This window comes from Pantoea sp. PSNIH1 (genome assembly GCF_007680655.1).
In the GTDB taxonomy this organism is placed as follows: Bacteria; Pseudomonadota; Gammaproteobacteria; order Enterobacterales; family Enterobacteriaceae; genus Pantoea; species Pantoea eucrina.
This window is the reverse complement of record NZ_VEIP01000001.1, coordinates 625,205-1,086,577: the sequence shown is the minus strand read 5'-3', so window position 1 is coordinate 1,086,577 and position 461,373 is coordinate 625,205. Positions and strand designations below refer to the sequence as shown.

Annotated in this window: 431 protein-coding genes, 9 tRNA genes, 1 other RNA gene, 2 pseudogenes and 1 other annotated feature (2 of these 444 only partly in view); of the genes and pseudogenes, 248 read left to right on the top strand and 195 right to left on the bottom strand. The window is 57.6% G+C overall.

The features are described from left to right. Both yccS and FS690_RS05105 read right to left on the bottom strand, forming a co-directional pair. On the bottom strand, nt 1-1,245 hold the 5' portion of the coding sequence (gene yccS, locus FS690_RS05110) for a YccS family putative transporter (RefSeq protein WP_145339154.1). It extends 891 nt beyond the left edge of the window; only the first 1,245 of its 2,136 coding nucleotides appear in the window; the start codon lies at nt 1,243-1,245; its stop codon lies off the left edge, out of view. A gap of 11 nt (nt 1,246-1,256) precedes the next feature. Next, entirely contained in the window at nt 1,257-1,700 is a 444-nt protein-coding gene (locus tag FS690_RS05105) for a YccF domain-containing protein (protein ID WP_094111457.1), read from the bottom strand. Nucleotides 1,701-1,823: 123 nt separating this feature from the next. On the opposite strand from FS690_RS05105, the gene helD reads away from it, so the two are divergent. Next, nucleotides 1,824-3,878, top strand: coding sequence for a DNA helicase IV (gene helD / locus FS690_RS05100; protein WP_145339153.1), 2,055 nt, complete (start codon nt 1,824-1,826; stop codon nt 3,876-3,878). 28 nt (nt 3,879-3,906) lie between these two features. Here the strand turns inward: helD and FS690_RS05095 are convergent, their stop codons facing one another. Continuing rightward, complete coding sequence (locus FS690_RS05095) at nt 3,907-4,527, bottom strand: DUF2057 family protein (RefSeq protein WP_039383659.1); 621 nt, start codon at nt 4,525-4,527, stop codon at nt 3,907-3,909. A 177-nt stretch (nt 4,528-4,704) separates the two neighbouring features. Here FS690_RS05095 and FS690_RS05090 point away from each other — a divergent pair, with 177 nt between their 5' ends. Beyond that, entirely contained in the window at nt 4,705-5,121 is a 417-nt protein-coding gene (locus FS690_RS05090) for a CoA-binding protein (RefSeq protein ID WP_039383662.1), read from the top strand. A 38-nt stretch (nt 5,122-5,159) separates the two neighbouring features. On the opposite strand, the gene hspQ is transcribed toward FS690_RS05090, so the two are convergent. Together hspQ and rlmI are read right to left on the bottom strand one after the other, a co-directional pair. Continuing rightward, nucleotides 5,160-5,477 carry a heat shock protein HspQ gene (gene hspQ, locus FS690_RS05085; RefSeq protein ID WP_039383664.1) on the bottom strand — a complete coding sequence of 106 codons (318 nt, stop codon included), beginning with the start codon at nt 5,475-5,477 and terminating at the stop codon, nt 5,160-5,162. Between the two features lie 59 nt (nt 5,478-5,536). Continuing rightward, nucleotides 5,537-6,727, bottom strand: a complete 1,191-nt coding sequence (rlmI, locus tag FS690_RS05080) for a 23S rRNA (cytosine(1962)-C(5))-methyltransferase RlmI (protein ID WP_039383665.1) — start codon at nt 6,725-6,727, stop codon at nt 5,537-5,539. 85 nt (nt 6,728-6,812) lie between these two features. On the opposite strand from rlmI, the gene yccX reads away from it, so the two are divergent. Beyond that, nucleotides 6,813-7,091 (top strand): acylphosphatase, encoded by a 279-nt coding sequence (gene yccX, locus FS690_RS05075; RefSeq protein WP_104084748.1) that lies wholly within the window; start codon nt 6,813-6,815, stop codon nt 7,089-7,091. Here yccX and FS690_RS05070 read toward each other — a convergent pair whose 3' ends face one another. Both FS690_RS05070 and yccA read right to left on the bottom strand, forming a co-directional pair. Further along, nucleotides 7,092-7,418 (bottom strand): TusE/DsrC/DsvC family sulfur relay protein, encoded by a 327-nt coding sequence (locus tag FS690_RS05070; protein ID WP_094111453.1) that lies wholly within the window; start codon nt 7,416-7,418, stop codon nt 7,092-7,094. It lies immediately after the preceding gene. Nucleotides 7,419-7,518: 100 nt separating this feature from the next. Next, nucleotides 7,519-8,175, bottom strand: coding sequence for an FtsH protease modulator YccA (yccA, locus tag FS690_RS05065; protein WP_108569222.1), 657 nt, complete (start codon nt 8,173-8,175; stop codon nt 7,519-7,521). 223 nt (nt 8,176-8,398) lie between these two features. On the opposite strand from yccA, the gene FS690_RS05060 reads away from it, so the two are divergent. From FS690_RS05060 to agp, 3 genes are all read left to right on the top strand, one after another. After that, nucleotides 8,399-8,486 (top strand) — tRNA-Ser (locus FS690_RS05060). 34 nt (nt 8,487-8,520) lie between these two features. Further along, nucleotides 8,521-8,608, top strand: a tRNA-Ser gene (locus tag FS690_RS05055). Nucleotides 8,609-8,831: 223 nt separating this feature from the next. Then, nucleotides 8,832-10,469 carry a bifunctional glucose-1-phosphatase/inositol phosphatase gene (agp, locus tag FS690_RS05050; protein ID WP_082032653.1) on the top strand — a complete coding sequence of 546 codons (1,638 nt, stop codon included), beginning with the start codon at nt 8,832-8,834 and terminating at the stop codon, nt 10,467-10,469. A gap of 50 nt (nt 10,470-10,519) precedes the next feature. Here agp and FS690_RS05045 read toward each other — a convergent pair whose 3' ends face one another. From FS690_RS05045 to wrbA, 3 genes are read right to left on the bottom strand one after another with little or no spacing between them, the layout of a single operon-like run. Then, the gene (locus FS690_RS05045; protein ID WP_071668715.1) at nt 10,520-11,893 is read right to left on the bottom strand and encodes an NAD-dependent succinate-semialdehyde dehydrogenase; all 1,374 of its coding nucleotides are present in this window, start codon (nt 11,891-11,893) and stop codon (nt 10,520-10,522) included. A gap of 53 nt (nt 11,894-11,946) precedes the next feature. Beyond that, nucleotides 11,947-12,177 carry a YccJ family protein gene (locus FS690_RS05040; RefSeq protein ID WP_039383674.1) on the bottom strand — a complete coding sequence of 77 codons (231 nt, stop codon included), beginning with the start codon at nt 12,175-12,177 and terminating at the stop codon, nt 11,947-11,949. An 18-nt stretch (nt 12,178-12,195) separates the two neighbouring features. After that, nucleotides 12,196-12,795 carry an NAD(P)H:quinone oxidoreductase gene (gene wrbA, locus FS690_RS05035; RefSeq protein WP_065649652.1) on the bottom strand — a complete coding sequence of 200 codons (600 nt, stop codon included), beginning with the start codon at nt 12,793-12,795 and terminating at the stop codon, nt 12,196-12,198. Between the two features lie 269 nt (nt 12,796-13,064). On the opposite strand from wrbA, the gene FS690_RS05030 reads away from it, so the two are divergent. Beyond that, nucleotides 13,065-13,979, top strand: coding sequence for a DMT family transporter (locus FS690_RS05030; protein WP_104084750.1), 915 nt, complete (start codon nt 13,065-13,067; stop codon nt 13,977-13,979). Here the strand turns inward: FS690_RS05030 and rutG are convergent. Genes rutG through rutA form a run of 6 tightly spaced genes read right to left on the bottom strand, consistent with a single transcriptional unit; the run spans nt 13,976 to nt 18,913 of the window. Next, a complete protein-coding gene (gene rutG, locus FS690_RS05025; RefSeq protein WP_104084751.1) occupies nt 13,976-15,301 on the bottom strand; it encodes a pyrimidine utilization transport protein G in 1,326 nt (441 codons plus the stop codon). The genes FS690_RS05030 and rutG overlap by 4 nt on opposite strands. Before the next feature lie 45 nt (nt 15,302-15,346). Beyond that, nucleotides 15,347-15,868: an NADH-dependent FMN reductase RutF gene (gene rutF / locus FS690_RS05020; RefSeq protein WP_039383691.1), complete on the bottom strand. Its 522-nt coding sequence runs from the start codon at nt 15,866-15,868 to the stop codon at nt 15,347-15,349. A gap of 16 nt (nt 15,869-15,884) precedes the next feature. Further along, complete coding sequence (rutD, locus tag FS690_RS05015; RefSeq protein ID WP_145339152.1) at nt 15,885-16,688, bottom strand: pyrimidine utilization protein D; 804 nt, start codon at nt 16,686-16,688, stop codon at nt 15,885-15,887. Then, nucleotides 16,688-17,083 carry a pyrimidine utilization protein C gene (gene rutC / locus FS690_RS05010; RefSeq protein ID WP_039383696.1) on the bottom strand — a complete coding sequence of 132 codons (396 nt, stop codon included), beginning with the start codon at nt 17,081-17,083 and terminating at the stop codon, nt 16,688-16,690. Before rutC ends, rutD begins: the two co-directional genes overlap by 1 nt. A gap of 25 nt (nt 17,084-17,108) precedes the next feature. Continuing rightward, the gene (rutB, locus tag FS690_RS05005) at nt 17,109-17,822 is read right to left on the bottom strand and encodes a pyrimidine utilization protein B (protein WP_145339151.1); all 714 of its coding nucleotides are present in this window, start codon (nt 17,820-17,822) and stop codon (nt 17,109-17,111) included. Then, nucleotides 17,822-18,913: a pyrimidine utilization protein A gene (gene rutA, locus FS690_RS05000; RefSeq protein WP_094111354.1), complete on the bottom strand. Its 1,092-nt coding sequence runs from the start codon at nt 18,911-18,913 to the stop codon at nt 17,822-17,824. The genes rutB and rutA overlap by 1 nt, the downstream gene beginning before the upstream one ends. Before the next feature lie 292 nt (nt 18,914-19,205). Between rutA and rutR the strand changes: the two genes are divergently transcribed. Both rutR and FS690_RS04990 read left to right on the top strand, forming a co-directional pair. Then, entirely contained in the window at nt 19,206-19,841 is a 636-nt protein-coding gene (gene rutR / locus FS690_RS04995; protein ID WP_104084755.1) for an HTH-type transcriptional regulator RutR, read from the top strand. Between the two features lie 19 nt (nt 19,842-19,860). After that, nucleotides 19,861-20,835 (top strand): metal-dependent hydrolase, encoded by a 975-nt coding sequence (locus FS690_RS04990; RefSeq protein WP_145339150.1) that lies wholly within the window; start codon nt 19,861-19,863, stop codon nt 20,833-20,835. Between the two features lie 41 nt (nt 20,836-20,876). Here the strand turns inward: FS690_RS04990 and cycA are convergent, their stop codons facing one another. Beyond that, nucleotides 20,877-22,268, bottom strand: a complete 1,392-nt coding sequence (gene cycA, locus FS690_RS04985; RefSeq protein ID WP_039383706.1) for a D-serine/D-alanine/glycine transporter — start codon at nt 22,266-22,268, stop codon at nt 20,877-20,879. A 286-nt stretch (nt 22,269-22,554) separates the two neighbouring features. Here cycA and FS690_RS04980 point away from each other — a divergent pair, with 286 nt between their 5' ends. The 3 genes from FS690_RS04980 (at nt 22,555) to FS690_RS04970 (ending at nt 25,535) form a co-directional block, all read left to right on the top strand. Beyond that, entirely contained in the window at nt 22,555-23,253 is a 699-nt protein-coding gene (locus FS690_RS04980) for an extensin family protein (protein WP_039385784.1), read from the top strand. Nucleotides 23,254-24,077: 824 nt separating this feature from the next. Then, nucleotides 24,078-24,800, top strand: a complete 723-nt coding sequence (sdiA, locus tag FS690_RS04975) for a transcriptional regulator SdiA (protein WP_104084758.1) — start codon at nt 24,078-24,080, stop codon at nt 24,798-24,800. 123 nt (nt 24,801-24,923) lie between these two features. Further along, on the top strand, nt 24,924-25,535 hold the full coding sequence (locus FS690_RS04970) for an acyl-homoserine-lactone synthase (RefSeq protein ID WP_071668718.1): 612 nt from the start codon (nt 24,924-24,926) through the stop codon (nt 25,533-25,535). A gap of 29 nt (nt 25,536-25,564) precedes the next feature. Here the strand turns inward: FS690_RS04970 and FS690_RS04965 are convergent, their stop codons facing one another. Further along, on the bottom strand, nt 25,565-25,792 hold the full coding sequence (locus tag FS690_RS04965; RefSeq protein ID WP_039383713.1) for a DUF2594 family protein: 228 nt from the start codon (nt 25,790-25,792) through the stop codon (nt 25,565-25,567). A gap of 401 nt (nt 25,793-26,193) precedes the next feature. Here FS690_RS04965 and uvrY point away from each other — a divergent pair, with 401 nt between their 5' ends. From uvrY to FS690_RS04930, 7 genes are all read left to right on the top strand, one after another. Continuing rightward, nucleotides 26,194-26,853, top strand: a complete 660-nt coding sequence (gene uvrY / locus FS690_RS04960; protein WP_039383715.1) for a UvrY/SirA/GacA family response regulator transcription factor — start codon at nt 26,194-26,196, stop codon at nt 26,851-26,853. Then, on the top strand, nt 26,846-28,678 hold the full coding sequence (gene uvrC / locus FS690_RS04955; RefSeq protein WP_039383716.1) for an excinuclease ABC subunit UvrC: 1,833 nt from the start codon (nt 26,846-26,848) through the stop codon (nt 28,676-28,678). The genes uvrY and uvrC overlap by 8 nt, the downstream gene beginning before the upstream one ends. A gap of 68 nt (nt 28,679-28,746) precedes the next feature. Then, on the top strand, nt 28,747-29,295 hold the full coding sequence (gene pgsA / locus FS690_RS04950) for a CDP-diacylglycerol--glycerol-3-phosphate 3-phosphatidyltransferase (protein WP_039383718.1): 549 nt from the start codon (nt 28,747-28,749) through the stop codon (nt 29,293-29,295). A 149-nt stretch (nt 29,296-29,444) separates the two neighbouring features. Then, nucleotides 29,445-29,520 (top strand) — tRNA-Gly (locus FS690_RS04945). A gap of 42 nt (nt 29,521-29,562) precedes the next feature. Beyond that, a tRNA-Cys gene (locus tag FS690_RS04940) sits at nt 29,563-29,636 on the top strand. An 11-nt stretch (nt 29,637-29,647) separates the two neighbouring features. Next, nucleotides 29,648-29,733: transfer RNA gene (locus tag FS690_RS04935), tRNA-Leu, on the top strand. 461 nt (nt 29,734-30,194) lie between these two features. After that, entirely contained in the window at nt 30,195-32,990 is a 2,796-nt protein-coding gene (locus FS690_RS04930) for a hypothetical protein (RefSeq protein WP_145339149.1), read from the top strand. Between the two features lie 102 nt (nt 32,991-33,092). Here the strand turns inward: FS690_RS04930 and FS690_RS18345 are convergent, their stop codons facing one another. Together FS690_RS18345 and FS690_RS04925 are read right to left on the bottom strand one after the other, a co-directional pair. Continuing rightward, on the bottom strand, nt 33,093-33,263 hold the full coding sequence (locus tag FS690_RS18345) for a hypothetical protein (protein WP_039383726.1): 171 nt from the start codon (nt 33,261-33,263) through the stop codon (nt 33,093-33,095). Nucleotides 33,264-33,439: 176 nt separating this feature from the next. Continuing rightward, nucleotides 33,440-34,939, bottom strand: a complete 1,500-nt coding sequence (locus tag FS690_RS04925) for a SulP family inorganic anion transporter (protein WP_039383728.1) — start codon at nt 34,937-34,939, stop codon at nt 33,440-33,442. Nucleotides 34,940-35,369: 430 nt separating this feature from the next. On the opposite strand from FS690_RS04925, the gene FS690_RS04920 reads away from it, so the two are divergent. The 5 genes from FS690_RS04920 to FS690_RS18340 all read left to right on the top strand — a co-directional run bounded on the left by FS690_RS04920 (nt 35,370) and on the right by FS690_RS18340 (nt 40,447). Then, entirely contained in the window at nt 35,370-35,801 is a 432-nt protein-coding gene (locus FS690_RS04920; RefSeq protein WP_039383731.1) for a MarR family winged helix-turn-helix transcriptional regulator, read from the top strand. A gap of 2 nt (nt 35,802-35,803) precedes the next feature. Then, entirely contained in the window at nt 35,804-37,474 is a 1,671-nt protein-coding gene (locus FS690_RS04915; RefSeq protein ID WP_104084761.1) for an MFS transporter, read from the top strand. Nucleotides 37,475-37,485: 11 nt separating this feature from the next. After that, the gene (locus tag FS690_RS04910; protein WP_145339148.1) at nt 37,486-38,577 is read left to right on the top strand and encodes an HlyD family secretion protein; all 1,092 of its coding nucleotides are present in this window, start codon (nt 37,486-37,488) and stop codon (nt 38,575-38,577) included. Further along, nucleotides 38,574-39,947 (top strand): efflux transporter outer membrane subunit, encoded by a 1,374-nt coding sequence (locus FS690_RS04905; protein ID WP_039383739.1) that lies wholly within the window; start codon nt 38,574-38,576, stop codon nt 39,945-39,947. The genes FS690_RS04910 and FS690_RS04905 overlap by 4 nt, the downstream gene beginning before the upstream one ends. Nucleotides 39,948-40,273: 326 nt before the next feature. Next, complete coding sequence (locus tag FS690_RS18340) at nt 40,274-40,447, top strand: hypothetical protein (RefSeq protein ID WP_158086437.1); 174 nt, start codon at nt 40,274-40,276, stop codon at nt 40,445-40,447. On the opposite strand, the gene FS690_RS04900 is transcribed toward FS690_RS18340, so the two are convergent. After that, a complete protein-coding gene (locus tag FS690_RS04900) occupies nt 40,435-41,577 on the bottom strand; it encodes a beta-glucosidase (protein ID WP_104084763.1) in 1,143 nt (380 codons plus the stop codon). The genes FS690_RS18340 and FS690_RS04900 overlap by 13 nt on opposite strands. Nucleotides 41,578-41,725: 148 nt before the next feature. On the opposite strand from FS690_RS04900, the gene FS690_RS04895 reads away from it, so the two are divergent. Next, nucleotides 41,726-43,186 carry a phosphatidylserine/phosphatidylglycerophosphate/cardiolipin synthase family protein gene (locus tag FS690_RS04895; RefSeq protein WP_039383744.1) on the top strand — a complete coding sequence of 487 codons (1,461 nt, stop codon included), beginning with the start codon at nt 41,726-41,728 and terminating at the stop codon, nt 43,184-43,186. A gap of 31 nt (nt 43,187-43,217) precedes the next feature. Here the strand turns inward: FS690_RS04895 and mdoC are convergent, their stop codons facing one another. Next, the gene (gene mdoC, locus FS690_RS04890) at nt 43,218-44,348 is read right to left on the bottom strand and encodes a glucans biosynthesis protein MdoC (RefSeq protein ID WP_108569412.1); all 1,131 of its coding nucleotides are present in this window, start codon (nt 44,346-44,348) and stop codon (nt 43,218-43,220) included. Between the two features lie 277 nt (nt 44,349-44,625). Here mdoC and FS690_RS04885 point away from each other — a divergent pair, with 277 nt between their 5' ends. From FS690_RS04885 to FS690_RS04875, 3 genes are all read left to right on the top strand, one after another. Beyond that, nucleotides 44,626-46,161 (top strand): glucan biosynthesis protein G, encoded by a 1,536-nt coding sequence (locus FS690_RS04885; protein WP_186368979.1) that lies wholly within the window; start codon nt 44,626-44,628, stop codon nt 46,159-46,161. Further along, the gene (mdoH, locus tag FS690_RS04880; protein WP_145339147.1) at nt 46,154-48,706 is read left to right on the top strand and encodes a glucans biosynthesis glucosyltransferase MdoH; all 2,553 of its coding nucleotides are present in this window, start codon (nt 46,154-46,156) and stop codon (nt 48,704-48,706) included. The genes FS690_RS04885 and mdoH overlap by 8 nt, the downstream gene beginning before the upstream one ends. A gap of 106 nt (nt 48,707-48,812) precedes the next feature. Further along, a complete protein-coding gene (locus FS690_RS04875; protein ID WP_145339146.1) occupies nt 48,813-49,049 on the top strand; it encodes a YceK/YidQ family lipoprotein in 237 nt (78 codons plus the stop codon). 2 nt (nt 49,050-49,051) lie between these two features. On the opposite strand, the gene FS690_RS04870 is transcribed toward FS690_RS04875, so the two are convergent. The 3 genes from FS690_RS04870 to FS690_RS04860 form a co-directional block, all read right to left on the bottom strand. Further along, nucleotides 49,052-49,450 carry a MysB family protein gene (locus tag FS690_RS04870; protein ID WP_071668723.1) on the bottom strand — a complete coding sequence of 133 codons (399 nt, stop codon included), beginning with the start codon at nt 49,448-49,450 and terminating at the stop codon, nt 49,052-49,054. 119 nt (nt 49,451-49,569) lie between these two features. Beyond that, a complete protein-coding gene (locus FS690_RS04865) occupies nt 49,570-49,836 on the bottom strand; it encodes a hypothetical protein (protein WP_065649626.1) in 267 nt (88 codons plus the stop codon). A gap of 499 nt (nt 49,837-50,335) precedes the next feature. Continuing rightward, complete coding sequence (locus FS690_RS04860; protein WP_145339145.1) at nt 50,336-51,259, bottom strand: Kdo(2)-lipid IV(A) acyltransferase; 924 nt, start codon at nt 51,257-51,259, stop codon at nt 50,336-50,338. 260 nt (nt 51,260-51,519) lie between these two features. On the opposite strand from FS690_RS04860, the gene FS690_RS04855 reads away from it, so the two are divergent. Next, nucleotides 51,520-52,575, top strand: coding sequence for a rhodanese-related sulfurtransferase (locus FS690_RS04855; RefSeq protein WP_039383757.1), 1,056 nt, complete (start codon nt 51,520-51,522; stop codon nt 52,573-52,575). A 43-nt stretch (nt 52,576-52,618) separates the two neighbouring features. On the opposite strand, the gene FS690_RS04850 is transcribed toward FS690_RS04855, so the two are convergent. From FS690_RS04850 to grxB, 9 genes are all read right to left on the bottom strand, one after another. Beyond that, nucleotides 52,619-53,194 carry a YceI family protein gene (locus FS690_RS04850; RefSeq protein WP_039383760.1) on the bottom strand — a complete coding sequence of 192 codons (576 nt, stop codon included), beginning with the start codon at nt 53,192-53,194 and terminating at the stop codon, nt 52,619-52,621. After that, complete coding sequence (locus FS690_RS04845; protein ID WP_071668724.1) at nt 53,191-53,766, bottom strand: cytochrome b; 576 nt, start codon at nt 53,764-53,766, stop codon at nt 53,191-53,193. Before FS690_RS04845 ends, FS690_RS04850 begins: the two co-directional genes overlap by 4 nt. 266 nt (nt 53,767-54,032) lie before the next feature. Continuing rightward, complete coding sequence (gene solA, locus FS690_RS04840) at nt 54,033-55,148, bottom strand: N-methyl-L-tryptophan oxidase (RefSeq protein WP_145339144.1); 1,116 nt, start codon at nt 55,146-55,148, stop codon at nt 54,033-54,035. A 107-nt stretch (nt 55,149-55,255) separates the two neighbouring features. Continuing rightward, entirely contained in the window at nt 55,256-55,510 is a 255-nt protein-coding gene (gene bssS, locus FS690_RS04835; protein WP_039383762.1) for a biofilm formation regulator BssS, read from the bottom strand. A 283-nt stretch (nt 55,511-55,793) separates the two neighbouring features. Then, nucleotides 55,794-56,063 (bottom strand): hypothetical protein, encoded by a 270-nt coding sequence (locus tag FS690_RS04830; RefSeq protein WP_094111367.1) that lies wholly within the window; start codon nt 56,061-56,063, stop codon nt 55,794-55,796. 142 nt (nt 56,064-56,205) lie between these two features. Next, nucleotides 56,206-56,451 carry a DNA damage-inducible protein I gene (gene dinI / locus FS690_RS04825; RefSeq protein ID WP_039383767.1) on the bottom strand — a complete coding sequence of 82 codons (246 nt, stop codon included), beginning with the start codon at nt 56,449-56,451 and terminating at the stop codon, nt 56,206-56,208. Nucleotides 56,452-56,519: 68 nt separating this feature from the next. Next, entirely contained in the window at nt 56,520-57,566 is a 1,047-nt protein-coding gene (pyrC, locus tag FS690_RS04820; protein ID WP_145339143.1) for a dihydroorotase, read from the bottom strand. A gap of 147 nt (nt 57,567-57,713) precedes the next feature. Beyond that, a complete protein-coding gene (locus FS690_RS04815) occupies nt 57,714-58,277 on the bottom strand; it encodes a lipoprotein (RefSeq protein WP_039383772.1) in 564 nt (187 codons plus the stop codon). Between the two features lie 108 nt (nt 58,278-58,385). Next, entirely contained in the window at nt 58,386-59,033 is a 648-nt protein-coding gene (gene grxB / locus FS690_RS04810; RefSeq protein WP_039383774.1) for a glutaredoxin 2, read from the bottom strand. Nucleotides 59,034-59,227: 194 nt separating this feature from the next. Between grxB and rimJ the strand changes: the two genes are divergently transcribed. The 4 genes from rimJ (at nt 59,228) to murJ (ending at nt 63,054) form a co-directional block, all read left to right on the top strand. Continuing rightward, nucleotides 59,228-59,824 carry a ribosomal protein S5-alanine N-acetyltransferase gene (rimJ, locus tag FS690_RS04805; protein WP_039383776.1) on the top strand — a complete coding sequence of 199 codons (597 nt, stop codon included), beginning with the start codon at nt 59,228-59,230 and terminating at the stop codon, nt 59,822-59,824. Between the two features lie 14 nt (nt 59,825-59,838). Next, nucleotides 59,839-60,474 carry a YceH family protein gene (locus FS690_RS04800; protein ID WP_094111368.1) on the top strand — a complete coding sequence of 212 codons (636 nt, stop codon included), beginning with the start codon at nt 59,839-59,841 and terminating at the stop codon, nt 60,472-60,474. A gap of 1 nt (nt 60,475) precedes the next feature. Continuing rightward, the gene (locus FS690_RS04795; protein ID WP_094111369.1) at nt 60,476-61,396 is read left to right on the top strand and encodes a Gfo/Idh/MocA family protein; all 921 of its coding nucleotides are present in this window, start codon (nt 60,476-60,478) and stop codon (nt 61,394-61,396) included. Between the two features lie 119 nt (nt 61,397-61,515). Beyond that, entirely contained in the window at nt 61,516-63,054 is a 1,539-nt protein-coding gene (murJ, locus tag FS690_RS04790; RefSeq protein WP_039385797.1) for a murein biosynthesis integral membrane protein MurJ, read from the top strand. Between the two features lie 47 nt (nt 63,055-63,101). On the opposite strand, the gene flgN is transcribed toward murJ, so the two are convergent. The 3 genes from flgN to flgA form a co-directional block, all read right to left on the bottom strand. Beyond that, nucleotides 63,102-63,533 carry a flagellar export chaperone FlgN gene (flgN, locus tag FS690_RS04785; RefSeq protein WP_039383782.1) on the bottom strand — a complete coding sequence of 144 codons (432 nt, stop codon included), beginning with the start codon at nt 63,531-63,533 and terminating at the stop codon, nt 63,102-63,104. A 5-nt stretch (nt 63,534-63,538) separates the two neighbouring features. Further along, nucleotides 63,539-63,844: a flagellar biosynthesis anti-sigma factor FlgM gene (gene flgM, locus FS690_RS04780; protein WP_039383785.1), complete on the bottom strand. Its 306-nt coding sequence runs from the start codon at nt 63,842-63,844 to the stop codon at nt 63,539-63,541. Between the two features lie 103 nt (nt 63,845-63,947). Further along, on the bottom strand, nt 63,948-64,607 hold the full coding sequence (gene flgA, locus FS690_RS04775; protein WP_145339142.1) for a flagellar basal body P-ring formation chaperone FlgA: 660 nt from the start codon (nt 64,605-64,607) through the stop codon (nt 63,948-63,950). A 152-nt stretch (nt 64,608-64,759) separates the two neighbouring features. Between flgA and flgB the strand changes: the two genes are divergently transcribed. The 11 genes from flgB (at nt 64,760) to flgL (ending at nt 74,644) form a co-directional block, all read left to right on the top strand. Further along, the gene (gene flgB, locus FS690_RS04770) at nt 64,760-65,173 is read left to right on the top strand and encodes a flagellar basal body rod protein FlgB (RefSeq protein ID WP_039383791.1); all 414 of its coding nucleotides are present in this window, start codon (nt 64,760-64,762) and stop codon (nt 65,171-65,173) included. A 2-nt stretch (nt 65,174-65,175) separates the two neighbouring features. Next, nucleotides 65,176-65,580 (top strand): flagellar basal body rod protein FlgC, encoded by a 405-nt coding sequence (gene flgC, locus FS690_RS04765; protein WP_039383794.1) that lies wholly within the window; start codon nt 65,176-65,178, stop codon nt 65,578-65,580. A 12-nt stretch (nt 65,581-65,592) separates the two neighbouring features. Continuing rightward, entirely contained in the window at nt 65,593-66,264 is a 672-nt protein-coding gene (gene flgD, locus FS690_RS04760; RefSeq protein ID WP_071668728.1) for a flagellar hook assembly protein FlgD, read from the top strand. Nucleotides 66,265-66,289: 25 nt separating this feature from the next. After that, entirely contained in the window at nt 66,290-67,492 is a 1,203-nt protein-coding gene (gene flgE / locus FS690_RS04755) for a flagellar hook protein FlgE (protein WP_039383799.1), read from the top strand. A 20-nt stretch (nt 67,493-67,512) separates the two neighbouring features. Next, nucleotides 67,513-68,271: a flagellar basal body rod protein FlgF gene (locus FS690_RS04750; protein WP_039383802.1), complete on the top strand. Its 759-nt coding sequence runs from the start codon at nt 67,513-67,515 to the stop codon at nt 68,269-68,271. A gap of 17 nt (nt 68,272-68,288) precedes the next feature. Next, nucleotides 68,289-69,071 (top strand): flagellar basal-body rod protein FlgG, encoded by a 783-nt coding sequence (flgG, locus tag FS690_RS04745; protein ID WP_039383803.1) that lies wholly within the window; start codon nt 68,289-68,291, stop codon nt 69,069-69,071. A 61-nt stretch (nt 69,072-69,132) separates the two neighbouring features. Further along, nucleotides 69,133-69,843, top strand: coding sequence for a flagellar basal body L-ring protein FlgH (locus FS690_RS04740; RefSeq protein WP_039383804.1), 711 nt, complete (start codon nt 69,133-69,135; stop codon nt 69,841-69,843). A gap of 69 nt (nt 69,844-69,912) precedes the next feature. Beyond that, nucleotides 69,913-70,962, top strand: a complete 1,050-nt coding sequence (locus FS690_RS04735) for a flagellar basal body P-ring protein FlgI (RefSeq protein ID WP_233207422.1) — start codon at nt 69,913-69,915, stop codon at nt 70,960-70,962. Then, entirely contained in the window at nt 70,962-71,909 is a 948-nt protein-coding gene (gene flgJ / locus FS690_RS04730) for a flagellar assembly peptidoglycan hydrolase FlgJ (protein WP_071668730.1), read from the top strand. Before FS690_RS04735 ends, flgJ begins: the two co-directional genes overlap by 1 nt. 120 nt (nt 71,910-72,029) lie before the next feature. After that, on the top strand, nt 72,030-73,664 hold the full coding sequence (gene flgK / locus FS690_RS04725; RefSeq protein WP_104084767.1) for a flagellar hook-associated protein FlgK: 1,635 nt from the start codon (nt 72,030-72,032) through the stop codon (nt 73,662-73,664). Between the two features lie 17 nt (nt 73,665-73,681). Then, nucleotides 73,682-74,644 (top strand): flagellar hook-associated protein FlgL, encoded by a 963-nt coding sequence (gene flgL, locus FS690_RS04720; RefSeq protein WP_039383815.1) that lies wholly within the window; start codon nt 73,682-73,684, stop codon nt 74,642-74,644. Between the two features lie 161 nt (nt 74,645-74,805). On the opposite strand, the gene rne is transcribed toward flgL, so the two are convergent. Both rne and FS690_RS04710 read right to left on the bottom strand, forming a co-directional pair. Further along, nucleotides 74,806-78,147: a ribonuclease E gene (rne, locus tag FS690_RS04715; RefSeq protein ID WP_145339141.1), complete on the bottom strand. Its 3,342-nt coding sequence runs from the start codon at nt 78,145-78,147 to the stop codon at nt 74,806-74,808. A 64-nt stretch (nt 78,148-78,211) separates the two neighbouring features. Continuing rightward, complete coding sequence (locus FS690_RS04710) at nt 78,212-78,421, bottom strand: hypothetical protein (RefSeq protein WP_139074200.1); 210 nt, start codon at nt 78,419-78,421, stop codon at nt 78,212-78,214. Between the two features lie 299 nt (nt 78,422-78,720). Here FS690_RS04710 and rluC point away from each other — a divergent pair, with 299 nt between their 5' ends. Continuing rightward, complete coding sequence (gene rluC / locus FS690_RS04705; protein ID WP_104084769.1) at nt 78,721-79,677, top strand: 23S rRNA pseudouridine(955/2504/2580) synthase RluC; 957 nt, start codon at nt 78,721-78,723, stop codon at nt 79,675-79,677. A gap of 11 nt (nt 79,678-79,688) precedes the next feature. Here rluC and FS690_RS04700 read toward each other — a convergent pair whose 3' ends face one another. Further along, nucleotides 79,689-80,273, bottom strand: coding sequence for a nucleoside triphosphate pyrophosphatase (locus FS690_RS04700; RefSeq protein WP_039383826.1), 585 nt, complete (start codon nt 80,271-80,273; stop codon nt 79,689-79,691). Between the two features lie 140 nt (nt 80,274-80,413). Here FS690_RS04700 and yceD point away from each other — a divergent pair, with 140 nt between their 5' ends. From yceD to FS690_RS04595, 21 genes are all read left to right on the top strand, one after another. Next, a complete protein-coding gene (gene yceD / locus FS690_RS04695) occupies nt 80,414-80,935 on the top strand; it encodes a 23S rRNA accumulation protein YceD (RefSeq protein ID WP_039383829.1) in 522 nt (173 codons plus the stop codon). Nucleotides 80,936-80,949: 14 nt separating this feature from the next. Beyond that, nucleotides 80,950-81,120 (top strand): 50S ribosomal protein L32, encoded by a 171-nt coding sequence (gene rpmF, locus FS690_RS04690; RefSeq protein ID WP_007885783.1) that lies wholly within the window; start codon nt 80,950-80,952, stop codon nt 81,118-81,120. A gap of 27 nt (nt 81,121-81,147) precedes the next feature. Continuing rightward, nucleotides 81,148-82,194, top strand: coding sequence for a phosphate acyltransferase PlsX (plsX, locus tag FS690_RS04685; protein ID WP_145339140.1), 1,047 nt, complete (start codon nt 81,148-81,150; stop codon nt 82,192-82,194). Beyond that, entirely contained in the window at nt 82,195-83,148 is a 954-nt protein-coding gene (locus tag FS690_RS04680; RefSeq protein WP_145339139.1) for a beta-ketoacyl-ACP synthase III, read from the top strand. It begins immediately after the preceding gene. 16 nt (nt 83,149-83,164) lie between these two features. After that, the gene (fabD, locus tag FS690_RS04675; protein ID WP_071668737.1) at nt 83,165-84,097 is read left to right on the top strand and encodes an ACP S-malonyltransferase; all 933 of its coding nucleotides are present in this window, start codon (nt 83,165-83,167) and stop codon (nt 84,095-84,097) included. 10 nt (nt 84,098-84,107) lie between these two features. Further along, complete coding sequence (gene fabG / locus FS690_RS04670; RefSeq protein WP_039383840.1) at nt 84,108-84,842, top strand: 3-oxoacyl-ACP reductase FabG; 735 nt, start codon at nt 84,108-84,110, stop codon at nt 84,840-84,842. 153 nt (nt 84,843-84,995) lie between these two features. Then, nucleotides 84,996-85,232: an acyl carrier protein gene (gene acpP, locus FS690_RS04665; protein WP_039383843.1), complete on the top strand. Its 237-nt coding sequence runs from the start codon at nt 84,996-84,998 to the stop codon at nt 85,230-85,232. Between the two features lie 84 nt (nt 85,233-85,316). After that, nucleotides 85,317-86,558, top strand: a complete 1,242-nt coding sequence (gene fabF, locus FS690_RS04660; protein ID WP_039383844.1) for a beta-ketoacyl-ACP synthase II — start codon at nt 85,317-85,319, stop codon at nt 86,556-86,558. A 115-nt stretch (nt 86,559-86,673) separates the two neighbouring features. Beyond that, a complete protein-coding gene (gene pabC / locus FS690_RS04655; protein WP_094111376.1) occupies nt 86,674-87,486 on the top strand; it encodes an aminodeoxychorismate lyase in 813 nt (270 codons plus the stop codon). Next, nucleotides 87,483-88,502 carry an endolytic transglycosylase MltG gene (gene mltG / locus FS690_RS04650; RefSeq protein ID WP_145339138.1) on the top strand — a complete coding sequence of 340 codons (1,020 nt, stop codon included), beginning with the start codon at nt 87,483-87,485 and terminating at the stop codon, nt 88,500-88,502. Before pabC ends, mltG begins: the two co-directional genes overlap by 4 nt. Beyond that, nucleotides 88,492-89,127, top strand: coding sequence for a dTMP kinase (gene tmk, locus FS690_RS04645; RefSeq protein WP_145339137.1), 636 nt, complete (start codon nt 88,492-88,494; stop codon nt 89,125-89,127). The genes mltG and tmk overlap by 11 nt, the downstream gene beginning before the upstream one ends. Further along, nucleotides 89,124-90,116 (top strand): DNA polymerase III subunit delta', encoded by a 993-nt coding sequence (gene holB, locus FS690_RS04640; RefSeq protein WP_108569250.1) that lies wholly within the window; start codon nt 89,124-89,126, stop codon nt 90,114-90,116. The genes tmk and holB overlap by 4 nt, the downstream gene beginning before the upstream one ends. Before the next feature lie 15 nt (nt 90,117-90,131). Then, complete coding sequence (locus FS690_RS04635; protein ID WP_145339136.1) at nt 90,132-90,923, top strand: metal-dependent hydrolase; 792 nt, start codon at nt 90,132-90,134, stop codon at nt 90,921-90,923. Between the two features lie 280 nt (nt 90,924-91,203). Continuing rightward, entirely contained in the window at nt 91,204-92,637 is a 1,434-nt protein-coding gene (gene ptsG / locus FS690_RS04630; protein ID WP_039383858.1) for a PTS glucose transporter subunit IIBC, read from the top strand. 179 nt (nt 92,638-92,816) lie between these two features. After that, nucleotides 92,817-93,167: a purine nucleoside phosphoramidase gene (hinT, locus tag FS690_RS04625; RefSeq protein ID WP_039383861.1), complete on the top strand. Its 351-nt coding sequence runs from the start codon at nt 92,817-92,819 to the stop codon at nt 93,165-93,167. A gap of 17 nt (nt 93,168-93,184) precedes the next feature. Further along, nucleotides 93,185-93,550 (top strand): YcfL family protein, encoded by a 366-nt coding sequence (locus FS690_RS04620; protein ID WP_145339135.1) that lies wholly within the window; start codon nt 93,185-93,187, stop codon nt 93,548-93,550. Between the two features lie 11 nt (nt 93,551-93,561). Beyond that, complete coding sequence (gene lpoB / locus FS690_RS04615) at nt 93,562-94,161, top strand: penicillin-binding protein activator LpoB (protein WP_071668740.1); 600 nt, start codon at nt 93,562-93,564, stop codon at nt 94,159-94,161. Continuing rightward, nucleotides 94,142-94,963 carry a thiamine kinase gene (gene thiK / locus FS690_RS04610; protein WP_039383868.1) on the top strand — a complete coding sequence of 274 codons (822 nt, stop codon included), beginning with the start codon at nt 94,142-94,144 and terminating at the stop codon, nt 94,961-94,963. The genes lpoB and thiK overlap by 20 nt, the downstream gene beginning before the upstream one ends. A gap of 15 nt (nt 94,964-94,978) precedes the next feature. Further along, the gene (gene nagZ / locus FS690_RS04605) at nt 94,979-96,019 is read left to right on the top strand and encodes a beta-N-acetylhexosaminidase (RefSeq protein ID WP_145339134.1); all 1,041 of its coding nucleotides are present in this window, start codon (nt 94,979-94,981) and stop codon (nt 96,017-96,019) included. A 243-nt stretch (nt 96,020-96,262) separates the two neighbouring features. Continuing rightward, nucleotides 96,263-97,567, top strand: a complete 1,305-nt coding sequence (locus FS690_RS04600; protein WP_071668742.1) for an NAD(P)/FAD-dependent oxidoreductase — start codon at nt 96,263-96,265, stop codon at nt 97,565-97,567. A gap of 289 nt (nt 97,568-97,856) precedes the next feature. Next, nucleotides 97,857-98,399: a glycine zipper 2TM domain-containing protein gene (locus FS690_RS04595; RefSeq protein ID WP_145339133.1), complete on the top strand. Its 543-nt coding sequence runs from the start codon at nt 97,857-97,859 to the stop codon at nt 98,397-98,399. Between the two features lie 65 nt (nt 98,400-98,464). On the opposite strand, the gene mfd is transcribed toward FS690_RS04595, so the two are convergent. After that, nucleotides 98,465-101,917 (bottom strand): transcription-repair coupling factor, encoded by a 3,453-nt coding sequence (gene mfd, locus FS690_RS04590; RefSeq protein WP_145339132.1) that lies wholly within the window; start codon nt 101,915-101,917, stop codon nt 98,465-98,467. A gap of 378 nt (nt 101,918-102,295) precedes the next feature. Here mfd and lolC point away from each other — a divergent pair, with 378 nt between their 5' ends. From lolC to cobB, 4 genes are all read left to right on the top strand, one after another. Next, nucleotides 102,296-103,495 carry a lipoprotein-releasing ABC transporter permease subunit LolC gene (gene lolC, locus FS690_RS04585; protein WP_039383875.1) on the top strand — a complete coding sequence of 400 codons (1,200 nt, stop codon included), beginning with the start codon at nt 102,296-102,298 and terminating at the stop codon, nt 103,493-103,495. Further along, the gene (gene lolD / locus FS690_RS04580) at nt 103,488-104,192 is read left to right on the top strand and encodes a lipoprotein-releasing ABC transporter ATP-binding protein LolD (RefSeq protein WP_039383877.1); all 705 of its coding nucleotides are present in this window, start codon (nt 103,488-103,490) and stop codon (nt 104,190-104,192) included. Before lolC ends, lolD begins: the two co-directional genes overlap by 8 nt. Next, nucleotides 104,189-105,433 carry a lipoprotein-releasing ABC transporter permease subunit LolE gene (gene lolE, locus FS690_RS04575; RefSeq protein WP_145339131.1) on the top strand — a complete coding sequence of 415 codons (1,245 nt, stop codon included), beginning with the start codon at nt 104,189-104,191 and terminating at the stop codon, nt 105,431-105,433. Before lolD ends, lolE begins: the two co-directional genes overlap by 4 nt. A gap of 147 nt (nt 105,434-105,580) precedes the next feature. Beyond that, entirely contained in the window at nt 105,581-106,414 is an 834-nt protein-coding gene (gene cobB / locus FS690_RS04570; protein WP_071668743.1) for a Sir2 family NAD+-dependent deacetylase, read from the top strand. A 32-nt stretch (nt 106,415-106,446) separates the two neighbouring features. On the opposite strand, the gene potD is transcribed toward cobB, so the two are convergent. Genes potD through potA form a run of 4 tightly spaced genes read right to left on the bottom strand, consistent with a single transcriptional unit; the run spans nt 106,447 to nt 110,227 of the window. Beyond that, complete coding sequence (potD, locus tag FS690_RS04565) at nt 106,447-107,487, bottom strand: spermidine/putrescine ABC transporter substrate-binding protein PotD (protein WP_071668744.1); 1,041 nt, start codon at nt 107,485-107,487, stop codon at nt 106,447-106,449. Between the two features lie 10 nt (nt 107,488-107,497). After that, a complete protein-coding gene (gene potC / locus FS690_RS04560; protein ID WP_108569256.1) occupies nt 107,498-108,271 on the bottom strand; it encodes a spermidine/putrescine ABC transporter permease PotC in 774 nt (257 codons plus the stop codon). Continuing rightward, a complete protein-coding gene (gene potB / locus FS690_RS04555) occupies nt 108,268-109,119 on the bottom strand; it encodes a spermidine/putrescine ABC transporter permease PotB (RefSeq protein ID WP_186368977.1) in 852 nt (283 codons plus the stop codon). The genes potC and potB overlap by 4 nt, the downstream gene beginning before the upstream one ends. Further along, a complete protein-coding gene (potA, locus tag FS690_RS04550) occupies nt 109,112-110,227 on the bottom strand; it encodes a spermidine/putrescine ABC transporter ATP-binding protein PotA (protein WP_039383885.1) in 1,116 nt (371 codons plus the stop codon). Before potA ends, potB begins: the two co-directional genes overlap by 8 nt. A 286-nt stretch (nt 110,228-110,513) precedes the next feature. Between potA and pepT (FS690_RS04545) the strand changes: the two genes are divergently transcribed. Then, a complete protein-coding gene (gene pepT / locus FS690_RS04545; protein ID WP_145339129.1) occupies nt 110,514-111,743 on the top strand; it encodes a peptidase T in 1,230 nt (409 codons plus the stop codon). A gap of 43 nt (nt 111,744-111,786) precedes the next feature. Here the strand turns inward: pepT (FS690_RS04545) and FS690_RS04540 are convergent, their stop codons facing one another. From FS690_RS04540 to rluE, 8 genes are all read right to left on the bottom strand, one after another. Beyond that, nucleotides 111,787-112,908, bottom strand: a complete 1,122-nt coding sequence (locus FS690_RS04540) for a cupin domain-containing protein (RefSeq protein WP_094112135.1) — start codon at nt 112,906-112,908, stop codon at nt 111,787-111,789. A gap of 58 nt (nt 112,909-112,966) precedes the next feature. Beyond that, entirely contained in the window at nt 112,967-114,427 is a 1,461-nt protein-coding gene (gene phoQ, locus FS690_RS04535; protein ID WP_071668747.1) for a two-component system sensor histidine kinase PhoQ, read from the bottom strand. Nucleotides 114,428-114,431: 4 nt separating this feature from the next. Beyond that, on the bottom strand, nt 114,432-115,100 hold the full coding sequence (phoP, locus tag FS690_RS04530; protein ID WP_039383893.1) for a two-component system response regulator PhoP: 669 nt from the start codon (nt 115,098-115,100) through the stop codon (nt 114,432-114,434). A gap of 108 nt (nt 115,101-115,208) precedes the next feature. Then, nucleotides 115,209-116,579: an adenylosuccinate lyase gene (gene purB / locus FS690_RS04525; protein WP_039383895.1), complete on the bottom strand. Its 1,371-nt coding sequence runs from the start codon at nt 116,577-116,579 to the stop codon at nt 115,209-115,211. Between the two features lie 44 nt (nt 116,580-116,623). Further along, nucleotides 116,624-117,265, bottom strand: coding sequence for a high frequency lysogenization protein HflD (hflD, locus tag FS690_RS04520; protein ID WP_145339128.1), 642 nt, complete (start codon nt 117,263-117,265; stop codon nt 116,624-116,626). Between the two features lie 34 nt (nt 117,266-117,299). Then, entirely contained in the window at nt 117,300-118,412 is a 1,113-nt protein-coding gene (gene mnmA, locus FS690_RS04515; RefSeq protein WP_145339127.1) for a tRNA 2-thiouridine(34) synthase MnmA, read from the bottom strand. A 40-nt stretch (nt 118,413-118,452) separates the two neighbouring features. Continuing rightward, nucleotides 118,453-118,926: an NUDIX domain-containing protein gene (locus FS690_RS04510; protein WP_039383899.1), complete on the bottom strand. Its 474-nt coding sequence runs from the start codon at nt 118,924-118,926 to the stop codon at nt 118,453-118,455. Between the two features lie 27 nt (nt 118,927-118,953). Then, nucleotides 118,954-119,613, bottom strand: coding sequence for a 23S rRNA pseudouridine(2457) synthase RluE (gene rluE / locus FS690_RS04505; protein ID WP_113049438.1), 660 nt, complete (start codon nt 119,611-119,613; stop codon nt 118,954-118,956). 110 nt (nt 119,614-119,723) lie between these two features. On the opposite strand from rluE, the gene icd reads away from it, so the two are divergent. Beyond that, complete coding sequence (gene icd / locus FS690_RS04500; protein WP_039383903.1) at nt 119,724-120,974, top strand: NADP-dependent isocitrate dehydrogenase; 1,251 nt, start codon at nt 119,724-119,726, stop codon at nt 120,972-120,974. Between the two features lie 46 nt (nt 120,975-121,020). On the opposite strand, the gene FS690_RS04495 is transcribed toward icd, so the two are convergent. Continuing rightward, nucleotides 121,021-122,277, bottom strand: coding sequence for a mechanosensitive ion channel family protein (locus FS690_RS04495; protein WP_039383905.1), 1,257 nt, complete (start codon nt 122,275-122,277; stop codon nt 121,021-121,023). A 293-nt stretch (nt 122,278-122,570) separates the two neighbouring features. On the opposite strand from FS690_RS04495, the gene FS690_RS04490 reads away from it, so the two are divergent. Next, nucleotides 122,571-122,768 (top strand): DUF6404 family protein, encoded by a 198-nt coding sequence (locus tag FS690_RS04490; protein ID WP_039383907.1) that lies wholly within the window; start codon nt 122,571-122,573, stop codon nt 122,766-122,768. A 39-nt stretch (nt 122,769-122,807) separates the two neighbouring features. On the opposite strand, the gene FS690_RS04485 is transcribed toward FS690_RS04490, so the two are convergent. The 3 genes from FS690_RS04485 to FS690_RS04475 form a co-directional block, all read right to left on the bottom strand. After that, nucleotides 122,808-123,056 carry a YqjD family protein gene (locus FS690_RS04485; RefSeq protein WP_065649559.1) on the bottom strand — a complete coding sequence of 83 codons (249 nt, stop codon included), beginning with the start codon at nt 123,054-123,056 and terminating at the stop codon, nt 122,808-122,810. 122 nt (nt 123,057-123,178) lie between these two features. Beyond that, nucleotides 123,179-123,730, bottom strand: a complete 552-nt coding sequence (locus tag FS690_RS04480; protein ID WP_145339126.1) for a hypothetical protein — start codon at nt 123,728-123,730, stop codon at nt 123,179-123,181. Between the two features lie 62 nt (nt 123,731-123,792). Beyond that, a complete protein-coding gene (locus tag FS690_RS04475; protein WP_039383913.1) occupies nt 123,793-124,122 on the bottom strand; it encodes a hypothetical protein in 330 nt (109 codons plus the stop codon). A 204-nt stretch (nt 124,123-124,326) separates the two neighbouring features. On the opposite strand from FS690_RS04475, the gene FS690_RS04470 reads away from it, so the two are divergent. The 3 genes from FS690_RS04470 to FS690_RS04460 all read left to right on the top strand — a co-directional run bounded on the left by FS690_RS04470 (nt 124,327) and on the right by FS690_RS04460 (nt 125,475). Then, nucleotides 124,327-124,506 (top strand): hypothetical protein, encoded by a 180-nt coding sequence (locus FS690_RS04470; protein ID WP_094111811.1) that lies wholly within the window; start codon nt 124,327-124,329, stop codon nt 124,504-124,506. Nucleotides 124,507-124,658: 152 nt separating this feature from the next. Further along, entirely contained in the window at nt 124,659-125,042 is a 384-nt protein-coding gene (locus FS690_RS04465) for a hypothetical protein (RefSeq protein WP_039383917.1), read from the top strand. A gap of 19 nt (nt 125,043-125,061) precedes the next feature. After that, nucleotides 125,062-125,475, top strand: coding sequence for an N-acetyltransferase (locus FS690_RS04460; RefSeq protein ID WP_039383918.1), 414 nt, complete (start codon nt 125,062-125,064; stop codon nt 125,473-125,475). Here the strand turns inward: FS690_RS04460 and FS690_RS04455 are convergent, their stop codons facing one another. Then, nucleotides 125,476-126,138, bottom strand: coding sequence for an MBL fold metallo-hydrolase (locus tag FS690_RS04455; RefSeq protein ID WP_094111809.1), 663 nt, complete (start codon nt 126,136-126,138; stop codon nt 125,476-125,478). It abuts the gene before it with no gap. A gap of 23 nt (nt 126,139-126,161) precedes the next feature. After that, nucleotides 126,162-127,085 (bottom strand): muramoyltetrapeptide carboxypeptidase, encoded by a 924-nt coding sequence (gene ldcA / locus FS690_RS04450; protein ID WP_145339125.1) that lies wholly within the window; start codon nt 127,083-127,085, stop codon nt 126,162-126,164. A gap of 164 nt (nt 127,086-127,249) precedes the next feature. Between ldcA and emtA the strand changes: the two genes are divergently transcribed. Then, complete coding sequence (gene emtA / locus FS690_RS04445) at nt 127,250-127,879, top strand: membrane-bound lytic murein transglycosylase EmtA (protein WP_082032656.1); 630 nt, start codon at nt 127,250-127,252, stop codon at nt 127,877-127,879. Between the two features lie 15 nt (nt 127,880-127,894). On the opposite strand, the gene FS690_RS04440 is transcribed toward emtA, so the two are convergent. Then, the gene (locus FS690_RS04440) at nt 127,895-129,022 is read right to left on the bottom strand and encodes a mechanosensitive ion channel family protein (protein ID WP_039383923.1); all 1,128 of its coding nucleotides are present in this window, start codon (nt 129,020-129,022) and stop codon (nt 127,895-127,897) included. An 89-nt stretch (nt 129,023-129,111) separates the two neighbouring features. Beyond that, the gene (locus FS690_RS04435) at nt 129,112-129,843 is read right to left on the bottom strand and encodes a flagellar brake protein (protein WP_071668912.1); all 732 of its coding nucleotides are present in this window, start codon (nt 129,841-129,843) and stop codon (nt 129,112-129,114) included. 171 nt (nt 129,844-130,014) lie between these two features. On the opposite strand from FS690_RS04435, the gene FS690_RS04430 reads away from it, so the two are divergent. Beyond that, nucleotides 130,015-130,263 carry a GlsB/YeaQ/YmgE family stress response membrane protein gene (locus FS690_RS04430; RefSeq protein WP_039383925.1) on the top strand — a complete coding sequence of 83 codons (249 nt, stop codon included), beginning with the start codon at nt 130,015-130,017 and terminating at the stop codon, nt 130,261-130,263. Nucleotides 130,264-130,331: 68 nt separating this feature from the next. On the opposite strand, the gene treA is transcribed toward FS690_RS04430, so the two are convergent. Then, nucleotides 130,332-132,011 carry an alpha,alpha-trehalase TreA gene (gene treA / locus FS690_RS04425; protein ID WP_108569261.1) on the bottom strand — a complete coding sequence of 560 codons (1,680 nt, stop codon included), beginning with the start codon at nt 132,009-132,011 and terminating at the stop codon, nt 130,332-130,334. 204 nt (nt 132,012-132,215) lie between these two features. On the opposite strand from treA, the gene ghrA reads away from it, so the two are divergent. From ghrA to FS690_RS04410, 3 genes are read left to right on the top strand one after another with little or no spacing between them, the layout of a single operon-like run. Then, the gene (ghrA, locus tag FS690_RS04420; protein WP_145339124.1) at nt 132,216-133,154 is read left to right on the top strand and encodes a glyoxylate/hydroxypyruvate reductase GhrA; all 939 of its coding nucleotides are present in this window, start codon (nt 132,216-132,218) and stop codon (nt 133,152-133,154) included. Nucleotides 133,155-133,175: 21 nt separating this feature from the next. Next, nucleotides 133,176-133,913 carry a phosphatase gene (locus FS690_RS04415; protein ID WP_094111804.1) on the top strand — a complete coding sequence of 246 codons (738 nt, stop codon included), beginning with the start codon at nt 133,176-133,178 and terminating at the stop codon, nt 133,911-133,913. Between the two features lie 24 nt (nt 133,914-133,937). Continuing rightward, a complete protein-coding gene (locus FS690_RS04410; protein WP_145339123.1) occupies nt 133,938-134,498 on the top strand; it encodes a molecular chaperone in 561 nt (186 codons plus the stop codon). A 112-nt stretch (nt 134,499-134,610) separates the two neighbouring features. Here FS690_RS04410 and FS690_RS04405 read toward each other — a convergent pair whose 3' ends face one another. Next, a complete protein-coding gene (locus FS690_RS04405; protein WP_039385807.1) occupies nt 134,611-135,495 on the bottom strand; it encodes a DMT family transporter in 885 nt (294 codons plus the stop codon). Nucleotides 135,496-135,746: 251 nt separating this feature from the next. Here FS690_RS04405 and FS690_RS04400 point away from each other — a divergent pair, with 251 nt between their 5' ends. Continuing rightward, on the top strand, nt 135,747-136,460 hold the full coding sequence (locus tag FS690_RS04400) for a glutamine amidotransferase (RefSeq protein ID WP_145339122.1): 714 nt from the start codon (nt 135,747-135,749) through the stop codon (nt 136,458-136,460). On the opposite strand, the gene FS690_RS04395 is transcribed toward FS690_RS04400, so the two are convergent. Next, nucleotides 136,439-137,002 carry a class I SAM-dependent methyltransferase gene (locus FS690_RS04395; protein WP_039383934.1) on the bottom strand — a complete coding sequence of 188 codons (564 nt, stop codon included), beginning with the start codon at nt 137,000-137,002 and terminating at the stop codon, nt 136,439-136,441. The genes FS690_RS04400 and FS690_RS04395 overlap by 22 nt on opposite strands. 248 nt (nt 137,003-137,250) lie before the next feature. Between FS690_RS04395 and FS690_RS04390 the strand changes: the two genes are divergently transcribed. Beyond that, complete coding sequence (locus tag FS690_RS04390) at nt 137,251-138,771, top strand: aldehyde dehydrogenase family protein (protein WP_145339121.1); 1,521 nt, start codon at nt 137,251-137,253, stop codon at nt 138,769-138,771. A 97-nt stretch (nt 138,772-138,868) separates the two neighbouring features. Beyond that, on the top strand, nt 138,869-139,030 hold the full coding sequence (locus tag FS690_RS18335) for a hypothetical protein (protein ID WP_158086449.1): 162 nt from the start codon (nt 138,869-138,871) through the stop codon (nt 139,028-139,030). A 74-nt stretch (nt 139,031-139,104) separates the two neighbouring features. Here FS690_RS18335 and fumA read toward each other — a convergent pair whose 3' ends face one another. Together fumA and FS690_RS04380 are read right to left on the bottom strand one after the other, a co-directional pair. Next, a complete protein-coding gene (fumA, locus tag FS690_RS04385) occupies nt 139,105-140,748 on the bottom strand; it encodes a class I fumarate hydratase FumA (protein WP_071668755.1) in 1,644 nt (547 codons plus the stop codon). Between the two features lie 165 nt (nt 140,749-140,913). Beyond that, on the bottom strand, nt 140,914-142,425 hold the full coding sequence (locus FS690_RS04380) for an anion permease (protein ID WP_039383942.1): 1,512 nt from the start codon (nt 142,423-142,425) through the stop codon (nt 140,914-140,916). Between the two features lie 588 nt (nt 142,426-143,013). Here FS690_RS04380 and FS690_RS04375 point away from each other — a divergent pair. Next, on the top strand, nt 143,014-145,794 hold the full coding sequence (locus tag FS690_RS04375; RefSeq protein ID WP_145339120.1) for a flavocytochrome c: 2,781 nt from the start codon (nt 143,014-143,016) through the stop codon (nt 145,792-145,794). A gap of 48 nt (nt 145,795-145,842) precedes the next feature. Continuing rightward, nucleotides 145,843-146,808, top strand: coding sequence for an FAD:protein FMN transferase (locus FS690_RS04370; protein WP_071668757.1), 966 nt, complete (start codon nt 145,843-145,845; stop codon nt 146,806-146,808). On the opposite strand, the gene dcuR is transcribed toward FS690_RS04370, so the two are convergent. The 4 genes from dcuR to FS690_RS04350 all read right to left on the bottom strand — a co-directional run bounded on the left by dcuR (nt 146,802) and on the right by FS690_RS04350 (nt 150,423). Next, nucleotides 146,802-147,521, bottom strand: coding sequence for a two-component system response regulator DcuR (dcuR, locus tag FS690_RS04365; protein WP_039383949.1), 720 nt, complete (start codon nt 147,519-147,521; stop codon nt 146,802-146,804). The two genes, FS690_RS04370 and dcuR, sit on opposite strands and share 7 nt — an antisense overlap. Nucleotides 147,522-147,526: 5 nt before the next feature. Then, complete coding sequence (locus tag FS690_RS04360; protein ID WP_211049170.1) at nt 147,527-149,110, bottom strand: sensor histidine kinase; 1,584 nt, start codon at nt 149,108-149,110, stop codon at nt 147,527-147,529. A gap of 158 nt (nt 149,111-149,268) precedes the next feature. Next, on the bottom strand, nt 149,269-149,805 hold the full coding sequence (gene msrA, locus FS690_RS04355; protein ID WP_145339119.1) for a peptide-methionine (S)-S-oxide reductase MsrA: 537 nt from the start codon (nt 149,803-149,805) through the stop codon (nt 149,269-149,271). Nucleotides 149,806-149,907: 102 nt separating this feature from the next. Then, entirely contained in the window at nt 149,908-150,423 is a 516-nt protein-coding gene (locus FS690_RS04350) for a CinA family protein (protein ID WP_104084788.1), read from the bottom strand. A gap of 389 nt (nt 150,424-150,812) precedes the next feature. Between FS690_RS04350 and FS690_RS04345 the strand changes: the two genes are divergently transcribed. The 4 genes from FS690_RS04345 (at nt 150,813) to FS690_RS04330 (ending at nt 152,326) form a co-directional block, all read left to right on the top strand. After that, entirely contained in the window at nt 150,813-151,088 is a 276-nt protein-coding gene (locus FS690_RS04345; RefSeq protein WP_104084789.1) for a hypothetical protein, read from the top strand. A gap of 226 nt (nt 151,089-151,314) precedes the next feature. Continuing rightward, the gene (gene ycgZ, locus FS690_RS04340) at nt 151,315-151,560 is read left to right on the top strand and encodes a regulatory protein YcgZ (RefSeq protein WP_039383960.1); all 246 of its coding nucleotides are present in this window, start codon (nt 151,315-151,317) and stop codon (nt 151,558-151,560) included. 157 nt (nt 151,561-151,717) lie between these two features. Next, nucleotides 151,718-152,005, top strand: coding sequence for a hypothetical protein (locus FS690_RS04335; RefSeq protein ID WP_039383963.1), 288 nt, complete (start codon nt 151,718-151,720; stop codon nt 152,003-152,005). Nucleotides 152,006-152,059: 54 nt separating this feature from the next. Further along, a complete protein-coding gene (locus FS690_RS04330; RefSeq protein WP_039383965.1) occupies nt 152,060-152,326 on the top strand; it encodes a biofilm development regulator YmgB/AriR family protein in 267 nt (88 codons plus the stop codon). Nucleotides 152,327-152,517: 191 nt separating this feature from the next. Here FS690_RS04330 and FS690_RS04325 read toward each other — a convergent pair whose 3' ends face one another. The 4 genes from FS690_RS04325 to FS690_RS04310 form a co-directional block, all read right to left on the bottom strand. Next, entirely contained in the window at nt 152,518-152,811 is a 294-nt protein-coding gene (locus FS690_RS04325) for a hypothetical protein (protein ID WP_052246483.1), read from the bottom strand. 377 nt (nt 152,812-153,188) lie between these two features. Next, nucleotides 153,189-154,061: a manganese catalase family protein gene (locus FS690_RS04320; protein WP_145339118.1), complete on the bottom strand. Its 873-nt coding sequence runs from the start codon at nt 154,059-154,061 to the stop codon at nt 153,189-153,191. A 54-nt stretch (nt 154,062-154,115) separates the two neighbouring features. Next, nucleotides 154,116-154,589: a ferritin-like domain-containing protein gene (locus FS690_RS04315; RefSeq protein ID WP_039383968.1), complete on the bottom strand. Its 474-nt coding sequence runs from the start codon at nt 154,587-154,589 to the stop codon at nt 154,116-154,118. 165 nt (nt 154,590-154,754) lie between these two features. Next, the gene (locus tag FS690_RS04310; protein ID WP_094111797.1) at nt 154,755-154,922 is read right to left on the bottom strand and encodes a general stress protein; all 168 of its coding nucleotides are present in this window, start codon (nt 154,920-154,922) and stop codon (nt 154,755-154,757) included. 329 nt (nt 154,923-155,251) lie between these two features. Between FS690_RS04310 and FS690_RS04305 the strand changes: the two genes are divergently transcribed. Further along, on the top strand, nt 155,252-157,636 hold the full coding sequence (locus tag FS690_RS04305) for a phosphoketolase (RefSeq protein WP_145339117.1): 2,385 nt from the start codon (nt 155,252-155,254) through the stop codon (nt 157,634-157,636). Here FS690_RS04305 and FS690_RS04300 read toward each other — a convergent pair. The 5 genes from FS690_RS04300 to FS690_RS04280 form a co-directional block, all read right to left on the bottom strand. Further along, on the bottom strand, nt 157,623-158,414 hold the full coding sequence (locus tag FS690_RS04300; protein WP_039383973.1) for a hypothetical protein: 792 nt from the start codon (nt 158,412-158,414) through the stop codon (nt 157,623-157,625). The genes FS690_RS04305 and FS690_RS04300 overlap by 14 nt on opposite strands. Further along, nucleotides 158,415-158,612, bottom strand: a complete 198-nt coding sequence (locus FS690_RS04295; protein ID WP_094111795.1) for a hypothetical protein — start codon at nt 158,610-158,612, stop codon at nt 158,415-158,417. A gap of 178 nt (nt 158,613-158,790) precedes the next feature. Then, nucleotides 158,791-158,970 (bottom strand): KGG domain-containing protein, encoded by a 180-nt coding sequence (locus FS690_RS04290; RefSeq protein ID WP_039383978.1) that lies wholly within the window; start codon nt 158,968-158,970, stop codon nt 158,791-158,793. Nucleotides 158,971-159,311: 341 nt separating this feature from the next. After that, entirely contained in the window at nt 159,312-159,824 is a 513-nt protein-coding gene (locus FS690_RS04285) for a GNAT family N-acetyltransferase (RefSeq protein ID WP_094111794.1), read from the bottom strand. Between the two features lie 334 nt (nt 159,825-160,158). After that, a complete protein-coding gene (locus FS690_RS04280) occupies nt 160,159-160,449 on the bottom strand; it encodes a DUF2913 family protein (RefSeq protein ID WP_145339116.1) in 291 nt (96 codons plus the stop codon). Between the two features lie 530 nt (nt 160,450-160,979). On the opposite strand from FS690_RS04280, the gene otsB reads away from it, so the two are divergent. From otsB to spy, 22 genes are all read left to right on the top strand, one after another. Further along, nucleotides 160,980-161,768 (top strand): trehalose-phosphatase, encoded by a 789-nt coding sequence (gene otsB, locus FS690_RS04275; protein WP_145339115.1) that lies wholly within the window; start codon nt 160,980-160,982, stop codon nt 161,766-161,768. After that, complete coding sequence (gene otsA / locus FS690_RS04270) at nt 161,765-163,201, top strand: alpha,alpha-trehalose-phosphate synthase (protein WP_108569269.1); 1,437 nt, start codon at nt 161,765-161,767, stop codon at nt 163,199-163,201. The genes otsB and otsA overlap by 4 nt, the downstream gene beginning before the upstream one ends. 1,081 nt (nt 163,202-164,282) lie before the next feature. After that, on the top strand, nt 164,283-164,633 hold the full coding sequence (flhD, locus tag FS690_RS04265; protein ID WP_065649518.1) for a flagellar transcriptional regulator FlhD: 351 nt from the start codon (nt 164,283-164,285) through the stop codon (nt 164,631-164,633). Beyond that, a complete protein-coding gene (gene flhC, locus FS690_RS04260) occupies nt 164,633-165,211 on the top strand; it encodes a flagellar transcriptional regulator FlhC (protein ID WP_071668763.1) in 579 nt (192 codons plus the stop codon). Before flhD ends, flhC begins: the two co-directional genes overlap by 1 nt. A 133-nt stretch (nt 165,212-165,344) precedes the next feature. After that, entirely contained in the window at nt 165,345-166,232 is an 888-nt protein-coding gene (gene motA / locus FS690_RS04255; RefSeq protein ID WP_039383995.1) for a flagellar motor stator protein MotA, read from the top strand. Continuing rightward, nucleotides 166,229-167,245, top strand: coding sequence for a flagellar motor protein MotB (motB, locus tag FS690_RS04250; protein WP_039383998.1), 1,017 nt, complete (start codon nt 166,229-166,231; stop codon nt 167,243-167,245). The genes motA and motB overlap by 4 nt, the downstream gene beginning before the upstream one ends. A gap of 10 nt (nt 167,246-167,255) precedes the next feature. After that, on the top strand, nt 167,256-169,232 hold the full coding sequence (gene cheA / locus FS690_RS04245) for a chemotaxis protein CheA (protein WP_186368976.1): 1,977 nt from the start codon (nt 167,256-167,258) through the stop codon (nt 169,230-169,232). Nucleotides 169,233-169,254: 22 nt separating this feature from the next. After that, a complete protein-coding gene (gene cheW / locus FS690_RS04240) occupies nt 169,255-169,752 on the top strand; it encodes a chemotaxis protein CheW (protein WP_039384003.1) in 498 nt (165 codons plus the stop codon). A 69-nt stretch (nt 169,753-169,821) separates the two neighbouring features. Then, nucleotides 169,822-171,498: a methyl-accepting chemotaxis protein gene (locus FS690_RS04235; RefSeq protein ID WP_108569270.1), complete on the top strand. Its 1,677-nt coding sequence runs from the start codon at nt 169,822-169,824 to the stop codon at nt 171,496-171,498. Between the two features lie 165 nt (nt 171,499-171,663). Continuing rightward, nucleotides 171,664-173,340, top strand: a complete 1,677-nt coding sequence (locus FS690_RS04230) for a methyl-accepting chemotaxis protein (protein ID WP_108569271.1) — start codon at nt 171,664-171,666, stop codon at nt 173,338-173,340. A 242-nt stretch (nt 173,341-173,582) separates the two neighbouring features. Next, nucleotides 173,583-175,262 (top strand): methyl-accepting chemotaxis protein, encoded by a 1,680-nt coding sequence (locus FS690_RS04225; RefSeq protein WP_039385812.1) that lies wholly within the window; start codon nt 173,583-173,585, stop codon nt 175,260-175,262. Nucleotides 175,263-175,365: 103 nt separating this feature from the next. After that, nucleotides 175,366-176,241 carry a protein-glutamate O-methyltransferase CheR gene (cheR, locus tag FS690_RS04220; RefSeq protein WP_039384010.1) on the top strand — a complete coding sequence of 292 codons (876 nt, stop codon included), beginning with the start codon at nt 175,366-175,368 and terminating at the stop codon, nt 176,239-176,241. Beyond that, entirely contained in the window at nt 176,238-177,287 is a 1,050-nt protein-coding gene (locus FS690_RS04215; RefSeq protein ID WP_039384011.1) for a chemotaxis response regulator protein-glutamate methylesterase, read from the top strand. Before cheR ends, FS690_RS04215 begins: the two co-directional genes overlap by 4 nt. A gap of 39 nt (nt 177,288-177,326) precedes the next feature. Then, a complete protein-coding gene (gene cheY, locus FS690_RS04210; protein WP_039384013.1) occupies nt 177,327-177,716 on the top strand; it encodes a chemotaxis response regulator CheY in 390 nt (129 codons plus the stop codon). A 9-nt stretch (nt 177,717-177,725) separates the two neighbouring features. Continuing rightward, nucleotides 177,726-178,367: a protein phosphatase CheZ gene (gene cheZ, locus FS690_RS04205; protein ID WP_039384014.1), complete on the top strand. Its 642-nt coding sequence runs from the start codon at nt 177,726-177,728 to the stop codon at nt 178,365-178,367. Between the two features lie 171 nt (nt 178,368-178,538). Continuing rightward, nucleotides 178,539-179,960: a YchO/YchP family invasin gene (locus FS690_RS04200; protein ID WP_052246516.1), complete on the top strand. Its 1,422-nt coding sequence runs from the start codon at nt 178,539-178,541 to the stop codon at nt 179,958-179,960. 371 nt (nt 179,961-180,331) lie between these two features. Beyond that, the gene (locus FS690_RS04195) at nt 180,332-181,552 is read left to right on the top strand and encodes an aspartate aminotransferase family protein (protein ID WP_145339114.1); all 1,221 of its coding nucleotides are present in this window, start codon (nt 180,332-180,334) and stop codon (nt 181,550-181,552) included. Continuing rightward, on the top strand, nt 181,549-182,580 hold the full coding sequence (astA, locus tag FS690_RS04190) for an arginine N-succinyltransferase (RefSeq protein WP_145339113.1): 1,032 nt from the start codon (nt 181,549-181,551) through the stop codon (nt 182,578-182,580). The genes FS690_RS04195 and astA overlap by 4 nt, the downstream gene beginning before the upstream one ends. Then, the gene (astD, locus tag FS690_RS04185; protein WP_108569272.1) at nt 182,577-184,055 is read left to right on the top strand and encodes a succinylglutamate-semialdehyde dehydrogenase; all 1,479 of its coding nucleotides are present in this window, start codon (nt 182,577-182,579) and stop codon (nt 184,053-184,055) included. The genes astA and astD overlap by 4 nt, the downstream gene beginning before the upstream one ends. After that, a complete protein-coding gene (gene astB, locus FS690_RS04180; protein WP_145339112.1) occupies nt 184,042-185,370 on the top strand; it encodes an N-succinylarginine dihydrolase in 1,329 nt (442 codons plus the stop codon). The genes astD and astB overlap by 14 nt, the downstream gene beginning before the upstream one ends. Before the next feature lie 26 nt (nt 185,371-185,396). Beyond that, entirely contained in the window at nt 185,397-186,386 is a 990-nt protein-coding gene (gene astE / locus FS690_RS04175; protein WP_145339111.1) for a succinylglutamate desuccinylase, read from the top strand. Nucleotides 186,387-186,695: 309 nt separating this feature from the next. Continuing rightward, nucleotides 186,696-187,187 (top strand): ATP-independent periplasmic protein-refolding chaperone Spy, encoded by a 492-nt coding sequence (gene spy / locus FS690_RS04170; protein WP_039384024.1) that lies wholly within the window; start codon nt 186,696-186,698, stop codon nt 187,185-187,187. Nucleotides 187,188-187,268: 81 nt separating this feature from the next. Here the strand turns inward: spy and cho are convergent, their stop codons facing one another. From cho to FS690_RS04155, 3 genes are all read right to left on the bottom strand, one after another. Beyond that, a complete protein-coding gene (cho, locus tag FS690_RS04165; RefSeq protein ID WP_039384025.1) occupies nt 187,269-188,129 on the bottom strand; it encodes an excinuclease Cho in 861 nt (286 codons plus the stop codon). 111 nt (nt 188,130-188,240) lie between these two features. Continuing rightward, nucleotides 188,241-189,068, bottom strand: a complete 828-nt coding sequence (gene nadE, locus FS690_RS04160) for an ammonia-dependent NAD(+) synthetase (protein WP_039384028.1) — start codon at nt 189,066-189,068, stop codon at nt 188,241-188,243. A gap of 117 nt (nt 189,069-189,185) precedes the next feature. Continuing rightward, a complete protein-coding gene (locus FS690_RS04155; protein WP_039384031.1) occupies nt 189,186-190,376 on the bottom strand; it encodes a multidrug effflux MFS transporter in 1,191 nt (396 codons plus the stop codon). Nucleotides 190,377-190,557: 181 nt separating this feature from the next. Between FS690_RS04155 and osmE the strand changes: the two genes are divergently transcribed. Then, nucleotides 190,558-190,893, top strand: coding sequence for an osmotically-inducible lipoprotein OsmE (osmE, locus tag FS690_RS04150; protein WP_039384034.1), 336 nt, complete (start codon nt 190,558-190,560; stop codon nt 190,891-190,893). A gap of 65 nt (nt 190,894-190,958) precedes the next feature. On the opposite strand, the gene FS690_RS04145 is transcribed toward osmE, so the two are convergent. From FS690_RS04145 to hxpB, 3 genes are all read right to left on the bottom strand, one after another. Next, nucleotides 190,959-192,350, bottom strand: a complete 1,392-nt coding sequence (locus tag FS690_RS04145; RefSeq protein WP_071668767.1) for an L-cystine transporter — start codon at nt 192,348-192,350, stop codon at nt 190,959-190,961. Nucleotides 192,351-192,507: 157 nt separating this feature from the next. Further along, on the bottom strand, nt 192,508-193,095 hold the full coding sequence (locus FS690_RS04140; RefSeq protein ID WP_145339110.1) for a metal-dependent hydrolase: 588 nt from the start codon (nt 193,093-193,095) through the stop codon (nt 192,508-192,510). Between the two features lie 140 nt (nt 193,096-193,235). Continuing rightward, nucleotides 193,236-193,904: a hexitol phosphatase HxpB gene (gene hxpB, locus FS690_RS04135; protein ID WP_145339109.1), complete on the bottom strand. Its 669-nt coding sequence runs from the start codon at nt 193,902-193,904 to the stop codon at nt 193,236-193,238. A 145-nt stretch (nt 193,905-194,049) separates the two neighbouring features. Between hxpB and FS690_RS04130 the strand changes: the two genes are divergently transcribed. Continuing rightward, the gene (locus FS690_RS04130) at nt 194,050-194,586 is read left to right on the top strand and encodes a YniB family protein (RefSeq protein WP_039384049.1); all 537 of its coding nucleotides are present in this window, start codon (nt 194,050-194,052) and stop codon (nt 194,584-194,586) included. 4 nt (nt 194,587-194,590) lie between these two features. On the opposite strand, the gene FS690_RS04125 is transcribed toward FS690_RS04130, so the two are convergent. Together FS690_RS04125 and ghoS are read right to left on the bottom strand one after the other, a co-directional pair. Then, a complete protein-coding gene (locus tag FS690_RS04125) occupies nt 194,591-195,484 on the bottom strand; it encodes a fructosamine kinase family protein (RefSeq protein WP_145339108.1) in 894 nt (297 codons plus the stop codon). A gap of 78 nt (nt 195,485-195,562) precedes the next feature. After that, entirely contained in the window at nt 195,563-195,853 is a 291-nt protein-coding gene (gene ghoS, locus FS690_RS04120; protein ID WP_039384054.1) for a type V toxin-antitoxin system endoribonuclease antitoxin GhoS, read from the bottom strand. Nucleotides 195,854-196,169: 316 nt separating this feature from the next. Here ghoS and FS690_RS04115 point away from each other — a divergent pair, with 316 nt between their 5' ends. The 15 genes from FS690_RS04115 to FS690_RS04040 all read left to right on the top strand — a co-directional run bounded on the left by FS690_RS04115 (nt 196,170) and on the right by FS690_RS04040 (nt 209,960). Next, nucleotides 196,170-196,931: a YdiY family protein gene (locus FS690_RS04115; protein ID WP_039384056.1), complete on the top strand. Its 762-nt coding sequence runs from the start codon at nt 196,170-196,172 to the stop codon at nt 196,929-196,931. Nucleotides 196,932-197,172: 241 nt separating this feature from the next. Next, nucleotides 197,173-199,101, top strand: a complete 1,929-nt coding sequence (thrS, locus tag FS690_RS04110; RefSeq protein WP_145339107.1) for a threonine--tRNA ligase — start codon at nt 197,173-197,175, stop codon at nt 199,099-199,101. A gap of 4 nt (nt 199,102-199,105) precedes the next feature. Further along, entirely contained in the window at nt 199,106-199,657 is a 552-nt protein-coding gene (gene infC / locus FS690_RS04105) for a translation initiation factor IF-3 (RefSeq protein ID WP_039384061.1), read from the top strand. Nucleotides 199,658-199,754: 97 nt separating this feature from the next. Continuing rightward, nucleotides 199,755-199,952, top strand: a complete 198-nt coding sequence (rpmI, locus tag FS690_RS04100; RefSeq protein ID WP_010275699.1) for a 50S ribosomal protein L35 — start codon at nt 199,755-199,757, stop codon at nt 199,950-199,952. 86 nt (nt 199,953-200,038) lie between these two features. Beyond that, a complete protein-coding gene (rplT, locus tag FS690_RS04095; protein WP_039384062.1) occupies nt 200,039-200,395 on the top strand; it encodes a 50S ribosomal protein L20 in 357 nt (118 codons plus the stop codon). 116 nt (nt 200,396-200,511) lie between these two features. Beyond that, nucleotides 200,512-200,637: a sequence feature (Phe leader region), on the top strand. After that, nucleotides 200,517-200,561 carry a pheST operon leader peptide PheM gene (gene pheM, locus FS690_RS18330; protein WP_139074214.1) on the top strand — a complete coding sequence of 15 codons (45 nt, stop codon included), beginning with the start codon at nt 200,517-200,519 and terminating at the stop codon, nt 200,559-200,561. (Overlaps the previous feature by 45 nt.) 70 nt (nt 200,638-200,707) lie before the next feature. Then, the gene (gene pheS / locus FS690_RS04080; RefSeq protein WP_039384066.1) at nt 200,708-201,691 is read left to right on the top strand and encodes a phenylalanine--tRNA ligase subunit alpha; all 984 of its coding nucleotides are present in this window, start codon (nt 200,708-200,710) and stop codon (nt 201,689-201,691) included. 14 nt (nt 201,692-201,705) lie between these two features. Further along, a complete protein-coding gene (pheT, locus tag FS690_RS04075) occupies nt 201,706-204,093 on the top strand; it encodes a phenylalanine--tRNA ligase subunit beta (RefSeq protein ID WP_145339106.1) in 2,388 nt (795 codons plus the stop codon). Nucleotides 204,094-204,097: 4 nt separating this feature from the next. Further along, on the top strand, nt 204,098-204,400 hold the full coding sequence (ihfA, locus tag FS690_RS04070) for an integration host factor subunit alpha (RefSeq protein WP_021506246.1): 303 nt from the start codon (nt 204,098-204,100) through the stop codon (nt 204,398-204,400). Between the two features lie 126 nt (nt 204,401-204,526). Then, a complete protein-coding gene (gene btuC, locus FS690_RS04065) occupies nt 204,527-205,510 on the top strand; it encodes a vitamin B12 ABC transporter permease BtuC (RefSeq protein WP_108569277.1) in 984 nt (327 codons plus the stop codon). A gap of 38 nt (nt 205,511-205,548) precedes the next feature. Then, complete coding sequence (locus FS690_RS04060; RefSeq protein WP_039384072.1) at nt 205,549-206,094, top strand: glutathione peroxidase; 546 nt, start codon at nt 205,549-205,551, stop codon at nt 206,092-206,094. A 1-nt stretch (nt 206,095) separates the two neighbouring features. Beyond that, nucleotides 206,096-206,845: a vitamin B12 ABC transporter ATP-binding protein BtuD gene (gene btuD, locus FS690_RS04055; RefSeq protein ID WP_145339105.1), complete on the top strand. Its 750-nt coding sequence runs from the start codon at nt 206,096-206,098 to the stop codon at nt 206,843-206,845. A 63-nt stretch (nt 206,846-206,908) separates the two neighbouring features. Further along, on the top strand, nt 206,909-207,367 hold the full coding sequence (locus FS690_RS04050) for an NlpC/P60 family protein (RefSeq protein WP_039384078.1): 459 nt from the start codon (nt 206,909-206,911) through the stop codon (nt 207,365-207,367). A gap of 312 nt (nt 207,368-207,679) precedes the next feature. Then, the gene (locus FS690_RS04045) at nt 207,680-208,423 is read left to right on the top strand and encodes an EAL domain-containing protein (RefSeq protein WP_039384082.1); all 744 of its coding nucleotides are present in this window, start codon (nt 207,680-207,682) and stop codon (nt 208,421-208,423) included. Nucleotides 208,424-208,520: 97 nt separating this feature from the next. Further along, a complete protein-coding gene (locus tag FS690_RS04040; protein ID WP_071668770.1) occupies nt 208,521-209,960 on the top strand; it encodes a YdiU family protein in 1,440 nt (479 codons plus the stop codon). Between the two features lie 2 nt (nt 209,961-209,962). Here FS690_RS04040 and FS690_RS04035 read toward each other — a convergent pair whose 3' ends face one another. Continuing rightward, nucleotides 209,963-211,009: a 3-deoxy-7-phosphoheptulonate synthase gene (locus FS690_RS04035; RefSeq protein WP_039384089.1), complete on the bottom strand. Its 1,047-nt coding sequence runs from the start codon at nt 211,007-211,009 to the stop codon at nt 209,963-209,965. 133 nt (nt 211,010-211,142) lie between these two features. After that, nucleotides 211,143-211,970: a pyruvate, water dikinase regulatory protein gene (locus FS690_RS04030; protein WP_039384092.1), complete on the bottom strand. Its 828-nt coding sequence runs from the start codon at nt 211,968-211,970 to the stop codon at nt 211,143-211,145. 440 nt (nt 211,971-212,410) lie between these two features. Here FS690_RS04030 and ppsA point away from each other — a divergent pair, with 440 nt between their 5' ends. Then, nucleotides 212,411-214,801, top strand: a complete 2,391-nt coding sequence (gene ppsA, locus FS690_RS04025) for a phosphoenolpyruvate synthase (RefSeq protein ID WP_071668771.1) — start codon at nt 212,411-212,413, stop codon at nt 214,799-214,801. Nucleotides 214,802-214,963: 162 nt separating this feature from the next. Here the strand turns inward: ppsA and rprA are convergent. Both rprA and ydiK read right to left on the bottom strand, forming a co-directional pair. Continuing rightward, nucleotides 214,964-215,072: antisense sRNA RprA (gene rprA / locus FS690_RS04020), an RNA gene on the bottom strand. A gap of 250 nt (nt 215,073-215,322) precedes the next feature. Further along, nucleotides 215,323-216,432, bottom strand: coding sequence for an AI-2E family transporter YdiK (gene ydiK / locus FS690_RS04015; RefSeq protein WP_039384098.1), 1,110 nt, complete (start codon nt 216,430-216,432; stop codon nt 215,323-215,325). A 201-nt stretch (nt 216,433-216,633) separates the two neighbouring features. Between ydiK and FS690_RS04010 the strand changes: the two genes are divergently transcribed. Next, nucleotides 216,634-219,687 carry an FAD-binding and (Fe-S)-binding domain-containing protein gene (locus tag FS690_RS04010; protein ID WP_104084799.1) on the top strand — a complete coding sequence of 1,018 codons (3,054 nt, stop codon included), beginning with the start codon at nt 216,634-216,636 and terminating at the stop codon, nt 219,685-219,687. 30 nt (nt 219,688-219,717) lie between these two features. Here the strand turns inward: FS690_RS04010 and FS690_RS04005 are convergent, their stop codons facing one another. Continuing rightward, complete coding sequence (locus tag FS690_RS04005) at nt 219,718-220,122, bottom strand: hypothetical protein (RefSeq protein ID WP_039385821.1); 405 nt, start codon at nt 220,120-220,122, stop codon at nt 219,718-219,720. A 387-nt stretch (nt 220,123-220,509) separates the two neighbouring features. On the opposite strand from FS690_RS04005, the gene sufA reads away from it, so the two are divergent. Genes sufA through FS690_RS03970 form a run of 7 tightly spaced genes read left to right on the top strand, consistent with a single transcriptional unit; the run spans nt 220,510 to nt 227,112 of the window. Then, nucleotides 220,510-220,884 (top strand): Fe-S cluster assembly scaffold SufA, encoded by a 375-nt coding sequence (gene sufA, locus FS690_RS04000; protein WP_039384102.1) that lies wholly within the window; start codon nt 220,510-220,512, stop codon nt 220,882-220,884. A gap of 7 nt (nt 220,885-220,891) precedes the next feature. After that, nucleotides 220,892-222,385, top strand: coding sequence for a Fe-S cluster assembly protein SufB (gene sufB / locus FS690_RS03995; RefSeq protein ID WP_039384104.1), 1,494 nt, complete (start codon nt 220,892-220,894; stop codon nt 222,383-222,385). A 39-nt stretch (nt 222,386-222,424) separates the two neighbouring features. Further along, nucleotides 222,425-223,171, top strand: a complete 747-nt coding sequence (gene sufC / locus FS690_RS03990) for a Fe-S cluster assembly ATPase SufC (RefSeq protein ID WP_039384106.1) — start codon at nt 222,425-222,427, stop codon at nt 223,169-223,171. Continuing rightward, complete coding sequence (gene sufD / locus FS690_RS03985) at nt 223,146-224,423, top strand: Fe-S cluster assembly protein SufD (RefSeq protein ID WP_039384107.1); 1,278 nt, start codon at nt 223,146-223,148, stop codon at nt 224,421-224,423. The genes sufC and sufD overlap by 26 nt, the downstream gene beginning before the upstream one ends. After that, the gene (gene sufS / locus FS690_RS03980) at nt 224,420-225,640 is read left to right on the top strand and encodes a cysteine desulfurase SufS (protein ID WP_108569279.1); all 1,221 of its coding nucleotides are present in this window, start codon (nt 224,420-224,422) and stop codon (nt 225,638-225,640) included. The genes sufD and sufS overlap by 4 nt, the downstream gene beginning before the upstream one ends. Before the next feature lie 20 nt (nt 225,641-225,660). Next, nucleotides 225,661-226,077 (top strand): cysteine desulfuration protein SufE, encoded by a 417-nt coding sequence (gene sufE / locus FS690_RS03975; RefSeq protein ID WP_071668772.1) that lies wholly within the window; start codon nt 225,661-225,663, stop codon nt 226,075-226,077. 60 nt (nt 226,078-226,137) lie between these two features. Then, entirely contained in the window at nt 226,138-227,112 is a 975-nt protein-coding gene (locus FS690_RS03970; protein WP_145339104.1) for a L,D-transpeptidase family protein, read from the top strand. Between the two features lie 88 nt (nt 227,113-227,200). Here FS690_RS03970 and FS690_RS03965 read toward each other — a convergent pair whose 3' ends face one another. The 6 genes from FS690_RS03965 to FS690_RS03940 form a co-directional block, all read right to left on the bottom strand. Beyond that, complete coding sequence (locus tag FS690_RS03965; RefSeq protein ID WP_039384115.1) at nt 227,201-227,437, bottom strand: major outer membrane lipoprotein; 237 nt, start codon at nt 227,435-227,437, stop codon at nt 227,201-227,203. Nucleotides 227,438-227,739: 302 nt separating this feature from the next. Beyond that, nucleotides 227,740-229,152, bottom strand: a complete 1,413-nt coding sequence (gene pykF / locus FS690_RS03960) for a pyruvate kinase PykF (RefSeq protein WP_039384119.1) — start codon at nt 229,150-229,152, stop codon at nt 227,740-227,742. Between the two features lie 343 nt (nt 229,153-229,495). Continuing rightward, nucleotides 229,496-229,572: transfer RNA gene (locus FS690_RS03955), tRNA-Val, on the bottom strand. Nucleotides 229,573-229,586: 14 nt separating this feature from the next. Then, nucleotides 229,587-229,663, bottom strand: a tRNA-Val gene (locus tag FS690_RS03950). A gap of 3 nt (nt 229,664-229,666) precedes the next feature. Next, nucleotides 229,667-229,743 (bottom strand) — tRNA-Val (locus FS690_RS03945). 154 nt (nt 229,744-229,897) lie between these two features. After that, nucleotides 229,898-231,271: an MATE family efflux transporter gene (locus FS690_RS03940; protein WP_145339103.1), complete on the bottom strand. Its 1,374-nt coding sequence runs from the start codon at nt 231,269-231,271 to the stop codon at nt 229,898-229,900. Nucleotides 231,272-231,462: 191 nt separating this feature from the next. Here FS690_RS03940 and FS690_RS03935 point away from each other — a divergent pair, with 191 nt between their 5' ends. Then, nucleotides 231,463-232,119 (top strand): riboflavin synthase, encoded by a 657-nt coding sequence (locus tag FS690_RS03935; protein ID WP_039384122.1) that lies wholly within the window; start codon nt 231,463-231,465, stop codon nt 232,117-232,119. Nucleotides 232,120-232,153: 34 nt separating this feature from the next. Here FS690_RS03935 and cfa read toward each other — a convergent pair whose 3' ends face one another. Then, a complete protein-coding gene (cfa, locus tag FS690_RS03930) occupies nt 232,154-233,302 on the bottom strand; it encodes a cyclopropane fatty acyl phospholipid synthase (RefSeq protein ID WP_108569282.1) in 1,149 nt (382 codons plus the stop codon). A 272-nt stretch (nt 233,303-233,574) separates the two neighbouring features. Next, nucleotides 233,575-234,768, bottom strand: coding sequence for a purine nucleoside transporter PunC (gene punC, locus FS690_RS03925; protein WP_145339102.1), 1,194 nt, complete (start codon nt 234,766-234,768; stop codon nt 233,575-233,577). Between the two features lie 108 nt (nt 234,769-234,876). On the opposite strand from punC, the gene punR reads away from it, so the two are divergent. Then, entirely contained in the window at nt 234,877-235,788 is a 912-nt protein-coding gene (gene punR / locus FS690_RS03920; protein WP_108569415.1) for a DNA-binding transcriptional activator PunR, read from the top strand. Here the strand turns inward: punR and purR are convergent. After that, nucleotides 235,785-236,810, bottom strand: coding sequence for an HTH-type transcriptional repressor PurR (purR, locus tag FS690_RS03915; RefSeq protein ID WP_039384130.1), 1,026 nt, complete (start codon nt 236,808-236,810; stop codon nt 235,785-235,787). The genes punR and purR overlap by 4 nt on opposite strands. A 297-nt stretch (nt 236,811-237,107) precedes the next feature. Further along, the gene (locus tag FS690_RS03910; protein WP_039384133.1) at nt 237,108-237,896 is read right to left on the bottom strand and encodes a C40 family peptidase; all 789 of its coding nucleotides are present in this window, start codon (nt 237,894-237,896) and stop codon (nt 237,108-237,110) included. Nucleotides 237,897-238,248: 352 nt separating this feature from the next. Between FS690_RS03910 and FS690_RS03905 the strand changes: the two genes are divergently transcribed. Beyond that, a complete protein-coding gene (locus FS690_RS03905; RefSeq protein ID WP_021506217.1) occupies nt 238,249-238,581 on the top strand; it encodes a Grx4 family monothiol glutaredoxin in 333 nt (110 codons plus the stop codon). Nucleotides 238,582-238,619: 38 nt separating this feature from the next. On the opposite strand, the gene rnt is transcribed toward FS690_RS03905, so the two are convergent. The 5 genes from rnt to eptA all read right to left on the bottom strand — a co-directional run bounded on the left by rnt (nt 238,620) and on the right by eptA (nt 243,334). Continuing rightward, a complete protein-coding gene (rnt, locus tag FS690_RS03900; RefSeq protein ID WP_039384135.1) occupies nt 238,620-239,303 on the bottom strand; it encodes a ribonuclease T in 684 nt (227 codons plus the stop codon). 108 nt (nt 239,304-239,411) lie between these two features. Next, nucleotides 239,412-239,819, bottom strand: a complete 408-nt coding sequence (gloA, locus tag FS690_RS03895; RefSeq protein ID WP_039384137.1) for a lactoylglutathione lyase — start codon at nt 239,817-239,819, stop codon at nt 239,412-239,414. 96 nt (nt 239,820-239,915) lie between these two features. After that, nucleotides 239,916-241,013, bottom strand: coding sequence for an alkene reductase (locus FS690_RS03890; RefSeq protein WP_039384139.1), 1,098 nt, complete (start codon nt 241,011-241,013; stop codon nt 239,916-239,918). Between the two features lie 41 nt (nt 241,014-241,054). Then, nucleotides 241,055-241,657, bottom strand: a complete 603-nt coding sequence (locus FS690_RS03885) for a TetR/AcrR family transcriptional regulator (protein WP_039384141.1) — start codon at nt 241,655-241,657, stop codon at nt 241,055-241,057. A gap of 39 nt (nt 241,658-241,696) precedes the next feature. Next, nucleotides 241,697-243,334 (bottom strand): phosphoethanolamine transferase EptA, encoded by a 1,638-nt coding sequence (gene eptA / locus FS690_RS03880; RefSeq protein ID WP_039384144.1) that lies wholly within the window; start codon nt 243,332-243,334, stop codon nt 241,697-241,699. Nucleotides 243,335-243,518: 184 nt separating this feature from the next. Here eptA and FS690_RS03875 point away from each other — a divergent pair, with 184 nt between their 5' ends. From FS690_RS03875 to FS690_RS03860, 4 genes are all read left to right on the top strand, one after another. Then, complete coding sequence (locus FS690_RS03875) at nt 243,519-243,788, top strand: DUF1289 domain-containing protein (protein WP_186368970.1); 270 nt, start codon at nt 243,519-243,521, stop codon at nt 243,786-243,788. Nucleotides 243,789-243,852: 64 nt separating this feature from the next. Continuing rightward, entirely contained in the window at nt 243,853-244,749 is an 897-nt protein-coding gene (locus tag FS690_RS03870; RefSeq protein WP_094111263.1) for an aldo/keto reductase family oxidoreductase, read from the top strand. Nucleotides 244,750-244,830: 81 nt separating this feature from the next. Beyond that, nucleotides 244,831-245,349, top strand: a complete 519-nt coding sequence (sodC, locus tag FS690_RS03865; RefSeq protein WP_094111264.1) for a superoxide dismutase family protein — start codon at nt 244,831-244,833, stop codon at nt 245,347-245,349. Nucleotides 245,350-245,474: 125 nt separating this feature from the next. Beyond that, a complete protein-coding gene (locus FS690_RS03860; protein ID WP_039384148.1) occupies nt 245,475-245,942 on the top strand; it encodes a hypothetical protein in 468 nt (155 codons plus the stop codon). Here FS690_RS03860 and FS690_RS03855 read toward each other — a convergent pair whose 3' ends face one another. The 3 genes from FS690_RS03855 to FS690_RS03845 are packed head-to-tail and all read right to left on the bottom strand — an operon-like array spanning nt 245,943 to nt 249,057. Beyond that, on the bottom strand, nt 245,943-247,949 hold the full coding sequence (locus FS690_RS03855) for an FUSC family protein (RefSeq protein ID WP_145339101.1): 2,007 nt from the start codon (nt 247,947-247,949) through the stop codon (nt 245,943-245,945). A gap of 7 nt (nt 247,950-247,956) precedes the next feature. After that, nucleotides 247,957-248,814 carry an HlyD family secretion protein gene (locus FS690_RS03850; protein WP_145339100.1) on the bottom strand — a complete coding sequence of 286 codons (858 nt, stop codon included), beginning with the start codon at nt 248,812-248,814 and terminating at the stop codon, nt 247,957-247,959. Between the two features lie 6 nt (nt 248,815-248,820). Continuing rightward, the gene (locus FS690_RS03845) at nt 248,821-249,057 is read right to left on the bottom strand and encodes a DUF1656 domain-containing protein (protein WP_039384154.1); all 237 of its coding nucleotides are present in this window, start codon (nt 249,055-249,057) and stop codon (nt 248,821-248,823) included. Between the two features lie 151 nt (nt 249,058-249,208). Here FS690_RS03845 and slyA point away from each other — a divergent pair, with 151 nt between their 5' ends. Next, a complete protein-coding gene (slyA, locus tag FS690_RS03840) occupies nt 249,209-249,646 on the top strand; it encodes a transcriptional regulator SlyA (protein WP_039384157.1) in 438 nt (145 codons plus the stop codon). A gap of 39 nt (nt 249,647-249,685) precedes the next feature. Here slyA and slyB read toward each other — a convergent pair whose 3' ends face one another. Then, complete coding sequence (gene slyB / locus FS690_RS03835; protein WP_039384159.1) at nt 249,686-250,153, bottom strand: outer membrane lipoprotein SlyB; 468 nt, start codon at nt 250,151-250,153, stop codon at nt 249,686-249,688. A gap of 277 nt (nt 250,154-250,430) precedes the next feature. Between slyB and anmK the strand changes: the two genes are divergently transcribed. The 5 genes from anmK to pdxY all read left to right on the top strand — a co-directional run bounded on the left by anmK (nt 250,431) and on the right by pdxY (nt 254,895). Continuing rightward, nucleotides 250,431-251,552 carry an anhydro-N-acetylmuramic acid kinase gene (anmK, locus tag FS690_RS03830; protein ID WP_145339334.1) on the top strand — a complete coding sequence of 374 codons (1,122 nt, stop codon included), beginning with the start codon at nt 250,431-250,433 and terminating at the stop codon, nt 251,550-251,552. A gap of 9 nt (nt 251,553-251,561) precedes the next feature. Next, on the top strand, nt 251,562-251,891 hold the full coding sequence (locus FS690_RS03825; RefSeq protein ID WP_039384161.1) for an MliC family protein: 330 nt from the start codon (nt 251,562-251,564) through the stop codon (nt 251,889-251,891). Nucleotides 251,892-251,910: 19 nt separating this feature from the next. Next, nucleotides 251,911-252,567, top strand: coding sequence for a pyridoxamine 5'-phosphate oxidase (gene pdxH, locus FS690_RS03820; RefSeq protein WP_145339099.1), 657 nt, complete (start codon nt 251,911-251,913; stop codon nt 252,565-252,567). A gap of 138 nt (nt 252,568-252,705) precedes the next feature. Continuing rightward, nucleotides 252,706-253,980 (top strand): tyrosine--tRNA ligase, encoded by a 1,275-nt coding sequence (gene tyrS, locus FS690_RS03815; RefSeq protein ID WP_039384166.1) that lies wholly within the window; start codon nt 252,706-252,708, stop codon nt 253,978-253,980. 54 nt (nt 253,981-254,034) lie between these two features. Then, on the top strand, nt 254,035-254,895 hold the full coding sequence (gene pdxY, locus FS690_RS03810; RefSeq protein WP_039384169.1) for a pyridoxal kinase PdxY: 861 nt from the start codon (nt 254,035-254,037) through the stop codon (nt 254,893-254,895). A gap of 41 nt (nt 254,896-254,936) precedes the next feature. On the opposite strand, the gene gstA is transcribed toward pdxY, so the two are convergent. Then, complete coding sequence (gene gstA / locus FS690_RS03805) at nt 254,937-255,542, bottom strand: glutathione transferase GstA (protein WP_039384173.1); 606 nt, start codon at nt 255,540-255,542, stop codon at nt 254,937-254,939. Nucleotides 255,543-255,710: 168 nt separating this feature from the next. Continuing rightward, nucleotides 255,711-257,216: a dipeptide/tripeptide permease DtpA gene (dtpA, locus tag FS690_RS03800; RefSeq protein WP_108569287.1), complete on the bottom strand. Its 1,506-nt coding sequence runs from the start codon at nt 257,214-257,216 to the stop codon at nt 255,711-255,713. 732 nt (nt 257,217-257,948) lie between these two features. Between dtpA and FS690_RS03795 the strand changes: the two genes are divergently transcribed. Further along, nucleotides 257,949-259,061, top strand: coding sequence for an RNA-guided endonuclease TnpB family protein (locus tag FS690_RS03795; RefSeq protein WP_108569288.1), 1,113 nt, complete (start codon nt 257,949-257,951; stop codon nt 259,059-259,061). Between the two features lie 169 nt (nt 259,062-259,230). Continuing rightward, the gene (locus FS690_RS03790) at nt 259,231-260,295 is read left to right on the top strand and encodes a mechanosensitive ion channel family protein (protein WP_039385834.1); all 1,065 of its coding nucleotides are present in this window, start codon (nt 259,231-259,233) and stop codon (nt 260,293-260,295) included. 41 nt (nt 260,296-260,336) lie between these two features. Here the strand turns inward: FS690_RS03790 and nth are convergent, their stop codons facing one another. The 9 genes from nth to ydgT form a co-directional block, all read right to left on the bottom strand. Then, nucleotides 260,337-260,972 (bottom strand): endonuclease III, encoded by a 636-nt coding sequence (gene nth / locus FS690_RS03785; protein WP_039384179.1) that lies wholly within the window; start codon nt 260,970-260,972, stop codon nt 260,337-260,339. Next, nucleotides 260,969-261,676: an electron transport complex subunit E gene (locus FS690_RS03780; protein WP_039384182.1), complete on the bottom strand. Its 708-nt coding sequence runs from the start codon at nt 261,674-261,676 to the stop codon at nt 260,969-260,971. The genes nth and FS690_RS03780 overlap by 4 nt, the downstream gene beginning before the upstream one ends. Next, nucleotides 261,673-262,302: an electron transport complex subunit RsxG gene (rsxG, locus tag FS690_RS03775; RefSeq protein ID WP_039384184.1), complete on the bottom strand. Its 630-nt coding sequence runs from the start codon at nt 262,300-262,302 to the stop codon at nt 261,673-261,675. The genes FS690_RS03780 and rsxG overlap by 4 nt, the downstream gene beginning before the upstream one ends. A 3-nt stretch (nt 262,303-262,305) precedes the next feature. Beyond that, entirely contained in the window at nt 262,306-263,364 is a 1,059-nt protein-coding gene (gene rsxD / locus FS690_RS03770; protein WP_039384187.1) for an electron transport complex subunit RsxD, read from the bottom strand. After that, entirely contained in the window at nt 263,365-265,647 is a 2,283-nt protein-coding gene (rsxC, locus tag FS690_RS03765; RefSeq protein ID WP_145339098.1) for an electron transport complex subunit RsxC, read from the bottom strand. Then, nucleotides 265,640-266,218, bottom strand: coding sequence for an electron transport complex subunit RsxB (gene rsxB / locus FS690_RS03760; protein ID WP_039384193.1), 579 nt, complete (start codon nt 266,216-266,218; stop codon nt 265,640-265,642). The genes rsxC and rsxB overlap by 8 nt, the downstream gene beginning before the upstream one ends. A gap of 1 nt (nt 266,219) precedes the next feature. Continuing rightward, nucleotides 266,220-266,801: an electron transport complex subunit RsxA gene (gene rsxA, locus FS690_RS03755; RefSeq protein ID WP_094111270.1), complete on the bottom strand. Its 582-nt coding sequence runs from the start codon at nt 266,799-266,801 to the stop codon at nt 266,220-266,222. Between the two features lie 123 nt (nt 266,802-266,924). Then, nucleotides 266,925-267,368: a DUF2569 domain-containing protein gene (locus tag FS690_RS03750; RefSeq protein WP_039384199.1), complete on the bottom strand. Its 444-nt coding sequence runs from the start codon at nt 267,366-267,368 to the stop codon at nt 266,925-266,927. A gap of 2 nt (nt 267,369-267,370) precedes the next feature. Further along, on the bottom strand, nt 267,371-267,586 hold the full coding sequence (gene ydgT, locus FS690_RS03745; RefSeq protein WP_039384201.1) for a transcription modulator YdgT: 216 nt from the start codon (nt 267,584-267,586) through the stop codon (nt 267,371-267,373). Between the two features lie 619 nt (nt 267,587-268,205). Between ydgT and ytfQ the strand changes: the two genes are divergently transcribed. From ytfQ to yjfF, 4 genes are read left to right on the top strand one after another with little or no spacing between them, the layout of a single operon-like run. Continuing rightward, nucleotides 268,206-269,162, top strand: a complete 957-nt coding sequence (gene ytfQ, locus FS690_RS03740) for a galactofuranose ABC transporter, galactofuranose-binding protein YtfQ (protein WP_071668782.1) — start codon at nt 268,206-268,208, stop codon at nt 269,160-269,162. A gap of 54 nt (nt 269,163-269,216) precedes the next feature. Next, nucleotides 269,217-270,737, top strand: coding sequence for a sugar ABC transporter ATP-binding protein (locus tag FS690_RS03735; RefSeq protein WP_071668783.1), 1,521 nt, complete (start codon nt 269,217-269,219; stop codon nt 270,735-270,737). Further along, nucleotides 270,730-271,746 carry a galactofuranose ABC transporter, ATP-binding protein YtfT gene (gene ytfT, locus FS690_RS03730; protein WP_039384208.1) on the top strand — a complete coding sequence of 339 codons (1,017 nt, stop codon included), beginning with the start codon at nt 270,730-270,732 and terminating at the stop codon, nt 271,744-271,746. The genes FS690_RS03735 and ytfT overlap by 8 nt, the downstream gene beginning before the upstream one ends. Further along, nucleotides 271,743-272,729, top strand: coding sequence for a galactofuranose ABC transporter, permease protein YjfF (gene yjfF / locus FS690_RS03725; RefSeq protein WP_039384209.1), 987 nt, complete (start codon nt 271,743-271,745; stop codon nt 272,727-272,729). The genes ytfT and yjfF overlap by 4 nt, the downstream gene beginning before the upstream one ends. 537 nt (nt 272,730-273,266) lie before the next feature. Here the strand turns inward: yjfF and araA are convergent. Continuing rightward, nucleotides 273,267-274,769: an L-arabinose isomerase gene (araA, locus tag FS690_RS03720; RefSeq protein ID WP_108569291.1), complete on the bottom strand. Its 1,503-nt coding sequence runs from the start codon at nt 274,767-274,769 to the stop codon at nt 273,267-273,269. Nucleotides 274,770-274,781: 12 nt separating this feature from the next. Further along, nucleotides 274,782-276,467, bottom strand: coding sequence for a ribulokinase (locus FS690_RS03715; protein ID WP_145339097.1), 1,686 nt, complete (start codon nt 276,465-276,467; stop codon nt 274,782-274,784). Nucleotides 276,468-276,834: 367 nt separating this feature from the next. On the opposite strand from FS690_RS03715, the gene FS690_RS03710 reads away from it, so the two are divergent. The 5 genes from FS690_RS03710 (at nt 276,835) to FS690_RS03690 (ending at nt 282,485) form a co-directional block, all read left to right on the top strand. Beyond that, nucleotides 276,835-277,818 (top strand): arabinose ABC transporter substrate-binding protein, encoded by a 984-nt coding sequence (locus FS690_RS03710; RefSeq protein ID WP_104084807.1) that lies wholly within the window; start codon nt 276,835-276,837, stop codon nt 277,816-277,818. A gap of 58 nt (nt 277,819-277,876) precedes the next feature. After that, the gene (araG, locus tag FS690_RS03705) at nt 277,877-279,397 is read left to right on the top strand and encodes an L-arabinose ABC transporter ATP-binding protein AraG (RefSeq protein WP_071668788.1); all 1,521 of its coding nucleotides are present in this window, start codon (nt 277,877-277,879) and stop codon (nt 279,395-279,397) included. Between the two features lie 17 nt (nt 279,398-279,414). Further along, complete coding sequence (gene araH, locus FS690_RS03700) at nt 279,415-280,401, top strand: L-arabinose ABC transporter permease AraH (RefSeq protein ID WP_145339096.1); 987 nt, start codon at nt 279,415-279,417, stop codon at nt 280,399-280,401. A 54-nt stretch (nt 280,402-280,455) separates the two neighbouring features. Next, entirely contained in the window at nt 280,456-281,379 is a 924-nt protein-coding gene (gene araC / locus FS690_RS03695; RefSeq protein WP_039384223.1) for an arabinose operon transcriptional regulator AraC, read from the top strand. Nucleotides 281,380-281,444: 65 nt separating this feature from the next. Further along, nucleotides 281,445-282,485, top strand: coding sequence for an oxidoreductase (locus FS690_RS03690; protein ID WP_094111274.1), 1,041 nt, complete (start codon nt 281,445-281,447; stop codon nt 282,483-282,485). 36 nt (nt 282,486-282,521) lie between these two features. Here FS690_RS03690 and add read toward each other — a convergent pair whose 3' ends face one another. From add to manA, 3 genes are all read right to left on the bottom strand, one after another. Further along, complete coding sequence (gene add / locus FS690_RS03685; RefSeq protein WP_039384227.1) at nt 282,522-283,520, bottom strand: adenosine deaminase; 999 nt, start codon at nt 283,518-283,520, stop codon at nt 282,522-282,524. Nucleotides 283,521-283,674: 154 nt separating this feature from the next. Further along, a complete protein-coding gene (locus FS690_RS03680) occupies nt 283,675-285,174 on the bottom strand; it encodes a YdgA family protein (RefSeq protein WP_145339095.1) in 1,500 nt (499 codons plus the stop codon). Nucleotides 285,175-285,293: 119 nt separating this feature from the next. Further along, entirely contained in the window at nt 285,294-286,478 is a 1,185-nt protein-coding gene (gene manA, locus FS690_RS03675; RefSeq protein WP_104084809.1) for a mannose-6-phosphate isomerase, read from the bottom strand. 191 nt (nt 286,479-286,669) lie between these two features. On the opposite strand from manA, the gene fumC reads away from it, so the two are divergent. Next, complete coding sequence (fumC, locus tag FS690_RS03670) at nt 286,670-288,067, top strand: class II fumarate hydratase (RefSeq protein ID WP_071668791.1); 1,398 nt, start codon at nt 286,670-286,672, stop codon at nt 288,065-288,067. A gap of 23 nt (nt 288,068-288,090) precedes the next feature. On the opposite strand, the gene tus is transcribed toward fumC, so the two are convergent. After that, entirely contained in the window at nt 288,091-289,020 is a 930-nt protein-coding gene (gene tus / locus FS690_RS03665; protein WP_039384232.1) for a DNA replication terminus site-binding protein, read from the bottom strand. A 200-nt stretch (nt 289,021-289,220) separates the two neighbouring features. Here tus and FS690_RS03660 point away from each other — a divergent pair, with 200 nt between their 5' ends. Together FS690_RS03660 and FS690_RS03655 are read left to right on the top strand one after the other, a co-directional pair. Beyond that, nucleotides 289,221-290,420, top strand: a complete 1,200-nt coding sequence (locus FS690_RS03660; RefSeq protein WP_145339094.1) for an MFS transporter — start codon at nt 289,221-289,223, stop codon at nt 290,418-290,420. Between the two features lie 159 nt (nt 290,421-290,579). Beyond that, the gene (locus tag FS690_RS03655) at nt 290,580-291,065 is read left to right on the top strand and encodes an Rrf2 family transcriptional regulator (RefSeq protein WP_039384233.1); all 486 of its coding nucleotides are present in this window, start codon (nt 290,580-290,582) and stop codon (nt 291,063-291,065) included. Between the two features lie 82 nt (nt 291,066-291,147). On the opposite strand, the gene FS690_RS03650 is transcribed toward FS690_RS03655, so the two are convergent. Then, nucleotides 291,148-294,300, bottom strand: a complete 3,153-nt coding sequence (locus FS690_RS03650; protein WP_145339093.1) for an efflux RND transporter permease subunit — start codon at nt 294,298-294,300, stop codon at nt 291,148-291,150. Between the two features lie 15 nt (nt 294,301-294,315). Next, nucleotides 294,316-295,470, bottom strand: a complete 1,155-nt coding sequence (locus tag FS690_RS03645; RefSeq protein WP_145339092.1) for an efflux RND transporter periplasmic adaptor subunit — start codon at nt 295,468-295,470, stop codon at nt 294,316-294,318. A gap of 288 nt (nt 295,471-295,758) precedes the next feature. On the opposite strand from FS690_RS03645, the gene FS690_RS03640 reads away from it, so the two are divergent. The 3 genes from FS690_RS03640 (at nt 295,759) to FS690_RS03630 (ending at nt 296,927) form a co-directional block, all read left to right on the top strand. Beyond that, nucleotides 295,759-296,106, top strand: a complete 348-nt coding sequence (locus FS690_RS03640) for a helix-turn-helix domain-containing protein (protein WP_039384236.1) — start codon at nt 295,759-295,761, stop codon at nt 296,104-296,106. An 87-nt stretch (nt 296,107-296,193) separates the two neighbouring features. Further along, complete coding sequence (locus FS690_RS03635; RefSeq protein WP_104084813.1) at nt 296,194-296,655, top strand: ribonuclease domain-containing protein; 462 nt, start codon at nt 296,194-296,196, stop codon at nt 296,653-296,655. 2 nt (nt 296,656-296,657) lie between these two features. After that, a complete protein-coding gene (locus FS690_RS03630; RefSeq protein WP_039384240.1) occupies nt 296,658-296,927 on the top strand; it encodes a barstar family protein in 270 nt (89 codons plus the stop codon). Here FS690_RS03630 and FS690_RS03625 read toward each other — a convergent pair whose 3' ends face one another. The 4 genes from FS690_RS03625 to FS690_RS03610 form a co-directional block, all read right to left on the bottom strand. Next, on the bottom strand, nt 296,928-299,291 hold the full coding sequence (locus FS690_RS03625; RefSeq protein WP_104084814.1) for a virulence factor SrfC family protein: 2,364 nt from the start codon (nt 299,289-299,291) through the stop codon (nt 296,928-296,930). Further along, nucleotides 299,288-302,230 carry a virulence factor SrfB gene (locus FS690_RS03620; protein ID WP_145339091.1) on the bottom strand — a complete coding sequence of 981 codons (2,943 nt, stop codon included), beginning with the start codon at nt 302,228-302,230 and terminating at the stop codon, nt 299,288-299,290. The genes FS690_RS03625 and FS690_RS03620 overlap by 4 nt, the downstream gene beginning before the upstream one ends. Before the next feature lie 2 nt (nt 302,231-302,232). Continuing rightward, nucleotides 302,233-303,561 (bottom strand): SrfA family protein, encoded by a 1,329-nt coding sequence (locus FS690_RS03615; RefSeq protein ID WP_145339090.1) that lies wholly within the window; start codon nt 303,559-303,561, stop codon nt 302,233-302,235. Between the two features lie 150 nt (nt 303,562-303,711). Next, nucleotides 303,712-304,890, bottom strand: a complete 1,179-nt coding sequence (locus tag FS690_RS03610; protein WP_039384248.1) for a benzoate/H(+) symporter BenE family transporter — start codon at nt 304,888-304,890, stop codon at nt 303,712-303,714. A gap of 95 nt (nt 304,891-304,985) precedes the next feature. Between FS690_RS03610 and FS690_RS03605 the strand changes: the two genes are divergently transcribed. Next, nucleotides 304,986-305,567 carry a helix-turn-helix transcriptional regulator gene (locus FS690_RS03605; protein ID WP_039384250.1) on the top strand — a complete coding sequence of 194 codons (582 nt, stop codon included), beginning with the start codon at nt 304,986-304,988 and terminating at the stop codon, nt 305,565-305,567. Further along, nucleotides 305,548-306,105, top strand: coding sequence for an isochorismatase family protein (locus FS690_RS03600; protein ID WP_145339089.1), 558 nt, complete (start codon nt 305,548-305,550; stop codon nt 306,103-306,105). The genes FS690_RS03605 and FS690_RS03600 overlap by 20 nt, the downstream gene beginning before the upstream one ends. Before the next feature lie 37 nt (nt 306,106-306,142). On the opposite strand, the gene pqqU is transcribed toward FS690_RS03600, so the two are convergent. After that, the gene (pqqU, locus tag FS690_RS03595) at nt 306,143-308,251 is read right to left on the bottom strand and encodes a TonB-dependent receptor PqqU (RefSeq protein ID WP_186368969.1); all 2,109 of its coding nucleotides are present in this window, start codon (nt 308,249-308,251) and stop codon (nt 306,143-306,145) included. A gap of 205 nt (nt 308,252-308,456) precedes the next feature. Between pqqU and FS690_RS03590 the strand changes: the two genes are divergently transcribed. Then, on the top strand, nt 308,457-309,329 hold the full coding sequence (locus tag FS690_RS03590) for an NAD(P)-dependent oxidoreductase (RefSeq protein WP_071668798.1): 873 nt from the start codon (nt 308,457-308,459) through the stop codon (nt 309,327-309,329). Continuing rightward, nucleotides 309,322-310,104: a helix-turn-helix transcriptional regulator gene (locus tag FS690_RS03585; RefSeq protein ID WP_104084950.1), complete on the top strand. Its 783-nt coding sequence runs from the start codon at nt 309,322-309,324 to the stop codon at nt 310,102-310,104. Before FS690_RS03590 ends, FS690_RS03585 begins: the two co-directional genes overlap by 8 nt. Here the strand turns inward: FS690_RS03585 and leuA are convergent. Next, on the bottom strand, nt 310,025-311,737 hold the full coding sequence (gene leuA / locus FS690_RS03580) for a 2-isopropylmalate synthase (RefSeq protein WP_145339088.1): 1,713 nt from the start codon (nt 311,735-311,737) through the stop codon (nt 310,025-310,027). The genes FS690_RS03585 and leuA overlap by 80 nt on opposite strands. Before the next feature lie 150 nt (nt 311,738-311,887). Here leuA and FS690_RS03575 point away from each other — a divergent pair, with 150 nt between their 5' ends. From FS690_RS03575 to FS690_RS03510, 14 genes and pseudogenes are all read left to right on the top strand, one after another. Next, nucleotides 311,888-312,913 (top strand): dipeptidase, encoded by a 1,026-nt coding sequence (locus FS690_RS03575; protein ID WP_039384263.1) that lies wholly within the window; start codon nt 311,888-311,890, stop codon nt 312,911-312,913. A gap of 139 nt (nt 312,914-313,052) precedes the next feature. Beyond that, complete coding sequence (gene pqqA / locus FS690_RS03570; protein WP_010617686.1) at nt 313,053-313,124, top strand: pyrroloquinoline quinone precursor peptide PqqA; 72 nt, start codon at nt 313,053-313,055, stop codon at nt 313,122-313,124. A 55-nt stretch (nt 313,125-313,179) separates the two neighbouring features. After that, nucleotides 313,180-314,106, top strand: a complete 927-nt coding sequence (gene pqqB / locus FS690_RS03565; protein WP_039384267.1) for a pyrroloquinoline quinone biosynthesis protein PqqB — start codon at nt 313,180-313,182, stop codon at nt 314,104-314,106. Beyond that, nucleotides 314,100-314,855 carry a pyrroloquinoline-quinone synthase PqqC gene (gene pqqC, locus FS690_RS03560; RefSeq protein ID WP_039384270.1) on the top strand — a complete coding sequence of 252 codons (756 nt, stop codon included), beginning with the start codon at nt 314,100-314,102 and terminating at the stop codon, nt 314,853-314,855. The genes pqqB and pqqC overlap by 7 nt, the downstream gene beginning before the upstream one ends. 4 nt (nt 314,856-314,859) lie before the next feature. Then, entirely contained in the window at nt 314,860-315,138 is a 279-nt protein-coding gene (gene pqqD / locus FS690_RS03555) for a pyrroloquinoline quinone biosynthesis peptide chaperone PqqD (protein ID WP_039384271.1), read from the top strand. Beyond that, nucleotides 315,125-316,264 (top strand): pyrroloquinoline quinone biosynthesis protein PqqE, encoded by a 1,140-nt coding sequence (gene pqqE / locus FS690_RS03550; RefSeq protein WP_039384272.1) that lies wholly within the window; start codon nt 315,125-315,127, stop codon nt 316,262-316,264. Before pqqD ends, pqqE begins: the two co-directional genes overlap by 14 nt. After that, entirely contained in the window at nt 316,264-318,579 is a 2,316-nt protein-coding gene (gene pqqF, locus FS690_RS03545; RefSeq protein WP_145339087.1) for a pyrroloquinoline quinone biosynthesis protein PqqF, read from the top strand. The genes pqqE and pqqF overlap by 1 nt, the downstream gene beginning before the upstream one ends. 110 nt (nt 318,580-318,689) lie before the next feature. Continuing rightward, the gene (locus FS690_RS03540; protein WP_071668802.1) at nt 318,690-319,049 is read left to right on the top strand and encodes a hypothetical protein; all 360 of its coding nucleotides are present in this window, start codon (nt 318,690-318,692) and stop codon (nt 319,047-319,049) included. 49 nt (nt 319,050-319,098) lie between these two features. Further along, the gene (locus tag FS690_RS03535; RefSeq protein ID WP_145339086.1) at nt 319,099-321,102 is read left to right on the top strand and encodes a protein-disulfide reductase DsbD; all 2,004 of its coding nucleotides are present in this window, start codon (nt 319,099-319,101) and stop codon (nt 321,100-321,102) included. Next, nucleotides 321,102-321,822 (top strand): annotated as a pseudogene (locus tag FS690_RS03530) (DsbA family protein). The gene FS690_RS03535 and the pseudogene FS690_RS03530 overlap by 1 nt, the downstream one beginning before the upstream one ends. Next, on the top strand, nt 321,819-322,325 hold the full coding sequence (locus FS690_RS03525; RefSeq protein WP_071668804.1) for a protein disulfide oxidoreductase: 507 nt from the start codon (nt 321,819-321,821) through the stop codon (nt 322,323-322,325). Before FS690_RS03530 ends, FS690_RS03525 begins: the two are co-directional and overlap by 4 nt. Nucleotides 322,326-322,580: 255 nt before the next feature. After that, complete coding sequence (locus FS690_RS03520) at nt 322,581-323,417, top strand: MBL fold metallo-hydrolase (RefSeq protein ID WP_071668805.1); 837 nt, start codon at nt 322,581-322,583, stop codon at nt 323,415-323,417. A gap of 111 nt (nt 323,418-323,528) precedes the next feature. Beyond that, nucleotides 323,529-323,951 carry a DUF2231 domain-containing protein gene (locus tag FS690_RS03515; RefSeq protein ID WP_039384314.1) on the top strand — a complete coding sequence of 141 codons (423 nt, stop codon included), beginning with the start codon at nt 323,529-323,531 and terminating at the stop codon, nt 323,949-323,951. Beyond that, nucleotides 323,948-325,243, top strand: a complete 1,296-nt coding sequence (locus FS690_RS03510) for a sorbosone dehydrogenase family protein (protein ID WP_104084955.1) — start codon at nt 323,948-323,950, stop codon at nt 325,241-325,243. Before FS690_RS03515 ends, FS690_RS03510 begins: the two co-directional genes overlap by 4 nt. Before the next feature lie 672 nt (nt 325,244-325,915). Here the strand turns inward: FS690_RS03510 and FS690_RS03505 are convergent. Continuing rightward, nucleotides 325,916-327,244 carry an MFS transporter gene (locus tag FS690_RS03505; protein WP_145339085.1) on the bottom strand — a complete coding sequence of 443 codons (1,329 nt, stop codon included), beginning with the start codon at nt 327,242-327,244 and terminating at the stop codon, nt 325,916-325,918. Between the two features lie 187 nt (nt 327,245-327,431). Beyond that, nucleotides 327,432-328,400, bottom strand: a complete 969-nt coding sequence (locus FS690_RS03500; protein ID WP_039384317.1) for a GT-D fold domain-containing glycosyltransferase — start codon at nt 328,398-328,400, stop codon at nt 327,432-327,434. A 615-nt stretch (nt 328,401-329,015) separates the two neighbouring features. Between FS690_RS03500 and FS690_RS03495 the strand changes: the two genes are divergently transcribed. After that, nucleotides 329,016-331,370, top strand: coding sequence for a membrane-bound PQQ-dependent dehydrogenase, glucose/quinate/shikimate family (locus tag FS690_RS03495; protein ID WP_071668808.1), 2,355 nt, complete (start codon nt 329,016-329,018; stop codon nt 331,368-331,370). A gap of 64 nt (nt 331,371-331,434) precedes the next feature. Here the strand turns inward: FS690_RS03495 and FS690_RS03490 are convergent, their stop codons facing one another. Beyond that, nucleotides 331,435-332,901, bottom strand: a complete 1,467-nt coding sequence (locus tag FS690_RS03490; RefSeq protein WP_039384321.1) for a catalase — start codon at nt 332,899-332,901, stop codon at nt 331,435-331,437. Between the two features lie 140 nt (nt 332,902-333,041). Then, a complete protein-coding gene (locus FS690_RS03485) occupies nt 333,042-333,497 on the bottom strand; it encodes an RpiB/LacA/LacB family sugar-phosphate isomerase (protein WP_039384323.1) in 456 nt (151 codons plus the stop codon). A 280-nt stretch (nt 333,498-333,777) separates the two neighbouring features. Between FS690_RS03485 and FS690_RS03480 the strand changes: the two genes are divergently transcribed. Both FS690_RS03480 and FS690_RS03475 read left to right on the top strand, forming a co-directional pair. Then, entirely contained in the window at nt 333,778-334,551 is a 774-nt protein-coding gene (locus FS690_RS03480) for a triose-phosphate isomerase family protein (RefSeq protein WP_039385861.1), read from the top strand. Between the two features lie 68 nt (nt 334,552-334,619). After that, nucleotides 334,620-335,591 carry a sugar-binding transcriptional regulator gene (locus FS690_RS03475; RefSeq protein ID WP_039384324.1) on the top strand — a complete coding sequence of 324 codons (972 nt, stop codon included), beginning with the start codon at nt 334,620-334,622 and terminating at the stop codon, nt 335,589-335,591. An 8-nt stretch (nt 335,592-335,599) separates the two neighbouring features. On the opposite strand, the gene FS690_RS03470 is transcribed toward FS690_RS03475, so the two are convergent. Continuing rightward, a complete protein-coding gene (locus FS690_RS03470) occupies nt 335,600-336,322 on the bottom strand; it encodes an HPP family protein (protein WP_039384326.1) in 723 nt (240 codons plus the stop codon). Between the two features lie 164 nt (nt 336,323-336,486). Between FS690_RS03470 and rluF the strand changes: the two genes are divergently transcribed. Beyond that, nucleotides 336,487-337,368 carry a 23S rRNA pseudouridine(2604) synthase RluF gene (rluF, locus tag FS690_RS03465; protein ID WP_039384328.1) on the top strand — a complete coding sequence of 294 codons (882 nt, stop codon included), beginning with the start codon at nt 336,487-336,489 and terminating at the stop codon, nt 337,366-337,368. A gap of 37 nt (nt 337,369-337,405) precedes the next feature. Here rluF and FS690_RS03460 read toward each other — a convergent pair whose 3' ends face one another. Together FS690_RS03460 and FS690_RS03455 are read right to left on the bottom strand one after the other, a co-directional pair. Further along, nucleotides 337,406-338,146 carry a nitroreductase family protein gene (locus tag FS690_RS03460; RefSeq protein WP_104084957.1) on the bottom strand — a complete coding sequence of 247 codons (741 nt, stop codon included), beginning with the start codon at nt 338,144-338,146 and terminating at the stop codon, nt 337,406-337,408. A 110-nt stretch (nt 338,147-338,256) separates the two neighbouring features. Further along, nucleotides 338,257-339,282: an NADP-dependent oxidoreductase gene (locus FS690_RS03455; protein ID WP_104084958.1), complete on the bottom strand. Its 1,026-nt coding sequence runs from the start codon at nt 339,280-339,282 to the stop codon at nt 338,257-338,259. Between the two features lie 199 nt (nt 339,283-339,481). On the opposite strand from FS690_RS03455, the gene FS690_RS03450 reads away from it, so the two are divergent. Both FS690_RS03450 and FS690_RS03445 read left to right on the top strand, forming a co-directional pair. After that, nucleotides 339,482-340,594 carry a beta-propeller fold lactonase family protein gene (locus FS690_RS03450; protein ID WP_145339084.1) on the top strand — a complete coding sequence of 371 codons (1,113 nt, stop codon included), beginning with the start codon at nt 339,482-339,484 and terminating at the stop codon, nt 340,592-340,594. Between the two features lie 302 nt (nt 340,595-340,896). Beyond that, entirely contained in the window at nt 340,897-343,008 is a 2,112-nt protein-coding gene (locus tag FS690_RS03445) for an FUSC family protein (protein WP_039384337.1), read from the top strand. Here FS690_RS03445 and FS690_RS03440 read toward each other — a convergent pair. Next, nucleotides 342,990-347,399, bottom strand: a complete 4,410-nt coding sequence (locus FS690_RS03440) for a DEAD/DEAH box helicase (protein ID WP_145339083.1) — start codon at nt 347,397-347,399, stop codon at nt 342,990-342,992. The two genes, FS690_RS03445 and FS690_RS03440, sit on opposite strands and share 19 nt — an antisense overlap. Nucleotides 347,400-347,505: 106 nt before the next feature. On the opposite strand from FS690_RS03440, the gene FS690_RS03435 reads away from it, so the two are divergent. Continuing rightward, nucleotides 347,506-348,057: a YbhB/YbcL family Raf kinase inhibitor-like protein gene (locus tag FS690_RS03435; protein WP_145339082.1), complete on the top strand. Its 552-nt coding sequence runs from the start codon at nt 347,506-347,508 to the stop codon at nt 348,055-348,057. Between the two features lie 33 nt (nt 348,058-348,090). On the opposite strand, the gene FS690_RS03430 is transcribed toward FS690_RS03435, so the two are convergent. The 3 genes and pseudogenes from FS690_RS03430 to FS690_RS03420 all read right to left on the bottom strand — a co-directional run. Beyond that, nucleotides 348,091-348,297: a hypothetical protein gene (locus FS690_RS03430; RefSeq protein WP_145339081.1), complete on the bottom strand. Its 207-nt coding sequence runs from the start codon at nt 348,295-348,297 to the stop codon at nt 348,091-348,093. Beyond that, nucleotides 348,236-349,498: an ATP-binding protein gene (locus FS690_RS03425; RefSeq protein ID WP_255471477.1), complete on the bottom strand. Its 1,263-nt coding sequence runs from the start codon at nt 349,496-349,498 to the stop codon at nt 348,236-348,238. The genes FS690_RS03430 and FS690_RS03425 overlap by 62 nt, the downstream gene beginning before the upstream one ends. A 187-nt stretch (nt 349,499-349,685) precedes the next feature. Continuing rightward, a pseudogene (locus FS690_RS03420) lies at nt 349,686-350,501 on the bottom strand (esterase); the annotation flags it as partial. Between the two features lie 184 nt (nt 350,502-350,685). Between FS690_RS03420 and FS690_RS03415 the strand changes: the two are divergent. The 3 genes from FS690_RS03415 (at nt 350,686) to FS690_RS03405 (ending at nt 352,989) form a co-directional block, all read left to right on the top strand. Continuing rightward, nucleotides 350,686-351,228 (top strand): hypothetical protein, encoded by a 543-nt coding sequence (locus tag FS690_RS03415; RefSeq protein WP_071668817.1) that lies wholly within the window; start codon nt 350,686-350,688, stop codon nt 351,226-351,228. Nucleotides 351,229-351,271: 43 nt separating this feature from the next. Continuing rightward, a complete protein-coding gene (locus FS690_RS03410; protein ID WP_145339078.1) occupies nt 351,272-351,514 on the top strand; it encodes a hypothetical protein in 243 nt (80 codons plus the stop codon). Between the two features lie 401 nt (nt 351,515-351,915). Next, nucleotides 351,916-352,989, top strand: a complete 1,074-nt coding sequence (locus FS690_RS03405; protein WP_108569320.1) for an acyltransferase — start codon at nt 351,916-351,918, stop codon at nt 352,987-352,989. Between the two features lie 119 nt (nt 352,990-353,108). On the opposite strand, the gene FS690_RS03400 is transcribed toward FS690_RS03405, so the two are convergent. From FS690_RS03400 to FS690_RS03380, 5 genes are all read right to left on the bottom strand, one after another. Next, a complete protein-coding gene (locus FS690_RS03400) occupies nt 353,109-353,969 on the bottom strand; it encodes a DeoR/GlpR family DNA-binding transcription regulator (RefSeq protein WP_145339077.1) in 861 nt (286 codons plus the stop codon). Nucleotides 353,970-354,089: 120 nt separating this feature from the next. Continuing rightward, a complete protein-coding gene (locus FS690_RS03395; RefSeq protein ID WP_071668919.1) occupies nt 354,090-355,034 on the bottom strand; it encodes a D-ribose ABC transporter substrate-binding protein in 945 nt (314 codons plus the stop codon). A 70-nt stretch (nt 355,035-355,104) separates the two neighbouring features. Continuing rightward, the gene (locus FS690_RS03390; RefSeq protein ID WP_071668920.1) at nt 355,105-356,160 is read right to left on the bottom strand and encodes an ABC transporter permease; all 1,056 of its coding nucleotides are present in this window, start codon (nt 356,158-356,160) and stop codon (nt 355,105-355,107) included. 22 nt (nt 356,161-356,182) lie between these two features. Next, nucleotides 356,183-357,721 carry a sugar ABC transporter ATP-binding protein gene (locus FS690_RS03385; protein WP_145339076.1) on the bottom strand — a complete coding sequence of 513 codons (1,539 nt, stop codon included), beginning with the start codon at nt 357,719-357,721 and terminating at the stop codon, nt 356,183-356,185. Next, nucleotides 357,718-358,368 (bottom strand): DUF2291 family protein, encoded by a 651-nt coding sequence (locus FS690_RS03380; protein ID WP_145339075.1) that lies wholly within the window; start codon nt 358,366-358,368, stop codon nt 357,718-357,720. Before FS690_RS03380 ends, FS690_RS03385 begins: the two co-directional genes overlap by 4 nt. Nucleotides 358,369-358,790: 422 nt before the next feature. Between FS690_RS03380 and FS690_RS03375 the strand changes: the two genes are divergently transcribed. From FS690_RS03375 to FS690_RS03360, 4 genes are read left to right on the top strand one after another with little or no spacing between them, the layout of a single operon-like run. Next, nucleotides 358,791-360,359, top strand: coding sequence for an FGGY-family carbohydrate kinase (locus tag FS690_RS03375; protein ID WP_145339074.1), 1,569 nt, complete (start codon nt 358,791-358,793; stop codon nt 360,357-360,359). Further along, nucleotides 360,352-361,890, top strand: coding sequence for a glycerol-3-phosphate dehydrogenase (locus FS690_RS03370; RefSeq protein ID WP_071668821.1), 1,539 nt, complete (start codon nt 360,352-360,354; stop codon nt 361,888-361,890). The genes FS690_RS03375 and FS690_RS03370 overlap by 8 nt, the downstream gene beginning before the upstream one ends. Nucleotide 361,891: 1 nt before the next feature. Beyond that, nucleotides 361,892-362,854, top strand: a complete 963-nt coding sequence (locus tag FS690_RS03365; protein WP_108569324.1) for a sugar phosphate isomerase/epimerase — start codon at nt 361,892-361,894, stop codon at nt 362,852-362,854. Nucleotides 362,855-362,903: 49 nt separating this feature from the next. After that, nucleotides 362,904-363,854, top strand: coding sequence for a sugar-binding transcriptional regulator (locus FS690_RS03360; protein WP_039385931.1), 951 nt, complete (start codon nt 362,904-362,906; stop codon nt 363,852-363,854). A gap of 39 nt (nt 363,855-363,893) precedes the next feature. On the opposite strand, the gene FS690_RS03355 is transcribed toward FS690_RS03360, so the two are convergent. The 4 genes from FS690_RS03355 to ampC all read right to left on the bottom strand — a co-directional run bounded on the left by FS690_RS03355 (nt 363,894) and on the right by ampC (nt 367,738). After that, entirely contained in the window at nt 363,894-364,634 is a 741-nt protein-coding gene (locus FS690_RS03355) for a DNA-binding transcriptional regulator YciT (RefSeq protein WP_039384365.1), read from the bottom strand. 12 nt (nt 364,635-364,646) lie between these two features. After that, nucleotides 364,647-365,852, bottom strand: a complete 1,206-nt coding sequence (locus FS690_RS03350; RefSeq protein ID WP_370512302.1) for a YbiU family protein — start codon at nt 365,850-365,852, stop codon at nt 364,647-364,649. A 317-nt stretch (nt 365,853-366,169) separates the two neighbouring features. Continuing rightward, the gene (locus tag FS690_RS03345; RefSeq protein WP_145339072.1) at nt 366,170-366,613 is read right to left on the bottom strand and encodes a GNAT family N-acetyltransferase; all 444 of its coding nucleotides are present in this window, start codon (nt 366,611-366,613) and stop codon (nt 366,170-366,172) included. Between the two features lie 9 nt (nt 366,614-366,622). Further along, a complete protein-coding gene (gene ampC, locus FS690_RS03340; RefSeq protein WP_145339071.1) occupies nt 366,623-367,738 on the bottom strand; it encodes a class C beta-lactamase in 1,116 nt (371 codons plus the stop codon). A gap of 181 nt (nt 367,739-367,919) precedes the next feature. Between ampC and FS690_RS03335 the strand changes: the two genes are divergently transcribed. The 3 genes from FS690_RS03335 to FS690_RS03325 are packed head-to-tail and all read left to right on the top strand — an operon-like array spanning nt 367,920 to nt 372,036. Then, nucleotides 367,920-369,671: a glycerol-3-phosphate dehydrogenase/oxidase gene (locus FS690_RS03335; protein WP_071668826.1), complete on the top strand. Its 1,752-nt coding sequence runs from the start codon at nt 367,920-367,922 to the stop codon at nt 369,669-369,671. Then, complete coding sequence (locus FS690_RS03330) at nt 369,655-370,500, top strand: class I fructose-bisphosphate aldolase (protein WP_145339070.1); 846 nt, start codon at nt 369,655-369,657, stop codon at nt 370,498-370,500. Before FS690_RS03335 ends, FS690_RS03330 begins: the two co-directional genes overlap by 17 nt. Before the next feature lie 51 nt (nt 370,501-370,551). After that, a complete protein-coding gene (locus tag FS690_RS03325) occupies nt 370,552-372,036 on the top strand; it encodes an FGGY-family carbohydrate kinase (RefSeq protein WP_145339069.1) in 1,485 nt (494 codons plus the stop codon). Nucleotides 372,037-372,039: 3 nt separating this feature from the next. Here the strand turns inward: FS690_RS03325 and FS690_RS03320 are convergent, their stop codons facing one another. After that, entirely contained in the window at nt 372,040-372,279 is a 240-nt protein-coding gene (locus FS690_RS03320; RefSeq protein WP_039384375.1) for a hypothetical protein, read from the bottom strand. A gap of 232 nt (nt 372,280-372,511) precedes the next feature. On the opposite strand from FS690_RS03320, the gene hpxO reads away from it, so the two are divergent. Then, nucleotides 372,512-373,669, top strand: a complete 1,158-nt coding sequence (gene hpxO / locus FS690_RS03315) for an FAD-dependent urate hydroxylase HpxO (RefSeq protein ID WP_039384376.1) — start codon at nt 372,512-372,514, stop codon at nt 373,667-373,669. 18 nt (nt 373,670-373,687) lie between these two features. Here hpxO and dcp read toward each other — a convergent pair whose 3' ends face one another. Together dcp and guaD are read right to left on the bottom strand one after the other, a co-directional pair. Then, entirely contained in the window at nt 373,688-375,739 is a 2,052-nt protein-coding gene (gene dcp, locus FS690_RS03310) for a peptidyl-dipeptidase Dcp (RefSeq protein ID WP_108569328.1), read from the bottom strand. A 50-nt stretch (nt 375,740-375,789) separates the two neighbouring features. After that, on the bottom strand, nt 375,790-377,148 hold the full coding sequence (gene guaD / locus FS690_RS03305) for a guanine deaminase (RefSeq protein ID WP_108569329.1): 1,359 nt from the start codon (nt 377,146-377,148) through the stop codon (nt 375,790-375,792). 314 nt (nt 377,149-377,462) lie between these two features. On the opposite strand from guaD, the gene ydfG reads away from it, so the two are divergent. Further along, nucleotides 377,463-378,212 (top strand): bifunctional NADP-dependent 3-hydroxy acid dehydrogenase/3-hydroxypropionate dehydrogenase YdfG, encoded by a 750-nt coding sequence (gene ydfG / locus FS690_RS03300; protein ID WP_039384381.1) that lies wholly within the window; start codon nt 377,463-377,465, stop codon nt 378,210-378,212. Between the two features lie 41 nt (nt 378,213-378,253). On the opposite strand, the gene FS690_RS03295 is transcribed toward ydfG, so the two are convergent. Further along, nucleotides 378,254-378,580 (bottom strand): YnfA family protein, encoded by a 327-nt coding sequence (locus FS690_RS03295; protein WP_145339329.1) that lies wholly within the window; start codon nt 378,578-378,580, stop codon nt 378,254-378,256. A gap of 130 nt (nt 378,581-378,710) precedes the next feature. Here FS690_RS03295 and FS690_RS03290 point away from each other — a divergent pair, with 130 nt between their 5' ends. Then, the gene (locus FS690_RS03290; protein WP_039384383.1) at nt 378,711-379,046 is read left to right on the top strand and encodes a DUF1283 family protein; all 336 of its coding nucleotides are present in this window, start codon (nt 378,711-378,713) and stop codon (nt 379,044-379,046) included. Between the two features lie 51 nt (nt 379,047-379,097). Then, the gene (locus FS690_RS03285; RefSeq protein ID WP_145339068.1) at nt 379,098-379,394 is read left to right on the top strand and encodes a DUF1161 domain-containing protein; all 297 of its coding nucleotides are present in this window, start codon (nt 379,098-379,100) and stop codon (nt 379,392-379,394) included. 41 nt (nt 379,395-379,435) lie between these two features. Here FS690_RS03285 and FS690_RS03280 read toward each other — a convergent pair whose 3' ends face one another. Continuing rightward, complete coding sequence (locus tag FS690_RS03280) at nt 379,436-380,896, bottom strand: MDR family MFS transporter (protein WP_104084981.1); 1,461 nt, start codon at nt 380,894-380,896, stop codon at nt 379,436-379,438. Between the two features lie 354 nt (nt 380,897-381,250). Here FS690_RS03280 and FS690_RS03275 point away from each other — a divergent pair, with 354 nt between their 5' ends. Genes FS690_RS03275 through osmV form a run of 4 tightly spaced genes read left to right on the top strand, consistent with a single transcriptional unit; the run spans nt 381,251 to nt 384,705 of the window. Next, the gene (locus FS690_RS03275; protein WP_108569330.1) at nt 381,251-381,967 is read left to right on the top strand and encodes an ABC transporter permease; all 717 of its coding nucleotides are present in this window, start codon (nt 381,251-381,253) and stop codon (nt 381,965-381,967) included. A gap of 18 nt (nt 381,968-381,985) precedes the next feature. Beyond that, nucleotides 381,986-382,912 (top strand): glycine betaine ABC transporter substrate-binding protein, encoded by a 927-nt coding sequence (locus tag FS690_RS03270; protein ID WP_108569331.1) that lies wholly within the window; start codon nt 381,986-381,988, stop codon nt 382,910-382,912. Between the two features lie 9 nt (nt 382,913-382,921). Next, nucleotides 382,922-383,569 (top strand): osmoprotectant ABC transporter permease OsmW, encoded by a 648-nt coding sequence (osmW, locus tag FS690_RS03265; protein WP_108569332.1) that lies wholly within the window; start codon nt 382,922-382,924, stop codon nt 383,567-383,569. Further along, nucleotides 383,569-384,705 (top strand): osmoprotectant ABC transporter ATP-binding protein OsmV, encoded by a 1,137-nt coding sequence (gene osmV / locus FS690_RS03260; protein ID WP_113655202.1) that lies wholly within the window; start codon nt 383,569-383,571, stop codon nt 384,703-384,705. The genes osmW and osmV overlap by 1 nt, the downstream gene beginning before the upstream one ends. A gap of 37 nt (nt 384,706-384,742) precedes the next feature. Here osmV and bioD read toward each other — a convergent pair whose 3' ends face one another. The 3 genes from bioD to FS690_RS03245 all read right to left on the bottom strand — a co-directional run bounded on the left by bioD (nt 384,743) and on the right by FS690_RS03245 (nt 387,823). Further along, nucleotides 384,743-385,465 (bottom strand): dethiobiotin synthase, encoded by a 723-nt coding sequence (gene bioD / locus FS690_RS03255; RefSeq protein ID WP_052246494.1) that lies wholly within the window; start codon nt 385,463-385,465, stop codon nt 384,743-384,745. 108 nt (nt 385,466-385,573) lie between these two features. After that, the gene (locus FS690_RS03250; protein ID WP_094110910.1) at nt 385,574-386,791 is read right to left on the bottom strand and encodes an ROK family transcriptional regulator; all 1,218 of its coding nucleotides are present in this window, start codon (nt 386,789-386,791) and stop codon (nt 385,574-385,576) included. A 135-nt stretch (nt 386,792-386,926) separates the two neighbouring features. After that, nucleotides 386,927-387,823, bottom strand: a complete 897-nt coding sequence (locus FS690_RS03245; protein WP_039384400.1) for a LysR family transcriptional regulator — start codon at nt 387,821-387,823, stop codon at nt 386,927-386,929. A 128-nt stretch (nt 387,824-387,951) separates the two neighbouring features. On the opposite strand from FS690_RS03245, the gene FS690_RS03240 reads away from it, so the two are divergent. The 5 genes from FS690_RS03240 to FS690_RS03220 all read left to right on the top strand — a co-directional run bounded on the left by FS690_RS03240 (nt 387,952) and on the right by FS690_RS03220 (nt 391,534). Continuing rightward, the gene (locus FS690_RS03240) at nt 387,952-389,157 is read left to right on the top strand and encodes an MFS transporter (protein ID WP_255471476.1); all 1,206 of its coding nucleotides are present in this window, start codon (nt 387,952-387,954) and stop codon (nt 389,155-389,157) included. A gap of 146 nt (nt 389,158-389,303) precedes the next feature. Beyond that, nucleotides 389,304-389,555, top strand: coding sequence for a hypothetical protein (locus FS690_RS03235; RefSeq protein WP_071668833.1), 252 nt, complete (start codon nt 389,304-389,306; stop codon nt 389,553-389,555). A gap of 243 nt (nt 389,556-389,798) precedes the next feature. After that, complete coding sequence (locus tag FS690_RS03230) at nt 389,799-390,983, top strand: sugar transporter (protein ID WP_039385944.1); 1,185 nt, start codon at nt 389,799-389,801, stop codon at nt 390,981-390,983. A 117-nt stretch (nt 390,984-391,100) separates the two neighbouring features. Further along, complete coding sequence (locus FS690_RS03225; protein ID WP_145339066.1) at nt 391,101-391,424, top strand: hypothetical protein; 324 nt, start codon at nt 391,101-391,103, stop codon at nt 391,422-391,424. Nucleotides 391,425-391,435: 11 nt separating this feature from the next. Then, on the top strand, nt 391,436-391,534 hold the full coding sequence (locus FS690_RS03220) for a YoaK family small membrane protein (protein WP_139239671.1): 99 nt from the start codon (nt 391,436-391,438) through the stop codon (nt 391,532-391,534). A 39-nt stretch (nt 391,535-391,573) separates the two neighbouring features. Here the strand turns inward: FS690_RS03220 and FS690_RS03215 are convergent, their stop codons facing one another. Together FS690_RS03215 and FS690_RS03210 are read right to left on the bottom strand one after the other, a co-directional pair. Beyond that, a complete protein-coding gene (locus FS690_RS03215; RefSeq protein ID WP_104084987.1) occupies nt 391,574-392,848 on the bottom strand; it encodes an MFS transporter in 1,275 nt (424 codons plus the stop codon). Next, nucleotides 392,845-394,266 carry a M20 family metallopeptidase gene (locus tag FS690_RS03210; protein WP_104084988.1) on the bottom strand — a complete coding sequence of 474 codons (1,422 nt, stop codon included), beginning with the start codon at nt 394,264-394,266 and terminating at the stop codon, nt 392,845-392,847. Before FS690_RS03210 ends, FS690_RS03215 begins: the two co-directional genes overlap by 4 nt. A gap of 145 nt (nt 394,267-394,411) precedes the next feature. Here FS690_RS03210 and FS690_RS03205 point away from each other — a divergent pair, with 145 nt between their 5' ends. Continuing rightward, the gene (locus FS690_RS03205; protein ID WP_145339065.1) at nt 394,412-395,326 is read left to right on the top strand and encodes a LysR family transcriptional regulator; all 915 of its coding nucleotides are present in this window, start codon (nt 394,412-394,414) and stop codon (nt 395,324-395,326) included. Here the strand turns inward: FS690_RS03205 and FS690_RS03200 are convergent. Next, complete coding sequence (locus FS690_RS03200; protein ID WP_186368975.1) at nt 395,316-396,902, bottom strand: ABC transporter substrate-binding protein; 1,587 nt, start codon at nt 396,900-396,902, stop codon at nt 395,316-395,318. The two genes, FS690_RS03205 and FS690_RS03200, sit on opposite strands and share 11 nt — an antisense overlap. Before the next feature lie 124 nt (nt 396,903-397,026). Here FS690_RS03200 and pepT (FS690_RS03195) point away from each other — a divergent pair, with 124 nt between their 5' ends. Next, the gene (pepT, locus tag FS690_RS03195) at nt 397,027-398,259 is read left to right on the top strand and encodes a peptidase T (RefSeq protein WP_094110915.1); all 1,233 of its coding nucleotides are present in this window, start codon (nt 397,027-397,029) and stop codon (nt 398,257-398,259) included. 33 nt (nt 398,260-398,292) lie between these two features. Here pepT (FS690_RS03195) and FS690_RS03190 read toward each other — a convergent pair whose 3' ends face one another. Then, nucleotides 398,293-399,078, bottom strand: a complete 786-nt coding sequence (locus tag FS690_RS03190; RefSeq protein WP_039384421.1) for a transporter substrate-binding domain-containing protein — start codon at nt 399,076-399,078, stop codon at nt 398,293-398,295. Nucleotides 399,079-399,091: 13 nt separating this feature from the next. Next, nucleotides 399,092-400,258, bottom strand: coding sequence for a methionine aminotransferase (locus tag FS690_RS03185; RefSeq protein WP_145339063.1), 1,167 nt, complete (start codon nt 400,256-400,258; stop codon nt 399,092-399,094). Nucleotides 400,259-400,386: 128 nt separating this feature from the next. On the opposite strand from FS690_RS03185, the gene FS690_RS03180 reads away from it, so the two are divergent. Next, nucleotides 400,387-401,229 (top strand): LysR substrate-binding domain-containing protein, encoded by an 843-nt coding sequence (locus tag FS690_RS03180; RefSeq protein ID WP_108569339.1) that lies wholly within the window; start codon nt 400,387-400,389, stop codon nt 401,227-401,229. Here the strand turns inward: FS690_RS03180 and FS690_RS03175 are convergent. The 4 genes from FS690_RS03175 to FS690_RS03160 form a co-directional block, all read right to left on the bottom strand. Continuing rightward, nucleotides 401,226-402,896, bottom strand: a complete 1,671-nt coding sequence (locus tag FS690_RS03175) for a methyl-accepting chemotaxis protein (RefSeq protein ID WP_145339062.1) — start codon at nt 402,894-402,896, stop codon at nt 401,226-401,228. The genes FS690_RS03180 and FS690_RS03175 overlap by 4 nt on opposite strands. Nucleotides 402,897-403,054: 158 nt before the next feature. Beyond that, nucleotides 403,055-404,578 (bottom strand): carboxylesterase/lipase family protein, encoded by a 1,524-nt coding sequence (locus tag FS690_RS03170; RefSeq protein ID WP_104084993.1) that lies wholly within the window; start codon nt 404,576-404,578, stop codon nt 403,055-403,057. Between the two features lie 363 nt (nt 404,579-404,941). Beyond that, nucleotides 404,942-406,285, bottom strand: a complete 1,344-nt coding sequence (locus FS690_RS03165) for a VOC family protein (RefSeq protein WP_145339061.1) — start codon at nt 406,283-406,285, stop codon at nt 404,942-404,944. Between the two features lie 88 nt (nt 406,286-406,373). Next, nucleotides 406,374-407,708, bottom strand: coding sequence for an aromatic acid/H+ symport family MFS transporter (locus tag FS690_RS03160; protein WP_145339060.1), 1,335 nt, complete (start codon nt 407,706-407,708; stop codon nt 406,374-406,376). 320 nt (nt 407,709-408,028) lie between these two features. On the opposite strand from FS690_RS03160, the gene FS690_RS03155 reads away from it, so the two are divergent. Next, nucleotides 408,029-408,949, top strand: coding sequence for a LysR substrate-binding domain-containing protein (locus FS690_RS03155; protein WP_071668841.1), 921 nt, complete (start codon nt 408,029-408,031; stop codon nt 408,947-408,949). On the opposite strand, the gene smrA is transcribed toward FS690_RS03155, so the two are convergent. After that, nucleotides 408,946-409,509: a DNA endonuclease SmrA gene (gene smrA, locus FS690_RS03150; protein ID WP_071668842.1), complete on the bottom strand. Its 564-nt coding sequence runs from the start codon at nt 409,507-409,509 to the stop codon at nt 408,946-408,948. The two genes, FS690_RS03155 and smrA, sit on opposite strands and share 4 nt — an antisense overlap. Before the next feature lie 251 nt (nt 409,510-409,760). Here smrA and FS690_RS03145 point away from each other — a divergent pair, with 251 nt between their 5' ends. From FS690_RS03145 to FS690_RS03130, 4 genes are all read left to right on the top strand, one after another. Continuing rightward, entirely contained in the window at nt 409,761-410,513 is a 753-nt protein-coding gene (locus FS690_RS03145; protein WP_039384441.1) for an FNR family transcription factor, read from the top strand. A 118-nt stretch (nt 410,514-410,631) separates the two neighbouring features. Then, on the top strand, nt 410,632-411,588 hold the full coding sequence (gene uspE, locus FS690_RS03140; protein WP_071668843.1) for a universal stress protein UspE: 957 nt from the start codon (nt 410,632-410,634) through the stop codon (nt 411,586-411,588). A 302-nt stretch (nt 411,589-411,890) separates the two neighbouring features. Beyond that, entirely contained in the window at nt 411,891-412,847 is a 957-nt protein-coding gene (gene ydgH, locus FS690_RS03135; protein WP_039384446.1) for a DUF1471 family protein YdgH, read from the top strand. A 205-nt stretch (nt 412,848-413,052) separates the two neighbouring features. Beyond that, nucleotides 413,053-414,444, top strand: coding sequence for a basic amino acid/polyamine antiporter (locus tag FS690_RS03130; RefSeq protein WP_039384450.1), 1,392 nt, complete (start codon nt 413,053-413,055; stop codon nt 414,442-414,444). Here the strand turns inward: FS690_RS03130 and FS690_RS03125 are convergent, their stop codons facing one another. Next, entirely contained in the window at nt 414,445-414,858 is a 414-nt protein-coding gene (locus tag FS690_RS03125; protein ID WP_039384453.1) for a hypothetical protein, read from the bottom strand. A 176-nt stretch (nt 414,859-415,034) separates the two neighbouring features. Here FS690_RS03125 and rstA point away from each other — a divergent pair, with 176 nt between their 5' ends. The 5 genes from rstA to FS690_RS03100 all read left to right on the top strand — a co-directional run bounded on the left by rstA (nt 415,035) and on the right by FS690_RS03100 (nt 420,221). Beyond that, nucleotides 415,035-415,757: a two-component system response regulator RstA gene (rstA, locus tag FS690_RS03120; protein WP_039384454.1), complete on the top strand. Its 723-nt coding sequence runs from the start codon at nt 415,035-415,037 to the stop codon at nt 415,755-415,757. Further along, nucleotides 415,757-417,067 (top strand): two-component system sensor histidine kinase RstB, encoded by a 1,311-nt coding sequence (rstB, locus tag FS690_RS03115; RefSeq protein WP_145339059.1) that lies wholly within the window; start codon nt 415,757-415,759, stop codon nt 417,065-417,067. The genes rstA and rstB overlap by 1 nt, the downstream gene beginning before the upstream one ends. A 12-nt stretch (nt 417,068-417,079) precedes the next feature. Further along, entirely contained in the window at nt 417,080-418,564 is a 1,485-nt protein-coding gene (locus tag FS690_RS03110) for a carboxypeptidase M32 (RefSeq protein ID WP_039384459.1), read from the top strand. A gap of 157 nt (nt 418,565-418,721) precedes the next feature. Continuing rightward, nucleotides 418,722-419,144, top strand: coding sequence for an acid resistance repetitive basic protein Asr (gene asr / locus FS690_RS03105; protein ID WP_104084998.1), 423 nt, complete (start codon nt 418,722-418,724; stop codon nt 419,142-419,144). 270 nt (nt 419,145-419,414) lie between these two features. Then, complete coding sequence (locus FS690_RS03100) at nt 419,415-420,221, top strand: serine protease (RefSeq protein ID WP_039384464.1); 807 nt, start codon at nt 419,415-419,417, stop codon at nt 420,219-420,221. 43 nt (nt 420,222-420,264) lie between these two features. Here FS690_RS03100 and hrpA read toward each other — a convergent pair whose 3' ends face one another. Further along, the gene (hrpA, locus tag FS690_RS03095; protein WP_145339058.1) at nt 420,265-424,161 is read right to left on the bottom strand and encodes an ATP-dependent RNA helicase HrpA; all 3,897 of its coding nucleotides are present in this window, start codon (nt 424,159-424,161) and stop codon (nt 420,265-420,267) included. Here hrpA and FS690_RS03090 point away from each other — a divergent pair. The 3 genes from FS690_RS03090 (at nt 424,148) to FS690_RS03080 (ending at nt 426,495) form a co-directional block, all read left to right on the top strand. Further along, nucleotides 424,148-424,396, top strand: coding sequence for a hypothetical protein (locus FS690_RS03090; protein WP_145339057.1), 249 nt, complete (start codon nt 424,148-424,150; stop codon nt 424,394-424,396). The two genes, hrpA and FS690_RS03090, sit on opposite strands and share 14 nt — an antisense overlap. 15 nt (nt 424,397-424,411) lie before the next feature. Continuing rightward, nucleotides 424,412-425,011: an FMN-dependent NADH-azoreductase gene (gene azoR, locus FS690_RS03085; RefSeq protein ID WP_145339056.1), complete on the top strand. Its 600-nt coding sequence runs from the start codon at nt 424,412-424,414 to the stop codon at nt 425,009-425,011. A gap of 341 nt (nt 425,012-425,352) precedes the next feature. Continuing rightward, the gene (locus FS690_RS03080) at nt 425,353-426,495 is read left to right on the top strand and encodes a hypothetical protein (protein WP_145339055.1); all 1,143 of its coding nucleotides are present in this window, start codon (nt 425,353-425,355) and stop codon (nt 426,493-426,495) included. Nucleotides 426,496-426,565: 70 nt separating this feature from the next. Here FS690_RS03080 and FS690_RS03075 read toward each other — a convergent pair whose 3' ends face one another. From FS690_RS03075 to FS690_RS03065, 3 genes are read right to left on the bottom strand one after another with little or no spacing between them, the layout of a single operon-like run. Beyond that, the gene (locus FS690_RS03075; RefSeq protein ID WP_039384472.1) at nt 426,566-426,895 is read right to left on the bottom strand and encodes a YdbL family protein; all 330 of its coding nucleotides are present in this window, start codon (nt 426,893-426,895) and stop codon (nt 426,566-426,568) included. Next, nucleotides 426,895-427,080 (bottom strand): YnbE family lipoprotein, encoded by a 186-nt coding sequence (locus tag FS690_RS03070; protein ID WP_039385947.1) that lies wholly within the window; start codon nt 427,078-427,080, stop codon nt 426,895-426,897. Before FS690_RS03070 ends, FS690_RS03075 begins: the two co-directional genes overlap by 1 nt. Before the next feature lie 2 nt (nt 427,081-427,082). Beyond that, nucleotides 427,083-429,695, bottom strand: coding sequence for a YdbH family protein (locus tag FS690_RS03065; protein ID WP_145339054.1), 2,613 nt, complete (start codon nt 429,693-429,695; stop codon nt 427,083-427,085). Between the two features lie 165 nt (nt 429,696-429,860). On the opposite strand from FS690_RS03065, the gene FS690_RS03060 reads away from it, so the two are divergent. Then, entirely contained in the window at nt 429,861-430,853 is a 993-nt protein-coding gene (locus tag FS690_RS03060) for a 2-hydroxyacid dehydrogenase (protein ID WP_104085003.1), read from the top strand. A 15-nt stretch (nt 430,854-430,868) separates the two neighbouring features. On the opposite strand, the gene FS690_RS03055 is transcribed toward FS690_RS03060, so the two are convergent. Then, a complete protein-coding gene (locus FS690_RS03055; RefSeq protein ID WP_108569345.1) occupies nt 430,869-431,141 on the bottom strand; it encodes a DUF333 domain-containing protein in 273 nt (90 codons plus the stop codon). 189 nt (nt 431,142-431,330) lie between these two features. Between FS690_RS03055 and FS690_RS03050 the strand changes: the two genes are divergently transcribed. After that, entirely contained in the window at nt 431,331-431,987 is a 657-nt protein-coding gene (locus FS690_RS03050) for an MgtC/SapB family protein (protein ID WP_039384476.1), read from the top strand. 179 nt (nt 431,988-432,166) lie between these two features. Continuing rightward, nucleotides 432,167-433,111, top strand: coding sequence for a tRNA 2-thiocytidine(32) synthetase TtcA (gene ttcA / locus FS690_RS03045; protein ID WP_145339053.1), 945 nt, complete (start codon nt 432,167-432,169; stop codon nt 433,109-433,111). 41 nt (nt 433,112-433,152) lie between these two features. On the opposite strand, the gene FS690_RS18325 is transcribed toward ttcA, so the two are convergent. From FS690_RS18325 to FS690_RS03035, 3 genes are all read right to left on the bottom strand, one after another. Continuing rightward, nucleotides 433,153-433,299 (bottom strand): hypothetical protein, encoded by a 147-nt coding sequence (locus tag FS690_RS18325; protein ID WP_166713867.1) that lies wholly within the window; start codon nt 433,297-433,299, stop codon nt 433,153-433,155. Nucleotides 433,300-433,545: 246 nt separating this feature from the next. Next, a complete protein-coding gene (zntB, locus tag FS690_RS03040; RefSeq protein ID WP_039384477.1) occupies nt 433,546-434,529 on the bottom strand; it encodes a zinc transporter ZntB in 984 nt (327 codons plus the stop codon). A gap of 95 nt (nt 434,530-434,624) precedes the next feature. Beyond that, nucleotides 434,625-436,244, bottom strand: coding sequence for an ABC transporter substrate-binding protein (locus FS690_RS03035; protein WP_145339327.1), 1,620 nt, complete (start codon nt 436,242-436,244; stop codon nt 434,625-434,627). A gap of 183 nt (nt 436,245-436,427) precedes the next feature. Here FS690_RS03035 and mpaA point away from each other — a divergent pair, with 183 nt between their 5' ends. After that, nucleotides 436,428-437,141 (top strand): murein tripeptide amidase MpaA, encoded by a 714-nt coding sequence (gene mpaA / locus FS690_RS03030; protein WP_145339052.1) that lies wholly within the window; start codon nt 436,428-436,430, stop codon nt 437,139-437,141. Here the strand turns inward: mpaA and ycjG are convergent. Further along, nucleotides 437,110-438,096, bottom strand: a complete 987-nt coding sequence (gene ycjG, locus FS690_RS03025; protein ID WP_039384480.1) for an L-Ala-D/L-Glu epimerase — start codon at nt 438,094-438,096, stop codon at nt 437,110-437,112. The two genes, mpaA and ycjG, sit on opposite strands and share 32 nt — an antisense overlap. 149 nt (nt 438,097-438,245) lie before the next feature. Here ycjG and tpx point away from each other — a divergent pair, with 149 nt between their 5' ends. After that, nucleotides 438,246-438,749: a thiol peroxidase gene (gene tpx / locus FS690_RS03020; RefSeq protein ID WP_039384481.1), complete on the top strand. Its 504-nt coding sequence runs from the start codon at nt 438,246-438,248 to the stop codon at nt 438,747-438,749. Between the two features lie 62 nt (nt 438,750-438,811). Here the strand turns inward: tpx and tyrR are convergent, their stop codons facing one another. The 7 genes from tyrR to pspA all read right to left on the bottom strand — a co-directional run bounded on the left by tyrR (nt 438,812) and on the right by pspA (nt 444,621). After that, nucleotides 438,812-440,377 (bottom strand): transcriptional regulator TyrR, encoded by a 1,566-nt coding sequence (tyrR, locus tag FS690_RS03015; RefSeq protein ID WP_104085005.1) that lies wholly within the window; start codon nt 440,375-440,377, stop codon nt 438,812-438,814. 211 nt (nt 440,378-440,588) lie between these two features. After that, the gene (locus tag FS690_RS03010) at nt 440,589-441,659 is read right to left on the bottom strand and encodes a YcjF family protein (protein WP_145339051.1); all 1,071 of its coding nucleotides are present in this window, start codon (nt 441,657-441,659) and stop codon (nt 440,589-440,591) included. Next, a complete protein-coding gene (locus tag FS690_RS03005) occupies nt 441,656-443,053 on the bottom strand; it encodes a YcjX family protein (RefSeq protein ID WP_039384484.1) in 1,398 nt (465 codons plus the stop codon). The genes FS690_RS03010 and FS690_RS03005 overlap by 4 nt, the downstream gene beginning before the upstream one ends. Continuing rightward, nucleotides 443,034-443,282, bottom strand: coding sequence for a phage shock protein PspD (gene pspD, locus FS690_RS03000; protein ID WP_039384485.1), 249 nt, complete (start codon nt 443,280-443,282; stop codon nt 443,034-443,036). The genes FS690_RS03005 and pspD overlap by 20 nt, the downstream gene beginning before the upstream one ends. A gap of 45 nt (nt 443,283-443,327) precedes the next feature. Continuing rightward, nucleotides 443,328-443,675, bottom strand: a complete 348-nt coding sequence (gene pspC / locus FS690_RS02995) for an envelope stress response membrane protein PspC (protein WP_039384486.1) — start codon at nt 443,673-443,675, stop codon at nt 443,328-443,330. Beyond that, the gene (gene pspB / locus FS690_RS02990; protein WP_039384488.1) at nt 443,672-443,896 is read right to left on the bottom strand and encodes an envelope stress response membrane protein PspB; all 225 of its coding nucleotides are present in this window, start codon (nt 443,894-443,896) and stop codon (nt 443,672-443,674) included. The genes pspC and pspB overlap by 4 nt, the downstream gene beginning before the upstream one ends. Before the next feature lie 59 nt (nt 443,897-443,955). Continuing rightward, complete coding sequence (pspA, locus tag FS690_RS02985) at nt 443,956-444,621, bottom strand: phage shock protein PspA (protein WP_071668851.1); 666 nt, start codon at nt 444,619-444,621, stop codon at nt 443,956-443,958. A 164-nt stretch (nt 444,622-444,785) separates the two neighbouring features. Between pspA and pspF the strand changes: the two genes are divergently transcribed. The 8 genes from pspF (at nt 444,786) to FS690_RS02940 (ending at nt 453,801) form a co-directional block, all read left to right on the top strand. Then, nucleotides 444,786-445,793, top strand: a complete 1,008-nt coding sequence (pspF, locus tag FS690_RS02980) for a phage shock protein operon transcriptional activator (protein ID WP_145339050.1) — start codon at nt 444,786-444,788, stop codon at nt 445,791-445,793. Between the two features lie 501 nt (nt 445,794-446,294). Continuing rightward, nucleotides 446,295-447,911 carry an ABC transporter substrate-binding protein SapA gene (gene sapA, locus FS690_RS02970; protein ID WP_104085009.1) on the top strand — a complete coding sequence of 539 codons (1,617 nt, stop codon included), beginning with the start codon at nt 446,295-446,297 and terminating at the stop codon, nt 447,909-447,911. Between the two features lie 3 nt (nt 447,912-447,914). Continuing rightward, nucleotides 447,915-448,880, top strand: a complete 966-nt coding sequence (gene sapB, locus FS690_RS02965) for a putrescine export ABC transporter permease SapB (RefSeq protein WP_108569350.1) — start codon at nt 447,915-447,917, stop codon at nt 448,878-448,880. Then, nucleotides 448,867-449,757, top strand: a complete 891-nt coding sequence (gene sapC, locus FS690_RS02960) for a putrescine export ABC transporter permease SapC (protein WP_039384510.1) — start codon at nt 448,867-448,869, stop codon at nt 449,755-449,757. The genes sapB and sapC overlap by 14 nt, the downstream gene beginning before the upstream one ends. After that, on the top strand, nt 449,757-450,752 hold the full coding sequence (gene sapD, locus FS690_RS02955; RefSeq protein WP_039384513.1) for a putrescine export ABC transporter ATP-binding protein SapD: 996 nt from the start codon (nt 449,757-449,759) through the stop codon (nt 450,750-450,752). Before sapC ends, sapD begins: the two co-directional genes overlap by 1 nt. Beyond that, nucleotides 450,752-451,555, top strand: coding sequence for a putrescine export ABC transporter ATP-binding protein SapF (gene sapF, locus FS690_RS02950; RefSeq protein WP_039384515.1), 804 nt, complete (start codon nt 450,752-450,754; stop codon nt 451,553-451,555). The genes sapD and sapF overlap by 1 nt, the downstream gene beginning before the upstream one ends. Before the next feature lie 141 nt (nt 451,556-451,696). Next, complete coding sequence (fabI, locus tag FS690_RS02945; RefSeq protein WP_039384517.1) at nt 451,697-452,485, top strand: enoyl-ACP reductase FabI; 789 nt, start codon at nt 451,697-451,699, stop codon at nt 452,483-452,485. 194 nt (nt 452,486-452,679) lie between these two features. Next, nucleotides 452,680-453,801, top strand: a complete 1,122-nt coding sequence (locus FS690_RS02940; RefSeq protein ID WP_108569351.1) for a CMD domain-containing protein — start codon at nt 452,680-452,682, stop codon at nt 453,799-453,801. On the opposite strand, the gene FS690_RS02935 is transcribed toward FS690_RS02940, so the two are convergent. The 4 genes from FS690_RS02935 to FS690_RS02920 form a co-directional block, all read right to left on the bottom strand. Next, nucleotides 453,792-454,688, bottom strand: coding sequence for a LysR family transcriptional regulator (locus FS690_RS02935; protein ID WP_108569352.1), 897 nt, complete (start codon nt 454,686-454,688; stop codon nt 453,792-453,794). The two genes, FS690_RS02940 and FS690_RS02935, sit on opposite strands and share 10 nt — an antisense overlap. Before the next feature lie 509 nt (nt 454,689-455,197). Continuing rightward, nucleotides 455,198-455,629, bottom strand: coding sequence for a cell envelope integrity TolA C-terminal domain-containing protein (locus FS690_RS02930; protein WP_223811752.1), 432 nt, complete (start codon nt 455,627-455,629; stop codon nt 455,198-455,200). A 541-nt stretch (nt 455,630-456,170) separates the two neighbouring features. Continuing rightward, a tRNA-Lys gene (locus FS690_RS02925) sits at nt 456,171-456,245 on the bottom strand. Nucleotides 456,246-456,968: 723 nt separating this feature from the next. Then, nucleotides 456,969-458,558, bottom strand: coding sequence for a PTS transporter subunit EIIC (locus FS690_RS02920; RefSeq protein WP_145339048.1), 1,590 nt, complete (start codon nt 458,556-458,558; stop codon nt 456,969-456,971). Nucleotides 458,559-458,800: 242 nt separating this feature from the next. Here FS690_RS02920 and FS690_RS02915 point away from each other — a divergent pair, with 242 nt between their 5' ends. Together FS690_RS02915 and FS690_RS02910 are read left to right on the top strand one after the other, a co-directional pair. Further along, nucleotides 458,801-461,110: an FdhF/YdeP family oxidoreductase gene (locus FS690_RS02915; protein ID WP_039384537.1), complete on the top strand. Its 2,310-nt coding sequence runs from the start codon at nt 458,801-458,803 to the stop codon at nt 461,108-461,110. Nucleotides 461,111-461,234: 124 nt separating this feature from the next. After that, nucleotides 461,235-461,373: the 5' portion of an exoribonuclease II gene (locus FS690_RS02910; protein WP_145339047.1), read on the top strand. Its footprint extends 1,796 nt past the window's final position; only the first 139 of its 1,935 coding nucleotides appear in the window; the start codon lies at nt 461,235-461,237; its stop codon lies beyond the right edge, outside the window.

The window sequence follows — 461,373 nt, the reverse complement described above, 5'->3', positions numbered from 1 at the left end:
CAGCCCGGTAATCTGAATAAAGGCATAACCTATACAGAGCACCAGCGACATTCGGATGGCGTGGCGAAACAGCGGAGAGGCGGGCGTAAGGTGACGGCTCAGACGCAGACGTATATCGGACCAGCCACGCAGCGTGTCACGCGAAAGATGGTGCTCACTCTGCAGCGGCGTCTCAAACAGCTGCTGTTCTGAAGCAAGCGAAGCAAGTTGCGCATCAATGGCGCGCAGATTACGCAGTAACCAGGAGAGCGGGGCGGTATGTCCGGCATCCGGGTCGCTTTGCTGCAGGCGCTCAAGGGCCGTCTCAAGGCGCGCAAAAGCACGCTCGAAATGGCTGCTGTGATGCCAGCGCTGGCGCAGTACGATCGTTTCAGCCAGCTGGCGACACGCCTGCGCCTGCATATTCAGCAGACGCTGAAAACGGAACAGGATTTCGTTGTAACGCCAGTTATTTCGCAGCTGATGATACTGTATGTGCGAAGAGCTGGCGCGCTCATGAATATCCTGCGCCACAAAATAGTAATGCAGGCTGCGGCGGGTACTGCGCGAACCCCGATCGCCGCGCAGCCGGCTCTGAATGGTATTTTTAGTCTGATTCAGCTGCGCGACTAACTGGCTGTTAGCCATTGCGGTGGCAATCAGAGCGGCATCATCCTGCTCACCGCCGTCCGGATCAAACAGGTTTGCTTTCGCCTCAAGATAACGTGCCAGCTGGGAAAAGCTGGCCGCCAGCTGCTCCTGAACGGGTCGCACCGGAAACATCAGGTGGCCAATAAAGGTCAGCAGGTTGTACCAGAGTGCTCCCGTCAGCAGCAGCGCGGGCTGCATCCACCACTGTGGAAAGAGCCCGATACCCAGCATGGTATATACCGCAATCAGCAGGGCACCAAACGCGATGGTCGCGTAACGCTGGCCAAGCGCGCCCAGCAGGATAAATCCCCAGCTTGAGAGCGCCAGGCCGGCAGTGAACGCCCAGGGTCTGGGGAAAAGCAGCTCAACGGAGACCGACGCGATACAGAAGCAGCACAGGGTGATGATCAGATTGCGCAGACGGCCTGTCCAGCGGTCGTCAAGATCGGCCAGCGCGGCAGCGACCACCCCCAGCGTAAGCGGAATGGTCCACTCTACCTGCTGCAGCCACCAGGGAAACGCAGCGCAGCCCGACAGCGCCAGAAAAATACGCAGCAGATAGCGCAGGCTGCTGTTAAACAGATAGCGGCGCCAGGCGGGCATAGCGTCGGACATAAACCGGATCCTCAGTAGCGGCGGCGCGCGTTAGCTTCACGCGCTGCCTGTGCCTCTTCCACGCTGACCACCCGACGGCCAACCGGCCAGAGTGAAATCGCAGCCAGCTTAAAGTGCGCCAGCCCGGTGGGAATACCGATAATGCTCAGACACTGCACGATTCCGGTTGAGATATGCATTACGCAAAGCCACCAGCCAAAGAAAATAAGCCAGAAGATGTTCAGAAATGTACCGCCAGCGTTGAGAAACGCACTTTTGCTGTCAGGACGCAGTACATCAACGTGAACCGCTTCATTGCCGAACGGAACCAGCGAAAGTTTTGTGATTTCCCAGCAGGAGCGCGTCAGCGGTAGCGTAAAAATCAGCACAATGCTGACCAGCGTGGCAAAGAGCCAGCCAAGCGTAGTGAGAAAGCCGCCAAGGATAAAATTCAGAATATTAAGTACGGTGCGCATAACGCGTTTTTCCTTTTGCAATCCGCAATATGTGCCGCCAAGTTTAGCCTGTTTTAAGGCTGGAGCGCCAAGTGTCTGACAGGTAAACTGCGCAATAACTGAATTTCACCTGATGATGCGGACATGGAACTGAAAGCAACAGCAATGGGTAAACGTCTGGCGCAGCATCCTTACAACCGGGTGCGTTTGCTGACCGCCGGTGTTGAAGTCAGCGGCGATCGTCATGAATACCTTATTCCGTTTAATCAGCTGCTGGATATCAGCTGCAAACGCGGTCTGGTATGGGGCGAGCTGGAGTTTTTGCTGGCGGAGAATCAGGTGGTGCGGCTGCATGGTACCGAGTGGCAGGAGACGCAGCGTTTTTATCACTATCTGCAGCACGCCTGGCAGCAGTGGAGCGCTGAAATGAGCCATATCAGTACGGGCGTGCTGGATGAGCTGCTGCAGCATATTTCGCAGCTGACCGCAGAGGATCGCTGGCTAAAGCGAAGTGAGCTGGCTGCTATCCTGGCCCGGGTTAACGAGACGATTGCGGCACTGCCGCTGCCGCTGGCGCGCCTGGAGGCGCTGGATAACTGTCGTGAACGCTGGCATCGCTGCCGGCAGTGGCTGGAGCAGGGCGAAGCCACAATTCGCCAGCGTAACCGTCGCTGGAGCGAGCAGGTGATTCAGGCAAATCCGGATTTTTTCGCCACGGTTGAGCGCTCACCGCTTAATCGTGCGCAGGCAGAAGCGGTGGTTAATGGTGAAGAGACGTTGCTGGTCCTGGCGGGTGCAGGCAGCGGTAAAACCGCCGTGCTGGTGGCACGTGCTGGCTGGCTGCTGCAGCGGCGACTGGCTCATCCTGACCAGATACTGCTGCTGGCATTTGGCCGGGAGGCTGCAGAAGAGATAAATCAACGCCTGGACACGCAACTTAACGTAAAGGCGTTGCAGGCGCGTACCTTTCATGCGCTGGCGCTGCATATTATTCGCGAGAGTGGCCGCAAGTCGCCGGTTATCAGCCAGCTGGAGAGTGACAGCGCTGCCCGTCGCCAGCTGCTGCTGGAGAGCTGGCGCGAGCAGTGCGCGGCTAAAAAGGCGCAGGCCAGCGGCTGGCGTCAGTGGCTGGAGGAGGATCTGGCGTGGACGTTGCCGGACGGCGCATTCTGGCAGGATAGCGCTATCGCGCAGCGGCTGGCGCCGCGTCTTGAGCAGTGGCTGGGCCTGCTGCGGATGCAGAGCGGTAATCAGGCGGAAACAATCGCGGCCGTTCCGGAAGCATGGCGCGATAGCTTCAGTAAGCGGATAAAACTGATGGCTCCGCTGCTGAAAGCCTGGAAAAGTGTGCTTAAAGCGGAGGGCGCCGTTGATTTTGCCGGCCTGATCCAGCAGGCGACAGAGGTGCTGGAAAAAAGACGTTTTATCAGCCCCTGGAAGCATATTCTGGTCGATGAGTTTCAGGATATCTCGCCGCAGCGTGCCGCACTTTTAAAGGCGTTGCGCGCGCAGAATGCTCATACCAGCCTGTTTGCTGCAGGCGATGACTGGCAGGCAATCTACCGTTTTAGCGGCGCTAAGCTCAATCTGACCACCGCTTTTCACCACTATTTTGGCGACGGCGACAGCTGCGTGCTGGATACCACCTATCGCTTCAATAGCCGCATTGCTGACATTGCCAATGGTTTTATCCAGCAAAATCCGCACCAGCTGAAAAAAACGCTCACCAGTCTGAGCAAAGGAAGTAAAAAGGCGGTAACGCTGCTGCCGGACGATCAACTGGAGGGGCTGCTGGACAAACTCAGCGGATTTGCGAAACCGGAAGAGAGGATTTTGCTGCTGGCGCGCTACCATCATCTGCGTCCGGCGCTGCTGGATCGGGCAAAAACGCGCTGGCCCGGATTACAGCTGGAGTTTATGACAATCCATGCCAGTAAAGGTCAGCAGGCGGAGTACGTCATCCTGACCGGCCTCCATCAGGGAGCCGATGGCTTTCCGGCTCCGGCGCGTGAGTCGGTGCTGGAGGAGGGGCTGCTGCCACCCGTGGAAGATTTTCCCGATGCGGAAGAGCGGCGCCTCGCTTATGTGGCTATGACGCGGGCACGTGAACAGGTGTGGCTGCTGTTTAATAAAGCCTGTCCGTCGCGCTTTGTTGAACAGCTGCGTGAGCTGGGTGTACCGGTAGCGCGTAAAGCCTGAGCCAGGCAGCGCCAGGAAAAGTGAGGCGCTAGCTGGTGCGTAACGTTTTCATCCAGCTCAGTAACTTTTGCCGGGTTGCTGCATCAAAGCGTTTAAACCAGCGCTGTATTGAGGGCAAATCGCTGGCATCCTGCCAGGCAAAATCGGGGTTTTCGCTTACTGCTGTCGCCGAAGGAGCAGCAAAGCGCAGTACGGATGCCGTCTGTGCTGCGCGGTTATAAGCCATCATCGCCTGCATCATGTCACCGCTGCTGCTCTGCGGCAGACGATCGCGCAGGCTGGCAATTTCTGTGCCCCGCTCATCAATCAGCCTGAAGTTCAGGAGCTTATTAAACGTGCTGCGTTCACGCCGGCTGTTCAGCGAGGGCAGGTGGATCGCCACAGAGTGTGCTTCCGCGGTAAATGTGACAATCATCGGCACTGACTGGAAATGGGTTGCGTCAGGACAGGGTTTCTCAACGCGAAACAGAAACTGATGCTGCCCCTGTTCCAGCTCAAGGCTGTCTGCGCCTTTTAATAGTGAGCCGGCAATTTTCCGCCCGTCCAGCACCAGCAAATCAATCTGCGGATCGAGTTTAAGCGTAATGGCGGGGCAGGATGCTGTGACAAGCAGCGCAATAATGCCTGTGACAGCCGGTGACAGCTTCATTTCTACTCCCGAAATATGGCGGGTAATCAGTGATGTGTAGCAAAGTATTTCATTATGGCACTAAATTTACATTTAAACATATTTATTCGTGCCCTGGCGCAAACATTTCATCTTTGCGGCTTGCGCCGCGAGCGGAAAGGGCAGCTACACTCTGGCAATAAAGAGAAGGGGAAATGAATGAACGATCAAACAATTCGTGATGTGCTGATGAATACCCGTCGTATCGCACTGGTGGGGGCCAGCGACAAACCGGCTCGTCCCAGCTATGGCGTGATGCGTTACTTACTGGATCAGGGATATGAGGTGATTCCGGTGAGCCCTAAACTGGCCGGGCAGCAGCTGATGGGGCAGACCGCCTACGCTTCACTGGCAGAAATCCCCGGTAAAGTCGATATGGTAGATGTATTCCGTAATGCTGAGGCGGCATGGGAGGTGGCACAGGACGCTATTGCGATTGGCGCGAAAACGCTGTGGCTGCAGCTCGGCGTTATCAATGAGCAGGCGGCAGTGCTGGCAAGTGATGCTGGCCTGACGGTGATTATGGACCGCTGTCCAAAGATTGAAATCCCGCGTCTGAATATTACGCCAGCCTGAATCAGACAATAAAACGGCGACCTGCGTCGCCGATATAATTAATGTCGCAGGCTGGGTGCCTGCAGCTGCTGCCGGATAGAGGCGGCCAGCTCATCCATAGAGGGCTGCTCTGGGTGCTCGAACAGCGTTTCACCCGCCAGCTGCACTTCTGCAACGTAGGTGTGCACCTGTTCGCCCTCTTCATCTTCCATCACCACATGATACCAGGGGGCGGCACGCAGCGTTTCCGTTGCACCAACTTCATCCAGTTCCGGCTCATCCAGCGAATACTCAGGGTCAACATCGACGATGACACCCAGCACGCCAGAAAGACGATGCCGGACCTGCTGTCCAATTCCAAATTTACTGGCAATCATTGCGACCTCCCAAAACTTTACCTGCCACTAAATATGGGGGCAGGGATCAGGTTTTCAAGTCACAGTACGCGGCAGGCAAAACCTTTCAGATAGAGACCTTCAGGATAGCTGGCTATTACCGGGTGATCGGCCGCCTGACGGAACTGCTCTATAAATTGTACATCACGTCCGGCATCCAGCGCCGCATCGGCCACAATCTTCTGAAATAAATCCGTAGCCATCAGGCCGGAGCAGGAGAACGTCAGCAGAATACCGCCTGGGTTAAGCAGCTGCATCGCCAGCATATTGATATCTTTATAGCCACGGCAGGCGCCCATCAGCTGGTTTTTGTTCTCAACGAATTTAGGCGGATCCATAATAATCAGATCAAACTTTTCGCCTGCATCACGATAGCGGCGCAGCAGTTTAAAAACGTCATCCCGCAGGAACTGTGCCCGCGACACGTCGAGCCCGTTCAGCTCAACGTTCTGTTTTGCTACGTCCAGCGCATCCTGTGAGGTATCCACGCTCAGCACTTCGCGACAGCCACCGAGCAGCGCCGAAATGGCAAATCCGCCGGTATAAGAGAAGCAGTTAAGCACGCGCGCGTCCTGCGCATAGCGACGGGTGGCATAACGGCTGTCGCGCTGATCAAGATAGTAGCCGGTCTTATGGCCGCCCTGAATATCTACCAGCAGTTTCATACCGTGCTCGGTAATAGGCAGCAGGGCAGGCGGCAGTTCGCCGCTCACCGGGCCCTGTGCCAGCGGCAGCCCCTCTTTCTTACGCACGGCGACGTCGGAACGATCGTAGATAGCGCACTCCGGATAGCACTGCTGCAGCGCAGAGACAATGGCAGGCCGCTGATACTCTGCCCCTGCGGACAGAAGCTGCAATACCAGAAAATGACCAAAGCGATCGATGGTTACGCCGGGCATACCATCTGATTCGCCAGCGATCAGGCGATAGCTATCGAGTCCGTCGCGGGTCGCCAGCCAGTCACGCCACTGTTGCGCCTGCTCTAAACGGCGAACAAAGAAGGCGATATCGATTGATTCATCCTGTTGCCAGCTCCAGACGCGTGCGCGAATTTGCGACTCCGGTGAATAAGCGGCACGTGCCAGCCATTTGCCAGAGCTGTCGCAGATATCAATAGTTTCGCCAGACTGCGCTTTTCCTTCCATGCGCGCAACGGCGCCGGAAAAGACCCAGGGATGACGGCGGAGCAGGGATTTTTCACGTCCCTTGGTGAGAATCAATCGAACGGTCATAGTTTGCTATGCTTACCTGAAAAAATGAGGCGCTATTTTCCGGCGGATGGCGCCAAATTGCAACGCGGAATAGGGGAAAGGCACTATGGCTGAACGCAGCTGCACAATCCGGGTATATGGCATGGTACAGGGCGTGGGCTTTCGTTATCACACCCAGCAGCAGGCGAAAGCGCTGGGCCTGACCGGTTACGCCCGTAATCAGTCCGATGGCAGCGTCGAAGTGCTGGCCTGCGGTCCGGAACGGCAGGTCGAAACGCTAATCAGCTGGCTTCAGGCAGGCGGGCCGCGCAGTGCGCGGGTGGACAACGTCGTGACCAGGCCCTGTGATCCGGCCGAACGACCGGCCAGCTTTACCACTGGCTGATCAGAGACACTTTGCGGGTTTAGGCAGGCCGGCAATTTTTGTCGCCTGCTTTGCCGGGCCGTCCGGAAAGAGGCGGAACAGATAGCGGCTGTTGCCTTTTTCCTCGCCATACTTTTTCGCCATCGCCTTTACCAGCATGCGCACTGCAGGCGAGGTGTTAAATTCCTGGTAGAAGTCGCGTACAAAGTGGACGACCTCCCAGTGAGCCTCGCTCATCTCAATGTTTTCCTGCCGGGCGATCGCCAGCGCTACCTCTTCACACCAGTCTGCGTGGTTAGTCAGATAGCCTTCTGCATCCGTTACAATCTCACTGCCGTTAACAATCACGCGTTTTCCTCATCTGTTATCTGCGCTTATTGTAAATTCCCGCCGCCTGGAAAAGCAAAAACCCCGCCAGAGCGGGGTTTGCTTTTTGTGCGCTGCAGCGTTAGTCGCGGTTAGCGAAACCCAGCAGGCTCAGCAGGCTGACAAAGATGTTATAGAGAGAGACGTAGAGTCCAACGGTCGCGCGGATGTAGTTGGTCTCGCCACCCTGAATAATGTTACTGGTCTCCCACAGAATGGCCCCTGCAGAGAAGAGGATGAAAAGCGCGCTGATAGCCAGATGCAGGGCCGGCAGCTGCAGGAACAGGTTTGCTACGACTGCAACCAGCAGAACGACAAAGCCTGCCATCATCATACCGCCAAGGAATGACATGTCGCGCCGGGTAGTCAGTACATAGGCTGAACAGCAGAAGAAGACCAGCGCCGTGCCGCCCAGCGCCATGGCGATAACATCGCCCATGCCCGCGCTCAGAAACGAACTGAGGATAGGCCCCAGGCAGTAGCCGAGGAAGCCGGTGAAGGCGAACGCTGCTGCTATTCCGGCCGGACTATTTGCCAGACGGTATGTCAGAAACATCAAACCATAAAAACCTACCAGCATCAGGATCAGGCCGGGTGAGGGGAGTGCATAGACCGTGCTCAGCGTGGCGGTCACTGCAGAAAACGCCAGCGTCAGGCCGAGCAGAAAATAGGTGTTACGCAGAACTTTGTGAGTGCCGATCAGAGATTGTTGCTGTGATGAGCTGATAATTTTGTCCATCATTTACTCCTTAAAGAGAGAGGACACCTTACATGCGCTGAGAATACGCAGCGGGGTCAGAACAGCAAAGGCGTTTTACCCATCTTTACGCGATAAATTGCTGTTTCAGTAAGCAGAATGCTGTTTTTGACGGCGAAAAAAACAAATTTGGCTGTTTTTCAGGCGAACGATTCATTCATCGCTTTACATCATCCTGGGGGATGTTTATAGTGCGCCTCATTGCGGAGGGGTGGCCGAGTGGCTTAAGGCAGCGGTCTTGAAAACCGCCGATGGGAAACCATCCGAGAGTTCGAATCTCTCCTCCTCCGCCACTTTATCTCTGCAGATAAAGTACAATCTGTATCCGGAGGGATGGCCGAGTGGCTTAAGGCAGCGGTCTTGAAAACCGCCGATGGGAAACCATCCGAGAGTTCGAATCTCTCTTCCTCCGCCAAATTTAAAGAAGCCCGCAGCGATGCGGGCTTTTTGCTTTTCCCGCCCCGACTCTTCCTGCTGCTCTAACCCTGACGTTTGCTGCTATAGTCCATTCACAGTTTTTATAAACAGCGGGCGATTTTCGTCAGCAAGCTGAGTTACACTGTGCGGTAATTCGCTCTTTGGCGGGCTAATCGTTTGAATGCCAGAGTGTTTCACTGATGAATTATGGAATGGGCACAATGATCAAAAAACTGAGTCTTTGCGCGTTGTCAGTTGTTGCGGCGCTTCCGGTAAGCCTGTCAGCGACCGCAGCAGAAGGGGATATGCAGCTGCAGCAGGTGCTGATGCTGAGCCGTCACAATCTGCGTGCGCCGCTGGCGACAAACGGCAGCGCACTGGAGCAATCCACTAAAAAGAGCTGGCCGCAATGGGATGTGCCGGGCGGTGAACTCACCACCAAAGGCGGCGTGCTGGAAGTCTATATGGGTAAATATACCCGTCAGTGGCTGACGCAGCAGGGGCTGCTGGCTGGCGGCAATTGCCCGGATACCAGCGATGTTTTCATTTATGCAAATAGCCTTCAGCGCACCGTTGCGACCGCACAGTTTTTTGCTGCGGGTGCCTTTCCTGGCTGTGACGTTGCAGTAACGCATCAGGATGCCATGGGAACGATGGATCCCATCTTTAATCCGGTGATTACCGATGACAGCGAAGCGTTTAACAAAAAAGCGCTGGCGGCGATGACGGCAGAGAATGAGAAGCTGGCACTGAAGCCTGCGCTGCAGCGTCTGGAAAAGATTGTTGATTATAAATCGTCGCCTGCCTGCAATGGTAAAAAGCAGTGCACGCTGGACAGCGGTGATAACACTTTCAGCGCAGATAATGGCAAAGAGCCAGGCGTCAGCGGTCCGCTGAAAATCGGTAATTCCCTTGTTGATGCGTTCACGCTGCAATATTACGAAGGTTTCCCGGCAGAGCAGGTTGCCTGGGGGCAGATTAAAACGCCTGAGCAGTGGAAAGAGCTGGCGTCAGTCAAAAACGGTTATCAGGATGCGCTCTTCAGCTCGCCAGAGGTTGCGCGTGAAGTTGCTGCACCGCTGGTGGATTACATCCGCAGCCAGCTGGTTGATGAAGATAAGGCCAGCGCACCTAAAGTAACGCTGATGGTAGGGCATGATTCAAATATCGCCTCGCTGCTCAGCGCGCTGCAGGTGAAGCCTTACACTCTGCCGGGCAACGATGAGAAAACCCCTATCGGCGGACAGGTTGTATTTGAACGCTGGCACGATGGCAAAAATAACAAAGATTTGCTGAAAATAGAGTATGTCTATCAGACCGCCGATCAGCTGCGTAACGCAGATGTGCTGAGCCTCAAAAACCCGCCAAAACGTGTCACGCTGCAGCTTGCCGGCTGTGATACTGATGCCAATGGCTATTGCAGCTGGGAGCAGTTCTCTGCGGCACTGAACAGCGCACTGCAGGGGACGCCTATGCAGCCTGCGGCCGTGCAGGAAGCGAAGCCGCAGCAGGCTGCAGATAGTGCGCCGGACGCGAAAGCTGCCGCAGAGAAACCGGCTGACGATAACGCTAAAGCTAAAGATAAAGCTGAACAGGCGGCTGCTGATAAAGCGAAAGCAGACGCCGCCGCAGATAAGGCGAAAGCAGACGCTGCCGCAGAGAAAACCGCTGCTGATAAGGCGAAAGCGGACAAAGCAGCCGCTGATAAAGCGGCGGCTGATAAAGCGAAAGCGGACAAAGCAGCAGAAGATAAAGCGAAAGCTGATGCTGCTGCAGCGCAAAACGCGCAGCCGGAGGCGGCATCCGGTAAACCCGCCGCTGAGGCAAAGCCAGCTCAGCAACCTGCTACCGCAGGTTAACCGGCAGCAGGCTATAAAAAACCCCGCTCTGGCGGGGTTTTTTTTGGTCGTCAGCCGGCAATAACCACCAGCTTCTGATTGGCAAACTCTTTCAGACCGAGATCGGAAAGTTCACGCCCGTAACCGGAGCGTTTTATCCCGCCAAAGGGGAGCTCAGCTGCGGTGTCACTCTGTGAATTGATAAACACCATGCCGGTCTCAATCTGTGACGCCAGCCGGCGCGCGCGCGCAATATCCCGCGTCCAGATAGATCCGCCAAGGCCATAGTGCGAATCGTTCGCCAGCGCCACGGCAGCCTCATCACTCTCTGCAATATAGAGCTGCGCAACCGGGCCAAAAAACTCCTGATAATAAGCGGGATTATCGGGCGTCAGCCCGGTCAGCAGAGTGGGCTGATAATAGCATCCGACGCCTTCAATAATGCGCCCGCCAAAGCGCAGCTCTGCGCCATGCTCTACCGCCTCTTCAACCTGTCGCGCCAGCCGGTCACGCGCATCAAGGGACGAGAGCGGTCCGAGCGTGGTTTTTTCATCCAGCGGATCGCCCGGCACAGCGGACTGCAGCGCGGCGCTGAATTTGCTCATGAACGCCTCGGCAATCTGCGCATGCACAATAAACCGTTTAGCAGCGGTGCAGACCTGTCCGCAGTTGCTCAGACGTGCCTGCACGCCCTGGCGTACCGCTTCATCCAGGTCAGCATCGTCCAGAACAATAAAGACGTCATTGCCACCCAGTTCAAGGGTGGATTTTTTCAGGTGTTTGCCCGCCTGCTGTGCAACCGCACTGCCGGCGCGTTCGGAGCCGGTCAGCGCCACGCCCTGAACGCGATCGTCAGCGATAAGATCCGCCACCTGCTCATTGGAGATAAACAAATTACTCCAGGCACCTTCTGGTGCACCCGCTTCACGTACCAGTTGCTCAAAGATATCCGCGCAGTGCGGCACAATATTGGCATGTTTTGCCAGCACCGGATTACCCAGCGCCAGATTAGGTGCCAGAACACGCATCAGCTGATAATAAGGGAAGTTCCATGGTTCAACCGCAACGATAACGCCAATCGGATGATATTCCACCCAGGCTTCCCCGATTTCGCTGGCGTAGGGCTGAGGCTGCAGAAAAGCAGCGGCATGCTCAGCGTAATATCGCGCAATGCTGATGCAGATGCTGACTTCACCACGGCTCTGACCAATCAGCTTGCCCATTTCGCGACTCGCTATGGTGGCCAGCTCCTCTTTGCGCTGCTCCATGAGATCGGCCAGGCGGCTCAGCACCTGGAGGCGTGGCTGGATATCACCTTTGCTCCAGGCTGAGTGGTAGAGCGCATCTGCGGTTTCGAGCGCCTGGTACACGCGGGCGTCATCATGTGTCTCCCAGTTTTTCAGCAGCTGATTATTTGCCGGATTGATGCTCTGGTAAGCCGTCATCGCGTCCCCCTGTTGGTGTTGCCATAAAAAAGGCGGGCCATGCCCGCCGGTTCTCACACGTTTTTGCGCTCGACAGGGACGTTGTCCCATGTCAGAACATCCTGATCGGTTTTATCAAACGCGCGCATCAGCACATCATCATTGCCCTGCTGCTCCCAGATCTGCTCTGCCAGTTTTTCATCGTAATTGGCAACTTCAAAGATCGCTTCTGCAATTTCCGGGGACGTCTGACGAATTTTCGCCCATTCGCCGACGCGATGTGCTCTGGACTGGTCTGTAGACATAATGATCTCCTGTTGAGTTTATCCTTTGAGTTTTACCGCCAGAGTGGCGACATGTTCACCCTGATAGCGGGCAATTTGCAGCTCTTCAGGCGTGGGCTGGCGTGAACCATCGCCGCCTGCCAGCGTCGACGCACCATAAGGCGTTCCGCCGCGCACCTGTGAGATATCAAACATCTCTTTAGTGCCGTAGCCGATTGGAATAATGACCATGCCGTGATGGGCAAGCGTAGTCCATACTGACGTTATCGTCAGTTCCTGGCCCCCGCCGGTACCGGTAGAAGTAAACACGCTGGCCAGTTTTCCGTGCAGTGCGCCCGAGGCCCACAGCCCGCCGGTACGATCCCAGAAGTTGCGCATCTGGCCTGACATGTTGCCAAAGCGGGTCGGCGTGCCAACGATAATGGCATCATACTGCGTCAGATCGTCCGGCGTTGCCTCAGCTGCCTGCTGATCGACCTTGCCGCCAACCTCAGCAAAACGCGCCGCATCCATACTCTCCGGCACGCGCAAAATAGTCACTTCGGCTCCGCTGACGCGCTGCACGCCTTCTGCAACCGCCTGCGCCATGGTTTCCACATGTCCATACATTGAGTAATAGAGCACCAGAACTTTTGCCATTGTGGTTCTAACCTCCCGGTAAGATAAGTAAAAAGAGTATAGAAGAGCATGCGCGGGCTGCCGGGAAATGGCGCTGCTGCCCGCTGAGATTTAGCACGCTTAAAAATTTAACGTTATGATTTTTAGTATTAAAATGGCATTTTTTCAGATGAGTCGTAATTCTGAACGCGAATCACATTGCTGCACGCTGAGCAGATAACCCCGGCCGGCTGTTGCGCCTGCGGGCCGGGTTACGCCAGAATGACGCCTGGCTACTTATCAGGTGTTCTATGTCTGCGTTACCTGCACGTCCTTATCTGCGCATTACCCGTCAGGAACTGGTGCTGATTTTCATCACCATGGTCTGGGGCGGCACGTTTCTGGTGGTGCACCGCGCCATGGCATACTCCGGTCCGTTTTTTTTTGTCGGACTGCGATTTGCCACGGCGTCACTGCTGCTGGCCTGTTTTTTCTGGCGCTATCTGCGCGCGCTGACCTGGCTTGAAATCAGAGCGGGCACAATGATTGGCCTGGCTATTGCGGGCGGTTATGGCCTGCAAACCTGGGGGATGCAGACTATCTCCAGCAGCCAGTCTGCCTTTCTGACGGCGCTCTATGTTCCGGTGGTGCCGCTGCTGCAGTGGCTGGTGCTGCGCCGGCCGCCTGGCATTATGGCATGGCTGGGCATTGCGCTGGCGTTCAGCGGCCTGGTGCTGGTGGCGGGGCCGCAGCAGAGCGGCATCGCCCTCAGCGCCGGGGAGAGCGCGACCCTGCTGAGCACGCTGGCGATTGCTGCCGAGATCATTCTGATTAGCCGCTATGCCGGACAGGTGGATGTGCGGCGGGTAACGCTGGTGCAGCTGCTGGTCGCCTCCGCTTGCGCCTTTCTGTTTATGATCCCGAACGGTGAAGCGCTGCCGTCGTTTTCTCTGCCGCTGGTGCTGAGCGCTGCAGGCCTGGGCGCCGCCAGCGCCCTGATTCAGGTGACGATGAACTGGGCCCAGCGCAGTGTGTCACCGGTACGCGCTACGGTAATTTATGCCGGAGAGCCGGTCTGGGCGGGAATTGTCGGGCGTCTCGCGGGGGAGCGACTGCCTGCGGCCGCGCTGCTGGGCGGTGCGCTGATTGTCTGTGGCGTGATTGTCAGTGAGCTGCGGCTGCGGCGTAAGAAAGCGGTGCCCGATGAGGCACCGCAGAAGCCTTAACCGTGTGGCTGTGCAGCTGAACCGGCCGGCGCGCGGCTACGGTGCTGCAGAATTGCGTTCAGGATAATGGCGCCAAAGGTCGCGGTGCCGATACCGCCGAGCGTGAAGCTGCCGATCTTAAGCGCAAAATCGCCGGCGCCCAGAACCAGCGTGGTAGCGACCATGATCAGATTACCGTTCTGCCCGAGATCGACCTGATTCTGCAGCCAGATACGGGCACCGGCCACCGCAATCAGGCCAAATACCACGATAGACGCGCCGCCTATGACCGGTGCTGGCACGGTATGGATGAGTGCGCCAAATTTCGGTGAAAAACCCAGCAGTATTGCGATCAGGGCCGCGGCGACGAACGCCAGCGTAGAGTAGACGCGCGTAACCGCCATGACGCCTATGTTTTCGGCATAGGTTGTCACGCCGCTGCCGCCGGCAGAGCCAGAGAGCATAGTGGCCAGACCGTCGCCAACAAACGCCCGGCCCATCCACGGATCGAGATTGCGTCCGGTCATAGCTGCTACCGCTTTAATATGCCCCAGATTTTCAGCGACCAGAATAATGGCGACCGGCGCAATCATCACTATCGCCTGCAGGTCGAACACAGGGGCAGTCGTATGCGGCACGCCAAACCAGGCGGCGTGCGCCACGCCGCTGAAATCCACCGGTTTACCGAGGCCGAAGCCATTGGTCAGCAGCGCATAGAACGCCCAGGCCACGATCAGCCCTACCAGGATCAACAGGCGCTGTACCAGCCCGCGCGTCATGACCGCCACCAGTCCGATACAGAGCACCGTCAGCACCGCCATCCAGCTGTCGAACAGGGTGGCAGAAACACTGTGCACCGCAATCGGCGCCAGGTTCAGGCCAATCGCCATAACGACGGCGCCGGTGACGACCGGCGGCATCAGGCGCTCAATCCAGCCGGTACCCACTTTCATCACAATCAGACCAATCAGGGTATAGAGCGCGCCGCAGGCGATAATGCCGCCCAGCGCCACGGAGAGGTGAGTGTTAAGGCCCTGGCCGGTGAAACCGGTGACCGCAATCACTACGCCCACAAAAGCGGCGCTGGAACCGAGATAGCTCGGTACGCGCCCGCCGGTAATAAAAAAGAACAGCAGCGTACCGATCCCGGAGAGTAACACAGCGAGATTGGCATCCAGCCCCATCAGCAGCGGCATCAGTACCGTTGCGCCAAACATTGCGACCGCATGCTGCAGCCCAAGCACCAGCGTCTGCCCGAGCGGCAGCGTCTCGTCCGGGGCAATCAAGCCGTCGTCGGTCATTGCTGACTTAACGCGCCAGCGTGGAAACCAGGTACTCGCCATAGATCATCTCCTGAGAGTGAGTAGAACAGGCCGCGTTATGCGGTATCAGCGGGCATCCTGCCGGGAGAAGGTGTGATAACCGCGATCGAACCAGGCGAGCCCCTGGCGCGCCTCGCCCTGGGCCACTGCCAGCACCGTACAGAACAGAATATCGTGTGTGCCAACGCTGACCCGCTGTGTTATCTCGCAGTCAAAGGAGATCAGCGCGGCCTCCAGCAGCGGAGCACCGCTGGCAAGCGTCTGCCACTGCGCGGCGGCAAAGCGATCCGCCATCGCGGTTTTGCCCCCGAACAGCGTGGAAAGGGCGTGCTGGTCTGCCGAGAGAGTATTGACGCAGAGTGCACGGTTATCGCGAAACGCCGGCCAGGCTGAGGCGGAGCGGTTCAGGCAGACCAGCAGCGTCGGCGGGGAGTCGGTCACGCTGCAGACGGCGGAGGCGGTAAAGCCAGCCACGCCTGCCGGGCCATCGGTGGTGATAACATTAACGGCTGCACCCAGCTGCGCCATAGCGTTGCGAAAGGTGTCGCGATCGACTGCGGGTAAATCCGGAAGGGCATGTAGGCTCATGTTCAGACTCCTGATCTCAGCCCGCTGCCAGACAGGCGGGCTGAGCGGTCTCAGCCAGCCAGCGCAGCAGCAGCGTGTTAAAATTATCGCTATCGGTCACGCTCATGGCGTGGCCGCCCCACGGCATGGTCAGCAGCTGGCCCTGCGGCAGCGCTGCCGCCAGCTGTGCTGAACAGCTCCACGGCACCAGCAGATCGTCCTGGCTGCAGATCGCCAGCACCGGCTGGGTGATGCGCGCGGCGCAGGCACGAAAATCTGCCGTTTTCAGCGCGTGCAGACGACGCAACAGATTCTCTGTGCCCTGAAAGTGCTGCTGGTGATGCCTCTCTTCTGCCTCAGCGCGCGCCTGATGCTGCGCCAGCCATTCGGCAGGATAGAGAAACAGCGGCTGAGCGCGTACAAAGGCTTCGGTACCCGCCTGCAGCAGCAGATCCTCTCTGACCTTAAAACAGCGCGCGGTATGGGGGCTGAGCGTCAGCCAGCCGTTAATGACCGCCACGCGCTCAACCCGATCGGGGTGATCGAGCGCCATTTGCAAACCAATCAGCCCCCCAAGCGCATGGCCAGCCACGCTGTAGCGCGCGATCTGATGCTGTTCCAGCGCCTCCGCCAGCTCGGCTGCCATCATCGCCAGGCTGTAACCCTCAGGCAGCGGCGCTGCACTGCGCCCGGTGCCGCGCTGATCGTATGTGACAACGCGGTAGCGGGTGCTGAGCGCCGCCAGCTGTGGCTGCCAGAATCCGGCAACGCCACCAAGGCCTGATGCGAGGACCAGCGTGGGCGCATCGGCAGTGGTCAACCCGTGGATATCCAGCTTCATTACGCCTCCGCCTGTCCGATGTGCGCCACAGACGCAATCTCAACCAGCGCGTCAGGTTTTACCAGACCGCACTGAATACAGAAGCGCGCGGGCTTATCGCCGGGAAAATAGTCGGCATAGACCTGATTCACGGCGGCGTAGTGCTGCCAGTCAGTAATGAAAATAGAGTTGAACGTGACATCTGCCATGCAGCCGCCGGCGGTTTCAATGACGTTTTTGATGGTCTCCAGCACGTGGCGGGTTTGCGCGGCCGCATCGCCGACGTGAACCACGTTATTGTCCGCATCGAACGGCAGGGTGCCGGAAACGTACACCACGCCGTCAGCCAGCGTTCCGGGTACGAACGGGGCGATCGGCGTACTGCTGCCAGCCGGGATAATGACGCGTTTGGGCATAGTCTGATCTCCTGATAGCGAAAAGTTACTGACCCTGCAGGGCTTCGCAGAACGTTTGTGTATCGCTGACCCAGCCGAAAAACGTTTCGATATTGAACAGCGCGGCCTGCTGCGCAAAATCAGGTCCGGCCTGATGCGTGGCGTCAGCCAGTACCACACCGAAATATTCCAGAAAGAAGCCGTCACGCAGCGTGGACTCGACGCAGACGTTGGTGGCGATGCCGGTAAAAATCAGATGACGGATCCCGCGGCTGCGCAGCATGCTGTCGAGCGGCGTATTGAAAAAGCCGCTGTAGCGCGGTTTTGGCAGCACGATATCACCCGGTTCGGGCGTCAGCGCATCCACCAGCGCATAATCCCAGGTGCCTTTCGCCAGCAGGGTGCCCTGCAGCTCAGGCTGGCGGCGCATGGTTTTCAGCGCATTAGATTTGTGAAAATTGGGGGAGCCCGCATCGCCCGCCTCGGTGTAATCGCTGTCCCAGCCGTTCTGGAACCAGATAATCTGTACGCCGGCAGCGCGTGCCGCGGTGACCGAGTGATGAATTCTGGCGATAACCGGCTCGGTGGCAGAGACATCAAATCCCGCCAGGTCGAGATAGCCGCCTTTAGTGGCGTAGGCATTCTGCATGTCGACGACAATCAGCGCGCTCTGAGCCGGAGGCAGGGCGATCGCCTCCGGACGGGCGGGCAGAGTGATATGCGATGTGGTGCCGGTGTGTGCGCAGGTGACGGTTTTCATTATGCTACCTCCTGCGCCGCGGCGATCACGTTGCGACGGCACTGCATCAGCGGCTGTATGCGCTGGCCGAACGCTTCAATACCCTCCAGGAAATCATCAAAGGTCAGTAGCACGCCGTGCGTACCATCAACCTGAGCCACTTCATCCAGCATGCGTGCCACGCTGGCAAAGGAGCCAACTAACGTGCCCATATTGATGTTAACGGCGGAGGTCGGGTCAGCCATCTGACGCACGTTAGTATCGCTGCCTGAACGGGTATCCTGCTGGCTCTGAGTCGTGAGCCACGCGAGTGCCTCTTCGTCGGCGCCAGCTTTGTAGTGCTCCCATTTTGCGCGGGCCGCTTCGTCGCTCTCGGCGGCGATGATCATAAACAGAACGTAGGAGCCGACGTCGCGGCCCGCCTGCTCAGCAGCAAGCTTCATGCGGGCTGCGGTCGGTGCAAAGGCGGCTGGCGTATTAACGCCCTTACCAAAGCAAAAGTTATAGTCGGCATGCTGAGCTGAAAATGCCATGCCCGCATCACTCTGTCCGGCGCATATCACCTTCATCGGCTTCTGCGGCCGTGGGCTGACGCGACAGTCGTTCATCGTGAAAAAATCACCTTTGAAGTCGCTCTGGCCGGTTCCCCATAAATCGCGCAGCACCGTGACATACTCAGTCAGGTATTGATAACGGCTGGCAAAATAGTCATCGCCCGGCCAGATCCCCATCTGCTCATACTCTGGTTTCTGCCAGCCGGTGACGAGGTTTACGCCAAAGCGTCCGCCAGAAATTGAGTCGATGGTCGCAGCCATACGCGCCACGATGGCGGGTGGCAGCGTCAGCGTGGCAGCCGTGGCGTAGATCTCAATCCGCGAGGTGACCGCCGCCAGGCCGGCCATCAGCGTAAAGGACTCCATATTGTGATCCCAGAACTCCGTTTTGCCGCCGAAGCCGCGCAGCTTGATCATTGAGAGTGCAAAATCGAAGTGATAGTGCTCAGCGCGCTGCACAATCGCTTTATTGAGTTCAAAAGTAGGCATGTACTGCGGCGCATGCGTAGAGATCAGCCAGCCGTTATTGCCAATCGGAACAAAGACACCAATTTTCATATGTCACCTCTTTGCATTGATAGGACGGTTTCACGCGCTGCGCTGCTTCCTGCACGCATCCTGCGGGCGGCGCTCTCTCTTGATTGCAAGTCGCGTGCCACATAAATAATTTTTATATATATCATCAGGATATGAACCGCCGATCGGCCAGCCGGGACGGCACCGCGATTTTCAGACCATTTGGTCAAAACAAATGCACAGCAATCAGGCAGCCGTCGGGCAAAAAAGGTGCAGCCCGCCATATCTGCCAGCTGTGTTATGATGTGAATTCACGACAGGGAGAGGTAACAGCATGAAAAATGATGAGAAAAAACCGCGCCGTCGTTCGCAGGCGGCGACCGCAAAACGCGCCGCTATCCTGCAGGCGGCGCTGGCGCTGTTTTCCCAGTTCGGTATTCATGGCACCAGCCTTGACCGGGTGGCTGAGGGAGCAGAGGTGTCAAAAACGAATCTGCTCTACTATTACCCTTCAAAGGAAGTGTTGTATGTCGCCGTGCTGAAAGAGATTCTGGATGTCTGGCTGGCACCGCTGCGCGCGCTGCGCGCCGACCAGGATCCCCTGACGGCCATTCGCCACTATATTCGCCTGAAGCTTGAGGTCTCCCGCGATTATCCTCAGGCATCGCGGCTGTTCTGTCTGGAGATGCTGCAGGGCGCACCACTGCTGCGTGGTGAACTGGCGGGCGACCTGAAAGCGCTGGTAGAGAGTAAGGCGGCAATAGTCGAGCAGTGGATCAGCGCCGGACAGCTGGCTGCCATTCAGCCGCAGCATCTCTTTTTTATGCTCTGGGCCACCACGCAGCACTATGCTGACTTTGCCTCGCAGGTTGAGGCGGTCACCGGGCAGACGCTGCAGGATCCCGACTTTTTTGCACAGACGTTGCAGAACGTAGAGCGGATGATTATCGAAGGCATTCGCGTGCGCTAACGATTGAGGGAGGAGAAGCATGGATTCGCTGTCGCAACTGGCGCTGGGCGCTGCAGTTACCGTTGCCGTCATGAACCGCCGGGTACCGGTATGGCAGGCGGCCCTGGCGGGGGCAGTCGCCGGTACGCTGCCGGATCTGGATGTGTTCGTCGATCACGGCGACGCAATACGCAATATGACGCTGCATCGCACCGAGAGCCATGCGCTGCTGATCCTGACGCTGCTGGCACCGCTGGCCGGCTGGCTGGCCGCCGGGATCACCCGCAGCAAAGCGCACTGGCGCAGCTGGTGCCTGGCCCTCTGGCTGGCGCTGATCACCCATCCGCTGCTCGATCTCACTACCGTGTATGGTACGCAGCTTGGGCTGCCGCTCACTGACTATCCGTTTGCCATCGGCAGTATGTTTATTGTCGATCCGCTCTATACGCTGCCGCTGCTTATCGCACTGGGCGTAGCGCTATGGCGGCGTGATGCCACCGGCGTGCGCTGGACCCGCCTGGGCCTGTTAATCAGCACGCTTTATCTGGGCTGGAGCATGGTGATACAGGGCGTCGCCACGCGGCAGATTGAACAGCAGCTGGCGCAGCAACACGTTGTATCACAGCGGCTGCTGGTCACGCCGACGGCGTTCAACACGCTGGTCTGGCGTACGGTCATTATTACGCCGGATCGCTATGGCGAAGCGTACTGGTCGCTGTTTTCACCCCGGCGGCCGTTACAGATTGCGTGGCACGATCGTCAGATGGCGCTGCTGACACCTTTCAAAGGGCAGTGGCATACGGAGCGCGTTGTCTGGTTCAGTCACGGTTTTTATGCGCTGCGTCAGCAGGCGGGCAATACGCTGATTAGCGATTTGCGTATGGGTGAGGCGCCCGATTACACCTTTACTTTTAATCTTGGCAGGCCGGAAGCGCCAGCAGCGGCGCCGCAGCGTGAGGCGGCCGCACGCCCGTCACTCCAGCGTGCCTGGCATCAGTTCTGGCAGCAGTTATAAATGAAAAAGGCCCGCAGCAGCGGGCCTTAAACAGAAGGGGATCAGGCTTTACGGCGCCGCAGCAGCCAGCCCATGGTGAGCAGCATAAACCACAGCGGCGTAACCATCAGCGCCTGACGGGTATCCTCCTGCAGCGTCAGCAGCACCAGCACGAAAGCAAAAAATGCCATGCAGACCCAGCACATAATCTTGCCCAGCGGCATCTTAAACGTTGACGACGCGTGACGCTGGGGATGCTGTTTACGGTAGGCCAGGTAGCTGCAGAGAATGATGGTCCAGACAAACATAAACAGAATAGCGGATACCGTGGTCACCATGGTAAACACTGTCATCACGTCCGGGATCAGGTAGATCAGCGCGACGCCGCCCAGCAGGCAGAGACAGGAGAAGAACAGGCCGGTGGTGGGCACGGCGCGCGCGGAGAGACGACCAAACGCCTTATGCGCTACCCCCTGTTCTGCCAGGCCATACAGCATGCGGCTGGTAGAGAAGATGCCGCTGTTGGCTGACGAGGCCGCTGAGGTCAGTACCACAAAGTTAACGATGCTCGCAGCAGCGGGCAGGCCAATCAGCACAAACATCTCTACAAACGGGCTGCGATCCGGCATCACCTGATTCCATGGCGTAACGGCCATAATCACCAGCAGCGCCAGAACGTAAAACATAATAATGCGCAGCGGTATGGCATTGATGGCGCGGGGCAGGACCTTGTGCGGATCTTTGGTCTCTGCCGCGGCGGTGCCTACCAGCTCAATACCGACAAAAGCGAACACGGCAATCTGGAAGCCGGCGAAAAAGCCGCTCAGCCCTTTCGGGAACATCCCGCCATGCTGCCAGATATTACTGAGCGATGCCGTGCTGCCGCCGGGTGAAGGGTAGTGCGTACTGACCAGCACAATACCGGTAATAATCAGGGCAACAATGGCGACAATTTTGATAATTGCGAACCAGAACTCCATTTCCCCGAAGAGTTTGACCGTGGCAATATTCAGCGCCAGAAAGACAAAGACGCACAGCAGCGCGCTCATCCAGATAGAGAATCCGGGGAACCAGAGCTGAAAATAGGCGCTGATGGCGACCACGTCAGCGATGCCGGTAACGACCCAGCAGAACCAGTAGGTCCAGCCGGTAAAATAGCCCGCCCACGGGCCGAGCAGATCGGCCGCGAAATCGCTGAACGATTTATATTCCAGATTAGAGAGCAGCAGCTCTCCCATTGCGCGCATAACAAAAAACAGCATGAAGCCGATGATCATATAAACAAAAACGATCGACGGCCCCGCCAGGCTGATGGTTTTGCCTGACCCCATAAAGAGCCCGGTTCCGATAGCGCCGCCAATCGCAATAAGCTGAATATGACGGTTATGCAGGTTGCGCCGGAGTTTTTCCGGCTGTTCAGCCTCACTGAGGGCTGCTTTGGATTGATCAACCATAAAGATAGCTTTCCTGTCTTGATGTTGTGTCAGCTCTGATGGCTGTTGAAATACGTGCCTTTGCACAGGGCAAGAGCGCATAAGATAGAGGAAAGGCCACCGGGTCTGGTAATTGTTTTTTAACCTTTGTGACCTTTTGCGTTTTTTGCTCTGTCAGCAAATATTTACATGGTTGCTCTTTTAGTCACTTTGCGTAAATAAGCAGCACTTTTTCCCGGAAGAACAGGCAGATGAGGCAAGCCAGCTACACTTAGTCACAGGTTTGCAAAGTGATAAGGCAGAGATGGTGCGCGCACTCATTGCGACAGGAATAATTGCTCTGGTGGGGTGGTGGAGTTTGCCCTGGCTGAAATCGCAGCTTCCGGCGCAGTGGAATCCGTTTATTCCGCTTAACGTCACGGATGCGCCAGGCTGGATAACACGTTACAAGCTGGAGAAACTGCGTCACGATCCAGCCGCCTGTCTGGCGGTGCTGGAGCGCGCCAGTGCGCAGGGACGGGTAAGTTTTCGCACGACGCCTCCGGTGCGGGGTAACTGCACAATTGAACAGCCGGTTCGTATCAGCCAGTTTGGGCCGGTTACGCTCAGCAGCAGTTTTCTTGCCAGCTGTCCGATGGCCGTGGCAAGTACGATGTATGTCACGCGCAGTAATGCTGCATTACAGCAGGCGGGTATCACCAGTCCGCTGCGGCGTATTGAGCATGTTGGCAGCTACGCCTGCCGCAACGTCTATCATCGCCAGGAGGGACGCCGCAGCGAACACGCTACGGCAGAGGCGTGGGATGTCACCGCTTTTCAGCTGGCCGATGGCCGCTGGTTACGGGTCGCCAGAAACTGGCAGCAGCCCGCCAGCAGCGCGGCGGGTTTGCATGCACTCTGGCGCAACGGCTGTGCCAGCTTTGGAAACGCACTGGGACCAGACTACAACGCAGCTCATACCACACACTTTCATCTGGGCATGCGCGGCGGTGGATTCTGCCGCTGATGCGGCAGGCTGTTAATTTTAAAAGCCGGGCAGGCTTAATAGTTAATTTGCGCCAACGCTATTTTAGATCCAGTCCCTCAAAGACGCAGAAGGCGTGATTACAAATGAGAACCATTACCCGACTAATTTTTATGTTTGAAATAAGTCTGCCTTAAATAACACTCATCTGTTTTAATAATGAGATATCTCCGGTGAATTTATTTACTCTCCAAAAGAAAAATCGGGTGCCAGCGTCAGATTGTTCAGGCTATCTGCAGCGGACATCATCGCGTTAAAACAGAATTATATTGGTTATCCGCCTCACTCTGTTTTCATTCCAGCGGCTGATGACAGCGTATGCAACTGCGGCAGGCAGTTTATGCCGATAAAATGCGTAGTCGCGCATGGCGCAGGCATCAGCGTGGTGCGGATACAGATAGCTCAGGGTTGCCGATTGCCGGAGGTAACTTTATTTATCAGTGGAATTAAAAACCGTCCATGACTAAATCATTTAGCGCTTTTAACTGAAGGTGAATGTCTCTGCTAATCATTATTTTACTTAAAATCGATGCTAAACTTTTATCCATCTAATAATTAATTTTAATGGGTGGGAGATTGAAACTTTATCAGAAAAATCCTATGCTGGTTTCACGTATCTTAAGCGCCTGAGGCCTGGCAGTCAGGTCACTGCGGCGCTCGCTTTATGGCAACAATTCGATAACTTTCCGGCTGTATAACGCAATCTACAGCAGGAGCCTTTTATTCATTCTGTTCAGATTACGTCTCACCGATATAATCGGACAAGCATCAGGTTAATAAAAGACGTTAAATACGTCAGGATAATAATGACTACCGATAATTATTTTGTCTGGCGAGCCGAAACAGCAAAAGCGTTTCAGGGGTTGACGGAGGTGGTGCAATTAAAAGCACTGTTGCAAAAGCAAATCGTCGCTCTGGGATTCGACTTCTTTGCCTTTTTTGTGCAGCAGCCGGTTCCCTTCACCCGACCGCGTTTTTTCCTGTTCAGCACCTACCCTGAATCCTGGATCCTGCATTATGAGCGGCATAACTACTATGCCGTCGATCCTGTACTGCGGCTTTGTCAGCAGCCCGGAAAAGGGATTGAGTGGTGTGCTGAGATTTTCACCGGGGCGGCTAATCTTTGGCCAGATGCGCAGGCAGCGGGACTCCTGAGCGGCTTTTCTTGCTCAGCGATGGCATCAAATCGTGCCATTGGTATATTATCAATAGCATCACGTCAGCCCGGACGCTCCAGGCACCGCACCGTTGAGCTTGAGGTACAGATAAACTTTCTGGCGGACCTGAGCTTACGGGTTCTTGAGCGCTTAAAAGATAGCTCAATGGTGGTGCTGGCTAAGGGATTTAGCGAGCGGGAGCTGGAAATTTTGAAATGGACAGCTGAAGGAAAAACCTCGGCAGAGATTTCGCTTATTTTGGCAATATCAGAACATACGGTGAATTTTCACCAAAAAAACATGCAAAAACGTTTTAACGTTTCAAATAAAACGCAGATAGCGTGTTATGCCGCAGCGACAGGTCTGATATAGCAAAAGGCAACTACTAATACTGGTAGTTCCCTATCCGTATTGAGTTGTCTACCCTGCGCCGGAAACTTAGCCAGGCTGGCACGATAAAAATCATTGCACACATGGGGATGTCAGAGGCGCATGATGAAAATAATTCAAACACAGCTAAAGGATATGCCTTCCTCACTGCTAGCCGAACTGGGTACCTATCGTTATAGCGTGTTTGCGCGTGGCGAAGGCTGGTCAATTCCTCCGCGGCTGAGCACACCGGGGCAGGAGTACGATCGCTACGACCGTTCAGACGTGACCTGGCTTATCGCCTGGAATGCACGTAAAGGCATTTGTGGCTGCGCGCGATTACTGCCGTGGCATGAACCGGAAGTGGCTGAAGGTATTATTCTGCCGTTTGCGCAGGATAAGGTTTGGGAGATGTCACGCTACTCAGCACGACTGGAGGTGGATGCGGAATTACCGCTGAATATCCTGTGGCACTCGGTGCAGCTGGCAGAGCTGAGCGGCATGGAGTATCTGATTAGCTCGGCCACGCCGATGCTGGAGAAGATGTTTGCACAGCATAATGTGGTTTATGAACCGCTGACGCCAGGGTTGATCCAGTCGGAAGATAATCTGTTCGCTATCCGTATCCCGGTTGAACAGCCGGCACTGGCGGAAAAATATCGCGGCACGCGGCGCTTTAGTCCGGAAGAGGTGCTGCCTTCGCTCGGCGTCTCCGTTAACTGGCAGGCGCACAATTAATACCCCGTGCAGCGCACGGGGCTGGCCGCTTACTGACGGTAAGCGGTTTTGATCTGACGGATCGTGTTGCTGAATACTTCAGCCTGGGGCTTATCAGCCAGCGCATTTTGCACATAGCGTTCCATATTGATAATTACTTTACCGGCGTCTGCCTGTCCCATGCCTTTGAGAATCAGAGTAATCATCATTTTGAGGCAGGCAACTTCATCAGCCAGTGCCTGAGTGTCACGCGACGTTACGAAATCTTCATCACTCATCTTCAACTCCCTGGTGGTATCGATTTACACAGATTCTGTCTTTCCGTGCATAAAACAGAGAGTATATCATAGGTTTGCTTTCTCATTCAGAGGCCAGAAAAATCATTATTCGATCCAGTTAAAGGCAGGGCAGTGCAGACCGTTTTGGCTCGCCTGATACTTTTTCGGCTTAAAAAAAGAAAACAGGCAGATTTATTACAACATGCTGTTATTCAATGAAATGTTAAATAAAAAAGCTGTTTAGTTTGCAGAAAATGGATTTTTTTCTGAAAAGATTTAATTATTTGATTTAGATCATTGCGTCGCAGGTTGTTCTGGTATGTCTGATGTTCAATGCGCATAAAAAACGCTAAGATTACGCTCTTTTTTAATTACCTTTCTAACCTGCGGAGTATGTCCCGTTGATCAGCCTGCTGCTTGTTGATGACCATGAACTGGTACGTGCCGGTATTCGTCGCATTCTGGAAGATATCAAAGGACTGGTCATTGCCGGCGAAGCGGCGTGCGGAGAGGATGCAGTAAAATGGTGCCGTCAGCACACGGTGAATGTCGTTCTGATGGACATGAATATGCCGGGTATCGGCGGACTGGAAGCGACGCGCAAAATTGTCCGCTACAACCCCGATATTCGCATCATTATGCTGACTATTCACACCGAAAACCCGCTGCCGGCCCGGGTAATGCAGGCGGGCGCCTCAGGCTATCTGAGCAAAGGCGCTGCGCCTCAGGAGGTGGTCAGCGCCATTCGCGCCGTCCACGCTGGACAGCGCTATATCGCCTCAGATATCGCTCAGCAAATGGCGCTGAGCCAAATCGAGCCGCAGAAAGCGGAATCGCCCTTCAGTTGTTTGTCGGAACGGGAATTGCAGATTATGCTGATGATTACCCGGGGACAAAAAGTTACGGAGATATCCGAACAGTTGAACCTGAGCCCGAAAACCGTTAACAGCTACCGCTATCGTATGTTCAGTAAGCTAAACATCAGCGGTGATGTAGAGTTAACGCATCTGGCCATTCGTCATGGTCTGTTCAACGCGGAGCCATTAATAAGTAGTGAGTGAACTCTTTAATCCCAAAGCCTTTCTCAGCACCGTAACCAGCCAGCCTGGCGTCTACCGAATGTATGACGCGGCCGGTACGGTGATCTATGTCGGTAAAGCCAAAGACCTTAAAAAACGCCTCAGCAGCTACTTTCGTGCGCAGACTGGCAGCCGTAAAACGGATGTGCTGGTCAGTAATATTTGCAATATCGACGTTACGGTCACGCATACTGAGACAGAAGCGCTGCTGCTGGAGCATAACTACATCAAGCTTTACCAGCCACGCTATAACGTGCTGCTGCGCGATGATAAATCGTATCCATATATTTTTCTTAGCGGCGATACGCACCCCCGGCTGGCGATGCATCGCGGTGCCAAACACGCCAAAGGGGAATATTTCGGTCCGTTTCCAAATGGCTATGCGGTACGCGAGACGCTGGGCCTGCTGCAGAAAGTCTTTCCTATTCGCCAGTGTGAGAACAGCGTCTATCGCAATCGCTCGCGTCCCTGTTTGCAGTATCAGATTGGACGCTGCCTCGGTCCGTGCGTAGCCGGTCTGGTCAGCGAAGAGGAGTATGCCCGGCAGACAGACTATGTGCGGCTGTTTCTGGCCGGTAAAGATGATCAGGTCATCAACCAGCTGGTAGCGCATATGGAGGCGGCAAGTCAGGGATTGCGTTTTGAAGAGGCGGGGCGGCTGCGCGATCAGATTCAGGCCGTACGCCGCATTACTGAAAAACAGTTTGTCTCAAATCAGGGTGACGATCTTGATGTCATGGGCGTGGCCTATGATGCGGGCATGGCCTGTCTGCACGTGCTGTTTATCCGCCAGGGGAAAGTACTGGGAAGCCGCAGCTATTTCCCCAAAGTCCCGCCTGACACTGAGCTGACGGAAGTGGTGCAGACCTTTGTCGGGCAGTTTTATCTGCAGGGAAGCGAGGCGCGCACCCTGCCCGGAGAGATCCTGCTGGATTTTAACCTGGCAGAACGCAACCTGCTGGCTGAATCACTCAGTACGCTGGCTGGTCGCAAAGTCAATATACAGACCAAGCCGCGCGGCGATCGGGCACGCTATCTCAAGCTGGCGCGCACCAACGCGGCAACGGCGCTGACCACTAAGCTGTCGCAGCACTCCACTATTCAGCAGCGGCTTGCCGCGCTGGCTTCCTGGCTGAAGCTGGAGAGCATTCAGCGCATGGAGTGTTTTGATATAAGCCATACCATGGGTGAGCAGACTATCGCCTCCTGCGTGGTGTTTAATCAGGATGGCCCGCTGCGTTCTGATTACCGGCGTTACAATATTGAAGGGATCACGCCGGGCGACGATTACGCGGCGATGAATCAGGTGCTGCGCCGCCGTTATGGCAAAGCGCTGGAGCAGGATAAAATTCCGGATGTCATTTTGATTGATGGCGGTAAGGGTCAGCTGGCGCAGGCGAAAGAGGTATTTGCGGAACTGGATGTCAGCTGGGATAAACAGCACCCGATTCTGCTTGGTGTCGCTAAAGGCAGCGATCGCAAGGCGGGACTGGAAACGCTGTTTTTTGAAGCGGAAGGTGAGGGCGTTTCTCTGCCGCCGGATTCGCCAGCCCTGCATGTCATTCAGCATATTCGTGATGATGCTCACAATCATGCAATTTCAGGCCACCGTAAAAAACGCGCCAAAGTGAAGAACACCAGCGCGCTGGAAAGTATTGAAGGCATCGGACCTAAACGGCGTCAGCAGCTGCTGAAATATATGGGAGGCCTGCAGCCGCTGATGAACGCCAGCGTGGATGAAATCGCCCGCGTGCCCGGTATCTCCTTTGCCCTGGCTGAAAAAATATACCACTCGCTGAAACACTAACATTGAAACAGGGGGGGCAATGTAGGAACATACGTTAAACCCTACACACACCAGACAGTTACTGGCATATGCAATATAACATCCCAACGTGTCTTACCCTGTTTCGCGTTTTTTTGATTCCTTTTTTTGTACTGGCGTTCTACCTGCCGTTTTACTGGGCGCCTTTTGCGACAGCGCTGATTTTTGTTATTGCCGCCATAACGGACTGGTTTGACGGCTTTCTGGCGCGTCGCTGGAAACAAACCACGCGCTTTGGTGCATTTCTCGATCCGGTGGCTGATAAGGTCATGGTCGCTATGGCGCTGGTGCTGGTTGCGGAATATTTCCACGCGTGGTGGATAACCCTGCCTGCTGCCACCATGATCGCCCGCGAGATTATTATCTCTGCGCTGCGTGAATGGATGGCGGAAATTGGCAAGCGCAGCAGCGTTGCCGTCTCATGGATTGGTAAAGTCAAAACCACGGCGCAGATGCTCTCACTGGTTGCGCTGCTGTGGCGTCCTGATGCTACGGTAGTAGGCGTTGGCGTGGTCGCACTCTATATCGCGGCAGTGCTGACATTCTGGTCGATGTTTCAGTATCTGAGCGCAGCACGCGGTGATCTGCTCGATAGCTGATCGATACGATTCAAAAAGCAGCAAACAGACGCAGTGGGTGATAATTTTATTGACTCACTGCGTGAGATAAGTAGAATGCATCGCATCGAACGGCAGCACAGCTGCAAGAAGCTGAATAAAAACAGCAAGTTCGGTAAAGCAGCAGTTATGCGGGAATAGCTCAGTTGGTAGAGCACGACCTTGCCAAGGTCGGGGTCGCGAGTTCGAGTCTCGTTTCCCGCTCCAGTTTCAGCAATGGGTCACTGACCGGTTGCACATCAGAATAAAGGCGCGTTGGCAGAGTGGCCATGCAACGGATTGCAAATCCGTCTACCTCGGTTCGACTCCGGGACGCGCCTCCAGTTTACACCCTGCCCGGGTGGTGAAATCGGTAGACACAAGGGATTTAAAATCCCTCGGCTTATGGTCGTGCGGGTTCAAGTCCCGCCCCGGGCACCATACAAAACACCGAATTAAAAAAGCGCTATAAGTAATGTCGTAACCGCCTTCAGGCGGTTTTTTTGTGTCTGCTGTTTTTCATTCCTGACGCCCCACCGTGCGTGCCTGTATAACCAATCCCAAATCATAATACCTGGATAACAGCCTTTTTGATCTTTCACTGCAAAACAGAACCTGCGCAGGTGACATGATTCATGTTTTTCCTGCGATTAATTGATAAAGCACCGGGCAGGTGCTGGCAACGCTGCATAGCGTAGTTAATGGTCGATTTATGAAAGTTGTTCTTCAAAAGCCGCATCTATACTTTTTGCCGCATCGCGGATTTCGGGCAAACCAGTCATCCACCTTATCGATAAACCCAATTTTTCCGGGTTTTCACGTCAGAAGTCTGCGCTTTAAAATGTGATTGCTGCTGCCGGAAGGGATCCCGGCGCGAAGCCAGTAAAGATATGGAGATTATTATGTTTACTATTAACAAAGCATCGGCGCAGTCTGTTCCTGTTGCTCTGCCTCCGGCTGATGCCACGGCACCAGAGGGCTGTGTATCTCTGGACTCATTCTTTAGCGATCCCTATGTCATAAAGCACCTGGCGCTGGCGGCAACGCTGAAAAAAAACCAGTCGGGAACGCTGTTAAGCAATATTTTTAATAAGCGGGATGTCTGTTTTGATTCTGAACAGAAAATAAGAGACGCCGATTACGCTATAAAAGATGGGTTTCTGTATCGTGCCCACTATGCGGATCCGCATACTGTGACGAGCGCGGGGGTAACCCGCAATACGCAGGAAAACGAGGAGGAATGTTTTGATGATTATCTGGCAAAGTTGTTTGAGCATACTGCCGGGCACAGCAGCCAGGGAGCCATATTATCTTTCAGTAGCCATGAGAAAACAGCTAAAAAATTTATGGCAGAAGGGAAACTCCTCCTCAAAGTAGATGCTGATAGTGAGGCGGATAAAAACGAGTTTATTTCCGTACCACAACTGATACTGCAGCATGGCGGGCGATTGCTCAAAGCAGGAAAGATAGACAAGCTAACGCTGCTTTCTGCTCTCGATCAGCTCAACAACAGAGAGCGTGAATTTTTTTATATTGGTAAACGTCATGGCTATCGATATGGCGAATTACCCCCGTATAAACTGGCTTTTGGTGAAGCGGCGCAGCCGGTTACTACGCATGTTGCGGCCCGTGACCAGGAGCCTGTTGCGGCAGCCGTGGTGCTCAGAGAAGATAAAACCGGCGTAGCCCGCGATCGTATCTGCTATCCGGGAGTCAGCAGCTGCCTTACGATTACTTTCAGACATGAAAATTTTTTAGCAGGAGCGCACTTAACAATAGCCACAGATAAGAACGCCCTTAAAGATGTACTGAAAGAAATAAAAGCGCTTAACCCGAATAAACCCATTGAGATTATTGTCGCTTCTCCATTTTCTGTTTATAAAATCGGCGTGTCTGATAAAGAGTTAAATACCCGCTCAAAGTTAAAAAAAATCATAGGCAGGATTTTTCCGGATACGTCAATCCGGTTGGTTGACACCTCCGATATACGGTTGTCCCATATTCTGGTCAGTAAAAATAGCCTTGAGTACGTAAACGAAAGCAACTTCAGAGTTATCGGCAACCATTGTCCCGATGCGTCAGCCTTCGCAAAATCCGCTGAAACCGTCTTGCCGGACAGGCCGACGCCCTTAGCCTCACTGGCGAGCAGCAGCAGTGGTGCGGTAACGCGCTCAGCACTGAGCGCCTGGCTAAAGGAAACTGATTTACCCTCCCGCCGCAGTGAAGAACAGGTATTAAAGGATTTAAAAGAGGCTGGCTTTGCGGTCACCGCTTCTCAGCTGAAAAAAGCCTGGTCCGATGCACTGCCGGCCGGCGATGCTGTTCTCGCTTCAGCGCCGGATAACCCCTCTTCTGAGATCGCCTCACCTGAAATAAAGAAATTACGCTCAATCAGAACCCTGACAACGCTGAAACATCAGCACGGAATGCCGAACCAGGATCGGCAGCGCGAACTCAATGCCCTGCTTAAATTGGGTCCGCAGCTGGCTGATGTGGCGCGCCATCCGGGTAAAGAGATGCTTGAGACTATTTTAGATAAAGATATTTCCCCTGCCGGCTATTCACAAATGAGCAGTGAGTTCAGCCAGGCTCTGGCGACGGATTACTTTGAGACACTAGACGATACCCTTAAAAGTGAAGAAAACCCGACAGGCGACCCCCCCCTGGCCTCAATGCTCAACCCGCTAAAGGATCATCTGCTGGAAAACCGTGGTCAGCAAAATATGCACCCCTGGAATGATGGGTTGATCCGCACTTTGAGTACGGCAGGAAAGGGTGCGCAGGCTCAGCGAGCTGCGCGCGCATTATCTGCGGAGCTGGAGCGGGATCCTGACATCGGCACGGCATGGAAGCCCGGATCGTCTGCAGCGCCATCGCCTGAAGCTGAGCGCATCAGAGAAAAGTTGACCCAGCTGAGCACTCGTGAAGGTTTTATACAGAAAGAGCAGAGGCTGACCGGGCTTCTTTCGCGACGAGACAGGAATATTCAGCAGGACAGAGAAAGGCTGACACTTAAGGCAGCAGCAGATCGGGCAAAACGCAGGGAAGCGGACCGCCAGGCGTGGAACGCCTTCAATCGCCACGTTGATAATATGGTTGCCGGGGGGCAGGATCTCAGGGCCAGACATGCCCGTGAGAGAAGCGAAATCGATGCCCGTGTCAGCCGGGATTATCATGCCCGCATGGATGCCTGGCAGAGTACAAGAGAAGAGATGGGGAAGAAAATGCAGGCCATACTGCAAGCGCTGGCAGCCAAATCCGGAACGGCTGCAGCGCGTAAGATGAGTGTGCCGGCTAATCTGGGGCCGATTATCAGTACGGCAGACCGGTTAAGAAATGAAGCTGACGCTGCTATTACGGCTTTCACCTGGGCTCTGCAGAAAAATCTCACTGAGGGAGAGCTAAAGCAACGTCTGACTGACATGGAGAGGGTTACTGAAAAGCTGGTTGCTGAAGAGCAGCACCTGTTCAATCAGGTAGCAGGCCTGATAGAAAAAAAGGTATCCGTAGCGCGACCGGATGAGAGAGAAGTAGATACGTTGTTAGGCCAATTAGCTCAGGAAGTCATGACAGAGCGTCTCCCTGATATTAACCGGACTCACGGGCTTCAGGACCTGTCATCGGAGAGAAGAGCTGAGAGAGAGCCGCAAAAAATAGCCCTTGCGCGGTCTGCTTATGACAAAGTCGGCAAAGAGTAAAGCTAACAGCTAACCCCGATTTCATACGCGGAATGTCAGCAAAGAGAGCCTGTCAATACCCCGAACGGGCAATAACTACCCGGCGCAGCCGGGTAGCGAAAATTAACCCTGCGGCTGGCCGACCGGGCCTTCGCCTTCGCTGGCGCCTGGCACCGGCTGGTTACTTGGTGCGTGCGGACGACCGTCGGCACCCACGGCATCACTATGCTGCATGCAGCCTGCCAGTGAAAAAAGCGTAACCGCTACCAGACCTGCTTTCATAATCCACGACATACAATCCCCTTAATAAACTACTTTTATACGCCTGCCAATCAGCGCGTTGCGCCGTTAAGCAAAGCCGCTGAAGGGCTAACTTGCAAGCGAAACGGGAGATTTAAGACATAAGGACGGGCAGAAACAGCGCGGAGCGCGCGGGCAGGGCGCTCAGAGGCGCCCTGCTGACAGGCGGATTAACCGAGGTTGCCGCTCAGGCGATCGCGAAAATCGCTGCTGCGGTTATCCAGACCGGTAAAGGTAACTGTGGCACCGTGACGCTGATAACGGTATTCGATTGCGTCCAGCGCGGCGACGCTGGAGGCGTCCCAGATCTGAGCGTGCGTCAGATCGATAGTGACCTGGCTCGGATCGTGGCCATAATCAAAGTGCTCGAACAGGTCATTACTGCTGGCGAAAAATAGCGGACCGCGTACGGTGTAGTGAACCCGATCCCCTTCCGGGCTGAGCGTGCGCTCGGCATGAATAACATGGGCGATACGCCGGGCAAACAGCATCATGGCCAGAATCACGCCGAGCAGCACGCCAATCGCCAGGTTGCTGGTCCAGACGGTGATCGCGACAGTCACCACCATCACCAGCGTCTCTGACCACGGCATCCGTTTCAGCGTTGCGGGTTGCAGGCTGTGCCAGTTAACGGTCTTCACCGCCACCACCATCATAATGCCCGCCAGAACCACCATCGGGATCTGCGCCATGATATGGCTCAGGCCAGTCACCAGCAGCAGCAGTACCAGTGCCGCCGCTATGGTTGAAATCCGGGTACGCGCGCGGCCCAGCTCGACGTTGACAATTGTCTGCCCAATCATGGCGCAGCCGGCGATGCCGCCGTAGAAACCGGCGAGAATATTGCCAATGCCCAGCGCCCAGGATTCGCGCCGTTTTCCTGATGGCGTGTCGGTAAGATCGTCCACCAGCTTTGCCGTCAGCAGCGACTCCATCAGGCCAACAAACGCAACGGAGAGCGCGGCGGGCCAGACGATCTGCAGCGTCTGCAGGTTCAGCGGCACCAGCAGTTCGGTAAACCCGGGCAGCCCGGCGCTCATCGGACCTTCATCGCCCACGCTGGGTACGCGATAACCGAGCAGCAGAGCGACGGCGGTAACCACGACAATGGCAACCAGCGGTGAGGGAACACTTTTCAGTACGCGCGGCAGCAGCAGCACAATGGCCAGCGTGGCGGCAAACAGGCCCCAGACCAGCGCAGAGTGGCCCCAGACGTGCGGCACCTGCGCAAAGAAAATCAGTACGCCCAGCGCGTTGACAAAGCCCAGCATCACCGAACGCGGGATATAACGCATCATGCGCGAAAGGCCGGTGACGCCAAACACAATCTGAATAATGCCCGCCAGAATCACGGCAGGCAGAATATAGGCCACGCCGTGCGCATGAACCATCGGGCCAATAACCAGCGCCACTGAACCGGCCGCCGCGGTCACCATCGCCGGACGCCCGCCCAGCAGTGAGAGCGTCAGACAGAGCACGACCGAAGCGATCAGGCTGACTTTAGGATCAACGCCCGCAATAACAGAGAAAGAGATAACTTCAGGAATGAGTGCCAGCGCGGTGATCACCCCGGCCAGGCATTCGCGGGTAAGCAGGGCGGGTGAACGCAGAACGCGGGCGACCGTTAAATCGCCCGCGTCAGCACTATTGCGATCGGTTTGTGAATTCATAACGTGTGCGGACTCTTAAGTTATAAAGCGTATGCGGCAGCGAGGCAGCAGAAAAACAGGATGTTTAGCGTGCGAATGTTACCGGTCATTGGTGGCCCAGACCAGCGAAAGAGAGAGAGCAGCAGGGTAAAAAAATAACCTCTGCAGGTGGAAATCCAAAAACACCTGCAGAGGCGACGCAAAAGCATCATTCGTTACTGAATCGTCAGCCGATTCATGGCGCTAAAGTTATACAAAAAAAGGGTTTGTGTACAACTAATTTCTTAAGCATTTTGTGCGATATTAGCCGGTTAGCGGGGGTTACGGCAGGCTGTGGTCTGACATGTACAGGTTTTTATCTCAAATCGATACAACCTTTTCCCTTTTATAGCGGCGTGAATTATAATTACGCCTTCTTTTAGTTAGGTATCTAACCATTAGGTGGCTAATCTTGACCGACTACCCGCAGCCCTTTTCCCGGCTTTTACATCAGACGGCTCATGCATGGCGGCTGGCGGTCGATCGCCGGCTGAAAGAGAGCGATTTGAGTATGAGCAGCTGGATGGCGATTGCCAGCGTCGCCACCGCCAGTCAGCCGCTGACGCAGAAAGCGCTGGCGCAGCAGCTGGGTCTGGAGGACGCGAGCGTGGTGCCACTGGTGGATCGGCTTGTGAAGCAGCAGCTGCTGGCTCGTCTGCAAACGCCCGAAGATCGGCGTAAACGTCTGCTGGTGCTGACGACGCAGGGCGAGCAGGCGTTTACTCAGGTCAAAGCGCAGGCAGACGATCTGCGCAGTCAGCTGCTGGCTGATATCGATCCCGCTGCGCTGGCTGTCACGGAGACGGTGCTGCAGCAGCTGCTCGATCGTCTGGGTAGCGCCTGAGCATGGCCAGACGTAATCCCTACGCGCAGCGGGAATGGCTGCCGCATGAAAAGCCGATGCTGCCAGGCTCCCCCTCCACGCCGCTGCATTCGCCAGGCAAGCGCGTCGCGTTTGGCCTGATTGGCTTGCTGATCACGCTGACCGGCGCGCTCAGCAACGCGCTGGTCACGGCAAACCTGACCAATCTGCAGGGGACGTTTGCCGCTTACAGCAATGAGATCGCCTGGCTGCCGGCGGTTTATGTGATGGGAAACATTTCAATTAACCTGCTGCTGGTAAAATTTCGCCAGCAGTTTGGCCTGCGGCTGTTTACCGAAGCGTTTCTGGTGCTGTATGTCATCGTGGCGTTTTTTCATCTGTTCGCCAACGATCTCAGTTCCGCCATCATTGTGCGCACCGCACACGGAATGGTGGCTGCCGCGCTCAGTTCGCTGGGGATCTACTATCAGGTACAGGCGTGGCCGGCAAAACACCGGCTGAAAGCGCTGGTGATCGGTATCACGGCTTCCCAGCTGGCGATCCCGCTGGCGCGACTCTTTTCTACCGAGCTGCTGCAGCTGGAGGAGTGGCGTGGTCTCTATCTGTTTGAGCTTGGGCTGGCGCTGATTGCGCTCGGCTGCGTGCTGGTGGTCAGGCTGCCCCCGGGAGACCGCATTAAAGCGTTTGAAAAACTCGATTTTGTCACGTTTCTGCTGCTGGCACCGGGTATGGCGCTGCTGTGCGGTGTGCTGTCACTGGGACGCATCGAATGGTGGTTTACCACGCCGTGGCTGGGCGTCTGTCTGGTGCTGGCGCTGGTGCTGATTGTTTCAGCCGTTGTGGTGGAGCATAACCGGACCAATCCACTGATCAACACCCGCTGGCTGAGTAGCGGCATGATTGTCCGGCTGGGTATCGCCATGATCATGATCCGTATTGTGCTGGCTGAGCAGAACACCGGGGCGATCGGCTTTTTGCAGCAGCTGGGGCTGCTTAACGATCAGCTGCATGGCCTGGCGCTGGCCATTATTGCCGGCGTCATCTGCGGCATCATCGCCAGTGCGCTGACCATCAAGCCTGGCCAGCTTAACTGGCCAATTGTGACCTCGCTGGCGATTATGATTGTGGCTTCGCTGATGGACGCGCAGTCAAATCCGCTGACGCGCGCGCACAACCTCTATTTTAGCCAGTTCCTGCTGGGCTTCAGCAGCGCCTTTTTCCTGGCGCCAGCGATGCTGCTGGGGATCGGCAGCGTGGTGACGCAGCCGAAAAACCTGGTCAGCTTTGTGGTGCTGTTTGGTATGAGCCAGAATCTGGGCGGGCTGATTGGTTCAGCCATTCTCGGAACGTTTCAGACCTGGCGGGAGAAGTATCACTCCAGCCTGCTGGCCGACAAACTCTCGCAGCTCGATCCTAACGTGACGGAACGGCTGGATCAGTACAGCGCGCTGTTTCGCAGTCAGCTGACCGATAGCGTGCTGCTGGGCGCCCAGAGCAGCATCCAGCTGCAGACCGTCGCCACGCTGCAGGCGAACGTCCTTGCGTATAATGACACTTATCTGCTCACGGCAGCCCTGGCGATGTGCACGCTGCTATGGGTATTATGGCGGCTGTCGCGTCAGCGTTATCTTGCGTGGCGGCAGGCGAAAAATCATCATGATGAGCCGCGTCAGACAGCGCCCTCAGCGAACTAAACGGAGAAGAGATGAGTCAACAGGATGATCTGCAGGTGGCTGAGCGCGAACGTGCGCATCGCCGCCGCACGCTTTCTATCGCCGCTGGCGCGGGAATTGTGATTGTGGGTGTGCTGGTAATTCTTTATGCCTGGCAGCTCTGGCCGTTTACCAGCAGCGTACAGACCACGGAAAACGCCTATGTGCGCGGTCAGATCACCTTTATCAGTCCGCAGGTCAGCGGCTATCTGACCGGCGTTGAAGTTGTGGATCTGCAGCCGGTGAAGCAGGGCGAGCTGCTGATGACCATTGACGATCATATCTATCGTCAGCGCGTGCATCAGGCTCAGGCGCAGCTGGAGATGAAAGTGGCGGCACTGAAAAATAATCAGCAGCAGCGAAAAAGCGCTGAAGCGACCATTCTCAGCAATAAAGCCGCGCTGGAGAATGCCCGGGCACAGAGGCAGAAAAGCGGGCTCGACCTGAAACGGGTGGAAAATCTGGCGTCGGATGGGTCGCTTTCGGTGCGCGAGCGTGATGCGTCGCGTGCCGCGGATGCGCAGGCGCAGGCGCAGATGCGGCAGGCCGAAGCGCAGGTTGCCGTAGCGCAACAGAATCTGCAAACGGTGGTAGTAAACCGCGCTTCGCTGGAAGCTGACGTGGCTAACGCCCGTGCGGCGCTGGAGCTGGCGAATATCGACCTTGCTAACACCCGGATTGTGGCGCCTGATAGTGGTCAGCTGGGACAGCTCTCCGTGCGTAAAGGAACCTATGTTACCGCCGGTACGCGTCTCACTTCGGTGGTGCCGGATAAAAAGTGGGTGATTGCCAATTTTAAAGAGACGCAGCTGGCACATATTCGCCCGGGCTTACCGGTGACGTTTAGCGTTGATGCGCTTAACGGCCGGCGCTTCAGCGGCAGAGTAGAGTTTATCTCTCCTGCGGCTGGCTCAGAGTTCAGCGCCATCTCCCCCGACAATGCCACCGGAAACTTTGTGAAGATTGCGCAGCGCATTCCGGTACGGATCGGCCTTGATCCCGATGCGCAGCAGCTGCTGCGTCCGGGCATGTCAGTGGAGGTCAGCATCGATACTGCCGCAGAGCCGGCGAAGGAGACGCCGTGAAGCCGCTGCTACCTTTATCACTTGCGCTGTTGCTGCTCAGCGGCTGTGCGACCCAGGTTGAAAAAGCGCCCGCTTCGCTGCCCATCCCGGAGCAGTGGCGCGATCGGACCGGACCGCAGGCGCCGCCGGAAGCCGCATGGTGGCGCACCTTTGGCGACAGCGATCTGAATCGTCTGGTCAGTCAGGCACTGAAATATAATAGCGATATTCTTCTTGCCCGGGCGCGGGTCGATCAGTACCGGGCGCAGGTGCGCGCAGCGCAGGGCGATAACTTTCCGGCGCTCTCTGCCGGTGTGGCTGCCAGCCGTCAGCGTTCGCTCTCGGCGGCAACCGGCCAGCCTTATGAAAGCGCAGTGTTTCAGGGTTTACTGCAGGCTAATTATGAGGTCGATCTCTGGGGCAGCCGCAGTAACAGCATACGCGCGGCGGAGGCGACGCTGGAGGCGCAGCGCGCTGCGGCGGCGGCGGCTGAGCTTACCGTTGCCAGCTCAGTGGCATCGGGCTACGTTACGCTTGCCTCGCTGGATGAACAGCTGCGCGTGACGCAGGCGACGCTGGCAACGCGCGAAAACTCCCGCCAGCTTGCCCGGCGCCAGTTTGAAACCGGCTATACGTCGCGACTGGAGTGGATGCAGGCGGAGTCAGAGTACCAGACGGCCAGCGCGCAAATTCCGCAGCTGCAGCATCAGATCGCGCAGCAGGAGAACGCATTAAGCGTCCTAGCGGGCATGAACCCGCGTGAAATCGCACGCAGCCATCGCTTTGACAACATCCGGCCGCACGCTCTGCCCGCGCTGCTGCCGTCGCAGCTGCTGAACCGGCGTCCCGACATTGTTCAGGCGCAGCGTGAGCTGCTGGCGGCAGATGCTTCTCTGGCGTCCGCACGCGCCAGACTGCTGCCTTCACTTAACCTCACCGCCAGCGGCACGCTGCAGAGCAGCGAGCTGCACACGCTACTGGATAATCCGTTTCGTCTCTGGAGTCTGGGGGGCAGTATCCTGGCACCGCTGCTTAATCGCGAAGCGCTGACGGCACAGGTTGACGTGCAGATGGCTACGCGCAATCAGGCGCTCTACAGCTATGAAAAAACGGTGCGTAACGCTTTCTCAGAAACAGAGGATGCGCTGGATGCGATCCGCCGTAATCAGGAGCAGCTGGCGGAACTGCAAAAGCAGGAGCAGTTTGTAGCGGAAGCGTACCGGATTGCCCGCAATCGCTATCAGAATGGTTATGCTTCGTATCTTGATGAGCTTGATGCACAGCGTACGCTGTTCAGCACGCAGCTTAATATTGTCTCGGTGAAAAATAATCTGCTGCAGGCGCAAATCGATCTCTATCGGGCACTGGGTGGCGGCTGGCACGCCGCCTGAAGCGGGATCCTGGCGGTAGCAGGAAAGTGATAAAGTCACGCGCGGTATCTGTTTCGCACAGAAATAGTCGTGAAATATTTATCACTTTCCATTACACTCAGCGCGCAATTTTGCCCTGATTCTGCTTACGCTATTGAGTTTTCATGAGTTTGCCGGCCCCACCTGACGATAACGACGAGTCTCACCGTCAACCGCTTGATGATGCGCACTTCGCTATCGTGGTTCTTGCGGTCACTTCGGTAACGCTTATAATCTTTGTCCTGATGCTCACTCTGTGGATGAGCTAACGCCTGCAACGCAGTATCAACGCCTGCAAGGAGAGCTAAATGGACGCTCGCGACGATAAACTGATCGCTATCATCGCCTTACTCTGTGCCTGTCTGATTGGCGTGATTTTTCTTGTTACCATGACCTGGCTTACCGATGTGCGCCGTCCTGCCGATACGCTGCAGGACGCCAGAAGCTGTGCGCCCGCTTCCCGTCACGCTCAGCGCTCCTGACGCTGCCATTTGATCTGCTGACCGCGCAGCTCCAGGGCCAGTCCCTCATGCAGAGTACGATTACCGTTAGGATCGCCCAGCCCGAACAGGGCGCCGGGAGAGCGGCGATCGTCCGCCCAGGCGGGATACTCCACCACCGGATAGAGTGAAATTCCCTCCAGCGCAACGCCCTGAGCCAGCGCCAGCCGCGCTTCCGCACTGACGTGCCGCAGCCATGGCGCGCGCGCATCGCCTTCAGCCCCCGTTTCCGCCAGCAGCAGCGGACGCTGATAGCGCTGCCAGCACGCCAGCAGCAGCTGGTGCAGGGGCTGACGCTGCGGATGATCGGGTGGCAGGGTATCGCCTGACCAGAACCAGTGGTTGTCGGGATAGTAGTTCAGGCCCAGAATATCGAGAAAGTCCGCCTGTCCGCCGAGTCCCGGTTCAGCGCGCCCGGCCAGCCAGTCCCACGCTTCAAACTGCATCTCATGCTGCCGGGCAGCATGCCCGGCACTCTCTGGCTTATCCGGGTCCGCAGCGATCTGCACCAGCGGATCGGTCAGCACAAAGCGAGCTTCAGGATAGACATCGCGGATCGCATGCATCGCGGCCAGCGAGGCGCGCACCAGCTGGCGCTTCAGATCGCGTCCGCGTTCGCTGGCGTAAGGATCGAGCCATGAGACATCCGCCCCGGCCCAGGCCCAGAATGAGATTTGATTAATCGGGGTAAAAAACGGCTGCTCCACGCCCTCATCGCGCATCAGCTGTGCCATAGCGCGTGCATAGCGGGCAAAGTGCTCAACGAACGCCGGTTTCCAGATATCGAGGTGCGCCGGATAGCCAAAATGCGCCAGCTCCCAGATAATCTGCATATTGTGGCGTGCGGCCGCATGGATCATCGGCAGAAAGGAGCGCCAGTCGTAGTGGTCAGGCGTCGCTTCAATCAGATGCCAGCGCGCACCGTCGCGCGCCGTGAGCAAACCTTCCCGCACCAGCGCGGCGTAATCTTTATCCAGCAGCATATCGTGTCCGCTACTGACAACCATATCCAGACGGCGGCCGCCGCTGCGACAGGCGGTAGAGCAGGGAAAGCTGCCCTGAAAAAAACTGCGAAAAAGCCGGGGTTGATAATGAGGCAGTAACGCGGTCATATTTCACTCCTCAGGGTAATCGCCCGATGCAGAACCACGGGCTAAGTCTAGACTAAATTAGCAGCCGGCTCTGCCGGTCAGGCGTGCAGGTTGCCTGCCACAGCGACAATGCCAATAATAAGCGTGATTACGTATTCAGGGATCCAGTATGAGCGAAGCAGCAGCGCTGCCCGGCCAGTTAGCCGCGGGCGATGAATTACGGCAAAGCGTGGCGCAGCAGTGCGCGCAGCATCCCGGCCTGAGTGGCATCCATCCGCTTAACGACGGGCTTGACGCGTTTGCTGCGCGTTACCTGCTGATGAGCATGGCGCGGCACACTATCGATGTACAGTACTACATCTGGCATAACGACATGTCCGGACGCCTGCTGTTCAGCGCGCTGCTGGACGCTGCCGGGCGCGGTATCAGGGTGCGCTTACTGCTGGATGATAACAATACGCCGGGGCTGGATAACACGCTGGCGGAGCTGGAGCGTCATCCGAACATTTCGGTCAGGCTGTTTAACCCCTTTTCATTCCGCACGCTGCGCGCGCTGGGCTACCTGACTGACTTCGCGCGCCTCAATCGCCGGATGCATAATAAAAGTCTGACGGTAGATGGCGCCGCAACGCTGGTGGGGGGGCGCAACGTCGGGGATGAATATTTTGGTACCGGCAATGAGCCCCTGTTTACCGATCTCGACGTGCTGGCCATCGGGCCGGTTGTCGATGAGGTTACCGCAGATTTCGAGCGCTACTGGCATAGCCAGGCGGTATCGCCGCTGCGCAGCGTAGTGGACGTGCGCAGCGATGAGGGCGAAGCGGTGCGCCTGCCGCCGGAGTGGCAGCAGAGCGAGGCGGTGCAGCGTTATCTGGCGCGTCTTAACCACTCCGATTTTGTCAGCCAGCTGGAGCAGGGCGCGCTGGCGATGACCTGGGCTGAGGCGCGCCTGCTGAGCGACGATCCGCGCAAAGGGCTGGGCAAAGCCAGACGCAGCAGCCTGCTGCCGCAGCGGATGCTGGAGGTCATCGGCACGCCACAGCAGCAGTTCGATATTATCTCAGCCTATTTTGTCCCGACCCGCGCCGGGGTGGCGCAGCTATTGTCACTGCGCCGGCGCGGCGTGCGTATCGCCGTGCTGACCAACTCACTGGCGGCCAATGATGTCACCGTGGTGCATGCCGGGTATGCGCGCTGGCGAAAAAAGTTGCTGCGCCACGGTATTGCGCTATATGAGCTGAAACCTCAGGCACACGCCGGCGAACCTCCGCACGATCGCGGGTTAACGGGTAACTCTGGTTCCAGCCTGCATGCAAAAACGTTTACCGTTGATAATCGCAAAGTCTTTGTGGGTTCATTTAATTTTGACCCCCGCTCTGCGGTGCTGAACACTGAAATGGGACTGGTCATTGAGAGTGAAGCCCTGGCGCGCCAGACGCATGATCGCTTCAGTCGCGGTATGCAACATCGGGCCTGGACGCTGCGGCTGGACAAGTGGGGCCGGGTGAACTGGATAGAACAGGATGAGCAGGGCGCAGAAGTGGTACATAAACATGAACCGCAGTCAACGCTGCTGCAGCGCCTGCTGGTGCGGCTGGTGTGGCGCCTGCCGGTAGAGTGGCTGCTGTAGCGGCGCGCTGAAACGCGCCGCCGGTGCAGCCTCACCCTTTCTGCGCCGCCTTTTTGCCGGAAAACAGAAAGCGCAGCAGCGGGATACGCAGGTGGATCTCATAAAGCGCAAACGCTGCGGCAAATACCGTTATCAGCCCAACAAAGAAACCCAGCGTGTTATTGCTGATGTGCGGCGTCACATATATCCCATACAGGATAGTGAGCGGATGATGGACGAGATAGATAAACAGCGAGGCGTTCACCAGATAAACGATACGCGGAGAGTGGCTGTTCAGCAGGCGGTGCCCGACGCTATAGCAGACGTTCAGCATGCACACGCCCATCAGCGTTGAGAGCAGCATATCGGTCTCATAGAGCCAGCCGTCGCCGTTGCCATAGCGCTGATTCAGGTAGTAGGCGATAAAGACCGGCACGGTGCCAAAGCAGATCAGCGGGTTGAACCGCACAAACAGCGCTTTCAGCGGCGGATGTTTCCAGCTCAGCGCGCCCAGCATAAAGAACGGCAGATACGTCAGCGTCTGCATGACCGCAATGGTAAAGAGTCCATCCATCATGATGCCCGGCGTCAGCAGCAGCAGCGTGCGACGCAGCAGGCACCATAGTAGCGCGTAGCCCAGCAGGGCCAGCGTTACGCTACCCCAGCCTGTCTGCTGATAGTTACGCCTGCTTTGCTGGTTGTGCAGCCAGCGAAATGTCAGCATACCCAGCGCCGTCAGGATCACCAGGACCAGCAGAAACCAGAGGTGCGAGATCAGATCCCACGCCAGAGCATTGTATTTGTCATACGCTGAAAAGCGATCCCAGCCATCAAGCTTGTGAGTGAGATATTTCAGCAGAAAGAACTGCGGCAGCGTAATCAGCGGGATAGCGGCGAGCAGCGGAATACCCACGCGCTCCAGCCTGACTTTCAGCCAGCGTGCCGGCTGGTAGCGCAGATAGAGCATGTAGGAAAAATAGCCGGAGATAACAAAAAACACCTGCATGCGAAATGCATGGATGAAATCGTTAAAAATGGTCAGCCACAGCGTGGCATCCTGGCTGTTTACGGACCAGCGCTGTGTCGAGTAGATCAGCGAGACGTGAAACGGCACCCCCAGCAGCATCAGATAAGCTCGAATCGAGTCGAGAAAATATTCGCGTTCAGGTTTTACAGCGCTCATAAGCTTCCGGTTCATCCTATACAGGCTGGTTTCACCCTGAAACCAGATCGTGCAGCAGAACATTCTGTTGCCGGTTAACAGCCTATACTATCAGTTGATTCTGTTTCTTAAACCGCCGGGTTTAATATTCCGAAAAGTGCTCTGGAGGCTTGGCGCTGCGCGGAACAATGTTTTACATAAGCTGTCGGAAAACCGAATAATCCATTAAGATGAGTGGGTTTGATCTGAGCACACGAAAGGGGGGGATGTGCTAAATAAAGTGAAAAATAATAGCGGGCTGGTGAAGATGCGCTGGACCAGCGCAGCAGTACTGCTGGCGCTGTACGCAAATAATAGCTGGGCGTTTAACATTGATGATGTGGCAAAACAGGCTAAGGCACTGGCAGGAAAAGGTTTCGAAGCGCCAAAAAGTAATTTACCCTCTCAATTTCGTGAAATGAAATTTGCGGATTATCAGCAGATCCAGTTTAACCACGACAAAGCATACTGGGGCAAGCTGCGCACGCCGTTTAAGCTCGAGTTTTACCATCAGGGGATGTACTTCGACACGCCGGTAAAGATTAATGAAGTCACCGCCTCATCGGTGCGTGAAATTAAATACGATCCGGCTTATTTCAATTTCGGCAACGTCAAACATGACGCTGATGCGGTAAAAAATCTCGGTTTTGCCGGATTCAAAGTGCTCTATCCGCTGAATAACAAAGGCAAGCAGGATGAGATCAGCAGCTTCCTTGGTGCCAGCTACTTCCGCGTAATCGGGGAAGACCAGGTCTATGGTCTTTCCGCGCGCGGTCTGGCAATTGACACCGCGCTGCCCTCTGGTGAAGAGTTCCCGCGCTTCAAAGAGTTCTGGATCGAGCGCCCGAAACCTCAGGCGAAGCAGCTGGTTATTTACGCGCTGCTTGATTCACCTCGCGCTGCGGGAGCCTACCGCTTTGTGCTGAAGCCAGGTAAAGCCTCGGTGGTGGATGTGCAGTCTAAAGTCTATCTGCGTGATAACGTGGGTAAACTGGGCGTGGCACCGCTGACCAGTATGTTCCTGTTTGGTGCTAATCAGCCTTCGCCGGTCAGCAACTTCCGTCAGGAGCTGCACGACTCCAACGGCCTCTCGATTCACGCCGGTAACGGTGAATGGATCTGGCGCCCGCTGAACAATCCACGCCATCTGGCGGTCAGCACCTTTACGATTGAAAACCCGAAAGGTTTTGGCCTGCTGCAGCGCGGACGCGACTTCAGCCACTATCAGGATCTGGACGATCGCTATGATAAGCGTCCAAGCGCCTGGGTTGAGCCGCAGGGTGACTGGGGTAAAGGGCGCGTTGAGCTGGTTGAGATCCCGACTGCGGATGAGACCAATGACAACATTGTCGCCTTCTGGACGCCGGAAAAACTGCCTGACGCGGGCAAAGAGATGAATTTCAACTATCGTCTGCACTTCACCCGCGATGAGAATCAGCTGCATCAGGATGATGTTGCCTGGGTCAAAGATACTCTGCGTTCTGCGGGTGATGTGAAACAGTCTAATCTGGTCCGCCAGCCTGACGGTTCTGTCGCCTTTACCCTCGACTTCACCGGTAAAGCGATGAGCATGCTGCCGGAGGATACGCAGGTAGCACCGCAGGTCAGCGTTGGCGATAACGCTGAAGTGGTTGAGCAGAGCGTACGCTACAATCCGGTGACCAAAGGCTGGCGTCTGGTGCTGCGTCTGCGCGTGAAAGACAGCAAGCAATCAACCGAAATGCGCGCCGCGCTGGTAAGCGGTGACAAGACATTGACGGAAACCTGGAGCTATCAGTTACCTGCCAATGAATAAATCGACTTTTTTACCTCAATCTTACGTGGAGGCGCTGCCGCTTGATGCGGCAGGTCGCGCGCGGCTCAGCACATCGCTGCAAAATGCGCCCGCCTTCCACGCCATCCATACGGTGCTGGGGCAGGATAACGCAGCCAGCGATCGGCCTGACGATGCGCCGCTGAAATCCGTCTCATCACGTATAGCGATGACGTGGCCGGATGCGATAGCGGATGGCCAGCAGTTCAGTAAAGATTATCTCGATCGCACGACGTTAAAAGCGATGCCGCCGGTTAAACGCTCGCTGATGTTCCCGGAAGCCTGGCGTACCAATCCGCTGGCGCGTGCCTGGAACTCGCTGCGCGGGCAGAAAGTGCATCCGCGTTATGCAACGGCAGAGGAGCAGCGCGCGGAGGATAAGTGGCGTCATGTCGGTTCAATGCGCCGCTATACGCTGCTGATTCTGACCATCGCGCAGACCGTGGTCGCGACCTGGTATATGAAAACCATTCTGCCTTATCAGGGCTGGACGCTGCTCGATCCTGTCGGGCTGTTTCAGCAGAACTGGATCGAGTCGGTAAAGCTGATCCTGCCTTATATTCTGCAGACCGGCATTCTGTTCCTGTTCGCCATTCTGTTCTGCTGGGTATCGGCGGGCTTCTGGACGGCGCTGATGGGTTTCCTGCAGCTGCTGATTGGGCGCGATAAATACAGTATCTCTTACTCAACCACGGGTGATGAGCCGCTGAATCCGGAGCACCGCACCGCGCTGATCATGCCCATCTGTAACGAAGATGTGGAGCGTGTTTTTGCCGGACTGCGCGCCACCTGGGAGTCGGTAAAGCGCACCGGAAATGGTGAGCATTTTGATGTCTATATTCTCAGCGACAGCTACGATGCGGATATCGCGATTGCCGAGCAAAAAGCGTGGATGGAGCTGGTACGCGACGTGGGCGGAGCGGGCAAGATTTTTTACCGTCGCCGCCGTCGCCGCGTGAAGCGTAAAAGCGGTAACATCGATGACTTCTGTCGCCGCTGGGGCAGCAACTACAGCTACATGGTGGTGCTGGATGCTGACAGCGTGATGAGCGGTGAGTGCCTGACCGGTCTGGTACGCATGATGGAAGCGAACCCGAATGCCGGGATTATCCAGTCTTCGCCAAAAGCCTCCGGTATGGATACGCTTTATGCGCGCTGCCAGCAGTTTGCCACCCGCGTTTACGGGCCGCTGTTTACCGCAGGGCTGCACTTCTGGCAGCTGGGCGAGTCGCACTACTGGGGACACAACGCCATTATTCGCGTACAGCCCTTTATTGAGCACTGTGCGCTGGCGCCGCTGCCGGGTGAAGGCTCATTTGCCGGTTCAATTCTGTCGCACGACTTTGTTGAAGCTGCGCTGATGCGCCGCGCCGGCTGGGGAGTCTGGATCGCTTACGATCTGCCAGGTTCTTATGAAGAGCTGCCGCCTAACCTGCTGGATGAGCTGAAGCGCGACCGTCGCTGGTGTCACGGTAACCTGATGAACTTCCGCCTGTTCCTGGTAAAAGGGATGCATCCGGTGCACCGTGCCGTCTTCCTGACCGGCGTTATGTCCTATCTCTCGGCGCCGCTCTGGTTTATGTTCCTTGCGCTTTCCACGGCGTTGCAGGTGGTCCATACCCTGATGGAGCCGACCTACTTCCTGCAGCCGCGTCAGCTCTTCCCGGTCTGGCCGCAGTGGCGTCCCGATCTGGCTATTGCGCTCTTTTCCACCACGCTGGTGCTGCTGTTCCTGCCGAAGCTGCTGAGCGTGGTGCTGATTTGGTGCAAAGGGGCTAAGGCTTATGGCGGCGCGCTGCGTCTGTTCATCTCGCTGATGCTGGAGATGCTGTTCTCGGTGCTGCTGGCGCCGGTGCGCATGCTGTTCCACACCGTGTTTGTGGTCAGCGCCTTCCTCGGCTGGGAGGTGGTCTGGAATTCACCGCAGCGTGATGATGATGCCACTCCATGGAGCGAAGCGTTCCGCCGTCACGGTTCGCAGATGCTGCTTGGCATCGTCTGGGCCGTGGGCATGGGCGTGCTGGACCTCAACTTCCTGTGGTGGCTGGCACCAATTGTCTTCTCGCTGATCCTGTCGCCGTTTGTGTCGGTGGTGTCGAGCCGCGCGACCGTGGGTCTGAAAAGCCGGCGGGCGAAACTGTTCCTGATCCCGGAAGAGTATGAGCCGCCAAAAGAGCTGGTTGATACAGATCACTATCTGCAGATCAACCGCGAGCGGGCGCTGAAGCATGGCTTTATGCATGCGCTGTTTAACCCGGCGTTCAATGCGCTGGCAACCGCACTGGCTACGTCGCGTCATAAACAGAGCACGCTGCTGGATCACGCCCGTGACCGGCATGTCGATCAGGCGCTGAGCGATGCACCGGAAAAACTGAATCGCGAACAGCGTCTGCAGCTGATCAGCGATCCTGTGGTTCTGGCGCGCGTGCATACCCGGCTGTGGGAAAACGCGGATAAGTATCATCAGTGGCTGGAGAGCTATCAGAAGCTGACGCTGAATCCGCAGGCACTGCCACCGCGTGCCTGAGCAGCAGTAAAACAGTAAAAGCGGCAGCGATGCCGCTTTTTTATTGCCGCTGCTAAAGCCGGGCAGGGCAGGTATAGTAGCAGGTCAATCAGTGAGGATAAGCGATGTGAAAAGCGTTCTGGCGGTCATACTGGCAGGCAGTGTGCTGATGCTGAGCGGGTGCGGCAGCATTATCAGCCGTACCGTGCCCGGACAGGGGCACGGTAACCACTATTATCCCGGCGTACGGTGGGATGTGCGCGACGGCCCGTGGCGCATCGTCACCATCCTCGATCTGCCGCTGTCGCTGATAGTGGACACGCTGCTGCTGCCGGTTGACGCGCAGCATGGGCCTTATGAGTGAGATTACGCCAGATTATCTGAATCCGTGTTGTCATCTTCCCACTCTTCAGCAGCCACTTCACCCTCCTCAAGATCGCGCTGTGGCGCCAGCTGAAATTCGCCATCATCCCATTCGTGCAGGGTATTTTCAGACTGCCACTCCTGACGCATCTCAATTTCGTCGAAATCGCCGTCAAATACCGCCTGCGCCGCCTCACCGCTAAGCAGCGGCAGGCAATCACCCTGTTCATCTTCACTGGCAAAGAACTCCGCCTGCCACATGATGTCGCCATCCTGCATGACATATTTTTGCAGGCCAAACTGGCTGACGTTGACATCCTCTTCGGATACGCCCTGCTGGCTGGTCATAAACTCTTCACGTGCGGCTTCAATTGCTTCTTCTAAGGTGCTGAACAGATCCATTGATGACTCCTTGACTGTAAAAAGGGGATTTTACAGAAGGATAGACGAAAATTTGCAGAACGCAGGCGGGCAGGCGAGCAGTACGGGCGGGTGAGGAAAAAATCACCCGCCCATACGCATCAGAGCATTTTTTGCGGAAAGTGCAGAACCGGACGGACAGTTTCGCGCATTACCGGTGCAGAGTAGCGAATACAGCATTTGATACACGGCTTTACTTTTTTGAAGTTAATACGCGCGGTAGCCAGCGCCTGATTCAGGTTATAGAGGGTGCCAATAAACACCATATCTTCTTTAAGCGGCATCCGTTTGCACTCTTTACGATGCAGCAGGTGATAGCCTTCCTGATCGGTACCGATCGTAACGTAATAATAATGACCTTTGTTCATATTATTTTGTCCTGCATGAGATTTGCTGTGTGTAATCTTTTTTATTTTTCTGAGAACAGTTAATTGGTTAACTGTTGCAACTGAAATTAACCGGAATCAGCAGAGTGAACCAGTGTAATAAAGTAATTAAAAAAATTTTTAAAATGACAATATGGAATAAGCAGCCTGTTTTATCGACAACGCATTGTAAAATAAGTCAATTTTTCTGCATTGATAAGTAAGTCAAACGATTTTGAAAAAAATAAATAGGATTAGGCCTGGAATTATAGATGATCAGGACCAGATTGCACTCTTTTAATTGATAAGTGTGGCCCAGAAAGCCGGTGTCAGACGGCTGATTGCCTGCTGCAGAGCGCCTGTGCAGGCAAATCCGGTAACATAACCTGTTACCGGAGCTAATGATTTTCAGACGAAACCAGAAATAATGCTGGATCTGATGGACATATCAGGTGCGGTTCAGGCTATCAGATATCGCTGATAGCCTGAACGCTGTGCTGCATCAGTAGCGCGACGGCTGGCCTTCCGGACGGGTTTTAAAGCGGCGGTGCAGCCACATATATTGCTCAGGCGCGAGTAACACCGTCTCTTCAACAACGCGGTTCATCACCGTTGCCGTATCAAGCTCACTCTCCAGTGAGAACTGATGGCGAATATCCGGCATCAGTTTCAGCTCGTAGCCGCGTCCGTCCGGCAGACGACGTGCCAGGAAAGGCACCACGCTGGGATTAGCCAGCCGAATCAGCATATGGGTTCCGGTTGTGGTGGCTGCTTCCTTAACGGCAAAGAAAGGGGCAAACACGCTGCTGCGCGGGCCGTAGTCGTGATCCGGCGCGTACCAGATGATGTCATTACTCTTCAGTGCCCGGATCATGCCTTTGAGATCTTTGCGATCCAGCATACTTTTATTTGAGCGCATCCGGCCCCAGGTCTGCAGCCAGTCGAGCAGTCTGTTATCGTTCGGGCGATACACACCAATACCCGGGTTGTACATGCCGAAAACGCGAGCGCCCAGCTCAAGCGTCAGAAAATGCATACCGATCAGCAGAATTCCGCGCTTTTCTGCCAGCGCCTGACTCACATTCTCCAGTCCTTCCGGCTTAACCCATTTACGGATACGCCAGTCGGGCCAGAACCAGGCCATGCCGGTTTCAATCAGTCCCATTCCGACTGATTCAAAGTTGTGTTTAACCATCGCCTCGCGGTCGCTGACGGGCATATCAGGAAAGCAGAGCTCCAGATTGCGTCGCGCAACCTCTGTGCGGCGCTTCATAAAACGCATGGCAATACGCCCCAGGCCGCAACCAAATGCATACAGAAGCGGGTAGGGAAGTAAAACCAGCACGTATAAAAATCCAATGCCCAGCCAGGTGAGCCAGTAGCGCGGATGAAGCAGTTCACGGGTAAATTGCGGAAGTTGGGTCATGGAAGAATCAGTATCCTGCGTTCTGTACCAGAGAGTCCGGTTTCTGTTATTTAACGCAATTATGCCATTTTTTGTCGTTAACTGTAATCACACCGCGTTCACAACACCCGTCAGGCTGGTGTTTGCCGCATTAACAGACGAACAGCGCAGAAAATCGGCACGCGTATATCACCACCAATTCGGTTCGGGGGCTAGGCACAGCTGTGAATTCAGGTATCATGTGCGCCCTGAAATTCTCTCATTGCTAACAGGTGTTCACCATGCCAGTGTTACATAACCTCGTTTCCAATAAAGAGCTGAAAGATCGCATGCTGGCGGAAACAGAGCCGCGTACGACAGTCTCTTTTTATAAATATTTCCAGATTGCCGATCCCAAAGCGTTCCGCGATCGCCTCTATATTGCGCTGACGCAGCTTAGCGTATTTGGTCGTGTCTATGTGGCCCGGGAAGGGATTAACGCGCAGATCAGCGTGCCGGCCGGGAAATATGAAGCGATGAAAGCGATGCTGTACGCTTTTGATCCGGCGCTGAATAATCTGCGCATGAATATTGCGCTGGACGATGACGGTAAATCATTCTGGGTGCTGCGCCTGAAAGTGCGCGACCGTATTGTTGCCGATGGCATCGACGATGGCAGTTTTGACGCCAGCGATGTGGGCAGCTACCTGAAGGCAGCAGACGTTAATGCGATGCTGGACGATCCTGATGCCGTATTTGTCGACATGCGTAACCACTATGAGTTTGAAGTGGGCCATTTTGATAATGCGCTGGAAGTGCCTGCGGATACCTTCCGCGATCAGCTGCCCATGGCAGTCGATATGCTGCAGGATAAGAAAGATAAAAAAATTGTGATGTACTGCACCGGCGGTATTCGCTGCGAAAAAGCGAGCGCCTGGATGAAGCATAACGGCTTTGATGATGTTTATCACATTGAAGGCGGCATTATTGAATATACGCGCCGCGCGCGCGAGCAGGGATTACCGGTGCGTTTCAAAGGCAAAAATTTTGTCTTTGATGAGCGTATGGGCGAGCGTATTTCTGATGATATTCTCTCCAGCTGCCATCAGTGCGGTACGCCATGCGACAGCCATACTAACTGTGTTAATGACGGTTGCCATCTGCTGTTTATTCAGTGTCCCGCCTGCGCTGAAAAATATCAGAACTGCTGCAGCCCAATCTGCATGGAAGAGGCAAAACTGTCGCCTGAAGAGCAGCGCGCACGTCGTGCCGGACGCGAAAACGGCAATAAGGTGTTTAACAAATCGCGTGGTCTGCTGAATATGACGATGACCATTCCCGCGCCCGATAAGTCATAATGACGGGTGCCGCCTGAGGAAGTGATCTCAGGCGGCTTGCCGCTTACTGACGTACTCCCTCTACAGAGATAATCAGCTCAGCCTTTTGAGAGGCAGGGCCCAGATCCTTGCTGATATTAAACTCTTTCAGAACGACCTCGCCGCTGGCTTCAAAACCTGCCCGGTAACCGCCCCACGGATCTTTACCTTCACCCATCAGGCGCGCATCCAGCGTAATGGGTTTTGTTACGCCGTTCAGCGTCAGATTGCCGGTGACTTTATAACGCTCTCCCTCTTTTTTAACCTCTGTTGAGGTAAACGTTGCCTGAGGATATTTGCTGGTATTAAGGAAATCTGCGCTGCGCAGGTGTTTGTCGCGCTCAGCATGATTGGTATCCAGACTTCCGGTATTAATGGTGACATTCACTTTATCGGCTGCCGGATTAGCATCGTCAAAGGTGAATCCGCCGTCAAAATCTTTGAATGTGCCATATAACCAGCTATAGCCGAGGTGCTGAATACGAAACTGTACAAATGCGTGCTGCCCCTCTTTATCAATTTTATACTCTGCGGCGCTGGCATTAAGGCTGGTGGCAAACAGCGCGGCGGCACTGACGGCCAGAAGCGTTTTTCTGATCATGATACATCCTTTTGAGAGAGTGAACGTGAGCGTAAACCGAGCATGCGCCTGAGCGTCGCGTCCCGATCGATAATATGATGTTTAACCGCCCCCAGCGCATGCAGCGCTGAAAGCAGAACCAGGCTCCAGGCCAGCCACAAATGCAGCGTGCCTGCCAGGTCCGCCTGCTGTGGTCCGCCAGCAACGACTACCGGCAGGTTAAACCAGCCAAATACAGAGACCGGTTTACCGTCAGCGGTAGAAATCAGATAGCCGCTAACGAGCAGCAGGAGGAAAAGCAGATAAAGCAGGGCATGCACACCCCGGGCGGTACGGCGCACCGTGGCAGAATAGCTGGCGAGCGGGGCGGGTACAGGGGAGTGCCAGCGCCAGAGCAGGCGCAGCAACAGCAGAATAAACAGTATTGTCCCGACGCTTTTATGAATGTCCGGTGCAGTATGATACCAGCTGTCATAATAGCCCAGGCCTGTCATCCATAATCCCAGGGCAAACATCGCATAGAGGGCAACCGCCATGCTCCAGTGGATAATAATTGAGAGCAGGCCGAATCGATCTGCAGTGTTGCGCCACATAGCCTTTATTCCTGTCCATGAAATAAGTGCTGCAAGCATCCTTAATTCATTAACTAAAAGCAATGAGCCTTACTTTTCTATAAAAAAGCGGATCGTTGTCAAAATTTTAAAATAGCGGCGCGCTACTGCTTCAGTAATATTGACTGAAAGCAGGGCATTTTAAGGTAATAAATATAATTACTACACAGGATGAGGCATTATTGAGTGTCGGGCGTAAACAAATGTAAATGGGAGGGCTGGCAGCTGCGGTGCTGCCAGCCTGAGTATCAGGAAAATCGCCGTAAAGAAAAGGGCGTAAGATCGAAACTGAAAGGTTTATCCTGAGCAAATTCGCTGGCAAGCTCGCCCAGAACGCTGGCAAATTTAAAACCGTGACCGCTAAGGCCGGTAATGATTAAGCGGTTGGCTTCATCCGGCAGGGTATCGATAATAAAATCTTCATCAGGGGTATTGTCATAGCTGCACGCCTCGCCGTGTAAACAGACGCCGACGCCGGGCAGGAACTGCCGCAAAAAGCGAAACGCTTCGCTGCCATCTGAGGCCACAGCACCAAAAGGTTTGCGATCCTGCGGGGTCTGCATGACCTGACCACCATCGTGCCGGCCCACTTTAAGGGCGTTATTATCTGCCGGAAACCCGTAAAAGTGACTGCCGTCTGGCGTCTCTACGGTAAAACCGGGAAAGTGATTGTTTTCACTGTAGCGGCCGTCAGCCTGATACCAGGCAAACACTTTACGCACTGGCGTAACCGGCAGATCGGCTATTAGCTCGCTGACCCAGGTACCGGCGCTGACCAGCAGCTTGCGCGCACGATAGATCCCATCCAGCGTGGTGACCTGCTGCAGCTCGCCGTCGCGACCGATATCGCTGACCGGGCAATTAAACAGCTGTGCACAGCCAGCCTGTTCAGCCAGTTTTATCCAGCTGCGCACCGCCTCTTCACATTTCAGATAGCCCGACTTCGGCTCAAAGACGCCGATGTAGCCATCCGGCACGGTAAACTGCGGCCAGCGCTGTCGCACCTCATCCGCCTGCAGTAGCTGGACATCCAGCTGCCAGGTTTTCGCACTGTGAATAACGTTCTCAATGAATGGCGAATGAGCGGGTGCCAGGTTGAGAATGCCGCTGCGATGCATGATACGCTCGCCGCTCTGCTGCTCCAGCGCATCCCACAGTGACTGGGCGCGCAGTACCAGCGGCACATAACGCTCTCCTTCACCATAGGCGTGGCGAATCAGGCGGGTCTCGCCGTGATGTGTTCCCTGCTGATGCGGGGGATGCGCGCTGTCGATCATTAGCACCGATAAGCCAGCCTGCGTAGCGTAGAAACCCGCAGCGGCCCCGACTGACCCACTGCCCACGATAATCAGATCGTAAACCATGACATGAACACTCCTGCAAAACGGCGAAATTTTTCAACAGCATACCAAAAGCGGGAGCGATATGAAAAAGGCACCCGATGGGTGCCTTTTTCGCGCAACAGGAACGATCAGTGCTTGCGACTATCGCGCAGGTTTTGCTCAGTAGATTCTATTTTAGCAATGCCAGCTTCCAGTATAGAGATAAACTGTCTGGCAACGTCAGTGGTTAACCAGTAGGTCAAACCGACGTCAGCTTCTTCTTCTTTTTGATCCTGCGAGGAGAGCGAGTGCAGGCGTATCATCATGGCGTCATAGCTGTCAACGGTGCTGATGTCCCATCCAATCAGGGGATGAGTCTGGATGACGTCTTTATTACTGTCCATTATAACCTCCTTATTACTCGTTAAACGAAGTGCTTCTTGAGGTTCAATGCGGCTGCTACATGCACTAGCGAGCTAATTATAACATGAAATAGCGGTCAGACAGGTCAATAGTGATGAAATGCGGCTATATGACTGCGAAATGCACCAGAAAATGCTGTAAAAGCGCCGGAAGATGACGGGCTGGTTTCCTGCTACAGACGTAACCAGCCCGGCAACATTACCTGTTTTATCGGCGAAAGCGACAGAAACTTCAGCGGAACATGCCGGACTCAGTCGCGGAATATCAGGGCTGCGCTTCAGCAGAGAGCGGATCTGTGCGCTGCCGGAGCGTCTTCGCCAGGCGGAAAAATTGCTGCTGCAGCGAGGCATCGTGCTGCTGGTTCTGCGCTTCCTGCGTCAGGTTATGGGCAAGCAGCTGGACTGCGGGCGCATCGAGCGAAAGCGTCAGACTGGTAAAGGCAGTTTCAAGGACGGTTAAACGGCGCTGCTGCTCGGCAATGAGCGCCAGCAGTTCACCAAAGGTCATCGCCTCTTCGGGTTTATCTGTGATCATCTGTCAAACACCTCCTGTAAGCATGGCGAGGCAAGAATAGGGGATCGATAAACCTGAGTCTAGATGGCGGCTGTTTTTCTGGCGAGGGGAAATGAAACAAAAAAAGCCGGGGCGAAACCCGGCAAAAACGGCACATTGGCGGTTAATCGTGAGTAAACCAGTCGTCGGCGCTTTCCCAGGTTTCCTGCAGGAGATCGGTAATGCGGTCGCGTGAAGTTTTACAGCCGCCGGTCACGCTCAGCTGATTCCCGGTGGCATAGCGCACATTAACGTGGTGCTCGCCTTCAGGAAAATCGTGTGCAATACGACGGGAAAGCTCCGCGCTAAGCGCATCGAGTGCACCTGCGGGCAGCGGGCGGTTTTTCGCTACGGTAATATCGATACGCATAGACGCCTCCGGTTTAATATACTGGTTATTTGTACAGTATATTAATGCCGAAGGCAAGCAGTTATCGCTTATTCTTTAATGCGCCAGTTCAGCGTTTCGCCGGCAAGAAATGGCACCAGCGTATCGTCGCCTGCGGTGACGCTTTCAGCCACCTGCCAGGGGTCGCGGACCAGCGTCAGCGTTCCCTCGTTAAGCGGCAGGCCGTAAAAATTCGGACCGTTTTCTGAGCAGAACGCTTCAAAGTGCTGCAGGGCGTTAAGCTCTTCAAACACGGTAAGGTAGGCAGGCAGAGAGGTCGGCGCGTTGAAGACGCCCGCACAGCCGCAGCTTGCTTCTTTGGCATGACGCAGGTGGGGCGCAGTATCGGTGCCAAGGAAAACGCGCGGATGGCCGCTGGCTACCAGCTGACGCAGCGCCTGCTGATGTGTGTTGCGCTTCAGAACAGGCAGGCAATAAAGATGAGGACGGATCCCGCCCACCAGCATATGGTTACGGTTAAACATCAGATGCTGCGGCGTGATGGTTGCGCCCAGCAGCGCGTTGCCCTCAGCCACATAGTCAGCGGCCTCTTTTGTGGTGATGTGCTCCATGACTACTTTCAGGCCGGGAAACTGCTGGCGCAGCGGATGCAGTACGGTCTCAATAAAGCGCGCTTCGCGATCAAAAATATCAATGTGGGAATCAGTGACTTCACCATGCACCAGCATCGGCATACCAATCTGCTGCATGCGATCCAGCACCGCAGCAATCGCCGAGGTGTTTGTTACGCCGTGGCTTGAGTTAGTGGTAGCGTGTGCCGGATAGAGCTTGGCAGCGGTGAATACGCCCGCGCGAAACCCCGCTTCAATCTCATCGGGTTCGAGTGAATCGGTCAGATAGCAGGTCATCAGCGGCGTAAAATTGTGCGCAGCGGGCAGGGCGGCAAGAATGCGCGCGCGATACTCACGGGCCGCCGCCACGCTGGTGACCGGCGGCACCAGATTTGGCATGACAATCGCCCGGCCATTCACGGCGCTGGTATAGGGCAGTACGCTTTCAAGCATCACGCCGTCGCGCAGGTGGATATGCCAGTCATCAGGGCGGCGAATGGTGATGTGCTGAGGTTGAGAGGTCATGGTCAGGCTCCGGCTTAAGTGAAAACAGAATGGCGCATTCAGGCCGGGGCGATATCTTAAGCGGGCAGGCAACCGTTTGCACGGCTTTTTATCGCCGGAAAGCGATGACCCGTGCGGCCAGATAAACGCTGGCCGCACGGGACGGTATCAGTCGGTGAAAGGGATCACCAGCTGACCCGGTTTGACTTCCAGTCCTTTCGCCAGCTTTTTCGCCAGCGCTTCGCCTTTACTGCGGTCAGCGCTCAGCAGGTAGGCGGGCCGTTCATTGAAATAGTGCTGCAGGGACTGATTGAGATAGGGGGTCAGCGTTTTCACAATCGACGCCATTTTTTCCGGTACGACCTGCGCATCAACAATCGACAGGTTGTGCAGATAGATAGCGCCTTCCTGCGCGTTATAAACCGGCTGTGCCTTCATTTTCAGCAGCATCTCAGCCTGCTGCGGACCAAACAGTGAGGTGACATCAATTTTCGCTTTACCGGAGAGGGTGACGCGGTCAGGTTCTTCACGTCCGATTTCACTGCTGAGATCGCTGAGTACGATATGCGCATTGATAAGGCCGGATACGCCGATCTCTTTTTCAAAATTGTTGCGCTTTTGCAGCGCCTGGTTCACTTCCTGTTCCGTGATGGTGTATTGCGTCAACTGATTACAGCCGCTGAGCAGCAGCATGCCGAACAGCGCCGCGATCCCATAAAATTTCTTTTTCATTGCATCCTCGTTCCGGTGTGGCAAACAGCGCTAAGCCTGCCTGAATCGGCGCAAGGTGTCATCAGATAAGATGAGAAACCCGCGAACGGGTTCCTCCCGGTTTAACATTCAGGCGGCGATAGAAGAGAGCAGATTAACCTGCGTCTGTTTCGCCATGTTATCGCGGTAATCGGTGACGCGGCTTGGCCAGTCGATGCCGGACACCAGCGTCAGTGAGCGCAGCAGCGGGAAGAGGTTGATATCATCCTCGGACAGCTCGCCGTTAACGGCGTTAGGCTTCACAATCAGCCGATCCAGCTGGCGCAGATCGTCACTGATCTTCTTGATCAGGCCAGGCGCATGTTTACGCAGCTCGGTGAAATCACCGAGGCTCGCCTCTTTTTTATCGTGAAAATAGCGTCGCGCTTCCGGGGTGGCAAATTCAGCAAAAGCAGCATCGGCGATACGCGGGATTAAAAGCTTATTGATATAGCCGTTGACGTGGCGCAGCCAGTCGGCGATAGCGGGATTGGTTCTGCCGGTCAGCAGCGGTTCGCCATCCTGTTTGTCTACCCAATGCACAATATCCATGCTCTCCGGCATGGCGCTGCCGTCCGCTTTTTGCAATACCGGCGCCATTTTCTGGCCGATTAATTTTACCGGCGTCGCCTCGTCATCATTGAGCATAACCACCAGTTCTACCGGCAGATTCTTTAAGCCAAAAATCATGCGCGCTTTGACGCAGAAGGGGCAGTGATCGTAGATGTAAAGTTTCATCCCGTTTCTCCTGTGGTTTTCCGGGTGAGGGATTCACCCTTTTTCCGATCCTGCCGGAAGTATGGAAGAGAACCGTGGAAGGGGCAAACCCTGCCCCTGTTCAGCAACGTTGTGTCGCAGCCTGTGGGGCGGTTATAGTGAAGAAAACGCCAGCGGCGTTCCGCTCTCTTTCGCTAAGGATTTCAGGAGATTCGATGTTTGGCTATCGCTCTGCAGGCCCGCGCGTGCGGCTTACGACCGATCGTCTGGTGGTGCGTCTGGTGCATGAACGCGACGCCTGGCGGCTGGCAGACTATTACGCAGAAAACCGCGCGTTCCTCAAACCGTGGGAGCCGGTGCGCGATGACAGCCACTGCTATCCCTCCGGCTGGCAGGCGCGGCTCGGCCTGATTGGCGATCTGCATAAGCAGGGCTCAGCTTTCTATTTTGTGCTGATGGACCCCGATGAACATGAGATCCGCGGCGTGGCAAATTTCAGCAACGTGCTGCGTGGCTCCTTTCACGCCTGCTATCTCGGCTATTCGCTGGGCGAAAAGTGGCAGGGGCAGGGCATGATGTTTGAAGCGCTGCAGTCGGCTATTCGCTATATGCAGCGACAGCAGCGCATGCACCGCATTATGGCTAACTATATGCCGCACAATCAGCGCAGCGGCGATCTGCTGGCACGGCTCGGCTTCGAGCAGGAAGGCTATGCAAAAAACTATCTGCTTATTGATGGCTGCTGGCAGGATCACGTACTGACGGCGCTGACCTGGCACGCGTGGACGCCGGATAAGCGCACTCAATTTTAAAAGGAAACGGATCCATGAAAATCGCGCTCTCTTCCCAGGCGCTACGCGTGCTGGGTGCGCTGCTGGAAAAGCAGATCGCTACGCCTGAATATTACCCTCTGTCGCTGAACGGTGTGGTAGCCGCCTGTAATCAGAAATCGAACCGCGAGCCGGTTATGACGCTCAGCGAAGAGGAGGTGCAGGCGCAGCTGGATGAGCTGGTTAAAAAGCACCTGGTCACCGCCAGCAGCGGCGCCAGCCAGCGAGTCAGCAAATATGCGCAGCGCTTCTGTAACTCTGCGTTTGGTCAGCTGCAGCTCAGCGCCGCCGAAGTCGCGGTGATGACCCTGCTGCTGCTGCGCGGGGCGCAAACGCCAGGCGAGCTGCGTACCCGCAGCGGCAGGCTGTATGAGTTCAGCGATGTCAGTGAGACCGAACAGACGCTGGAGGGGCTGATGAGCCGGCAGGAGGGACCGCTGGTGGCAAAAATGGCGCGTGAGCCGGGCCGCCGCGAAAGCCGCTACCGGCACCTGCTGGCCGCAGAGGAGACGACCTGCTCGCCGTCTCCCGCCGCCGGTGAAGCGGAGCTTAGCGATCGGGTTGCCGCGCTGGAGCAGCAGGTGGCTGAACTGCAGATGCAGCTGACTCAGCTGCTGGCACAGGAGCATTAAGATGACGCTGCGAATTGGTATTGCCGGTTTAGGCGGGATTGCGCAGAAAGCCTGGCTGCCGGTACTCTCGCAGGCAGAAAGCTGGCAGCTGGTGGGGGCGTTTTCACCCAATCAGGTTAAGGCGGAGGCGGTATGCGCCCGCTATCGTATTCCCTGTTTTGACCGGCTTGACGCCCTGGCCGCCGCCTGCGACGCCGTGTTCGTGCACAGCAGCACCGCCTCACATTTTGAAGTGGTTCAGGCCCTGTTGCTGGCGGGCAAAGATGTCTGCGTGGATAAGCCGTTGGCAGAGACGCTGCAGCAGGCTGAAGCGCTGGTCGCGCTGGCGGAAAAACGGCAGCGCAAACTCATGGTGGCGTTTAACCGGCGCTTTGCCCCGCGCTATCAGCAGCTGAAGCAGGAAATGCCGCGCGCCGCCTCGCTGCGGATTGAAAAGCATCGCATGGACAGCGTGGGTCCGCAGGGGCTGCGCTTTACGCTGCTGGATGATTATCTGCACGTGGTGGATACCGCCCTGTGGCTGGCGGGGGGCAAACTGCAGCCGGGTGATGGCCATATCCGGACCACAGATGAAGGCGCACTGCTCTACGCAGAGCACCATTTCAGCGCCGGCGGGCTGCAGGTCTCGACCAGCATGCACCGGCGCGCCGGCACGCAGCGGGAGGTGGTCACTGCGGTCTGCGACGGAGACTACTACCAGATTGAGGAGATGCGCGACTGGCAGCAGGAGAACAGCCGCGGGCTGCTGCGTGAGGTGCCGCCTGCGTGGCAAAGCCATCTGACGCAGCGCGGTTTTACCGGCGCGGCGCATCACTTTATCCGCTGCGTGGAAAATCAGACTATGCCTGAAACCAGCGGCGAGCAGGCGCTGGTGGCGCAGCGTCTGACAGAAAAACTGATCCGCGAGGTGGAGCGGGAATAACGCCTTGTAACACTCGGTACTGGTCATTTGCCGCGACCTCAGTAGACTAACGCCGGGCATCGCGGATGCCCGTGCTGCATGGCGCTTTTTCCCGACTTTTTCAGGACGCACCCTTCATTATGAATTTGCTAAAATCGCTGGCTGCGGTCAGTTCGATGACCCTGTTTTCCCGCGTGCTGGGCTTTGCCCGCGATGCCATTGTGGCGCGCGTATTTGGCGCCGGGATGGCGACGGATGCGTTTTTTGTAGCGTTTAAGCTGCCCAACCTGCTGCGCCGGATTTTTGCCGAGGGCGCGTTCTCGCAGGCGTTTGTCCCGATTCTGGCGGAGTACAAAGCGAAGCAGGGTGAAGAGGCGACGCAGGTCTTTGTGGCGTATGTGTCAGGCCTGCTGACGCTGGCGCTGGCTGTGGTGACGGTACTGGGCATGCTCGCCGCGCCCTGGGTGATTATGATCACGGCCCCTGGCTTTGCGGATACCGCCGATAAATTTGCCCTCACCAGCGCGCTGCTGCGGGTGACGTTCCCCTATATTATGCTGATCTCGCTGGCGTCGCTGGCGGGGGCGATCCTCAATACCTGGAATCGCTTTTCGGTTCCGGCGTTTGCGCCCACGCTGCTGAATATCAGCATGCTCGGCTTTGCGCTATTTGCCGCACCGCACTTTAATCCGCCAATTATGGCGCTGGCGTGGGCGGTGGTGGTAGGCGGCGTGCTGCAGCTTGGCTACCAGCTGCCGCACCTGAAGAAGATTGGTATGCTGGTGCTGCCGCGCATTAATCTGCGCGATGCCGGCGTCTGGCGCGTGATGCGCCAGATGGGACCGGCGATCCTCGGCGTATCGGTCAGCCAGATTTCCCTTATCATCAATACCATTTTCGCCTCCTTTCTGGTGTCAGGTTCCGTCTCCTGGATGTACTACGCTGACCGCCTGATGGAGTTTCCCTCTGGCGTGCTGGGCGTGGCGCTGGGGACCATTCTGCTGCCGTCGCTGGCGAAGAGCTTCTCCAGCGGCAACCAGGCTGAGTATTCGCGGCTGATGGACTGGGGATTGCGCCTCTGTTTTCTGCTGGCGCTGCCCTGCGCGGTGGCGCTGGGCATTCTGGCCGGACCGCTGACGGTGGCGCTGTTTCAGTACGGGAAATTTACCGCGTTTGATGCGGCAATGACGCAGCGCGCGCTGATCGCCTATTCCGTCGGCCTGATGGGGCTGATTGTGGTCAAGGTGCTGGCGCCAGGATTCTACTCGCGGCAGGATATTAAAACGCCGGTGAAGATAGCGATAGTGACGCTGATTATGACGCAGCTGATGAATCTGGCGTTTATCGGTCCGCTGAAACATGCGGGGCTGTCGCTGTCGATTGGGCTGGCGGCCTGCCTCAACGCCGCGCTGCTCTACTGGCAGCTGCGCAAACAGGATATTTTTCAGCCACAGCCAGGCTGGATGGGTTTCTTATTACGCCTGTTTATCGCGGTTGCGGTCATGGCCGCCGCGCTGCTGGGGATGCTGCAGGTGATGCCTGCCTGGGAAGAGGGCGAGATGGCCTGGCGGCTGGTGCGCCTGGCGGCGGTCTGTGCCGTCGGCGGGGGAGCCTATTTTGTGGTGCTTGGCGCGCTCGGGTTCCGGCCGCGCGATTTTGCCCGCCGCACCGTTGCCTGAGTGTGCATTGCCAGGGCAGCCCGGCTGCCCTGGTCGCGGCTAAGGCGTCAGCCTTTGCTGCGCAGCGTGGCCTGGCCCAGTCCGCGTCCGTCCGGGCCATAAAATGCCTGGGTCTGATGCGGCTTCAGCACCTGCAGCGCATCGCGGGTAAACGCGACCTGATGCTGCAGTAGCAGTCCGTTATGCTGATTGGCGTCGCGCAGCTGCTGCGTGACGCGCGCGATAGTGGCCCAGCGCCGGGCGATATCCTGCTGACCGCGATAGGGCGCCTCTATACCGAGCGTTTTCTCCGTATTATGGCGCATCTCATCCAGATAATTTAAGGTTGTCAGCAGCGCGGCTTTATCTTCAGTAATGCGCTGCAGCAGGTTGCCGTTAACCTGACCGGCTGCGAGCTGCTGCTGCTCTTCCTCAATGATCTGAGTCAGTGAAGCCAGTACATCCTGCATTTTATCCAGGGTGGTCAGCAGATTATCCATCGGGATCAGTAGCCTTCTAAATATTTCCGGGTATCGGCAATTAATGCATCCGCAATTTTGCCGGTATCCATTTTCAGATCGCCATTGCGGATGGCGGTTTTTAACTGCTCAACGCGAGCGGTATTAATATCGCGACTGCTGGGCTCCAGCAGCTGTGCCTGACTTGAGCTCAGACTGACTTCGGCACTCTTTTCGCTGGCGGCAGGGGCGGCCGGCGCGGAGTTCTGACGGATTCTGCCTGCGTTGTCGCTGGCGTCACGGGGTTGTACCGTGCTGACCGGTTTTGACGGTTCGGTTTTGTCGACGTTCATGGCTTGGCTCCTGTAAGTACAGTGGAATGCGCCCACTGAATCGGCATAGGGTTATATTTTAGCTGTTATCTCTATCGGCTGAACACCTCTGTTCTTTAGCGCTTTAGAGTGATATCAGAATATTCCCATCCTCGCCGACGCGACCGCTTACCACCTGACCATTTCCCATACGTACCCGCACCGTCTGCGCGACGCCGGCATTGCTCAGCGCGCGGCCTTCGCTGCTGGCATTAAAGCCGTCGCCGCTCGCCGTGACCATCACCGACTGACCGGTTTTAACCCGCCACGGCTGGCGCAGCATTGAGGCGGTAACCGGCTGCCCGGGCGGTATATCCCGCAGGGCAATCGCCTCTGCGAGATGCGTGCCGTCAACCAGCGCGCGAGCCGGCAGCGTATCGAGCCGGCCCGTTTCCGTTCTGAAATCAGCCGCGCTGACGGCAGTGCCGCGCGTGAGCTGGTGATTCGCGACCAGATAGTCACCGGTCACCTGCACCTGCACCTGCAGATAGCGGCGATTTTGTCCGCAGTTGGCGGCAATGCTCAGATTACCCCACTGACGGCTGTTACCGGGCAGCTGCAGCTGCGGAGTCTCACAGGCGGGCCACTGTGCGGATGGGGTACGAACAATAACCACCATGCCAGCGGCGTGCTGCGGATCGCGCGCTTTAAAATAGGATGTCAGCTGCGCGTTCAGATCGGCCGCATAGCCTGGCAGCGCCAGCAGCAGTACCGCCAGAAACAGCCCTTGTGATGCTCTGCGCATAACGCCTCCCACTGAAAGTTGCTGATGAGTCTACCCGCTGCAAAAAAAAATCAAGGGTAAAAATAGCCGTGGTTTTTGCTGTTATTCAGACGATCGCCCTTGCAATCCCCCGATTAAGCTGTCAGCTCAAAATTTTCATTCGCGGAGGAAGCATGCTCGACAAACTCGATGCCGCACTGCGATTCGGTACCGAAGCGTTAAACCTGCGTGCACAGCGTCAGGAGATTCTGGCGTCAAATATTGCTAATGCGGATACCCCCGGGTATCAGGCGCGCGATATCGACTTTGCCAGCCAGCTGAACAAAGTGATGCAGAACGGCCGCGCGCAGGGCAGCGGTCTGGCGCTGAATGTGACCTCATCGCGCCATATTGAAGCACAAACGCAGGCGCAGCCCGCGATGGATCTGCTGTATCGCATTCCCGACCAGCCCGCTGCAGATGGCAACACGGTCGATATGGATCGCGAGCGTACGCAGTTCGCCGATAACAGCCTGAAGTATCAAACCGATCTCACCCTCATCAGCAGCCAGATTAAAGGCATGATGAGCGTACTGCAGGGGCAATAAGCATGGCATTGCTGAATATATTTGATATCGCCGGCTCGGCGATGACCGCGCAGTCGCAGCGGCTTAACGTCAGCGCCAGTAACCTGGCCAACGCCGACAGCGTAACCGGACCGGATGGACAGCCTTACGTGGCGAAGCAGGTGATTTTCCAGACCAATGCCGCCCAGGGCGCGGCCACCGGCGGCGTTAAAGTGGCGGGCGTGGTCAACGATCCCACGCCCGCAAAACTGGTCTATGACCCGGGCAATCCGATGGCCGATCAGAAAGGCTACGTCAAAATGCCCAATGTGGATGTGGTGGCTGAAACGGTCAACACCATGTCTGCGTCGCGCAGCTATCAGGCCAACGTCGAAGTCCTGAACACAGTGAAGTCGATGATGATGAAAACGCTCACCATCGGGCAGTAACGGAGAGATACGATGAGCTTAACCGTAGGCATTAAAGACAATCTCGACCCGACGATCCTGAGTTCCGGCTCGGCCGGCACCGGTAACAGCGCACAGGAGCTGCAGAACCAGTTTCTGAACATGCTGGTGACGCAGATGCAGAACCAGGATCCGACCAATCCGATGGATAACAGCCAGCTCACCACGCAGCTGGCGCAGATCAACACCCTGAGCGGGATTGAGAAGCTGAACACCACGCTGGGATCGATTTCTGGCCAGATCAGCACCAGCCAGTCACTGCAGAGCTCAACGCTGATTGGGCATGGCGTGATGGTCAAAGGCGATCAGGTGCTGGTCGGTAAAGGCACCACGACGCCGTTTGGTGTGGAGCTGGGCACGGCGTCAACCGGCACCGGCGTGACCATCAAAGATGCCAACGGCAACGTGGTGCGTAACATCGATCTGGGCGGCCTGACCGCAGGGGTACACACCTTCTCCTGGGATGGCAAGCTCGATGACGGCAGCGTCGCGCCGGATGGCAAATATTCTGTAGCACTCGCCGCCAGCAATGGCAGCACACAGCTGGTGGCACAGCCGCTGAACTACGCCTATGTCAATGGCGTCAGCACCGTGAACAACACCGCGAAACTGGATCTCGGCACCATGGGCTCCGCGACCCTCGATGAAATTCGTCAGATTCTCTGACTAACCCCTTAGCAGGAGAGATTACATGTCTTTTTCACAAGCGGTGAGCGGCCTGGGTGCTGCTTCCAGCAACCTTGATGTCATTGGTAACAACATCGCCAACTCCGCCACGGCGGGCTTTAAGTCGAGCACCATCGCCTTTGCCGATATGTTCGCAGGCTCTAACGTCGGTATGGGAACCAAAGTGGCGGCGGTGATCCAGAACTTCAATGACGGCACCACCACCTCAACCAGCCGCGGGCTGGATGTGGCGCTGAGCGGTAACGGCTTCTTCCGTATGACCGACGCCAGCGGCGGCGTGTTCTATTCACGCAACGGTCAGTTTACGCTGGATGAGAACCGTAACCTGGTGAACACCCAGGGGATGAAAGTGACTGGCTATCCGGCAAACGGCACCCCGCCAACCATCCAGAACGGTGCGAACCCGATTGCGCTGAGCATTCCCACCACGCAGATGTCAGCGCGCGCCACCAGCAGCGCGACGCTGGTGTCTAACCTGAACTCAACCGATGCGATCCCGACCGTCACGCCGTTTGATACCAGCAAAGTGGACAGCTATAACGCGAAAAGCACCGTGACCGTGTATGACTCGCAGGGTAACGATCACGCGCTGGATCTCTACTACGCCAAGAGCGCGGATAATACCTGGGCGGTGCACGCGATCGACTCTACCACCGGTAAAACCGCCGGTAACTTTACGATGACCTTTGACACCAGCGGCAAGCTGACCTCCGCTAACACCATCGGCCTGACCATTGACGGCTCTAACGGCGCCGCAGCGGGCCAGCCGATTGCACTGAGCGTGCTGGGCAGCCTGCAGCAGAACACCGGCGCGACTAACTTTGGTAACCCGACGCAGGATGGCTATGCGCCTGGCGACCTCACCGGCTACACCATTAACGATGACGGCACCATCAGCGGGACTTACTCCAACCGTAAAACCCAGCTGCTGGGTCAGATCGTGCTGGCGAGCTTCTCTAACCCGGAAGGGCTGAAGTCAGAAGGGGATAACGTCTGGTCCGCCTCCAGCTCATCCGGGCAGGCGGCTATCGGTCTGGCCGGTACCGGCACCTACGGCAGCCTGACCTCTGGTGCGCTGGAAGCCTCCAACGTCGATCTGAGTAAAGAGCTGGTGAATATGATCGTGGCACAGCGTAACTACCAGGCGAATAGCCAGACCATTAAAACCCAGGATCAGATCCTTAACACCCTGGTTAACCTTCGTTAATACGCTAACGGGATTGCTTTATGGATCACGCAATATATACCGCGATGGGCGCGGCCAGTCAGACGATGGAGCAGCAGTCTGTTACCGCCAGCAACCTCGCCAATGCTTCGACACCGGGCTTCCGGGCGCAGCTGAATGCGCTGCGCGCGGTGCCGGTCAGCGGCTGGTCTCTGCCAACGCGCACGCTGGTAGCCGCCTCAACGCCGGGTGCCGATATGACGCAGGGTTCGCTCGACTACACCGAGCGTCCGCTGGATGTAGCGGTACAGCAGGATGGCTGGCTGGCCGTACGCACCGCGGATGGCAGTGAAGCCTATACCCGTAACGGGAATATGCAGATCAGTCCCACCGGTCAGCTGACCATTCAGGGCAATCCCGTCATGGGTGACGGCGGACCGATTGCGGTGCCGCAGGGTGCCCAGCTCACCATCGCGGCAGATGGCTCGATCACCGCACTCAATGCGGGCGATGCGCCTAACGCCACGGTTCAGCTCGGCCGGCTCAAGCTGGTGCGCGCCACCGGGCAGGAGCTGACGCGCGGTGACGACGGCATGTTTCGCCCCAGCGCGGCGACCCAGGCGCAGCGCGGTGCTGCGCTGGCTAACGACGCGACGGTGCAGGTGATGCCGGGCGTGCTGGAAGGCAGCAACGTCAAGCCGGTTGAAACCATGGTCGATATGATCGCCAACGCCCGACGGTTTGAGATGCAGATGAAAGTGATCTCAAACGTTGATGAAAACGAACAGCGCGCTAATCAGCTGCTCAATATGAGCAGCTAAGGCGTAAGGAAAACAGAATGATTCGTTCTTTATGGATCGCGAAAACCGGTCTTGACGCACAGCAAACCAATATGGACGTCATTGCCAACAACCTGGCAAACGTCAGCACCAACGGCTTTAAGCGTTCGCGCGCGGTCTTCGAAGATCTGATGTATCAGACGCTGCGTCAGCCTGGTGCGCAATCCTCTGAGCAGACTACGCTGCCGTCTGGTCTGCAGATCGGTACCGGTGTACGCCCGGTTACCACTGAGCGTCTGCATAACCAGGGCAACCTGTCGCAGACCAGCAACTCAAAAGATGTGGCGGTAAACGGACAGGGTTATTTTCAGGTGCAGATGCCGGATGGCACCTCTGCCTATACGCGTGATGGCTCTTTCCAGGTGGATCAGAATGGTCAGCTGGTGACCAACGCCGGGTTCCCGGTACAGCCGGGTATCACGATCCCGGCAAACGCCACCAGCATCACGATTGCCCGCGACGGTGTGGTTACGGTGACGCAGCAGGGGCAGGCGCAGCCCGCACAGGTGGGCCAGCTCACGCTGAGCACCTTTATGAACGATGCCGGTCTCGACAGCGTCGGCGAGAACCTCTATCAGGAGACGCAGGCGTCCGGCGCGCCTACTGAGAGCACGCCTGGTCAGAACGGCGCAGGCCTGCTCTATCAGGGATATGTGGAAACCTCAAACGTCAACGTGGCGGAAGAGCTGGTGACCATGATCCAGACGCAGCGCGCGTATGAAATTAACAGCAAGGCGATCAGTACCTCCGATCAGATGCTGCAGAAACTCACCCAGCTTTAACGCCGGGATCGTTGGGCCACTCCGCTGGCCCGATTAAGAACATACAGAAGGTCAGAACTCCGTGGCGAAGCAAGCGATTCTCAAGCCTGGTCATTGGTTAGTAGCGACGCTGCTACTGACGCTCAACGGTTGTGCGCTGGTGCCGCGCACGCCACTGGTACAAGGGGTAACCACGGCAGAACCTACGCCGTCTGCGCCACCGGTGGTGAACGGCTCTATTTTTCAGGGCGTTGCGCCGCTGAACTACGGCTACCAGCCGCTGTTTGAGGATCGTCGTCCACGCAATATTGGTGACACGCTGACCATCACGCTGCAGGAGAACGTCAGCGCGAGCAAAAGCTCCTCCGCCAGCGCTAACCGCAATGGCAGCAACAGCTTTGGCGTAACCGGCGTGCCGACCGGGCTGGAAGGCCTGCTGGGCGCAGGCGGTGAGAAAGCCGCACTGAGCGCCGGCGGCAAAAATGATTTTGCAGGTAAAGGGGGCGCCACCGCCAACAACACCTTTACCGGTACCATCACCGTGACCGTGAATCAGGTGCTCTCTAACGGCAACCTGCGCGTCGTGGGTGAGAAACAGATTGAGATTAATCAGGGCACCGAATTTATTCGTTTCTCTGGCGTGGTCAATCCGCGCACCATCAGTGCCAGCAACGCCGTACTCTCTACTCAGGTGGCCGATGCGCGCATTGAGTACGTAGGTAACGGTTATATCAATGAGGCGCAGACTATGGGCTGGTTCCAGCGCTTCTTCCTGAACATCTCGCCGATGTAAGAGGTCATGATGAAAAAAAGTATTTTGCTGCGCGCGGGCCTCGGTTTACTGCTCGCTGTCAGCAGTCTGATGGCGCAGGCAGATCGTATTCGCGATTTGACCAGCATTCAGGGCGTACGTGAAAACCAGCTGATTGGCTATGGGCTGGTGGTAGGACTGGACGGTACCGGAGATCAGACCACCCAGACACCGTTCACCACCCAGACGGTCAGCAACATGCTCTCCCAGCTGGGGATCACCGTGCCGGCTGGCACCAATATGCAGCTGAAAAACGTGGCGGCAGTAATGGTGACAGCGAAGCTGCCTTCGTTTGCCCGTCAGGGACAGACGCTGGACGTCGTGGTCTCTTCGCTGGGTAACGCCAAAAGCCTGCGCGGCGGTACGCTGCTGATGACGCCGATGAAAGGGGTGGATAATCAGGTGTATGCGCTGGCGCAGGGAAATATTCTGGTTGGCGGCGCGGGCGCGTCGGCCGGCGGCAGCAGCGTACAGGTTAACCAGCTTAACGGCGGCCGTATTACCGGCGGTGCCACCGTTGAACGCGAGCTGCAGAGCAACTTTGGCAGCCAGAACACCATTAACCTGCAGCTGAATAATGAAGATTTCACCATGGCGCAGCGCATTGCGGATGCCATCAACAGCCGCGGCGTCGGGTCGGCACTGCCGCTGGATGCACGCACCGTGCAGATCCGCGTCTCACCCAACAACAGCTCTCAGGTGCGGGCGCTGGCGGAGATCCAGAACATCGATGTCTCTGTGCCGCTGGAAGATGCCAAAGTGATCGTCAACTCACGCACCGGCACGGTGGTGATGAACCGCGAGGTTACGCTGAACACCTGTGCAGTGGCGCAGGGGAATCTGTCGGTGACGGTGAATCAGCAGCAGAACGTCAGTCAGCCTGATACGCCGCTGGCCGGCGGGCAGACGGTGGCGACAACGCAGACGCAGATCGATCTGCGGCAGAGCGGTGGCGCACTGCAGCGCGTCAACGCCAGCGCAAATCTGAACAATGTGGTGCGTGCCCTGAATGCGCTGGGTGCAACGCCGATAGAGCTGATGTCGATTCTGCAATCGATGGAGAGCGCAGGCTGTCTGCGCGCGAAGCTGGAAATCATCTGATGACCGATATGCAATCGCTGAACAATGCGGCGTATGACAGCCGCTCGCTGAACGAGCTGAAACGCCAGGCCGCTGCCGATCCCAAAGGAAAAGCGCTGCAGGTGGCGAAACAGGTAGAGGGCATGTTTGTGCAGATGATGCTGAAAAGCATGCGCGACGCGCTGCCGCAGGATGGCGCGCTGAGCAACGACCAGACGCGACTCTACACCTCGCTCTACGATCAGCAGATTGCGCAGGATATAGGCAAACGCGGACTGGGTCTGGCTGACACGATTGTCAAACAGATGCAGCCCGCGCAGGCACCGGATGAGCGGGCCGGCACGCTGCCGATGAAGCTGGATAACAGCTTTATCTACAGCAGCAGCAACAGCGTGCCAATGCAGCTGGAACAGATTGTGCGCAAAGCGGTACCGCGTCTGCCGGTAACGCCTGCGAACCTGCCTTCTGACAGCAGTGAGTTTATCGCCCAGCTGGCGCAGCCGGCGAAACTCGCCAGCCAGCAGAGCGGTATACCGCACCACCTGATTCTGGCGCAGGCGGCGCTGGAGTCGGGCTGGGGTCAACGTCAGATCCTGACCCGCGACGGCAAGCCGAGCTATAACGTGTTTGGTATCAAGGCGAGCGGCGACTGGAAAGGCGAAACCACGGATATCATGACCACCGAGTATGAGGCGGGTGAGGCGAAGAAAGTGCGCGCCAGCTTCCGCGTCTATGGCTCCTACCTGGAGGCGCTGACCGACTATGTGCGCCTGCTGTCGAAAAATCCGCGCTATGCGGCGGTCACCAGCGCGCCGAGTGCTGAACAGGGCGCGCGCGCGCTGCAGGCGGCGGGTTACGCTACCGATCCGAAATATGCGCAAAAACTGGTGGGAATGATTCAGCAATTCAAAAACATGGGCGAAAAAGTCGTAAAAGCTTACGGCCAGGATATCACCGATCTGTTCTGACGTCTTAGCCTCAAGTTTCCCTTAAGCACGCCGATAACCTTCATATGTTGCGGGCGCCTGCCGTCCGCACAACTGCACTGATGACTGCCAGCCCGGTTAACGGGAAAGAAAGGAACCGAGATGTCCAGTATAATTAACTCCGCAATGAGCGGGCTGAGCGCCGCACAGGCCGCATTAAGCACCACCAGTAACAACATCAGTAACTATACCGTGGCGGGCTACTCGCGGCAGACTATTCTGCTGTCGCAGGCTAACAGCACGCTGCAGGGCAACAGCTATTATGGCAACGGCGTGAATGTCAGCGGCGTACAGCGTGAGTATGATGAGTTCATCACGACGCAGCTGCGTGGCTCCAGCGCCAGCTACAGCGCGGTCAATACCCAGCATAATCAGATCTCCAATATCGACGATCTGCTCTCTACGTCTACCACCAGCCTCTCAACATCGATTCAGAGCTTTTTTACCAACGTACAGAACGTGGTCAGTAACGCCAACGATCCGTCAGCGCGTCAGTCGATGCTGAGTTATGCCCAGGGGCTGGTTAATCAGTTCCAGACCACGGCGCAATACCTTAATAACATGCAGACCAGCGTGAATACCGATATCGCTGCCAGCGTCGATCAGGTCAATACCTTTACACGCCAGATTGCCGACCTCAATACGCAGATTGCAAAGCTCACCACCGGCGGTGGCGCTGCGCCTAACGATCTGCTGGATCAGCGCGATCAGCTGGTCAATAGTCTGAACAACGTGGTGGGCGTGAAAGTTGCGCAGCAGGATGGCAGCTATATCGTCTCAGCAGGCAATATCACCCTGGTTAACGGTCGTAATGCGACCAGCCTGGTGGCGATGCCTTCGGGCGCCGACTCTACGCGCCTTACCGTTGGCTACAGCGACAAACAGGCCGGTAACGTAGCGATCCCGGAAAAAACGCTGACCACCGGCTCGCTGGGTGGATTGCTGGCGTTTCGTACGCAGGATCTGGACGGCGCCCAGAACCAGCTGGGCCAGCTGGCCGCAGCGTTTACCACCGCATTTAACGACGTGCATCAGGGCGGTTTTGACAGCGAAGGCAACGCAGGAAAAGCGTTCTTTACTATCGGCAGTCCGGATGTGGTCAGCAACCTGAAAAACACCTCAACGGCATCGGTCAGCGCCAGCTGGAGTGACGCCAGCGCCCTGAAAGCGTCCAACTATACCGTTAGCTATGAGAGCGGCACCTGGTCCGTTACCCGTGCTGCCGATAACGTGCGTTTTGACGTAGCGCCGGCGGCCGACGGCACGCTGAATTTTGATGGTCTGCAGCTGACGGTCAGCGGCAGCGCGAAGAGCGGTGACAGTTTTCTGGTTAAGCCGGTACAGAACGTGATTGGCGGCATGTCGGTTGCCATCACCAGCGAGTCAGAGATCGCAGCAGCAGCAGCGAAAGGCAGCGGCGAAAGCGACAACCGCAACGCACAGAAGCTGCTCGATCTGCAGGACAGCAAGCTGGTTAACGGAAATGCAACGATTGCGCAGGCTTATGCCAGCCTTGTCAGCAGCGTAGGTAATAAAACCAACTCGCTGGAAACCGCCAGCACCACGCAGAAAAACGTGGTCACGCAGCTGAACAACCGGCAGCAGTCCGTCTCCGGCGTTAACCTTGATGAAGAGTACGCCAACCTGACGAAGTATCAGCAGTTTTATATGGCGAATGCGCAGGTATTGCAGACCGCCAGCGCGGTGTTTAATGCGCTGATGGGCATTCGCAGCTAAGCAGAGGAGAGAAGAAAGTGCGTCTTAGCTCAAGTATGATTTTTGACCAGCAGGTGCGCGGGATCACCGACTCGCAATCCTCCTGGCTGAAGGTAGGCCAGCAGCTGGCAACCGGGCTGCGGGTCAGTAATCCCTCTGACGATCCTATCGCAGCCTCACGCGCGGTGGTGCTGTCACAGTCGCAGGTAAAAAGCAGCCAGTATGCCACGGCACGCAGTTTTGCTAATCAGAGCCTCTCGATGGAAGAGAATGCGCTCTCCAGCGTGGTCAGTACCATACAGGATGCGCAGACCACCATCGTAAATGCCTCCACCGGCACCCTGAGTGATGAAGATCGTGGCTCCCTGGCTACGCAGCTGGAAGGGCTGCGCGCGCAGTTGCTGAACCAGGCAAACAGTCAGGATGGTAACGGGCGCTATATTTTTGCCGGCTATAAGACCGATGCGCCGCCGTTTAGCGATAGCAGCACCGGCGTGGCCTATGTGGGCGGGGATGAGCCGATTACGCAGAAAGTTGATGAAAGCCGCACCATGCAGGTGGGCAGCACCGGTAAGTCCGTGTTTATGGCGATCACCAGCAATGCAAAGCCAGAGCCCGATAACGGCACCAGCGAGACCAGCCTGTTCAGCATGCTCGACAGCGCAATTGCCGCGCTGAAAACGCCGCAGGATAACGCGGACGACGCCACAAAGCAGGCGTTTCAGGCCGCAATGGATAAAACCAACCGCGGGCTGAGCAACTCACTGAATAACGTGCTGACGGTACGTTCTGCTGTGGGGATCCAGATGGCTGAGGTGAGTGCGCTCAATCAGCAGGGTGACGATCGCAATACCATCATGACCACGCAGATGAGCGATCTGGTACAGGTTGACTACACCCAGGCGATCTCCAGCTACACCATGCAGCAGACAGCCCTGCAGGCGTCGTATAAAACCTTTAGCGATATGTCAAAGATGTCGCTGTTCCAGCTTAATTCGTAACTGACCTGACATTCAGCGTACTTAACCGGGTGCGCTTGTTTTTCCCATCGCCTTCGCGGGCGGTGGGTTTTTTTTGGCTGCGGTTCAGGCCGCTCCCGGTAAACAGCAGGCAATAAAAAACCCCGGACCAGCCGGGGTTTTGTTTTTTTATCCGCGCAGAGTTACACGCTGTCCGGACGGGTTGCCGGTGCGGTAGCCTGATGCGTCGCGCTGTGACCACCGGCAGAGCCGCGGCCTTCAAAGCTGAACGGCGGACGTACCCAGTCGCTGTGACGTGCCGGCTCTGGTTCCCAGGCCGGTGCTGGCGCGCGGGTCATTGGTGCCGTGGCGTGCAGCTTAAAGCGTGACTCTGACTGCTCAACTGACACATCGCGTGCCGGAACCGGCGCATGAGGTTCAGCCACTGGCGCAGCAGGGGCTTCCGCCGCGACTGGCGCTGACAGCACCTTTTCAACCTGCGTTTCAACAGCAGGAGTCACATCCGCCGGTGCCTGTTCTGCTGCGGCAGCGGCTTCGGTCACAGTTGGCTGTACCGCATCCTGCACAGCAGGCTGTGGCGCTTCTTCTGACACGTTCTCAGTTACGATCGCAGGCTCGGCTTCCGCAGCCGTCTCCTGCGCCACCGCTTCATCGGCGGCAGAGATAACGGCAGGCTCATGATCAACCGGCGCGGCAACGGGCGTCAGGTCATCGGTGTTTACCACTGGCACTTCGGTGTGCGCCTGCGGTTCAGCCTGATGTACAACCTCTGACGTTTCAGGCTGCGGCACGCCCGCTGAGGCGGCTTCGGCAGCCACCGGCAGCGCGTCTGCTGCATCCTGATAACCATATTCGGTCATTTCGTTCAGCGGCGCCTGAGAGGTGAACTGCTCGTGCGTCTGCGTAACCGGATAGGAAACCCAGACTTTACCTGATGCCATCTCTGGCGAGGCGGCTGCAGCTTCAAGCGGCATCGGCGACTGCAGCGGATAGCGCTCATCGCGATAGCGACGGCGGCGCTGACCACTGACGCGCAGATGACGCGGAGAACGACGTGAACGGCGTGGCATGTTCGCGCCTTCACGGTTCTCGTTATCATCCTGCTCATCACTCATTTCCGGCTGCTCAGCGGTGTTAACCGGCGGTGCAATCTCCGCTGCTGCCTCTGGCTGCGCTGCGGCTGGTGATGCTTCCATAACCTCGCCACTGCGGATACGCTGAGTCAGCTGACGCGGCTTGCGACGTGGCATGACCTGAACGCGCTCTTCTTCCTGTACCGCTGCGTCAACTGCAGGGATCTCTTCGGTTGTAACGGACTCAACGGCTTTCTCTTCCTGCTGCTGAGCACGCTTCTCTTCCTGACGACGACGCTGACGCTCGGCACGCTGTTCGCGACGTTGCTGCTGCTGTTCATCGCGCTGCTGCTGCTGCTCTTCAGTCAGGACCGGGCGCTCGGCACGCGGCTCGTTCGGACGCTTGTTGCGACGATTCTCCTGATTGTCACGCGGTTCACGATTTTCACGTGGCTCACGGGCTTCACGCGGCTCGCGCGCTTCACGGGGCTCACGGGCTTCCCGTGGCTCGCGCGCTTCACGCGGCTCACGGTTCTGAGCCTGCTCGCCATTACGCGGCGTGCGATCGCGACGATTATTGTTGCGACGGTTACGGCGTTCACCACGCTGCTGCGTGCTGCTCTCTTCTTCTGCCGGCTTACTCGCCTGCTGAGGCTGTGCTTCCGCCGGGGCTGCTGCCGGAGTATCACCTGCAAACAGCTTTTTCAGACCGTTAAGCAGACGACCCACAAGACCCGTACTGACGGTGGCAGCCGCAGCCGCAGGACGCGCTGTAGCCTGTGCGGTTGGCTCGCTTTTCGCTGCAGGTTTTTCGGCAGTGACTTCAACCGGTGCAGGCGGGGCATCTGGCATCACAAAGGCGGCCAGTGCAGGCTGTTCCGGACGACGGCGCTCGGCGTGATCCTCTTCTGATGGCAGCGCCATTTCAGCTTCGTGCAGCTTCGGCAGATGATAAGAGAGCGTTTGTGTCTCTTCACCTTTGCGCACGCGCAGCACGGAGTAGTGCGGCGTTTCCATTTGATCGTTAGGCACGATAATGGCGCGTACGCCACCCTGACGCTTCTCGATCGCACTCACCGCTTCACGTTTTTCGTTCAGCAGGTAGGAGGCAACCGGCACCGGCACAATGGCGTGTACTTCTTTGGTGTTATCTTTCAGCGCTTCTTCTTCAATCAGACGCAGAATAGAGAGTGACAGTGATTCGTTATCGCGGATGGTACCCGTACCGCTACAGCGCGGGCAGACGTGATGGCTCGACTCACCCAGTGACGGGCTGAGACGCTGACGCGACATCTCCAGCAGACCAAAACGGGAGATATGGCTAATCTGAATGCGTGCACGATCCTGACGTACCGCTTCGCGCAGCCGGTTCTCTACGGCGCGCTGATGACGGACCGGCGTCATATCGATAAAGTCGATAACGATCAGGCCACCGAGGTCGCGCAGGCGCAGCTGGCGGGCAATCTCATCGGCTGCTTCAAGGTTAGTATTGAAGGCCGTTTCTTCGATGTCGCCGCCGCGGGTTGCACGAGCGGAGTTGATATCGATCGCGGTTAACGCTTCGGTGCTGTCGATAACAATTGAGCCGCCAGAAGGCAGACGGACTTCACGCTGGAAGGCGGACTCGATCTGCGACTCAATCTGGTAGTGGCTGAACAGCGGAATTTCACCGGTGTAGAGTTTGATCTTGCTGCTAAAGTCAGGGCGGCCCAGCGCAGCGATATGCTGACGCGCCAGCTCCAGCACTTTAGGATTATCGATAAGAATTTCACCAATGTCCTGACGCAGGTAGTCGCGGAAAGCGCGCACAATGACGTTGCTTTCCTGATGGATCAGGAAGGGTGCAGGACGGCTCTCTGCCGCTTTTTTGATCGCTTCCCAGTGCTTGAGACGGAAGCTCAGATCCCACTGCAGCGACTCAGCTGATTTTCCCACGCCTGCGGTGCGTACAATCAGGCCCATGCCTTCCGGCAATTCCAGCGCGGAAAGTGCCTCTTTCAGTTCAGTGCGGTCATCGCCTTCAATCCGGCGGGAGATGCCTCCGGCGCGCGGGTTGTTAGGCATCAGAACCAGGTAGCTGCCTGCGAGAGAGATAAAGGTAGTAAGTGCAGCGCCTTTATTACCGCGCTCTTCTTTATCAATCTGAACGATCACTTCCTGGCCTTCACGCAGCACATCTTTGATGTTAGGACGGCCGTGCGCGTTGTAGTTAGCTGGGAAGTATTCGCGGGAAATTTCTTTCAGAGGGAGGAAACCGTGACGCTCAGCGCCATAATCGACAAATGCCGCTTCAAGGCTGGGTTCAACGCGGGTGATTTTACCTTTGTAGATATTGGCTTTTTTCTGCTCGTGTCCGGGGCTTTCGATATCCAGATCGTACAGACGCTGACCGTCAACAAGGGCAACGCGCAACTCCTCCTGCTGAGTTGCGTTAATTAACATTCTTTTCATCGTGACTTACTCGTTATTCTCACATGAGTGATAAAGCTGCGGGCATCGTTACCCTGGACGAGAATCAACCGATGGCCCCGTGTCTGCATGCACTGACGTCAACCTCACGGTTGTCGGCGGCTAAAGGGGCGCAAATCTTGTCGGTGGCCTGCTTTTCATAAGGAAAACCAGCGCCTGAAGGTGGAAATAATACAAAATTTTTGAAAATCCACACATCCCAGTCTGTTGTCCAGGCCGCAACCCGCAGCCCGCTAAGTGCCTGATAAAGCATCACGTCTTACGCCATTGCAGCGTGCTCGTTTTATCCGGCAAATTACCTTAATTTCGCTCTTTTTCTGCCCGAATCTTTCTGGTGCAGAAACAGCAGCATTATTCCACTGCTCACCCGCATATAGCAAGGCGACTTTTGTCGAGCTGTGAAGTTTGTAGGCTCTTAACCTGTTCATTTGCGGGGCTAATCGGCAGTTTGCCGAAAAAGCCACCGTTTTGAGCGGTCAGAAGCCTGAAACCAGAGAGAGTTAAGCACAGAAAAAGGGGTGGCGCTATCAGGGGACACTATTTAGAATCGCCGGCATGAAAACAGAGAATCCCGGCGTACATTTTGTCGCCATCACGGCTGAAAATGCCGGACAACGTATAGACAACTTTTTGCGCACCCAGCTCAAAGGGGTGCCAAAGAGCATGATTTATCGCATTCTGCGGAAAGGCGAAGTGCGGGTAAATAAAAAACGCGTGAAGCCTGAATATAAGCTTGAGGATGGCGATGAAGTCCGCGTACCACCGGTGCGGGTCGCAGAGCGGGAAGAGCAGGCCGTGTCGCCAAAGCTTGATAAAGTCGCGGCGTTAGCGGATGCCATTCTGTATGAGGACGATCATCTGCTGGTGCTGAATAAGCCGTCCGGTACGGCAGTACACGGCGGCAGCGGCCTGAGCTTTGGGGTTATTGAAGGGCTGCGGGCACTGCGTCCGGAGGCGCGTTTTCTGGAGCTGGTACACCGGCTGGATCGCGACACCTCAGGCGTATTGCTGGTGGCTAAGAAGCGTTCGGCGCTGCGCTCATTGCATGAGCAGCTGCGTGAAAAGGGGATGCAGAAAGATTATCTGGCGCTGGTACGCGGCGACTGGCCTTCTCATCTGAAAGTGGTGCAGGCTCCGCTGCTGAAAAACATTCTGCAGAGCGGAGAGCGGGTAGTGCGCGTCAGCGCAGAAGGCAAGCCTTCAGAAACCCGGTTCAAAGTAGAAGAGCGTTTTGGGCTGGCGACGCTGGTTAAAGCCAGCCCGGTGACCGGCCGAACGCATCAGATCCGCGTGCATACCCTGCATGGTGGCCATCCGATCGCCTTTGACGATCGCTATGGCGATCGCGAATTTGATCGTCAGCTGGCTGGCACGGGGTTATCGCGCCTGTTTCTGCACGCGGCAGCGCTGACGTTTACGCATCCTGCCACCGGCGAAACATTACGCATGGAGGCGCCGCTGGATGCGGCACTCAGACACTGCCTGACCAGACTGCGGCAGAAAAAAAGCTGACGATACCGGCATCAGCCCAGCGGGTTGATGCCGGCCTTAATCAGCAGCTGATTAAGTGCAATCAGCGGCAGCCCGACCAGCGTATTCGGGTCGCGCCCCTCCAGTCTGTCGAACAGACAAATGCCAAGTCCTTCGCTTTTAAAGCTGCCGGCGCACGCCAGCGGCTGCTCCAGCTCAACGTAGCGCGCTATCTCCTGACTGCTCAGCGTGCGGAAGTGCACTGTAAAGGGCTCATACAGCACAAACTGCTGCCGGCTGGCGGGCTGCAGCAGCGCCAGCCCGGTATAAAACACAATCGCTTTTCCGCTCGCCTGAGCCAGCTGGCGGCAGGCGTTTTCGCGGGTGTGCGGCTTGCCGGCGATAGCGCCCTCCAGTACGCACACCTGGTCGGAGCCGATAATCCAGCGATCCGGAAACTGCGCAGCCAGCGCCTGCGCTTTGGCCAGCGCCAGGCGCTGCACCAGTTCAGGCGCACTCTCTTCGGGCTGCGGAGTCTCATCGCAGTCAGGCGCAGCAGTCACAAACGGTACGCCAAGCTTGCTGAGCAGCGCCTGACGAAACGGGGAGGTTGAGGCTAAAACCAGTGGCATCATCATTTTTTTACAGAATAGATAGCGTAAACATGACGGGCATTTTAAACTATGCGCCGCACTGGATGCGAATAGCAGGTGAAAGATGCCGTAAAACGGCCTTTTTCTTTGACTCTAAGACGTTACAAAGTTAATATGCGCGCCCTATGCAAAAGGTAAAATTACCCCTGACGCTCGATCCGGTCCGCGCCGCGCAAAAACGCCTGGATTATCATGGTGTTTATGCACCTGAATTGGTGGCGCGTCTGGCCGAAACGGTCGTGAGTGTGGACAGTGATGTGGAATGTACCATGTCGTTTGCGGTTGACAACCAGCGCCTCGCGGTTCTGCAAGGAACGGCGGATGTGCAGGTGACGTTAATGTGTCAACGCTGCAACCAGCCATTTCCGCAAGCTGTACACGTAAGCTATTGCTTTAGTCCGGTCTCTTCTGACGACCAGGCTGAGGCACTACCGGAAGCCTACGAGCCGGTTGATGTCAACGATTTTGGTGAGATCGACCTGCTGGCAGTGATAGAAGATGAGCTCATCCTCGCACTGCCGGTGGTTCCGGTGCATGATTCTGAACACTGTGAAGTGTCCGACGCGGACATGGTCTTTGGTAAGCTGCCTGAAGAGGCAGAAAAACCAAATCCATTTGCCGTATTAGCCAGTTTAAAGCGTAAGTAATAGGAGTAAGGTCCATGGCCGTACAACAGAATAAACCAACCCGTTCCAAGCGTGGCATGCGTCGTTCGCACGATGCCCTGACCACTGCCGCTCTGTCAGTAGATAAAGTTTCTGGCGAAACTCATCTGCGTCACCATATCACTGCGGATGGTTACTACCGCGGTCGCAAGGTTATCACCAAGTAATTCTTTGCGGTTACGCAAGGCGATACCTTGACACGTTTGACCCTGGCAGTTGATGCCATGGGCGGGGACTTCGGTCCCTGCGTGACAGTGCCTGCAGCCTTGCAGGCACTGGCCTCTCATTCGCAGCTGGTTCTTCTTCTGGTCGGCGATCCCGACACAATCTCGTCATTTCTTGCCAAAGCGGATTCCTCACTTTTGAGGCGTGTGCAGGTTATCCCTGCCGAATCGGTTATTGCAAGTGATGCGAAGCCTTCGCAGGCCATCCGTCAGAGCCGTGGCAGTTCTATGCGCGTGGCGCTGGATCTGGTTGTGGCCGGTAAGGCGCAGGCCTGTATCAGTGCCGGTAATACCGGTGCGCTGATGGGGCTGGCTAAACTCCTGTTAAAACCGCTGGACGGCATTGCACGTCCGGCACTGATGACCGTTCTGCCCCATCAGCAGCAGGGCAAAACGGTCATTCTTGATCTGGGGGCTAACGTCGACTCTGACAGCGATATGCTGGTGCAGTTTGCCATCATGGGAGCTGTCATGGCGGAAGAGGTGCTGGAGATCCGGCAACCGCGCGTTGCGCTGCTCAATATTGGTCAGGAAGAGACCAAAGGGCTTGAGTCGATTCGCGCCGCATCTGCGGTTCTGCGGGCAAGCCCTCAGATCAACTATATTGGTTATCTTGAAGGTAACGACCTGCTGACCGGCAAAACAGATGTGCTGGTGTGCGATGGCTTTGCCGGTAATGTAACGCTGAAAACGATGGAAGGTGTGGTGCGGCTGTTTCTGTCGCTGCTGAAATCGTCAGGCGAAGGTAATCAAGGTAAAGGGACCTGGTGGCTGAAACTGCTGGGACGCTGGCTGAAAAAGCGTATGATCAGGCGTTTCGGTCATCTAAACCCCGACCAGTATAACGGCGCTTGTCTGTTAGGATTGCGCGGAACAGTGATCAAAAGCCACGGCGCGGCCAATATTCAGGCATTCGCTGTGGCGATAGAACAGGCAGAGCAGGCGGTGCGTAAGCAAGTTCCCGAAAGAATTGCCGCGCGCCTTGACGCTGTATTAGCCAGGAGTGACAAAGCGTAGATGTATACCAAAATTATCGGAACAGGCAGCTATCTGCCTGAACAGATCCGCACCAATGCCGATCTGGAAAAAATGGTGGAAACCTCAGACGAGTGGATTGTCACCCGTACCGGCATTCGCGAGCGCCGTATTGCTGCACCGGATGAAACGGTTGCCAGCATGGGCTTTAACGCCGCACAGCGCGCGCTGGAAATGGCCGGCGTTGCCGCCAGCGACATTGGTCTGATTATCGTCGCCACAACTTCATCCAGCCACGCGTTCCCCAGCTCCGCATGCATGATTCAGCAGATGCTGGAGATAAACGACTGCGCAGCCTTCGATCTTGGCGCCGCCTGTGCCGGCTTTACCTATGCGCTGAGCGTTGCCGATCAATATATTAAAAACGGGGCGGTTAAACACGCGCTGGTGATTGGTGCTGATGTCCTGGCGCGTACGCTTGATCCCAGCGATCGCGGGACAATTATTCTGTTTGGCGACGGCGCGGGCGCCGTGGTACTGGGCCAGAGCAGCGAGCCGGGTATCCTCTCGACCCATCTGCATGCCGATGGCCGCTATGGCCAGCTGCTGACCCTGCCTTATCAGGATCGCGCGCGTCAGGATGAACCTGCCTACCTGACCATGGCGGGTAATGAAGTCTTTAAAGTTGCGGTAACCGAGCTGGCGCATATCGTTGATGAGACGCTGCAGGCGAATAATCTCGATCGCAGCGCGCTCGACTGGCTGGTGCCGCATCAGGCAAATCTGCGCATTATCAGCGCAACTGCCCGTAAACTCGGCATGGGCCTGGACAAAGTTGTGGTCACGCTCGATCGTCACGGAAACACCTCTGCGGCTTCGGTGCCGAGCGCGCTGGATGAAGCAGTGCGTGATGGCCGCATCAGGCCGGGACAACTGATTTTGCTGGAAGCCTTTGGTGGTGGTTTTACCTGGGGTTCTGCGCTGGTACGCTTTTGATTGACAGGAAGGACAGATGACGCAATTAGCTTTTGTTTTCCCGGGACAGGGATCTCAGACCGTTGGCATGCTGGCTGAACTCGCTGCTGACAACCCTCAGGTTGAAGCGACGTTTCGCGAAGCGTCTGATGCGCTGGGCTACGATCTGTGGCAGCTGGTTCAGCAGGGGCCGGCTGAAGAGCTGAACAAAACCTGGCAGACGCAGCCCGCTTTGCTGGCAGCTTCAGTCGCTATCTATCGCGTCTGGCAGCAGAAACAGGGCGCTCAGCCGGTGCTGCTGGCAGGCCACAGCCTGGGTGAGTACTCGGCGCTGGTTTGCGCAGGCGTGCTGGCGTTTGCAGATGCCATTAAGCTGGTAGAACTGCGCGGCAAGCTGATGCAGGAGGCGGTTCCGGAAGGGACGGGAGCTATGCAGGCAATTATCGGTCTCGATGATGAGGCGATTCGTAAAGCCTGTGAAGAGAGTGCGCAGGGTGAAGTGGTCTCGCCGGTGAATTTCAACTCGCCAGGCCAGGTGGTGATTGCCGGTAACAAAGACGCCGTTGAGCGTGCTGGCGCTGCCTGTAAAGCGGCCGGCGCGAAACGTGCGCTGCCACTGCCGGTCAGCGTGCCATCGCACTGTGCGCTGATGAAGCCTGCTGCAGTTAAGCTTGCTGTTGCGCTTGAAGAGATCGCCTTTAATGCGCCAGATGTGCCGGTAGTGAATAATGTTGATGTCAAATGCGAAAACGATGCTGCGGCTATCCGCAACGCGCTGGTACGTCAGCTTTATAGCCCGGTACGCTGGACCGAATCAGTACAATTTATTGCAGAACAGGGTGTGACTCAGCTGCTGGAGATGGGTCCGGGCAAAGTCCTGACCGGTCTGACCAAACGGATTGCTGATAACCTGACGGCTACTGCCGTGAACGATCCTGCGTCGCTTTCTGCGGCTCTCTCTCAGGAATAAGAGGAAAATCATGAATTTTGAAGGTAAAGTTGCGCTGGTAACGGGCGCAAGCCGCGGTATTGGCCGGGCCATTGCAGAGACACTGGCGGCGCGCGGCGCAAAAGTTATCGGCACAGCAACCAGCGAAAGCGGAGCTGAAGCCATCAGCGCCTATCTTGGCGACAACGGCAAAGGCCTGGCGCTGAATGTGACGGATGCAGCCTCTATCGACGACGTGCTGGCAAAAGTGCGCGCTGAATTTGGCGAAGTGGATATTTTAGTCAATAATGCAGGCATCACGCGTGACAATCTGCTGATGCGCATGAAAGATGATGAGTGGGATGATATTCTTAATACCAACCTGACATCAGTTTTCCGCCTCTCCAAGGCGGTCATGCGTGCCATGATGAAAAAACGTGTGGGCCGTATCATTACCATCGGTTCTGTAGTTGGGACCATGGGTAACGCGGGCCAGGCTAACTACGCTGCAGCAAAGGCGGGTTTAATTGGCTTTAGCAAATCACTGGCGCGTGAAGTCGCGTCACGTGGCATTACCGTAAACGTCGTGGCTCCGGGCTTTATTGAGACGGACATGACGCGTGCACTGAATGAAGATCAGCGCTCGGGCATTCTGGCAGAAGTGCCTGCAGGCCGTTTAGGCGACCCGCAGGAAATTGCCAATGCTGTTGCATTCTTAGCCTCTGACGAAGCAGCCTACATCACAGGTGAAACGCTGCACGTCAATGGCGGCATGTACATGGTCTGATAATCACGAAATCATTTGCATTATTTGCGGTAAACACCGCAGAATAGCGCAAAATCGTGGTTCGACCAGCCGGGATTTTGTTGCATCTTTTTCACCATTTTATACACTACGAAAACCATCGCGAAAGCGAGTTTTGATAGGAAATTAAATAGTATGAGCGATATCGAACAACGCGTTAAGAAAATCGTAGCTGAGCAGCTGGGCGTTAAAGAAGACGAAGTGGTTAACACTGCTTCTTTCGTTGAAGACCTGGGTGCAGATTCTCTTGACACCGTTGAGCTGGTAATGGCTCTGGAAGAAGAGTTTGATACTGAAATTCCAGACGAAGAAGCTGAGAAAATCACTACCGTTCAGGCAGCGATCGATTACGTCACTAGCCATCAAGGCTAATGAATATCTTCAGGCGGTCATATGACCGCCTGAGTTTTATGTTTGCCCCACATAGCGTTATTTTTCCCTCCCTGGAGGACGAACGTGTCTAAGCGTCGTGTAGTTGTGACCGGTCTTGGCATGTTGTCTCCTGTCGGCAATACCGTAGAGTCTACCTGGAGTGCTCTCCTTGCCGGTCAGAGCGGCATTACCCTGATCGACCATTTTGATGCCAGTGCTTATGCAACGCGTTTTGCGGGCCTGGTGAAAGATTTTAATTGTGATGAGTACATCTCGCGGAAAGATCAGCGCAAGATGGACGATTTCATCCAGTATGGTATCGCGGCTGGCATTCAGGCTATGGCGGACTCCGGTCTGGTCGTAACTGATGAGAATGCCGGACGTATCGGCGCGGCTATTGGTTCAGGTATTGGCGGACTGGGTCTGATCGAAGAGAACCACAGCTCGCTGGTTAAAGGCGGCCCGCGCAAAATCAGCCCGTTCTTCGTACCTTCTACCATTGTTAATATGGTCGCCGGTCATCTCACTATTATGTATGGCCTGAAAGGCCCGAGTATTTCGATTGCAACGGCCTGCACCTCAGGCGTACATAACATCGGCCACGCTGCACGTATCATTGCTTACGATGATGCTGATGTGATGCTGGCGGGTGGCGCAGAGAAAGCCAGTACGCCTCTGGGCGTTGGCGGCTTTGGCGCGGCGCGTGCGCTCTCAACACGAAACGACAATCCGCAGGCGGCCAGCCGTCCGTGGGATAAAGATCGTGACGGGTTTGTACTGGGTGACGGCGCCGGTATTGTGGTTCTGGAAGAGTATGAGCACGCCAAAAAGCGCGGTGCGAAAATCTATGCTGAAATCGTTGGTTTTGGCATGAGCAGCGATGCTTACCACATGACGTCACCGCCGGAAGATGGCTCAGGCGCCGCTGCAGCGATGGTCAACGCGCTGCGTGATGCCCGACTCGACCCGGCTCAGATCGGCTATGTTAACGCGCACGGCACCTCTACGCCAGCCGGTGATAAAGCTGAAGCGCAGGCGGTGAAATCCGTATTTGGCGCCTCAGCGCACAGCGTTATGGTCAGCTCGACCAAATCGATGACGGGTCACCTGCTGGGTGCTGCCGGTGCCGTAGAAGCGATCTATTCGGTTCTGGCGCTGCGCGACCAGGTTGTACCGCCAACCATCAATCTGGATAATCCGGATGAGGGTTGCGATCTGGACTTTGTGCCGCATACGGCGCGTCAGGTTAGCGGTCTGGAGTATACACTATGTAACTCCTTTGGATTTGGCGGCACCAACGGCTCGCTGATCTTCCGCAAGGTATAATCGCTATTCTGCCGAACAGAGGCCCGCAATGCGGGCCTTTTTTCTGATCTGCTCTTCAGCACAACTGTCCGGGCAGGTGAGATCATTTCAGGGCTGACTGCCTGAGGAGCGCGCGGTGTGGATTAACGGTATCCCGCAAACAATGCTGCCGGCCAGCGATCGAGCTGTCCAGTTTGGCGACGGCTGTTTCACCACGGCCGCCGTGCGTAACGGCAGCGTCGTGATGGCTGAGGCGCATCTGCAGCGCCTGGAGCAGGGGTGCAGGCAGCTTCTGCTGCCGCTGCCCGACCTGACGCTGCTGGCAGATGAAATGCGTTGCATTGCGCAGGGGCACGACCGGGCAGTGATGAAGATCATCCTGACGCCGGGAGCTGGCGGACGCGGCTACAGCCGGCGCGGCTGTCAGGACCCGGTGCGCATCCTCTCGCTCTCCCCCTGGCCGCACCATTACGCCGCGCTGCAGCAGCAGGGGGTGAGGCTGATTACCAGCCCGGTGCCGCTGGCGCGCAATCCGCTGCTGGCGGGCATCAAACATCTCAACCGGCTGGAGCAGGTGATGATTCGCCACCACCTTGATGAGACGGATGCTGATGAGGCGCTGGTACTGGACACCGCGGGATGCGTGGTAGAATGCTGCGCTGCCAATCTCTTCTGGCGCCGCGGCAACCAGATTTTTACGCCTCACCTTGGCCAGGCGGGCGTAAACGGCATTATGCGACGTTTTCTGATGGCGCAGCTGGCGGCCAGCGGCCAGGCTTGTCAGGAAATCAGCGCGCCGCGCGAAAGCGTACTTGGCGCTGATGAAGTCGTGATCTGTAATGCACTGATGCCGGTGCTGCCGGTGCGGCAAATCGATAACATTATTTTCAGTGAACGCACGCTGTACCAGCAACTTTTTACCTGTTGCCAGAAAATGGACGTAACATGAGTCGAATCAAAAAAATTATTGCGGGCGCGGCAGTTATCGCTGCCGCCGCTGCCGCGTTTAGCTACTGGCAGACAGAGCGCCTGGCAGATACGCCGCTGACCATTCACCAGGAAACGCTCTATACGCTGCCGGCGGGTAGCGGACGCGTTGTGCTGGAAGCGCAGCTGGAGAGCCAGCATATTATTCCGCACACTATCTGGTTTGGGCCGTTGCTCAGGCTGCAGCCGGAGCTGGCGGAGTTTAAAGCGGGTACCTACCGGCTGGAACAGGGCATGACCGTACGTCAGCTGCTGCAGCTGCTGGCCAGCGGTAAAGAGGCGCAGTTTCCGCTTCGTTTTATCGAGGGCTCACGCCTCAGCGAGTGGCTGAGCGAGCTGCGCAAAGCGCCTTATCTGAAGCATACGCTGCCGGACGACAGCTTTGCCAGCGTAGCAGCGGCGCTGAAGCTGGACGCGGCGCAGCTTGAAGGCAGCTTCTATCCCGACACCTATCTCTATACTGCCAATACTACGGACGTGGCGGTGCTGACGCGGGCGCATCTCCGCATGAACAAGCTGGTCGATGAGGTCTGGCAGACGCGCATGGCGAATCTGCCCTACAAAGCGCCGCGGGATCTGGTGACGATGGCGTCAATCATCGAGAAAGAGACCGGCGTAAGCGAGGAGCGCGCGCGGGTAGCGTCAGTATTTATTAATCGTCTGCGGACCGGAATGAAGCTCCAGACCGATCCCACCGTTATCTACGGGATGGGTGAGCGCTATAACGGCACGCTGACGCGCAGCGATCTCGACACGCCGACCGCCTATAATACCTACAGCATCAGCGGCCTGCCGCCGGGACCGATTGCGATGCCCGGACGCGCCTCGCTGGAAGCCGCTGCGCATCCGGAAAAGAGCAGCTATCTCTATTTTGTTGCGGATGGCAAAGGCGGGCATACCTTTACCACCAACCTTGCCAGCCATAACCGGGCGGTACAGGCTTATCGTCAGGCGCTGAAGGAAAAAAATGAAGAGTAAGTTTATTGTCATTGAGGGGCTGGAAGGCGCCGGCAAAACCACGGCGCGCGAGGCGGTGGTGGAAGTTTTGCAGCAGCACGGTATCCACGACATCGTCTTTACCCGTGAGCCGGGCGGCACACCGCTGGCGGAACAGCTGCGGGTGCTGGTAAAGCAGGGTATTGAAGGTGAACAGGTTACCGACAAAGCGGAGCTGCTGATGCTCTACGCCGCCCGGGTGCAGCTGGTAGAAAACGTGATCAAGCCGGCGCTGGCGCGCGGCGCGTGGGTAGTGGGCGATCGTCACGATCTCTCCTCGCAGGCTTATCAGGGCGGTGGCCGTGAAATGGATGCCGCGCTGATGACCACGCTGCGCGATGCGGTGCTGGGCGATTTTCGCCCCGACCTCACGCTTTATCTCGATGTGACGCCGGAAATCGGCTTGCACCGCGCCCGTGCGCGCGGCGCGCTGGACCGCATTGAGCAGGAGTCGCTGCGCTTTTTCGAGCGGACCCGCGCGCGCTACCTTGCGCTGGCGCAGGCGGACGCCAGCATCGTCACTGTTGATGCAACGCAGGCTATCGATGAGGTGACAACGTCACTTAAAGCGGCCCTGCATCGCTGGCTGGCCGGGCAGCGCCCATGAACTGGTATCCCTGGCTGAACCAGCCCTACCGGCAAATTATTGCCCGTCACCAGGAGGGCGCAGCGCATCATGCGCTGCTGCTGCAGGCAGCTGAAGGTATGGGGGATGACGCGCTGGTGTGGGGCGTTAGCCGCTGGCTGATGTGTCAGCGGCGGGAAGGCGCTAAAAGCTGCGGCACGTGCCACGGCTGTGAACTGATGCAGGCGCATACGCATCCGGACTGGTATCGGCTGGAAGCAGAAAAAGGAAAGGCGTCACTGGGCGTGGATGCTGTGCGCGACGTCACGGAAAAGCTCTATCATTTTGCGCAGCAGGGCGGTGCGAAAGTGGTCTGGCTGCCGGACGCCGCGCAGCTGACGGAAGCGGCTGCCAATGCGCTGCTGAAAACGCTGGAGGAGCCACCCGCAAACTGCTGGTTCTTTCTCAGCGTGCGTGAGTCCTCCCGGTTGCTGGCTACGCTGCGCAGCCGCTGTCTCAGCTGGCCGCTAATTCCGCCGGAGGAGTCGCAGAGCCTCGCCTGGCTGGGCCGTGAAGTAACACAGCCAGAAGCGGCGCTGCGCGCTGCGCTGCGTCTGAGCAGCGGTGCGCCCGCCGCAGCGCTGGCGCTGCTGCAGCCCGCGCGCTGGCAGACCCGTCAGGCACTGTGCGATACGCTGATCGCGGTGCTGAATGATGACATTCTGCAGCTGCTGCCTGCGCTGAACAGTGATGACGTGGCCGATCGCCTCAGCTGGCTTATCTCGCTGCTGGTGGACGCCATGAAAATGCAGCAGGGTGCTGCGGCGTGGCTGAGTAATGGCGATCGGCCTGATGTTGTGACCGCGCTGGCCCGGCAGCTGAACAGCAACGCCCTGAACAGCAGTGTGCAGCAGTGGATAGCCTGTCGTGAGCAGCTGCTGCACGTTGCATCGCTTAACCGCGAACTTATTCTGACCGACCGGCTGCTGGCGTGGAGCCGTTTACTGGCACCGCCTGTCATCAGCCCGTAATTATCTGAGAAAATTATGTTTATCGTTGATTCCCATTGCCACCTCGATGGCCTTGACTATGAAAACCAGCACCGCGACCTGGATGACGTTATCGCCAAAGCCGCCGCGCGCGACGTAAAATTTATGCTGGCAATTGCCACCACGCTGCCAGACTACTATCGCATCAAAGCGCTGGTCGGCGAGCGACAGAATATTGCGCTGGCCTGCGGTGTTCACCCGCTGAACCAGGATGAACCCTGGGATGTGGCGGAGTTTCGTCGCCTGGCAGCGGAAGAGCAGGTGGTAGCGCTGGGTGAAACCGGCCTCGACTACTTCTATCAGCAGGAGACCAAAGCGCAGCAGCAGGCCGCTTTCCGCGAACATATTCGCACCGGTATTGCGCTGAATAAGCCGATCATCGTGCATACCCGGGACGCCCGTGACGATACGCTGGCGATCCTGCGTGAAGAGCAGGTCGAAAAGTGCGGCGGCGTGCTGCACTGTTTTACCGAAGATCGCGCAACCGCAGCTAAGCTTCTGGATCTCGGCTTTTATATCTCCTTCTCCGGTATTCTGACGTTCCGTAATGCGGAGCAGATCCGCGATGCCGCGCGCTTTGTGCCACTGGATCGGATGCTGGTAGAGACAGATTCTCCCTATCTCGCGCCGGTGCCGCATCGCGGTAAAGAGAACCAGCCTGCATTTACCCGCGACGTGGCCGATTATATGGCGGTGCTGAAAGGGATGGATATTGAGACCCTGGCCGCGACGACTACGGAGAATTTCTCACGCCTGTTTCACATTCCTATGACGCGTCTGGGCGCCTGAGCTTTATTTCAAACGCTGTAATTAATCCGTAATGGACTGCCTGCGTCAGGTTATTCCCGACGCAGGCAGTGTTTTATTGCGCTATTATCCGGCAGGTCAGTCAGAAAGTGCTGAAAGCTGCCGGCTCTCATTGAGGAAACGTGATAGCCGTCAAAGTAACGCGCCCCCATTTATTTTACTCTTCGTAATAAATCAAAAGACGCTCAGCGTCACCCGGCTGCGGAACCTCCCCCGCTGCCACGCGCATCGCGCAACTATGCACTCATACTCAGGAGCTTCTATGTTCAAGAACGCATTTGCGAACCTGCAGAAAGTAGGTAAATCGCTGATGTTGCCGGTATCGGTTCTGCCGATTGCCGGTATTTTGTTAGGTGTTGGTTCTGCAAACTTCAGCTGGCTGCCGGCCGTGGTCTCCCACGTCATGGCCGAGGCGGGCGGATCGGTGTTCGCCAATATGCCGCTGATTTTTGCGATCGGTGTGGCGCTGGGCTTTACCAATAACGACGGCGTGTCAGCACTGGCGGCGGTTGTCGCTTACGGCATTATGGTTAAAACGCTGGCGGTCGTGGCGCCGCTGGTACTGCATCTGCCAGCCGCAGAGATTGAAGCGAAACATCTGGCGGACACCGGCGTACTGGGCGGGATCATTGCCGGTGCGATTGCTGCCTATATGTTTAACCGCTTTTACCGTATCAAGCTGCCGGAGTACCTCGGCTTCTTTGCCGGTAAACGCTTTGTTCCGATTATTTCCGGTCTGACCGCTATCTTTACCGGTATTGTGCTGTCGTTTATCTGGCCACCGGTGGGTACGGCAATTCAGGATTTCTCCCAGTGGGCTGCGTATCAGAACCCGGTTGTCGCTTTTGGCATCTACGGCGTGATTGAGCGTGCGCTGGTGCCTTTCGGCCTGCATCATATCTGGAACGTTCCTTTCCAGATGCAGATTGGTGAGTTCACCAATGCGGCCGGCCAGGTATTCCACGGCGATATCCCGCGTTACATGGCGGGAGACCCGACTGCCGGTAAACTCTCAGGCGGCTTCCTGTTTAAAATGTATGGTCTGCCGGCTGCTGCTATTGCTATCTGGCATTCGGCGAAGCCTGAGAACCGTGCCAAAGTTGGCGGTATCATGATCTCTGCCGCGCTGACCTCGTTCCTGACCGGTATTACCGAACCGATTGAGTTCTCTTTCATGTTCGTGGCACCGATCCTCTACGTGATCCACGCGATTCTGGCAGGTCTGGCGTTCCCTATCTGTATCCTGCTGGGTATGCGTGACGGTACCAGCTTCTCGCACGGCCTGATCGATTTTATCGTCCTGAGCGGTAACAGCAGCAAAATCTGGCTGTTCCCGATTGTTGGCATCATCTACGGCCTGGTTTACTACACCGTTTTCCGCGTGCTGATTGTAAAACTGAATCTGAAAACGCCAGGTCGTGAAGATACCGCGATTGAGCAGAGTAGCGTCACCGGCAGTGAAATGGCGGGCAAGCTGGTCAGCGCCTTTGGCGGCAAAGAGAACATCACCAATCTGGATGCCTGTATTACCCGTCTGCGCGTCAGCGTGGCCGATGTGGCAAAGGTTGATCAGGCTGAGCTGAAAAACCTGGGCGCCCGCGGCGTTGTGGTTGCCGGTTCCGGTGTACAGGCTATCTTTGGCACTAAATCAGATAATCTGAAAACGGAAATGGATGATTACATCCGCAGCATGTAACGCCTTTGCAGTAAGATTGTGCACCGTTACTGAAAACCCCCTCCCGTGAGGGGGTTTTTGTTTGTCTGCGCGACGCTGTAAAAGCAGCCAGTCAGTGAAGAAAAGCCGGGAGAAGGTTGAAAGAAGCGGATTTTCTCGCGCATACTGCCAGACTGACTCAGGTAAAAAGGAACCGCACCATGGCTGAAGAGACTATTTTCAGTAAAATCATTCGCCGTGAAATTCCGGCCGATATTATCTACCAGGATGAACTGGTCACCGCCTTTCGTGATATTGCACCCAAAGCGCCCACTCATGTGCTGATTATCCCTAATGTCCTGATCCCCACGACGAACGACGTTAAGCCTGCGCATGAACATGCGCTCGGGCGGATGATCACCGTGGCGGCGAAAATTGCCCGCGATGAAGGCATTGCTGAAGATGGCTATCGCCTGATCATGAACTGCAATCGCCACGGCGGTCAGGAGGTCTATCATATACACATGCACCTGGTGGGTGGTGAACCCCTGGGCCCGATGCTTGCTTATTAACCTCAGGCGGACCTGATATGCGTCGATGGCTGAGCAGCCTGCTATTATTGACTCTGGCAGGCTGCAGTAGTGATAAACCGATGATTAATACCTCGCAATCGCTGGTGATGGAGTCATCCGTGCTGTCAGCGGGGATTATTACTGACGAGCCACAGCTTACCAGCCGCGACGGTCAGCTGCAGGCGGCCAGCACGCTGCAGAATCTGCGTGAAGCGCCTGTTACGGTTCATTATCGTTTCTACTGGTATGACGATAAGGGACTGGAAATTGAGCCGCAGGAGCCGGCACAGACGCAAACTGTTCCCGCACACGGCAGCGTGATGGTGGCTTCGCAAATGGGCAATCTTACCGCCAGCAAAGTGCGGCTTTATCTTTATCTCTAAGGAGTAACCCCGTGATCCGCAGTGTTCAACGTTCTGGCGCGCTACTGTTTGCGCTGATGCTTACCGGCTGTGTGGTAAAACAGCAGACGCCGGCGCCGGTCGAACCGACGCAGCCGACGACCCCGGTTCAGCCGGAACCGCAGCCGGAGCCGCAACCCGTGCCGCCGCCACAAAATGTGCCGCAGCCGCCTAAGCTAAAGACCATTAACTGGAGCGCCAGCGTCTCACCGCTGGTGGCCAATATGGTGCAGTCTGCCGGGGTGAATCCGGGCAGCGTGCTGCTGGTCGATCGCCTTAAAAACAGCACCAACGGCGCGCTGCAGACCGAAAAAGCCACCAGTGCCATTCAGAGCGCGCTGGCGAACAACGGCAAGTTTACCCTGGTATCTGATGATCAGCTGAATCAGGCTCGCCAGACGCTGGGCCTCTCACCGGAAGATAGTCTGAACTCGCGCAGCAAAGCGATTGGACTGGCGCGCATCGTAAACGCGCAGTATGTGCTTTACAGCAATGCGAAAGGCGAGGTGAAGTCACCCACGCTGCAGATGCAGCTGATGCTGGTGCAGACCGGCGAAATCATCTGGTCAGGTAATGGTGCAACACAACCCTGATCCCGCACTGGTTGACCTGGTGCAGCAACAGTGGCCGACGGCACCCGCCGCCGGCTATTTTTTCGCGCTGCCGGGTCTGAGCGGCAACAGTTTTCAGATTGCGGGCGGGCAGGAGACGCTGCTGGCCCGGCGCACGCCTCTGCAGCCGATTCCTTTTGTTAACCGGCAGCGCGAATACCGTATTTTACGCCAGCTGCGTAACGCCGGCCTGGGGCCGGAGCCGCTCAGCTGGCGCTCCCCGTGGCTGCTGCAGCGCTGGCTGCCGGGTGAGGCGCTGACGCCTGCCGCCTTTGACGCACAGCGCAGCGCAATAGTGGCGCTGGTAAGCACGCTGCACCGGCAGCCGCTGACCGGCTATCCCCTGCGGCTGCTGCCGCTGTTGCAGCTCTACTGGCAGCGCTGCCGCCAGCGGCACTGGCGCTGGCTGGCGCGCCTGCAGCGGCTGCAGCGACAGGGGGAACCGCGCCCGTTGCGCCTTGCGCCACTGCATATGGATGTCCATCCGGGCAATGTGATCGCGACGCCAGCCGGGCTGAGGCTGATTGACTGGGAGTATGCAGCCGATGGCGACGTGGCGCTGGAGCTGGCTGCCATCTGTGCATGGGCGCCGGCGCAGGCAGCGGCGTGGACAGAAGAGTATGCCGCACGGACGCACATGGATGCGGCCGTGCTGGCGCGTCAGATCGCGCGCTGGCAGCCGTGGCTGCAGCTGCTGATGGCGAGCTGGTATCAGCTGCGCGCCGAGCAGAGCGGCGAGGCAACTTTACAGCAGCTGGCGCAGACCAGCTGGCAGGATATTTAATTCAGGAACTGAGCTATGACAATCAATGCACCCGGCCCGCTGATGCTGGACGTGGCGGGCTATACGCTGGACGCAGAAGAGCGCGAGATATTGCAGCACCCGCTGGTGGGCGGACTTATTCTGTTTACGCGCAACTTTCATGACGTTGCTCAGCTCCGCGAGCTGGTGCGTCAGATCCGCGCCGCTTCCCGTAACCGGCTGGTGGTGGCGGTGGATCAGGAAGGCGGGCGCGTGCAGCGTTTCCGCGAAGGCTTCACGCAGCTGCCGGCAATGCAGTCTTTTGCTGCCCTGCACGATTTGAATGCGGCAGGCGAGCTGGCGCAGCAGGCGGGCTGGCAGATGGCGGCGGAGATCACCGGGCTCGATATCGATATCAGCTTTGCACCGGTGCTCGATATCGGCCACATCAGCGCCGCAATCGGCGATCGGGCGTTTCATGCCGATCCGGCCATTGCGCTGCAGATCGCGCGGCGCTTTATTAACGGCATGCGCGAAGCCGGTATGAAAACCACCGGTAAACATTTTCCCGGCCACGGCGTGGTCAGCGCGGATTCGCATAAAGAGACACCGCGTGATACGCGCGACGCCGCCACGCTGCGCCAGCACGATATGGCTATTTTTCAGCAGCTCATCAGTGAACAGCTGCTGGATGCGGTGATGCCGGCCCACGTTATCTACACCCAGGTCGATCCGCTGCCCGCCAGCGGCTCGCCTTACTGGCTGCAGCAAGTGCTGCGTCAGGAGCTCGCCTTTGACGGCGTGATCTTCTCCGACGATCTCTCAATGGAGGGCGCCGCCGTGATGGGCAGCTACGCCGAACGGGCGCAGCAGTCGCTGGATGCCGGTTGCGATATGATTCTGGTCTGCAACCAGCGGGCGGGCGCCATTAGCGTGCTGGATAATCTGCAGGCGGGTCCGGCAGAACGTATTGCACGGCTCTGGCATCGCGGGCAGCATACGCTGGATGAGCTGCAGAGCAGCGCGCGCTGGCGGCAGAATCAGCGTCAGCTCAGCGATCTGCAGGCGCGCTGGCTGGCGCATAACGCACAGCAGTAAGCGTTGCGAAGCGCCGCGTTCCCTGGGGGAATGCGGCGTTTGTCGTGTGATGCTATTCACAAAACGTGTAACATTCTGATAATCCCCGCGAAAGATTGATCTGCATCAATTTCCTTATGATCTGGTTAGACCGGCGTGATATTCTGCCCTCAGCGCGCGATTAAAAATCGCCAACCCTATGTTTATTAAGGTTTTATTTAACCATTAATTAACTTTTGGTTTACAACTTTGAGGGGGTCTGCATTGACTACAACCATGGAAAAGATCGTCATTATTGGCGGAGGCGCCGGTGGCCTGGAGCTGGCAACGCAGCTGGGGCATAAGCTGGGGCGCAGCAAAAAAGCGGAGATTATTCTGGTTGACCGCAACCACAGTCATCTCTGGAAACCGCTGCTGCATGAGGTGGCGACCGGCTCTATGGATGAGGGCATTGACGCGCTGAGCTATCTGGCTCACGCCCGTAACCACGGCTTTCAGTTTCAGCTGGGATCGCTGACGCAGATCCACCGCGACCGCAAAACCATTGAACTGGCAGAAATCCGCGACGCTCAGGGTGAGATTCTGGTGCCGCAGCGTGAGCTGGCGTGGGATCGTCTGGTGGTGGCGCTGGGCAGTACGTCCAACGATTTTGGTACGCCGGGCGTGAAAGATCACTGCATCTTCCTCGACAATCCGCATCAGGCGCGTCGCTTCCATAATGAGATGCTGAATCAGTTCCTGCGTTTTTCCGCCAGCGAAGGCGAATTGCAGAAAGTGAATATCGCCATTGTTGGCGGCGGCGCCACCGGCGTGGAGCTCTCCGCTGAACTCTACAATGCGGTGAAGCAGCTGCACAGCTACGGCTACAAAGGTCTCGACAGCAGCGCGCTCAACGTCACGCTGGTGGAAGCGGGTGAGCGCATTCTGCCTGCGCTGCCACCGCGCATCTCTGCGGCGGCCCATCAGGAGCTGACCAAACTGGGCGTACGCGTTCTGACGCAGACCATGGTGACCAGCGCCGATGCGAAAGGGCTTAACACCAAAGAGGGTGAGTATATTGCTGCCGATCTGATGGTGTGGGCAGCAGGCATCAAAGCGCCTGACTTTATGAAAGAGATCGGCGGCCTGGAGACTAACCGGATTAACCAGCTGGTGGTAAAAGAGACGCTGCAGACCACGCGCGATGAAAATATCTACGCGCTCGGCGACTGCGCCTCCTGTGCGCTGCCAGGTGGCGGCTTCGTGCCGCCGCGCGCGCAGTCGGCGCATCAGATGGCGTCACGGGTGCTGGATAACATCCTCGCACAGCGTAAAGGCAAGCCGCTGAAAGCGTACGTTTATAAAGATCACGGCTCGCTGGTTTCGCTGTCGCGCTTTACCACCGTGGGCAGTCTGATGGGTAACCTGATGCGCGGCTCAATGATGGTGGAAGGGCGCATTGCGCGCTTTGTCTACATCTCTCTGTATCGTATGCACCAGATTGCGCTCCATGGATACTTCAAGACCGGCCTGATGATGCTGGTTGGCAGTCTGAACCGCGTACTGCGTCCGCGACTTAAACTGCACTAATCAATAGCGGGCGACACAGTGTCGCCCGCTCCCGCTTAGCCCGCAATAAGCTGCTGATAATCATCAGTTCACCGCAACATTACCCGCCCCGAATCTGCGGCTCGGAACTCTCCTAAAAGCTGGCCCTGCTGCGCTTACGCTGCGTTTCCTCCATTAATCTGATGTTGCAATTCCGGACCATCTGCAAAACTTATCTTCAGGAACACGGCGCGGCGCGCACGCCGGTTATGCCTCCGCTACAGCCTGTAGCGACGGGAATGCGCGGTAACACTGTCAGGAGGATATTCCTGTGAATAAATCAATGCTTGCGGGTATCGGAATCGGCGTAGCAGCAGCGCTGGGCGTGGCGGCGGTCGCCAGCATGAACGTGTTTGATCGCGGTCCGCAATTTGCTCAGGTGCTGTCAGCCACCCCGATTAAAGAGAGTATCAAACAGCCGCGTCAGGAGTGCCGTAACGTTACGCTGACGCACCGTCGTCTGGTACAGGATGAGAACCGCATTGCCGGTTCGGTGCTGGGTGCCGTCGCGGGCGGCGTGCTGGGTCATCAGTTCGGCGGCGGTCGCGGTCGCGATGTGGCTACCGTAGCGGGTGCGCTGGCCGGCGGCTACGGCGGTAATCAGGTGCAGGGCGCTCTGCAGGAGCGGGACACCTACACCACCAGCGAACAGCGCTGCAGAACGGTATACAGTAAACAGGAAAAGATGCTGGGTTATGATGTGACCTATAAAATAGGCGACCAGCAGGGCAAAATCCGTATGGAGAATGACCCTGGCACCCGCATCCCGCTTGATCGCAACGGTCAGCTCATCCTGAATTCGAATCAGGCCTGATTGGGCAAAGCTATTTCACAGCAAACCAGATAAAAAAGCGCCGTAAGGCGCTTTTTTCTTTTGCATCAGCCCGCCGGCAGCCGGTGCTTTGCCAGTTCGGTGATAAACTCCTGAACCCACTCCATGCGCAGCTTGCGTTCAGCCAGATCGCGCGTGAAGCGCAGCCGCGTCGGGCCATCCAGCTTCCACTGTGCCGGATCTTTCTGCAGCAGGCTAATCAGCCAGCCGGGATCGATCTGGTTCTGCGGGGCAAACTCAAAGAAGCCGCCTTTGTCACTGGCTTCAATTTTGCGCACGCCCAGCTCGCGCGCGGCCAGGCGCAGCGCAGCGATATCCAGCAGATTGCGCGCGGCGTCAGGCAGTTTGCCAAAGCGGTCAATCATCTCTACCCGCAGTTCAGCCAGATCCTGCTCGTCGGCGGCGCTGGCAACCCGCTTATAGAGTGAAAGACGGGTGCTGACATCGGGAATGAAATCGTCGGGCAGCAGCGCCGGCATCCGCAGTTCAATCTCGGTCTGATTGCTGGTGAGATCTTCCAGCGACGGCTCGCGTCCCGCTTTCAGAGCATCCACCGCATTTTCCAGCAGCTCCATATAGAGCGTAAAGCCGATGCTCTCCATCTGACCGCTCTGATCCTCGCCCAGCAGCTCACCGGCGCCGCGGATTTCAAGATCGTGCGTCGCCAGCGCAAAGCCGGCGCCTAAATCTTCCAGCGAGGCGATCGCCTCCAGCCGCTTCTGGGCATCGGTGGTCATCGCTTTCGGGTGCGGTGTCAGCAGCCAGGCGTAGGCCTGATGGTGCGAGCGGCCAACGCGCCCGCGCAGCTGGTGCAGCTGCGCCAGACCAAAGTGATCGGCACGTTCAATGATGATGGTGTTGGCGCTGGGTACATCGATACCGGTTTCAATGATGGTGGTACAGACCAGTACATTAAAACGCTGATGATGGAAATCGTTCATTACCCGCTCCAGATCGCGCTCGCGCATCTGGCCGTGACCAATCGCGATACGCGCTTCCGGCACCAGATCCGCCAGCCGCTGCGCCGCTTTCTCAATGTTTTCCACGTCGTTATAGAGGTAGTAAACCTGACCACCGCGCAGCACCTCGCGCAGAATCGCTTCGCGCACCACCAGGCTGTCATATTCGCGCACAAAGGTTTTCACCGCCAGGCGACGGGCAGGCGGCGTGGCGATAATCGACAGATCGCGCATGCCGCTCATCGCCATATTCAGCGTACGCGGAATAGGCGTAGCGGTCAGCGTCAGGATATCAACGTCGGCGCGCATCGCCTTGATGCGCTCTTTGTGCCGCACGCCAAAGCGGTGCTCTTCATCCACAATCAGCAGCCCGAGGTCGCGCCATTTGAGATCGCTCATCAGCAGTTTGTGCGTGCCGATCAGAATATCGATTTTGCCTTCGCTCGCCTGCTCCAGCACCTGTGCCTGCTCTTTCGCGCTGCGGAAGCGTGACAGCATCTCGATACGCACCGGCCAGTTGGCAAAGCGATCGCGGAAGTTGTCATAGTGCTGCTGCGCCAGCAGGGTGGTGGGAACCAGTACCGCCACCTGCTTGGTGTTCTCCACGGCCAGAAACGCCGCGCGCATCGCCACTTCCGTTTTACCAAAGCCCACGTCGCCACACACCAGGCGATCCATGGCCAGCGGCTGGCACATATCACTCAGCACGGCGTTAATTGCCTGCGCCTGATCCGGCGTGGTTTCAAACGGGAAGCCCTCGCAGAACAGCCGATACTGCTCGCGATCGTGCTTAAAGGCGTAGCCGCTTTTCGCAGCACGCTGGGCGTAGATATCCAGCAGCTCCGCCGCCACGTCGCGTACCTTTTCCGCCGCTTTCTGCCGCGCGCGTGACCAGGCGTCGCTGCCCAGCTTGTGCAGCGGCGCATTTTCATCGGCGCCACCGGCGTAGCGGCTGATCAGATGCAGTGAGGAGACCGGTACATAAAGCTTGGCGTCGCCGGCGTAGGAGAGCATCAGGTACTCCGCCACAATCCCGCCAGCCTCCAGTGTGGTGAGTCCGATATAACGTCCGACGCCGTGCTCCAGATGCACCACCGGCTGCCCCGGATGCAGCTCCGCCAGGTTGCGGATCAGCACGTCCGGATTGATGGTGCGGCGATTATCCTGCCGGCGACGGCTGACGCGCTCGCCCAGCAAATCGCTTTCACAGATCAGCGCGCGATTGCGCAGCGTATCAATAAAGCCACGCTCGCTGGCGCCAATCATCAGGCTGTAAGGCTGAGCCGCTGCTTCGCTGAAGTGTTCAACCGGCTGAGGGCGTAGCTTAATGCGCGCCAGCAGCTCCTGCAGACTTTCCCGGCGGCCTTCGCTCTCTACCGAGAAAATAACCTGGCCGCTGAACTGCTCCAGAAACTGGCGCAGCAGGTCGAGTGGTGCTTTCGCCTGGGCCTGCACGGTCAGTTCCGGCAGCGGTTCATAGGCCAGGTTGGTATTGGCGGCTTTTTCCGGCAGCGTTTCTGCCGTGAGCTGCATGCGCGGCCAGGCTTTCAGTTCGCTGAGCAGCGCATCGGGCCGCAGCCAGAGCGTGGCCGGCTCCAGCAGCGGGCGCATCGGGTCGATGCGCCGGTTTTCAAAGCGTGCGTGCGCATCCTGCCAGAAGCGCTCCGCGCTGCCAGCCAGATCGCCGCTGTTCAGCACCAGCGTGCTGGCGGGCAGGTAGCTGAACAGCGTGGGCAGCGGCTGCTCAAAAAACAGCGGCTGCCAGTATTCGATGCCGGAGGGCAGCGTGCCTTTACTGACCTGCTGATAGATATGCTCCGGCTCGCGGCGCACGTCGAAAATCTCGCGCCAGCGGGTGCGAAACAGCTCAATCGCCGCTTTGTCCGTAGGAAATTCGTGCGCCGGCAGGAGATTAATCGCATCCACTGACTCCAGCGTGCGCTGGCTGTCGACGTCGAACAGGCGCAGGCTGTCAATTTCATCATCAAAAAAGTCGATGCGATAGGGCTGGTCGCTGCCCATCGGGAAGAGATCGAGCAGGGCACCGCGCGTGGCGTATTCGCCATGCTCCATCACCTGATCGACGTGGCGGTAACCCGCCTGTTCCAGCTGATCGCGCAGCGCGTCGCGGGACAGTTTTTGTCCCTGCTGCATCACCAGCGCGTGCCCGTGCAGGAAGCTGTGCGGGCAGACGCGCTGCATCAGCGTATTGACCGGCAGAATCAGCATGCCGCGAGCCAGCATCGGCAGCTGGTAAAGCGTAGAGAGGCGCGCTGAAATAATATCCTGATGGGGCGAAAAGCTGTCGTAGGGCAGCGTTTCCCAGTCCGGCAGATTAATCACCGGCAGGTCGGTAAACTGACGGATCTCCTCCTGCAGCCGCAGCGCGGACTGCATATCCGGGGTGATCATCAACACCGGACCCTGATGGCGTTCGGTGATACTGGCGCATTCAACCGCCTGTGCGGCGCCGACCAGCTGGCCGAGCTGACGATGGTCTCCTGCTTTGGCAGGCAGGGTATAACGGTGCTGTTCCGACATAGGGTCTCGACGTGCTCTCCTTGTATTTCAGGGCGTCATCATTCCATAAACCGCCCTGATGATCATCTCTCCATTGTGCCCGCAGGCAGGCCGGAAGGGAGCGACAGCGACTCCGCGCTATCAGCCTGACAGATATAATAGTCCCGATATGCCAGTGATGGTATGCGCGCGCCGCCAGCGGCAACCGTTCGTACAGCTTTTATCCGGCCGCACGGCGGGGCAGAACCGTTGCGGCGAAAGAAATCTCTCCTGTGGCGCGGCAGGGACGCATTTTGATGCAACTTCGCTCATCACTCAGTGGGTTAGAGGTTTCATAAAGCAGGCGGCTCCATTATCATCCCTCTACCTTATTATCAGGCAATGGCCAGAACGGAACTCATGTATCAACCAGTTGCGCTATTTATCGGTTTACGCTACATGCGTGGACGGGCTTCAGACCGCTTCGGTCGCTTCGTCTCCTGGCTCTCAACTATCGGTATTACCCTGGGCGTAATGGCGCTGGTGACCGTGCTGTCGGTGATGAACGGCTTTGAGCGTGAGCTGGAGGGGAATATCCTGGGGCTGATGCCGCAGGCGCTCATTACCAGTGACAAAGGCAGTATCGATCCGCAGCAGCTGCCGGCTGACAGCCTGAAGCTGCAGGGCGTCACGCGCGTTGCTCCCCTGACCACGGCCGATGTGGTGCTGCAGAGTGCGCACAACGTCTCGGTCGGCGTGATGCTGGGGGTTAATCCGGACGAACCCGATCCGCTCACGCCTTACCTGGTTAACACGCAGCAGCAGGTGCTGCAGGCGGGCAAATATAATGTGATCCTCGGTGAGCAGCTCGCCGCACAGCTCGGCGTGAAGCGGGGCGACGCGCTGCGTCTGATGGTGCCTTCGGTCAGCCAGTTTACGCCGGTCGGGCGCCTGCCCAGCCAGCGCATCTTTACCGTTGCCGGGACTTACGCGGCAAATAGTGAGGTAGATGGTTACCAGATCCTCGTTAATCAGCAGGATGCATCGCGCGTTATGCGCTATCCGGCAGGCAGCATCACCGGCTGGCGGCTCTGGCTGGAAAAGCCGCTGAGCGTGGATACGCTGAGTACCCAGCCGCTGCCGCAGGGCACGGTGTGGAAAGACTGGCGCGAGCGCAAAGGCGATCTTTTCCAGGCCGTACGCATGGAAAAAAATATGATGGGGCTGCTGCTGAGTCTGATTATCGCCGTAGCGGCGTTCAATATCATCACCTCGCTGGGTCTGCTGATTATGGAGAAGCAGGGCGAAGTGGCGATTCTGCAGACGCAGGGCTTAACCCGGCGGCAGATTGTCGCGGTCTTTATGGTGCAGGGCGCGAGTGCCGGTATTATTGGCGCGCTGCTGGGGGCGCTGCTTGGCGTGCTGCTTGCCAGCCAGCTGAACACGCTGATGCCGGTCATTGGCCTGTTTCTCGATGGCGCGGCGCTGCCGGTGGACATCAATCCCTGGCAGGTGGTGATGATCGCCCTGATTTCAATGACGGTTGCGCTGCTCTCAACCCTTTACCCCTCCTGGCGCGCTGCCGCCGTTCAACCCGCTGAGGCTTTACGTTATGAGTAATACCCCTTTGTTGCAGTGTCGCGACCTGTGCAAACGCTATCAGGAAGGCAGCGTGCAGACCGACGTGCTGCGCAACGTGGCTTTCAGCCTGCAGCCCGGCGAGCTGGCGGCGATTGTCGGCAGCTCCGGCTCTGGTAAAAGTACGCTCCTGCATCTGCTGGGCGGGCTGGATGCGCCGACCTCGGGCGACGTGGTGTTTGATGGCCGCTCGCTTAATGGCATGAGCGCCGCCGCAAAAGCGGAGCTGCGCAACCGCGAACTGGGCTTTATCTATCAGTTCCATCACCTGCTGCCTGACTTCAGCGCGCTGGAGAACGTGGCGATGCCGCTGCTGATTGGCAAAACCGCCAAAGCGGAAGCTGAGAGTCGCGCCCGCGAAATGCTGGCGGCGGTCGGGCTGGAGAAGCGCGCCGCGCATCGTCCTTCTGAGCTCTCAGGCGGCGAGCGTCAGCGCGTGGCGATTGCCCGGGCGCTGGTTAACCGTCCACGTCTGGTGATGGCGGATGAGCCCACCGGCAATCTCGATGCGCGCAACGCCGACGCGATATTTGAACTGCTGGGCGAGCTTAACGTGCGTCAGGGCACGGCGTTTCTGGTGGTGACTCACGATCTGCAGCTGGCAAAACGGCTGACGCGGCAGATGGAGATGCGTGACGGACAGCTGAGCGATCGCCTGACGCTGGGAGCAGAGGCATGACCTCTTCACTCTCGCTATTGCTGGGGCTGCGTTTCAGCCGGGGCCGGCGGCGCGGCGGCATGGTATCGCTGATTTCAGTGATCTCCACCGTGGGAATTGCGCTGGGCGTGGCGGTACTGATCATCGGCCTCAGCGCCATGAACGGTTTTGAGCGTGAGCTGAATAACCGCATTCTGGCTGTCGTTCCGCATGGTGAAATTGAGCCGGTCGAAGGGCCGCTGCGCGACTGGCAATCTCTGATCGCCCCGATTGAGCAGGTGCCCGGCATCGCGGCGGCGGCCCCCTACGTTAATTTTACCGGATTGATTGAGAGCGGCGCCAGGCTACAGGCGCTGCAGGTCAAAGGGGTTGATCCGCAGCAGGAGTCGCGTCTCAGCGCACTGCCGCAGTTTGTCGCCGGCGACGCCTGGGCACAGTTTGCCGCCGGCAGGCAGCAGATTATTTTGGGCGGCGGTATCGCCAAATCACTGAACGTGAAGCAGGGCAGCTGGATCACCATCATGATCCCTAACAGCAGCGCGGATAATAAGCTGCAGCAGCCAAAGCGCATCCGGCTGCAGGTCAGCGGTATTCTTCAGCTGAGCGGCATGCTCGATCACAGCCTGGCGCTGGTTCCGCTGGCGGATGCGCAGCGCTATCTGGGCCTGGGCGACAGCGTCAGCGGTATCGCACTGAAGATGAGCGATCCGTTTCAGGCGCAAAAGCTGGTGCGCACGGCCGGTGAGGTAGCCCACGCCTATGTTTATATCAAAAGCTGGATTGGCACCTACGGCTATATGTATCGCGATATCCAGATGATCCGCGCCATTATGTATCTGGCGATGGTGCTGGTGATTGGCGTCGCCTGTTTCAATATCGTTTCCACGCTGGTGATGGCAGTTAAAGATAAGAGCGCAGACATTGCCGTACTGCGTACCCTGGGGGCGAAAGATGGGCTTATCCGCGCTATCTTTATCTGGTACGGGCTGCTGGCGGGCCTGCTGGGCAGCGTCAGCGGCGTTGTCACCGGTGTGCTGGTGGCGCTGAACCTGACGCCGGTGATGCGCGGCATCGAACATCTGACCGGGCATACGCTGCTGGCAGGCGATATCTATTTTATCGACTTTCTGCCGTCGGAACTGCACTGGCTGGATGTTGTCATTGTACTGGTAACCGCTATCGTGCTGAGCCTGATCGCCAGCTGGTACCCGGCGCGACGCGCCAGCCGCCTCGATCCGGCCCGCGTGCTGAGCGGTCAGTAACCGCCCTGACGCAGCCGCTCCGGCGGCTGCGTCCGGTTTCAGCGCCTGCGTACGGCGGTGTCGCCACGCAGTCGCTATTACCGGGACAGCATTGCCCACTACAACACCCGAAACACGGCGTACTGCGCCGCAGATCAAGGAGTTTTTATGCGCATACAGCGCCGCCGCCTGAGGCTCGCCCGCGACCGGAAAAACCGCCGTAAAGTGCATCAGCGCTTTCGCCAGCGCATCTTTGAGCGCGATCGCAGCGCTGAACTCGCCGCGCATCCGCTGCCGCGCGTGGTGGTACTGACCGGTGCCGGCATCTCTGCTGAATCGGGCATTCGTACTTTTCGCGCCTCCGACGGCCTGTGGGAAGAACATCGTATTGAAGATGTTGCTACGCCGGAGGGCTTTCGCCGCGATCCGGCGCTGGTGCAGCGCTTTTATAATATCCGCCGCCAGCAGCTGCAGCAGCCGGAGATCCAGCCTAACGCCGCACATCTGGCGCTGGCAGAGCTGGAACAGGCGCTGGGCGATAACTTTCTGCTGGTCACACAGAACATCGATAATCTGCACGAGCGTGCCGGCAGCCAGCGCGTGCTGCATATGCATGGCGAACTGCTGAAAGTGCGCTGTGAGGAGAGTGGCCAGGTGGTGGCGTGGCATCGCGACGTGACCGCCGACGATCGCTGCACCTGCTGCCAGTTTCCGGCGCGGCTGCGGCCGCACGTGGTGTGGTTCGGCGAAATGCCGCTCGGCATGGAAGAGATCTATGAGGCGATGCAGCAGGTGGATCTGTTTATCGCCATCGGCACCTCAGGCCATGTCTATCCTGCCGCCGGATTTGTACATGAAGCCACGCTGCAGGGCGCGCATACGGTTGAGCTGAACCTGGAGCCAAGTCAGGTGGGCAATGAGTTTGCCGAAGGAAAATATGGCCTGGCGAGCGAAGAGGTACCGGCGTTTGTGCAGCGCCTGCTGCAGAGCCTGGAGCACTAAACCGGGCGCCTGTGCGGCGCCCGATACGCCTTTCAGCGGCCCGCTTTCAGCTGCTGAAACAGCGTTTCATACTGTATGCTGGCGGCTCCGACATCATTCTGCCACTCGCCTTTTCTGATGACGTCAGCAGGCGGATAGAGTGACGGATCCTGCGCAACGGCCGCAGGCAGCAGCTTTTTTGCCGCCAGATTTGGCGTCGGGTAACCGATGGTTTCCGCCACCTGAGCTGCCACATCGGGGCGCAGCAGGAAGTTAATCAGCTTCAGCGCCCCCTCCCGGTTTTTCGCATTGGCCGGGATCGCCAGGTTATCCATCCAGAAAATGCCGCCTTCTTCCGGCCAGACAATGCTCAGCGGCGTGCCCGCCTGACGCGCCACGTAAGCGGAGCCGTTCCAGATCATACCGACGTTGACTTCGCCCTCCATAAACGGGTTGCCCGGATTATCGGAGTTAAACGCCAGCACGTTCGGCATCAGCTTTTTCAGCTCTTCTGACGCGGCAGCGATCTGCGCCGGGTCCTGCGTGTTGCCGGAATAACCGAGCTTGCGCAGCGCCACCTGGAACACTTCGCGCGCATCGTCCGTCAGCAGCAGACTCTGCTTATATTCCGGCTTCCAGAGGTCGGCCCAGCGGGTGATCGTTTTAGGATCGATCTCATCGCTGTTGACACCGATAGCGGTCGCGCCCCAGATATAGGGAATGGAGTAGTCGTTATCGGGATCGAACGGCTTGTTGAGCAGGTCGGGATCGAGATTCTTAAAGTTGCTCAGCTGCGATTTATCGATCTTCTGCAGCATCCCCTCATTGCGCATTTTGGCGACAAAATAGGTCGAAGGCACCACCAGATCGTAAGCGCCATCTTTCCAGGTTTTCAGCTTGGCGTACATGCTCTCATTGGATTCATAGGTGGAGTAGATCACTTTGATCCCGGTCTCTTTGGTAAACTGCTCCAGCAGACCCGGCGGCACATACTCTGTCCAGTTATAGAAGTAGAGCGTTTTATTGTCAGCCTGCGCGCTCTGCATACACAGCGCCATCGCTCCCGCTATCAGCCAGCAAGCGTGTTTTTTCATGGGGTATCCTCTATTGGGTTTTATCACGGAGCAGTAGCTGACTGATCGCCACCAGCAGCAGCGACAGCAGCAGCAGGATCGTCGCCAGCGCGTTCACCTCGGGTGAAACACCAACTTTCACCATGGAGTAGATCTTCAGCGGCAGGATTTCGAAACCCGGCCCGGTAACGAATGATGAGACCACCACATCATCCATAGAGAGGGTAAAACTCAGCAGCCAGCCCGCTGCCACGGCCGGCATCGCCAGCGGCAGCAGAATTTTACGCAGAATCGTCACTTCACTGGCACCGAGATCTTTTGCCGCCTCCAGCATGCGCACATCAAACCCTTTCAGCCTCGAGTAAACGGTGATCACCACAAAAGGCAGGCAGAAGGTGATATGCGAAAACAGCAGCGACCAGAAGCCGAGCGAGATCCCCAGCAGCATAAACAGCACCAGCAGGGAGATCGCCATAACAATATCCGGCGACATCATCACCACAAACAGCATCCCGCTGACAAAGGGCTTACCGCGAAAACGGTAACGGTAGAGCGCGACGGCCGTAAGCGCGCCAATCAGCGTGGCGCAGGTTGCGGAGATCACACCCATGATAAGTGAGTGCTGCGCTGCCTGAATCAGACTGTCGTTGTTCAGCAGCAGCTGATACCAGCGCGTGCTGAATCCCTGCCAGTTAATGCCAAAGCGCGAGGCGTTGAAGGAGTTCACGATCAGGATAATCATCGGAATATAGAACCAGGCATAGATTGCGGCCATAAAGCCGCCGCGTAGCAGACGCGCCATCATGAGAGATCCATACGGTTATTCAGCAGCCGCGCCGCCCGCCAGTAAAACAGCAGCATAATGCCCATCAGCAGCGTCATCACCACGCTGGTGGCTGCGCCAGAGGGCCAGTCGCGAATGTTCAGGAACTGGCTTTTGATAATATTTCCGATCAGCAGATTTCTGGCGCCGCCCATAAGGTCGGCAACGTAAAACATGCCCATCGCCGGGATAAATACCAGCAGGGAGCCCGCGACAATGCCGGGCAGAGTCAGCGGCAGAATAATGCGTACAAACGTCTGCAGCTTACTGGCACCGAGATCGCGCGCCGCTTCAAGATACGATCGGTCAAGCTTCTCCAGGCTGGAGTAAAGCGGCAGTACCATAAACGGCAGCAGGATATAGATTAACCCCAGAATCACCGCTTCAGAGGTGAACATGATGCGAAAGGGCTTATCTGTTACGCCGAGCCAGAGCAGAAAGTCGTTCAGCCAGCCGCGGGTGCTGAGAAAGATCTTCAGCCCATAGATGCGGATCAGCGAGTTGGTCCAGAAGGGGACAATCAGCAAAAACAGCATCAGCGGACGCAGCCGCGGCGAGAGGCGGGTCAGGCACCAGGCAAACGGATAGCCCAGCAGCAGACAGCACAGGGTGGCGATAAACGCCATATTCAGTGAATGCAGCAGCACGCTGGCATAGAGCGGGTCGAGCAGGCGGCGGTAGTTATCAAAGGTCAGTACCATGCTGACAAAGTGCGCATCCTCGCGCGTCAGAAAGCTGGTGACGATAATCATCAGATTGGGCAGCAGCACAAACAGCGTCAGCCAGCTGACAATCAGGGCAACAATCGCTTTCTGCAGACGATTACGCATCAGTTTCATAGGGCAGTACCACCTCCCAGTCCGGCACCCAGCGGATGGCCATTTTTTGATTCAGCGAGTGGTCAAAATCGGGGTCATCTTCGTTGAAGAATTCACTGACCGTCAGCAGCTTGCCGTTCTCCAGCTCCACCGAGGACTCCAGGGTCATGCCTTTATAGCTGCGGTCGCGAACAAAACCGGTCAGATACTCGCTGCGGCTGTCATGAGCAATCTCTTCAACGCGCAGATCTTCCGGGCGCAGCAGCACGTGCAGTTTATCACCGGGCGCTACCGGAAACGGGCAGTGCAGATCGCAGGCGATGCCTTCAACGCGCGCGCGGATGGTGGGCGCGCGGTCGCACGCGATCACCTCGGCGTCAAAGACGTTGATTTCACCGATAAAACGCGCCACAAACAGGTTGCCCGGCTCTTCATAAATTTCACGCGGCGTGCCATCCTGCTCAATGCGACCGTCGCGCATCACCACGATACGATCTGACATAGAGAGCGCCTCTTCCTGATCGTGGGTGACAAAAACAAAGGTGATGCCCAGTTTGCGCTGCAGCGCTTTCAGCTCGTTCTGCATCTGACGACGCAGCTTATAATCCAGCGCCGAGAGAGACTCATCCAGCAGCAGGACTTTTGGCTGGTTAACCACGGCGCGGGCGATAGCGACCCGCTGCTGCTGTCCCCCTGAAAGCTGATGCGGGCGCCGGTCGGCGAAACTCTCCAGCTGCACCATGGCCAGCGCTTCATTAACGCGCTGAACGATCTCACCGGCGGGGCGCTTCTGCATGCGCAGACCGAATGCGACGTTCTCAAACACGGACATATGCGGAAACAGCGCGTAGCTCTGAAACACAGTATTGATATGACGCTGCTCGGCGGGCGTATCGGTAATATCGCTGCCATCCAGCGTGATGCGGCCGCTGTCGGTGGTTTCCAGTCCGGCAAGCAGGCGCAGAATGGTGGTTTTCCCGCAGCCTGACGGGCCCAGCAGAGTAATAAACTCTCCGTGTCCGATATGCAGGTTGAAATCAGAGATGATGGTTTTCCCATCGAAAGCTTTACTGATGCCAGAAAGCGTAACCAGCGCCTGTTGTGCGCATGTTTGCGTCATTTTAGTCACTCAGTCTGAAGGGATCAGGATAGCGGCTCGCTGCCGGCGACAGCGAGCCGTAGTGAAGGCGGGATAATACCTGAAAATTTATCTAATGCCATAATTTACCGCTGAATTACCTGGAAAAGAGGGCAAACTACTGAACTGTGCGTGACAGGCCAGCCGGCAATAATTTACCTGGTACACGCTATGGCAGGCAGGCTAACCTAAAGAAGAGTGATATCGCGCAACACGGCGGGCAGCTGCCGCCGCAATAATAACACCGGCTTAAACAGGGGGATAACGGATGGAACAGTTACTGGAACGCTTTCTGCGCTACGTAGCGATAGAGACGCAGGCTAAACCGCAGGCGCGGCAGGTGCCGAGCAGTGAGGGGCAGTGGATCCTGGCGCGTCAGCTGCAGGAAGAGCTGATTGCACTGGGCTTTGTCGATGTATCGCTGAGCGACCACTGCTGCGTAATGGGTACGCTGCCGGCCAACGTCGACTGGCCAGTGCCGGTTATCGGCTTTATTTCTCATATGGATACCTCGCCCGACTACACGGCGAAAAACGTCAATCCGCAGATCGTGGAGAACTATCGCGGCGGCGACATTGCGCTGGGTAACGGGGATGAAGTGCTGTCGCCGGTGATGTTCCCGGTGCTGCATAAGCTGACCGGACATACGTTGATCACGACCGACGGCAAAACGCTGCTGGGTGCGGATGATAAAGCGGGCATTGCGGAGATTATGACGGCGATGGCGGAGCTGGCAAAGGGTAACGTGCCGCACGGCGCTATCCGGGTTGCCTTTACGCCGGATGAGGAGATCGGCCGCGGCACGTCGCACTTCGACGTGGAAGGGTTTGCGGCTGACTGGGCTTACACCATGGATGGCAGCGGTCTCGGCGAGTTTGAGTTTGAGAACTTCAACGCCGCAACTGCGATGGTCTATATCACCGGGAATAACGTTCATCCCGGCAGCGCAAAGAATGTCATGGTGAATGCGCTGGATCTGGCGATGCGCTTCCACGCCGAGCTGCCTGCTCAGGAGAAGCCGCAGTTTACCGACGGCTACGAAGGCTTTTTCCATCTGCACTCTATCAAAGGCACGGTGGAGCACGCTGAGCTGATGTATCTGATCCGCGATTTTGATGCAGACAGCTATGAACAGCGCAAACAGCTGCTGGAGAACATCGGACAGCGGGTGGGCAAAGGGCTGCAGAGCGAATGTTCGGTTAAAGTCGAGATCAGCGACAGCTATCGCAATATGCGCGAAAAAGTGGAGCCGCATCCGCATATTATTGAGCTGGCGCTGCAGGCGATGCGCGACTGCGGCATTGAGCCTGACGTGAAGCCGATCCGTGGCGGCACTGACGGTTCCGCGCTGTCGTGGAAAGGGCTGCCCTGTCCGAATATCTTTACCGGTGGCTATAACTACCACGGCAAACATGAGTTTGCCTCACTGAATGTGATGCAAAAAGCGACAGAAGTGATTGTGCGGCTCTCTGCGCTGGCGGCAGAGAAGCGGACATAACGCAGAAGAGCGCCTCTCCCGGAAGCGGGAGAGGCGCATGGTTTTAATCAGCGAAGAACCAGTAGCCGCTGTTTACCAGACCGGCCAGCTGCGCCAGCAGTGACGGGTCATCCAGCGCGTCACCAAAATCTGCCAGAGCTAGTTCATGCTGGTGCGCCAGCGCGGCCAGTACCTGCGGATGCTGGCTGGTGATCTGCTCGCCATTAACATAGACGGCATCACCCAGCGTCAGTACGCGCAGGCCGCCAAGCCGCGTCAGCGTGTCACCCTGCTGCAGCGCATCGTAAATCTCATCCGGCTGATACGGCGGCTCCGGTGGCGCCACGTCCAGCTCATGGCGCGACTGCGAAATAAATTCGCCAAACCACTGGCTGAACTGCTCCGGCTGGTTGATCACATCCAGCATAACCTGACGAATGCCTTCAACTTCAGAAGGCAGGATCTGCGACGGGCAGCTGCGTGAAGGTACTTCCGGATCGCTGTAGCGATAGCTGCCCAGCTCATGAGCCAGCATATAATCAGCAAAGCCGCTGATCAGCTCGCGGCCATTTGGCGCCCGGAACCCGACTGAATAGTTGAGCGCATTTTCCAGCGAGTAGCCCTCGTGCGGGAAGCCCGGCGGAATGTAGAGAATATCGCCCGGCTCCAGCTCTTCATCGATAATGGCGTCAAACGGCGCAACCTGCAGCAAATCGGGATGCGGGCAGTGCTGTTTCATCGGGACCTTTTCACCCACGCGCCAGCGCCGGCGGCCGGTACCCTGAATGATAAAGACATCATACTGGTCGAAATGCGGACCCACGCCGCCGCCCGGGACTGAAAACGAGATCATCAGATCGTCGATGCGCCAGTCGGGCAGAAAGCGGAACGGGCGCATCAGGGCAGCAGAGCCCTCATGCCAGTGGTTAACCGCCTGAACCAGCAGCGACCAGTTGCTTTCACCCAGATGGTCATAGCTCTCAAACGGGCCGTGGCTGACCTGCCATTTGTCGTTATGGTGGCTGACGAGGCGGCTGTCCACCTCATTTTCCATCGCCAGTCCCGCCAGCTCATCCGGCGAGAGGGGATCCACGAAATTTTTGAAGCCGCGCTTAAGCACGACCGGGCGTTTCTGCCAGTAGCGCTGAATAAAGTCGGTCTGGTTGATATCGAGCTGATAATCCATACGAAGCGTTCCGGTTGCAGCAATAATTGCTGGCAAGTATAACAGTCCGCAGCCGGTTCTACTCGCGGTGATGTGTAACTTCCTGCCGCCTGAACACCACTTCCATGCGCGTGCCGCCCAGCGGGCTGGCAGAGGCGCTGACGGTTCCGGCATACTGTTCAAGAATATCCCGCACCACCGCCAGCCCCAGCCCCTGTCCCGGCCGCAGCGTATCGGCCCGCTGGCCGCGGACAAAAATCAGATCGCGCTTGCTTTCAGGAATACCCGGCCCGTCATCGTCGATAAACAGATGCAGCGCCTGGTCAGTCTGGCGCGTGCTGACTTCAATAAACTCCAGGCAATATTTACAGGCGTTATCGAGTACGTTGCCGAGCACTTCCATAAAATCGTTCTGATCGCCGACAAACACCAGCTCGGGGGGAATGTCGAGCGTGATCTCCACGCCCTTGCGCTGGTAAACCTTGTTGAGCGCAGAGCAGAGGCTGTCGAGCAGGGCGGAAACCGAGTGAAAATCACGCTGCAGCGGATTGTGGTCGGCCTGCATGCTGGCGCGATGCAGATAGTAACCCGTCTGCTGTGAAATACGGCTGATCTGCTCCAGCATCACCGGCTCCGCCTGTTCGATGGTGAGTGATTTGCCGTTGCGCAGCGATCGCAGCGTACTCTGCAGCACTGCCAGCGGTGTTTTCAGGCTGTGGGTTAAATCTGAGAGCGTGGTGCGGTAGCGGGTATAGCGCTGACGCTCGTTGGTCAGCAGCAGGTTAAGGTTGCGCACCAGGCTTTTCAGCTCCTGCGGCGGGTTGTCGCCCAGGTTTTCCCGCTGACCGGTCTCCAGCTCGCGCACCTGCGCGGTGAGATCGCCAATCGGGCGCAGGCTCCAGTGAGCGGCCAGCCAGAGCAGCGGGATCACCAGCAGCAGGTTAGCCGCCAGCACATAGCTGAACCATGACCAGACTACGTCTGAGTGCTGCAGCTCTTGCGGGATGGAATCCACCACCACAATGGTCATCGCCGGCAGGTTGACTGTCGCATCGTAGCGATTCACCGCAACCGAATGGGTAAAGGTGTCGTTACTGTTGCTGTCCAGCGCGTGCAGCTGCTGCTGCGCCTGAATGTTATCGCCTAATGCCGTCAGGCTGGTGCGGTTGCTGGTGTCAATTTCATAAAAGTCAGGCTTCAGCAGCCACTCGGGCTGAATTTTTTCCCGGATCTCCGGCACGTCGCGCTGCTGCCACAGCAGCTTGCCGCGCTCATCGTAGATAAAGACCAGCGTCGGGAAATTCAGCGTCATGCGCTCCGGCTGCGCGATGGTGAGTTTGTTATCCTGCCACTGCGCCAGAGTGAAAAAGAGGTTACTTTCACCGCGCAGCACGCGGTAGGTATTTTTATCGAAACTCACGACATAGCCGATAACCGCGACCATGCCATAGGAGAGAGAGATAAACAGGACCACGGCGGCAGTCGCCAGCAGAAAGCGGGTACGGAGCGAGAGCGGGCGCAGCTGGCGAAACCAGTTCATGGCGTCAGAGATCGAAACGGTAGCCCTGACCGCGTACCGTGTTGATCACTTCGGTCGGATGCAGTGCAAGGATTTTCTTGCGCAGGCGGCCCATCAGCACATCGATGGTATGGCTTTCGCGCAGTTCAGCGTCAGGATAGAGCTGCAGCATCAGCGAATCTTTGCTGACCACTTTACCCGCGTTGCGGATCAGCGTTTCCGCAATCGTATATTCAAATGCTGTCAGCTTCACCGGCACGTCGTTCACCGCCAGCTCGCGACGTGACAGGTCGACCTGAAACGGCGGCAGGGAGATGATCTGCGATGCGTGGCCGCTATTGCGGCGCATCAGCGCCTGCAGGCGGGCAGCAACCTCCTCAATATGAAAAGGCTTGGTAACGTAGTCGTCCGCGCCAGCTTCCAGGGCTTCAACTTTTGCCTGCCAGCCTTCGCGTGCGGTCAGTACCAGGATCGGCTGGCGCACCGCGTCGCTGCGCCAGCGGCGAATCAGCGACATGCCATCTTCGTCGGGCAGGCCAAGATCAACCAGCGCAATGTCAGGCAGATGTTCCTGAAGAAAGTAGTCAGCTTCTTTCGCATCTTCAGCGGCATCAACCTGATGCCCCATATCACGCAGCTGAACGGCGAGATGGTGGCGCAGCAGAGCATTATCTTCCACAACCAGAACACGCATACTTTTTCCTTACCTGCAAACTCAGTGATAATAAAGTGAGTATACGTGAAGGGAGCTAAACCAGAGAACAACGCAACAGGCGCGCGGTGCGCGCCTGTGCAGGCGGAATTACTTCAGGTCATCGACCATTTGCACCGCGCGGCCCAGATAGTTAGCCGGGGTCATCTGCTTCAGGCGCACTTTCTCCTCTTCCGGCAGCGCCAGGCTGTCGATAAAGGCCTGCATGCCCGCCGCATCCACGCGCTTGCCGCGCGTCAGCTCTTTAAGCTTTTCGTAGGGTTTTTCAATCCCGTAACGGCGCATCACGGTCTGAATCGGCTCGGCAAGCACTTCCCAGTTGTGATCCAGCTCATCCAGCAGGCGATCGCGGTTCACCTCCAGTTTTGAGATGCCCTTCAGCGTGGACTGATAGGCAATCAGGGCATAGCCGACGCCGACGCCGAGGTTGCGCAGAACGGTTGAGTCGGTGAGATCGCGCTGCCAGCGTGACACCGGGAGCTTGCTGGCGAGGTGCTGCAGTACCGCGTTTGCCAGACCTAAATTACCCTCAGAGTTTTCAAAGTCGATAGGGTTGACCTTGTGCGGCATCGTTGAGGAGCCAATTTCGCCCGCGATGGTTTTCTGTTTGAAGTGGTTCAGTGCAACGTAGCCCCAGATATCGCGATCAAAATCGATCAGGATAGTGTTGAAACGCGCGATACAGTCAAACAGCTCTGCAATGTAGTCGTGCGGCTCAATCTGCGTGGTGTAGGGGTTCCAGGTAATGCCAAGCGAGGTGACAAACTCTTCGCTGATCTGATGCCAGTCCGCTTCCGGATAAGCAGCGATGTGCGCGTTGTAGTTGCCGACGGCGCCGTTGATTTTGCCCAGCACCTCAATGTTGCCCAGCTGACGCAGCTGCCGCTCCATGCGGTAGGCGACGTTGGCCATCTCTTTGCCCATGGTTGAAGGGGTAGCGGGCTGGCCGTGCGTACGGGAGAGCAGCGGAATATCGCGATACTCCTGCGCCAGTCCCTTCACCGCAGCGATGATTTTCTGCCAGTAGGGCGTGATAACGTCGCGGCGTGCGGTTTCCAGCATCAGCGCATGGGAGAGGTTATTGATATCTTCAGAGGTGCAGGCGAAGTGGATAAACTCAGAGACCGCCTGCAGCGCAGGCACATCAGCCACTTTCTCTTTCAGAAAGTATTCAACCGCTTTGACATCGTGATTCGTAGTGCGCTCTATGGTTTTGATGCGTGCAGCGTCAGTTTCATCAAAATTGCTGACAATCGCGTCAAGGAAAGCGTTTGCGTCAGCATCAAATGCAGGAACTTCCCTGATCTCTGCGGTCGCAGCCAGTTTCTGTAACCAGCGAACTTCCACTTCCACGCGGAATTTCAGTAAACCAAACTCACTGAAAATGGCGCGCAGCGGGCTGACTTTATCGCCGTAACGGCCATCAACGGGTGAGACGGCGGTCAGAGAGGATAATTCCATCAGTGCAACTCCTGAAACGTTAACAGATGAGGGCAGGGCAGCGTTTAATACGCCGGACCCAGCCGGGATAAAATAGCTTTGGCTTCATTCAGCAGGCGCTGACGCGAAAACATCAGCTGCAGGCGGCCACCGCCACACTGCTGCCAGAGCACCGCTGAACGGATCCCCGCCAGCAGCGCCGCGCGTACTTTGTTCTGTACCTGAGTATTTTGCAGCACCTGCGGTGAGCCGGTAACCTGAATGCGCGGGCCCAGCGGGCTGATGATATCGACATAGATGCCCGCCATGGCGCTGGTAATGGTGTCAGATTCGGGACCGTAGTGCGCCAGCTGACGATCGAGCTGGCCGATACGCTGTGCCAGCGCCGCCAGCGCGATTTTGTTGCCGCTGAGCTTGCGCTCCAGCACCATCAGACCCAGCGTGTAGCGCGTCACTTCCGCACTGGCACCCTGACGGCTGCCGCTGTTCAGCACTGCCATCAAGGTCTCCAGACCGGTGCGCAGATTGGCTTCGTCATTACCATATACCGCCAGCGTGGAGGCGGGATTGAGATCAAGCAGGCTGCGTATGGATACCTGCAGCGCCGCGCTGTCGCACTGGCCCTGATGCGCCAGCTGCTGCGTCAGCTGTGTGGCCTGGCAAATGCCCGCCAGCGCCAGCGTAATATCATAAAAATTTTTAGCCACGCTCTACTCCTGCAGAAAAATCAGCGGCGCCGTTTTACGCCTCAGGCAGCGGCAGACGCTGCTCAATAATACCGCCACCGAGACAGACGTCATCCAGATAGAACACCGCAGACTGGCCCGGCGTCACCGCTGCAACCGCTTCATCGAAACGCACCTCGATGCGATCGTCGCCAAGCGGCAGGATTTCACACGGGATGTCACTCTGGCGGTAGCGGGTTTTAACCGTGCAGCGCAGCGGGGAGGTCACCGGCTGACGATCGACCCAGTGCAGTTGCTGGGCAATCAGGCCCACAGACATCAGGCGCGGATGGTCGCCGCCCTGGGCGACAATCAGCCGGTTACGTGCGACATCTTTGTCCACCACGTACCAGGGATCGTCATTGCTCTCTTTGCGGCCGCCAATGCCCAGACCTTTGCGCTGACCGAGCGTATGGTACATCAGCCCCTGATGCTCACCGACAATTTCACCCTCGACCGTCTCAATTTCGCCCGGTTGCGCAGGCAGGTAACGGCCGAGGAAATCGCGAAACTTGCGCTCGCCGATAAAGCAGATGCCGGTAGAATCTTTTTTCTTTGCGGTAATCAGATCCAGCTCTTCGGCAATGCGGCGCACTTCCGGCTTCTCCAGTTCACCGACCGGAAACAGGCTCTGGGCGATCTGCTGGTGGCTCAGGGTGTAGAGGAAATAGCTCTGATCTTTATTGCCATCGAGTCCGCGCAGCAGCTGGCTTTTGCCCGCCACGTCGGCCCGACGCACATAGTGGCCGGTCGCGATATAATCTGCGCCGAGGTCTTCAGCAGCGAACTCAAGAAAGGCTTTAAATTTGATCTCTTTATTGCAGAGAATATCGGGATTAGGCGTGCGCCCCGCCTTATATTCGTCGAGAAAATGCTCGAACACATTGTCCCAGTACTCAGCGGCAAAATTAATTTTGTGCAGTTTTATGCCGAGCTTGTCACACACGGCTTGTGCATCAGCCAGATCGTCTGCGGCGGTGCAATACTCCTCGCCGTCATCCTCCTCCCAGTTCTTCATGAACAGGCCTTCAACCTCGTAGCCCTGCTGCTGCAGTAGCCACGCGGAAACGGAAGAATCGACGCCGCCGGACATTCCGACGATTACTTTTTTCTGGCTGTTGTCAGACATGACGCACTCTTGATTACAGTAAAACAGGCGGCGCATTCTATCATGGAGTCACGGTATGCGCACCCTTGTGAAACGGCCAGTTAAACGGCGCCACCAGCTGTAGCGGGTAGCGCACGCCCTGTTGCCACAGCCGCACGCTCTCCGCGACCAGCGGCGAACGTAGCTGATCGGACGTAAGAATTTGCTCGGGTGTTAGCCACCAGCAGCAATCGATATCGCTGTCGAGCGGCGTGGTCACGCACGGCGCTGGCAGATCAACACCAAAGAGAAACCGCACAAAAGGTGTATTATCCGGCGCAATCCACTGCTGCACGCCAAGAAAATAGTGCAGCTCTGCGTGGATGCCGGTCTCTTCATACAGCTCGCGCAGCGCCGCTTCCTGCAGCGTCTCATCCGCTTCGAGATGGCCCGCTGGCTGATTCCAGGTCACGCGTCCGGCGACACGCTCCTCAACCACCAGCAGTTTACCCTGCGCCTGTACCAGACAGGCGACGGTTACATGAGGTTTAAACATCGTTCGCTCGCTCTGATTAACCTGCGGTTATTGAAACTCAGCGCTGATATCGCGCCACTCGCCGGGAGCAAGCCCATTAAGCTGATGCTCTCCCAGCGCAAAGCGAATCAGGCGCAGGGTCGGGAAACCGATATGCGCCGTCATGCGTCGTACCTGCCGGTTGCGCCCTTCATACAGGGTGATTTTCAGCCAGCTGGTGGGGATAGTTTTGCGTTCGCGCACTGGTGGCGTGCGCGGCCATAGCCACTCCGGCTCACTGACCGCTTCGATACCCGCCGGCAGCGTTATGCCGTCGTTAAGCTCAACGCCGCTGCGCAGCCGGGATAAATCTGATTCCTGCGGCACGCCCTCGACCTGAACAAAGTAAATTTTCCCCGTGCGCCTGCCGGGCTGAGTAAGCTGCGCCTGCAGCGCGCCATCGTTGGTCAGCAGCATCAGCCCCTCACTGTCGCGATCCAGACGGCCTGCCGCGTAGACGTCGCTGACCGGAATAAAGTCTTTCAGCGTGCGGCGCCCGGCGTCGTCGCTGAATTGCGGCAGCACATCAAAGGGTTTGTTAAATAAAATCACGCGGCGCGGGCCGGCCGGACGTGCCGGGCGGCGCGCAGCGTGGCGTGACGCCGCGGTGCGTTTAGGTGGGTGAATTTTCTGAGATGTTTTTCGCATGAGCTTTGCAGTAAGTAACATTCGGCGCATTATAACGCGAAATTACGGTGATTGGCGTAGGGGAAATATTCAAGTAGTATTGACCCGCATCTTACAAATCATTAACAAAAAATCGCTCGAAGGAGAGGTTAATGGAAAGCAAAGTAGTTGTTCCGGCAGAAGGTCAGAAAATCACCCTTGATCAGGGCAAACTGAATGTCCCGCATAACCCAATCATTCCTTACATTGAGGGTGATGGTATCGGCGTTGACGTTTCCCCGGTCATGCTGAAAGTGGTTGATGCTGCCGTGAAGAAAGCCTACAACGGCGAGCGTAAAATTTCCTGGATGGAAATCTTTACTGGTGAGAAATCAACAGAACTTTACGGCCAGGATGTCTGGCTGCCGCAGGAAACCCTGGATTTAATCAAAGAGTACCGCGTTGCCATCAAAGGCCCACTGACCACCCCGGTTGGCGGCGGTATTCGCTCGCTGAACGTGGCACTGCGTCAGGAGCTGGACCTTTACGTCTGCCTGCGTCCGGTACGCTACTACAAAGGCACGCCAAGCCCGGTCAAACGTCCGGAAGAGACCGATATGGTGATCTTCCGTGAGAACTCCGAAGATATCTATGCCGGTATCGAATGGAAAGCGGGTACGCCGGAAGCGGATAAAGTGATCAAATTCCTGCGTGAAGAGATGGGCGTGAAGAAAATTCGCTTCCCGCAGCAGTGCGGTATCGGCGTGAAGCCGTGCTCGGAAGAGGGTACCAAACGCCTGGTCCGTGCGGCGCTAGAATACACCATCACTAACGATCGTGATTCGCTGACGCTGGTTCATAAAGGCAACATCATGAAGTTCACCGAAGGTTCTTTCAAGGACTGGGGCTACCAGCTGGTGAAAGAGGAGTTTGGTGGTGAGCTGATTGACGGTGGCCCGTGGATGAAATTCAACAATCCAAATACCGGCAAAGAGATCATCGTCAAGGATGTGATTGCAGATGCTTTCCTGCAGCAGATCCTGCTGCGTCCGGCAGAGTATGACGTTATTGCCTGTATGAACCTGAACGGCGACTACATCTCTGACGCCCTGGCGGCACAGGTTGGTGGTATCGGTATCGCACCTGGCGCAAACATCGGTGACGAGTGCGCGCTGTTTGAAGCCACGCACGGGACTGCACCAAAATATGCGGGTCAGGATAAAGTGAACCCGGGTTCAGTGATCCTGTCTGCTGAGATGATGCTGCGTCACATGGAGTGGTTTGAAGCGGCTGATCTGATTGTCAAAGGTATGGAAGGCGCAATTGCGGCTAAAACCGTGACCTATGACTTCGAACGTCTGATGGATGGCGCTAAATTGCTGAAATGTTCAGAGTTTGGCGACGCGATCATCAGCAACATGTAATCTGCTTCAGGCAGAGTGCAAAACGGGAGCCACTGGCTCCCGTTTTTTATTCGCCTGCTGTATCGCTCTGACGCAGCGTCTCATCGCGCGCCTGCGACAGGCGCCAGAAATCGTGGCCGCCCGGATGCTGATAAATCCGCAGGGCGAACTGTCCGACGATGGCATAGATATACTCAAATATCGCTGACTGTGAATCTTCGTAATCAGCCCACATGACGGAAGAGGTAAAGCAGTAGACCTCAACCGGTAGCCCTTCGGGTGAGGGTTTGAGTGCCCGTACCACGATATACATATCTTTCTTAATATCATCGCGCTGCGTCAGCCAGGCGGTCAGATATTTACGAAATATGGTCAGATTAGTCAGGCCATTTTCGGCAAACCAGCGGTCGCCTGGCGCGCTGGGTTCACGTCCATCCATCAGCACGGAAAGCTGCTCACTGACCCCGCGTATCTGCATCATCTGCTGCACCAGCTCATAGTCCAGAAAGCGAATTGAGGTCTGGTCAAGATAGAAGCTGCGCATGATACGCCGCGCACCGGAGGAGAACATTGCCTGCCAGTTGGTATAGGTTTCGGTCAGAAAATTCTTCGTGGGAATGCGCGACAGCGTGTTGTCCCAGTTGCGAATAGTAATGGTGTGCAGCGCAATATCGATGACCTCACCACTGATGCCGTTATCCGGCATCTCAATCCAGTCACCGAGCTGCAGCACATCATTGGATGAAACCTGAATGTTGGCCACCAGCGACAGCAGCGTGTGCTGAAATACCAGCATGAGAACGGCCGCCACCGCACCCAGACTGGAAATAATAATCACCGGCGACTTATTCGACATAATTGCCAGGATCATGATCGCAGAGAGGATGTGCACCAGAATCTTACCGATCTGGATATAGCCTTTAATCGAGTGATTTTTACGCCGCGACTTTTTGGTATAGGAGATGTTGATGATCTCCAGCACTTCCGTAAAGAACAGCGAAAGATAGATAAAAAACAGAATGCCGCAGATGGTCTTGACCGCAATCTGCAGATGCTGCGGCAGACCCGGCATAAACTGCAGCAGATAGTAGACGATAATGACCGGAATAAAATTAGAGAGTTTTTCCGACAGGCGGACATCTTTATCCAGCGGTACCTGATTTTTATGCGCGCTGAAAAAGACTTTACGCACCACCTTTACCACAAAAAATTTACAGATAAAGTGCGCAATCATCGCCGCCGCGACCAGCAGCAGCAGGCTGACCGTTGCCGCAAGCGCCGTGTCACCGGCAAGAAAATTCTGGAATGTATAGAAGTAGCTCATGTTAATCAGTAGCCGGTCCGGGGTGGCGGGAATTCAAGCATAAAGCCGTACGGGGCGATAAGCGACGCGTGCGCAATTGCGGTGTCAGTCAGAAAATAGTTCAGCACCGCTGACTGCCGGCTGCAGTTATACCACTAAGCCCGCCTGACTGACGAGCGGCATCAGATAATTACCCGTGCCATCTGCGCGCTGGCTAGTCTCATAGTTTGAAGCAGTTAACATCCTGAACCGGATAGCCGTGCCTTTTGCAGCAGAAGCCGCTATCGTCAGCGCTCAGTATCGGGGGAGAGACTATGCAGGGTATCGTGAAGTTTGTGAAAGGCTGGCTACTTTTTTCACTGCTGTGGGGCGTGTTTATGTGGTTTGTCTCCTGGCAGGCGCAGGGAAAAGAGCCGGGCATGGCAGTGGTAATGAGCCTGTATGCGGGATTAATCTATCAGGCGCTGCGTACCATGGTAGCGCGCTATAAAGCACGACGCGCGGCGGCGTAAGCGCAGGAACAGCGGGGCCGGCTGGCCCCGCTGACCAGATTATTTGCGGCCCAGCAGGAAACCGACGATCACGCCGATGCTGGCAGCCACGGCCAGACCCGTAGTCGGGTTATCACGGACCGACCTCACCACGCAATCAGCTGCATCCTGTACGGCATAGCTCGCCTGCGCCGGATAGCGCCGTGCTGCACCTTTTGCCTGATGACGGGAAGAACCCGTCAGTTCGCCAAATTTCTCCTGAACTGCACCTGCTGCTTCATTCAATTTTGCTTCCGCCTTGTCAGTCATGTTGACTCCCTGATAGTGGTGAATGTCACTTTCAGCGTAGTCAGAGAATGGCGGACCGGCAACCCGACAGCGGTAAAGGTTATGTAACAATCTCTGTTTAACGACGCTTGTTCAGGAACGGTTTACCCCTGACGGCAGCGCCAGGAGGGGTACCAGCTCACCAGGAAGTGGCGTAAATGATCAAAACACCACTCAGCATCCTCGGGCTGCTGGCAGTAAAACCGGACGGTCACTTTTTCATAGCGCTGCTGACGCAGGTGCAGCGGCGACCAGCCCCAGTCCAGCACGGCGCGCGCATAGTTGACCAGCGAGCCGGCAGGCATCTCATGCTGACTCTCCTGACAGCCGAGGTAGTGCTCAAAGCGTGCTTCCAGCTGTTCAGCTTCATCATGCGTATGCAGTACATCCGGACGAAAAGCGATGTCGATAAATCCGCAGACGCTGTCTTCACGCTGCTGACGATCGCAGGCGAGCGTCATAAAGAGTCCCTCCTGCAGATTCACCTCTTCCAGCAGCCGGCGCATATTTTCAGAATCATTACCCGCTTTAATTTCGTCGATCCGCTCGGGCTGCTGCGTCAGATCAAACCCGCAGGGATTCACTGAGCCATCTTCATTGATGGTGGCCGGGAAGGGGAAATCGATGTAGCCGTTATTATCGAGACTCTTTTCCATTATCGGTATCTGCCGCAAGCGTAAACCCTGACAATAAACTATCCCGCGGCGGGGTGCACGGGCTATGGACACTGCCAGGTGATCATGGTGTTTTCGTAAGGATTGATAAGCCGGAACTGTTTATCGCTCAGGCGCTGGGCATAAAAACCTTCGGTCGTAATGGCAGAGGGGATATAGCGGAAGCGATCGGTCGAGTGGAGCGGGCCACTGCTTACCGTGACGTTGTCACGTCTGACGGAGAAAGCGGTCGCCAGATCAAAAATCCAGGCGTGAGTGTTTCCCAGCGACTGACCATAAATCGTGGTCACCTCACCGGGACAATCCACCCCTTTTGGCGTCGAGCTGCAGCCTGTCAGCGCAATAATAATGATGAAATAAGTCAGTCTTAACATGGTCCTGTTCCTGGTTCTTTCCCTGTCTGACAGTGGCACGATAACGCGTATCGCTTATATGAGCATAGCAGGTCTGGCTGCACTTCCCATTTGCATTTTGTTTAACTGTTAAGCGGTAAGCAGGTAAGGGGGTGACTTTGGTAGCAGATAAACGGTATTCTTGCCAGCGCAGTGCACCAGACAGGAAAAAGACAGGGTAATTGAATGAGAGAAGAAGAAGCCAGCTTAATGATTCTTCAGCAGGCGATAGATCAGCTGGACGCCGATAAGAAAAAACAGGTCATAAACTGTGTTACGGCGATCCACGATGTGATGCATAAATTCGATCCAGAAGATGCCGGACTGGCATTGATGCTGGTGGCCGCTCAGGTGGCCGCAGAGTAAGCTTCAGGCCGATGCAATATCGGCTTTGTTTCTGCTTTATTACTATGTAGATGTTCGGCGCGCCCGCTCTGATGTACGGCACGCCATGCATTAATCTGCTTCCCGCTATGTTACCCTGCGAACCTTTACATCACACTCAGGCGAAAAACAGCATGAAAATTCTGGTTATAGCCGCGGGCCTGCTGGCCTGTCAGATTGCGCCGGCATGGAGCGAAAGTGAATTTCAGATCACCTGTCCGGGGCGGGCCACGATGACGGTATCCCGCGCCAGTTACGGGCTCAGCACGCTGATGTGGCCGAAGCGGCATTTTCAGGTGGCCGCCGGACAACAGCGTTTCCACCTTGAAGGGGGCGACAGCGTTGCCATCACGCGGTTCCGCAACGGCGACCGGCTGGTCATCAATAAAGAGAGCGGTGAAACCTTTTTTGTTTATGCGCAGAGCGACAAACTGGTTCCCTGTCAGCGTTCAGTGAAGCGCGATGCCGCCATCGTCTCTCTCGATCGTTATGACGATCGTCAGCACGCCTCTTCTTAACACCGACAGGAACAACACCATGTCACTCAGCGTTACCGACAGCGTTACTGCGCAGGATCTCGACGATATCAGACAGGGTCTTAACGCGTTCAACAGCCGCTTTATTGACGTCAGCGAGATCAAAGTGCTGGGCGTGTTTATTCATGATGCAGACGGCGGAAAAATAGCAGGCCTGACAGGATCAACCTGCGGTAACTGGCTGCGTATCGACATGCTGTGGGTCAGTGACGCGCTGCGCGGGCAGGGGGCCGGCACCCGGCTGATAACGGCAGCAGAGAACGAAGCGCGGGCGCGGGGTTGCGTCTATGCGCAGGTGGATACGGCAAGCTTTCAGGCGCGTCCGTTCTATGAAAAACAGGGTTATCAGCTCCGGTTCAGCCTGAATAACTATCCGCGCCATCATCAGCGCCACTATCTCACCAAAGCTCTCTGACTACAGCAGCGGCTGCTGTCGCAGATCCAGTGGCGACTGCTCCGCTTCGTCAATCGCTGCCAGCCAGCCGGACAGATCAGTCTTTACCCATGAAAGGTGACCCCGCGTGGTGCTCATCAGCACCACATCGGGTCGCAGCGTGCGGTAGAGTTCCAGCGACTGCTGCAGCTCGGCAGGATTACTGTCAGGCTTGAGCACGCTGATCCAGCGGTTGTAGTCGCAGGTGAGGGTGTCGCCGACAAACAGATAGGTCTGCCCGAGCGGAGAGTGGTAAAGATAGCTGCTGCTGCCCGGCGTATGGCCGGGCGTTGGCAGCAGATGGAAGTCGCCAAAATGCACCTCCCTGCGGGTAAAGGTTTCATCCGGCTCAACCACCAGGCTAACCGGCCCCAGCGAGCGGCTGTGGCAGTAAAGCGCACTGCTGAAGCGCTGCTGAATAAGCCGTGCTCCCGGCGCCGCCTCATGCCAGTGCGTAAGATAGTGACGAATAACGCCACCCGCCTCTGCCAGAAACTCATGATCAAGCGGATTCTCAACCCGGCCAATCAGCAGGTTGCCGCGCGGATGCCGCAGCATAAAGCCATGCATCATCAGGTCATTAGCGGTCTCTTCAGCGGGAAATTCCGGTGTGGAGATCCATAAGTCTTCATAAAGCGGCTTCAGAGGGCGATCTCCTGCATGTCATATTATCGCAGCACCGGATGTCCGGTGATGCTGAGCCGCGCGTTGCCGGCACTCATATCAAGCGTAGCATGCGCACCCAGCGGCAGCGTGACGGTATCAGGCGCATGTCCAAACGCCAGATCGCTTATCACCGGCAGCTGATACTCATCGCGCAGGCGCTGCCAGACAGTGTCGAAACCGAAGCCGTTATCATAGGCGCTGAGGGAGGTACTGGTAAAACTACCGGTAATAATCGCCTGCTGACGCGCCAGAATGCCGCACTGCTGCAGCTGCAGCAGCATGCGCTCGATGCGAAACGGATGTTCATTGACATCTTCAATCACCAGAATGCCGCCTTCAATCTGCGGCAGCCACGGCGTACCAACCAGCGCGCAGATCATCGCCAGGTTACCGCCCCACAGGCGGCCCTGCCAGCTGCCGCAGTCCGGGCTTTCACTCTGCCAGTTTACTCTCAGTTCCTGAGAGGAAATGGCCTGCCAGAAATGGTGTTCGGTAAACGCTGAAACGGGATCCGCGCCGAAATTACCGGCCAGCATCGGGCCGCTGAAGCTTATCAGGCCGGTCTGCGCCAGCAGCGCCAGCTGAATAGCGGTAAAGTCACTGTGGCCGCACAGCGCGACTGGCTCACTGCTGAGACGCTGCGCGATACCGCGGTAATCCAGCTTGTCCAGCAGGCGGGTCGCACCGTAGCCACCGCGCACTGCCAGAATAATGTCCGGCAGCGGGTCTGATGCAGCCAGCGCATTGATATCCGCCAGACGTTCTGCGTCCGTACCGGCAAAGCGCTGAAAGCGGCGGGCAACCACTGCGCCATTCTCCACCCGGTGGCCTGCATGCTGAAGCCGCTCAATGCCGCGCCGGGCAGCATCCTGGTTGTGGCAATAGCCAGAAGGGGCGATTAAACGAAAGGAACGGGCTGGGTGCATTGCGCTTTTCCTGCTCTCTGCTTAAGTGTGCATAGTGACAAACTGCGTGAACGGCGTCACGACAGCAAAATGAATTTTGTCATTTTCAGAATAACGGTAATTTTACTGCCGGCCGTCATGGCTATGATAGCCTGCGCCTCTCTTATAGCGGAACCTGAAAAACAGTGAAATTTCGACTACTTATGCTCTCTGCTTTACTGCTGGCAGGCTGTGCCAGTGAACCGGAAAAACCCAGAGTGCCTGAGCGCAATACGCCTCTCACTCAGGCTCCGCCCTCAAAAATTAATGATGCCTGGGCGCTGTTTACAGAAGATGCTGCCACTCATTATGGCGTTGATGAGAAGTTAATCAGCGCCATTATCAGTGTCGAATCGGGCGGTAATCCTGCTGCAGTAAGCCGCTCTAACGCGGTGGGTCTGATGCAGATCAAAGCCTCGACGGCGGGGCGCGAAGTCTATCGCGTGCAGGGCCGTCACGGGCAGCCCTCAACGGCCGAGCTGCGCGATCCGGCTAAAAACATCGATATCGGGGTCGCCTATCTGCGTATTCTGCAGGAGTCGGCGCTGGCCGGTATTCGCGATCCGCTGACGCTGCGCTACGCCACCATTGTCTCCTATGCCAATGGAGCCGGTGCGCTACTGCGCACCTTCTCACGCGACCGCGACCGCGCCATTGCGATGATTAACGCGATGTCGCCGGATGAGTTTTACCAGCACGTGCAAAACAAACATCCGGCCGCGCAGGCACCGCGCTATCTGTGGAAAGTGACCACCGCCTACCGCACAATTGGCTAGCGCGCGGTGCGCAGCTTAGCGCTGCGCACTCTGTGCCGGTGCTTCGTTGGACGCATCGCTGAGATTGATACGCGGCAGTACCCCACCGGTAAACTCGACGCGGCGCATCGGGAAGGCGAAGCGGATCTGCTTCTGCTCCAGCTGCGCCATTAGCTGCAGGTTAATCTCCTGCTGAATATCCATGTAAACATTGTAATCCGCGCTCAGCACGAAATAGACCACTTCGAAGGTCAGCTGCGACTCATCAAACGAGAGAAAGTGCGCCCGGTCAAAACGGGTATCGGGCACGCCTTCGATAATCGTTTTCACCATGCCGCCAATCTGCCGCACTTTTTCCGCCGGCGTACCGTAGTTAATGCCGAACTTAAACACGATGCGCCGCTGCTGCATTCGTTTGTAGTTGTGGATCGTCTGCTGTAACAGAATGGTGTTTGAGCAGACAATCTGTTCGCCGCCGAGGCTGCGCAGACGCGTGGTTTTCAGGCCGATGTGCTCAATGGAACCCGCGATATCGCCGAAAACTATAAAATCACCGTGCTCAAACGGTTTATCAAAGCCGATCGCCAGCGACGCAAACACATCGCTCAGCACGGTCTGAATCGCCAGCGCAATGGCGATACCGCCGACGCCTAAACTGGCCACCAGTGCGGTAATGTCGATCCCCATGTTGGAGAGGATCGCCAGCAGCATCATTACCCATACCACTACCCGCAGCAGAATGCCGAGGATCACGGTGGTGACCGGATTACGCACGTGCAGCGGATCGCGCAGCATGCTTTTCAGCCATAAACGGATGCCGCAGTCGATCCAGAGGGTGAACTGCAAAATCAGCGCGAGGAACCAGCTGTGGGCAATCGCCACGCTCCAGTTGGCCGGCAGGTCCGCAAACTTCAGCGAAATCAGAAGTGAGAAGATCAGCAGCAGCGACTGGCTGGTGCTGCGCAGGATCTCAACAAGAATGGCGGTGAAACGCACATGGCGCTGTTCGCTGTAGCGGGCGATACGATTCGAAACAAAGCGGATAGCGGTGCGCAGCAGCCACCAGACGATAAGGGTGCCAAAGAGGATGATGGCGCTGTTGATCCAGACGGTTTGATTAAGAAAAATGCGTTGCCAGCCAGAGGCTGAAAGCCAGTTTTCCATGGGGGAGTTTCTCCTTGCCGGGCGCTGGTTAAAATAAAGGGCAAGGAGAAGCATAGCCTGTCTGAGATATCCTGCAGGCGTAACGGCAGTTACTGAAAGCGGCTCGCCTTATCGCGTGCCAGCCGTTCAAGCGCGAAGATCACCTGCTGCAGCTGGCGCTCCTGCACGGGCTCAATGGCAGTGAAACGAAAGCTCAGCCGCGGTATTACGCAGGCTTCGCCTTTACGGACTACGCTGCGCTCGCCAATATGCAGCAGCTCTGCGGTGACCTCAAACTGACCAAATTCACCCAGCTCAACCCGCAGCTGGCTGAACTTATCCCCCCGGGTAAGGCCCTCCGGCAGCGGCCCTTCCGGCAATACCCCGACCCCGCCCAGCGAAAGATCCTGCAGGCGAAAGCGCGCCGGGCTGCCGTCCGGCCACCGGGTGTAACACCAGAAAACCGGCTCCAGCGGGGCGTTGATACGGAAAAATTCGCGGCGCTGGATTTGCCAGGCGCACGCCGGCAGCGGTGCGCTGAATGCGGGTAAGCCTTCATATTCAACCAGCGTCAGGGCAGCGAGGGTGAACTCGATTTTGGCGCCGTAGGTTTCGGCGCAGACGCTGAAGTCGGGACTCTCCAGCACCCACTCATTGCTCAGCGCATTGCTGCCCAGATCGAAAATGATGCACTCCTCATCGGCAACCAGCAGGCGGCTGATAAACTGCCCGCGATTAAAGGTCACCATTAGCGGAGTTTGGTAGCGCGACAGATCCCTCATCACATTCAAGACCGCTAACGTACCCCGCTTGAGATACTGTTCGTTATCGGCATCTTTCACATCCTGCTCCCCGCTGCTGCGCTTATCATCGTTATGCGACGATTATCGGCGTAACGCTCTGAAGCTTTAGCGGCTGGCTGATGATTAAAGCGGCAGTCGCGCTGCAGGGAAAAAAATCCCGTCTATACTTATCGCAGTGAACACCTTGATTCATAACGTAAGGAGCAACAAATGGGTATTCTTTCATGGATTATTTTTGGTCTGATCGCCGGTATTCTCGCTAAGTGGATTATGCCAGGTAAAGATGGCGGCGGCTTTATCCTGACCGTGGTACTGGGTATTATCGGTGCGGTTGTCGGCGGCTGGATCAGTACCCTGTTTGGTTTTGGCAGAGTTGACGGGTTCAACTTCGGCAGCTTTGTTGTCGCGGTGATCGGCGCCATTGTCGTGCTGTTTATCTACCGTAAAGTGCGCAGTTAATTCTGCCCGCATAAAAAAAACCGCGCCCCTGGGGCTGCGGTTTTTTTTCGGCTGTAGCCGGTGCGAAATTAATTCGCGCGCTGCAGCGCCGGCATATCAGGGATATCACTGGCGCTGTTACAGGTTTTTTCTTTCGGGCAATATTTATCCAGCAGCATCAGCGTCACGCCGTTGGTCCAGCCAAAGCCATCCTGCAGCGGATATTCGCCGCCACCGCCACCGCCCAGCTGCGCGCCCTCAACCACATATTTTTCTACCAGCTTATGCTCTTTGTCATAGGTCTGCTGGACGTTTTGCAGAAAGCGCTGGCCAATCTGTCGTGCCAGCTGCGGCTGGTTATAATGCTCCAGCCCCTCTACCGCTACCCACTGCAGCGGAGCCCAGCCATTAGGTGCATCCCACTGCTGGCCATTATTGACCGTGGTTGTCACCAGACCACCAGGTTTAAGCAGCTGTTTTTCAACTGCAGAGGCGGTACGTTCAGCCTGTTTATCTCCGGCCAGCTGCATATAGAGCGGGAAAAGAGCGGCCGCCGTTAGCTGGTTGTGAACCTGTTTTTTACTGAAATCGTAATCAGCATACCAGCCCTGTTTCTCATCCCACAGATAACGATTGATTGCGGCCTGGCGTTTTTCTGCCGCCGCGGCAAAGGCTTTTGCCTGGTCATCCTGTTTTGCCAGCCTGGCTGATTTTGACAGCGTCTGCTCCAGATGAAACAGCAGGCTGTTGAGATCGACCGGCACCAGCGCTGTGGTGCGGATCGAAGCGAGATTATGCGCATCGGTAAACCAGCGCGAGCTGAAATCCCAGCCCGACGCCGCGCCGGCGCGCAGATCGCGCCAGAGCTGCGGTTTGTCACGTTCCGGGGTTTTTTCTGCCGTCTTCACATCGTCCAGCCAGGATTCTGTACGCGGCACGTCGCGTGCGTCCCAGTAGCGATTAAGCAGGGTGCCATCGGAGAGCTTTACCACCCGCTTGCTGGCGTGACCGGCCGCCACGCTGTCGCTGTCAGCCATCCAGTAGTCATACTCTTTCTGCAGCTGCGGCTGATAGTGCCGGTAAACCTCATCGCCTTTATGCGTGGCCAGCAGGTCCACCATCAGGCTAAAGAACGGCGGCTGTGACCGGCTGAGATAATAGCTGCGGTTGCCGTTAGGGATATGCCCGTAGCGATCGAGTTCGGTGGCAAAGTTATCGACCATATCCTGCACGCGGTCCCAGTTACCGCTTTCCGCCAGGCCCAGCATGGTGAAATAGCTGTCCCAGTAATAGACCTCGCGGAAACGTCCGCCCGGCACAACGTAAGGCTTCGGCAGCGGCAGCAGTGAATCATACTGGCTGGCATCAGGCGTGCTGCGCGTCAGCACCGGCCACAGACCGTTGATATGTTCACGCAGGCTCTGCCCGGCGGGCGGTACATATTTATCCTGCTCTTTGGGCAGGGTAAAGTTCATGTCAACGAAGCGTTTGAGATCGAAATTGCGCTGCTTCTTTTGCATCTGCCAGTCAGCGAGAATCGAGGCGGGATCGTATTTCGGGATCGCGTCAGCAAAGGTTTTCTGATCGGGATAGAACTGCGCTTTCTGCACGGCGCTGAAGAGCGGCCCCAGGCGTACATCGGGCGGCTGCGGCGGCTGGCTCAGCATCCGGCTTCCGGTTTCAGCATGGGCCAGCGTGCTGGTTGCCAGCAGGGCGGTGGTAAGCAGCAGAGAGAGGCGCGCGGGCATCAATATGACATTTTTTCTCATCGGTTTTTCTCCTTGTCCGAAAACGTGGTGCGCTAACGTATTGACCACTCAACCAACTTTAGTCGCTATCGTGCTGGCTGGCGCTGCAGGGCGATGGAAATGTGAAGCGCTGCCGGGTAATTACGTGGGAAATTGTTGCCGCTGACGGTTTTTACTTGCTCCGCCGCGCGGTTTACCGGAGGCTGAAAGAAAATAAGGAGGCGTATGAAGATTATCTGGTATCACCCGTCAATGGACGCGCAGCGCTGGCTCACGGGCCTCGGCCGGCGGCTGCCGGACGCGGAAATCCGGCTGTGGCAGCCAGGCGATAATGGCCGTACAGATTATGCCGTTGTACGTTCGCCGCCGGTGGAGATGCTGGCGCAGCGAAGCCTGAAGGGAGTGTTCGCGATGGGTGCGGGCGTCGATGAACTTCTGCAGCAGCAGCGTCAGCACCCTGACAGGCTCAGCGCCCAGGTGCCGCTGTATCGCCTCGAGGATACCGGCATGGCACAGCAGATGCAGGAGTACGCGAACTGGTGCGTGCTGGGCTGGTATCGCCGCTTTGCTGACTATCAGCGCCAGCAGCAGGCGCACTGCTGGCAGCCGCTGCCGCTGCCGGCGCGCGACGCCTTCACCATTGGCGTGCTTGGCGCGGGCGTACTGGGCCGCAGCGTGCTGGAGAGCCTGCAGCAGTGGGGATTCCCGCTGCGCTGCTGGAGTCGCACGCCGAAGAGCCTGCCTGGCGTGCACGCCTTCCACGGTGCCGCCGCGCTGCACGACTTCCTTGCCGGCTGCCAGGTCGTGATTGATCTGCTGCCCGCCACGCCGGAAACCACCGATCTTATCAACGCTGATTTCCTGCGCGCGCTGCCGCACGGCGCATACTTTCTTAACCTGGCGCGCGGCGCGCACGTGGTTGAAGCGGACCTGCTGGCAGCGCTTAACAGCGGGCAACTTGCCGCCGCCGCGCTGGATGTCTTTCAGCAGGAGCCGCTGCCAGCGGACGATGCGCTCTGGCAGCATCCGCACGTCACCATCACGCCCCACAGTGCCGCTATTACGCTGCCGGAGCAGGCAATGGACGCTATTGCCAGCGCCATTCAGCAGCTGGAAAAAGGGCAGCCCCCCCCGGGGCGCGTGGATCGCCAGCGCGGCTATTAATTTATCTCAGAGGAGCAAAATATGTATCCCGTTGACCTGCATATGCACACCGTAGCCAGTACGCACGCCTACAGCACGCTGCATGACTATGTCGCCCAGGCGAAACAGAACGGCCTGAAGCTATTTGCCATTACCGACCACGGCCCCGATATGGCGGATGCGCCGCATCACTGGCATTTCATTAATATGCGTATCTGGCCGCGGGTTATTGACGGCGTGGGGATCCTGCGCGGAATTGAAGCGAACATTAAGAACCAGCAGGGCGAGATCGACTGCAGCGGGCCGATGCTGGATGCCCTGGATCTGATCGTGGCGGGGTTTCACGAGCCGGTCTACACGCCGCGCGACAAAGCGCACCATACTGAGGCGATGATCGCCGCGATGGCAGGCGGGCTGGTGCATATCATCAGCCATCCGGGCAATCCCAAATTCCCGGTGGATATTCGCGCCATTGCCGAAGCCGCAGCCCACTACAACGTGGCGCTGGAGATCAATAACTCCTCGTTTACCCATTCGCGTCCGGGCAGTGAACCTAACTGCCGCGCGATTGCGGAGGCGGTGCGTGACGCGGGCGGACAGCTGGCATTTGGCTCCGATTCCCATACCGCCTTTACGCTGGGGCATTTTGAGCACTGCCTGCGCATTACGCGCGAGGTGGATTTCCCTGAAGATCGGGTGTTAAATGTCACGCCGCGCCGCCTGCTCGATTTTCTGGAGCAGCGCAGCGGTAAACGGATCGCGGAATTACTGGATTTTTAATGTTGTAGTGAGGAATGCTGCCAGATGAATGAATTTTCTATGCTTTGCCGGGTGATCGGCTCCCTGTTTAACCGTCAGCCCCAGGATCCGCTGCTGATGCCGCTGTTTACGCTGCTGCGCGAAGGCAAAATGCAGGCACAGTGGCCGCTGGAGCAGGATGCGCTGCTGACGCGTCTGCAGCAGAGCAGCGATCCGCAGGCGCTGGCAGCGGATTACAACGCGCTGTTTGTCGGTCAGGAGTGCAGCGTGCCGCCTTACGCGTCACAGTGGCCGGAAGGCGCGCCGGAAGCGGAGATCCGGGCGTTTCTCAGCGCGCGCGGCATGCCGCTCAGTGACGCGCCTGCCGATCACTTTGGCGTACTGCTGCTGGCGGCGTCGTGGCTGGAAGATCAGTCTGCAGAAGATGAATCAGACGCGCAGCGCGCGCTGTTTGAATGTTATCTGCTGCCGTGGTGCGGTGCGTTCCTCGGCAAAGTTGAAGCGCACGCCACCACGGCGTTTTATCGCACGCTGGCTGAGCTGAGCCGCGAGGCGATCCAGACGATGTATGATGAGCTGAGCGAAGACGATACGCCGCAGGCGTAATCGCTCCCCGCAGGGGGCGGCTGCCGGAGGCGTTCGCTGCAGCTGCACAACAAGCAGTGACGTGCGGCTGAAGCCTGCAGACTCCGGCGGATGCAGGTTAAGCGAAGAGAGACTAACGCCGGCGCAGACGCGGAAAACGTGCGTGCATGCGCAGATTGCGCAGGTTAAGCACGGCAATGGCGGTGCCCAGCACCACCAGCGATGCGCCAAATACTTTGAAACTGTTCATGCTGTCGCCCAGCACCGTCACGCCCATGATGACAGCCAGCACCGGCGTCAGCAGCGAATAGGGCATGATCAGATTAACATTATATTTTTTCAGCAGGGCGTACCACAGCGTATAGGCAACAATCGAAGAGGCGATAGCGCTGTAAAGAATGCCGAACCAGCCGTGCCAGCCCGCCGCCTGCAGGGCGCTGAACTGATTCGACTCCGTCAGCCATGAGGCAGCGCCAACCAGCGGCACGGCGAGGAATGAGATCCAGCCGGTCAGCGTCAGCGGACTAATAGGCGGCGACTTTTTGACAATCATGTTGCTGACCGCCCAGCCAAACGCGCTGCACAGCAGGATACAGAGTACCCACCAGGCGGGGATAGTCGGGCTGCCGGAGAGCACGGCCACGCCGCTCAGAGAGATAGCGATGCCGCACAGCTGCACCAGCCGCAGCTTCTCTTTCAGGATAGCCATCGCCAGCAGCATCGCAATGGGTGTGCCCAGCTGTACAACGATAGCCGCCGTACCGGCATCGGTATAGCGCATGCCGACAAACAGCAGCGAGAAATGCATAAAGCCAAAGGTAAACGCGAGGGTGATGAGCCACGGCAGCTGCGCGCGCGTGACACGGCAAAAGGGCACCAGGATCAGAGCGACCACGACAAAGCGCATCCACGTCAGAAACAGCGGCGGCAGCTCCAGAAGGCCCCATTTAACCGCCACGTTGTTAAACGCCCAGATTGAAACCACAAACAGAATCAGAAAAAAATGCCGTACGGCCACGCTGTTATCCTTCACAGAAAAATGAACTTACGCTTAATAATGGCATGAAGCCTGCCGCACAGGACACATCAACCTGGCGGTTTAGCACTCAACAGCAAAATCGCCACTTTATAATTACAACATACTATTATCTGAGCGCTATCCTGACATCCGCTTCTGCATAAGCATGTTGCGGAATAACATAAGACACGGCTGGCAATTGCTGTCACAGTAGAGCTTAACAGCGGACGCAGCAGAGGAGCATGCCGGCAATGACGGAGCGTTATACTTTACCCCTGGCATTAATACAGCTTGAAGTTCCGCCCCCGCAGGTGGTGGCGAAAATTGGCGAACAGCCTGCGTGGTTTATTGACGCGCTGCAGCTGCAGGCGGATGACTATATTATCGTGCGTCCGCACCGGGGTGACGCACTTCCCGGCTGGCAGGAGATTAGCGGGGCGATCCTCAGCGGCTCCTGGGCGATGGTAACCGACCACGCAGGATGGAGTGAGCGCACTGCGGCCTGGATACGCGGCGCAATAGAGGCGCAGCTGCCGCTGCTTGGCGTCTGCTACGGCCATCAGCTGATGGCGTATGCGCTGGGGGGTGAGGTGGGCGATAATCCCTGCGGCTGGGAGCGCGGGCTGCAGACCGTGACGCGGACCGCTTCGGATGCCTGGCTGAACGGACTGCCGGCGCACTTTTCCGCCTGGCTGTCGCACCGGCAGTCGGTACTGGCCCCGCCGCCGCAGGCCACGGTTCTGGCGCGCTCAGCGCTGGATGCGTGTCAGGTGTTACGCTACTCGCCGCAGGCATTTTCCGTTCAGTTTCATCCGGAGTTCAGTCGCGAGATCATGACGGCCTGTACACCGGCTGACGTACAGCCGGATAGCGCGGTAATGGGAGATACTGACTGGGCGCGTACGCTGCTGCAGCGCTTCTGGCAGCAGGTACGGCCCCGGGATCAGGAAGCGTCGCAGCGCTGACAGCGATAGACCCAGGCGGGCGGCATGTTTTTCAGCACCCGCTGCCGCTGCCAGACAAAATAGCGCGACAGATCGTGCCGGGTGAGCGAGGTGTACTGAAACTGGACAAATACGCCCTGGGGCGCCAGCGCATTATGCACCGCGCTCAGAATGGTGTGACGCGTGGCCGCAGGCAGCGACAGCAGCGGCAGGCCGGAAAAAATAGCGTCATATTCACCCTGCAGCAGCTCCGCTGAGTGTGCCTGGACCTGCATGCGCGGATCGTGCCACTGACGCAGTTCTGCTGCCAGCTGCGGATTAATTTCAAACACGTCAAGCTGCGCGGCCGGTACCATACGCGACAGCAGCTGGCGGGTCAGCACGCCATCGCCGGCGCCCAGTTCAGCCACCCGCAGGCTGCTATCCCACTCTACCGCATTGCACATACAGCGGCATAATGCCGCTGATGAAGGGGTGACGCTGCCGATTGTGCGCGGATCGCGAATAAACTGCTGTACAAAGTTCGCTTTGGCCCGCATTAGCATCATGGCTGAAGCCAGCATCTTTCTCTCCTGAATCTGTGGTCTGCAGGGTATTGACCACAGATAACGCTCAGGTTTCGCTTTAGCGCAGCAAAAAAGCCAAACTCAGAACATTCCGGCACAAATGATTCTGTCCCGCTTTAACACCGATTTCCCGCGTCGGCTCACAGTTTCCCGCCTGCAGACCTGACAGGCTAAAAACGATCGCGCAATGTTAATCAACAGTTTAAAAGTTGTTAACTTCCATTCGCTCTGTAAGGGGAAATACCATGCGTTACGCTGCTCCGGGAGAACAGGGTTCTCTGATCACTCTGCAATCGCAGTATGGCAACTTTATCAACGGCGAGTTTACTGCGCCGGTTAACGGTCACTATTTTACCAACACCTCACCGGTTAATGGCAGCGCAATTGGCGAATTCCCGCGTTCCGATCGGGCAGATGTTGATAATGCGGTCGCGGCGGCCCAGGCGGCGGCAGAGCAGTGGGGCAAGACCTCACCGCAGGCGCGCTCGCTGGTGTTACTGAAGATTGCTGACCGCCTGGAGCAAAATCTGGAATATATCGCCGTTAATGAAACCTGGGATAACGGCAAGCCGGTACGCGAAACGCTGGCCGCTGACCTGCCGCTGGCGGTGGACCATTTCCGCTATTTTGCCGGCTGTGTCCGGGCGCAGGAAGGCAGCGCCGCCGAAATCGATGAGTTCACGGCCGCCTATCACTTCCATGAACCGCTGGGCGTGGTGGGGCAGATCATTCCGTGGAACTTCCCGCTGCTAATGGCCGCCTGGAAGCTGGCGCCGGCGCTGGGCGCAGGTAACTGCGTGGTGCTGAAACCAGCCGAGCAGACGCCGCTTTCCATCACGCTGTTTGTTGGGTTGATCAAAGATCTGGTCCCGCCCGGCGTCATTAACGTGGTGCACGGCTACGGCAAAGAGGCGGGCGAAGCGCTGGCATCGCATCCGGGCATTGCCAAGATCGCATTTACCGGCTCAACAGCGACCGGCGGCCATATTCTGGAGCTGGCGGCAAAAAGCCTGATCCCGTCCACGGTGGAGCTGGGCGGAAAATCACCAAATATCTTTTTCGAAGATATCATGCAGGCGGAGGAGAGCTTTATTGAGAAAGCGGCCGAGGGGGTTGTGCTCGGCTTCCTGAACCAGGGTGAGGTCTGTACCTGTCCGTCGCGCGCGCTGGTGCAGGAATCGATTTTTGAGCCCTTTATGGCGGCCGTGATGAAGCGCATCAAAACCATTAAACGTGGCGATCCGCTGGATACGGAAACCATGATTGGCGCTCAGGCGTCGCAGCAGCAGTTTGATAAGATCCTCTCTTATCTTGAGATTGCGCAGCAGGAAGGGGCGGAAGTGCTGCACGGTGGTAACGTTGAGCAGATTGGCGAAGCCTTCAGCGGCGGCTACTATATTCAGCCCACGCTGCTGAAAGGCAACAACAGCATGCGCGTATTTCAGGAAGAGATTTTCGGACCGGTGGTCGGCGTACTGACGTTTAAAGATGAAGCGGAGGCGCTGGCCATTGCTAATGATTCGATTTACGGGCTTGGCGCTGGCGTCTGGACGCGGGATATCAACCGCGCATACCGTATGGGGAGAGCAATCAAAGCCGGACGCGTCTGGACTAACTGCTACCATCTCTATCCGGCTCACGCTGCGTTTGGCGGCTATAAGAAATCGGGCATCGGGCGGGAGACGCATAAAATGATGCTGGATCACTATCAGCAAACTAAAAATATGCTGGTGAGCTACAGCACACAGCCGCTCGGGTTCTTCTGATTTTCGTACCGGCGGTCGCTGCAGAGGCTATATTTTCATAAACCTGTCATCTTTGCAGGACAGGATATGAGAAACGCCTCTGCGCAAAGGAGAGATCATGAACGCAGGATATGATTATATGGAGCAGCACGATGAGGTGCTGGATGCGGTCGAACAGGACATTATCAGCGTCAATCTGCCCACTTATGATGCGTTGCAGCATGCGCGCCAGCAGAGTGCCGAGCGCGACGCCGCGCGGGAAATGTCGCTGCGCGCATAAGAAAGCGCTCTCAGATTAATAAAAAAATCCGCAGCCTGGTGCCGCGGATTTTTTACAGGGTCTGCTTCAGCGCTTTACTTTACGCAGGCAGAGCACTGATTGTGGATCTGCTGGAAGAAATCGTTACCTTTGTCATCGACCAGAATAAACGCCGGGAAATTTTCCACTTCAATTTTCCAGATCGCCTCCATGCCCAGTTCGGCATACTCAACGCACTCAAGGCTTTTAATACTCTGCTGCGCCAGTACCGCTGCCGGGCCGCCAATACTGCCCAGGTAGAATCCGCCATGCTTATGGCAGGCGTCAGTCACCTGTTTGCTGCGGTTACCTTTGGCCAGCATTACCATGCTGCCGCCGTGCGACTGCAGCAGATCGACATAAGAGTCCATCCGGCCTGCGGTGGTAGGGCCGAGGGAACCGGACGCGTGTCCTTCCGGCGTTTTGGCCGGACCGGCATAGTAGACCGGATGATCTTTAATGTACTGCGGCAGCCCTTCGCCATTATCGATACGCTCTTTGAGTTTGGCGTGAGCGATGTCGCGCGCCACAATAATGGTGCCGTTCAGCGACAGGCGGGTAGCCACCGGATAAGCGGAGAGCTGGGCCAGAATATCCTGCATCGGGCGATTAAGATCTACCTGCACCACTTCGCCTTCGCCCTGCTGGCGCAGCGCTTCCGGAATATAGCGTCCCGGATTATCTTCCAGCTTCTCAATCCAGATGCCATCGCGGTTGATTTTAGCTTTGATGTTACGGTCAGCAGAACAGGAGACGCCCATGCCTACCGGGCAGGAGGCACCGTGACGCGGCAGTCTGACCACGCGAATGTCATGAGCGAAATATTTACCGCCAAACTGCGCGCCCAGTCCGAGCTGCTGCGACGCTTCCAGCAGTTCCTGCTCCAGCACGATATCGCGAAACGCCTGACCGTGCTCGTTGCCTTCCGTTGGCAGCGAGTCATAGTAATGCGTTGAGGCGAGCTTAACCGTTTTTAGCGTGCTCTCCGCAGAGGTGCCACCGATCACAAATGCAATATGGTAGGGCGGACAGGCAGCGGTGCCGAGCGACATCATTTTATCAATCAGGTAGTTTTTTAATTTTGCCGGCGTGATTAACGCTTTGGTTTCCTGATAGAGGTAGGTCTTGTTCGCTGAACCACCGCCTTTAGCGATGCAGAGGAACTTATACTCATCGCCATCCACGCTGTAGAGATCGATCTGGGCCGGCAGATTGGTGCCGGTATTGACCTCTTTGTACATATCCAGCGGGGCGTTCTGCGAGTAGCGCAGATTATCTTCGATATAGGTGTTATAGACGCCCTGCGACAGCGCCGCTTCATCGCCGCCGCCGGTCCAGACGCGCTGGCCTTTTTTACCCATGATAATCGCGGTGCCGGTATCCTGGCAGGTTGGCAGTACGCCTTTAGCAGCGATTTCTGAGTTACGCAGAAACTGCAGCGCGACATACTTGTCATTCTGACTCGCTTCATCATCCGCCAGAATAGCGGCAACCTGCTGCTGGTGTGAGGCGCGCAGCATAAAAGAGGCGTCATGAAACGCCTGCTGCGCCAGCAGCGTCAGCGCTTCTGGTGCGACTTTCAGCACCTCCTCACCCTCAAAGCTGGCGACCGAAACGTGCTCGCGGCTCAGCAGGTAATATTCAGTATCATCTTTGGCGAGAGGAAAGGGGTTCTGGTAATAGAAGGGTTTGTTCGACATGTTGGCTCACTTAGCTTCGTGTTGCCCGCCTGCGCGGCGGGCGGCAAATTAGGCGATCTGTGGTGCTATTTTCTCTCGCCAGCCCGTATCAGGAGCTGACTGGCGAGCATAGTAACACTGAAACAGGCTGACGCGGCTGCGTTTTTTAACATCAAAGCAACATCATCAGAACATCATAACCATCCAGGGATAAGCGATAACCATCAGCGCCACCAGGAAGAGGGCGCCAAAGATGGTGCCAAGCCGCCAGTAATCTTTGGTCGGCAGATAGCCGCTGCCGTAATAGATAGGGCTTGGGCCGGTACCGTAAGGGGTGATAATGCCCATCACACCCAACGAGGTACACATCATCAGGCAGAACACCGGCATATTAATGCCTGGAATTGAGGCGGCGATAGTCAGCATGGCGGGCAGCAGGGCAGTGGTATGCGCCGTGGTGCTGGCAAACAGATAGTGCAGCAGATAAAAGGCAATCAGCAGCACCACTGCGGAGACCTGAGGATCGTAACCCTGTAGCAGCACCGCCCCCTCTTTGCCCAGCCAGGCAATAAAACCGACGCGTGCCAGACCATCGGCCAGCGCAACCAGCGTGGCAAACCAGGCAAAGGTATTCCAGGCGGCTTTATTGCTGGTGATATCACTCCAGTTAAGTACGCCTGTCCAGAGCATCAGCACAATCACCAGCAGCGCGGCCATAGCGGGCTCGATCCATGCCGTTGCGAAAATCCACATCATCAGCGCCGCGACGACAAACAGCAGCAGCAGGATCTCATTGCGCGACAGGCGGCCCAGCTTTTCCAGCTCGGCGGTCGCCCAGCGCGGTACCTCATCATTGACTTTGACTTCCGGCGGATAGAGCCAGTAAGCCAGCAGCGGCATGGTGAGAATCAGCAGGATCCCCAGCGGCAGGAAAGCGAGGAACCACATCCCCCAGCTGATATCGAAACCAATAACGCTCTTAACCAGGGCCAGTGCGAGCAGGTTAGGGGCCAGCGCAGAGAGAAACATCGAGCTGGTGATACAGGCTGCGGTAATCGCCACCCACATCAGATAAGAGCCGATTTTGCGGGCGCTGGGGTCATTAGGCTTAGAGCCATAGAGCGGCGGCAGGTTGGCAATAATCGGATAGATAGTCCCGCCGCTGCGGGCGGTGTTAGACGGCGTAAACGGCGCCAGCAGCAGGTCAGCGAAAGTAATCGCGTAGCCCAGCGTCAGACTGCGGCGACCGAGATATTTTACCAGAATCAGCGCCAGCCGGCGGCCAAACTGCGTTTTATCGTAGCCGGCTGCAAACATAAAGGCGCCAAAAATCAGCCAGACCGTAGAGTTGCCGAAGCCGCTGACTGCCCATTTGAACGACTGCGCTGCCGTTTTAAATGCCGGGTCGGCCAGCTCTGCCGGGCTAAACAGCACCCACTGGCTAAACAGCGCGATGACCACCACGCCGGTAAGCCCAATCACGGCGCCCGGCAGCGGCTCAAAAATCAGGCCGACAATAACACCGACAAAAATGGCGAAGAAGTGCCAGGCGTAGGGCTCCAGTCCGGCAGGTGTCGGCACCAGCAGCAATAGAAGTGCAACCAGTACCGGCAGGCAGAGCATCAGCAGGCGATTTTTTTTACCCGGCGCCGCAGGCGGCGCTTTGGTGGGTTCATGCGATTGCGTTGATAGGTTCATAGTTTTTGTCTGCACGTTGAGAAGAATGCGATATCAGTACCAGTGCCTTTATACCTGGATGATCCATTTTGCGGCATCAGTACAGGAAGTTCATGACGCTTGTGTTAAAGCAGAAAGCAATTTTGTTTCGCGAATTATCTAATTTATGCCGCTATGATGCGATTAATTAAAATACCTATTTTGATCCAGATCAATAAAATAGAGCGCTTATTTTTATCTGCGTTATTTTCAGTGTGTTATGACGCTTATTCAGGGCGTGCCTCACGATATAATGCAGGATGTGAAGCGCTTTCTTTCCAATATCTGGCAGGCGTGTGATTTTTAACTCAATGAAATATATAGTTTATTTTTGTGATTTGAATTAACTTTGATTTTAATCAAGTTTTGAACGAAACTTAGCGGAACGCGTTACGCTCCTTCCCTGCTGAAAATAGGCTTTCCTTATCGGTATTTTATATAACTAATGATATAAGTTATGTAACTAAATTAAATGTTATATTTACAGAATGAAGTCGGACCACTTTAATTATTTAACCGGTCACACTGCCAGGAATTGAATTTCATTTTTGATTTTCGGAGTCGCTTATCATGAACACGCTTACCCCGCTGCTAAAACCCCTTACCTTGCCTAAAGGTGCCGTGCTGAAAAATCGTCTGGTGATGGCACCCATGACAACCTGTACCGGCTATTACGACGGTGGCGTCACCAGCGATCTGGTTGACTACTATCGGGTGCGTGCCGGCACAATCGGCACCGTCATCGTAGAGTGTGCGTTTATCGATAATCGTGGTCCGGCATTTCCTGGCGCCATCGCCATCGACAGCGACAACAAGATCCCGGGACTGGCCAGAATAGCCCACGCGATCAAATCTCAGGGTTCTAAAGCTATCCTGCAGATTTACCACGGTGGCCGCATGGTTGAGCCGGCGCTGATTGGCGGGAAAACGCCTGTCGCGCCCAGCGCCATCGCGGCGCCGCGCGAAGGGGCCACCACACCGCAGGCGCTGACCGCAGATGAAGTCGATGTCATGATCAAAAAGTTTGGTGATGCGGTGAACCGTGCCATCAAAGCGGGTTTTGATGGCGTGGAAATTCACGGTGCCAATACCTATCTAATCCAGCAGTTCTATTCGCCTAACTCCAACCAGCGCAGCGACAAATGGGGCGGCAGTCGCGATAACCGGGCGCGCTTTCCGCTGGAGGTCCTGGAAATCACGCATCAGATGGCCGATCGCTTTGCTGCCGCAGACTTTATTATCGGCTATCGCTTTTCACCGGAAGAGATTGAAGTGCCCGGTATCCGCTGGGATGACACCCTCTATCTGCTGGAGAAGCTCGCCGCGCGCGGCCTTGATTACGTGCACTTCTCCGTCGGTCAGCTGCTGCGTCCTTCCATTGTTGACACCAGCGACCCCACGCCTCTGATTACCAAATACATTGCGCAGCGTTCAGCACAGCTGGCCCGCATTCCGGTTATTGGCGTCGGCGGCGTGGTGAATAAAGAGGATGCCGAACTGGCGCTGGAATCGGGCTTCGATCTGGTTGCCGTCGGGAAAGCCTGTATCGCCTGGCCCAACTGGGCGGATCGCATTATTAATAATGAGCACCTTGAACTCTACATCGACAGTACCAAACGCGAGGAGCTGACAATTCCGGAGCCGCTCTGGCGCTTCTCGCTGGTGGACGCCATGATCCGCGACGTCAGCGACGGCCATCGCAAATATAAAGCCGGTGTGTATCAGGCGAAGGTAGAGGCGGAAGCGCTGAAGCTGAAAATCAACGTCACGCTGGATACCGATCGTATTACCGACATTGAACTGGTGCCGGATCCGGCGCTGGATGTTGACTTCACCAGTACGTTTGAAAGTCTGCGCGAGCGCATTCTGGTTGCAAACAGTCCGCACGTCGATGCGGTTACCGGGGCCACTACGCAAAGCGAGGCGCTGAAAAAAGCGGTATCGCGTGCGCTGGCAACCTCCAGCAAAGAGTATGTGATTGAGGAAGGGGGCAACCCGAACGCGCCGGTCAATTACGATGTTGTGGTCATCGGCACCGGCGGCGCAGGTCTCGCGGCGGCTATTCAGGCACATGACGACGGCGCCCGCGTGGTACTGATTGAAAAAATGCCCACCATTGGCGGAAATACCATTAAGGCGTCAGTGGGGATGAACGCCGCCGAGACGCGCTATCAGAGGCTGAAAGGCATTGAAGACAGCAAAGCGCTGTTTTATGAAGAGACGCTGAAAGGCGGTAAAGGTAAAAATAATCCGCAGCTGCTGCATGAGTTTGTCGAACGCGCGCCGGAAGCCATTGAGTGGCTGGCAGCGAAGCAGATTGAGCTTAGCGATATTACCATCACAGGTGGAATGAGCATTGACCGTACGCACCGGCCTGAAGATCGCTCAGCGGTAGGGGGCTTCCTGATCAGCGGGCTGGTGAAAAATGTTAACCAGCGCAACATTGAGGTGCTGCTTGAGACCTCAGTCGCTGAAATTCTGTGTGAAAACGGCGTGGTAACCGGGGTTAAGGTGGTGGATGAGTATAACGACAGCCGCATTCTCAACGCAAAAAGTGTGATTGTTGCCACCGGCGGCTTCAGCGCCAACCGGGAGATGGTAGTGAAATATCGTCCGGAACTGGATGGCTTTGTCACGACCAACCACGCCGGAGCCACCGGCAGCGGCATCGCGATGCTGCAGCATATTGGCGCCGGTACGGTTGATATGGGCGAGATTCAGATCCATCCCACGGTTGAACAGACCACCTCCTATCTGATTTCAGAAGCGATGCGCGGCGGCGGGGCAATTCTGGTAAGCCAGGCGGGCAAGCGTTTCTATAACGAAATGGAGACGCGCGATAAAGTCTCTGCGGAGATTATTGCGCTGCCGGAGAAAAGTGCCTGGATCATCTTCGATGAGCAGGTGCGCCGTAATAACAAAGCCGCTGACGAATATATCGCCAAAGGATTTGTCATCAGCGCACCCACGCCGCACGAGCTGGCGGTTAAGCTCAATATGGACCAGGAATCACTGCAGAGTACGCTGGGTCGCTACAATGAGTGTGTGATTAACCAGCATGACGAAGATTTTGGCCGCAAAACGGCGCTGCGCCATCCGCTGAATCAGGGGCCTTACTACGCTATTCGCGTGGCGCCTGGCGTTCATCACACCATGGGTGGCGTCACCATCAACACGGAAACCGCAGTGCTGAATGCGCAGAACCAGGCGATCACCGGCGCCTGGGCTGCCGGGGAAGTGGTCGGCGGTATTCACGGCGCCAACCGCATCGGCGGGAATGCCGTAGCGGATATTATCATCTTTGGTATCAAAGCGGGGCATAACGCCGCTAAACTCGCCTTAGGTAATTAACCTGCACCGGTGCCCGTCTGCGCGGGCACCGGTAGTAATGAGGCAACTATGGCTAACGAGGCAGGTGTCTACAGCTATTCAGCCGTTCAGATGGGATCGCCTGTGCTGCTGAAACTCTTTGAAAATAACGCCGCGCTGGCACAGCAGGTGTTTCGCCTGATTGCACAGCAGGAGAATCTGTTTACCGTCAACCGGGTGCAGTCAGAGGTCATGGCAATTAACCATGCCGCTGGCGAGCGACCGGTGGCGGTCAGTCCCGCAGTGTTTAATCTGATTCAGGTGGCCCATACGGTCAGCACGCTGCCGGACAGCGCGTTCAACTTCGCCATTGGTCCGATAGTTAAGCGCTGGAAAATTGGTTTTCAGGGTAACAGCGTGCCCGCTGCCGCTGACATCACCGCGCTGTTGCCCCTTACCAACCCGCATCAGGTCGTGCTGGACGCTGCGGCGCAGTCGGTTTATCTGCCGCAGCGCGGTATGGAGATCGATCTCGGTGCCATAGCCAAAGGCTATATTGCCGATCGGGTGCAGCAGTGGCTGCGTCAGCAGGGAGTGACGCAGGCGCTGATCAATCTTGGCGGCAATGTGCAGACGCTGGGTGCGCCCCCGCATGAACCGCAGGGGTGGCAAATTGGGCTGAAAAAGCCCTTTGCTGACGATAACGCGTTACTCGGCGTAATCGAGGTGCGGGAGAAATCAGTCGTCACGTCCGGGATCTATGAGCGTTACTTTGAACAGCAGGGGCGCTGCTGGCACCATATTTTTGACCCGCGTACCGGCTATCCGCTGGATAATGAACTGTTAAGCGTGACGGTGATAAGTGACCGCTCGCTGGATGGCGACATCTATACCACGCTACTGTATGGCATGGGCACAGAACAGGGACTGAACTGGCTCGCCAGCCAGTCCGACATCGATGCCATTTTTGTCACCCGCGATCGGCAGATCGTCTGCTCTTCACCGCGTCACTACCGATTCCGGCCAGCTGATACCACGTGGAAACTGCACTACTGACAATATTGCTGCAGCAGCGAGCGATATTCCGGCTGCAGACGATAGCGATAGACCGGACGTCCGGTGGCGCCATAGTGAATGCTGGTAAACAGAATATTGATCTGCGCCAGCCAGATGAGATATTTGCGGCAGGAGACGCGTGAAATATTCACCTCTGCAGCCAGCTCATCGGTCGAGAATTCCTGTGCGGGGTGCGCATCTATCCACTGACAGAGCGTGCGCAGCGTTTGTGGCGTCAGGCCTTTGGGCAGACGCTTATTGTCGTGATGCGTTGCCGGATTGCCGTGGATCAGCAGATCGACGTCAGATTGCTGATAGTGCTGGTGGTTATCCATCAGCGATTTTTTCTGCTGCCAGCTGGTCAGCGCCTCTTCAAAACGCGGAAACTGAAACGGCTTAATAAGATAATCCACCACCCCGTAGTGCAGCGATGTTTTGATATTTTCTGCATCAGCCGCAGAGGAGATAATAATCACTTCTGTCGGGCTTTGCGCTTTTCGCAGCTCAGGCAGCAGATCCAGGCCATTCTCCTGCTGCATATAGATATCCAGCAGCAGCAGATCGATCGGCGTGTCGCTATTGAATAAAAAATCGCGCGCCTGCTGCAGCGTTGCCGCCGTACCACAGCAGTTAAAACCGGGTACCTGACCGATAAAACTGCGGTTGAGTTCGGCAACCATGGCATCATCGTCAACCACTAAAACATTAATCATGCGGTTTAATTTCCTTTATCCCAGGGTAGCTGGACTAAAAATTGCGTGAATACGCCGGGCTCAGACTCTGCGCTGACGCTGCCGCCAAGGCTTTCCACCTGCTGCTTAAGCAGAAACAGTCCGACTCCGCGGTTTTCGCCTTTGGTGGAGAAACCTTTATCAAAAATGGTCGCCAGATGCGCAGCATCAATGCCCGGTCCGTCGTCGCTCACTTCGCAGGTCAGCCAGCCGTTTTGATAATGGAGCATCAGGTGGATCTCTCCTTCGGTCTGCTCGCGCAGCGCATCAAGCGCGTTCTCGACCAGATTGCCGGTTACGGTAATCAGCGCCGCCATCTGCGCTTCGCTGCCGCTGTCTGGCAGGTAGCTGGCGTCGCTGATAGTGAGCCGGTGCCCGCAGTCTGAGGCGCGATTGATTTTACTTAACAGGATCCCCGCAATCACCGGGGATTTAATCTTATCCAGCAAAAAGCCGATCTCTGTCTGATAGTTATTGGCGGTTTTCAGGATATACGCTTCAACCTGCGCATAGTTTTTCATATGCAGCAGGCCGAGGATCACATGCAGCTTGTTCATAAACTCGTGCGAGCGTTCACGCAGGGCGTCGACATAGTTTACCATGCCACTTAAGCGCTGCATCAGCTGGCTGATCTCGGTTTTATCCCTGAACGTACAGACCGCGCCAATAATCCGCTCCGCCGTGCGTACCGGAACGGTATTGGTCAGCAGCAGTCGGCCATTCACGTTAATCTCCTCATCGCGCCGCGCCCGTCCGCTCTGCAGCACGCTGCGCAGCTGCGGTTCGACGGCGGTGGTGTCAGCGCGCCAGCTTTCATCAGGCGCGCGCTGCGTCTGTGCTGCGTCGCTCAGCAGATGGCAGGCAGCCTGATTGATCAGCGTCACTTCATGCCGATCGTCCATCGCCACCACGCCCTCTTTGACGGAATTGAGAATGGCCTGACGCTGCTCAAACAGGGTAGAAATCTCATAAGGTTCCAGCCCGAACAGAATACGTTTCAGCACGCGCACCAGGATCAGCGTACCCAGCGCGCCCGCCAGCGCGCCGATCAGAATAGTCCAGAGGATGATCCAGCGGCTCTGGTTAATCTGATCGGTGACGGCATCCAGTGAGATACCGATAGCCACTACCCCAATCTGCTGATGCTGGGCATTGAACACCGGGGTAAAAACACGCAGTGCCCGAACCAGGGAGCCCTGATTAACAGAGACATTTTCCTGACCGCGCAGCGCAGGCTGAATATCGTTGCCGATGAAATGCTGACCAACCAGTTCCGGATTACGATGGGAGTAGCGTATGCCCGCCATATTAGTGATCGTGATAAACAGCAGATTATTGCTGGTCTCAACCGCTTTTGCGACCGGCTGCAGATGAGCTTCAGCGGGGGAGAGCAGCAGCGCTCGCTGAACATCTGGCGATGTGGCCAGCGTACGCGCGACGGCCATCGCTTTATCTTCCAGCTGTGACCGGGTAGAGGCACCAATCTGAAAGAAATAGAACATATGCACGGTACACAGCACCAGGACAATCACGGCGCTCAGCATCAGCGTGACCAGCGTATTAAGTTTCATTGTCCGCCGGCGCATCGGCGTAGCAGGGACTGAAGGCGTCATGGTGGCGTTCACTTAGCGGAAAAGGGGCCTATTATGACGGATAATGGCGGCGCGGTTGCGGAAAATATAACAGGCCACTCTGAATAATGGCCTGCAGATAAAACGGTATGCAGAACTTAAGCGGTTTTCACACGACTGGCGAAGCTTTTACGCAGCTTCTGCAGTTTAGGCGGGATGACTGCCATGCAGTAGCCGTTGCGCTGACCCGCACCTTCCCAGTAGTCCTGATGGTAGGCTTCCGCCGGATACCAGGTTTTGAGCGGTTCTACGGTTGTCACCACCGGCACATCATGATCTTCCTGCGCGCGCGCAATGGCTGCAATCGCTTCTGCTTCCTGTTCAGCATTAGCAGGGAAAATCGCTGAGCGGTACTGCGTTCCGATATCATTTCCCTGACGATTAAGCTGGGTAGGATCGTGCGTGGCAAAACTGATATCCAGCAGATCGCCGTAGCTTATCTGCGCCGGATCAAACCCGATACGGATAGCTTCAGCATGACCGGTTGCCCCGCTGCATACCTGCTCATAAGTCGGATTAGGGCGCTCCCCGCCGGTATAGCCGCTTTCAACCGATTCAACACCAATTACATCTTTAAAAACGGCTTCGGTACACCAGAAACAGCCGCCCGCAACGATCGCATATTCGGTTGCCATTACATTTACTCCTGTCAGGTCGAAAGCTTAAGAGTGCGGGTGAACGGAGCGGAATTCAACCCGATAATCGCAGACCGCACAGGCTGTTCAGGTAAAACGTACTCAGCTGTCCGGGGCGGACTGGCTGAGCAGAGCCTGGAGTCGTGCCGTCAGCTGCTCAAGACTATATTTTGTTGCCTGCCGGACGACCTCTTCGCTTTCGCCGGAAAAACGCTGACAACAGGTCTGAATAGTGCCATCAGGCAGGCCCCAGGCAAACCAGACGGTGCCGGCTGGTGTACCATCCTCACCGCCATCTGGTCCGGCATAACCGCTCACTGCAATGCTGCTATCGTCGCCGGAAAGCGCTTTTGCGCCTGCAGCCATTTCACGCACGGCGGCTTCGCTGACGGCGCTGTCACGTGCCAGCGTCTCTTCACTGACGTTCAGCACCCGATGTTTCGCCTGATCGGTATAAGTAATAAAGCCGCTGCTGTAAAACTGGCTGCTCTGGCCGACGGCCGCGAGGGTAGAGCCGACCCAGCCTGAAGTACAGGATTCTGCGGTGGTGACAGTCAGTTTTCTTTCAAGCAGAAGATCGCCCAGAATAGTTGCCGTTTCGATTAATTTCCGATCCATATATGCATCCCGATTTATCATTAAAATGTCAGTCAGCCACGCTTCGATTAAATAAACGTTGCCGGATGATAATTATTATAGATGGTGAGTCCGTTTTATCTGGTTAATATGAACTCAGCAGAAGAATATATTAAGCGGGGCGGGTCAATCCGAAGGGGTTGATTATTAATCAGGCAGGGGTTCTGTCGTATGGTAATTACAGATTCTGCATGGAAATATAAGCGTAGCGGGGCAAGGGCAGGGCGATAAATAACAGATCTGGCAAAGGGATAAATATCGTATGGCGCAATGCCGCCGGGCGTGTAGCTATAACGGACGACATTTGCCAGTAGTGGTCTATACTGAAATTTGAGAACCTGGCGCAAGCTCACATTCTCAGGAGGTAAAGTATGAAAAATGAGTATCCGGTTATTGGGGAAGCCGCCTGGGCGTTAATGATGCGCCGTGCAGATGTGACTCTGGCATCCCTCACGGCTGAACTGCATCAGATGGCTTGCCGCGAAACAGATGCGGTGCGCGACAGCCAGATCCATGAGGCGCAGCAGTGGCTGCTGGACTATCGCTCTACAGAGCAGGCCGACCGTCGTTCTGATTCACCGTTAAAAGCGCTGTCAGAGCGATCGGATAGCGTTACCGTTGCCGGCACCGGTGCACGCCGCCATTAAGCTCCCTGCTCATCGTCAGCCTGTGGCGGCGATGAGCGCACTTCCCGCTGATCTCCCGTCTGAAAATGTGCGTAAATTTGTCTCAATCCTCATCTGATAGCACTTTTTGCAAAAAAAACTTACCTCACCATTCATTATTCTCTGTACAAGTTTTTTGGGAATCCTGTACAACAGGTTAGATTTCCACTTTTTTATTGTTAATTTTAACATTTTACGGGAGTCACTTATGCGCCAGAACGGATATGCTCCGAACTCAGTTGAGGCGATTGCCAACTACTTTAGTAAAGCATCGCTGCCGTCTCAGCAGGAAACGCTGGGACAGATTGTCGTGGAGATTCTGCGTGAAGGCCGCAACCTGAATCGCAAATCCATTTGCACTAAGCTGTTACGTCGCCTTGAACTGGCAACAGAAGCAGAAGAAGAGCAGCATTATCATCAGCTTATCGGCTTGCTGTTTGAGCGGGAAAGCTAATACCAGATTTACGACCGGGTTATATTCAGACTAAGTAAACAGGGAAGAGTGCACAACCTCATGTATAACCTGTGACCAGCTGTATCGCGCCACGCACTGCGTGGCGCTGTTTTACTGTCGTACTTCATCTTGAAGTGGCGGCAAACAGAGATTCACTATGAAGATGAGCAAACACCAGAAGAGTATAGACGAAATCATAGGTGAAGCTGCCCTGACGCTGCTTCAGCGCTCCGGGCCTGTTAATACCCACGCGCTGATGGCAGAGCTGCAGAATATGCAGATGCAGGCCACCGATGAAGAGTATCGCACCGCAATCAGCATGGCCCTGAAAGAGGTCCGGACCAGCATTTCTCTTGGTCAGCAACAACGAAACGAACCGGAAAAAGATAACGTTCATCCCCTGTTTGGCAATGATCAGTCATCCGGCAATAGCCGTAAGCATTAATCCAGCCCGATAAGGTATACTGCGGCCTTATCTTTAACAGTTTGAGACGGAAAAATGGCAGATTTTCAAAACTTATACAATGTGCTGCCTGATAATGAGCTGGCTGCGCATTTTCGCGATGCCGGCCATGCGTTAAGCGATGAGTCACAGGTGCTGGATGGGGTAATACGCAGCATCCTTGCTACTGAGGGACGAGTGACTAATAAGTCGATTATTCTTTACCTGATTATGGCGCTGGAATCGGCCAGTGGCAGCGCTGAAGCTGACGTTCTGCGTCGCACACTGGAAATTGTTGTTGGCTATACGCCAGATGATGCCTGACCACGCTTTCTGCTCTTCCATCCGTGAAGAGCTTCTCCCATTTTCCTTTCAATCCTGCTCAGGCGTTTCTTTCTTTTCTGTACACTTTTAGCTGATTTGTACAGTTAATTAAAGGCAGCGCACTTAATTAACGTCATTCAGTTTAAAGTTGTACATCTGCCTGATTAACGCTGAAATAGCTATTCGGTTGCTTAACGGCTCAGGCTCACTCCAGGGACATTTACCGTGACCTGACGAACCGGGCGCGCATTCAGACGCTTACTTCTGCCGGACTTAATTTTTTGCAGCCAGCTTTGCAGCTGTTTTATCTCTTCCTGCGCGGCAGATTCATTGCTGACATTGCAGATAAAGAGCTGGCTGAGCGTCTGATGCTCTGCTGCAGTAGCGTAGATTTCAAAGCGGCCATCGCGCTGCTGTAATTCTACGCTGGTAAAGTGCAAATGCTCCCATTGCTGTAACCGTGTTTTAAATCGAGCGAAATCCATAAAAGTTCCTTAACTTCTTATAGTGATTATTGGTACTAACGTGACTAAAGGAACATAGACCAGAATCAGAAAAACGCCAGAATAAAAAAATAAAAATTTTAACATGCTGAGTTTGCTGCGTTAATTAACGTGCTTTTACCGTCTCGCTTATTATTTCTGCGCCTCAGGCTGGCTTACGCCAATAAAAAAATTACTTTTATGATGAAAAAACCGCCCGAAGGCGGTCAGAAGGAGGGGCGTCTATTCAGGCTGCTTATCACCCGATTCTGGCGCACTGCCCGCATCATCATCAGGCAGTTCAGGCTCATCTTTATCAGGCTGATAACCTGCGTGAGCACGCTGTACAGGTTTATGATGCATTGATCTCTCCTTACGGGTTACGTCTGTGGCTTTTCACTGCCCAGTTCAGCACCGGTTTCCGGATTAACATCAGGATTCGAGGCGGTTCTGGTGGCCATAGCCTTCAGCGCTGCCGCTTCATCCGCAGAGAGCACCACTGAGGCGTGACCATCGCCGCCATCTACGGCAGGCTGAGGATCGGCGACATAGTTGAAGTTCTCATCTGAATTCCAGCTGCCGCGTACATCATCCCCGTCAGACATACTGAAATAAGTATGCGCATACTCTTCGATTGGCGGCAGTTTACCCGGCGGAAAGTTATTGCGGATAGAGCAGAGCGCCTTTTCAAAAGAGAGCTGGTGGGCGGCTTCACGCGTCATCAGAAAGCCCAGCGCATCTTTTACGCCGACGTCATCAGTCACATTAATCAGGCGTTCATAAATAATCTTAGCGCGTGACTCCGCGGCGATATTGGAGCGCAAATCCGCCGTCACTTCGCCAATAGTATCGATATACGCTGCGGTCCATGGCACGCCACCTGAGTTTGTCAGCGGCGGGCCGCCACCATAGAGAATAGAGGTAAGATGACTGTCATTACCCGCACCGGTAATAGAGCGATAAAGTTCGCCCTCCGCTTCCGTGCCTTCAGCCAGCTTGCCTTTGGCCCCTTTATTAAGCATACCTACCAGCGAACCGATAATTTCAAGATGGCTCAGCTCTTCGGTCGCAATGTCCATCAGCATGTCACGGCGTCCGAGATCGTCATCTCCCAGACCCTGAGTAAAATAGCGCATGGCAGCTGCCAGTTCGCCCTGCGGGCCGCCAAACTGCTCAAGAAGCAGATTGGCCAGTCCGGGATTCGGTTCACTTACCCTGACGGTGTACTGCAATTTTTTAACGTGTCGAAACATGGCTCACCTCAGTGTTAACAGTCAGGCCGATAGGCTGGCCTTTGTAATAATGCGTTACTGCTGTTCCGCAATGGTTGTGAGTTTTTCATCGGTAGATTTTTCTTCAGCCAGCGTTTCTGCCAGCAGACTGGCGGCCTGATCGAGGCCCAGCTTTTTGGCCATGGCCACCAGCGTGCCGTAGGTGGCAATTTCGTAGTGTTCAACTTTCTGCGCCGCGCCTATCAGGCCAGCATCACGCACCGGGCCCGCTTCGGTCGCGTCAATCAGCTCCTGCGCTTCCTCTACCAGACCTTCCAGCGCATGGCACTTCATGCGTTTAATGCGTAATTCTTCGTGCGCTTCCACTGCCTGATCAAGACGATCAATTTGTCCCTGGGTCTCTTCCAGATGTTGTTTAAAAGCTGCTTTAAGCGTTTCATCAGAAGCTGCACGCGCCATTTTGGGCAGCGCGCGGGTAATCTGTTTTTCTGCACTATAAACATCTGAAAGATCGTGAATAAAAAGGTCGAGCAAAGATTCAACTTTCATAAGCGTTCTCCATGCAGTAATAAACAGCAAAGCAGACGTCAAATGACGTATGCAGTTTATTCATTAATATGAGATTTCAGACAGCAGAGGTTAGCGTTCTCTGATGCGGAATAGTCATTAAACGCGCAATCACTGCGCCGCAGAGTTTATCCCTGAAATAAGCTGTCAGGCGCCGCGATTGCCGCTTTGACTCCCTTTCTTGCCAGCGTCAGACGCCTTTTCACGGTCGTTGCCGAAACTTCCGCCGCTATGCTGTCCGCCTTTTTTACCCGCTTCAGATGCCCGCTGTTTGTCGTCTGCGAAATTACCTGAACCGCCTCGATGTTGAGTCATAATATATTTCCTCTTCATGAGTTGATAATGACATGATCTGAATGACCAATCATGTGCGAGCTGCGTATTTAATAGTAATCGCGTTTCTTTAATCTGCAAGCGGGACGGTTTGATTATGTGCTTATAAGAATTATCTGCAGAGTCTGATTTTGTAGTCTTTATTATATTTAAGCGCAGCGACAATTACCGCATCGTTTAAATATAATTATGCGCTTCGGTTAACAATTAATTTATTGAAGCATCAGATGAATATTGTCGGCGGGCTGATTCGCAGCATGTTGTTTTCTCGATTAAGGTTAGTTATTACCCTGTAACGAGGAGAAGAGGTGATGACCGACTCTGTGACTACGGCTGAACTGGAACTGCTTGATCGCTACTGGCGAGCAGCGAACTATCTGTCTGTGGGCCAAATCTACCTGATGGCGAATCCGCTGCTGCGTGAAACGTTGCTGCCTGAGCACATTAAACCAAGATTGCTGGGACACTGGGGGACCACGCCCGGACTCAATTTTATCTATGCCCACCTCAACCGCGTTATTCGCCAGCGCAACGCTGACCTGCTTTACGTCTGCGGCCCCGGGCATGGCGGCCCCGGTATGGTGGCCAATAGCTGGCTGGAGGGAACCTACAGTGAAATCTACCCGCAGGTTAGTGAAGATGAGCAGGGTATGCAGCGTCTGTTCAAACAGTTCTCTTTCCCCGGCGGCATTCCGAGCCATGCGGCGCCTGAAACGCCAGGCTCAATCAATGAAGGGGGAGAGCTGGGCTATTCGCTCTCGCACGCTTTTGGCGCCGCATTCGATCATCCGGATTTAATTGTGCCCTGCGTTATTGGTGACGGTGAAGCAGAGACCGGTCCGCTGGCCGCCAGCTGGCACGGGATCCATTTTCTTAATCCGCAGCGTGACGGGGCCGTATTGCCTGTTCTTCACCTCAATGGCTACAAGATCGCTAATCCGACGCTGCTGGGGCGCACCAGCGACGAAGATTTGCAGCAGCTCTTCAGCGGGTATGGCTATGAGCCGCTCTTTGTCTGTGGCGATGATCCACAGCGCATGCATCAGGAGATGGCCACTACGCTGGATCGCGCTTTTGATACTATCGCATCCATCCAGCAGCGGGCGCGCAGTGGCACCCATAGTGAAGAGATACCGCGCTGGCCGATGATCGTGCTGCGCACGCCAAAAGGCTGGACAGGACCCAAAGAGGTTGATGGCAAAAGGGTCGAAGGATTCTGGCGCGCGCATCAGGTGCCGGTCGCCGGATGCCGCGAGGATGAGGCGCACAGGCAGATCCTCGAAGCGTGGCTGCGCAGTTATCAGCCTGAAACGCTGTTTGACGCCAGTGGACGTTTAAACGCTGAACTACGGGCGCTGGCTCCGGCGGGTGATAAACGGATGAGTGCGACCCCTTACGCCAACGGCGGGCGGCTGCGGCGGCCGCTTGCCACGCCTGATATCCGGCAGTTTGCGCTCGGGCTCAGCGCACCGGGCGCAGAGCAGGGCGAAGCGACGCATCAGTTTGGCCTCTATCTGCGCGAAATTTTTCGCCTCAATAGCGATAATTTCCGTCTTTTTGGTCCGGATGAGACCGCTTCAAACCGGTTGTCGCCGGTATTTGACGCCACCAGCCGCAGCTGGATGGCGCCGCTGGAGCCGTGGGATGAACAGCTGGGACGCGACGGACGCGTGATGGAGATTCTGAGCGAGCATCAATGTCAGGGCTGGCTGGAGGGCTATCTGCTTACCGGGCGTCACGGCCTGTTCAACTGCTATGAAGCGTTTATTCATATTGTCGACTCCATGTTTAACCAGCACGCTAAATGGCTGAAAGTGTCGCGCAAACTGCCGTGGCGGCAGCCAGTCTCTTCCCTGAATTATCTGCTTTCGTCTCACGTCTGGCGTCAGGATCATAACGGCTACAGCCATCAGGACCCTGGTTTTATCGATCACGTTGTGAACAAAAAGGCAGACATAGTGCGCGTCTGGCTGCCGCCTGATGCCAACTGCCTGCTCTGGACGGGCGATCACTGTCTGCGTACCTGGGATCGCATCAATGTCATCGTGGCGGGTAAGCAGCCCTCACCACAGTGGCTCGATATCGATAGCGCGATTGCGCACTGTGAAGCGGGCATGGGCATCTGGCAGTGGGCCAGCTGCACAGATGAACCTGACGTGGTGATGGCGTGTGCAGGCGATGTACCGACTATGGAAACGCTGGCGGCGGTCGATCTGCTGCGGGAGTTACTGCCGTCGCTGCGCGTGCGCGTAGTAAACGTTGTTGATCTGATGGCGCTGCAGAGTGATGAGCAGCATCCGCATGGCAAAAGCGAGGCGGAGTTTGAGCACCTGTTTACCGCTGACAAGCCGGTAATCTTTGCCTTCCACGGCTATCCGGGGCTGATCCATCGTCTGACTTATCAGCGTAATAATCATTGTAATTTTCACGTGCATGGATTTAACGAAGAGGGCACTACCACCACGCCTTTTGATATGACCGTGCTGAACCGGCTCGATCGCTATCATCTGGCGCAGGCTGCGCTGCTGCATGTGCCCGGCGTGGCTGAAGATCATCCGGATCTGCTGGACGATCTGCAGGCGCGTCTTGCGGCGCATCACGCCTGGGTGCGGGAGTATGGTGAAGATGTGCCTGAGGTACGCAACTGGCGCTGGCGAGCCGCTGCGTCCTCAGCGTCATCTCTCAGGGGTGTTTAGGCGGCATACGGCGGCGCTGATAGCGTTTTTTCCCCAGAGCTAGCGCGGAGGCGCTGGCCGGGTCGAACAGGGAGAGGCTCTCAATCTGATCAACCATCAGCACCTTACGAAAATCGAGGGCGCTTTTCGGTGAGGAGAGGAAACTGATCTCATGCTCGTGATACCAGCGGCTATAGTTGTGCTCAATCGCAAGATTCAGCGTGCGCGCATCGCGATAGCCGCTCAGCATCGGGATCATCACGATATTTGCCGTGCCGGGAAATTCAAACGTGGCGGCGTGGATCATGCCAATGTAAATCCGGCGGGACTTCAGCGTAACCCATGCCAGTTCACCCTCTTCCATGCAGTGCAGCAGCAGCTGTTCAATACCGTTAGAACGCGAGAGGCGCTGATATAACTCTTTACGGCTGCCGGGTGTCAGGCGGGCGCTGCCGGCCCAGTTGGAGCGGTAAACACAAAATATCACCGCAAAGGTCAGCATAATGACCACCGGTGCCTGGATGCCCAGAAAGCTCCAGGTCATAAAATCGACGTGCCAGTTAGCATGATGTTCAGCACTCAGGCCGAACGTGTTATTCGCAAACGAGGCGCCCAGCAGCAGGAGCCAGACAATAGCCGTTGCCAGCACCCCTTGTACCACAAAAATGCAGCCGTAAAGGGCAATCAGAAAATAGACGTCCCAGCCGAATGAGCGCTTTATTTTTAGCCGGCTGGACATATCGCGGCTGGTATACCAGTAACCGCATACCATCAGAACCATGAAAATCGCCGTGCCCATTTAAATTTCCTTCAGAGTTGAAACGTGTTCAGCAAAATCTTTATGGACTTCAGGACTGAGCGGGTTGACCGAGGCGTTGCCATCTTCATCGATTATAATTCTGTCACCATCCTCCATCGACTCAGTGATATCCTGTTGTGTCATGACCTGCAGTAAGGATTCAGGGCTGCTGAACAGCGAGCATAAAAAACGTTTCATGACGGGCGTAAATCCTTTCAGTATTAAAAGTTAAGTCTGGAGCAAAACCGGGAAAGTAAAACGACTTTAAGAGTTGTCTGCAGCAGGAGAAACAGCAAGCGTAACGGCAGATTAAAGCGAGGAGAGTGAGAAGAGAGCGAAGAGGTGAACTGCAGCACATCCCTGTGCTGCTGGCTAATCAGGAACCTTTACGGCTGCTCTGGCCACCTTTTTTGCCTGCTTCAGATGCTTTTTTAGGGTCATCTTTAAAGCTGCCGCCGCTTCCGCTGCCGCTTTTCTGTCCACCTTTTTTGCCCGCGTCAGATGCTTTCTGCTTATCGTCTGCGAAGTTACCTGAACCGCCTCTGTGCTGAGTCATGATATAGCCTCTTGAAGAGTGTTTAATAACATGATGAATCATTGCAGTTATGTGCGTGGTACGTTTTAAAGAATAATGGTGAATGCAGTCTCTGCAAGCGAAGCGGAAAATATAATTAAGTAATTGTTTTAAAGCACTTTTAAAGATTTTTTTATGGCGCACAAAATATAAAAGCTGCAGCCAGAATTAAAAAGCGTCATTAAATTAGCAGCATAGCGAATTAAACAGGCCAGTGATGTCGGAGCGGTTTAGGGCGGTTATCCGGAATAATTGGCAAAATTAATCAGATATGTGAGCCAGAGAGGCTTTTCGCCCTGAGTCAGATACGCAGGGCAGGCGGATCAAATCAGCATCCCCAGAATCTGCAGCACGCTCTGCTGTGAGGCGGTGACAAAAGGAATATCTTTAATATGCTGCATGCCAAACGCCTCATAGAATTTTCTGGCTCTGACATTAGCGTCCATCACTTCCAGCCACAGGTAGCCTTCCTGCCGGCTGCGCGCGCTGGCAATGATGCTCTCAAACATCCGTCTTCCGACGTTTTTGCCTGTTTCCTGCGGATCGAGATAGAGCTTGCAAAGCTGAGCACCCCGCATCCCGGAATCGGGCACCGGCACACTCCACTTTACTTTGGCAAAACCGATAGGCTGCGCTGACTCAGCAATCAGCCAGCTTTCACTGGCATCGGTCAGGCTGCTGGCAAGCGCATCCATGCCGTACTCTTTGCTGATAAACGCATCCATTTCATCTGCAGAGACCCACAGGTGTTTAAAGTGCGCGCTGTAGGTCATACGCCCCAGCTGCTGCAGTAAGCCGGCGTCTTCCGGCCGGGCGTGGCGAATAGTCAATGCCATTATGCGGATTCTCCATGAAGTCTGCGCCACGTGCGACGCAGAGTGGTACACACTCCTGACGGGCGATAATACGCGAATGGCGTGCGGGATGTGATAGCGATCTGCTGAAACCGCGCAATAAGGGTTTAAGCGGTGTCGCTTTTTGCACGACGGCAGGCTGAAAATAATGACTGGCAGGGGGAGCTGGTCAGCGCTGCGGCAGCGCATAAAAAAGCAGCAACGTAAATATTGAAACCGCTTTTATTCACCTGCGTTTTTATCGCGGGTGAATAAGCTTCTGCAGGCAAATAAACTCATTAAATTGCGTCTCTCTTAACGCAGGCCGGAGGCGGCCTCAGAGGCCGAAACGTAAACTCTCCGCGCGTTTTGCCGTTTCATATACGTATTGCAGCATCGGCTCCAGATCGGCATCGGGTCCGGCGCTGATGATCTTGCCGCGCAGCCACTCAATTTCGCTGGTAATATCCGGATGGAAAATCGTATTGTTCTGCGCATTACGCAGCCACTTCAGCAGGAAATTATTTTTCCCCCGCAGATGAGCGCTTTTTTTGGATTGAGCATGGATTTTAAGCGCAACCAGAATGCAGTAGTAAAAATGGACGCGCTGACTATAGTTTTGCACCATTATATCGCTCTTTATCATCGATATCGTTGACCCGCGTCAGTGTGCATAAATGCATCATTCAGGTCAATTCCGCTGCAACTGAAGCGGTAAAAAAACGGGACGCGCAGCTCTTTTTAAGAATTTCTTTATGCGGGATGAAGCGGTTCTCATTCCGGGATACATTCCTGTTTTAATTTTTACAGCACGCCGCTGCTGGCTACAGGAATAATCTGAATTGGCGCAGAGGAAAAAGTCATACATATTTCCCGCTGCTGTACACATTTATTATTTTTTTATTATCGTTTCTTTGATTATTAAAATGCAGAACAGAGCGGTAAACCGGATGCTATTTTCTCCGGCCAGCAACTTTTATGGCAAAAAGCGCAATAAGGTCTACACTTATTGCTGCCGATGTTCATTGTGCGTCAGGTTATGCAGTTATACATGGCGTTAACCCGGAAAGGTTGCGCATTTATTAGTGGTTTACCCTAAGCGTTTTATCTGCAGCACGCCTCTGAACATCCTGATTTTTACCCTTAAAAGGAGGAGACGTGACATCTGTGGTAAGCGAGACCAATACCCTGCCGTCGTTAAGCGGCGGCCTTTACGCCTTCTTTTTTGACGTTGACGGCACGCTGGCAGCCATTGAAGCACAGCCCGATCAGGTCACCATTCCCGCCCGCGTTCGTCAGCATCTGCAGCAGATCTCTAATCTCAGCCACGGTGCGCTGGCGCTGGTGTCCGGACGACCAATATCCCAGCTGGATAAACTGGCAGCGCCGCTTGAAGCACCGGCGGCGGGCGTGCACGGCGCAGAGCGCCGCGACGCAACCGGTCAGATTCATCGTCATGCGCTGCCGGATATGGTTGCCTCAGCGCTGTATGATGAGCTGGAACAGGCATTCAGCCAGTGGCCAGGGGCAGTGCTGGAGGCAAAAGGCATGGCGTTTGCGCTGCATTTCCGCAATGCCCCTGAGCATGAACAGGCGATTATGCAGCTGGCGGAACAGATCGTTAGCCGCTTCCCTGAGCTTACGCTGCAGCCGGGCAAATGCGTGGTCGAAATTAAACCTCAGGGAATCGATAAAGGTGCGGCCATCAACACCTTTATGCAGGAAGCGCCTTTTGCAGGACGTATTCCGGTGTTTGTGGGTGACGATCTCACCGATGAAAAAGGCTTTCTTGCGGTTAACGCGCTACAAGGCATCTCTGTCAAAGTTGGCGAGGGCCCCAGTGAAGCGCGCTACCGGCTGCCGGACACCAACGCTGTCTGGCAGTGGCTGGAGCAACTATTATTACAATTAGAGCATGACAATATTGGTAAGGAGTTCAGGTTATGAGTCGTTTAGTCGTGGTATCTAACCGTATTGCTATCCCCGACGGAAGCAAAAGCAGCGCAGGCGGCCTGGCCGTGGGTATTCTTGATGCGCTAAAAAACACCGGGGGTTTATGGTTTGGCTGGAACGGAGAGATCAGCGAATATTCGGGTGAAGAGGAAGAGCCGCTGGCAAAACTGGAGCACGACGGGATCACCTACGCTTCATTCCCGCTCAACCAGAACGATTACGATCAATACTACTGCCAGTTCTCTAACACAGTGATCTGGCCCGCTTTCCACTACCGGCTCGATCTGGTGCAATACCAGCGTGAAGCGTGGGAAGGGTACTGCCGGGTAAATACGGCGCTGGCTCATCGTCTCAAACCGCTGATTCAGTCTGACGACGTGCTGTGGATCCATGATTACCATCTGCTGCCGTTTGCCGCCGAGCTGCGCAAGCTGGGCGTGACTAACCGAATCGGTTTCTTTTTACATATTCCTTTCCCGACGCCGGAAATCTTCAATGCGCTGCCGCCGCATCAGGAGCTGCTGGAGATGCTGAGCGATTACGATCTGCTGGGCTTCCAGACCGAATCTGACCGGGTTGCGTTTCTCGACAGCCTCAGTCAGCAGACGCAGCTGCAAAACAAAGGCGAGAAAAAGCATCGGGCTTTCGGCAACACCTTTATGACCGAAGTCTATCCGATCGGTATTGAACCTGACGCGATCAAAGAGATGGCGGAAGGGCCGCTGCCGCCTAAGATGGCTGCGATGAAGCGTGAACTGGGCGATGCCAAAAACATCATCGCCTGTGAGCGCCTCGATTATTCCAAAGGCCTGCCCGAGCGTTTTCTGGCATATGAAGCGCTGCTGGAGAACTTCCCGCAGCATCGCGGTAAAATACGCTACTCGCAGATTGCACCAACTTCACGCGGCGATGTGCAGGCCTACCAGGATATCCGCCACCAGCTGGAGACCGAAGCGGGCCGCATCAACGGTAAATATGGCACGCTGGGGTGGACGCCTCTCTACTATCTCAACCAGCATTTTGATCGCCGTCTGCTGATGAAAATTTTCCGTCTCACCGATGTCGGCCTCGTGACACCTCTGCGTGACGGGATGAATCTGGTTGCGAAAGAGTATGTGGCGGCACAGGATCCGGATGACCCGGGCGTGCTGGTTCTGTCACGCTTTGCCGGTGCAGCGAACGAGCTGACCTCGGCGCTTATTGTGAATCCTTACGATCGTGACGAAGTGGCTGCGGCGCTGGATAAGGCGCTCACCATGTCACGTACGGAACGCATTACCCGCTATAACGATATGATGGCGGTGCTGCGTAAACAGGATATTTCACACTGGCGCGAAACGTTCCTGCACGATCTCAATGCGCTGCCCGCGCGCGGCGACGATCACGGGACGGCAAATAAAGTTGCCACGTTTCAGAAGCTGGCATAACCGGTAGCTGAAAGCGATTATGGGGGAGTGCATTAATGCACTCCCTTTTTTATTGCCGTGCGCCCGCCAAAAAGCGTTATTAAAAAGAGAAACCCGGCTAAGCATATTTGTCATCCCGTTCACTGTTACCGATCGGCTTATCCGCATGCGCTCCGGTAAAAAGCGATGAAACCGAAGCGGCAATACAGAAGAAATCGATTTCATATGTCGTGCCGCTAACCGGTTGATGAGCGAGCAATATGCGGGATCTGGCGCAAAAACAGCCGTGATTTTGTAAGTTTTGTTATCAGAGCTAAAGTTTTCTCTGGTCATGCCGATGATAGTTATACATCAGTGCGTTTTCTGTACCACCCATTCATTTTGCTAATGTAACAGCCAGTTACATCCATACCCGTTTTCTCACCTTTGCTGACGTTGTCTTGACACTTCATTTGTCAGGCGCCATCACGTTTTACATGCTGTTTACGATGGGGGAGTGATGCCACCTGGCAATATTCCCTGTAAGTGATTAATTTAAAACTTATAAAATAAGGGTGTTTCTGGTGTTTTGTGCTGCAACAGAGGTCCGGGGTAGTGGGTTGTGATGAGATAACCGCAACATGGCAACAAAAGGATCGGCATAACGTGACCTGTGTCGACTAAACGGAAATATGAGAAATTCCTTAGGAAATATTAGCGGAAAATTTGAAAATTGAGCAAAAAATAGACAAAACGCAAGCATCCCTGAAGCTTCGGTTAAAAAATTTGCCTTAAAAGTGTGACGCAGATCACACTTTATCTAAAATTCCGGTCCGGTCACGTTGTATGTCGGATTGAGACCATATAGATTTGCGTTGTTTTCAGATTAGTCTTAAAAAACGATAAAAAGACATCAGGGAAGAAGGTTAAGACTCAGGAAAAAATGGCCTGGAATTTTGACTGCTACTACTGAATGTCCCGGTAGGAAATGAAACAATTAAATATATGTTGGCTTATGCCTGATTTTATTTTTTGCCATCTTTAGATTTACCAACCAGCAACCCGAACCATAGAGATTAAATTCTGTGGCCGTATATATGCCGCGTCTATCAGGATGGAAAAAATGGGAACATCAGAATTACTAAAACATATATATGACATCAATCTGTCATATTTACTGCTCGCGCAGCGCTTAATTAACCAGGAAAAACCTTCAGCTATGTTTCGTCTGGGTATTGATGAAGCAATGGCAGATGCACTCGCTCAGTTAACCTTACCTGAAATGGTAAAGCTGGCTGAAACGAATCAGCTGGTATGTCAGTTCCGCTTTACCGATCACAATTTAATTAATCGTCTCACGCAGGAATCACGTGTCGACGATCTGCAGCAAATTCACACCGGGATCCTGTTATCCAGCCGTCTGCTGCGCAGCGTTTCAAAAACTGAAACCAGCACCAAAAAGAGGGCAGTATAATGAGCGATAAAAGTATCGTTCAGGAAGCGCGTGATATTCAGCTGGCTATGGAGCTGATCACGCTGGGTGCCCGTCTGCAGATGCTGGAGAGTGAAACGCAATTAAGTCGTGGTCGCTTAATTAAATTATATAAAGAGCTGCGCGGTGCGCCGCCGCCAAAAGGTATGCTGCCATTCTCTACCGACTGGTTCATGACGTGGGAACAGAATATTCACGCCTCGATGTTCTGTAACGCCTGGCAGTTTTTACTCAAAACCGGCTTAAGCAGCGGCGTGGAGGCTGTTATCCAGGCCTACCGTCTCTACCTTGAGCAGTGTCCGCAATCGGACGAGGGCCCGCTGTTGGCGCTGACGCGCGCCTGGACCCTGGTGCGATTCGTTGAAAGTGGGATGCTGGAACTCTCTGACTGCAAAAGCTGTCACGGCAGCTTTATCAATCATGCACATCAGCCCGCGGGCAGCTTTGTCTGCAGCCTGTGCCAGCCGCCTTCACGTGCCGTAAAAAGACGTAAACTTTCTGCAGATACTGCCGATACCTTTCCACAACTGCTGGATGAACAGGTTAAACGCGCCGTTTAAGTATGTTCGCATTGTGGAAGCCATCCAGCAGCGGGTTACCCCCGCTGCTTTTTTTTGCCTCCGATTTGTGAATATCGCCTGCGGCCCTCTGGCTTAACTTCCACCAACACGTTACGGACGTAAGGATGTTTTTGTGCTGATTATTCTGGGTTATATCGTGGTCCTTGGTTCCGTGCTGGGCGGTTATCTGATGGTCGGCGGCCATTTAGGGGCGCTTTATCAGCCATCTGAACTGCTGATCATTGGCGGGGCAGGTATCGGCGCATTTCTGGTCGGTAATAACGGTAAGTCTATTAAGAAGACGCTTAAGGCGCTGCCGCTGCTGATGCGCGGCTCTAAATATAATAAAGCGGTCTATATGGATTTGATGGCGCTGCTTTATCGGCTGATGGCGAAATCCCGTCAGCAGGGCATGCTGTCGCTGGAACGCGATATTGAAGATCCCTCGCAGAGCGAAATTTTTGCTAATTATCCGCGTATTTTAACCGATAAACAGTTAGTGGATTTTATTACCGACTATTTGCGTCTGATGGTCAGCGGAAACATGAATGCCTTTGAAATTGAAGCGCTGATGGATGAAGAGATCGAGACCTATGAGCATGAGTGCGAAGTACCAGCGCAAAGTTTATCTGCCATCGGCGATGGCTTGCCGGCATTCGGCATTGTTGCAGCGGTAATGGGGGTCGTGCATGCGCTGGCGTCAGCCGATCGTCCGGCGGCAGAGCTGGGCGCGCTAATTGCGCACGCCATGGTGGGCACCTTCCTCGGCATCCTGCTGGCCTACGGCTTTATTTCACCGCTCGCGTCGGTATTGCGTCAGAAGTGCGCCGAGACCACCAAGATGATGCAGTGCGTGAAGGTTACGCTGCTTTCCAGCCTGAACGGGTATGCCCCGCAGATCGCCGTCGAGTTTGGACGTAAAACGCTTTATTCCACAGAGCGTCCTTCGTTTACTGAACTGGAAGAGCACGTGCGCAACGCTAAAAACCCGGCTAAACAGACTTCGGACCAGAGTTCATGAAGCACGACAATCGCCCGATTGTGCTGGTTAAACGGCGCAAACATAAAAAGCATGAAGGCAGCCACGGCTCATGGAAAATTGCCTATGCCGACTTTATGACGGCGATGATGGCGTTCTTTATGGTGATGTGGCTGATCTCAATTGCCAATCCGCAGGAGCTGGTTCAGATCGCCGAGTATTTCAAAACCCCGCTTAAAGTTGCGGTTACGGGCGGACCACGCAGCAGCGACAGCGAGAGCCCGATCCCGGGGGGCGGAGACGATCCGACCCAGCAGAAAGGCGAAGTCAGAAAGCAGGTGGATATGGATGCACAAAAGCGCCAGCTGGATGAGATCCGTCTTAACCGGCTGCGCGAAAAGCTCGATCAGCTGATTGAAGCCGATCCTCGCCTGAAAGCGCTGCGGCCGCATCTGATTATTAACATGGTGGAGGAGGGGCTGCGTATTCAGATTATCGACAGCCAGAACCGCCCGATGTTTAAAACCGGCAGCGCCGAGGTTGAACCCTATATGCGCGATATTCTGCGCGCGGTTGCGCCGCTGCTGAACGATATTCCGAACAAAATCAGCCTCTCTGGTCACACCGATGACTTTCAGTATGCCAGCGGTGAACGCGGCTACAGTAACTGGGAGCTCTCCGCCGATCGGGCAAATGCGTCCCGCCGGGAGCTGGTTATCGGGGGGCTGGACAGCAACAAAATGCTGCGCGTCGTGGGGATGGCCGCCACGATGAAGCTTAAAAACCGTGGCGCTGATGATGCGGTCAACCGCCGTATCAGCCTGCTGGTATTAAATCATGATACTGAAGCCGCCATAGAAAAAGAGAATGCCGAAAGCGATGCCGTTCAGGTCAGCGATCCGGCACATATGATTCCCACTATCACTGCACCAGCCGGACCGGCTGCGTCGGCAGCGACCGCACCGACCGCTTCGGCGGCTCCGGCAGCGCCCGCCGTCACCGCAGCGCCCGCTGCGGGTGCGGTAACACCAGACCAACCCTCACAGCCGAGGTGATCCCGTGAGCATGGACATCAGCGATTTTTACCAGACGTTTTTTGACGAGGCCGATGAGCTGTTAGCGGACATGGAGCAACACCTGTTGGGACTGGATCCCCAGGAGCCCGATGCCGAGCAGTTAAATGCCATTTTTCGTGCCGCTCACTCTATCAAGGGCGGGGCGGGCACGTTTGGCTTTACGGTTTTACAGGAGACAACCCATATCCTGGAGAACATTCTGGATGGTGCGCGCCGCGGCGAAATGCAGCTCAGCACCGACATCATCAACCTGTTTTTGGAAACCAAAGATATTATGCAGGAACAGCTCGATGCGTATAAAACTGCGCAGGAGCCTAATGCGGAGAGCTTTAACTACATCTGCGAGGCGCTGCGTCAACTGGCACTGGAAGCGAAAGGTATTCTGCCTGAAGCGCCTGCTGCTGCGGTAGTCGATATCCCTGCAGCGGCGAAGGCTGCCAGCCGCGGCCTGCGCCTGCAGCTGGTCGATCTTAAAGAGAAAGAGCCAGAGCTGATGCTGGAGGAGCTGAGCAACCTCGGCAGCGTCACCGACGTCGTTAAAGGCACGCATTCGCTGGAAGCCACGATTGAAGGTGTCGATAAAGATGACATCGTTGCGGTGCTCTGCTTTGTCATCGATGAAGCGCAGATCCGCTTCCCGCAGGCAGATGCCGCCGCCCCGCTTGCAGAAGCAGCAGCTGAAACGGTAACCGCGCCGCCGCAGAGCGCGACGGTAACGGATATCACACCGGCAGTAAAACGCGAAAGCAAGCGCGCCGCGGCGCCGGCCAAAGCGAGCGAATCCAGCAGTATTCGCGTAGCGGTGGAGAAAGTGGATCAGCTGATTAACCTGGTCGGCGAGCTGGTCATTACCCAGTCGATGCTGGCGCAGCGTTCCGGTGCGCTGGATCCGGTCGCCCATGGCGATCTTCTCAACAGCATGGGCCAGCTGGAGCGCAACGCGCGCGACCTGCAGGAGTCGGTGATGTCGATTCGTATGATGCCGATGGAGTATGTGTTCAGCCGCTTCCCGCGTCTGGTACGCGACCTCGCGAGCAAGCTCGGTAAAGAAGTTGAGCTGACGCTGCTGGGCAGCTCAACCGAGCTGGATAAGAGCCTGATTGAGCGCATTATCGATCCGTTAACTCACCTGGTGCGCAACAGTCTGGATCACGGTATCGAAACACCGGAAAAACGCCTGGCAACCAATAAAACCGCCACGGGTAATCTGACGCTCTCTGCTGAGCACCAGGGCGGCAATATCTGTATTGAGGTGATCGACGACGGAGCTGGCCTGAATCGCGAGCGCATTCTGGCTAAAGCGCTCTCTTCAGGGCTGCCGGTCAGCGACAGCATGAGTGATGAAGAGGTCGGCATGCTGATCTTCGCTCCCGGCTTCTCTACCGCTGAGCAGGTCACCGATGTCTCCGGACGCGGCGTGGGTATGGACGTGGTGAAACGTAATATCCAGGAGATGGGTGGCCATGTCGAGATTGCGTCAAAACAGGGCAAAGGCACAACCATTCGTATTCTGCTGCCGCTGACGCTGGCAATCCTGGATGGCATGTCGGTACGCGTAGCGGATGAAGTCTTTATCCTGCCGCTGAACGCCGTCATGGAGTCGCTGCAGCCAACGGCAGAAGAGCTGAAGCCGCTGGCTGGCGGAGAGCGCGTGCTGGAAGTGCGCGGCGAATATCTGCCGCTGGTTGAGCTGTGGAACGTCTTTGATGTGCAGAATGCCAAAACCGATGCGACGCAGGGGATCGTGGTTATTCTGCAGAGTGCGGGCCGCCGCTATGCGCTGCTGGTCGATCAGTTAATCGGTCAGCATCAGGTGGTGGTGAAAAACCTGGAGAGTAACTACCGCAAAGTGCCGGGTATCTCTGCTGCCACCATTCTGGGGGATGGCAGCGTAGCGCTGATTGTGGACGTCTCCGCACTGCAGTCGCTGAACCGTGAAAAGCGTGTGGCCGGTGCCGCAGCATAACTGATAAATAAAGGGCAAAAAAATGACTGACATGGCAACCGTGACCAAAATCGCTGGCGAAACCGTCGGCCAGGAGTTTCTGGTATTCACCCTGGGTGATGAAGAGTACGGCATCGATATTCTTAAAGTACAGGAGATCCGCGGCTACGATCAGGTCACGCGCATCGCCAATACGCCGGAATTTATCAAAGGGGTGACCAACCTGCGCGGCGTCATCGTGCCAATTATCGACCTGCGCGTGAAGTTTTCGCAGCCGGACGTCGAGTACAACGATAACACCGTGGTGATTGTGCTCAATCTGGAGCATCGCGTGGTCGGCATTGTGGTGGATGGCGTTTCCGATGTGCTGTCGCTGACGCATGAGCAGATCCGGCCGGCACCGGAGTTCGCCGTGACGATGTCTACCGAGTATCTGACCGGACTCGGCGCGCTGGGCGAGCGCATGCTGATTCTGGTCGACATTGAAAAGCTGCTCAGCAGCGAAGAGATGGCGCTGATGGATACGCTGCGCAGCGTATAAACCTTACCGCCGGGCCGCCTCAGAGCGGCCCGTTTTCTTTACCACTATCCTGTTTCGATGGACCCCACTATGTTTACCCGAATTCGTGTTGTCACCAGCCTGCTGGTGGTACTGGTACTTTTTGCTGCCCTGCAGCTGACGTCCGGATCGCTGTTTATCCGGGCACTGCATCATGACAAAACCAGTTTTTCTGCCTCACAGCTCTCTGCGCAGAACCTTGCGGCGATCACCGATGCTTATATGAGCCTTAACCAGAGCCGGGTGGTGTTGACGCGTATGCTGCTGCGCATCACTACCGGCAAACTGGAGGGGAAAGAGGCTGATGTCAGCGAACTTTACTTACAGAGTCAGGATTTTCAGCAGCGAGCTGCGGACAACTTTACTCTGTTCCGTAATCTGCCCGATACGCCGGGGCTGGATAAACAGCTTAATCAGCAGCTGGAGCAGAGCTACAGCGCTTACAGCCAGGCGCTGGCTGCGATGCAGGCCGCGCTGCAAAATAAAGATATGGTGCAGGCCTATAAAGCGCCGGTAGCGCCCAGCCAGAGCGCCTTTTACGCTGATTACACGCGCTGGCGGGCCGACCAGAACCGTCTTACGCAGGCTGGCGCAGAAGAAAACAGCGCGGCCTATGCCCGTATGCTCTGGCTGATTGGTGCCGTGATGACCGTTGTGATTGCTGTCGGGGTGCTGTGCTGGTTCGGGCTGCGCCGGATACTTATTCAGCCGCTTAATCAGAGCATCCAGCATATCCGGCATATTGCGCAGGGCGATCTTACCCAGCCGATTACCATCACCGGGCGCAATGAGATGAGCCAGCTGGCTACCAGCCTGCATGAGATGCAGCAGGCGCTGACGCGCACGGTCAGCGACGTGCGTGACGGCGCGGATGCGATCTTTACCGGGGCGAGTGAGATCTCCGCCGGTAATAACGATCTTTCGGCGCGCACCGAGCAGCAGGCTGCATCACTGGAGCAGACGGCGGCCAGCATGGAGCAGCTGACGGCCACGGTGAAGCAGAATGCTGAAAATGCCCGTCAGGCGTCGCAGCTGGCGCTGACCGCCTCAGGCACGGCGCAGAAAGGTGGCACGGTTGTCGAGGGCGTGGTCTCGACAATGAAAGATATTGCCGGCAGCTCAAAGAAAATCGCTGATATTATCAGCGTTATCGACGGCATTGCATTTCAAACCAATATTCTGGCGCTTAACGCTGCGGTGGAAGCCGCCCGCGCTGGCGAGCAGGGGCGCGGCTTTGCCGTTGTAGCCGGTGAGGTGCGCAGTCTGGCGCAGCGCAGCGCTCAGGCGGCCAAAGAGATCAAAGGGCTGATTGAAGATTCAGTCCGGCGCGTTAACAGTGGTTCCGTGCTGGTAGAGAGCGCCGGTGAGACCATGGGTGAGATAGTCAGTGCGGTGACGCGCGTCACCGATATCATGGGCGAAATCGCTTCAGCGTCTGACGAGCAGAGCCGGGGTATCGATCAGGTGGGTCACGCGGTCACTGAAATGGACCGGGTTACCCAGCAAAACGCGGCGCTGGTTGAAGAGTCGGCCTCAGCTGCTGCTTCGCTGGAGGCGCAGGCCAGCCGCCTCAGCCAGTCGGTGGCGCTGTTCCGCATTACGCGAGGCGCTGCGCAGGCGACTGGCGTACGCCATCCGCAGATTGCCCCGCCTGCGGTTGCGGTCGCTGCTGCACCGCGCCGTGCGGCCACGACCGCAGGCGCAGAGAGCCACTGGGAAACTTTCTGAGTGTCGTTATGCCCGCCGTCATCCGTGACGGCGGGCAGTTTTTTTAGTTATTAATCAGGCTCAAAAGCTTCAATAGGGCCGGACTGGCGCAAAGAAGCGTAAACCGCCTCAATTAATCGCGGCTGGCGTCGATAACAGGGTGTCAAAATTCTTCCTGGAGACACCATGTTAAAACGTATCAACGTCGTTACCAGTCTGATCGCCGTGCTGCTGATTTTTGGCGCGCTGCAGCTGCTCTCGGGCGGCCTGTTCTGGTCAGCGCTGAACAAAGATAAAGAGGCGTTTGCCGTCGCACAGACCTCTACCAATAATGTTGCCGCCATGTCTGATGCGTGGATTGAGCTTAATCAGACCCGCACCGTGCTCAACCGCGCCATGCTGCGTATGCAGGGCAGTATGGCAGCGCAAACCAACGGCGGACAGCTCAATGCGCTGATTGCCCAGACGCAAAAGCAGCTGAGCGTGGCCGCAGAGCACTACCAGCGTTACTACAACCTTCCTTCCACACCGGGCCTGCCGGAAGCCTTAACCGAACGGCTGGAGTCTGACTACAACGCGTTTAACGACGGCCTGAAAGCGATGCTCGATCGCCTGAAAGCCAACGATCTGCAGGGTATGTTTGCGCAGAATATTGAGGCGCGCCAGGTCAAAATGAAAGCGACCTATGAAGAGTGGCGTACTGCCCAGGCGGAACTCGCGGCGAAAGGCGTCGTCCAGAACCAGCGCGCCTTTACCACCATGATGTGGCTGCTGGCCGCGGTGATGGTCGTGGTGATCGCGGTGATTGCAGGTTGCTGGTTTGGCCTGCGGGTGGTGCTGATCCGTCCGCTGCACGCGCTGCTGGGGCATATCCGACATATCGCATCCGGCGACCTGACCCAGCCGATTCAGGTGGAAGGACGCAATGAGATGAGCCAGCTGGCGGCCAGCCTGCATGAGATGCAGCAGTCGCTGGTGCGTACCGTCAGCGATGTGCGCGACGGCTCCGATGCGATTTTCACCGGTGCCAGCGAAATCTCTGCCGGCAACAATGACCTTTCCGCCCGCACCGAAGAGCAGGCGGCCTCGCTGGAACAGACGGCTGCCAGCATGGAACAGCTGACCGCTACGGTAAAACAGAACGCTGAAAATGCCCGTCAGGCGTCGCAGCTGGCGCTGAGCGCTTCTGATACTGCCCGTAAAGGCGGTGACGTGGTGGAAGGTGTTGTGCGCACCATGAGTGATATTGCCGGTAGTTCAAAGAAGATTGCCGATATTATCAGCGTTATCGACGGCATTGCGTTCCAGACGAATATTCTGGCGCTCAACGCTGCCGTTGAAGCGGCACGCGCCGGTGAGCAGGGCCGCGGCTTTGCTGTTGTGGCGGGTGAGGTGCGCAGTCTGGCACAGCGCAGCGCTCAGGCGGCGAAAGAGATCAAAGGGCTGATCGAAGAGTCGGTTACGCGGGTTAACGCCGGTTCGCAGCTGGTCGGTACCGCCGGTGACACCATGAGCGATATTGTCGGTGCCGTCACGCGCGTCACCGATATCATGGGCGAGATCGCCTCGGCGTCAGATGAACAGAGTCGCGGTATTGATCAGGTGGGTCACGCGGTCACTGAGATGGATCGCGTGACGCAGCAGAACGCCGCTCTGGTCGAGGAGTCCGCCGCCGCCGCCGCATCACTGGAAGCGCAGGCGAGCAGGCTGAGTCAGTCGGTTGCCGTGTTTCATATTCCGCGTACTGCAGCGCCGGCCGCTCAGCGTCTGACAGAGAGCAGAAAACCGCAGCCGCTGCGCAGCCCGGCGCGCAAAGCCGCTACCGCCGCCCCGGCCAGCGATACGAACTGGGAAACGTTTTAAGGGATTTTACCAGGTCGGCATGAATGCCGACCCTGCATGCTTATACACTGCGCATTCACGGCTAATCAGACACCGGCATGAATGCCAGCCCGTTAATCCCGCAGGGAGCGCATTAATGCGCTCCTGGCCCGGTCTGCCTTACTGCCACCTCTGCACCCAATGCATAAACTGCGCGCCGCGTGCATAAAGATCCCCTCATCCACGCCGATAACTACAGCGATCCGCCAACCAATGAGGTGTTTATGTTTAGTCGTATTCGTGTTGTTTCCGGCCTGCTCTGCGTGCTGGCGCTGTTTGCGCTGCTGCAGCTCTTTTCCGGTGGGATGTTCTTCTCAACGGTAAAAGCTGATAAAGATAATTTTGCCTATAACCAGCGCCTCAGTACCCTGCAGCGCGCCATGGGCACCTCCTGGGTATCGCTGGTGCAGGCGCGTAATACGCTAAACCGCGCCGGTATTCGCTATTTACAGGATAGCCAGATGGCAGGATCGGGGGCCACGGTGAAAGAGCTGGTTGCGCTCGCCAATGAGGAGCTGCAAACCGCCGATGCGGGCTTTGCCGATTTTAATGCCAGCCTTTCGGAGCAGGGCAAAAGCGCTGCGAACGTGCTGGCGCTGCAGGCCAACTATAAAGCCTACCGCGATGCGCTGGCTGAGCTGGTGGTTTTCCTCGGCTCAGGCAACTTCAAAGGGTTTGTCGATCAGCCTACGCAGAGTCTGCAGGACAAATTTGAAAAGGATTACAACGCCTGGCTCACTACTAATTTGGGCCTGGCGCAGCAGGGCGTTGACGCCAATGAGAGCGCATATCGTCACGCCATTATGCTGGTGCTGGGCACCCTGCTGGTGACGCTGCTGGTGATTATGCTGGTCTGGAGCGGAATGCGCTCAGCGCTGATCCGGCCGCTGAAGCAGAGCATTGAACATATCCGCCACATTGCGCGGGGCGATCTGACCCAGAGTATTGACGTCAGCGTACGTAACGAAGTGGGCGATCTGCTCAGTTCGCTGGCAGAGATGCAGCAGGAGCTGGCGCGCACGGTGCGTACCGTACGCGATGGATCTGACGCTATCTATACCGGCGCGAGTGAAATCGCGATGGGCAATAACGACCTCTCTTCCCGTACCGAACAGCAGGCAGCTTCGCTGGAGCAGACGGCTGCCAGCATGGAGCAGCTTACCGCCACGGTGAAACTGAATGCAGAAAATGCACGTCAGGCCTCGCAGCTGGCGCTTAACGCCTCAGAGACCGCGCAGCAGGGCGGCAAAGTGGTCGATGGCGTGGTGAGCACCATGAAAGATATCGCCGGCAGCTCGAAGAAAATTGCGGACATCACCAGCGTTATTGACGGTATCGCATTCCAGACCAATATCCTGGCGCTGAACGCTGCCGTAGAAGCGGCACGCGCCGGTGAACAGGGACGCGGGTTTGCGGTGGTTGCAGGTGAAGTGCGCAGTCTGGCACAACGCAGCGCTCAGGCGGCGAAAGAGATCAAAGCGCTGATTGAAGACTCTGTCAGCCGCGTTAACACCGGCTCGGTGCTGGTCGAAAGCGCAGGTGAAACCATGAGTGAGATCGTCAGCGCCGTAACGCGAGTGACCGATATCATGGGTGAAATCGCCTCCGCCTCCGATGAGCAGAGCAAAGGTATCGACCAGGTGGGCGTGGCCGTGACGGAAATGGACCGGGTAACACAGCAAAACGCCGCGCTGGTTGAAGAGTCTGCGACGGCCGCTGCCGCTCTGGAAGAGCAGGCCAGCCGCCTGAAACAATCCGTTGCCGTGTTCAATATTGGTAAAGAATTTGTCGCGCAGGCCGTTAACGTATCTACAGCGTTAAAAAAGGTATCGCCGGTTGCGCAAAAAGCGCTGGCACCCGCTACTGGCGCACGCGGCGCTGATGATAACTGGGAAACCTTTTAATGCAGCCGGGCCGCTTTGGGCGGCCCGCTTACCCGGTAAGTACCGGCAGCAGCGTAGCAATCAGAGAACTATCACTTAACAGTTTGTTGCCGGATGGCCCGAGATGAAGAAATCGACGTTCCTCGATCAAAATGAGCCGACCACGCTGCTTGCGCAGATGGTACAGCGTCTGCCGCTTTCCGATACGCACTTTCGCCGTATCAGCCAGCTGATCTATCAGCGCGCGGGTATTGTCCTGGCCGATCATAAGCGTGAGATGGTCTACAACCGCCTGGTTCGCCGGCTGCGGACGCTGAATATCGACGATTTCGGCCGCTATCTGGCGCTGCTTGAACAGGATCCAAACAGCGCAGAGTGGCAGGCGTTTATCAATGCGCTGACCACTAACCTGACCTCGTTTTTTCGCGAAGCGCATCATTTCCCGATCCTGGCAGAACACGCCCGGAAACGCAGCGGCAGCTACAGCGTCTGGAGTACGGCCGCGTCAACCGGCGAAGAGCCCTATTCCATTGCGATGACGCTGGCTGAAACGCTGGGCACCGGACCTGGCAAATTTCAGGTTCACGCCAGCGACATCGACACGCAGGTGCTGGAGAAAGCGGTAGCGGGCGTCTATCGCCAGGAGGAGCTGCGCACGCTGTCGCAATCGCAGCTGCAGCGTTTCTTTCTGCGCGGCACCGGCCCGCATGAAGGCATGGTGCGCGTCCGCCCTGAGCTGGCAGGTATGGTGCACTACTCGCAGCTTAATCTGCTGGCTAATGAGTGGGCGCTGCCTGGCCCGTTTGACGCTATTTTTTGCCGCAACGTAATGATCTACTTCGATAAAGAGACTCAGGAAAAAATCCTGCGCCGTTTTGTTCCGCTGCTGAAGCCGGGCGGAGTGCTGTTTGCCGGGCATTCAGAAAACTTCAGCCAGATCAGCAAAGAGTTCTGGCTGCGCGGGCAGACCGTGTATGGGCTGACTAAGGAAAGACGATGAGCAAAATCACCGTGATGTGCGTGGATGACTCGGCGCTGATGCGCCAGCTGATGACGGAGATCATCAACAGCCATCCCGATATGGAGATGGTTGCGACGGCACCGGACCCGCTGGTAGCGCGGGATTTAATCAAACAGTACAACCCGCAGGTGCTGACGCTGGATGTTGAGATGCCGCGTATGGATGGCCTCGACTTTCTGGAAAAACTGATGCGTCTGCGGCCGATGCCGGTGGTGATGGTCTCCTCTCTCACCGGTAAGGGTTCGGAAGTCACGCTGCGCGCGCTGGAGCTGGGCGCGGTGGATTTTGTCACGAAACCGCAGCTGGGGATCCGCGAGGGCATGCTGGCTTACAGCCAGATGATCGCCGACAAAATTCGCGGCGCGGCGCGGGCGAAGCTGCATACACGCACCGTGTCGCCGGCGCCGGTCACGCTGAAAGCGGGTCCGCTGCTCAGCAGTGAAAAGCTGATTGCGATCGGCTCGTCCACCGGCGGTACGGAAGCGATCCGCCATGTACTGCAGCCGCTGCCGGCGACCAGTCCGGCGCTGCTGATCACGCAGCATATGCCGCCGGGATTTACCCGCTCGTTTGCCGAGCGGCTGAACAAGCTCTGCCAGATCACCGTGAAAGAGGCGGAGGATGGCGAACGTATTCTGCCGGGTCACGCCTATATCGCGCCAGGCGCAATGCATATGGAGCTGGGGCGTAGCGGAGCGAACTACGTTGTAAAACTTAATGATGGCCCGCCGGTTAACCGGCACAAACCCTCTGTGGATGTGCTGTTTCGCTCGGTGGCCGTCAATGCAGGACGAAATGCAGTGGGCGTCATTCTGACCGGGATGGGAAATGACGGCGCGGCCGGGATGCTGGAAATGCATCGCGCAGGCGCCTGGACCATCGCGCAGGATGAAGCCAGCTGTGTGGTATTTGGCATGCCGCGCGAAGCAATAGCGATGGGCGGCACCAGTGAAGTGGTCGATCTGGGCCACATCAGCCAGCATATGCTGGCAAAAATTAGCGCCGGACAGGCATTGCGAATTTAACGAGCCCGTCCTGCCGGACGAGACAACACAGGAGTAGATATGGCTGATAAAAATATGCGCTTTTTGGTAGTGGACGACTTTAACACCATGCGTCGCATCGTCCGCAACCTGCTGAAAGAGCTGGGTTTCAATAACGTTGAAGAAGCCGAGGATGGCGTTGATGCGCTGAATAAACTGCGCGCAGGCGGCTTCGACTTCGTGGTCTCTGACTGGAACATGCCAAACATGGATGGCCTGCAGCTGCTGCAGACCATTCGCGCCGACGCCACGCTGAGCAAGCTGCCGGTGCTGATGGTGACGGCAGAAGCGAAGAAAGAGAACATTATTGCTGCCGCTCAGGCTGGCGCCAGCGGCTACGTAGTAAAACCTTTCACCGCCGCCACGCTGGAAGAGAAGCTGGGTAAAATATTCGAAAAACTGGGCATGTAAGGAGATGTGATGAGCGACCTTCCGAAATCAACTGAAGAAGCCTCGGCACACGACATTATTGTCCGAATTGGCTCGCTGACGCGTATGCTGCGCGACAGCCTGCGTGAACTCGGGCTGGATCAGGCGATTGCCGAAGCCGCAGAAGCGATCCCGGATGCCCGCGATCGTCTGGATTATGTAGTACAGATGACGGCGCAGGCAGCAGAACGTGCGCTGAACAGCGTGGAAGCGTCACAGCCGCATCAGGATAAGATGGAAGCGGGCGCCACGCAGTTAAAAGGGCGCTGGGATGCGTGGTTTGAAAACCCGATTGAGCTTGCTGATGCGCGCGAGTTGGTTTCGGATACGCGTGAGTTTCTCGCTGAGGTGCCGCAGCATACGTCATTCACCAACAAGCAGCTGCTGGATATTATGATGGCGCAGGATTTTCAGGACCTCACGGGTCAGGTGATCAAGCGCATGATGGATGTCATCCAGGAAATTGAACGGCAGCTGCTGATGGTGCTGCTGGAGAACATGCCAGAGGCAAACGCGGCGGCGCGCAAAGAGGCCACCAGCCTGCTGAACGGCCCGCAGATCCACGCTAATGCCCCTGGCGTGGTCTCCAGTCAGGATCAGGTTGATGATCTGCTGGACAGCTTAGGTTTTTAACCGCAGCGCAGAGACAGGCACCCGGTCTGTCTCTGCACTGCTCTGCCATACGCCCGCACCGCTTTCCGTAAATCCTCCTAAATTGCCTGCAGAATCAGCAGAGTGTGATAAGGTTAGATCTGCCGTTTTGTGATCGCCGTCTACTTTATTACCGAAACGATAGCTGATTTTATGTTGCCACTGCTTATCCGCACACTTCTGCCATTCTGCCTGACTGGCGTAGCGCTGCCTGCGCTGGCGCTGACGACCGCTACCCGCGTGGCTGACGCGCCCTTTACCGATCCCGCTCACTTCCGGCAAATGGCCGACGACCTGCCGGCGCTGGGCTATAACGCTGATAGCGACGTCTTAAGTAAAAAACTGGCGACCATCGCAAAGAGCATCGGCGAAGCGAGCCAGAACGGTGACAGTGAGACGTCGCTCGGGCAGCAGGCGGGGATCTGGGCGTTTAATCACTTTCGCGATGAGGTGGCCACCCGGGTGGCGGATGAAGGCCAGCTGCTGCTGTCGCCTTACGGTCAGGCGCAGATCGATCTTAATGTCGACATGGAAGGTAACTTCAGCGGCAGCGGGGCGTCGCTGCTGACGCCGTGGGCCGATCGCTATAACTATCTGACCTTCAGCGAGCTGGGCGTGCATCAGACGGATGACGGGCTGATTGGTAATGCTGGCCTGGGTCAGCGCTGGGTGGCGGGCAACTGGCTGCTTGGTTATAACGGATTTGTTGATCGTATGTTCGACAGCGGGCTGCAGCGGGCATCAGTGGGTACGGAGGCCTGGTCTGACTTTTTGCGCTTTTCAGCCAACTACTACACGCCGCTCTCAGGCTGGCGCAACCGCAATCCGTTTCAGCAGCAGCGGCTGGCGCGCGGTTATGACGTTACCACGCGCGGCTATCTGCCGTTTTATCGTCAGCTGGGCGTCTCCGTTAGCTGGCAGCAGTATCTGGGCAACAATGTCGATCTGTTCAACTCCGGCAACACGTATCACAACCCCTCTGCGCTGACGCTGGGCCTCTCCTATACGCCAGTGCCGCTGGTCACCGTTTCCGCCAGCCACAAAACCAGCAGCGAAGGGGAGAGTCAGGATCAGCTCGGGCTGCACCTTAACTACCGGTTCGGCGTGGCGCTCAGCCAGCAGCTCAGCCCGGATAACGTTGCAGCCACCCGTTCGCTGCGCGGCAGCCGCTACGATACGGTGACGCGCAGCTCGACGCCGGTTCTGGCTTTTCGCCAGCGAAAAACCTTCTCTGTTTTTCTCGCTACGCCGCCGTGGCAGTTGAATCCTGGTGAGAGTCTGTCGCTGAAAGTGCAGATCCGCAGCGCGAATCCGGTACGTAAAGTAAGCTGGCAGGGCGACACGCAGGCGCTGAGCCTGACGCCGGGGACCCGGCCTGACGATCCGCAGGGCTGGAGTATTATTATGCCCGCCTGGGACACGTCGCCAGGCGCAACGAATCACTATCGTCTGTCGGTAACGGTTGAAGACAGCAAACAGCAGCGGGTGACGTCAAACTGGATCGATCTTCAGCTGCAGCCGCCGGTGGCACTGGCGCCACAAAACCAGGACAGCTTCGATATCATGGCGCCCTGATCGCCCCCGTGCGCGAAGGCGCTTTTTCGCACCACGATGGCGCGTGCTGCGCTGCCAGCGCGCGCCATCTGCCCTGTTATGGCGAAATATTTGCTGTGCGATCACAAAAGCAACATTTCCTTCCATAAATGCATAAATCCGCTAAATAATTTGCTGTCTTAGCGGCGGCGCAACCGTAATATTCACTTTTTATGCAAAATAAGTGAATAGCAGCCTGCCTTAACCCATTGAAATTTCGTCGCTGACTCCCTTTTATGCATTATTCCCTCTGGCTGGCACGCTTGCTGCACCTTATAGTCGGGCTGCTGATTACGCACTCTTAACAATTTTAAAACAATAGCTTCACCCGGGGTGAGGCAGGAGATCCGGCTATGTCACTGCAGATTACACGTCACGATTTTGATCAATGGATGATGCCGGTCTATGCACCCGCAACCTTTATACCGGTACGGGCTGAAGGATCGCGGTTGTGGGATCAACAGGGCAAAGAGTATATCGATTTTGCTGGCGGGATCGCAGTGAATGCGCTGGGTCATGCACACCCGGCGCTGCAGCAGGCGCTGACAGAGCAGGCGGCAAAGCTGTGGCATACCGGCAATGGCTATACCAACGAGCCGGTATTGCGGCTGGCAAAACAGCTGATTGATGCCACCTTTGCCGACCGCGTTTTCTTCTGCAACTCCGGCGCTGAGGCGAACGAAGCTGCGCTTAAGCTGGCGCGCAAAGTGGCACACGACCGTTTCGGCGATCAAAAAAGCGGCATTGTGGCGTTCACTAACGCTTTTCATGGCCGCACCCTGTTTACGGTGTCGGCTGGCGGCCAGCCCGCCTATTCGCGCGACTTTGCGCCGCTGCCGCCGGCCATTCAGCATGCGCAGTTTAATCACCTGGAATCGGCCGCCGCGCTGATTAACGACAACACCTGCGCCGTGATTGTTGAACCGATTCAGGGCGAGGGCGGCGTCTTACCTGCCGATGCAGCCTTCCTGCGCGGCCTGCGGGAGCTGTGCGACCGCCATCAGGCGCTGCTGATTTTTGATGAAGTGCAAAGCGGTGTGGGACGCACCGGATCGCTTTACGCCTATATGCACTATGGCGTTACGCCGGATGTGCTGAGTACCGCAAAAGCGCTGGGCGGCGGCTTTCCGATTGGTGCCATGCTGACGCGTGAGGATCTGGCGCAGGTAATGGGGGTGGGCACCCACGGTACCACTTATGGCGGTAACCCGCTGGCAGGCGCGGTAGCGGGTAAAGTACTGGAGCTGGTCAACCAGCCCGCTTTCCTCGCTGGCGTGACCGAGCGGCATCAGTGGTTTGTTGATCGGCTTCAGGCGATTAACCAGCGGCTGCCGGTGTTTAAAACTATTCGCGGCCTCGGGCTGCTGATTGGCGCCGTACTCAACGACGATTTCGCCGGAAAAGCCAAACAGTTCAACCTGACGGCCGCCGAAGAGGGCGTCATGGTCCTGATTGCCGGTGCCAGCGTCGTGCGCTTTGCGCCCGCGCTAAACATCAGCCAGGAGGAGGTGCAGCAGGGGCTGGCGCGTTTTGAGCGCGCCTGTGAACGTATTCTCAGAGGAGCCACATCATGATGGTGATCCGCCCGGTTGAACATGATGACCTGGCGCAGCTGCTTCTGCTGGCGGGTAAAACCGGCGGCGGCCTTACCTCGCTGCCGGAAGACAGCGCCACGCTGCAGGCGCGTATTGAGCGTTCACTGCTGACCTGGCAGGGGGCGCTGCCGCGCGCTGAACAGGGTTACGTCTTTGTGCTGGCCAGCAGTGACGATAACCGGGCCGTGGGGATCTGCGCGATTGAAGTGGCGGTCGGGTTGCAGGAGCCGTGGTACAACTTCCGGGTTGGCACGCAGGTACACGCCTCCAGAGAGCTGAACGTGTATGCCAGCCTGCCAGTGCTGTCGCTCAGCAACGATCACACCGGCAGCAGCGAACTCTGTACGCTATTTCTCGATCCCGACTACCGTGACGGCAGAAACGGCTATTTACTCTCTAAATCACGCTTTCTTTTTATGGCGAACTTCCGCGATCGCTTTATGCGCAACGTGGTGGCAGAGATGCGCGGCGTCAGCGATGACAGCGGTCATTCCCCTTTCTGGGAGAGCGTGGGCAGCCATTTCTTCTCTATGCCGTTTCGCCAGGCTGATTTTCTCAGCGGTACCGGTCAGAAAGCGTTTATCGCAGAGCTGATGCCGAAACATCCGCTCTATATTCACTATCTCAGCGAGGCAGCGCAGCGCGTCATTGGTGAAGTACACCCGAAAACGGCGCCGGCGCGCGCGGTGCTGGAAGCGGAAGGTTTTCGCTATCAGAACTATGTCGACATCTTTGATGGCGGACCGACGCTGGAGTGTGAAATTGATCGTATCCGGGCCATTCGCAAAAGTACGCTGCTGCCAGCAGGCGCCGGTGACGCGCAGGCGCACTGGCCGCTCTGCCTGGTCGCTAACAGCAACTATCAGCAGTTTCGCGCCACGCTACTGCCGGTGGATATCGCCGCCGGTCACGTCTGCCTCAGTGAGAGCCAGCGTCAGGCGCTGCGCTGTGAATATGGTGATGCGCTACGGGTTGTAACACTCTGCCGTGAGGAGAAACAGGCATGACGCACTTTATTAATAATCAGTGGCTGCGCGGCGACGGTGACCTCTTCACAAAAGCCGATCCGGTCTCAGGCGAACAGCTGTGGCAGGGCAACGCCGCCTCTGCGGCTCAGGTCAGCGCCGCCTGTGCGGCAGCCCGCGCAGCGTTCCCGCACTGGGCGCGCCTGCCGTTCACGGCACGTCAGGCAGGGATTGAAACCTTTGCCGCGCTGCTGGAGCAGCATAAGGTGGAGCTGGCGGAGATCATCTCACAGGAAACCGGCAAGCCGCGCTGGGAGACGCTGACGGAAGTGCAGGCGATGATCAATAAAATTGCCATTTCAGTGAAAGCGTATCACGCCCGTACCGGCGAACAGCAGTCGGGTGAAAGCGCACTGCGCCATCGTCCGCACGGTGTACTGGCGGTATTCGGGCCCTATAATTTTCCGGGGCATCTGCCAAATGGCCACATTGTGCCCGCGCTACTGGCAGGAAACTGCGTGGTGTTTAAGCCGAGCGAGCTGACGCCGCTGACCGCGGAACGCACCGTGCAGCTCTGGCAGCAGGCAGCGCTCCCGGCGGGGGTCATCAATATGGTGCAGGGCGGACGGGAAAGCGGCCAGGCGCTGGCACAGGCAGAGCAGATTGATGGCGTCCTGTTTACCGGCAGCGCGGCTACCGGGTATCACCTGCACCGGCAGTTTGCCGGCCAGCCGGAGAAGATGCTCGCGCTGGAGATGGGTGGCAATAATGCGCTGATTGTGGAAGATCCGGCGGATATTGATGGCGCCGTACATATCGTCATCCAGTCAGCTTTTATTTCTGCCGGGCAGCGCTGCACCTGCGCACGTCGCCTGCTGGTAAAACGTGGCGCGGCGGGGGACGCGTTTCTGCAGCGGCTGGTGGCCGTCAGCGCCCGGCTGCAGCCCGCAGCGTGGAATGCTGAGCCACAGCCATTTATGGGCAGCGTCATTTCGCCTGCGGCGGCCGGACAGATCTATCAGGCGTGGCAGCAGCGCGTGGCGCTGGGCGGTGAAGTGCTGCTGAATATGCAGTGGCCGGATCGCCAGCGCGCACTTATTACGCCAGGCATTATCGATATGACCCATGTAAGTGCGCTGCCGGATGAGGAGGTGTTCGGACCGCTGCTGCAAATCATCCGTTATGACGACTACAGCGAGGCGATTACGCTGGCTAACGCCACGCGCTATGGCCTCTCATGCGGTCTGATCTCACCGCAGCGGGCGCAGTTTGATCAGCTGCTGCTGGAGGCGCGCGCCGGTATCGTCAACTGGAACAAGCCGCTGACCGGTGCGGCCAGCACCGCGCCGTTTGGCGGCATTGGCGCCTCCGGCAACCACCGCGCCAGCGCCTGGTACGCTGCGGATTACTGCGCCTGGCCGATGGCAACCCTGGAGAGCAGCAGTCTGGCCCTGCCCGATACGCTCTCGCCGGGTCTCGATTTCTCTGCTCAGGGAGCGCGCCATGAACGCAGCTGAAGTCAATTTTGATGGACTGGTTGGCCTGACGCACCACTACGCGGGCCTCTCATTTGGTAATGAGGCGTCAACCCGCAATCAGCTGCAGCCCTCTAATCCCAGACTGGCGGTGCTGCAGGGACTACGCAAAATGAAAGCGCTGGCCGATCTCGGCTATCTGCAGGGCGTGATCCCGCCGCACGAGCGACCTAATTTGCCGCTGCTGCGCCAGCTCGGTTTTTACGGCAGTGACGCGCAGGTGCTGGCGCGCGCTGCGCAGCAGGCGCCGCAGCTGCTCTCAGCCGCCAGTTCAGCCTCGGCGATGTGGGTTGCCAACGCGGCCACCGTATCGCCCTCGGCAGACAGCGGTGACGGACGCGTTCATTTTACCGTTGCCAATCTGAATAATAAGTTTCACCGGTCCATTGAAGCACCGGAAACGGCTGATCTGCTGCGGGCGATCTTCCGCGACCCGCAGCGTTTCTGCGTGCATGACGCGCTGCCTCAGGTGGCGCTGTTTGGTGACGAAGGGGCCGCGAATCATAATCGCTTCGGAGCGCGCTACGGCGACGCCGGCCTGCAGCTGTTCGTCTATGGGCGCGAAGGGCAGCACGCCGGCATCACGCCGGAACGCTATCCGGCGCGCCAGACGATGGAAGCGAGCAGAGCGGTCGCGCGTCTGCATCAGCTTGACGAGGCGCGCACGCTCTTCGTGCAGCAGAACCCGGCGGTGATCGATCAGGGCGTTTTCCATAACGACGTGATTGCCGTCAGTAATCAGCAGGTGCTGTTCTGTCACGAAGAGGCTTTCGTCAATCAGCCTGCATTGCTGGAGCAGCTGGCAGAGCGGGTGCCGGGGTTTACCGCCATCGTGGTGCCGCGCGCGCGCGTATCCGTCAGCGACGCGGTGGCGACCTATCTCTTCAACAGTCAGCTGCTGCAGCACCCCGATGGCGGTATGCGGCTGATACTGCCCGAAGAGGCACGGCAGCATCCGGGCGTCTGGGCTTATCTGACGGAGCTGGCAGAGAGCGGCGGACCAATTCGGGAGCTCACGGTATTCGATCTGCGTGAAAGCATGTGCAACGGCGGCGGGCCAGCCTGCCTGCGCCTGCGGGTCGTGTTGACGGCAGAAGAGCAGCGGGCGGTCAACCCGGCGGTAATGATGAACGAGCAGCTGTTTACGCAGCTCAGCCAGTGGGCAGAACGCCACTATCGCGACTATCTCACGCAGGCGGATTTAGCCGATCCGGCGCTGCTGCAGGAGGGGCGTGACGCTCTGGATGCGCTGACGCAGCTGCTGAAGCTGGGCAGCGTCTACGCCTTTCAGCGCTGAGGCTGAGGCAGGATTAAGGAGAAAATATGCGCAGTTTTTTACAGCAGACGCTGGCGGGCACGCCGCCTGCCGTCACGCAGGGCGAGACAGCTTATCTGCGCTGGCAGTGGCAGGCGGAAGGGATCCTCTCGCTGACGCCGCTGACGCACTGCGACCGGGCGCTGGTGCTGTCAGCCGGGATCCACGGCAATGAAACCGCGCCGGTGGAGATAGTGGAGCAGCTGCTGGCGCCGCTGCTTAGCGGAGAAAAACCGCTGGCGGTGCGGCTGCTGGTGATACTGGGTAATCCGGCGGCGCTGCGCAGCGGCCGTCGCTATCAGCAGTACGATCTCAACCGGCTGTTTGGTGGCCGCTGGCAGCGGGTCAGTGAAACCAGTGAGGCACAGCGCGCCCTGCAGCTGGAACAGGTGATGGAGCGCTTCTGGCGCAGCTGCCACAGGCAGACGTCGCGCTGGCATCTTGATCTGCATACCGCTATTCGTGGCTCTTATTATCCACGCTTTGCCGTTATGCCCGCGAACGCGCGACCGTGGCCGGATACGTTTATGCAGTGGCTGGCCGCAGCTGAGCTGGAGGCGCTGGTTTTTCATCGTGCGCCGGGCGGCACCTTCACCCACTATAGTTGTGAGCATCATCATGCGGCGAGTTCGACGCTGGAACTGGGTAAGGCGCTGCCGTTTGGTGAAAATGATCTCACGCAGTTCAGGGCAGTGCAGCGGGCACTCGCTGCGCTGCTGGAGGGCAAAACGTGGCCGCAGCCGCATACGCAGCCGCGGCGCTATCACGTTTCACAACAAATCACCCGTCAGGGAGAGGGATTTACGCTGCATATGAGCGCGGACACGCTGAATTTCACCGCGTTTCCCCAGGGCACGCTGCTGGCAGAAGAGGGCGACACGCGCTATTACGTACAGCAGGCGCGGGAATATGTACTGTTTCCCAATCCGCAGGTGGCGCCGGGATTACGCGCCGGGCTGATGCTGACGGAAGAGAACGCACAGATGCCGGCGCAATAAACGGCCGCAGCATGGCTGACGCCTGATGGCGTCAGCCATGCTGATAGCGATCGCTTAACATTTTGCTTTCCCGGCGCGGGCAAACTCATTACACTCCTCCTTAATTCCTGCCATTTTCCCGCTATTGTCATACTTTTTTGCATTTTCTCACGTAATTCTTCGCAATCTCTCCACGATCGCACGATATCTATCTTCTATGCTTTCAGGGCTTTACTCAGGTTCTGAGTAGTTGACGTTCAGCGTCGTATGCTTGTTTCCGAAGACGCGACACAGGCTGTCGTCATATAACTGACAAGAAAGGACAATATTATGCGTAAACTGACTTCTGTTTTTCTGGCTACCGCAATGGCACTGGGTGCCGCCAATATCGTCCACGCTGCGGCCGATAACCTGACGCCACCGCCGGCCGGCACTGAAAAGCCGATGCATAAGCCGATGCGTCATCACGGTATGGAGATGTTTAAAGGCATTACTCTGACCGATGCGCAGAAAACACAGATCCGCACCATCATGCAGGATGGTCATAAAGAGATGCAGCGCCCGTCGCCGGAGGCGCGCCGCGCGAACCATGCCATTATTGCCGCCGACAGCTTCGATCGCAGCAAAGCGGAAGCACAGGCTGAGAAGATGACCGCAAACGCCAAAGAGAATGCGGTACGCATGATGGAAACCCAGAACAAAATCTATAACGTACTGACGCCGGAACAGAAAAAGCAGTACAACGCCAATTTCGAAACGCGCCTGACGGAAAAAGCACCACACGATGGTAAAATGCCACCACCGCCTGCTGACGGTGAGTAAACACACCGTAACCGATCCGGATTAAGACCGCCGGCGCTGTTCAGGACAGAGTACCGTCCTGAACAGCGTCGGCGGTTTTTTTTATAGCTCTATCAGCGGGAACTCGCCGGAAAGCAGCGGACGGCAGAGAATTTTATAGCCGTCATGATCAAACCCCTGGCGCGCGCGCTGCAGCTGGCGCGCTTCCGCTTCAGTGGCAACAGAACCCAGCCAGAACCAGTGATCGATCACATGGATTTGTGTCATCTCAGCGCCGCGCTCCACCATGCCAACCGGGCCTTCCCACGGCCAGCACACCACGCGAAAGCGTTCCAGCCCCTCGCGGAGCCGCTGCTGGTGCGCTTCAACACTCTCTTTTCCGCAGCAGGCGCCGGCACAGCGCTTCAGTGCTGCGCGAAAGCAGCCGCGCCCTGGCCGCAGGCTCTCCAGCCCAAGCAGGCCGTGACAGAGCTGCAGCTCATCGGCCATGCTTTTAAGCTTCTCCAGCGCGGCAAAACGGCTGCGAAACAGCCCGTAGAGATCGGGTGAACGAGAGAAATCGACATCTTTTGCATAGACCACTTCCGGCGCGCCTTCTCCCAGCTGAAGTGAGCAGAGCTGACGATTTTTGCGCAGGCGCTTATTAAATAACGGCTGCTGCGTTTTAATCATCTGCGCTTCCAGCAGCTGCGCGCCAATATCGCCGGCGGTGGGGATCCAGCTTACGCGCCGCGCCTGACGCAGCATGCTCGCTTCATCCGTGGTGCGAAAATGCGCCATCACCCGGCTGCGCAAATTAATGCTTTTGCCGATATAAAGAGGCAGATTTTCACTCTCGCCGTGAAAGGTATAGACGCCGGGCACTTTAGGCAGCCCTTCAAGCCACTGGCGCAGGTGTTCGGGATATTGATAGATTGCCGCCGCGTCAAAGTCGAGGCGATGGCTGGTTGCTCGTCTGACCAAAGAATGCTCCGCTTACTGGTTTTGTATACAGTGTATCAGCGTGCTGCTTTTATCGCCAGTGGCAAGCGAGGCGCGACTCTCTCTCCGCAGAGGGAGAGTCGCAGGGAGGGGCTACTTTTTCCAGTAGTCGTCAAACACAGTCACCGGCATACGGCGCTTATGTTCGGTTTTGGTGTACCAGCCCTCGATAATTTTCGCCGATTCGGCATTGATGGTTTTGCCTTCCAGATAATCATCGATCTGCTGATAGGTTACGCCAAGCGCCACCTCATCCTGCAGGCCGGGACGATCGTCTTCAAGATCGGCCGTGGGATGTTTCATCCAGAGGTGCTCCGGGCAGCCCAGCGCCTTCAGCAGCTGTTTACCCTGGCCTTTGTTAAGGCGAAAGATCGGGTTCACGTCGCTGCCGCCATCGCCATATTTGGTATAAAAACCGGTTACCGCTTCCGCCGCGTGATCGGTGCCCAGCACGATACCTTTGGTCATGCCGGCGATGCTGTACTGCGCCTTCATGCGTTCACGCGCCTTTTCGTTACCGCGGACAAAATCTGACAGCGCGATACCCGCTTCCTGCAGTGCGCGCTCGCTCGCCAGCACCGCCTCTTTGATATTGACCACCAGGGTACGATCGGGCTGAATAAACGCCAGCGCATCCTGACAATCCTGCTCGTCGGCCTGTTTACCATACGGCAGGCGCACGGCAATAAAGGTGTACTCTTTATCGCCGGTCTCATGACGCAGTTCGCTGACCGCCATCTGCGCCAGCTTACCGGTCAGCGTTGAGTCCTGCCCGCCGCTGATGCCCAGCACCAGCGTTTTCAGAAAAGGATGCGCTTTCAGGTACGCTTTCAGGAAATCGACGCTGACGCGGATCTCCTGCTGCGGATCGATAGCGGGTTTAACACCAAGGGCCTGAATAATTTCCTGCTGCAGTGACATGAACCTCTCCTCAAGTCAGAAGCCTGACGGCATGATGCGTAACATCAGCTAAAGCTAACGCCTTGGCCGCAAAACAACAAGCCAAACGGCGACTGGCGCAGACGGTTTGCTGCTGAATCAGGCGCTTTCAGGCCGCTGCGCCAGCAGGGTAAACATCAGGATTGCCAGCATAAAGCAGCCGAAAATGGTGGCGCTCATGCTGATAACCGAGGTCCCGCCCACGCCGCTAACCGGCACGCTGATGGCGCCCAGCGTAAACATGGTGACGCCGATAACCGCAGAAGCACTGCCGGCGCGGTGCCCCTGACTCTGCATCGCCAGCGATGCGGCGGTGGTTGCGATTACACCGTTACTGGCAATAGAGAAAAATAGCGCCACCAGAATAACCGGCAGGGCGGCGTCGCTCAGCGCGGCGGTCAGCAGGGTGGCGGAGGCGACAAATGCCAGCGTCAGCCCGCCCTTAAGCACCCGGTATTCGCCCCAGAGCGGACAGAGCCGTGCGCTGGTTTGTGAGGCGATAATCAGGCCGCACCCGTTGGCAGCAAAGCAGAGGCTGAACGCCTGAGGCGAGAGGCCGTAGATCTGCTGCAGCACAAACGGCGAGGCGCCGATATAGGCAAACATGCCTGACATCATAAAGCCCTGCGTCAGGCAAAAACCCATAAAGGGCCGATGCGTAACGACCTGGCCCAGCGCCGCCCAGGCGGAAAACAGAGAGCCCTGGCTACGGCGTGCAGGCGGCAGCGTCTCATGCAGCTGCCAGCGCGCCAGCAGAATCAGCAGAATGGCGATCGCCGCCAGTACGAGAAAAATGCCGCGCCAGCTCATGATTGTCATCAGCGCGCCGCCCAGTACCGGCGCTCCCACCGGTGCAAGGCCGTTGACCAGCATCAGCAGCGCAAAAAAGCGCGTCAGCTCGTGTCCGCTATACATATCCCGGGCGATAGCGCGCGACAGCACGGCACCGCCAGCGCCAGCCAGCCCCTCAAACAGGCGGGCAATCAGTAGCGAATGGATATCTTTTGCCAGCGCGCAGCCGACAGAGGCAATAAACAGCAGCAGCAGCGACAGCAGCAGGGGCCGGATGCGGCCAAATTTATCGCTCATGGGACCAAATAGCAGCTGTCCCGCCCCGAGGCCCAGCAGGCCGGCAGTCAGACTGAGCTGAGCGGTGGAGGTCTGCGTGTGCAGATCGCGCGCCAGTTCAGGCAGCGCGGGGAGATAGAGGTCGATACAGAGCGGTCCGAGCGCCGCCAGAAGTCCGAGCGTGATGGCGTAAACCAGCCGGTTAGGGTGTGCAGATGTCATGGGGCCTCTGAGCCGGGTAAAAAGTTAACCGCGCGATTATACGGAGCAGGGCGCAGCAGCACAGCTTTTTTACTCCGGATATATTGCGATGAACGCATCTAAAAGCGTCGCCACCAGGTTGATAAATCTGAATTTGTGTTCCAGGCTTATTCCGACATGGACAAAGTATGAGGAACAAAAAATGAATAAAGTGCTGGGATGTATCGCTGCCGCTATGACGCTGGCTGCTCTGTCTGGTTGTACCACTTACGATCGCGCGGAAAGTTATGTCACCAAACCGGTGGTAAAAGATGTTAAAAAAGGCATGACGCGTGAACAGGTGCGTCAGATTGCGGGTCCGGCTTCGACCGAAGTGACCATGGCGCACGCGCGTGGCACCTGCCAGACTTACGTTATCGGCGAGCGCGATGGCAAAATGCAGACCTATTTTGTCAGCTACAACGATACCGGTCGCGTGATGAACTACGGCTTCCAGAGCTGCAAAGAGTACGACACCGATCCGCAGGTTGCGCAGTAACTCTTTTTTGCTGAATAAAAAAGGGCCCGTCTGAGACGGGCCCTTTTTCATGCTGAAGTCAGCGCTTAGCGATGCGCCAGTTCGGCGTGCTCATCGCTCTCCAGAATTTTTTTGTCGGTCTGACCCAGCCAGCGGCTGGTCAGCGAACCGGCCGTCATTGAACCGTTCACGTTGAGCGCGGTACGGCCCATATCAATCAGCGGCTCAATGGAAATCAGCAGCGCGACCAGCGTCACCGGCAGCCCCATTGCCGGCAGCACAATCAGCGCAGCAAAGGTAGCACCGCCGCCCACACCGGCTACGCCAGCGGAACTCAGGGTGACGATCCCGACCAGCGTGGCGATCCAGACCGGATCAAACGGGTTAATACCGACAGTAGGAGCAACCATCACGGCCAGCATTGTCGGATAGAGTCCGGCACAGCCGTTCTGACCAATTGTGGCACCGAAGGAGGCGGAAAAGCTGGCAATCGCTTCCGGCACGCCGAGACGGCGCGTCTGCGTTTCCACATTCAGCGGAATGCTGGCCGCGCTGGAGCGGCTGGTGAAAGCGAAAGTGATCACCGGCCATACTTTGCGGAAGAAGCGCAGCGGATTGATGCCGTTGATCGACAGCAGCAGCGCATGCACGCCAAACATAATCGCAAGGCCAAGATAGGAGGCGAGAACAAAGCTGCCCAGCTTAACGATATCGTGCAGGTTAGAGCCGGCGACCACTTTGGTCATCAGAGCCAGTACGCCATATGGCGTCAGCTTCATGATCAGGCGCACCAGTTTCATCACCCAGGACTGCAGCGTATCAATCGCGGCCAGTACGCGTTCACCTTTCACTTTATCATCGCGCAGCAGATGCAGTGCAGCGACGCCGAGGAAAGCAGCAAAGATAACGACACTGATAATGGAGGTCGGGTTCGCGCCTGCCAGATCGGCAAACGGGTTTTTAGGGATGAAAGAGAGCAGCAGCTGCGGCGTGCTGAGATCGGCGACTTTACCCGCATAGTTGCTCTGAATAGCATTCAGACGCGCGGTCTCCTGCGCACCCTGCACCAGCCCTTCAGCGCTGAGGTGGAAGAGGCCGGTCACCATCACGCCGACCAGCGCGGAGATAGCCGTGGTAAACAGCAGTACACCGATGGTCAGCACGCTGATTTTGCCCAGCGAGGAGGCGTTATGCAGACGCGCCACCGCGCTCAGTATTGAGGCGAATACCAGCGGCATAACAATCATCTGCAGCAGCTGTACATAGCCATTACCGACCAGATTAAACCAGCCGATCGAATCCTTAACCACTGCGCTGTTTTCGCCATAAACCGCCTGAAGCGCCAGGCCAAACAGCACGCCCAGCACCAGGCCGGTCAGTACGCGCTTTGACAGGCTCCAGCTCTGGTTGCCAATGCGGTTAAGCAGCACCAGCAGAGCGGCAAAGACCACTATGTTGATAATAAGAGGGAAATCCATACTTAACTCCAGAAAGATGCCGTCCTGCAAAGTGCAGGCGGCATAGCGTAACGTAAATTTCTATCAGAGAATGTCAGGGATGTTAGCAGCACAATTAAGTGCAGGCTTATACCCAAAAAGTATGGGTTATAACTTTTTGTTTAATATGGCGTAATTATTAGCCGTTTAGCGGATTAATTAACCGGTTCACGCTGGATTGCAGTGTATCAAACAGCTGCTGCGGCCAGCCGTATGCACCAAAAGCAGGCATGCCAGCCGGAAACCAGAGCGCCGCAACCACCAGTCCCAGACAAAGTATCCGCTCCAGCTGATTACCGCTCTGGCTTCTGAGAATAGGCAGACGAAAGCGCCAGCGGCAGGGCCACAGCAGCGGAACGCCAGCTGGCGTCAGCATGTCAGCCACGATATGGCTCAGGTAGCCCAGCGTCAGTCCCTGCAGCACATCCGCCGGCAGAAACCAGTCTGCCGGCACGTTCACTTTAAACAGCCACAGGCTGATAGCCACTGCCAGCAAACTGTGGGTAAAACCGCGATGTCCAAACGCCCGCGCGATGGGCTGAGAGAGCCAGCGAAAACGCTGGCCCAGCGTGGATCGGGGGTGGTCGATATCCGGCAGCAGGCAGGTCAGCAGCGTAGCGGGAACCAGATGCCACCAGTCCGCCGCAGCCAAAACCGGTGTCAGCTCAGCACGCTTGGCAAAAATAGCGCTGGCGATAGCAAAAATTATATGGCCTTCGGCCGTCATGATTAAATCCGGATACAAAACTGTCAATGCATCCAGTATAGGGATTTATCCAGTAAATGAGAACGGTGACGCTGTAACGAAGAGTGAATTATTTTCGCGCTGGCTGACCGCTGTATCAGACTGCGCCATACACCCTGCGGTCAGTTAAACAGATGCTCTGCGCGCAGTTCCGTCAGGCTCGGCAGCCGCACATCTGCCAGCGCCCAGCGGGCATCCGCGTAGTGTGCAGCCGCAGGCACCACAATAGAACGCATGCGCGCCGCTTTACAGGCGATCATGCCGTTGAAGGAGTCTTCCAGCGCCACACAGTTAAGCGGATCGATATCAAGCGCCGCTGCCGCATTCAGATAGACCTGCGGATGAGGTTTGCTCAGCGGCAGCGCTTCAGCGGAGGCGAGGGCGGAAAAGCAGGGCCGCAGCCGGAACATCTCCAGTACCCGCTCCAGCATGGCCAGCGGCGAAGCGGAAGCGAGCGCAATCCGCAGCCCCTGCTGCTGACAGAGCCGCAGCGCCTGATCGACACCGGGCAGCAGCGGCTGCTGCGCTTCGATCAGCGATAGTGTACGATCGATAATACGCGCCGTGACGTCGGCCTGAGTCGCACCCTGCCACGGCTGTGCCTCATACCACATGCGTACGGTCTGATCGATGCGCAGGCCAAGCGTGTCAGGCAGCTCCGCGCGACGACTGACGTCAACGCCAAAGCTTGCCAGTACCTCCATCTCAGCCTGATCCCACAGCGGTTCAGAATCAATCAGTAAACCATCCATATCAAAAATAGCGGCGTACACCGGACGACGATAGCGCATGACAATATCCTTCTTAGCGGTTTGCGCCACCTTATCACGCCAGAGTGCGAAAACAAGGACGCGACAGGTAACGCATTTTTCAGGAAAAAATCGCCGACTGCAGGTAGACTTAGGGCAAAATAATTATCTGTATAGGAAAGTCTGCATGACATACCAACAGGCTGGCCAGGTCGCCATCCTTAAGCGCGTGGCTGGCTGGATCATTTTCATTCCGGCACTGCTGTCGACAATTGTTTCCATGCTCGGTTATTTATATCAGCACAGCGTAAAGCAGCCCGGACTGGATGCCGTATTGCTGGATTTTATCCATGTCATGGTGGACATGCTTAAATTCAATACGTCGTTTCTCAATCCGTTCTGGCACAACTCGCCGGTGCCCGATTTTCACGGCGGGGCAAATATCGGTTTCTGGATCGTTTATGCGCTGATTTTCATCGGCATGGCTTTACAGGCATCGGGTGCGCGCATGTGGCGCCAGTCGCGGCATGTTAAAGAAGGCATTGAAGATCAGCTGATTCTGGAGCAGGCAAAGGGCAGCGAAGGCCGCACGCGCGCGCAGCTTGAGGAAAAAATTCGCGTCCCGCACCACACTATTCTGCTGCAGATTTTTCCGCTCTATATCCTGCCAGTAATTATTGCTGTTGCCGGCTACTTTTTACTGACGCTGCTGGGCATGCTTTAAATCATCAGGCCGGTCTGGCCCGATCCTGCGCCAGTTTGTCGTCGCTAAGCAGCTGACTGACGGCAAACTGCGCCTCCTCCTGCCACTGGCCGGAAAAAACGTTCGCGCGGTTCAGCAGGTAATAGAGCTGATATACAGGCTGGCGTTGCGAAAATCCCTCTGCCAGCGGCCACTCTGCGTGATAGCCCTGCATGATCTCACGCGGCAGTTCATGGTAATAACTCAGCATCGCCAGGTCGCATTCGCGGTCACCCCAGTAGCAGGCAGGATCGAAAATCCATGGCCCGCTGCTGCTATCTGCACAGTTGGCAGGCCAGAGATCGCCATGCAGTAGCGAAGGCTGCGGATGATGATGAGCCAGCGCCTGCTGAACGCTGTCAATAATCTGATTCATGTCACCATAGGTCACACCGCGTTCCGCTGCCAGCTGCAGCTGCCAGCCGATACGCTGCTCCGCAAAAAACAGCGACCAGCGCCGCAGCCAGTTATTGGGCTGCAGGGTAGTGGTAATATTATTATCGAAATCGAGTCCGAACTGGCGCTGCTCACTCCATTGATGCAGGCGCGCCAGCTGCTGCCCGAGCTGATAACCCGCTTCCGCGCTGAGCGGCTGCGGCGGAATATATTCCAGCAGAAGAAAACTGGCGTCGCGCGTGCTGCCGACGCCGTAGACGGTCGGCACCCGGACTGTCTGCGTGCGCGCCAGCAGACTGAGCTGATCGGCCTCCCAGCGGAACAGGTCCAGCCGGTCATGGGTGTTGCACTTGACGAAGACATCCAGATCGCCGTAGCGGATACGCCAGGCGGGATGGATATCCCCGCCGGGCAGGGGCTCGCGCTGCGTAATCTCTGCTGGCTGAGTCTGTTCGCTTAACAGGCGGCTGATGGCTGACCACATGGCGGGCTCCTCGTTAATCGCGATATCGCTGCAATTGTAGCGCGCAAAAAATAGGCAAGGCCAGTTTTACCGGCGGCCTCAGACAGGGTTCTGCAAAAATTGCTGCAGCGTTGTAACCTTTGTCTGCGGAGACTGATGCAATGCCACCTCTGCAATACGCGCAGCCTGCTCCGAAACCGCTTCAGGCGTCAGCGTGCTGACAATGCCGAAGCTGTTGGTTCCCAGTTCATGCGGATGTCCTTCAGCATCGTGCAGGGTGGTGCTATATCCGCTATTGACCATAGCGCTGGTCAGCGATTGAAGATCGCTTAGCCCCGACTCCTGATAGTGGAAAGTGACAACGTAACTCATAACGTCCAGCGTGCTCATTTTCTCACCTCACTGTAACCAAACAGCTTTCAGCGTAGTCCACCCCACAGCTGAGAGCGAATTTTGTTCAGTTGCAGCGTAAGGCTGTGTCAGCAGCGGCAAAATTCCTGATAATTGCGGGCTGTTATTTCTCTGAACGGCACCTATAATGCGCGCCGTTAGTGAACGCGTCTGCAACGTATCATGCTGGTTGATGCAGGGAACGGCCTGATGCCGCCTCATAATTTTTTACAAAACTTACAGTAAATTGCATTGATTGCCGGTAAAAACGCTGCAGACTCACCTGTTTTTAAATTGCCGCACGGATCACCCTTTAATGAAAGTTCTTAATAAGCTGTCCGCTATTTTTCTGCTCTCTGCCGGAGCATTTTGTCACCAGGCTTTTGCTGATAACGCTGTCTTCACCTCAATGGATGATCCTTCAACGGCCAAACAGCCGTTTGAAGGCAGCGCATCAGCCGGTTACCTGGCGCAAACCGGTAACACCACCAGCTCTTCGCTGACGGCTTCAACCAGCATGACCTGGTATCAGACCTCAACGGCTTACAGCCTGTGGGGCAACGCGGCGAACACCTCATCCAACGATGAGCGTTCATCTGAAACCTACAATATCGGTGGCCGCAGCCGCTACAACATGAACAGCGCTGATTATCTGTTTGGTCAGGCCAGCTGGCTGAGCGATCGTCTGAATGGTTACGATTCCCGCGACGTGCTGACGGCCGGTTATGGTCGCCAGATCCTCAACGGTCCGGTGCACTCTCTGCGCGCGGAATTTGGTCCGGGCGTACGTTACGACGACTTTCACGACGGCGGGCATGAGACCAAAGCGCTGGGCTATGGCGCAGTCAGCTATCAGTGGCAGCTGACGGATACCACGAAATTCATTCAGGGTGTATCCGTGCTGAGCAGCTTCGGCGAAGATACTACGGTGAACTCAGAAACGGCCCTGCAGGTCGCCATCAATGAGCACTTTGCGCTGAAGATGGGCTACAACGTGACCTGGAACAACAATCCGCCAGAGTCCGCGCCCGATCGTACCGATACCAAAACCACGATTCAGCTCTCCTACGCAATGTAACTGCCATACCAGAAAACCGCCGTCCGGCTCAGGCTGCACGGCGGTTTTTTTTCGTGTTTGCTTAGACTTAGCCCGCAAGGCGGGTTTTGCTGCAGGGTGAAAGCTGTTATCATATTTGCCGCTTTATGCGCCTGGCGTCATTCCGACAATGTGGGTCTGACATCGCGCCGGGTACACACACCAAACACAGTGTTGCATGTAGGCTTTCGTGTGGCTTACCACTGCAATTTAAGGATATAAAATGCCAGTAATTACTCTTCCTGACGGCAGCCAGCGCGTTTTTGACCACCCGGTCAGCGTAATGGATATTGCGCTGGATATTGGTCCCGGCCTGGCGAAAGCCTGTATCGCCGGTCGCGTAAACGGTGAGCTAGTGGATGCGGTTGATCCCATCACCGACGACGCTCAGGTAGCAATCATCACAGCAAAAGATGAAGCGGGTCTGGAAATTATCCGTCACTCCTGCGCGCACCTGCTGGGCCATGCTATTAAACAGCTGTGGCCTGATACCAAGATGGCGATTGGCCCGGTCATCGATAACGGCTTCTATTATGATGTCGATCTCGACCACACGCTGACGCAGGAAGATCTGGAACAGCTGGAAAAGCGTATGCACCAGCTGGCTGAAACCAATTACAACGTGGTAAAGAAAAAAGTCAGCTGGCAGGAAGCGCGCGACGTCTTTGCTGCGCGTGGCGAAAGCTATAAAACCACAATCCTTGATGAGAATATCAGTCACGACGATCGTCCTGGCCTCTATCATCATGAAGAGTATGTGGATATGTGCCGCGGTCCGCATGTGCCGAACATGCGCTTCTGCCACCATTTTAAGCTGCAGAAAGTTGCAGGCGCTTACTGGCGCGGCAACAGCGATAACAAAATGCTGCAGCGTATTTACGGCACGGCCTGGGCAGACAAGAAGCAGCTGTCAGCCTATCTGCAGCGCCTGGAAGAGGCAGCAAAACGCGATCATCGCAAAATTGGTAAACAGCTCGATCTCTACCATATGCAGGAAGAGGCGCCGGGCATGGTGTTCTGGCACAATGACGGCTGGACGATTTTCCGCGAGCTGGAAGTTTTTGTCCGTACCAAACTGAAAGAGTATGATTACCAGGAAGTAAAAGGTCCGTTTATGATGGACCGTGTGCTGTGGGAAAAAACCGGCCACTGGGAAAACTACAAAGAGGCGATGTTTACCACCTCTTCGGAAAACCGCGAGTATTGCATCAAACCGATGAACTGCCCGGGTCACGTGCAGATCTTCAATCAGGGTCTGAAGTCCTATCGCGATCTGCCGCTGCGTATGGCAGAGTTCGGTAGCTGCCACCGTAACGAGCCATCGGGTGCGCTCCATGGTCTGATGCGCGTACGCGGCTTTACGCAGGATGATGCTCACGTATTCTGTACTGAAGATCAGGTGCGCGACGAAGTAAACAGCTGTATTCGTATGGTGTACGACATGTACAGCACGTTCGGTTTTGAAAAAATCGTCGTGAAGTTGTCTACCCGTCCGGAAAAACGCATCGGTACCGATGAGATGTGGGATCGCGCAGAGGTTGATCTGGCCGAAGCATTGAAAGAGAATGATATCCCCTTTGAGTATCAGCCGGGTGAAGGGGCATTCTACGGCCCGAAAATCGAGTTCACCCTGTATGATTGTCTCGATCGTGCCTGGCAGTGTGGCACGGTTCAGCTAGACTTTTCTCTGCCAAAACGTCTTGATGCCACCTATGTGGGTGAAAACAACGACCGTCAGACACCGGTGATGATTCACCGTGCGATTCTGGGCTCTATGGAGCGCTTTATCGGTATTCTGACTGAAGAGTTCGCTGGTTTCTTCCCGAGCTGGCTGGCACCGGTACAGGCTGTAGTGATGAATATCACTGACAGTCAGGCAGAATATGTCAGTGAACTGACAAAGAAACTGCAAAATGCTGGCATTCGTGTCAAAGCAGACTTGAGAAACGAGAAGATAGGCTTTAAAATCCGCGAGCACACATTGCGTCGCGTCCCTTATATGCTGGTTTGCGGTGAGAAAGAGGTGGAAGCAGGCAAAGTTGCCGTGCGCACCCGCCGTGGTAAAGACCTCGGGAGCATGGACGTAGATGTGTTTGTTGAGAAGCTGCAACAAGAGATTCGCAGCCGACATCTTCACCAATTAGAGGAATAAGGTTATTAAAGGCGGAAAACGAGTACAACCGACGCGTCCAAACCGTATTAACGGCGAAATCCGAGCCACCGAAGTGCGCCTCACTGGCGTTGACGGCGAGCAACTTGGCATTGTCTCTCTACGCGAAGCGATTGAGAAAGCTGAAGAAGCTGGCGTAGATTTAGTTGAAATCAGCCCGAACGCCGAACCGCCGGTATGCCGTATTATGGATTACGGCAAGTTCCTTTATGAAAAGAGTAAGTCTTCTAAGGAACAGAAGAAGAAGCAGAAAGTTATCCAGGTTAAGGAAATTAAATTCCGTCCTGGTACCGATGATGGCGACTATCAGGTAAAACTCCGCAGCCTGATGCGCTTTCTGGAAGAGGGCGATAAAGCCAAAATCACGCTGCGTTTCCGTGGTCGTGAGATGGCGCACCAGCAGATCGGTATGGAAGTGCTTAACCGCGTCCGTAAAGATCTGTGTGAAGATATCGATCTGGCAGTGGTCGAGTCCTTCCCTTCGAAGATCGAAGGCCGCCAGATGATTATGGTGCTCGCACCTAAGAAGAAACAGTAGGCTTTCAAGTAATGATGCCGCGCAGCGTTCGCGCTGTGCGGGATTATTCGCCTGTCTGGTTCATTTTTTTAACAATGCGAAGTGGATATTTGTAAAAATGCCAAAGATTAAAACTGTACGTGGCGCGGCTAAGCGCTTCAAGAAGACCGCCTCTGGCGGCTTCAAGCGTAAGCACGCAAACCTGCGTCATATTCTGACCAAAAAGTCTACTAAGCGTAAACGTCACCTGCGTCCAAAAGGCCTGGTGTCTAAAGGCGATCTGGGTCTGGTTATTGCCTGCCTGCCGTACGCATAAGTAAATTTTTTTTAATTCGCCCGTCGCGCTGTAAGGCTTATCGCCAGCAGAGCACCGGCAAAACAGAATATGATTAAGGAGAGCTCATGGCTCGCGTAAAACGTGGTGTAATTGCTCGCGCACGTCACAAAAAAATCTTAAAACAAGCTAAAGGCTACTACGGTGCACGTTCACGTGTTTACCGCGTTGCTTTCCAGGCTGTTATCAAAGCTGGTCAGTATGCTTACCGCGACCGTCGTCAGCGTAAGCGTCAGTTCCGTCAGCTGTGGATCGCGCGTATCAACGCAGCGGCGCGTCAGAACGGTATGTCTTACAGCCGTTTCATCAATGGCCTGAAAAAAGCGTCCATTGAGATTGACCGTAAAATCCTGGCTGACATCGCTGTATTCGACAAAGCAGCCTTCGCTGCTCTGGTAGAAAAAGCGAAATCAGCTCTGGCGTAAGTCAGGTAAAAAAGGGAGCTTGCTCCCTTTTTTATTACCTGCAACTCACGCAAAAGATTGACATTTTCGCCGCCGGGCATTTCAATAGGGCGGTTTTTAATTTTCTCAAGGTAATGCAAGCATGCACGCTGCTCTTTTCCGTTTCTTTTTTTACTTTAGCGCCTGAACATCAGGGGCTTGTGCGCATAAGAAAAGAAACGAAAAATCGCGCTGAAAGCCTCCCTCGTGGAGGCTTTTTTGTTTCTGGCGAGACTTAATCGGATCCCGGATCCCAACAAGAACTGACCAGCCCGGCTGGAAGAAGAGGAAATCATGTCCCAACTCGCAGACCTGGTGGCCCGTGCCACGGCCGCCATCGACGAGGCGTCGGATATCGCCGCTCTGGACGCTGTACGCGTCGAATTTCTGGGTAAAAAAGGGCACCTTACCCTGCAGATGACCACCCTGCGTGAACTGCCGGCTGAAGAGCGCCCGGCGGCAGGTGCGGTGATTAACGAAGCAAAACAGCAGGTACAGGATCATCTTAACGCCCGTAAAAATACGCTGGAGAGTGCGGCGCTGAATGCGCGCCTGGCGGCAGAAACGATTGATGTCTCACTGCCCGGACGCCGCAGCGAAAACGGCGGTCTGCATCCGGTAACGCGCACCATTGACCGCATCGAAAACTTTTTCGGCGAGCTGGGTTTTGCCGTGGTGACCGGACCGGAAATTGAAGATGACTATCATAACTTCGACGCGCTGAATATTCCGGGTCACCACCCGGCCCGCGCCGATCATGACACCTTCTGGTTTGATGCCACGCGCCTGCTGCGTACGCAGACCTCAGGCGTGCAGATCCGCACCATGAAAAATCAGCAGCCGCCGATCCGCATTATCGCGCCGGGCCGCGTTTACCGTAATGATTACGATCAGACCCACACGCCGATGTTCCACCAGATGGAAGGCCTGATTGTCGATAAAGACATCAGCTTTACCAACCTGAAAGGAACGCTGCACGATTTCCTGAATAACTTCTTTGAAGAGAATCTGCAGATCCGCTTCCGCCCGAGCTACTTCCCCTTTACTGAACCTTCAGCGGAAGTGGATGTAATGGGCAAAAATGGCAAATGGCTGGAAGTACTGGGCTGCGGCATGGTGCATCCGAATGTACTGCGTAACGTCGGCATCGATCCGGAAATTTACTCCGGCTTCGCCTTTGGTATGGGAATGGAACGTCTGACCATGCTGCGCTATGGCGTCACCGATCTGCGTGCTTTCTTCGAAAATGATTTACGTTTCCTCAAACAATTTAAATAAGGGCAGGTTATCCAATGAAATTCAGTGAACTCTGGTTACGCGAATGGGTAAATCCAGCCCTGGACAGCGCTGCGCTGTCTGAACAGATCACCATGGCAGGCCTTGAGGTTGATGGTGTTGATCCCGTTGCCGGCGCGTTTCATGGCGTAGTCGTGGGTGAAGTGGTGGAGTGCGGCCAGCACCCGAACGCGGATAAACTGCGCGTAACCAAAATCAATGTCGGCGGCGATCGTCTGCTGGATATCGTCTGCGGCGCGCCTAACTGCCGCCAGGGACTGAAAGTGGCAGTGGCTACCGTGGGTGCCGTACTGCCAGGTGATTTCAAAATCAAAGCGGCCAAACTGCGCGGCGAGCCTTCTGAAGGCATGCTCTGCTCCTTCTCAGAGCTGGGTATTTCCGACGATCACAACGGTATTATCGAACTGCCAGCCGATGCGCCAGTAGGATGCGACATTCGCGACTACCTGAAGCTGGATGACAATACTATCGAGATCAGCGTGACGCCAAACCGTGCGGACTGTCTGAGCATCGCCGGTGTGGCGCGTGATGTGGCCGTGGTTAACGGACTGCCGCTGACGGCGCCTGCAGCAGAACCGGTTGCGGCGACCGTTCCCGATACATTCCCAATCCGCATCGACGCTACCGACGCCTGTCCGCGCTACCTGGGACGCGTAATTAAAGGTATCAATGTCAAAGCTGAAACGCCGCTCTGGATGCGTGAGAAACTGCGCCGCTGCGGCATTCGCTCAATTGACCCGGTGGTCGATGTCACTAACTATGTGCTGCTTGAGCTGGGTCAGCCGATGCACGCCTTCGATCTCGACCGCATCAGCGGCGGCATTGTGGTGCGTATGGCGCAGGAGAATGAGACGCTGACCCTGCTGGATGGCACCGAAGCAAAATTGCAAAATGACACGCTGGTTATTGCCGATCACCAGCAGGCGCTGGCGATGGGCGGTATTTTTGGCGGTGAGCACTCAGGCGTAAATGAAGCGACACGTAACGTGCTGTTTGAGTGCGCCTACTTTGATCCGCTGGCCATTACCGGCCGCGCACGCCGCCACGGACTGCATACTGATGCGTCACATCGCTATGAGCGTGGTGTCGATCCGGCACTGCAGCATACAGCGATTGAACGTGCGACCCGCCTGCTGCTGGATATCTGCGGTGGTGAAGCCGGTCCGGTTATCGATCAGACTGATGCCTGTAAACTGCCGCCGCGCGCCACGATTACGCTGCGCCGTACAAAACTCGATCGCCTGATTGGCCACGTTATCGCCGACGAACAGGTGACAGATATCCTGACCCGTCTCGGCTGCGAGGTCACGCAGGGCGAAGGCGAGTGGAAAGCGGTGGCACCGAGCTGGCGTTTTGATATGGCGATTGAGGAAGATCTGGTTGAAGAGGTTGCCCGCGTTTACGGCTACAACAACATCCCTGATGTGCCGGTAAAAGCCAGCCTGATTATGACGCAGCATCGTGAAGCCAGCCTGTCGCTGAAGCGGGCGAAAACGCTGCTGACAGACAAAGGCTATCAGGAAGCGATCACCTACAGCTTTGTCGATCCTAAAGTGCAGCAGCTGCTGCATCCGGGGGAAGAGGCGCTTATCCTGCCAAGCCCTATCTCCAGCGATATGTCAGCAATGCGCCTGTCACTCTGGACCGGTCTGCTCAGCGCAGTGGTTTACAACCAGAATCGCCAGCAGGGGCGTGTGCGCCTGTTCGAGAGCGGTCTGCGCTTTGTGCCTGATACGCAGGCCGATCTCGGCATTCGCCAGGATCTTATGCTGGCGGGCGTAATCAGCGGTCATCGTGACGAAGAGCACTGGGATCTGGCGCGTCAGCCGGTTGACTTCTATGATTTGAAAGGCGATTTAGAGTCGCTGCTGGAATTAACCGGCAAATCTGAAGCGATTTCATTCCGCGCGGCTGCCAATCCGGCGCTGCATCCCGGACAAACAGCGGCTATCTGGCTGGACAATGAACAAATCGGATTTATCGGGGTGGTTCACCCGGAGCTGGAACGCAAGCTGGATCTCAACGGTCGTACCTTAGTGTTTGAACTGCTTTGGAATAAGGTTGCAGACCGCGTCCTGCCTGACGCGCGTGAGATTTCACGCTTCCCGGCTAACCGCCGTGATATCGCTGTTGTGGTGGCAGAAAGCGTCCCTGCAGCAGATATCATCGCAGAGTGTAAGAAAGTTGGCGTAAATCAGGTAGTTGGCGTAAACTTGTTTGACGTGTACCGTGGTAAAGGCGTGAACGAAGGCGAAAAGAGCCTTGCGATTAGCCTGATTTTGCAGGATACCAGCCGGACACTCGAAGAAGAGGAGATTGCTGCGACCGTTGCCAGATGTGTAGCAGCATTAAAAGAGCGATTCCAGGCAACCTTGAGGGATTGAACCTATGGCGCTTACAAAAGCTGAAATGTCAGAATATCTGTTTGAAAAACTCGGGTTGAGCAAACGCGACGCCAAAGAGTTGGTCGAGCTTTTTTTCGAAGAAGTTCGCCGCGCGCTGGAAAATGGAGAACAGGTTAAGCTGTCCGGATTTGGTAACTTTGATCTGCGCGACAAAAACCAGCGTCCGGGCCGTAACCCGAAAACGGGAGAGGATATTCCTATCACCGCGCGCCGTGTGGTGACCTTCCGTCCGGGGCAAAAGCTGAAAAGCCGCGTTGAAAACGCGTCACCGAAGGATGCTGACTGATTTCAGTATGATAAAAAGGCCGCTCAGCGGCCTTTTTTATTACTGTGCCAGCCTGCATGGGGATGGCTTTCTTTTTGCCATAATCCCTCTACAATCGTGACATTCTCCTGCTTAACTGCCTCGCTTATGACTCTGCTCGATCAGCTTGCCCGTCAGACCGGTCGCCGTAGCCGGCGTACACTGCTGCTGCTCGCCGCGCTGCTGTTGCTGCTCAGCCTGCTCAGCCTGTGTGCCGGCGAGCGCTGGCTGCTGCCTGCCGAATGGTTTACCCCGCAGGGCGAGCTGTTTGTCTGGCAGATCCGTCTGCCGCGTACGCTGGCCGTTATTGCGACAGGCGCCGCGCTGGCGCTCTGCGGTACCGTTATGCAGGCGCTGTTTACAAATCCGCTGGCTGAGCCGGGACTGCTCGGCGTCTCTAACGGTGCCGGCGTGGGAGTAGTACTGGGCGTGCTGCTCGGCAGCGGCTCCCTGTGGAGCCTGGCGCTGGCGGCGATGGCTGGCGCCCTGGCAATTACGCTGATCCTGCTGCATTTTGCCCATCGTCAGCTCGCCAGCAGTCGCTTACTGCTTACCGGTGTGGCGCTGGGTATTATCTGCAGCGCTGTGATGACGTGGGCAGTCTACTTCAGTACCACGCTCGACCTGCGTCAGCTGATGTACTGGATGATGGGAGGCTTTGGCGGCGTTGACTGGCGCTATGGCTGGCTGATACTCAGCCTGATGCCGGTAATCGCCGCGCTGCTGTGCAGTGCGCGCACGCTGAATCTGCTGGCGCTGGGCGAGACGTCTGCGCGGCAGCTCGGCTTACCGCTGCAGCTGTGGCGTAACCTGCTGGTGCTGGCCATGGGCTGGCTGACAGGCGTCAGCGTGGCGCTGGCGGGGGCGATCGGCTTTGTCGGGCTGGTTGTCCCGCATCTTCTGCGGCTGAGCGGCATCAGCGATCATCGCTATCTGCTGCCTGCAGCAGCACTGGCGGGTGCGGCAGTGCTGCTGGCGGCGGATATTCTTGCGCGGCTGCTGCTGACCTCTGCTGAGCTGCCGTTAGGCGTGGTGACCGCGACGCTGGGCGCACCGCTGTTTATTCTGCTTTTAGTAAAATCTTCACGCTAGCTGCGGCTGGCGTTATCTGACGGACACAGGAGAACACCATGACGTTGTATCAGATCCCGCTGAAAACCCTTGATGGTACCGCCACTACGCTGGAGGCCTGGCGTGACCGCGTACTGCTGGTAGTGAACGTCGCCTCCCGCTGCGGACTGACGCCGCAGTATGAGCAGCTTGAGTCACTCCATAAAGCGTTTCAGGCGCGGGGCTTTAGCGTGCTGGGCTTTCCCTGCAACCAGTTCCTGGAGCAGGAGCCGGGCACTAACGAAGAGATCCGGACGTTTTGCAGCACCACGTATGGCGTGACGTTTCCTCTGTTTGATAAGACGGACGTTAACGGCGCGCAGCGCCATCCGCTCTATCGCACGCTGGTCAGCGCCCAGCCGGAAGCTGAACGTCCGGAGGAGAGCGGTTTTCTTGAGCGTATGATAGCGAAAGGCCGGGCGCCGGCAGAACCCGGCGATATCCTGTGGAACTTCGAGAAGTTCCTGGTCGATAAACAGGGTAACATTATCGCCCGTTTTTCACCCGATATGGCTCCGGATGCGCCGCAGGTGCTTAAGCGTATTGAGCAGGCGCTGACCGCCTGACATGCTGCTGGCGTGTCACGGTCTGAGCTGCCCCGGCCGGCTGGCGCCGCTGGATCTCGCTCTCGCGCGCGGGGAGTGGGTACATCTGGTGGGCGCTAACGGCGCCGGAAAGAGCACCCTGCTGGAGGCGCTCAGCGGTCTTGCGACTCCGCGCGGAGAGCTGCTGCTTAACGGCACCGCTGTTGCTGCGCTGTCAGGAGAGGCGCTGGCTCAGCAGCGTGGCTGGCTGCCTCAGCAGCAGCCTGCGCCCGGCGCGATGCCGGTCTGGCACTACCTGCAGATGCATCTGCCACGTGGTGCTGGCACAGAGCTGAATAAGGTGCTGGCGCGTTTGCTGTCGCAGCTGAGTCTGCATCACAAGCTGGAGAGCGCTCTGACGCAGCTCTCCGGAGGGGAGTGGCAGCGGGTGCGCCTGCTGGCGGTGATACTGCAAATCCATCCTGACATCAATCCGCAGGGCAGCCTGCTGCTGCTCGATGAGCCGATGAGCGCGCTGGATGTGGCGCAGCAGCAGGGCGTCACCCGGCTTCTGCAGCAGCTTTGCGCCGCCGGCATCGGCGTGATCACCAGCAGTCACGACCTGAATCATACGCTGCGCTACGCGGATCGCGTCTGGTTGCTGCATCAGGGAGAGCTGAAATATCAGGGCAGGGCGCATGAGGTGCTGACGGCCGCCCGGCTTGCGCCGCTGTTTCAGACAGAGGTGACAGAGGTGGATACACCGCAGGGGCGTCTGCTGCTGCTCTCCTGACTTGCACACCGCGCGCGTTTACGGCTACAGTGTCTGCCGGATCGGGCTGACAGGGAACAGGCTATGCGGTTACTTATTCTGCTATTCGTGCTGATGGTCACAGGGTGCAGTCATCATGCGCCTCCGCCTGATTCCCGTCTCTCAGATCCTGCCGCAGTGCAGACCCGGCTCAACTATCAGCTCAGCCGCTGGCAGGGCACGCCGTACCGCTATGGTGGCCTCAGTCCGCGTGGGGTTGACTGCTCCGGCTTTGTCCTGCTGACGTTCCGCGATCGCTTTGACATCGCGCTGCCACGCTCCACACGCGCTCAGACAAAAATCGGCAACCGTATCGATCCACGTGATTTGCTGCCTGGCGATCTGCTGTTTTTCAAAACCGGCAGCGGCGAAAACGGGCTGCATGTCGGTATCTATGCCAGCAACAACACCTTTATACACGCCTCTACCAGCAAAGGCGTTATTCGCTCTTCGCTCAATAATGTTTACTGGCAGAGGGTCTTCTGGCAGGCGCGCAGAATATGACAAGTTGCATTCTGGATGAATGAAATAGCGCGGCGAAAAGAGAGCTTAATTCGCACAATGGGTTCTTTTTTTGCTGAAATAAAGCTCTCATTAAAATTGGTACTTTACCACCTGACAAATTACTACTAAAAATAGAGCTAAAGATTTTATCATTGTGGATATTAACACGGCGTATTTGGCTTAAGTATAATTTAATGATTAATAGCTTGCATTAGGCGCTAAAACACCTTCTCTTCCGGCGTTTGGTGCTATTGCCTGACTCTTTTCATTGATATACGATGCCTTCATTGCCACTGCCTCTGGCTGTAAAAAATGAAAGTCCATATTTCGGCCGACTATCAGTCGGAAACCTGGTTTTATCCGGCTTATACGCTGGAGGGCCAGCTCACTGCGGTTGAGCTGGTTACACAATTTGTTCATGACAGTGCGCCAATTACGTTGCCACAGGATTTACTGTTGCCGCAGCTCGATGCCAGTCAGCAGTTAAGGCTGCTGCAGGCTCAGCTTTTAATCCTGGAAAAGCACCGCGCTTTCTTTGAGCGTAATCATGTTGATGCGCTAATGAGAATTGACGAATCGCTGGCTGAAACGCTGTTAGAGAGTGAAATTCTGTTAAGGAAATTTAAACAGCTGCCATTTATCGTAATGGATATCAGCGAAACGTTTCCGCAATTATCTGCCGGCAAAGCGCATCCGGTTTTATCCCGACTTAATCATCAATTCCGTTTATCGCTTTCACAATTCGGAGCTGGCAAAGCCCCGGCAACGGCAGTCTATGATTCGCTGTTTAGCGTCCTGAAGCTGGATAAATTATTTATCCAGAATCTGGCGAAGCGCGCCTCCTTTATCCCTTTTATGCAGACGGTTATCGATAATTTCAGCGGCTATACGCAGCAAATTATTATTTCTGGTATCGATGATGCGCGCCTGCTGAGCAAAGTCAGCGATCTGAGCGGCGTGCATATTCAGGGTAACGTGTTCCCGGTGGTTAAAGCGGAACGGTTAGAAGATCTCATCACTCCTTTTCTGACGCAGACCACACCCTCGCAGCAGTAATTCAGGCGCTGTTTTTCCCGGGCGCCCCGTGCCAGACTATCCTTTACTCTCTACACGCTATCCTGGTGCTGCATTATTAAGCACCTCTGGAGTATATATGCAATTTATCAATAGCTGGCAGCAGGAGCTGACCGGATATTACACATCGCTGCAGCCCACGCCGCTGGCGGGAGGACGTCTCCTTTATCATAATGCGCCGCTGGCGGCGGAAATGGCGCTGGATGCGGAGCTGTTTGCCGGCGACGGCCACGGCGTATGGAGCGGTCAGGCGTTGCTGCCAGGCATGGCTCCGCTCGCTCAGGTGTATAGCGGCCATCAGTTTGGCGTCTGGGCCGGGCAGCTGGGTGACGGACGCGGCCTGCTGCTGGGTGAGCAGCAGCTGGAAGATGGGCGCAAGCTGGACTGGCATCTGAAAGGCGCAGGCTTAACCCCTTATTCCCGCATGGGAGATGGACGGGCGGTGATCCGCTCAAGCGTGCGGGAGTTTCTCGCTTCAGAAGCGTTACACCATTTGGGTATCCCCGGGACGCGCGCCCTGGCGCTGGCCATCGGTGACGAACCGGTGCTGCGCGAAACGCAGGAGCGCGGCGCGATGCTGATGCGTATTGCGGAGAGCCATCTGCGTTTTGGTCACTTTGAACACTTCTATTACGCAGGGGAGACGGATAAAGTACGCCAGCTGGCAGACTATGCGATTCGTCATCACTGGCCGCACCTTGAGGCGGAACCGGATCGCTATCTGCTGTGGTTCACGGATGTGGCAAAACGTACCGCCCGCCTGATCGCACTGTGGCAGAGCGCAGGCTTTGCTCACGGAGTGATGAACACAGATAACATGTCGATTCTCGGCCTGACGCTGGATTACGGTCCTTACGGCTTTCTTGATGAGTACGATCCCGCCTTTATCTGCAACCACAGTGACTATCAGGGGCGCTATGCGTTTAATAATCAGCCGACGGTTGGCCTGTGGAACCTCAACCGGCTGGCGCACGCGCTGTCGGGATTGCTGACCACGGAGCAGCTGAAGCAGGCGCTGAGCCACTATGAGCCTGAACTGATGCGCGTCTGGGGAGAGCGCATGCGGGCGAAACTTGGCCTGCTGACGCCGCAGGCAGAGGATAATACGATTCTGAGCAACCTGCTGGCGCTGATGAGCAATGAGCACAGCGATTACACCTTTACGTTTCGTCAGCTCAGCTATACCGAACAGCAGGAAAGGCGTTCGCCGCTGCGCGATGAGTTTATCGATCGCGACGCGTTTGATCGCTGGTATAGCAGCTATCAGCAGCGACTGCTGCAGGATGAGGCCAGCGACAGCGAACGGCAGGCGGTGATGCAGGCGGCGAACCCCGCCATCGTGCTGCGCAACTATCTTGCTCAGCAGGTGATTGAAGAGGTGGAGCGGGGCGAGACTGCGGCCCTTAAAGAGCTGCATCTGGCGCTGCAGCACCCCTTTGATGAAGCGGCCAGCAGCGCGACATTGCGCCAGCGGCCGCCAGAGTGGAGTAAAACGCTGGAGGTCAGCTGCTCCAGCTGATATCAGAAACGGCTGTCGACGGCGGCAGCCAGCTCTGCCAGTACCGCCGCGCTATCGTCCCAGCCGAGGCAGGGATCGGTAATCGACTGGCCGTACACCAGCGGCTGACCAGCCACCACTTTCTGGTTTCCTTCCTGCAGAAAACTCTCAATCATAACGCCTGCTACCGCTCGCGAACCGGCGCGGATCTGCGCGGCGATATCGCGCGCCACATCACGCTGGCGACGATGCTGCTTAAGGCAGTTGCCGTGACTGAAATCGATCACCATCTGCTCAGACAGGCTGAACTCACGCAGGCTGGCTGCTGCCGCCGCCACATCTTCCGCATGATAGTTTGGCTGACGCCCGCCGCGCAGGATCACATGACCGTGCGGATTGCCGCTGGTCTGATAAATGGTCATCTGGCCCGCTTTATCCGGCGAGAGGAACATATGGCTGGCGCGGGCAGCACGAATGGCGTCGACGGCGATCTGTACGTTACCGTCCGTGCCGTTTTTAAACCCTACCGGGCAGGAGAGCGCAGAGGCCATTTCGCGATGGATCTGGCTTTCAGTGGTGCGGGCGCCAATGGCACCCCAGCTGATGAGATCGGCTATAAACTGGCCGATGACCATATCGAGGAATTCAGTCGCCGTTGGCAGACCCAGCGCGTTGATATCCAGCAGCAGCTTGCGGGCGATAGCAATACCGCGATTGACATCAAAGCTGCCGTCAAGGTCGGGATCGGAAATCAGCCCTTTCCAGCCCACCACGGTACGCGGTTTCTCAAAATAGGCGCGCATGACGATTTCCAGCCGGTCCTGATACTGCTCGCGCAGCTGCTGCAGGCGTGCCGCATAATCCAGCGCAGCGCGCGGGTCATGCAGCGAACAGGGCCCGATTATGACCAGCAGGCGCGGATCCTCGCCGGTCAGAATGCGCGCAATACGCTGGCGCGCGGCCGTAACGCTCTCTGCGATATCAGACGATAGCGGGTGCTGGCTGGCCAGCGCGGCGGGCGTAATCAGGCTGCCAATTCGCGCCGTACGCAGTTCATCAGTTTTATTCATAGTGGCTCTCAAACAGGTTCTTCGCAGCGGTGATATACCGGGAAGTGATGAGGTTCACAATAAACCAATGCGTCCTGAATTCAACCAGCAAAATCACAGAGATAATAAATACGCGGGCCGCTTAGCGCATCAGTCAGTACATATGTCGCTCCAGCCCCATAATGTCGAGGATTTTGGTGGCAATCTCCTCGACCGAGTAGTTGGTACTATTGAGGTAGCGAATCTGATGTGTACGGAACAGCGCTTCCACTTCACCCACTTCCAGCCGGCACTGGCGTAGCGAGGCGTAGCGGGTATTCTCCGCCCGTTCCTGGCGAATGGCCGCCAGCCGTTCCGGATCAATGGTCAGCCCGAACAGCTTGTGCTGATGCGCGCGCAGCGCAGGAGGAAGCTTGAGGTTATCCATATCATCGGCAATAAAGGGGTAGTTGGCTGCGCGAATACCAAACTGCATGGCAAGATAGAGGCTGGTCGGGGTTTTGCCACAGCGCGAAACGCCCAGCAGGATCACCTGAGCATCTTCGAGTCCGCGCAGTGAGATCCCGTCATCATGCGCCAGGGTGTAGTCAATCGCGGCGATACGCGCATCATATTTACCCAGATTATTCGCGGTCAGCCCGTGAGTGCGGTGTGCCACCGGCATAGAGGAGACGCCCAGTTCACTCTGCAGGGGAGCCACCAGCGCCTGCACAATATCCTGACAAAACCCCTCACTCTCCAGAATGATGTCGCGAACCTCAGGCGTAACGATGGAAAAAAAGACCAGCGGCCGCACGCCGCTGCGCTGCCAGAGCGCGTTGATCTGCGCTTTGACCGCCTGGGCGCGCTGCACGTTTTCTACAAACGGCAGGGTAACGCTGTGCGTATCAACCGGAAACTGCGAGAGCACCGCGTGGCCCAGCACTTCTGCTGTAATGGCGGTGCCGTCTGAAATATAAAACACGCTGCGTTCAGTGCTCATTGAAAAGTGCTCTCTGAATGAATAGTGAATTAACCGATTTCATTTCAAATTAAATCGAAATGAAATATCCATATGCCGCCGTGCTCAGACCGGAATAATGTCATACCTGACGTTAATAGCATCATAAAGAAAAAGCGATAAATAAAGGTCCGCGCCCGCCACAGTTTCATAAATGACGCGCAGACTCTGTCTGATGTCGTTTGCGCAACAGCAATCCGCTGATAATGCTATAAAAAGGGAAAATTCGTTATTGCAGCAAGCTGTTAGTAATAATAGTGCCGTTTGCGCAACGTCAGCCCCGGCAGGTAATAGTCTGATTTTGTCTCTCTTTTTTTGCTTTAACGATTCAACACTTAGTCTTTATAAACCAGTTATGCCAGGCTGCTGTGGCGAATAGCAAAATGTTCCATGTGCCCTAATCATTTAAAAGGATCATCTCAATGTCCAATCAAGACCAACAATCGCTAGTGCTCTGGTATAACCAGCTTGGCATGCATGATGTTGATCGGGTGGGAGGCAAAAATGCCTCTCTTGGAGAAATGATTACCAATTTGTCGTCGCTGGGCGTATCCGTCCCGAACGGCTTTGCCACGACGTCTGACGCGTTTAATCAGTTTCTCGACCAAAGCGGACTGAACCAGCGCATTTATGCACTACTGGATATCACGGATATTGATGACGTGGCGGCGCTGGCCCAGGCGGGCAAGCAGATCCGCCAGTGGGTCGTGGACACGCCGTTTCAGCCGGCGCTGGAAGCGGCTATTCGTACTGCTTATGAGCAGCTTTCTGCTGATGATGCCGACGCCTCTTTTGCCGTCCGCTCATCCGCGACTGCCGAGGATATGCCTGACGCCTCATTCGCCGGGCAGCAGGAGACCTTCCTCAACGTACAGGGGTTTGATGCCGTGCTGGTGGCGGTTAAGCACGTATACGCCTCGCTGTTTAACGATCGGGCTATCTCATACCGCGTGCATCAGGGCTACGATCATCGCGGCGTGGCGCTCTCGGCCGGGGTGCAGCGTATGGTTCGCTCCGATCTTGCCGCCTCTGGCGTGATGTTTACCATTGATACTGAGTCAGGTTTTGATCAGGTCGTCTTTATCACTTCAGCCTGGGGGCTGGGTGAGATGGTGGTACAGGGTGCGGTCAACCCGGATGAGTTTTATGTGCATAAACCGACGCTGGCGGCAAACCGCCCGGCTATTGTCAGGCGGACGATGGGGTCTAAAAAAATCCGCATGGTGTATGCCGATTCTCAGACGCATGGCGAGCAGGTGCGCATTGAGGATGTGGAGCAGGCAACGCGCGATCGTTTCAGCCTGACCGACGACGAAGTACAGGCGCTGGCACGCCAGGCGGTGCTGATTGAACAGCACTACAAGCGCCCGATGGACATCGAGTGGGCAAAAGACGGGCATACCGGCAAGCTCTATATCGTACAGGCGCGACCGGAAACCGTACGCTCGAATGGTCAGGTGATGGAGCGCTACAGCCTGCAGGGCACGGGCCAGGTGCTGGTTGAAGGACGCGCCATCGGTCACCGTATCGGTGCGGGTGAAGTCAAGGTGATCCACGATATCAGCGAAATGCACCGCATTGAGAAGGGCGACGTGCTGGTCACCGATATGACGGACCCGGACTGGGAACCTATCATGAAAAAAGCGTCGGCTATCGTGACCAACCGCGGCGGACGCACCTGCCATGCGGCGATCATTGCACGTGAGCTGGGGATCCCGGCGGTGGTGGGATGTGGTGATGCCACCGATCACCTGCGTGACGGGCATAAAGTGACGGTTTCCTGCGCCGAAGGCGATACCGGCTACGTCTACAATGACCTGCTCGATTTTGAAATCGCCAGCTCTCAGGTCGACTCGATGCCCGATCTGCCGCTTAAGATCATGATGAACGTCGGTAATCCCGATCGCGCGTTTGACTTCGCCTGTCTGCCCAATGAGGGTGTCGGCCTGGCGCGGCTGGAGTTTATTATCAACCGCATGATCGGCGTGCATCCTAAAGCGCTGCTGGAGTTTGATCAGCAGACGCCGGAGCTACAGCAGCAGATCCGCCAGATGATGAAAGGCTTTGACGATCCGGTTGAGTTCTATATCGCGCGCCTGACGGAGGGGATTGCTACCCTGGGCGCCGCCTTTGCGCCGAAGCGCGTGATTGTGCGCCTGTCCGATTTTAAATCGAACGAGTACGCCAATCTGGTCGGCGGAGAGCGCTACGAGCCGGAAGAGGAGAACCCGATGCTTGGTTTCCGGGGAGCCGGGCGCTACGTTGCTGACAGCTTCCGCGACTGTTTTGCGCTGGAGTGCGAAGCCGTGAAGCGGGTGCGCAATGAGATGGGGCTGAGTAACGTTGAAATCATGGTGCCTTTTGTGCGCACCGTTGACCAGGCGGAAGCGGTCGTGGCTGAACTGGCGAAGCACGGGCTGAAGCGCGGTGAAGCGGGTCTGAAGGTGATTATGATGTGTGAAATCCCGTCAAACGCGCTGCTGGCAGAACAGTTTTTGCAGCACTTCGACGGTTTCTCCATCGGTTCCAACGATATGACGCAGCTGGCACTGGGGCTGGATCGCGATTCTGGCGTGGTGTCTGCTCTGTTTGATGAGCGCAATGAAGCGGTGAAAGCGCTGCTTTCGATGGCGATTCAGGCCGCAAAAAAACAGGGCAAATATGTCGGTATCTGCGGACAGGGTCCTTCAGATCATCAGGATTTTGCCGCGTGGCTGATGGAGCAGGGCATTGACAGCCTGTCGCTTAATCCGGATACGGTGGTGGAAACCTGGCTGAGCCTGGCTGAGATTGACTCTGCTCAGCGCGCTTAACCTCTGAACATGACGCGTAAGGTTATACCGTACGCGTCATGATTCATGCAGGCTTAAGCTGCGGATGAGCCACTGTTTCAGCATAATAACCCTGAGTTTTAGCCGCTAAGCATCCCGCCTGTTCAGATAGCACGCACTGCTACAGCGGGCGCTGAATGCAGGCCAAAAAAAAGCCCATCACAGGGGATGGGCAAAGACTACACACAGCAATTCTTTTACGTTACTCAGGGGAAAAAGGTTGTTTAAAAATCAGTAGGTTGATTTCCAACATGAGAAACATATTATTTATTGCGCCTGCTATAGTCTTTAAGAATCCTCTTATTAGTTTAAAGCTGATAATCTTTTGTCGCCTCTTTTGCCCGCTGCATCGGGCGATTCAGTATGAAAAATAATCATTCCAGCCAGCGAAACGTCGTTAAGCGCTAAAAATCGCGTTTTTTCTTAAAAACCGTTTATGAAAAACAGCGTGCCTGAAAAATGCCCGGGCATGAATGTTCAGGCCGCTGCGAGCATCAGAGGTATCAGGGCAGCTCTTCATGCTCTGTCAGCGCTTCAATTGCCGTTTCCACATCATCATCCGGCGCCGGAGCCTCGTGCATCCAGACTGAAACCAGGCGATAAGAGACCGCCAGCACGACCGGGCCGATAAACAGGCCAATCATGCCAAAGGCGATCAGGCCGCCGATAACACCTGAGAGGATCAGAATCATGGGTAAATCGGCACCCATGCGAATCAGCACCGGACGTAACACGTTGTCGAGCGTGCCGACAATACAGCTCCAGACCAGCAGCACCGTGCCCCACGTCGTATCACCGCTCCAGTAGAGCCAGATAATCGCGGGTACCAGAACAATCAGCGGACCCAGCTGGACCAGGCAGGTCAGGATCATCAGCACCGTCAGCAGCGTGGCATAAGGTATGCCCGAGATCGCCAGTCCGATCCCGCCTAATACCCCCTGCACCAGCGCCGTGACGACAACACCCAGCGCAACGGCCCGTATTGCCTGTCCGGCCAGCAGCACCGCAGCATCGCCACGGGGCCCCCCCATACGGTAGGCGAAGTGGCGGATACCCTGTCCCACCTGCTCACCGCGCCAGTAAAGCAGCACGCTGAATAACAGCATCAGCGCCAGATGCAGCATAAAGCGGCCAAAATGTCCCGCCTGTGCGACAAAGAAGCCCGTGGTGCGACCAATATAGGGCTGCACCTGACGCATGATCGCTGAACCGCCGCCATCCACCAGCTTATGGTAACTGACATAGAGCTTGTTGCCGGCATACGGGATCTCCCGCAGCCAGGCGAATTCCGGCATCAGCAGATGGCGCTGAGTAGCCCAGGCGATAACCGGGGCGCTGTTGTCAATCAGGCTGCTGACCAGCAGCGCAATCGGAATGATAAACAGCAGCAGCAGCAGAATCGTCATGGCGATAACGGCCAGGGAGCGGCGTCCCCACAGCAGATGCTGCAGGCGAATCATGAGTGGCCAGGTTGCGATAACAACCATGCTTGCCCAGGCAAAGCCCAGAATAAAAGGCTGTACCACCCAGAGACAGGCGATAATCATCAGCAAAATAAACATCAGTGAGAACAGCAGTTGCGGCAGATCCACACCGCGTTGCAGGCTTTTCATAACAGCGATTTAACCTCAGTTAATCCTTCAGGAAGGGCCCCTGGCCCGGGATCATCATGCGCTATTTCCTGAAAATTAAACAGGAAAAGCAGGGCCACAGAAGCGGGGAAGGGAAATGCCAGCAGACAGGAAAAAAATGTGATACAACCAGACGTTGAAAAATTACTACGCAAACGTTTACAACATCCCGGTCACGACACCATGATCCCACAAATTCCGCAGGCTCCTGGCCTGGTTCAGCAAGTTCTCGCCTTTTTGCAGGCGCTCAAAGAGCAGGGTTTTACCGGCGATACCGCTACCAGCTATGCCGACCGTCTCTCACTCTCTACGGATAACAGCATCTATCAGCTTCTGCCGGATGCGGCACTGTTTCCGCGTTCGACCGCAGATATCGCTCTGATTGCGCGGCTCGCCGGTGAGGACGCTTTTGCCAGCCTGACGTTTACGCCACGCGGCGGCGGCACCGGCACTAACGGACAGTCGCTGAATCAGGGCATTGTGGTTGATATGTCGCGCTACATGAACCGCATTCTGGAGATCAACACCGAACAGGGCTGGGTGCGGGTTGAGGCGGGAGTAGTGAAAGATCAGCTCAACGCCTGGCTCCGGCCATACGGTTTCTTCTTTTCCCCGGAGCTCTCCACCAGTAACCGCGCCACGCTGGGCGGCATGATCAACACCGATGCCTCAGGTCAGGGATCGCTGGTATATGGTAAAACTTCCGATCATGTCGAGGGGTTACGCGCGGTGCTGCTGGGCGGCGATATCCTTGATACGCGCGCCATACCGGTGGCGCTGGCGGAGCAGCTCGCCGCAACGCCGACGCCTGAGGGCCGCATCTACCAGACGGTGCTGCAAAGCTGTCGTGAGCAGCGCGCGCTGATCCTTGAAAAATTTCCAAAGCTTAACCGCTTCCTGACCGGTTACGATTTACGCCACGTCTTCAGTGATGACATGCAGCAGGTCGATCTCACGCGGCTGTTGTGCGGTGCCGAGGGCACGCTGGCGTTTATTACGGAAGCGCGTCTTGATATCACGCCAATCCCCAAAGTCCGTCGTCTGGTTAACGTTAAATATGAGTCTTTCGACTCCGCGCTGCGCAACGCTTCATTTATGGTAAAAGCGCAGGCGCTGTCAGTGGAGACGGTGGATTCAAAAGTACTGAATCTGGCGCGGGAAGATATTGTCTGGCACTCCGTTAAAGAACTGATCACCGATATCCCGGATAAAACGATGCTGGGACTGAATATCGTGGAGTTTGCCGGCGATGATGGCGCACTTATCGAACAGCAAATCGCCCGTCTCTGCGACCGGCTGGATACGCTGATGGCTGAGCGGCAGGGTGGCGTCATAGGTTATCAGATCTGTAATGAACTGGCTGAGGTCGAGCGTATTTACGCGATGCGTAAGAAGGCGGTTGGCCTGCTGGGCAATGCACAGGGGCGCGCCAAGCCAATTCCGTTTGTGGAAGATACGGCGGTGCCGCCGGAGCAGCTGGCCGATTATATTGGTGAGTTTCGCGCGCTGCTGGATAGCCACGGCCTGAGCTACGGTATGTTTGGCCATGTTGATGCGGGCGTGCTGCACGTGCGTCCGGCACTGGATATGTGCGATCCGCAGCAGGTGCTGCTGATGAAGCAGATTTCAGATGAAGTGGTCGCGCTGACGGCCCGTTACGGCGGGTTACTGTGGGGGGAGCATGGCAAAGGTTTCCGCGCGCAGTATAGTCCGGCCTTTTTCGGTGAAACGCTGTTTACCGAGCTGCGTCGTATCAAACGCGCGTTCGATCCCGATAACCGGCTGAATCCGGGTAAAATCTGCACGCCGCTGGAGAGCGATGCGCCGATGATGCAGGTGAATGGCGCGATGCGCGGCGATCTGGATCGTCAGATCCCGCTGACGGTACGCACCAGCTGGCGCGGCGCGATGGAGTGCAACGGCAACGGCCTCTGCTTCAATTTTGATGTGCGCAGCCCGATGTGTCCGTCGATGAAAATCACCCGCAATCGTATTCACTCGCCGAAAGGACGCGCGACGCTGACGCGTGAATGGCTGCGCCTGCTGTCGGAGCAGGGCGTTGATCCTGACCAGCTTGAGCAGGCGCTGCCGCAGCAGGGAGCCAGCCTGCGTATGCTGATCCAGCGTACGCGTAACAGCTGGCACGCTAACCGCGGAGAGTACGATTTTTCCCATGAGGTAAAAGAGGCGATGTCGGGCTGTCTGGCCTGTAAAGCCTGTTCGACCCAGTGCCCGATTAAAATCGATGTGCCCGATTTCCGCGCGCGCTTTTTACAACTTTACCATACGCGCTATCTGCGACCGGTCAGCGATCACCTGGTGGCCAGCGTAGAGAGCTATGCGCCGCTGATGGCGAAAGCGCCAAAGGTGTTCAATTTCTTCCTGCAGCAGCCGTGGATGCGCGAATTCAGCAAAACGCATATCGGTATGGTGGATTTGCCTCAGCTCTCCGCACCTAACCTTAAACAGCGTCTGAGCGGGCATCCGGCAATGAACCTGACGCTGGAGCAGCTGGAAGCGATGGATAGCGCAGCGCGGCAGCAGTGCGTGCTGGTGGTGCAGGACCCGTTTACCAGCTACTACGAAGCGCAGCTGGTGACCGACTTTATTTCACTGATTGAAAAGCTGGGTTACCGTCCGGTGCTGCTGCCTTTCTCTCCCAACGGCAAAGCGCAGCATGTTAAGGGGTTTCTGCAGCGTTTCGCCCGTACCGCAGCGAAAACTGCTGAACTGCTCAATCGGGTGGCAAAACTGGGGATCCCGATGGTCGGGGTCGACCCGGCCACTGTGCTCTGCTATCGCGATGAGTATCAGCAGGTACTGAAAAGCAAGCGCGGTGATTTCAGCGTGCTACTGGTGCATGAGTGGCTGCAGCAGGCGCTGGCTGATGGCGTAAATCAGCCGGTCAGCGGCGAGCCCTGGTATCTGTTTGCGCACTGTACGGAAGTGACCGCGCTGCCCGCTACGCCGGATCAATGGCAGAAGATATTTGCCCGCTTCGGTGCCCGGCTGGAAAATATCAATACCGGCTGCTGCGGCATGGCGGGGACGTATGGCCACGAGGCGCAGCATCTGGAGAACTCGCTCGGCATCTATGCGCTCTCCTGGCATCCGCAGCTGCAGCGGCTGCCGCGCCAGCGCTGTCTGGCGACCGGCTTTTCCTGTCGCAGCCAGGTGAAACGTGCCGAAGGCAACGGCATGCGTCATCCTTTACAGGCGCTGCTGGAATTGATGTAAACAAAATGTAGGAGCCGTCACAAAGCTGGATTAGAATATCCAGCCAGCGTGGCGGACAAAATCACGCTGCAGGCCCGTTATCTGGTCCCAGTCGCCGCTTTGTGCAAGCTTTTGGCATAAATGCGTCAGCGACTGGCGGGCGAACTGATACGCCTGCAGGCGAAACAGCCGGTCACGGTCATCGTTGCCCATCTCCTGAATCAGGCGATGGTGCAGCTTGCCTAAGGCGTGCAGATAGCTGCGATCGTCGCCGTTGATATCGCAGATTTCCGCCATATCCAGGCAGGTATCGTTAAACCGGCGCAGCTGCTCCAGTGAGCACTCTGGCCGGTTGAGTCTGGCTTCGGCCAGATAAAAATCTACGGTGATGTCGCGCACGGCAAATCGGTAGTCGCTGATTTTGTGTTGTAACCAGGCTGAAACGGTACGTGTCATAGCGCCGCCTAAATAGTTAATGATAATCATTATCATATTAAACTGCGTCAGGAATGCAATTCCCGCTAAAGAAATATATTGATGTCTGTAACCTGTTACTAAAATCGGCAATAACAATCTCTTTACATTCGGTAAAGGCGTAACCTGTATACAGGTTAATTGCTTTAGGGCCGGTTTTTATAAAATGTTACGATATCAATAGGTTGTAATATTTGTCCCGAATAAAAACTGTCTGTTACAGGCCGTACTAAAGGGACTATGCTTAATAATTAAGCAGAAAAAACAGCACGAGATGATTATCCCTGCAAAACAAGAGGTTGAAGTGATAGGCGATATCACTACCATAGGGGGATAGCCTGAGAAGGTCCAGACTTGCGAGGTACAACGATGTCATCAGTAAACGCCGCGTCCTTTTCGCCTGACGATTTTGTCTGGAAAGGACTTACGCTGACCGAGTCGGCAGCGAAACAGATCCTGACTCTGGTTGAACAGGACCCGGAAGTAAAGGGTCTGAAACTGAGCGTGAAACAATCTGGCTGTGCCGGTTTTGGTTATGTCATGGATCTGGTAAAAGAGCCAGCCGATGACGATCTGCAGTTTGAGCAGTTTGGCGCAAAACTCTTTGTGCCGCTTCAGGCAATGCCGTTTGTCGACGGCACCGAGCTGGACTACGTCCGTGAAGGCCTGAACCAGATCTTTAAATTCAATAACCCTAAAGCTCAGCACGCCTGCGGGTGCGGTGAAAGCTTTGGCGTCGAGTAAGTGAAATATGTCACGACATAGCGAAGCATCTGATGATGTACAGACCTGGGAAGGCAAGCTCAACTACAAAGAGGGCTTCTTTACCCGGTTACAAACCGACGAACTGGCACACGGCATTAATGAAGATGTCGTGCGTGCGATCTCGGCTAAGCGTAACGAACCCGAATGGATGCTTGAGTTCCGGCTCAAGGCTTTCCGTGCCTGGCTTGAAATGGAAGAGCCGCACTGGTTAAAAGCGCACTATGACAAGCTCGACTATCAGGATTACAGCTACTTTTCTGCGCCATCATGCGGGAACTGTGACGACAGCTGCGCATCTGAGCCGGGTGCAACCCAGGCGTCGGGCAGCGTGGCCTCCAGTGACTACCTGACTCAGGAAGTGGAAGACGCGTTTAATCAGCTGGGTGTTCCGGTACGTGAAGGTAAAGAGGTCGCTGTCGATGCGATTTTCGATTCCGTGTCGGTCTCAACCACCTACCGTGACAAGCTGGCCAAACAGGGCATTATCTTCTGCTCATTTGGTGAAGCGATCCATGACCATCCGGAACTGGTACAGAAGTATCTGGGTACTGTCGTGCCACACAACGATAACTTCTTTGCTGCGCTTAACTCAGCGGTAGCCTCCGATGGCACCTTTGTTTATATCCCGAAAGGGGTACGCTGCCCGATGGAGCTGTCGACCTATTTCCGCATCAACGCGGCGAAAACAGGTCAGTTTGAGCGCACCATTCTGATTGCAGATGAAGACAGCTATGTCAGCTATATCGAGGGCTGCTCGGCGCCGGTACGTGACACTTATCAGCTGCACGCAGCGGTCGTTGAAGTCATCATCCATAAAAATGCTGAAGTGAAATATTCCACGGTACAGAACTGGTTCCCTGGCGGCGAAGGTGAGGGCGGTATCCTCAACTTCGTTACCAAGCGCGCCCTGTGCGAAGGCGATCACAGCAAGATGTCCTGGACGCAGTCTGAGACCGGCTCTGCGATTACCTGGAAATATCCAAGCTGTATCCTGCGCGGTGACTACTCCGTAGGTGAGTTCTACTCGGTTGCCCTGACCAGCGGTCGCCAGCAGGCGGATACCGGTACCAAGATGATCCATATCGGTAAAAACACCAAATCGACCATTATCTCTAAAGGGATATCGGCGGGTAAAAGCCAGAATACCTACCGCGGTCTGGTGAAAATCATGCCGACGGCAACCAATGCGCGTAACTTTACGCAGTGTGACTCGATGCTGATTGGTCCCGATTGCGGTGCGCATACTTTCCCGTATGTAGAAACGCGCAACAACACAGCGCAGCTTGAGCATGAAGCCACTACGTCACGTATTGGCGAAGATCAGATGTTCTACTGCCTGCAGCGCGGCATCAGCGAAGAAGATGCGATCTCTATGATCGTCAACGGCTTCTGTAAAGATGTTTTCTCCGAGCTGCCACTGGAATTTGCCGTGGAAGCACAAAAACTGTTAGCGATCAGCCTTGAGCACAGTGTCGGCTGATGCCACACGCGTTGCCGGAAGCAATGTGAAGGAATAAGTATGTTAAGTATTAAAGATTTACAGGTTAGCGTTGAAGATAAAGAGATTTTGCGCGGTCTGAACCTGGAAGTTAAACCAGGTGAAGTCCACGCCATTATGGGCCCGAATGGCTCAGGTAAAAGTACGCTTTCAGCAACGCTGGCGGGTCGCGAAGATTACGAGATCACCGGTGGCTCTGTCACCTTTAAAGAGAAAGATCTGCTGGCGCTGGAACCTGAAGAGCGTGCCGGAGAAGGCATCTTTATGGCGTTCCAGTACCCGGTAGAGATCCCGGGTGTCAGCAACCAGTTTTTCCTGCAGACCTCCGTTAATGCAGTACGCAAATATCGCGAGCAGGAAGAGCTGGATCGCTTCGACTTCCAGGATTTTATCGAAGATAAGATCAAGCTGCTGAAAATGCCGGAAGATTTGCTGACGCGTTCAGTTAACGTCGGCTTCTCCGGTGGTGAGAAGAAGCGCAATGATATTCTGCAGATGGCGGCGCTGGAGCCGGAACTCTGCATTCTCGATGAGACCGATTCGGGTCTGGATATCGATGCCCTGAAAATCGTGTCTGAGGGCGTTAACAGCCTGCGCGACGGTAAGCGCTCTTTCATCATCGTAACGCACTATCAGCGTATCCTGGATTACATTAAGCCGGATCACGTGCACGTTCTTTATCAGGGTAAAATCGTTAAGTCTGGCGACTTTTCACTGGTGAAACAGCTGGAGGAGCAAGGCTATGGCTGGCTTACCGACGAAGAGTGATAATGCCCTGCAGCAGTGGCACCATCTGTTTGAGTCTCGCGGCGAGCAGCGCTCGCTGCAGGCGCAGCAGCACTGGCAGCAGCTGATGCGTGAAGGCTTGCCCACCCGCAAGCATGAAAACTGGAAATATACGTCGCTGGAGAGCCTGCTGGGACAGCACTTTGTGCTGCCTTCCGCGCAGAGTCTCAGCCGTGAGCAGGCGGATGCGCTGGCGCTGCCGCTGGACGCGGTACGACTGGTATTTGTTGATGGCCGCTTCCAGCCTGCGCTGAGCAGCACGGAAACCGATCTGTTTGAGATCCAGCACGTTCAGGCAGCTGAGCGTCGCGATTTGCCGGCGCCGGTACAGCCGGAGATCTTCCTGCATCTGACAGAGAGCCTGGCAGAAGAGGTGACGACGATTCGTCTGGCGCGCGGCAAAGCGGCTACCCGCCCACTCTACCTGCTGCATATCACCAGCGGTCAGGCAGATGCGCTCAATACCGTGCATCATCGTCATCATGTAGAGCTGGAGCAGAGTGCGGTAGCGGAAATCGTTGAGCACTATGTCACGCTGAATGACGCGGCGCACTTTACCGGCGCGCGGATCACCTTTGCCGTGGCGGATAATGCGCAGCTGAAACATACCAAGCTCGCCTTTGAAACCAGCAGCAGCTATCACTTTGCGCATAATGACATTGTGATGGGTCAGGATGCGCGCGTCAGCAGCACCAGCTTCCTGCTGGGCGCCGGCCTGTCACGTCATAACACCAGCACGCAGCTGAATGGCGAAAACAGCGAGCTGGCAATGAACAGCCTGGTCCTGCCGGTGGGCAGCGAAATCGCAGATACCCGCAGCTATCTGGAGCACAACAAAGGCCACTGCCTGAGTCGTCAGCTGCATAAAACCATTTCGCGCGAAAAAGGCCGTGCCGTCTTCAATGGTCACATCAAAGTGGCACAGCACGCGCTGAAAACCGATGGCCAGATGACCAACAATAATCTGCTGCTGGGCCGGCTGGCGGAAGTCGATACCAAGCCACAGCTGGAGATCTACGCCGATGACGTAAAATGCAGCCATGGTGCCACCATCGGCCGCATTGATGATGAGCAGATGTTCTATCTGCGCTCGCGCGGTATCGCTGAAGAAGCGGCGCAGCAGATGATCATCCACGCTTTTGCCGCCGAACTGACCGAAACGCTGGATGATGACATTCTGCGTCAGGCGGTGCTGGCACGCATCTCACAGCGTTTCCCTGGAGTACATTCATGAGTTTCGATTCCGAACGAGTCAGAGCGGAGTTTCCGATCCTGAGTCGTGAGGTCAACGGACACCCGCTGGCCTACCTTGACAGCGCGGCCAGCGCGCAGCGTCCGCTCGCGGTAATCAACGCGGAAAGTCATTTTTACCAGCACGGCTACGCCGCCGTGCATCGCGGCATCCATTCGCTGAGCGCGCAGGCCACCAGCGATATGGAAGCGGTACGCGCGCAGGCTGCGGCCTTTCTGAATGCGGCTTCGCATGAAGAGATTATCTTTGTTAAAGGCACAACCGAAGGCATTAATCTGGTAGCCAATAGCTGGGGCGGCAGTCAGCTGCAACCTGGTGACAATCTCATCATTACCGAGATGGAGCATCACGCTAACATCGTGCCGTGGCAGATGGTGGCACAGCGCACCGGTGCTGAGATCCGCGTCCTGCCGCTCAGCGATAGCGGTGAACTGGCTACAGAGCAGCTTGCTTCGCTTATCGACAGCCGTACCCGGCTGCTGGCGGTCACGCACGTCTCTAACGTGCTGGGCACCGTTAACCCGGTTAAGGCGCTGGTCGCTCAGGCGAAAGCAGCCGGCCTGGTCACACTGATTGATGGCGCGCAGGCGGTGATGCATCACGCCGTTGACGTGCAGGATATCGACTGTGATTTCTACGTTTTCTCCGGACATAAAATTTACGGTCCGACCGGTATCGGCGTACTCTATGCGCGTAAAGCGCTGCAGGAGCAGATGCCGCCGTGGGAAGGCGGGGGGTCCATGATTGACCAGGTCATGCTGCCGGTGGGAACCACCTGGAACAGCGCGCCGTGGCGCTTTGAAGCGGGTACGCCTAATACCGGCGGTATCATCGGTCTGGGTGCCGCACTGAACTGGGTAAGTGAACTGGGTCTTGACGCTATTCATGCACGCGAAAGCGCGCTGATGCGTTACGCGCTGGACAAACTCGCTTCAGTACCGGACATCGTGCTTTATGGTCCAGCGCAGCGCAGCGGGGTAATCGCCTTTAACCTGGGTAAACATCACGCCTTTGACGTTGGCAGCTTCCTCGATCAGTATGGTATTGCCATTCGCACCGGTCACCACTGTGCGATGCCGCTGATGCGCCACTATGCCGTACCGGCGATGTGTCGCGCCTCCTTCGCGCTCTATAATACCGAAGATGAGGCAGATCGGCTGGCCGCTGGCCTGACGCGTATCCATCGCCTGCTGGGCTAAGCAGATTTCAGGAGTAACAGATGGCGAACCTGCCGGAAAAAGAGAAGCTGGTGCGCAACTTTAATCGTTGCGCTAACTGGGAAGAGAAGTACCTTTACATCATTGAGCTGGGTGCAAAATTACCAGAATCCTCTGAAAGCCTGCATCAGCCTGAGTATGTCATTTCAGGCTGTCAGAGCCAGGTCTGGATCCGCATGACGCCGCAGGCGGATGGATCGATGGCGTTTGAAGGGGATAGCGACGCAGCTATTGTTAAGGGATTGATTGCAGTAGTATTTAGCCTCTATCAGGGGCTGAAGCCGCAGGAGATCCTCGAGCTGGATGTGCGCCACTGGTTTGCGGAACTGGCGCTGACTCAGCACCTGACGCCAACGCGTTCTCAGGGGCTGGAAGCGATGATCCGCGCTATCCGGCATAACGCTCAGCAGCTCTGCTAAGGTACACTCTTCAGACCCCGGTTTAGCCGGGGTCTTTTCCATCCAGAAAGAGAAACCTGCATGAAACCTGCGTTACGTTTAGCTGGTGCACTGCTGCTGTCCTGCTTTGGACTCTCTGCACCTTCAATGGCTACTGAATATCCTCTCCCTGCCGACGACAGCCGCCTGATCGGCGAAAACGTTCTGACCACTATCTCTGATAACAAACAGCCGCTGGAGAGCGTGGCAGCGCGCTACAGCACAGGACTGCTCGGCCTGCTGGAAGCAAACCCCGGCGTTGATCCCTGGCTGCCGGCGGCAGGTACGCAGATCACCGTGCCGCTGCAGATGCTGTTGCCGGATGCGCCGCGCAAAGGGATTGTGGTTAATCTGGCTGAGCTGCGCCTCTACTACTATCCGCCGGGAGAAAACCGCGTGGTGGTCTATCCAATCGGCATTGGCCAGTTAGGCGCTGCGACGCCCGATATGGTGACGCGTATCAGCCAGAAAATTCCCAACCCGACCTGGACACCGACGCCAAATATTCGCAAGCGCTATGCGAAAGAGGGCGTGACGCTGCCGGTGACGGTTCCGGCCGGCCCTGACAATCCGATGGGACTGTTCGCCCTGCGTCTGGCGTATGGCAAGGGACACTACCTGATTCACGGCACTAACGCTGACTTTGGCATCGGCATGCGCGTCAGCTCCGGCTGTATTCGCCTGCGTCCCGCTGATATTGAAGCGCTGTTCAACAGCGTCCCGGCAGGCACGCGCGTTCAGATTGTTAATCAGCCGGTGAAGTACGCCATCGAACCAGACGGTAAACGCTATATTGAGGTTCATCAGCCGCTGTCGCGCAGTGAAAAAGATGATCCGCAGACGCAGCCGCTGGTGCGCAGCACCGCTCTGAAAGCCTTTAGCCGCAGTGCGAAAAGCGACAGTGCGCTGATTGAGGAGGCGATGACGCGCCGTTCAGGTATGCCGGTGCTGGTCAGCAGCGGCGAGCCGGTTGCCGTAGAGACGGCAGAGCAGGTTGCAGCAGAGCCGCAGGGCTGAAGTCAGCCGGTCAGACAGCGCCACCGGGCGCTGGAATCAGCACAAAAAAAATGGTGCCACCAGGGCACCATTTTTCAAACCAGAACTCTTACTTACGGTAAGAGTGAGCCTGGTTGTCCAGACGCTGGTTAGCGCGAGCTGCGTCATCTTTAGCAGCCTGAACGTCAGAACGCACTGCGTTCACGTCGTTGCTCAGCTGGTCAACTTTAGCGTTCAGAGTCTGAACGTCTGAAGACAGCTGGTCGATTTTAGCGTTGCTTGAGCAACCAGCCAGCAGAGTTGAACCCAGGATTACCGCGCCCAGTACCAGTTTAGTACGTTTCATTTTATACCCTCTAGATTAAGTTAATCTCCATGTAGCGTTACAAGTATTGCACAAAGCTTTTTAAGTTGAGAATAAATTTTTGATGAGAACATGCTTAAATTTGATCGTTCGCTCAAAGAAGCAGCATCTGGCAGAATATGATGAAAATATTTAGCGAAAACAGAGGGATTTAATCGGATTAACCTTAATTCCACAACATATTGAATAGTTATTTTCGATTTGAATTTTTCTGATTATAGATTAGCGATGGAATAAAAAAAGCGCCGGTTAAGGCGCTTGTTTAAATAAAGTGTGACGTTAAATCAAATCACGTGCACGGAAGCGGTGTTAGTAGTTCCGCTTGGCACCAGGGCACCTGAAACCATCACGACCACATCACCTTTCTGCGCGTAGCCGCTTTCCAGCGCCAGCTCTTTACCAATGCGATAGAAATCATCGGTTGATTCAATGCGGGCGACCAGGCGAGTCTCGATACCTTTGCTCAGGATCAGCTGACGGGCAGTGGTCTGGTTGGTCGTCAGGGCGAGAATGGTTGCATCCGGGAAGTACTTACGTACTGATTTTGCTGATTTACCGCCCTCGGTGGCTACAACAATCAGTGGTGCTTCCAGTTTCTCTGCGGTCTCAACGGCACCACGGCAGACAGCTTCCGTAATACGCAGCTTGCGGGAATCTTTCAGCTCGTCGATGCGTGACTTCATCACGCGATCGGTACGCTCACAGATGGTGGCCATGATCGTGACCGACTCCAGCGGATAGCGGCCTTTGGCGCTCTCACCAGACAGCATCACGGCGTCAGTACCGTCAAGAATGGCGTTAGCCACGTCGCCCGCTTCAGCACGGGTAGGGCGCGGGTTTTTGATCATGGAGTCGAGCATCTGCGTAGCAGTGATGACCACTTTGCGGGCTTTGTTGCACTTTTTGATCATCATCTTCTGCGCGAAGATAACCTCTTCAACCGGGATCTCTACGCCCAGATCGCCACGCGCAACCATGATGCCGTCAGACGCTTCGAGAATTTCATCGAAGTTGTTAAGGCCTTCCTGGTTTTCGATCTTAGAGATGATCTGGATGTTTTCGCCGCCATGCGCTTTCAGATGCTCGCGGATCTCCAGCACGTCAGAGCGTTTACGAATAAACGACGCGGCGACAAAGTCCACTCCCTGCTCGCAGCCAAAAATCAGATCGCGCTTATCTTTTTCTGCCAGTGCAGGCAGCTGGATAGAGACGCCAGGCAGGTTAACGCCTTTGTTTTCGCCGAGGTCGCCGTTATTCAGCACTTCACACACTACGCTGTTTTCCGTGACTTCAGTAACGGTCATGCCAATCAGGCCATCGTCAACCAGAACCGTGTTGCCAATTTTCAGATCTTCAGTAAAACCGGCATAGGTAACAGCGACGCGTTCATGATTACCAATCACAGACTGATCGGTGGTAAAGGTAAAGGTCTGGCCCGCCTTGAGTGAAACGTCGTTGCCACCCTCCAGCTTCATGGTGCGGATTTCCGGTCCTTTGGTGTCCAGCAGAATCGCGGCCTGATGCCCCGTTTTTTCCATGACGGCACGCATATTTGCGATGCGCTGACCATGTTCGGCGTAATCACCGTGCGAGAAGTTGAGACGCATAACGTTCATGCCTGCTTCCAGCAGCTGGGTCAGCATCTCTTCTGATTCGGTTTTCGGCCCGATAGTACAAACAATCTTGGTCTTTTTCATGTCAGATATCTGTATGTTGTGATGGATGATAAAGGTCGGTATCCGATGCGCGGAGCACCGAAGTGAAAATGTGACGATTGTGGCTACGGATAATACAGAAGTAAGAATAGGTGACAGGAACTGAGCGTGCAGGGAAGTTATGCGTTGCAGAAGCAGGCCGGCAGGGCGGCGTTGCGCAAATCAGAGACATTGATGGCATAGGCACGTCAGCGCTGAAACCTTTCAGGTGAAACAACGAGTCATAGTATAATCGCTAAGTATGCGAAAACCAATATAAAAGCAGCAGGGGATATCGACCTGAATCAAGGAAAGCGACGTTGCGCAAGAAGAGGATACAGCGAAGTGGTGCGCTCTAATGGACTCGAACCATCGACCCCCACCATGTCAAGGTGGTGCTCTAACCAACTGAGCTAAGAGCGCGCAATACAGCAAACTGGTGCGTCCGAGTGGACTCGAACCACCGACCCCCACCATGTCAAGGTGGTGCTCTAACCAACTGAGCTACGGACGCACTTGGTGCGCTCTAATGGACTCGAACCATCGACCCCCACCATGTCAAGGTGGTGCTCTAACCAACTGAGCTAAGAGCGCAACACGCTGTCAGGGCGACAGCGGGGACGAATATTAACGGTACGCCGGAAACCTGGCAAGGGAAAAAAACAGAAAATCGGGACGACTGACCAGCATCTGTGCGAAGCGTCGCTTTTTTCAGCATTGCGGGCCAGATAAACGCCCGTTCAGCCACTTAGCGCGCCGCCCGCGCCAGAATAACCTCTGCAGGCAGACGCTGCATACGGCGAATACGCCAGATCATCATCGCGGCGGCAGAGGTCAGGCCCACAATAAACCCGCACCAGAATCCGGCCGGACCCAGCGCCGGAACAATCCAGTCAGTCAGCGCCAGGATATAGCCTGCCGGCAGTCCCAATACCCAGTAAGCGATCAGCGTAATGAAAAAGATCGAGCGGGTATCTTTATAACCGCGCAGGATCCCGCTGCCGATAACCTGAATCGAATCGGAGAACTGATAGATCGCAGCCAGCAGCATCAGCTGGGCAGCCAGCGTAATGACCGCAGGGTTCGCCGTATAGAGCACGGCGATATCGTGACGGAACGTGACGGTAAACAGGGCAGTGCAGGCCGCCATGGCGATGCCCACGCCCTGACCGGTCCAGGCGGCGGTGCGTGCACCTTCCGCCGAGCCTTCACCCAGCCGGTAACCCACGCGAATCGTGGTGGCTACCCCCAGCGACAGCGGCAGGACAAACATCAGTGAGCTGAAGTTGAGCGCGATCTGGTGTCCTGCGACATTCACAATGCCCAGTGGTGAAACCAGCAGCGCCACTACGGCAAACAGCGTAACTTCAAAGAACAGCGCCAGCGCTACCGGTAACCCCAGCGAAAAGAGCCGCGTGAGAATAGCGCGCGAGGGCGCTGACCAGCGTGAGGCCATGCGAATATCGCGCATCGCCGGCATACGCCGGAGCCAGAAGCGCATAACCAGAAACATCACCCAGTAGACGGAGGCGGTTGCCACGCCGCACCCCACGCCGCCGAGACGCGGCATACCAAAGTGGCCATAAATGAAGATGTAGTTCAGCGGAATGTTGGTCAGCAGTCCGAGAAAGCCCAGCAGCATGGCGGGTTTGGTTTTAGACAGACCGTCGCACTGGTTACGCGCCACCTGGAAAAAAAGATAGCCTGGTGCGCCCCAGAGCAGCGCATGCAGGTAACCTTCCGCTTTAATGGCCAGATCGGCGTCAATGTCATGCATTGCGCGGATAAGATAGCCCGCGTTCCATAACACAACCATAATGACAAGCGAAACGGCCAGTGCCAGCCAGTACCCCTGGCGCACCTGCTCGGCAATGCGTTCACGTCGTCCGGACCCGTTGAGTTGCGCAACGGCTGGCGTCAGTGCCAGTAGCAGACCGTGACCAAAAAGAATGGCGGGAAGCCAGATAGAGGTGCCAACAGCAACGGCGGCCATATCCGTGGCGCTTACCGCACCGGCCATAACGGTATCTACAAATCCCATCGCAGTCTGGGCTACCTGAGCGAGGATCACCGGGATTGCGAGGGCCAGCAGCTGACGCGCTTCTGTTAAATACTTCTGCACGTATCACCTGTTTGATTAAGAGAAAGAGAGACTATTCCCGGCGAATGCGCGCTCAATGCAGCCAGAGCCCGCACGCGGAACAAATAATGATAACAAATTTATTTGCCTTTTATGCAACCATTGCGCATGCGCAAATTAAGTTGTGCTGGCAGGCTGTGATAAGCTAAGACAAACGCGTGGAGAGGATAGTTATGTTTACGGGTATTGTGCAGGGCGTGGCGGAAATTGTCGCCATTGAAGAGAAAGAGCTGTTTCGCACTCATACTGTACGTCTTGATGCAGCCCTGCTGCCAGGGCTGGAGCTGGGGGCGTCTGTAGCGCACAACGGCTGCTGCCTGACCGTAACGGCCATCGAAGAGGATCGGGTCAGCTTTGACCTGATTAAAGAGACGCTGCGCATTACCAATCTGGGTGCGCTGCAGGTGGGTGACAGAGTCAATATTGAGCGTGCGGCTAAATTCAGCGATGAAATTGGCGGACACCTGATGTCGGGTCATATTATGACCACCGCTGAAATCTGCAAAATTATTCAGTCGGAAAATAACCGCGAAGTCTGGTTCAGACTGCAGGATGCAGAACAGATAAAATATATTCTGCGCAAAGGCTATATCGGTATTGATGGCATCAGCCTGACGGTCGGCGATGTGACCAAAACCAAATTCTGCGTCCACCTGATCCCGGAAACGCTGGAGCGCACCACGCTGGGAAGCAAAAAGCTGGGGCATAAGGTCAATATCGAAATCGATCCGCAAACGCAGGCGATTGTGGATACCGTTGAGCGCGTTATGGCGCAGCGTGAAGCCGCCCTGATTGCCGCAGCAACAGCGCCGGCCGGACCGGCAGAATAAACTTCAGTAAAGGCGCGCAGCGCGCCTTTTTAACCTAGCGCGCAACGCGCAGCCCGCCTTCATAGCCGCGACTGAACATCACCTGCCACAGCTGAATATCCCGGGCGCGAAAGGCACCAGCACACGCATTGAGATAGTAGCTGAACATACGCTTAAAACGCTCATCATAGCGGGCAGAGAGCTGCGGCCACGCCGCCAGGAAACGCGTATGCCACGCCATAAGCGTGGTGTCATAATCGGTCCCGAAGTTGTGCCAGTCTTCCATAATAAAATAAGGCTCGCTGGCGTCCGCTATCTGTCGCACAGAGGGCAGGCAGCCGTTCGGGAAAATATATTTATCGATCCACGGATCTACCCGCATATCGGTTCTTACCGCCCCGATGGTGTGCAGCAGAAAGAGGCCGCCGGGTTTCAGGTTGCGGTTAACCACCCTGAAGTAGGTCGCATAATTTTTCGGGCCAACGTGCTCAAACATCCCGACGGAAACGATGCGGTCAAACTGCTGCTCAAGGTCGCGATAATCCTGCAGCAGTATCGTGACGTCCAGTCCGGCGCAGCGCTGCTGTGCCATCTTTTGCTGCTCCTGGGAGATAGTGACGCCATATACGCTGACACCGTAGCGGCGGGCAGCAAACTCCGCCAGCCCGCCCCAGCCGCAGCCGATATCTAGCAGAGACATGCCGGGTTCAAGCTGCAGTTTGCGGCAGATCAGATCCAGCTTGGCTTCCTGCGCCGCTTCCAGCGTTTGCGCATGAGGCCAGTAGCCGCAGGAGTACTGCATAAACGGGTCCAGCATCAGGCTGAACAGGTCATTACCCAAATCGTAGTGCGCTCTGCCGACCTGCCAGGCGCGCTTTTTTGATTGCAGATTGGTCAGCCGGGCAGCGGCGATACGCAGCGTATCCTTAAAGTGGTGCGGCAGCTGATGATCGAGATGATGTCTGAGCGCGCGATGAAAAAACATATCCAGTCGTTCACACGTCCACCACCCATCCATGTAACTTTCGCCCAGACCCAGTGAGCCTTCCTGCATCACGCGCTTAAAAAAGCCAGCATGATGAACCTGAATATCCCATGGTCGTGAACCATTAACGCGAATATCTGCCTGTTCAAGTAACTCCCGGGCAATACGAAACCACGGATTCTCTTCGGGAGTGACTGCTTCTGCACATGATGAACTCATAGCTTCTCCATCACCTTGTAAATATGACCTGGGAAACAGAAGGATCTGCATCAGGTCTGTGAAAGAACGCAGGGTGGTGCCGTGCGCAGCTAAACCACATTAACAGAGGTATGAATAGTCCGGACTCACGCAATGCGCAGCGGCCTGGCCGCACGCAGATGCTGTCCCGGAAAGACCGGGAGCGCTGTTATTGTTATGAATGTCAGAAGAGATAGCGACCCGCGGCGCGAATGCGGGCGGATCGCTCTCTGGCAAAATAGCACCAGACCGGCTTATGCGTTGTCTTCGCAGGGATGGGCGATATCGGCTGATTTAGCTGTTGCGCGCTGCCAGACGAAGCCCATCCAGGCGAGCACCACCGTACTTACCATTACCAGCGTAGTGTGATAAAGCGCCTGCTGCAAACCAGCCGAGACAATCAGGCTGGCAAGGAAGCATAAGCCAAGCTGCAGCAGATTCTGTAAACCTGCAGCTTTACCGCTGGCGTGCGGGAACGGCGCCAGCGCGCTGGCAACCACAATCGGATAGATAGCGCCGTTTGCCAGCGCCATACCGCAGAAAGGCAGCAGCAGGCCAAAAAGCGACGGCGCGGGAAGCAGCGCAACGGCAAAGAGGCTCATAATGCTCAGACTGTAAATCAGCAGCAGCCAGGGCAGCAGCTGCGCGCCCTGAAAGCGATTAAGCAGCGCACGACAGCCAAAACCGCCAATAAGGAAGGCAATCGTCTGCGGCACATAGCTGAGCCCGATATCGGCCGGGGTTAAGCCCGCGGCCGCCAGAATAAAGGGTGAACCCGTCAGCCAGGCAAAGAAGCTGGCAGAGCAGGCGGAGTAAATCAGCACGTTGCCGCTGTAGGCGCGGGTAGCGAGCAGCGTCAGCCAGCCCGGCTGATCGCCGCGCGCCGCCTGAGAGATACGCGGCGAGCGAAGTCTGAGGGTACCTGCCAGCAGCACCAGGGTAATCAGCGTCAGCACCAGGAAAATAGTGCGCCAGTGAAAATGACTCATCAGCCAGGCACCCAGCAGCGGAGCCAGAGCAGGAGAGAGCGCCACCAGCGGCATGATAGTGGCAAACACTTTATTGGCCTGCGCTTTAGGGTAGCGATCGATAACCAGCGCCTGCCAGCTCACGGCGGCGGCACAGACGCCCACAGCCTGAATAAAGCGCAGCGCCAGCATCAGCCAGACGTTGTCGGCCCATAGCATGACCAGACAGCTCAGGGCAAAGATTGAGAGGCCTGCCAGTAAAACCGGTTTGCGGCCAATGCGGTCAGAGAGAAGTCCCCAGCCCACCTGCGCACAGGCAAAGCCCGCCAGAAACAGGCTCAGGCTGGCGCTGATAACACCCGGAGCGGTGGCAAAATCACGCTGCATGTCGCTGAATGCGGGCAGATACATATCCGTGGCGAGAAAGCCGAGCATGCTCAGCAGCGCCAGATAGGGCAGAAATCCTTTAGATGACATCACTATTTTTCTCATTCGGCAGGGAAACGCGAAGGAGTGTAAAAGGGTGCAGTCAGCTTTGTGAAACGCTAATATTTGCAGAGTGCTGTTAAATTTTTTGAAGGCAAAAATATGTGGTCTGAATATGCACTTGAGGTGGCGGATGCCGTCGCCCGCACCGGCAGTTTCAGCGCGGCAGCGCAGGAGCTGCACCGCGTGCCTTCTGCTATCAGCTATACCATCAGGCAGCTGGAGAGCTGGCTTGCCGTGGAGCTGTTTGAACGCCAGCATCGGGAGGTGGTCCTGACGCCGGCCGGCGAGCATTTTGTGCGAGAAGGCCGCTCTGTTATCAAAAAAATGCTGGCAACGCGACGCCAGTGTCAGCAGCTGGCCAACGGCTGGCGCGGCCAGCTCACTATTGCCGTTGACTGTATCGTCAAGCCGCAGCGCACGCGCCAGCTGGTGAAAGATTTCTATCGCCACTTTCCCGATATGGAGCTGATCATCAGCTATGAAGTGTTTAACGGCGTATGGGATGCGCTGGCCGATGGCCGGGTTGACGTAGCCATCGGCGCCACGCAGGCGATCCCGGTTGGCGGACGCTTTGCTTTTCAGGATATGGGCGCCCTTAACTGGCGCTGCGTGGTCAGTCCGGATCATCCACTGGCGCAGAGCGCGCATCCTGACGAAGAGGCGCTGCGCGCCTGGCCGTCGCTGGTGCTGGAAGATACGTCGCGCGCGCTGCCGCGCCGTATGACCTGGACGCTGGATAATCAGCGCCGGCTGGTGGTGCCGGAGTGGGAAACCGGAATCGACTGCCTGCAGGCTGGCCTGTGCGTGGGGATGATCCCGGGACATCTGGCGCGGCCGCTACTGGATAGCGGCGCGCTGGTGGAGCTGATATTACCGCAGCCCTTTCCGGAGAGTCCCTGCTGCGTCAGCTGGGCCGAGCAGCGGGCGTCGCCAGCGCTGATCTGGCTGCTGGAATACCTGGGGGATGCTGAGACGCTAAACCATGAGTGGCTCAGCGAGCGCCGCGCTTAGCGGCGATAGTCGCGAAACGGACCATCCCCGACGGAGCGACGCTCAATCAGACTGGGCTGAACTTCAATTGTTTGCGGCTCTTCACGTTTACTGGTAATGCGGTCCAGCAGCATCTCCAGCGCTTTCTCACCCAGCTGAGCTTTGGGCTGATGCACCGTCGTCAGCGCCGGCGTAAAGTAGCGGGCGTTGCGCACATTATCATAGCCGATCACCGAAATATCCTGCGGTACGCGCAGGCCCATCTCATCAGCAGCGCAGATGGCGCCCATTGCCATAATATCGCCGCCGCAGAACACAGCGGTAGGCCGCTGCTTCTGGCTCAGGATCTGCTGCATCGCCTGATAACCCGACTCCGGCTCAAAATCGCCCTGTACGATCCACTCCGCACGCACCGCGATCCCCGCTTCCTGCATCGCCTGCAGGAAGCCGGCGTGCCGTCCGCCGCCGGTATTGCGCTCCAGCTGGCCCGGAATAGCGCCAATATCGCGATGACCCCGCTCGATCAGGTAACGGCCGGCCAGATAGCCGCCCTGAAAGGCGTTATCCTGCACGGTATCGGTAAAATCACCGCGGGAAGCGCCCCAGTCCATGACCACCATCGGAATATTGCGATTCTCTTCCAGCATCTGAAGCAGATCGTCCGGATACTCAGAGCACATCACCAGCAGGCCATCTACCCGCTTTTGCGCCATCATCGACAGATAGGCGCGCTGTTTTTGCAGGTCATTGTGCGCATTGCCCAGAATCAGCGTATAGCCCTGAGCGAAGCAGTGGTTTTCAATCGCTTCAATGATTTCAGCAAAGTAGGGGGCTTCGCTGGATGTCGCCAGCAGACCCAATGTTTTCGTGTGATTAACCTTCAGGCTGCGCGCCACGGCGCTGGGAGAGTAGTGCAGCGCTTTAATCGCCTCCCACACGGCATTACGCGTCTCTTCAGCGACAAAGCGCGTTTTATTGATGACGTGCGAAACCGTGGTCGTTGATACGCCAGCGCGTTTTGCCACATCTTTAATTGTTGCCATGAAAATGAACCTCTTAAACCTATCGCAACTTTATGATAAGTATAGTGTTAAACGTTTGCGTCTGCGCAGGGTTTTCTGCCCGGTTTCAGCATAAAAATGGCTGATTTAAGGCGAGTAATTAACCGTAACAGATAATGACAGCAGCGTGCGCAAAAGGTGTTGCGCAACGAAAGGCGGCGATTCTAGCAAGGTGAGGGGCATAAAACGAGATTTTTACCTGAGGTCAGGCGAAAATATTTAGATTACGGCAGCCGGTATGTGTTCAGGCCAAAACGCGCGCGGCGTGTTGCGCAACCGCTAACGAATGGTTTTAGGTGTCATCATGCGGCGTGCGCCAACATAGTGCTTCTGCCAGTAATCTTCACCCAGCGCGCTGATCTGGATATCCTTGCCGGTACGCGGCGACTGAATAAATTTGCCGTTACCCAGATAAACGCCAACATGATCGGCTGTACCGCGATTATTGATGCGGAAAAACACCAGATCCCCTTTCTCCAGCATTTCGCGCTTGATGGGAGCGGCATCGCGCAGATGATACATTTCGTTGGCCGTGCGCGGCAGTTTGAAACGGACCAGATCTTTGTAGGCGTACCAGACCAGGCCACTGCAATCGAATCCGGTAAGCGGAGAGGTGCCACCCCACTGATAAGGTTTGCCCAGCTGGCCCATAAGTTTAGTCATGGCGGTTTCACGCGCCTTCTGGTAGCGCAGACGGTGGGATTTGCTGAGCCTGATACCGGTCAGCGCATCGGTACTCTCTTCCGCGGCCGCTATTTTCCGGCTGGTACGCTGATGACCATATTTTTTGCTGGCGGAGAGGGCGGGCGCTTTTTTACGGGCGGTACGGGAGGTCGCAGGCGGTTCTGCGTGCAGGCTTTTTTTCGATTTAACTTTTTGTACGGGCGTGACGCGTGTTTTTTTAGCCGAGGTTTTAACCGGACGTCGTTTGCGGCGCTCATCGTCGCGCGCACTCTTTTTCTCCGCTTTCTGCAGGCTGGCGTTAACCGGCTTGTGCGGTGAAGCAGCGGCCACGTTAAAAAACAGCTGAGCAAAAGCCAGTATGAAAAGCGTAATCAGTAAACGCATAGTCCGGTTACAGGTTCGGCAGGCTGCAGAAGCAGACCGCGGCAATATTAGAAAATTCTGATCAGCGATCAGCGCCGGATTGATTCTAATCCACTTTTTTTACAAAAGGTAAGGTCTTTTTTATTAAATCCATCAACACAAGGGCTGTGCAGCAAAAATGAGCGGTTTCAGGCGGTTAACGCAGCATATTTATTGCTAATCGTGTATTAATACACACTTCGTCATACGCCCGTGGCGGCAAACTTAACAAACATGGCGATTCATGCCGCAGCGAGGCAAATTCCCGATTTCAGTCGCGGGATGAAGTCGCTACAATAAACAAACACGAAGTGAAGAATTAAGGAAGGCAAAAATGAGTACTGTTGAAAAAATTCAGCGCCAGATCGCAGAAAACCCGATCCTGCTGTATATGAAAGGATCGCCAAAACTGCCAAGCTGCGGCTTCTCAGCTCAGGCTGTTCAGGCGCTCTCTGCCTGTGGCGAACGCTTCGCGTATGTTGATATCCTGCAGAATCCTGATATCCGTGCTGAACTGCCAAAATACGCTAACTGGCCAACCTTCCCGCAGCTGTGGGTGGATGGGGAGCTGGTCGGCGGCTGCGACATCATCGTTGAGATGTTCCAGCGCGGTGAACTTCAGCCGCTGATCAAAGAAACCGCTGAGAAACACAAAGAAGCGGAATAAATTAAAAGGCCGGCGCTGTGCCGGCCTTTTTCATTCTCTTACTCTGCCGCGCTTTCGCCTGACGCTTCGCTCTCTGCCTCAGCGTCATTTAGCGCCAGCGGCCAGCCACCTAAACGTTTCCAGCGGTTTACCAGCTCGCAAAACAGCATTGCCGTCTGCTCTGTATCATAAAGCGCCGAGTGCGCCTGCGTGCTGTCAAAATCGATACCTGCCGCCTTGCACGCTTTTGCCAGCACCGTCTGTCCCAGCACCAGCCCGCTCAGCGCCGCCGTATCAAAGGTGGCAAACGGATGAAAGGGGTTGCGTTTCAGGCTGGCGCGCTCAGCCGCCGCCGTAACGAAGCTGTGATCAAAGTTGGCATTATGCGCCACAATAATCGCCCGGTTGCAGCCGCTCTCTTTAAGCCCTTTGCGCACCTGTTTAAAGATGGCGTGCAGCGCTTCATATTCGCTCACTGCGCCGCGCAGCGGGTTCGCAGGATCGATACCGGTAAACGCCAGCGCTTCAGGATGAAGAAGGGCACCTGCAAAGGGTTCAATGTGAAAATGCTGGGTTTCGTCACGCTGCAGCCAGCCATCCTCATCCATTTTCAGGGTCGTGGCGGCAATCTCCAGCAGCGCATCAGTCTGCGCATTAAAACCGGCGGTTTCGACATCGATAACTACCGGATAAAAGCCGCGAAAGCGTTGGTTAAGGGCGTTCTGGGCGTTCGATTCAGACATCAGGATCTCATAGCAGTGAAAAGGGCAGCGCGCATTATGGCAAAAAAGGCGGGAGGGTGCAGCAGATGAGAAAAACCAGCCCGCAAATTTGCGGGCTGGCGTCAGGCATCAGTTACCAAGGCCATTACCGGCATGCTTGTTTTCAATCAGCTCAATTTTATAGCCATCGGGATCTTCAACAAACGCAATAATCGTGCTGCCACCTTTAACCGGGCCCGCCTCACGGGTTACGTTGCCGCCCGCGCTACGGATGCGCTCGCAGGTTGCGGCGACATCGTCTACGCCCAGCGCGATGTGACCATAGGCGTTCCCAAGGTCATATTTTTCCGTACCCCAGTTATAGGTCAGCTCAATGACCGCACCTTCGCTCTCTTCGGTGTAGCCAACAAATGCCAGAGTATATTTATATTCTGCATTTTCACTCTGACGCAGCACGCGCATACCCAGTACGCGGGTATAGAAGTCAATTGAGCGTTGCAGATCGCCAACGCGTAACATGGTGTGAAGTAAACGCATAACATCCTCTTTTTTAACATGGTCAGATTTTGACGCAGAAACAGTACAAGTATAGCGGGTGACGGGGCTGCCGCATCGTTATGCGGCAGCTGCCGGTTACAGCGTCGGGTAGTCGATGTAACCTTCCGCACCGCCGCCGTAGAAACTCTCCGGGCGCTGCGGGTTAAGCGGAGCATCCTGCTGCAGGCGGGCAACCAGGTCCGGGTTGGCAATAAAGTCGCGGCCAAACGCCACGGCATCAATCAGGCCGCGCGCGATCAAATCATCCGCTTTTTCCACGCTGTAGGCGCCGGCACCGATGATCACACCGGGGAAAGCCGTGCGGACTTTTTCGCGGAACGCATCAGTGTAAGGTTTGCCACCCGCCCAGTCTGGCTCAGAAAGGTGCAGATAGGCCAGGCCGCGTTTGCCCAGTTCACTGATATACCAGAGCGCAGCTTCCTCTTCGTCCGGGCCATTTTCCAGGTTCTGGAACGCCCCGACAGGTGAAACGCGGATCCCGACGCGATCGGCAGACCAGTTGGCGATCGCTGCATCCACAACTTCCAGCGCAAAGCGGCCGCGCTTTTCAATCGAGCCGCCATACTCGTCGTCGCGCTTGTTTGAGTCAGGCGACAGGAACTGGTGCATCAGATAGCCGTGCGCTGAGTGCAGCTCAAGCAGGTCAAAGCCAGCCTCGCGGGCATTGGCTGCAGCCTGGCCGAAATCCTGCACAATCTGTTTAATTTCATCGACGGTCAGTTCGCGCGGCACGGAGGTCTCTTCGCGATACACGCTGCCGTCAGCGGCGCGCAGCGAGGTACGGGTACCGGCTGGCAGGGCAGAAGGCGCAACCGGTGCATTGCCTTCTGGCTGCACGCTGTAATGTGAAATGCGGCCGGTATGCCACAGCTGGACCGCAACGTGGCCCTGAGCAGCGTGAATGCCTTCGTTGATCATCTTCCATGCATCAATCTGCTGCTGCGTATGCAGGCCTGGTGCGCCCGCATAGCCTTTAGCCTGAAAAGAGACCTGCGTCGCTTCAGTAATAATCAGGCCCGCTCCGGCACGCTGCTGGTAGTACTCAGCCATCATCGGCGTGGGAACATCACCCGGCTCAATGCTGCGCAGCCGCGTCAGCGGTGCCATGAATACGCGGTTAGGAACGGTAACTGCACCCACTTTCAGCGGGGAAAATAGCTGTTTGCTCGCCATAGTAATTCCTCTATTAGACCGGTCGTCTATAAACATCTGTTTTAAAAATGCGGGCCGTTAAGCCACTGTTCGATAGTGCTGAGTGCCAGATTAATCGGATCTGGTTCGCGGGAAATTTTGCTCTGCAGACTGGCGCCCAGCCAGAGCAGATAGCAACGCTGCGCAAGCTGCACCGGAGTCTGATTAAATAGCAGCGGCTGTTCAGCCGCAGCCTCGGTCAGGCAGTGTGCGTAAGCGGCAATAATGGCGCTGGCGCCGCGCTGCAGCGCATCGCGCATCGGCTCTGAGAGATCGCATACCTCAGCCGACAGCTTGACGCCCAGGCAGCCCATAATAAGCCCCTGCTCAGCAAACAGCTGCCGGCCTGAACGAAAATGCGCCAGCAGCCGCTGACGTGCAGGCAGGGATGGCAGCGTCAGCTGCTGATTGATCTGCTGCAGATAATTGACGAAATAGCGCTCCAGCAGCGCAACGCCAAACGCCTCTTTAGAGCGGAAATAGTAATAGAAGGACCCTTTTGGCACGGCCGCCAGCGTGAGTACTTCGTTAAGTCCCATTCCGGTAAAGCCGCGCTGCAGACAAACCTGCTCGCCGGTAGCGAGCAGGTGTTCACGGGTTTCATTACGTTGCACACTTTTATTCATGAGCAAAAGCCTAGTAGACCAGTCGGTCTAATGCAAGCGTCAGCTTTTCTGCTGGCACGATTTGATCATATCCAGCTGCGGCTGATAAACCTGCGTCCGGATGTCAAACAGGCCCAGCAGCGTATGAAACAGGTTATCCTGGGAGACCGGTTGCGTTGCGGCCTGCCGCCGCAGACAGCTTTCATCCAGATGAAACGCGCTGGCATAGCCGGGTGAGAACCACATCAGCAGCGGAATATGCGTCTGCTGTGACGGGGCGAGCATCCAGGGCGCGCCGTGCAGGTACATACCGTGTTCGCCCAGCGACTCACCATGATCCGAAAGATAAACCAGCGCCACGTTAAAGCGGTCGCTCAGCGCTTTTAGCTTGTCGATAGTCTGGCTAAGCATGCTGTCGGTATAAAGCAGGGTATTGTCATAGGTGTTGACCAGCGCCTGCGGATCGCAATCCTGAATCTGATTACTGTCACAGGTGGGTGTAAAACGACGGAACGCAGCCGGATAGCGCAGATAGTAGGCCGGGCCGTGGCTTCCCATCTGATGCAGCACGATCACGCTGTCGTTATGTAAACTGTCAACGTAGTTATCGAAGCGGTGCAGCAGCACGTCATCGAGGCAGAATCCGCTATGGCAGTATTGCGGTAACGACCACTGCGTCATGTCAGTATGCGGCACGCGGTCGCAGGCGCCTTTACAGCCACCATCATTCTCGCGCCACAATACGCTGACTCCGGCGTGCGCCAGCACATCCAGTACGCCCTCCTGGTGATGTGCCAGGTCAGCATCGTAATGCTCGCGCGGCATCACCGAGAACATGCAGGGTACAGAAACCGCCGTCTCGGTGCCGCAGGAGGTCGCATGCGGATAGTAAATCACCTGCTGCTTCTGCAGCTCCGGATTGGTCTGGCGCGCATAGCCGCCCAGCGAAAAGTTCTCCGCGCGTGCCGTTTCTCCCACAACCAGCACCACCAGGGTTTTTTTAGCTGCCTGCGCGATCAGCGGGCCTTTGCGGGCATCCTGCCCGATTTTAATCAGCGCCTGGCTGCCCTGCAGATAGCGCTTATCGACATAATGGCCAGCACCGCTAATCACATTGGCTGGCGTGATCATTTTTACCAGCCCTTTGTTGTTACGGATCAGCGACGCATAATCTTTGTAGAACAGGGCAGCCATCAGCAGGATCACCAGCAGCGCCCCCAGCGCTCCCGCCAGCCGCTGCAGGATGCTCCACCACCAGCGCTGACTGCGCCTGACGCGCACGAAGACGATAAGCAGCACCGGCAGCAACCCCATCAGCAGCATCCAGACCAGCCAGCGCGGGCTTACCAGCGCACCCGCCTCCTGTACGCTGGATTCAAAGACGTTGGCCACCATATTGGTGTCGATTACCGTCCCAAAGCTGAACATAAAGTAGCTGGCTGCTGCACTGATCAGTACCAGTACGATCAGCAGTGGCTTGCGAACCCATGGCCAGGCAAACAGGCAAAACAGAAGATAAAATGCGGCCGTCAGCACGACCGGCATGCTGGCAGCAAAAAGGTAGTCGTGCAGACGGGTATAGGTGATGATTTTCCACGCCTGTTGCAGAAACAGCGCGTTCAGAATCAGCGCGAACAGCAGGGCAGCCAGCAGATTAAACCGGTTTTCGTGACACTGTAACTTAATGGCAGGTTTCATTGAGGTTCATTATCAAGTCAGAATGGACGCACAGTAGAGAAGAAATCTGAGGATAACCTTAAACGCACTTCAGATGACGTTATTGTTAAAGTTAAATAACACTTATTGATTAGATCAGAGAGCCGGGCAGGCACGCTTTCTTTTAGCACCGCAGCTTGCAGTTCACGCGGAAACTGTTATCACTATGTTATCCAGTAGCGAATCAGAGGCAGATGTGGCTGAACAACTCGATTTTTTCCCGGTACCCAGCCCCTGTCGCGGCATCTGTCAGACCGATGCGCGCGGCTATTGTCGCGGCTGCCTGCGAAGTCGTGAAGAGCGTTTTAACTGGATGCGCTTCAGCGATGCGCAGAAGCGTGAAGTGCTAAGGCTGTGCCGGCAGCGCTATCTGCGCCTGCAGCGTCAGCAAAAACCGGATGCGGATCAGGATCCGCAGCAGCCCTCGCTGTTTTAAACGCCGCTTCTGTCCTCATTTCGTTATACTCCCTTTTTTAACATTCAATGCAGGGAGTTTTGTTATGTTACAACCACAGGCTATCTCCCCTCAGGGGCCGGCGTTCTCTCCTCTGGTGGTCGGCTACTGGCGGTTAATGGAGTGGGGGATGACACCACAGCAGCTGGTCTCATTCATTGAGTATCATCTCTCCCTCGGGCTGACCACGGTCGATCATGCGGATATCTACGGTGACTATCAGTGCGAGGCGGCGTTTGGCGCTGCGCTGCGCCTGGCGCCACAGCTGCGCGAACAGCTGCAGATTGTGACTAAGTGCGGCATCGCAACGCGGGCCAAACCTGAGCATCAGATCGGACACTACATCACCGATGCCAGCCACATTCTTCGCAGTGCGGAAAACTCGCTCACGCATTTTGCGACTGACTACCTCGACCTGCTGCTGATCCATCGTCCCGATCCGCTAATGGATGCCGATGAAGTGGCCGAAGCGTTTATGCAGCTGCACCAGAGCGGTAAAGTGCGTCATTTTGGCGTCTCAAATTTTACCCCGGCGCAGTTTTCGCTGCTGCAGTCGCGCCTGCCGTTTACGCTGGTGACCAACCAGCTGGAGATCTCGCCGCTGGAGCAGACCGCGCTGCTGGATGGCACGCTCGATCAGTGTCAGCAGGCGCGGATGCGTCCTATGGCGTGGTCCTGCCTCGGCGGCGGCCGTCTGTTCAGCGATCCACACTACCAGCCGCTGCGCGACGAGCTGAGCCAGGTTCAGCAGGAGATCGGTGCGGCCACGATTGAGCAGGTGGTCTATGCCTGGATTATGATGCTGCCATCCCGGCCACTGCCGATCATCGGCTCCGGTAAAACCGGCCGCATCGGTCAGGCGGCAGAGGCGGCTGCGCTGACGCTTAATCGCCAGCAGTGGTTCCGTATCCGTAAAGCCGCGCTCGGCTACGATGTGCCCTGAAGCGTAAAGCTTCGTCAAACTGCAGCAGCGCGGGCAAAAAGCGTCCAGACTTATCGGGTCTATCAACCGTAAGGAGACGTTATGAAAAGAACGCTTATTGCTCTTATTACGCTAGCCTGTTCGGCCGGTGCCAGCGCTGCTTCTCAGGAGGTCACGCTGCATCAGGTTTCCGCCCAGGGCGTCGGCGAGGCCGTGGGTAAAGTGACCATTACGGAAACGGACTACGGTTTGCAATTTACCCCGGCGTTATCCGGTATGAAACCGGGCATCCATGGTTTCCATGTGCATGCTAAAGGCAGCTGTGAACCTGGCGAGTCGCAGGGGAAAACCGTGGCAGCCGGCGCTGCAGGTGGCCATCTTGATCCGCAGAACAGCGGCAAACATCTCGGTCCTTATGCCGACGGGCACCTCGGCGATCTGCCGGCCCTCTATGTTACAGATGACGGCAAAGCCAGCTATCCGGTGGTTGCGCCGCGTCTGAAATCGCTCAGTGATATTAAAGGTAAGGCGCTGATGGTTCACGTGGGCGGTGATAACCATGCCGATCATCCTGAACCGCTGGGAGGCGGAGGGGCGCGTCTTGCCTGTGGCGTAATCTGATCAACCGCGGGTAGCGCAGCAAGGGCTGCCCGCTGCAATAAAATTCTGACACCGTTTAATGCTACTCAGGACGATTATTCCGCTCTATCATAGCGATACAGTCAGGGAACCACTCAGGGGCAGGAATGAAAAGCTTAGGGATAGTGCTGCTGGCACTGTTACTTGCAGGGTGCGATCGGCCCAGGGATACGCAGCTGCGTCTCGACGCCAGCCGTCAGCTGCAGCGCAATATAGATACCAGTCCGCTGCGCGCCAGCTGCGAGCATATCGCCCGCGGCCGGGAGTGGCTGACGCCGCACAGCGTGCAGCAGCTGGAAAAGCACCATTGCCAGAACGTGCTGCGTAGCGCCAGCGAAACCAATTTCCTCAATACGGCGATCTATACGCAGACTATCCCGGTGGTCTGCGGCTCAATTCAGGGGCGCAGCTTTACCGGAACCACGCTGACCCGCCGCTTTATCTACTCTTATGATGAAAAAGCGCTGGTGATCAGGCCGGAGAGCGAACAGGATAAAAGCCGGTTTGAAGATCGTAAAACGCTGGCGCAGCTGCAAACCGATTTTCAGAATCAGTGGGCAAAATATTGCCGGTAATTACTCCGGCAGCGCCTGCTGCAGCTGAGCCAGCGCACAGCGAAGCTGCCATAACATGCCTGCCAGCGTATTCGCTTCACCGCTGACCTCTGAACCGGGCCGGGATATCTGTTTATCAAGCGCCTGCAGCGCCTGCAGCGTCTGCTCCAGGGCGCGATGCTGCACGCCGCGCCGGCTCATGATCGGGTGCAGATCCTGAATACTCTGGTCGCGCAGCTGCGCCAGCGCGCTATCCGCAGGCTGCCACTGGCGCAGCTGCCAGACAATATGCGAGCAGTTCAGCAGAACAACGCCCCAGCGCAGCAGCCAGAGACGGGCCTGCGCATCGCGGCTCTGCGTCAGCTGGCCGATATGGTGATAGATATGTGATTCAAAACGATATTCGCTCAGGCGTGGTCGTCTGCGCAGCTGGTCGAGAAAAGCGTAACGAATAGCGTGGATATAACGGCGGCTGCGGCGCATATCAGAACCCGGCCGCAGCAGCTGAAAGGCCATCCACGCCAGCAACACGCCGCACACCTTTGCCAGGTTGTCATTAATAAAACGCTGAAAATCCCACTCAGGCGGATTGGTGACGGCGATAAACGATCCCATGAACACAATGAACTGCCCCCACAGCGCCGCCCGTTTTTTCTGCTGTAACCTGAAGAGCTGCAGCGTCAGCAGTAGCGGAAAAAGCACGGCTAAAAACCCGCCCAGCGCATTGATCTGCACCATCAATCCATACTGAAACAGAAAACTGAACAGCGACAGCCAGAGCAGAGTACGCAGCAGCAGCAGAACGCTGCCGCCGGGCGAAGGGGCTGAGGCGTAAAGTACGCTGGCGATAGCCGTCAGCGTCAGCGCTGCGGCACCCGATTCCCAGCGGGTAACAATCCAGAAAGCACAGCCCAGCATAATAACGGTAAACGTGCGCAGGGCGCTCCAGGCCGCCTCAACGCTGTCAGCTTCACGCGACAGTGCCGGAACGCGCGGTGGCTGAAAACGGACGCCGGTTTCGGGGTGCTGCAGCAGACGGATCCAGCGCTGCACGTCCAGCCAGAGGCGGCAGAAGGTATGCAGACGCGTGACAAAAGCGCGCTGACGAAAATCACCGCTGTCAGGCGGCGTCACGCGGCTCAGGATGCGCGCGATGCAATATTTATCGCACTGCGGCCGGGTAAGCTGCTCCAGCACCTGCGCTAATGCCTCCTGCACGTCGTCCGGTGCATCGGGCCAGTTGAGCAGCATACGGCGCAGGCCTGAGAGCATGCTGGTCAGCCGCAGCTGCTGGTGGAGCACATAGTTCAGCACGCTATTCTGCCGGCGGTAGCGGTAATGGCTCCAGAATGCCTGAATGCGCAGCAGATTCATGGTCAGAATTTCACTGATAACCTGCTCATGAGCAAGATGGGCTGTTTCGCCGCGCTCCTGCAGCAGCAAACGTGCGTGCTGCAGCAGACGCTGATGCATCTGCTGCAGCGAGCGCATCAGATGGCTGCCATCTGAGGTAGCGGGCAGCAGCATCAGCATTATGCCCGCACAGAGAATACCGGTGATGACTTCACAGACGCGCGCCTGGGTAATCGTCCAGAGCTCAGCCGTGTCGCTGACGTTAACGCTGCTGAACGCGATGATAGCGGCGGTGTAGCCAGCGAGGGAAAAAGCGTAAGCGACATTGTTTTGATAATGGCTGGCGATCCAGGTGCAGAGCGCCAGCCAGCTGGCCATAAAAAAAGCAAACAGCCATGGCTCATTTAGCGTGTGACCGGCAATCAGCAGCGCGGCGAGCGCGCCGGTAAGGCTGCCGGCGATCCGCCCCAGGCTTTTACTGATTGCACCCCCCAGTCCGGGAAAGCTCACGACCGCCGCCGACGTCATCGCCCAGTAGGGCTCATCCAGCTGCAGCAGATACGCCATAGTCAGGGCCAGGCACATCGCCAGGCTAATGCGCAGGGCGCTCCGCCATTCACCGCGTGTGGCTCTGATCCAGGGCAGGTTATGCCACGCCAGCCAGTGCAGTTTCATGCTGGCCTCAGTGCGCAACAGAGATGGTACAGGTGGTGCCCGCAACCAGCCGGACATTAGCGGGCAGCTGCGTCAGCCGGATACGTACCGGTACCCGCTGCGCCAGCCGCACCCAGGGAACATTGGGTTTGATATCCGGCACCAGGCCGCTGTCGGTCGCTACGCTCTGGTCGTAGATAGCGCTGCCGATGCTTTCTACTTCTCCCTGCAGCCGGGTGCCATCGCTATAGAGCGCAATTCGCGCTGCGGCACCAGGCTGGATATGGCGCAGTTTAGTCTCTTCAAAATAGCCCACGACATACCATGAATGACTGTCAACCAGTGCAAACAGCGGTGTTCCCGCCGTCGCATAGTTGCCAGGACGCAGCGTCAGATTGGTTATCCAGCCATCGGTGGGAGCCGTCAGTGTGGTCTGCTGCAGATTCCAGCGCGCCTGATCCAGCGTCGCCTGCGCCGCTTTCTCCGTAGCGGCAGCCGCTTCAGCGGTTAGCTGAGCGATATCCCGATCTTCTGCTGAAATAACATTACGCGGCAGTTGTGCCCGCCGCCGCGCTTCATGCTGCGCTTTTGCCAGATCGCTCTGTGCTTTCGCCAGCTGTGCTTCAGCGCTCGCTACCGCAATTTGCCACGGTTTTGCATCAAGCTCAAGCAGCACGTCGCCTTTGTGTACGCGCTGATTGTCCCGCACCCGCAGCTGAGTAATGCGGCCGGAGATCTCAGGCGTCACATCAACCAGTTCAGCGCGCACTTTGCCGTCGCGTGTCCAGGGCGCCTGCATGTAGGTATTCCACATCCACCAGGCGGCCAGCAGCGCCAGCGCAAAAACAATCAGGGTCGAGAAATATTTCAGGGGATTAAAGGTCATGGTCGGTTATCCATATTGCACCAGCCACAGCGCGGCTGACACGCAAAGCACAAACAGTGAGAGATCCAGCAGAGTGGGGTGCCAGATATCACCGGCATAGAGCCGGTCGCGCAGCAGAGGATGGATCAGCAGCCAGAAAAAAAAGCCGAGCAGCACGGCCTTAAACAGCGGCGGAAACAGCAGTGAGGCACCAAAGACCAGATCGGTCAGGGGCGCTGCTGCAGGAAAATCAGGGGTGGGCATGTGTCATCATCCTTTGTTGACTCAGGCAATGTCATGATAAGCGTAGCGATATCCACTACGTCTGGCCTGCTATTTGTATTTTGTCCTGTAAACTCGCAAAATAGTGTAAAATCTGGCTTGATAGCTAGCAAGCTAATTATAAGGAGATGAAATGGATACGCCACTTGGAACCGACCTGTCGCGCCTGGTGCGCATCTGGCGCGCGTTAATCGATCAGCGCCTGAAGCCGCTGGAGCTGACACAAACGCACTGGGTGACTTTGCATAATATTCATCAACTTCCGCCAGAACAGTCGCAGATCCAGCTGGCTAAAGCGATCGGTATTGAGCAGCCTTCGCTGGTGCGCACGCTGGATCAGCTGGAAGAGAAGGGACTGATCACCCGCTCCACCTGCGCAAACGATCGGCGGGCGAAACGCATCAGGCTGACCAAAGAAGCCGCACCGATTATCGGGCAGGTAGAGCACGTTATTGATGCAACCCGCGACGATATCCTGGCTGGCATCAGCGCCGAGGAGATCAATCAGATGGTCACGCTGATTGCGCGGCTTGAGAAAAATATTCTCGAATTACAGCATCGCGAAAAATAAAAAACCGACGCCAGGCGTCGGTTTTTTTGCGCGTCAGAGTTAGCGCGGAGAGACTGTGACCTGGCTGCCGTTAGAGGCCAGTACCACGCGCTGGCCTGGTGAGTAGCGGCTCGCATCCTGCTTCTGCACGACCATGATGGTATTACCATCATCTTTGCGGATTTCCAGCTCAACGCCGTTAGATTTGTTAACGGCACCCTGTACGCCCTGGCCCGCAACGCCGCCCAGTACCGCACCGCCCGCCGTCGCCAGGCTGCGACCTGCACCACCACCGATGGTGTTACCCAGGAAACCACCCAGCACCGCACCGCCAATTGCACCAATGACATTGCTGTCATCGCCACCCTGAATCTTAACCGGGCGCACTGACACCAGCGTGCCGTATGACACATTTTGGACCTGCTTGGCTTCACTGGCGCTGTAAACATCGCCTGAGAGGGTGTCATTGCTGACACAGCCTGCCAGCGTTACACCAGCGAGGGCCACGGCTATGAAACGCTTAATCATCAGAAAGCTCCTTTATAAAAAACGCCATGTTCTCATCCTGCTCTGCACAGAGTATAAGACAGAAAGCGACGCATGGATGCCATGCCGCACAATCAGTACCAGAGTCGCAGCATAGAGTATGCCTCATCAACAAAAATTCAATCCGCCGGTAAAAATATTTCTGCTCTGCTGCACTGCGCATGGCAGAGTGAAAAGCAGAAAGTTATCATCATATTAGAAAGGCGGCATCAGCAGAGTGCCGGCGCCGGCGCCCGCCCGATAACGAGGAGCTATCGTGATAAAGTCAGGACGCTATATAGGAGTGATGTCAGGCACCAGTCTGGATGGCGTGGACGTGGTGCTGGCGGCGATCGACCGTCACATGGTGGCGCAGCAGGCGAGCTACTGTCACCCGTTTCCGCCCGCACTGCGGCAGCGGGTACTGGCTATATGCCAGGGACAGCCGCTGACGCTGTCGCAGCTCGGGCAGCTGGACACCGAGCTGGGTAAGCTGTTTGCTGAAGCGGTGGTCACCCTGATGCGTCAGCAGGCGCTGGAAGCCGATGACATTGTGGCCATCGGCTGCCACGGTCAGACCGTCTGGCATGAACCCGGCAGCTTCGCCCCTAATACGCTGCAGATTGGCGATAATAACCAGATTGCCGCCGCCACCGGCGTGACCGTAGTCGGCGATTTTCGCCGGCGCGATATGGCGCTGGGCGGGCAGGGTGCGCCGCTGGTGCCTGCGTTTCATCAGGCGCTGCTCATGGACAGCAGTGAACGCCGCATGGTGCTGAATATTGGCGGCATCGCTAACCTGTCGCTGCTGATCCCGGGGCAGCCGGTGCGGGGCTTTGATACCGGACCCGGCAATATGCTGATTGATGCCTGGATCTGGCGTCATCAGGGGGTAAGCTACGATCATAACGGGACCTGGGCCGCCAGCGGGCAGGTGGTACCCGCGCTGCTGGAGCAGATGCTGAACGATCCCTGGTTTGCGCTGCCGCCGCCGAAAAGCACCGGGCGTGAGTACTTTAATCCTGACTGGATAGAGCGTCAGCTACAGGCTTTTCCTGCGCTGGCACCGGAGGATGTGCAGGCTACGCTAAGCGAACTGACGGCGCTGACAATTGCACAGCAGATCCAGCTCAGTAACGGCTGTGACCGTCTGCTGGTGTGCGGCGGAGGTGGCCGCAATCCGCTGCTCATGGGGCGGCTCGCGGCGCATCTTCCCGGCACCGAGGTGACCACTACCGATGCCGCGGGCGTCAGCGGCGATGATATGGAAGCGCTGGCCTTTGCCTGGCTGGCGTTCCGGACCCTCTCTGGCCTGCCAGGCAATCTGCCTGCGGTCACCGGGGCGCGTGAAATGAGCGTGCTGGGTGCTATCTATCCGGCAAATAGCCGGCCGACACGATAAGGAGAAGTAATGAAGAGATATATGCTGGCAGCGGGCTGCCTGGCACTGAGCGGCTGCGGTATGCTGCAGAAGCCGGCCCCGCAGCCCGAAACGCTGCACTACCAGTGCGGCACGCTGCCGCTGACGGTCACGCTGGATAACAGCAAAGAAGAGGTCAGCTTTATTCTTGATGGCAAGCCGCTGACGCTGAAACAGACCGTCTCCGCGTCGGGCGCGCGCTACAGTGACGACCACTACGTTTTCTGGTCGAAAGGCAACAGCGCTTTTGTTGAGCGCAATGACAGAATCATTATCAACGACTGCGAACTGCAGGACGCGGCGAACACCAACCGGTCTTAATACGATTAAGAGAGACGCTATGAGCGACAGCGACAGCCTGCAACAGATTGCCCATCTGCGCCGGGAATATACCCGCGGCGGCTTGCGGCGCAAAGATTTGCCGGACGATCCTCTGGTCCTGTTTGAACAGTGGCTGCAGCAGGCGTGTGCCGCGCAGCTGCCCGATCCCACCGCCATGACGGTGGCGACGGTAGACAGCAGCGGTCAGCCTTATCAGCGCATTGTGCTGCTCAAGCACTACGATGCTGCAGGCTTTGTCTTTTATACCAACCTTGGCAGCCGTAAAGCGCTGCAGCTGGCAGAAAACCCGCGCATCTCGCTGCATCTCCCGTGGCACTTTCTGGAGCGTCAGGTGATGGTACTGGGCGAGGCGGAGAAGCTCTCGCCGCTGGAGGTCATAAAATATTTCCATAGCCGCCCCCGCGACAGCCAGATTGGTGCCTGGGTTTCTAAACAGTCGAGCCGTATCTCTGCGCGCAGCGTACTGGAGAGCAAGTTTCTGGAACTTACGCAGAAATTTCAGCAGGGCGACGTCCCGCTGCCCTCGTTCTGGGGCGGATACTGCGTGCGGTTTTCTGCCATTGAGTTCTGGCAGGGCGGCGAACACCGGCTGCACGATCGTTTTCTCTATCAGCGCAGTGAGAATGGCTGGACGATTGACCGGTTAGCACCGTAAAACCCGCTTTTCCCCGTTTCAGCGCTGGCGCCGTGAGCGTCAGCGCTTTATGCTATAGCCCTCTTTTTTTTCGTCTCCGCATCGTAGCGGAAAGCTGTGTACCAGCCCAGGTGCAGCCCGATCAATTTGGAGTCAGTGATGACCAGCAGTAACCTGATACAACAATTGCAGGAACGTGGCCTTGTGGCCCAGGTAACGGATGAAGAAGCGTTAGCAGAGCGACTGGCGCAAGGGCCAATTGCCCTCTATTGCGGCTTTGACCCTACCGCCGACAGCTTGCATTTGGGCCATCTGGTGCCGCTGCTCTGCCTGAAGCGTTTTCAGGATGCCGGCCACAAGCCGGTTGCGCTGGTGGGTGGAGCCACCGGTCTGATTGGCGATCCCAGCTTTAAAGCCGCGGAACGTAAACTCAATACCAGTGAAACCGTAGGCGAGTGGGTAGAGAAGATCCGCAACCAGGTTGCCCCGTTCCTTAGCTTTGACTGCGGCGATAACAGCGCTATCGCGGCTAACAACTACGACTGGTTTGGTGGCATGAACGTGCTGACTTTCCTGCGCGATATCGGCAAGCACTTCTCTGTTAATCAGATGATCAACCGGGAAGCGGTTAAACAGCGTCTGAATCGTGAGGATCAGGGGATCTCCTACACGGAGTTCTCTTACAACCTGCTGCAGGGCTACGATTTTGCCGAGCTTTACAAGCGTTATGGCGTGGTGCTGCAGATTGGCGGCTCCGATCAGTGGGGAAATATCACCTCCGGTATCGACCTGACCCGTCGTCTGCATCAGCAGCAGGCCTTTGGCCTGACCGTGCCGCTTATTACAAAATCAGATGGCACCAAGTTCGGTAAAACAGAAGGCGGCGCGGTCTGGCTGGATGCGAAAAAAACCAGTCCTTACAAGTTTTACCAGTTCTGGATCAACACCGCTGACGCAGATGTCTACCGCTTCCTGAAGTTCTTTACCTTTATGAGCCTGGATGAGATTAACGCGCTCGAAGAAGAGGACAAAAACAGCGGCAAAGCGCCACGCGCCCAGTACGTGCTGGCCGAGCAGGTTACGCGCCTGGTGCACGGTGATGCAGGACTGGCTGCGGCCAGAAGGATCACCGAGAGCCTGTTCTCAGGGAGCCTGAGCGACATGACCGAAGCAGATTTTGAGCAGCTGGCACAGGACGGCATGCCGGTTATCACGCTCAGCGCGGAAGACGATCTGCAGCAGGCGCTGGTTGCCGCAGAGCTGGTGCCGTCGCGCGGCCAGGCCCGGACGATGATCGGCTCTAATGCGGTCTCTGTGAACGGAGAAAAACAGGCGGATGCCGAGTATCGTTTCAGCGACAGCGACAAGCTGTTTGGTCGCTTTACGTTGCTGCGTCGCGGCAAAAAACACTACTGCCTGATAAACTGGCAGTAAGGTGTCAGGGCCGGTTTCCGGCCCTTTTTCATGGCAAGGCAGTACAGGGTTATAATGAAAAATATTCTCGCAATTCAGTCTCACGTGGTGTTTGGCCACGCCGGTAATAGCGCGGCAGAGTTCCCGATGCGCCGCATGGGCGCAAACGTTTGGCCGCTCAATACCGTTCAGTTTTCTAATCACACGCAGTATGGTCACTGGACCGGTACGGTGATGCCGGCCAGCCATCTGACCGATATCGTCAAAGGTATCGCCGCCATCGATCGCCTTAAAACCTGTGATGCCGTACTCAGCGGTTACCTGGGTTCAGCCGAACAGGGCGAGCAGATTCTGGCGATTGTGCGTGAAGTCAAAGCCGCCAACCCGGACGCCTGGTTTTTCTGCGATCCGGTGATGGGGCATCCTGAGAAAGGCTGTATTGTGGCACCGGGCGTAGCGGAGTTTCACTGCAAACAGGCGCTGCCCGCCAGCGATCTGATTGCACCTAACCTGCTTGAACTGGAGATGCTGAGCGGACAGACGGTGGCTGACGTTGAGCAGGCGGTGGATGCGGCGCGTCTGCTGATTGCGCAGGGACCGAAAGTGGTGCTGGTTAAACATCTGGCCCGTGCCGGCCGGCGCAGCGACCGCTTTGAGATGCTGCTGGTTACCGCTGATGAGTGCTGGCATATCAGCCGTCCGCTGGTGGACTTTGGCGTGCGTCAGCCGGTAGGCGTAGGCGATCTGACCAGCGGTCTGCTGCTGGTGGATCTGCTGCACGGCAAATCGCTGCAGCAGGCGCTGGAGCATGTTACTGCAGCGGTATATGAAGTGATGCTGAAAACCCATGAAATGGGAGAGTATGAGCTGCAGCTGGTCGCGGCACAGGACGCTATCGCGCAGCCGCAGCAGCATTTTGCGGCAGAAAAACTCTGACTGCACGGCAGGCCGGTTTCAGCGCCGGCCTGCCGCACTGTTTACGCCAGCCCCTCTGCCTGCAGCGCCGCCTGAACCGCCGGACGCTCACCCACGCGGGCAAACCACGCGTCCAGCGCCGGCATCTCATCCAGCTGCAGCTTCACCGCTTTCGCCCAGCGCGTCACCACATACAGATAGATATCGGCTACGGTATAGCGCGTGCCCAGCAGCCACTGCTTGTCTTCCAGCGCCGCATTGACCAGCTGAAACTTCTTCTCCAGCTGGGCACGCAGCTGCGGTTTGTACGCGTCTGGCGTATCGGGGCGGAACAGCGGCGAAAACCCTTTATGCAGCTCGCTGCTGATAAAGCTCAGCCACTCCAGCGTATGGTAGCGCGTCAGGCTGCCGGTCGGAGCCAGCAGATGGTAATCAGGTTTGAGATCCGCCAGATACTGCACAATCGCCACGCCTTCAGTCAGTATCGTCCCGTCATCAAACTGCAGCGCCGGAACCTGACCTTTAGGGTTAATCTGCCAGTAATCCTCACCCTGTTCCGTCAGTTTCTTCTGCAGATCAACATTAACCTGCGTAAAGTCGAGGCCGCATTCGCGGGCGACGATATGGGGGGAGAGGGAACAGGCGCCGGGCTTGCAATAGAGTTTCATTGTTGCATCTCCTCAACAAATGATATGAGTGACGTGACAAACATGGCACGCCGGATAGCGGACTCTGAGTAAACTACAAGGGAAAAAGAGAGATGGGAAGGGACTTATCAGCTGAAAAACGGCTCCGGTGCGCAGTAACAGGCGTGCGCAGCGCGGAGCCGGATGCGGTTATTCGCTGGCGCCGGCGCGCTTCAGCGCACCCTCAGCGGTATCCTGCGTCATGCGGTTGAGCAGCGGGGCGGTAACCAGCATCAGCAGGGCAATCACACCGGTGGCAATACCAATCTGCTGGAATACCTGGCTGTAGACCGCCAGGGAAGTGTGCGGATCGGTGACATCCTGCGGCACCGCCATCAGGTTGGCCACCTTACCGGCGATCATCGCTGCGCCTGCGGTAGTCAGGAACCATGAGCCCATGATAAAGCCCATCAGACGCTGTGGCACCAGCTGCGCGACCATGGCCAGACCCAGGCCGGAGATCATCAGCTCACCGATACTCTGCAGGGCATAGCTCAGGATCAGCCAGTTAACGGAGACAATACCTGCCTGATTTGCAAAGCCGGCGCCGAGCGGCAGCACCAGAAACGCGCCGGAGCAGAGCACCATGCCAATGGCAAATTTGTGCGGCATCGGCAGCTTATCGCCCAGCTTGTTATAGACTGCGGCCAGCAGCGGGCTGGCGACCATGATCCAGAACGGATTCAGCGCCTGGAACTGCTCCGGCTCAAACGCGATGCCGAAAATGGCGTGTTCAACGTTGCGGATCGCAAAGAAGTTGAGCGAAGTCGGCATCTGCATATAGAGCACAAAGAAGACAATCGCTTCCACCATCAGCAGAAACGCCACAATCATTTTACGGCGCGCGGCACCCTGCAGCGTGAACGCTTCTTTGGCAAAGATCAGAACAATGCCCAGTGCGACAACGCCGAGCGTTATGCGCGCAATGCTTTGATGATGCAGCAGCCAGGTGGCGAGTGCGATCAGCACCGCAACGCCCACGATGGTCAGCAGCAGTTTACGCACCTGCAGCGGAGCAAAATCGGGCTTTGACCCATACTCTTTCACCAGCCGCTTAAAGAACAGGAAGTTAAGCAGCGTGATCACCAGCCCCACGACGGAGAGAGAGAAAGCGGTACCCCAGCCATATTTTGCTGCCAGCCACGGCGTCAGCATCATTGAGAACAGCGAGCCAATGTTGATCGACATATAGAACATGGTAAATGCGCCATCGATGCGCGGATCGTCTTTGGCGTAGCAGGTGGAGAGCAGCGAAGAGGGGTTCGCTTTGAACAGGCCGCTGCCCACAGCAATGGTCGCCATGCCGACATAAACCAGCGTGGTGTCATGCCCGGAAAATGCGATCAGCGCATAGCCGAGTGCCAGCACCATGACGCCCAGCACAATGACGCGCTTGGTGCCGAGTACTTTGTCACCCAGCCAGCCGCCGATAGCCACCAGACCGTAAACCAGGGCGCTAAAGGAGGTAAACAGCGTAATGGAGTCCGCTTCAGACATCCCCAGCTGTTTGACCAGATAGACGGCCATAATGGCCTGTAAGCCGTAGTAGCCGAAACGCTCCCACAGCTCGATAGAGAAGATCAGATAAAATGCTTTAGGTTGCCGGAAGGCGTTGAGGCTTACTGCCTCGTCAGTGTGTTTGTTTGCAGTTGACACGTATACCTCAGTTTATACATCGCCTGTTTTGTAACAGGAATTAAGTCTGCGTCGGTCTGGGTCATCCCGCGCAACATTGTTATTAGAAAGGAAAAACGGCGCCTAATTTGGCTGAATCGGGGCCACAGGGCAAGCATTTTTTACACGCTGGCGTAGCGAATGCCGGCAGGGCAATCTCTGCGGCTAAGCGCAATGATTTAGTGTTTAATAGGGTGTAAAACGATTGTAACAGAATAAACACGCAGCGCATAAGTTTGGTAAACCCCTTTACTGAAACAAACCGCCTGAGAGGCATAAAGCGGAATAACAGACTGTTGCTGAATATTTATACGATATATGCTGCTGTTTTCGCGTGAATTATGAGCATAATAGGTTGGTTATTGAGCTAAAAGAGCAGGGCGAGGTTTCCGGAAAGCTAATTAGTTGATCCAGCGCACAAATTCTCCAATTAATTAGCCGCATGAAAAAAGAAATGGCGCGCTGTTCGTGCAGCAAATCTCTTTTTATTGAGGGAACGAACGAAAACGCTGATGCCAGCCGGTGCTGAATGCTGTTCACGGCTTAACTGAACATCAACTCATCCTTTCAGACGAATAAACAGCCGTGGGCAGACGCTTTTTATCATCGGGATGCCCCTTACCTCCCCGTCCTTTCAGGGCGGGGAGGTAAGGGGGAGCTAACCAACCTAACATCTTTTGTATTCTCACATTTTACTCCGTATTATGTGAAACCATGAAACGCGCATATAAATACAGGTTCTATCCCACGTCCGATCAGGTTGAGCTTCTGGCTCAAACTTTTGGCTGCGTGCGTTTCGTCTATAATTTCATCCTTCGCTGGCGCACCGATGCTTACTATGAGCGCCAGGAGAAGGTTGGCTACATTCAAGCCAATGCCCGATTAACAGCGCTCAAAAAAGAGCCTGAATTTGCCTGGCTGAATGATGTTTCCTGTGTGCCGCTTCAGCAGTCGTTACGCCACCAGCAGAGCGCCTTTTCTAACTTCTTCGCCGGGCGTGCAGCCTATCCGGCGTTTAAACGCAAACGCCATAAACAGGCGGCGGAATTGACCGCCAGCGCGTTTAAATACCGTGATGGCAGGTTGTATATGGCAAAGAGCAAAACACCATTAGACGTGCGCTGGTCTCGCCCGTTGCCGTGTGCGCCCTCTACTGTCACCATCAGCAAAGACGCTGCCGGACGCTATTTTGTTTCGTGCCTGTGCGAGTCTGAACCCGCATCACTGCCAGTCACCGCTAAGACGGTTGGCATTGATGTTGGTTTAAAAGATTTATTCGTTACTGACACCGGATTTAAAACCGGCAATCCCCGCCACACCGCTAAATATGCGAAGCGCCTGGCACTGCTACAACGCCGTCTGAGCAAAAAACAAAAAGGCTCAAAGAACCGCGCCAAAGCCCGTGCCAGAGTCGCCCGCATCCACGCGAAGATTTCCGATTGCCGTCTGGATGGGCTGCACAAGCTATCCCGCAAACTGATTAACGAAAACCAGGTTGTTTGCGTCGAATCCCTGAAAGTGAAGAACATGATCCGCAACCCTAAACTGTCCAGAGCGATAGCGGATGCGGGCTGGAGTGAGTTTGTTCGCCAGCTACAGTACAAAGGCGAATGGGCCGGACGTTCTGTTGTCGCGATTGACCCGTTTTTCCCGTCTACTAAACGTTGTAGTGCGTGCGGGCACACCCTGCCGAAACTGGCGCTTAACGTGCGGTTGTGGACGTGCCCCGAATGCGCGGCAACCCATGATCGTGACGTTAACGCCGCGAAGAATATCAAAGCTGCCGGGCTGGCAGTGTTAGCTTGTGGAGAGTCTGTAAATCCTTAATGCCTTCTCAGGTAGTAAGGTTCGACTCCGCGAAACAGGAATCCCCTTCCTTTAGGGAGGGGAGTTGTCAAATACTCATGTCAGTACAATTCCGGGGGCCGGCGTGAAACCGGCCAGATGTTCAGCGTACTGGCGGTGCAGTGCCGTCAGTAAACCATGAGGGAAGATGATGCCGTTGATACTTGGTGAGTTATCTGGTGCTCCGCAATGGGTGCCTGCTGTATTACTCGTCACACTGTCGCTCGCAATGGGCTTTCTGGCGCGATATATCCTTCTCAGCCTGATTCGTTACTGGCAGGGACGGGATAAAAAACTGTTTAAATCTCTCGAAAAACATCTGCGCGGCTCGATGTTTCTTATTTTACCGCTGTTATTCATCAGCGCCGGCGTAGATTATGTGAATATTCAGCCGGAGTCGCTGGGCTTTATTAATGCCGCTCTGCACATCTTTATTATATTATCCTTCTGCTCGCTGATGATCAGGATGATCAATGTCGCGCAGGACATGCTCTTTATCCGTTATGACATTAATATCTCAAATAACCTGCGCGCGCGAAAAATCCGCACGCAGATCATGTATGTAAAAAAAGTTGTGATTGTTGTGCTGGTAACGCTCTGTTTGTCGTTGATTTTGCTTAGCTTTCCGGGTGTGCGTAAGTTTGGCACGACGATTCTCGCCGGGGCAGGCGTTGCCGGTATTATTATTGGCTTTGCATTACAGAAATCGCTGGTCAATCTGTTTGCCGGTATTCAGATTGCATTTACGCAGCCGATAAAAATTGATGATGCGGTGGTGGTAGAAAAAGAGTGGGGCTGGATTGAAGAAATTAATCTGACCTATGTTGTGGTGCGTCTCTGGGATCTGCGCCGGCTGGTATTGCCGATAACCTACTTTACAGAAAATCCGTTCCAGAACTGGACGCGTAATAACGCACAGATTTTAGGTTCCGTCTTTCTTTATCTTGATTACTCTATGCCGCTGGAACCGCTGCGCGAGCATTTTGAGAAGGTGCTCAATGAAACCCGGCTCTGGGATCGGGAAACGCAGGTGCTGCAGGTAACGGAAACAACCGAAAAAACCATGACGATCAGGCTGCTGATGACGGCACATAACTCGCCTACCGCGTTTGACTTACGCTGCTACGTGCGGGAAAAGATGATTGAGTTTATTCAGCAGCACTATCCGCAGTGTTTGCCGCATGTACGGGCTACGCTGAGCCATCCGGAAGCGTAACCAGACAGGAGAATGCGGTGCCGCTGACCCCGGCACCGCGCTCAGATCTCCGTCTTATCACGGTATTCGCACAGGTCTTCGATCAGGCAGGCGCCGCAGCGCGGCTTGCGTGCTATGCAGGTATAACGCCCGTGCAGAATCAGCCAATGATGGCAGTCGACCTTAAACGCGGCAGGCACCACTTTAAGCAGTTTCTCTTCAACCTCTTCCACATTTTTACCCGGCGCAAAGCGCGTGCGGTTACTGACGCGAAAGATATGCGTGTCGACGGCGATGGTGGGCCAGCCAAAGGCGGTGTTCAGCACCACGTTAGCGGTTTTACGCCCGACACCCGGCAGCGCCTCAAGTGCGGCACGATCTTCCGGCACCGCGCCGCCATGCTGTTCCAGCAATATGCGGCAGGTTTTAATCACGTTTTCCGCTTTGCTGTTAAACAGCCCGATTGTCTTGATGTACTCTTTGACGCCGTCGACGCCAAGCGCCAGCATGGCCGCCGGGGTGTTCGCGACCGGATAGAGCCGGGCCGTGGCTTTGTTCACGCTGACATCGGTCGCCTGAGCCGAAAGCAGTACCGCAATCAGCAGTTCAAATGGCGAGCTGAACTGCAGCTCAGTGGTCGGATGCGGGTTGTTATCGCGCAGACGGGTCAGGATCTGCAGGCGCTTCTCTTTATTCACACCGCTTTCCCGATTTCACCTGGCGCAGCCACTGTTTTAGCTTCCGCTTCAGCGCGCAGCGCGGCGCGCTGTTTCATTTTCTGATCGATAAGATACTTTCCTGCCAGCAGCATACCCAGACCGATGAAGGCGCCGGGTGGCAGCATAGCCAGCAGCATCGGTGAATCAAAGTGCACGACTTCGATGCGCAGTGAGGTTGCCCACGGGCCGAGCAGCTGATCGGCACCGTTGAACAGCGTACCGCTGCCAATCAGTTCGCGAATGGATCCCAGCGTGACCATGGCGCAGGTCGCTCCCATACCGATAGCGAACCCATCCAGCGCGGATAGCGGGATACTGCTTTTTGACGCTACCGCTTCAGCACGGCCCACGACAATACAGTTAGTGACGATCAGCGGAATAAAGATCCCCAGCGACTGATAAAGACCGTAGGCGTAAGCGTTGATCAGCATCTGAACGCAGCTGACAACTGAGGCGATAATCATCACATAAATCGGGATACGGATATCTGCCGGTACCCAGCGGCGTGAGGCGGAAATTGCACTGTTGGTAATGGTCAGCACCAGCGTCGTGGCCAGCCCCAGCCCCAGCGCATTGGTTGCGGTGGAGGTCACCGCCAGCAGCGGACAGAGTCCCAGCAGCTGTACCAGCGCAGAGTTATTTTTCCATAAACCGCCAATCAGCAGATTTTTCGCTTCACTCATGGTGTTTCTCCACATTCCGGCAGCGAACGCAACGTCGCTGGCAGCGTTTCAATATAGAGCGCCGTGCGTTTAGTGGCGTTAACCACCGCGCGCGGCGTAATGGTCGCACCGGTAAACTGATCGAAATCGCCGCCATCTTTCTTCACGGCAAAATGCGGGTCATCGGCCCCTTTAATCTGTTTTCCATTAAAGCTGTTGATCCAGTCAGAGATGCGCAGCTCAATTTTATCACCCAGCCCGGGCGTTTCATGGTGTTCAATGACGCGCACGCCCAGCACGGTACCGCTGAAGTCAGCGCCTACCAAGAGCTGAATGGCGCCGGAGTAGCCATCGGGGGCGGTACTTTCCAGCGCTGCGGCCACCGGCTTGTCGCCTTTACGGGCAATATAGAGGTGATGCGGCTGCTCATTACCCAGCGCCGCATTATGCACCAGATAACACTCCTGCTGAATAGCATTATCGTACAGCGCGGTCGGTACCACCTGATCCAGCAGGTTTTTCTGCTGCAGCGCAGTCTGATGCTCAACGGTGGGTTTGGTCACATAGTTCACCACGGCGGTTACGCCGGTCGTCACCACTGCAAACATCCCCAGCGTTACCGCGTTTTTGCGAATAGCGTCGATCATACCTTAATCCTTCCGGTGACCATAAACGCGCGGCTGAGTATAGTAGTCAATCAGCGGCACGCAGATATTTGCCAGCAGCACGGCGAACGCCACGCCATCCGGATAGCCGCCAAAGCTGCGGATCAGCCAGACCAGCAGACCGATCAGCGCACCGTAGATCAGACGCCCCCGGTTAGTGGTGGAGGCGGTAACCGGATCGGTAGCGATAAAGAATGCGCCCAGCATGGTCGCACCCGAAAAGAGGTGGGTGAGCGGTGTATTAAGCGTCTCAGGCGAGAAGATCCAGCCGAGCGTGGCGCATACCGCCAGCGAGGCGAGCATGCTGGCCGGGATATGCCAGCGAATTGCATTTTTTGCCAGCAGCAGCATGCCGCCCAGCAGGTAACCCAGGTTGACCCACTGCCAGCCCAGTCCCGCCAGTACCCCGGCGTAGATTGGCTGAGCGTGAAGCTCTTCGGCGCTGTGGCCGGCGCGCAGTCCGGTTTTAAACGTATCGAGCGGCGTGGCCTGACTGATGCCATCCACCCCGAGCTGCAGCTGCTGCATGGTATCGCCGGCCAGCGTATGGCCGCGAAACACCATACTGAGTGAATCCATCAGATCCGGTTTTACCGCCTGCAGCGCATCGGGCGGCAGCCAGCTGGTCATCTGCACCGGAAAAGAGATCAGCAGCACAACGTAGCCGACCATTGCCGGGTTGAACGGATTTTGGCCCAGGCCGCCATAGAGCTGTTTGGCAATCAGAATCGCAAACAGGGTGCCCAGAACAATCAGCCACCAGGGGGCAAGCGGCGGCAGGCTGATCCCGAGCAGCAGCGCCGTCAGCAGGGCTGAGTTATCTGCCAGCACCGGCTTTACGGCGCTGTGGCGCAACCGCAGTATCGCCGCTTCGGTCAGCAGCGCCGTCGCAATAGCCAGCACAACCTGGATAAGAAAACCGCTGCCAAAGAAATACCACTGCGCCGCCATGCCGGGCAGGGCCGCCAGTACCACCAGTAGCATAATGTTACCGGTGCTGCGCCGGTTATGAGTATAGGGAGAGCTTGCGATACGAAAGGCCATTTATTCCTCAGTGGTCGAAGGCTGCTGCTGCGCTTTACGCGCTTTAGCACGGGCGACCGCCGCAGCGATGGCCGCTTTGCGTGGGTCTTCAGGTTCAGGTTCAGCGGATACCGCCGGCGGCAGCGAGCTTTCCGACTGCGCGGCCGCTTTTTTCGCTTTGGCGCGGGCAATGGCGGCGGCGACGGCGGCTTTGCGCGGATCGTCTTCCGTTGCCGGCGCAGGCGTTGCGGCGAACGGCTCGTCTGCGGTTGTGGCCTGCGCGGTCGCTTTTTTCGCTTTGGCGCGGGCAATGGCGGCGGCGACGGCGGCCTTGCGCGGATCGTCTTCCGTTGCCGGCGCAGGCGTTTCGGCGACCGGCTCGTCTGCGGTTGTGGCCTGCGCGGCCGCTTTTTTCGCTTTGGCACGGGCAATAGCGGCGGCGACGGCGGCTTTGCGCGGATCGTCTTCCGTTATCGGCTCAGGTGCCTCTGCTGCCGGCATCGCAGCAGGAGTGGCCTCAGGACGCTCGGTTGCCGCCTTTTTCGCTTTTGCCCGCGCAATCGCGGCTTCCACCGCCGCTTTACGCGGGTCGCTCTCTGCCGCAGTCTCGCTCTCTGGCTGAGCCGCTTTTTTCGCTTTCGCCCGGGCAATCGCGGCTTCCACCGCCGCTTTACGCGGGTCGCCTGTCTGACGGGTAACCGGCTGCGTCTCTGCCTGGGTTGCTGCCTGCTGCGCCAGCGCCTGTGCGTGACGCGCTTCGCGTTCGGCCAGTTCCTGCTCTGGCGTTTTGGCCTGACGCGCCTTAATACGTGCAGCAGCGGCGTCGCGTTCACCGTTATCGCTGCGTGCAACGCGCTGCTTCGCCTCTTCATGACGCGCCTCGCGCGCCAGTTTCTCACGTTCTAACCGCGCCTGACGCGCCTCAAAGCGTGCCTTAGCCTCCGCCGTGCGCTTCGCTTCAAGATCGATGGCGCGCAGCTCAGCTTTTTCCTGCCGGTAATACTGAACCAGCGGAATATTACTCGGGCAAACGTAAGCGCAGGCCCCGCATTCAATACAGTCATCGATATTATGCGCGCGCGCTTTTTCATGATCGCCGCCCTGGCTATACCAGTAGAGCTGCTGCGGCAGCAGGTTCGCCGGACAGGCGTCGGCGCAGGCGCTGCAGCGAATGCAGGATTGCTCTTCCTGCGGCGCAGCCATTTCGCTGGCGGCAGGCGCCAGAATACAGTTGGTGATTTTCACAACCGGCACGTCGAGGGAAGGCAGGGTAAAGCCCATCAGCGGCCCGCCCATGATCACCATCTGACGCGGCCCCGGCTGAAAACCGACCTGACGCAGCAGATGACTCACCGGGGTGCCAAGACGCCCCCAGACGTTGCGCGGTTGCGCAATCGCGTCGCCGGTCAGCGTGACCACGCGCTCGGTGATGGGTTCACCATCAACGATCGCACGCTTAACCGCCCAGGCGGTGCCGACGTTCTGCATCAGCACACCAATATCGGTTGAGCGTCCGCCGTGCGGCACTTCCCGCCCGGTCAGGATTTTGGTCAGCTGTTTGGCCCCGCCAGAGGGATATTTTGTCGGGATAACCCGGATCTCAATATCGCGCTCGCCGCGCAGCGCCTGTTTCAGGGCAGCTATCGCTTCAGGTTTGTTATCTTCAATACCCACCAGAACGCGTTCCGCCTGCAGTACCCAGGCAAGGATCCGGCAGCCTTCCAGCACTTCAGCGGCGTAATCCTGCATCAGCCGATCGTCAGCGGTGATATAAGGCTCGCACTCTGCGGCATTGATGATTAACGTTTTGACACCCTGCAGGCCGCCACGCAGTTTAGTGGCGGTGGGGAACCCGGCGCCACCCAGGCCCGCTACGCCGGCGCTGTGAATGCGTCGGATAACCTCTTCCCGGCTCAGCGCACGGTAGTCGGGCTGCGCATCACGTTCAATCCAGCGATCTTCACCGTCAGCGCGCAGGAAAATGCACAGCTCTGAGAGCCCGGACGGGTGCGCCGTCATATGTGGCGCGATAGCCTCTATAGTGCCTGAGGTTGGCGCGTGTACCGGCAGCATGCGTCCGCTGCCAAAGGTGAGCGGCTGGCCGCGCAGCACGCGATCGCCTGGCGAGACGCAGATCTCACCCTCATGGCCAATATGCTGTTTCAGGGGAATAACAAACTCTTCAGGCAGCGGCAGCGTGCTCAGCGGCGTACCGTTAGACTGTGTTTTCATTTCCGGCGGATGAATACCGCCCTGAAAATCCCACAGCTTCTCTTTGCGAAACAGATTTAACAGATTAAGCATGATGTTCTGCCGGGATCACTTTTACAGGAATGGTGTTGAGATCCCACTTCCAGCTTGCTGGAGTGGTGGCGACCGGGCGCATTTCAATGCAGTCAGTCGGGCAGGGAGCCACACACAGGTCGCAGCCCGTGCAGACGTCGCTGAGCACGGTATGCATGGCGCGCGTGGCGCCGACGATCGCATCCACCGGACACGCCTGAATGCACTTGGTGCAGCCGATACAGTTCTCTTCGTCGATCCACGCCACGGTGCGCACCGGCGTAAGGATTTCGGCACCGCCATCGAGTGGCTGCGGCTCAACGTTCAGCAGCTCCGCCAGCCTGAGCATGGTCTGCTCGCCACCCGGGGCGCACTTGTTAATCGCTTCCCCGTTGTTGCCGACGGCATCCGCATAGGGACGACATCCGGGGTAGCCGCACTGACCGCACTGGCTTTGTGGCAGTACGGCATCAATCTGTTCGACAATAGGGTCTTCTTCAACTTCAAAACGGCGCGAAGCGTAGCCGAGCAGGCCACCAAAAATCAGCCCCAGCGCGCTGAGTACAGCGATTGCTATCCAGATAGCGGTCATATCAGAATTTCACCAGACCGGTAAAGCCCATAAACGCCAGCGCCATCAGGCCAGCGGTGATCAGGGCGATAGAGTTACCTTTGAACGGTGCCGGCACGTTAGCCAGCACCAGACGTTCACGCATGCCGGCAAACAGCACCATCACCAGTGAAAAGCCCAGCGAGGCGCTAAAGCCATAGAGCGCAGCCTGCAGAAACGTATGGTTGAGATTAACGCTCAGTAATGGCACACCCAGTACCGCACAGTTGGTGGTGATCAGCGGCAGGAAGATCCCCAGCAGCCGGTAGAGTGACGGACTGGTTTTCCGCACCACCATTTCTGTGAACTGCACCACTACGGCAATTACCAGGATGTAGGACATCGTACGCAGATAAACCAGATCCAGCGGGATCAGAATCAGATGGTTAACCAGCCACGCACACACCGAAGCGAGCGTGATAACAAACGTAGTGGCAAGCCCCATGCCAATGGCCGTTTCCAGTTTTTTTGACACGCCCATGAACGGGCAAAGGCCGAGGAATTTGACCAACACGAAGTTGTTCACCAGCACAGTGCCAACAAAGAGAAGCAAGTAATCGGTCATGGTTTAACCCGGGAAGCCTAAAGGCGTTTATTATCCGGAAATGAGAGCTACATCTCAACCTTTACCCCGGCGAGAGCAGCTCTGAGAGCACGCAGAATTAAATTCCTGACGAATAACGCATCATTACAGAGCGGTGAAGGTCTGTTTAACCCGTCGGGAGCGCTTAAAGTAGGGCACAAACAGGGCCGCGGCCAGCAGCGTCAGAAGCAGGGTCTGCAGCGCTTTGCCGTCTGCAACCGGCGTGAACGCAAAGGTTTTCAGCGCCAGCACGACGGTCATCAGCAGCCAGATGGTGTAGTGTCGTGGCAGGCGTCGCGAACGTCTGCAGAATATCCAGCATACCCAGATGCTGTAGAGCCAGACCGCAGCGGCCGTCAGCAGGGAGACCAGCCACTGTGATAACAGCAGATTAGCGTGTGAAAACAGCGTGGTACGCAGCTCGCTGTCAAACAGGGGGCGCAGATAAAGCGCGACAACCAGCGCGCTGGTAAGCATGGTCATAATCAGCCAGGCCAGCGGCAGTAACAGCCAGCCCCCGATGCGCGGTGAGTGAACAGATTCAGACATAATTAAACCACATAGCGCCACACTGATTTAGGCACGCAGCCCAGATCGTATAATCGGCCACCAGAGACCAGTTCAGCGCGGCGATGATCGGCAGCACGATACATATTGATGATGTCATTATCATCAGTCAGCGAATAGTTGAGATGATCGTAGAGTTTTTCCAGACTCTCAAGATTATTCACTTTGCGAAATTTTAGCAGGTAATCCAGCGCAGTCATGATTGCCATTGAACAGAAAGAACGAAAGAAGGCTCAAGTATAGGGAGCGCGCTGCTGCTGTCTATATATCGGTGTTAAAAAAATTTAAAATTCAGACCAGGTGGAGTAATTACTTCATCAGCAGCGATTTTTTGAGGGATGTTTCGGGGTATAACAGCCAAACATCTATTTCACAGACACCTTATTTCCGATGCTGTGAGAAAATCTAACAGGTGATAACGGCAACATTTATTGCGTTTATTTTTCGCCGGTAATTAAGTCTTAACTGCAATATAAGATAATTAAGCCAGCGTAGCCGCTGATAGAGTGTGCGGGTTATCACAAAATTGCTTATTGCTTTATGAACAACAGCATAACCATTCTTTACGCAGCGGTTGTAATCGCTTCCAGCCCGTTCAAATCTAACCAGTTCTGTTTATTACAGTTATTTGCCCCTTCGGATATTAAAACTCAGCTGTTTTATCCATAAACCTGCCGCGAGCTGATGATGCTATTTAGGCGTAACCCCTTTAAATCATTCTGTTTTGTGAGTTATGTCGCGCTAGTTTTACCTGAATTACGTCAGGCTTAATCTGCGTTTGTACCCCGACTACACACTCCCTTCAGAGGAATGAAAACTATGTGGAAACGTTTACTCCTGACCGCCATGGTGAGCGCCGCGCTCAGCACGCCGGTGCTGGCCGCTGATATGACAGTGGGATTCTCGCAGGTTGGTTCAGAATCGGGCTGGCGTGCTGCCGAAACCAGCGTCGCAAAAAGCGAGGCTAAAAAGCGCGGCATTACGCTGAAAATTGCTGATGGTCAGCAGAAGCAGGAAAACCAGATTAAAGCAGTACGTTCGTTTATTGCTCAGGGGGTGGACGCCATCTTCATCGCGCCGGTGGTGCAGACCGGCTGGGAACCGGTACTTGAAGAAGCAAAAGATGCCAAAATTCCGGTTTTCCTGCTGGATCGCGCCATTGTTGTTAAGGACAAATCTCTCTATATGGCTGTGGTGACAGCGGACAACGTGCTGGAAGGCAAGCTGATTGGCGACTGGCTGGTGAAAACCGTGGGCGACAAGCAGTGTAACGTCGTAGAGCTGCAGGGAACGGTCGGCGCCAGTGTGGCCATCGATCGTAAAAAAGGGTTTGCCGAAGCGATAGCCGGACATAACAACATTAAGGTGATCCGTTCCCAGTCCGGTGACTTTACCCGCAGTAAAGGTAAAGAGGTGATGGAGAGCTTTATTAAAGCTGAAAATAACGGCAAAAACATCTGCATGGTCTATGCCCACAATGATGATATGGCAATCGGTGCCATTCAGGCGATAAAAGAAGCGGGCCTGAAGCCGGGCAAAGATATTCTGACTGGTTCAATCGATGGCGTACCGGATATCTATAAAGCGATGCTGGCCGGTGAGGCAAATGCCAACGTCGAGCTGACGCCGGATATGGCTGGCCCGGCGTTTGATGCGCTGGAGAAGTTTAAGAAAGATGGCACCATGCCGCCTAAAATCATTAAAACGGAGTCGAAGCTCTTCCTGCCGGCGGATGCCCAGACAGAACTCGATAAAAAGAAAAACATGGGTTACTGATCCCCGCAGCCGCCCTGCGGGGCGGCTCTGCTGACATCAGCGAGGTAGAGCCTGATGAGCACCATTGATGATACACCGCTGCTCACGCTGAGCGGCATCAGTAAAGGATTTCCCGGCGTAAAAGCGCTGGATAATGTGTCATTCACTATCCGCAAAGGCGAGATTATGGCGCTGCTGGGTGAAAACGGCGCCGGCAAATCAACGCTGATTAAAGTGCTGACCGGCGTCTATTCACGCGATGCCGGTAGCATCACCCTTAACGGAGAAGCAATCACGCCCCACAGTACGGCGGATGCGCAGCGCGCCGGGATCGGTACGGTCTATCAGGAAGTTAACCTGCTGCCAAATATGTCGGTAGCAGATAACCTCTATATCGGCCGTGAGCCAAAGCGCTTTGGCATGGTCGATCGCCGGAAAATGAACCGTGATGCGGATACACTGATGCGCAATTACGGCTTTGCGCTGGATGTGACGCGCCCGCTCGGACATTACTCTGTCGCCATGCAGCAGATTATCGCTATCTGCCGCGCGGTCGATTTGTCGGCACAGATACTGATTCTGGATGAGCCTACGGCCAGTCTGGACGCCAGTGAAGTAGAGATGCTGTTTACGCTCATGGCGCAGCTGCGTGCCAGAGGCATGAGTCTGATCTTTGTAACCCACTTTCTTGACCAGGTGTACCGTATTACCGACCGCATTACCGTATTACGCAACGGCCAGTTTATCGCCACGCGTGATACCGCTTCGCTACCACAGATAGAGCTGATTAAACTGATGCTGGGGCGCGAGCTGCTGGAGACCGCGCTGCAGCGACAGGGCAGCACCCTGCGCAGCGATCAGCCGGTAGTGGCGTTTGAGGATTATGGCAGGAAAGGCACCATTGAGCCTTTCAGCCTGCAGGTCAGGCCGGGCGAGGTGGTGGGTCTGGCGGGTCTGCTGGGTTCAGGCCGTACTGAAACCGCAGAGGTGCTGTTTGGCATCCGCCGTGCCGATCGCGGCACCGCGCGTATTAAAGGCAAGCTGCAGACTATTCGCACGCCGGCGCAGGCATCCCGCCTGGGTATGGGATTCTGTCCTGAAGATCGCAAAACGGATGGCATTATTGGTGCGGCTTCCGTGCGTGAGAATATTATTCTGGCGCTGCAGGCGCAGCGCGGCTGGCTGCGTCCGATTAAGCGTCGCGAGCAGCAGGCGATTGCCGAACGTTTCATTAAAAGCCTCGGCATCCGTACGCCGCATGCCGACCAGCCGATCGAGTTGCTGTCAGGCGGCAATCAGCAGAAGGTGCTGCTGTCGCGCTGGCTGGTGACTAAACCGCAGTTTCTGATCCTGGATGAGCCAACGCGCGGCATCGATGTCGGTGCGCACGCTGAGATTATTCGTTTGATCGAATCGCTCTGCGCGGATGGTCTGGCGCTGCTGGTCATCTCTTCTGAACTGGAAGAGCTGGTTGGCTACGCCGATCGCGTCCTGATTATGCGCGATCTGAAGCAGGTGGCTGAAATCCCACTCGAGCAGCTCTCCGTGGCGTCCATTGTGAACGCGATCGCCGAGGGAGGTGCACAACATGCCTGAATCGTCTATGACACAGTCAAAACCTGAAAGACGTAAGCTGAAGCTGCCTCCGGGTATGCCACAGCTTGTGGCACTGATTCTGGTGCTGCTGATTGACAGCCTGGTGGCGAATAACTTTTTTGCCATTCATATTCAGGATGGTCGTCTGTTTGGCAGCCCGATCGATATTCTGAACCGCGCCGCGCCGGTAGCGCTGCTCGCCGTGGGCATGACGCTGGTCATCGCTACCGGCGGGATCGATCTCTCTGTGGGCGCGGTAATGGCTATTGCGGGCGCAACCGCAGCGACGCTGACCGTTGCCGGACATAGCCTGGGCGTGATTGTGCTGGCAACGCTGGGCACCGGTCTGCTATGTGGTCTGTGGAATGGGGTGCTGGTGGCGCTGCTGAAAATCCAGCCGTTTGTGGCCACGCTGATTCTGATGGTAGCGGGGCGGGGCGTAGCGCAGCTGATTACGCAGGGGCAGATCGTGACGTTTAACAGCGAAAGCCTGGCGTGGTTTGGCAGCGGTTCGCTGCTCTGGTTGCCGGTGCCGGTGTGGATCACGCTGCTGGTGGCGCTGGCTGTCTGGCTGCTGACGCGCAAAACAGCGCTGGGCCTGTTTATCGAAGCGGTAGGTATCAATCTGCGCGCGGCGCGTAACGCAGGCGTTAACGGCTGGCTGGTAGTGATGTCGACCTATGTGATTAGCGGCTTATGTGCAGCGGTGGCCGGGCTGATTGTCGCGGCTGATATCCGGGGTGCTGACGCCAATAACGCCGGCCTGTGGCTGGAGCTGGATGCCATTCTGGCCGTGGTGATTGGCGGAGCCTCGCTGATGGGCGGTCGCTTTAATCTGGTGCTGTCGCTGATTGGCGCACTGATTATCCAGTCGATGAATACCGGGATCCTGTTGTCAGGGTTCCCGCCGGAACTGAACCAGGTGGTGAAAGCGGTGGTTGTGATGTGCGTGCTGCTGCTGCAGTCGCCGCGGTTTATCGCCATGCTGAAGGGGAGGCGTTCAAAATGATAAAGCGTCATTTGCCATTGATGATTACGCTGCTGGTGTTTGTGGCGGGGTATCTGTTCTGTCTGAGCCAGTTTCCGGGCTTCGCATCAACACGGGTTATCTGCAATATTCTGACGGATAACGCTTTTCTTGGCATTATCGCCGTAGGCATGACCTTTGTGATTTTGTCCGGCGGGATCGACCTCTCCGTTGGCGCGGTAATCGCCTTTACCGGCGTGTTTCTGGCCCGCATTATCGGTGATTTTCACCTTGATCCGCTGCTGGCGTTTGCCTTGATTCTTGCGCTGGGGGCGCTGTTTGGCGCCATGATGGGCTGGCTGATTGATGCGCTGAAGATCCCGGCGTTTATTATTACGCTGGCAGGGATGTTTTTTCTGCGCGGCTGCAGTTACCTGGTGTCAGAGAATTCTATTCCGATTGATCATCCTCTTTACGCCACGCTGTCAGGCCTGGCCTGGAAAATCCCCGGCGGCGGGCGGCTGAGCCTGCTGGCGGTAATTATGCTGGTGGTGGTCGCAGGAGGGATTATTCTGGCGCACCGTACCCGGTTCGGAAATCAGGTATACGCCATTGGCGGCAATCTTACCTCGGCGCAGCTGATGGGCGTTTCGACCCGCGCGACGACCATTAAGGTGTATATGCTCTCTACGACGCTGGCGACCCTGGCCGGTATTGTGTTCTCTATCTATACCTCCGCCGGATACGCGCTGGCCGGGCTTGGCGTAGAGCTGGATGCGATTGCTTCGGTAGTGATTGGCGGTACGCTGCTGTCCGGCGGCGTTGGCACCGTGCTCGGCACGCTGTTTGGGGTACTGATTCAGGGACTGATCCAGACGTGGATTAATTTCGACGGCACGCTAAGTTCGTGGTGGACCAAGATTGCTATCGGCATCCTGCTGTTTGCTTTTATCGCGCTGCAGCGCATGTTAACCGTAATGTGGGATCGCCAGCAAAACGCCCCGGTAAAACGCCTCACCCCGTAGGGGAAGCATTTAGCACCATTCTTTCTCGTAGGGGGCGCATTCAGTACCATTCTGCCTCGTAGGGGGCGCATTCAGTACCATTCTGCCTCGTAGGGGGCGCATTAATGCGCCCCTGGCCGAGATCGGCTCCCGGGCTATACGCCCCCTGGCCGACTACCACGGTCGGTAAAGCCCGGGGCGATCGCAAAGGAACCCGGCGTCCTGCCGATCGTCCGCGCCATCCCTGGCGCGGACGCTTTGCTCTTCGCCCCGGGCTTCACCGGCCTGCCAGCATTCTCGCTCGTTGCCAGAGCCCAATCTTCACACATCAGGTATCCGCTGCAACCAGGGCGGCATAAATGCCGCCCCTACAGCACAGCATCACCATTCTCCCCGTAGGGGGCGCATTCATGCGCCCCTGACCGAGATCGGCTCCCTGGCCATACGCATTCATGCGCCCCTGGCCGAGATCGGCTCCCTGGCCGGTTTTAAACCGGGAATTTCAGGCATTAAAAAGCCGCGACGATGCGCGGCTTAGCGTTGGATCAGTAATCGGAATCAGCGGGCTAAACGGTAATAAACTTCGTTCCAGCGCAGCGCATCCTTAAACGCAGGCAGGCGGGTTTCTTCATCGATCACCATCACTTCAATTCCGTTCAGTTCGCCGTAGAGATACATATCCTCCAGATCCAGCGCCTGACTGAATACCGTATGGTGCGCACCGCCGCCGAGGATCCACGCTTCTGACGCAGTTGCCAGCGACGGCTGGGCGCGCCACAGCGCGCGGGCAACCGGCAGCTTCGGCAGCGGTTCAGGCTGTTCAATCGCATCCACTACGTTAACCAGCAGGCGGAAACGATCGCCAAGATCAATTACGCTGGCATTGATCGCGCGTCCGGCAGGCGTTGAGAAAATCAGACGCGCCGGATCGGCCTTACCGCCAATTCCCAGGAACTGGACGTCAATCAGCGGCTTCTCCTCTTTGGCAATGGAAGGGCAGACTTCCAGCATGTGCGAACCCAGTACCAGATCGTTGCCCGGAGAGAAGTGATACGTGTAATCCTCCATAAAGGATGTGCCGCCGGCACGTGCGCCCGCCTGCACTTTGAGAATGTGCAGCAGCGCTGCGGTTTTCCAGTCGCCCTCGCCGGCAAAGCCATAGCCCTGGCCCATCAGACGCTGCACCGCCAGTCCCGGCAGCTGCGTCATACCGTGCAGCGTCTGGAAGTTGGTCGTGAACGCTTTACAGCCTTCATCCTCCAGGAAGCGCTTCAGGCCCAGCTCAATGCGCGCTGCATCCAGCACGTTCTGCCGTTTGTCACCGTTAACGGCTGCCGCCTCGCTGAAGAGATACTGACTTTCATACTCATCGATCAGCGCGCTGACGTCACCGTCGCTGACGCCATTGATCACCTCGACCAGGTCGCCCACGCCCCAGCCGTTAACGGCGTAGCCAAACTGGATCTGTGCGGCAACTTTATCACCTTCGGTTACGGCAACTTCCCGCATATTATCGCCAAAGCGGGCAACCTTAAGCTGCTGGCTGGCCTGTTTTGCTAGCGCCGCGTTGATCCAGCGGCCTATACGCTGCTGGCTGGTGCGATCCTGCCAGTGTCCGGTGATGACGTTGTGCTGCAGTCCCATGCGGGCGCCGATGAAACCGAACTCGCGGCCGCCGTGTGCGGTCTGGTTCAGGTTCATAAAATCCATATCCATACTGTCCCACGGGATCTCTGCGTTGAACTGAGTATGGAACTGCAGCAGTGGTTTATTCAGCACGCTCAATCCGCCGATCCACATTTTTGCCGGCGAAAACGTGTGCAGCCAGGTGATGATGCCGACGCACTGATTATCGTGATTCGCTGCCCGGCAGAGCGCCAGCGCTTCATCCGGCGATTTAACCAGCGGCTGCAGCACCAGCGGTACCGGCAGCGTGCCAGCCTGATTGAGTCCTTCCATCACCTGACGGGCGTGCTCTTCCACCTGGCGCAATGTTTCCGCGCCGTAGAGGTGCTGTGTACCGATAACAAACCACACGTGCTGTGCGTTATGCTGTTCCATTAAACCACTCCTTTACTGTGCGGATAGGGTGCGCGGCGCGTACTGCGGTTCAGCTGCCTCACACCAGTTTTGATAACGTTGATAGAGCTGCTGATATGCCGCTACGCGTTGTGCGTCGGGCTGCAGCGTGACGGCAACCGGGCTGGCCATCACCTGCTGCGCGGCAGGTACATCGGGATAGACTTCCGCCGCCACGGCCGCAAAAATTGCCGCGCCCAGCGCGCAGCACTCGTCTGAGGCGACAATATCCAGCGGGCGGTTCATCACATCGCAACACGCCTGCATAATGGCAGGGGATTTGCGGGCAATTCCCCCCAGCGTCAGGATGCTCTTTACCGGGATCGCCTGCTGTTCAAAACACTCCATAATCGCCCGCGCACCAAAAGCGGTGGCGGCGATCAGACCGCCAAACAAAGCCGGCGCATCGGTGCCCAGGTTGAGATCGGTGATCACACCTTTCAGCCGCTGGTTTGCATCCGGGGTGCGGCGTCCGTTAAACCAGTCCAGCACCACCGGCAGATGATCGAGCTGCGGATTAGCGGCCCACGCTTCGGTGAGTTCGCGGATCAGATCCTGCTGCAGCGCAGCCAGCTGCAGCTGCAGCTCAGGGTGGCGCTGCGCAGCCTGCTGCAGAGGCCAGCCGAGCAGGCGGCTGAACCAGGCGTAGATATCGCCAAAAGCAGACTGGCCCGCTTCACAGCCAATGGCGCCGGGAACGACGCTGCCGTCAACCTGGCCGCAGATGCCCCGGATAGCACGATCGCCGACGGTTTCGCTGTCTGCAATCAGAATATCGCAGGTCGATGTACCGATGACTTTAACCAGCGTATAGGGCTGAGCACCGGCACCAACCGCACCCATATGGCAGTCAAAGGCGCCGCCAGAGATGACCACCTGTTCAGATAACCCAAGGCGGGCAGCCCATTCAGCGCTCAGCGTGCCAACCGGCAGGTCAGCGGTCCAGGTATCGGTAAACAGCGGCGAGTCGAGCTGTTCTGTCAGCATCGGATCAAGCGCGTTGAGAAAGGCCACGTCCGGCAGGCCCTGCCACTCCGGATGCCAGAGCGATTTATGCCCGGCGGCGCAGCGCCCGCGGCGCAGCTTATCGGGGGCGGTCGTACCGCTTAACAGCGCCGGCACCCAGTCGCAGAGTTCAACCCAGGAGACCGCCGCCTCCCGCACGGCAGCATCCTCCCGCGAGACGTGTAAGATTTTGGCCCAGAACCATTCAGATGAGTAAATGCCGCCGATATAGCGGGTGTAGTCGGTAAAGCGCCCGCTGTGGCAGAGACGGGTGATCTCTTCAGCTTCCTCAATCGCGGTGTGATCTTTCCACAACACAAACATGGCGTTGGGATTCGCCGCAAACTCCGGACGCAGCGCCAGTACATTGCCGTTGCGATCGACAGGGGCCGGTGTTGATCCGGTTGTATCCACGCCGATCCCGGCAACCGCTGCGCGCTGCGCGGGTGTTAACGCCTGAATCACGCTGACCAGCGCCTGCTCCAGCGCATCGATATAGTCCTGCGGATGATGACGAAACCGGTTGGCGTGCGCGTCGCAGAACTGGCCCTGCGCCCAGCGCGGATAGTTGACCACCGCTTTTTCCAGCTCTTTGCCGCTGTGGCAGTCAACCGCCAGCGCACGCACTGAGTCACTGCCAAAATCCAGCCCAATTGTTATGGCGCCAGCACCCATCGGGATTCTCCTGTGTGAGTTATCTGGGTTCTATCCTGCGAGGCAATGCCATAAGCCGTTAGTCATCAGCGGCTGAGAATATGTACTTTTCTGTCATCGGACAGGTTGTGTGATCGGCCGCAAAAGTCAGACACCGGTTAATTTTGCTGAATATATGGATATTTTTGCCTTCGTTTTGCTATGTGATACCGCTCTACATTTTGCGCCGCGTTTCTCGCTACAACTAGCCCAGCGTTTGCACAGCCTTTCAGCAACTCTTGAGCTAACGCGCTGATTTTGCGCTGTACACGAAAGCAGAATTCAGATGGTAGCGTTTACACAAAAACGTTAATAACAGCGATAAAACACCATTGTGCCGGAGAGCATCATGCATAAATTCACTAAAGCGCTGGCGGCAGTCAGCCTCGCCGCGGTTATGTCACATTCCGCTATCGCCGAGACGATGAAGCTCGGTTTTCTCGTTAAACAGCCAGAGGAGCCGTGGTTCCAGACCGAATGGAAATTTGCCGATAAAGCGGGCAAAGATCTGGGTTTTGAAGTGATTAAAATTGCTGTACCGGATGGTGAAAAAACGCTTAACGCCATCGACAGCCTGGCGGCCAGCGGCGCAAAAGGTTTTGTCATCTGCACCCCCGATCCCAAACTCGGTTCGGCCATTATGGCAAAAGCGCGCAGCTACGATCTGAAAGTGATCGCGGTAGATGACCAGTTTGTCACAGCGAAAGGCAAGCCGATGGAGACCGTTCCGCTGGTGATGATGGCGGCAACGAAGATCGGCGAGCGCCAGGGTCAGGAACTCTATAAAGAGATGCAGAAGCGCGGCTGGGACGTTAAAGAGACCGCGGTAATGGCGATCACTGCTAACGAGCTGGATACGGCGCGTCGTCGTACCGGCGGCTCTATGGCGGCCATTAAAGCAGCAGGCTTCCCTGAGAAGCAGATTTATCAGGTTCCTACCAAATCCAACGATATCCCCGGCGCGTTTGATGCCGGTAACTCCCTGCTGGTGCAGCATCCGGAAGTCAAACACTGGCTGATTGTCGGTATGAACGATAACACCGTGCTGGGCGGCGTGCGCGCCACAGAAGGTCAGGGCTTTAAAGCAGCAGATGTGATCGGTATCGGCATCAACGGCGTGGATGCGATCAGCGAACTCTCTAAAGGCTCTGCGACCGGTTTCTATGGTTCGCTGCTGCCCAGCCCGGACGTTCACGGTTATAAGAGCAGCCAGATGCTCTACAACTGGGTCACTAAAGGCGAAGAGCCCGCCAGATTTACTGAGGTGACAGATGTGGTGCTGATCACCCGCGATAACTTCAAAACCGAACTGGCGAAGAAAGGATTGATGTAACGCACAGGGTGCGCATTTATGCGCACCTGAAATCCGACAGGCACTATCAGGAGTATCCATGGAGACCGATCAGGCATTTCTCTCTTTTCATGGCATCAGCAAAACCTTTCCTGGCGTAAAAGCCCTGCAGGATATCGGTTTTGAGTGCCGCGCCGGTGAGGTGCACGCGCTGATGGGCGAAAACGGCGCGGGAAAATCGACGCTGCTGAAAATTCTCAGCGGCAGCTACCAGCCCACGAGCGGTGAAATCCGCATCAAAGGCGAGGCGAAGCGCTTCAGTAATACGGTTGAGGCGCTGGATGCCGGCGTGGCCATTATCTACCAGGAGCTACACCTGGTGCCGGAAATGAGCGTGGCAGAGAATATCTATCTCGGCCAGCTGCCGCATAAACGCGGCCTGGTAAACCGCAAGCTGCTGCGCTACGAAGCGGGCCTGCAGCTGAAAAATCTCGGGATGGATATCGATCCCGACATGCCGCTGAAATATCTGTCGCTGGGGCAGTGGCAGATGGTGGAGATCGCCAAGGCGCTGGCGCGCAATGCCCGCATTATCGCCTTTGATGAGCCGACCAGCTCACTCTCAGCCCGTGAAATTGAGCATCTGTTTCGCGTTATCCGTCAGCTGCGCGCTGAAGGACGGGTGGTGCTTTATGTGTCGCACCGCATGGAGGAGATTTTTGCCCTGAGCGATGCGATTACCGTGTTTAAAGATGGCCGCTATGTGCGCACCTTTACGGATATGCCCAATACCCATCATGACGATCTGGTCGAGGCGATGGTCGGGCGCAACCTGGGTGACATCTATGGCTATGCGCCCCGCGAGCTGGGCGCCGTGCGTCTTCAGCTCGACCAGGTCGAGGCGAAAGGGGTGCGCATGCCCATTTCGTTCAGCGTGCGCGCCGGAGAAATTGTAGGACTGTTTGGTCTGGTGGGCGCCGGACGCAGCGAGCTGATGAAAGGGCTGTTTGGCGCCACGCAGCTGCGTAGTGGCACGGTTTCACTTGATGGCAGGCCGCTCGCGATCCGTCAGCCGATCGACGCCATCCGGGCGGGCATTATGCTCTGTCCCGAAGATCGTAAAGCGGAAGGCATCATTCCGGTGCACTCCGTGCGGGAGAACATCAATATCAGCGCGCGGCGGCATAACCTCACGGCGGGTTGCCTGATCAGGCCCGGCTGGGAGGCAAAAAATGCAGAAAGCCACATCCGTTCGCTCAATATCAAAACGCCTGGCCCGCACCAGCTGATCATGAATCTCTCCGGTGGCAACCAGCAAAAGGCCATTCTGGGCCGCTGGCTCTCAGAAGAGATGAACGTGATCATGCTGGATGAGCCGACGCGCGGTATTGACGTTGGCGCAAAACATGAGATCTACAACCTGATTTATCAACTGGCAGGCAAAGGGATTGCGGTGCTGTTTGCATCGAGCGATCTGCCCGAAGTCATGGGCCTCGCCGACCGCATTATTGTCATGCGCGAAGGTGAAATTGCCGGAGAACTGACGCACGACACGGCAACCGAACAGCTGACGCTCAGTCTGGCGATGCCGAAAACCCCTCAAACGGCCGCCGTGGCCTGATGTACAGGAGAGCAACAATGGCTTCATCTACCACTTCCAACACGCCACCGGTGCAGCGCAGCGGCCTGCAGCTGGGGCGTATCTGGGATAATTTCGGCATGCTGGTGGTTTTTGCACTGCTGTTTATTGTCTGCGCCATTTTTGTGCCGAACTTCAGCACCTTTATCAATATGAAAGGGCTGGGCCTGGCGATGTCGATGTCCGGCATGGTGGCCTGCGGCATGCTGTTTTGCCTGGCATCGGGCGACTTTGATCTCTCCATCGCCTCGGTTATCGCCTGCGCCGGCGTAGTGACGGCGGTGGTGATCAACATGACCGAAAGCCTGTGGATTGGCGTGGCTGCCGGGCTGCTGCTTGGCATGGCAACCGGTTTTGTTAACGGATTTGTTATCGCCCGGCTGAAAATTAATGCCCTGATCACCACGCTGGCAACGATGCAGATTGTGCGCGGCCTGGCCTATATCTTCTCTGACGGTAAAGCGGTAGGGATTGAAGATGAGCGCTTTTTTGCGCTGGGCTATGCCAACTGGCTCGGGGTGCCGGCGCCTATCTGGCTCACGATTGCCACCATGATCGCGTTTGGCTTCCTGCTGAATAAAACCACCTTTGGCCGCAACACGCTGGCGATTGGCGGCAATGAAGAAGCCGCCCGGCTGGCCGGCGTGCCGGTGGTGCGGACCCGCATCATTATCTTTATCCTTTCCGGGCTGGTTTCAGCGGCGGCGGGCATTATTCTGGCCTCGCGCATGACCAGCGGTCAGCCCATGACCTCGCTGGGCTATGAGCTGATTGTGATCTCTGCCTGCGTGCTGGGCGGCGTCTCGCTGAAAGGCGGCATCGGTAAAATTTCATATGTGGTGGCAGGGGTTCTGATCCTGGGTACCGTAGAGAATGCGATGAATTTACTGAATATCTCGCCATTCTCACAGTATGTCGTGCGTGGTCTGATACTGTTAGCCGCAGTGATTTTCGATCGCTACAAACAGAAAAACAGAGCCGTTTGATTCCGTCGGCGCAACGGGTGTTGCGCCGCGCGTCATGCAGAGAGTGAGGGCACTATGTACCATCGCGAACCCCCCAGTGAACAACAGAACCCCCTGCTGCCGGGCTATCCGTTTAACGCCTGGCTGGTCGCGGGACTCACGCCGATTAACGCGCAGGAGCCGCTCGATTTTTTTATCGACCGCCCGCTGGGGATGAAGGGCTATATTCTTAACCTCACCATTCGCGGTAAAGGCCGGGTTTTTGACGGCGAATCCGCCTTTGACTGTGAGCCGGGCGATCTGCTGCTGTTTCAGCCGAAAACACCCCATTATTATGGACGGTCGCCCGACAGCCCGTGCTGGCACCATCGCTGGGTCTATTTCCGGCCGCGCGCCTACTGGATTGACTGGCTGGAGTGGCAGGAGCAGAAGCAGGGCGTGGGCCGGCTGCGCCTGACTGAAGCGTTATGCGGCGAGTTTGATCGCCTGTTTGCCAGTATTGAGCAGACCCACAATTCCGGTCGCCGCTTTGCTGAAGAGCTGGCCATGAACCTGCTGGAGCGTCTGCTGCTGCGCGCGGTGGAAGAGGATCCGCGCAGCCATCAGCAGATTCGCGATCCGCGCGTAATTGAAGCCTGCCAGTACGTGACCAACCATCTTGCCAGCGAAGTCAAAATTGAGGAGGTGGCACGGCATGTCTGTTTATCTCCTTCGCGGCTGGCGCATCTGTTTCGCGAACAGATGGGCATCAATCTGCTGCGCTGGCGAGAAGATCAGCGGGTGATCCGCGCCAAGCTGCTGCTGCAGACCACGCAGGAGCCTATCGCCTCCGTGGGGCGGGAAGTGGGCTATGACGATCAGCTCTACTTTTCACGCGTGTTTCGCAAACGCACAGGCGTCAGCCCGAGTGATTTTCGCCGCCGCAGCCAGGATGCGCACGACGCGCTTGAAGCGCAGCAGAACTGGCCGGAACCCGGCCGGGCGATCTCTTTCAGCTGATTCCGCCTTGTTCTCACCGGCTGATTCGTCTTAAATCAGTCGGGTATATGACAAAAGGAGTGAGAATGAGCGATAAACTACGTGTCGGCCTGATAGGCTATGGCTTTGCCAGTAAAACCTTTCATGCCCCTTTAATCGCCGGAACAGCTGAAATGGAACTGGCAGCGATCTCCAGCAGCGATGCCGGTAAAGTGCACGCTGACTGGCCCTCTGTACAGGTCGTTGCCGATCCGCAGGCGCTGCTGGACGATCCCACCCTGCAGCTGATTGTGATCCCCACCCCCAATGACACCCACTTTCCGCTGGCCAAAGCGGCCCTGAATGCCGGCAAGCATGTGGTCGTCGACAAGCCTTTTACCGTCACGCTCTCGCAGGCGCGTGAGCTTGATCAGCTGGCAAAATCGAAAGGGCTGCTGCTGTCGGTCTTCCATAACCGCCGCTGGGACAGCGATTTTCTGACGCTAAAAACGCTGCTCGGCGAGGGCACGCTGGGCGAGGTACGCTATCTGGAGTCGCATTTTGACCGCTTCCGCCCGGAAGTGCGCCAGCGCTGGCGCGAAATGAAAGGACCGGGCAGCGGTATCTGGTTTGACCTCGGCCCGCACGTGCTGGATCAGGCGCTGCAGCTGTTTGGCATGCCGGTGGCGATCAACGTGGACATGGCAGAGCTGCGCCCTGGCGCGCAAACCACTGACTACTTTCATGCGGTGCTGACCTATCCGACGCGTCGTGTGGTGCTGCACGCCAGCATGCTGGTGGCAGCAGAGTCACCGCGCTTTGTGGTACACGGCACGCGTGGCAGCTACGTAAAGTATGGCCTCGATCCGCAGGAGGATCGTCTGAAATCGGGTGCCAGACCGCCGCAGCAGGAGTGGGGCTACGACATGCGCAACGGCACGCTGACGCTGGCAGAAGGCGATATGCTGGTGGAGCAGGAGCTGCTGACGCAGCCGGGTAACTATCCGGCCTACTATGCGGCAATCCGCGATGCGATAGCCGGCACGGGGCAGAACCCGGTGCGGGCTGAAGAGGCGATACAGGTCATGGAGCTGATTGAGCTGGGTCTGCAGTCTGCAGAGAACCGTCAGACGATGTCACCACGCTGATGTTGCGCGCCGCCCAGCGGCGGCGCGTGTTCAGCCTTAGCCCGCTACGCGCTGGCGCAGCGCCGTTTTCTCCGCTTCGCTCAGAAACGCAATCGCCACGCCATTCTCCTGCGCCTGGCGGATCTCTGCCGCAGAGAGGCCGGCTGCAGGGGCCGCCACCTCATATTCATGCGCCAGCTCCACGCCCTGAACCGCCGGATCGTCAGTATTCAGCGTGGCCAGAATGCCATGCTGCAGAAACGCTTTCAGCGGGTGTTTCTCCAGCGAGGAGACGGTGCTGGTCTGAATGTTTGAGGTCAGGCAGGATTCGATGCCGATGCGCTGCTCAGCCAGGAAATCCATCAGCGCGCGATCCTCTATCGCTTTAACGCCGTGACCGATACGCTCCGCGCCCAGTTCACGAATCGCCTGCCAGATACTCTCCGGACCCGCCGCTTCGCCGGCGTGTACGGTAATACGGAAGCCAGCGTCACGCGCCCGGTTGAAGTGGCTCAGGAACTCACTGCCGGGGAAGCCCAGCTCATCGCCGGCCAGATCCACGGCGGTGATACCGTCGCGATGGGCCAGTAATCCTTCCAGCTCGCGCAGGCACGCCTCTTCGCCAAAGGTGCGGCTCATAATGCCAATCAGATTAACATCCACACCGTACTGCTTCACGCCTGCGCGTACGCCGTCAATCACCGCTTCTGTCACGCCCGCCACCGGCAGGTTATGGGTCATCGCCATATAGCCCGGCGAGAAGCGCAGTTCTGCATAGTGAATACCGGCACGCGCCGCATCTTCGACATTTTCCAGCGCAATGCGGCGGCAGGCGTCAAGATCGCCCAGCACTTTGACGCCCCAGTCGAGCTTTTGCAGAAAACTCACCAGATCGGGCTCGTTCGCGGTGACCTGCACGTGGGGACGCAGCGCGTCAAGAGAGCTGGCGGGCAGAGAGAGATTAAACTGGCGGCCGAGATCGAGAATAGTTTGGGCGCGGATATTGCCATCAAGGTGGCGGTGAATATCGGTAAGAGGAAGCTGCTGGTCGATCATGGCGCACTCGCTTGTCAGGAATAAAGTGCAGAGCATTATAAAAATATCTTGCGCAACTGCGCCAGCGATTTGCGCAAAGCAGGGTGCAGATGGTGAATATTAAAGCGGTAAAGCGCCGCTTCTTCCCGCAGGATGAAGCGGCGCACAGTGCCGGTTACTGCGGCATGCCTTCACTGGTTGGCATACCCAGCATATAGCGGGAGAGGAACTGCTCCAGTGACATCTTGTCGCCGTTCATCGTTACCTGCCCGTTTGCATACTGCAGGCTGGTCACAATGTTATTATCCTGCTGCTGCGTCAGACGGAACATCTGGCCCATCGCAGCCACGCCTTTGACCTGCTGATCCGCCAGCTTCTGCGCATCATCGCCCTGATATCCTTCGGCCAGGCCGACATGACGCATCGCTTCTGTCGCCATCGGCATATTGATATTCAGTTTGCCATCCAGCGTTTTCAGCATGCGATCTACCGCGGCACCCAGGCTCTGCGCCTCGCCGCTGACGGCGGCCGGATCGTTGAAGCCGATATTCAGGTTGAACGTGCTCTCACCCTTATCATTTTTCCAGCTCAGCGGGGCAATGCTGACCGCCGGCGCACCTTTCAGCAGCAGCGGCAGGTTGTTACGCAGAATGGTCTGAACGCTGGCCTGATAGCGAATCGGATCGTCGGCAACACCCGGCTGGCGCAGCAGATCCTGCATCTGCGCGTTGTAGGTGTCAGAAAAAGTTTTCACCGCCTGCGCATCAAACTGCGAAAATTTCATCGCCAGACGCGCTTCACCAAACGGCTGCTGCTGCAGGTTGATATCGCCCACTTTATAATCGATAGTGCCGCCAATCTTGCCCTCTTTATTATCAAAAGAGGATTTGCCGTCAATTTTCTGCAGCGTCATTCCCTGCTGGCCGTTGATGCTGGCTTCCAGTTTATCCAGCGTGATGGTCTGATCGCCCACGCGCACGCCTTCCGGACTCAGGTGAGTATCACCGCCCAGCGCCAGACCGTTAAGCGTAAACAGCACCGGCTGCTCCAGCTGGTTTTTACTGGTGACGGCGATGCTGGAGAACTCACCTTTCAGGCTGACTTTATCGCCTTTGCTGTCGGCGCTGACGTCAAGCTTACCGCCGTTGGTGGCCAGCCGGTCACCGGTCTGCGCGTTGCTGTAATCCACCGGCAGCAGCGTCAGTGCCGTATCGGTAGCCCCGCTGTAGCCAATGCGCGTATCGGCAGCAACCAGTGATTTACCGTCAGTCAGCGCGAACAGCTTTTTCACCGCATCGGTATTAGCAAGCTCGGAATGCACCGAGGCCATCGCGGGCAGAATGTTACCGCGCTTCAGTTGCGCAAACGGGAAAGGACCGTGATCGATGGTCTCATTCAGCACAATGGTCTGGCCCGGCTTAAGCAGCGGATTATCCACCGTTTGGGAGATCGCCTGCACAACCAGTTTCGTGCTGCTGCTGAACAGGCCGCGCTGATAGTCCTGATAGCTCAGCGTCAGGCGGCTGTTGGGGGACCAGGCGTTAATCTGGCTGTTGGCCTGTTGCAGCATCTCATCCTTGTGGCTCTCAATCTGCTTGCCGGTAAACCACGCTGCGCCGGTCCAAACCACACCGAGCGCGACAATCACACCTGCTGCAACCTGAGTCTTTTTCATCGCTGAGTCATCCTTATCCTTGCGTCCGCGTCCCGTCGGGGTGACGCGCCGGGTGAAGAAAAACGCCCGCAGGCGTTTAAAGTAATAGTCTGAAAGAATAGCAGTTAACGCGCGCAGCGTCAGCCGTCTGCAGTAAGCATACTGAAGACGCGCGCCAGGCGTCCGCTGCCTGAGGCCGCAACCGGGGGCTCGCTGGCGGCGACAAAACAGGATTCGCCTGGCTGCAGGACAAGCTGGCTATCCGCGCTGGCGAGCCGCGCTTCTCCCTCAATACAGAACAGCAGGGCGGCGCTGGCCGGTGCCAGCGGCTGCGCTACGGCAGAAAGCAGGTGGATGGCAAAGGAAAAATCATTAACCGGCACCGGGAAACAGAGCGCCTGCGCATCGCGCTCAGGCTGCAGCCGCAGCGTATCGGCGGCGCGGGGGGTAAAGTTCAGGTTAGCCAGCAGCTCCGGCATATCGATAAATTTTGGCGTCAGGCCGGCGCGCAGCACATTATCTGAGTTAGCCATGACCTCGAGTGCAGTGCCCTGCAGGTAAGCGTGCGGCGTGCCGGCAGAGAGAAACATCGCTTCGCCGGGCTGCAGCAGCAGCAGGTTAAGCAGCAGTGGTGCAAACAGGCCGTTATCATCCGGGTAATCAGCCGCCAGCTGCCGCACAGTCAGCCACGGCTCCTCATCGTGTGCCGCAGCCGCTGAACAGAGGATCGCCAGCGCGCGCCTTTTTTCATCCCCCTGCAGCGAGAACAGCGTGGCAAACAGGCGGGCAAGGGCGTCCGGGCTGGCCTGCTCAATAAAGTGCCCGATTTGCGGATGGGCGCCCGCTACCGCGCTCAGCAGCGATACCATTTCGGGCCGCTCGCGGAAGCCGTTCAGCGCCTGAAAAGGGGTCAGCGCATAGAGCAGTTCCGGTTTATGGCTGGCATCTTTATAGCTGCGCTGCGGCGCATCCACCGCAATGCCGGCTGCATTTTCACGGGCAAAACCGGCGGCAGCTGCGCGCTTATCGGGATGCGCCTGCACCGAGAGCGCTTTCGCCGCGCAGAGCACTTTGAACAGAAACGGCAGTTCACCGAACCGGTCGGCAACGGCGCTTCCCAGCATGGCGACCGGATCGCGCGCAATGAAATCGCGCAGCGAGGCGTGCCGGCCGTCAACAATCAGCGTGGACGGGCTTTTCGGATGCGCGCCCATCCACAGCTCTGCCAGCGGCCGGCCCTGCGGATCGGCAATACCATAAAGTTCCGTTAACGCCGTTGTGCTGCCCCAGTCGTAGTACTGCAGTGAGTTGTTCAATTTATGCATGTTGCGCCCTCAGCTGAACAGTTATTGCCCAGTAAAGCAGAAAATTTCAGCAATTAGCGCGACCTGTGTGCAGGAAACGCGATGTGCCCGCATACTGTTTTATTGATTCGGATAACAATCCGGCCTGAAGCGGGGCGGTAAGAGGCCGCGCCCGGGGATTGCTTTCACTACTGAGAAAGGAGAAGAGGGCTATGGCAGCCAGTCGCACTGAAAAAGATTCAATGGGTCCTGTTGATGTGCCGGCAGATAAACTCTGGGGCGCACAGACGCAACGCTCGCTGGAGCATTTTCGTATCTCAACCGAGAAAATGCCGGTTGAGCTGGTCCGCGCGCTGGCGCAGACCAAGCGGGCAGCGGCAGAGGTTAACCGCGATCTGCAGCTGCTGCCGGACGATCGCGCGACAGCAATTATCCGCGCGGCGGATGAAGTGCTGGCAAACCAGCACGCCGATCAGTTCCCGCTGGCGATCTGGCAGACCGGCTCCGGCACGCAGACCAATATGAATATGAATGAAGTCCTGGCTAACCGCGCGAGCGAGATCCTCGGCGGCGAGCGCGGTATGGCGCGGCTGGTGCACCCTAATGATGATGTCAATAAAAGCCAGAGCTCTAACGACGTTTTTCCTACCGCTATGCACGTGGCGGCCGTTACGGCACTGCGCGAGCAGCTCATTCCGCAGCTGGAGGTGCTGAAAACCACGCTGGCCGGTAAAGCGGATGCATTCAGTGATATTGTGAAAATTGGCCGTACGCACCTGCAGGATGCCACGCCGCTGACGCTGGGACAGGAGATCTCAGGCTGGGTGGCGATGCTGGAGCATAATCTGAAGCACGTTGAAAACAGCATTCCCCATCTGACCGAGCTGGCGCTGGGCGGCACCGCCGTAGGCACCGGCCTGAATACGCATCCTGAATATGCCGTCCGCGTGGCGCAGGCGCTGGCCGCGCTGACCGGTCAGCCGTTCATCACCGCACCCAATAAATTTGAAGCGCTGGCGACCTGCGATGCGCTGGTGCACGCGCACGGCGCGCTGAAAGGTCTGGCGGCGTCGCTGATGAAAATTGCCAACGACGTCCGCTGGCTCTCATCCGGCCCGCGCTGCGGCATCGGCGAAATCAGTATCCCGGAAAATGAGCCGGGCAGCTCCATTATGCCGGGCAAAGTCAATCCGACCCAGTGCGAGGCGATGACCATGCTCTGCTGTCAGGTGCTGGGTAACGACGTAGCGATCAATATGGGCGGCGCGTCCGGCAACTTTGAGCTGAACGTATTCCGTCCTATGGTCATCCATAACTTCCTGCAGTCGGTGCGGCTGCTGGCCGACGGCATGGACAGCTTTAATCATCACTGTGCAACCGGTATTGAACCGGTGCGGGAGCGTATCGATCAGCTGCTGAATGAATCGCTGATGCTGGTGACCGCGCTGAACACGCACATTGGCTATGATAAAGCAGCCGAAATTGCCAAAAAGGCCCATAAAGAGGGGCTGACGCTTAAAGCAGCCGCGCTGCAGCTCGGTTATCTCGATGAGGCGCAGTTTGATGCCTGGGTGCGCCCGGAAGAGATGGTTGGCAGCATGAAAGCGTAATCCTGCAGGTGGCGGCCGCTTCATCAGGCGAGGCGGTCGCTCCAGAGGTGCAGGCGCGGGATGATCAGATGCAGCGGCTGCGCCAGCGGCTTATAGCGGTGGGCGATATTCTCTGCATCATAATCCAGCAGTTCGCCCAGCACCGGCACCTGGGTTTTGTCACGGCACAGCACCAGCAGCGGAGAGGGGCAGGCCAGCTGCGTCTGTTTCTTTTCACTGGCGCGCCAGACGCGGGCAATAGGCTGCACTTTAACCGGCCGCTTGATTTTCAGCTTTGCGCCTGCGGGCAGCGATCGCACCAGTTCCAGCTCCAGCTGCACTTTTTCTGCCCACTGCTCACGCGTCCAGGGAGCCTGAGCGCGATTCGCTTTCAGGCTGCGTTCCAGCTGCTCAATAACGGCTTCCCGCGTCAGATTTTTAATGATGTTTTTGTTCGCCCAGCCAAAGCGCAGCGTATCCGGCGCATTGAGCAGGGGCACGCTGCGATAGGCGTTCAGCGTAATCAGCCCGCGCAGATGCTGATGCACAAATTCAAAGCGGGCCTCGCTCGGCAAGCCGGACTCTACGGTGATGAGCTGCTCCAGCCGCTGTTTAAGCGCGTTGATTTCGCTGACCTGCTGCGTGATCTGCTCAGCGGCCTGCTCGTCCGCCTCAATACAGATTGCTCCCGGCAGCCGCACGGCCGCTTTGGTACTGATCTTTTCTGACTGATGCTGCATAAACAGCCGGCAGTAGTGGGTGAGGGCCATCTCACGCGCGCTTTTGCCCAGATGCTGCGTCACCGCTATTTTGTCAATCTCATCATGTTCGTGCCCTTTTTCAATTGCCGGCAGGCTGAACACGCGCGCCACCAGCAGCGGCTGCTGCTCAATGCTGGTGCGCAGCGCACCAAGGCGCTGTTCCAGCGTGTTAACGCACTCATGTAAATCAGCGACTAAATCGTAGCGAGCCATAATCTTCTCCTTTGTTACAACATACTTAATGTACCTGTGCCTGCGCCGCTGACAAGCTTCCAGTTTAGTTACAACAAACTTTTAAAATTTAAGTTTTACCAGAATCAGCCCCGGAGACCAATAATGGCCTGACAAGAAGAAGGTTCGGCCTGCAGAATATCCATGATATAACAATGCTTTATCTGATACGGAAAGCGCCCGTGCACTATCATTCAAAACCCGCGATACCCGCCATTATTACGCTGGGTGCGGTTCAGATCCTTTCCTGGGGCGGGTCGTTCTACCTGATGGCGGTGATGGCCGCTCCGATTATCGCTGAAACCGGCTGGTCTCAACAGTGGGTTTATGGGGCGCTGTCGCTCGGCATCCTGGTCTCCGGCTTGCTGGCGCCACTCAGCGGACGACTGATTGCCCGTGGTTACGGGCCGCTGATACTGGCAGGCGGCGGTGTGGTAATGGCGTCAGGGCTGGTGGTGATGGGGATGAGCTACCAGCCTGGCTGGTTTTTTGCCGCCTGGCTGCTGATTGGCACAGGAATGGCAATGAGCCTTTATGATGCGCTGTTTGCAACGCTCGGCACGCTCTATGGCGGACAGGCGCGCAGCACTATCACCGGCGTGACGCTGATTTCGGGCTTATGCACCACGCTGGTCTGGCCGGGAACGGCATGGCTGATTGCGCTCGCCGGCTGGCGTGATGCCTGTTTCATCATTGCTGCGCTGCTTACTCTGCTGGTTTTCCCCGCCTACCGCTATGCGCTGCCGGCGCCGGTCACGCAAACCGGGAGCAGGGGAGGCCCGACCGGCGCGATCCCTGACACTCTGCAGAGCGCGCTCTCGCCGCGACTTTTCTGGCTGCTGTGCGCCATTTTTACCCTCGCTTCGGTTATTATGACCGCCATCTCGGTTCAGCTTATTACGCTGCTTCAGTCCGGGGGATATTCGCTGAGCGCAGCGCTGGCGCTGAGTGCCGTTCTCGGTCCCTGTCAGATTGGATCGCGGCTTCTGGATGTAATGTTTAAACGTAGTCATCCCATATGGACCGCGCTGTTCTCTGTGGGACTGGTGGCAGCAGGGCTGCTGCTGCTGGCGCTGTTTCCGGCAATGGCGCTGGTCGCTATGGTGCTCTATGGCGCAGGAAACGGTTTGCGGGCCATCGTGCGCGGTACGCTGCCGCTGGCCGTTGTCAGACCGGAACAGTATGCCGTTATCACCGGTCGTATGGCGCGCCCGGCGCTGATCGGACAGGCGCTGACGCCGCTGGCGGGGGGCTGGCTGGCAGCGCATGCCGGCGCTGACGTGACTCTCTGGGTACTGTGCGGGCTGGCGGGTATAAACGTTGTGCTGGTGGCGCTGCTTAAGCAGCAGTTACCGGCGCAGGCGTCGTCCGTGCAAAATTAAGCAGCTTGTGCGCTAACCGGGCCGCAGATGGGGAATCCGTGCCCTGTGCGGTTGGGGTTGCTTCTAAAAAGCAACAGTGTTTGTTATATTTATTGCTCATTGTTCACTCATTGACGCGCTATAAAAACAAAAAGATAAGCCGCAACTCAGGATATTGAAATGTTAGATTATCGCTTCCCGACAGCTCTGCAGATGGTTTTAAGCGTCGCGATGGCGGAGCAACTGGGAAAACGCTCGACCAGCGCTATTCTGGCGTATGGTCTGGAGGCGAATCCCAGCTTTATTCGTAAGCTGATGGTTCCGCTGACGCGCGACGGCATTATTGTTTCGACGCTGGGTCGCACCGGCTCCATTCACCTGGGCCGGCCCGCAGCAGAGATCACACTACGCGATATCTATACGTCAGTCATTGAAGACAAAAAACTGTGGGCGTCGCGGCCGGATGTTGCACCGCGCTGCCTGGTCAGCGCCAACCTCTGCTGGTATTTCAAATCGATTGCTCAGGAGGCGGAGGAAGCATCGCTGAAAGTGCTGGAGACGCGCACCGTGGCGGATGCGCTGAACGAACTGAAAAGCAACGATACCAGCAATTGCGAACCGCTGCCGGACGCTGAACCCGCCGGACTCTGCCAGAAAACCCGTTGATACCGGCGCTGCATGCGCGTCCGACGGTCAAGAGGATATAAAAAAGCCCGGCTTCAGCCGGGCTTTTCCATTTGTACCGCTTTTAAAGTGACGTTGCGCTTTCCGCACGCGTGCGGCGCGTTACCAGCTTGCGCAGCGTAACGTAGAACACCGGCGTCAGGAACAGGCCAAACAGGGTCACGCCAAGCATCCCGGCAAACACGGTTATACCGGTCACACCGCGCACTTCTGCGCCAGCCCCTTCACCCAGAATCAGCGGAACCGTACCGGCGATAAAGGCAATCGAGGTCATCACAATCGGCCGCAGGCGCAGACGACACGCCTCCAGCGCGGCAGCGGTCACGCTTTTACCCTGCATCTCCAGCTCACGTGCAAACTCCACAATCAGAATAGCGTTTTTGCACGCCAGCCCCATCAGCACCACCAGCCCGACCTGGACAAACACGTTATTATCACCGCCGGTCAGCCAGACGCCCGCCAGCGCGGAAAGCATGGTGACCGGGACAATCAGGATCACCGCCAGCGGCAGCGTCCAGCTCTCATAGAGCGCTGCCAGTACCAGAAACGCCAGCAGGACCGCAACCGGGAAAACGATCAGTGCGCTGTTGCCCTGGGTCGCCTGCTGATAGCTCAGGTCAGTCCATTCGATATTCATGCCGTTGGGCAGCATCTGCTCTGACATCATCTCCAGCTGCGTCATCGCCTGCGCGGAAGAGAGCACGCGCGGATCGGCATCGCCAATCAGATCCGCAGCGGGATAGCCGTTATAGCGGATCACCGGATCGGGGCCGTAGGTGGTGGCGACATGCACCATGCTGCCGACCGGCACCATTTCGCCCCGGTCATTACGGGTACGCAACGAAGTAATATCCTCAACGCTGTCACGGAAATCGCCGTCCGCCTGCGCCATCACGCGCCAGGTACGGCCAAATTTATTAAAATCGTTCACGTAGGCGGAGCCGAGATAGACCTGCAGCGTGGTAAAGAGATCGGGTAACGCCACGCCCTGTGCACGGGCTTTGTCGCGATCGACCTGCACATCCAGCTGCGGGACATTGGCCTGATAGGAGGAGATCGGAAACATCATGCCCGGCGTCTGCATCACGGCACCGGAGAGGGTGTTAATAGCCTCCTGCAGTGCGCCATAGCCGAGGCCACCGCGATCCTGCACATAAAGCGAATACCCCGATCCCTGGCCCAGACCCAGAATCGGCGGTGGCATAATTGAGAAGCCAAAGCCCTGCTGAATCTTAGCAATTTTTGCATTCAGCTCCGCGTTGATCTCTGCCGCGCTGCGCGTCCGTTCGCTGAACGGTTTCAGGCCAAAAAACACCGTGCCGGCGTTAGGCGTATTGGTAAACTGCAGCGCGTTCAGGCCGGGAAACGCAACCGCATAGGCGACGCCGTCAGTATGCATGCCAATCTCGCTCATCTCGCGGATCACCGCATCGGTGCGCGCCAGCGAAGCGCCTTCCGGCATTTTTACGCCGCCAATCAGATAGAGCTTATCCTGCGTGGGAATAAAACCGCCCGGCACGCTGTGAAACAGCAGGCCTGCGCCGGCAAGCAGCAGCAGATAAACCGCAAACACCGCGCCGCGCCGGCGCAGCGTGGTGCCTACCAGGGATTCATAGCCTGTTGCACTGCGCTGGAAAAAACGGTTGAACGGGCGAAACAGCCAGCCAAACAGGCGGTCAATCAGCCGGCCAGGCAGATCTTTAGGCGCGTCATGGGCTTTCAGCAGTTTAGCCGCCAGCGCCGGCGAGAGCGTCAGCGAGTTAATGGCCGAGATCACCGTCGAGATAGCGATGGTCACGGCAAACTGCTTATAGAACTGCCCGGTCACGCCGGAGAGAAACGCCATCGGCACAAACACCGCGCAGAGCACCAGCGCAATGGCGATAATCGGACCGGACACCTCGCGCATCGCCTGGTGCGCGGCGGCCACCGGCGTCAGACCCTGTTCGATATTGCGCTCAACGTTCTCAACCACCACGATGGCGTCATCCACCACGATGCCGATAGCCAGCACCAGCCCGAAGAGGCTGAGCGTATTGAGTGAGAAACCCAGCAGCCAGAGCACGCTAAAGGTGCCAACCACGGAAACCGGTACCGCCAGCAGCGGAATAATCGACGCGCGCCAGGTCTGGAGAAACAGGATCACAACCAGGACAACCAGCGCAATGGCTTCAAACAGCGTCTGCACCACGGCGTGAATAGAGTCGCGAACAAACACCGTGGGATCGTAAGGTGCAGCCCACTGCACATCCTCCGGGAAGCGCGTGGCCAGCTCGTTCATTTTGGCCCGCACCGCGTCGGAGAGATCGATAGCGTTCGCGCCCGGCGCCTGGAAAATACCGATGCCGACCGCATCCTTATTATTCAGCTGAGAGCGCAGGGCGTAGCTGCCGGAGCCCATCTCAATGCGCGCCACGTCGCGCAGCCGTACCAGAGAGCCGTCAGCCGTGCTTTTCAGGATAATGTCACCAAACTGCTCTTCGCTCTCCAGCAGACCCTGGGTATTGATAGAGAGCAGGAAATCGCTGGCTTTGCGGGTCGGTTCCGCGCCAAGCTGTCCGGCGGAGACCTGTACGTTCTGCTCACGCATGGCGGTAATCACCTCTGCGGCCGTCATGCCGCGCGCGGCGACTTTGTTGGGATCGAGCCAGACGCGCATCGCATACTCACCCGCGCCGAAGATCTGAATCTGGCCGACGCCGGGGAGGCGTGCCAGCTCATCTTTCACCTTCAGGGTGGCGTAGTTGCGCAGGTAGAGCGAATCATACTTGCCGTGCGGGGAGAAAAGATGCACAACCAGCGTCAGCGTGGGCGACATTTTCTGGGTGGTCAGCCCCAGCTGGCGTACCGCTTCCGGCAGACGCGCCTCAGCCTGCGCCACGCGGTTCTGCACCTGTACCTGCGCCCGATCGGGATCGGTGCCGGGGCGGAAGGTCACGGTAGTGACCAGTACGCCATCGGAGCCGGCCACCGACTTCATGTACATCATATTTTCAACGCCGTTGATCGCCTCTTCCAGCGGGGTCGCCACGGAATCCGCGATCGCTTTTGGGTTAGCGCCAGGATATTCGGCGCGTACCTGCACGCTGGGCGGCACCACATCCGGATATTCGCTGATTGGCAGCAGCGGGATCGCAATTAACCCGGTGGCAAAAATCAGTATCGACAGCACCGCCGCAAAAATGGGACGGTCGATAAAAAAACGAGAGAAATCCATAGAGTAGGGTCTCGGTTAAGGAGCGGGGCGCATTGCGACTGAGTGAGCCTGTACCGGCATGCCGGGCATAAAGACTTTTTGCAGACCGTTTACGATCACGCGATCGCCTGGCTGCAGACCCTGCTGAACAATACGCAGTCCGCCAGAGAGATCGCCAGGCTGGATATCGCGCCGCTGCGCTTTGCCTGCGGCATCAACAATGTAGACATAGCGGCGGTCCTGATCGGTGAGAATCGCCTTGTCATCAATCAGCAGCGCGGTGAAATCGGCACGACCCGGCAGCCGGACGCGGGCAAACAGCCCCGGCGTCAGTTCGCGCTGCGGGTTATCGAGCAGCGCGCGCATGCGAATGGTGCCGGTACTGGCAGTAAGCTGGTTATCCAGAAAATCCACCGTGCCGCGATGCGGATAGCCGTGTTCGCCGGTCAGGGAAACCTGCAGCGGCAGGGCGCCGCGCTGTTCGCCCTGGCGCGCCAGCTGCTGATAGTGCAGAAATGTCGCCTCATCGACATCAAACCAGACATACATCCGATCCTGGGAAACCAGCGTGGTCAGCACGCTGGCGCTGTCGCCTGCGGTGACCAGATTGCCGGCGGTGATCAGCGCGCGGCTGGCGCGGCCATCAATCGGGGCGGTCACGCGGGTAAAACTCAGGTTGAGGCGGGCCATATCAACCGCCGCCTGCGCCGCCTGCACGCTCGCCTGCGCCTGCTGCGTGGCCGAACGACGCTGCTGCCAGATCTCGCGGGATACCACCTGGCTGTTGATCAGCTTATCGGTACGATCCGATTCACTGCGCGCCAGCGTCGCCTGCGTGCGCGCACCGGCGAGCTGCGCCTCAGCCTGCGCCAGCGCGGCACGGTAGCTGCGGTCATCAATGGTGAACAGCACCTGACCTTTTTTAACCTCATCGCCTTCGCGATAGTTTACCTGGTCGATATAGCCGGAAACGCGCGGGCGCAGCTGAACGCTCTCGACCGCCTCGATCCGGCCATTGAAGTTATCCCACTCGCTGACCTGCTGCCGGATCACCTGTGCCGCACTCACCTCCGGCGGCGGCGGCGGAGCGTTTTGCGCCACGCCGCGATCGCAACCCGCCAGCAAACCTGCCAGCAGTGCCGCGCCTGCCAGGCCAATAGCCTGACGAACCCTGTCTTTTTTTCCGGACATTATTGTTATTCCACGTTGATGAAGCACGAAAGACGACGTAAAAATATGCAACTTTAACGATTGCATTAATCGGGAGGAGTGTAGGTCGCGGCGAAGTGCATCTGCAAGAATATCTGATACACTTTATGTGCGGTCTGACGGGCGCTCAGCGCAGAGAGAAAAACCCTGCTTTATGTGCGGCATTTAATGTAATAATAAAACTTGCATTAAGTGCGATAGTCAGTCACCCTTAAAGTGTAACTGCAACTGATACTGATACTGTTTGTAACGGCGACGGGAGAGAATGGGATGATGAGCGACGCGTTTATGCACGATCTGATTGACTGGATCGATAACAATATCGAAGCACGGCTGGATCTTGATACCGTGGCTGACCGGGCGGGCTACTCCAAATGGCACCTGCAGCGTATGTTCAAAGAGCACACCGGTTATCCGCTGGGCGAATATATCCGGGCGAAAAAGCTGAAAAAATCAGCGGACCGGCTCACCACGACCAACGAGCCTATTCTGAACGTAGCGATTTCGCTGGGCTTTGATTCACAGCAGTCGTTTAACCGCAGCTTTAAGCGCCAGTATGGCGTAGCGCCCGGCGCGTGGCGTCGTCACGCTTCACATGCACCCGGTGCCATGCAGTAAGTTCTCCGCCAGGGCCAGCCACGCTGGCCCGCGTCAATTTCCCGCCTGAATCTGCTATGCTGACCTCCTTTTTTCAGGGGTGTCGCGATGTCAATATTACGCTGGATCGGCCTGCTGGCGATCGTCATTGTTTGCTGGACCGCGCTGCGGCCACAGGTTAGCACTCCGCCTGCCGATCCCACGGCTGGCCACGCCACAACTTCTTCTTCTGCCACCATTGATGCGCTGACGCAGGCTGAACGCGTTGCGGACTGGCTGGTGCAGCATCAGCGTCTGCCCGATTTTTACCTGACCAAAGCGGCCGCGCGCCGTCAGGGCTGGGAGCCGGATAAAGGCAATCTGTGCGAGGTTCTGCCAGGACGCGCCATCGGCGGTGACCGCTTCAGCAATCGCGAACAGCAGCTTCCGCGTCAGGCGGGACGGCAGTGGTATGAGGCGGACGTCAATTATCGCTGCGGGCGCCGCGGCGCTGACCGTCTGATCTACTCCTCCGACGGGCTGATCTACCTCACCCGCGATCACTATCGCAGTTTCAGAAAGGTGCACTGAGCGTGCTGACTATAGATATCGACTTCGCCACGCTGCGCGACCGCGCGGCGTTTTATCAGGCGCTGAATGCGCAGAGCGGTGCGCCTGCTGCTGTCGGCGCAAATCTGGACGCGCTGTGGGACTGGCTGACCGGCGGCATGGCGCTGCCGGCAACGATCTGCCTGATACATGCAGAGCAGGCCGCGCAGCAGGCGGAGTTTGCGCCGGTACTGGCGCTGCTTGAGGAGGCGGCGCAGCTGCTGGAGGGCGAGCTGCGCCTGGTCTGGCGCTGATCAGGCGTGCAGCGGCAGCAGCAGCACCGACAGCGTCTGCCGCGCGCCGGCGGGCAGATCGCTGCCGCCCGTATAACCATTATTCTCCACAATCAGCTGGTTGAGTCCGACCAGCCAGTCATAGATGTAGAACGCCGTATGATTAGCGGGCGCAGCCGTCAGGCGCGTCAGGCGCTGGCCTGACGAGAAGCTGACGCTCGGCGCGGGCGGACGGGAAAAAATCGTCTGCCCCCGGTTTACGCGACTTTCAGGGCGCTCGCTCTCCGGACGCTGTAAAAAACCGAGCCAGGCGACAAAATCACCCAGCACCGTCATGGCGCGCGAAACCTGACGATCGGTGCGTGCTTCATGCGTGCTGCTGTCCGGCTCATTCAGCGCACTCTGCAGCCTTGCCAGCAGCTTAAGACGAAAACTGGCCGCAATCAGCTCCTCGGTCAGCAGCTCCATGGTGGGCTTGTCGACGTTCAGCAGCGTCAGCAGGCTGCGGTTCTCAGGCAGCTGGCGCAGATGCGCCAGCCACAGCGTCAGAACCTGCTGCGGAAACTGCTGCTCGCTGCGGACGCTCGTATGCTGCGGCTCGCCGGCGGGAGCGGGCGCGTCGCTGAACAGATCGAACTCAAAGCCGATACCAAAATAGCTTTGCTCCGCAGCGGGCTTGCCGCTGTGCGCCGTTACCGCGCCGCTGCTCTGACTCAGCCAGAGCTGGCGCACGGCATCACGCGACGGCTGCAGCCGCTCCAGCAGCTCACCGTGCAGGCCGGTGCGGTGCTGCAGACATTTCAGCAGCGTATCGGCGATGGTCTGTTTACGCAGCGCCTGCTCGGGCGAGGCGCTCGCTTCTGTCCACGGCTGCAGCCGGGCCGCGACTTTCTGCTGCAGCGCGCCCGTCAGCAGCGCCAGACGGTCGCGACGCGCCTCGGGCTGCATCTCTTCCTGCAGCCAGCTGCTCATGCGATCGACGCCTGCGCGATCCTGCGCCAGCATTGAGCCCCAGCTCTGACCCGGCTGGCCAATCTGACGCTGCACCGCCTCGTCGACATTGATCTGCTGCGCCTGATAGCGCGCATCGTAAGGGGTTATCGCCCAGATCAGACGCGGTTTTTCGCTGCCGCTGCTTACGCTCTGCTGCATCTGCCACTCGCGCAGCGCGCTGGCGGCGGGATCGGCGTCGTGGCGCTGGCTGGCGGCGGTGCAGATCAGCATCAGGTCAATGCCCTGGCGCGTGGCATAAAAACCGGGCAGCAGGGCGCGCTTCTGCTCCAGCAGCTGCGCACGCAGCGGATCGCGCAGACGCAATTGTGCCTGCTCCTCCTGCAGCTGGCGATCGGGAAGCGTGCCGGGGGCAGGCAGATCCAGCATGTCCGCCTCATCATAGAGCGCCTGACGCGGCGTGGAACTGAGCGGTATGGTCAGCTCCAGCGTCAGCAGCGCCAGCTCGCCGAGCGCGACCCGCTGTGGCTTACCGCTGCGGTTGGCTACCACCGGACAGACCTCAATCATCTCCTGCAGATCGGCGTCGTGACCGATCAGCTTTTCAGCCGGCAGCTGCGCATCATCCACCAGCAGCGAGAGCGGCGCCAGCACGCGCGGCGCGTGGCGCAGCTGCTGAAGCAGGTGCAGCAGCGGACGCAGCGTGTCGCTCAGGGCAGGCTGACCAGGCCAGAGCAGGGCATAAAGCTGTACGCGATCGTCAACGCTCAGCCAGGGGGCCAGTTCGGCGGCCTGGGGCCAGAAATGGCGATCCAGCGCTTCCGCGTGACGATGATGACGGCGGCTCCATCCCCACAGGGTGATGAGCGCGTCGCTCTCTGCGCCGGGCTGTGGCTCGCTCTGGCGGTGACGCTGCAGGCGCTGCAGCGTGGTCTCAATGGTGCGGATATCCGCGCCGTCACGCTCAATGCGGGCGCTGGCGAGCAGCAATCGGATCAGCTCCGCTTCATTAAGCAGGGTCAGCTCAACCGGCCACGTGCCGGAGGTCGCTTCACGCTGGTGACTAAAGCGCGTGGCCGCAGCGAAATCGAGATTACCGGGATTGATATGCTGAAAATAGTTGAGCACTTTGTCGCTGAATCGGGTCATCAGCTGACCCTGCGCATCGCCCACCATCTCACTCAGCAGCCAGGCTTTACCCGCCTGCGACTGACCAAACAGCGCCAGCGTAACCGGACGCGCCAGCTGCAGCGCCAGCGCCTGGCTCTCAGCGCGCGCGCGGCGCAGCTGCAGGCGCAGCGTATCTGCTTCCAGCGCCAGGCGCGGCGAGTGCGGCTGCTGGGCATCGATCCAGCCGAGCGCGCTGTCCAGCGTTTCCCGCAGCAGGCTCAGTCGCTTAGCCGGGGTGGCGGTGGTTTTTCTGGTCGTTCTCATCGTTTACAGACGCTCCCGCTGTCAATCCAGTATTGCGCGTTGGCATTGCCGCTGCCGGAAAGGGTATTAAGCTTCAGGCTCAGCTGCTCCAGCGGCACCCGCGTGCCATCATCCAGCCGCGCGTCGCTGAGGATCAGCCGCTCCGGCCCGTTATTATCTGGTCCCGGCTCTGCTGCCAGCTTAATACGCAGCACGCTTTCGCCCGCGACTTTGCGCGCCAGCTGCGGGTCGGTAATGCTCAGGCTGTAGAGCGGCGACGCCGGCCAGCGGTCGTTCTCCAGCTGACGAAAACCGAGGCAGACGTTGCCGCGAATGCGAAAGCTGCTTTTGCGATCCAGGGCAAAACTGCTGCTGTCGAGATCGATTTCGCTGTAGCAGAGATTATCATCGCTGAGCGTGGCATTTTCATCCAGAACGCCAAGATAGCGAATGGTCGAATAGGGCTCAAAATCACCGGCGCGGAACCAGAAGCTGCTGAGACGCAGATCGAGCGCCAGCAGGCAGAGCATCGCGCCCACCGCCGCGGTTGATTTCGGGTTATCGATGCGTCCCTGTTTATTAAACGGATACCAGTCGCTGGTGTGATACCCCTCCAGCGACAGAATACGGCTGCCCGGCAGCGGCTGCAGGTGACGCACCAGCGCCTGGATGCCGGGGAAACGCGACGGCCGGCCGGTCAGCAGCAGAACATCACACTGATAGAGCGACACCACTTCGCACATGGCGCGCAGCGCCGGGATAATAGCCATACGGTGCTGCAAAAATTCGCCGTGCAGCTGCGCCATACTGACCACCAGCGGCACCTGCAGCAGATCAAACCGGCTCTCGCTGCCCAGCGTGCGCTGAATTTCGCCATTCACAAACGCCAGCACCGCGCCTGCCGGCTGCTGCGGCACCAGTTCGCCAAACAGCGCGTTGATCTCGCTGTGGCTGTCGAGCGGATCCCAGTTCTCATACCGCTCCAGCACCGCCTGCGCCAGCGGGATAAACAGCTGCAGCGTAACCTGCTGACGCAGCGTCGCCTGTCCATCCATCCGGCTGTCGTGGCCAAACAGCTTCTGCATCAGCGGCTCGGGCAGGGTGACGCCCGCTTTTTGCAGACTCTGCTGCAGCGCCGGCAGGATCCAGAGCTGGATCACATCCAGCAGAATATCATCGCCGGCAACCTTAAAGCCTTCGCGAAACAGCAGGCGCGGCGTAATTTTCACATTATTGCCCTGGCCATCATCCAGCCGGTACTGGGTGATCGCGAGGTCGGTGGTGCCACCGCCGATGTCGATTGAGGCGATGCGCAGGCTTTTGCCCGGCAGCTCATCGCTCTCACGCGGGCGATCGGGGCGCGCCATACTGCTGAAAAAATCTTCCGCCCGCCCGGCAAAGTTCACCTGCGTTTCATTAAACAGCCACACCATCTGGCCGCAGGTGGCTTCGTCCCACTCCATCTGCACATCCGGCAGCGGGCGGTGCGCGGGCGCTGTGTCCCAGCCCTCCGCCTGCCACACCAGGGCGAGCGCCTCCTGCATGCGGCGGCGAAATATCTCCCGCTCCGGCTTGGGCATCGCGGAGGGCAGCGTCAGGATCACATGCCGCAGCTGGCGCGGCGCCTGGCTCTGCGGCATGCGCTGGCGCTGTGCGACGCTGTTCATCTGCATCATCGCCTGCGCCAGCAGCTCGCAGAGCATAAAAGTCATCAGCGCGCTGCGGCTGTAGCTGGCGGAAAACACCGGCAGGCGATCCTCTTCCGGCAGCGCCTGCAGCGGCTCTCCCTCATCGTTGATCATCAGCGTAAAGGGCAGCGCAATAGCCTGCGCCTCTTCGCTCTGACCGCCAGCGTTAAAGCGCCAGCCTGGCTGATAGCGCGCCTCATCCCACAGATAACGACGCGGGCTGGAGATACCGGTGCTGCCTTCCGTGCCGGCGCGCTGCAGCGCCAGACGGCTCGCTTCGCGCCCCACGCGGGTCAGCGAAGGCCACATAAATGCGTTATCGCGCCCGCTCTGCAGTGAGAAACTCGCTTTGCCAAAGCTCGCCTCTGCGAACTCCAGCCGGCTGTCGAACAGTTCGTTATACACGCGGTGCGGCTGCGATAAATCGCGCAGCTGCATCTCATACGTCTGACGCAGGCCGTTGCTCTCTTCCGGGTGATCCTCCACCAGAATGCCGCAGGTATGCGAGTTGCCGACATCGAGAATGAGATCCACACTGACCGCCGGGGTTTGCAGCGACGCCGCCTGAATAGCGATCTCCGCCAGATCGAGCTGCTCACCCAGCAGCTCCAGCAGATTGAGATAATGCGCCTGATACTCAAACTCGCGCAGCGCCTGCGTCAGCACCAGCTCCCCGCGCGATTCCAGCGCGACCGCCCGCTGCACAAAGGTCTCACGCAGCCAGCCGTCGACCCAGGTCAGGTCAAGAAACTCGCCCAGCTCATAGTTGTGCCACGCCAGCGCAAAACTCACGCCGTTCTGCGCGTCGGCCGCGCTCAGGCCGAGCTGTTCACCGCCTTCTGCTTCCGGTACCAGCCGGGTGTCAAAGGCGAGGGTAATGCGGTGCGTATGGCCCGCTGCATCCGGTTCGCTGAGCGGCGCAAGGCGGGCGCGCGCCCAGTTATCGGGACCGCCGATAAAGCGGCGACCGCTGGTGCAGCGCAGCACCGGCAGCGGCAGCCACTGATTAGCCAGCAGGGCGAGGGAGTCGGTCAGGGCGACATCCGACTCCGGGCGTACGACCTCGGCCGCGCCTCCTTCCTCCGGGTAGAGCAGGAATTTACCGTTATTGCCATCCACGTGCAGGCGCAGCAGCGGGCCGTTGGCGGTCTGGCGCACAAACTGGCGGCGCGCCTGAGCAGAAGGCAGGCGCAGACCAAAGTCGAGAAACTGCACGCCGCTCGCTTCAATCAGCGTGATTTTCTGTTTGTCATCAATCAGAGGAGCCAACATGGTTACTTACTCTCACGCTTAATCGTCAACGGGAAGGCCTGTTCAGCCCCATACTGTGCGTTACAGCTGGCAATACCGTCGCCCGCTTTGCATATCAGCTCCGGCATGCGATAGCGCGACTTGTCGCTGCAGCTGGCGGTATAGCGGCTGCGTACCACCATGGTTCCGGCGCTGGTCATCGCAGCGGTGATATCCGCTTTACAGCGAATATTATCGCCCTGACTGATCCAGGCGGTGCCTTTGCCGTTGCGGATCTTATAACGCAGGCTGGGTGGTTTGCCGGTAGGCAGGTTGGTCTGCCGCAGCGTCACGCGCCAGGTGCCGTCGATAAATTTCACCGAGCCGAGGCGGGCGTCATCCGTGGTCATAACCAGGTCATCCGCCTTTGCCGCTTCGGTATGTTCCGCCACAATTTCTGGCGGTGCGGCGTCCGCCGGTGCTGCGGGAGCCGCAGCCATACGCTGCGGCAGCGTCGCGGAGAGCGTCGCAGCTTTGACCAGTACGCCGGGCAGAACCGGCGCGCTGACCGGGGCGGGGGCTACGGCTGCCGTCAGGTCAGCCGCGGGCGCAGGCGTTTCGCTGCGCTGCATCCAGAGCGTGACGCCCGCGGCTACTGCCGCCGCCGGCAGCAGCAGGGCAAGCGGGCGCAGGCGGGACGGGCGGCGGACCGGAGCGGGCGCTGCCGGTTCTGCCACCGGCGGTGCCTCAGGCGATACCGGCTCAGACGCCGTAACGGCTTCAGGTTCAGGTTTAGTTTCTGGTTCAGGCTCAGCAACCGGTTCAGTACGCACCGGCTCCGGTATGACGGAGGGCTCAGGTTCTGCTACCAGCGCCGGCAGCGTCAGCTCCAGCGTGTCGCGCAGGCAGGCAAGGGCGTCATCGCGCGTGCGCGCCAGCGGATCCGCAAAGCCCCAGAAGGTGATCACCGGTTTAGCGTCAACCAGATAGACATATTGCTGATCGGGAAACTGAAAGCTTTTGCCCAGCAGCGCACCAAACAGACGCAGCGCCGGCTTGTCCGCCGCGCGCGCGCGTTCGCTCAGCGCCTGCAGCGCCTGCTGGTACTGCGTCAGCAGCTCCAGCGCCCGGCGCCGCTCGCTGTCGCTGGCGGCGAGCCAGGATTTGACCTTACCCGCGTGCGGGGCGTACCAGTCAAGGCGATCGCCGCTGTCGCTGGCTTGCGGAATAGCGAGACAGCTGGCGAGCGCATCCTGATGACGCAGCCGCAGCGTTTCGCGAATTTGCAGCGCGGAGATCCATACCGGCTGGCCGCTCTCACCCAGAGCCAGTACCGAATCCAGCTTGCCGCTGCGCAGAAAAGTTTTTGCCACTCGTTGGCCCTTATCGATGGAGGTCACGTGCAAAACATCGTGTATTGATGGCGTAAAAGTGATCTTAAGCCAAATACGGAAAATCAAAGGCGCGAAAAGAGGGGGTAAACAGGCTGTTTTTCCCCGGCTCCGGTATGAAGTGGTTACGGATTAACCGCGGCGACGAGCGGTCAGCAGCAGATGGACCAGCACGCCGCCCGCCATGCCCCAGAAGGCGGAGCCGATACCGGCCAGAGAGATGCCGCTGGCGGTGATCATCACGGTAATAATGGCGCTGTCGCGCTGATCCGGCTCCTGCAGCGCGCGCTGCAAACTGCCGGCGAGGGTATTAAGCAGCGCAAGACCCGCCAGCGTCGCAATCAGCACGGCGGGCAGCGCGCCGAGCAGCGCTGCAATCAGCGCGCCGCACAGCCCGGCCAGCAGATAGAACCCCCCGGCGCAGACGGCGGCGATCCAGCGGCGCGCCGGATCGGGGTCGACCTCATCGCCCATACAGATAGCGGCTGAGATCGCCCCCACGCAGACCGAAAAGCCGCCAAACGGCGAGCAGAGCAGCGCGATGGCCCCGGTCCAGCTGGTCAGCATGGAGACCGGCGGCTGATAGCCGTGCGCCTGCAGCGTGGCGATACCGGGCGCATTCTGTGAGGCCATGGTGATAAGAAAACAGGGCAGCGCGACGCCGGTCAGAGCGGCAAGCGTAAAGTGCGGCATCACAAATGCCGGCAGGGCAAAGCTGAAGGAATCCGGCGGCAGGATCACGCTTTGCTGAAGCAGTGTGACGCCCGCCCCGGCGATCAGCGCCAGAATAATGGCGTAGCGCGGCAGCCAGCGGCGACAGAGTAGCCAGACCAGGCACATGGTGCCGCACAGCACGGCGTTGCTTTCCAGGCCGGTAAAGGTGCCGATGCCGTAGCGCAGTAAAATACCCGCCAGCATCGCCGCCGCGAGCGCGGGCGGAATAAAGCGCATCAGCCGGGCAAATATCCCGGTTACGCCGCTCAGCAGGATCAGCAGGTTAACCGCCACAAACACCCCGATGACCTCATTCAGGTTCAGCCCCTCCACGCTGGTCGCCAGCAGCGCTGCACCCGGCGTTGACCAGGCCGCAATAACCGGCAGGCGGGTGCGCAGCGAGAGCGCCAGCGTGGCCACCCCCATCGCCAGCCCCAGCATGGTAAACCAGCCGGCGGTCTGCGCCGGTGTGGCTCCCGCCGCCTGCGCTGCCTGCCAGATAATGGCAGCGCTGCTGCTGTAGCCGACCAGCACGGCGACAAAACCGGCGACCAGCAGCGGAATAAACGGGAGAGAGCGGGTGTCAGCCAGATGCATAGAAAACGTCCTGTTGTGCGTTATAACGCACATTGTGGCACGCGTGCCCTGCCGCGACAAGTGATACACTGGAGGGTACGCTTTCAGGAGACGATATGGATAATCTGCAACACGAGTTAGGCCAGACGCTGAAGCAGCTGCGTCAGGAGCGGGGCTGGAGCCTGACGCTGGCGGCCGCCCGTACCGGCGTCAGTAAAGCGATGCTGGGACAGATTGAGCGCGGCGAATCGAGCCCCACGGTAGCTACGCTGTGGAAGATCGTGACCGGCTTCAACGTGCCATTCTCCCGCTTTATCCACGGCAGCGCGCCACACTCCGCCAGCACCACGGTATTCAGCGAGGCCAGCGCACAGATGCAGGTTCGCCCGCTGCTGCCGTTTGATAGCCGGGTAGGGGTTGATCTGCTTGAGGTGACGCTCGCCGGCGGCGCGCAGAGCAGCTCCTCTGCCCACGAGGCCGGGGTCATTGAACAGGTGGTGGTGCTGGAGGGCGAGCTGCTGCTGGGCCTGGAGCAGGGCGCGCAGCGGCTGCGGGCGGGTGAGGCGTATCAGTTTGCCGCCGATAAACCGCATAGTTACGCGAATCCGCTCGCCACGCCGCTGCGTTTCCACAGTCTGATACACTATCTCTCTGCTAACGAACTGACGAGGAGTCCCCATGGCACTAACCACGCTTGATGCACACACCGCCCTGATTATCATTGACCTGCAGCACGGCATTGTCCGTCTGCCGGTGGCACCGCTGAGCGCTGACGACGTGATTGCGCGCGCCGGTGAGCTGGCTGGCGCGTTTCACGCGCGCAGTCTGCCGATCGTACGGGTTAACGTCGCGGGCGGCGCGCCGGGGCGCAATGAGATGCCGCGCCATGACGCTGATTTACCTGCCGACTGGGCAGATCTGGTGCCGGAGATGCAGCCGCAAGCGGATGACATCTGCATCACGAAAAAAACCTGGGGTGCATTTCATCAGACCGACCTGCACGCGCAGCTGCAGCAGCGCGGCGTCACGCAGGTGGTGGTGTGCGGCATTGCCACCAGCATTGGCGTAGAGTCGACCGCGCGCGAGGCGTATGCGCTCGGCTATAACGTAACGCTGGCCACCGACGCCATGACCTGTCTCGATGCGCACACGCATGAAAACAGCGTCACGCGCATTTTTCCGCGTCTGGGTGAGACCGGCAGCACCGCAGAGGTACTGGCGCTGCTGGCGGAGTAAGGCCTGCCGGTGCCTGATTTGGTCAGGCACCGGGCGGTCAGTTAAAGGTGTAGCTTACATTAAGACCGGCGCTGTAATTACGACCCGGCGCCGGTTCGTAGTAGCGTCCGTTGCTCTCATTCACAATCACCGAGCCGATATAGTGGCGATCCAGCAGGTTATCCACGCGGCCAAACAGATCCAGCGTCCAGTCGCTGATGTGCCACTTGTAGCCGCTGTTCAGACCGGCCAGCGTGTAGGCGGGCGCCCGCACGCTGTTCTCGTCATTGGCCGCAATATCGCTCAGATAGCGCACGTCAGCCCCGGCGTAAAAGCCCTGTTCCGGCGCATACGCTATGCCTGCATAGGCCATGTTACGCGCAATGCCCGGAATACGATGGCCGCGACAGCTCTCGTCACCGCAGGCGTTACTGCGGTAACGGGCGTCCAGCAGCGTCCACGCCGCTTTCAGCTGCCAGTCATAGCTAATCTGCTGATCGAACGCCAGCTCCAGGCCGCGGCGGCGCGTCTCACCGGCGTTTTTAAAGGTTGAGCGTCCTTCATAGCTGCCGGCTGAAACAATCTCATTGCGGGTATCGGTCTGAAACAGCGCGGCGCTGAGCAGGCCGTTGCCGAGGCGTTTTTTCGTGCCGAGTTCCAGCGTCTCGCTGGTGGCGGGCTGCAGATCCAGGTTCAGGCCGCTGGTACCGCGGGCGCGATAGGAGAGCTCATTCAGCGTGGGGGTCTCGAAGCCGCGTCCGGCGGAGAGGTAAGCGTTCCAGCCCGAATCGATAGCGTAATTCAGCGCGGCGGCCGGCAGCCAGCGGTGATAGCGACGGCTGCCGCTGTCGTCGGGATCGCTTTCGGTAACGTAGCGATCGTCCGAGGTAAAGTTGACTGTGCTGAAGCGCACGCCCGCATCCAGCGACCACGCGTCCGTCAGCTGCCAGGCGCTCTGTAAATAGGGATCGAGGTTCCAGATCCGGTTGCGCTCATCGCGGCGGCGCTCGCCCTGCACGCCCAGCGTGCCGTCCGGGGTAAAGTTGCGGTAGCCCTTGCGCTTTTCCGTCATGGTCTCATAGTCGAGACCGCCGGTCAGCGTCACCGGCACGCTGAACAGCGCGTCGCGATGGGTCCAGCGCGTATCGATACCCTGATAGTGGCGCGTCAGCGCAATCACGCCGCCGGGATGACCGGGTCTGTTCTGCGCCACAACCGGAATGGACTGATACTGCGTGGTTTCACGCTCGCCGGCCCAGAGCATCAGGCTCAGGTCGTCATGCTCGCTCATCTCGAGCTGATAGCGCACGCCCGCCTGGGTCTGATCCACGCTTTTGCGGGCGTCATAGAGAGAGACATTACTGGCAACCTGACGCGGATTATCGCGCCACTGTGCGTCGGTCAGGCCGCCCGGATCCTGCGCCTCCAGATGCACGCTGTTAAACAGCAGCGTCAGGGTACTCACCTCATCAATGCGCACGCCGAGCTTTGCGTTACCGAGGTTTTTCTGTGCGGCGCTGTGGTCGCGATAACCGTGGGTGGTAAACCGTGAAGCGGAAAGGGTGTAGCTGACGTCGCCCGGCTGCGTGCCGTCTCCCGTCGCACCGCTGGCCTTTATGCTGTTGCGCCAGCTGCCAAAGCTGCCGTACCAGCTGCCCGCTTCCAGCACAGGGGGCTGTTCGCCGCTGGCGGTTTCAACGTTAATCACGCCGCCTGATGCGTTGCCATAGAGCGCTGAAAAGGGGCCGCGCAGCACGTCCACGTGCGCCACCGAGCCGATATCGATATTCGATGTCTGCCCCTGGCCGTCCGGCATGGTAGCGGGGATACCGTCGACGTAAAGACGAACGCCGCGTACGCCAAACGTTGAGCGCGAGCCAAAGCCGCGCACCGAGAGCTGCAGATCCTGGGCGTAGTTCTGCCGGTTGAGGATCTGCAGGCCAGGCACGCTGGCGAGGTTCTCTGACAGATTGACGCGCGGCGCGGCGCGGCGCATATCCTCGCCGCTCACGACGCTTACCGCAGCGGGCGTATCGAGTTCAGAGAGGCCGCTGGCCGCGGGTGCCGCGCTGACCACCAGCGTACGCTCTGAGTTATCTGCGGCGAGCAGCGGCAGCGGCAGGAGCGCCGGCAGCAGCAGCGCCTGACGCAGTAAAGCAATATTCATAATCAAAACCGTCAGAAAAAGAGAGAAATCAGAAAAGCTCAGTGAGCGGTATGTTACCGGTTATGTCATTTGATTGAAAAGCGTAAAAAACCGCGCGGATCGTGGCCGGTATGATGAAAACGTTATCGTCGCGCCACGCACCTCTGGCTGCGTACTACGCTTTCTGTCACTGTAAAGAGAAGTGCTTACATCATCAGGAGAGAAAATGCGTCAGCAACCGGTTGTAGCCGTACTGGGTCTGGGAGCGATGGGCCATGCGTTCGCCGCCAGCTTACTGAAAAAAGGGTTTCGCGTGCAGGGCTGGAATCGTACCCGGTCTAAAGGAGAAGATCTGGAGGCGGCAGGCCTGCAGCTGAGCGGCAGCGCGGAAGCTGCTGCTGCGCAGGCGGATGTGGTGATCACGATGCTGGCCGATGGAGATACCACCCGCGACGTGGCGGCGCGCATTGCGCCGGTGCTGAAGCAGAATGCCACTCTGGTACAGATGGGCACCATTGGCGTCGCGGCAACCGACGCACTGATCGCACAGATCGCCGCGGCGCGTCCCGATATCAACGTTATTGATGCGCCGGTCTCCGGCACCAAAGCGCCGGCGGAAAACGCCCAGATTCTGGTGCTGGCCAGCGGTGACCGCACGCGGGCTGAGGATGCAGAACAGGTGTTTGCCGCGATCGGCAAAGGCACGCAGTGGCTGGGCGAGGCGGGCGCCAGCTCGCGCATGAAGCTGGTGGTGAACAGCTGGCTGATTGGCCTGATGCAGAGCCTGGCCGAGAGCACGCGGCTGGCAGAGCAGTTTGGTTTCAGCACTGACGATCTGTGGCAGGTGCTGGAGGGCGGTCCGCTGGCGGCCCCCTACGCGAAGGTCAAACTCGGCGCGATTGCCAGCGACGACTACACCCCGCAGATGCAGCTTACCTGGGCACTGAAGGATGCGAAACTGGCGCTGGAGGCGGCGGGAGAGACCCGGCTGCCGGCGCTGGAGAACATTGCGCAGCTCTGGCAGCAGGCAGTGGAGGCGGGCTACGGCGAACAGGATCTGGCCTCCGTCTACGCCTGGCTGAAGCGCGGAGATGAGTAAACAGATAAGCTTCGATTTTTCCCGGCGCCCGCTGATACCCTTTGCGCACGATTACGCGCACGGTGCCCGCGAGCCGTGGCACTATCACACCTGTGCGCAGCTGATCCATACTCTGAGCGGCGTGATACGGGTGGAGACGGCGCACGGCAGCTGGATGGTGCCGCCCAGCCGCGGGGTCTGGCTGCCAGCCGGCACGCGGCATGCGCTGCAGACGGGCGGCCAGGTCGCTGCCCGCACGCTGTTTATCGATCCGCTGGCGCGCGCTGATCTGCCGGCCAGCTGTCAGGTGGTGCAGATCTCCGCGCTGCTGCGTGAACTGATCGTGAGCGCGCTGTCGCTGCCGGAGGGCTACTCTCCCGGCAGCCGCAGCGAACGCATTTATGAGCTGATCCTCGATGAGATCAGGGTGATGAATGTGCTGCCGTTTGACCTGCCGATGCCGCAAAGCCCGCGCCTGCTGGCGCTCTGTACCCGGATCCAGCAGAGCGCCGGAGAGCCGTGGACGCTGACGCAGGCCGCGGCGGAACTCTGCGTGGCAGAGCGCACGCTGTCGCGCCATTTCAGCCGCGAAACCGGACTGCGCTTTGGCGACTGGCTGCGGCGCGCCCGGCTGAGCCAGGCGCTGATGCGGCTGGCGCAGGGAGAGAGCGTGTTGCGGGTGGCGCTGGATCTCGGCTACGAGAGTCCGGGCGCGTTCAGCGCGATGTTTCGCCGCGTGCTGGGCGTTTCACCGGCGGGCTACTTTCCGCCGGCAGAAAGGCGTTCGCCGCATTGAGCAGCGCCTGCAGCGAGGCGCGCGTTACGTCACTGTCGATTCCGACCCCCCAGGCGCGTTTGCCGTTTGCGTCAGTACAGCAGATATAGGCAACCGAGCGACTGTCGCTGCGTTTACCCAGCGTATGTTCATGGTAATCCTCAATGGCGATTGCGCGCCCGTAGTGCTGCTGCAGCGCGCTGACGGCGGCGGAAAGCAGGCCGTTACCGCTGCCATTCAGCATGCGCCCGCCCGATGCCGTCGTAAACTGCAGGCGGATACACGTTGCCCGTTCGTCACTCTGGCTCTCCGCCGTGTCAAGCTGGCGCGCCGGCTGCGTCAGGCCATAGTGGTGGCAGAACAGCTGCCAGAGGGCATGATGCGTCATCTCGCCGCCGTTCGTGTCAGTCTGCTGCTGCACCCGCTGGCTGAAATCCTGCTGCAGCGCGCGCGGCAGCTGCAGTCCGTGGTTCTGTTCCAGCAGCCAGGCACTGCCGCCTTTGCCCGACTGGCTGTTAACCCGGATCACCGCTTCATAGCTGCAGCCAATGTCGCGCGGATCGAGCGGCAGGTAAGGGATCTGCCAGCGGGTTTCCTGCCGCGCTGCACGTTCGGCAAAGCCTTTGCGGATGGCGTCCTGATGGGAGCCGGAAAAGGCGGTAAAGACCAGCTCACCGGCATAAGGGTGGCGCGGATGCAGCGGCAGCTGATTACACGCCGTCACCATCTCAATCACCTGCTGCATATCGCTGAAATCAAGCCCCGGTGCCACGCCCTGGGTGTAGAGGTTCAGCGCCAGCGTCACCAGATCAACGTTGCCGGTGCGCTCGCCGTTGCCAAACAGGCAGCCCTCGACGCGATCGGCCCCCGCCAGTAGCGCCAGCTCGGCGCAGGCGGTGCCGGTACCGCGATCGTTGTGCGGATGTACGCTGATGGTCACCGCCGCACGCTGACTGAAGTGGCGGCAGAAGTATTCAATCTGATCGGCGTAGACGTTAGGCGTGTTCACTTCCACCGTGGCGGGCAGGTTGATAATCATCGGTCGCTGCGGGCCAGGCTGCCAGATCGCCGCTACCGCTTCACAAATCTCCAGCGCAAAGTCCGGCTCGGTAAAGCAGAACGTTTCCGGTGAATACTGAAACGTCCACGCCGTATCAGGCTGCGCGGCACAGCGGTCGCGGATCTGGCGGGCGGCGCTGCACGCCAGGGCGACAATCTCCGCTTTGCTCTGGCAGAACACACGCTCGCGAAACAGCGGGGCGGTGGCGTTGTAGAGATGAACAATCGCCTGCCGGACGCCCGTCAGCGCGTCGAACGTGCGATCGATCAGATCGCTGCGCGCCTGGGTGAGCACCTGAATGGTGACATGGGGCGGAATGTGATCTTTCTCGATCAGTTCCCGCACAAACGCATAGTCGGTCTGCGATGCGGCAGGAAAGGCCACCTCAATTTCGCTGAAGCCGCAGCGCAGCAGCAGCTGCCAGAACGCCAGCTTGCGGGCGCTGTCCATCGGCACCGCCAGTGCCTGGTTGCCGTCGCGCAGATCCGTTGAGAGCCAGCGCGGCGCGTGAGTGAGCTGGCGCGACGGCCACTGGCGATCGGCCAGCGGCAGCACAGGGGTCGGGTAATATTTATCAGCAGGGTGAGTCAGCATCGTCGTCTCCTTTAGCAGAGCCTGTAGTGTGGCGCAGGTGGATCGCTGCCCGCCTGCGCGTAGCGGACAACCACGCGTGCAAAACGGACAGGTTGGCGAAAGCGGTGCGGGCGCGTAGCATAGCGGCACGGTTTCCGGCTCAGGCAGGCTATGTCATTTATTACGTTCGACGGTCACAACGACCTGTTACTGCGGCTCTGGCTGCATCATCGCGACGATCCGGCGCGCGCATTTTTCTCCGGTACAGAAACCGGGCATCTCGACTTTCCGCGCATGCAGCAGGGCGGCTTTGGCGGCGGGCTGTTTGCGCTGTTTGTGCCCCCGGCTGGCTATCTCAGCGAGGTGGCGCCTGAGCGCGCCGGGGAGCAGCTGCCGCCGCTCACCATTCTCTGGCAGCAGCTCGCGATTCTGAAAACGCTGGCGGCGGAATCAGGCGGACGCGCCCGGCTCTGCCTGAACGCGGAGGAGATTGCCGCCTGCCGGCGCGATGGCGTACTGGCGCTGGTGGCGCATATCGAAGGCGCCGACGGTTTCGACGGTGCCGGCGCAGATCTGCAGGCGTTTTATCAGGCTGGCGTACGCAGCATCGGGCCATTCTGGAATCTGCCTAACCGCTTTGGTCACGGCGTCACCGGCGCGTTTCCCGGATCGCCCGACAGCGGTGACGGGCTGACGGAGGAGGGGGAGCAGCTGATTACGCTGGCCTGTCAGCAGCGTATGGTTATCGATCTCTCGCATATGAATGAAAAAGCCTTCTGGCAGACGGCGCGGCTCAGCACGCTGCCGCTGGTCGCCACGCACTCCAACGCGCACGCGCTCTGCGCACAGCCGCGCAATCTGACTGACGATCAGCTGCGTGCCATTCGCGACAGCGGCGGCGTGGTGGGGATAAATTTCGGCAACGCCTTCCTGCGCAGTGACGGAAAACGCGATGACAGCACCGCGCTGACGGAAATTGTTAAACACGCCGCGCATCTGATCGCTATTATGGGCCGCGATCACGTGGCGCTGGGATCGGATTTTGACGGCATCAGCGTACCGGCGACGTTAAAAGATGTTACCGGTTTACCGCGGCTCTATGCGCTATTGCAAAGTCTCGGCTATGATCAGGCATTGACTGAACAGCTCGCGTGGGGCAACTGGCAGCGCGTGCTGCGTCAGATCTGGCAGGCCTGAACCGCGTTTCCCTGATGAATCAGGGTTGATCTCCGCGCGACATTGGCGCAACATCGCCGCGCCTGGTGTACTGCCTGCAGTCGCCAGCGGCATTTATGGCAGAGCCTGCTCTGCGTTTTCATTGATGAGGAAGAACACTATGTGGAAAAAACCTGAGTTTGTTGACCTGCGTCTGGGCCTGGAAGTGACACTGTACATCTCCAATCGCTAAGACTCTCTGCCCGCCGCTCGTGCGGGCATTCTCTTTTTCTGCTTCGGTCTTTCACATGTTTATTAAAGTTCTCGGTTCAGCGGCAGGCGGTGGCTTTCCGCAGTGGAACTGTAACTGCGCCAACTGCAGCGGTCTGCGTAACGGCACCATTCAGGCGCAGGCGCGCACCCAGTCCTCAATTATCGTCAGTGATGACGGAGAAAATTGGGTGTTATGCAACGCCTCGCCTGATATCAGTCAGCAGATTGCGCAGACGCCTGAGCTGGTGAAAAAAGGGGTGCTGCGCGGCACCGCGATCGGCAGTATTATTCTGACCGACAGTCAGATTGACCACACCACCGGGCTGCTCAGCCTGCGCGAAGGCTGCCCGCATCAGGTATGGTGCACCCCTGAAGTGCATGCCGACCTTACCAGCGGTTTTCCTGTCTTTACCATGCTGCAGCACTGGAACGGCGGCCTGAAGCATCATGCGCTGACGCCGCTTGAGCCGTTCAGCGTGGCGGTCTGTCCCGATCTGCAGTTTACTGCGATCCCGATTCTCAGCAACGCCCCCCCTTACTCTCCGTACCGCGACCGGCCGCTGCCGGGGCACAACGTGGCGCTGTTTATAGAAAACCGCGCCAGCGGACAGACGCTGCTCTATGCGCCGGGTCTGGGCGAACCGGATGGGGTGATCATGCCGTGGCTGCAGAAAGCGGACTGCCTGCTGATTGACGGCACCGTCTGGCAGGATGATGAACTGCTGACCACAGGCGTCGGCAAAAATACCGGGCGTGCGATGGGCCATCTGGCACTGGCTGAAGAGCAGGGCCTGATGGCGCTACTGGCCGCGCTGCCGGCAAAGCGCAAAATTCTTATTCATATTAACAACACCAATCCGATCCTCGACGAACACTCGCCGCAGCGCCAGTTTCTGACGCAGCAGGGCATTGAAGTGAGCCAGGACGGGATGGCGATCCATCTGCAGGAGTCCGCATCGTGATCACCGACGCTCTGACCCCCGAGGCGTTTGAACAGGCGCTGCGCGCCAAAGGCGCTTACTACCATATTCATCACCCTTACCATAAAGCGATGCATAACGGTGAGGCAACGCGCGAGCAGATCCAGGGCTGGGTCGCAAACCGTTTCTATTACCAGACCACTATTCCGCTGAAAGATGCCGCGATCATGGCCAACTGCCCCGATCCGGCCACGCGGCGTAAGTGGGTACAGCGCATTCTCGATCACGACGGCAGTCACGATGGCGATGGCGGCATTGAAGCCTGGCTGCAGCTGGGTGAGGCGGTAGGCCTGACGCGTGAGGCGCTGCTGTCGGAGCAGCACGTGCTGCCTGGCGTACGGTTTGCCGTTGACGCCTATCTCAATTTTGCCCGGCGCGCTGACTGGCAGGAAGCGGCGTGCAGTTCCCTGACCGAGCTGTTTGCGCCGCAGATCCATCAGTCGCGCCTCGACAGCTGGCCGCAGCACTATCCGTGGATCAAAGAGGAGGGGTATTTCTACTTCCGCAGCCGCCTGAGCCAGGCTAACCGTGACGTTGAGCACGGGCTGGCGCTGGCGCTGGAGCGCTTTACCACGGCGGAACAGCAGAACCGCATGCTGGAGATCCTGCAGTTTAAACTCGATATTCTCTGGACGATGCTTGACGCCATGACTATGGCCTATGTGCTGCAGCGTCCGCCTTATCATACGGTCACCGATCGGGCGGCCTGGCACACAACAAGATTGGTGTAAGCGCATGAAAGATACCCTGATCCCCGCTTTCCGGCGCGGTTATCGTCTGCAGTGGGAAGCCGCGCAGCAGAGCCACGTCGTGCTCTATCCGGAAGGCATGGCGAAACTGAATGAAACGGCAGCGGCCATCCTGGAGCTGGTGACCGGTAAGCAGGATGTGGCCGCGATCGTCAGCACGCTTGACGCCCGTTTTCCCGAGGCTGGCGGCGTCGGTGACGACGTGAAAGATTTCCTGCAGTCAGCCGTTGAACAGAAATGGATCCAGTGTCGTGAACCCGAATAAACCTGCCGTCAATGCGCCGCTCTGGCTGCTGGCGGAGCTGACCTATCGCTGCCCGCTGCAGTGTCCTTACTGCTCTAATCCGCTCGATTTTGCGCAGCAGGAGAAAGAGCTGACCACCGAACAGTGGATTGAGGTGTTCAGCCAGGCGCGCGCCATGGGTAGCGTACAGCTCGGCTTCTCCGGCGGCGAGCCGCTGGTACGCAAAGATCTGCCCGAGCTGATCCGCGCCGCGCGCGACCTTGGCTTTTACACTAACCTGATCACCTCCGGCATTGGCCTGACAGAGAAAAAGCTCGACGCCTTTGCGGACGCCGGTCTGGACCATATTCAGATCAGCTTTCAGGCCAGCGATGAAACGCTGAACGCCGCGCTGGCTGGCTCGCAAAAAGCGTTTCAGCAGAAGCTGGAGATGGCGCGGGCAGTGAAAAAGCATGGCTATCCGATGGTGCTGAACTTTGTACTGCATCGCCACAACATCGATCAGATCGATAAAATCATCGACCTCTGTATCGAGCTGGATGCCGATGATGTTGAGCTGGCAACCTGCCAGTTTTACGGCTGGGCGCACCTGAACCGCGAGGGGCTGCTGCCGACGCGCGAGCAGATCGCCCGCGCGGAAGAGACGGTCGCACGCTACCGGGCGCGCATGAGCGAGAGCGGCAACCTGACCAATCTGCTGTTTGTGACGCCGGACTATTATGAAGAGCGTCCCAAGCCGTGCATGGGCGGGTGGGGCTCAATCTTCCTCAGCGTAACCCCGGAAGGCACCGCGTTACCCTGTCACAGCGCGCGCCAGCTGCCGGTTGAATTTCCCTCCGTACTGACGCAGAGCCTGCAGTCGATCTGGTATGACTCGTTTGGTTTTAACCGCTACCGCGGCTTTGACTGGATGCCGGAGCCGTGCCGCTCCTGCGATGAGAAAGAGAAAGATTTCGGCGGCTGCCGCTGTCAGGCGTATATGCTGACCGGTAACGCCGACAATACCGACCCGGTCTGCAGCAAATCGCCGCATCACGGGCAGATCCTCGAGGCGCGGCGTGAGGCAAACTGCAGCGATATTAAAATTGCCCAGCTGCAGTTCCGCAACCGGGCCAACTCCGCGCTGATTGTCAAACAGCGTCTCTGATGATGCAGCGTACCCTGACGCTGGCCAGCGGCCTGCGCTGCCACCTGTATCACCAGCCTGACGCCCGCGAGGCCGCGGCGCTGGTGCAGGTCGGGGCCGGCAGCCTGCATGAGCCCGATCGCTGGCCCGGACTGGCGCATCTGCTCGAACATCTGCTGTTCTGCGACAGCGCGCGCTTCAGTGGCAGCCAGCGCCTGATGCCGTGGGTGCAGCAACAGGGCGGCGAGGTCAACGCCACCACCCAGCTCAGCCGCAGCGCGTGGTTTTTTCAGCTGCCGGCCGCCGCGCTGGAAGGCGGCGTTACGCGGCTGGCGGATATGCTGATCGCCCCGAACCTCGCGCCTGACGCCATCCGCCAGGAGTGCGCCGTTATCGATGCCGAGTATCAGCTGCTGCAGAGCCACAGCGAGACGCTGAGCGAGGCGGCGCTGCTGCACGCGCTGGGCGGGCGCTTCAGGCGCTTTCGCGCCGGCAGCAGGGCGGCTTTTGGTGACAACGTCACGGAGCTGCAGCGTACGCTGCGCCACTTCCATCAGACCCGCTTTACGGCAAATAGTCTGGAGCTCTGGCTCTCCGGGCCGCAGTCGCTGGATGAGCTGGCAACGCTGGCCGCAGCTTTTGATCGCCTGCCGGGCGGCGAGGTACCGGCGCTGCCGGTGGTGCCCCGGCAGCCCGGCAGCCATGCGCTCGCGCAGCTTGAGCTGCCGGGTGAGAACGCATTCTGGCTGACGCTTTTAACCCCCTTCGATCGCACACTTAGTGACAGTGTCACTCTGCTGCGCAGCTACTGGCTCGATGAGGCTGAAGGCGGCCTGCTGCATCAGCTGCGCAGTGAGGGCGCGTGTGACACGCTGCAGGTCAGCTGGCTGTGGCAGGATACCCGGCACGCGCTGCTCGCGCTGCGCTTCAGTGCAGCGAAGATCTCACCTGCGCAGGCCCGACATATAGAGCAGCGCGTCTGGCAGCATCTGCAGGCCGTGCAGCACAATACGCAGCGCCAGCATCAGCACTATCTGCAGCTGGCGCAGCGCGACTTCCGCGCTGAGACGCCGCTGCGTCAGCTGCGGCTGCGGGCGGCAGCAGAAGCGCCTGCGGCCGATCTGCCTCCTGACCTTGTCCTGGCGATCCGCCAGCTGACGCAGGCTGGCCGGCTGCGCCTGCTGACCCGGCAGCCGCTGAGCGATGCTCTGACCTGCATCACGCAGGGATTTACGCTGCGCTGCAGCAGCAGCGTGCTTTGCGGTGACTTACCGGCGGCGGTGCGCTGGCAGTTTCCGCCGCGCGCCCTGCAGGCTGCCGCGGCAGGTTTTTGCGGCAGCGCAGCCGCGTTACCGCAGGCGCTGCCGGTTGAGCCGGCGGAGACGCTGCTGCTGCGCCCGGCGTGCTACCAGCCGCTGGCTGACCACGCAGGAGTGGCCTGTCAGCGGCGTTTGCGGCCATTGCTGGCAGAGCTGCGTCATCTGGGTGGGCGTGGCGTCTGGCAGCAGCAGCAGGGGATCTGGCAGCTGCTGCTGGATATTCCGGCCGACGCCGCCGTGGCCTGGCAGCTGCTGCCGGCTATCACGGCGCAGCTGAGCGCAGCGGATGAGGCCGGCGACCCGCCTGAACCCGCGACCATTGTTATCCGCCAGCTGCTGCAGACGCTGCCGTTTCAGCTGCTGTATCCGGCGGCAGTCCGCGGCTGGCAGGCGGCGTGGTGCGGGCACGATCGGCACCTCAATCACTGCGCCGCCCGGAGTCTGGCGAGCCTCAGGCAACAGACAGCGCCCTCTGCGCCGCCACCGCTGCGGCGCGGCATTACGCCCGTCGCCTGCCAGGGGCGCGACCAGGCGCTGCTGCTGTTTATCCCCCTGACGACGCCGGATGATATCAGCCTGGCGGCGCTGCAGGCGCTGGGGCTGTTTCTGGCGCCGCGCTTTTTTCAGCGGCTGCGTGTGGATCAACAGATAGGCTACGTGGTCACGGCCCGCTATGAGCGCTGCGCCGATGTGGATGGACTGCTGTTTGCGCTGCAGTCGCCCGATATCGACTGGGTACGCCTGCTGGCCCACTGCCGGCGCTTTCTGCTGGATATGAAGACGGCGCTGAGCGAGTGTGATGCCGAAATGCTGCACGCATGGCAGCAGACGCTGCGGGAACGCTGCCAGCCGTACGCTAACCGGCAGGTGGCGCAGGATCTGCTGCGGCGCGAAGCGGGCGGCGCGATCCTGACGCCTGAGGCGGTCTCTGCCCTGACGCTGCCGCGCATGCAGCAGCTTTTCCGGCGGCTGGTGCGTCAGCGGCGGCGCTGGCGGCTGCTGATCAACCGGCACTAAACCGGTACACACCGGCGCCGCTGCCTGTCCCGACAAAAGTTTACACGGCAAAACTTGGCGTTTGCGGCGGCGTTACATAAAATGCCCGCACTTTTCTCTGAGGCTGCGGCATGATGATATCGCCCCAACGCGCAACGTGGATCCTGGCACTCGCCTGTCTGGTGCTGGCATTTTGTCTGGTACAGCGCAGCTTCAGTATGCCCGTTCAGCCTGTTACCGTCTCTGCCGTGTTGAGTGAGTCCGGCGCGCAGGATGCCTCCGCCAGCAGTGACAAGCCCTGTGCGCTGAGCGCAAAATCCCTCAGCGCCAGCACGCCGGTCTTTGATGCGGCGCTGCCGCTGCTGATGCTTGTCATGGCGCTGGTCGCCGCGCTTGCCGTTCCGCAACGCCTCTCTTTCTTCTGGCGTCATCAGTCGCACCGTCCGCCGCTGCGACGGCGACATCTTACGCTCTGCGTCTTCCGGGAATAACACCGCACGCTGTTTCGCGTACCCCCTGTTATTTACCGGAGAATTTATCATGACTGTTTTAATCAGGAGCCTGCTGTTCCTGCTGGCAGGCTGCGTACTGAGTGCGCAGGCTGCGGATACCGGCTGGCTGCGCAACGCGCAAAACAGCCACGCTGAGGTGCGCCTGCGCGCCGCGCCGCAGGCGGGCGACACCCGGCTGCTGCTGGATATTCATCTGGAACCCGGCTGGAAAACCTACTGGCGCACGCCGGGAGAAGGCGGCGTGGCACCCGTCATCGCCTGGCAGACGCCCGGCATTAGCGCTCAGTGGTTCTGGCCTGTACCGGCGCGCTTTGACGTCAGCGGGCTGACCACGCAGGGCTATAAAGGCACTGTCACGCTGCCGATCGTGCTGCAGCGCCCGCCGGGCAGCGATACGCTTACCGGCACGCTGACGCTCTCTACGTGCAGCGACGTCTGTATCCTGACGGATTTTCCGTTCAGCCTCGATCTGACCCGGCCGCCCGCGGCGGCGTTTGACCGCGACTTTGCCCGCGCGATGGGAGAGGTTCCGCCTGACTCCGGCCTGACTGACCAGCTCAATGCCAGTTTTGTTAACGGTGAGCTGCAGATCCGCGCGGTACGTCAGGCGGGCTGGAGCACGCCGGAACTCTTCTTTGACTATCCGGCGGGCAGCATGCTGGCAGCACCGGTGATCAGCGTGCAGGGCAACACGCTCAGCGCGCGCGTGGCCGTGACCGATGAATGGGGCGATGCGGCACCCGACCTGCGCGGCCGCCAGCTGTCGCTGGTGATCGGCGATAAGGGGCTGGCGCAGCAGAGCCAGGTGACTATTGAGGCAGAGCCCCTGCTGAGCGGCGGGACGCGCGCGACGCTCTGGTCGGTGCTGCTGCTGGCGCTGCTCGGCGGCCTGGTGCTGAATCTGATGCCCTGCGTGCTGCCGGTCATGGCGATCAAGCTCAGCGGTCTGGTGCAGCAGCAGGGTCAGACGCGCCGCCAGACGCGCCTGCAGTTTCTGGCCTCCAGCGCCGGGATCCTCTTCTCCTTTTTGCTGCTGGCACTCCTGATGAGCGCGCTGCGCCTGAGCGGTCAGGCGCTGGGCTGGGGCATACAGTTCCAGAGCAGCGGATTCCTGCTGCTGATGACCGGTGTCATGTTTCTGTTCAGCGCCAGTCTGTTTGATCTGCTGCATTTCCGTCTGCCCTCCGCCTTCAACACCCGGCTGGCCACGCACCAGGGGAACGGATTAGCGGGGCATTTTGCGCAGGGTGCGTTTGCCACTCTGCTGGCAACGCCCTGCAGCGCGCCATTTCTCGGCACGGCGGTAGCCTATGCGCTGACCGCGCCACTGCCCCAGCTCTGGCTGCTGTTTGCGGCGCTGGGTATCGGCATGAGCGTGCCGTGGCTGCTGGTGGCCGCGCTGCCGGGCGTCGCACGCTGGCTGCCGCGTCCGGGACGCTGGATGGTGCATCTGCGTACGCTGCTGGGCACTCTGATGCTGCTGGCGACGCTCTGGCTGGTTACGCTGCTGATCCCGCACTGGGGCAGTGGTGCAGCAGGCCTGCTGGCCGCCGCGCTGCTGTTGCTGCTGCTAATCTGGCTGCTGCGCCGCCGCGCGCTGCAGCAGGCGGGCGCCGTCGCCATCGCGCTGACGGTAGCGGGCGCGCTGTTCCTGCTGATGCGTCCGGCAGAGGATGCCGGTGAACTGCGCTGGCAGCCGCTGTCAGAGCAGGCTATCGCCGCGGCGCTGCAGCAGAACCGGCGTGTGTTTGTCGATATCACCGCTGACTGGTGCATTACCTGCAAGGTCAATAAGTCCCGGGTGCTGAATCAGCCTGACGTTCGCGCCGCGCTGAGCGCTGACGATATCGTGCTGCTGCGCGGCGACTGGACACAGCCCGACCCCGCCATTGGCGACTTTCTGCGCCAGCGCGATCGGGCGGCGATTCCGTTTAATCAGATTTATGGCCCGGCGCTGCCGCAGGGTCAGATTTTGTCACCGCTGCTGAGTCGCGACGCGGTGCTTTCCACACTGAGTAAGGCGAAAAAATAATGAAAAAATCTCTGTTTGCAATGCTGCTGCTGAGCGCACCGGTACTGGCTGCCGCTCCTTTTACGCCGGAGCAGGAGGCGCGGATCAAAGCGCTGATCCGCGAAACGCTGGTACAGAATCCCGCCATACTGGCTGAGGCCGCCGATGCCTTTGATAAGGAAGCCGTGCGACAGCAGCAGAACGTGGTGGCGCAAATGGTTGAAAAGAATCGTGACATGCTGTTCAGCGATGCCGGTTCGCCCCGCATCGGCGCTGAAAAACCGGCGCTGACGCTGGTCTACTTCACCGATTACAACTGCGTATTTTGCAAAAAATTTGAGGGTGATATCACCACGCTGCTGAAAGCGCATCCGCAGGTTGCGGTGGTCATTAAGCCGCTGCCTTATCGTGCCGAAAGCTCGCTGAGTTCAGCGCGGCTGGCGCTGACGGTCTGGGAGCAGCAGCCAAAAAACTTTCTGAAGCTGCATGAAAAGCTGATGGCGAAAAAAGGCAATCACGACGAGGCCAGCATCAGCGCCGCGCTGAAAAAAAACCGGTATCAGCCTGTCGACACCGAGCAAAGCGAGCCTGGATACCATTAATCACAACCTGACGCTGGCGCAGCAGCTGGGCGTGCAGGGAACCCCGGCCACGCTGGTGGGTAATCAGCTGATCAGCGGTGCGGTGCCTTATGCCCAGCTGGAGGCGGCCGTGAAAGATGCGCTGAAGGCGGCACCGTGAGCCGGCTGAAGCGCTGGCTGCGTGAAGCGCTCTGGCTGCTGCTGGCAGGCGTGCTGATTATGCTGGCGGTCGACTGGCTGCGCGCGCCGCAGCTGCCTGCCGATCTGGCCCAGCAGCCGCTTACTACGCTGCAGGGTGAGCAGAGCCTGGCCGGGCTGAGCGCATCGAAACCGGTGCTGGTTTACGTCTGGGCCAGCTGGTGCGGCGTCTGCAAACTGACCACGCCGGTTGTGGCGAAGCTCAGCCAGCAGGGCGTGCCGGTAGTCAGCGTGGCGCTGCGCTCGGGTTCTGATACGCAGGTGACCCGGTGGCTGGCAAAAAAAGGCCTGCAGGGGTTAGCCGTTAACGACGCGCGCGGCGAGCTGGGCCAGCGCTGGCAAATCGCCGCCACGCCGACGTTTATCGTGCTCTATCAGGGCCGGGTTGTCAGTACCACCAGCGGCTGGAGCAGCCGCTGGGGACTGCTGCTGCGTTTATGGTGGGCTGAACAGTTCAGCGGATAACAGAGGGCGCCTGCGGGCGCCTTTTTTAATAATAGCTGGTTCAATTTGCGCTGATTAATAATCTTTAAAACAGGAAAGTAATAATTATCCGGACAATTATCCCGGCGCTGCGGTTATTTTATTTTTTGCGGCTGGCTTTATTTAAGGCAGCAATTAAATTTTTGCAATAATGCCGCAACTGATGCATACCTGAATAACAGACTAATTTCTGATTATCGCGGCGGGATATTTTCGGGCGCCGCAGTGAGGGAGAGTATGCGTATTCATCATCTGAACTGTGGTTGCATGTGCCCGCTGGGCGGGGCGCTGTTTGATGGCTTCAGCCGGGGGCCCTTTGCTGAACTGGTGTGTCATTGTCTGTTAATTGAAAGCGATCGCCACGGCCTGATTCTGGTGGATACCGGACTGGGAATTAATGATATGCGCTATCCGGAACGCCGGCTCTCTGGTTTTTTTCGTCTGCTGAATAATATTCGTTACAGTGAGCAGATGAGCGCGCTGGCGCAAATTCAGCTGCTGGGTTTTCAGGCGGAAGATGTGCGTCATATTATTCTGACCCATCTCGATTTTGATCACGCAGGCGGCATTAGTGATTTTCCGGCGGCGCGGATCCATCTTCTGCAGCGTGAGCTTGATACGGTACGCAGCGGACGTGAGCAGAGCTGGCTGGCGCGTCAGCGCTTCCGGCCACAGCAGTGGACCGCGCACGATGGCTGGCGCGGCTACGCCAGCGAGGGTGAACGCTGGTTCGGGTTTGATGCGGTGAGGGCGATTGACGATCTCAGCGATGAGATCCTGCTGGTGCCGCTGCCGGGACACACCGCCGGACACGCAGGCGTGGCGATCCGCCACGGCGGTGGCTGGCTGCTGCATGGGGGAGACGCCTGGTTTTATCGCGGAGAGATGCATCACACCCAGCGGCACTGTACGCCGGGCCTGCGCGCCTATCAGCGGCTAATGTGCAGCGATCGCGAAGCGTGGCGTATTAATCAGCAGCGGCTGCGCGAACTCTCGCTGCAGCCCCAAAGCGGTGTTGCGCTGTTTTGCAGCCACGATGCGCGCGAACTGGCACACTACCGGCCGCACTGTTAGCTTTTTTGCCGGTTTTCTGCGCATTACCCTTTATCTTTACTAATATTTCTCTGGCGGCGTCGCGAAGCCTGTCGGCTCGCCGCCGTCTGAAAACTCTAAAGGGAGCGTGCCATGTTTCATACCTCGGGAAAGTCGGCGTTCGGCATTACGCTGTATGCCTTGCTGGAGCCACTGCCGCTGGGCTTTTTTTTTGCCGCCTGGCTGTTTGACATCCTCTATCTGCAGACCTTTGTGGTGATGTGGACCAAAGCCGCCAGCTGGCTGATTGTATTTGGTCTGCTGCTGGCTATTCTGCCGCGAATTATCAGCCTGATTCATCTGTTTCGCGGCGTCACTGCCGGTGAGAAAACGCATTTCTGGCTCTCGCTGCTGGCGGTGCTGGTGGCCATAGTTAACGCCTTTATCCATAGCCGTGATGCGTATGCGGTGGTGCCCATGGGCGTCACGCTGTCGACCATCGTGGTGGCGCTGCTGTTGATCGCCAACGTACAGCTGGCGCTGCGCGCGCGCCGTATCCCGGGAGGTCGTCCATGAAACTGCGCATTCTGAGTGCTGTCAGTCTTGCTGCGCTACTGAGCGCCTGCGACAGCGGATCTTCTCTCGATCCGCAAAAACAGACCGGACCCAATCCCGAGCTGCCTAAAGCGCAGAACTTTTTCATGCCGCCTATGCAGGTACCGGAAGGGACGCCGTGGAAAACCGGCGAAACGCCAAAGGTGGCGGACGGACTGAAGATAGAGCGGATCCCGGCGAAGCTGATGCACCCGCGCCAGCTCTACGTACTGCCAAACGGAGATGTGCTGGTGGCCGAGGCCAACGGGGTAAAAAATCCGGTCACGGCGCCGAAGCAGCTTATCATGGGCATTGTGCAGAAATCCTCAGGCAAAGGTGCGCCGGGCGGCAACCGTATCTCACTGCTGCGTAACGTTAACGGTAAATGGGAGCAGCATCTCTTTATCGAAAACCTGAATGCGCCCTTTGGTATGCAGCTGATTGGCAACACGCTCTACGTTGCCAATGCCGACAGCCTGGTGAAGTTCCCTTATCAGACCGGGCAGACGGAGATCCGCACCGCGCCGGAAGAGGTCACGGCGCTGCCGGGTGGCGAGCTTAACCATCACTGGACCAAGGCGCTGCTCGCCAGCCAGGATGGCAGTAAACTCTATGTTGGCGTCGGGTCTAACAGCAACATCACCGAAAACGGACTGGGTGCGGAATATCAGCGCGCAGCGATCTGGGAGGTGGATGCCGCCAGCGGGGCGAGCCGCATTTACGCCAGCGGCATCCGCAATCCTACCGGACTGCAGTGGGAGCCGCAGAGCGGCAAGCTGTGGGCGATCGCGAATGAGCGCGATGAAATCGGGTCCGATCTGGTTCCTGACTATATGACCTCCGTGCAGGATAACGGCTTCTACGGCTGGCCCTGGAGCTATTTTGGCCAGCACGTGGATGACCGGGTCCGGCCGCAGCGGCCTGACATGGTGGCGAAAGCGATCAAGCCGGACTACGCCCTGAGCTCGCACGTTGCACCGCTCGGACTGCTGTTCTACGGCGCGGACAATATGCCGCAGTATCGCGGCGGCGCGTTTATCAGCGAGCACGGCAGCTGGAACCGGACGCCGCTTAATGGCTACAAAGTAGTATGGGTTAAATTTGAAAACGGCATGCCGGTCGGTAAGCCACAGCCGGTAGTCACCGGATTCCTGACGGACGATGAGAAGAACGTGCGTGGTCTGCCAGTGGGACTGGCAACGGATAATCAGGGTGGGGTACTGATAGCGGACGATGCGGGGGATGCGATCTGGCGCATCAGCGCGGCGCAGTAATTTTTACCGGTAAAAATAGAAAAGGATTTGGCTGGTCAGCCAAATCCTTTTTTTTGGTTCGCTTAAGCGGCGGGTAACCGCGCGGCGAACGGGGTGCTCAGCACTCCTCACACAGCGAATCATAAAATGTGACGGGAAATATTTCAAGTTTCAGGAAATTACTGTATGGTTATACAGTGTTGAGTGCGGGCGGAGTATCGTTGCTTTCTGATGACTCTCAGGGGCGCGGATAGTCAAATCCCGGCAGGTTCCAGGTGGTGCTGGCCTGTGGCTTTAGCAATGAGTGCCGCTCAGCGCTCCTCACAGATGTGCTCAGGCGGCCGGCGGGTAGGGTCAGGGCCCCGGCCGCTGAACGGCGCGCGCTCCTGTCAGAGGAGAAGGAAAGTGATGGAACTTGTACGATTACTCCTGGACATCGTCCGGATCATCCTGCAAATCATCGTTGCCCTTTTGCAACTGACCGGTCAGGCGCACTGACCGGAACTTGAAACAAGGCGGAGCTCACCCCTCCGCCTTTTTTCGTGGCCGCTCAGGCGGTCCGTGAAGGTGGACGCCAGGGCGCCATAAATGGCGCCCCTACGGAATGGCGTAGATATCTTCCGTAGGGGCCGCATTAATGCGGCCCGTGAAGGCGGATGTATATCCCGGGCCAGGGCGCCATAAATGGCGCCCCTACAAAATGACGTTGGCGGCCGGTGCTGACGAAACGGCGGGGGCTGGCAGCCGGCGTTTCTCTGGCTGCAGCAATGTCATGGCCAGCATACTGACAAAGGCGATAACGGCAGTCACGGTAAACATGGCGTTATAGCCGTAATACTCCGCCAGCCAGCCGCACAGCATGGGTGAAATAATGGCGGCCAGGTTAGCAATTGCCAGCGTCATCCCGCTGAATGCACCCACCGACGCCTTTGGCGTAACGTCTATAACCACCGACCAGTAAACATTATTGACCAGCGCATTGAGTGCGTTTCCCAGCGTCATCAGGGCGATGATCGCGGCCGCCGAACCGGCAAACGGGATGGCCATAAAGCAGCAGGCGGTGGCGCAGAGCGTAATCGCCGCAAAGCCATTGCGGGCCAGCCGCAGATTTCCGGTTCGTGCCAGCAAACGATCGGCGAGGCGTCCGCCGAGCAGCACCGTCAGACAGGCTCCGCTCCACGGGATCATGGCGATATACCAGAGCGAGTGCAGGTCATAATGAAAATTATCCTGCAGATATTTTGGCAGCCAGGTGACCAGCGTAAAGGTGATATAGAGAAAACTGAAATAGCCCAGCGCATTACACACCAGCGTGCGGCTGGTGAAAAAGCGCCACCAGGGTAACGGGCGCTCATCATGCGCTTCAGCACGCTGCCCCTGTACAATAAGCGCACGCTCAGCGCCGTTCGCCGCCGGATGCCGCTGCGGCGTATCGGCGAAGTAGCGGGCAAACAGCAGCATCGCCAGCAGCGAAAAGACGCCAAGCAGGATAAACATCATGCGCCAGTCGTTGGTCAGCAGCAGCAGGCCAACCGCGATGGGGGCGGTCAGCAGCGAGCCTACCTGCGTACTCAGCAGGCCGATACCCAGCGCCATGCCGCGTTCATTATCCGGCGCCCAGTGCGCAATTGTCTTGTTCATCAGCGCGTAGGCAGGACCCTCGGCAAAGCCAAACAGTACGCGCAGCGCGGCGAACCCCATGATGGCGGAGCCGCCAAACAGCGCCACGCCAATTTCACCTGCCCAGGCCGTGGCGATCTCCAGCAGCGACCAGAGCACGCCGGCCATCAGCCACACTTTGCGCGTGCCAAACCGGTCGGCGAGAAAACCGCCGCAGAGCGAGCCAAACAGATAGCCAAAACCAAAGTACCCCAGCACGGCGCCCAGCTCGACCTTACTGAAATGGAACTGCTGCGAAATGGCCTGCGCAGCGAAGGAGAGTGCACCGCGGTCAACGTAATTAATTAGCGCAATAAGGAACAATAATGAAAAGATACGGTAGCGGACAGCAGAGGCTTTCATGGCATAACTCCTGTGAAGAACACAGGAATGAGTAAGCAAAGGTAATGCCAGAATCTCTGAGCCGGGTCATATCAGCGCGAAGAGGGATGAAACCGGGCAGAACAGCAAGCACTTTATGCTTCGGGAAACGTAAAGGTTGCTGCGCTGCACCAGACTGGATGCTTAAGCGTGCATTGAGGGTGCAGAATTACACCACGGGCTGCTGCAGGATCACGCCATTCACCATCGGCTCCTGAGGTAATCCGACATGCAGTAAAATCTGACCACGATAGTGCTCATCCGTGTCGTGCTGATCGTCGCTCAGCAACACGCCCGCTTCATTGACATTCTTGCCCGCAATTTCCGTTTTGGTACGCGCCGCACTGCGCATCCACTCATATTCAATATCGATATGCCCGGTATCAATACAGCGGATCCCCTGCTGACTGAGATCGTAAGCCAGCACGGTCGCCGTCGGACCCAGCGAAATCAGCACTAAGTCATACTCGCGGGCATGCGCCAGCACACTGGTATAGAGCTGGTTATAGACTGAAAATGCATTACGGTTTAGCGTGGTAATACGCTTTATTTCGCGTGCGCCGTCCATTAAATCGTTGCCGATACCCAGCCGGGTGCCGCTGCCTTCAACGATCAATATTTTTTTGTCGTAAAAAAGCTGTTTGAATTTAGCAAATACGCGGGTCGCCTGCTGTTTATCAATATAATCATGATAAGGACGCGTCACCGAAGTATTTCCATACTGATACGTTTTTTTTAATAAAGGCTCATAGCGGCGAAAGAAAAAGGCTTTATGAAAAAACCAGAACAGGGCTGAGCCAAAACGCATATTGCGGGTGGAGCGAAAAGCATCCGGCATGCAGAGCAGGCAGGGGTTATCGTCACGCGTACCGCGCCGCATGATCTCTTTCAGTCTGATAGAAAGACGCTCATCAAATGACTGAAAGCCAATATTTTTAAACAGTGTCATCTCCAGTTCTCCATCCCCATACCGGCATACGGATAACCTGTCGTTACTGAGCAGCAAATCGATCGTCTGTTCAGGTGACATCACCTGATATTGCCGCGCATGTGCCTGGGCAACCGGGAATTTTAACGCTGCGTGTGTAAATTTAAATGGAAACCGTATTTTACGATAAAGGGAATCTGCGCTGATCATAATAACCTTCTTTTTATCTGCGGATCTGCTATAGAGCAGTCAGGTGATTTATATCACTCTTCCTGAAAAAACAGAGGCTGAGGAAATTCCCAAACTGAAATTACGCTGCGTTATTTAATGATTAAACCCCGGCTCAACGTAAAACCAATCGGAAGAATTGTCAGGCGTAGCGGCAAATTAAATGGCAGCAGGCAATTTACGCCAGGATAATTCGTATACCGGCTGCGCGGACCCGTTAATCAATTTCATCAAAGCGTGCTGCAGGCCCTATTGCCCCTCATTTAAGCCATTCAGCGAGCCTGACGGTAATCATTTTTATGATGCCGGGCCTGTTATCGTGCACGCGCTCACGCCATCTGTTATGCCAGTGAGTTAGCAAAAGGTGCGCAATCGCTGCGGCAATGATTAATTAAATCTATCAAAATTAAACGTGATTTCAGTCACATGGTGAGCCTGCCGCTGACGGCAAGCCTTAAGCAACGCTTGATTCATTAGCGGATCTGACAGCACATAAACTCACGGGTTTTTACACAGTGCTTACATAAGTTAATATTTTGTTGGAATTGCTGCGATGTCGTAACGGCATAAATTAATGAACAAAACTGAGGGATTGGCATGATAACAAAACTCACCAGTATCGTAATGGCGATACTGGCGATAGCGCTGCTCTATATGGGTGGTCAGCTGTTACTCAATGGAGGCAGCGCGTTCTACGCGATGATGGGGGCAGGATTACTGCTGACGGCTGTTTTACTGTTCCGCAAACAGCGCAGTGCGCTGACGCTCTATGCGGTACTGATGTGGATCACGCTGGCGTGGATCGTCTGGGAAGCGGGATTTGATAAGTGGCAGTGGATCCCGCGCGGCGACCTGTTTGGCGTGATCGGCCTGTGGCTGGCGATGCCGTGGGTTGTCAGGCCGCTTACCCGCGGCGAACGCCGTTTTCATCCGCTGCTCGGCGGCACCGTGGCGATTATGGTGCTGGTCGTCATCGGTCTCTGTTTTTACGATCCGCTGCCGCAGGCCGGTACCATCACCAATGCACGCGAGCCGGTAAACGAGCCTGGCGCAGAAAATGAGTGGGCCGCCTATGGCGGTACGCCAGCGGGGCAACGCTTCTCAGCGCTGAAACAGATCAGCAAAGCGAACGTCAGTAACCTTGAAGTCGCCTGGGAGTATCATACCGGTGATATGCGTCAGGAGAGCGATGCCACCGAGTATACGTTTGAGGCGACGCCGCTGAAAGCCAACGATATGCTCTATCTCTGCACGCCGCATAATGAAGTCCACGCGCTCAATCCGGAAAGCGGGGCGGTGAAATGGAAATATACGCCGGAGAAAAACCGCTCTTATCTTCAGCAGCATCAGACATGCCGCGGCGTCAGCTACTACGCCGCACCGGTTGCACAAACCAGCAGCAGTGCGCCTGCGCTTTGCCGTAAGCGTATCTTCAACGCCACCACCGATGCGCGCCTGATTGCGCTGGATGCCGACAGCGGCAAGCGCTGCCCTGATTTTGGCCGCGATGGCGTGGTGGATCTGCGCGCAAACATGGGTGAGATCCGCCCGCACGCGCTGATGCAGACGTCTGCTCCGCTGGTGGCCGGTAATCTGGTGATCGTGGGTGGATCGGTCATGGATAACGGCTTTGAGAAAGGCAATCCTTCCGGCGTCATTCGTGCCTATGATGCGCAGAGTGGCCGCCTGGTGTGGAATTTCGATCCGGCCACGCCGGATGTGACCGCGCCGATTGCCGCAGATAAGCGCTATCCGCAGGATACGCCGGTTGCCTGGGCAACGCTGAGCGCCGATGTCAAAAATGGCCTGGTCTACGTTCCCTTTGGTAATGCATCACCGGATGAAGTGGGGATTGAACGCGACGCTGACAGTAACACCGAGAAGTTCCGCGACACGCTGGTGGCGCTGGATCTGCAGACCGGTGCGTTTAAGTGGCGCTATCAGAGCTCGCACCACGATTTGTGGGATCGCGACAACCCGTCACAGCCTTCACTGCTGGATATCGATTATCAGGGCCAGAAGCAGCCGGTAGTGATCCTGCCGACCAAAACCGGCAACCTGTTTGTGCTGAATCGTCTGACCGGCCAGCCGGTTTATCCGGTGAACGAAGTGAAAGTCTCGACTGAAGGCGGCGTTCCCGGCGAAAAATTTGCCGCCACGCAGCCGGTCTCCAGCCTGAACTTTATTCCGCAGGCGCTGACGGAAAAATCGATGTGGGGCATTACGCCGTTTGACCAGATCGCCTGCCGGATCGATTTTCATCGTCTGCGTTATGATGGCAATCCGTGGACGCCAGCTACCGAGGCGGGCACGCTGGTGTTCCCGGGCAATATTGGCGTCTTTAACTGGGGATCCGTCGCGGTCGATCCGGAGCGCCAGATGCTGATCGCTGCGCCGGTACGCCTGGCGTATAAATATAATCTGATCAAGCGCACGCCGCAGACGGCGACCGAGCGCCTGTTCACCAAAGATGGTCAGCCTTACTGGAATGAAAACTTTCACGGCGACTATGCGATCCACATTCAGCAGCTCGCGTCGGGTCTGGGTATTCCCTGCATTGCACCGCCGTGGGGCCGCCTGGTGGGGGTTGATCTGAAAACCGGGAAAACGGAGTGGCTGCGTCGTATCGGCACCACGAAGAACCTGAAAACCACTTTCCTGCCAGGCCGCTTCCCGCTGGGATTCCCGATGGGGATGGTGGCACACGGTGGGCCGCTGCTGACCGCTGGCGATCTGGTGTTCCACGGTGCGACGGCAGATAACTTCTTCCGCGCCTATGACAGCACCACCGGCGAGCTGTTGTGGCAGACCGAACTCAGCGCAGGCGCACAGGCCACGCCGTCAACCTATATGGGTAAAGATGGCAAGCAGTATGTAGTAATCGCGGCGGGGGGGCACGGATCGCTCGGCACCAAAGCGGGCGACAGCGTGGTAGCGTTTCGTCTGAAGTAAAGAAGGACGTATCACACCAGGGTTAACCAGCGTCCCGCCGCCCGGCGGGACGCTGAATCAGAGATTACGCTTTCGCACGTTCACTCTGCACTTTCTGCGCAATACGATCGCCAATAGTTTTGTCGATATTACGCCAGTAGGTGAAAGCGCGCGACAGCACCGGCTCCTCCACGCCGTTAAGCAGGTGACCGGCAACGTTGTTTACCAGACGATCGCGTGCGGCATCATCCATCACTTTATTCACCAGCTGATTCGCCTGGCCGAAATCATCGTCATCTTTGCGCAGCGTATAAGGTGAACGCACCATATCGCCCTGCGACTGCCAGGTGGAATCGGTAGGGTAGCGCTCGCCATCGGCCACCGGACCACCTTTGGAGTTAGGCGCATAGACCGGATCGGAGACCGGATTAATGCGCATCGCACCATCTTTGCTGTAGCTGTTGACCGGCGCCTGCGGCGCGTTCACCGGGATCTGCTTATAGTTAACGCCAAGACGTGCACGGTGCGCATCTGCATAGGCGAAAATACGGCCCATCAGCATTTTGTCCGGGCTCAGGCCGATACCGGGAACCAGGTTATTCGGCTCAAACGCCGCCTGTTCAATCTGGGCATGGTTATCGGTGGGGTTGCGATCCAGCGTCAGTTTACCGACTTTGATCAGCGGATAGTCGTCGTGCGGCCAGACTTTGGTCAGATCAAACGGGTTGTAGCGGTAGCTGTCCGCTTCTGCAAACGGCATGATCTGCATATAGAGCGTCCAGCTCGGAAAATTGCCTTCTTTGATAGAATTAAACAGGTCGCGCGTATGGTAGTCGCCATCCTGACCGGCCAGCGTGTCGGCATTCTCCTGCGTCAGGAACTCAATGCCCTGATCGGTTTTAAAATGATATTTCACCCAGAACTTCTCACCAGCGGCGTTAACCCACATATAGGTATGGCTGGAGTAGCCGTTCATGTGGCGCCAGCTTTTCGGAATGCCGCGGTCGCCCATCAGCCAGGTCACCTGATGCGCAGATTCGGGTGAGAGGGTCCAGAAATCCCACTGCATATCGTTATCGCGCAGGTTGTTATCCGCCCGGCGCTTCTGCGAGCGGATAAAGTGCTGAAACTTCATCGGGTCGCGGATAAAAAACACCGGCGTGTTATTGCCCACCATGTCGTAGTTGCCTTCGGTGGTGTAAAACTTGATAGAGAAGCCGCGCGGATCGCGCCAGGTATCCGGGCTGCCGCGTTCACCGGCTACGGTGGAGAAGCGCATCACCACATCAGTGCGGGTCCCGGGCTGGAAAACGGCGGCTTTGGTATAGCGGCTGACATCTTCTGTCACTTCAAAATGGCCAAATGCGCCGCTGCCTTTTGCATGGGGTTGACGCTCCGGAATACGCTCGCGGTTAAAGTTGGCCATCTGTTCAATCAGATAGTGATCGTGCAGCACCAGCGGACCATCAGGCCCGACCGACAGGGAGTGTTCATCGCTGGCTACCGGAATGCCCGCATCCGTGGTGGTCGGTTTGCGATTATCACTGCTCATAATATCTCCAGATTTTGTAAGGGTAATCTCAGCCTTTAAGCGTAGCAGCATGCGCTGCGCTTGCCTGATTAGTTACGCAATCTGAAGCGAGCGCCACTCACCCTGTCCGGAACACCCCGCGCGCCGGGCAGAAGGGGCGATTAGCGCTGCGCCGCGTGCTCGTAAAAATCTATCTTTTCTACTTTTGCCGCAGAACCGCCCCCCTCAAACTCCGCCGCCAGCCACGCATTCACAATATTTTTTGCCAGCTCCGGACCCACCACGCGCGCGCCCAGCGTCATGATCTGGGCATTATTGCTTTTACGCGCCCGCTCGGCAGAGAAAGTGTCGTGACACTGTGCTGCCCGCACGCCGGGCACTTTATTGGCCACGATGGCTACGCCAATACCGGTGCCGCAGAGCAGGATGCCGCGCGCAAACTCCTGCCGCTGAATCGCGGTCGCCAGCGCCCAGGCAACATCCGGGTACATAGGGCGGGCGTTATCAGCATCGTTGGTAAAATCTGTCACGGTATAACCCTGCGTTTCCAGCAGCGTCTTAATGATATTTTTCAGATCGACAGCCGCATCATCAGCACCGATTGCAATCGTTTTCATAGCGGTTCTCCGGTAAAGAAAAAGGGCCTGCATCCAGGCGTGGATCACAGCGTGCCACAGGGTTAAACATTTGTTCAATGCATGTTCATTTGTAATATGATGGTTTTGTGAGCGCGATCGCGATAGATGAGTCAGGTGGCAGGTTTTAAGGCGCGACAGGGCCTTGCGCCAGGTCACAGATCCTCTTAACGCGCATTGAAACAGGTTCATTAATTCGTTTACTGTTCATATGAACAAATGACCATCAGGGTCAGGGCGCGCTATAACCGGGAGCTGCATGATGTCTCAGCCACAACGCTTACTTGGTGTCAGTCTCAAAATGTACTTTGGCTATCAGCAAACGCTGGCGTGGTGCCGCGAGGTCGCCAGCCTGGCCGATCACCCGGCGATCAGAAGCGGCAGGGTCGGCCTGTTTATCCTGCCCGCCTATCCGGCGATCCCTGCCGTAGCGGAGATCTTCGCGGGCACGCCGGTACGCATTGGCGGACAGGATGTTTGCCAGGCGGAAAATGGCGCCTGGACCGGTGAAGTCAGCGCCAGCATGCTGCAGGAGCTGGGCTGTTCGCTGGCTGAAATCGGTCATGCGGAGCGGCGGCGACACTTCCGCGAGGATGCGGCGCAGATTGCCGCCAAAGTGGCGATATCGCTACAGCACGGGCTGACGCCGGTGCTCTGTATTGGCGAGTCGGAGCAGGGCACGCCCGCGGAGGCGATTGCGCTCTGTGCCGCAGAGCTTAACGATGCGCTGGCGCAGGCGGCGGCGCATCGCCTGCGGGGCGAGATTCTGTTTGCCTATGAACCCCAGTGGGCCATTGGCGCGCCGCAGCCGGCCCCCGACAGCTATATTCGTACCGTCTGCGCCGGGCTGCGGACGCTGCCGCTGCCCGCCGGTATTACGCTGAAGGTGATATACGGCGGCAGCGCCGGACCGGGTCTGATCCAGCGGCTGGGCAGTGATGTGGATGGCCTGTTTCTTGGCCGCTTTGCTCACGACCCGCAGGCGCTGGCGCAGATTATTGAAGAGGCCAGCGCGCTCGCCGGTGGCAGAGCATAGCGGGGCGGCCGCGATGAGTGCTATAACTTACGGCTGCTTACGACCGCGTTACACAGGACAGAGAAGAGATGGAGAATACCACGCCGGGTCAGGATGCTGAGCTGCTGACCGAGATTGCCGTCGCCTACTATCAGGATGCCATCACGCAGGAGGAGATCGCGCGTAAATTTGGTATCTCGCGCATCAAGGTCGGGCGACTGCTTAAACGCGCGCGCGAAGAGGGCATTGTGGAAATCAGCGTGCGCTACCATCCGGTTTTCAGTACCCGGCTGGAGCAGCAGCTGCAGCGCTCTTTTCCGCGCCTGCAGCGGGCGCTGATTGCGCTGGATTCCGCCGACAGCGACGAGCAGCGCCGTCAGGTAGCCGCGCTGGTGTCTGCCCATCTGGCGCAGACGCTGAAAGATAACGCTATCGTCGCTGTCGGTCAGGGGCGTAACGTGGCGGCGGTGGCCGATCATCCGGGTCAGGTGCCCGACCGCAACTGCCTGTTTATCAGCGGTATTGGCGGCACGCACCGCCCGGGCGACGCCATCAACGCCGATCACATCAGCCGCCGGCTGGCAAAGAAGTTTGGCGGCAGCAGCGAAACGCTCTATGCCCCCGCCTACGTGGAGAACCGCGCGCTGCGCGACAGCTTTATGCAGAACGGTACGGTAAAAGAGACGCTGGATCGCGCGCGTAAAGCGGATGTGGCGCTGGTGGGGATCGGGGATATGAATGAGAACAGCTACATGGTGAAGCTGGGCTGGTTTACCCCGCGTGAAATTATCGACGCCAGCGTTAATCAGGGTGTGACCGGTGATATTGCCGGCTATGACTTTTTCAACGCCCGCGGTGAAGCGGTGGAGACGGTCATGAATGAGCGCGTGATCGGGCTGAGCATTGATGAGCTGCGCCGGATCCCGTGCGTGATCGCGATAGCCGCAGAGAATACCAAGGCGATGGCGATACTCGGGGCGCTGCGCACCGGGGCCATCGATATCATCGCGACCTCGGCGCAGAATATCCGCACGGTGCTGAGCCTGGTACAGGCGCGCTAAAGCGCGCTTTAGCGTATCTGAACGCGCCGGATTGCAATCTCTTCGGCGCGCTGCAGCAGCAGCTGCAGATCGTCCTCATCAATATCCAGCAGGGGCCCGCTCTCCAGCGCCTGATGCAGGTCGTCGCGCGTGAGCGGAACCGGCATCGCTACCGGCTGCGGTTTCGCCTCGGCGGCCGCCAGCGGATGAGGATAGCGGCGTCCGGCGAGGTTATTAAATACGATCGCCAGCAGCGCGAGGCAGACAGAGTTAAGCATCACCGGCGTCAGCACAAAGTGGTAGCCGAGCTGCGCCACGCTGCCGCCGCCGAGAATCGCCGTCAGCGCCACCGCGCCGCTGGGCGGGTGCAGACAGCGCAGCTGAAACATCACCGCAATAGCGAGACAGGCGGCTACTCCGCACGCCAGTGCCGGCTGCGGGATCAGCAGTGCCGTGGTCACGCCAATAACGCCGGCAACGAGGTTACCGCCAATAATCGACCACGGCTGCGCCAGCGGGCTATTGGGCAGGCCAAACAGCAGCACCGCAGACGCTCCCATTGGCGCGACAAACCACAGGTTTACCGCACCCAGCATCCAGTGGCTGATGAGACTCGTCAGCATAAGGCCCAGCCCGGCTCCGAGGCTGGCCAGCAGGCGCTGTCTGCGCGCCACGGGCAGGGGATGTGGCCAGAAGCGGGCCAGAAACAGGCGCAGCGAGGCCAGTCGGCTCGCCGGTTGCGGTTGTGTCATAGAAAATCCGTGAGAAGCCAGAAACAGTGGCCGGGGATTGTCGCCTGGCGTCTGACGCTAAACAACCCTGCAGTCTGCAGGGATTTATGCGCGTATGCGGAAGGTGCGACAGCCTTACGCAACGGCGGCAGTTGAGGTATAGTCCGTTTTTTTTCGGAGGAACCATGCTGCCTGACTTATCTACCCGCCTGAACAAATACATCAGCGAGAGCGGAATCTGCTCGCGCCGCGATGCCGATCGCTATATCGAACAGGGCAACGTATTTATTAACGGTAAACGCGCCGCCGTCGGTGCTCAGGTGTACGCCGGAGATGAGGTCAGGGTGAATGGCCAGCTGATTGAGCCGCGTGACGCCGACGATCTGGTGCTGATTGCGCTTAACAAACCCACCGGCATTGTTACCACCATGGAAGAGGGTGAGCGCGACAATATCGGCGACTTTGTGAACCACAGCAAGCGCGTGTTTCCTATCGGCCGGCTGGATAAAGATTCGCAGGGGTTAATTTTCCTCACCAACCACGGCGATCTGGTTAACAAAATTCTGCGCGCCGGTAATAACCACGAAAAAGAGTATGTGGTGACGGTTGATAAACCGATCACTGATGAATTTATCGCGGGCATGGCGGGTGGCGTGCCGATGCTGGGCACGGTAACAAAAAAGTGCAAAGTTAAAAAAGAGTCGACGTTTGTGTTCCGCATTATTCTGGTGCAGGGGCTCAATCGCCAGATCCGCCGCATGACCAAACACTTTGGCTATGAGGTGACGAAGCTTGAGCGTACGCGCATCATGAACGTCAGCCTGAAGGGGATTCCGCTCGGCGAGTGGCGCGATCTGACCGATGATGAACTGATCGATCTGTTTAAGCTGATTGAGGATTCGTCATCAGAAGATACTAAAACCCGGCAGGCGCAGGCGAAGAAAAAAACGGCGTCGCCGGCGAAAAAAGCGCCCGCTGCGGCTGCAAAGCAGGGCGATAAAGCGGGGGGCCAGGGCGCGAACCGCAAACGCTTTACCCAGCCCGGCCGCAAAAAAAAGGGGCGTTAAGCCCCGGATTATCCGCCCGGCCTGCGGGCGGATCGGATTATTTATCGGTGCCAAACCCCTGTTTATGGAGCGCCGCCAGCACGTGCGGGAAGTAAATGTGCTGGTAGTAGCCGCTGACGCTGTCGCTCCAGCTCTCGCCATCGCTGCGGCCGGTAGTTTGCCAGTGCTGCACCAGCTGCGCGTTGTAATCAGCGATATGCTGCGGCAGATCCGCCTGCTGATAACGCTCTTCGTGGCGGAAAGTCGGCAGCGGCAGACGCGGCTTCTGGTGCGCAGGCTGGTCGACGTGGCCGATGACCACCCCGGCAACCGGGAAGGTATAGTCGGGCAGATCCAGCAGCGCGATCATCGCTTCCGGATCGCGGCGGATGCCGCCAATCGGCACAATACCCAGCCCCTCAGCCCGCGCGGCGGCCATGACCGATCCCAGCGCAATGCCCACATCGGTGGCGCCGGAGACCACGCTTTCAATACTCTGCTGCGCAATCTGCTCACGGCCGCTGGCTTCTATCGCCAGGCGCGACTTATGCATATCCAGGACAAAGGTCAGAAACACGGGCGCTTTCGCGATCCACGGCTGCCCGCCGGCAATGGCGGCAATCTGCTGGCGCTGCGCGGCGTCGCGGGTGACGACGACGGATACCTGCTGGGAGTTGACCGAGGTAGGCGCGTAGTACGCCGCTGAAATAATTCGCTCAAGTACCGCATCCTCTACGGGCTGATCGGTATAGCTGCGCTCACTCTTATGCTGAGCGAAAAGATCGATAATGGAACTCATGCTGCCTCCTGTTGTGGGGGAGAGAGCGTAGCAGGCCGGGTAGCGGTGCGTTTTACCGTTATTGCCGTGAGGTAAAACCGGGTGCCGTGGCGGCACCCGGGCGGGAGGTATCAGCTGACTTTCACCACGGTTTTACCGAAGTTTTTGCCATTAAGCATATCGAAGAACGCCTGCGGTGCATTCTCCAGCCCCTCAATCACATGCTCGCGATAGTGCACCTTCTCCTGCTCAACCAGCGGCGTCATCGCTTTCAGAAACTCAGGATAGCGGTCGCCGTAGTCCTGGAAGATAATAAAGCCCTGCATGCGGATACGGCGTTTCAGGATCCCCGCCATGATCAGCGGCGTGCGGTCAGGTCCCGGCGGCAGGTCGCGGCTGCTGTAGCCCGAGACGAGGCCGCAGACCGGAACGCGGGCAGCGGTGTTCAGCAGCGGGAATACCGCGTCAAACACTTTACCGCCGACGTTCTCGTAATAGATATCGATACCGTCCGGGCAGGCCGCAGCCAGCTGGTCGGCAAAGTCATCACTGTGGTGATTGATACAGGCGGAGAAGCCGAGCTTTTCAATCGCATAGCGGCACTTCTCTTCACCCCCGGCGACGCCCACCACGCGGCAGCCGTTAAGCTTGCCCAGCTGTCCCACGGTCGCGCCGACCGGACCGGTCGCCGCCGCCACTACCAGCGTTTCGCCCTTTTTAGGCTGACCAATGTCCATCAGCCCCATATAGGCGGTGAAACCGGGCATGCCGAGAATGCCGAGCGCCCAGGAGGGGTGAGCCAGCTCGCCGAGCTTTGCCACGCCTTCGCCATCAGAAACCGCATAGGTCTGCCAGCCGCTCTGGGCCAGCACCCAGTCGCCCGCTTTAAAATCGCTGTGCTTTGATGACTCAACCTGACACACCGTGCCGCCAACCATCGGCTGGTCGAGTTCCGCCGGGGGCGCATACGATTTACCGTCATCCATGCGACCGCGCATATAGGGATCCAGCGACAGCCACACCGTGCGCAGCAGCATCTCACCCTCTTTGATCTCCGGCACCGGTTGTTCCACCAGCCGGAAGTTCTCTTTTACCGGTTCGCCCTCGGGACGGGAAGCCAGCAGCCAGGCCTGGTTTGATACAGCGTGTTGCGACATAGTTACCTCTCTTATGACAAACGGGTGAGGCAAGTGTAGCTGAGGATAAGCGCACTGCCGTTAGCGGATATTGCGCGACCGGTCTGCCGCAATAGTTTGTCACTCATTCGCGGAAGGGTGTTATATAAGAGCGACCGATTGCCAGATCCCCCCGGACCGTGCTGCTTCGCATGTGCCATTTCCTGACCCGGAGATTGTTATGATAAAACCGTTACGCGCCGCGCTGCTGCTGGCGACGCTGGCAGGCAGTACGCCGCTGCTGGCGCAGACTTACGTCTATGTTTCAGAAGCCGGCGACGGCACGATTGCGCGCTACAGTCTGGATCAGCACGGCGCTCTGCACCTGCTGGGCCATACTCCGGCGGACGGCAAGGTGATGCCGCTGGCGCTCAGCACCGATAAAACCCATCTTTATGCGGCGATCCGCAGCAAGCCGCTGCAGCTGGCAAGCTGGGTGATTGATCGCCGCAGCGGCGACCTGACGCAGAAGCAGCAGGTGCCCGCCGCCGCCAGTTATCCCTGGATCGTCGCTGAGCCGCAGGGGCGTTTTCTGCTGGCGGCTTCGTATGATGGTAACGTCGTTGATGTATACCGGCTGACGCCGGAAGCGACACTCAGCGCACCGCCGGTGAGCCGGTACGCCACCGGGCCTGCCGCTCACTCGGCCATTGCGGATCCAGCCGGCAAAACGGTGTATGTCGGCAACCTCGGCACCGACCGCGTGCTGCAGCTGACGCTGAGCGACAGCGGCACGCTGGCCGCGCTCGGCAGCGGGTATGTCGCTACGGCTAAAAACAACGGCCCGCGCCACTCGGTAATGTCCGCAGACGGGCGCTTTCTGTATAACATTGGCGAAATGGGCGGGGTGATCACGCAGTTCCGGCGTGAGGCGAACGGGGCGCTGGTAAAAGTTGCTGAATCCCCCAGCGCGGTTGCCGCCTCTTATCATCTGGCAGAGGGGCGCGAACGGCCGCCGGGATACAGCGATCCCACGCCGCGTATCTGGGCCGCCGATATTCATCTCACGCCGGACGGGCGCTTTCTCTACGTCAGCGAGCGCACCAGCAGTACGCTGAGCGGCTACCGGGTAGATGCAGAGAGCGGGGCGCTGACGTTAGCGGGCAGCTGGCCGGTGGAGAAGCAGCCGCGCGGGTTTGCCATTACCCCGGACGGACGCGGGCTGGTGGTCAGCGGCGAGAAGAGCGCGGTGATTGGCAGTTACCGCATCGATCCGCAAAGCGGGGCGCTGACGCGCACCGGTGAAGCGCCGGTGGGCAGCGATGCCAACTGGGTGACGATCGTGCACTACTGACGGCTGTGCAGGCGGCGGTCTGCACAAAATAATTTTATGGAGCCGCCGCACAGCTGAGAAATGTGATCGCCGACACATTTTATCTGTTAACCGGACGATTCCCTCCGGTGCCGTGCAGCCACTACGCTGGTCGCTGCGGCACCGGCAGCTTCGATAAGCGGCGTTAACGGATAACCGCACACGCGGGGCGTATCATCCAGCATAAATTTTGATGACGAAACAATTTGTCGTAGTTATCTGCGTGAGCGCAGGCAGCAATCTGGCAGGATACGCCGCACTTAGTGCCTTCTGGTCCCTGTGACATGCCGTGGCTTACCCGACCCGCTCTGTTCTTTGCCTTAAAAACCACGCTCGCTGCGTTTCTGGCGCTCTGGCTGGCGCTGGAGATTAACCTGGATCGCCCCGCCTGGGCGCTGACGACGGTGTTTGTCGCTTCGCAGCTCTACTCCGCCTCGACCATCTCTAAATCGCTGTTTCGTCTGCTCGGCACGCTGCTGGGCGGCCTGTTTATCTTTCTGATTTTTCCGCTGACGGTGGCGCATCCGCTGCTGTTCAGCCTGGTGATTTCACTCTGGGTCAGCGGCTGTCTCTGGCTCTCACTGCATGATCGGACGCCCAAAAGCTATGTGTTTATGCTGGCGGGCTACAGCGCGGCGATTATGGGGTTTCCGGAAGTTTACACGCCGTGGGGCATTACCAGTACGGTGCTGTCGCGTATTGAAGAGATCACCTTAGGCATTGTCTGCAGCAGCCTGATACACGGCCTGCTGTTTCCGGTCTCCATGCGCAGCCTGCTGGAGCAGAGCGTGACGCAGTGGTATCTCACCGGCCGCCGGCTCTGTCACGATCTGCTCTCCGGGCCGGTTAGCGCCGTCTCGCCCGAGCGGGAAGCGATCCTGACGCAGATGGCTACCGCACCGCAGCAGGTGGAAATTCTGATCACCCACTGCGTCTATGAGGGTGACGCTGCCCGGCGGCTGATCCGCTTAGTCAGCGCGCAGTATCAGCATCTCTCCTATCTTATCCCGACGCTGACCGCCATCGAGCTGCGCCTGCAGCGCCTGGCCGCACGCAATATCCTGCTGCCTGACTATGTGGCGCAGGGATTTCAGCAGTTCCTGCAGTGGCTCAGCGACGGAGAGGCGCCGGGCGATGTGATCGGCATTCAGCTGGAGCTGACCCACCGGCAGGCGCAGATCAACGCGGCGTGGCGCGCCGGCGAGCTGCCGGTGGAACACTGCCTGCTGCTGAGCGGGCTGCTGGAGCGCATGATCGACTTTGTGCGCATCGCCGGGGCGTATCAGAGCGTCAGTGGCATGGTGAGCGATTTGTCGGGTGACACCGCACTGGCGCGCGGCAGACGCACCCACCGCTTCTTTGATCGCGGGCTTATCCGTCTTTCGGCGCTGACCGCTTTCTGCGCCACCTTTGGCAGCTGCCTGCTGTGGATGGGAAGCGGGTGGCGCGACGGCGCCTCTGCCCCGGTTATGGCGGCGATCCTGAGCTCTTTTTTCGCCAGCCTCGATACGCCGCTCACCTCGATGAAGCTGTTCGTGCGCGGCGTGCTGATCGCCATTGGTATCAGCCTGGTGTATGTCGCGCTGCTGCTGCCGCAGGCGACCTCGTTTGAGGCGCTGATAATCTGCATGGCGCCGGGGCTTATTATGCTGGCGCTGACAATCGCCCGCCCGGCAACCAACCTGATTGGCCTGAGCGTGGCGATTCAGATCCCGGGACTGATCGGTTTTGGTCACCATCTGAAGCCGGATCTGGTGCTGCTGGTGAATAACGCCATCGCCTCGGTGACCGGTGTCCTGTTTGCCGCGATCGCCACGGCCATTATGCGCAACAAGCGGCCGTCGTGGAGTGCGCGGCGCGCGGTGCGGCGCGGACTGCGCGAGCTGCTGCGCTTTATTAAGGAGATTGAGCGCAACGGCTCATCCCTGCCGGCCCGGCAGCGCTTTATCAGCCTGATGCTGGATAAGGTCAACATGGTGCTGCCGCGTCTGCGTCTCGATCCGCAGTCAGATATGAGCAGCGCCGGTATGCTGCTTAATGAGGTGTGGCTGGGCGTCAACAGCTTCGACTACTATGCGCGGCACCGGGTGCTGCTGGGTAATTACCTGCTCGACAGCGGGGCGTTTTTCTATGAGCTGGGACGCTTTCTGAAGCAGCGGCTGAAGTCGCTGCAGAGCGCCCCGCACGCTGAACTGCAGCAGACGCTGGATCTGCTGCTGCTGCAGCTGGAAGCGCTGGCGCTGGATGATGAACGCCTGTTTACGCCGCTGTTTCATCTGTTCAGCGTCCGGCTCTATCTGTTTCCGCAGCTGGCGTGGCCGGAGGCGACCGCCGGCCAGCGCGCCGCCCTGCAGCAGCACGCTCTGCGCCTGCGCGCTCAGCCATCCCAGCTGTAGCCGCCCGGTACGCGCGCAAAGCCTGCCGGTTTCAGCAGCGCCGTCAGCGGCGACTGGCTGGCCGGAGAACCATCAATCTGCTCCAGCGTAAAGCGCAGGCGCGGCTCGCGCCGGAGGGCCGCGGCTAGCGCGCCAAGCGCCTGCTGCAGGATCTCCGGCGATATATCTGCCATAAACGTATGCAGCTGTTTACCGCCGGGCGGCAGCCAGAGCAGCGGCTCTCCCTGAAACAGCACCACCCAGCTGCCGCTGCGCCGCAGCGGTTTCGTCCCGGAGAGGGTCAGCGGCCACGGCAGCTGGGTGCCAAACGGATTAGCCGGATCCAGCGTAGCCAGCGCCAGCGTCGCAGCGGACGGCGCGCGCTGCAGCTGACGGATACGCTCAATCAGCGCCGGCTCAGCGAACTGCGCGGCCCCCATGCCGCTGACAAAACGCCCGCGCAGCAGGTGTCCGGCATCCTCCATCGCGCGCAGCACCGGCTGCAGCGCCGGAAAACCACCGGGGATCGCGCTGCTGCGGGCGGCGCCGTGCGTTGCCACGCCGCTGCGGTCCAGCAGGGCGCGGGTCAGCGCCAGCGCCCGCACCGTATCGGACGCCGGTCTGATATTCAGCAGCGTCCAGCTGCCGGGCAGCGTCACGGTGGCGGCCAGGGCCGGACGCCCGGCGCCGCCGGGTGCCGCGCCAAAATGGCGTCCGGCCATGCGGCGACGGCGTGCCGGACGCGGTTTGCTGCGCAGCGGCGGCATCCGCAGCGGCTGCCAGCTCTGCGACGTGATCCAGCCACGCCACACCAGATCCCACAGCGCCGCGTCGGTTTCCGGTGACGCACCATCACCGGCGTCGCTCTCGGTGGCGAGCTGCAGCTGCCGGAAGGTTGCGCTGCCGTGCTGCTGCAGGTGCGCCACGATCCGCTGCTGCAGAGGTGACAGCGTCACGACTTGCGTCTCCGCCGGTGGCGTCATGATTGCGGCAGCGGCGTCAGCCGGGCAGAGTTCCACCCGCTCCTGTCGCGTGCCGGCTGCGCGGCTGCCGCGCCAGAGCACCTCGCCGCTCGCCAGCAGTTCATCCAGCAGCGCGGGCTGGTAATCAGCGATACGCGCCGGAAAAATCTGGCTCTCCCACAGCCCGGCAGGCAGGGCCACGCCGGCCAGCTGCGCGATCACCCGGCGCAGACCCTCTGTACCGCTGAGCCGGGCGGTAAGCGCGTGGCGCTCCGTCAGCGCCTGCACCCATGCCGCCGGCGCAGCGGGTTGGGTCGCCTCACGCGCCGCCTGCAGCGATGCCAGCCGCAGACGCCGGAATACCGGTGCGGCGATCCACTGCACCCCGCCGGAGGCGGGTTCGCTTCTGACGACACCCGGCGTCTCCGCCAGCAGCCTCTCTGCCGTGCCGGCGTCGAGGCCAAAATGCCGGGCGACCTGGCTGGCTCTCACCAGCGTGTGCGTCTGCAGATAGCGCCTGACCAGCCCCTGCAGCGGGTGAACCGCGCTCTCCGGCACTGCGCTGCCGCCACCGGAGAGCGCCTGCAGGCGGGCGGCATCTTCTGCGACCGCAAAACAGGCCTGCGTACCAGACGTAACCGGCAGGATCCGGCCCGCCTGCTGCAGGGTTTCCAGCACGTTTGCCAGCGGCGGCGCGCCCCGGTAGCGCCGGGCTATCTCTCCGGCGCTGAGCGGCCCCAGTTCGCGCAGCAGATCCACCACCGTTTCCTCGCCGGTAGCCTGGCGTGCTGGCGTCAGGCGCTGCAGCAGCGCTTCCGTCTGCGCAATGACGTTTGCGTCCAGCAGCTGCTCTGGCGGCAGCGCCCCGATCAGCTCGCTGAGCAGTGACGTATCCAGCGCCAGCAGTGCGGCCAGCTGCTCAGCCTGCGGCACCGCCCGGCGATCGGCGTCAGCCAGATGGCCGGTCAGCAGCGCGGCAGCGAAGGGCGAGGGCGCGTCAGTTGTTACCTCGCGCAGCTGCACCTCTCCGGCGCGGATCTGCGCCATCAGCTGCTGCAGCGCGGGCAGATCATAGACATCCTGCAGGCATTCACGCGCGGTTTCCCGCAGCAGCGGAAAATCCGGGAACGGCCGCACGGCGTCAAACAGCTCTGCGGCGCGCAGCCGCTGCTGCCAGAGCGGGGTGCGCTGCCCGGCACGCTGACCCGGCAGCAGCAGGGCGCGGGCGGCGCATTCGCGAAAGCGGGCGGCAAACAGCGGCGATCCGCTGACGGCGCGGCTGACCCGCTGCTGTAACTCATCCGGCGTAAACTGCAGCCAGTCGGAAAGTGAAAATGTGGCATGCGGCGGCAGACGCGTCACAATGCCGTCGTCGCTGGCGACCACGTCAGCCGTTATGCCGTGCTGTTCCGCGAGCCGATCGGCCAGCGCCAGTGCCCAGGGCGCGTGCACGCGTCTGCCCCACGGCGAGTGCAGAATAATGCGCCAGTCGCCGCTGTCGTCCGCACAGCGCTCAATCAGCAGCGTGCGATCGTCCGGCAGCTGTCCGGTCGCCACCTGTTGCTCACGCAGCAGCGTCTGCAGATTACGCCGGGCGTGCGCGTCCAGCGCCGGGTCTTCTGCCGTGCCGTTTGCGGCCTGACGCAGATAGCGGCCGCGCGCCGCGCCGAGCGATGCGGCGCGTCCGGGCGCATCCGCCTGCCAGAACGGCAGCCGTGCGGTGCGTCCCGGTGCCGGTGTGACAATCACCCGGTCGCGCATAATCTGCTGAATACGCCAGGTTGTGGCTCCCAGCGTCACGATGTCATTGACGCGCGAGCCGTAAACCATCTCCTCATCCAGCTCGCCCACGCGGCGGGTACCGGCCTGCGCCTCACCCTCCGGCAGCATCACGCTGACGCTGCCGCGATCGGGAATGGCGCCGGCGTGCATAATCGCCAGCAGCTTTGCGCCGGGCCGGGCCGTGATGCGATCCGTCTGCGGATCGTGGATCAGCCGCGGGCGCAGCAGGGAGAAAGCGTCAGTGTCGTCGCGTCCCGTCAGCATCGCCAGCACCGCATCGTAATCGTGCCGCGACAGCGTCAGAAAAGGCGCGCTGCGCGTGACTTGCTTAAACCAGCGGCCAGCCTCCAGCGGCGCTATGGCGGCGGCAGCGATGGTCTGCTGGGCAAGAATATCCAGCGGGTTTTCCGGCACGGTCAGCGGCTCCGTTTCGCCCGCCAGCATCGCCGTGACGATCACCGCCGTCTGCAGCAGATCGCTGCGCGATCGGGGCCAGAATTCCCCCTGCGGCGTGCTGCCCGGCCGGTGTCCGGCGCGTCCGGTGCGCTGCAGGGCGCTGGCGACCGACGGCGGCGTACCGACCTGAATCACCTGTCCGACGCTGCCCATATCGATCCCCAGTTCCAGGCTGGAGGTGGCCACCACGCAGCGCAGCGCACCGCTCTTCAGCGCGCTCTCGATCAGCAGGCGCTGCTCCCGGGCAACGGAGCCGTGGTGCGCGCGTGCGATCTCTGCGGCGTCGTCGCGCTGCTGCTGCTGCCAGCGGGCGTTAAGGCGCGCCGTCAGCTTCTCCGCCAGCGCGTGCGAGTTGGTAAACACCAGCGTGGTGTGATGGCGCAGCACCGCCGCCAGTATTCCCGCTTCCAGATGCGGCCAGAGCGCGCCGGCTTCGCTTTCGCTCCCCGGCAGCGGCGGAGGAGCCGTGAGATCCGGCACCGGGACCGTGACGCGAAGCTGCAGCGGGCGCGGCAGCGGCGGATTGACGAGAGTGACCGGGCGGCGACCGGCCAGAAAGCGCGCCACGGTCTCCGGCGGGTTTACCGTTGCGGATAACCCGATACGCTGCGCCGGCCGGGCCAGCTGCGCATCGAGCCGCTCCAGCGACAGGGCCAGATGGGCGCCGCGTTTGTTGCCCGCCAGCGCATGAATTTCATCAACGATGATGCTGGTGACGCCGCGCAGCGTATCGCGCGCCTGCGAGGTCAGCAGCAGATAGAGCGACTCCGGCGTGGTGATTAAGATATCGGGCGGATGGCGGCGCAGCGCTGCCCGCTCGCGCGCCGGGGTATCGCCGCTGCGGATCCCGCAACGGAGCGTGATGGCCGGCTCGCGCTGCTGCTGACGACATGCGCTGACGCCCGCCAGCGGCAGCTGCAGGTTGCGCGCCACGTCGGCGGCCAGCGCTTTAACCGGCGAGATATAAAGCACGCGCGTGGTTTCTTCGTGCGCAACGGCGGCATCCGGACTGCGCTCGCGAAACAGCGCATCGATGGCGTGCAGAAACGCCGCCAGCGTTTTGCCGGAGCCGGTCGGCGCCACAACCAGCGTATGGCTGCCGCCGGCGATCGCCTCCCAGGCCGCCTGCTGAACCGGCGTCGCCTGATCGAACGTCTGTGTAAACCACAGGCGCGTGGCGGGTAGAAAGTGCGACAGCGGTGGGACAGACATCCCGGACTCCTTGCGGGTAAGAGGGCGCGATTAGCAGTGTAGTCGCCCGCGCGCGGCTGAACAGGTTATATACTTGATGCTCAGCGATTTATTACGGGAGCTTGTTATGAACAGCGTAAAAATGGCGTTACTGGCGCTGGCGCTGCCGGTCAGCGCGCTGGCCGCGCCGGTATTTACCCTGCAGTCGCCCGATTTTCAGGATGGCGGTATGCTGCAGAAGGCGTTTGCCGGCAATAAACCGGGCAATCCGGCGTGCAGCGGCGAGAACCTCTCACCCGCCTTCAGCTGGCGCGATGCGCCGCCGGGCACACGCAGCTTTGCGCTGCTGATGACCGATCCGGTGGGTGCGAAAGGGCTGGGCGTGGTGCATATGGTCGCCTATAACATTCCGGCGGATCGGCAGCAGTTTGCGCGCGGCGAGCTGAGCAGGGGAACCGGTTATACCGGCGGCACCAACAGCCCAGGCACGGCGCACTACTATGGACCCTGTCCGCCTGCGGGCAGCGGCATGCATCACTACAACTTTGTGATTATCGCCACCGATCTGCCGCCGGACAGGCTGCCGGCCGGGCTGACGCATGATGCGCTGATCGCTCAGCTTAAAGGTCACGCGCTCGCCAGCGCCACCCGCGTCGGTCGCTTTACCAACGATGAGTAAACCGCCACGCCCGCTGCCGTGCCGGGCGGGCAGTTATCTGGCGTCGGCGGGTGCCACCTCCAGCTCCAGCTGGTTTTCTGCCAGCGTTTTACCCTGTGCGTCGATAAGCCAGGTCTGCACCCGCAGCGGAGTAGCGCTGACGGGGGTGAGCGGCACATCAAGCACGTTACTGCCGGTATCAGCCGCCGCCGCGACCTGCCAGCTGCGCCTGATAGCGCTGGGTGTTTTTGATGAAGTCATGGATGTTCTTGCCCCGGCTGATGCCTGCATTTTTAAACGTCTGGATCGGCTGGAAATTATGATACTTCCAGCGGGTCCAGAGCGGATCGCCGGGTTCGGTTGAGGCTGGCCACCATTCGCGGCGCGGAATGATGCTCTTCAGGGTGGCCAGATCGGGCAGCGCCTGCGCACCGAACTCCGTGACGGTGGCCGTTTTCGCCGGCTCAAGCAGATTATTCAGCGTGCCAAAATACCAGCCTGCCCAGTAGTGCTCTTCCACAGCAGAGTAAGGATGCACAATGCGGCTGCGATCTTCCGCCAGCGCCTCTGCCACACGCCGGGTCAGGGTGCGGTTAAGATCTTTATGCCAGTCGGGAAAGCGCTTCTCCATCCACGGCGAGTTAAACGGCGGCTCGTTCTGGCCGCCCCAGACCACGATAGCCGGCGAGTTGCCAAACTGCGCGGTCATGGCGCGGGTCTGCGCCACCGCGTTATCCGCAAAGGCGGCAGAGTCGTTATAGCCCCACTGCAGCGGCACATCCTGCCAGATCAGCAGGCCGCGCTCGTCAGCCGCCTCATAAAGCGCCCGGCCCGCCACGTGACCATGCACGCGGATAGCGTTGGCGTTCATCTTCTCCACCAGCGTAAAATCGCGCAGATAGCGCGCTTTGTTCATGGTGCTGAGCCACGGGGAACCGATGTAGTTGGTGCCGCGAACAAAGATCCGCCGATCGTTGATGCGCCAGCCCTGATTATTTTCCAGCGCCTCCACCTTGCGCAGACCGGTGCGGCTGCTGCGCCGATCCATCACGCCGCGATCGTCACGGAGCGTGGCGCTGACCTGATAAAGATAGGGTTTGCCGTAGCCCACCGGCCACCACAGCCACTCCACCAGCCGGGCAGAGATGGTCAGCCCGAGCCCGGTGCCGCCATATTTGCGGGTGGTCGAGGTGTCTGCCTGGCTGAACGATTCAAATATCAGCTGCTGCTTCTCCGGTGGAATACCGATGCCGGTGTCGCGCACCTGAAAGCGCAGCCGGTTGTGCGTGGCATCGCGCGTCACGGCCAGTTCAACCTCGCCCTGATGGGTAAACTTCAGCGCGTTGCTGATGAGATTGGTCAGGATCTGGCGCAGGCGTATGGTGTCAGCGAGAAAGGTGGCGGGAACATCCGGGGTGACGTTAATCAGCAGCTCCAGCGCTTTTTCACTGGCGGCCGGCATCAGCGGCCGCGCCACGGCGTGCAGGAACGGGCGGATCTCAAACCGCTCTTCATCCAGCTCAATTTTTCCCGCCTCTATTTTGGAGTAGTCGAGAATATCGTTAATGATGCGCAGCAGCACTACCGGGTGCATTTTTCCTGTGATGAGCAGGGCGTCACCGTCACGTTGTCCGATAGCGGGCAACCGGTGCCTGGCCGCCAGCTTCGCTGCGCACGCGGTAGCGCTGAGCGATACGCGGCATAATCTCCTGCGTTAACTCACGATCGGCTGCCTGCGCGTTACGCGGATAGAAGGTTTCACGCCGGGAGGCGGGCGCAAAGGTCTCGGGGATGGCATCGCTGATATCCGTCTCCGTATCCGGGATCACCACCAGCATCGGGACAATTTTACCTTCCGCCAGCAGGTTATCCATGATTTGCGGGATGCGTCCCTGGGTTACCGCCGACAGCGCGGTGTCGCCAAAGCCGTGATAGAAATAGAGCACGGGCAGGGGATCCGCGGCGTCCGCCGCGCCCGGTGGCACCCAGACCGCCAGCTGTCGCTCGCGCTTCAGCACCTCTGAGTGCCAGGTCAGGGTATGGATTTCGCCATGCGGGACCTGACGCGTATCCAGCAGGCTGCCGGGCACCAGAATCAGGCTGGTATTGACCTGTCGCTGTGGTTTGGGCAGGGAATTGCCGGTATCGATGCTGCGAAAGCCATCTACGTTAAAGAAATATTCATACAGGCTCGGGGCGAGCGGTTCACTGGTAAAGCGCCAGATACCACGCTCATCCTTAGTCATGGGATGCGCGACATAGCGGTCAGGCGTGGCGCCGGTGACCACATCCACCGCTTTTGCAGAGGGTGCCCAGAGTCGCCAGGTTATGCTGTCATCGGTGTTAACTGCGGAGAGATACTGTTCAGGGACCAGCGTATCAGGCGGGCGCTGCGGCAGAGGCTGCGCACCCGCTCCGGCGCTCCACAGCGCGGTGCAGACCAGGGCAATAAGAGAATAACGCATCAGTTTTCCTTACCAATAGACGGTATTGCAAGTGTGGCACAGGCCGCCTGAAAGTGAGAGAAACGGCGAGAAAAGTGTGAGAGCTGCAGGCAATTTGCAGGAAGCGTAGCGGGAATCGCGAACTGCGCTACCTTTAATAACGGGTGCTCACGCGTTAAATAACATCATTAATAGGGGGACAGCGGTGAAAATAGCCTGTTTAGCATGGGGGTCACTGATCTGGAAACCTGGTGAACTGCCGGTGGCCGGCGAGTGGCATGCGGATGGTCCGGCGCTGCCGGTGGAGTTCTGTCGTATTGGCGATGGCGGTGAACTGGCTACGGCGCTCTGTATGAACGCGGCACCAGTTAACGTTTACTGGGCAGTACTGGCGAGCGTTTCGCTGCCGGAAGCGGTGGCGGCACTGCGTCTGCGCGAGGCGATCCCTGATGAGCGTGAAGATGGCGTCGGCATACTGCTGCAGCCGCAGCATACGCCGGGTGTGCTTAGCGACTGGGCGCAGGATCGCTGCCTTGATGCGGTAATCTGGACCGCGCTGCCGCCGCGCTATCAGCACCAGGAAGGCTTAATCCCCAGCTGCGACGAGGCGCTCGCGCATCTCGCCAGCCTGAGCGGTGAGGCGGCTGAACACGCATTTGATTATATTCGTCGCGTGCCGGCGCAGTTCGACACCGCTTATCGCCAGCGCCTGCAGGCGCTGATCGACACGTCAGCTGAAGTGGCGTAGAGCGGCGTAAAAGTTATCCTGAAGAATTTTGATGCGGTATGAGATGGCACTGTACCGTATCGTTGAACAGCTGATGACAATATTTGCAGCTGAACCGGAAAGCTATAATGTGCCGGCAGCATTCTGGCAGAAAGCGTTACCGGTTAAAGCAGCGGACATGAAAGAGTATGTGGAGCGTATTCGCCAGGATAAGCAGCGGCGACTGCAGCAGAAAAAGCAGAAGGCTAATGATCTCAACGGAAGAGGTGAGGCGGGTAGCAGGGAAAACGGTCTGACAGAGGTCTGAGGTCATTGCGTCGTTGCGGATGAAATCCATCATTTAACATAATATACATTATGTGCACTTTGGTGGTGGCCGGTAATCTATCGCAGAATAGACATTTATACAGAATCGGCCGCATGTACCTGGGCGCCATTAATGGCGCCCCTGTGGGTTTTATGGGCGTGCGTTGAATGATGACGTGTTATCCGGGCGCTCCGGCGAATTTTGTAGGGGGCGCATTAATGCGCTCCTGGTGAACATGCGCCCGCCCCCTGGTAAAAGAACCTGCGCCCGACCCCGGCTCACGCATAAATCCGGCGACCGCCCGGCGGGATTCAATTAGCATGTATTCATGCGTCATCTTTTATCGTGGTACTTTCTGACAAAGTACCTCGGACAACCCGATCGGCCACAGGATGTGTTAAATGAAGATCCTTTCTGTTCAGTATCTGCGCGGGCTGGCCGCGCTGCTGGTTGTTGTTGCGCATAACGCGTTACTGTTACCGGATGGTATGGCGGCGCATATTCCGGGCGCGCTGGGCGTCGATATCTTCTTTATCATCAGCGGCTTTATCATGACCTTTATTACGGCACACTCCGCTGAACGTCCGCTGCCTTTTCTGATTAAGCGTTTCTTTCGCATCTGGCCGGTGTTTTTTCTGGTCTGGCTGGCGGCCTGGACGCTGGTGTATAACGAACGCGGATTCCAGCAGATGGGCTGCGTGCTCTACTTTTGTCTGCAGGATTACAGCAGTGCCGGACCGGTGTTTGGTTACAGCGCGCTGGGACCACCGTGGACGCTGACTTATGAAGTGCTGTTCTATACGCTGTTCACGCTGGCGATGTGTATCAGCTATCGTCAGCGCAGCCTGGTCTGCAGCCTGATGTTTATCGTTGCCTCCGTCGGCTTTCAGCTGGCCTATAACGGCAGCGTCACCCTCTCCTCTCAGGCGTCTCCGGACCTGGTGGTAAACGCCTGGTGGCAGGCGTGGATCAAACTCAGCAGCAATACCATCGTATTTGAGTTTATTACCGGCATGCTGCTGGCCGAACTGGTTGTCAGCGGCAACATGCCGGCGCTGCGCACCCGCGGGCGACGCATTGTCTGGTTAGCGCTCGCCGCCGCGGCAGGTATCGCGTTGCTGACAGGCCCGCAGCCATTTGGCCTGCACGGCGGCTACTGGCTGGCCGCCATTATCATGGCTTGCGTCATTCTGCTTAGTGACGAACGACAGTCAGCGCCGCAGCCGGTGCTGAATTTCCTCGGCAATATCTCTTACTCCCTCTATCTGGTGCACTATCCGCTGCGCCGCGTGCTGCTCAACCAGCTGCCGGCTGACGCCAGCGCAGGCACAAAGCTGCTGGTCTTTGCGCTGTCGGTAAGCGGCAGTATCGCGCTGGCTGCGCTGCTGTTTCGCTATGTCGAACGCTACGCTATCCGCGCGGGGAAAAAGCTGGCCGATAGCTGTTATAGCTGGTTCTCCGTGCAAAAAAGCTGACCGAACAGCCGTGCCAGGCAGCTGAGGATACCTCCCCGCCGGGTGCTGTCCTGCTGATTGCGTCTGGCTGGAGGCGCTGGCCGATGAGGTAGGTCTGTTATTATGTTAAATAGCCCGGTTTACTCCGGGCTGCCAGCGACGCGCTTGATCGGTGCAACCACCACGTTGACCCCGTTATCCTGCATGCGACGCAGCAGCGGCAGCGGCGTGCCCTGATTCACAATCACCACGTCAAACTCGCGCAAATCGGCAAAGCGATGCAGCGCGCGCCGGCCAAACTTGGTGTGATCCATCAGCAGAATACGCTTCTGTGCCGACTCAAACATGGCGCGCTTGGTCTCTACCGTCTCTGCTGACTGATGAAACACCGCGTCATCCACAATGGCGGACATGCTGACAAAAAAGATATCCGCGCGCAGCGAGGCGATCTCTTCGCGCGTCATGCGCCCCATAAACGCGTTACACCAGGGGTGATACTGCCCGCCCAGCCCCATCAGGGTAATATCCCGCCCGTTACGCAGCTCGTTCATCAGGGTCAGCGAGTTGGTGATCACCGTCAGCGGCGCTTTCGCGTAAAGCTGCCGCACCAGCTGAAATACCGTGGTGGAATCATCCAGAAACAGCGCCTGCCCTGGCTCCAGATAGCTGGCTGCAACTTCGGCAATCGCCTGCTTCTCCTCCAGCTGGCGCGTGGCGCGATAGATATCGCTCGATTCCACCAGGCTGGTTGAGGTAGCCGATACCACCCCGCGCGACTTATGCAGCAGGCCGCGCTCGACCATTTCATCAATATCACGGTGTGCGGTCATCAGACTGATACCAAACCGCGCGGTCAGATCTTCGATTCGTACGGCGCCCTCGGCCATGACCGCTTCCGCGATCAGCTGGCGGCGCGCCTGCTGGCGTGCCTGGCGACTGTCGCCGGGCAGCGTATCCGCCGTGAAAACACCAGGCAGCGTGTCGTGTGGGTTATGCGCCATATAAGTTCCGGAGAGGAGTAAAATGCAGGATTAGTTGTAATTACAGCGCGTTATACCCATTAATGCAAATAACCGATCGCCTGCACCCCGGCCAGCTGCGGCCAGCCGGGGATGCTGCGGTTACTGTTTAAGCACAAACGGTGAAATGAAGTTGCCGGCGTTCTCTTTGGTGATCAGCACGCAGTCAAACAGCTGTTTTTCAGCCGGTGCACCGGTTTTTCCGGTTTTCAGGAAAGTATCTGCCTGCTCAATCGCTTTCTGTGCAAACAGCGCGACCGGCTGCATAACGGTATAGGCCAGCGTGCCGGCTTTCACCGCATCGACCGCGTCCGGCGTGCCGTCAAAGCCCCCGACCTTGATCTGCCCCAGTTTGCCGGCCTGTTTCAGAGCCGCAATAGCGCCCAGCGCCATCTCATCGTTACCGCTGATCACGCCTTTGATATCCGGATTCGCCTGCAGCAGCGACTGCATCTTGTTAAAGCCCTGCGTGCGATCCCAGTTCGCCACTTCCTGACCCGCCTTTTTCAGATCGGGATATTGCGACAGCACGGTATCAAAGCCGTTGGCGCGGGTTGCCGCATTGTTATCCGAGGGCGGTCCTACCAGCTCAACATAGTTACCGCTGTCGCCCACCTGCTTCACCCACTCCATGGCACCAGCAGCGGCGCCCTGCGCGTTGTTTGAAACCAGCTGCGCTTTCGCCAGCCCGCTCTGATTCAGCTCTGCGTTAATGACAAACACCGGAATATTGGCGGCAATCGCTTTTTTCACCGAGCCGATGGAGCCGTCAGCGTTGGCGGGATCGAGGATGATCGCTTTAGACTTATTGGTGATGGCGGTATCGATCAGCTGGCTTTCCGCGTTGGTATCGCCTTTATGGGCGCTGACTTTGGCGCTGTAGCCAAGTTTTTCAGCCGCTTTCTGCGCGACCTGGCCCTCCGTCAGCCAGTAAGGGTTAGAGGGATCGTTGACGATAATGGTCATCAGACCTTTATCGGCCCAGCCTGGTGCAGCAAAGGTGCTGATGGCGACGGTAGCGGCAAGCATAAGACGTTTGGTAAACATAGTGACTCCGTTATTATCAGGGTACAGGTTTTTTTTACGGATAAACGCGCACCGCAGCGGCGCGCGCAATTCAGCGGCTGCGTCGCCCGTACTGCAGCGTATTCAGTAACACGGCCAGTACAATCACGGCCCCGGTAAACACCGTCTGCCAGTAGGCAGAAACGCCGATAATCACCAGACCATCAGAGAGAAAGCCAATCACGAATGCTCCCAGCAGCGTGCCGCGCACGTTACCGCGCCCGCCGGTCAGCGCCGCCCCGCCAATGACCACGGCCGCAATCGCCGTCAGCTCGTAGGTGGTACCCGCCGTCGGGCCGGCAGAGGTCAGCTGCGAAGAGAGCACCAGCCCCGCCATCGCGGCACAGATACCTGACAGCACATATACGCTAATCTTCACGCGTTTCACCGGCACGCCGGAGAGATCGGCGGCACGCTCATTGCCGCCTGACGCATAGAGCCAGCGGCCAAACGCGGTACGGCTCAGCAGAAAACCGCACGCCAGCGCCACCGCGCCGAGTACCAGCACGCCAACCGGAATGTTGAACAGCCGGTTAAACCCAAGCCAGTCAAAGCCGGTGTTGCCCAGGGATTCACTGCCGGAAAGCTTGTTATAGGTCAGACCGTTAGTCATCAGGAGCGCAATGCCGCGCGCCACATACATAGTGCCAAGCGTGGCCACGAAGGCGGGTACGCGGCAGATGGCAATCAGTACGCCGTTCACCAGCCCTACCAGCGCGCCCACGACCAGCGTCAGGATCGCCACGGCCCACACCGGCAGATAGAGCACCACGCCGAGCGCCTCAAGGCTGATGCCCTGCATCATAAAGCCCGCCATTACGCCAGCCAGTCCCAGCGTAGAGCCGACGGAGAGATCGATGCCGCCATTCAGGATCACCAGCAGCATACCGATAGCGGGCAGGCCGAATATCGCCACGTGTGACGCCATCGTCAGGAAGTTAGCTCCGCTAAAATAGTTAGGCGACAGAAACGAAAACGTCGCGATAATTACCAGCAGCGCAATAAAGGCGCGTCCCTCCAGCAGCAGGCGGGCCAGGTTAAGCTGTTTTGTAGTGCGGGAGGCATTCGCCGCGGGCGAGGTGGCCAGCGTTTGCGTTTGATCGGTCATACTTTTCACTCCGTTTTTCATGTTATGCCACCAGTGCTTCACCCGACGCCGCCATGATGCGCTCTTTACTCACGCTGGCGTCGAAAATGGCGGAGATACGCCCTTTGCTCATCACCACGATGCGGTGAGCGATGCTAAGACATTCACCAACCTCGGAGGTGGTATAAACCACCGCCAGCCTCTGCTTCGCACTCTCTGCCAGCAGGCGAAACACTTCTGCTTTGGCACCGATATCGATGCCGCGGCTTGGCTCATCGAGCAGCAGCACGTTGGGCCGCGTCGCCAGCATCTTGCCAATCACAACTTTCTGCTGATTACCGCCCGAGAGCGAGCCGATCGCCGCGTCACCGCCTGCGGTTTTCACCGTGACGTTGCGAATGGTATCGCTTACCAGCTGCTTCTCACGGCGGGCGGAGAGCATCAGTCCCCGGACAAACTCACCGATGCTGGCCAGCGACAGGTTCTCCCCTACGCTCATGGTCTGTACCAGTCCGTCGCGCTGCCGATCTTCCGGCACCAGCGCCAGCCCGATAGCGATACGCTGCGCCAGAGATAAGCGGCTAATCTCCGTCTCCTGCAGCCGGATATCGCCGCTGCTCTGCGCGATACGTCCGGCAATGCACTCCAGCAGCTCCGTGCGCCCTGCTCCCATCAGGCCATAAATACAGACTATCTCGCCCGCCTTTATGGTCAGCGACAGGTTGTCTACCAGCCGGATGCCGGTTTTACTCTTCACCGTCAGGTTCTCAACCGTCAGCGCGGGCGGGCCAAAGGCGTAACCCTGCGGCGGCGAGCCGAGATCGAAATGCTCCCCCACCATGTTGCGTACGATCCACTCAAGATCGATATCGCTGCGCTCTGCCCAGGCGGTCATCACGCCGTCGCGCAACACAACGGCGCGGTCGGTGATCTCCAGCGCCTCCTCCAGGTGATGAGAGATATAAACGATGGCGACGCCCTGGCTGGTGAGATCGCGGATCACCTGAAACAGCACGCTGACTTCGGCGGCGCTCAGGGCCGAGGTTGGTTCATCCATGATCAGGATCTGCGAATTCACCGACAGCGCCCGGGCAATCTCCACAATCTGCTGCTGGCCGAGGCGCAGGTTCTCTACCGGCGTCAGCGGATCGATATCCTCTTCGAGCGCCGCCATCAGGTGCCGGGTCAGCCGTGCCTCTTCGTCGTAGTCGACGCCGGTGGCCCCCATGATTTCGCGTCCCATGAAGATGTTGTCACGGACATTCATATTGGGCGCGAGATTCAGCTCCTGATGAATAATGGAGATACCGCAGCCGCGCGCCTCGGTGGCGGAGTGAAATAGCTTACTTTCGCCATTGAGCAAAATTTCCCCGGATGTTGGCGTAATCACGCCGGATAAAATCTTCATTAAGGTCGACTTGCCGGCGCCGTTTTCACCAAACAGCGTGGTGACTTCGCCGCGGCGTATCTCAAAATTCACGCCTTTTAGCGCATGCGTTGAGCCATACACCTTGCTGACGTTACGCGCCTGCAGCACCACTTCACCTTTTAACAGAGCCGGATTAACAGGAAAGGGTTTCATTTAACCTCCACGCTGACCGGTGTGATCAGCCAGTTACTGGCATTAAGGAGGCGAAACACCCCGATGACCTCCACGGTCTTGCCCGGCAGCGCGTTGCGGTCAAGCTTCTCCAGAACGCTGTTTTTCATGGCGCGGTTCAGCGCTGCCCCGGCGTTCTGATACTCAATCTGGTTGGTAAAATCGCCGAACTGAATAGTGCCGCTGGCGTCGCGCAGATCGGTACCGCTCAGGGCCGGCCCGGTCTGCAGGCGTACTTTCAGGTTCTCCGGCACGCCGGCGACCTGCAGCGGAAAAATCCCCTTCTCTCCCGGCTGCACCACGCCCTCCAGCCTGACCGGGATCACCGGCAGCGGCGAGCCGACACCATACTGCGCGGCGGCGGCCTGCTGGTTCGCCTGCAGCGCTGCGGCCAGCGTTTGCGCCGCAACGGCGCGACGCTCCACGCTCTGCTTCACCTCAGAAAAGTGCTGTTCCGCCCAGCTGTCTGGTGAAAAGCCCTGCTGCGTCTGCCCGGCGGCGTCGGTTCTGACAACGTGGGTATCCAGGGCAATGCCGGCTATGACGGCACAGCTCAGCACGGCGGTCAGCAGCAGGCGACGCCTGCGCTGCCGGTCAAGCTGGTGTGCGAGCACTGAAACATCAGACATAACGACACCTCATCGGGTTAACAGCCCGGAATTAACGCAGGCTGTGTTATATATGTGATAACTAATGTGATGAGAATTGTGCTGATGTGACTAAAATGTCAACAGCCCGGCGGCGATTTTTTCAGGAGAGCGATCTGGATCGCTGTTTGAACCGCAACCGCTGATAAAGGTTTAAATTCCCTTATGTCAGGGATGCTGGCGAGGATAAGTTGTCTGGAGGTGACTCAGTCGGGCGGTGATTTCGTGATCCTGCTCGCTAAGTGGGATGAAATATTTTACCTGTATTGAAATTTAATACGAAAGATATGTTATCTAAGTGAGAAAAGAAGTATCACTAGCAGCAGCATAATAATCACACGCCGTTAACACGGCATACGGCGGGATCGCAGGCAGCCCGCAGCACATACCAGGTGGAGGTGTCGGTGGAGAGTGGCGATATCATTGTGGGCCTGGATTCAGGTACCTCGGTGGTCAAGGCGGTAGCCTTTGATTTGACCGGCAAACAGCTGGCCTGCGCGTCGGTACGTAACCGCTATTATCGCGCAGCAGGTGGCGCAGCGCAGCAGTCGATGTCACAAACCTGGCAGGATGCGGCCAGCGCCCTGCGTCAGCTCGGCGACCATATCGACAACCTGGCCGCCCGCGTAGTGGCTTTAGCCGTGACGGCTCAGGGGGACGGCAGCTGGCTGGTGGATGCGGAAGATCGGCCAGTGGGTGACGCCTGGATCTGGCTCGATGCCCGGGCGGCCCCCACGGTGGCCACGCTGAATCAGCATCCGCTGGCGCAGGCGCGCTTCAGCGCCACCGGCACCGGACTCAATACCTGCCAGCAGGGGGCGCAGTTGGCACACATGGACAGGCACTTTCCTGAACTGCTGGCAAAGGCTGACGTCGCGCTGCACTGCAAAGACTGGCTCTACCTTAACCTGACCGGTGTACGCGCCACCGACCCGTCTGAGGCGAGTTTTACCTTTGGCAACTTTCGTCACGCCGGCTATGACGACACCGTGATTGACGCGCTGGGGCTGACGCACCGGCGTCATCTGCTGCCGGAGATTGTCGAGGGCACAGAGACCACGCATCCCCTGACCCGCGAGGCGGCAGCGCTGACGGGCCTGCGGGCCGGGACCCCGGTAGTGCTGGGCTATGTGGATATGGCGATGACGGCGCTGGGCGCGGGCGTCCACACCGGCGAGGCCAATACCGCCTGTTCGATTGTGGGTTCAACCGGCGTCCATCTGCGCAGCGTTACTGTTGATGATGTCTGGCTCAATCCGGCGCAGACCGGCTACGTGATCCCGCTGCCGTGGCCCGGTTATGTCACGCAGGTTCAGACCAATATGGCCTCGACGCTGAATCTGGACTGGCTGCTGAATGTCGCCGGAGACCTGCTGCAGAGCTTTGGCTGCGAAACCGATCACGCCCGGCTGGTGGCGCAGATTGATAGCTGGCTGACGCACACCACACCTGGCACGCTGCTGTTTCATCCCTATATTTCACTGGCGGGCGAACGCGGTCCCTTCGTGAATGCCAGCGCGCGTGCCGGTTTTACCGGCCTGCACTATCAGCACACTTTTGGAGACCTGGTGCGCGGCGTGGTAGAGGGAATTGGTATGGCCGCGCGCGACTGCTACCAGGCGATGGGTCAGGATCGGCCCGGCGAGATCCGTCTGACCGGCGGTGCGGTGCGTTCAGCGCCGCTGCGGCAGATCCTCGCGGCGGCTATCGGTGCCCCGGTGCGTATCAGCCAGCGTGAAGAAGCGGGCGCGGCCGGCGCGGCAATGATGGCCGCGGTTGCAGTGGGCGCGTTCTCTTCTATGGCCGCGTGTGCCGAAACCTGGGTCCGCCCGCTGCTTGATGCACCGGAAGCGCCGCAGCCCGATCTGATGCAGCGCTATGACGCGCTGTTTCCTCATTATCAGCAGATCCGCAGCGATCTGCCGGCCTGCTGGCAGGCGATGAATACCTGTAACGGAGTCAATCATGAGTGACACTATGCTGGATCTGTTTGTTATTGGCGGCGGCATTAACGGCGCCGGTATCGCCCGTGATGCCGCCGGTCGCGGCCTGTCGGTGGCGATGTGTGAAAAAGACGATCTGGCGCAGGGCACCTCCTCCCGCTCCGGGAAGCTGGTGCACGGCGGCCTGCGCTACCTGGAGTATTATGAGTTCCGGCTGGTGCGCGAAGCGCTGATTGAGCGGGAAGTGCTGCTGAATGCTGCCCCGCATATTATCTGGCCGATGCGCTTTGTGCTGCCGCACAGCCCCTCCGATCGCCCTGCCTGGCTGGTACGGCTCGGCCTCTTCTTCTATGACCATCTGGGCGGCCGTAAGAAACTGCCCGGTACGCGCTCACTCGATCTGACGCGCGATCCGGAAGGTGCCCCGCTACTCGACAGCTATAAAAAAGGGTTTGAGTACTCCGACTGCTGGGTGGATGACGCGCGGCTGGTGGTGCTGAACGCGCTGGATGCCGCTGAGCGCGGCGCAACCATTCTGCCGCGCACGCGCTGCGTTGCCGCACAGCGCCTGGCCGGCAAATGGCAGATAACCCTTGAAGATGTCAGCAGCGGCGAGCGCCGCACGCTGTTTGCGCGGGCAATCGTCAACGCGGCGGGACCCTGGGTGCTGGACATTGTGAGCGACGTGACGCAGAGCCACAGCCAGCGCCGGGTGCGTCTGGTGAAAGGCTCACACCTTATCGTGCCTAAATTCTGGGAGGGTCAGCAGGCGTATCTGGTGCAGAACACCGATAAGCGCGTGATTTTTATCAATCCTTATGAAGGCGATAAAGCGCTGATTGGCACGACGGATATTCCGTGGGAAGGCAAAGCGGAAGCGGTGACCGCCGACGATACGGAACAACAGTATCTGTTAGACGTCGTTAACCGCTACTTCAAAGTTAAGCTGCGCCCGGCTGACGTTATTACCCGCTTCTCCGGCGTGCGTCCGCTGTTTGACGACGGCAAAGGCAACCCCTCCGCGGTGACGCGCGACTACGTGTTTGACCTCGATAACCAGCAGGATGCGCCGCTGCTGCACGTCTTCGGCGGGAAAATCACTACATTCCGCAAGCTGGCAGAGCACGCCCTGCAGAAGCTAGCCCCCTTCTTTCCGCAGATGGGCGCTGACTGGACGCGTGCGGCCACGCTGCCGGGAGGCGATATGGCTGACGCCGACTTTGAAACCTTTCTTGAACAGTGCAAAGCGCGCTGGCCATGGCTGCCGCAGCCGCTGCGTAAACACTACGCCCGTCTTTATGGAACGCGCATCGCACAGCTGCTGGCAGATGCAACGGCGCTGAGCGATCTGGGACGCCATTTTGGCGGACTGCTGTATGAAGCAGAAGCACGCTATCTGGCTGACCACGAGTGGGCGCAGCAGGCGGAGGATATTCTGTGGCGGCGCACTAAACATCAGCTGCACCTTACCCCGGCGCAGCGCGATGCGTTCATCACCTGGTTTGAAGCGGCTTCCGCGCGCGTGATCCCGCTGCGCGCCCGTGCCGGACAGGAGAACTGATATGGCCCTGACTCTTTCGCTTAATACGAATCCGCTGGTTAACCGCTTTGCCGATCCGCACGACTTAATTATCACGGTGGCGGAACAGATCCGCATTCGCGACCTGCAGCTGACCCATGAATTTATCAATCCGGGCTGGCCTGCCGCGACGATAACCGCAATGACGCGTCGTATGCAGCAGGCGCTGAACGCCACCGGCGTGCGCGTCACCTCCGGTATGACCGGCCCCTACGGGCGACTGAACCACTTTGGTCATCCCGATGCTGCGGTGCGCCGCTACTATATTGACTGGTTCAAAACCTTTGCGGACATCACCGCTGAACTGGGCGGTGTGGCTATCGGCTCGCAATTTGCCATTTTTACGCAGCGCGACTTCCGGGACGCAGAGCGCCGCGAAACGCTTATCGATATCGCCACTGACTGCTGGCAGGAGGTCGCTGAACATGCGCGCGCGGCGGGGCTGAAATATCTTTTCTGGGAGCCGATGAGTGTGGCGCGCGAGTTTGGCGAAACCATTCCCGCCGCGCTGGCACTGCAGCAGCGCCTGAGCCAGCGCGATTTTGCCCTGCCGATGTGGATGATGGCGGATATTGATCACGGTGATGTGACCTCGGCCGATCCGCAGGATTACGATCCTTACGCCTGGGCTGAAGCGGTGCCGCGCTGCTCACCGATCATTCATATCAAGCAGAGCATGATGGATAAAGGCGGGCATCGTCCGTTTACAATGCAGTACAATGACGGCGGCCGTATTCAGCCGCAGCCGCTGCTGGAGGCGCTGGCGCGTGGTGGCGCGCAGGATAATGAAATCTGCCTGGAGCTGAGTTTCAAAGAGCGCGAGCCCACCGACAGTCGCGCCGTGGCGGAGATCGCAGAGAGCGTCGCTTTCTGGGCCAGCCATATTGAAACCGGCGTGGCGGACCTGCATCTGGCGACGCAACGGCCCGCCGGAGCGCACAGCTAAACACGCGGGCCGGAGCCCGCGTCGTCTTCTACTCTGAATGGACAAAGACATGAAATCCGCACCTGCTTCTGCCGATCGTGATGACTCTCTGGCGCTGCGTGCGGCCTGGCTGCACTACGTAGGCGGCCTGACTCAGGCTGAAGTCGCTAAACGACTGGGGCTGCCTTCGGTAAAAACGCACCGCCTGATTGCGCGCATGGTGGCGGAAGGCGCAGTAAAAATCACCATTGATGGCGATATTCTCGACTGCGTGGCGCTGGAGGATAAGCTGCGTCAGCACTTTGGCCTGCGGTTTTGTCAGGTTGCGCCCGATCTGGGTGAGACCGGGCTGCCGGTGCGGGCGCTGGGGATGGCTGGCGCGGACTATCTGCGCCAGCTGCTGCTCGGCGCGCCCGCGATTACGCTCGGGCTGGGGCATGGCCGTACCCTCTCCGCGGCGATCCATCAGCTGGCGCGCCTTGAGGCACCACAGGCGCGTTTTGTGTCGCTGCTGGGCTGCCTGACGCGCAACTATGCGCTCAACCCGCATGATGTTATGCACCGCATCGCCGCCAAAACCGGCGCGCAGTCTTACATGATGCCGGTGCCGTTCTTTGCGAACACTGAAGAAGATCGCGATGTTCTGCTGGCGCAGCGCGGCGTCAGCGAGATTTTTGATATGGCCGCGCGCAGTGAGGTCAAGCTGGTCGGTATCGGGACGGTAGAGCCGGCGGCTCAGCTGGTTGAAGCCGGCATGCTCGAAGAGGCGGAGATCAACGCCCTCTCTGCAGCCGGCGCGGTGGGAGAATTGCTGGGCCACTTTTTTGCCGCCGACGGCACGCTGATCCACAACTCACTGACGGCGCGGACACTTTCCGTGCCGCTCAGCCAGAACCGCAGTGAGATTGTGGCGCTGACGGGTGGCCTGAGTAAAGTGGCGGCTATTCGTGCCGTGCTGAGCAGCGGTCAGCTCTCCGGGCTGATCACTGATGAGGTCACGGCGCAGGCGCTGCTGATATAACGCTGACCGGTCAGTAAAATAGCGCTCTGCACCGCCAGGTTAAATCTGCGTGACCTCCGTTCCCTGCGCCGTCAGCAGCGCCTGAGCGGCCGGATCAAGCTCGCTGTCGGTAATCAGCTGCCTGAACGGCTGATGCGGCGCCAGCGCATAAGGGTGGATCTGACCAAATTTAGAGGAGTCGGTCAGCGCAATAGTGTGCGCAGGCTTTTCCAGCAGCGCATGAACCACATCGCAGCGCAGCATGTTGCGCCCGGTAAAGCCGGTGGCGCGATCCCAGCCATCAATGCCGATAAAGACTTTATGAAAGCTGAGCTGCTGAATACAGAGCCGGGTTAGCGGACCGACCACCGACTCACTGCTTTTCTGAAACAGACCGCCGAGAATAATGACGTCGCCGCCCTTTTCACGCAGCAGGCCGGCAATATAGTGGCTTACCGTGACCAGCGTAACGTCATGCCGCTCGCTCAGCGCCTGTGCCAGCAGCGCATTGGTGCTGCCCCCCTCAATAAATACCGTTTCCCCTGCATTCACCAGAGAGGCGGCATAATCGGCCAGCCGTTTTTTTACGGCAAGGCGGGTTTGCATCCGGGCGCTGACGTCGTCACCGCCCGCAGCAACGGCGGAGCCATGCACCCGACGCAACAGCCCCTCTTTTTCCAGCTGGTTAAGATCCTGGCGCATCGTGACTTCAGAGACGCCGGTGGTCAGCGCCAGCTCGCTGACGCTGACGCTGCCGCGCGCACTGAGCAGCTCGATAATTGACTGATGACGTGCGTTCATAGTGTCCTGCAGTTAGTCAGTAAGGCCCAGCGCCTGACGGCCGCGGGCGTTCAGATGCTGGGGCGTAAAGCGATCCTGCCAGTTAACCTCATAATCTTCACGCGGGAAATCACCGGGTGAAACACCCTCTGTCAGCGCCTGCGCCACCTGATGCGCGTAAGCGCGATTTTTGTCGCACATCGGCGCGGCCGGAATATACATCACATTACCCCAGCCCTGCTGATCTTCTACCGGCGCGACAGAATGTATCACATCGCAATGCCACCATACGGAATCGCCCGCTTCCAGCGCCGGAATGGAGCAGAGTCCGGCAATCAGTTCAGGATGCCAGCGCTCCGATACCGGCAGGACTTTACCCGGCTCAACCCCACATAGCTCCTCTTCCGGTACATCGCTGAGCAGAGGACGCAGCAGCAGTAACGCCATTGCCTGCGGCACCGGCACAACGTGCAGCAAACCCTGACCCGGCTGCATATCAGAGAGCGCCGTCCAGCCCTGAAACGTACGGAATACCGAACATTTTGTGGTAGTACCGGACTGGTAGTCATTTACCTCTGTGCGGTATGCCGCATCCCACGGGTCGTACTGTGCAAAGCGGTTATTAAAGATATGTCTGAATACCTGCTGATAAGCCGGCAGCAGCCAGCGCTCCAGCGCACCGGAATCGGTATGCGCACCGAGCCCTTTAGAGGTTGTGCCGGGCAGCCGCCGGCGGATGCGGTCGGGATAGATAATGCTGACATCAGGGTCAAACCAGCGTTTACCCTGAGAATCAAACCGCCACAGGTGATTGAGGAATCGCTGGGTGGCAGCCATCGCCTCACTCTGCCGCGCGGCCATTTGCGCCTGACTCCAGTAAATCGGATAGATTTCCGGCCGCGACGCCGCAAGATTGCCAAAGAAATCATCTCCCGGTCCCCGGTAGCCGGTCATAAAATCGTTATCGTCCAGATAACGCATCATCGATGCATCCCATCCCAGCGCGCATTCGCGGCTGAAATTACCTTTTACCACAACACAGCCGCGCCGCCGGATATGTGCTTTCTGCGCCTCACTGATTTCACCTGCGGCTATCGCCTGCCAGCTCAGCTGGGGCCAGGCGGAACCAGACTGCGCCTCTTCATTTCTGGCCGCGGCAAGCTCCGTCACCACGCTCTCCCGCACCTGCTTATACAGCGCCTCCACATCTCCGATCTGCTGGCGCAGCTGCTGCTTCATCTGACGAATGCTTTTTCTGAAATCGTCGGGCTGCTGCTCTGAAGAGAATAAAGTGGTCACAGAAATCACCTCTCGCTCTGGTTTCAAATGAAAGTTAACTGAATTTCATTCATAACATGCGGCTGGCGTATAGCAAGTCAGCTGTGGCGGAAATCCGGACGCGGTCACAGCTGGCAGAAGGTTTCATTTGAAAGTGTGCGGTAACAAAAAGCTTAGTTCCTGCGGGCTGCCCTGCCCGCGGCTTATATTTTCTGTCAGGCAATTTTTTGCAGAGGAGGTTAATCCTTTTTATCATGGAAAACTGTTTGTTGTAACTACTAAGGTGCTACCAGATAACGATACTGAATAAATTCTGTTTTTGTCGCCATCCGGTCGTACAGCGCCCGTGCGGCGACGTTTCCCTCCTGCGTGTTCCAGTAGACCCGTGAACAGCCGCGCGCTCTGGCCTGCTCATAGACGGCCAGTATCAGCGCCTCACCCGCACCGTTACCGCGCGCCGCTTCTGCGACAAACAGGTCCTGCAGATAACAGTAGTCACCGCGCGTCCAGGTGGAGCGATGCGTCAGAAAATGCACCAGCCCCACCATGCTGCCACCCTGCTCCAGCACCAGACAATACATCGGTTCCGCACGGGAGAGCATGCGCCGGAACGTTTCGCCGGTCGTCGCCTCATCAATCTCTGTCTGATAAAACTGCTGGTAGCCCTGCCATAACCGCAGCCAGGCCACATAATCCTCAGCCCGCAATGCCCGTATATTCATCGTCTCTCCTCACTTTGCCAGCGCACGGATAATCTCATCTGCAGCAATAACGCGATCGTCATTGGGTATCCATTTGTTGGCCAGCATAATCAGCCCCACCCTTTGGGAAGGGATAAACACCGCATAGGCTGAAAAGCCATTGGTTGAGCCGGTTTTGTTATACCAGGCGCGCAGCGGCACCGGCGCAGAAGGAGAAACCGGCGTGGCCCGCATACCGTTAAGTATGATTTTGCTGCTGTTCCCCGCCACCAGCTGCTGCTGAGTAACAGGCAGCGGGTAGTACTCCCACATCATCGCCTGCGTAAATGCCGCCGTGCGAAAATAGCCCTGATGGGTGGCAGCCACCGCCTGCCGCCAGGCAGGTACCACGTTAACCTCTCCCATCTGAATACCGATCCAGCGAATCAGATCTTCTGACGTTGATTTCAGCCCATACGCTTCTGCATCCAGCGGCCCGGGCGTCACGCGTACCGGCCGGTTCTGTTTATCGTAGCCCTGCGCGTAATCCGGCATGGCGCGCGGCGGCACCTGAAGAAAAGTACGATGCATTCCCATCGCCGGCAGCAGCATCGACTCCATTGCGCGCATAAATGACATATTCAGGCTCTTCGCCGCTATCATGCCGAGCATACCAATACCGAGGTTTGAATAGACGCGCTCTGTTCCCGGCTCTGCCTCAGGCTGCCACGCCTTATACCATTGCATCAGCTGCGCGCTATCCGTGACATCCTCCGGCACAAACAGCGGCATGCCGCTGGTATGCGTCGCCAGGTTCAGCAGCGTAACGCGATCGAGCGCGCTGCCCTGCAGAGCAGGCAGCCACTGGCTGGCGCTGTCGCGAAGCTGCATTTTATGCTGCTGTACGGCGTAGCTGGCGAGCGTGGCGGTAAAGGTTTTGCTCAGCGAGCCGATCTCAAACAGCGTGCGGGAGGTGACCGGTTCTCCGCGATCGGTTGAAGTGCCACCGTAACTATAAAAGGTCGTCTGGCCTTTGTTCAGCACGGCAACCGCCATGCCGGGGATCGCAAAGCGCGCCATCAGCGGCTCAATAATGTTATCCGGTGCCCGGGCAGCAGCGGAAGTGGCGATAAACAGCAAAAATGTAGCCATAACGCGGCGTCGCATGAATAATCCTTATTCCTCAGAACCAAAAGCGGTGCGCATAGTATATCCGCCCCCGGCCCACCCCACATGCCCATTCGTGGTGTAAGTGAACAGAGTCACATCCTGAGTAAGCGGGTTTGCCGTTTTGGCTGCGCACTCCTATACCTTTGACGGATAAGCCTTCACCGTCAGGGAGCGTGCTATGGCTACTGTGTTAACCCGTAATGAGCGTCTCGACAGGCTGCGCCAGCGTCAGATTACACCGGTCCTGATTGCCGGAGGCGGCATAAACGGCATCAGTACCTTTCGCGAACTGGCCCTTCAGGGCATCCCGGCTATTCTGGTGGAGCGCGATGACTGGTGTCAGGCGGCAAGTGGTGCCCTGTCGCGCATGATCCATGGCGGCCTGCGCTATCTTGAAACCGGTGAGTTTGGTCTGGTTAAAGAGTCTGTGATCGAGCGCGACCGGCTGCTGAAAAACGCGTCGCACTATGTTTTCCCGCTGCGGACGACGGTGCCGGTGGAAACCTTCGGCGGCGGCATGGTCAACGCCACGCGACGGTTTCTGCGCCTCAGTGACAAACCTGCCCGGCGCGGTGCGCTGCTGATCAAAACCGGCCTCAGCCTGTATGACCTCTATACGCGCCAGTATGGCTCCATGCCTAAACATCAGGTACGAAGCGAGGCGGCAACCCGCGATCGCTGGCCGGGCTTTGCGCCGTGGGTGAAATATAGCGCCAGCTACTATGATGCGTGGATCAGCGCCCCTGAACGGCTGGGGCTTGAGCTGGTGGAGGATGCGGAGCGCGCCTGCAGCGACGCGCTGGCGCTGAATTATATGCAGTTAATCAGCAGCGACGGTGAGAGCGTCACGCTGAAAGATACGCTGAGCGGAGAGCAGTTTCGCCTGCAGCCACACGTGCTGGTCAATGCCGGCGGCGCATGGATTGATCAGCTTAACCAGCAGATAGCGCCCAAAAGCGCCCGGCAGAAACTGATTGGCGGCACCAAAGGGTCACATCTGATCCTCGATCATCCGGAACTGCTGCGCATGCTTGATGGTGAAATGGTCTACTTCGAGAATCAGGAGGGCCGCGTCTGCATCCTCTATCCGTGGGGAGGTAAAGTCCTGGCCGGCTCAACGGATATCCGCGTTGACGATCCCGATAACGTGGTCTGCGAGGCAGCCGAGAAAGCGTATATTCTTGAGTCGCTGCGCTTTGTCTTTCCTGAGGTGGTGGTGCCGGAGTCCGCCGTGGTCTACACCTTTTGCGGCGTACGTCCGCTGCCTGCCAGTGATGCAAAGCTGAGCGGTCAGATATCACGTAACCACTCGCTGGTGATGCTGCCGCCCGATCCCACCCGCGCCTGGAGCACGCTCTGTCTGGTAGGTGGTAAGTGGACCACTTTTCGCCGCTTCGGTGAAGAGGCGGCCGATCGCGTTCTGCGGCTGCTGGGCGAAAAGCGCCATGTTTCCACCACTGATTTAGCGATTGGCGGCGGGCGCGACTTCCCTGCTCCGGCGGCCCAGCCCGCCTGGATCGCCCAGCTGGCGCAGCAGCATGCGCTGCCGCTGCCGCGCGTCACGCAGCTGGTAAAACGTTACGGCAGCCGCGCCTTACCGCTGCTGTCGCTGCTGCGCGATGACGACCGTCCGCTGCATCACCACGCCGATTACAGCGCCACGGAACTGCGCTATCTGACAGAGCATGAGCAGGTGTGCCAGCTGGAAGATCTGCTGGTGCGCCGCACGTCGCTGGCGATCGGCGGCGAGCTGACCCCGCCGCTCATTCAGGAGATCTCGCTGCTGATGGCGCAGACGCTGGGCTGGAGCGAGCGTCAGCGGGTACAGCAGCTGCAGCGCTGCTGCGCGTCGCTGGCGCGTTTTCACGGTCTGCATGGCCTCTACCCTACGGTGATGCAGCAGGAGGCACAGCATGTCAGCGAGCAGTAAGGCACGCATGAAGCGGTTATTCCGTCACGGCCGCTGTCTGGACGTAGCGGTCGATCACGGTATTGCCAATGAACCCGATTTTCTGCAGGGGCTTGAGAATATTGACGCGGTGATGCAGAACCTGATTGCCGCGCAGCCCGATGCGATTCAGCTCAATTACGGACAGGCAGATCTGCTGCAGTGCGCGGAAGGAGTGAAACCCGCTCTGGTGCTGCGCACCGACGTCGGCAACGCCTATAACGCCGTGCGCCATCGCGAGATGTGGGCAGTGCTGCATAATCCCGATGAGCCGGTTCTGGCGGCGCTGCAGCTGGATGCGGCCGCCGTGGTGGTGAATCTTTATCTTATCCCCGATGAACCCGCGATTTTTCGCATGTGCATCGAAAATATTGGCCGGCTGCGCCATGCGTGCGACCGCTACGGCATGCCGCTGATGATTGAGCCGCTGGTGATGGCACCCGCCGGTCAGGGGGCCGCCTACGGTTCACTGGGCGATGCAGAGCAGATTGTTCCGCTGGTGCGGCTGGCGCGCGAACTGGGCGCCGATATTATTAAAGCGGATCCAACCGACAACCCGGCTGATTTTCACCGCGTGGTAGAGGCGGCGCGCTGTCCGACGCTGGTGCGCGGTGGGGGTAAAGGCGAGATCGGTGCGGTACTGCACAAAAGCGCGCTGCTGATGGCGCAGGGTGCCAGCGGCATGGTGTATGGGCGCAATGTTTATCAGCACGCCTCTCCTGCCCGGGTCGTCGCCGCCCTGATGGCCATTATTCATCAGGGTGCCAGCGACGAGGATGCGCTGGCCCTTTATCAGCAGGCTGACGCCTGACCTGGCGCACATTCTGTGCGCGCTCTCCTCTGCGGTTTTACGGAGCCGGATATGAAAATCCTGGGTATTGATGCCGGTAATACGATGATCAAGGCGGTGCTGTTTGATCTCAGCGGGACGATACTGGCCGTGGCTGAGCATAGCGGCGAAACGCTGCAGCCGCAGGAGGGCTACGCCGAGCGTTCGATAGCCGCCATCCGGCACGGTACTGAACAGGCGATCAGTCACTGCCTGCTGCAGGCGGGCACGGACGCACAGGATATCATTGCAGTGGGCGCCGCCGGACACGGCAATGGCCTCTATACGCTGGACCGGGCGCTGCAGCCGCAGCTTGGCATTCAGTCGATCGATCGGCGGGCGGACGATATTGTCGCTGCGCTGGAGCAGGCTGAAAAACAGCACGCCATTTATACCCTCTCCCGCCAGACGCCGTGGGCAGCCTCCACGCCGGTGCTGCTGAGCTGGGTTAAACAGCACCAGCCTCAGATATGGCAGCAGATCGGTGCGGTACTGAGCGCTAAAGATGTTATCGTCCATTTTCTCAGCGACGCGCTCAGCAGCGACTATTCAGATGCGGCGGGTGCCGGGCTGATTGACTATCGCGTTCGCGATTACAGCAGTGAACTGCTGGCACTCTATGACATTCAGGAGGCAGCAGCCTGGCTGCCGCCGCTGCGTGAATCGAGCGCTGTCAGCGGTTATGTTACCGCGCTGGCGGCGGCACGCACCGGTTTGCCGGCGGGTATACCGGTGGTGGCGGGTCTGTTTGATGTGGTGGCCAGCGCAGCGGGATCGGGGGTCGTCAGCTGCGGTGACGCCTCAATCGTAGCGGGTACGTGGAGTATCAATCAGGTTGTGGTGGATAAACCTGACTATCTTCGCCCGGTTTCCATGAGTTCAATGATAGAACGGGACCGCTTTATGGCGATTGAGGCCAGCGCGACCTCGGCGGCCAACCTCAACTGGTTTCTGCGGGAATTTGACGACCGGCGCGGAGGAAAAGGCGCGGTGCAGAGCAGTGAGTGCGTGGCGCAAATCCGTCAGGATCCGCATCTGCCGTTTTATCACCCCTACCTCTACTCCGGCCGCAAACCGGAACCGGCCCGCGCCGGCTTTTACGGGCTGGGCGGCTGGCATACCCGTGCAGATATGCTGTTTGCCCTGTTTGAGGGCGTGACCTTTGCTCACCGGGCGCATATTGACCGGCTGCACGCTGCCGGCCTCCCATTTACCCGTGCCACGCTCTCAGGCGGCGCCGCGCGCAGCGTCATCTGGCCGCAGATGTTTGCCGATGTTTTGAATATTCCGGTGCGGGTGGCAGAGTGTACGGAAACCGGCGCGCTGGGCGCCGCGCTCTGTGCAGGCGTTGGCGTGGGCGTGTGGCGGGATCTGACGGATGCGGTGCAGCATGCGGTGCGTCTGCAGCCGGAAGAGCGGCAGCCGCGGCCGGAGTGGGTCAGCTTCCACGACGCGCGCTATCACCAGTTTAAAAAACTGGAGCTGGCGATGCGCGACATCTGGCGCGAGACCCGCTGATACTCAGCGACACTGGCTGGTGCAGTTCTGTACACAAATTTGCGCCAGCGAGCCACATCCGCCGCCGCTATCATTTTTGCACTGTGACTGCTGTACGTAGCAGTTTTGCTGACAGGCCGACAGATCGCATTTTGACGCGATCGGGGTAAACATAGCAGACGGCGATTTGGGCGACGGCTGCCAGCTGCTCTGCGCCATCGCGTTTACGCTGCACGCCATCATTAACGCAATTATCCACTTCATGATTAATCCTCCGCTCTGAAGCTTTAAGTATGCGCAAAACCTGGTCAGAATGCCGCATGAAACAAAAGATTCATTCGCATAGAGTTGCACTATAAAAGTGCGAACGCGCTGCAACAATCGTTTCATCATTATGTCTCTTTTATAAAAAACCATAGTTATCAACACGCTGTCTGTTGGCGCGCATCTGGTACAGAAGTTGCAGTATCTCCCTGACTGAGCACAGGAGAGCATGATGAAAGTGATTGTTATTGGCGCCGGTATCGGCGGAATGAGTGCTGCTATCGCCCTGGAACGGGCGGGCTTTGAGACGGAAGTCTATGAGGCCGTTGCGGAGATGAAACCGGTTGGCGCAGCCATTTCCGTCTGGCCTAACGGCGTGAAATGCCTGAATGCCCTCGGTCTGAAACAGCCGCTGCGCGCGCTGAGCGGCAATATGGCCTGGATGGCTTATCACGATGCGCGAAGCGGTGCCCCCCTGACCCGCTTCAGCCTGGATCCGCTGGTGCAGCGCACCGGTGAATATCCTGCGCCGGTATCACGCGCCGGGCTGCAGGCGATGCTGCTTGATACTTATGGCCGGACGCGCGTTCGCTTTGGCAGGCGCGTCACGCATGCTGAACAGACCTCGCAGGGCGTTACCGCTTTCTTTGCCGACGGCAGCGAAGCCACAGGCGACCTGCTGATCGCTGCGGACGGCACGCACTCTGTACTGCGCGAGGCGGTTCTGGGCGAGCGCGTGGCGCGTCGCTATGCGGGCTATGTAAACTGGAACGGGCTGATTAGCGTGGATGAAGCGATTGCACCCGCCGATCAGTGGACCACTTTTGTCGGCGACGGCAAGCGCGTGTCGCTGATGCCGGTTGCCGGCAACCGCTTCTACTTCTTCTTTGATGTGCCGCTACCTGCCGGCCTCGCTCAGGATCGCACCACGCTGCGCGCCGATCTCAGCGGCTATTTCGCCGGCTGGGCCGAACCGGTGCAGCGGCTGATAGCGCAGCTCGATCCGCTCACCACTAACCGGGTCGAAATACACGATACCGAACCCCTTACCCGCTTTGTGCGCGGACGCGTGGCGCTGCTGGGCGATGCAGCCCATAGCACCACCCCCGATATTGGTCAGGGCGGCTGCGCGGCAATGGAAGATGCCGTGGTGCTGGCACAAACGCTGGCGACACATTCGCTGGGGGTGGAAGATGCGCTGCTGCGCTATCAGGCGCGCCGGCTGGACCGCACCCGCGACCTGGTGCTGAAGGCACGCAAGCGCTGCGACGTGACGCACGGTAAAGAGCCCGCGCTGACGGCAGCCTGGTATGAAGAGCTAAAAACCGAAAGCGGCGAGCGGGTGCTGGCTGGCATGTGCGACACAATCTGCGGTGGCCCGATGGGATAGCGCGCCACCGCTTCTGCCCTACTCTGCGCTTAATCCGCGATGGCGCAGCATCGGCTCTGGCGCTGGCGCTTTACCGCGCCAGCTCAGCCAGACGTGCTGCAGATCGCTGCTGTTTCCGCGTGACAAGACCAGATCCCGGAAGCGCTGCCCGTTTTCCCGCGTCAGGCCACCCTGTTCAGTGAACGCCTGATAACCATCGTCAGCCAGCATCTGCGTCCAGATATAGGCGTAATAGCCTGCCGCATATCCTCCTCCCCAGATGTGACGAAAATAGCTGGAGCGATAGCGCGGCGGCACTGCTGACAGCGCAATGTTTTCTGCCTGCAGCGCCTGCCGTTCAAAATGTTCCACATCCTGTGGCTTATCGTGCGCGGAGAGGGAGTGCCATTGCAGATCCAGCAGCGCCGCGGCCAGCAGTTCGGTCATGTCATAACCTTTATTAAAGGTAGCGGCCTGTACCATTTTTTCGCGCAGCGCAGCGGGCATCGGCTCCCCGGTTTCCCAGTGGCGCGCATAGCTGGCGAACACCGCCTCATGACTGGCCCAGTGTTCGTTAATCTGCGACGGAAACTCCACAAAATCGCGCGGCGTGGCCGTACCGGAGAGGCTGGCGTAGCGCTGGCTGGCAAACAGGCCGTGCAGCGCATGACCAAATTCGTGGAACAGCGTGATAACATCATCCCAGCTCAGCAGCGCCGGCTGGCCAGGCTGCGGTTTGGTATAGTTGCAGACGTTGTAGATCACCGGTTTCTGATCCAGCAGCGCAGACTGGTCAACAAAGTTGCCCATCCATGCCCCGCCGCTTTTATTATCACGAGCGAAAAAGTCGGTATAAAACAGCGCCAGCGGCGTCTCATCGGCGTCGAAAATCTCATAGACGCACACATCCGGATGATAGACCGGCAGATCGTGGCGCTGGCTGAACCGAATACCGTAAAGCTGCGTGGCGGCCCAGAACGCGCCGCGCTCCAGCACGCTATCCAGCGCGAACCAGGGGCGAATAGCGTCTTCATCAAAGTCATATTTCGCCTGGCGCACCTGCTCTGCGTAAAAATTCCAGTCCCAGGCGCGCAGGTCAAATCTCTGCTGCTGCTCAGCCATCAGCTGTTCTATTTCTGCGGCCTCGCGCCCGGCGCGCTCGCAGGCTGCCGGCACAATATTGCGCATAAAGTCCAGCGCGGCATCCGGCGTTTTCGCCATCTGATCCTGCAGGTTCCACGCCGCATAGCTGCTATAGCCCAGCAGCGCGGCCTGCTCCGCCCGCAGCTGCGCCATACGCGAAACCAGCGGCCGCGTATCGTTAACATCGTTACGCTCACAGCGCTTCAGCGCCTGCTCAAACAGCGCTTCCCGCGTGGCGCGGATGGTTAACCGGCTCAGCGCTGGCTGCTGCGTGGTGTTTTGCAGCGGGATCAGCCACTGATTATCCAGACCACGTGCGGCCGCAGCGGCACGCGCCTGCTCCAGCGCTGCATCGTCGAGTCCCGCCAGCGCCTCCGGGCTGCTGACGGTGTAAGCGGCTGACTGCGTCGCCGCCAGCAGACGGTTACCAAAGCGGGTGCTGAGGCCTGCCAGCTCCTGATTGATGTCGCGCAGCCGCTGTTTTTCATCATCACTCAGGCTGGCTCCGGCCAGCTGAAACGCCTGCCGGGTAACCTCCGTCAGCCGCACCGCCTCTGCGTCCGGGCAGGCGGTACTGCGCTGCTGCCAGACTGCCTCCAGCCGGGCGAAGAGCGCGCTATTGAGGTAGATCTCATCGTGCAGCGCCGCCAGGGCGGGCGTAATGATCTCTTCCACCTCCTGCAGGCGTGGCGACGTATTCGCTGCCGTCATGGCTGAAAAGACCTGCCACACCCGGCTCAGTAAGAGGCCGCTGCGCTCCAGCGCTTCAAACGTATTAGCAAAGTCCGGTGGCGCAGGGTTTGCGATAATCGCGGCGACTTCGCGGCGCTTCTCTTCGATGCCCGCTTCCAGCGCCGGCAGAAAATCGTCTTCGCTTATCTGATCGAACGGCGGCGCCTGATACGGCAGCGTGCTGGCGCTAAAAAAGGGATTGGCGGATCGGTTCATTATCGCTCCTGATAATCAGCAACGCCGCAATAGCCTGCGGCAGAGAGCCTTTATCCTGGCACGCCGGTGTGCGGGCAACAACCCGGCGTGCTGCCCGCCCTCTCTTTTTGCCACACCGGCTGGCCATTTACCCAGGTCTGCGCAATGTTGCGATCGTCACCCAGCGTCATCAGAACAAACAGCTGCTCGAAGATATCTTTACTGTTGCCATGACGCAGCTGCTGCAGCGGCGATACGGCCGGATCCAGCACCACAAAATCCGCCTCTTTGCCGGGCGCAAAGTTGCCAATTTTATCGTCGAGATCCAGCGCCTGCGCCCCGCCCAGCGTGGCGCGATAAAGCGCTTCGCAGGCGGTCAGCTTATAGTGCTGCAGCTGCCCGACTTTATACGCCTCGCCCAGCGTCTGCAGCAGGTTGAAGGTGGTACCAGCGCCAACGTCGGTGCCGATCCCCATGCGCACGTTCTCCTGCCAGCAGCGTTTGAGATCAAACAGCCCGCTGCCAAGAAACAGATTTGAAGTAGGGCAAAATGCGATGGCTGAACCGGTGTCGTGCAGGCACTGCCACTCATGGTCCTGCAGATGCAGGCAGTGGGCAAATACGCTGCGTGCGCCAGTGAGCTGATAGTGGTGATAGACATCGAGATAGCCGTTGCGCTCGGGAAAAAGCTCTCTGACCCACGCCACCTCCTGCGGATTTTCACTCAGGTGCGTATGCAGCCAGGTATCGGGAAACTCTCTCCGCAGCTGACCTACCCGTTCCAGCAGCTGTGGCGAAGAGGTCGGCGCAAAGCGTGGGGTCAGCGCATAGCCAAGACGGCCGCGCCGGTGCCAGCGCTCAATCAGCGCCCGCGTCTGCTGATAGCTCGTTTCGGGGGTTTCAGTCAGGTAGTCCGGCGCGTTGCGGTCCATCATCACTTTACCGGCAATGAGCCGCATGCTGAGCCGCTCCGCCGCGCTGAAGAGCGCGTCAACCGACTGCGGATGCACCGTGCCAAACACCAGTGCGGTAGTGGTACCGTTAGCCAGCAGCTGCTGCAGGAAAAAATCGGACATCTTTGCCGCATGGGTTGCACAGTGATACTGCTGCTCAACCGGAAAGGTATAGTTATTCAGCCAGGTCAGCAGCTGTTCGCCAAACGCGCCCATCATTTCCGTCTGCGGATAGTGAATATGGGTATCGATAAACCCCGGCACAATCAGCTTGCCGCGCAGGTCCGTGACCCGCCGGCTATCCACCCGTGGCGCCGCGCTGCTCCAGCTTTCCAGGCTGACAATTTTTCCTGCACGCAGCGTGAGCAGACCATCAGCGAGATAGCGTGCGGCGTCACTCAGCGCCTCTGGCTGATCTACCGTGCGGGTAAAATCAAAAAAACTGGCGCGCAGCAGCGTCTCGTTGTCAGCATTCATAACTCATCCTCTCAGTAAGATAAAATGAGTGTGCAAAAGCCGTGCCAGTTCAGGGTTATTTACCTGCTAAATCATAAGGTTAGGCTAAAAGAGAGGCAACCGGATGCGCAAACGATTACGCGCGCCTGCACCGGCGTTAAGATCTGCTGGCGACCGCTCACGCTGCACCATGATGCATCAGCGCGATGCACGCCTGCACCCTGTTAACGCATTCCGGCGACAGAGAGTTTGCCGGCCGCTTTTTTTCAGCAGGCGAAGAATGATGGTGATATGGTTAAACGCGGACTACCTGAAAACAGTTAAGGAACAGTGAGATGATTATTTTTGTTACCGGTGCTACTGCGGGGTTTGGTGAAAGTATTACCCGTCGCTTCATTGCCACAGGCCATAAAGTGATCGCCAGCGGGCGGCGCGCCGAACGGCTGCAGGCGCTGAAGGATGAGCTGGGTGAAAACCTCTATACCGTTCAGCTCGATGTGCGTAATCGTGCCGTTATCGAGGAGGTCATCGCTGCGCTGCCGGCAGAGTGGCGCAACATTGATGTACTGGTCAACAACGCCGGCCTGGCGCTGGGCACTGAGCCAGCCCATAAAGCCAGCGTCGATGACTGGGAGAATATGATCGACACCAATACCAAAGGCCTGGTTTTCATGACCCGGGCGCTGCTGCCTGCCATGGTAGAGCGCAACGTCGGGCATATCGTCAATATCGGTTCCATTGCCGGCAGCTGGCCCTATGCGGGCGGCAACGTCTATGGCGCAACCAAAGCGTTTGTGCGCCAGTTCAGCCTGAATCTGCGTACCGATCTCCACGGCACCGCGCTGCGCGTGACCGATATCGAGCCGGGTCTGGTAGGCGGAACGGAATTTTCCAACGTGCGCTTTAAAGGCGATGACGATCGCGCCGGCGCGGTGTATGAAGGTACAACGGCGCTGACGGCAGAGGATGTCACCGAGGCCGTTTACTGGGTAACCACGCTGCCAGCGCACGTCAATATCAACACGCTGGAGATTATGCCGGTCAGCCAGACCACCGCCGGGCTGAAAGTGCATAAAGACGCATAACCGTGTGTGACAACGTCACCTGATAGCACCGGGTGACGCTGTTACGCTTTTCCCCAGCCGGTGACAATAATCAGCATCCCGCACAGCGCTATCAGCGCGCCCGCCCAGTCCCATGCGCTCAGCCGTACCCCATCCACCACGCGCAGCCAGATCAGCGCCGTAAACACATAGACACCGCCATACGCCGCGTAAACCCGCCCGCTCGCCGCCGGATGCAGCGTGAGCAGCCAGACAAATAGCGCCAGACTCGCCGCAGCCGGCAACAGCAGCCAGGCGCTCATCCCTTTACGCAGCCAGAGCCAGGGCAAGAAACAGCCCGCAATCTCTACGACAGCCGTAATGAAAAATAATAGTGCGGTCTTGATCAGCATAACTCTGCTCTCTGTTCCCTCAACGCGCTGCACCCCGCTGGTGAGCAGCAAAAGCAGGATGATATACTAGCCGCTGTTACGGCAACAGCCTCGCACGGCTGACCGGGTCTGACTAAAGGACAACATCATGAAAAACTATGCTTCCGTTCTGTTTACGGCGCTGCTGACGGCCAGCGTGCTGCTGAGCGCTCCCTTTGCCGCTGCCCGTACCGATCGCCTGATCGTGGAAGATGGCAATAGCGCGGCCAGCAATGAAGCCGCCCGCCAGAGTAAAGAGCAGTGGAACGATACGCGTAATCTGCGCAGCAAGATTAATACCCGGACAGAGAAAGAGTTCGACAAAGCGGACCGCGCGTTTGATACCCGCGACGCCTGCGACAAGAGCTATAACGTCAACGCTTACTGGGAAGAGAATACCCTGCGCTGCCTCGATCGCCGCACCGGTCGTCCGGTCGCGCCGTAACGCGGCGCTGCTGCTATAGTGTTCAGAGAGACAGTCAACAAGGAGTTTGCGATGAAAAAGGGTTCTCTGGTACTGCTGCTGGGTGTGATGACGCTGCCGCTGATGGCTCAGGCCTCCTGCGACAGCGTTCGCGCCGATATCAGTAAAAAAATTGTCAGTAATGGCGTGGCGGAGTCAGATTTTACGCTGGATATCGTGCCAAACGATCAGGCCGATCAGGCGGGCGGTCAGGTGGTCGGCCACTGTGAAAATGATACGCAAAAAATTGTTTATAAAAAGAATATGCGGGACGCAGATGGTAGCGCACCCGACAGCGCCGGCAGCTCTCAGGATATGTCAGCGCAGTAACCTGCAACCGGGGCAGCCGCCGCTGCCCCGCTTCTTCTCTTCTATTCCATCTCCGGTCGCTGACGCGGCATCAGCCAGGCGATCCACACCGTCAGCAGCGCGATCAGCAAGGCCACGATAAATACCCAGTGCAGCGATGCGGCAATCTGGGTCGTCCAGAGCTGCAGTTCTGCAACCGGCAACGCCTCCCGGCTTTCCGGCGACATGATTTTTTGCATCGGATCCTCCGCCTGCGGCAGCCGCTGCGCCAGATTGATGTTTAAAACCGCCCCCATCAGTGCGGTTCCCAGCGCTGAACCCAGCATCCGGCTGAACATAATAGAGGCGGTACAGATACCGCGGATCTCATACTGCGCATGGTTCTGCACGGAAACCAGAAACGTGGTGCTGGTCATGCCCATGCCGGTGCCGATAACAAAGGCCGTAAAGCCCGCCTGCAGCACGGAGCTTTCCGCGTGGAGCAGCAGCAGCAGCGCGCTGCCGGCGATCAGTAACAGTGCGCCAAGCTGAGCGGTGAAGCGATAAGAGGTCACGAGCATCAGGCGACCGCTGAGCGTACTGGCAATCGGCCAGCCAATTGACATCATCGCCAGCGCGCTGCCCGCCTGCAGCGGCGTACCGCCGGTGATCCCCTGGATCCAGGTGGGCAGAAACGCGCTGATGCCCATCATGGTGGCGCCGATAATCAGATTACCGGCGTTGCCTGCCACAATCAGACGGCTGCGCCACAGCGCAAGCGGGAAAAGCGGTGCCGCCGTCTGCTGTTCGTGCCGTTTGAGACGCCAGCCTGCCACGCCTGCCAGCAGCAGAAACGGCAGCAGCCAGTAGCCGAGCGCTTCCGCCTGCAGCAGCGCCACCAGCAGCGCAGTGACGCTGATCATCAGCCAGCAGCTGCCGGTAATATTCAGCGCACCTGCGGCGGAGACCGGGCGGGCGGGCAGGAAACGCGCCAGCAGCAGCATAGAGATCAGCCCTATCGGCACGTTGACCCAAAAGATCACCGCCCAGCTGAAGTGCTGCACCAGCCACGCACCGCTAAGCGGTCCGATAATTGCCGCCACGCCCCAGACGCTGGAGAGCCAGCCCTGAACGGTGGCGCGTTCACGCGGGGAGTAGATATCCGCCACAATGGTAGTGGTCAGCGGCATAATGGCACCCGCTCCCAGCCCCTGAAAGGCGCGAAACAGAATGAGCCATGTCATGGTATGAGCAAAGCCGCACAGCACTGAGCCAAACAAAAACAGCGATACCCCGACAAAAAAGAGCCGCTTACGTCCCCATATATCGGCTAAACGGCCATAAAGCGGCACGCTCACCGCCTGCGTCAGGAGATAAATAGAAAATACCCAGCCAAACTGCGCGAAGCCGCCCAGATCGGCAATGATCGTAGGCATCGCCGTCGCCACAATCGTCACCTCAATCGCGGCCATAAACATAGCCAGCATACAGGCAAACAAAATCCATGGACGATGGCTGCGCAAAACTTCAGCGTGCTCTGACATAACGCTCCTTATCCCGTTTTACTCTCTCTTATCCCGCCACACAGCCCGTGCTTATGTGACAGGGTAACCTTTTTCGATGAATTTTTTTTATTGTCATACCATCCCGTACCCGGTGCGGGCTGCAGGCGGTTTTGACCCCTCACTGTCAGCTGTTTTTTGCGTTAAATGCTGGCGTTGCCGATCAGAGATTGCTATAGACTTTTAGCCGTCAGGTTAATTATCTGTAAATTTATGCCGAACGCAGGCAACCCGCACCTTAACCATAAAATTTTGCTATCGAACGCGGCCTCTTATCCTGCCGCTCAGCAGAGCAATCATAGCTGATAGTTCTGTTTATTCAGGGAGAAAACGGTTATGCCTCACGCATCGCTGATCCGGCGCACCGGATTGGCTCTTCTCACTCTTACGCTACTCGTTTCGCTTCTGATCTGGGGCATTGGTCCGGATACGCTGCGCGCCCGCCAGACCGATCTGATCTATCTTGGCCAGCAGCATCTCTGGCTGGTTTTCTGGTCCATGCTCTGCGCCCTGCTGGTGGGGATCCCTGCCGGGATTGTGCTGAGCCGTCCTTTTGCGCGACGTCAGGCTGAATATGTTATGCAGATCTTCAACGTCGGCAATACCCTCCCGCCTCTGGCCGTGCTGGCGCTGGCTATGGTCGTGGTGGGCATCGGTGAGCGACCGGCGCTGATTGCGCTGTTTCTTGCCTCGCTGCTGCCCATTGTGCGCAATACCTATGCCGGCCTGTGCGCGGTTCCACCGGCGCTGACCGAGGCGGCTAAAGGCATTGGCATGACCCGCCTGCAGCGGCTGCGCCAGGTTGAGCTGCCGGACGCGCTGCCGGTGATATTAGCCGGCGTGCGCATCGCCACCGCGATTAACGTCGGCACCGCGCCGCTGGCCTTTTTGATAGGCGCCAGCAGCTACGGCGAGCTGATTTTCCCCGGGATCTATCTGAACGATTTCCCGACGCTGATTCTGGGTGCGGCCGCTACCGCGCTGATTGCCCTGATCCTGGATATGCTGCTGGCCGCGCTGGGCCGCATTCTTTCGCCACACGCTGCAACTTAACTCATGGAGCACGTTTTGATGACCCCCACCAGGCTGTTTTTCAACCGGCTGCGCGGCGCTGTGCTGGCCCTGAGCGCTGCGCTACTGCTTAATCAGTCAGCGCTGGCGGCTGCGCCTATTACGCTCTCAACCAAAAGCTTTACTGAACAGCATATTTTGTCTGCCCTGTCCGTTTTGTGGCTGCAGAAAAACGGGTTTACGATCGTCCCTAAGACCAATATTGCGACCACCATCAGCCGTAATGCCATGATCAACAAACAGATCGATATGACATGGGAATATACCGGCACCTCGCTCATTATTTTTAACCACATCAGTAAGCCCATGTCTTCTGAACAGGCGTGGGAAACAGTAAAAAAGCTGGATGCGAAACTGGGCCTGGTCTGGCTTGAACCGGCACCGATGAACAACACTTACGCTTTCGCCATGCAGCGACGTCGCGCAGAGCAGGAGGGTATCACCACCCTGTCGCAGCTGGTAAGCAAAATGGAGCAGGTGCGCGCCAGCGATCCGGAGCATAACTGGCGGCTGGGACTCGACCTGGAGTTTGCTGGTCGCTCCGATGGCCTGAAGCCGCTGCAAAAAGTTTATCAACTGCCGCTCGATCGCCCGCAAATCCGTCAGATGTATCCCGGCCTGGTCTATAACGCGGTCCGTGACGAGTTTGTGGACGCCGGCCTGATCTATACCACCGATGGTCGCGTCAAAGGCTTTGACCTGCTGGTATTAAAAGATGATAAGCATTTCTTTCCCAGTTACAACGTCACGCCAGTGGTGCGTAAAGAGGTGCTCGCTGCACATCCTGGCCTGGAGAAAGCGCTGAATCAGCTGTCAGCATTGATTACTGATGACGCTATTTCAGAAATGAACAAGCGGGTGGATATCGATCATCAGTCACCCGCTCAGGTTGCACGCGATTTCCTCCAGACCCGTAACATGCTGTAAGGAGACACCATGGATACCCTCTATTACATCACTGATAACTGGCAGATGCTGCTCGGCCTGACCTGGCAGCACACCTGGCTGGTGCTGGTGGCGGTTGGTTTTGCCATCCTGGCTGGCGTACCGCTGGGCATTTTAATTGTACGCTTTAAGTGGCTGGCGACACCGGTGCTGGGCATCGCCACTATTGTACTGACCATTCCGACTATTGCGCTGTTCGGGCTGATGATCCCGTTGTTTTCGCAGATCGGCCAGGGCATCGGCGCCCTGCCCGCCATCACGGCAGTGTTTCTCTATTCGCTGCTGCCTATTGTGCGTAACACCCATACGGCGCTGGAAAACCTGCCCTCCGGACTGCGCGAAGCGGGACGCGGCATTGGTATGACGTTCTGGCAGCGGCTGCGCTGGGTAGAGATCCCGATGGCGCTGCCGGTGATTTTCGGCGGCATCCGCACGGCGGTGGTGATGAACGTCGGCGTTATGGCGATCGCCGCCGTTATCGGTGCAGGCGGTCTCGGACTGCAGCTGCTGGATGGCATCGGCGGTAGCGATGTACGCATGCTTATTGCCGGCGCGCTGATGATATGTCTGCTGGCTATCTTTCTTGACTGGCTGCTGCACCGGCTGCAGCTGGCACTGACCCCGAGGGGAATTCGCTAATGATTAAACTGGAAAACCTGACGAAAACCTTTACCCAGAAGAGCGGCGCGGCCTTCAATGCGGTTGATAACGTCAGCCTGGAGGTACCGGCAGGCGAAATGTGCGTGCTGCTCGGCCCTTCCGGCTGCGGCAAAACCACCACGCTGAAGATGATTAACCGGCTGATACCGGCCAGCGGCGGCCGGATTTATATCAACGGAGAGGATACCAGCGGCCAGGATACGGTAACGCTGCGCCGCAATATCGGCTATGTGATCCAGCAGATTGGCCTGTTTCCGAACATGACGATTGAGGAGAATATTACGGTGGTGCCGCGTATGCTGGGCTGGGATAAAAAGCGCTGCCGCGAACGGGCTACGGAGCTGATGAGCATGGTGGCGCTGGACCCGACTAAATTTTTGCATCGCTATCCGCGTGAAATGTCCGGTGGTCAGCAGCAGCGTATTGGCGTTATCCGCGCCCTGGCCGCCGATCCACCGGTATTGCTGATGGATGAGCCGTTTGGCGCCGTCGATCCGATAAACCGCGAAGTAATCCAGAACGAGTTTCTGGAGATGCAGCGACAGCTGAAAAAAACGGTCATGCTGGTCAGCCACGATATTGATGAAGCGCTGAAGCTCGGCGATCGCATTGCGGTGTTTGGTCAGGGAAAAATTGTGCAGTGCGCCAGCCCGGATGAGCTGCTGGCAAAACCTGCTAATGACTTTGTCGGATCCTTCGTTGGTCAGGATCGCACCCTTAAGCGCCTGCTGCTGGTACAGGCGGGCGACGTCACTGACCAGCAGCCCACCATTACCGTACGCCGCAGCACGCCGCTTACAGAGGCCTTTGCCACCATGGATGACAACGATATGCGTTCCGTTACGGTTGTCGATGAGGATGGCAGGCCGCTCGGATTTGTGAAGCGGCGCGAAGCGCGCGGCGCTGCCGGCCAGTGCGGAGAGCTGCTGCACCACTTTCGCGTCACCGGTAAAGCTGAAGAGAACCTGCGCGTGGTGCTGTCAAAGCTGTATGAGCACAATACCGTCTGGATGCCGATTGTCGATGAAGATGGTCGCTACAGCGGCGAAATTTCGCAGGATTACATAGCGGATTATCTCAGTTCTGGCCGGACCCGCCGCCGTCTGAACCCCTGAACGCTGCGTGCGCCGGAAGCGGCGCACGCGTGGCTCGTTAATCGTGTTCTGACACGCTGACGGCTGCGGGTTGTGCCCTGGTAAAGGAAAACGCCGGCCCGGTTAACGCCTCCGGATCGATATAGCGCGTGAGATCGCGCTGCTCAGCGCGCGGCAGATAAGGCAGCTCTCCCAGCAGCGGCGCGGCAAGCCGGTCGCGCAGCACGCTGACAATCTCCGCATAGTGAGCCAAACCCGGATTGATGCGGTTTGCGACCCAGCCTGCCAGCGTCAGGCCATCGTGCGCAATCGCCTCCGCTGTCAGCAGCGCATGATTAATACACCCCGTTTTTATCCCCACGACCAGCACGACCGGCAGCTGCTGCTGCTGTACCCAGCCGGCGAGCGGCTGCCGATCGTTTATCAGGCTGCGCCAGCCGCCTGTGCCCTCCACGATCACATATCCCGCCTGCGTCTGCAGATCGGCCAGATGACGATCCAGCAGCGCGTAATCGATATGCTGCCGTGCCCCCGTTCCGGACGCATCATCGGTCAGAATAACCGGATTAACCGCCGGATAGCTGAGCGTCAGCCCTGACGCCTGCTGCAGCAGTTCTGCATCGCGGTTGCGTAATCCTTCCGGCGTGGCGCGCGCCTCTTTTGCCACAGGTTTAAAACCTGCGGCGCAGATGTTTGCCTGTGCCAGCAATTGCAGCAGCGCGCATGCAACCACTGTTTTTCCTGCTCCGGTATCGGTACCTGTGACAAATAGCGTTTTCACCTGTTCCACTCCTTCCAGTAAGCAGCATGGATAGCCTGCGAAGAAGGCAGTGTAGGTAATTGACGCCGCCGGATGCTTGCGTTAGCGCAAACTTAAGGTGGGCTGTAGTTATCCCTGCAGCAGTTTAATCAGCAGATGACCGTTATAGAGGGCATCTTTGATCAGCGCTGCCGCCCCCAGCGTACCGGGATCGCTCATTAACGCAGGCACCAGCTCCAGATCGCGGCTGTAAGCGGGCAGCGCCTGCTGCCGGATAGTGCTGTTTATGGCGGGGAAAAGTACGTCTGCCGCCTGATTGAGTGGCGAACCGATAAGAATTTTTTGCGGGTTGAAAATATTCACCATCATCGCCAGCATACGCCCGACGTGATGCCCCACGCCGGCAATCGCATCGTGCGCCAGCCGGTCACCCTGCTGCGCAGCGCGGCAGAGGTTTTCCAGCGTCAGCGGCTGCTGATGCAGCGGGCTGTCAGGCTGTAGCGCCAGCCGCTGCTGCGCCAGCTGCAGCAGACTGGAAGTGCTGGCCACGGTCTCCAGGCAGCCGTGATTACCGCAATAGCACTGCTGGCCCCAGGGATCGATCTGGGTATGCCCTATCTCCACCAGCGCACGGCCGCTTTTATGCAGCAGCTGACCGCCACTGATGACCCCTGCGCCTACGGTCTCATCAATAACAATCTGAATAACATCCTGCGCGCCGCGCGATGCGCCAGACTGCGCCTCTGCCAGCGTCCACGCTGAGATGTCATGCTGCACAAACACCGGCAGGCCGGAACGCTGCGCCAGCGTTTCGCCCAGCGGCATATCCTCTACATCATAGCCCGGCATACGATGAACCACGCCGGAGGCGGCGTTGATAAGACCCGGGGTGGTGATAGCGATAGCTGTCAGACGCTCCAGCCGCTGCTGATGCCGGATAAAGAACGCATCCACCAGCGTCTGCAGCGTCTGCAGCAGCGGCACGTCAGACGTCACGGGCAGCGGCAGGCGATCCTCTTCCAGTGCGCGGCTGCTTAAATCGCGCAGCGTCAGCGTGATTGCGCCGGGCTGAATACGTATCGCCAGATAGTGCCACGCCAGGGTATCAAGCACGAGACCAATCGCCGGACGACCGCGGCTGCCCGGCTCCTGAAACTCCGTTTCCTGCACCAGATGCGCATCCAGCATTTCGCGTACAATTTTAGTAATGCTGGCGGGTGCCAGCTGCGCCCGCCTGGAGAGTTCAATACGTGATATCGGCCCATGCTGGTCAATCAGACGGTAGACTACGCCTGCGTTAGTCTGTTTGATGTGGTCAATATGACCAGGCTGACTCTCCCGATTCACACCCTGCTCCCGGATATTTTCGCGCTTCTAAATAAACATTCGCTATGGTGAGGCACTTTGCCGGAGAGCGTTAACTATTTGGCTGGAAATGTGACTGGTCGCACAGATTGTTCGGCTCCGTCTGCCCTGATTGCGTCAGATTTCAGCGTTTTCCAGCATCAGCGCCTGCATGTTGCGCATCTGGGCGGTGGGTTCCCGCAGCGCTGACCAGACCAGCCACACTTCCGAGCGCGCATCGCTCTCCTCCAGCGGGATCCAGATCAGATCGGCGAGCCGCGCCCGGGCAAACGCAGCGGGCAATACCGAGATCCCCAGCCCGGTCGCTACCAGTCCCAGAATCGTCATCGCCTCACCCGCCTCCTGCGTGATAACCGGGCTGACGTGATAGCGATGCAGCAGGGCCAGAATGTCACCGTAGAGCGCCGTACCGCTCTGCGCGTCAAAGAAGATAAACGGCTCCCCGGTCAGGGCGCGAACGGAGAGGCTGCGGTGCTGCGCCAGCGGATGATCGCGGTGCATCACCGCATATAACGGCTCCCGCAGCAGCAGCTGGTAATGCAGATCTGCCGGCAGCGGCGTATTGCGCATCACACCCAGATCGAGCTGGCCATCAAGCAGCGGCGTCAGCTGCTGGCGGGTGTTGTGCTCCTGCATATGAATATGCACTTCCGGCCAGCGCTGGCGAAAACGAAACAGCGCATCGGAAACCAGTCCGGTAAACGGGGCTGATGAGGTGAAACCGATGCGCAGTTCGCCCTGCTGCCCCTGATGAATGCGTGCCGCCCGGTCAGCGCTCTGGTTTACCTGCAGCAGAATAGCGCGCGCATCCTGCAGAAAAGCGGCACCGGCCGGCGTCAGCTGTACGCTGCGATTGGTGCGCACCAGCAGTCGGGCCTGAATGCTCTGCTCCAGCTGCTGGATCTGCTGGCTGAGCGGCGGCTGAGAAATATTGAGGCGCCGCGCCGCGCGGCCAAAATGCAGCTCCTCAGCGACAGCAATGAAATAGCGCAGGTGACGCAGCTCGATAGCCATATTTTTAACATATCAGTTGAGAGGATTAATATATTGTACATCTCATTAACGCCTTTCTACAGTAAATCACTCTTTCTCAATAAGGATATCCTGTGAGCCGCCTTACCTCGCTGATATGGCGTAACCCTATCGACGTCACTGCTGACGCCACCCCGTCCCGCATCGGGCGCGACTCACCGCAGTTCCTGCCGGTGACGCTGGCGCTGTTTTCTGCCGGCCTTGCCACTTTTGCTCTGCTCTACTGCGTCCAGCCTATTCTGCCGGTGCTGTCGCAGCAGTTTGGCATTACGCCGGCGCAAAGCAGCATCTCGCTCTCGCTCTCTACCGGATTGATGGCGCTGGGGCTGCTGTTTACCGGTCCGCTTTCAGACGCTATTGGCCGTAAGCCGGTGATGGTAACGGCGCTGATGCTGGGGGCGCTGTGTACGCTGCTGTCGGCGATGATGCAGAGCTGGCACGCCATTCTGCTGATGCGTGCGCTGATCGGCCTGTCGCTCAGCGGCGTGGCCGCCGTTGGCATGACCTATCTGAGCGAAGAGATGTATCCCCGGGTGGTGGCTTTTTCGATGGGACTCTATATCAGCGGTAACTCCATTGGCGGCATGAGCGGCCGTCTGCTCACCGGGGTGATCACCGATCTCTTTTCCTGGCGAATCGCCATTGGCGTCACCGGCTGCTGCTCGCTGGCGGCGGCGCTGATGTTCTGGAAAATCCTGCCCGCATCGCGTCACTTCCGCCCCGCCTCGCTCCGCCCGCGCCATCTGCTGATCAACTTCCGCCTGCACTGGCGCGACGGCGGGCTGCCGCTGCTGTTTGCCGAAGCCTTTCTGCTGATGGGCGCGTTTGTCACCCTGTTTAACTATATTGGTTACCGGCTGATGAGTGCGCCGTGGACTCTCAGCCAGGCGGTAGTAGGATTACTGTCGCTGGTCTATCTCACCGGCTCATGGAGTTCGCCAAAAGCAGGAGCCCTGACCGGCCGCTTTGGGCGCGCGCCGGTGATGCTGAGCGCTATCGCTATTATGCTGGCCGGACTGCTGCTGACGCTGGCGCCCACCCTGTGGCTGATCGTTCCCGGCATGCTGCTCTTTACCGCCGGTTTTTTTGCCGCTCACGCCGTTGCCAGCGGTTGGGTGGGAACCCGCGCCCGGCGCGCCCGAGGCCAGGCCTCTTCACTCTATCTGTTCAGCTACTATGCCGGATCCAGCCTGGCCGGTACGGCGGGCGGCCTGTTCTGGCATAGTTACGGCTGGCCGGGCGTCACGTTATTTATTACGCTGCTGCTGCTGCTGGCACTGCTCACCGGTTTTCTGCTGCTGCGCCGCCGCCTCTGACCCGCGCTTATGGCCAAGCGGAGCGTCCCGGCTCCGCTTCTGCCACCTTTCTCCAGGTCCACCTGAAACAAAACTGCAATTCATCGTTATAATCTTTTCTATTCCAATAATAGTCAGACGTTTTTTTTACAGCAATGAGGTGGTTAATGGCGCTTTTTTACTATGTTGATAAACATGCCGGGTATAACAATAATCATGTGGTGCACGCAAAAGGCTGCCCGTTCCTCCCTGCCGACCCTGCGCGGCGCTTTCTTGGCACTTTTTATGCGCCGAACGCGGCGATCCAGCAGGCGCGTAAATTCTATCCGGGCGCCATGGGCTGTGAGCACTGCTGTCCGGTGGGTGTAAAAAAAAACCTGACCCCCTGCAATAGCGTGGCCCTGAAACATATGGTGTGACTCTGATAATTCTGGTCTGAAGTCACACTGTTATAAATAAGGGTTACGTCGCCACTCTGTCAGCCCTGAATTCCGCGCTTTTCCCCGTCAGCGGCTGATGCCGGTAATAAACAGAGGAATAAAAAAGCCTTAGCAGGTTTCCATCTGCCGGTTCATCAGCCACAATAGAGATAATTTGTGACGCAGATCACCTTTGAGGCGTCTCTGCTCCCGTTAACCTGCTGTCTGACTAATTTGAACTTCATGCAAACATCTACCGTTTCCCGTAAAACAGCCTGGCTACGCGTTGTCCTGCTGGCCATTGCGGCGTTTGTCTTTAATACCACTGAATTTGTCCCGGTCGGCCTGCTTTCTGATATTGCAGCAAGCTTTACGATGAAAACGGCAGATGTGGGGATTATGCTCACCATTTATGCCTGGGTGGTGGCGCTGCTGTCGCTGCCGCTGATGCTGCTGACGCGCAACGTTGAGCGGCGTCTGCTGCTGGCGGTGCTGTTTATTCTCTTTACCGGCAGCCACGTGCTCTCAGCGTTTGCCTGGGACTTCCGCTCTCTGGTGGTGTCCCGTATCGGGATTGCACTCTCACACGCCGTGTTCTGGTCGATTACTGCCTCGCTGGCTATTCGCGTGGCACCGGCAGGTAAAAAAACGCAGGCGCTGAGTATGCTTGCCACCGGAACCGCACTGGCAATGGTTCTGGGGGTGCCTATCGGGCGCGTAATCGGGCAGTATCTCGGCTGGCGCACCACGTTTGGCATGATTGGCCTCTCGGCGCTGGTGCTGATGATCCTGCTGGTGCGTGTGTTACCGCGTCTGCCCAGCGAGCATACCGGCTCACTCAGCAGCGTGCCGATGCTGTTCCGCCGTCCGGCGCTGGTGACGATGTATCTGCTGGTGACGCTGGTGGTCACGGCGCACTACACCGCTTATAGCTATATTGAGCCCTTTATGCAGGTGGTAGCGAACGCGGATGCCAATTTTACCACCCTGCTGCTGCTGCTGTTCGGCTCTGCGGGCATTCTCGGCAGTATTCTGTTCAGTACGCTGGGTAACCGCTTCCCGTCTGCGATGTTAATCGCTGCTATTGCGCTGATCACGCTCTGTATGGGACTGCTGATTTTTGCAGCGGTGCGCCCGACCGCCATTATTACCCTCTGTATTATCTGGGGCATGGCGATGATGATGATCGGACTGGCGATGCAGGTTCGCGTGCTGTCACTGGCCCCGGATGCCACCGATGTGGCGATGTCGCTCTTCTCCGGTATTTATAATATCGGTATCGGAGCCGGCGCACTGCTCGGCAGCCAGGTCAGCCAGCATCTGCAGCTCTCAGACGTGGGTAACGTCGGGGCGCTGATAGGGCTTTTCTCGCTGTTCTGGTGCGTGGCGATTTTCCGCCGCTATCCGCAGTTACGCTCTAATGGCTGACTGACTGACCGGCAGCTGCAGGGACGCACGCTGCCGGATCCCGCTTTTTGTATTACGCCTCGCATCCTGTCCGTTTTGCCCTTTATAATCCCACTGACTCTCTCCGCAGGGACCGTTATGAACAGTAAACGAGTAACGCTGATTCTGTCGCGCGCCGTCAGCCACGTCATGCTTGAGGATATCCGGGCGATTGTGCCAGCCGCTGCGCTGAGCGTTTTTATCAATACCCTGGATGAAACCCGCTACGCCACGGTTGAGTGCCTGCAGAGCGAAGAGAACTGTGCGCTGCTCGCCTCCGCTATTGTGGTCTGGCGTCAGCTCGGGCAGATTCAGCACATTGACTACCATAAAGGCGATCGCCTGCGGCAGATCGCGGATGCCACGCAGTTTGAACTGTTCAGCATAATGAAAACGCATCGCGCGCTGCTCCGGCTCGCTTAATAAGGATTGCTATGAAGATTGGTTTGCTGTTTCCCATTGCCATTATTGTTGCCGGCGTAACGTTTCTGGCCTGGTTTATTGCCAGCGGTGCAGCGGTGCCGGGGTCGTAAAGCGGCACCGCTGCGGCGGCAGCAGCCGACGTCTGCGCCTTAACGGATATGCTTCTGGCTAAAGAGCAACGCCGCGCCGCTCAGCAGCGACATCGCCATCAGATAATAGCCCGGTGCCAGGCTACTTCCCGTCCAGCTAATCAGCAGCGTGCAAATCAGGGGCGCAAAGCCGCCAAAGAGGGTAACGGCGACGTTATAGCTGATCGCCATGCCGCTGGCGCGCGTGCCCATCGGAAAGAGATCGGCCATCACTGAAGGCACCACGGAGAAGTAGACCGACTTCAGCAGCGCCATCCAGCAGACCAGCAAAATCAGCGTCACCGGCGTGGTATGGTTCGCTAACAGCCGGAACGCCGGCCAGATGGTAACCATTAACAGTATCAGCGATCCCCACATCAGCGGTGCGCGGCCAACGCGCTCCGCCCACAGGCCCATCAGCGGCGTCACCAGCGTCAGGATCACCCCGCCCAGCAGCGTAGCGGTAAAGGCCGCGCTGCCTGAAAGGTGGAGATTTTTGGTCGCCCAGGTCGGCACATAGTTCAGCATGTAGTTAACCGCCGTCGAGATTACCATCAGGCCAATCGCCAGCAGCATCAGCTGCTTCTGGCGCCCGAACAGACGCTTCAGCGGCGCGGGCTCCGGCGGGCGGTCGGCAAAGCTTGCGGGCTCATGCACATGGCGGCGGATATAGAGACCCAGCGGACCAATCAGCAGCCCAAAGGCAAACGGAATGCGCCAGCCCCACGCCTGCATTTCACTTTCGCTCAGCAGCTGCGTCAGCCCCAGCCCAAACGCAGAGGCCATCAGCGTACTGGCTCCCTGGGTCGCGAACTGCCAGCTGGCAATAAAGGCTTTGCGCTCGGGATAGTGCTCCACCAGAAAGGCCGTCGAGCTGCCAAACTCGCCGCCAGCTGAAAATCCCTGAATCAGCCGCGCTACCAGAATCAGCAGCGGCGCCAGCAGCCCGATGTGCGCATAGCCCGGCATAAAAGTGATGATCGCCCCGCCCAGCATCATCAGATTGATTGAGAGCAGCAGCGCCCGCTTGCGTCCGTGGCGATCGGCGTAGTTACCCAGCACGATTGCCCCCAGCGGGCGGATCAGAAATGAGACGCCAAAACTGCCAAAGGTCAGCAGCAGCGAGACCGCCGGATCGCTGACCGGGAAAAAGGCGTGGGCAATATAGCTGGCAAAAAATCCATATACCGCAATATCAAACCACTCCAGGGCGTTGCCGATGCAGGTGGCAAACAGCGTTTTATGCAGCGCAGGTTTACTCCCCGCGAGCGTGGCGGCCGGGTTCAGGCTGCTCATTGTGCACCTCCTGCTCTGGCACGATGCTGTGCAATAAGCGCGTCACCCCGCTCGCCCAGATCCCACAGCAGCGCGGTCATGATCTGCAGCCCTTCGCGCGCCACCGGCGTCAGCAGATGCTCATTGACGCCATGCTGCCCGCAGGCCGGATAGGAGTGCGGCACCCAGAGCGTCGGTAATCCCAGAATGTCCGCAAACACATCGTTCGGCAGCGATCCGCCCAGATTCGGCAGCAGCGCCGGAGGCTGCTCACACAGCGCCGTCATGGTATGCATGACCCACTCCACCAGCGGATCGGTCGGATCAAAACGCGTTGCCGGCGATCCGTGCAGCACCTCAACCTCAACGTCAGTAAAGCCTGCGGCGGCAAGGTGAGCCGTAACGTGCTCGCCCAGCCGCTGCCAGTCGGTTCCCACCACGAAGCGCAGCTGGCATACCGCCGTGGCGCTGGCGGGGATAGCATTCATCGGGCGTGCCGGATTGCCGGTGATAAAGGTCAGCACTTCCAGCGTGTTCCAGCCATAAAGGCGTTCGGCAGGCGTCAGCCCCGGCTCCCCCCAGTTGCAGGCAAGCGCAGGATCGCCCGGCATGCCGCCCACGCGGATGCTGCTCAGGATCGCACGCACCGCGGGCGTCAGAGAGTCAGGTTTCAGCGCGGCGACCTGCAGCTCACCGCGGGCGCTTATCAGTGCTGCGATCGCATGGGCGAGCCGGGTACCGGGGTTACTCAACAGGCCGCCCCAGTTGCCGGAGTGACAGGCGTTGTCGCGCGCGTTGATGGTGAGACGAAAATTTACCGCGCCGCGTGAGCCGAGAAACAGGGTCGGACGGGGTGCGCTGACGCGCGGTCCGTCTGACGCGATAAAGAGATCGGCCTTCAGCAGCGCAGCATGTTCCCGGCAGAGTTCCGCCAGGCCCGGCGAGCTAATCTCCTCACCCATTTCAAACAGCAGTTTGCAGTTAAAGCCGAGCCGGCCGCCCCGCGCGTGCCAGACCTGCTCCAGCGCCGCCAGATTTATGCAGTGCTGGCCTTTATTATCCGCGCTGCCGCGCGCATACCAGCGATCGCCCTCTGCCGTCAGCTGCCAGGGATCCAGATCGGCGCGCCAGTTTTCATCGTCACCAAAGACCACATCGCCGTGACCATAGCTCAGCAGCGTGGGCAGCGTCGCCGCTTCCATACGGATGGCAACCAGGAACGGCGGCTTATCCGCCAGCGGGTTGGCGATAAAGTGCAGCTCAAAACCGAGCGCGCTCAGCTGCGGGCCGATCTCCTCGCGCAGGTAATGCGCCAGCTGCGGCGCACGATCTGGTCGCTGACTCTCCGTGCGCAGCGCCACGCGTCTCGCCAGCAGCTGCTGAAACTCACCGCTGTCGAAGTAGCGCAGCGCGGCTGATATCGCCCGATCTCGTGTCATGTTTGCATCTCTGTTTGCGTTATTGTGCTGACATAGTTACGAAATCACTGCTTTGCCACAATTATCAATTTATCGAGTATGCTTTGCTTTTACAGCAAAGCTTCCCTGCCCGTTTCTGAGGCATGCACTATCATGAGGCACGTCGATGTTAAGCACTGAACTTCGCTATTTTCTGGTGGTTGCCCGGGAAGGATCGCTCAGCGCGGCCAGCGCGCAGCTCTACGTGGCCGTTTCCGCTATCAGTCGTCAGATACAGCGGCTGGAGACGCAGGTTGGCACGCCGCTGTTTCAGCGCCACGCGCGCGGGATGGTGCTGACGGAGGCGGGGGAAATCTTTGCGCATCACGTGCGAAAAACGCAGCTCGATATGGAGTATGCCCTGGCGGAAATCAACGGATTACGTGCGATGCGGCGCACGCTGATCCGCGTGGCCTGTACCGATGGTCTGGCGTTCAGCCTGCTACCGGCTCTGATCGCCGCGTTTCGCGCTGACCACCCGGCCACGCTGTTTGAGGTACAGGTGGCAGACGCACAGGGTGTGGCAGAGCAGCTGCGTCAGGGCGCGTGCGATATTGCGCTGCAGTTCAGCCTGCGTGCTGAACAGGGAGTGGAGATTATCGGCTCCTGGCCTGCGCCGGTGTTGCTCCTGATGCAGCAGCAGCACCCGCTGGCCGCAGCGTCCGCTATTACGCTGGCGCAGCTCAGCCACTATCCGCTGGCGCTGCCGCAGCAAAATACGACCGTACGCCAGCTGTTTGAACTGGCGAGCCACATGAGCGGCCAGCTGATTGAGCCGGTGTTAACCTGCGACAACTTCTCGGCGCTGTTTAACTTTCTGCTGCAGACGCCGCAGGCGGTGACAATCTGCAGCGCCTTTACCGTACGCGGCCAGACCGGACGGCATCAGCTCGCCCTGCGGAGCATTAATATCGAACAGCTCAGTCAGCGTACACTCCAGCTGCAGGCGCAGTCAGGGCGGCCCCGCAGCGCCGCCCTGACGCTGTTCCTCGCGTTCCTGCAGCAGCAGCTGAGCGCAGAAGATCCAGCGCTTACTGCTTAATATCGACCGGATAGAAGTTGTGCTTGCCAAACGGATCAACCTGATAGCCGCTGACCGACTTGCGCACCGGTTCAAAAATAGTGGAGTGTGCGATCATGACCGCCGGCATCTGGTCATGCATCATCTGCTGCGCTTCCTGATAGAGCGCAACGCGCCGATCATGATCCTGCTCGGCGCGCGCGGCGGTAATGATTTTCTCAAACGGCTGATAGCACCACTTTGACGAGTTGGAGCCGCCATTCGCTGATGTGCAGCTGTAGAGCGGACCAAAGAAGTTATCCGGATCGCCGGTGGCGGTGGTCCAGCCCATCAGCGCCGCCTGATGCTCGCCGCTCTTGACCCGCTTAAGGTATTCGCCCCACTCATAGCTGACGATGCTGGCTTTGATGCCCACCTGCGCCCAGTCCGCCTGAATCATCTCAGCCATCCGGCGCGCGTTGGGATTATAGGGGCGCTGCACCGGCATCGCCCAGAGTGCGATTTCGGTACCGGGTTTGATGCCCGCCTCCTGCAGCAGCGCTTTGGCCTGTTGCGGATCCCAGGCGTAATCTTTCAGCTGCTGATCCGCGCTCCAGACGCCCGGCGGCAGAATGTTTTTCGCTACCGTGCCGGTGCCTTTGAAGATTGCGTCGATAATCGCCTGTTTATTGATGGCCATTGCGAGCGCCTGGCGCACCTTCACATTATCCAGCGGCGCTTTGGTGGTGTTAAACGAGAGAAAACCGGTGTTCAGGCCCGACTTCTGCTCCAGCGTCAGATCGGGATTGTTGCGCATCTTATCGAGATCGGCCGGATTCGGGAACGGCATAACCTGGCACTCATTTTTCTCCAGCTTCGCCAGTCGCACCGAGGCGTCCGGCGTGATTGAAAATATCAGCCGATCCAGTTTTGCTTTGCCCTGCCAGTAAGCCGGGAACGCCTTATACAGAATGCGTGAATCTTTCTGATACTGCACCAGCTCAAACGGGCCGGTGCCAATCGGCTGCATATCAACTTTTTCCGGCGTGCCCGCCTTCAGCATTTTGTCCGCATACTCGGCGGAATGAATGGAGGCGAAATACCACGCCAGATCGGCGAGAAAAGGCGCTTCCGGGTGCGCCAGCGTGATACGCACGGTGTGATCATCTACGCGGTCAATGGCGGTGATGAGTTTTGCCAGCTCCAGGCTCTCAAAGTTCGCGTAGTTGCCGCCGGATACGGTGTGATAGGGATTTTTTGCATCCATCTGCCGCATAAAAGAAAAAATCACGTCGTCCGCATTGAAGTCGCGTCCCGGCGTGAAGAGTTTATTGCTGTGGAATTTTACGCCTTTGCGCAGATGGAAGGTGTAAACCCTGCCATCGGGGCTGATCTCCCAGCGTTCTGCCAGCGCAGGCTGTAAATCGGTCGTGCCGGGACGGAAGTCCACCAGCCGGTCAAACAGCGGTACGGCGCTGGCATCCACGCTGGTGCCGGAGGTATAAAGCTGCGGGTTAAAGTTTTCCGGGGAGCCTTCAGAACAGTAAACCAGCGTCTTCGCGGATACGCTGCCTGCCACAGCCACGCCCAGCAGGCTTAGCGTCAGTTTGCTCATCATCATTTTCATACTGTTTCTCGCTTTTTATTGACTTATGTTGGTCTGCATCGCTATTTATTTCATTGATAACATGTTTTCACCGCCAGGCGTATCACCTGCGGACCCTTACTGATAAGGAATTGTGATGACAGACCAGCTTGCCCGGGAACTGACCCGGCGGTTTTATCGTTATCTGGCGGTCTCCAGCCAGAGTGATGCAAAGTCCACCACCCTGCCCAGTACGCCCTCTCAGCATGAGATGGCTGCGCTGCTGGCACAGGAGCTGCGAGACCTGGGGCTGCAGCAGGTCGAGATTGACCAGCACGCCACCGTAACCGCCGTTAAGCCCGGCAACACGCCTGGCGCACCCCGTATCGGTTTTATTACCCATATCGATACCGTGGACGTTGGCCTCTCGCCCGATATCCATCCGCAGACGCTGACCTTTACCGGCGACGACCTCTGTCTTAATGCTGAGCAGCAAATCTGGCTGCGCGTGGCGGAACATCCGGAGATCCTGCCTTACCGCGGTCAGGAGATTATTTTCAGCGACGGCACCAGCGTGCTGGGTGCCGATAACAAAGCTGCGGTAAGCGTGGTGATGACGCTCATGGCGAATCTGCAGGGCGCGCACGGCGATGTCGTGGTCGCGTTTGTGCCGGACGAAGAGATTGGGCTGCGCGGTGCCAAAGCGCTGGATCTTGAGCGGCGTTTTAACGTCGATTTCGCCTGGACCATCGACTGCTGTGAGCTGGGAGAGGTGGTCTATGAATGCTTCAACGGCGCCAGCGCTGAGCTGGTGTTTAGCGGCGTGCCGGCGCATCCGATGTCAGGGAAAGGGGTGCTGGTCAATCCGCTGCTGATGGCGCATGATTTTATCAGCTGTTTTGATCGCCAGGCGACGCCGGAACAGACCGAGGGCCGCGAAGGCTATATCTGGTTTAATGAGATGCAGGCGAACGCCAGCCAGGCGGTGCTGAAAGCCTCCATTCGTGATTTCGATCTGCAGGGTTTTGCCGCGAAGAAACAGCAGCTGGCAACGGTTGCCGAACAGATTGCCGCCCGCTATCCCACCGGCAAGGTGGCGCTGACGATCGGCGACGTTTACAGCAATATCAGCAATGCGATTGGTGAAGATCGCCGCGCCATCGATCTGCTGTTTGCCGCGCTGGCGCAGGCTGGCGTGACGCCGAAAGTGATCCCGATGCGCGGTGGCACCGATGGCTCTGCGCTGTCAGCGAAAGGTCTGCTGACGCCTAACTTTTTTACCGGCGCGCACAATTTTCATTCGCGCTTTGAGTTTCTGCCGATCCCCTCGTTTGTGAAGTCGTATCAGGTGGCGGAGGCGCTGTGCGCGCTGGCTGCCAGGCCAGCCTGACAGAGGGCAGGCGTTGCGCCTGCCCGCTCTTTATCAGGGCTGTTTGCTGGCAGTCACGTCAATGCCCGGAAAATATTTGGCTGCCAGCCGGGTCACGGTGCCGTCCGCCTGAACCTTGCTGATAGCTTCATCCAGCGCCGTTTTCAGCTGGCTGTCGCCTTTGCGCAGTCCATAACCGATGCCGGTGCCCAGGATAGCGTCATCCTCAACCGGTCCACCGGCAAAGGCAAAACCTTTCCCCTGCGGCTTATCCAGGAAGCCGGACTGCCCGGCCGCCGACATCACCAGCGTGCCGTCCAGACGACCGGCGACCATATCGTTATAGACCTGGTTCTGATCCTGATAGGACGTTACCGTCACGCCCTGAGGCTCCCAGTGTTTCTTCGCATAGGTCTCCTGAATAGAGCCCTGCAGCACGCCGACCGATTTTCCTTTCAGCGCGTCTGCTGAAGGCTGCAGCTTCTCGCCCGCTTTCACAATCAGCATGCTGGGAATACGGTAAATCGGTTTGGTGAAATCGATGCTTTTTGCCCGCGCCTCGGTGATGTTCATCGCGGAGTTAATCGCATCAAACTTTTTCGCCTGCAGCGCCGGGATCAGCGCATCAAAGCTGCTCTCCACCCAGCTGCAATTGAAGTTGCCGGTTTTACAGATGGCGTTACCCAGCTCAATATCAAAGCCTTCCAGCTCGCCGTGGGCGTTGCGGCTCTCAAACGGCGGGTATTGTGACTCCACGCCATAGCGCAGGCTGGTCTGCGCCAGCGTCTGTGCCGATGCGATCATGCCCAGTGCAATAAACAGCGCGTTTAGTTTTTTCATTATATGTCCTCTTTTACCCTGTAACCCGGCAGAGCGCAGCTGCGCCCGCCTCAAGTGTGGCGTCATCTTTAGCAAACGAAAGACGGATTAATCGGTTATCGGTGCCATCTGAATAAAACGCTGAGAGCGGAATGGTCGCCACGCCGTAATCAACGATAAGACGTTTTACCATTTCGCTGTCGCTCTCGTCACTGAAATCGCGAAAGCTCGCCAGCATAAAAAAGGATCCGCTGGCGGGCAGCAGCCTGAACGGTGACGCCTGCAGCAGCGTGGCCAGCCGGTCGCGCTTTGCCTGATAGAGCGCAGCGAGCTGCAGATAGTGCTCCGGCTGCGCGAGATAGCAGGCAAACCCCGCCTGCATCGGCGTGTCTGCCGCGTACATCATGAACTGATGGATCTTGACGATTTCTGCCATGATAGCAGCCGGTGCCAGCGCGTAGCCAACCCGCCAGCCGGTGACGTGAAAGGTTTTGCCAAATGACGAGACGATAACGCTGCGCTGCGCCAGTTCCGGATGGGTCGCCATACCGCAATGCTGACGGCCATTAAACAGAATATGCTCATACACCTCATCTGACAGCACAATAATATCGGTGTTGCGCGTCAGCTGCGCCAGCGCGCTCAGGTCTGCCGGCGTCAGCACCTGTCCGGTCGGATTATGCGGCGTATTAATAATGATCATGCGGGTACGCGGTGAGAGACGGGCGCGTACCTCATCCCAGTTAATGGCAAAATCGGGCTGCTGCAGCTTGATCCCTACCGGCGTGGCGCCCTGCAGGCGCACCACCGGCGCATAGCTGTCGAAGGCTGGCTCAAAAAAAATCACTTCATCGCCTGCGTGCACCAGGGCTGAAATCGCCATATAGAGCCCCTGGCTGGCGCTGCCGGTGATCAGCACTTCGCTGTCAGCATCATAATGCTGGCCATAAAGCGTGCGCACTTTTTCCGCCAGCGCGTTTTTCAGCGCCGGCAGGCCGGTCATCGGCGCGTACTGATTCTGGCCGTCGTGCATCGCCTGCGCCACCAGCTCCACCAGCAGCGGATCGCAGGGAAAATTGGGGGCGCCCTGCGACAGGTTAATCGCCTGATGGCGGGCCGAGAGCTGACCGATCACGCTAAAGATCGTGGTGCCCACATCGGGCTGTTTAGAACAGAGAGAAACTGGCGTGGTGATGCTCATTGCTGCGGCCTCGCTGGCTGACAGAGTAAGATTGAAAGATCAGATCGTTATTCAACGCATAGCGCCTTGAGACGACAAGCGAATTGTCGTCATAATAGCCATGAGAAAATTGCATAGCTGAGGATGTTATGGCCTGTTCTGCTCCTCCCCTGACAGCGATTAACGCGTTTCTGGTGACGGCGCGCTGTCTCAATCTGACGCATGCGGCGCGCGAGCTGTACCTGACGCAGAGTGCGGTAAGCCGCAAAATTGCCACGCTGGAAAACTGGCTGGGCTTTGCGCTGTTTCAGCGCCATGCGCGTGGCCTGCGGCTGACTGAACGCGGCGCGGCGCTGCTGCCGGAGCTGCAGCAGAGCTATCAGCAGCTGCTGGCGGTAACGGAACGGGCGCGCCAGCCGTCGCAGACGCTGCGGCTGAAAGCGCCCAGCTGCATTATGCGCTGGCTGCTCCCGCGCCTGATTGCGTTTGAACAGCGCTACCCGGCAACGCATGTCGCGCTGACCACGACCCAGGAGCATCTCTCTCAGCTGGAGGAGTTCGATGCGGCGATTGTTTATGGTCTGCCGCCACCCGATGCGCTGCGGCTGTTTGATGAGCGTCTGACGCCGGTGCTGGCCGCCGGGATGGCGATCCCGCAGCGAATTGAAGAGATGAGCGCGCTGACGTTTCTGCATCCGACGCCAGACCGGCGTGACTGGCAGCACTGGCTGCAGCAGCAGCGGATTGAGCTGGTGATGCAGCGTAATCAGCATTTTGCCACGATGGATCTCGCTATCAGTGCGGCAATACAGGGGTTTGGTATTACGGTGGCGGATATCACGCTGATTGAAAACGATCTGCTGGCGCAGCGCCTGGTGACGCCGTTCCCCGGCAGCGTGGCAACCGGGGCGGCGTACAGTTTACTGCAGCGTCAGGATAAGCGCGCCCCGCCGCTGCTCGCTGAGCTGGTGTCGTGGCTCAGCCGTGCCTAAAAAGCGACCCACTCCTCACTGGCTGCGGGTTTCGCCGCCGGCGTAGCGCCAGCCAGCACCGGACGACGCAGCGGAGCAGCGGAAACCGGCGGCGCATGATGAACCGGCGCGGCGGCAGAGAGGCGGAAACGCGCGACGGAGAGCTGCAGCGCTTCCGTCTGCCGCTCCAGCGCGCTCGCCGCCGCAGAGACCTGCTCAACCAGCGAGGCGTTCTGCTGCGTCACGCTGTCCATCTCCGTGACTGCGGTGCCAACCTGCGAGATCCCTTTACTCTGCTCTTCGGAGGCCGCGGCGATCTGCTTCATAATTTCGCTGACATCCTGCACGGACGTCAGGATCTGATCCATCGTGGTGCCGGCGCTGCTTACCAGCACAGAGCCTTTGTCCACCCGCTCCACCGAGTCGGCAATCAGGCTGGCAATCTCTTTTGCGGCTCCGGCGCTGCGCTGTGCCAGATTGCGCACCTCGCTGGCCACTACGGCAAAGCCGCGCCCCTGCTCACCGGCACGCGCCGCTTCAACTGCCGCATTGAGCGCCAGGATATTGGTCTGGAAAGCGATGCTGTTGATGACGCTGGTAATTTCAGCAATTTTCTTCGAGCTGCCGGAAATGCCCTGCATCGTGGCAACCACTTCGCCTACCAGCTGACCACCCTGCTGCGCGGTGCCGGTCGCGGTATCAGCCAGCGCGCTGGCCTGACGGGCGTTATCGGCGTTGAGTTTCACCGTCGCGGTGAGTTGCTCCATGCTGGCCGCGGTCTGTTCCAGCGCGGCCGCCTGCTCTTCGGTGCGTGAAGAGAGGTCGTTGTTGCCGGCGGAGATTTCCGACGCGCCGCGGTAGATATTATCTGTCCCGCTGCGGATAGCGCTGACGGCATCGCGCAGGCTCTCCTGCATGGCGCGCAGCAGCGGTATCAGTTTGCCCACGCAGTTGCGGCCTGCATCCTCCATTGGCTGGCTGAGATCGCCCTGCGCGATCAGCGTAAAGTGCTCGCGGATCCGCGCCAGCGGCCTGACCAGCATGCTCACCAGATACCTGTCCGTAAACAGCAGGATCAGCAGACCTGCCGCCACCGCCATCACGATGATGACTTTGGTCATGCCTGTCAGCCGGTCTACCGTGACCCGTGTTGCATCCAGTTTGCTGCCCGCGGACTGATTAAAGGTTTCGGCAGTGGCGCCAAACGCGCGGCTCAGCGCCGGCGTCACGCCGGTCGCCTGCGCTTTGTACGCTTCAGGCGTGCCCTGGCGCGCCAGCGCGACCTGCGGCGCAATGCCCTCATCCAGCAGTTTCTGCCAGCTGTTGATTACGCTCTGCGCTGTTGCCGGATCCATCGGACCGGGTGCCATCGCTTTAAACTGATCCAGCTGCGCTTTCATGCTGCTGAGCGCCTGCTCAACGGGGGCAAAGGCTTCTGTGCTGATTGCCGCGCCGGCGGTACGGCTCTCCATCACGCGCGACAGACGCGTTACTACCCGAAAATATTGATCGTTGCCTTTGCTCAGCACCGTCATTTGATTCACCAGCTGGCGATCGACCTCATTGCCTTTCCCCAGCGCATTCAGCGCATAAACGCTGAACAGACCGACGCCGCACCACAGCAGGCAAAACAGCCCGAGCAGCGCCAGTAAAACCGCGCGAATCGTAAAATTTTTAAAGATACCCATACCTGTTCCCCTGGATTGATACGCGTTATCGCCCGATAAAATCGGGCATATTGCGGTTATCGGCAGCAGGCAGGGAAAATGTAACCGTTTTGTAAGCTAAATAAGCGCCAGCGCAGCGGGGGGGAACAACGCAATCGTGCGCCGGTCTGCTACCGGCATTACAGCTGCACGTGGCTGCGCATCATCAGCCGGAACAGGCGCAAACGGCGACGCATAAAGCGCTTTTTTAAAGTGGTAACCGCACGGCCCTGTTCACCAAACGCGAGCGTGACATCCTCTCCGGTGCGCCAGACGGGCCACTCCGTTTCATTGCGACCGCGCAGGCGATAGCTGAATTCAGTGGCATCCCTGGCAAACGCCACCCAGTATGCGCTTACCTCTGCCGCCAGGGTTTTGTCCGCGGCAGTATAAGGCCGGTTATCGGGCGGCGGCAGCGTCTCCAGCGCGTTAAACACATAGGGGATTTCATTACCGTGCCAGGCGCCGTGCGGGTAGAGATCGCGCGCATTTTCAGAAACATAGTCAAACCAGTAGCGCCAGACGGGCATGCCGGTACCGGACTGCGACTGCGCGATCAGCAGCGGCATGACGGTAAACGCCATGTCGCGTGCCACCGCGCGTCCCAGCAGCGCATCATCATGGATGTCATATAACCATTTCAGCAGGCGATAGGTGAAGCGGTTCTTCTCGCGCATCTGCAGCAGCACGCCGCGCGCGTCGACCCCAAAATAGTTGAGTACGCTGGCTTCATCGCTGTTGCTGCCAATCATCAGCGGCACGCGATGCTGCCGGCCGGCGATAAAGGTGTCGAGCATCGGCTTTGGCAGCACGGCATCCCCGCTGATCGCCACCGGTCCCGGCGCCAGCGGCTGTGCCAGCGACCAGAATGCATCGCCGGGCAGCGCGCGCAGCTGTTCTGCCGTTGCGTTCTCCGGCAGTCCGAAGTGGGCGGCGACCTCTATTCCCTTCTGCCGCGCCTGCGGCTGCGTCAGATCGGGCAGACTGTAGCTGCTCTGGACGATGCCTTTGTGAAACAGCCCTTCTGCCAGCGGTGAACAGCAGAGAGAGAGTACGCTGCGGGCGCCAGACGATTCACCAAATAGCGTGATATTGCGACGGTTGCCGCCAAAGGCGGGAATATTGCGCTGGATCCACTGCAGTGCGGCTATCTGGTCGAGCAGCGCAAAGTTATTGACGGTTGCGCCCGCCTTATACTGCGCATCCAGCGCGGGATGTGAGAAAAAACCAAGATGGCCCAGCCGGTAGTTAAGGGTGACCACTACTACGCCCTGTGCAGCCAGCGCTTTACCCTGATAGGGATCCAGGCTGCCGGCACCGAGGGTGAAACCACCACCGTGCAGCCAGACCATCACCGGCAGCGGTGCGCCAGGCTCAGGATCGGGGGTCCAGATATTGAGATATAAGCAATCTTCACTGAAAGTGCCCGGATCGCCACCACCGATGCCGATGCAGTATTCGCGATTTTGCCAGCTCGCTGCTCCCCACGCGGTCGCGTCGCGTGCGGTTTGCCAGGGGGTAACCGGCTGAGGTGGCCGCCAGCGTAGCGCGCCCGTCGGCGGCGCAGCATAAGGTATCCCTTTGAAAACATAGATGTCATCATCCATCAGGCCGCTGAGCTCGCCTTCTGCTGTCTTGATCCTCAGACGCGGTTCATTTTTCATATCGGGTTCCCTGATAAAGCGTGCCTCATTATTTGCAGCGACCCGATAAATGTCTATGTTCTTAAAGCATTTGCAGATTATGCCGAAACATGACCCGGATCGCTGAATGAGATCATCAAATATTTTGGCTTACTGTCGGCAGGCTGTTTAGTCTATTGTGGCAGGGCTGAATCCGGCAGGTCAGATGAGTTTCATCCTGAACGGGCGGATTTAATCGAATACCATGCTTACATCGGGGAAAAAGCGTAACCGTTCTGAACGGTGCCGCTGAGCAGAAGCGTATTCGCATATGCTTCTGCCATTATAATGATAAAAAATCGCCGGCTGCTGAAATCATCGCTGATTTCGCTGACCGGCTCTCTGTTATCCCTCGTGAATGCCGCAGCGAATCAGACTGCGCTGCTGCATCTGCGCATAGAGCGCCATCTCATCCTGTACTGACGCGCCCAGCGCCGCTTCAAACGCTGCCTGACTGGCGTGACCCGCCTCGCGCGTTGTTACCGCATTACCCAGATTAGACTGAAATATGCCCGCCGCGCTGACCGGCAGAAAATCTTCATACACGATAGGTTCTGCCTGCAGCCGGCCAGCCTGCAGCAGGGCTGACACGCTCTCTCCGGCGCGCGGAGGCTGCTGTTCGCCGCGCTCCGTCAGACGATAGCGGAACCAGGCGAGCTGCTGCTCGCGCAGCGTCTCTTCATCATCGGGGAAATCACGAAATACCTCACTGAGGCGCTGCTGATGCTGCGCATTATCGCTGCCGGAGCCCGCGGCAGCCAGCAGCCGGTCATACAGAGCCCGGCCGGCCGGGGTCAGCGCCGCACCGCGCTGCTCTATCTCGCCGAAGCGCGCCGTGTGCGTGCCCGGCGTACCGTCACTGAAATGCACCGCCTCTTCCAGCGCTTTAAAGCTGGTCTGCCGCAGCAGGATCGGAACCTGGCGCCGCGGCGGGCCTTCAATCAGCACTTTTGGCTCGATACCGCGCGACGGCATCAGCGCCTGCACGCGATCGATATCCAGCGTACGCGGCGTCAGATGGTTGATATGGCAGCCGCGGAAGCAGACAACGTCAGCGATCAGCCGGTGCTGCTGGCTCAGCGCATGATAGGTTTTGCTGTCCACCGTGGTCTGCGCGTGCCAGCGAAACGTTTCCAGCGCCTCGCTGACAAACGCGGCTGCGTCTCTGGCATTGAGGCCGCCCTGCTCCTGATGACGCCGGATAAGCCTGCGGCAGCCGGGCGTAAAGATGTCACGCGCGCCGAGTATCGCCATCGCTCGGGCGTGCAGCGCCGGATCGTCAATCAGCTCAGGACGCAGCAGCGACGTGAAAACGCGAAACGGATTGCGGCGCAGCGCGGCCTCGCTCACGGGCCGGAAAGCCGTGGAGTGAACCGGTACGCCCGCCTGCGACAGGTCGTAATAGCCCACCGGCTCCATGCCCATCACGGCAAACATCTCCCGCAGCAGAGAGAGCTCGGCGGCCGTCCCGACCCGGATAGCGCCATGGCGTTCAACGCTCAGCCGCGCCAGCTCATCCGCCGCTGCCAGCCGATCTTTCAGCGCGGAGTTCGCTTCCAGCGTGCGTTCATTGACCGCGCTGACCAGCTGCGTCAGCGCGCCATACTGCGGCACTTCCTGCTGATACATGGCCGACATGGCCTGTGAAAATAGCGTACGGATCGCATCAGAGCTGAGAAAATTTTCCATAACAGGGGTCCTGAGCCGGAACAGTGCTGTTACTCTAAATCAAGGCACGCAGCGCAGGTAAAATTTTCCCTGAAGTGTGATCGCCCTGTCACTCCACGCCCGGTTTTGGATCGGCAAAGCGGTACTTGAGCACCAGCATCAGGGTTGTCAGCACGGCCGGTATCGCCAGCAGCAGGAAAATCTGGCTAAACGCCCAGCCCAGCGTCAGCAACTCTGCGCCGGCAAACGCGCTGAGAATCGCACCGATACGGCCTACGCCGTGCATCCAGCTTGAGCCGGTGGCGCGGGCGTGTGTGGGATAGAAGTGAGCGGAGAGCGCATTCATGCCGGTATTGGCGCCGTTAAAACAGAAGCCGCTGCAGAACGCGATTGCGCTCATCAATCCGACCTGCGCCGGAGAGAAGCCAAGCGCAACTATCGCAATGCCGCCGCAGAAGTAGATGGTCGCCAGCGCAAGACTGGCGTTCATGCGGTCCATCAGCCAGCCGGTAAACAGCGAGCCCAGCGTGCCGCCCGCCTGATACATGGCCGTGACAATCGCGGCCTCGGTGAGCGACATCCCCAGCGTGTTGATAAGCGACGGCAGCCAGCTGCCAATAAGGTAGACCAGAAACAGTCCCATAAAATAGCCGCCCCAGAGCATCAGGCTGCCAAACAGATAGGATTCTGATACCACGGTAGCTATCGCGCCGCGCCGCACGTTCAGAGTTTCACTGGCGTGATAGCGGCTGCCTGGCGCCACCTCTCCTGGCAGCATACGCTCAAGGATCGCATGTATACGCGCCGCCGGCGCGCGCTGGTGAATCAGAAAACGCACCGACTCCGGCAGGCCATACATCAGCCAGGGCAGCACCAGCAACGGCAAAATGCCGCCCATGAGTAACACCGCGTGCCAGCTGTAGCGCGGTAGCAGCCAGGATGCTGCGAATCCGCCAGCCGCTGCGCCAAAGGTGAAGCCGCAAAAGACTACGGTGATAATAAAAGATCGGCGACGTTCAGGAGCATATTCCGCCACCAGCGTGCCCACGTTGGGCATGGCGGCGCCCAGCCCCAGTCCGGTCAGAAAGCGAAACAGCATCATCTGCTCGATGTTCTGCGCCAGCGCGGTGGCCAGCGTCCAGAGCCCAAAAAAGAGCACGCTGAGCAGGATCATGATGCGGCGCCCATAGCGGTCGGCCAGCGGCCCGGCCACCATCGCCCCCAGCGCCAGACCAATCAGCGCGGCGCTGATCACCATGCCCAGCTGATGGTTTGTTACGCCCCAGCCTGCTTTTAGCGCGGGCGCAATGAACCCCATCAGCGCGATATCCATACCGTCCAGTGCCACAATCACAAAGCAGAGCGCGATAAGCCGTTTCTGCCAGTGGCTCAGCGCATGACGGTTGATTAACTGGCGAACATCTACGGCTTCGGCGCTGGTCACGGTTTAACTCCTGCTGTTCAGCAAAAAGGTCATCAGTTTTGGTAAAAAAAACGGCGGATATGATAGCCCATCGTTAACCCTGCACTGCACAATTTTTTCACATGACGCCCGTTTCACTCAAAAACAGAACGATTTAAGCCTCTGATAAAACATACTTTTGCAAAAACTGCTTTTCAGCCAGTCGGGACCAGGTTGCAAAAACAAGGGGTTAAGGGAGGCCGTGTATGAAAAGACTTTTGTTAAATTCATTTTGCAATTAAGTTAACAGAACGCATTTTTGCTGGTTGCTCTCGCCAGCCCTTACGGATTACGTTGACCCTATGGATAAAAACACGGTTTTCAGCCAGCGCATTCGCCTGCGCCATCTGCACGCTTTCGTCGCCGTTGCGCAACAGGGAACGCTGGGGCGTGCAGCAGAGACGCTCAGCCTGAGCCAGCCTGCGCTCTCCAAGACCCTGAATGAGCTTGAAGAGCTGGCAGGCGCGCGCCTGCTGGATCGCGGGCGTTCAGGCGCGCAGCTGACCACGGCGGGCGAACAGTTTCTGGTTTACGCAGTAAAAGTGCTGGACGCGCTGAATCATGCTGCGCAAAGCTTTAACGCGCCGGCACCGGGACGGCCGGTTATTATCCGGCTGGGGGCGCTGACCACGGCGGCAATGGGCATGTTACCGCAGATTCTGAACCGCTTTCATGAGCAGCAGCCAAACACCACGGTGCAGGTAGCCACGCTGCACAACAACGTGCTGCTGGCCGGGCTGCGCGCCGGTGAATTTGATGTCGGCATTGGCCGCATGGCCAGCAGTGAAATGATGGCGGGGTTAAGTTATGAGTTGCTGTTTCTGGAGTCGCTGAAGCTGGTCGTCAGGCCGGAACATCCGCTTTTAAGTGACAACGTCACACTGTCCCGCGCCATGCAGTGGCCGGTGGTGATCTCGCCGGAAGGCACCGCGCCGCGCCGCATCGCGCAGCATATGCTGGATGAGCAGAGCTGCAGTTTGCCTCCGGACTGCGTTGAAACCTCCTCTACCTCCCTTGCCCGCCAGCTGGCGCTGCGCTACGACTACGTCTGGTTTGTTCCTTCTGGCGCGGTCAAGGAGGATCTTGAACACCATGCCCTGCATGCACTGCCGCTCGCCTCACCCGGTCCGGGCGAACCGGTAGGGATCATCACCCGCAGCGGCTATCCGCTCAGCCTCAGCGCCGAGGTGCTGATCGCCACGATCCGCAAGTTTCACCATTAGCGGCTGCGCTTTGCATGCCGCTCGCGGTTGTCGAGCCGCGCCTGCTCAGTTTTACGCAAACTCACATAAAGCGCGCCCGCACCGCCGTGCTGCGGCTGTGCGGTACAGAAGCTTTGCACCTGATCAAACTGCTGCAGCCAGCGCGCCAGATAGCTACGCACAATGTTGGCATGCGACTCGTCATCACGTCCTTTGCCGTGAATAATCAGCAAATTACGCAGCCCCTGCCGGCGCGCTTCCTGCATAAAACTGAACAGCGACTGGCGGCAGGTCTCCACCGGCTGACGCAGCAGATTCAGGCTGGCCTCCAGCGGATACTTGCCCAGCCGCACTTTATCCACGACGCCCTGCTGAATGCCTTCTGCCCGGTACTCCAGCGGTGATGTGAGCGGGACAATCTCCAGAAAACCGCGCGTAAGAAAGTTCTCTTCGCTCTCCGGCGGCACAGTCCGTGGTGCTTTAGTGGAGGGCGCACGCAGCCACTGCGTATTAGCACAATCTTTCAGGGGCGTGACATCCCCCATGGCATCGCGGAACAGGTCTTCATCATCAAGGTTCATCATGTTTCCCCATACCCGATTAAGCATATGCGCACGGCATACTGATAAAACTGAAGAATAGCAAAGGTTGCCGTACGGGGTAAAAGGTCTGCACCGCAGAGGACGGATGCTGTTACGCCGCGCGGGTGAGATCAATCGGGCGAATACCCATTATTTGTAAGGTTTTTGTGCCAGATCCAGCCTGCATGCATTCACAGCAGGAAGAAAAATGGTAAAATTGACGGCAGTCAATAATCATCGAGCGTACAGATATGATCCAGGAAAAACGCAGCATTCGACGTATTCAGTCTGGCGGATGTGCGATCCACTGTCAGGATTGCAGTATCAGCCAGTTGTGTATTCCTTTCACACTGAATGAGCATGAGCTTGATCAGCTGGACAACATCATCGAACGTAAAAAGCCGATTCAGAAAGGCCAGACATTATTCAAGGCGGGTGACGAACTGAAGTCGCTGTATGCCATTCGCTCCGGCACAATCAAGAGTTATACCATTACCGAACAGGGCGACGAGCAGATCACCGGCTTTCATCTGGCAGGCGACCTGGTCGGGTTTGATGCCATCGTTAACGCTAAGCACCCGGGCTTTGCACAGGCGCTGGAGACGGCCATGGTCTGCGAAATCCCTTTTGAGACGCTGGACGATCTGTCAGGCAAAATGCCCGCACTGCGTCAGCAGATGATGCGTCTGATGAGCGGAGAGATTAAAGGCGATCAGGATATGATTATGCTGCTCTCCAGAAAAAATGCTGAAGAGCGTCTGGCCGCCTTTATCTGGAATCTCTCGCGGCGCTTTGGCCAGCGCGGTTTTTCGCAGCGCGAGTTCCGGCTGACCATGACGCGCGGCGATATCGGCAATTATCTGGGACTGACGGTTGAAACCATCAGCCGCCTGCTGGGGCGTTTTCAGAAAAGCGGCATGCTGGCTGTTAAAGGCAAATATATCACTATTGAAGATCACGCCCTGCTCTCTGAGCTGGCGGGTCAGGCGGAACAACCCGCCTGAGGCAATGCCGGGTCAGTAATTGTTATTTTATTGATCCGGCTACACCTTTTCCGCTTCTGCACGCCCGAAACTTAGGCTATCTTTATTCCATATGGCCTGGGTCTAAGGAGAGTGCGCTATGTCCCGTTACCAACATGTTCTGGTCGCGATCGATCCTCAGCAGGACGATCAGCCGGCGCTGCGTCGCGCGGTTTATCTGAATCAACGCATCGGCGGAAAAATTAAAGCGTTTCTGCCTATCTATGATTTCTCCTATGAAATGACCACCCTGCTTTCGCCTGATGAGCGCACCAATATGCGCAAAGGGGTGATTAGCCAGCGCACCGAGTGGATCCGTGAGCAGGCGCAGGCCTATCTGGATGCCGGCGTAGATATCGAAATCAAAGTGGTCTGGCACAACCGCCCTTTTGAAGCGATTATTCAGGAGGTGCTGGCGCACAATCATGACCTGGTGCTGAAAATGGCACACCAGCATGACCGGCTGGAGTCGGTTATTTTTACCCCCACCGACTGGCATCTGCTGCGTAAATGTCCCTGCCCGGTGTGGATGGTAAAAGATCAGCCGTGGCCGGAAGGCGGTAAAGCGGTAGTGGCGGTAAACCTCGCCAGCGAAGAGCCGCATCACGATGAGCTGAATCAGAAACTGATCCGCGAAACCGCGCGTCTGGCGGAAATGGTAAATCACACCGAAGTCCATCTGGTGGGCGCTTATCCGGTTACGCCGATTAATATCGCCATTGAGCTGCCCGATTTTGATCCCAGCGTCTATAACGACGCTATCCGCGGTCAGCATCTGGTGGCGATGAAAGCGCTGCGACAGAAATTTTCCATTGGTGAAGAGTTTACTCACGTCGCTAAAGGCCTGCCGGAAGAGGTGATCCCCGATATCGCTTCACAGCTGGATGCCGGTATTGTCGTGCTTGGTACGATTGGCCGTACCGGCCTCTCGGCGGCCTTTCTTGGCAACACCGCTGAGCAGGTTATCGACCATCTGCGCTGTGATTTACTGGCCATCAAGCCGGATGATTTTAAATCGCCGGTCGATCGTGATGATGAGGAAGATGAAGAGGATTAACCGTCACGGGCGCTGCGGCGCCCCTGCATGATGACGCCCGTCCTGATCCATTGCCCCGCTTAACAACATCCTATACCGCAGCGCGTAGCCTGAACGGGCTACGCGCTTAACTGCCCGACAGATGCGTCCGCGATTTCAGAAAAAATATTGCCGCAAAAAGAGACATGCATCCATACGGCATTCACGCTAAATTGGCTGAGACAGGCTGATTATTACATGCAATAATCAGCGGCTAATCTGTTATACATCAAGAGTCCAGCACGTTTTCGTACTCATTTTGCGTAAGGCGAAGGATCATTTTTATGAAGCTGAAGAACACCATTCTGGCGTCTACTCTGTTATCGCTGCTGGCAGCTAACGCGTTTGCTGCCAAAGAGCTGACGCCGGAACAAGCGGCCGGCCTGAAACCATTCGAACGTATTAATATCAACGGCCGCTTCAACGCAATCGGTGATGCCACCAGCGCAGTCTCGAGAGCAGCAGATGAGAAAGGCGCTGACTCGTTTTACGTTCAGGGCATCAATGATACCAACGGTAACGGCGGCAACTGGCGCGTCACCGCAGATTTATACAAAGCGGACGCCGCTAAAGCATCGACCGATACGCAGTATCGCGTGATCAACGGCGTTAAAGAGCTGCCGAAAGCGGAAGCCTACCGCCTTGAACCGTTCGACACGGTTTCAGTCAGTGGCTTCTTCTCCAGCCAGCCTGCGGTAAATGATGCGATCTCCAGAGCCGCACAGAAAAAAGGCGCCGCCTCATTCTTTATCGTGCGCCAGGTTGATGCCAATAACGGCGGCAATCAGTACGTCACCGCCTATGTCTATAAAGCTGATGCCAAAGCGCGTATCGTCCAGGATACATCAAACTCGATTCCTGCTGATTCTGAAGCCGGAAAAGCCGCGCTGGCCGCTGGCGGCGCAGCGGCGTCGCGCGTGGCGCTGCCGGGTGTAGCCTCTTCTGATACGCCGAGCACCAATGTAGGTCGCTTCTTTGAGACGCAGAGTTCAACCGGCAAACGCTATACGGTGAAGCAGTCAGACGGCCGCAGCGTGCAGGAAGTCAATGCGATTACCGCCGCGCAGATGCAGCCGTTTGATACCATCACCTTCTCCGATCATTTCGGCACGCCGACTGAGATTTCAGAGGCCGTCGGCAAGCGGGCTATCGCCAAAGGCGCGAAGTATTACCACATCACGCGCCAGTGGCAGAACCAGAGCGGTGGCAACCTTACCGTTACCGCCGACCTGTTTAAATAATGATGCAGCGGGGCAGCCAGACTGCCCTGCTGTTTGCATAGTTCCTGCACAAATCTGCATACTCTTGCATTGCCATCCCCCTCTCCTCCTCGTAAAATCTGCCGCCTGTTTTCAGGGGATTCCGTTTTAATCTGCGCCTGATGGTGCACTACACTTCTACGGAAAGTTCACGACCCAGCATACTCTGCTGTTCAGGAAAGGCATTTTGGATAAAAAATTAGGTCTTAGCGCGCTGACGGCTCTGGTGCTCAGCTCCATGCTTGGCGCGGGCGTGTTCAGTCTGCCGCAAAATATGGCGGCCGTCGCGGGTCCGGCGGCGCTGCTCATCGGCTGGCTCATCACCGGCGTGGGTATTATTTTTCTCTCCCTCGCAATGCTGCTGCTGACGCGGCTCAAACCGGAGCTCGACGGCGGTATCTTTACCTATGCCCGCGCCGGATTTGGTGAGCTGACGGGGTTCTGCTCGGCGTGGGGCTACTGGCTCTGCGCCGTGATCGCCAACGTCTCTTATCTGGTGATTGTGTTCTCTGCGCTGAGCTTTTTTACCGATACGCCGCAGCACGTGGTGTTTGGCGACGGTAACACCTGGCAGGCGATGCTGGGCGCTTCGGTGCTGCTCTGGCTGGTACACTGGCTGGTGCTGCGCGGCGTGCAGACCGCAGCGAGCATTAATATGCTGGCCACGCTTGGCAAGCTGGTCCCGCTGCTGCTGTTTGTGGTGCTGGCGCTGCTGGCATTTAATTATGACCGGTTCAGCTTTGATTTCAGCGGCGCTGAGCTGGGTCAGCCGCTGTGGCAGCAAATCAAGCAGACCATGCTTATCACGCTGTGGGTCTTTATCGGCGTTGAGGGTGCCGTGGTGGTATCGGCGCGTGCGCGCAATAAACAGGATGTGGGGCGCGCCACGCTGCTGGCGGTGCTGGCGGCGCTGCTGGTTTATCTGCTGGTCACGCTGCTCTCGCTGGGTGTGATCCCGCGCGCTGAGCTGGCGCAGCTGCGCAACCCGTCAATGGCCGGGCTGATGACGCATCTGCTGGGTCACTGGGGCGATGCGGTGATAGCCGCAGGGCTGATTGTCTCGGTCTGCGGCGCCTATCTCAGCTGGACCATCATGGCGGCTGAAGTTCCCTTTATCGCTGCCCGGCAGGGTGCATTTCCGCGCAGCCTCGCCCGACAAAACCGTCATAACTCGCCTGCGGCGTCGCTGTGGCTGACCAACGGCAGCGTACAGGTTTGCCTGATCGCCATCGCGCTGACCGGCGCTGACTACAATACCCTGCTGACAATCGCCTCAGAGATGATTCTGGTGCCTTACCTGCTGGTGGGACTCTATCTGATGAAGGTGGTGCGCGGCCAGCAGAAACCGCTGGCGATGAGCATCGGGCTGGGTGCCACGCTGTATGGCCTCTGGCTGCTCTACGCCTCAGGCCCGCTGCATCTGCTGCTCTCCGTGGTGCTTTACGCGCCGGGACTGCTGCTGTTTCTCTACGCGCGCCGCGGCGGACGCGGTGACAAGCCGCTGCTGCAGCTGGAACGCATGGCGATTGTGCTGTTGATGGCGGCATCGCTGCCCGCGCTGTGGCAGCTTACGCAGTAATCAATGCGCAAGTGCCGGAATGGAGACGCACAGCAGATCGTTCTGCTGTGTAAGATTCAGGGGTTTGCTGTATTCGAGGTGGATCCCATCAAGCTGTTCCGCAGAGAGCGGATAAGGCAGCTGAATATCAAACCGGCTGATATGCTGCTGCTCCGCCAGCGTAATCAGCCGGGCGATATTGATCTCATCGCTGACCTGCGTTGAAATGATTTGCAACGCTAATTCTTTCAGATGATCGTCGCTGGCCTGTAAGCTGTGAGCGGACTTACGGGTTACCATGCCAAAAATGGGCATGACACCGTAAATGGCGTCAACAAAGCTCCAGCGTTTTTTGCAGGAAGCGGAGAGAAAGTCACTGTAATTGAAGCAGATGCGATCACTGTATCCGGCTGAAGCCAGCTCTTTATCAGACACCCTCGCACTCCTCCTGTTTTTCAATGCGGTTCCGAACCTTGCGCCTTAACGCGCCGCTAATAATGGCACATTTCACGGTATACATACCAGTGAGACAGGGATATTTCGTGCGGTAGCGTAGTGCTCAGGACCAGGAAAAGCTATGCTGCTGCCATTCTTTTTCAGCGCGCTTACCTATGAACAAAATTGTCTATGTTGAAGATGAGCCGGAAGTCGGCGAGCTGATCGCCGCCTATCTGGGTCGCCATGATATTGACGTGGTGGTCGAAACGCGCGGCGATCGCGCCGAGGCGACGATTCTTAACGTCCAGCCGGATCTGGTCCTGCTGGATATTATGCTGCCGGGTAAAGATGGCATGACGCTCTGCCGCGACCTGCGGGCGCACTGGAGTGGTCCCATTGTCCTGCTGACCTCACTCGACAGCGATATGAACCATATTCTCGCGCTTGAAATGGGCGCCAATGACTACATTCTCAAGACCACGCCCCCTGCCGTGCTGCTGGCGCGGCTGCGTCTGCATCTGCGTCAGGCGGTGGTCAACAAGCCGGAGAGCACGCCGGCACAGCAGCAGTCGCAGAAAGTGCTGCGGTTTGGTTCGCTGACCATCGATGCGCTGAACCGTCAGGTGCTGCTGTTTGATGAGAACATTACGCTTTCAACGGCCGACTTCGATCTGCTGTGGCAGCTGGCCAGCCACGCCGGCGAGATCCTCGATCGCGACGCGCTGCTGATGACGCTGCGCGGCGTGAGCTATGACGGCATGGATCGCAGTATTGATGTGGCTATCTCGCGGCTGCGCAAAAAGCTCTATGACAGCGCGACTGAGCCGTTTCGCATCAAAACCATCCGCAACAAAGGCTACCTGTTTGCGCCTCAGGCCTGGGATACCCGCAGCTGATGAGAAAGCTCTTTATTCAGTTTTACCTGCTGCTGTTTGTCTGCTTTCTGGTGATGACCCTGCTGGTGGGCCTGGTGTATAAGTTTACCGCCGAGCGGGCTGGCCGGCAGTCGATGAATGACCTGATGGCCAGCTCGCTGTTTCTGATGCGCAGCGAGCTGCGCGAGATCCCGCCGCGTGACTGGAACAAAACTATCCGCAGTCTCGATCTTGACCTCTCCTTCGATCTCAATATCGAACCCATGAGCAAATACCAGCTTGATGAGAGGGATATGAAACGTCTGCGCGCCGGCGAAATTGTCGCGCTCGACGATCAATACACCTTTCTGCAGCATATTCCCCGCAGCCACTACGTGCTCTCTGTCGGGCCTATCCCCTATCTGTTTTATCTGCATCAGATGCGGCTGCTGGATATTGCGCTGGTGGCGTTTATCGGTATGTCGCTGGCACTGCCGGTATTTATCTGGCTGCGTCCGCACTGGCAGGAGATGCAGCGGCTGGAGAAAGCCGCGGAGCGCTTTGGCCGCGGTGAGCTGGACGTGCGCACCCATTTTGAAAGCACCTCCAGCCTTCACAGTCTCGGCGTGGCGTTTAACCAGATGGCGGATAACATCAATACGCTGGTGGCCAGCAAAAAACAGCTGATTGATGGCATCGCCCACGAGCTGCGCACGCCGCTGGTGCGCCTGCGCTACCGGCTGGAGATGAGCGATAACCTGACAGAGGCGGAGTCCGCCGCGCTGAATCGCGATGTGGGCCAGCTGGAGAGCCTGATTGAAGAACTGCTGACCTATGCCCGGCTGGACCGTCCGCGGGTCGACCTGCATCTGCAGTCGTTCGACTTGGCGCAGTGGCTGCGGCTCTATATTGCTGATGTACAGAGTATGCAGCCGCACACCCAGATCGCGCTGGATATTCCGCAGCTGCAGAATACCGGCAGCGCCGACATGCGGCTGATGGAGCGGGTGCTGGATAACCTCGTCAATAATGCGTTGCGCTACGCTACTGAGCGGCTGCGCGTCAGCCTCTGGTTTGACGGCACAACCGGCATTTTGCAGGTAGAGGATGATGGTCCCGGCATTCCGGCCGAAGAGCGCCAGCGGGTTTTTGAGCCTTTCGTTCGTCTCGATCCCAGCCGCGATCGCGCGACCGGCGGCTGCGGCCTCGGGCTGGCTATCGTCCATTCGATTGCCCAGGCGCTGCAGGGTCAGGTGGTGGTCGAGAGCTCGCCGCTCGGCGGCGCCAGCGTTCGCTTTTGCTGGCCGGTTGATTTACCCTTGCGTGAGACACCCCCCCGCTTACCCGCTTAAGGAGATCTGGCTGTGACATCAGCTTATCAGGAACTTACCCGCACGTTTCAGCGCCTTTCCCGTTTCGGTCACCTCGGTGCGATTGCCGGGGTTGATATGCAGACTACCATGCCGCCCGGCGGCAGTCAGGCGCGTGGCGAAGCGCTGGCCGAACTCAGCGTGTTTATGCATGAGCTGCTGACCGCGCCGGCGCTGGAAGGGCTTTTCTCTGCTGCTGAGCAGGAGTCGCTGAACGATGTTGAGCAGGCAAACGTGGCGGAGATGCAGCGCGCCTGGCGTCAGGCAACGCTGCTTCCCGCCGCGCTGGTCGAAGCAAAATCGCTGGCGGGCTCGCGCTGCGAGCATGCGTGGCGATCGCAGCGCCCGGCGAATGACTGGCAGGGCTTCAGCGCTAACCTCAAAGAGGTTGTCCGGCTGAGCCGGGAAGAGGCGCAGCTGCGCGCCGCTGCGGCCAGCACGTCGCGCTATGACGCGCTGCTGGATCTGTATGAGCCAGGCATGACCAGCGCCCGGCTTGACGCCACTTTTGGCGCGCTGAAAAGCTGGCTGCCTGATTTACTGCAGCGGGCGGTGGCAAAGCAGGCGCAGGCGCCGCTTCAGCCGCTGGGACCCTTTGCCGTTGAGTCACAGAAGCAGCTGGGGCTGAGCGTAATGAAGCTGCTCGGCTTCGATTTCAATCATGGTCGTCTGGATGTCAGCGCCCACCCTTTTTGCGGCGGTGTGCCGGACGACGTGCGCATCACCACGCGCTACAACGAAAGCGAGTTTCTCAGCGCCATGATGGGTGTGATCCATGAGACCGGGCACGCGCGCTACGAACAGAATCTGCCACAGCAGTGGCGGGGTCAGCCAGTGGCCCTGGCGCGCTCTACCGCGATTCATGAGTCGCAGAGCCTGTTTATGGAGATGCAGCTGGGCCGCAGCCGCGCCTTTTTGCAGCATATTCAGCCGCAGGTCGTCGCGCTGATGGGTGAGCAGCCTGCGCTGGAGACGCCTAACTTTATTCGTCTGGCGCAGCGCGTTAAGCCTGGCTTTATCCGCGTCGATGCCGATGAGCTGAGCTATCCGGCACACGTTATTCTGCGCTATGAGATTGAGCGCGCGCTGATTGAAGGTGAGATTGAGGTAGAGGATATTCCGGCGCTGTGGGATGAAAAAATGCAGCAGTCGCTCGGCATTGATACCCGTGGCAACTATCGCGATGGCTGTATGCAGGATATCCACTGGACCGACGGCGCGTTCGGTTACTTTCCGACCTATACGCTGGGTGCGATGTATGCGGCACAGCTTTATCAGGCGGTTAAGCGCGCGATCCCGCAGCTGGAGACGCTGATCCTTAACGGCGAGCTGCAGCCGGTATTTGACTGGCTGCAGCAGAATATCTGGCAGCACGGCAGTCGCTTCCCGACTGAACAGCTGCTGCGCAACGCCACCGGTGAAGCGCTGAACCCGGACTATTTCCGTCAGCACCTTGAGCAGCGCTACCTCGCAGATTGATCCCGCAGGCGGCCGCAACGGCCGCCACTTTCCCGCCTTGTACAATCCGTTACACGCCGATACCAATCCCTCACGGAAAGCGAAATCGCTTTTTCATATAGTGTTTTCACCGGCCCCGCAGTGGGCTACATATGAAAAATAGTCCGAGGATTAAGCGATGAAAAAATTATGTGCACTGGTAATCGCCGCTGCTATGGGTCTCTCTTCTGCTGCTTTTGCTGCTGAGACAACCGCTGCTCCGGCGGCAACTGCCACCACCAGCTCCACTACCGCTGTGCCAGCTAAACATAAAATGGTGCATCACAAACATAAAGCTGCTGCGCAGAAAGCCCAGGCTGCGAAAAAGCATCATAAAAAAGCAACCAAGCCTGCTGAACAGAAAGCGCAGGCCGCTAAAAAGCATCACAAAAAATCAACTCAGCCCGCTGCACAGAAAGCGCAGGCTGCCAAAAAGCACCACGTGAAATCCGCTAAACCTGCTGCACAGAAGGCGCAGGCGGCTAAAAAGCACCACGCTAAAGTTGCGCAGAAAGCGCAGGCAGCTAAAAAGCATCACAAAATGAAAAAATCAGCGAAATAAGTTCGCGCCAACACCACGATGTTGTTTAAAACACCCGGTTATGCCGGGTGTTTATTTACTGGAGTAGCGAAAAATGGTGCGTCGCTATCGCTTCGAAATTATTCTCTTTGTGATGATTCTCTGCGGCATTGTCGCGGCCAGTTTTTTTATTTGATGGCTGTAGCGCGCTGATTACTCCAATATTTCTCCCTTTTTTACCGCTCACCGACTATAGTTATCGCCTAAGCGTGATAACAAAAACTCCCTTTTATTCTCCCTGTCGAGAGAACTATGCGCCTGGCAATTCTGTTATTTATTGGTATTTTCGGCTTTACCCTCACAGCACACGCCGATGATGAAGACGGGCTGAGTCCCGAAGAGATCAAGACGCTGTTTTTTGGTAAAGACCATCGCCAGGCAATAAGCGACGTGGCCGCTGCGCCCTGGGATGCCATTGGTCAGCTGGAGACGGAAAGCGGCAACCTCTGCACCGCCACGCTGATCTCTGCTCATCTGGCCCTGACCGCCGGCCACTGCCTGCTGACACCGCCAGGGCGGTTCGATAAGCCGGTTGCGCTGCGCTTTATGGCGGGTGAAAAAGGCTGGCGTTACGAAATTCACGATATAGATGCCCGGGTTGAGCCGTCGCTGGCGCGGCGCCTGCAGGCCGATGGCGAGGGCTGGATTGTGCCCTCTGCCGCCGCGCCTTACGATTATGGTCTGGTGATCCTGCACAACCCCCCTTCAGGTATTGTGCCGATCCCGCTGTTTGATGGCTCACGCAGCGATCTCACCGCCGCGCTCAAAGAGAGCGGACGCAAAGTCACCCAGGCGGGTTATCCGGCCGATCACCTCGATTCACTCTATTCGCATAGCGACTGTATAGTCACCGGCTGGGCGCAGCGCGCCGTGCTTTCGCACCAGTGCGATACGCTGCCTGGCGACAGCGGCTCCCCGCTGCTGCTGAAAAAAGATGATGGCTGGCAGCTCATCGCCGTACAGAGTTCGGCACCGGCGCCGGTCGATCGCTATCGCGCTGACAACCGGGCCATTGCCGTGACCTCATTTAAAGATAAACTCGAAGAGCTGGCTGAATAAGCAGGCAGGCGCGCGATCACGCACACCTGCGCGCATTATGCATTCAGCTCAGCTGCTCCATCGCCTGCAGCACCCGCTTATCTGAAACCGGATAGGGAGTACCCAGCTGCTGAGCAAAGTAGCTGATGCGCAGCTCTTCAATCATCCAGCGGATCGCCACTACATCGGCATCATCCCGGCGCTGCGGCGGCAGCTTGCTGCGCCAGACGTTCCACGCCTGTTCCACCGCCTGTACCTTCAGCATGCGGGCGCGATCGCTGTGCGGATCGGCGGGCAGCTTCTCCAGACGGCGCTCGATTCCCTGCAGATAGCGCAGCGTATCCCCCAGCCGATCGTAGCCGTTGCCGGTGACAAATCCGCGATAGACCAGACCGCTCATCTGCTGTTTGATATCTGCCAGCGCCAGCGCCAGCGTCATATCCACGCGGCCTTTCAGAAATTTGTTGATATTGAACACGCAGGTGAGGATCTGCTCAACCTGCTGCGCAATCGTCACCACGGTGTCGTTCAGCTCCGCCCGCACTTTATCGCGCAGCTGCTCAAAATTCTGCTGCTGCCACGCGGGGCCGCCCGCCTCCGCCATTAGCTTATCAACGCCGCAGGCAATACAGTCGTCTATCAGCTCCAGCACTTTGCCATACGGATTAAAGTAGAGCCCGAGCTTGGCTTTATTCGGCAGCTTTTCATGCAGATATTTAACCGGTGACGGAATGTTCAGCAGCAGCAGGCGACGCTGACCGCGCCACATCATCTTCTGCTGCTCCTCTTCACTGTCAAACAGGCGGATCGCCACGCTATCTTTTTCATCTACCAGCGCCGGCCAGGCTTTAACCTGATAGCTGCCGCGCTTCTGCTCATAACTCTGTGGCAGGTCGCCAAAACTCCAGATGTGCAGGCCGCTCTGCTCCAGACCATCATCGGCAACCTTCGACAGCGTCTCCTGCACTTTGCCTTTCAGCGCCTGTTTCAGCTGATGCAGATCTTTACCTTCCTGCAGCTTGCGGTTGTGCTCATCCACAATGCGGAACGTCATTTTAAGGTGATCGGGCACCTGATCCCAGTGCCAGGCATCGCGCTCAATCGTCACGCCTGACATGCGCCGGAACTCACGCTCCAGCGCATCCAGCAGCGGCTGTGCCAGCGGCTGAACGCGACCGAGAAACGCTTCCGCGTAATTGGGGGCCGGCACAAAATTGCGGCGCAGCGGTTTGGGCAGCGATTTAATCAGCGCGATGATAAGCTCACGCCGCACGCCAGGGATCTGCCACTCAAAACCGGCTTCATCCACCTGGTTCAGCAGCGGCAGCGGGATATGAACGGTCACGCCATCCGCATCGGCGCCTGGCTCAAACTGATAGGTGAGCCGCAGCTTCAGGTTGCCCTGCTGCCAGACATTAGGGTAGTCGAGCTGGCTGACCTTATCTGCTCCCTCTTTGATCAGCATCTGCTTGTCGAAGTTGAGCAGGTCCGGATTCTCTTTACTGGCCTGCTTCCACCAGCTGTCAAAGTGACGGGCAGAGACCACCTCTTTGCCCAGACGGCGATCGTAAAACGCAAACAGCGTTTCATCATCCACCAGAATGTCGCGGCGGCGTGATTTATGCTCCAGATCCTCAACTTCACTGCGCAGCTTCAGGTTGGTGCGGAAAAAGGCGTGGCGCGTCTGCCAGTCGCCCTCAACCAGCGCATGGCGAATAAACAGCTCGCGGCTCAGCTGCGGATCGATGCGGCTGTAATTCACTTTACGCGCCTGCACGATGGGCAGCCCGTAGAGCGTTACCTTTTCCGTAGCCATCACCGCGCCCTGTGCTTTCTCCCAGTGCGGTTCGCTGTAGCTTCGCTTGATGAGGTGCTGAGCCAGCGGCTCAATCCACTCCGGATCGATGCGTGCCGCCACCCGGCCCCACAGGCGGCTGGTTTCTACCAGTTCTGCCACCACGGTCCATTTCGGCGGTTTTTTAAACAAACCGGAGCTAGGGAATATGGCAAAGCGGGCGTTGCGCGCGCCGGTAAACTCCTGCTTCTCCGCATCTTTCTGTCCGATATGCGACAGCAGGCCGGTCAGCAGCGCACAGTGCACCTCACGATAAGGTGCCGGCTCGCTGTTGACGGGCATCCCCTGTTCACGCACGACCTGACGCAGCTGGGTGTAGATATCCTGCCATTCGCGCACGCGCAGATAGTTGAGATAGTCACTTTTACACTGGCGGCGGAACTGGTTGCCCGACAGCGCTTTCTGCTGCTCCTGGATATAGTTCCAGAGATTAACAAAGGTGAGAAAGTCAGACTCTTTATCAGCAAAGCGGCGATGTTTCTCATCGGACGCCTGCTGTTTCTCGACCGGCCGCTCGCGCGGGTCCTGAATCGAGAGCGCCGCCGCGATAATCATCACCTCGCGCACGCAGCCAAAGCGCTGCGCCTCCAGCACCATCCGCGCCAGCCGCGGATCCACCGGCAGCTGCGCCAGGGTACGACCGGACGGCGTCAGCCGGTAGTGCTCATTTTCATTAAGAGTAATGGCGCCCAGCTCTTCCAGCAGCCGCACGCCATCCTGAATATTTCGTTTGTCAGGCGCTTCCACAAACGGGAACGCCGCAATATCGCCCAGCCCCAGGGCGGTCATCTGCAGGATCACCGACGCGAGATTGGTCCGCAGGATCTCCGGATCGGTAAAAGCGGGCCGGCTGAGGAAATCAGCCTCGGAGTAGAGCCGGATACAGATCCCTTCCGAAACGCGGCCGCAGCGCCCTTTACGCTGGTTTGCCGAAGCCTGTGAAACCGGCTCAATCGGCAGGCGCTGCACCTTGGTGCGATAGCTGTAGCGGCTGATTCGCGCGGTACCGGGATCGATGACATATTTGATGCCCGGCACGGTGAGCGAGGTCTCTGCCACGTTCGTGGCCAGGACAATGCGCCGCCCGCTGTGGGACTGAAACACGCGATTCTGCTCGGCGTTGGAGAGACGCGCGTAGAGCGGCAGGATCTCGGTATGCGGCAAATCACGCTTCATCAGCGCATCGGCCGTGTCGCGGATCTCACGCTCCCCGCTCATAAAGATCAATATATCGCCACGGCTCTCCTGCCCCAGCTCATCCACGGCGTCAAAAATGGCCTGCAGCTGATCGCGATCGCTCTCATCCGCTTCTTCCGCGATAGGCCGGTAGCGCACCTCCACCGGGTAAGTCCGGCCTGACACTTCGATAACCGGCGCATTATTAAAGTGACGCGAGAAGCGCTGCGGATCGATAGTGGCGGAGGTGATGATCACTTTGAGATCGGGGCGGCGCGGCAGCAGCTCACGCAGGTATCCCAGCAGAAAATCGATGTTAAGGCTGCGCTCATGCGCCTCATCAATAATGATGGTGTCGTACTGCAGCAGCAGCCGGTCCTGCTGGATCTCCGCCAGCAGGATACCGTCGGTCATCAGTTTGACCTGCGTGCTGTCGCTGACCTGATCGGTAAAACGGACTTTATAGCCGATGGTACTTCCCGGCGCGGTCTCCAGCTCTTCCGCGATGCGGCTCGCCACGGTGCGGGCTGCCAGACGACGCGGCTGCGTGTGCCCGATCAGGCCTTTCACGCCGCGTCCCAGCGCCAGGCAGATTTTTGGCAGCTGAGTAGTTTTACCCGATCCGGTTTCACCGGCAACAATCACTACCTGATGATCGCGAATCGCGTCTGATATCGCCTGCTGCTTCTGGCTGACCGGCAGATTCTCAGGAAAGGTGATGCGCGGGGTGCCGGCCACGCGCCGGGCGATGCGCTGTTCGGCAACGCTGAATTCCTCCGCCAGCTCTGCGGCAATGGTCTGCTGTGCGGCGCTGATTTTCACCTTTGCCGCACCCTGCAGACGTCGCTGCAGGCGCTGGCGATCGCGCAGCGTCAGCGCATCAAGCCGGGCCCAGAGTGGTGCTAAAGGTGATTCAATGGATGATGACATAGGGATGGATTACCTGTTAGTGCAGCACGGCGAAAACACGCGCGGCGCCGGGACGCTTTCCCGGCAGATTCAATCAATTACCGGACGCCATAATAGCATATTCTCAGCCTGCTGGCTGAGCCGCTCCGGCTGGCTTATTCAATTAATTCGAACATTGGCCTCGAATTATTACGCTTTTACGCTGCCGGTGAACGCCGTAGAGTATGACGCATTGAGCGGGAAGCCCGCCGCATAACCACAGGAACCTATTATGAGCCACGTATTAATTCTGAAGTCCAGTATCCTTGCCGGTTATTCACAGTCAGGTCAGCTGGCTGATTTTTACGCTGAAGAAGCGCGCGCCAACGGCGACAGCGTAACCGTACGCGACCTGGCTGCCGATCCGGTACCGGTACTGGATGGTGAACTGGTGGGTGCTCTGCGTCCTTCAGATGCGCCACTTTCTCCACGTCAGCAGGAGGCGCTGGCGCTCTCTGATGCGCTGATCGCTGAGCTGCAGGCGCATGACACCATTGTTATTGCGGCACCGATGTACAATTTCAACATCCCGACGCAGCTGAAAAACTACTTTGACCTGATTGCCCGCGCGGGCGTGACTTTCCGCTACACCGAAGCGGGTCCGGAAGGTCTGGTTAAAGGCAAACGTGCGGTGATCCTGAGCAGCCGTGGCGGTATCCACAAAGATACCCCAACCGATCTGCTGACGCCGTATGTGAAGCTGTTCCTTGGCTTTATCGGTATCACTGACGTTGAGTTTGTGTTTGCCGAAGGGATCGCCTACGGTCCGGAAGTGGCAACCAAAGCGACCACTGATGCGAAAGATGCGATTAAACAGCGCGTCTCTGCCTGATTAATAAAAAAAGATATTCTGCTTCATTTTACCGGGCCTGAGCGCCCGGTTTTTTATTTTAACGTCAATATATCTCTGCTTCCCGGCGGCTGCCCGCTTTTTTAATTTACACTGCAGTATCACTCTCTCATTCTGCTTTACGATTTCAACCCTGTTACTGACAACCCGCGCCCGCATTTTAATTAAAGCGCAGCACCGCCCGACTTTTAATAAAAATCGAAATACGAAAGTTTTCTCACCAGTAACGTGGCACGATTAATCCGCAATCAAATCCAGCCGTGCAGGCTGTAACTACATTTGAACTTTTACTCAAATAATAATTTTTTTACCAGGAGAATAATATGGCCTTACTGTTATGCTATATCCATGTAAGCGATACGCTGCCCGGACAAACTGCAACCGTTAACTCTTTTTCGGGTGTGAGCGACAAGATTAAAATGTTTGAGATGCCCATTAAAAGAACGGGTAACTATGACGCACAGTTGAATGCCAATGTTAAAAACACACGCGAAATCGCTGTAATTGAAGCTAAAAAGAAGGTTTCGCAGCTGACATCAGCTTTTGAAAAACTTCATAGTACGGGCAACCGCACGCCATCTTCTTCCGTAACACGCCCTATCGCTGCACCGGTTATAGCGACGGCTGTAGCAGCGCCAGTTGCGAGAGTACAGGATATCTCTATCGCCCGACCGAGTGTGTCAGCATCTTCTCTGGCAGAAGCAAAACCTGACCCTGTCACTACTCAGGCAAAAACTACAGCCGGGCATAAAGGCGCGCCCTCATTGCTAACCCAAATTAAGCATCAATTTGCGCAGTTCTGGTCATCGATAAAAAGTTATATTTCGTCACTGACAGATACATTCCGGCAGCAACAGAGCGAAAAAATAGCACACTTTGAAAATACCGCCAGAACCAAATCTGAAGGCTGTAAATCAATGACTGAAATAATAAACGCATATGACAATAGTCCTTCCAATGCTCTCTTTCTTTATAACGCAGCAAAACAGGAGCTAATATTTAATGCTATAAGTGACATCATTGATCAGGCAGAAAAAGAAAATAAAGAAATCGATCTGCGTAAGCTATGCGATCAGGCTAATCGCTATGCGGTTAATTCAGGCGCTAACGCCATATTTTTCACGCTATCAAAAAATAACACTATCGGGCACAATATAAAATATGGCGTACCGACTATGCAGCAGCGCGTCAGTCGGGTAGAGGAAGACATTGGAAGTAAAAACGCAACCTCCGCAACCTTACGTCGTAATTCGCAGAGCTTAAGTGGGCGCCAGCGTGCTAACTCAGTACAGTCAATAACCCGGAGGATGGTTAATGACGCCTATTCAAAACTGTTTAATGATATACACAATGACAAAAGAAATATTTATGGTACACGCCACAGCTTCGACCGTAACGAAATGCGTGCCGCGCTGCTTGAAGGGCAGCCGGCGCTGGCAGGCTTACGTACCAGCAGTGCAGCGTAATGCCTGACAGCAGCAGATCCTTCGCAAGCCACACCCGGTGGCGGGAAAGCGCTGAGCCTCCCGCCACCGGTTACTTCTGCAGCCACTGGCCGTTGATGCCGCGCACATATTCCCCTGCGCTGGCCCGGCTCACCAGCTTCTCTCCGGCAATCCGCGCGACGTCGCTGGTTGTGAGTTTGTTTTCCCCGGCAATGCGCTGATACGCCATCCGGCGGCCCTCATTGATACGACTCACCAGCGCCAGCGTGACCTCATCCTGCTGCCGTGCAGCAACATAGCCGCTCAGCGTTTCCCCGACCCGCCCCTGCTGCCGCGCCTCATCAAGCGTCAGCGCATGGGCAGACCCGGCCAGCAAAACCAGCAGCAGCGCAACGGCGCGTATTGTTCGGTTGCGGGCCATCAGAACAGCCCGCTCTGATTCTGCAGCAGCGCCTCGACATCTTTATCCACCTTGATGTGGATCTCATGTTCAATTTTCACGTTCATATTTATCGTAATCGGCGCATCAGGAGCGGCCACTTCAATCCGCGGTACGCATCCTGCCAGCACAACGCTGCCTGCCAGCAGCGCACCTCTTAACCTCATCATCAGGGATCCCTCTTTGATGGCAGGGTGGCGTTCTGCTCCACCCAGGATTGTAAATTATCGCCAAAGCGCAGGCTGCGCCATAGCTGGAACAGATTCTCCTGATGACGATAGTTGAGATTGATTGTCTGGCGCCGGTTGCTGAACTGGCTGACGCCGGTGACCTGCGACTGCATCACCAGATTACCGGTATTATCCAGATCGAGTGTGGCCCAGGAGCGTGAAATCTCCAGATAACGCAGCCAGCTCAGCGCTGCCCCGGCGGCGACATTGTCTTTTACAATCGCGTCTGCCGTATCCTTATCCAGCCGAAACGTGAGCGGCCCGCTGTTAGCAATCCAGCCATTTCTGATCAGCCACTGCGGATTACTGAGCCAGAGCGGCAGCTCACCGTTAACCTTACCCGACATAGCAAACTGTTTGGGCTTGAGTGCCGTCACCAGCCGGCTGAGATCGATCTGGCGCAGCGAAATCCTGGCCGCTTCGCGCTGCGGCATGCGCAGCGCCGGCATACTGACGTGCCCGCCCAGTAAATCGAGCGTCACGTTACTCAGGGTAAGCGGCTGTCTCTCCTGCCAGGGATAGTAACCCTGCAGATCGGCCGTGATATTCTGCAGCGCAAACTGATTGTTAACCTCGCGGATACGCAGCGAAACCGGTCCGCGCCGTCCCAGCTGCCACTGCTGAGCGCGATAGCGAAACGGCAGCGCAAAGTCGATGCCGTTGATGTCACTGTCCGGCAGCTGCAGGCTACCCTGCTGAACCGCAAAGAAGCCGCCAGCCTGAAATGCCTGACTGGCTCCGGCTGAAAACGCGACCTGCGCCCGCAGCTCACCGCTGCGGATACGCATTTTTAAGTCGCTGCTGAGCAGCGGCTGGAACACGCGCAGCGACTGTGCCGGCCACCAGGCCTCCCCGCGTAGCCGCTCACCATCCCAGCGCCCGTGCACGCGCAGCGGGCCGATATCTTCAGCGCGCAGTTCACCACGCCATAAAAACCGTGCCGGATCGCGACCTTTCACATCAAACGTCAGCCCTGCAGGCGGCAGCCAGCCGCCGTAGCTGAAGTGCGTTTGCCCCGCATCAAGACGAAAACTGCCTGCAAAACCGGGCTGCGTGCTATCCCGCTGCCAGCGCAGCGGCGCAGTGAGCCGGATACGCGGCCGGTCAATCTGCACCGGCCCCCACGCCAGCTGATTCAGGCCGGTATTGAGCGTATCCAGCGTAATACGCTGATCCAGCCAGCTGCCGGTGCCTGTAACATCCCACTCTGCGTTAAACGGCTGCAGTTTGCCGTCGCCCCAGTAGCGCCAGCGCCAGCTGCCGCTGTCTGGCCAGAACGCGGCAGCGCGGCCATCCAGATGCAGCGTAAAGTGACCATAGTCGCGCTTATGCGCCGTCAGAATCGCCTGCAGCCGGCCATCAATGCCCTGCGCTGAAAGTGAAACACCCGCCAGGGGCCAGCGCGCTTCATCCACTTCAGGGAGATCCAGCAGCTGGCCGCGCAGGCGCAGCAGTGCGCCTGGCTGGAACGTCAGCGTCGGCGCGCTGAGTGCACCGCGCAGCTCGCCGGGCAGGCTGCCATAGAGCTGCAGCCCGGCAAATTTACTCTCGCCGGTAATGCGCAGCGGCAGCGCGTTATCCGTTACGCGCAGCGGTCCCGGCCCTACGCTCAATACCACATTACCTTTACCGCCGCGCCCCTGCGTCAGCAGATTCAGCCGCCCCTGCACGCGCAGGTTGTCCATCCCCTGCTGCCATCCGGTCAGGGTCAGCCCCACGCCGCCTGACAGCATCTGACTAGCCAGAGGCCAGCGCCAGCGCCCGTCGGCGATCTGAAACGTATCGCGGTCGCTCTGCCACGGCAGCTCAAGCAGCGGTGTCTCATCGCCCTGCTCCTGAACGATCAGCTTACCCTGCTGCTGCTGCCACTGCAGATCCAGCGTCAGCGGCTGCGGCCACTGAGCCACGCTTAGCTCACTCTGCAGTGCGCCGGTTACTGGCAAGCCATCCGCAAATGTGGGCAGCGCTACGCTGCCATGTAACGTCAGCGGTTGTGTCAGAAAAGAATGTTGTAACTTAAGAGAGTCGACCGTCAGCGTCTGGCCCTGCAGGCGTGCGTTCAGGCTGAGATTATCGCCGCGATAGCGCAGCTGCTGCTGTTCCGGTGCAAGCGTGAGATCGAGTTCACCGGCATAGTGCTGCCACGGCAGGACGGCCAGCCTGCCGATATGTACATCGGCCCCCGGCAGGCGCTGCTGCCAGTCGGCCAGCGTACGCGGTACGGCAGAAGCTGGCTGCGGCGGCAGCGACTGCCAGCAGGCGCTGTTAAGCGTGACGCGCTGTGCGCTAAGCTGCCAGCGCTGCTGTGAGCGGCCCAGCGCCACCTGCTCAACCTTAGCCAGCGTACAGCTGCCCGTCAGGTAACGCAGCTGCGGCAACGTCACTGCGCCCTGCTGCCAGCCCGGCCTGCCCTCAATTTCGATGCGCGTCTCATCCGGCAGCCAGATACCGGCCAGCCGTGGCAGCCACTGCGTCAGCGTCAGCAGCAGGCCCAGCAGCAGCAGAATCAGCGCCAGCAAGGCGGCAAGTAGTCGGCGAAGGCCACGCGTCATGGCGGGTAACTATCCTGTTGTTTATATTTTCCTGCCGAAATGATGGCACGTAATCATTCGCAAATGAAGGTGTTAGCCTGGCCTGCTGCGTGAAGAAAAGCAAAGTCGCGCAGAAACCGTTATCCTTTAATGATACCGACATGGCATTTTTTCAGGAGCGAAACAATGAAAGTTGCGGTTTACAGCACCAAGCACTATGACCAGAAATATTTTGAACAGGTCAACGCCCGTTTTGGATTTGAGCTGGTGTTCTTTGATTTCCTGCTCAGCGAGGATACGGCAAAAAATGCTGCCGGCTGTGACGCGGTCTGTATTTTCGTAAATGACGACTGCGGCAGAGCGGTACTGGAAGAGCTGGCGGCATTGGGCATTAAGTATATTGCCCTGCGCTGTGCCGGATTCAATAACGTCGATCTGCAGGCGGCTGCTGAGCTGGGCATGGAGGTCGTACGCGTGCCCGCCTACTCCCCGGAAGCGGTGGCGGAACACACGGTGGGTATGATGTTGGCGCTGAATCGCCGCATTCATCGCGCTTATCAGCGCACCCGTGACGCAAACTTTTCGCTTGATGGCCTGACCGGCTTCAACATGCACAATAAAACCGCAGGCGTGGTCGGTACGGGGAAAATCGGTGTGGCTACGCTGCGGATCCTGAAAGGATTTGGCATGAAGCTGCTGGCCTGTGATCCCTACCCGAGCGACGCTGCGCTTGAGCTGGGTGCAGAATATGTCGATCTGAAAACGCTGTTTGCCCGCTCGGATGTGATTACGCTGCACTGCCCGATGACGCCGGAAAATCATCATATGCTTAACGCGCAGGCGTTCAGCGAAATGAAAGATGGCGTGATGATCATCAATACCAGCCGCGGCGGCCTGATCGATTCGCAGGCGGCTATTGAAGCGCTAAAACAGCAGAAGATCGGGTCGCTGGGAATGGACGTCTATGAAAATGAACGCGATCTGTTTTTTGAGGACAAATCGAACGACGTTATTCAGGACGACATTTTCCGCCGCCTCTCTGCCTGCCACAACGTGCTGTTTACCGGACATCAGGCGTTTCTGACCGCAGAAGCCCTGACCGCCATCTCAGAAACCACGCTGGGTAATCTGCAGCAGCTCGATCAAGGCGAAGCGTGCCCGAACCGGGTTAAGCCCTGAAATGGTGCGCCCGCATCAGCGGGCGCACGTGCCACCTATCAGCGCCTGTTCATCGCAGCGGCGGCCGTTTGACAGCTGACACATGCCGATACGTGAACCATCCAGCTGGCGGGAAAATGCCAGCGTGCCCCCGGCACCGCTGCAGCTGCTTTCTGCCATCGCGGACATCACGACGTGCGGCTGGACGTGAGCCGCGGTCGCCTGCTGCGGCGGTTCGTTATCAGGGGTACTGCTGCAGGCGGAGAGCAGCAGTGCTGCACCAGCCAGCAGTAAAGAGGCAGCTTTCATTAGTCGGACTCCGGGGACAGGGGACGAAAAGTGCTCACAGCATATGACAGCCTCTGCTGCGAATCGAGTGCGGACATAGCTTTTTACAAAATTTCAGACCTTTCATTGCAAGCAGAATTATCCTGAAGAGAAGATTTTTGCCGGTTATCTTCTAAAATAATCCGTTATTTCAATTGCTCAGGGGAAATTATGTTAACCGATATGCTGTTACGCATCGCGCTGGCCGGCGTTCTCGGCGGGCTTATCGGACTTGAGCGTCAGATGCGGGCAAAAGAGGCGGGTCTGCGTACCCATATTCTGGTGGGGATCGGCAGCGCCCTGTTTATGCTGGTCTCGAAATATGGCTTTGCCGATATGCTCAGCAGCGACCATGTGGGTCTTGATCCCAGCCGCATCGCGGCGCAGGTCGTCAGCGGTATGGGCTTTCTCGGGGCCGGTACCATCATTATTCAGAAGCAGATCGTAAAAGGCCTGACTACCGCAGCGGGCCTCTGGGTTACCGCCGCCATCGGTCTGGTTATCGGTAGCGGCATGTATGAAATTGGCATTTATGGCACGCTGCTGGCGCTGGTCGTGCTGGAGGTTTTTCGCCGCCTCAGCCACTGGCTGATTGGCCGCCATCATACGCTGATCGTGCATCTGAAAGCCAAAAGCGTCCCGCTGGTGTTACTGGTGCTGCAGCGTGAAGGGATCCGCTACGGGCATATCGCGGTGGTCAACCGTGACGAAGAGAGCGGCCTGTGTGAACTCAGCGTAGAGGTCACACTCTCCCGCCGGGCACCGCGCCACAGCCTTTATGAGAAGGTCATGGATATTAAAGGGGTGCAGTCACTGGAGATGGTATAGAGGCGCAGACAGAGCAAAATTATTAGCCACGGATGCGGCAACAGATTAAAAGCGTTCACGCGAGGCTGGTATTCGCGCGCGCAATCCGTACCATACGCATCCATAACTACAGGTTTATGACCGCCAATGCGGGTTTCAGCCGCCTGTTCTGTTCGCCGGCACTCTCAAGCGTGAAAATAATGTCAGAAAATCAAGACGTAACAAAAAAAGAGCAATACAACTTCAATAAACTGCAGAAGCGCCTGCGCCGCAACGTCGGCGAAGCGATTGCTGACTTCAACATGATTGAAGAAGGCGACCGCATCATGGTCTGTCTCTCAGGCGGTAAAGACAGCTATACCATGCTGGAGATCCTGCGCAGCCTGCAGCAGAGCGCGCCGGTGAATTTTTCGCTGGTGGCGGTCAATCTCGATCAGAAGCAGCCCGGCTTCCCGGCGCATATTCTGCCCGCTTATCTTGAGACGCTGGGCGTGGAGTATAAAATTGTCACCGAAGATACTTACTCTATTGTTAAAGAGAAGATCCCGGAAGGCAAAACCACCTGCTCACTCTGCTCGCGTCTGCGTCGCGGTATTCTCTATCGCACCGCCAGCGAACTGGGCTGTACTAAAATTGCGCTCGGCCATCATCGCGACGATATCCTGCAGACGCTGTTTCTTAATATGTTCTACGGCGGCAAAATGAAAGGCATGCCGCCCAAGCTGATGAGTGATGACGGCAAGCATATTGTTATCCGCCCTCTCGCCTACTGCCGTGAAAAAGATATTATCCGCTTTGCTGAAGCGCGCCAGTACCCGATTATCCCCTGCAACCTGTGCGGTTCGCAGCCCAACCTGCAGCGTCAGGTGGTGGCCGATATGCTGCGCGACTGGGATAAACGTTTTCCGGGCCGCATTGAAACCATGTTCAGCGCCATGCAGAACATTGTGCCTTCGCATATGGCGGATATCAGCCTGTTCGATTTCAAAGGCATCCGCCATGGCGATGAAGTGGTTGATGGTGGTGATATTGGCTTCGATCGCGAAACGCTGCCGATGCAGCCCGCGGGCTGGAAACCGGATGAGGATGCAGCAGCCACCGCGGAGCTGCGGCTGGATGTATTAGAGATAAAGTCGTTCTGCTGAGAACTACAAAGGCGCGTATCCCGGCGGGAACGCGCCTTTTTTTATTGATGCGGCGGCGGATCGCTGATGGGTGGCACATCGGGATCGTGCGGCGGCTCCGGCTCCGGAATGGGCTGCGGCTGCGGAACAGGCTCCGGAATCGGCACCGGGTCGGTTGGGATCGGTTCACTGGCGTGGATAGCTTGCATCGCTTTCTCCTGTTGCGGAACGTACTTTAAGCGTAGGAAAGCTTTGCTGAACAAGCCAGCATAAAAAAAACCGGCCCTGGGGCCGGTGTCAGAGGAATTAACTGTGCTATGCAGTAATTCGCAAACAGGAAGTAAGACAATATGGAGTACAACGCCCATCGCCTGACGTTGCATTCACCTGCGAAAGAGAGTGTGCCGCGATTTTCCGCAGGGTGAGTTGATATCGATCAGCTTTTCCCGCTTTTGCTACAGCCATTTGCGTTTTTTCAGCCATACCGCCACGCCCCCGACCATCAGCAGCAGGATCAGACAAAACAGCAGAAAACCGTGCTGCCAGTTACCGCCCGGAATGCCACCGAGGTTGACGCCAAACAGTCCGGTAAGAAAGGTCGCAGGCAGAAAAATCATCGCCATCAGTGACATGGTATACGTCCGGCGGTTCATCGACTCCGCCAGCAGCGAGGCGACCTCGTCAGCGAGGATGCCGGTGCGCGCCACGCCGGCGTTGAGATCGTCCAGGCCGCGGCCCAGACGGTCCGCCACGTCCTGCATGCGTCGCCGGTCGTCGTCACTCATCCACGGGAGTTTCTCGCTGGCCAGTCGCGCATAGACATCACGCTGCGGTGCCATATAGCGGCGCATGACGATCAGCTGCTTGCGCAGCAGCGCCAGCTCGCCTCTGGCCGGCACCTGCTGATCCATCAGCGCATCTTCCAGCTCAATAATCTTGTCATGCATATCTTCAATGAATTCGCTGGCGTGATCGGTCAGCGCGTCGCAGACATCCACCAGCCAGCTGCCGCCGTCTGCCGGGCCATTACCATGCTGCAGCTCATTGAGCACTTCATCTATCGCGTTGACTTTGCGGCGGCGCGTAGAGACGATCAGTTTGTCATTGATGAATACGCGCATCGCCACCAGCTGATCGGGACGCGAGTCGGCGTTGTGGTTCACGCTGCGCAGCACAATCATAAAGCCGTCGCCAAGCCGCGTGACGCGCGGCCGCATACTGTCGCCTGCCAGCGCATCGCGCACGGCATCGGGGATCAGCGGCGTATTCTGCAGCCACTCCGCGCTCTGGCGCTGCGCGTAATTCAGATGCAGCCAGCAGTGGCGCTCGCAGTGGATGATATCGTCATCTTTAATCGCGATAACGCCACCTTTGCCATCAAACTGACAGGCAATAATGGCATCTGATACCTGTAATGCTTTCCCTTCAATAACGTTCACGTCCCCACTCCACGCTCTCAATCAACAGGCTACAGTCTAGCGCCGCGCCTTTCAGTTGCAATCGCGCCGGTGTATGCAAACGTGACGCAAGGTACTCAGTGCTTTTCAATCCACAACTCGCGGCTGTAAGCCACATCTTCCGGGTTGGTGATGGGATAGCCTTTTACCCACGGTTTTATCAGGCGGCCGTTTGTATATTGATATAGCGGTGCGATGGGTGCCTGGTCGGCAATGATCTGCTCCGCTTTGTTGTAATCTGCATTGCGCGCCTGCACGCTGGTTTCGGTACTCGCTTTCGCCAGTAGCGCGTCATACTCCGCGCTGTTGAAACGCGCAATATTCCCGCTGTGGCTGGCCGTCAGCAGACTGAGAAAGGTAGAGGGTTCGTTATAATCACCGACCCACGAGGCGCGGATCACATCAAAATTCCCGCTGTTGCGGCTGTCGATATAGGTTTTCCACTCCTGGTTTTGCAGCGTAACCTCTGCGCCCAGAGTCTTTTTCCACATTGAGGCGACGGCGATAGCAATTTTCTGATGGCTTTCTGAGGTGTTATAGAGCAGCGTCAGATGCAGCGGCTTAGCTGGACCGTAGCCCGCTGCCGCGAGCAGCGCTTTCGCCTGCGCATTCAGCTCCTGCTGGCTATGCTGCTGCAGATAGCTCTGCTGTGACGTAAAACCGGCCGTCACATCGGGAGTGAAATGCCACGCCGGCTTCTCGCCGGTCCCCAGCACCTTCTCCGCAATAATGCGGCGATCGATACTCCACGAAAGCGCTTTACGCACGCGCACATCAGCCGTCGGTCCTTTCTGCGTATTAAAGGCGTAGTAGTAGGTCCCGAGCTGGTCAGGGGTATAGACCTCACCCGGCAGACTCTTTTTCAATAGCGCAAACATATTTTTCGGGAATGATTCGGTGATATCGATATCCCCGGCGCGATAGCGCTTGGTGGCGCTGGACTCCTCATTGATGGGCAGAAAGGTCACCTGCGTCAGCACTGAATGCTTGTCGTCCCAGTAATGTTTATTGCGCACCAGAACAATCTTTTCGTTTACGACCCGCGTTTGTAACTGATAGGCGCCATTTCCCACCAGCTTGCCCGGTGCGGTCCACGCGTCACCTTCAGCCTGGATAACTTTTTGCGGCACGGGAAACAGCGCGGCGTTGGCCATCATGGCTGGCAGCCACGGCACCGGTCGTGACAGCGTCACTTTCAGATGGGTGGCATCGGTGGCCGTTACGCCCAGTTTCTCCGGACTCATGCTGCCTTTGGTAATCGCTTCCGCATTTTCAATACCGCTCAGCGCCGCAAACCAGGCAAAAGGCGAACTGTTTTTCGGATCGACCAGACGCTGCCAGCTGTAGACAAAATCCTGCGCAGTGACCGGGCTGCCATCTGACCAGCGCGCATCTTTGCGCAGCGTAAACAGCCAGATTTTATTGTCATTACTGCTCCAGCTCTCAGCGACGCCGGGCACAATCTGGCCTTTTGCATCCTGACTGGTGAGGCCTTCAAACAGGTCGCGCATGACCTGAATTTCCGGCAATCCCACGGCTTTCATGGGATCAAGCGAGGCGGGTTCATCTTTGATGTGGCGAACAATTGTCTGCTGGCTGGCGAGCTGCGCGCCCGCCGGTATCTCAGCAGCAGTAGCCGGAAAAAACGTGCTGCTGACGATCAGCGCCAGCGCCGTGGGGAAAAACAGAGGCTTCATCATCACTCCTTAACAGAAAAAAGGGCGACCTGAAGTGCGTAATGTCGCCAGCAACTCCGGCAACTGTAACGCAAATTGCTGATTGGTATGTAGCTATTTCCCGTTTTGCTGTTTACCGTTAATGTAGTGCCGGACAGGCGCGCGCCCCGCTCGTTTGCAGAGCCGCTCACAGGAGAGCCTGATATGTCATTTCATCACCCGCGACCGCAGCGCGGTCAGCTTGATGCGGTCTGGCAGCAATATGGTCGCTCGGCGCTCGGCGCCCCACTGCTCTGGTTTCCGGCGCAGTCAGCTGATGAAGATAGCGGACTGATCATCGCCGGCACTCACGGCGATGAGAACGCCGCAATCGCCACGCTTTCCGCCGCGCTGCGGACGCTGCCAGCCTCCCTGCGCCGCCATCATGTCATTCTGGCCGTGAATCCGGACGGCTGTCAGCTCGGGCTGCGCGCCAACGCGCGCGGCGTCGATCTCAACCGTAACTTTCCCGCCGCTAACTGGCAGCGGGGCGATACGCACTACCGCTGGAACAGCGCCGCTGACGCACGCGATGTGGTGCTCTCTACTGGTGAGAAGCCCGCCTCCGAACCCGAAACCAGCGCGCTGTGCCAGCTGATCCATCAGCTGCAGCCGCGCTGGGTGGTCTCATGGCATGAACCGCTGGCCTGTATCGACGATCCCCATCACAGCGCGCTGGCGCGCTGGCTGGGTGAGCAGACCGCATTGCCGGTGGTAAGCAGCGTGGGATACGCCACGCCGGGTTCTTTTGGCAGCTGGTGCGCCGATCTGGGGCTACTCTGCATTACGGCGGAAATGCCGCCGATTTCCGTTGATGAGGCGACCGAACGCTATCTTGAGGCGATGATTAATCTGCTGCGCTGGCAGGCGCCGCATTAAGTGTGCCATAGCTGAATGAGAGCGCGGGATCGACATCTGCTGCCAGCCAGGTCGGGCCATCCAGATCGGTGAAGGCGGCCTGTGAAACCAGCGGCAGCGCGGCCCGGATAGCGCGCGAGGTACAGAGCATACAGCCCAGCATCAGCGTAAATCCCTGCTCACGCGCGGTAGCGGCCAGCGCCAGCGCCTCTGTCAGGCCGCCGGTTTTATCCAGCTTGATATTGATCATCTCGTAGCGCCCCGCCAGTTCCGCCAGGCTGTCGCGCGTATGGCAACTCTCATCTGCGCAGATCGGCAGCGGATGGACAAAATTTGCCAGCGCAGCATCCTGCCCGGCGGGCAGCGGCTGCTCCAGCATCGCAATATTGAGATCCGCCAGCAGCTGACAGCGTGCCGCCAGCCCTTCCGCTTCCCAGGATTCATTTGCGTCGATAATCAGGGTCGCTTCCGGCACCGCGCTGCGGATCGCTACCAGCCGCTCACTGATCAGATGATTATCCATTTTCACTTTGAGCAGCTTTGCACCATGCTGCCACAGCGCCAGCGCGCTGCTGGCCATCGCTTCCGGCGTATCGATACTGATGGTGCGCGCCGTGGCTACCTGCCCGGCCAGAGGGCGATCGCACAGCGCGGCCAACGTCTGCCCATGCTGCTGGCGTTCCAGATCCCAGAGCGCACAATCAATGGCATTGCGCGCCGCACCCGCCGGCATCGCCTGCTGCAGCGCGCTTCGGGTTAAGCCCTGCTGCAGCGCGGGCAGCTGAGCGGCAATCTGCGCCAGCACTGAGGCCTCGCTCTCACCATAACGGGCATACGGGGTCGCTTCTCCGGTGCCTTTAATACCATTCTCTTCAATTTCCACCACCACAACCTGCGCTTCCGTCCGGCTGCCGCGCGAGATAACGAACGGCGAATGCAGTGGCCAGGCTTCAGGATAACTCTTCACTGTTCTCATTTTTACACCTTAAAATTGTGCGCCTGATGTGAAGCTGAGCGATTATTGTAAGAAAGGTAATCGTAAACCCCTAAAAATTATGGCATAAACTTTAACGGTTTTCGTAAAGTCGCGCGCTGCGCTGACTTTTCATTTAAAAAGGAGATTGTATGTCACAGAACGTTCACTTTCAGGGTAATCCTGTTCCGGTTGCCGGCCACTTCCCGCAGGCAGGCGAGCAGGCGCAGCCTTTTACGCTGGTCACTAAAGATCTGGCTGATGTTTCGCTGGCAGACTATGCCGGAAAGCGCAAAGTGCTGAACATCTTCCCGAGTATCGATACCGGCGTCTGCGCCGCCTCGGTTCGCAAGTTTAACGAGCGCTCCGGTGATACCAGCAACACCGTAGTGCTCTGCATTTCAGCTGACCTGCCGTTTGCCCAGTCACGCTTCTGCGGCGCGGAGAACGTCGCCAATGTGGTCACGCTTTCCGCTATGCGCGGCTCTGAGTTCAAAGAGAATTATGGCGTCGCTATCTCTGACGGCCCGCTAAAAGGCCTGACCGCCCGTGCGGTAGTGGTGCTTGATGAGAATGACAAGGTGCTTTACAGCCAGCTGGTCAATGAGATCACCGAAGAGCCCGATTACGATGCAGCGCTGGCCGCGCTGAAGTAAGTTGCTCATAAAAAAACCGTCCTTACGGGACGGTTTTTACTGTTCAGAACAGGCCAGCGCAGCTACTCGCTCTCTCCGCGCTTCTGCCCTAATCCATATTCACGCAGTTTATTGGCAATCGCCGTGTGCGATACGCCCAGACGTTTGGCCAGCTTACGCGTGCTGGGATAGGAGAGATAGAGCCGGGTCAGTACCGAACGCTCAAAGCGGCCGGTGATCTCATCCAGCGATCCCTCCAGCGCCTCTTCACCCAGCGACACATCCAGCGCCTGCTCCGGCAGCACGATATCCTGCGGACGCAGCTCATAACCTTCCAGCTGCGTCATGGCCCGATAGAGCGTGTTTTTCAGCTGCCGGACATTGCCCGGCCAGCTGTAGCGCGTCAGGAACGGCAGCAGCTGCGGTGACAGGCGCGGGCGCGGCAGCCCCTGCTCATCGGCAAAACGCGCCACAAACATCTCTGTCAGCGGCAGAATATCAAGCGGACGCTCGCGCAGCGGCGGCAGATTCAGCGTCAGCACGTTGAGCCGGTAAAAGAGATCCTCGCGGAACTCCCCACGCTGTACCATCTCAATCAGGTTCTTTTGCGTGGCGCAGATCACCCGGACATCAACATGCACTTCATGATCTTCGCCTACGCGGCGAAAGGTCCCGTCGTTGAGAAAACGCAGCAGCTTGGTCTGCATACGCGGCGACATCTCACCGATTTCGTCCAGCAGCACCGAGCCGCCGCTGGCCTGCTCAAAAAAGCCCTTTTTCCCCTCCAGCGCGTTGGGATAGGCGCCGGCCGCGTGGCCAAACAGCTCGCTCTCCGCCACGTCGTCCGGAATCGAACCGCAGTTGAGCGCGAGAAACGGTTTTTTACCGCGTGCGCTGCGCAGGTGGCAGGCGCGCGCCAGCATATCTTTGCCGGTGCCGGTATCGCCCACAATCAGCAGCGGCGCATCGTGCATCGCCAGTTTACGCGCCTGCTCAATGACCTGACGCATTTTAGGCGTCACCGCCACGATATGGTCAAACTCGGACTCATCCGTGACGCTGAGATTCTGCAGCTGACGTCCCATACGCGCCGTGGACTTCAGCGTGATCATTGCGCCCACCGGGTTATCGCCCTGCTCATCGCTGTCTGCAAGGTAGATGGGTCGCGCTTCCAGCAGAAAGTCACGCCCCTGAATCACCACATGCTGGGTCTGCGCCTCTACCCGTTCGCTCTCCAGCCAGCGCTGAAAATTAACGCCGCCAATCAGTGACGCCACGCTGTGATTGCGGATTTTCTGCTCATCCAGCGCAAACAGATGCTGCGCCGCCGGATTGGCCAGCTCAATTTTGCCTTTAAGATCGATAGAGAAGACCGGCTCCGGCATCGCCACCAGCAGCGCGCTGAGCGCGCGATGTTCGCGCTCAGAGGGCAGATATGCCACGGTACGCACGTCGGTGACGCCGGGCGTGCGCCGGATCTCTGCCATCAAATTGCTGAAAGCGTCAAACTCCAGCGCAGAAAAGCTGAGATAGATGCGGCCCTGCGGGGCAATTTCGATGCCGCGTAAATCGATATTGCGGGCGACCAGCAGGTCGAGCAGTTCACGCGCCAGACCGATTCGGTCATGACAAAAAACTTCCAAACGCATGGCAGTAAGCCTTAGTCAGGTTTTGATTTCAGAGATAATACGCTAACTTGCAGCACCCCAGAAGGGCTGTGTCATGAAAAGTTGACAGTGCAGCACAGATTCCCCTTTTCGCCGGGTCAGACAGAGCTGCTTATGCCGGGAAGAAACGAAAAAGGCAACGTTTACGTTGCCTTTTAGCATGGTAGCAGAATGAAAGTGACAGGAACGTTGATTATTTAGCACTCTGCTCTGAGGCGGAGCTGCCTTTTGCCAGCGAGGTTTTAAGCTGACTCACCAGGTCGCGGCGGAAGTCGCCAAGGCGGGGTTTATCCTCTTCCAGCCACGGCAGCGGACGGCACAGCTCCATCGCTTTTATGCCCAGCCGCGCGGTCAGCAACCCGGCACCGATACCCTGTGCGGCACGGGCTGAAAGACGCGCCGCGATATCCTGCGACATCCAGTCCATCCCCACTTCGCGCACCAGTTCGGACGCGCCGGCAAAGGCCATATTGAGCAGCACCAGACGAAACAGACGGATACGGCTGAAATAACCCAGTTCGATGCCGTAAATCGCGGCGATACGATTCACCAGCCGCAGATTACGCCAGGCGATAAACGCCATATCCACCAGCGCCAGCGGGCTGACGGCAATCATCAGGGTCGATTCCGCGGCGTGGCGGCTGATTTCACTGCGCGCCTGGCGATCGAGTACCGGCTGCACCAGCTGTGCGTAGAGCGTGACAATCTCGCGATCGTTATGCGTCTCATGCAGCGCGGCATACCAGCGCTGCAGCGCCGGATGCGCCTGATCGAGCCGCGCCTGCTGCGCGAGATTTTCACAAAAGGCGCGTGCTTTGCCGATGCCGTGACTCTGCAGCAGGTCACGCGCCACATCGCGCGATTCTGCGCGCTGGCGCAGCCGCCACAGACGCCGCCACTCCGCAATCAGTGCGCCGGCGCCAGCCAGCACAATCAGCCCGCCTGCCGCCCCGCTGCCCAGGGCAAACCAGTCGCGCGCCTGCCACGCATCGTGCATAAACTGTACGCCCTGAGCCAGCACGCTCACGGTGAACACCGCCACGCCCGCAGCGGCTATTTTACGCCACAGGCTGCGTTTAGGTCGCAGCGCCGCCTCCACCATCTTTTCACCGGCGCCTTCAGGCAGCCGATCTGCCCCGGTCGCTGCGACAAAATCGGCGGTTTTTACGTCAAAAGTCTGCGCAGCACGCAGCGGTGGCTGCGCATCGCTGCTGAGCGGACGGGCAAAATCGATTCGCGCTTTTAACGGCGTCTCATCACTCATCGCAATTTATCTCCCAGTAAAAATTCCAGCGCGGCATCCATGCGGATATGCGGCAGAGGCCGATCTATATCCAGCGATTGCGGCCGGAATTGCTCAAACTGAAACCCCTGCTGCTGCCAGAAGCTGTTCCCCGGCAAACGGGGCGGCACCTCACCCGGATAAACGGTGAGCGGCTCACCATCTGTCAGCCGCTCACCGCGCAGTGCCGGCAGCTTTTCGCCCCGGTGATCCACCAGGCCGCTTTCGGTAGCCTGTATAGCGGCCAGTCCGAGGCAATCCATGCTGATACCTTCAAATGCGGCGTTCTGCCAGGCATCCTGTACCAGCTGCTGCAGCAGCGACACCATATTGGCGTGCTGATCGGCGGTGATGTGATCGGCTTTCGTCGCGGCAAACAGCAGCTTGTCTATCACCGGGGAGAAGAGGCGCCGGAACAGGGTCCGCTGACCGTAATGAAAACTCTGCATGAGCTGAGTCAGCGCCAGACGCATATCATTAAACGCCTGCGGCCCGCTGTTCAGCGGCTGCAGACAGTCCACCAGCACAATTTGCCGGTCAAAACGCAGAAAATAATTTTTATAGAAGCCTTTCACCACGTGCGAACAGTAGTAGTTATACCGCTGCTGCAGTACGGCAAAATTACTGCCGGCCGGCGCCTGTGCCAGTTTGCTCACAGCCTGCTCATCCGCATCGGGCCACGGGAAAAACTGCAGCGCCGGTGCGCCCGCCATCTCGCCCGGCAGTACAAAGCGGCCCGGCTGAATAAAGTGCAGCCCCTGGCTTTTGCAGTGGTGCAGATAATCTGTCCAGGCGGCGGCAATCTCTGCCAGCTGGTTTTCATTAGCGGGTGCCAGCGGATCGAGGTTATGGCAGAGCTCACGCCAGCGGGCTGACCATTTCTCTCTGTCGCCCTGCAGCAGCCCACGCATCTGCCGCGACCAGCTGACATAATCCTGCGCCAGCATGGGCAGATCGAGCAGCCATTCACCGGGATAGTCAACGATCTCAAGATAGAGCGTGGCGGTATCTTTGAAGTGACGCAGCAGTGAGTTATCAGGCCGGTAGCGCAGCGCGAGGCACATTTCGCTGACGCCGCGCGTTGGGGTGGGCCATGCGGGTGGCGCGCCGTAGAGCTGAGCCAGCCCTTCATCATAGGTAAAGCGCGGCGTACCGAGCTCGCGCTGCGGCACGCGCTTGACGCCAAGTAAACGCTCTTCGCGTACCACTGAAAACAGCGGCAGGCGCGCGCCGTGATGGACGTTCAGCAGCTGATTGACCAGCGAGGTAATAAACGCGGTCTTGCCGCTGCGGCTCAGTCCGGTGACCGCCAGGCGCAGATGACGATCCACGCCGCGGTTCATCAACGCGACAAGTTCATTTTGCAGTTTTTTCATCGTTCTCCCTGATGAATCGCGCTGACAGACGGCGAAACGCCCTGCTCAGCAGCGGTTCCAGGGCGGCCGCCAGCAACAGGCGCAGCGGACGGCGCGCCACCGATTTAACAGCCCAGCCGGCGAGCCCGCCGGGACCATATGTTACCGCACTGATAATGATGAATTTTCCGGCCGACTTCAACGCAGGCGTTGCGCGACGGCGCAGAGCAGTCATTCGCTGAGTGTGCATAAAGCCCCTTATGTGTTGAGATGCGGACCCGCGAGGGTCCGGGGATCAGAGCTGACGAAAACGGCTGCGCACGCTGAAGGTTTCAGAGGTCACGTAACGCTCTACATCGCGAACGCTGCGCTCATCCTGGCTCAGGGTCAGCGCCAGCTCATCCAGCAGTTCACGGGCCGTTGGCTGCTTCTGATCCGGCAGCGTGGCCGGTTTCTCATCCAGCACATAGCCGAGAATAAAATAGGCGGTCACGGTGATCATAAACAGGCCAAAGAACAGTGACAGCACGACGATGACGCGCAGCAGACGCACCGGTATGTCGAGATATTCCGCTACGCCGGCACACACGCCGCGTACTTTGCCCTGCTGCGGAATGCGCCAGAGTTTGCGATCGCCTGTCATGGCTGCCTCCAGTTTGGATGCTCCGCATCAAGAATCGCTTCCAGCGCCTGAACGCGTTCGCGCATACGTTGCGCCTCCTGCGTCAGCTGCTGCAGCCGCTGCATATCATTATTCGACAGTTCACCTGCGCTGCGCCGGTTGCTGTAATGCAGCCATAACCAGATGGGTGCGACAAACAGCACAAAAATCGTCAGGGGTATGGCAAGAAAAAGTGCGCTCATTGACTCTCCTTAATCATCTACACCGTTTCAGCCGGACCCGAAAACGGGCCCGGACGCAATCACTCACCGCGGTTCATTCTGGCTTTCAATGCGGCAAGCTGCTGGCTGATTTCATCATCAGCTTTCAGCTCAGCAAACTGCTGATCCAGCGTTTTTGATTTACCAAAGCGCTGGCTTTCCGCTTCAGCTTCCATATGGTCGATACGACGTTCAAAGGACTCAAAGCGCGCCATCGCATCATCAATTTTGCCGCTGTCGAGCTGACGACGAACATCGCGTGATGAGGAAGCCGCCTGATGGCGCAGCGTCAGCGCCTGCTGGCGGGCGCGGGTTTCGCCGAGCTTGTTTTCCAGCTCGCCGATCTCGCCTTTCATTCGCTCCAGCGTCTCATCCACCTGCGTTGATTCCTGCTGCAGCAGGCTAATCAGATCGGTGAGTTTCTGTTTTTCAATCAGCGCAGAGCGTGCCAGATCCTCTTTCTCTTTGCTGATAGCCAGCTCCGCTTTTTCCTGCCACTCCGACTGCTGGACCTCAGCCTGTTCAATACGGCGCAGCAGCTGCTTTTTCTCAGCCAGCGCGCGCGCTGAAGTTGAACGTACCTCAACCAGCGTGTCTTCCATTTCCTGAATCATCAGGCGTACCAGTTTCTGCGGATCTTCTGCGCGCTCAAGCAGCGAGTTAATGTTAGCGTTTACGATGTCAGCGAAACGAGAAAAAATACCCATAATGATGTTCCTCAATATTGTCATGTATATGGTCGGGACGCCTGTAGTGCTTACAAGATGCGTGCCAACTTTTAAGTAACTGATTTTATTGAGTGCGCTGGGTTTACATTCCTGCTGCGAAAGGCCAGGATGAGTAAATTACACAACTGTTGGTGAAATTCATCATGGCTAATGGCAACGATAACCTGCTGGGCGAGTCGAATAATTTTCTTGAGATGCTGGAGCAGGTGTCTCAGCTGGCACCGCTGGAAAAACCGGTGCTGGTCATTGGTGAGCGCGGCACCGGTAAAGAGCTGATCGCCAGCCGGCTGCATTATCTGTCTGAACGCTGGCAGGGCCCTTTTATCTCGCTTAACTGTGCAGCGCTTAATGAGAGCCTGCTCGACTCGGAACTCTTCGGGCATGAGGCGGGCGCTTTTACCGGCGCGCAGAAGCGTCATCTTGGCCGCTTTGAGCGCGCCGACGGCGGCACGCTGTTTCTTGATGAGCTGGCGACCGCACCAATGCTGGTTCAGGAGAAGCTACTGCGCGTAATCGAATATGGCCAGCTGGAGCGCGTTGGCGGTAATCACGCGCTGCAGGTTAATGTACGCCTGGTCTGCGCCACCAATGAAGATCTGCCTGCGCTCGCTGCTGCCGGAAAATTCCGGGCGGACCTGCTGGATCGTCTCGCCTTTGATGTGGTGCAGCTGCCGCCGCTGCGCCAGCGACGCAGCGATATTCTGCTTATGGCGGAGCATTTTGCTATTCAGATGTGTCGCGAGCTGCGTCTGCCGCTGTTTCCCGGCTTCAGCGAACGTGCGCAGCGGGAGCTGCTGGCTTACCACTGGCCCGGCAACGTGCGCGAACTGAAGAATGTCGTGGAGCGTTCCGTGTATCGTCACCGCAGCACCGAAGAGCCGCTGGACACGATCATCATCAATCCGTTTGCTTCACGTGCCACAGATTCAGCAGAGCCGCAGCGCCCTGCCGAATCTGCAGCCCTGCCCGCGCTGCCGCTCGATTTGCGCCAGTGGCAGTATCAGCAGGAGCGCGCGCTGCTGGAAGTGAGCCTGCAACAGGCAAAGTTTAACCAGCGGCGCGCGGCCGGGCTGCTGGGTGTGACCTATCATCAGCTGCGGGCAATGATGAAAAAGCATGATATTCAGGTACGGGATGAGAGTGAGCAGTAAGGTGGCAGCAAGGCGGCAAGTGAAGCAGGGACCGGGAGCATACATCAGTATGTGACCGGTTCTGCTGAACGCGGCCAGTGCAGCTGCCGCAGACCAGACAGCCTTTTTTCAAACTGACTGGTGTGGCAGCAAGGCGGCAAGTGAAGCAGAGACCGGGAGCATACATCAGTATGTGACCGGTTCTGCTGAACGCAGCCAACACAGCTGCCGCGCCAGTCAGGAAGAAAAAAAGCCCGCACAGGGCGGGCAACATAATACTGGAAGCAATGTGAGCAATGTCGTGCTCTTCTCCGGCAGAGCCACCGGTGAAGCGCAGGTGAATAATAATCATTCCTATTATCATCTGTAAAGCTTTATTGAGAATTTTTCTCATTCCCACACAGTTACTGCGCCTGCTTTCTGGACGATATGGCTGTTATTGCTGCTGGCGTGCGGGGGAGTTTGGGAACTCTTACCGGTTTGCGATACACTCTGGCTATTGCCTCAGAATCGTTGAGTTCTATGCTAAAAATTCTCTTCTCGCTGCTGCTGAGTTTCAGCGCTTTGAGCGCGTCTGCTGCGCCTGCGGAATCGATCCGTCAGACCGGCTTTGTCTATTGTGTAAACGGCAGCGTTAACACTTTTAACCCGCAGATGGTCAGCAGCGGCCTGGTGGTTGATACCCTGGCCGCGCAGCTCTACGACAGACTGCTGGACGTTGACCCTTACACTTATCGTTTAATACCCGATCTGGCGCAGAGCTGGGAAGTGCGCGATAACGGCGCAACCTACCGGTTTCATCTGCGGCGGAATGTCTCTTTCCAGCATACCGCCAGCTTTACGCCCCGCCGCACGCTGAACGCCGATGATGTGGTATTCAGTTTTGCGCGGATGTTTGACCGGCATCATCCGTGGCATAATGTTAACGGCGGCAGCTATCCCTATTTTGACAGCCTGCAGTTTGCCGACTCCGTCCAGAGCGTCAAAAAGCTGGATCGCTATACCGTGGAGATCCGCCTGAACGCGCCTGACGCCTCTTTTTTATGGCATATCGCTACCCACTACGCGCCGGTACTGTCACAGGAGTATGCCGCGCAGCTGGATGCCAAAGGGCAGCAGGAGAAGCTGGATCGCGAACCGGTGGGCACCGGTCCCTATCAGCTGAGCGAGTATCGTACCGGGCAGTATCTGCGCCTGGCGCGTAATCCCTGGTACTGGAAGGGCGTACCGCGCCTGCAGCAGGTGGTGATTGACCTGGGCGTTGGCGGCACCGGCCGTCTGTCAAAACTGCTGACCGGCGAGTGTGACGTACTGGCTTATCCGGCGGCGAGCCAGCTCTCGATCCTGCGCGACGATCCGCGTTTGCGCATGACGCTGCGCCCCGGCATGAATATCGCTTATCTGGCGTTTAACACCCGCAAAGCGCCGCTGGACCGGCCTGAAGTGCGGCACGCGCTGGCGCTGGCAATCAATAATGAGCGCCTGATGGAGTCCATTTATTACGGCACGGCGGAAACTGCAGCGTCTATCCTGCCGCGCGCCTCGTGGGCCTATGACAGCGACGCCCGCGTAACGGAATATAATCCGGACAAATCGCGCGCGGCGCTGAAAGCCCTCGGCATCGAAAACCTGACGCTGCGTCTTGTGGTGCCAACCACCTCCATGTCCTGGAACCCCAGCCCGCTTAAAACCGCCGAGCTGCTGCAGGCGGATCTGGCGCAGGTCGGCGTTAACGTTATTATCACCCCGGTTGAGGGCCGCTTTCAGGAAGCGCAGCTGATGGCGATGAACCACGATTTAACCCTGAGCGGCTGGGCCACCGACAGCAACGATCCTGATAGCTTCTTCCGTCCGCTGCTCAGCTGTGCGGCGATCCGTTCCCAGACCAACTATGCTCACTGGTGTTCCCCGGCGTTCGATGAGTCTCTGCAGCGCGCCCTGCTCTCTCAGCAGCTCTCCGCGCGGATTGAAAGCTATGACCGTGCACAGCAGCTGCTTGCTCAGGAGCTGCCGGTATTGCCGCTCGCCTCTTCACTGCGCGTGCAGGCGTACCGGCACGATATTCAGGGGCTGGTACTGAGTCCGTTTGGCAACGCCTCTTTCGCCGGCGTACATCGTGATGAGCAGAGCGGAGAGTAACCGATGATTATCTATTTACTGCGCCGTTTGCTGCTGCTGGTGATCACCCTGTTTCTGCTGTCGCTGGTGAGCTTCAGCCTGAGCTATTTCACCCCAAACGCGCCGCTCGAAGGCGCGTCGCTTCTCGATGCGTGGTGGTTCTGGACCCAGGGTTTGCTGCAGTTTGATTTTGGCGTCTCCAGCATTAACGGGCTGCCGGTTGATCTGCAGCTGCGTGAAGTCTTCCCCGCCACGCTGGAGCTGTGCGTTCTTGCGTTTGTGCTCGCGCTGCTGGCCGGGATCCCGCTCGGTATCTGTGCCGGCGTGATGCGTAAAAAATGGCCGGACAGAGCGATCAGCGCGCTGGCGCTGCTGGGCTTTTCCATGCCGGTATTCTGGCTGGCGCTGCTGTTTACCCTGTTTTTTTCACTAACGCTCGGCTGGCTGCCGGTATCGGGTCGATTCGACCTGCTTTATCCGGTGCAGAATGTCACCGGGTTTGCGCTGATCGACGCCTGGCTGAGTCCGTCGCGCTGGCGTCATGAGATGCTGCTGAGCGCGCTGTCACATATGGTGCTGCCGGTGATCGTGCTCGCCGTGGCACCCACCACCGAAGTGATCCGGCTGCTGCGCATCAGTACCAGTGAAGTGATGGATAAAAATTATGTTAAAGCGGCGGCTACCCGCGGCCTGTCGCGCTTCACCGTAATCCGCCGTCACGTGCTGCATAACGCCCTGCCACCGGTGATCCCGCGGCTGGGACTGCAATTTTCGACCATGCTGACGCTGGCGATGATCACCGAAGTCGTTTTCAACTGGCCGGGTCTGGGACGCTGGCTGATTAACGCCATCCGCCAGCAGGATTATGCGGCCATTTCCGCCGGCGTAATGGTGGCGGGCGGGCTGGTGATTATCGTCAGCGTTCTCTCTGATATTCTTGGCGCCGTCCTGAACCCGCTAAAGCACAAGGAGTGGTATGCCCATCGATAACGTTTACGCCGAGAAGCGGCTGCCAAGCACGCTGCGCCTCAGCTGGCATCACTTCTACCGCGATACGGGCGCGATGATCGGCCTGTATGGCTTTGGCACGCTGCTGCTGCTCTGCCTGTTTGGCCGGCTGATCGCGCCGTATGGCATCGATCAGCAGTTTCTGGGCTATCAGCTGCTGCCGCCCTCCTGGTCACGCTACGGCGACGTCTCATTTTTCCTCGGCACTGACGACCTGGGCCGTGATGTGCTGAGCCGTCTGTTGAGCGGCGTGGCACCGACGGTGGGTTCCGCGCTGGTGGTGACGCTGCTGGCCGCGCTGGCCGCGCTGCTGCTGGGTATTCTGGCGGGCATGACGCGCGGCGTGCGTTCCGCCGTGATGAACCACGTTCTGGATACGCTGCTGTCAATTCCGTCACTGCTGCTGGCGATTATCGTGGTTGCTTTTCTCGGGCCGCAGCTGGCGCACGCCATGCTGGCGGTGCTGCTGGCGCTGATCCCGCGGCTGGTACGGGAGATCTACACCGCCGTGCACGATGAGCTGGAGAAAGAGTATGTTGTGGCGCTGCGTCTGGACGGCGCCCGCAATCTCAGCATTCTCTGGAACGCGGTGCTGCCCAATATCCTGCCGCTGCTGATTGGTGAGTTTACCCGCTCACTGTCGATGGCAATCCTGGATATCGCCGCGCTGGGCTTCCTGGACCTGGGCGCACAGCTTCCTTCGCCGGAATGGGGAGCGATGCTGGGAGATGCGCTGGAGCTGATCTATGTTGCGCCCTGGACGGTGATGCTGCCGGGTGCGGCGCTGATGATAAGCGTCCTGATTGTTAACCTGCTGGGCGACGGTATCCGTCGCGCGGTTGAGGCGGGAGCTGAATAATGCCGCTACTGGATATCCGCAATCTGACGATTGAGTTTATGACGCCCGAAGGGCCGGTCAAGGCGGTGGACCGCATTAACCTGACGCTGAGCGAGGGAGAGATCCGCGGGCTGGTGGGGGAATCAGGCTCCGGAAAAAGCCTGGTGGCTAAAGCGATCTGCGGCGTAACGAAAGATAACTGGCGCGTTACCGCCGATCGTATGGTGTTTGACGACATCGATCTGCAGCGTCTTTCGCCGCGCGAACGGCGTAAAATCATGGGGCACAATGTCTCGATGATTTTTCAGGAGCCGCAATCCTGTCTCGATCCCTCGGAGAGCGTCGGCCGCCAGCTGATGCAGGCGATCCCACGCTGGACGCATAAGGGCCGCTGGTATCAGCGCCTGTGGTTCTGGCGCAAAGCACGCGCTATTGAATTACTGCACCGGGTAGGTATTCGCGATCACAAAGATATTATGCGCAGCTTTCCCTACGAACTTACCGAGGGCGAGTGTCAGAAAGTGATGATAGCGATTGCGCTGGCAAATCAGCCGCGCCTGCTGATTGCCGATGAGCCGACTAACGCCATGGAGCCTACCACCCAGGCGCAGATATTTCGCCTGCTGAGCCGCCTGAACCAGAATAACAACACCACGATTCTGCTGATCAGCCACGATCTGCGCACCATGAGCAAATGGGCTGACCGCATTAACGTGATGTATTGCGGACAGACGGTGGAGACCGCGCAGAGCGAAGAGCTGATGAGCACGCCGCACCACCCCTACACGCAGGCGCTGATCCGCGCGATGCCCGATTTTGGCAGCGCGCTACCGCACAAAAGCCGTCTGAACACGCTCTCCGGCGCGATTCCGTCGCTGGAGCATCTGCCGATTGGCTGCCGGCTTGGCCCGCGCTGCCCCTACGCGCAGCGCAAATGCGTTGAAACGCCGCGCCTGACCGGCAGTAAATCGCATCTGTTTGCCTGTCACTTTCCGCTTAACCGGGAGCGTCAGTAATGGAAACCCTGCTGGAAGTACGCAACCTGAGCAAAACCTATCGCTATCGCACCGGGCTGTTTCGTCGCCAGCACGTCGAGGCGGTAAAAAATGTCAGTTTTACGCTGCGTGAAAAGCAGACGCTGGCAATCATTGGCGAGAACGGCTCCGGCAAATCCACGCTGGCCAAGATGCTGAGCGGCATGGTTGCTCCGAGTGCCGGTGAAATGCTGATTGACGATCATCCGCTGAGCTATGGCGACTACGGCTATCGCAGCCAGCGCATCCGGATGATTTTTCAGGACCCGTCGACCTCGCTGAATCCGCGCCAGCGCGTCAGTCAGATCCTCGACCTGCCGCTGCGTCTGAATACGGAGCTGGATGATGAGGCGCGCGAGCAGCGTATTATCAGCACGCTGCGTCAGGTCGGGCTGCTGCGCGACCATGCAGGATACTATCCGCATATGCTGGCGCCGGGCCAGAAGCAGCGCCTGGCGCTGGCGCGGGCGCTGATTCTGCAGCCCAAGGTGATCGTGGCCGATGAGGCGCTCGCCTCGCTGGATATGACCATGCGCTCTCAGCTGGTTAACCTGATGCTGGAGCTGCAGGAGAAACATGGCATCGCCTATATCTACGTCACGCAGCATCTTGGCATGATGAAACATATCAGCGATCAGGTGCTGGTGATGCATCAGGGTGAAGTGGTTGAGCGCGGCGGCACCGCAGATGTTTTAGCCTCGCCGCTGCATGAGCTGACCAAAAGGCTCATCGCCAGCCACTTTGGTGAAGCGCTGACCGCTGAAGCCTGGCGGCGCGCGCTCTGAATGCCGCCCGTCTCGCGGAAAACGCGGTGCGGTTTACCGTATTTGACACAGACGTGCTAGAATCCGCACGTCGATTAACGTCGGTCGTATACTTTTTAATCATCACGACCGCCAACAACAATGACCATAAGGATTACAGCTATGGGTTTTCTTTCCGGTAAGCGCATTCTGATTACTGGCGTTGCCAGTAAACTCTCCATCGCCTACGGTATTGCGCAGGCGATGCATAAGCAGGGCGCAGAACTGGCTTTCACCTACCAGAACGACAAACTGAAAGGTCGTGTGGAAGAGTTCGCTAAAGAATTGGGTTCAGACATTGTTCTGCCTTGCGATGTGGCAGAAGATGAGAGCATCACTGCCCTGTTCACTGAGCTGGCAAAAACCTGGCCAAAATTTGACGGTTTCGTGCACTCTATCGGCTTTGCCCCGGGCGATCAGCTGGATGGTGACTACGTCAATGCCGTGACCCGCGAAGGTTTTAAAATCGCGCACGACATCAGCGCTTACAGCTTCGTGGCGATGGCCAAAGAGTGCCGCGCGATGCTGAACCCGAATGCAGCCCTGCTGACCCTCTCTTATCTGGGCGCAGAGCGTGCTATTCCAAACTACAACGTTATGGGTCTGGCGAAAGCGTCTCTGGAAGCTAACGTACGCTACATGGCTAACGCAATGGGTCCGGAAGGCGTGCGCGTCAACGCCGTATCTGCGGGTCCAATCCGTACCCTGGCTGCCTCCGGCATCAAAGATTTCCGTAAGATGCTCTCTCACTGTGAAGCGGTTACCCCGATTCGCCGTACGGTGACCATTGAAGACGTAGGTAACTCTGCGGCCTTCCTGTGCTCCGACCTGGCAGGTGGTATCACCGGTGAAGTTGTTCACGTTGATGGCGGCTTTAGCATCGCTGCAATGAACGAGCTGGAACTGAAATAAGTTCTGCAGGGGCGAGCCTGACTCGCCCCACTCCCTCTCTGACCGCACTATATACCCATTCGATATTAATTATTCCCCTTCATTCTTTTGCCTGCGCCTGACCATCAGCGACGATAAGCCTGCCCCCGAGTGGCGACACGCTTTTCAGAATTTCCCGTCGTACGCTCAGCCCGAATTTAGCGAAAGGATGGATTATGGAACAACGCCGTTTTACCGGCCATAACCTCTGGCTGTATGAAAGCCAGGCTCGCCCATACACCTCCACCACCGCCCCGCTGGTCCCCGAGGCCGCCCTGGTTAACGATCGATTCCTGCTCGGCCTGCAGCAGGAAGCAACGGTTTTACAGCCGCTGTTTCGCCATTTTCAGCCGGCGCTGCTGGCGGCTCGCGATGTAAGCCAGCTGCTGTTTCCTGACAGCCTGACGGCATCGCACACGCATACGCTGACACTCTACGACCGGCTGAGTGCGGCCCTGACGGTCGCCCAGGTAGCGGGCGTTCAGCGCCTGTGCAATCACTACTCAGCGCGCCTCAACCCGCTCCCCGGTCCCGACTCTTCCCGCGAGAGCAACAATCGCCTGACGCAGATGACGCAGTATGCTCGTCAGCTGGCGATGCAGCCGGCGCTGATTAACGCTCACAGCCTCGGCGCGCTGGAGGCGGTGGGACTGACAGAGCCCGATATCATTACGCTGACCCAGATTATCGGTTTCACAGGATTCCAGGCGCGGATGGTGGCTGGCGTGCAGGCGCTGCTGGCACAGCCGGTACGCTGGATCCCCGGCGCATCAGTGCCGCCCGACGCCTGCGCCACGCTGTTTGCTGAAGATAATCTCTGCTCGCCCGGGCTGAAGCCGCTGGAGCGACGCTACGCCAGCCCGCAGCAGCTGAGCGCGCAGGCTGACTGTCTGAACGATAGCGATCTGGAGCCGCTGAGCTGGCTGCTGATGTATGATGCGCCGGTTCTGAGCGGCCTGCAGCGCCTGAAACAGCAGCTGATGCCGGTTAACCCTGAGGCGGAGGCGCTGGCGCTGGCGGTCAGCGCGCGTATTCACGGCTGTCGTCAGCGTTTTACACGCTACGCCGGTGAGTGGCGGGAAGCGTTGCTGGCTGACGCTGCGCATCATCGCGACGCGGTGGCTGCGCTGAGCGGGCAGCTGACGCGTCAGCCCGATCGGTTTAGTGCCGCCCACCTGCAGCCGCTGATCAACAGCGGCTGGGATCATACCGCCCTGTTTACGCTGTTGCAGAGAGTGGCGCTGGCCAGCTGGGAAGACCGGCTTACTATGGCGCTGGCAGAGACGCGTCAGTCATGAAGATGGCGGCGCGCCTCATCAAAAAAGTGCTGCGCCAGCGGTGAGGCACGTCCCGGCTCTGCGATTACCAGCGCAGCCTGTCGTCCCATTGGTGCCATATCGATCGGGCGGCGTGCCAGATTCTGCAGCAGCTCTGGCAGCAGATGCCCGCACGGTGAAACCATCACGCCGAGGCCAACCTGCGCGCTCTGCAGCAGCTGCATAATGGATGCGCTCTCAACTATTACACGCGGCAGCAGGCCGGTTTCGCGCAGCTGGCCATCAAGATAACGCCGGAAATAGCGCGTGGGTTCAGCCAGACAGAGCGGCTGCGCCGCCAGGGTATGCAGTGAGAGCCGCTGCTGCTTCAGCAGCGCCGGAAAGTGCTGCGGGTTAAAAATCGCTTCCACCCCGCCGTCGTTCAGCAATGCCGTCTGAAAGTGCAGCTCGCGCAGGGACGTCAGCTCAAAAAAGCCGATCCCGCCGTCGACGGTATGGCTGTTTAGCGCTTCCAGTAGCTGATCGGCGCTCATCGCCGCGACGCGGTAGTCCAGCTGAGGATAGCGCGTCTCGACCGCTTTAAGCAGCGCCGGCAGCGCCACGCTGCACTGCGGCATCACGCCCAGCCGCAGCGTGCCGTTTACGCCATGTTTGAGAGATTCAACCTCCAGCTTCAGTCCCTGATAGACGGAAACAATTTCCCGCGCCCAGGTCAGCACCCGTTCACCTTCCGGGGTAAAGCCGTCAAAGTTATTACTGCGGTTAATCAGCGATAACCCCAGCTCACGCTCGAGGTTTTTGAGCCGCATTGAGAGCGTGGGCTGGCTGACAAAACTCGCTTCTGCCGCCCGACCAAAATGGCGCTCCCGCTCAAGATTACACAGGTAAATTAATTGTTTTATGTCTATTTTGATTACCTATCAATGACTTATGAACTATAAAACATCTGATAAAATTATTATGTACTAACCTGCGTAATAAATAAAAAATTGCTCAGATACAGAGTGCGGATCATCAGGTAGCTCAGCATGAATGTCAAAATGAAACATCTCTGTTCCGCATCTCGCACGTTACCTTCTCATTACGATGACATCATTCAGCGGCTCACCTTCGATCAACTCACCCTCTTCTTTCACCAGGCTATTGCGATACACCTTCCCCGGTCCTGAATAGCCGTTCTACTGATACGCAATCCTGTTTCCAGGCTTTACCGCTGCAGCTGAGACCTGCTTCCCATTGATTAATACACCGTGATGTGGCAGATGCCTGGCTTATTAATTCCAGCAAAAAACCGCCTGGGGGCGGTTAAAAAACGGTGTGAATCGCTGCTCTTTGGCTGAATTACAACCTGCCAATGGCCGCTACTCCTTGCTGGATAATTCGTTAGCCGATTTTCTCCAGAGAAGCCCGGCTCTTTCTACTGAGGTGCGACACGAACTGGTATAACTTCATTCATGCTTTTCGGACGCATAGGAAATGTTTCTGACTCTATGGCTCCCTTTATAGCGTCGACTGCTGCAGCACAGAGCTTTTGGTTTCCTTCAAGCACCATGACATCCGTAGGCTGCTGGCCTACTGGCTGTGTAACTTGCAGGGTGCAGATCTTGCCTCGGTATAGATCAGTATCAAAGAGGCGATATTGTATGGCAGAAGTGAACTGGCATACCCACAGAAGTGTATCTCTGTCTGCTTTCGCCTGAGGAATTTGCGACTCACATTGATTCTTCAACTCGACCGCAGTTGGAAATTTAGAAGATTGCTTCGCCTTTAGTCTGGCCTGAGATTGCGGATTAGACTGACAACCAGCCAGCAGTACGACAAGAGCTAAAAAAAACGATTTTTTCATCATGGCTTCCATGCGGGTAATTTGGTCTCTTATATCACCCAAATTACCCGCATGGAAAGTTGCACCTAACCAGGGCTAACATTCCCTGAATGCATCGTGCTGCGAGGCTCTGTTTTCGTCAATCCTGCTGATGGATCTCAATTTGCCGTTGCATTTATTCAGTGAATCCAGCAGCAGGAAGTTAAGCAGGATGCTGTCACCCCAGGTCGTCAGTTTCGGAAGAGCCGGCACCGGGCAATTACTGAGCAGGCTTGCCGGTATCGGCAGCTGCGGCTCCTTTTCTGTGCAGGGATTGATGACAGGGTGAACAGAACAAGCCCGGTTAAACTTCTCACTGCCACCTGAGGAACTTTCCTGATCCTTCCCGCCGCTAAATGCCCGATGCAGCTTTAGTTGATCATAATGAGAAGGCCGCGATTACGGCTATTCGCGTGTAAAAGATGCCCGCTGTCTAACGGATAGATTTGAAATCGCTTTGAGTGGCAGGGGTGAAAACGAAAAAGGCACTGCCGATGCAGTGCCTTTAATGTTGCAAAATGAGGGCTGGACCGCCGTCGGGGATTTTAACCCCGCTCTCTGCCCTAAGTAGCCAGCGCTCTGTCCAATGAGCTAACGGCGGATAACTGCGGTGCCAGACGTTTTCAGATTGCTGTTAAAGCAGCTGGTGAGCCTTACCCGATGGCAAACTGATACTGCCCGCGAAGGCAATTTAACGTATGACCTGATTATAACATATTGGTTACCCGACGATGCCGGGACAGAGCAAAATAGAGGGGCAAGCGCGGTCTGGCCAGCTGTCAGCTGGCTCTGCCTGAGCCGGTAAGCGATACGGGCTGGGGGATAACTCATAAGCATTAATGATAAATAAACATTTACTTATAGGATTATTCTGATACATTAGGTGTGAAAAGATTGCACACAGCAAAAGGACTATAAAAATGAAAAAAGTCGCCACGCTTCTGGTTTTAACTGCAGCATTTGTTTTTTCAACGGCAGCGGTTGCCTGTCCTAAAGGGACCCACCCTCACGGCGGTACCGGCTCGCACCATGCTGGCGGTACGTGTTACTGATTCCTGTAAGTGCGTTTACAGGATAAAGAGCCAGCGTTGTTCTAAGCCAGCCCACCGACAGGTGGGTTTTTTTATGCACTCTGCGCTTCATAACCGGTAAGCGCTGCGCACAAAAAAGCTGCCCGCAGGCAGCTTCAGGGTAATGCCCTACCCGGCGCTTATCTCCGGCACTCGCAATGGCTTAGCTCTTGAAAGGGCAGCGTTACTATCGCAAATATCCGCCCGACGCTTTTAACAATGATTGCGATCCTCACTATTAGCAGGCTTACAAATCAGCTTACCCCGAGCGCCTGTTTGACTTCATTCGCAATTTTTTCAACCTGCGGGCCATAGATCACCTGCACATCATGTTCCGTCACGCGGTTAACGCCGTTGGCTCCGGTGGAAAGCAGCGTCTGATCAACGACCTCATTCATTGCCTTGACGCGTACCCGCAGGCGGGTAAAGCAGCAATCGACTTCCTCTATATTCGCTTCGCCGCCCAGACCGCTGATAATGACTCTGGTACGCTCGTCTGCCGTGACCTGCAGCGCTTTCTGCTCATCTTCACTCTCGCGTCCCGGCGTCTCTACCCCCATACGCGTGATGACCAGGCGAAACAGATAGTAATAAAGCGGCGCGTAACAGGCACCCAGCACCAGCGTCCACCACCAGTGGGTCTTACTGCCGCCGAGAATGCCGAATACCACCAGATCGATAGCGCCGCCCTGCACGTTGCCAATCATCAGGTGCAGCATCGACATCAGCATAAACGAGAGGCCGGTCAGCAGCGCATGCAGCACATAAAGTACCGGTGAGACAAAGATAAAACAGAACTCCAGCGGCTCAGTAATACCGGTGGTAAATGAGGTCAGCGCCCCCGCCAGCACCAGCGCTTTTACCCGCTGCTTATGCTCCGGACGGGCCGTATGGTAGATCGCCAGGGCGGCGGCCGGCAGACCAAACATCATGACCGGGATTTTGCCCTGCGCCAGAAACTGCGTGGCGGTGCGTACGGTGTCATCCGGAATCGCCCCCGGATGCGTCAGCGAACTGTTAAAGATATTGAGCGCGCCGACGACGCTCTGTCCCTCGACGGTGGCCATCCCGCCAATCGGAGTAAAGCGCACCGTCTCGTTCAGAATATGGTGCAGGCCGGTCGGGATCAGCAGCCGTTCGCACGCTCCCAGCAGAAAGGCGCCATATTGCCCGCTTTTACCAATCATCTCGCCGACCCAGGCAATACCGGCTCCGATAGTTGGCCAGATGAGCGCCAGCAGCACGCCCGCCAGCGGCAGCACAACCACGGTAATAATCGGCACAAAGCGGCGTCCGCCAAAAAAGCTGATCGCCACCGGAAGCTGTTGAGTATAAAAGCGGTTGTGCAGTACTACCGTAAGCAGCCCGGCAATCACCCCGCCCAGTACGCTCATGTTGTAGGTAAAAATGCCCAGCATCTGGATATATTCTGCCGACAGCATCATCGCGCTGGTTTGATCCATCCCCGCCTGCTGCAGCGCCTGCGGCGTGGTGGTTGCGGCGGTCAGCCCTTTGGCTGCCAGGGTGGCGCTGATGCCTGTGTTCATCATCAGATAACCAATGACGGCGGCAAAAGCGGCCGTGGGTTTCTCCGCTTTCGCCAGCCCGATTGCGCTGGCAACGGCAAAGAACAGCGGCAGGTTGGCAAAAAGTGCACCGGCAACCTTGCGGATAAAGCCGATGATCAGCTGTGGCACCTGCATCTGTGCAAAGGCTTCACCGGTGATCGCCGGGTTCTGCAGCGCGGCGGCCAGTCCGAGAAATATGCCAGCGGCGGCGATAACCGAGATAGGCATCATCAGCGCTTTACCAAACGCGTGGATCTGGCTGGTGAGTTGTTTCATGACGCGCTCCTTCACACGGTGAAAGAGCAATTATTAGCCACTATTACGCTGCTTACGCAGCCGCGTGTCTCTCAGAGCTGAGGTAATTTGAAGTAGATCACAGTTTGCCGCCATGGCGATAAACGCCGCCTATCGCTCAATTAAGTCAATCAATTAGACAACCTCTGTTCTCAGTCGCACACTTCTTTTCAACAGAAGACATATTCTGATAACAACTCATAAACAATAAGCCTGCGACTACCATGAAATTTAAACGTAAAATTCAGCCTTACCGCGCTGCTGCTGGCGGCTGGGGTTCACTGGAAGCGACCACCCGTTTCGTATTTGACAGCAAAGCTGCCCTGAAAAATATGCGTAATCTGATGCGCATGAACAAAGCGCGCGGCTTCGACTGCCCCGGCTGTGCCTGGGGCGATGATAATAAAAGTACGTTTAGCTTCTGTGAGAACGGCGCCAAAGCGGTGACCTGGGAAGCGACGCGACGCGTGGTCGAGCCTGAGTTTTTTGCTCAGCACAGCGTCAGCACGCTCTATCAGCAGAGCGATTATTTTCTCGAGTATCAGGGGCGTCTGACGCACCCGATGCGCTATAACAGCACCACCGATCACTATGAACCCATCAGCTGGGATGCGGCGTTTGCGCTGATTGCTCAGCACCTGAAAGCGATGGACCATCCCGATCAGCTGGAACTCTACACTTCCGGGCGCGCCAGCAATGAAGCCTCCTGGCTCTATCAGCTGTTTGGTCGTGTGATGGGCACCAATAACTTCCCTGACTGTTCCAACATGTGCCATGAAGCCAGCGGCAGCGGCCTGAAACGCAGCATCGGTGTCGGAAAAGGCACCATTCGTCTCGACGATTTCGATCACGCTAACGCCATTTTTGTGCTCGGGCAAAACCCGGGGACCAACCATCCGCGCATGCTGCACAGCCTGCGTCACGCTGCCGATCACGGCGCTAAAATTGTGACATTTAATACCCTGCGTGAACGTGGTCTGGAGCGCTTTGCCGATCCGCAAAAGCCGCTGGAAGTGGTCACATCCAAAGCCGGCACCATCAGTTCCGCCTACTATCAGCCCAACCTCGGTGGCGATATGGCCGCCCTGCGCGGCATGGTGAAAGCGCTGCTGGAAGTGGAGCGCGCGCGCCTTGCTGCCGGTGAGCCGGGCATTTTCGATCGGACGTTTATCGCCGCAAACACGCAGGGCGTTGAGGCCTATCTGGACGCGGTAGATAACACCTCGTGGCAGCAGATTGTGCAGCAGTCGGGCCTGAGCGAAGCGCAGATCCGCGAAGCGGCGGCCATTTATCAGAGCGCGGAACGGGTGATTATCACCTGGGCGATGGGGATCACGCAGCATAAGCACTCCGTCGACACCGTACGCGAAATCGTCAACCTGCAGCTGCTGTTTGGTCAGCTGGGTAAAAAAGGTGCCGGCCTCTGCCCGGTACGTGGCCACAGCAACGTGCAGGGCAACCGCACCATGGGCATCGATGAAAAGCCTTCTAAGCCTTTCCTTGATGCCATGGGCGCCCATTTTGGTTTTGAACCCCCGCGTAATGCCGGTCACAATACCGTTGAAGCGCTGGGCGCCATGCTGCGTGATGAAGTGAAAGTGCTGATTGCTCTCGGCGGCAATCTGGCGGCGGCAGCGCCCGACTCTCCGGTTACGGAAGCCGCGCTGCAGCACTGTGGTCTGACGGTGCATATCAGCACCAAGCTCAACCGCAGTCATCTGGTGCCGGGTCATGAAGGGCTGATCCTGCCTACGCTGGGCCGCACCGAGCGCGATCGTCAGGCTGGTGGTAATCAGTTCATTACCGTTGAGGACTCATTCAGTATGGTTCACGCTTCAGAAGGCGTGGGCATCCCGCTGGCGGAGACGCAGCGTTCAGAAACCGCCATTGTGGCAGGTATCGCCCACGCGACGCTGGGCAGCGATCATATCGACTGGCTCGGCATGGCGGCGGACTACAATATTATCCGCGATCATATCGCCGCAACGATCCCGGGCTTTGCTGATTTCAATACAAAGTGCGACCAGCCTGGCGGTTTTTATCTCGGCAACGCGGCGGCAGAGCTGCGCTTTAATACGCCATCGCAGCGTGCTGAATTCAGCGCGTCCGCCCTGCCCGACTCGCTGTTTCCTCAGCTCGGCAGCGACGTGACCGTGCCGTTTACGCTACAGACGCTGCGTTCACACGATCAGTACAACACCACGATTTACGGTCTCGACGATCGTTATCGCGGCGTCTATGGTCAGCGTGAAGTGGTGTTTATTCATCCTGAGGATATGGCGGCGCTGGGCTTTACCGAAGGTCAGCAGGTGGATATTGAAACCCTCTGGAATGATGGCCTGACCCGTCGCGTCAGCGGCTTTAAACTGGTGCCTTACAACATTCCGCGCGGGAATCTCGCAGCCTACTATCCGGAAACCAACCCGCTGGTACCGCTCTCAAGCTACGGCGATATCAGCGGAACGCCGACCTCTAAATCGGTGCCGGTGAAGCTCACGCTTAGCGCCGCCCTGCCCACGCAGCGTATCGCCTGATTACGCGTTATTCTCTGAAACAAAAGCCGCGCTCTGCGGCTTTTTAACCCGTTTTAACCTTGCCGCGCGCCCCTGATTCGCGTAAAACTGTCCACCGCTCTTAGGCCACGAAACTGACTAAATTATGTTCCAGGATAACCCGCTGCTCGCGCAGCTGAAAGAGAAGCTTCACGCGCAGACTCCGCGCGCCGAAGGCGTTGTGAAAGGCACAGAAAAAGGCTTTGGCTTCCTTGAAGTTGATGCTCAGAAAAGCTACTTCATTC

Bases quoted from the DNA above. Each gene is read 5' to 3' on its own strand.
- FS690_RS05105 (WP_094111457.1), bottom strand. From the start codon at position 1,700: ATGCGCACCGTACTTAATATTCTGAATTTTATCCTTGGCGGCTTTCTC.
- helD (WP_145339153.1), top strand. From the start codon at position 1,824: ATGGAACTGAAAGCAACAGCAATGGGTAAACGTCTGGCGCAGCATCCT.
- FS690_RS05095 (WP_039383659.1), bottom strand. From the start codon at position 4,527: ATGAAGCTGTCACCGGCTGTCACAGGCATTATTGCGCTGCTTGTCACA.
- FS690_RS05090 (WP_039383662.1), top strand. From the start codon at position 4,705: ATGAACGATCAAACAATTCGTGATGTGCTGATGAATACCCGTCGTATC.
- hspQ (WP_039383664.1), bottom strand. From the start codon at position 5,477: ATGATTGCCAGTAAATTTGGAATTGGACAGCAGGTCCGGCATCGTCTT.
- rlmI (WP_039383665.1), bottom strand. From the start codon at position 6,727: ATGACCGTTCGATTGATTCTCACCAAGGGACGTGAAAAATCCCTGCTC.
- yccX (WP_104084748.1), top strand. From the start codon at position 6,813: ATGGCTGAACGCAGCTGCACAATCCGGGTATATGGCATGGTACAGGGC.
- yccA (WP_108569222.1), bottom strand. From the start codon at position 8,175: ATGGACAAAATTATCAGCTCATCACAGCAACAATCTCTGATCGGCACT.
- agp (WP_082032653.1), top strand. From the start codon at position 8,832: ATGATCAAAAAACTGAGTCTTTGCGCGTTGTCAGTTGTTGCGGCGCTT.
- FS690_RS05045 (WP_071668715.1), bottom strand. From the start codon at position 11,893: ATGACGGCTTACCAGAGCATCAATCCGGCAAATAATCAGCTGCTGAAA.
- FS690_RS05040 (WP_039383674.1), bottom strand. From the start codon at position 12,177: ATGTCTACAGACCAGTCCAGAGCACATCGCGTCGGCGAATGGGCGAAA.
- wrbA (WP_065649652.1), bottom strand. From the start codon at position 12,795: ATGGCAAAAGTTCTGGTGCTCTATTACTCAATGTATGGACATGTGGAA.
- FS690_RS05030 (WP_104084750.1), top strand. From the start codon at position 13,065: ATGTCTGCGTTACCTGCACGTCCTTATCTGCGCATTACCCGTCAGGAA.
- rutG (WP_104084751.1), bottom strand. From the start codon at position 15,301: ATGGCGAGTACCTGGTTTCCACGCTGGCGCGTTAAGTCAGCAATGACC.
- rutF (WP_039383691.1), bottom strand. From the start codon at position 15,868: ATGAGCCTACATGCCCTTCCGGATTTACCCGCAGTCGATCGCGACACC.
- rutD (WP_145339152.1), bottom strand. From the start codon at position 16,688: ATGAAGCTGGATATCCACGGGTTGACCACTGCCGATGCGCCCACGCTG.
- rutC (WP_039383696.1), bottom strand. From the start codon at position 17,083: ATGCCCAAACGCGTCATTATCCCGGCTGGCAGCAGTACGCCGATCGCC.
- rutB (WP_145339151.1), bottom strand. From the start codon at position 17,822: ATGAAAACCGTCACCTGCGCACACACCGGCACCACATCGCATATCACT.
- rutA (WP_094111354.1), bottom strand. From the start codon at position 18,913: ATGAAAATTGGTGTCTTTGTTCCGATTGGCAATAACGGCTGGCTGATC.
- rutR (WP_104084755.1), top strand. From the start codon at position 19,206: ATGAAAAATGATGAGAAAAAACCGCGCCGTCGTTCGCAGGCGGCGACC.
- FS690_RS04990 (WP_145339150.1), top strand. From the start codon at position 19,861: ATGGATTCGCTGTCGCAACTGGCGCTGGGCGCTGCAGTTACCGTTGCC.
- cycA (WP_039383706.1), bottom strand. From the start codon at position 22,268: ATGGTTGATCAATCCAAAGCAGCCCTCAGTGAGGCTGAACAGCCGGAA.
- sdiA (WP_104084758.1), top strand. From the start codon at position 24,078: ATGACTACCGATAATTATTTTGTCTGGCGAGCCGAAACAGCAAAAGCG.
- FS690_RS04970 (WP_071668718.1), top strand. From the start codon at position 24,924: ATGAAAATAATTCAAACACAGCTAAAGGATATGCCTTCCTCACTGCTA.
- FS690_RS04965 (WP_039383713.1), bottom strand. From the start codon at position 25,792: ATGAGTGATGAAGATTTCGTAACGTCGCGTGACACTCAGGCACTGGCT.
- pgsA (WP_039383718.1), top strand. From the start codon at position 28,747: ATGCAATATAACATCCCAACGTGTCTTACCCTGTTTCGCGTTTTTTTG.
- FS690_RS04930 (WP_145339149.1), top strand. From the start codon at position 30,195: ATGTTTACTATTAACAAAGCATCGGCGCAGTCTGTTCCTGTTGCTCTG.
- FS690_RS18345 (WP_039383726.1), bottom strand. From the start codon at position 33,263: ATGTCGTGGATTATGAAAGCAGGTCTGGTAGCGGTTACGCTTTTTTCA.
- FS690_RS04925 (WP_039383728.1), bottom strand. From the start codon at position 34,939: ATGAATTCACAAACCGATCGCAATAGTGCTGACGCGGGCGATTTAACG.
- FS690_RS04915 (WP_104084761.1), top strand. From the start codon at position 35,804: ATGGCCAGACGTAATCCCTACGCGCAGCGGGAATGGCTGCCGCATGAA.
- FS690_RS04910 (WP_145339148.1), top strand. From the start codon at position 37,486: ATGAGTCAACAGGATGATCTGCAGGTGGCTGAGCGCGAACGTGCGCAT.
- FS690_RS18340 (WP_158086437.1), top strand. From the start codon at position 40,274: ATGGACGCTCGCGACGATAAACTGATCGCTATCATCGCCTTACTCTGT.
- FS690_RS04900 (WP_104084763.1), bottom strand. From the start codon at position 41,577: ATGACCGCGTTACTGCCTCATTATCAACCCCGGCTTTTTCGCAGTTTT.
- FS690_RS04895 (WP_039383744.1), top strand. From the start codon at position 41,726: ATGAGCGAAGCAGCAGCGCTGCCCGGCCAGTTAGCCGCGGGCGATGAA.
- mdoC (WP_108569412.1), bottom strand. From the start codon at position 44,348: ATGAGCGCTGTAAAACCTGAACGCGAATATTTTCTCGACTCGATTCGA.
- mdoH (WP_145339147.1), top strand. From the start codon at position 46,154: ATGAATAAATCGACTTTTTTACCTCAATCTTACGTGGAGGCGCTGCCG.
- FS690_RS04870 (WP_071668723.1), bottom strand. From the start codon at position 49,450: ATGGATCTGTTCAGCACCTTAGAAGAAGCAATTGAAGCCGCACGTGAA.
- FS690_RS04865 (WP_065649626.1), bottom strand. From the start codon at position 49,836: ATGAACAAAGGTCATTATTATTACGTTACGATCGGTACCGATCAGGAA.
- FS690_RS04860 (WP_145339145.1), bottom strand. From the start codon at position 51,259: ATGACCCAACTTCCGCAATTTACCCGTGAACTGCTTCATCCGCGCTAC.
- FS690_RS04855 (WP_039383757.1), top strand. From the start codon at position 51,520: ATGCCAGTGTTACATAACCTCGTTTCCAATAAAGAGCTGAAAGATCGC.
- FS690_RS04850 (WP_039383760.1), bottom strand. From the start codon at position 53,194: ATGATCAGAAAAACGCTTCTGGCCGTCAGTGCCGCCGCGCTGTTTGCC.
- FS690_RS04845 (WP_071668724.1), bottom strand. From the start codon at position 53,766: ATGTGGCGCAACACTGCAGATCGATTCGGCCTGCTCTCAATTATTATC.
- solA (WP_145339144.1), bottom strand. From the start codon at position 55,148: ATGGTTTACGATCTGATTATCGTGGGCAGTGGGTCAGTCGGGGCCGCT.
- bssS (WP_039383762.1), bottom strand. From the start codon at position 55,510: ATGGACAGTAATAAAGACGTCATCCAGACTCATCCCCTGATTGGATGG.
- FS690_RS04830 (WP_094111367.1), bottom strand. From the start codon at position 56,063: ATGATCACAGATAAACCCGAAGAGGCGATGACCTTTGGTGAACTGCTG.
- dinI (WP_039383767.1), bottom strand. From the start codon at position 56,451: ATGCGTATCGATATTACCGTAGCGAAAAACCGCCCGCTGCCCGCAGGT.
- pyrC (WP_145339143.1), bottom strand. From the start codon at position 57,566: ATGACCTCTCAACCTCAGCACATCACCATTCGCCGCCCTGATGACTGG.
- FS690_RS04815 (WP_039383772.1), bottom strand. From the start codon at position 58,277: ATGAAAAAGAAATTTTATGGGATCGCGGCGCTGTTCGGCATGCTGCTG.
- grxB (WP_039383774.1), bottom strand. From the start codon at position 59,033: ATGAAACTTTACATCTACGATCACTGCCCCTTCTGCGTCAAAGCGCGC.
- rimJ (WP_039383776.1), top strand. From the start codon at position 59,228: ATGTTTGGCTATCGCTCTGCAGGCCCGCGCGTGCGGCTTACGACCGAT.
- FS690_RS04800 (WP_094111368.1), top strand. From the start codon at position 59,839: ATGAAAATCGCGCTCTCTTCCCAGGCGCTACGCGTGCTGGGTGCGCTG.
- FS690_RS04795 (WP_094111369.1), top strand. From the start codon at position 60,476: ATGACGCTGCGAATTGGTATTGCCGGTTTAGGCGGGATTGCGCAGAAA.
- murJ (WP_039385797.1), top strand. From the start codon at position 61,516: ATGAATTTGCTAAAATCGCTGGCTGCGGTCAGTTCGATGACCCTGTTT.
- flgN (WP_039383782.1), bottom strand. From the start codon at position 63,533: ATGGATAATCTGCTGACCACCCTGGATAAAATGCAGGATGTACTGGCT.
- flgM (WP_039383785.1), bottom strand. From the start codon at position 63,844: ATGAACGTCGACAAAACCGAACCGTCAAAACCGGTCAGCACGGTACAA.
- flgA (WP_145339142.1), bottom strand. From the start codon at position 64,607: ATGCGCAGAGCATCACAAGGGCTGTTTCTGGCGGTACTGCTGCTGGCG.
- flgB (WP_039383791.1), top strand. From the start codon at position 64,760: ATGCTCGACAAACTCGATGCCGCACTGCGATTCGGTACCGAAGCGTTA.
- flgC (WP_039383794.1), top strand. From the start codon at position 65,176: ATGGCATTGCTGAATATATTTGATATCGCCGGCTCGGCGATGACCGCG.
- flgD (WP_071668728.1), top strand. From the start codon at position 65,593: ATGAGCTTAACCGTAGGCATTAAAGACAATCTCGACCCGACGATCCTG.
- flgE (WP_039383799.1), top strand. From the start codon at position 66,290: ATGTCTTTTTCACAAGCGGTGAGCGGCCTGGGTGCTGCTTCCAGCAAC.
- FS690_RS04750 (WP_039383802.1), top strand. From the start codon at position 67,513: ATGGATCACGCAATATATACCGCGATGGGCGCGGCCAGTCAGACGATG.
- flgG (WP_039383803.1), top strand. From the start codon at position 68,289: ATGATTCGTTCTTTATGGATCGCGAAAACCGGTCTTGACGCACAGCAA.
- FS690_RS04735 (WP_233207422.1), top strand. From the start codon at position 69,913: ATGGCGCAGGCAGATCGTATTCGCGATTTGACCAGCATTCAGGGCGTA.
- flgJ (WP_071668730.1), top strand. From the start codon at position 70,962: ATGACCGATATGCAATCGCTGAACAATGCGGCGTATGACAGCCGCTCG.
- flgK (WP_104084767.1), top strand. From the start codon at position 72,030: ATGTCCAGTATAATTAACTCCGCAATGAGCGGGCTGAGCGCCGCACAG.
- rne (WP_145339141.1), bottom strand. From the start codon at position 78,147: ATGAAAAGAATGTTAATTAACGCAACTCAGCAGGAGGAGTTGCGCGTT.
- rluC (WP_104084769.1), top strand. From the start codon at position 78,721: ATGAAAACAGAGAATCCCGGCGTACATTTTGTCGCCATCACGGCTGAA.
- FS690_RS04700 (WP_039383826.1), bottom strand. From the start codon at position 80,273: ATGATGATGCCACTGGTTTTAGCCTCAACCTCCCCGTTTCGTCAGGCG.
- yceD (WP_039383829.1), top strand. From the start codon at position 80,414: ATGCAAAAGGTAAAATTACCCCTGACGCTCGATCCGGTCCGCGCCGCG.
- rpmF (WP_007885783.1), top strand. From the start codon at position 80,950: ATGGCCGTACAACAGAATAAACCAACCCGTTCCAAGCGTGGCATGCGT.
- FS690_RS04680 (WP_145339139.1), top strand. From the start codon at position 82,195: ATGTATACCAAAATTATCGGAACAGGCAGCTATCTGCCTGAACAGATC.
- fabD (WP_071668737.1), top strand. From the start codon at position 83,165: ATGACGCAATTAGCTTTTGTTTTCCCGGGACAGGGATCTCAGACCGTT.
- fabG (WP_039383840.1), top strand. From the start codon at position 84,108: ATGAATTTTGAAGGTAAAGTTGCGCTGGTAACGGGCGCAAGCCGCGGT.
- acpP (WP_039383843.1), top strand. From the start codon at position 84,996: ATGAGCGATATCGAACAACGCGTTAAGAAAATCGTAGCTGAGCAGCTG.
- mltG (WP_145339138.1), top strand. From the start codon at position 87,483: ATGAGTCGAATCAAAAAAATTATTGCGGGCGCGGCAGTTATCGCTGCC.
- tmk (WP_145339137.1), top strand. From the start codon at position 88,492: ATGAAGAGTAAGTTTATTGTCATTGAGGGGCTGGAAGGCGCCGGCAAA.
- holB (WP_108569250.1), top strand. From the start codon at position 89,124: ATGAACTGGTATCCCTGGCTGAACCAGCCCTACCGGCAAATTATTGCC.
- FS690_RS04635 (WP_145339136.1), top strand. From the start codon at position 90,132: ATGTTTATCGTTGATTCCCATTGCCACCTCGATGGCCTTGACTATGAA.
- ptsG (WP_039383858.1), top strand. From the start codon at position 91,204: ATGTTCAAGAACGCATTTGCGAACCTGCAGAAAGTAGGTAAATCGCTG.
- hinT (WP_039383861.1), top strand. From the start codon at position 92,817: ATGGCTGAAGAGACTATTTTCAGTAAAATCATTCGCCGTGAAATTCCG.
- FS690_RS04620 (WP_145339135.1), top strand. From the start codon at position 93,185: ATGCGTCGATGGCTGAGCAGCCTGCTATTATTGACTCTGGCAGGCTGC.
- thiK (WP_039383868.1), top strand. From the start codon at position 94,142: ATGGTGCAACACAACCCTGATCCCGCACTGGTTGACCTGGTGCAGCAA.
- nagZ (WP_145339134.1), top strand. From the start codon at position 94,979: ATGACAATCAATGCACCCGGCCCGCTGATGCTGGACGTGGCGGGCTAT.
- mfd (WP_145339132.1), bottom strand. From the start codon at position 101,917: ATGTCGGAACAGCACCGTTATACCCTGCCTGCCAAAGCAGGAGACCAT.
- lolC (WP_039383875.1), top strand. From the start codon at position 102,296: ATGTATCAACCAGTTGCGCTATTTATCGGTTTACGCTACATGCGTGGA.
- lolD (WP_039383877.1), top strand. From the start codon at position 103,488: ATGAGTAATACCCCTTTGTTGCAGTGTCGCGACCTGTGCAAACGCTAT.
- lolE (WP_145339131.1), top strand. From the start codon at position 104,189: ATGACCTCTTCACTCTCGCTATTGCTGGGGCTGCGTTTCAGCCGGGGC.
- cobB (WP_071668743.1), top strand. From the start codon at position 105,581: ATGCGCATACAGCGCCGCCGCCTGAGGCTCGCCCGCGACCGGAAAAAC.
- potD (WP_071668744.1), bottom strand. From the start codon at position 107,487: ATGAAAAAACACGCTTGCTGGCTGATAGCGGGAGCGATGGCGCTGTGT.
- potC (WP_108569256.1), bottom strand. From the start codon at position 108,271: ATGATGGCGCGTCTGCTACGCGGCGGCTTTATGGCCGCAATCTATGCC.
- potB (WP_186368977.1), bottom strand. From the start codon at position 109,119: ATGCGTAATCGTCTGCAGAAAGCGATTGTTGCCCTGATTGTCAGCTGG.
- potA (WP_039383885.1), bottom strand. From the start codon at position 110,227: ATGACGCAAACATGCGCACAACAGGCGCTGGTTACGCTTTCTGGCATC.
- pepT (WP_145339129.1), top strand. From the start codon at position 110,514: ATGGAACAGTTACTGGAACGCTTTCTGCGCTACGTAGCGATAGAGACG.
- FS690_RS04540 (WP_094112135.1), bottom strand. From the start codon at position 112,908: ATGGATTATCAGCTCGATATCAACCAGACCGACTTTATTCAGCGCTAC.
- phoQ (WP_071668747.1), bottom strand. From the start codon at position 114,427: ATGAACTGGTTTCGCCAGCTGCGCCCGCTCTCGCTCCGTACCCGCTTT.
- phoP (WP_039383893.1), bottom strand. From the start codon at position 115,100: ATGCGTGTTCTGGTTGTGGAAGATAATGCTCTGCTGCGCCACCATCTC.
- purB (WP_039383895.1), bottom strand. From the start codon at position 116,579: ATGGAATTATCCTCTCTGACCGCCGTCTCACCCGTTGATGGCCGTTAC.
- mnmA (WP_145339127.1), bottom strand. From the start codon at position 118,412: ATGTCTGACAACAGCCAGAAAAAAGTAATCGTCGGAATGTCCGGCGGC.
- FS690_RS04510 (WP_039383899.1), bottom strand. From the start codon at position 118,926: ATGTTTAAACCTCATGTAACCGTCGCCTGTCTGGTACAGGCGCAGGGT.
- rluE (WP_113049438.1), bottom strand. From the start codon at position 119,613: ATGTTACTTACTGCAAAGCTCATGCGAAAAACATCTCAGAAAATTCAC.
- icd (WP_039383903.1), top strand. From the start codon at position 119,724: ATGGAAAGCAAAGTAGTTGTTCCGGCAGAAGGTCAGAAAATCACCCTT.
- FS690_RS04495 (WP_039383905.1), bottom strand. From the start codon at position 122,277: ATGAGCTACTTCTATACATTCCAGAATTTTCTTGCCGGTGACACGGCG.
- FS690_RS04490 (WP_039383907.1), top strand. From the start codon at position 122,571: ATGCAGGGTATCGTGAAGTTTGTGAAAGGCTGGCTACTTTTTTCACTG.
- FS690_RS04485 (WP_065649559.1), bottom strand. From the start codon at position 123,056: ATGACTGACAAGGCGGAAGCAAAATTGAATGAAGCAGCAGGTGCAGTT.
- FS690_RS04480 (WP_145339126.1), bottom strand. From the start codon at position 123,730: ATGGAAAAGAGTCTCGATAATAACGGCTACATCGATTTCCCCTTCCCG.
- FS690_RS04475 (WP_039383913.1), bottom strand. From the start codon at position 124,122: ATGTTAAGACTGACTTATTTCATCATTATTATTGCGCTGACAGGCTGC.
- FS690_RS04470 (WP_094111811.1), top strand. From the start codon at position 124,327: ATGAGAGAAGAAGAAGCCAGCTTAATGATTCTTCAGCAGGCGATAGAT.
- FS690_RS04465 (WP_039383917.1), top strand. From the start codon at position 124,659: ATGAAAATTCTGGTTATAGCCGCGGGCCTGCTGGCCTGTCAGATTGCG.
- FS690_RS04460 (WP_039383918.1), top strand. From the start codon at position 125,062: ATGTCACTCAGCGTTACCGACAGCGTTACTGCGCAGGATCTCGACGAT.
- ldcA (WP_145339125.1), bottom strand. From the start codon at position 127,085: ATGCACCCAGCCCGTTCCTTTCGTTTAATCGCCCCTTCTGGCTATTGC.
- FS690_RS04440 (WP_039383923.1), bottom strand. From the start codon at position 129,022: ATGGAAAACTGGCTTTCAGCCTCTGGCTGGCAACGCATTTTTCTTAAT.
- FS690_RS04430 (WP_039383925.1), top strand. From the start codon at position 130,015: ATGGGTATTCTTTCATGGATTATTTTTGGTCTGATCGCCGGTATTCTC.
- treA (WP_108569261.1), bottom strand. From the start codon at position 132,011: ATGAGAAAAAATGTCATATTGATGCCCGCGCGCCTCTCTCTGCTGCTT.
- ghrA (WP_145339124.1), top strand. From the start codon at position 132,216: ATGAAGATTATCTGGTATCACCCGTCAATGGACGCGCAGCGCTGGCTC.
- FS690_RS04415 (WP_094111804.1), top strand. From the start codon at position 133,176: ATGTATCCCGTTGACCTGCATATGCACACCGTAGCCAGTACGCACGCC.
- FS690_RS04410 (WP_145339123.1), top strand. From the start codon at position 133,938: ATGAATGAATTTTCTATGCTTTGCCGGGTGATCGGCTCCCTGTTTAAC.
- FS690_RS04400 (WP_145339122.1), top strand. From the start codon at position 135,747: ATGACGGAGCGTTATACTTTACCCCTGGCATTAATACAGCTTGAAGTT.
- FS690_RS04395 (WP_039383934.1), bottom strand. From the start codon at position 137,002: ATGCTGGCTTCAGCCATGATGCTAATGCGGGCCAAAGCGAACTTTGTA.
- FS690_RS04390 (WP_145339121.1), top strand. From the start codon at position 137,251: ATGCGTTACGCTGCTCCGGGAGAACAGGGTTCTCTGATCACTCTGCAA.
- FS690_RS18335 (WP_158086449.1), top strand. From the start codon at position 138,869: ATGAACGCAGGATATGATTATATGGAGCAGCACGATGAGGTGCTGGAT.
- fumA (WP_071668755.1), bottom strand. From the start codon at position 140,748: ATGTCGAACAAACCCTTCTATTACCAGAACCCCTTTCCTCTCGCCAAA.
- FS690_RS04380 (WP_039383942.1), bottom strand. From the start codon at position 142,425: ATGAACCTATCAACGCAATCGCATGAACCCACCAAAGCGCCGCCTGCG.
- FS690_RS04375 (WP_145339120.1), top strand. From the start codon at position 143,014: ATGAACACGCTTACCCCGCTGCTAAAACCCCTTACCTTGCCTAAAGGT.
- FS690_RS04370 (WP_071668757.1), top strand. From the start codon at position 145,843: ATGGCTAACGAGGCAGGTGTCTACAGCTATTCAGCCGTTCAGATGGGA.
- dcuR (WP_039383949.1), bottom strand. From the start codon at position 147,521: ATGATTAATGTTTTAGTGGTTGACGATGATGCCATGGTTGCCGAACTC.
- FS690_RS04360 (WP_211049170.1), bottom strand. From the start codon at position 149,110: ATGAAACTTAATACGCTGGTCACGCTGATGCTGAGCGCCGTGATTGTC.
- msrA (WP_145339119.1), bottom strand. From the start codon at position 149,805: ATGGCAACCGAATATGCGATCGTTGCGGGCGGCTGTTTCTGGTGTACC.
- FS690_RS04350 (WP_104084788.1), bottom strand. From the start codon at position 150,423: ATGGATCGGAAATTAATCGAAACGGCAACTATTCTGGGCGATCTTCTG.
- FS690_RS04345 (WP_104084789.1), top strand. From the start codon at position 150,813: ATGAAAAATGAGTATCCGGTTATTGGGGAAGCCGCCTGGGCGTTAATG.
- ycgZ (WP_039383960.1), top strand. From the start codon at position 151,315: ATGCGCCAGAACGGATATGCTCCGAACTCAGTTGAGGCGATTGCCAAC.
- FS690_RS04335 (WP_039383963.1), top strand. From the start codon at position 151,718: ATGAAGATGAGCAAACACCAGAAGAGTATAGACGAAATCATAGGTGAA.
- FS690_RS04330 (WP_039383965.1), top strand. From the start codon at position 152,060: ATGGCAGATTTTCAAAACTTATACAATGTGCTGCCTGATAATGAGCTG.
- FS690_RS04325 (WP_052246483.1), bottom strand. From the start codon at position 152,811: ATGGATTTCGCTCGATTTAAAACACGGTTACAGCAATGGGAGCATTTG.
- FS690_RS04320 (WP_145339118.1), bottom strand. From the start codon at position 154,061: ATGTTTCGACACGTTAAAAAATTGCAGTACACCGTCAGGGTAAGTGAA.
- FS690_RS04315 (WP_039383968.1), bottom strand. From the start codon at position 154,589: ATGAAAGTTGAATCTTTGCTCGACCTTTTTATTCACGATCTTTCAGAT.
- FS690_RS04310 (WP_094111797.1), bottom strand. From the start codon at position 154,922: ATGACTCAACATCGAGGCGGTTCAGGTAATTTCGCAGACGACAAACAG.
- FS690_RS04305 (WP_145339117.1), top strand. From the start codon at position 155,252: ATGACCGACTCTGTGACTACGGCTGAACTGGAACTGCTTGATCGCTAC.
- FS690_RS04300 (WP_039383973.1), bottom strand. From the start codon at position 158,414: ATGGGCACGGCGATTTTCATGGTTCTGATGGTATGCGGTTACTGGTAT.
- FS690_RS04295 (WP_094111795.1), bottom strand. From the start codon at position 158,612: ATGAAACGTTTTTTATGCTCGCTGTTCAGCAGCCCTGAATCCTTACTG.
- FS690_RS04290 (WP_039383978.1), bottom strand. From the start codon at position 158,970: ATGACTCAGCACAGAGGCGGTTCAGGTAACTTCGCAGACGATAAGCAG.
- FS690_RS04285 (WP_094111794.1), bottom strand. From the start codon at position 159,824: ATGGCATTGACTATTCGCCACGCCCGGCCGGAAGACGCCGGCTTACTG.
- FS690_RS04280 (WP_145339116.1), bottom strand. From the start codon at position 160,449: ATGGTGCAAAACTATAGTCAGCGCGTCCATTTTTACTACTGCATTCTG.
- otsA (WP_108569269.1), top strand. From the start codon at position 161,765: ATGAGTCGTTTAGTCGTGGTATCTAACCGTATTGCTATCCCCGACGGA.
- flhD (WP_065649518.1), top strand. From the start codon at position 164,283: ATGGGAACATCAGAATTACTAAAACATATATATGACATCAATCTGTCA.
- flhC (WP_071668763.1), top strand. From the start codon at position 164,633: ATGAGCGATAAAAGTATCGTTCAGGAAGCGCGTGATATTCAGCTGGCT.
- motB (WP_039383998.1), top strand. From the start codon at position 166,229: ATGAAGCACGACAATCGCCCGATTGTGCTGGTTAAACGGCGCAAACAT.
- cheA (WP_186368976.1), top strand. From the start codon at position 167,256: ATGGACATCAGCGATTTTTACCAGACGTTTTTTGACGAGGCCGATGAG.
- cheW (WP_039384003.1), top strand. From the start codon at position 169,255: ATGACTGACATGGCAACCGTGACCAAAATCGCTGGCGAAACCGTCGGC.
- FS690_RS04235 (WP_108569270.1), top strand. From the start codon at position 169,822: ATGTTTACCCGAATTCGTGTTGTCACCAGCCTGCTGGTGGTACTGGTA.
- FS690_RS04230 (WP_108569271.1), top strand. From the start codon at position 171,664: ATGTTAAAACGTATCAACGTCGTTACCAGTCTGATCGCCGTGCTGCTG.
- FS690_RS04225 (WP_039385812.1), top strand. From the start codon at position 173,583: ATGTTTAGTCGTATTCGTGTTGTTTCCGGCCTGCTCTGCGTGCTGGCG.
- cheR (WP_039384010.1), top strand. From the start codon at position 175,366: ATGAAGAAATCGACGTTCCTCGATCAAAATGAGCCGACCACGCTGCTT.
- FS690_RS04215 (WP_039384011.1), top strand. From the start codon at position 176,238: ATGAGCAAAATCACCGTGATGTGCGTGGATGACTCGGCGCTGATGCGC.
- cheY (WP_039384013.1), top strand. From the start codon at position 177,327: ATGGCTGATAAAAATATGCGCTTTTTGGTAGTGGACGACTTTAACACC.
- cheZ (WP_039384014.1), top strand. From the start codon at position 177,726: ATGAGCGACCTTCCGAAATCAACTGAAGAAGCCTCGGCACACGACATT.
- FS690_RS04200 (WP_052246516.1), top strand. From the start codon at position 178,539: ATGTTGCCACTGCTTATCCGCACACTTCTGCCATTCTGCCTGACTGGC.
- FS690_RS04195 (WP_145339114.1), top strand. From the start codon at position 180,332: ATGTCACTGCAGATTACACGTCACGATTTTGATCAATGGATGATGCCG.
- astA (WP_145339113.1), top strand. From the start codon at position 181,549: ATGATGGTGATCCGCCCGGTTGAACATGATGACCTGGCGCAGCTGCTT.
- astD (WP_108569272.1), top strand. From the start codon at position 182,577: ATGACGCACTTTATTAATAATCAGTGGCTGCGCGGCGACGGTGACCTC.
- astB (WP_145339112.1), top strand. From the start codon at position 184,042: ATGAACGCAGCTGAAGTCAATTTTGATGGACTGGTTGGCCTGACGCAC.
- astE (WP_145339111.1), top strand. From the start codon at position 185,397: ATGCGCAGTTTTTTACAGCAGACGCTGGCGGGCACGCCGCCTGCCGTC.
- spy (WP_039384024.1), top strand. From the start codon at position 186,696: ATGCGTAAACTGACTTCTGTTTTTCTGGCTACCGCAATGGCACTGGGT.
- nadE (WP_039384028.1), bottom strand. From the start codon at position 189,068: ATGTCACTGCAGCAGGAAATTATTCAGGCCCTTGGTGTTAAACCCGCT.
- FS690_RS04155 (WP_039384031.1), bottom strand. From the start codon at position 190,376: ATGACATCTGCACACCCTAACCGGCTGGTTTACGCCATCACGCTCGGA.
- osmE (WP_039384034.1), top strand. From the start codon at position 190,558: ATGAATAAAGTGCTGGGATGTATCGCTGCCGCTATGACGCTGGCTGCT.
- FS690_RS04145 (WP_071668767.1), bottom strand. From the start codon at position 192,350: ATGGATTTCCCTCTTATTATCAACATAGTGGTCTTTGCCGCTCTGCTG.
- FS690_RS04140 (WP_145339110.1), bottom strand. From the start codon at position 193,095: ATGACGGCCGAAGGCCATATAATTTTTGCTATCGCCAGCGCTATTTTT.
- hxpB (WP_145339109.1), bottom strand. From the start codon at position 193,904: ATGCGCTATCGTCGTCCGGTGTACGCCGCTATTTTTGATATGGATGGT.
- FS690_RS04130 (WP_039384049.1), top strand. From the start codon at position 194,050: ATGACATACCAACAGGCTGGCCAGGTCGCCATCCTTAAGCGCGTGGCT.
- FS690_RS04125 (WP_145339108.1), bottom strand. From the start codon at position 195,484: ATGTGGTCAGCCATCAGCCGCCTGTTAAGCGAACAGACTCAGCCAGCA.
- ghoS (WP_039384054.1), bottom strand. From the start codon at position 195,853: ATGAGCACGCTGGACGTTATGAGTTACGTTGTCACTTTCCACTATCAG.
- FS690_RS04115 (WP_039384056.1), top strand. From the start codon at position 196,170: ATGAAAGTTCTTAATAAGCTGTCCGCTATTTTTCTGCTCTCTGCCGGA.
- thrS (WP_145339107.1), top strand. From the start codon at position 197,173: ATGCCAGTAATTACTCTTCCTGACGGCAGCCAGCGCGTTTTTGACCAC.
- rpmI (WP_010275699.1), top strand. From the start codon at position 199,755: ATGCCAAAGATTAAAACTGTACGTGGCGCGGCTAAGCGCTTCAAGAAG.
- rplT (WP_039384062.1), top strand. From the start codon at position 200,039: ATGGCTCGCGTAAAACGTGGTGTAATTGCTCGCGCACGTCACAAAAAA.
- pheS (WP_039384066.1), top strand. From the start codon at position 200,708: ATGTCCCAACTCGCAGACCTGGTGGCCCGTGCCACGGCCGCCATCGAC.
- pheT (WP_145339106.1), top strand. From the start codon at position 201,706: ATGAAATTCAGTGAACTCTGGTTACGCGAATGGGTAAATCCAGCCCTG.
- ihfA (WP_021506246.1), top strand. From the start codon at position 204,098: ATGGCGCTTACAAAAGCTGAAATGTCAGAATATCTGTTTGAAAAACTC.
- btuC (WP_108569277.1), top strand. From the start codon at position 204,527: ATGACTCTGCTCGATCAGCTTGCCCGTCAGACCGGTCGCCGTAGCCGG.
- FS690_RS04060 (WP_039384072.1), top strand. From the start codon at position 205,549: ATGACGTTGTATCAGATCCCGCTGAAAACCCTTGATGGTACCGCCACT.
- btuD (WP_145339105.1), top strand. From the start codon at position 206,096: ATGCTGCTGGCGTGTCACGGTCTGAGCTGCCCCGGCCGGCTGGCGCCG.
- FS690_RS04050 (WP_039384078.1), top strand. From the start codon at position 206,909: ATGCGGTTACTTATTCTGCTATTCGTGCTGATGGTCACAGGGTGCAGT.
- FS690_RS04045 (WP_039384082.1), top strand. From the start codon at position 207,680: ATGAAAGTCCATATTTCGGCCGACTATCAGTCGGAAACCTGGTTTTAT.
- FS690_RS04040 (WP_071668770.1), top strand. From the start codon at position 208,521: ATGCAATTTATCAATAGCTGGCAGCAGGAGCTGACCGGATATTACACA.
- FS690_RS04035 (WP_039384089.1), bottom strand. From the start codon at position 211,009: ATGAATAAAACTGATGAACTGCGTACGGCGCGAATTGGCAGCCTGATT.
- FS690_RS04030 (WP_039384092.1), bottom strand. From the start codon at position 211,970: ATGAGCACTGAACGCAGCGTGTTTTATATTTCAGACGGCACCGCCATT.
- ppsA (WP_071668771.1), top strand. From the start codon at position 212,411: ATGTCCAATCAAGACCAACAATCGCTAGTGCTCTGGTATAACCAGCTT.
- ydiK (WP_039384098.1), bottom strand. From the start codon at position 216,432: ATGAAAAGCCTGCAACGCGGTGTGGATCTGCCGCAACTGCTGTTCTCA.
- FS690_RS04010 (WP_104084799.1), top strand. From the start codon at position 216,634: ATGATCCCACAAATTCCGCAGGCTCCTGGCCTGGTTCAGCAAGTTCTC.
- FS690_RS04005 (WP_039385821.1), bottom strand. From the start codon at position 220,122: ATGACACGTACCGTTTCAGCCTGGTTACAACACAAAATCAGCGACTAC.
- sufA (WP_039384102.1), top strand. From the start codon at position 220,510: ATGTCATCAGTAAACGCCGCGTCCTTTTCGCCTGACGATTTTGTCTGG.
- sufB (WP_039384104.1), top strand. From the start codon at position 220,892: ATGTCACGACATAGCGAAGCATCTGATGATGTACAGACCTGGGAAGGC.
- sufC (WP_039384106.1), top strand. From the start codon at position 222,425: ATGTTAAGTATTAAAGATTTACAGGTTAGCGTTGAAGATAAAGAGATT.
- sufD (WP_039384107.1), top strand. From the start codon at position 223,146: ATGGCTGGCTTACCGACGAAGAGTGATAATGCCCTGCAGCAGTGGCAC.
- sufS (WP_108569279.1), top strand. From the start codon at position 224,420: ATGAGTTTCGATTCCGAACGAGTCAGAGCGGAGTTTCCGATCCTGAGT.
- sufE (WP_071668772.1), top strand. From the start codon at position 225,661: ATGGCGAACCTGCCGGAAAAAGAGAAGCTGGTGCGCAACTTTAATCGT.
- FS690_RS03970 (WP_145339104.1), top strand. From the start codon at position 226,138: ATGAAACCTGCGTTACGTTTAGCTGGTGCACTGCTGCTGTCCTGCTTT.
- FS690_RS03965 (WP_039384115.1), bottom strand. From the start codon at position 227,437: ATGAAACGTACTAAACTGGTACTGGGCGCGGTAATCCTGGGTTCAACT.
- pykF (WP_039384119.1), bottom strand. From the start codon at position 229,152: ATGAAAAAGACCAAGATTGTTTGTACTATCGGGCCGAAAACCGAATCA.
- FS690_RS03935 (WP_039384122.1), top strand. From the start codon at position 231,463: ATGTTTACGGGTATTGTGCAGGGCGTGGCGGAAATTGTCGCCATTGAA.
- cfa (WP_108569282.1), bottom strand. From the start codon at position 233,302: ATGAGTTCATCATGTGCAGAAGCAGTCACTCCCGAAGAGAATCCGTGG.
- punR (WP_108569415.1), top strand. From the start codon at position 234,877: ATGTGGTCTGAATATGCACTTGAGGTGGCGGATGCCGTCGCCCGCACC.
- purR (WP_039384130.1), bottom strand. From the start codon at position 236,810: ATGGCAACAATTAAAGATGTGGCAAAACGCGCTGGCGTATCAACGACC.
- FS690_RS03910 (WP_039384133.1), bottom strand. From the start codon at position 237,896: ATGCGTTTACTGATTACGCTTTTCATACTGGCTTTTGCTCAGCTGTTT.
- FS690_RS03905 (WP_021506217.1), top strand. From the start codon at position 238,249: ATGAGTACTGTTGAAAAAATTCAGCGCCAGATCGCAGAAAACCCGATC.
- rnt (WP_039384135.1), bottom strand. From the start codon at position 239,303: ATGTCTGAATCGAACGCCCAGAACGCCCTTAACCAACGCTTTCGCGGC.
- gloA (WP_039384137.1), bottom strand. From the start codon at position 239,819: ATGCGTTTACTTCACACCATGTTACGCGTTGGCGATCTGCAACGCTCA.
- FS690_RS03890 (WP_039384139.1), bottom strand. From the start codon at position 241,013: ATGGCGAGCAAACAGCTATTTTCCCCGCTGAAAGTGGGTGCAGTTACC.
- FS690_RS03885 (WP_039384141.1), bottom strand. From the start codon at position 241,657: ATGAATAAAAGTGTGCAACGTAATGAAACCCGTGAACACCTGCTCGCT.
- eptA (WP_039384144.1), bottom strand. From the start codon at position 243,334: ATGAAACCTGCCATTAAGTTACAGTGTCACGAAAACCGGTTTAATCTG.
- FS690_RS03875 (WP_186368970.1), top strand. From the start codon at position 243,519: ATGTTATCCAGTAGCGAATCAGAGGCAGATGTGGCTGAACAACTCGAT.
- FS690_RS03870 (WP_094111263.1), top strand. From the start codon at position 243,853: ATGTTACAACCACAGGCTATCTCCCCTCAGGGGCCGGCGTTCTCTCCT.
- sodC (WP_094111264.1), top strand. From the start codon at position 244,831: ATGAAAAGAACGCTTATTGCTCTTATTACGCTAGCCTGTTCGGCCGGT.
- FS690_RS03860 (WP_039384148.1), top strand. From the start codon at position 245,475: ATGAAAAGCTTAGGGATAGTGCTGCTGGCACTGTTACTTGCAGGGTGC.
- FS690_RS03855 (WP_145339101.1), bottom strand. From the start codon at position 247,949: ATGAAACTGCACTGGCTGGCGTGGCATAACCTGCCCTGGATCAGAGCC.
- FS690_RS03850 (WP_145339100.1), bottom strand. From the start codon at position 248,814: ATGACCTTTAATCCCCTGAAATATTTCTCGACCCTGATTGTTTTTGCG.
- FS690_RS03845 (WP_039384154.1), bottom strand. From the start codon at position 249,057: ATGCCCACCCCTGATTTTCCTGCAGCAGCGCCCCTGACCGATCTGGTC.
- slyA (WP_039384157.1), top strand. From the start codon at position 249,209: ATGGATACGCCACTTGGAACCGACCTGTCGCGCCTGGTGCGCATCTGG.
- slyB (WP_039384159.1), bottom strand. From the start codon at position 250,153: ATGATTAAGCGTTTCATAGCCGTGGCCCTCGCTGGTGTAACGCTGGCA.
- FS690_RS03825 (WP_039384161.1), top strand. From the start codon at position 251,562: ATGAAGAGATATATGCTGGCAGCGGGCTGCCTGGCACTGAGCGGCTGC.
- pdxH (WP_145339099.1), top strand. From the start codon at position 251,911: ATGAGCGACAGCGACAGCCTGCAACAGATTGCCCATCTGCGCCGGGAA.
- tyrS (WP_039384166.1), top strand. From the start codon at position 252,706: ATGACCAGCAGTAACCTGATACAACAATTGCAGGAACGTGGCCTTGTG.
- pdxY (WP_039384169.1), top strand. From the start codon at position 254,035: ATGAAAAATATTCTCGCAATTCAGTCTCACGTGGTGTTTGGCCACGCC.
- gstA (WP_039384173.1), bottom strand. From the start codon at position 255,542: ATGAAACTCTATTGCAAGCCCGGCGCCTGTTCCCTCTCCCCCCATATC.
- FS690_RS03795 (WP_108569288.1), top strand. From the start codon at position 257,949: ATGAAACGCGCATATAAATACAGGTTCTATCCCACGTCCGATCAGGTT.
- FS690_RS03790 (WP_039385834.1), top strand. From the start codon at position 259,231: ATGCCGTTGATACTTGGTGAGTTATCTGGTGCTCCGCAATGGGTGCCT.
- FS690_RS03780 (WP_039384182.1), bottom strand. From the start codon at position 261,676: ATGAGTGAAGCGAAAAATCTGCTGATTGGCGGTTTATGGAAAAATAAC.
- rsxG (WP_039384184.1), bottom strand. From the start codon at position 262,302: ATGATCGACGCTATTCGCAAAAACGCGGTAACGCTGGGGATGTTTGCA.
- rsxD (WP_039384187.1), bottom strand. From the start codon at position 263,364: ATGGCCTTTCGTATCGCAAGCTCTCCCTATACTCATAACCGGCGCAGC.
- rsxC (WP_145339098.1), bottom strand. From the start codon at position 265,647: ATGCTTAATCTGTTAAATCTGTTTCGCAAAGAGAAGCTGTGGGATTTT.
- rsxB (WP_039384193.1), bottom strand. From the start codon at position 266,218: ATGACCGCTATCTGGATAGCAATCGCTGTACTCAGCGCGCTGGGGCTG.
- rsxA (WP_094111270.1), bottom strand. From the start codon at position 266,801: ATGACCGATTACTTGCTTCTCTTTGTTGGCACTGTGCTGGTGAACAAC.
- FS690_RS03750 (WP_039384199.1), bottom strand. From the start codon at position 267,368: ATGTCTGAATCTGTTCACTCACCGCGCATCGGGGGCTGGCTGTTACTG.
- ydgT (WP_039384201.1), bottom strand. From the start codon at position 267,586: ATGACTGCGCTGGATTACCTGCTAAAATTTCGCAAAGTGAATAATCTT.
- ytfQ (WP_071668782.1), top strand. From the start codon at position 268,206: ATGTGGAAACGTTTACTCCTGACCGCCATGGTGAGCGCCGCGCTCAGC.
- FS690_RS03735 (WP_071668783.1), top strand. From the start codon at position 269,217: ATGAGCACCATTGATGATACACCGCTGCTCACGCTGAGCGGCATCAGT.
- ytfT (WP_039384208.1), top strand. From the start codon at position 270,730: ATGCCTGAATCGTCTATGACACAGTCAAAACCTGAAAGACGTAAGCTG.
- yjfF (WP_039384209.1), top strand. From the start codon at position 271,743: ATGATAAAGCGTCATTTGCCATTGATGATTACGCTGCTGGTGTTTGTG.
- araA (WP_108569291.1), bottom strand. From the start codon at position 274,769: ATGGAACAGCATAACGCACAGCACGTGTGGTTTGTTATCGGTACACAG.
- FS690_RS03715 (WP_145339097.1), bottom strand. From the start codon at position 276,467: ATGGGTGCTGGCGCCATAACAATTGGGCTGGATTTTGGCAGTGACTCA.
- FS690_RS03710 (WP_104084807.1), top strand. From the start codon at position 276,835: ATGCATAAATTCACTAAAGCGCTGGCGGCAGTCAGCCTCGCCGCGGTT.
- araG (WP_071668788.1), top strand. From the start codon at position 277,877: ATGGAGACCGATCAGGCATTTCTCTCTTTTCATGGCATCAGCAAAACC.
- araH (WP_145339096.1), top strand. From the start codon at position 279,415: ATGGCTTCATCTACCACTTCCAACACGCCACCGGTGCAGCGCAGCGGC.
- araC (WP_039384223.1), top strand. From the start codon at position 280,456: ATGTACCATCGCGAACCCCCCAGTGAACAACAGAACCCCCTGCTGCCG.
- FS690_RS03690 (WP_094111274.1), top strand. From the start codon at position 281,445: ATGAGCGATAAACTACGTGTCGGCCTGATAGGCTATGGCTTTGCCAGT.
- add (WP_039384227.1), bottom strand. From the start codon at position 283,520: ATGATCGACCAGCAGCTTCCTCTTACCGATATTCACCGCCACCTTGAT.
- FS690_RS03680 (WP_145339095.1), bottom strand. From the start codon at position 285,174: ATGAAAAAGACTCAGGTTGCAGCAGGTGTGATTGTCGCGCTCGGTGTG.
- manA (WP_104084809.1), bottom strand. From the start codon at position 286,478: ATGCATAAATTGAACAACTCACTGCAGTACTACGACTGGGGCAGCACA.
- fumC (WP_071668791.1), top strand. From the start codon at position 286,670: ATGGCAGCCAGTCGCACTGAAAAAGATTCAATGGGTCCTGTTGATGTG.
- tus (WP_039384232.1), bottom strand. From the start codon at position 289,020: ATGGCTCGCTACGATTTAGTCGCTGATTTACATGAGTGCGTTAACACG.
- FS690_RS03655 (WP_039384233.1), top strand. From the start codon at position 290,580: ATGTTAGATTATCGCTTCCCGACAGCTCTGCAGATGGTTTTAAGCGTC.
- FS690_RS03650 (WP_145339093.1), bottom strand. From the start codon at position 294,300: ATGGATTTCTCTCGTTTTTTTATCGACCGTCCCATTTTTGCGGCGGTG.
- FS690_RS03645 (WP_145339092.1), bottom strand. From the start codon at position 295,470: ATGTCCGGAAAAAAAGACAGGGTTCGTCAGGCTATTGGCCTGGCAGGC.
- FS690_RS03640 (WP_039384236.1), top strand. From the start codon at position 295,759: ATGATGAGCGACGCGTTTATGCACGATCTGATTGACTGGATCGATAAC.
- FS690_RS03635 (WP_104084813.1), top strand. From the start codon at position 296,194: ATGTCAATATTACGCTGGATCGGCCTGCTGGCGATCGTCATTGTTTGC.
- FS690_RS03625 (WP_104084814.1), bottom strand. From the start codon at position 299,291: ATGAGAACGACCAGAAAAACCACCGCCACCCCGGCTAAGCGACTGAGC.
- FS690_RS03620 (WP_145339091.1), bottom strand. From the start codon at position 302,230: ATGTTGGCTCCTCTGATTGATGACAAACAGAAAATCACGCTGATTGAA.
- FS690_RS03610 (WP_039384248.1), bottom strand. From the start codon at position 304,890: ATGCATCTGGCTGACACCCGCTCTCTCCCGTTTATTCCGCTGCTGGTC.
- FS690_RS03605 (WP_039384250.1), top strand. From the start codon at position 304,986: ATGGATAATCTGCAACACGAGTTAGGCCAGACGCTGAAGCAGCTGCGT.
- FS690_RS03600 (WP_145339089.1), top strand. From the start codon at position 305,548: ATGGCACTAACCACGCTTGATGCACACACCGCCCTGATTATCATTGAC.
- pqqU (WP_186368969.1), bottom strand. From the start codon at position 308,251: ATGAATATTGCTTTACTGCGTCAGGCGCTGCTGCTGCCGGCGCTCCTG.
- FS690_RS03590 (WP_071668798.1), top strand. From the start codon at position 308,457: ATGCGTCAGCAACCGGTTGTAGCCGTACTGGGTCTGGGAGCGATGGGC.
- FS690_RS03585 (WP_104084950.1), top strand. From the start codon at position 309,322: ATGAGTAAACAGATAAGCTTCGATTTTTCCCGGCGCCCGCTGATACCC.
- leuA (WP_145339088.1), bottom strand. From the start codon at position 311,737: ATGCTGACTCACCCTGCTGATAAATATTACCCGACCCCTGTGCTGCCG.
- FS690_RS03575 (WP_039384263.1), top strand. From the start codon at position 311,888: ATGTCATTTATTACGTTCGACGGTCACAACGACCTGTTACTGCGGCTC.
- pqqB (WP_039384267.1), top strand. From the start codon at position 313,180: ATGTTTATTAAAGTTCTCGGTTCAGCGGCAGGCGGTGGCTTTCCGCAG.
- pqqD (WP_039384271.1), top strand. From the start codon at position 314,860: ATGAAAGATACCCTGATCCCCGCTTTCCGGCGCGGTTATCGTCTGCAG.
- pqqF (WP_145339087.1), top strand. From the start codon at position 316,264: ATGATGCAGCGTACCCTGACGCTGGCCAGCGGCCTGCGCTGCCACCTG.
- FS690_RS03540 (WP_071668802.1), top strand. From the start codon at position 318,690: ATGATGATATCGCCCCAACGCGCAACGTGGATCCTGGCACTCGCCTGT.
- FS690_RS03535 (WP_145339086.1), top strand. From the start codon at position 319,099: ATGACTGTTTTAATCAGGAGCCTGCTGTTCCTGCTGGCAGGCTGCGTA.
- FS690_RS03520 (WP_071668805.1), top strand. From the start codon at position 322,581: ATGCGTATTCATCATCTGAACTGTGGTTGCATGTGCCCGCTGGGCGGG.
- FS690_RS03515 (WP_039384314.1), top strand. From the start codon at position 323,529: ATGTTTCATACCTCGGGAAAGTCGGCGTTCGGCATTACGCTGTATGCC.
- FS690_RS03510 (WP_104084955.1), top strand. From the start codon at position 323,948: ATGAAACTGCGCATTCTGAGTGCTGTCAGTCTTGCTGCGCTACTGAGC.
- FS690_RS03505 (WP_145339085.1), bottom strand. From the start codon at position 327,244: ATGAAAGCCTCTGCTGTCCGCTACCGTATCTTTTCATTATTGTTCCTT.
- FS690_RS03500 (WP_039384317.1), bottom strand. From the start codon at position 328,400: ATGATCAGCGCAGATTCCCTTTATCGTAAAATACGGTTTCCATTTAAA.
- FS690_RS03495 (WP_071668808.1), top strand. From the start codon at position 329,016: ATGATAACAAAACTCACCAGTATCGTAATGGCGATACTGGCGATAGCG.
- FS690_RS03490 (WP_039384321.1), bottom strand. From the start codon at position 332,901: ATGAGCAGTGATAATCGCAAACCGACCACCACGGATGCGGGCATTCCG.
- FS690_RS03485 (WP_039384323.1), bottom strand. From the start codon at position 333,497: ATGAAAACGATTGCAATCGGTGCTGATGATGCGGCTGTCGATCTGAAA.
- FS690_RS03480 (WP_039385861.1), top strand. From the start codon at position 333,778: ATGTCTCAGCCACAACGCTTACTTGGTGTCAGTCTCAAAATGTACTTT.
- FS690_RS03475 (WP_039384324.1), top strand. From the start codon at position 334,620: ATGGAGAATACCACGCCGGGTCAGGATGCTGAGCTGCTGACCGAGATT.
- FS690_RS03470 (WP_039384326.1), bottom strand. From the start codon at position 336,322: ATGACACAACCGCAACCGGCGAGCCGACTGGCCTCGCTGCGCCTGTTT.
- rluF (WP_039384328.1), top strand. From the start codon at position 336,487: ATGCTGCCTGACTTATCTACCCGCCTGAACAAATACATCAGCGAGAGC.
- FS690_RS03460 (WP_104084957.1), bottom strand. From the start codon at position 338,146: ATGAGTTCCATTATCGATCTTTTCGCTCAGCATAAGAGTGAGCGCAGC.
- FS690_RS03455 (WP_104084958.1), bottom strand. From the start codon at position 339,282: ATGTCGCAACACGCTGTATCAAACCAGGCCTGGCTGCTGGCTTCCCGT.
- FS690_RS03450 (WP_145339084.1), top strand. From the start codon at position 339,482: ATGATAAAACCGTTACGCGCCGCGCTGCTGCTGGCGACGCTGGCAGGC.
- FS690_RS03445 (WP_039384337.1), top strand. From the start codon at position 340,897: ATGCCGTGGCTTACCCGACCCGCTCTGTTCTTTGCCTTAAAAACCACG.
- FS690_RS03440 (WP_145339083.1), bottom strand. From the start codon at position 347,399: ATGTCTGTCCCACCGCTGTCGCACTTTCTACCCGCCACGCGCCTGTGG.
- FS690_RS03435 (WP_145339082.1), top strand. From the start codon at position 347,506: ATGAACAGCGTAAAAATGGCGTTACTGGCGCTGGCGCTGCCGGTCAGC.
- FS690_RS03430 (WP_145339081.1), bottom strand. From the start codon at position 348,297: ATGACTTCATCAAAAACACCCAGCGCTATCAGGCGCAGCTGGCAGGTC.
- FS690_RS03425 (WP_255471477.1), bottom strand. From the start codon at position 349,498: ATGCCGGCCGCCAGTGAAAAAGCGCTGGAGCTGCTGATTAACGTCACC.
- FS690_RS03410 (WP_145339078.1), top strand. From the start codon at position 351,272: ATGGCACTGTACCGTATCGTTGAACAGCTGATGACAATATTTGCAGCT.
- FS690_RS03405 (WP_108569320.1), top strand. From the start codon at position 351,916: ATGAAGATCCTTTCTGTTCAGTATCTGCGCGGGCTGGCCGCGCTGCTG.
- FS690_RS03400 (WP_145339077.1), bottom strand. From the start codon at position 353,969: ATGGCGCATAACCCACACGACACGCTGCCTGGTGTTTTCACGGCGGAT.
- FS690_RS03395 (WP_071668919.1), bottom strand. From the start codon at position 355,034: ATGTTTACCAAACGTCTTATGCTTGCCGCTACCGTCGCCATCAGCACC.
- FS690_RS03390 (WP_071668920.1), bottom strand. From the start codon at position 356,160: ATGACCGATCAAACGCAAACGCTGGCCACCTCGCCCGCGGCGAATGCC.
- FS690_RS03385 (WP_145339076.1), bottom strand. From the start codon at position 357,721: ATGAAACCCTTTCCTGTTAATCCGGCTCTGTTAAAAGGTGAAGTGGTG.
- FS690_RS03380 (WP_145339075.1), bottom strand. From the start codon at position 358,368: ATGTCTGATGTTTCAGTGCTCGCACACCAGCTTGACCGGCAGCGCAGG.
- FS690_RS03370 (WP_071668821.1), top strand. From the start codon at position 360,352: ATGAGTGACACTATGCTGGATCTGTTTGTTATTGGCGGCGGCATTAAC.
- FS690_RS03365 (WP_108569324.1), top strand. From the start codon at position 361,892: ATGGCCCTGACTCTTTCGCTTAATACGAATCCGCTGGTTAACCGCTTT.
- FS690_RS03360 (WP_039385931.1), top strand. From the start codon at position 362,904: ATGAAATCCGCACCTGCTTCTGCCGATCGTGATGACTCTCTGGCGCTG.
- FS690_RS03355 (WP_039384365.1), bottom strand. From the start codon at position 364,634: ATGAACGCACGTCATCAGTCAATTATCGAGCTGCTCAGTGCGCGCGGC.
- FS690_RS03350 (WP_370512302.1), bottom strand. From the start codon at position 365,852: ATGAAGCAGCAGCTGCGCCAGCAGATCGGAGATGTGGAGGCGCTGTAT.
- FS690_RS03345 (WP_145339072.1), bottom strand. From the start codon at position 366,613: ATGAATATACGGGCATTGCGGGCTGAGGATTATGTGGCCTGGCTGCGG.
- ampC (WP_145339071.1), bottom strand. From the start codon at position 367,738: ATGCGACGCCGCGTTATGGCTACATTTTTGCTGTTTATCGCCACTTCC.
- FS690_RS03335 (WP_071668826.1), top strand. From the start codon at position 367,920: ATGGCTACTGTGTTAACCCGTAATGAGCGTCTCGACAGGCTGCGCCAG.
- FS690_RS03330 (WP_145339070.1), top strand. From the start codon at position 369,655: ATGTCAGCGAGCAGTAAGGCACGCATGAAGCGGTTATTCCGTCACGGC.
- FS690_RS03325 (WP_145339069.1), top strand. From the start codon at position 370,552: ATGAAAATCCTGGGTATTGATGCCGGTAATACGATGATCAAGGCGGTG.
- FS690_RS03320 (WP_039384375.1), bottom strand. From the start codon at position 372,279: ATGAAGTGGATAATTGCGTTAATGATGGCGTGCAGCGTAAACGCGATG.
- hpxO (WP_039384376.1), top strand. From the start codon at position 372,512: ATGAAAGTGATTGTTATTGGCGCCGGTATCGGCGGAATGAGTGCTGCT.
- dcp (WP_108569328.1), bottom strand. From the start codon at position 375,739: ATGAACCGATCCGCCAATCCCTTTTTTAGCGCCAGCACGCTGCCGTAT.
- guaD (WP_108569329.1), bottom strand. From the start codon at position 377,148: ATGAATGCTGACAACGAGACGCTGCTGCGCGCCAGTTTTTTTGATTTT.
- ydfG (WP_039384381.1), top strand. From the start codon at position 377,463: ATGATTATTTTTGTTACCGGTGCTACTGCGGGGTTTGGTGAAAGTATT.
- FS690_RS03290 (WP_039384383.1), top strand. From the start codon at position 378,711: ATGAAAAACTATGCTTCCGTTCTGTTTACGGCGCTGCTGACGGCCAGC.
- FS690_RS03285 (WP_145339068.1), top strand. From the start codon at position 379,098: ATGAAAAAGGGTTCTCTGGTACTGCTGCTGGGTGTGATGACGCTGCCG.
- FS690_RS03280 (WP_104084981.1), bottom strand. From the start codon at position 380,896: ATGTCAGAGCACGCTGAAGTTTTGCGCAGCCATCGTCCATGGATTTTG.
- FS690_RS03275 (WP_108569330.1), top strand. From the start codon at position 381,251: ATGCCTCACGCATCGCTGATCCGGCGCACCGGATTGGCTCTTCTCACT.
- FS690_RS03270 (WP_108569331.1), top strand. From the start codon at position 381,986: ATGACCCCCACCAGGCTGTTTTTCAACCGGCTGCGCGGCGCTGTGCTG.
- osmW (WP_108569332.1), top strand. From the start codon at position 382,922: ATGGATACCCTCTATTACATCACTGATAACTGGCAGATGCTGCTCGGC.
- osmV (WP_113655202.1), top strand. From the start codon at position 383,569: ATGATTAAACTGGAAAACCTGACGAAAACCTTTACCCAGAAGAGCGGC.
- FS690_RS03245 (WP_039384400.1), bottom strand. From the start codon at position 387,823: ATGGCTATCGAGCTGCGTCACCTGCGCTATTTCATTGCTGTCGCTGAG.
- FS690_RS03235 (WP_071668833.1), top strand. From the start codon at position 389,304: ATGGCGCTTTTTTACTATGTTGATAAACATGCCGGGTATAACAATAAT.
- FS690_RS03230 (WP_039385944.1), top strand. From the start codon at position 389,799: ATGCAAACATCTACCGTTTCCCGTAAAACAGCCTGGCTACGCGTTGTC.
- FS690_RS03225 (WP_145339066.1), top strand. From the start codon at position 391,101: ATGAACAGTAAACGAGTAACGCTGATTCTGTCGCGCGCCGTCAGCCAC.
- FS690_RS03220 (WP_139239671.1), top strand. From the start codon at position 391,436: ATGAAGATTGGTTTGCTGTTTCCCATTGCCATTATTGTTGCCGGCGTA.
- FS690_RS03215 (WP_104084987.1), bottom strand. From the start codon at position 392,848: ATGAGCAGCCTGAACCCGGCCGCCACGCTCGCGGGGAGTAAACCTGCG.
- FS690_RS03210 (WP_104084988.1), bottom strand. From the start codon at position 394,266: ATGACACGAGATCGGGCGATATCAGCCGCGCTGCGCTACTTCGACAGC.
- FS690_RS03205 (WP_145339065.1), top strand. From the start codon at position 394,412: ATGTTAAGCACTGAACTTCGCTATTTTCTGGTGGTTGCCCGGGAAGGA.
- FS690_RS03200 (WP_186368975.1), bottom strand. From the start codon at position 396,902: ATGATGAGCAAACTGACGCTAAGCCTGCTGGGCGTGGCTGTGGCAGGC.
- pepT (WP_094110915.1), top strand. From the start codon at position 397,027: ATGACAGACCAGCTTGCCCGGGAACTGACCCGGCGGTTTTATCGTTAT.
- FS690_RS03190 (WP_039384421.1), bottom strand. From the start codon at position 399,078: ATGAAAAAACTAAACGCGCTGTTTATTGCACTGGGCATGATCGCATCG.
- FS690_RS03185 (WP_145339063.1), bottom strand. From the start codon at position 400,258: ATGAGCATCACCACGCCAGTTTCTCTCTGTTCTAAACAGCCCGATGTG.
- FS690_RS03180 (WP_108569339.1), top strand. From the start codon at position 400,387: ATGGCCTGTTCTGCTCCTCCCCTGACAGCGATTAACGCGTTTCTGGTG.
- FS690_RS03175 (WP_145339062.1), bottom strand. From the start codon at position 402,896: ATGGGTATCTTTAAAAATTTTACGATTCGCGCGGTTTTACTGGCGCTG.
- FS690_RS03170 (WP_104084993.1), bottom strand. From the start codon at position 404,578: ATGAAAAATGAACCGCGTCTGAGGATCAAGACAGCAGAAGGCGAGCTC.
- FS690_RS03165 (WP_145339061.1), bottom strand. From the start codon at position 406,285: ATGGAAAATTTTCTCAGCTCTGATGCGATCCGTACGCTATTTTCACAG.
- FS690_RS03155 (WP_071668841.1), top strand. From the start codon at position 408,029: ATGGATAAAAACACGGTTTTCAGCCAGCGCATTCGCCTGCGCCATCTG.
- smrA (WP_071668842.1), bottom strand. From the start codon at position 409,509: ATGAACCTTGATGATGAAGACCTGTTCCGCGATGCCATGGGGGATGTC.
- FS690_RS03145 (WP_039384441.1), top strand. From the start codon at position 409,761: ATGATCCAGGAAAAACGCAGCATTCGACGTATTCAGTCTGGCGGATGT.
- uspE (WP_071668843.1), top strand. From the start codon at position 410,632: ATGTCCCGTTACCAACATGTTCTGGTCGCGATCGATCCTCAGCAGGAC.
- ydgH (WP_039384446.1), top strand. From the start codon at position 411,891: ATGAAGCTGAAGAACACCATTCTGGCGTCTACTCTGTTATCGCTGCTG.
- rstA (WP_039384454.1), top strand. From the start codon at position 415,035: ATGAACAAAATTGTCTATGTTGAAGATGAGCCGGAAGTCGGCGAGCTG.
- rstB (WP_145339059.1), top strand. From the start codon at position 415,757: ATGAGAAAGCTCTTTATTCAGTTTTACCTGCTGCTGTTTGTCTGCTTT.
- asr (WP_104084998.1), top strand. From the start codon at position 418,722: ATGAAAAAATTATGTGCACTGGTAATCGCCGCTGCTATGGGTCTCTCT.
- FS690_RS03100 (WP_039384464.1), top strand. From the start codon at position 419,415: ATGCGCCTGGCAATTCTGTTATTTATTGGTATTTTCGGCTTTACCCTC.
- FS690_RS03090 (WP_145339057.1), top strand. From the start codon at position 424,148: ATGGATGATGACATAGGGATGGATTACCTGTTAGTGCAGCACGGCGAA.
- hrpA (WP_145339058.1), bottom strand. From the start codon at position 424,161: ATGTCATCATCCATTGAATCACCTTTAGCACCACTCTGGGCCCGGCTT.
- azoR (WP_145339056.1), top strand. From the start codon at position 424,412: ATGAGCCACGTATTAATTCTGAAGTCCAGTATCCTTGCCGGTTATTCA.
- FS690_RS03080 (WP_145339055.1), top strand. From the start codon at position 425,353: ATGGCCTTACTGTTATGCTATATCCATGTAAGCGATACGCTGCCCGGA.
- FS690_RS03075 (WP_039384472.1), bottom strand. From the start codon at position 426,895: ATGGCCCGCAACCGAACAATACGCGCCGTTGCGCTGCTGCTGGTTTTG.
- FS690_RS03070 (WP_039385947.1), bottom strand. From the start codon at position 427,080: ATGAGGTTAAGAGGTGCGCTGCTGGCAGGCAGCGTTGTGCTGGCAGGA.
- FS690_RS03065 (WP_145339054.1), bottom strand. From the start codon at position 429,695: ATGACGCGTGGCCTTCGCCGACTACTTGCCGCCTTGCTGGCGCTGATT.
- FS690_RS03060 (WP_104085003.1), top strand. From the start codon at position 429,861: ATGAAAGTTGCGGTTTACAGCACCAAGCACTATGACCAGAAATATTTT.
- FS690_RS03055 (WP_108569345.1), bottom strand. From the start codon at position 431,141: ATGAAAGCTGCCTCTTTACTGCTGGCTGGTGCAGCACTGCTGCTCTCC.
- FS690_RS03050 (WP_039384476.1), top strand. From the start codon at position 431,331: ATGTTAACCGATATGCTGTTACGCATCGCGCTGGCCGGCGTTCTCGGC.
- ttcA (WP_145339053.1), top strand. From the start codon at position 432,167: ATGTCAGAAAATCAAGACGTAACAAAAAAAGAGCAATACAACTTCAAT.
- FS690_RS18325 (WP_166713867.1), bottom strand. From the start codon at position 433,299: ATGCAAGCTATCCACGCCAGTGAACCGATCCCAACCGACCCGGTGCCG.
- FS690_RS03035 (WP_145339327.1), bottom strand. From the start codon at position 436,244: ATGAAGCCTCTGTTTTTCCCCACGGCGCTGGCGCTGATCGTCAGCAGC.
- mpaA (WP_145339052.1), top strand. From the start codon at position 436,428: ATGTCATTTCATCACCCGCGACCGCAGCGCGGTCAGCTTGATGCGGTC.
- ycjG (WP_039384480.1), bottom strand. From the start codon at position 438,096: ATGAGAACAGTGAAGAGTTATCCTGAAGCCTGGCCACTGCATTCGCCG.
- tpx (WP_039384481.1), top strand. From the start codon at position 438,246: ATGTCACAGAACGTTCACTTTCAGGGTAATCCTGTTCCGGTTGCCGGC.
- tyrR (WP_104085005.1), bottom strand. From the start codon at position 440,377: ATGCGTTTGGAAGTTTTTTGTCATGACCGAATCGGTCTGGCGCGTGAA.
- FS690_RS03010 (WP_145339051.1), bottom strand. From the start codon at position 441,659: ATGAGTGATGAGACGCCGTTAAAAGCGCGAATCGATTTTGCCCGTCCG.
- FS690_RS03005 (WP_039384484.1), bottom strand. From the start codon at position 443,053: ATGAAAAAACTGCAAAATGAACTTGTCGCGTTGATGAACCGCGGCGTG.
- pspD (WP_039384485.1), bottom strand. From the start codon at position 443,282: ATGCACACTCAGCGAATGACTGCTCTGCGCCGTCGCGCAACGCCTGCG.
- pspC (WP_039384486.1), bottom strand. From the start codon at position 443,675: ATGACAGGCGATCGCAAACTCTGGCGCATTCCGCAGCAGGGCAAAGTA.
- pspB (WP_039384488.1), bottom strand. From the start codon at position 443,896: ATGAGCGCACTTTTTCTTGCCATACCCCTGACGATTTTTGTGCTGTTT.
- pspA (WP_071668851.1), bottom strand. From the start codon at position 444,621: ATGGGTATTTTTTCTCGTTTCGCTGACATCGTAAACGCTAACATTAAC.
- pspF (WP_145339050.1), top strand. From the start codon at position 444,786: ATGGCTAATGGCAACGATAACCTGCTGGGCGAGTCGAATAATTTTCTT.
- sapA (WP_104085009.1), top strand. From the start codon at position 446,295: ATGCTAAAAATTCTCTTCTCGCTGCTGCTGAGTTTCAGCGCTTTGAGC.
- sapB (WP_108569350.1), top strand. From the start codon at position 447,915: ATGATTATCTATTTACTGCGCCGTTTGCTGCTGCTGGTGATCACCCTG.
- sapC (WP_039384510.1), top strand. From the start codon at position 448,867: ATGCCCATCGATAACGTTTACGCCGAGAAGCGGCTGCCAAGCACGCTG.
- sapD (WP_039384513.1), top strand. From the start codon at position 449,757: ATGCCGCTACTGGATATCCGCAATCTGACGATTGAGTTTATGACGCCC.
- sapF (WP_039384515.1), top strand. From the start codon at position 450,752: ATGGAAACCCTGCTGGAAGTACGCAACCTGAGCAAAACCTATCGCTAT.
- fabI (WP_039384517.1), top strand. From the start codon at position 451,697: ATGGGTTTTCTTTCCGGTAAGCGCATTCTGATTACTGGCGTTGCCAGT.
- FS690_RS02940 (WP_108569351.1), top strand. From the start codon at position 452,680: ATGGAACAACGCCGTTTTACCGGCCATAACCTCTGGCTGTATGAAAGC.
- FS690_RS02930 (WP_223811752.1), bottom strand. From the start codon at position 455,629: ATGATGAAAAAATCGTTTTTTTTAGCTCTTGTCGTACTGCTGGCTGGT.
- FS690_RS02920 (WP_145339048.1), bottom strand. From the start codon at position 458,558: ATGAAACAACTCACCAGCCAGATCCACGCGTTTGGTAAAGCGCTGATG.
- FS690_RS02915 (WP_039384537.1), top strand. From the start codon at position 458,801: ATGAAATTTAAACGTAAAATTCAGCCTTACCGCGCTGCTGCTGGCGGC.